We start from the raw sequence: 454,328 nt of genomic DNA on the forward strand, positions 1-454,328 counted from the left end.
GGTGACCCGCAGCGCCGACCTGCGCGGTGCAGTCGAGACCGCGATCAAGAACCGCCGCCCCTGCGTGATCGATCTGCATGTCGACGCCGAGGTGCGCCCGCCATCGACGGGCACCTGGGAGCTGCCGCCGATCCCATTCAAGGAGCCGGTGTTCGGCAAGCCTTACAAACGCGACTGACGATACAAAACAAAGATAACAACATTGAGAGGGAGGAGCACCATGTTGAAGCGTGATCTGAACCGGCGATCCTTCATGCGCGCATCGGCCGGCGTGGCCGCCGCATCCATGCTCGGCGCCGGCGGTCCCGCGAGGGCCCAGTCCGACGGGCCCGTCCGCATCGGCATGATCTATGCTAAGCAGGGGCCGGGCGCCTCGATCGGTGAGTACCTGCAACGCGGCAGCGCGCTTGCGGTCGAGCAGGCCGGCGGCAAGGTGCTGGGCCGCCCGATCGAGCTGGTCTGGCTCGACGAGCCCAATCCCCAGGTGTCGCAGCAGAACATGCAGCGGCTTGTCGACGAGAGCAAGGTGGTCGCCGTGGTCGGCGGCAACTACTCGTCCTCGGCGCTCGCCATGATGAGCGTTGCCAATCGCGAGAAGGTGCCGCTGATCCTGACCGGCGCCGCGGCCAGCGAGATCACCGGCAAGAGCTGCAGCAAGTACACGTTCCGCACCCAGGCGACCGTGCCGGTCCAGATGGCCGGCCTGATGCCCTACGTCTCCAGCATCGGCAAGAAGGTCTATTTCATCACGGCGTCATATGCCTTCGGCCAGGACATCCTGCGCGCCTCGCGCGCGATGCTGAAGCAGGTCGGCGCCACCGAGGTCGGGGTCGACGAGGTGCCGATCAACACCGCGGACTACAGCTCCTACATCCTCAAGATCCGCCAGGCCAAGCCGGACGTGATCGTCGGCGGCCTGGTGGGCGGCGACTTCTCCAACTTCCTGAAGCAGTGGAACGAGATGGGGATGAAGGACAAGATCCCCTATGCGGCGGTCGCCGTCACCGACACCGATTTCTGGGACGTCGGGCCGCAGGCCTCGACCGGCATCTACATCAAGCCGTGGTACTACAACAATCCGAAGAATACCGCCGCCGAACAGAAGCTGATCGAGGATTTCAAGAAGAAGTACAATCAGCCGCCATCGGACAAGACGTGGTCGGGCTGGATCGGCATGCGGGCGCTGTTGGAATCGATCGAGGCGGCGAAGTCGACCGAGGCCGCTCAGCTCGTGGCGCATCTCGAGCAGTGGAAGAACACCGAAGGCGAGTTTCCGTTCTTCTTCCGCGACTGGGATCACCAGCTGGTGCGCCCGGCCGTCATCGTCCAGATCAAGAAGCAGATCACCGACAAGTTCGACTATTTCGACGTGCTGAAGAACACCTCGGCGACCGCCGAGGAGACGGCGAAGGCGTTCGGTACCAAGGAGGATATCGGCTGCAGCATGCCCTCGCTCTGAGGCGGCGGCGACCCTTGTTCTTGCAGCGTACTGACAGGCTCGAACGATGCTCGACACTCTCGTCTCCCAGGCGGCCAATGGACTCGTGCTCGGCTTCATCTACGTGCTGATCGCCGTAGGTCTGTCGATCACCTTCGGCCTGCTCGGCGTCATCAACTTCGCGCATGGCGCCTTCTTCGCGCTGGGGGCCTACGTGGCCTGGCAGCTGTTCCAGCTGTTCGGATGGAGCGCCGTGATCCTGGCGCCGCCGGTGGTCGGGCTGATCGGCATGGCTGTGGAGGTGACGATCATCCGCCGCCTCTACGGCAAGGAGCCGTTGCTCAGCCTGATCGTGACCTTTGCTCTGGCGCTCCTGATCGAAGCGGTGATCCGCTACGCCTGGGGCGCCGACGGCAAGCCGTTCAATCCGCCGCCGGCCTTTGCAGGGATCGTTGAAGTTGGTCCTCTCCTGATCACCAAATATCGCGTGGCCGTGCTGGGCGCGACCACGGCGACCTTGCTCGGCCTATGGGGCTTCCTGGCGTTCACACCCTATGGCCGGATCCTGCGTGCCGGCAGCCGGGACCCGGAGATGGTGGAATTGCTCGGCATCAATCTGCCGCGGGTGCTCACTGCGGTGTTCGGGCTCGGCTGCATGCTGGCGGCGATCGCCGGCGTGCTGGCCGCGCCGCTGTGGACGGTGTCGCCGTCAATGGCTGCCAATGCGGTGATGCCAGCGTTCGTGATCGTGGCCATCGGCGGCCTCGGCTCCTTTCGGGGCGCAGTGGTCGCCGGACTCGCGGTTGGAATCGTCACCTCGCTGACCATTCAGTTCTGGCCAGAGGCGGCCGCCGCATCGATGTATGCCTTGATGTTCGCGATCATGCTGCTGCGGCCGCGCGGGCTATTCGGCGAGCGCTGGGAGCGTTTCGAATGACGACGGTCAAGTCCGTGCTGCAGCGGCTCGCAAGTCACCCGGTGCTCGTGGCGGCCGCGATACTGGCGCTCGCCTCCGGCATCGCGCTCGCTGTGGGCATGCCGATCCATCGCGTCACCCAGATCGCGATCTACACGCTCTACGGCGCGGAGGTGAACTTCCTGATCGGCTATCTCGGCCTGGTGCCGTTCGGCGCCTCTTTTTTCTTCGGCTGCGCGAGCTATGCGCTGGCAATCGGCCTGGGCTTCATGCCGGCCGCCAATGAAATCACCGGTCTGGCGATCGCGGTGGCATTTTCGCTGCTGCTGGCGCTGATCGTCGGCGCCATCATCCTTCGCCGGCGCGGACTCTACTTTTCGCTGCTGACGCTGGCGTGCTCCCAGATCGCGTTCGAGATTGCGTTCAAATGGACCTCAGTGACCGGAGGCGAGAACGGCCTGCAGAACGTCGCGCGTCCGCTGTTTCGCTCCGCGCTTGCCTTCCACGGCTTCACGCTCGTCGTGGTGATCGGATCATTGTGGATGCTGTGGCGGCTGGCGCATGCGCCGTTCGGCCGGCTGATGCAGGCGTTGCGCGACAATGAGCAGCGGGTCGCAAGCCTGGGTTTCGACACCTACCGCACCAAGCTGATTGCGCTCGTCATTGCCGGCGGCGGCATCGGCGTCGCCGGCGGTTTGATGGCGCTGCTGCTGCAGGGCGTCTACGCCAACAATCTGAACTGGGAGCATGCCGGTGATCCGGTGCTGATGGCGGCGCTCGGCGGCGTGCATCATTTCCTGGGGCCGCTGTGGGGTGCCATCGTCTTCATCGTCTTGGAGGACCGGCTCAGCGCCGTCACGGAGAATTGGTGGCTGATCTTCGCCCCCATCATCATCGCCTTCGCGCTGCTGTCAGATGAGGGTATTCACGGCATCTTCCGGCGTATCGCCGGCCGCAGCCGCTGGACCCTGACGCGCAATGTCATTCCACCGCGGCCGCGCGACATCGTTCCCTATGCGCCGGATCGTGCACGTCAGGCTGCGGCGACGGCCTCAGAGGTGCCAATTCTCGCGATCCGCAACCTGTCCAAGCATTTCGGCTCGATCGTGACCCAGAACGACGTGTCCTTCGAGATGAGCCGCACCGGACTGCACAGCCTGATCGGCCCCAACGGCGCCGGCAAGACCACGTTGTTCAATCTGCTGACCGGTGTGCTCCGGGCCAACGCCGGCACCATCCTGTTCGAGGGCATGCCCATCGATCAGCTGTCGCCGTACAAGCGCGCGCGGCTCGGCATCGCCCGCTCGTTCCAGATCCTGAGCGTCTTTCCCAACCTCACCGCATTCGAGAACGTGCGTATCGCGGTCCAGGCTGCCAACCGGCAATGGACAGGTCTTTGGCGCGATGCCTATGACGATGCGGCTGCAAACGCGAAGGTGTGGTCGCTGCTCGATGCCGTAGGCCTCGCCGATCGCGCCGCCGAGCTTTGCTCCGCGCTGGCGCATGGTGAGAAGCGGCTCTTGGAGATCGCGGTGTCGCTCGCGATCGATGCCAAGCTCCTGCTGCTCGACGAGCCGCTGGCCGGTCTGGCGGAGTCGGACCGCAAGGTCGTCGGCGAGCTGATCATGCGGCTGGCGAAGTCCCATGCCGTGCTGCTGATCGAGCATGACATCGACCGCGTGCTGGCGATGTCCGATCGGATCACGGTGCTGCATCAGGGGCGGCTGATCGCCGACGGCAGGCCGGCGGACGTGGCGGCCCATCCGGACGTCGTCACGGCCTATCTCGGCACCGCCCATGGCCAGGTCGCGGCGGCTCCGTCGCGGGCCACCAACGTGACGCCGCTGCCCGGCAGCGTCGCCGCCGAGCCGCTGCTCAGGTTGGAAGGCGTGCGCGCCGGCTACGGCGGTGGCACCGTTCTCGACGGGCTCGACCTGGCCGTGCGGCCGGGCGAAGTGGTGGCGCTGCTGGGGCGCAACGGCGTCGGCAAGACCACCGCGCTGCGGGCCATCACCGGCACGGTGCCGGCGAGCGGCGGCCGCATCATGTTCGACGGCAGGGAGCTCAACCGGCTGCGGCCGGACGAGATCAACCGGCTCGGCATCTCGCTGGTGCCGGAAGGACGGCGGCTGTTTCCGAACTTGACCGTGCAGGAGAATCTCAAGCTCGCGACCCGCGCCGGCGGCGCGTCGCTCGACGACGTGTTCGATCTGTTCCCGAAGCTGCGCATCCTGCACAAGGCGCGTGCCGAAAATCTCTCCGGCGGCGAGCGGCAGATGGTGGCGATCGCGCGCGCGTTGATGGTGCCGAGCCGGCTGATTCTGCTCGACGAGCCGTTCGAGGGCCTGGCGCCCGCCGTGGTGCAGGAGGTCCGCGACGCCGTGTCCAAATTGAGGTCGCGCGCGAGCCTCGTCATCGTGGAGCATCATGCCGAGAGCGTGCTGGCGATGGCGGACCGCGCCTATGTGCTGGTGAATGGGCGCGTGGCCCATGTCGGCGATGCTGCCGCGCTCGCGGCCGATCACGAGCTGCAAGGGCGTTTGCTTGGCATCACTCAGACCGCTGATGCAGTGCAACGCGCGGCAAACCGGTCATGAGCAGCTGCGAGTTCGTGACCATCGGCACCGGCTGGCCGGCCCAATCTGAACCTTCCTGAGGAGATGAGACATGACCATCGTCGTTCCCGGACCGAACGCCTCCGCGAATGCGGCGACAGAGAAGAAGGCGGTGACGCGCAATCTCGCCGAGATTTTCTGGACCCAGTATCCGGGCCACTATAACCAGGCGCTGTCGAAGGCGATCGTGACGCCGGACACCACCGGCAGCCGCTTCTTCGACCATCGCATCTCCTCCTACGAGCCCGGCGCGCATGTCGAGAGCCATTCCCACAAGGTGCAGGAGCAGATCTATCACGTGCTGTCGGGCGAGGGCATCCTGATCCTCGACGGCGAGCGCCGGTTGGTCCGTGCCAATGACGTCACCTACATTCCGCCGGGCGTGGTGCACGAATTCCACTGCACCGGCAACGACCCGCTGCTGTTCCTCGTGATCACCAGCCCGCCGACCGATGAGGAGCCGGCGCCGCGGTGAGGGGCCGGGCATGACCACGAGCAAGACCATCCTGGTCACCGGCGCCTGCGGCTGGCTCGGCTCGGCGATCGTGCAGGCGCTGCTCGCCCGCGGCGATCGCGTCGTCGCCATCGACCTGATGGTCTCGCCGGCCATGGCCGCACTCGCCTCGCAACAACAGCTGCTCGTCACCGCGGCGATCGATCTCGGCGAATGGCATGAGGTGTTGCGGGCGTTCCAGACATTTCGTCCCGACGCCGTCATCCACGCCGCCGCGGTGGTCGGCGTGGTTCAGGCCGCGGATATCCCGCTGAAGGCGCTGCGGGTCAATGTCGAGGGCGCGATCAACCTGTTCGAGGCGATGCGGCTCTCCGGCGTCCGGCGCGTCGTGCAGATCTCGACCGAGGAGACCTATGGCGACTTCCAATCCGCCGTGATCGACGAGGAGCACCCACAGAAGCCGGCCAGCGTCTACGGCGTGACCAAGCTCGCAGCCGAGCACTATGGCCGCGTCTATTCGCGCGATCACGGCCTCGAATGCATCAATGTGCGGACCTGCTGGGTCTACGGACCGCATCTGCCGCGCCTGCGCATGCCGCGCACCTTCATCGAGGCCGCGTTGCGCGGCGAGCCATTTCATCAAGAGGACGGCGGCAATCTCGCGGTCGATCAGGTCTATATCGACGATACCGTGGCCGGCGTGCTGCTCGCGCTCGACAAGCCGCATCACAGCTTCGACGCCTACAATGTCGCGACCGGAGTGGCTCCGACGCTGCGCGACACGGCCGACGCCGTCAATCGCGCCATTCCCGGTGCGAGGATCACGGTCGGCGACACCGGTCCCTATCATCATGGCGGCCGCGTGCTGAGCGCCGTCAAGGGCGCGCTCGACATCGGCCGCGCCAAGGCGGAGCTCGGCTACCAGCCGCGCTACGATCTGCAAAAAGGCATCGAGGCGACGATCGAAGCGACGCGGGCCGCGATGGCGAAGACACCATCTGCATCAGGGAATCGAAAATGACCACCTCTTCTCCGATCGTTCTCATCTTCGGCGGCTCCCGCGGCATCGGCGCCGCTTGCGCGCAGGCGTTTGCAGTCGCCGGCTGGCAGGTGGCCTCGACCTACGCCACCAGCCCGTCGGACGGAGGGCCCGGCAGGCAATATAAGGTCGACATCCGCGATGCCGCGTCGGTCGTGCAGGTCTTCGCGCAAGTTGCCGCCGACTTCGGTGGTGCGCCGCAGGCCGTCATTGCCAACGCCGGCATCAACGTGCCGGCAGGTCCGCTGGCGAGCTTCAGGCCGGAGGACTTCCGGCTGCTGATGGAGGTCAACGTCGTAGGTGCCTTCAACGTGCTGGCGGAGGCAGCGCGGCGCGTGCGCGACGGCGGCGCCATCGTCGCGATCACGACGTCGCTGGTCCGCCACGCGGTGCCGGGCACCGGGCCCTATGCGGCGACCAAGGCAGCGGTCGAAAGCCTGGTGCGGTCGATGGCGAAGGAGCTCTCGGCGCGCGGTGTTCGCGTCAATGCGGTGGCGCCCGGTCCCGTCGACACCGAACTTTTCAATGCCGGCAAGACCGAGGAGGCCAAGCAGCGCATGGCGGCGTTGAGCCCGTTCAATCGCATCGGCAAGCCGGGCGAGATTGCGGAGGTGGTGCGCTTCCTGGCCTCCGGCGAGGCCTCCTGGATCCAGGGACAGATCGTGCAGCCCAATGGCGGCATGGTGTGAGCATGACGGCGGCGGCGCACGCCGGCGAGACGTTCGATGTCGTGGTCGTCGGAGCCGGCGCGGGCGGCATGACGGCGGCGACGATCGCGGCTGCTGACGGCTGCTCGGTGCTGCTGCTGGAGCAGGCCGAATTTATCGGCGGCACCACCGCCATCTCCGGCGGCATGGTCTGGATTCCTGCCAATCACAAGGCGGCCGCGGAGGGGCGGGCGGATACGCTGGAGGCGGCGCGCACGTATTTGGCCCGGACCGTGCCGGGGCAGGACCGCACGCGGCTCGAGACGTTCCTTGCATTCGGCGACGAAGCTTTGCGCGATCTCGAGGCCCGCACTGCGCTGCGGCTGCAGCCGGTGCCGACCTATCCGGATTATTATCCCGACCTGCCCGGTGCCACCGCGGGAGGCAGGGTGCTGGAGCCGCTGCCATTCGATGCGCGCGGCCTCGGCGACGCCTTTGCGCTGCTGCGCGATCCGCTGCCGGAGTTCATGCTGTTCGGCGGCATGATGATCAGCCGCCAGGATATCCCGCACCTGCGCCGTGCCGGCCGATCGTTGCGCTCGGCCCTGCATGCGGCCAGGTTGATCGCGCGCTATGGCCTGCAGCGGCTCACGGCGCGGCGCGGCACGACGCTTTATCTGGGCAACGCGCTGGCGGCGCGACTGCTGCGCTCGGCACTCGATCGTGGCGTCGTGATACGCACCGGCACCTCCGTCCAGCAGCTTGAGGCCGACGCGCAGGGCAGGGTCTCAAGGCTCGAAATTGTCGATCGCTCCGGCCGCTCCTGGATCACCGCAAGGCGCGGCGTGGTGCTCGCGACCGGCGGGCTGTCGCATGATGCCGAGCTGCGCCGCTGCTATGTGCCGCAGGCCGCCGGCCTGCTGTCGGCCACCGTCGACCCCGGCGCCGCACCACGCGGTGCGCGTCTGGCCATGGCCCTGGGCGCGTGCCTGTCGGCGCCGACGAAAGAGGGCGCGTTCTGGGTGCCGGCTTCGACATTCACACGGGCCGACGGCAGAAGCGGCATCTTCCCGCACACGGTCACCGATCGCGCCAAGCCCGGCCTGATCGCGGTCGATGGCACCGGCCGCCGCTTCGTCAACGAGGCGGTGTCCTACCACGAGTTCGTGCGCGCGCAGCTCAGGCACGCGACGGCTGTTCCTGCCTGGCTGATCTGCGATCGCCGCTTCCTGTGGAGATACGGCCTCGGCAAGATCAAGCCGTTCACGCGCAGTGTCGCGCGTGATGTCGCCGCGGGCTATCTCAAGCGTGCCGACAGCCTGGACGCGCTCGCGGAGACGATCGGCGTACCGGCGCAGGCGCTGACTGCAACCGTCAACCAGTTCAACGCCGGTGCGGTGCGCGGCGAGGATCCCGCCTTCGGCCGCGGCGGCGACATCTATCAGCGTGCGCTCGGCGACGCCGATCAGCATCCCAATCCCTGCGTCGCGCCGATCCTGGAGCCGCCTTTCCATGCGGTCGCGGTTTATCCGGCCGATCTCGGCATGTCTGCGGGCCTCGTCACCGATGCGCGCGGGCGGGTGTTGCGCGCGGATGGCTCACCCATTCCTGGCCTGTTCGCCTGCGGCAACGATATGGCCTCGATCATGGAAGGGGCCTATCCCGGGCCCGGCATCACGTTGGGTCCGGCGCTGGTCTTCGGCTGGCTCGCGGGCAGGAACGTCGCCGGCGCGAACGTTTGAGGACTCTCATGCTCGTGAGCTCGCTCCAGGCATGGCTCGATGTGACCTCTCGGAGCCTGGAGGCATGAGAACGACTTGGTCACACTTCGCGGCTTGTGAAAGTCGGCCACGGGTTGTTGCCTGAAGTGGGGACGCGGCAGTGGTCAGGAGGACCGTTGTCGTTGTCCAGGGTGGGGTGGCCTTCCCCACCCGCCGCCCGGCCGACGGACGCAAATGGCGCTAGTGGAGTCGCGCCGCTTCGGATCCCCGCCGCTCGCTACTATATCGCGTGCAACACAGGATCAACTTGGGAAGTTTGCAATTGACGAACGGCTCGGGCCGCCGCGAGTAGCGGACGGTGCTCGTGTTTGGGCAACTCGAGATGATATGGTTGCGCGTCCCCGTAACGAGGCGCCTTGAGCATCACGCTCCTCTGCGGCCTTTTCCTGATATCGCCTGGCCGACGCGCTGCTTTCGTAGTTGAATTGTCGTTTCCGCTCAGCTCTCATTCATGAGCTGCTGGCACCAAGGTCAAAAGTTGCTCATTGCCGTGTAGGCAATAGCAGCCGATGGTTGCCGAACGGGCGCTCGGCATGAGCCGCCCATCTGCCGTGTGGAAATTCCGGCTACGACAATCCGGAGTTGCCGGCTTTGTTCCGGGCCTGCGGCCGCGACCCTGGAGGAGCGTCCGCGTGCATCGGGACCTGTTGTGCGCGGTGAAGTCAGGCCGTGGATGGTTGCCGGTGGGATGGCGGCGTCGTACGCTCGCGCGCCACGTGACAGGTGGCATGATCGGGGACCGGGTCGTTTCAGGATGAGGCGCTGATGGCGGAGGGCAGCTCGCGTGATGGATGAGGACGACCCGAGCGGAGAGATCTCCCGGATCGAGGCGCGGATCGACGAGCTTGCCGAGATGGCGGAGCGGTGCCGAAAGATCATCCTGGCCTCGAAAATCGCGATAGCGGGCGGCGCCGCATTGCTGCTCGGCGCGGTGCTGGGCCTGCTCGGATCCGATGCGGTCGCGCTCCTCGGCGCCATTGCGGCGCTGCTCGGCGGCATCGTGTCGCTCGGATCGAATGTCAGCACGTTGCGACAGACAATGGCGGCGATGGCCGCCGCTGAAAGGCTGCGCTCGGACCTGATCGGCAGCATCGATCTTCGCCTGGTCGGCGAGAGGCGAGGGAGCGTGTAGTTCGCGATGGGATGATGGCGTGACGCGCTCCAGGTGTTGGCAGTAGTTGCCCTTGGCCGATGGCCCGGCGACCTGGTCCGTTCGATGAAAATGACAGGGAGACCACATGCTGAAGGGGATCGATCCACTGCTCAATGCCGACGTGCTCCATGCGCTCCGCGCGATGGGGCATGGCGACCGTCTCGTGATCTGCGACACCAATTTTCCGGCGGATGCGATCGCGCGGCAGACAGTGTTCGGCGGGCTGCTGCGCATCGATAATGTCAGCGCGGCGCGCGCGGTCCAGGCCGTGCTGTCGGTGCTGCCGCTCGACAGCTTCATCGACGATGCCGCCGTGCGGATGGAGGTCGTGGGCAGTCCTGCGGAGGTGACGCCGGTGCAGCAGGAGGTGCAGGCGGTGATCGACCGCGCCGAGGGCAGGTCGTGGCCGCTGGTCGGCGTCGAGCGCTTCGCATTCTATGAGATGGCCAGATCAGCCTATTGCGTGATCGCCACCGGCGAGCGCCGGTTCTACGGCTGCTTCATCTTCAGCAAGGGCGTCATCCCGCCGGATGGCGCATCGGGATCATGATGCCGGCTGGCGCGCCGCATTTGGGCAGCGGTGCGCATGCCGGCAAGGGTATCGCGATCGGTCATCCGCCTCGCGTTCGACGCGTAGCGCCCGCCGCGGCTCAATGGGCTTCGGGGAAGCGACCCGGCGAGAGATCGGTCCCGCATGTCGCTGCGCTCATGGCAGGTTACGGGACTGGTCGCGACGGCAGCGAAGGGAGTCCAGCGCCGGGCGAGCGCTGCGAGACCTCGCCCGGTGCCGCGCCGAGGTTTCAATCAGAAGCGGTCTCAGCGGCAATTCCAGGTCGTGCCCTGCGCGCAGACCGCGTTCGGGCTGTCGCCGCCATAGACCTGATAGGGGTATTCGCCCTTGCGGTAATAGCCATAGGCGTGTGGGTTCACGCCGTAGTAGGACGGAGCCGCGTAATAGGCCGGGCCGTCATAGACCGGGCCATCGTAATAATCATAGGCGTCGCGGCTTGCGGCGATCGCAAGACCGGTGCCGATGGCACCCGCCGCAAGCGCCGCGCCGATCGCAGCGCCGCCGCCGCCGCCGTGCCAGCGCCCATTTCGCGCGTCGGCACTGGTCGGGGTGAAGGCGCCGATCGCGAGTGCAGTCAATGAAGCAATTGCGGCCGTGCGGCCGAGCAGAGCTGGTTTGGTCGACATGTCAGGCCTCCAGTGAAGTGCGCCGTGATTGGCTGATGTCTCCGGTGTCCGGCTCTGCCGAGAACTGTGACGAACGTCAGAGCCGAACAATGCCGGCAAACGGATGATCGATTGCGGTTCTGGACCTGACCTCGCCGAGGAGCTGGCGAGGGTCCAACGCGAATGGCAGGTCCATCGCACTAGAACCGCCGTCCCGCTTTGGAGTTCCGGCCCCGCCCGAACTTCCATGCGATCGGACAGGGGCCGCTGGGCACGCGGAGGAGGAATGGCTCGTGCTTTGCCGACCCGGCAGCCCGGTGCCGGAGCCAACTCATCACTGTGACGGTGGATTCCAATCACTGAAGACGTTTGAAGGGCGTCGATGAGACTGGGCCGCTGTGACCCGACGAGCTCGCGCCATCCCGAGCTGCACGACGGGCAATCTCTGCCTGGGTGCAATCCGCCGCGGGAGCGCGACGTCATGGCCTCGCTGTTCGACCTGTTCGGAACATGCGCGTTTGCTGGCGAGCCCGTCATCACGACGTTGCGCGGGAGCAAGGAGATTGCAGCCATCCAAGTTCGTGTCCGGATGGCGTCGTCTCACCCCATCGTCGCCAGCCTGACCGCCAGCGCACACGCCCGATCGTATTCGTCCAGGTTGATCCATTCGTCAATCGTGTGCGGCTCGTTCTGGCCGGTGCCGAAGGTCACGGTGGGGATGCCGTGGCGGACCATCCAGTTGGCGTCGAGGCCGCCATTGCCGGCGCGCAGGGTCGGCGCGGCGCCGATGTCGGAAACGGCAGCCATGGCGCGCTTGACGACGGGAAGGGTCTCCTTCATCCGGAACGGATGATAGTCGGTCTCGGCCTTGAACTTGACGCGGCCGGACTTGCCTTCGCTGTTGGTGACCTGCTTGGCCGCCTTCTCGAAGGCCGCCTTGTAGGCCTTGGTGATCTCGCGGATGAATTTGGCATCGTGGCTGCGGCATTCGCCGCGGACGTGGACGTAGTCGGTGACGACGTTGGTGGCGTCGCCCGCGGGGCGGCCTTCGCCGCCGGTGACCGGACCGACATTGCTGGTGCCAAGCCTCGCGTCCTTGCCCTTGCCCTTCACCACCTTGCCGAACCAGCCGCCGGCTTTCACCTCGGCGAGCGCGAGCGCCAGGATCATGGTGGCGCTGATGCCGCGCTCAGGCGCGACGCCGGCATGCGAGGCGCGGCCGAAGATCTCGACCTCCCAGCGGTCGGCGCCGACAGCGCCGATCGTGACGGCGGAGGCCGAGCTGCCGTCGAAGTTGAACGCCATCTCGGGCGCGCCGAGGTCGTCGGTGTTGACGTGCCGCGCGCCATAGAGCCCGCTCTCCTCGCGCACGCAGAACAGCAGCGTGATCGGCGGATGATCGAGCTTCTGCCGGATCAGCTCGGCCGCGAGCGTGACGAGAATGCCGCAGCCGCAGCGATTGTCGCCGCCGAGCGCGGTCCTGGCCTGGTTGACGATCTTGCGACCGGAGATCTTCGGCTGCGCGCCGGCGCACAGTGGCACCGTGTCCATGTGGGTCATGAACATGATCCGCGGCTGATTGTGCTGGCTGCCGCGGCCGGGCAGCTCGACGATCAGGTTGCCGGTCTCGGTCGGCAGCGGAATGCGCGTATTGGCATCGTCGAGCCGCATCGCCTTGGCCGGCACGCCGGCCTGCTTCAGCGCCGCCATGATCTCGCGCCCGATCGCTTTTTCCTGTCCGGTCACGCCCTGGACGGCGAGAAAACGCATCAGACGATCGGTGGCGGCGGTGGTGTCGACGGACATGAAGCGATTCCCGTGATGAACGATGTGCCCGGAGCATCCAGCCGGGCGGCCGGTTGCGCAAGGGGGCTCGCATTGGTTTCGCCGCCTGACTCTTTTCCGATGCCTCGATCGTTTTCATGTCATCTGGACATTGGAGCATCATCATGAGCCTGAAAGACAAGACGATCGTCGTGACCGGCGGAAGCCGCGGCCTTGGCTTGGGAGTCGTGGAGGCCCTCGTCGATCGCGGCGCCAAGGTGACCGTCGTCGCGCGCGGAACCGAGGCGCTGAACGCGATTGCTGCGCGCCTGGGTGTGGCCACGATCGCGGCCGACGTCACCGACGAGGCCGCTGCGCATCGCATCGTCGGCGATATCAGCCCCGACATCCTGATCTTGAACGCCGGCACAACGCCGCACATGGACCGGCTGGATCGGCTGACCTGGAGGGATTTCTCGGTTGCCTGGGAAACGGACGTCAAGGCGGGCTTGTACTGGATCCAGGCGGCGCTCAAGCTCCCCCTGAAACCAGGAAGCCGCGTCCTGGTCGGATCGAGCGGCGCGGCGGTGGGCGGTTCGCAGATGTCAGGCGGCTACGGCGGCGCCAAGCGCATGCTCTGGTTCATGGCGAAATACGCCAACGGCGTGTCGCAGGACGACAGGCTCGGCATCCGCTTCCAGGCGATCGTGCCGCGTATGATGATCCTCGGCACGGGAGTGGGGGATACGGCCGCGGGTGCTTATGCCGGGTCCATGGGCATTGCGCCGGAAGCGTTCGTTGCCCGCTTCGGCGCGCCGATGCCGCCACGGGCGTTCGGCGATCGTGTGGTCGCAGTGCTGGAGGACCCGCGGTTCGTCGACGGCGTCGTGTTCGGTCTCAACGGAGATTCCGGCGTGACGGTGATGGAAGGAGCGGCAGCTTGAGCGACGGCGGACATGCTTCGCGCGGCGCGCGCAGCGCCGAGCTCGTGGCCCTCGCAGAGCAGCTGCGGCCCGAGCTGCATCGTTATTGCGCGCGCCTGATGGGCTCTGTGATCGACGGCGAGGACGTCGTGCAGGACACCCTGACAAAAGCGCTCGTCGCGGTGGACGAGATGCGCGACGTCGCGATGCTGCGCGCCTGGCTGTTCCGGGTCGCGCATAACCGGGCGCTGGACCTGCTGCGCAGCCGTGCGATCCGGGCCGCCGAACCGATGGAGGCGGCTGACGGTGTCGCCGACGACACCGTGCCGGATGCCGTGGAGGCGATGATGCGCGACGAGGCGATCCGGACCGCGGTGTCGCGCTTCACGGAGCTTCCGATCCCTCAGCGGAGTGTCCTCGTTCTGAAGGATGTGCTCGATGAGTCGCTCGCCGACATCGCGGCGCTGCTCGACCTGACGGTGGACTCGGTGAAGGCGCATCTCGCCCGCGCCCGGGCGCGGCTCTCCGAGATCAACGCTGTGGCCGAGGCGCGGCCGGCGGCGAGACCCGCCTCCGATGCGGCGACACGCTATGTGAGCCTGTTCAACCGGCGTGATTGGGACGGCCTGCGCGCGCTGCTGGCACACGACGTCAAACTGCACCAGTCCACTCATCCCGTCCGTGTCGGCCCGGCCGATGTCGGGATGTTCTTCAGCATTTACGCCGGGATGGACGGCGTCTGGCTGGCGCCGGCCTGGCTCGAGGGCCGGGAAGTGATCGCCGTGTTCGAACGCCAGGGCGATCCGCGGCCCAGCTACGTCATGTGGCTGAGCTGGCGCGACGGCAAGATCAGCTTCATCCGCGACTACCGCTACGTCCGCTATGTCATCGCCGATGCAGAGCTGGCACTCGCCCCGCCGTCCTGAGCACCCGGACCGGCAAGGGCTTGATCCACATCAACGAGGGACGGTCGCGCCAGGAGCATCTTTTGACCAAAGAGGTCTGAGATGCAGCTCTTCAACTCGACGAGGGACTACGGGGCGATTCCGCAGACGCTGCATTGGCTGACGGTCGTTCTCGTGGCCGTCGCCTGGGCGCTTGGGGTCTTCGGTGACGTGCTGCCCAAGGGCGCGCCGCGCGAGTCCGGCCTGCTCGTCCATGTCACGGCTGGGATCGCGATCCTCATGCTTCTGGCGGTGCGCCTGGCTTGGCGGCTGGCCGATCCTTCTCCGCCGCCCGAAGCGACCGAATTCGCCACATGGATGGGAAAGTGGCAGTATCCGGCCGCGCGTTTCGCGCACTACGTTCTCTATGCGCTGCTCTTTGCCGTGCCCGTCGTTGGCATCGTGTTGCAGTTTGCGCGCGGTGATTCCTTGCCGCTGTTTGGCATTGCCGAGATCGCGTCGCCCTGGCCCAAGGACCGCGCGTTTGCTCACAACGTCAAGGAAGTGCATGAAATTCTCGCCCACGCCCTCGTCATCGTGGCCGCAATGCATGCGGCCGCCGCGCTGATCCATCACTGGATCTTCCGGGATCGGACGCTGCTTCGCATGCTGCCTCACTCGGACGACTAGGGAAGGCGACACGCCTGTCGGAAACCATGGATTGCGCCGGTCGCTTCCGCCGCCGTAACCGGACGGTCGCGATCCGATCGATCACTCCGCTCATGGTTCGGATTGCCAACCCCAAGGACACGCGGCCCGGAGACTCCCCCAATGCTAGAGTATCGCGTCAACGCCCGACGGATCGATGCGCATGAAAGCGTGGCTGACTGCAAGGATGCGACCGTGGTGCTCGACACCGATGTCCAGGGACGGCGGGATGCGTTCAACCCGGCCGAGCTTCTTCTCGCCGCGGTTGCCGCCTGCATGATCAAGGGAATCGAACGCGTGACGCCGATGCTCAAGTTCCATATTCGTGGCGTCGAGGTGCGACTGATCGGCTTCCGTCAGGACAGCCCGCCGATGATGGCGTCGATCGATTACGAGCTGATCGTCGACACCGACGAAGACGACCGCCGGCTCGAGCTGCTTCATCAGAATGTCAGGAAGTATGGAACGATTTCCAACACCGTGGCGGCCGCCACGAAGTTGCAAGGCGTGATCAGGAGAAAGACATGAGCCGCCTTCACGTCCACCCCGAAAGCCATCTGGTGGCGCGGATCGGATGGCTCAGAGCGGCCGTTCTGGGAGCCAATGACGGCATCATTTCGACTGCGAGCCTGATCGTCGGTGTTGCTGCGGCAGCAGCGACACGAAACGACGTCCTGATCGCAGGCGTGGCGGGATTGGTCGCCGGAGCGATGTCGATGGCCGCCGGTGAATATGTCTCCGTCAGCTCGCAGTCGGATACGGAGCAGGCCGACCTGGCCCGGGAACGCAAGGAGCTGAGCGACAACCCCGCATTCGAACGCGACGAGCTTGCCGAAATCTACGTCAAGCGAGGTCTGGATCAATCCCTTGCGCGGCAGGTGGCCGAGCAGTTGATGGCGAAAGACGCACTGACGGCTCATGCCCGCGACGAATTGGGAATCTCGGAGATCACCGCAGCGCGGCCGATCCAGGCTGCCCTGACCTCGGCCATGATGTTTTCGGTGGGGGGCGCCATGCCCTTGCTGATGGTCGTCGTGTCGCCCGCCAATTTGCTGGTCCCGATCGTCTCCGCGGCTTCTCTCGCCTTTCTCGCGGTGCTGGGAGCGATCGGCGCAAAGGCAGGCGGGGCCAACATTCCGCGCGCCACCTTTCGCGTGACGTTCTGGGGGGCCTTCGCCCTGGGTCTCACCGCAGGCATCGGAAGGCTGTTTGGGGCCGTTGTTTGAAGCGCTGGCAAAGCTTGCGCGACGGTCAACGGCGTTACCCCCGTCTCGTGTCGAGGCTGCGGCGGTGTCGCGGTGTCGTCGACACGGGCATTATTTCGAGAAATTGAAGACCCAATTCGGTCCAGGCGCCATTATCAACCGGCCCGCGAGCCGCCACATCTCGCGTCACGGGCATTCGATGGGTGCGACCCTGACGTCAACAGGATGCCGCCGAGGCGGCAACGCGCCCCATGCCGTGGTCGTGAGGAGCGAGTGGTGGACGGACAGCAAGCGCCGGGTGGATCCCGGCCGGTCATTCTGCATCAGGAGCGTCCCCCAGCGGAGCCGCGCGCCGGGGCGTCCGCAGGACGTGCGCTGTGGTTGCTCGCCGCGCTCAGCCTGATGTTCGGAATGCTGGTCGCGGTGCCGTGGATGGTCGAGTATGTGACCGTGGGCCAATATCTGGTTCACACCGATGACGCCTATGTCAGTATGAACGAGATCCCGGTCAGGTCGGCGGTGTCCGGCCTGGTCAGGGACCTGCTCGTGACCGACAATCAGGAGATCGCTGCGGGACAGGTTCTCGCGCGGATCGAGCACCGGGACGAGCGCGCTTCGACGGTCGCGCTGAACGACGTCATCGCTCCCGTCGCCGGCGTCGTGGCTGCAAGCGGTCTCCATGTCGGCGACGCCGTGACGACAGATCGGTCGTTGATGGCGGTGGTCACGCCAGGCGAGCCCCACGTCATCGCAGCTCTCGCGGTTTCCGAGATCACCTATGTCGCGATCGGACAGGCGGTCACGATCGACGTGCCGGGCCTGCCCGTCCGGCTCTATGGACATGTCGCGGATGCTGAGTGGATCGGCGCGGCGTCCGGCTCGCCAACCGGCGAAGCGCGGATCGCGCTGAAGATCAGCCTGCTGAAGGCGGCCATGCCCGCCGGATTGCGATCGGGCATGGCTGTCGGCGCGACGATCCTGACCGGCCTGACCGGGACGGAGCGGATGGTCTCGCAGATCCTGCGGGAGAGGGCGCAGAGGACCTGCCACTGCGAGCAGGATCTCCAGCCCGCGTCGGTGCAGCGGCGCATCTGACCACGGCCATCCCTGCGCGACGGGCAATCCGTGCATGCCTCTCATGCCTGAACTGCCCGTCGTGCCAGTTTGTCGCGGACTCATCATTTGCACCGTCGGGCAAATCACCCTCACATTCTCGCGCATCCCGGCTCGCTGAGGAGGGACGTTTCGCGATCGTCACGAGCGTCGAGCCGGAGATGCGACGGGCGCGTTGCTCCGCAGCCGGGGGGCACAGCCCGCGCCGACGAACGGAGCGATGCGACGGCGAAGTGGTGTGGTCCTGGCATCGCGGTGCTGATGCCAAGCCGGTGGGGATGATGATCCGCTGGCGACGGGGGCAAGACAGCCGGTCCCCGGGGAGAGCGCCTATAAGTCGCAAAACCGTCGCGCAGGGAAGGCCGGATATTGGGCTGAACCTGTGGTTCTGCCGCGTGCTTTTTGCTGCACGCGGACCGCGGGTGTCAGCCGATACCCGGTCTTCCCTGCGCCTCTTCTTCGGAGGAAGAGATTCACTCGAGATGACAACTCGGGCGGATGCCGCCGCGAGATGGCTCAGCCTTGCCTGCTGTTTGAAACGTACAACACGCGGTCGTGCGATGTCCCGCACCAAGTGGGCAGTCGCAAGGTGATCTGCGGCCCTATCTCGACGTGATCGAGAGCGTCTTCTTCACCGGCGGCCTGTCGGTGACGATCAAGTCGCACCACAAGGTCGGCGGCCTGCCGGCGCGCATGAACATGAAGCTGGCCGAACCCTTATGCTCAGCGGTCGGCGAGAGGTTGGTGATGCTAATGGCCTACCGTTTACCAAGTCGAGTGCCAAGACGCCTCAACTTGGCATCCCCGCCGACAAGCGCTGCGCAGACGGCCAAGTCGGCATTGTCGACGATGAGTGACCCATTCTGTGACTCCGAGCCTCTGCCGCGCTTCTTGAACGCCCGGAGCTCTAGTGCCTTGGGCTGGCGAACAAAGTCGCCTCCAGTCCGATGTGGTTCGAAAGATAGTCCTGCGGGCCGGGGGTGACGACCCAGCGAATGCGTGACTTGAAAGCACGCCGGCGCACACGTGAGACGTCGAGATTGAAGCCGTGAAATGCAGTCGCACGTTCCATGAACAGGTAGTCGATCCTCGATCCGGTGGGATTCGCGTCGTCTGGCTGCATGTCGTCGCAGTAGTAATCGACATCATCCGACATCGTCGGCGTGGCAACGGCCGGATCGTAGGCTTGCCGATATGCCTCGCTGGCGCGATAGACCTTACAGTTGGTATTGAAGTCGTTGTAGATCGGCTCGTCGCCCTCGCCGTGACGGTCGGTCAAACCGTCGCTTTTCATCGTATCGTACGGGACGCTCCACAGGTCATAGAAGCCGGCCTGCTCCATCGCCGCGACCAGGTTGTGGTATTCGTCGGTATCAGCACCGATGTTGAAATCTCCGGCGACAATGGCCACGTTGGATGGAAGGTGCGTCGCCTTGATGAAGGCAATCAACTCATCAATCTGCGTGCGCCTGACGTCGATCTTCTCCGCGTCAGTTGGGCCGGGCGGCAGAAGGCCGCCATCGCCGGCATAAACATGCGTCGAATAGAGCTCGATCGCACCGAAGCCGACCGGGATACGCGTGAGTTGCACCCCTTTGTTCGCCCATTTGTCAGAATCGAACATGTAGCCCATCTCGCATCCGCCGGGCATCACTCGCGACACGCCGTCCGCGGCATAGACATGCCCGCCGCCATTCTCGATCGTCCGCGTCGGGCTGAGGACGAGGATCCCGCTCTGCAGTTGCTTGTAGGCGAGGGAGCCGGTCGGTCCGTCGACATGCTGCGCGGTGCCATGTGCCAGGATCGTATCCCGCGTATCCTGGTCCCAAGCCTCGACCAGCGATACGAGGTCGTAGGCGAACACCCTCCGGCCGATTTCGTCGGCGCGCTCGGGGATGACCGGCTTCTCCATGACACTCACTTCGAACACGCCAAGCACCGGCGCGACCAACTGCATCAGCACCTCGAATACGACCTCCTCGGGGATCGAGAAGAGGCTTATCAGCCAGTCGAGGTCGGAACTGAGATTTTCGATGATGTATCCGCCGAGCGAGAGGCCGTTGCCCACCAGCTTGCAGGCATCGTTCAGCGGGTTGGCGGAAACGCCGCAGACTTCCACGATCGGCGGGAAGATGCGGTCGCAGACATCTCCGATGTCGGCCCCGATCATCTCCAGTGCCTTGCCGATGAACTCAGCCGATGAGACCCCAAGACAAGCCGCGAAGTGGCCCACCCCTCCGGCAGCGGCGACGATCTCCTTCAGCCCGATCTTCGCGCGCAGGCACCAGATGTTGTAGTGGAGGAATGAAATTCGTGTCGTGGAGGGGCCTGAGAGGCGCCAAGCCGCCTCGGCGAACGAAGCCGTCGGCAGGGTCGTTCCCGGTGCCGCTCCGGGGTAGCGCAGCCTGGACAACAGGCTGTGCATCGACTGCGGCGGGTAAAGTGCGTCGGCCTGTTGCGCGAGCTGATTGAACGACGTGGTGGGCATGCGCGCGTCCTCCTGACTGGTGAATCAGCTTGCCTGGAAGCGATAGGCGAGCGTCGGCCACGACAGCCAGCGTTCCGGCGCCCGTCTGACTTCCTGCTCGATCTTCTGGTTCACCCAGGCAGCGAGATCCTCCGGCTGCTTGCCGGCGGTGGGCAGTGTCGCCACCACTTCCACGCGGCTCTCCCTGGGCGCTATCAGCGCCAGCGTGTAGCCGTTGCGGATCGCAAGCCTCAGAATGGCGGCCGGAGTCTTGGTGGGGCGCCCGAAGAATGGGCTGCGGATGAACTCGGTGCCCGGATGAATATTGTCCATCATCGCGAACACGTTGCGGCCTTCGCGCATGTACGCGGCGAGCGCCGCCGCACCGCCTTCGGCCCGGAAGTTCAGTGTGGTGCCTGCGTCCTTCAACTCGGAGAGCCAGGGAGCATCATTCGATACCAGAACGACCACATGCTTTTTTTCCGCAGTGCCGAGCAGGCTCGCGAGCTCCGGGAAGTACCATCCGACAATCAGCAGCTTCCCCGATGCCGGCAGGTTCAGATCGATCTGCCGCGTCTTCCATGCACTTAGATTGCTCATGGCCTCGAGCCAAGCCCGCTGATGAGCCGAGCTGAAATCGGCGCGGGCTCGAACGTGGGGCGTGGGGAGCAGCTTGCCTGCCCAGGCGAAGGCATGGTCCGCGCAGGCCGGAACCGACCTCTCGACTGTGTCGACCTTCAATCCGTGAATGCCGCTCAGGACGGTGTGCAGATCATTGGGCATTTCAAGACCCCGCCAGTTCCCATGTTCTGAGCGCGGCCTGGCGCGCGCCAGAACATCCTACTTCGTAGTTAACGGTCGCAGGCGCCAGCCGATGGAGCGTTGACGTGAATCAAACTGCGGCGGCCGAGTTGACGATATTTTAAGCTACATCTTCAGCGGGAGGCGGCGAACATGACGAGCGACATCAAACTCACCGACACGTCGGTCATCCTGGAAGGATCAACGACTGTGCTGCAGAGCGGCAATGTCAGGGTTCCCGTCGACGCGCAGGGCTATCCCGGCATGCTCAGAATCGAGTTTGACGGCGCGGAGGCCCACGCGGGACGTCTCTTGCTAGCCCCGGCTTGGTTGGGGCGAGCGATAATGGCATGCAACGTCGAGACCGTGCAGCTCCAGAGCCCGAAAGTGCCTCCGGCGGCGCGCGCGGCGCTCTCTCACTCCCAGGCTGACGAACTTGTTCTCAACGATGGCAAGCATTACGCCGGGGGCGTTTCGATTTACGGTGCAGCGAAACTCGAAGATGTGACCGTTAAAGGCGCCGCGCGGTTCGAGAAAACCGTTACCGCTCCAGACGGAATTGTCGCGGGTGGCGTTACGATCGCAGTCCCCGCACCGCCCGCATTGCAACCGGGTCTATCAGTTGCGAGCTCCCGCACCAGCATGGAGATCAGCTCGTCGACCATTCGTGTGACAACGAGCCATGTCGGGATGATGGGGCATCAACCCGCGCCGGACGTCCTTGACCTGGTCGCGGAGATCCGCAGCCTTCGCGACCGGGTGGCCGCGCTGGAGAAGAAAGCCGGGGTTCCCGTGCCGGCCTAGTTTCGAGAGGCTCCTCGGCTTGGTCGCGCCGTAACAAAGCCAGATGCCATGCGTTGGTGTGATCCAAGGCCTGTAATATCTCAGATGATCGCGAGCTTCATCAAGGTCGATGCCTCACGGCCGCAAACCATCTCTTGGATTGTCCAACCAATGGCCGTACGTTGGTGGGCGGGGACGGAATTAGCCCAAAGCAACACCGTGGAGAACAGTTGGTCTGATGGATGAGGACGACCCGAGCGATCAATCTCCCTCATCGAGGCGCGGATCGAACAGCTGGCCGACGCGGCCGAGCGGTGTCGAAAGATCATCATGGCCTCGAAGATCGTGATATCCGGCTGCGCCGCGTTGCTGCTCGGGGCGGTGCTGGGCCTGCTGGGGTCCAATGCGGTCGTCGTCCTCGGGACGATTGCCGCGGTGCTCGGCGGCATCGTTTCGCTCGGATCGAACGTCAGCACCTTGCGACAGACCATGGCGGCGACGGCCGCCGCTGAAACGTTGCGCTCGGACCTGATTGGCAGCATCGATCTTCCGGCCCCGCCCGAACTTCCATGCGGTCGGACCAGTGCCGCCGGGCACGCGGAGAAGTAGAATGGCTCGTGCTTTGCCGACCCGGCAGCTCGGTGCCGGAGCCAAGCTCATCACTGTGACGGTGCATTCCAATCACTGAAGACGTTTGAAGGCGTCGATGGGACCGGCTGCTGTGACCCGACGAACTCGCGCCATCCCGAGCTGCACGACGGGCAATCTGTGCATGGCGCGTATGCGCCAACTGCCCGTCGTGCCAGTTTGTCGCAAACTCATCACTTGCACCGTCGGGCAAATCACATCCACATTTCCTGTTATCCCGGCTCGCTGAAGAGGGACGTTTCGCGATCGTCACGAGCGTCGAGCCGGGGAGGCGACGGGCGCGTTGCTCCGCAGCCGGGTGTCAAAGCCCGCGCCGACGAAGGGAGCGATGCGACGGCGAAGTGGTGTGGTCCTGGCATCGCGGTGCTGATGCCAAACCGGCGGTGATGATGATCCGCCGGCGACGGGGGCAAGACAGCCGATCCCCGGGGAGAGCGCCTATAAGTCGTCAAACCGTCGCGCAGGGAAGGCCGGATATTGGGCTGAACCTGTGGTTCTGCCGCGTGCTTTTTGCTGCACGCGGACCGCGGGTATCAGCCGATACCCGGTCTTCCCTGCGCCTCTTCTTCGAGGAGAAGGGGACTTCAGTTGCATAACCCGGGCGTCATCAGCCGCGGCATCGCGAGGCCATGTCTGAGCCATGTGTGCCGTCTGTTCGTCGAGCGAAGGAGCCGCGGTGCTGCTGGACGATGGCCGGCTCAGGCGCCCGCATCATGCGCATTGATCACCGCCACGAAGGCCTCGCCGTAGCGCGCGAGCTTGACCGTGCCGGCACCGGGGATGCTCGCAAGCTCCGCGACGGAGCGCGGATGGCGGGCCGCCATTTCGGCCAGCGTCTTGTCGTGGAAGATGACATAGGGCGGGACGTTCTGCGCCTTGGCGAGCTCCATCCGGCGTACGCGCAGCTTCTCGAACAGGTCGCGGTCGAGGTCGGGAAATGCCGCCGTGGTCTGCCGCTCCCGGGGTTTGCGGTCGCGCCGCGGCTTCTTCAGCACGCGCAGGCTGAGCTGCGGCTTGTCGCGCAGGAACTGGCGGCCCTCGGGCGAGATCGACAGGCCGCCATGGCCGGCGACGTCGACGCTGATCAGACCATGCGCGACGAGCTGGCGGACGATCGAGCGCCAGGCGTTGCGGTCGTGCTCCTTGCCGATGCCGAAGGTCGAGAGCTTGTCGTGGCCGAGCCGTTCGATGCGCTCGTCGGTCTCGCCGAGCAACACCGCGATGACGTGGGCCTGGCCGAAGCGCTCGCCGGTGCGGTGGATGCAGGACAGCAGCTTCTGCGCGGCGATGGTGCCGTCGAAGGTCTCCGGCGGGTCAAGACAGATGTCGCAATTGCCGCACGGCGCGCAATCGTCGCCGAAATAGCGCAGCAGCACCTGGCGGCGGCACTGGCAGGTCTCGGCGAAGCCGAGCAGCGCATCGAGCTTGCGGCGCTCGGTGCGCTTGCGCGCATCGGGCGCGTCGGACTCATCGATGAAGCGGCGGCGCAGCGCGATGTCCTCCGCCCCGTACAGCATCAGAGTCTCGGAGGGCAGGCCGTCGCGCCCGGCGCGGCCGGTCTCCTGGTAGTAGGCCTCGATGCTGGAGGGCAGATCGGCATGAACAACGAACCGCACGTCGGGCTTGTCGATGCCCATGCCGAAGGCGATCGTGGCGACCATGATCAGGCCCTGCTCGAGCTGGAAGCGGCGCTGGTTCTTCTCGCGCGCCTTCATCTCCATGCCGGCATGATAGGGCAGCGCCGGGAAGCCATGATCGCTGAGCGAGGCGGCGACTTCCTCGGTCTTGCGCTTGGACAGGCAATAGACGATGCCGCTCTCGCCCTCGCGCGATTTCAGGAAGGCCAGCATCTGCTGCATCGTGCTGGTTTTCTCCGCTGCGCCATAGCGGATGTTCGGCCGGTCGAAGCCGGCGATGAAGCTGTTGCCGTCGCCGATCGAAAGATGCTCGACGATCTCCGCGCGCGTCGGCGCATCGGCCGTGGCGGTGAGTGCGATGCGCGGGATGGTCGGGAACAGCCCGGCGAGGCAGTCGAGGGCGCGGTATTCGGGACGGAAATCATGGCCCCATTGCGAGACGCAATGCGCCTCGTCGATCGCGATCAGCGACAACCGTGCGGTCTTGAGCCGCTCGAGGTTCTCCGCCTTGAGCAGCGTCTCGGGTGCCATGTAGAGGAGATCGAGCTCGCCGCGTTCGATGTCCTGCCACAGCAGGTCCTTCTCGGCGCCCCAGAGCCGCGAGTTCAGCGCCGCGGCCTTCACGCCGGCCTGCCGGAGCGCGGTGACCTGGTCCTCCATCAGCGCGATCAGCGGCGAGATGATCAGCCCGAGGCCGGGACGCGCCAGCGCCGGGATCTGGTAGCACAGCGACTTGCCGCCGCCGGTCGGCATCAGCACGAAGGCATTGTGGCCGGCGATCACGTGCTCGACGATGTCACGCTGCCGGCCGCGGAAACTGTCGTAACCGAACACGGTCTTGAGGATCGAGAGCGGATCGGCGGCCATGGGAACGCACTTCTTCGGCAGACAGAGGGACTGGATAAGTCCCGTTGCAGCCCGCTGCCGTCAAGCAAAAGCTGGCCGCCGACGCGCATGTCAGCGGGGCCGAAAAGCATGGACCGGGGGACAGCGGCCGGGGCGCGTTGGACAAGCCGGCGAGTTATGGCAGAATCGACTTGCATCGCAGTATGTTCTGATCCTGATCCAACCATGGGCTCCCGGGGGGAGCCGGGTGCATTGGCACCTCGCCGGGCGCAAGTGCTGGTCGATACCGATCCGCAGTGGTCGGTGGTGCAGCTCGCCGAGCGGCAGCGTGCGCTCGCCATGCAAAGCTCGGGGGCGTGGCGCCGCGAGATCGCGAGACATGTTGAATCGTTGGAATTCGCTTCGACGTCGCCGTTTCGTATACGGTGGCGGCCGGTCGAGGCCGGTCCGCAAAGAGACGCGCGTGCAGAGTTGGTGATGTGAGTGCTTGCAAATCTGTTTGACGGTCCGGTCGTGGTGGCGGCGTCCAGCCTCTCGCTGGCGGAGGATGAGCTGTTTCCCGAAGAGCGCGCGCATATCCAGGCCGCGGTCGCCAAGCGGCGCGCCGAGTTCGCGACCGCCCGGATCCTGGCGCGCAGGGCGCTGGCGTCGCTGGGAGCTTCGCCGGTCGCGCTCGTCCCGACGCCGGATCGCGCTCCGGTGTGGCCGTCGGGCTATGCGGGAAGCATCTCCCATTGTGCCGATCATTGCGCCGTGGCCGTGGCCCGAAGCAGGGATGTCCCGTCCCTTGGACTGGATGTCGAGGACCTGCGCGAGCTCGATCCGTCGATGCGCGATCTTGTGCTCACGCCGGCCGAACGGCAATGGCTTCGCGGCCAGCCCGACGCGTTGCAGCCGATGCTGCCGATCGTGATCTTCAGCGCCAAGGAAGCCTACTACAAATGCCAGTATCCGCTCACGCGCGGCTTCCTGGATTTCCAGGATGTCGAGCTCGCGATCGCATGGGCGGCGGGCACGTTCGAGGCGCGTGTCATGAGAGAGGACTGGCCGGCCGCCGTTGCTCGCCTTGCCGGACGTTTCCTCATCGCTGACGGCCGGGTCAGTTGCGGCGTGACGTTGGCGAAGGGCTGACCACGCGGATGCAGCCTGGAGTTGGGCCGAGCCTGCGTCCTGGCAGCTGCGCCGGTGAGCCGCGCCATCGCCATCCCGGCAAACCTCCGGACGACGAGCAGCTTACCGCAGTCGCTAAACATGATGCGCTGCAAACGTCGCGAAAACGCGCTTGACATGTTTAGTCGTTCGCAATCTACTAAACAAAATACTTAACTCGGACGGATGATCCGAGGGCCAGGGGAAACGCTTGCGGCTCGCGCTGTCGTTGTGACGGCGCCGCTCGCCGCGGGCCATGCATCGCCGTCACCCACGCGAAGCGGGGACGGCGCCAACAGGGAGGGAGTGCCAGATGAAGTTGCTGCAGACATTTGCACTGGCGGCGACGGTCGCCGCCGCGACCGTGCTCGGCGCGTCCGCGCCGGCACGCGCCGAAGGAAAGACGATTACCTTGTGCTGGGCCGCCTGGGATCCGGCCAATGCGCTGGTCGAGCTGTCCAAGGACTTCACCGCCAAGACCGGCGTCAACATGAAGTTCGAGTTCGTGCCGTGGCCGAACTTCGCCGACCGCATGCTCAACGAGCTCAATTCCAAGGGCAAGCTGTGCGACCTGATGATCGGCGATTCCCAATGGATCGGCGGCGCGGCCGAGAATGGCCAATACGTCAAGCTCAACGAGTTCTTCGACAAGGAAGGCATCAAGATCTCCGATTTCATGCCGGCCACCGTCGCCGGCTACGCCGAATGGCCGAAGGGCTCGCCGAACTACTGGGCGCTGCCGGCGATGGGCGACGCCAACGGCTGGACCTATCGCAAGGACTGGTTCGCGCGGCCGGAGATTCGCGAGGAATTCAAGAAGAAGTTCGGCCGCGAGCTCGAGGTGCCGAAGACGCAGGAAGAGCTGAAGGACATTGCCGAGTTCTTCCAGAAGCGGGTGATCGACGGCAAGACCGTTTATGGCGCGGCCATCTTCACCGAGCGTGGCTCGGAAGGCATCACCATGGGCGTCACCAACGCGCTCTATCCGTTCGGCTTCAAGTATCAGAACCCGAAGAAGCCGTATGACATGCAGGGCTTCGTCAACTCGGACGATGCGGTGAAGGGCCTCGAGTTCTACAAGGCGCTGTACAAATGCTGCACGCCGCCCGGCTATTCCAACGGCTACATGCAGGAAGGCCTCGATGCCTTCAAGTCCGGCCAGGTCGCGCTGCAGATGAACTGGTTCGCCTTCTTCCCGGGCCTCTACAAGGACCCCAATGTCGGCGGCGACAAGATCGGCTTCTTCGTCAACCCCGCGCAGAAGGAGAAGGGCTCGCAGCTCGGCGGGCAGGGCATCTCGGTGGTGGCATATTCGCCTAACCGCGCCGAAGCGCTCGAATATATCAAGTGGTTCGCCGCGCTCGACACCCAGAAGAAGTGGTGGGCGCTCGGCGGCTACAGCTGCCACAAGGGCGTGCTCAACGATCCCAACTTCAAGAACACCGCGCCGTTCGCCGCCGACTTCCTGGTGGCGATGGACCAGGTGGTCGACTTCTGGGCCGAGCCGTCCTACGCCCAGCTTCTGCTCGCGATGCAGAAGCGCGTCCACGACTATGTCGTCGCCGACCAGGGTACGGCGAAAGGCGCGCTCGACGGGCTGATCGCCGACTGGACCAAGGTGTTCAAGGAGGACGGCAAGCTGTGATGGAGGCGGCACCTCTCGCGCAAGCGAGATCCGCCACGACAATCCCTCCGGCGAGCTTCGGCTTGCCGGGCGGACCAGCCAGTCTCACCGCCAGCCCGAAGCCGCCAGTGAAGCAGCCCCTCGCATGACCGACCAAACCGGACTGAGCAGCCTCGTCGACCGCGCCGCCCTGGTGACGCCGCCCGCCGTGGCGGGGCGCGTGCGCGGCCTGTCCGAGCGCGCCATCGCCTGGCTATTCATCATGCCGACCATGCTGCTGCTGCTCGCGATCAACATTTTCCCGTTGATCTGGACCATCCGGCTGTCCTTTACCAATTATCGCGCGAACCGTCCGAACGCCACCGTGCTCGATATCGGACTCGCCAACTACCAGTCGATCCTGACCGATCCGGACGTCTGGGCGGCGATGACGGTGACCGCGCGCTTCGTGTTCTGGACCATCCTGATCCAGACCCTGCTGGGCTTTACGCTAGCCTGGCTGATCGACAAAAAGTTCCGCGGCCACGGCCTGTGGACCACCTTGATCCTGCTGCCGATGATGCTGTCGCCGGCTGTGGTCGGCAACTTCTGGACGTTCCTCTACCAGCCGCAGATCGGGCTCTTCAACTACGTCATCTCCGCCGCGACGGGCGCGCCCGCATCGTCTTTCCAGATGCTGGCGCAAGTGCCGCTCGCGCCCTGGGCGATCGTCATCGTCGACACCTGGATGTGGACGCCTTACGTGATGCTGATCTGCCTTGCAGGTCTCCGCTCGATTCCCGACTACATCTATGAGGCGGCCGAGGTCGATCGCGCCTCGCCGTGGCGGCAGTTCTGGTCGATCACTTTGCCGATGGCGCTGCCGTTCATCATGCTGGCGGTGCTGTTCCGCGGCATCGAAAACTTCAAGATGTTCGACATGGTCAACCTCCTGACCGGCGGCGGTCCAGGCTCGACGACCGAGGTCGCCTCGATCACCCTGAAGCGCGAAGCCTTCGAGAAGTGGCGGACCGGCTATTCCTCGGCCTTCGCCATCATCCTGTTCGTCACCGTGTTCGGCCTCGCCAACATCTACGTCAAGGCGCTCAACCGGGTGAAAAGCCGATGACCGGTCTCGCAACCGCCCATTCCGTCGTCGATCCGTCGCCGCTGACCAAGCGGATCGCGGCAACCGTGGTGATCGCCTATGCGCTGATCACTCTGGTGCCGCTGCTGTGGATCTTCATGACCGGCTTCAAGTCGCCGTCGGCCGCGATCGCCTATCCGCCGAAGCTCGTCGCCGAGCCGAGCCTGGAGGGCTATTGCAACCTGTTCACGACCCGGACCCGGCAGGCGCCGGAGTACATGGCCAAGCTGCCACCGGCTGCCAGTCTGTGCGACCGCATCTCGCGCGGCCGCAACATGGTGGTCGCGGGTCCATCGAACTACATCCCACGCTACGTGAATTCGCTGGTGATCGCGTTCGGCTCGACGGCGCTGTCGGTCGTGCTCGGCACGCTGGCGGCCTACGCGTTCTCGCGCTTCAAGGTGCCGTTGAAGGATGATCTGCTGTTCTTCATCCTGTCGACCCGGATGATGCCGCCGATCGCGGTCGCGATCCCGATCTACCTGATGTATCGCGAGCTCGGCCTGTCCGACACGCGGCTCGGCATGATCCTGCTCTATACGTCCGTCAACATCTCGCTCGCGGTCTGGCTGCTCAAGGGATTCATGGACGAGATCCCGCGCGAATACGAGGAGGCGGCGATGGTCGACGGCTACACCCGCCTGCAAGCCTTCTTCAAGGTCGTGTTGCCGCAGGCCACCACCGGCATCGTCGCCACCGCGATCTTCTGCCTGATCTTCGCCTGGAACGAATATGCCTTCGCGGTGCTTCTGACCTCGGGCACGGCGCAGACCGCGCCGCCCTTCATCCCGATCATCATCGGCGAGGGCGGCCAGGATTGGCCGGCGGTCGCGGCGGGCACCACGCTGTTCCTGATCCCGATCGTCGTGTTCACGGTGCTGCTGAGAAAACATCTGTTGCGCGGCATCACCTTCGGAGCGGTGCGCAAATGAGCGAGATGGCACAAGATCAGCCGGCCGATGCGGCGCACTCGCGCTGGCCACGGGCGCTGCGGCGCGGCCCGATGGAGACGCTGGCAACGATCCTCATTGCGGCCGGCGTGCTGATGCTGCTGCAGCCGTTCGCACTGGTGCTCTACACCTATTCCTTCATCACCACGCTCGCCGGCGTCGTGATGTTCACCATCGTCTCCAAGTTTCCGGACTGACGCCATGGCCGAGATCCGGATCGAGAATCTGTTCAAGGAGTTCGGCGGCTTTGCCGCCGTGCGCGGCACAAGCTTCACGATCGCCGACGGCGAGTTCTTCTGCCTGCTCGGTCCGTCCGGCTGCGGCAAGACCACGACGCTGCGCATGATTGCAGGCCTGGAGCTGCCGACCTCGGGGGCGATCAGGCTCGGCGGCGAGGACGTCACCTTCCGCCGCGCGCGCGAGCGCGACATCGCCATGGTGTTCCAGCTGTTCGCGCTCTACCCGCACATGAACGTGCGCCGGAACATCGCTTTTCCCCTGGTCTCGATGGGGGTGCCCAAGGGGGAGATCCGGCGGCGGGTCGAGGAAGCCGCGCGCATCCTGCGCATCGACCATCTGATCGACCGTCCGGTGAGCGGGTTGTCGAGCGGCGATCGCCAGCGCGTCGCGCTCGGCCGCGCCATCGTCCGGGAGCCGAAAGCGTTCTTGATGGATGAGCCGCTCGGCGCGCTCGATGCGGAGTTCCGTCACATCATGTGCGGCGAGCTGCGCGCCCTGCACGACCGGCTCAAGGCCACCACCGTGTTCGTGACTCACGACCAGCTCGAGGCGATGTCGATGGCCGACACGATCGCGGTGATGAATCGCGGCGTCGTGGAGCAGCTCGGAACGCCCCAGGAGATCTACGACCGTCCCGCCACCATGTTCGTCGCAGACTTCATCGGCTCGCCGGCGATGAACTTCATCCGCTTCGCGGGCAGGCTTGGCGCCGGCGCGAACTGCGTGCGGATCGACGGCGCCGAGATCGGCGTGCCCGAGCTGCGCGAGGATGCCGGGAGCGATGAGCTGATCCTCGGCGTGCGGCCGGAGCAGGTGGCGCTCAGCGCCGAAGGCGGGCTGCGCGGCGAGGTGTTCGGCACCGAATATCTCGGCACCACCCAGATCATCACCGTCACGACGTCTCATGGCATCGTCAAGGCGCGCGCGCCCGCGGCGGTCCGGGTGCAGCGTGCGGAGCCGGTCGGGCTCAGCTTCCGCGCCGACCGGCTGTCGCTGTTCGACGCCGCCACGGGCCGCGCGGTCCGCACCGCGCTGTATGAGCAGCCGGTGAGAGGAGGGCGCCATCATGGCTGAGACGCGGCTCAACGCCGTCAGCAAGTCGTTCGGTTCCAAGCCGGCGGTACGGGATTTGTCGCTGACCATCCGCGACGGCGAGCTCGTCGTGCTGCTCGGGCCGACCGGTGCCGGCAAGACCACGACATTGCGGCTCGTGGCCGGCCTCGAGATGCCGGATCGCGGCAGCGTCACCATCGGCGGTGTCGACCAGACGAAGGCGACGCCGGCCGCGCGTGACGTCACGTTCGTGTTCCAGCAATATTCTCTCTATCCGCATCTGTCGGTGTACGACAATCTGGCTTTCCCACTGCGCTCGCCGGTGCGCAAGATTGCGGAGGCTGAGATCAGGCGCATCGTCGGTGACGTCGCGGCGATGCTCCGGATCGAGGACAAGCTCGGCAACCGCGCTACTCAGCTCTCCGGCGGCCAGATGCAGCGCGTGGCGATCGGCCGCGCGCTGGTGCGCAGACCTGCGATCGCGTTGCTAGACGAGCCGCTGTCCTCGCTCGACGCCAAGCTGCGTTCCGAGCTGCGCATCGAGCTCAAGCGTATCCAGCAGGATCTCGGCGCCACCATGCTCTACGTCACCCACGACCAGATCGAGGCGATGACGCTCGCCAACCGTATCGGCGTGATCGAGCAGGGCCGGCTGGTGCAGGTCGGCAGCCCGCGGGAGGTCTATGAGGATCCGGCCAATACCTATGTGGCGACCCGGCTCGGCAGTCCCGGCATCAATCTGCTGCCGCGCGGGCTGTTTCCGGATCTTGCGGTGCCGGGCGACGTCGCGACGATCGGCGCGCGCACCGAGCACATGACGGTCCGGCGCGCCGAGAGCCGTGCCGACGCACGGGTGAAATGGATCGAGCATCTCGGCGATCAGAATCATCTGCATATCACGCTGCAGGACCAGACCATCGTCAGCCTGGTGGAGCCGGATACGGAATTGAAAGTCGGCGACTCCGTCGCTATCGAGTTCACCCGGCCGCTGCTGTTCGACCGGGCGGGCCAGCGGGTGAGATAGACAATGGACCAGGCGTTCAAGCGCAAGGTGATCGTGGCGATGGCCGATGCCATCATCGCCCATGCGGAGGAGCTGACCGCGCTCGACTCGGCGATCGGCGACGGCGATCACGGCCTCAACATGAAGCGCGGCTTCGAGGCCGTGCTCGCCGATGTGGACAATATCTCCGCCAAGCCTCTTCCCGAGGCGTTGAAGGCGGTCGGCATGGCGCTGGTGATGAAGGTCGGCGGTGCGTCCGGTCCGCTCTACGGCACGCTGGCGATGGGACTTGGCAAGGCGCTGCCATCAGAGCCCTCTGCCGCCGAAGCGGCGGCGGCGCTCGGTCGCGCCATCGCGGACGTCAGAGCGCGTGGCAAGTCGGAAGCCGGTCAGAAGACCATGCTCGACGTCTTGATCCCGGTGCAGGCAGCTTTTGCGGCCGGTGGCGACGATCTCAGTTCCCGGCTGCCCGCGATCGCCGCCGAGGCCGCCGACGCGACGGTGCCGATGCTGGCGATCCGCGGCCGCGCTTCGTTTCTCGGCGAGCGCTCGATCGGGCACATGGATCCCGGCGCGCGCTCGTCCAGCCTGCTGGTGCAGGCGATCTGCGGCGTATTCAATGAGGCCTGGACATGAGTGAGCAGAAGAATGTCGGCATCGTCATCGTGTCGCATTCCGCCAAGGTGGCGGAAGGCGCGGCCGACATGGTCCGGCAGATGGTCGGCGACAGCGTGCCGCTCGCGGCGGTCGGCGGCAATGCCGATGGCGGGCTCGGCACCGATGTCGGCGCCATCATGGGCGCGATCGACAAGGCATGGTCGGAGTCGGGCGTTGCGATCCTGGTCGATCTCGGCGGCGCCGAGACCAACAGCGAGATGGCGGTGGAGATGATGCCGGAGGAGCGGCGCGAGCGCATCGTGATCTGCAACGCGCCGCTGGTCGAAGGCGCCGTGATGGCGGCGACGGAAGCCTCCGGCGGCTCGCCGCTCGATGCGGTGCGCGCGACCGCCGAAGAGCTGATGGGCGGATGAGCAGGAACGACAATGGCTGACGGTGGAGAGATCGGCATGCAGGAAGCGAAGGCGCACGCGCTGCTGACCAACGAGGTCGGGCTGCATGCGCGGCCCTCGGTCAAGCTGACCCAGCTCGCCAAGCGCTTTGCGTCGACCATCGAAGTCGCGATCGCGGCCGACGGGCCCTGGACCGACGCCAAGAGCCCGGTGAAGATCATGCGCGTCAAGGCCGCCAAGGGCGAGACGCTGTTCCTGCGCGCCAATGGAACCGATGCCGAGGCCGCCATCGCCGCGCTGGTCGATCTGGTGAACCGCAAGTTCGACGAGGAGTGACGATGGAGCGGCGTATCTTCGGGCGGGCGGCGTCGGACGGGATGGCCATCGGGCCCGCGGCGATCCTGCATGCGCTGGAGGGCGCCAGCCGGACGAAAGGGGCGATCGCCGAGGAGCATGAAGCGCTCGCCGTAGCGGTCGCGCATGCGCGCGAGGCCGTGGCCGAGCTGATCGACAGGCTCGAGGGAGACGCGGCCGAGCTGATCGGCTTTCAGCTCGCGCTGCTCGAAGACGATGCGCTGACCGAGGCGGCTTACGTCCAGATCGAGGGCGGCGTCGCTGCGGATGCGGCCTGGCGTGCGGCGATGGCGGAGGAGATGGCGGGGTATGAGTCCGCTGAGGACGAATATTTCCGCGCCCGCGCCGGCGACCTCGCCGACATCCGGGATCGCGTGCTGCGACACTTGTTCGGCTTGCAGCAGAACGGCAAGTTGCCGAAGGGGGCGATCGTCGTTGCGCGTGATCTGGCGCCATCGGCTTTCCTCGCCATCGAGTGGACGAATGGAGGGGGCATCGCGCTCGGCGAGGGCAGCCCGACCAGCCATGTCGCGATGTTGGCGCGCAGCCGCGGCGTGCCGATGGTGGTCGGGCTCGGTCACGATTGGGACAAGCTGACAGGGGATTTGCTGGTCGATGGCGGTCGCGGTGTCGTCATTGCCGATCCCAGTGCGCAGCGTATCGCTGCCGCCCGGGCGGAGGATGCGACCGCCTCGCGCCGCAAGGCGGACGCGATCGCGCGCCAGCACGAACCGGCACTGACGCGCGACGGCACCCGCGTCTCGGTGCTCGTCAACATCTCCGGCCCTGCCGACATGACGCTGCTTCCGGCCGCAGCCTGCGACGGCATCGGCCTGGCACGCACCGAGTTTCTCACCGGCAACCTGCTTCACGACGAGGAGGCACAATATCACGCCTATGCCGAGCTCGTGCGCTGGGCCGAAGGCCGGCCGGTCACGATCCGCACGCTCGATGCCGGCGGCGACAAGCCGATTCCGGGCTACACGATCGATGGCGAGAGCAACCCGTTTCTCGGCCTTCGTGGCCTCCGTCTGTCCTTGCGTCACCCCGAGATCTTCCGCGTTCAACTGCGCGCGCTGGCTCGCGCCGCTGCGCTCGGACCGCTCAAGGTGATGCTGCCGATGGTGACCAATGCAGCGGAGCTGGACGTGGCGCGTCGCCATCTCCGCGCCGTGCTCGCCGACTTGGCCGCCGGCAACGTCGCGTTCGCCGCGCCGGCCTTCGGAATGATGGTCGAGGTGCCGGCTGCTGCGTTGGCAGCGCATGACTTCGCTGCGGACTTCTTCTCGATCGGCACCAATGACCTGACCCAATACGCGACCGCTGCTTCGCGTGACGGCGCCGAGGTCGCCGACTATGCTGACGTGCTGCATCCCGGGGTGCTGGCGATGATTGCCCATGTGGTGCGCGCTGGTCGCGCGCGGGGCGTGGAAGTCTCGATCTGCGGCGACGCCGCCGGTGATGTCAGAGCCATGCCGGCGCTGCTTGAGCTCGGTGTGCGCGCGCTGTCGGTCGCGCCGGGCCTGCTGCCGCTGGTGAAGGCGGCGATCCGCGAGCTTGACCTCGCCAAGGGCACGGAAAAGACCGCGGAAGAGGGCGCATGAGTGACCAGGATGCATCGGGGGCCGCGAGTCCGCTCGCCGAATACAAGGCGATCCTGCGCGCGGTGATCGACAGCCGTCCCTCCGGTACACGGCAGCGGCTGGCGGAGGCGATCGGCAAGAATCGCAGCTTCATCTCGCAGATCGTCAATCCGGCCTATGCGACGCCGATCCCGCTGCAGCATCTCGAGACCATCTTCCACATCTGTCACTTCTCGCCGCATGAGCAGCAGGCTTTTCTGACCGCCTACCGCGCCGCCCATCCGGGCCGGCTGGACGAGGTCGAGGCGCAGCGGCCGATGCGGCGCCTCGTGGTCGAGCTGCCGGACTTCGGCGACCCCGCGCTCAACGCCCATGCCGACCGCATCATCACCGGCGTCGCGCGCGGCATCACCGCGCTGATCTCAGCCAACGAAAACAACGACGACGCCGAACCGGGAGGGAAGCCATGAAGAAGCTGATCAACGCCGTTTCCGACGTGCTGACCGAGAGCCTGCAGGGTTTTGCCGCCGTGCATGGCGACATCGTCACGCTGGGCGAGGACAACAAGTTCGTTCGCCGCAAGAGCCTCAAACCGGGCAAGGTCGCGCTGATCTCCGGCGGCGGCTCCGGCCATGAGCCGCTCCACGCCGGCTTCGTCGGGCCGGGCATGCTCGATGCCGCCTGTCCGGGCCAGGTTTTCACCTCGCCGACGCCTGACCAGATGCTCGCGGCCGCGCAGGCCGTGGACACCGGCGCGGGCGCGCTGTTCATCGTCAAGAACTACGAAGGCGACGTGATGAATTTCGCGATGGCCGCGGAGATGATGGAGGGCAAGGTCGCGACCGTCATTACCGACGACGACGTCGCGGTCGAGACCTCGACCTATTCGACCGGCCGCCGCGGCGTTGCCGGCACGCTGATCGTGGAGAAGATGCTGGGTGCTGCGGCCGAGCAGGGCCGCGATCTCGACGCGCTGAAGGCGCTTGGTGACGACGTCAACAGGCGCACCCGCTCGATGGGCGTGGCGCTGACCTCATGCACGGTGCCGGCCGCGGGCAAGCCGACCTTCACGCTCGGCGAGGACGAGATGGAGATGGGGGTCGGCATCCATGGCGAGCCCGGCAGGCGCCGGGTCAAGCTGGCGTCCGCGGACGCCATCGCCGAGGAGATGATGGGCGCGATCCTGGCCGATCTTGCAGCGAAGCCCGGGACTCCGTGCCTGCTGCTGGTCAACGGCTTCGGGGCTACGCCAGCGATGGAGTTGTACGTGATGGCCAATGCGGCGCGGCGCATCTTGGAAGGGCGCGGGCTCGCCATCGCGCGCGGGCTGGTCGGCTCCTACGTCACCTCGCTCGACATGGCCGGCTGCTCGCTCACCGTGACCGCGCTCGATGATGCATCGCTGGGACTGTGGGACGCGCCGGTGCACACCGCGGCGCTGCGCTGGGGCTGCTGAAGCGATACGTGCTCAGCGGATCTCGTTCGAGTAGTAGTGTTGCGCCGTTGTGGCGCGGTGCTGGCTGAGGATCGCCAGCGCGCCGGTCTGGTCGTAGGCCTCCTCGTCGATCACCAGCACGGCGCTCGGAGAGGGCAGGCCGAGCAGCTTGCGGTCCTCCTTGGTGGCGACCTCCGCCGTCACCTTCTCGCGCACCGCGGCGATCCGGATGCCATAGGCCTCGAGCAGATGCCGGTAGATCAGGGCAGGGACCTTCTTCGGCTCGGCCGGAAATCCCGCCACGCGGCTCGCGACCATCGAGATCCGCGAATGCAGCACCGGCGCGCCAGCGACGCGGCGGATGCGATGAAGATGCAGCAGCGGCCCGCCCTCGGCCATCGCGAACAGCGCGGCTTCGCGTGACTCGGCGGCGCGTGTCGTCACCGACAGCACCTCGGCCTCCGAGTGCAGCAGGCTGCCGTCCGCGGCGAGCAGGCGGAAGTACTGGAAGAAGAAGCTGAGCCCATGCTGCGACGCGCGGCCCGTCACCACCGTGCCGGTCTTGCGCCGGCGCATCAGCATGCCGCCCGCGGTGAGATCGGCCAGCGCGCGGCGGATAGTGCCGACGGCGACGCCATATTGATTGGCGAGCGCGACCTCGCCGGGCAGCACTGTGCCGGGCGGCATGTCGCCGATCAGGATCGCCTCGGCGATCTGGCGCTTGACATGCTCGTAGAGCGGCACCGGCAGCGCGCCTGGACCCGCCCCCACCCCGTCTGCCGCTTTGCTGGCCACAGCTGCCTTTTTCATGGAATTGACAAACGCCGCGTCGTGAATTCTATTTCTATATAGAATATAGGATAGAGCTGGCGGCAAATGATTTCTGAGGGCATTCCAGCGGACCGGGGCGCGCGCAGCCTGGCCAGCGCTTTTGCCGCGATCGACGCCATGGCCGAGACGGCGGTCGAGGACCTGCGGAAGATGGTGGCGGTCGACACCAGCTTTCCTCCGGGGGCCGGCTACGATGCATTTGCCGACGTGATGGAGCAGCTCGCTGCCCCGCTGGCACTGGATAGCGAGCGCGTGATCGTTCCGGAGGACCTATGGCGCGCACCGGGCGCGCGCGGATCGCGGACGAATCTGATCGCACGGCGCCGCTCCGGCAGACCGGTGCTCGGGCTCTATTTCCATGTGGACACGGTACCGGCGGCGCCCGGCTGGGTCACCGATCCGCTGCAGCTGAGCCGCGACGGTGACCGTCTGATCGGACTCGGCGCGGCCGACATGAAGGGATCGATTGCGGCGGCGCTGCTCGCACTCCGCGGCGCGCAGCACACCGGATTGCCGCTGGCCTATGATCCGATGTTGCTGCTGTGCACGGACGAGGAGGCAGGGCTTTATCCCGGCGTGCGTTACCTTGCCGAGCAGGGCCGTCTCGAAGGGCATATTCTGAATTTCAACGGCAGCGCCATGCCGCGGATCTGGGCCGGCTGCTTCGGCCTGTTCACGCTCACGGTGCGGGTTCACGGCAAGGCAGCGCATGCCGGCGAGCAGCGCCGCGCCGGCGCCAACGCGATCGAGGCGGCGCTGCCGATCCTCAATGCGCTCGCGGCCCTCGAGCCGGTCATCGCGCAGCGGACGTCGGCGTTGCCGCCACCGCCGCAGGCGGCTGGACCGCTCGCCGCGAGCCTCGACATCTCAGCCATTCATGGCGGCCAATGCGGCGGACAGATCCCCTCGCTGGTCGAGATTCTCCTGTGCCGCCGATACACGCCCGAGGAGGACTTCGCCGCTGCACGCCGCGAGATCGAAGCGGCCGTCCGGCAGGCGGCCGGCACCCTCGACGTCGAGATCATCCTCACCGGCCATCTGATGCCGACATCCGATCCCGGCGGGCCGCATTGGTCGCGCTGGCAGCAGGCGCTGTCGGCCGGTTTCGGCTATGCCGCGGAAGACTTCGCTCGCTGGGGGGCGGCCGGCTGCTCCGATTTCGGCTGGGTGCAGCAGGCCACGGGCGTGCAGGAGGTGCTGCTCACGGGCCTCGGCAGGCCCGATAGCCGCATTCATGCGCCGGGCGAATCCACGACGCTCGCCGACATCGTCGCATTGGCGAAATCGGTGCTCGCCTATCTCGCAGCCGAGTTCCGTCCCGAACTCTGTCCCGAAGCCATCACGCCTGAAAAGGACTTCGCCTGATGCCGTCCGTGACCCGTCGTCATTTCCTTGCCGGCTCCGCGCTCGTGCTTGGTGCTCTGCCGCAAGTCTCTCTCTCGGCCGAGGCGCCGAAGCGCGGCGGCGTGTTGCGGATCTCGGTCGACCAGGGCGCGGCGGTCATTCATCCGCTGCTCGCGCGTGTCAATCCGGAATACCTCATCACCGAGCTGCTCTATTCCAACTTGACCCGGTTGAAGCCGGACATGTCGGTCGAGCCGGACCTCGCCTTGTCGTGGCAGGCCGGCGCGGGGCTCACCGAGTGGACGTTCAGGCTGCGGCCCAATCTCAGCTTCCACGACGGCTCGCCGCTGACGGCGGAGGATGTCGTCGCGACCTTCAAGGCGATCCTCGATCCGAAGACCGCATCACCGGCGCGCACCAATGTCGGCCCGATCAAGGATGTCGCTGCCGTCGATGCGTCGACCGTGCGGTTCACGTTGTCGGTTGCCTTTGCCGATTTTCCGGTCGCGCTCGCCTACAACAATGCGCGCATCGTGCCTGCGAAAGTCGTTGCTGCCGATCTCGCCAGCCTCGCCACAAAGGCGAATGGTTCAGGGCCGTTCAAGCTCGTGTCCTATGAGCCGGACCGCAAGATCGTCGTCGAGCGCAACCCGGCGTATTACGATCCGGCGCGGCCTTTGCTCGATCGCGTCGAGATTCTCGTCTATCCCGACCGCACCGCCGAAGCATCGGCTCTGATTTCGGGCGACATCGATCTCATGTTGTCGACCACGCCCGGCGAATATGAGCGGCTCGGCAAGGCCAGCGGCGTCAAGGCGGTGCGGGTCCCCTCGGGGCAGTTTCTGAACGTCAACATGGGCTGCGATCAGAAGCCGTTCAACGACGTTCGCGTGCGCCAGGCGCTGGCGCTGACCATCGATCGCGAGGCCATGGCCGGCTTCGTGGCCGGCGGCTACGGCACGCCCGGCAACGACACGCCGCTGAGCCCCGCCTACCGGTTCTATCAGGACAGCAAGCTGAAGAAGCCCGACATCGCGAAAGCCAGGCAATTGCTCGCCGATGCCGGCTATCCCTCCGGCATCGACCTGACGATGGTGGCATCCGACAAACCGGACACGCGCACGCAGCTCGGCGTTGCGATCCGTGAGATGGCGGCACCGGCCGGCTTCCGCATCAACGTTCAGACGATGCCGCACGCGACCTATCTCGACCAGGTCTGGAAGAAGGGCAATTTCTACGTCGGATTCTACAACATGCAATCGACCGCCGACGCGATCTTCAAGCTGCTCTACACCTCGGATGCCGCCTGGAACGAGACACGCTGGAACAATGCGCGCTTCGACGAGATCGTCAATGCGGCGCGTAGCGAGACCGACGATGCCAATCGCGCCGCGCTCTATGCGCGGGCCCAGACGATGATGAGCGAGGAGGTGCCGTCGGTCATTCCGGTCTTCTTCGACATCCTGGCGGCGCAGCGCGCCTATGTGGAAGGATACCAGCTGCATCCGCGCGGATCGGTGTTTCGGCTCGATCTCGTCTCGCTCGGCGCAGGCGCGCCCAGGCGCAGCTGAGGCGGGGATCCGAGCGGTGTCATTCGCCTGGCTGCTGCGGCGGCTGCTCCTGATGGTCTATACGGTCGTCGTCGTCAGTGTGCTGGTGTTCGCCATCACACAGGCGCTGCCGGCTGACGCAGCGCAGACGCTGCTTGGCGAGAACGCTTCGCCGGAGGCGCTGGCCGCAATTCGCAGCCGGCTCGGGCTCGACGACCCGGTCTGGCTGCAATTCACGCATTGGGTCGCGCACGCGGCCATCGGCAATTTCGGTGTCTCCATGCGCACCGGCCTGCCGGTCGCGCCGGAGATGCTGACGGCGCTGTCGCGCTCGCTGCTGCTGGCAGCGGGCGCACTCGTCGTCACCCTCCTGATCGCGGTCCCGCTCGGAATCTTCGCGGCGCTCCGCAAGGGGCGGCCGGCGGATACGGCCACCAGCGTGGTCGCCTATCTCGGGGTCTCCCTGCCGGAGTTCGTCACGGCAACCGTGCTCGCGCTGCTGCTGACCGACATTCTGCCATGGCTGCCGGCGACCGGCTACGTGTCGCCGCTGGAGGATGCCGGGCCGGCGCTGCGCCATCTGATCCTTCCGGTCCTGACCGTCTCGGTCATTCTCGTCGCGCATGTGATGCGCATGATGCGTTCGGAGACGCTGGACGTGCTGCAGTCCGACTACGTCCGCGCGGCGCGGCTGAAAGGCCTGCCCGAGCGGACGGTGCTGGTGCGGCATGTGATGCGCAACGCGCTGCTGCCGGTCATCACCATCGTCGCGCTCGACGTCGGCTATCTCCTGGGCGGCATCATCGTCATCGAGGAGATTTTCGCCATTCCCGGCATCGGCCGGGCATTGATGATCGCCATCACCACCCGCGATCTGCCGTCGATCCAGGCCGGCGCGATGATCATGGCGGTCACCTATGCGATCACCAACACGCTGGCGGATGTCGTCTACGCGCTGCTCGACAGGCGGATCAGCTATGACTGAGCTGCTCGGCAGGATGATCCGCAAGCCGCAGGGGGCGATCAGCGTGATGCTGCTCGTTGCCCTCGCCATCGTCTGCATCCTCGGCCCGTGGCTCGCGCCCTATGGGCCGGAGAAGATGGATTTTCTCGGCCGTTTCCGCCCGCCGGGATGGCAGAACTGGCTGGGCGCCGATCAGTTCGGCCGCGACGTGCTGAGCCGGCTGCTGTCCGGCGCGCGCGCCACCGTTCCGATGGCGCTCGCGGCGACGCTCGCCGGCAGCGCGATGGGCGCCGTGATCGGCGTCGCATCGGCCTATCTCGGTGGCAAGGCCGACGAATTCATCATGCGCACCAACGATGCTGTGATGGCCATTCCCGGTCTCCTCATGGCGCTGCTGCTGGTCAGCACGCTCGGAAATGGGGCTTTCAACGCGGTGATCGCGATTGCCTTTGCGTTCGCGCCGGGCATGGCACGGGTCACGCGCTCCGTGGCGCTTGCTGTGCGCAGTCAGGACTACGTCAAGGCCGCCATCGCGCGCGGCGAAGCGGCATCGCAGATCATTTTCCGCGAGATGCTTCCGAACGTGATGGGCCCGATCATCATCGAGGCCACCATCCGGGTGTCATTTGCGGTGATGCTGTTCGCGACGCTCAGCTTCCTCGGCCTGGGTGCACAGCCGCCGGCATCGGAATGGGGCCTGATGGTGGCCGATGCGCGCCAATACATGCACCGGGCGCCATGGATCCTCATCGCGCCCTCGGCCGCGATCGCGCTGTCGGCGATCGCCTTCAATCTCGTCGGCGATGCCCTGCGCGACGCGCTGAATCCGAGGGACGATCGATGAAGCCGGCGCTCGCCATCACTGGTTACGGGCTGGACTACGTCACCCCGGCGGGCGCTGTGGAGGTGCTGCGTGACGTGTCGCTCGAGATCGCGCCCGGCGAGGTGCTCGGCCTCGTCGGCGAATCCGGCTCCGGTAAGAGCTCGCTGGCTTGGGCGTTGATGCGGCATCTGCCGGCCAATGCCCGCGAGGTCTCGGGCTCCCTGTGTCTGGGTGACCTCGACCTGCGGTCCCTCAGCCTGAAGCGACTGACCGCGGTCCGTGGCCGCCGCATCGGCATGGTGTTCCAGGATCCGTCGACCGCGCTCAATCCGACATTGACCATCGGCCGCCAGATCACCGAGGCGCTGATGCGTCATCGCGATCTGAATGCGCGGGCCGCCAGGAACCTCGCGATCGAATTGCTCGGCCATGTCGAGCTGCGCGACCCCGTGGCGGTGCTGCGGCGCTATCCGCACGAGATCTCCGGCGGCGAGAAGCAGCGGGTAGTCATCGCGACGGCCTTTGGGTGCCGGCCCGATGTCATCCTGTTCGATGAGCCTACGACGGCGCTCGACGTCATCACCGGCGCCCGCATCATCGAGCTGTTTGCGCGGTTGCGTGCGGAGACGGGCGTCGCTGCGCTCTACATCTCGCACGATCTCGCGATGATGACCCGGGTCGCCGATCGTGTCGCGGTGATCCGGCACGGCCGCATCGTCGAGCAGGCGCCCGCGTCTGATATCTTCAGGACGCCGCAGCACGCCTACACCAAGGCGCTCATCGCCGCCGTGCCGCGTCCGGAGCGGCGGCTCGTGAACGATCAGCCGGGCGCGGCCCTGGTACTGGACGCACGCGGCATCGAAGTCCATTACGGCAGGGGCGGGCTGTTCCGTGCGGCTCCGTCACCGGCGACCAGGGCCGTCGATGTCCGCGTCCGTGCCGGCGAAATCGTCGGCCTCGTCGGTGAATCCGGCTCGGGGAAGTCATCCGTCGCTCGCGCCCTCACCGGGCTTGCCCGCTTCGACGGCACGATCAGCTTCGACGGCCGAACGTTGCGCAGGGCCGGTGACATGAACCGTGCCTATCGGCGCGATGTCCAAATCGTGTTCCAGCACCCGGATTCCTCGCTCAATCCGCGCCATCGGATCGGTGAGATCCTGTCGCGCCCCTTGAAGCTCTATGGCGGCGACGTCGCCGCCGTGCCGCGCCTGCTCGAACAGGTCCGGCTGCCGGCGTCGTATGCCATGCGCTGGCCGCACCAGCTCTCGGGTGGCGAGAAGCAGCGCGTCGCGATCGCGCGTGCTTTTGCGGCGCGGCCGCGCCTGGTGATCTGCGACGAGATCACGGCGCCGCTCGACGTCTCGGTCCAGGCCCAGATCATCGAGCTGCTGCTGGCTTTGCGCGCCCAGACGGGTGCGGCCTATCTCTTCATCACCCACGATCTCAACCTGATCAGGCAGATCGCGCACCGCATCGTCGTGATGCGCCACGGCCGGCTGATCGACAGCCGTGCCGTCGATGCCTTCGGCGCAGACGACGTTCACCCTTACACCTGCGAGCTGATGGCGGCCTCGCCAGCGCCCGTTGGCTGACCGCAAGGATTGCCCCCATGGATCGCAACGACCTGCTCGCCCGCATCGACATTCCAGCTTCGCTCGCGCTGCTGTCGCGCATGGTTCAGCACAAGAGCTATTCGAAGACCGAGGGCGAGAAGCAGCTCGCGACCTTCATGGCTGAACAGATGAGCGCGATCGGCCTGGATGCCGCGGTCGCCCCGTTCGGGGCCGAGGGCCGTGTCAACGCGGTCGGCCGCTGGCACGGCACCGGCGGCGGCAAGAGCCTGCTCTTCAACGGCCATGTCGATACAAATCCGGTGACCGAGGGCTGGACCCTCGATCCCTGGGCGGGGAAGGTGGACGACGACTTCGTCTACGGAATCGGCGTGTCAAACATGAAGGCCGGCGACGCCGCCTATTTCTGCGCGGTCAAGACGCTGATCGAGGCCGGCGTCAGGCTGAGGGGTGATGTCGTTCTGACCTATGTGGTCGGCGAGCTGCAAGGCGGAGTCGGCACCTATTCGTTGCTGGAGCAGGGGCTGCGCGCGGACTATTTCATCAATTCCGAGCCAACCGACCTCAAGGCGATGACGATGCATGCCGCGGCATTCATGTTCATCATCGAGCTCGTCGGCAACACGCGGCATCTGTCGAAGCGCGAGGAGGCGGTGGACGCCATCACCGCCGCCTGCGATCTCATTCCGCGCCTCAATGCGATGCGGTTCTCCGGCGCGCGTTCGCCGGCACATGAGGCCATCAATCGCGTCCATGTCGGCGTCGTGCACGGCGCGCTCGGTCGTGAGTTGCACGAATGGCGGACGCCGCAGGTCGCGGATTTCGTCCGCATCAAGGGCTCCGGTCGTTACGCTCCTGGGCAGACCGAGCAGGGCGCGCTCGCGGACATGCGGCGCGAGCTCGATGCGCTGGAGGGGCGTTTTCCCGGCCTGAAGGCCCATCTGATGTCGGAGGACCGCGCCGGCGTGCCGACCATGCCGCCGTTCGAGGTCGCACCGGACAGCCCGATCGTCCGTGCCGTCAACAATGCCTATCGTGTCGTGCGCGGCGCCGCCCAGCCGACAGGCCCGGTGACGCCGAGCTGCTTCTATGGCACCGATGCCGGCCATCTTTATACCTATGGCGGCATGGAGGGCATCGTCTGCGGACCGGGCGGCCGCTACAACACGATGCCGGACGAGCGCGTCGACATTCCCGACTATCTCGACATGATCCGCATCTACATGCTGGCCATTCTCGATATCTGCGGCTGAACCCGCGCTCAGGCGGCGGCTGCCTGTTGCTGGAATTGCTCGAACGCCGCAATCGCATCGGCGGCATACATCAACGACGGTCCGCCGCCCATGTAGATCGCCATGCCGAGCGTCTCCTCGACCTCCTGCCGGCTTGCACCGAGACGGACGAGCGCCTCCGCGTGAAAGCCGATGCAGCCGTCGCACCGAACGGCAACCCCGATCGCCAGCGCGATCAGCTCCTTGGTCTTCTTGTCGAGCGCGCCATCAGCGGCGGCGGCCCTCGCCAGTGCAGAGAAGCCCTGCATGACGTCTGGAATGTCCTTGCGCAGCGTCTTCAGGTTACCCGAGATGTCCTTGCAGATCTCGCTGTACAGTTTGGTCATGATAGCTCCTACGACATCTTCGTGGTGGGTTTGCCGGGCTCGCGCAATGCGATGTAGATCGCGGGGATCACGAGTACGGTGAGCAGGGTGGAGGAGGCCAGACCGAACAGCAGCGAGATCGCCAGCCCCTGGAAGATCGGGTCGAGCAGGATCGTCGCAGCACCGATCATCGCCGCGAGCGCCGTCAGCAGGATCGGCTTGAAGCGCACGGCGCCGGCCTCCAACACGACGTCGCGCAGGGTCTTACCCTCGCCGCCGCTGTGCCGGATGAAGTCGACCAGCAGTATCGAGTTGCGGACGATGATGCCGGCCAGAGCAATGAAGCCGATCATCGACGTCGCCGTGAACGGCGCGCCCAGCAACCAGTGGCCGAGCAGGATGCCGATCAGGGTCAGCGGGATCGGCGTCAGGATCACCAGCGGCAGCCGGAAGCTCTTGAACTGCGCCACGACCAGAACGTAGATGCCGAGGATGGCCGCGCCGAATGCGGCGCCCATGTCGCGGAAGGTCACGTAGGTGATCTCCCATTCGCCATCCCACAGCAGCGTCGGACGGGACTCGTCCTTGGGCTGGCCGTGGAAGCCGATCACGGGCTTCGGCAGCTTGCCCCAGTCATGGGCGTCGATCCGGTCGGCGACCGCGAGCATGCCGTAGAGCGGGGCCTCGAAGCGGCCGGCGAGTTCTGCCATCACCATGTCGGCAAAGCGGCCGTCGCGGCGGAAGATCATCGGCGACCCCTCTTCCATCGTGGCCTTCACGACTTGGCCGAGTTCGACGACGGTCTTGCTGCCGGGCACCGTGTTGGCGGGCACCGGCGTCGATGCCAGGGCCTGGCTCCAGCTCTTGTCGTGCTTCGGCAGACGCACGGCGATCTCGATCGGATTGCGGTCTTCGCCGCGATGCGAGTAGCCGACCGAGACGCCGCCGAACAGCGTCTGGATCGTGTCGTAGACGTCGCGCTGCTCGACACCGAAGAATTCGAGACTGTCCTGGTCGATCGACAGTCGCAGCCGCGGTCGGCGCTGACCGATGGAATCGTCGATGTCGACGATGAAGGGAACGTCGGCGAAGACCTTCTTGAGTTCGGTGGTGACGGCGCGCCGGGTCGCCGCGTCCGGACCGTAGATCTCCGCCAGCAGGGTGGCGAGCACCGGAGGCCCGGGCGGCACTTCGACCACCTTGATGCTGGTGCCGGCCGGCACAGGGATGCTCTTCAGCCGCTGGCGCAGCTCGAGCGCGATGTCGTGGCTCGCGCGCTTGCGGTCGCCGCGCGCGGCGAGATTGACCTGGAGCTCGCCGAGCTCGGGCCGCTCCCGCAGATAGTAGTGCCTCACGAGACCGTTGAAGTTGAACGGGGCCGCCGTGCCGGCATAGCTCTGCACGGTCGTGATCTCCGGCAGCCCATGCGCAATGTCGGCGGCCGCGAACAGCGTGCGCTCGGTATCCTCCAGGCTCGCGCCTTCGGGCAGATCGACCATCACCGCGATCTCCGACTTGTTGTCGAACGGCAATAGCTTGACGGTGACGGACTTGGTGGCGAACAGCGTCATCGACAGCAAGGTGGCGATGCCGACGCCGAGCAGGAAGATCCAGGCGGAGCGCTTGCTGGCGACGATCGGGCGCGCGACGCTGCGGTAGATGCGTCCGAGACGGCCTTCGCCATGCGCGTCGTGAGAATCCGCCGAGGCGCTGGTCGACCTCGGCGCCAGCCGCAGCATCAGCCACGGCGCCACCACCATGGCGACGAAGAACGAGAACAGCATCGCCGCCGAGGCGTTGGCCGGGATCGGCGCCATGTAGGGGCCCATCAGTCCCGACACGAACAGCATCGGCAGCAGGGCGGCGACCACGGTCAAGGTCGCGACAACGGTGGGGTTGCCGACTTCGGCGACCGCCTCGATGGTGGCCTGCAGGCGCGGCCGGCCGTCATGCATGCCCCAATGGCGCGCGATATTCTCGACCACGACGATGGCGTCGTCGACCAGGATGCCGATCGAGAAGATCAGGGCAAACAGGCTGACCCGGTTGATCGTGTAGCCCATCAGATTGGCGGCGAACATCGTCAGCAGGATCGTGGTCGGAATCACCACGAAGGTGACGAGGGCTTCGCGCCAGCCAATGGCGACCGCAATCAGCACGACGATCGAGATCGTAGCGAGGCCGAGATGGAACAGCAGCTCGTTGGCCTTCTCGTTGGCGGTCTCGCCGTAGTCGCGCGTTACCGTGACTGCGACGTCGCTCGGAATGAGACTGGCCTTCAGCCCTTCGAGGCGCTGCGCGATGTCGTGAGACACCACCACGGCATTGGCGCCGGCGCGCTTGGCGAGCGCGAGGCTCACCGCCGGCACCCGGTGCCAGTCGCCCTTGTCGGTGCGGGCGTCATCCCAGACGCGATGCTCTGCGAGGTTGGGGCCGATGACGACGGTAGCGACGTCGCGCACATAGACGGGACGGCCGTCGCGCGTCGAGATCAGCAGCAGGCCGATGTCCGGGATGCCCGTGAGCGTCTGGCCCGCGGCGACGTTGCGCACGATACCGCCGTCGCGAACGTCTCCGGCCAGGAACGAGCGGTTCGCGTCCTTCACCTTGGCGACGAGCTGCTGCAGAGTCACGCCGAACAGCGACAGCTTTTCCGGATCGGGCTCGACCCGGATCTGCTGGGCGCCGCCGCCGGAGATATAGGTCAGGCCGATATTGTCGACCTTGGTCAGCTCCGCACGCAGCTTGTCGGCGAGCTCGTAGAGGTCCTTGTCCGACCAGCGCCCGGCGGCTTCCGGCTTCGGCGACAGCGTCAGCACGGTGACGGCGACGTCGTTGATGCCGCGGCCGACGATCAGCGGCTCGGGAATGCCGACGGGGATGCGGTCGAGGTTGGCGCGTAGCTTCTCGTGGACGCGCAGGATCGCGTCCTCGAACTTGGTCCCCACCAGGAACCGCGCGGTGACCATGACACGGTCGTCCTCGGTCTGGCTGTAGACGTGTTCGACGCCATCGATCGCCTTGACGATGGTCTCCAGCGGCTTGGTCACGAGCTCGACGCCGTCGGGCGCACGCAGGCCGTCGGCGCTGACGCGGATGTCGACCATCGGCACGCTGATCTGCGGCTCTTCCTCGCGCGGGATCACGACGACGGCGATGAGGCCGACCACGAGCGCCGCGAGCAGGAACAGCGGCGTCAGCGGCGAGGCGATGGTCGCCTGGGTAAGCTTGCCTGAGAGTCCGAGTTTCACGGCTGCACCAACTGGTCGCCGGCGCGCAGGCCGGACAGGATTTCGAGTCCATCGGGGAGATCGGCGCTCGGTAGAGCGCGGCCGCGCTGCACCGGAACGCTCACCTTCTGCGTCCCTTGCTGCAACTGGACATAATCGATGCCGAACCGTGTTGTGACGTAGCGCTGCGGGATCACGTAGGCATCGCGTTGGCCGCCGGAGATCCAGACCCGGAGCCGGTCGCCGACGAAATACTGGCCGAGACCGGAGACGATCGCGTCGGCCACGACTCGGCCTTCCTCGATCTGCGGATAGACCAGGTCGATCACCCCCCATTTGTCGGCGCTGTCGCCGAACTCGGCACCGTCGACCCGGACCTTGTCGCCGGCCTTGAGAAAGAGAGCGTGGCGCTCGGGCACCCGCAGTCGCAGCTTGAAGTTCTGCTGCGCCACCGTGACCACGGGATCGCCGGGCAGAACCACAGATCCGACGGCAACCAGCTTCTTCAACACGCGGCCGTCATCGGGAGCCAGCACCTGGCCCTCAGTCATCTGCTGGTTGACCACGGCACGCTCGGCGGTCTTGGCCCGCAGCCCGTTCTCGGCGACGTTCAGCGCCGTGCGCGTCTCGTCGAGCTTGATGCGGGGCAGGGTGCCGCGCTCGACGAGGCCCTCGGTGCGGGTGAAGTCGATCTGCGCCTGGTTCGCTTGCGCCTGCAGCGCCTCGATCTGGGCGTCGAGCGATTTGATCTGCAGGGCCAGTTTGTCGTCGCCGATCAAGGCGATGGGCTGGCCGCGCCTGACCGGGTCGCCTTCGCGCACCGAAAGCTGCACGATGGTGCCGCCGATGCGGCCGCGGGCAGGGACCACGCTGATGCTCTCCACCGTCGCGAACACCGCCTTCTCGTCGGCGACCTGCCGCGGCGCCACCGTCAGCGTCTCCGCAAGGGCCGGCGCTGCCTGCCACGCCATCGCGGCGATCAAGCTCAGGACCGATAATCTGCGCATCAGCCTATTCCTGTCTGGTTTGATTCGATTTGTGGGGTTCGGGCGAGCCGTCCGCAGCCGGCTGCAGACATCTCACCTGGATGGGAGTTCCCGTTTGATATCGGTCAAGATGCCGGTCCGGCATCCTTATAGTCTCGGTGACGGTCTCGGCCCGCAGTACACCTGATAGAGCGTCTTGAGGACCTCGCGGGCCGGATCGCTTGTGATCGAATAGTAGATCGTCTGCCCCTCGCGCCTGGCGGTGACCAGGCCGTCCTTGCGCAGGAGCGCCAGGTGCTGCGACACGGTCGAATCGCGCAGGCCGAGAAACTCGGCGAGTTCTCCGACCGACCGCTCGTCGTCGACCAGCTGGCAGATGATCAGGAGGCGATGGCGGTTCGACAGCGCCTTCAGCAGGTCGCTGGCCTGGTCCGCCGCCGCCTCCATGATGTCAGCGTTAATTTTCATAGTTGCGTATATACAGATATTCGAATATATAGTCAAGGCCGGCGGCGGCGCCGCGGTGACATGAAGCAAGAATGAATCAAGTGCGGATGGAGGATCCCAATGGCGGAAATCGTGGTGATCGGGGCGGGGCTGAGCGGCTCGCTGATGGCTTATGAAATGTTGCCGCAACTGAGGAAGGAGGATCGCGTGACCGTCGTCTCGCAGGGCTCCTCCTATCATTTCGTGCCATCCAACCCCTGGGTGGCCGTGGGCTGGCGCAAGCGCGACGAGATCGAGATCGATCTGGTCGACGTCATGCAGCGCAAGGGCATCCGGCTGCTGACGCAGGGCGCCAAGCGCGTGCATCCGGCCGAGAACCAGGTCGAGCTGACGGACGGCGGCATGGTGGCATACGATTATCTCGTCGTCGCCACCGGTCCCGAACTCGCCTTCGACGAAATCCCGGGGCTTGGACCCGATGGGCATACGCAATCCGTGTGCCACGTCGACCACGCCGCTCATGCCAAGGCGGCCTTTGACAGGCTCGCCGAGAAACCCGGGCCGGTGATCGTCGGTGCGGTACAGGGCGCTTCATGCTTCGGCCCCGCTTACGAATTCCTGTTCATCCTGGAAACCGAGCTGCGCCGGCGCAAGATGCGCGATCAGGTGCCGATGACCTTCGTGACCTCCGAGCCCTATATCGGCCATCTCGGCCTCGACGGCGTCGGCGACACCAAGGGTCTGCTGGAAAGCGAGATGCGCGAAAAGCACATCAAGTGGATCACCAGCGCGCGCGTCACCAAGGTCGAGGATGGCCGCATGTTCGTGGAGGAGGTCGCCGACGACGGCACCGTCCGCAAGACGCACGAGCTACCGTTTGCCTATTCGATGATGCTGCCCGCCTTTCGCGGCGTGGGAGCCGTCCGCGGCATCGACAAGCTCACCAATCCCCGCGGCTTCGTCGTCGTGGACAAGCATCAGCGTAATCCGACCTTCCCCAACGTGTTTGCCATCGGCGTCTGCGTTGCGATTCCGCCGATCGGGCCGACGCCGGTGCCGGTCGGCGTGCCCAAGACCGGCTTCATGATCGAATCGATGGTGACGGCGACGGCCTTGAACATCGGGGCGCTGCTGCGCGGCCAGGAGCCAAAGGCCGAGCCGACCTGGAACGCGATCTGTCTTGCCGATTTCGGCGATTCCGGCGTCGCCTTCCTGGCCCAGCCGCAGATCCCGCCGCGCAACGTCAACTGGTCGTCGAAGGGAGAGTGGGTGCACTATGCCAAGGTCGCCTTCGAGAAGTACTTCCTGCGCAAGATGAGGCGCGGGACGCCCGAGCCGTTCTACGAAAAGTTCCTGCTCGACCGGCTCAACATCGCCAAGATCAAGGAAGTCAGGACCGGCACATGAGCAACGGTTTGCAGATCGTGTGCGGCCATTGCGGGCAGATCAACCGTCTGCCCGCGGACCGGGCGCCGACGCAGGGGAAATGCGGCAAGTGTCATACGCCGCTGTTCAGCGGCCATCCGATCGAGGTCGACCAGGCCGCGTTCGAACGCCATGTCGCGCATAGCAGTCTGCCGCTGCTCGTCGACGTCTGGGCGCCATGGTGCGGCCCGTGCCGCGCGATGGCGCCGATGTTCGCGCGCGCTGCGCAAGAGCTGGAGCCGCGTGTGCAGCTTCTGAAGCTGAACTCGGACGAGGCGCCGGAGGTGTCGGCGCGGCTCGGCATCTCCGGAATTCCGACCATGCTGCTGCTGCAGCAGGGGCGGGAGCTGGCGCGAATCTCGGGTGCGATGGACTCGCAACGAATCGTCGCCTGGACACTGTCCGGCTTGCGGCAGTAGCCGTACGGCCGGGCCGGCACTTGCTTGATTACGCTCAAATGCAACCATGAAGGAGTATGTCATGAACGTCGACAAAGCAGTTCTCACCTTCGCGGGCGTCGTCGTCCTGCTCAGCCTGACGCTGGGCTGGTACGTCAGTCCCTACTGGTTCTTGCTGGCGGCCTTTGCGGGCGTGAACATGATCCAGGCCTCGTTCACGGGCTTCTGCCCGGCGGCGATCGTCTTCAAGAAGCTGGGGCTCAAAAGCGGCAACGCGTTCTCCTGAATCGGTCGGAAGGACGGCAAGATGAAGCGGGGATATCATGGCTGACTCGGACGAAACCTATATCGTCGGGCCGCTCTACAAGGCGCGCGACAAGGTCTATCCGGCGGCCGTGCACGGCCGCTTCCGGCGCATCAAGTGGACGATCCTGTGCATCACGCTCGGCATCTACTACCTGCTGCCCTTCGTCCGCTGGGATCGCGGACCCGGCATGCCGAACCAGGCGGTGCTGGTCGATTTCCCGCATCGCCGGTTCTACTTCTTCTTCATCGAGCTGTGGCCGCAGGAGGTCTACTACTTCACCGGCCTGCTCATCATCGCGGCGGTCGCCCTGTTCCTGATGAACGCGGTCGCCGGCCGGCTGTGGTGCGGCTATCTCTGTCCGCAGACGGTGTGGACCGACCTGTTCTACGCCGTCGAGCGCTGGGCCGAGGGCGACCGCCGTGAGCGCATGCTCAGCGACAAGCGCGGCTGGACCTTCACCCACATCCGCCAGGCCGCGCTGAAGCATTTCCTCTGGATCATGATCGGCTGGTGGACCGGTGGCGCCTGGGTGCTGTATTTCGACGATGCGCCGACCCTGGTGAAGGACCTCGCCACCTTCCAGGCGCCGTTCACCGCCTATCTCTGGATCGGCATCCTGACGGCGACGACCTATGTGTTCGCCGGCCACGCTCGCGAGCAGGTCTGCATCTACATGTGCCCGTGGCCGCGCATCCAGGCGGCGCTGACCGACGAGTGGGCGCTCAACGTCACCTACAAGGGCGACCGCGGCGAGCCGCGCATGTCGGTCAAGAAGGCGGAAGCCGCACGGCTGCAGGGCGCACCCGCCGGGGATTGCATCGACTGCCATCAATGCGTCAACGTCTGCCCGACCGGCGTCGACATCCGCCACGGCATCCAGCTCGGCTGCATCCAGTGCAGCCTGTGCATCGATGCCTGCGACAGCGTGATGACCCAGATCGGCCGTCCGACGGGCCTCATCGGTTACGACACCGACATCAACGTCCAGCGCCGCAAGGAAGGCAAGCCCGAGATCTACCGGATCATCCGACCGCGCACGATCATCTATGCGACCTTCATCGCGATCGTCGGCGGGATCATGCTGTACTCGCTGGTGACGCGCGGCACGATGGGCATCAACGTGCTGCATGAACGTAACCCGCTGTTCGTGCAGTTGTCGGATGGCGGCGTCCGCAACGACTACACGGTCCGTCTGCTCAACAAGCGCGGGCCGCGCGACTTCGTGCTGGACGTCGTGGGGCTTCCGAACGCCAAGGTGACGGTGGCCGGCGAGACGCGCGAGCAGGACGGTCGTATGGTGATCGACGTCGGCCAGGATCAGACCCGCGAGATCCGCATGTCGATCGAGGCCAAGGGGGCCGACCTGCCTTCCGCGCCGGTCGACATCGAGATCAAGATCACGGATCCGGCGACCGGGACGTCGGTCAGCAAGCGCGATCACTTCGTTCCGGGGACACGATAGAGCAGCGTCGTTCGATCGCCGACTGTAAGGCGTCGGCGACATTCTGTCGGCTCATCGGGATTGATCGAGGGAGGACCGGTCGCTCCTCCCTCGATTGCTGAGTCCGGTTGTTCCAAATCAATGCCGGCTCGAAGCCGCAGGCAGAGCATTCTCGCGTCAAGGGATCGGAAGCTTTCCTACTGACGGAGAAAGACAGATGTTCAAGGTCGCAATTCTCATCTGGGTCATGCTGGGCACCGTGCTTGCAGGCAGCGCGGTGACGGCATTGTTGACGGTGCAGGGGCTGGTTGCGAGTCCAATGAAGGACCTGCCGTTGGCGGCGCTGGTCGGATTCGTCGTCGCGATGCCGCTGTCCTATCTCGTCGCCGCGAAGATCAAGGGCGGGCGCGGCCGGACGGCGTGACGGTCATCGACGACGGGCCGGATCATCGTGCTGGTCCGGCCTGATCGTCGCGCAGGAGCCGAGGGAGCGCCAGCTTGGCGCCGTCCATGAAGAGGTCGATCGCATCACGCACGGTCTGCTCGAGATCTGATGGAACCGGTGTCTCGTAGATGAACTTTCGGATCGCGAGATAGAAGATGCGTCCGTGCAGTCCCCAGAACATCTCCGTCTCGCGGCTGCCGAGAGGGCAGGTGGCGGCGTCTGGCAGCTGCAGTTCATGCCGCAGCTCGATCGCGGCAGGCTCGATGATCTCGTGCCGGACGAGGTCGAGATAGCGGCCGGTGATGCCGAACGACTTCATGCCGGAGAACACGAAGATCCGCACCCAGTTGTATTCGAACACGCGTGCCACGTAGTCGAGATAGAAGCCGGTCAGTCGCGCCTTGAGTGGAAGGCTGCGATCGCGGACCAGCGGGCCCCAGTCCTGCGACCAGCGGCTGAGATAGACCTCCTGATAGACGCGCTCGATCAGGGCTTCCTTGCTGGGGAAGTGCCGGTAGATCACCGAATGCGCGATGCCCATGCGCTTGGCGAGCTCTCGCGTCTGGCCTTCGAAGCCGCGCTCGGCGAAAAAGCGGATCGCTTCATCCACGATCACGCGCTCGCGGTCGGCTGCGCGCATGTTGCGGCGCCTCGCCTGAGGACGGTTCTCGGACCTGCGCGGGCGTCCATCAACTCGGCCTGTTGTCTCAGCGCTCGCTGTCTTCGGGGTCCTAGCCATGGTCTCTATCGATTGCGGCGACAGCCTGCTTGATAGCCGAAAGCTGATTTGTGACCAATCGTTCGTTTCTGGTTGACCGCGGTGCCGCTGCGTGCAACTCTTTTGAGACCAGATGGTCACAAATTTGGGAATCCGGGCTGGCGAGCCCTGGCGGTGAGGAAACGGATGAAAGCGAGGGCTTTCAGCTATTTTCGTGCACACACGATCGGCGAGGCGCTCGAAGCTCATGCGGGCGCGGGCGACGATGTGCGCTTCATTGCTGGGGGGCAGAGTCTGGTTCCGGCACTGGCGTTGCGTCTTCAGGCCCCGCGAATTCTGATCGATATCAACCACATTGCAGAGCTGCGCGGCATCACGCGGGACGGCGAATGGTTGCGGATCGGCGCCTTGACCCGGCACTGCGAGATGCTGACCGATCCGCTGATCGCTGAGTTTGCGCCGCTGTTGCGCGCCGCAGCGCCGTTCGTTGCGCATCCTGCCATCCGCAATCGCGGGACCTTTGGCGGCAGTGTCGCGCTGGCCGACCCAGCCTCCGAGTTTCCGGCGATGGTGTTGGCGCTCGACGCCGAGATTGAGATTGCCGGCGCGTCCGGCCGGCGCCGCGTCAAAGCCGATGACTTCTTCATCGATCTTTTCGAGACGGCGATCGCGCCCGGCGAGATCCTCGTCGCGGTTCATGTTCCTCTCTTCCAAGCCGGCCAGCGCATTGCGTTCGATGAGCTGGCCCGCCGGCGCGGCGACTATGCACTGGTCGGTTGCGGCCTGCTCGCGACCTGCCAGGGCGATCTGATCGAGCGCATAGGCATTTCATTCTTTTCGGTCGGCGACGTCCCGACCCGTGCGAGGCATGCGGAGACAGCGCTCACCGGCAACCGGATCGATGCTGCACGGATTGCGGCGGCGCAGGCGGCGCTCGACGCCGATCTCGCGCCCGCTGACAGCGACGATGTTCCGGCGGCGATGCGTCTGCATCTGGCGCGCGTTCTGCTCGGCCGGCTGCTGGGACGGATCGGAGAAGCCGCATGAGCCCGCCGGTCGACATCGAGACCGAGGAGCAGGTCCGCATTCGCCTCATCGTCAACGGCCGCAAGGTGGCGTGTGACGTCGCGCCTCGCGACACGCTGGTGGATTGTCTTCGCCAGCAGCTCGAGCTGACCGGCACGCATGCCGGTTGCGAGATGGGGGCCTGCGGCGCCTGCCTGGTTCAGCTCGACGGCGCTGCCGTGCATGGCTGCCTGATGTTCGCCGTGCAGGCCGATGGCGCGCGGATCGATACGATCGAGGGGCTCTCGGAGAGCGGCGTGATCGCCGACCTGCAAGCCGAGTTTCATCGGCGCAATGCGCTGCAATGCGGGTTCTGCACGCCGGGCATGCTGATCACCGCTCATGAGCTGCTGACCCACGTGGCACGGCCGAGTCGCGAGACCATTCGCGACGCGCTCTCGGGCAATTTCTGCCGCTGCACCGGATATGAAGCGATCGTCGACGCCATCGCCGCGGTCGCCGCGGCACGGGCAGCAACGGCATCGCAGGGCGCGGAGGGCTCGTCGCCATGAGCCCGCCGCTGACGTCGCTGGACCGCCCGAATTCCTATATCGGCCGCTCCGTGCCGCGACCGAATGCGAAGCGGCTGCTCGCCGGACGCGGGCGCTATGTGACCGACATTCGCCTGCCGCGCATGCTGTATGCCGCCTTCCTGCGCACCCCGTATGCTCATGCACGGATCACCGGCATCGAGGTCGATGCGGCGCGGGCGCTTGCGGGCGTGCATCTGGTTGCGACCGGCGCCGATCTGGCGAAGATCTGCACACCGTGGACCGGGACGCTCGATCATTTCAAGGGCATGATGTCCGAGCCGCAGCTGCCGTTGCCATTGGATCGCGTCGTCTGGGCTGGGCAGGCCGTGATTGCCGTGGTCGCCGAGAGCAGGGCGATCGCGGAGGATGCGCTGGAGCTGATCTCGGTCGACTACGAGGAGCTGCCGGCGGTGGTCGATCTCGACGCCGCGCGTCGGCCGGGGATGCCGCTGGTCAATCCGGTTGCGGCGTCCAACATCTGTTTCCGCACGCAGCTCGACAGCGGCCGCGTCGATGAGGCCTTCGCGTCGGCCGCGCATGTGATCGAGGAAGAATTCAGCTTCGGCCGTCATACCCCGGTCACGCTCGAGCCGCGGGCCATCGTCGCGGACTATGATTCCGAGAGCGGCGCGCTGACGGTGCACCACGCCACGCAGACGCCCTACCAGTTCCAGGATCTGTACGCTCGCCACTACGGCATCCCGGAAGCCAGCGTGCGCGTGATCGCGCCCGATATCGGCGGGTCGTTCGGCATGAAGCTGCATGTCTACCACGAGGACATGGCGGTTGTCGGGCTGTCGATCCTGCTCGGGCGCCCGGTCAAATACGTCGCCGATCGCATCGAGTCCTTCGTGTCGGATATTCATGCCCGCGATCACCACGTCCGCGCGCGCATGGCCGTCGACGCCGACGGCAAGATCCTTGCCATGGACGTCCACGATGCCACGGCGATCGGCGCGTTCTCGACCTATCCGCGCACCAGCGTCGTCGAAGGCAATCAGGTCATCCGCCTGATCGGTGCGCCGTATGATTTCAAATCCTACCGCGCCGCGCTCGAGGTCGTGTTCCAGAACAAGGTGCAGACCAGCCAGTATCGCGCGGTTGGACATCCCATCGCCTGCGCGGTCACCGAGCGCATGGTGGATCTCGCTGCTGCCCGCGTCGGGCTCGATCCATTCGCGATGCGCGCCAGGAACGTGATTGTCGACAGCGCCTATCCGACGGCATCGCCGACCGGCTACAGGTTCGAGGCGCTGTCGCACGAAGTCTGCCTGCGGCGGCTGCGCGGGATCATGGACTATGACGCGCTCCGCGCCGAGCAGGCCGAGCTGCGTCGGCGCGGCATCTATCGCGGCATCGGCATTGCGACCTTCGTCGAGATCACCAACCCGAGCCCTGCGTTCTACGGCGTCGGCGGCGCGCGCATTTCCTCGCAGGATGGCGCGACCGTCAGCCTGACGCCGTCGGGCGAGGTGCGCTGTGCGATCTCCGTGACCGAGCAGGGCCAGGGCACCGAGGCGATCATCAGCCAGATCGTCGCCGACCAGCTTGGTCTCGCCCAGGAGCGTGTCAAGATCATCACCGGCGATACCGAGGTCACGCCGCATGGTGGTGCGACCTGGGCCTGCCGCGGTGCAGGCATCGGCGGCGAGACGGCGCTGCAGGCCGCGCGAAAGCTCAAGGCGAACATTCTGGAGATCGCCGCGCTGGTGCTGCAGGAGCAGCCTGCTGCGCTCGACGTCATCGATGGCCAGATCGTCAGTGTCGCGACGGGGCAGCCGCGTCTGCCGGTCGCTGAGATCGCGCGCATCGCCTATTTCCGGTCCGACACCTTGCCACCGGGCACTCAGGCGCAACTGACGGTCAGCCATCATTTCGCGCCGCAGGGCTACCCCTTTGCCTTCACTAATGGCATCCAGGGCAGCTACCTTGAAGTCGATGTCGAAACCGGCTTCATCAAGCTGCTGAAGCACCATGTCGTCGAGGATTGCGGCCGCATCATCAATCCGATGCTGGTCGACGAGCAGTTGCGCGGCGGTGTCGTACAGGGTCTTGGCGCTGCGCTGTTCGAGGAATGCCGTTACAGTGAGACCGGCCAATTGCTCAACGGATCGCTGGCCGACTATCTGCTGCCGATGGCGATGGAGATGCCAGACATTACCATCGATCACGTCGAGACGCCGACGGCGGACACCATTCTCGGCGCAAAGGGCTGCGGCGAGGCCGGCACCGCGGCCGCGTCGGCCTGTGTGCTGAATGCGGTCAATGATGCGCTGATGCCCTTCGGCGCCTCCATCAACACCATTCCGATCACGCCAGCGCGCGTGCTCAAGACGCTCAATCGATACTAAGAAAACAAGGTGAGGGAGGACATCATGCAAGTCTACGAGACGAAGTTGCGACGCGCAGGAATATCCCGCCGCACGGCGCTGATGGGGATGTCGGCAGGTGTCGCCACGCTCGCGATGCCGCGCCTGGGGCGTGCCGCCGATGACACCATCCGCATCGGCTTTCCGACGCCGCTGACCGGTCCGTTCGCCGCCGAGGCGCGTGACCAGGTCAAGTGCGCCGAACTCGCCGTCAAGCTGGTCAACGACAAAGGCGGCGTCGCCGGCCGCAAGGTCGAACTGCTTGTGCGCGACGACAAGCTCAACGCCGGCGAGGCGGCGACGCGGACGCTCGAGCTGATCGAGAAGGACAAGGTGCACGCTATCGTCGGCGCGCTCTCCAGCGCCGTCCAGCTTGCCGTCAACGAGGTGACGCGCGCTCGCGGCGTGATCTACGTGTCGATCAGCCAGTCCGACACCATCAACGAGGTCAAGGATTTCAGCAAATACACCTTCCACGAGGCGCTGAACCCGCACATGACCACGGCGGCCGTGGCCCGCCAGACCATCAAGAAGGGCATGAAGGTCGCCCATCTCGTGGCCGACTATGCCTATGGCCATGAGATGCTGCGCGGCTTCAAGCGGGCGCAGACGGCGATCGGTGCCGAGAGCGTCGGCGAGATCCTGCATCCGTTCGGTGCAGCCGACTATTCGACCTTCATGCCGCGGCTGATGTCGCTGCGGCCGGACGTGCTGTGCATCAGCAATTTCGGCCGCGACCAGGCCAACGCGATCAAGCAGGCGGTGGATTTCGGCATCAAGCAGCAGATGAAGATCGTGGTGCCGGTGATCCTACACAATCAGCGCCTCGCCGTCGGGCCCGACGTGTTCGAGGGCGTCGTCGGCGGCGCCAACTATTATTGGGGTCTTGAGACACAGAACAAGACCGCGGCCGAGTTCAACAAGGCGTTCCGGGCCGCCAATGGCGGCGCGATCCCGACCGACTACGGCGCCTATGGCTACTCCGGCGTCGGCTCGCTGCTGCAGGCGATGCAGGCCGCCGGTGGCACCGACACCGATAAGGTCATCGCGGTGCTGGAGGGGCTGCAATACGATCTGACCAAGGGCCCGCAGCATTACCGCAAATGCGACCACCAGTCGGTGCAGTCGGTGCTTGTGCTGGAATCCAAGAAGAAGTCGGCGATGGCGAGCGAGAACGACCTGTTCGCGATCGTGGCCAGCGATCCCGGGGCGGACGAGATGCTGCGCAGCTGCGGCGAACTCGGCCACGCCACCTAATCCTGATCGCATGGACCTCTCGCTGATCATCATGCAGCTGTTTTCCGGCATCGCCCTTGGGGCGGTGCTGGTCATCACTGCGCTCGGCCTGACCATCGTGTTCGGCATGCTCGGCGTGGTCAATTTCGCCCATGGGGCGCTGTTCATGATCGGGGCCTATGCCGGTCTGTATCTGGCATCGCTGACCGGCAGCTTCTGGTGGGGCTTGCTGCTCGCCCCAATTCTGGTCGGCGCGTTCGGCATGCTGATCGAACTCGTCCTGGTCCGGCGCCTGTATGGCCGGTCGATCGATGATCCATTGCTGCTCACCTTCGGTCTCAGCTACATCTTGGTCGAGGGGGTGCGCATCGTGTTCGGCAGCGACGGTATTCCGTTTCCGACACCGTCCCAATTGATCGGCGTCGTCGATCTCGGCGTCGGCTTCTTCCCCAAATATCGTCTGTTCGTGATCGCGCTGGTCGCCGTCGTGCTGCTGGTGCTCTGGCTGATGCTGGAGAAGACCCGGGTCGGCCTGATCGTGCGGGCCGGCGCCCGTGATCCCCTGATCATGCGGGTGCTCGGGGTCGACATCGGCAAGGTGTGGCTCGCGATCTTCGGCCTCGGCGTCGGCCTTGCCGCGCTCGGTGGGGTGCTGGCGGGACCCATGCGCAGCGTCAATCCCGAGATGGGAACGCTGGTGCTGGCGGAGGCCTTCGTCGTCACCGTGATCGGCGGCCTCGGCTCGATCGTCGGCGCCGTGGTCGCGGGGCTGATGGTCGGCATCTGCATCAGCATGGTCGCGCTGTTTGCGCCCGAGATGGCGACGATCGTGATGTTCGCGCTCATGGCCGCGGTCCTGCTGATCCGGCCACAGGGTCTGTTCGGCCTCAAGGGGAGAGCGTGATGACGGTGCATTCGACCGGCGAAGCACCGCCGCTTCCTCAGGCGCAGCGCCTCTTCGCGCTTCTCGCGGATCACCGCGTGCTGGTCTCGCTGGTCGCGCTGGCGCTGCTGCCCTGGCTGCTGCCGTCGAAGGCGCTCGCCGTGAACGTCCTGATCTACGGCGTCGTGGTGATGGGCTACAACCTCCTGTTCGGCTACACCGGGCTGCTGTCGTTCGGCCACGCCGCCTTCTTCGGCACCGGCGCGTATCTGACCGGCATCGCCATCGGCCGCTGGGGCCTGCCGTGGTTTGCCGCGGTGCCGCTGGCGATCGCGGCGAGCATGGCGCTCGCCGCATTCATCGGAACGATCTCGACGCGCACCCGCGGCATCTATTTCTCCATGGTCACGCTCGCGCTGGCGCAACTCGTCTACTACGTGGCGCTGCAGGCCTCCTCCTTCACCGGCGGCGAGAACGGGCTGCGCGGCTTCACGGTCGACCACATCGGTCTGTTCGGCGCGCAGATCAACTTCCTCGATCCGGTGAACAAATATTACGTGCTGATGGTGCTCGCGGCGATCGCGATCTGGGTGCAGTCGCGCATCCTCAACTCGCCATTCGGCGCGGTCATCGAGGCGATCCGCGAGAACGAGCAGCGCGCGCGGGCCTGCGGCTACGACGTCGAGCGCTGCAAGCTGATCGTGTTCATGCTGTCGGGCGCCATCTCCGCCGTCGGCGGCTGCATGTCAGCTCTGCATTTATCCATCGTTCCGCTCGACATCCTGCACTATCAGACCTCCGGCATGATCGTGATGATGGTGCTGCTCGGTGGCGCACGCAGCTTCTTCGGGCCGTTCGTCGGGGCCGCGGTCTTCCTGATCCTGGAGGACGTCGTGTCATTGTGGACGCCGCACTGGCAGATCGTGGTCGGCGCCATCTTCGTCGTGTTCGTGCTGTTCCTGCACAAGGGCATCTGGGGCACGTTCCTCGATGTGCTGCCGATCGCGAGGCAACGCCGATGAGCACCGAGTTGTTGCGCGCGGACGGGATCGGCCGTCGCTTCGGCGGCTTCGTCGCGCTCGAAGGCATCTCAGTCGCGTTCGCGGCCGGTGAGCTGACCTCGATCATCGGCCCGAACGGGGCAGGCAAGAGCACCTTCTTCAACATTCTCTCCGGCACGCTGTCGCCGAGCAGCGGCACCCTGCGGTTCAAGGGCCGCGAGCTGAACGGCCTGCCACAGCATCGCTTCGTGCATCAGGGCATCTCGCGCTCGTACCAGATCACCAACATCTTTCCCGACTTGTCGGTGCACGAGAATGTCCGAGTCGCCGCCCAGGCGATGCGGGTAAGCTACGACATCTGGCGCAAGCGCGCCGATCTTGCCGAACTCGGCGAACGCGCCGATGCGGCCCTGATGGCGGTCGGCCTGATCGGCAGGCGTGGCGAGCTCGCGAAGTATCTCGCCCACGGCCAGCAGCGCGCGCTGGAGATCGCCATTGCGCTGGTCTCCGAACCGGAGCTTCTGCTGCTCGATGAGCCGACCGCGGGCATGGGGCCGGAAGAGACCAAGGAGATGGTGGCGCTGCTGGAGCGGCTGGCGCAGAAGCGCACGGTGCTGCTGGTCGAGCACAAGATGAAGATGGTGCTCGGCCTGAGCCAGCGGGTGCTGGTGCTGCATCACGGCCGGCTGCTCGCCGACGGTCGTCCTGAGGACATCCGATCCAACCCCGACGTGCGCCGGGTCTATCTGGGACAGAGTGAAGGCTATGGCTGAGACCGCGTTGCTCGAGCTCGACGGCCTCCAGGCCTGGTATGGCGCCAGCCACGTCCTGCACGGCATCTCGCTGCGCGTGAGCGAGGGCGAGGTGGTCGCGCTCGTCGGCCGCAACGGCGCCGGCAAGACCACGACATTGCGCACCGTCATGGGGCTGATGCCCCGGGCCGCGGGGCGCGTGCGCTTTGCCGGCCATGATCTGCTGCCGCTTGCGGCCCACAAGCGCTTTCATCTCGGGCTCGCTTATGTTCCGGAGGAGCGCCGCATCGTGCCGGGCCTGTCGGTGCGCGAGAACCTGCGGCTTGGGCTGGTCGCCGCCAGCGCCGATATCGAGGAGCGCGCGGCGTTCGCCGAGGTTGCGGAGACCTTTCCACGATTGAACGAGCGGCTGGATCAGGAGGGCGTCACGCTGTCGGGTGGCGAGCAGCAGATGCTGGCGATCGCGCGGGCCTTGATCGCGCGGCCGCGCATGGTTCTGCTCGACGAGCCGTCCGAAGGCATCATGCCGGTGCTCGTCGAAGAGATGGGCGTGCTGTTCCGGCGATTGCGCGACCAGGGCAAGACGCTGCTGTTGGTCGAGCAGAACGTCGAATGGGCGCTGCGGCTCGCCGATCGCGCCGTCATCATCGACCAGGGCGAGGTCGTGCATGAGAGCAGCGCCGCGGCGCTGCTGGCCGACAAGGATATCCAGGACCGCTATTGCGCGGTGTGATGTTTCGGACTGCGCCGGCATCATGACGCGCCATCTCCATCCGGCGCCGGCAGCTGCGGCAGCCGGGCGAGGCTGACGCCGGCGGCCTGGTGGAGGAACATGCGCTGGATCAGTTCGGCCGCCTGGCTCGCCGCATCCGCCGGTGCGAGGCCGCCCTGGCGGACGTTGGAGATGCAGTTGCGTTCGGCATCGACGCGGCCCCGGCGCGGCATCCAGGTGAGATAGAGGCCAAGGGAATCGGCCGCGCTCAGGCCCGGGCGCTCGCCGATCAGGATGATCGAGGCCGACGCGCCGAACAGCTCGCCAACATGATCGGCGAGCGCGACGCGGCCCTGCGAAGCAACGATCACCGGCGACAGCCGTCGGCCGGTTGCAGCCAGGCGCGGCATCAGCGCATCGAGCACGGGCAGGGCGTTGACCTGCACCGCGCGGCTGCTCAGGCCATCGGCGACCACCAGCACGATGTCGGCCGGCGCGCGTGGCTCCGACAGCACCGCTTCCGACGCGGGCGAGAGCAGGCGGCCTGCGTCGGGGCGCTGCAAATAGGTCGCGCGATCGGCAGCGCGGCTGTGCACGGCAAGGGCCGGCCAGCCATGCGCGGTCGCCTCGGCGGCAAAGCGCTCGGCGTCGAACGGCTTCAGCACGGCATCGCGCGCTTCGGCGTGGGCAGCCTGGAAGGCGAGATGTGCCGATGTCGGCAGGCCAGGACCGCAGCGTCCCAACGCGATCCGCGCTTCGGTATAGCGTGACAGCCAGCGCCAATCGTCCGATGACGACGTTGCCGGCGAGTCGCTCTTGTCGGAGCCGCCCATCACTTGGCCTCCAGCAGCGGCAGCGCCGGCATCAGCCGCGCCGGCTCGAAGCGCAGCTCGCCTCCGGCATCGCTGAGGCCGGTGGCCGCGAGCCAGGTCTCGAACTCCGGCGCCGCGCGCTTGCCGAGCACCTTGCGCACATAGAGCGCGTCATGGAACGAGGTGCTTTGATAGTTCAGCATGATGTCGTCAGCGCCCGGCACACCCATGATGTAGGTGCAGCCGGCGACGCCAAGCAGGGTCAGCAGCGCATCCATGTCGTCCTGGTCGGCTTCTGCGTGGTTGGTGTAGCAGACGTCGCAGCCCATCGGCAGCCCCAGCAGCTTGCCGCAGAAATGATCCTCCAGGCCCGCGCGTATGATCTGCTTTCCGTCGTAGAGATATTCCGGACCGATGAATCCGACCACGGTGTTCACGAGCAGCGGCCGATAGCGCCGCGCGACCGCGTAGCAGCGTGCCTCCAAGGTCTGCTGGTCGACCCCGCAATGGCCGCCGGAGGAGAGCTCGCTGCCCTGTCCGGTCTCGAAATACATCACGTTGCCCCCGACGGGGCAGCGCTGCAGGCCTTCGGCCGCGGCGAGCGCCTCGTCGAGCAGCGACAGCGTGATGCCGAAGCCGCGATTGGCCTCCTCGCTGCCGGCCAGCGACTGGAACACGAGATCGACCGGCGCGCGGCGCTCGATCGCCTTCAGCGCGGTCGTAACATGGGCCAGCACGCAGGACTGGATCGGTGCATGCGAGGCAAGCCGCAAGGTCTCGATCAAGTCGAGCAGCCGCACCATCGTCTCGACGTCGTCGCTCGCCGGGTTGATGCCGATCGTCGCGTCGCCGACGCCGTACATCAGCCCGTCGAGGATCGAGGCCGCGACGCCCTTGGGATCGTCGAGCGGATGGTTGGGCTGCAGCCGTGTCGACATCCGGCCCGGCAGGCCGATGGTGCAGCGGAAGCGCGTCACGACCTCGCATTTCGCCGCGACCGTCACCAGGTCCTGCAGCCGCATGATCTTGCAGACCGCAGCAACCATCTCCGGCGTCAGCCCTGGCGATACGCCGCTGAGTGCATCTGCGTCGGCCGCATCCGACAGCAGCCATTCGCGGAAGTCGCCGACCGTGAGGCTTGCGACGGGAGCGAACGCCTTGCCGTCATGCTGGTCGACGATCAGCCGCGTGACCTCGTCGGTCTCGTAGGGGATGACGGCCTCGTTGAGGAAATGGCGCAGCGGCAGCTCGGCGAGCGCCATCCGTGCCGCCACGCGTTCGGCGGAATCCTCCGCGGCGAGGCCCGCCAGCACGTCGCCCGAGCGCAACGGCGTTGCCTTCGCAAGCAAGGTTCTGAGGTCGTCGAACCGGTAGCGCGTGCCGCCCAGCGTGTGTGAAAAACCCATTGGCGTTCTCCTTCAATGTTCCTCGTGGTCAGCCATGCCTGCCGGATCCGGCCGATGGATCGCCTTCACGGGAAAGACGGGGAGGAACATCATTCGAAGACCTTGTTCTCGGGTTCGTCCAGCGCATCATCTTGCACGATATATGTCGGCATCAGATGACCATTTTCTGCGGCGGGGGCGCTGGTGTCCACCCGGGTTGCGTCGGCCGCGCCGTTGGCTAAGGTCGCATGGCATACGAGGCAAGCAACCGAGGGAAACACGACATGGCGCGCGTCCGCTGTATCACCGAGATGGGCATGGGCGTCGACGTCCACGGCCGCGACGCCACCAAGGCGGCCAAGCGCGCGGTGTCGGACGCGATCCGCCATTCCAGCCTCGGCTTCTTCCGCATGGTCGGCAAGACGCCGCAGGACATGTTCGTGGACGTCACCATCGGCGTGCCGAACCCGGAGGCTGTCGACACCGCTGCAGTGGCCAAGGAGCTGCCCTATGGCACGGTGACCGTGACCGCGGTCAAAGGCGGGCTGGAGATTGCGGCCGAGGCCGGCAGCGACGCCATCATCATCGCCAATGCGGCGGTGCTGGTCCATCTCGACGACGGCAAGTGACGCTCTCGCGCAGGGGTCATGCGCGTGGCGTTCTGATGTGAATGTCAAACAGCATGTCATCGCGATCCCGCGGCACGTTGCGCGCCCGGGTGATGATCGTACGCTGTCCCTCTTTGAACAGAGGGCGCAGGGAAGGCCGGGTATCCGCTGATACCCGCGGCCCCCGTGCGTGAAGAAGTGCACGGGGCAGGAACCACAGGCTCAGCCGGACGATCCCGGCCTTCCCTGCGCAACGGTTTTCCGGCTGATACGTGCTCTCCTCGGGGACCGGGCTTTGTTGCCCCCGTCGCCGGCCGATCATCATCTCAGCCGGCTTGACCTCGGCATCGGGAGGCCAGGACCACACGATTTCGCCGGCGCATCCTGCCGTTCGTCCGCACGGCAAGGCCATGCTGCGGCAGAGCTGCGCCCATCGCATCCCGCCTCCACGTTCGTGACGATCGCGAAGCGCCCCTCATGGCGAGGCGGGACGGGCGGAGTATTTCACAGAATTCGGAAAAACAAAAGCGAAATTTTCGTGGACCAGGCGTGCGAACCGCGATCGCATTGCAGGGGCTGTTGAAACGAGTGTTTCGCCGCGCGCCTTTTCCCGCCGGCGGTGCGCTGCCCTGAGGTCGCGGCCACGGCCGCGGACTGATTCATTGTCACCATGGGATCAGGCGGGTGCCGACCTTCTGCGTTTGGCGCCGAAGATCGCATCGTCTCGGCGCAGACAATCTTGCCCGGGCCTGGCCCGATCGCTGTGAAAGTTGCCGGCTGGCTTGCACCCGGAACGGGGCCAGGCCAGCCGATGCGCATACTCAGCGTCTTGGGCATTTGCCTCGGCCGGGTCCCGTAGTGTCTGTCGAGGGCCTGGCGGCAATCCGCCGAGACTTTCTCGCGGTTGCTCTCGAGGCAGGCGCGAACCTGGCCTGCGCCGTGCTGCTTGCCGGAGCAGAAGCTCTGGATGTCAGCGGCGCATTGCGTTGCCACCGGCCCGGTTCCCTGAGCGAAAGCGGGCATGGCCACGGTGGCGGCGATGACAATGGCGAGTTGCACGGACGTCCTCATTCAAGCCTCCTTGGGGAGCGGTGTAGGCACGGTGGCGTGTGTCGTGCGTCCGTTCGTTGCGCAGGATCAAGCCGAAGGGGGAGTCCATGGCCGCGTGGGGCTGGTCTGGTGCGTCGCTGGATGGGGAACTCGAAGCTGTCTGGCATGGACAGTGCGGACCAGGGTGAGGTCATCGCGCAGGCCCGCTTCATCTTGAAACGCGGCTTGGGGGAAAATGCTGGTCCAGGCATCGGCGGGCGAGCCACGCACATAGGCCGGAACGACGCGGAGAGACTTGAGCGCCTCGATGACCGCGTGAGGTGCGACGTCACGAATGTGCAGGTTGGTGATGAACGACCCCATGGCTTCCTTCCGCAACTCGGTTGCTCAAAGTCACGTTTTGGCTTGAGAGCGCCCGTCACTGGGTGCCGCAACCCGGAGCGTAGGCACCATGGGCGGCTGTGATACTCTCGCAGATGACGTCGACATATTCGTCATAGAACATGATGCGAAAATGTCGGCAGCGGGCCAGATGCCGCTGGGCGAAGCTCAGCAGCCAGTCCGACTTTCCCAGGTCCACCACGGCGGCTTGATCGATCGCGGGCCCCCAACTGACTATTCGCGGGAATAGTCATGGACTTCCTCTGGCGTGACTTGGTGCACTTGAGCCTTGTGAAGAATCAAGTGTCGCATATCGTCTTCGGCAGCCCAGTCCGGGTTCAGATAATCGAGGGCGATCTAGTTCAATCCATGGCCAAAAAAGTGCCCTCGTCGCAGCTCTGGTCCGCGTCCGTCGGCCCATATCCAATCACGCAAGATCGGCTTGTACATCGCAGAAGATCGGCCTTGTTGGTTCTTGAGCGGCTCACAGCCGCGGATCGATCGGCTCGCTCTCCAGCGCCAGCACCGCGAACACGCATTCGTGCACGCGGCGCAGCGGCTCGCGGGCGACGAAGCGGGTCAGCGCCTCATGGCCGAGCGCGAACTCGCGCAAAGCGAGGTTGCGCTTGCCGTCGAGCTTGCGCTGGCGCAGCCGGGCGATGTGCTCCGGCGCATCATATTCCGGGCCGTAGATGATGCGCAAATATTCTGGGCCGCGCACTTTCAGCGCCGGCTGGATCAGACCCTTCGGTCCGCGCGCGACGAAGTTCTTGGGCTTCACCACCATGCCTTCGCCGCCGCCGGCCGTGAGTTGCTCCCACCATGCGATGGCGTTGGCGATGGCCGTTTCGTCAGCCAGAGCCACGGTGCGCCACTGCGTGCGGGTGACCACGGATGCTGACGCGGCGGCCAGCCGATCGGCGAGCGTCATGTGCCAGACATGGTCCTGATCGAACCAGACCTGGCCCTCGCTGGCGAGCAGGTGAAACGGCGCGACCTTGAGATCGTCGATGCCGCGGACCGGCCAGACATAGGGTGCCCATGCCTCGCCATATCGCCGCGCCCGCGTCACCCGATCGCGGAGGTGATCGCCGAGTGCCGCGACATCAAGACCGCGCGCGGCGGCGCGCGCCAACGCGTCTGCCGCCGCTTCGAGCCCTGCAACCGATGACGCCGCGACCGGCGCGTACTGACTCTCGATCAGGCTGCCGGCCTTCGCCGACCACGGCATGATCTCGGCGTCGAGCAGCAGCCAGCCGGATTGCAGCTCCTGCCAGAGGCCGGCGCTGTCGACAGCATCGCGCAGCCGTGCCAGCAGCGCCTCGCTCATTGCGGGATCGTCGAAGAACGCGCGGCCGGTGCGGGTCCAGATCGCGCCGCTCTCGCCGCCCGCGACGCCGAAGCGGGCCCCGGCGATATCGGCGCTCCTGCACAGCGCGATGACGGCGCGCGAGCCCATGTGCTTCTCCTCGCACACCACCTGCTCGACGCCGCGGGCGCGGAAATGCGCGAACGCCTCCTCGGGGCGCTCCAGCCAGCCGTCGCGCGCGCTGGTCTCCGATGGCGACATGGTCGGTGGCAGATAGACCAGCCATTGCGGCGCGAGCGCGAAACGGCTCATCACCTCCAGCGCAGCGGCCGCGTTCTCCTCAGCCACGACCATGCGGCCGCGCAGCCTGGTGTCGATCCATCGGCGGCCGCTCACGTCATCGATATCGAGCAGCTGATCCGCCTCGGCCTGCGCGGAGGCGCTGCCGGCGCGAGGCGCGAGCGGACGCACCGGCTCGCACCAGACGCGCTCAGCCTCGACCTCGACGAGCTCACGCTCCGGCCAGCGCAGCGCCGTCAGCCGGCCGCCGAACACGCAACCGGTGTCGATGCACAGCGTGTTGTTGACCCATTCGGCATTGAGCACGGGCGTGTGACCGTAGACCACGGTGGTCGGTCCGCGATAGTTCGCGGCCCAGTCGGCGCGCACGGGAAGGCCGAACTCGTCGATCTCGCCGGTGGTTTCGCCATACAGCGCGAACTCGCGCACCGCGCCGGAGCCGCGGCCGATCATCTCCTCCTTCAGCCCGGCATGCGCCACCGCGAGCCGGCCGCCATCGAGCCAGACATGGCTGCGCAGGCCGTCGAGGAAGCCGGGCAGGCTGTCCCGGAAGCTTCGATCCTCGCCGGTGAGCTGGTCGATCGTGGCCTGCAGGCCGTGCGCGATCGTGACCTTGCGACCGGCGAGCCAGCGTCCGAACTTGCGGTCATGGTTGCCCTGCACGGCATAGGCAGTGCCTGCCGAGACCATGCCCATGACGATGCGCAGCACGTCCGGCGATTGCGGGCCGCGGTCGACGAGATCGCCGACGAACACGAGCTTGCGGCCTGCGGGCGGCGTGACGCTGACGGCGCGCCGGCCGTCGTCATCGCGCCATCTGACCTGATAGCCGAGCTTCGCCAGCAGCGCCTGCAACTCATCAGCGCAGCCATGGACGTCACCGATGATGTCGAACGGCCCGGTGTCGTGCCGCTTGTCGGTCCACAGCGGCTGCCGCGCGATGGTGGCGGCCTCGATGCGCGCGACGCTGTCGAGCTTCCACACCTGACGAAAGCCTTCGCGCTGCAGGCCACCGAAGCCACGGCGGACCTCCGAGACCATGCGCTGCACGACCGGGCCGCCGAAGCTGCGCTCAGGCCGCGACTTGTTTCTGTCGATGCAGACGTCGATGCCGGGATCGAACACGATCGCGACCGGCAGCGCATGCCATTTTCGCGCCAGCTCGACCCAGCCCTTGCGGTCGGCGGGGCGCACATTGGTGGCGTCGATCACCGCGAGCCGGCGGTGCTTCAGCCGCTTGCCGGCGATCTCGCGGACGATGTCGAACGCGTCGGCGGAGACGCCCTGGTCGGTCTCGTCGTCGGCGACGAGCGCGCGGCAATGATCCGAGGAGATCACCTCGGTCGGCAGGAAATGCTTCGCAGCAAAGGTCGACTTGCCGGAGCCGGTCGAGCCGATCAGCACGATCAGCGCGAAATCGGGGATGTCGATGTTCATGGAATTGCTCAGCGGGTGAAGACGGCCATTTGCGTCGGCGCGCCATGGCTCTCGTCGTGATGGCCGATGCCGGAGAAGGCGGCCTGATAGTTGAAGGTTGCGCAGATCCGCTGCGCCCAGTCGGCAAACTCGGCGCGCGACCATTCGAAGCGATGGTCGCGGTGGCGGAACTGCCCGGCGGGCAGGCTCGGAAACAGTGCGTTGTATTCGGCGTTCGGCGTGGTAACGATCACCGCGCGCGGCCGCGCTGCGCCGAACACCACGCGCTCGAGCATCGGCAGTCGGTCGGGATCGAGGTGCTCGATCACCTCGACCAGTGCCGCCGCATCGGCCTCGGCCCAGCGCTCATCGCGATAGGTGAGCGAACCGTGCAACAGCATGACGCGACCCTCGGGCGGCGCGCCGGGCGCGCCCAGCTTCAGCCGCTTGGCCGCGCGCTCCAGCTCGCGGACGGCGGGATCGAGCCCGATCAGCCTGTCGACCCAGCGCTCGCGGACCAGGAGCTGCAGCAGCCTGCCTTCGCCGCACCCGAGGTCGGCGACAATTTTGGCGCCGCTCGCCCGCAACGCCTCGACCACGGCGGCCATGCGCAGGTCGTTGAGGCGGGTCGGCGCCTCCAGTGTCTCTTCTGACTCGCTGCGCGCCTCGGGCTCGATGGCCTCGTCCTGCGTCTCCGGCGCGAGCCGGGCCAGCGCCGCGCGCGCGAGCACGCCGCGATGGCGCAGATAGCGGCGCACGATCAGCTCCTTGGCGGGGTGGGCGTCGAGCCAGCCTTCGCCGCGTTTGAGCAGCTTGTCGATCTCCTCGTCGCCGACCCAATAATGCTTGGCGTCGTCCATGACGGGGATCAGCACGTAGAGATGATTGAGGAGCGCGCTGAGCCGCGCGGTGCCGCGCAAGGTGAGCCGGACGTAGCGGCTCGACGGATCGCCTTGCGGTCCCGGGATCGCGGTGAGATCGACCTGCCAGCCGAGCGGCTCGAACAAATGCCGCAGCACGGCTTCGCCGCCGCGCAGGGGCAGGGGTGTCACAACCGCTTCGAGTGCAATGGCGCTGTCGGCGAGCTCCTGGCGCGCGCTGCTGACGCCGTTCATCGCGGTCCGGAACGCCTTGTTCAGCGCGACCGACAGGAACGACGACGCGGCATAGGGCCTGTCGTTGACATATTGGTCGAGCAGCCCGTCGCTTTGGCCTTTGCCGCGGACGAGGCCGATCGGGTCGACGTCGAGCACCAGCGCCCCCTCGCAGCGGCTCTCGCTGGCCTCGGGATAGAAGATCAGCGCCTTGCCAAAGGTGAGCTCGAGCTCGTGCAGCCGCTCCGGATGCTTGTTGAGCAGGTAGCCGAGATCGGTGGCAGGCTGATGGGTGGTGGCGATGGACAGAAACATGAGGTCAGATACCGGATGAAGGAACAGCGATCCAGTGCTTCGAAGCCAAAGTTTGGCGGTGGCCGTTCTCGCATTCGCTTTCGCATCGGCGCTGGGAGCGTTGGACAAAAGGTGCACCATCTCCGCAAGACGGCTCTTGCGCAGAACGAGGGCAGGGACGCAATTCGGCTCGAATCGTCATGGAATTGACATCGCATGAGCAGAGTCCTGAAAATCGCCGGGCTGCTGGTGCTGATCTGCGCCGGCTTCATGTTCTTCAACAACGCCAATCTGCAGGTGACAAAGGAGGCTGGGCGGCTGCATCTCCTGGCTCATCGCGGTTTGTCACAGCAGTTCGATCGCACCGGCCTGACGAGCGAAACCTGCACCGCGGCGCGGATGCTGCCGCCGACGCATGAGTATCTCGAGAACACCATCGCCTCGATGCACGCCAGCTTTCTGGCCGGCGCCGATATCGTGGAATTCGACGTGCACCCAACCACCGATGGCCAGTTCGCGGTGTTCCATGACTGGACGCTCGACTGTCGCACCGATGGCAAGGGCGTCACGCGCGAGCATGCGATGACGGCGTTGCGGCAGCTCGATATCGGTTATGGCTACACCTCCGATGGCGGCCGCACCTTTCCATTCCGCGGCAAGGGCGTCGGCCTGATGCCGTCGCTGGACGAGGTGCTCGCAGCCTTTCCGGACAAGGCTTTCCTGATCAACGTCAAGAGCAATGATCCGGCGGAAGGCCGACTGCTGGCGGATGCTCTGGCGCGCTTGCCTGGCGCGCGACGGGCGCGACTGACGGTCTATGGCGGCGACGCGCCGATCGCGACGCTCAGGGCGTCTCTGCCGGATCTCAAGGTCATGTCGCGCGGCATGCTGAAGAGCTGCCTGGTCCGTTATCTCGGTTATGGCTGGACCGGCCTGGTGCCGTCCGCGTGCCACAACATGATGGTGCTGGTCCCGATCAATGTCGCGCCGTGGCTGTGGGGCTGGCCGGACCGATTCCTCGCGCGCATGACGCGCGCCGAAAGCAGCGTCTTCGTCGTCGGCTCCTATAGTGGTGAGGCCTTCTCGGCCGGGCTGGACACACCGGACGACATCGCCAGGTTGCCCAAGAACTTTACCGGCGGCGTCATGACCGACGAGATCGAAACCGTGGCGCCGCTGCTGAAGCAGACGCCTTGAAGCAGGCAGCGCAAGTCGGCGCCGAATGTGCCTGATTAACGGAAGACCCGGGCGCGTCTGTGACGCGTCCGGGTCCGTTGTCGTCAGTGCAGGGTCGCGCCGCGCAGAGTCTCCTCATGCGCCGCGATCCAGGCGATCACGGCCTCGGAGAAGCCGTCGACCCGCGTCCAGGGTCCGTAGCCGACCCCGTGCTGGTACGACGCCACGTTGACCATGGTCCCGCGCGCCTTGGGCGCCGGCACCGCATCGTGACTCTGCTCGTCGGTGAAGACGATCAGGCGGTCTCCCTTGCGGTCGACCTCGCCCACCGCACGCCCGAGATAGGTCCCGGAATGCGGCTGCGATCCGAGGATCGCGTCGCGCAGCGCAAAGCCACGCCGCGGCGGCACCTTCACGACCTTGTCGCTGAACGTGAAGATCTCCACCTCGTCGCAGACCTCGCGGGCCAGGATCGCCAGCCCGCACGCCGCGTCCGCGCGCGTCATCTCCGACTTCGCCGACAGCGATGCGAACATCGAGCCGGAGACGTCGATCAGCAGCCGCGTGCGGCCCGGAAGCCGCGCGTAGCCCTTGATCGACCGGAGCATCGCGGCCTCGAGCTCGGGCTCGAAGTCCGGCGCGTGCCGGGCCGCCGTGATGAACCGATACGGCAGGATCCTGTCCGTCCGCATCGTCTCGATCGCGGCCGCGATAATCGACCGCGACACCCCGGCCTGTTGCATCAGGCGCAGGTTGCGCAGCAACGCCAGCGCTCCGAGCCGCTTCTCTGAGAGCAGCCGCTCGAAGCTCGCGCGCTTGTCCGCACCGGCCGAGAGCGCGACCTCCCAGGTGTCGGGTGACGGCAGCCCGCCATCGGCGAACTGCTTCCACACCGCCTCCTGCGCGGCGTCCCTGGGCCGAGCGTGCACCAGGAACAGCACGTCGCGAAGCCGCACAGGTCCCTCGCGGTCATACTTCGCGAGCTGATAGGCGTCGAACTTGGCGAACGCCTTCGCCAGCCCCTTCTTGACCTGCGCCGAGACCGGCTGCCGCTTGCGCTGCTGCTGCGGACCCAGAGAATCCGCCCAGTAGATCGCCAGCAGCTCGGTCATCTCGTCCGGCCGCTGGATGATGCGCGACAGCGTCTCGGCGACCAGCGCACGGTGCGTGGGCAGCCGCGCCATCTCGCGGGCGACGAGCAGCGGCGCATGCCGCAGCTTCATCTCCTCGCGTGCACGGACCGCGAGCTGAGCCACCTCGCGCGGCTCGACCAGCGGCACCAGCGCCTTGATGCGCTCGGCGATCGCGATCCCGTCCTCGTAGAACTGGTCCTCCCACAGCAGGCAGCTCATCAGCGTGCGCTGCAGCGCCTGCTCGGGCGCGAGCTGCCGGGACGGCGCGCCCTCATGGGTGAAGGCGCGCAGGAACTTGTTGAGCCTGACCATGATGGCCTCCTCTCTGGGTTGATGATGGATGGAATGGCCGGAGCACCGGCCGTCACGCATGATCTCGTCTCGGAGACCATGCGCGGCAGGGGACCGCGCGCCGGGAACGGGCGAATGCTGAGTTCCGCTCCACTGGCATGGAGCGGATAGTGCTCTGCCGCTGAGCTACCGGCGCATGGAACGCCGGATGGGAGTCGAACCCACGACCTCTCGATCCGCAATCGAAGTATCAGCACTCTTCACCACGGCGCGTGGAAGAAGGCGGCGCAGCAGGTAGCTGCGCCGTAACGACGTGACCGCCTGTTCGATGAGGGTCACCGGTTGAGATGGACCACGAGCCGGGAACAGGCGACGACTGAGACCCGGTCGCTGAGAGACCGGACAGCGCTCTGACCTCTGAGCTACCGGCAGGACACCGGGCGGGAGTCGAACCCGCGACCTCTGGCGTGCAAGGCGAAGTAACAGTCGTCTTCACCACGGCTCGTGGATACGTTCGGCGGGGAATAAGCGATGCTGTCGCTGCCCCAATGGGGCGCTCGGTTTCAACGAAGTAACAGACATCTTCACCACCGCCTTGGCCGCCCGGCGGTCACCGAGTGGCGTTGATGGCATGCTGGGGAACAGGCGGTCTCGGCGATCAATGACGCCAACGCAGGTCATCCGAAAGAAGAACAACCGCAACCCGCGACTCGACGGCCCTCGCATGGCCGCCTCCACGGTACGTGACGCCATAGGCGGGATTCGAACCCGCATCACCAATGGCACGAAGCAGCCGACACCTTCACCACCAGCAGCTCCCGGCCGCGAGCGGCCGGGAATTCGAATAGCTTGTCTGCGGCGCTCTTCGGCGCCGCATGTTGCGAGCCCCTTGAAGCTCGCTCTGCCATCGGTGTCCGGCGTTGCCGCCTCGTTCCCTCCGACAGGCCCCGCGCGCTCGGGCCGCGCGCATCACCTGCGCGAGCCCCGGGATCCGGGTCTCCCGTTCCGGCCCAAGGCCGGGACATCTGGTTGTTTTGCCGTGCAGCCGGTTCGCCTGAGGGCAACAAAAAACCCTCCGGAGCGGCTGGCTCGGGAGGGTCCGTGTGATGCGGACTGTTGATCTTGCCTCAAGCAAGATCGCTCCCCCGAGCATGGCGTGCGCCATCCACCGGCATGACGCCGTTGGACGTGCGGATGAAGTGTTCGTAGCCGAAGGACATCGTCTCGCTCATGTTTGTCGCGGGCGCAGTCGCTCGCGAGGCCGCGGGACATACGCCGCTTTGTTGGTGCTGTCAACAGCATGGAGTCGATGTTCTTGCCGGCTGCCGCGGCCTTGATCTGCAACAACGCGCCGATGCGGAACATGCTTATCGTGAGGATATCGAGGTCGCGGCGAGAATTGCGGGCGCAGAGTCATGAACCGACGGCAGGTCCTGATAGGAGGCGGCAGCGCGCTTGCGGTGGCCGCGCTCGGCGCCGGCACCTGGCGCGCCGCGACCGGCACGATGCGCGCGTATGACGACTATATCGCCCGGTTGCGCGCACCGCTGTCGCCCGAGATCGCTGATGTCATCCGTTACGCGACGCTCGCAGCCAACAGTCACAACACGCAGCCATGGCGCTTTCGCGTGACGCGGGATGCGATCGAGATCATGCCCGATCCGTCACGGCGCACGCCGGTGGTCGATCCGGACGACCATCATCTGTTCGTCAGCCTGGGCTGCGCGGCCGCCAATCTCGCGATCGCGGCGGCTGCAAGCGGCCGAAGAGGCGAGGTTGCCATCGACGGGCAGACGGTGCGCTACAGCTTTATGAACGCCGAGCCGCATGACGATCCGCTATTGCCTGCGATCGTCCGCAGACAGTCGACACGTGCCGACTACGACGGACGCGCCGTGCCGTCAGGCGATCTTGCGGCGTTGCAGGTGGCAGCAGCCACGCGAGGCGTCGATCTCATACTCATTACGGATCGTACCGTGATTGCGGCCATCCGCGACCTCGTCGTCGCCGGCAACGACGCCCAGATGCGCGACGTCGCGTTCATGCGCGAGCTGAAGTCCTGGCTGCGCTTCAATCCGCGCAGCGCGATGGCAACGGGTGACGGCCTGTTTGCACCCGCGAGCGGCAATCCGTCGTTGCCGACCGCGCTCGGCGGCATCGCGTTCGACCACCTCTTCGATGCGGCGGCAGAGAACGACAAATATGCGCGCCAGATCGGCTCATCTGCCGGTCTTGCCGTGTTCGCAGCCGAGAACGCCGATCCCTCGCACTGGATCAGGGTCGGGCAGGCGTGCCAGCGCTTTGCGCTCGAAGCGACGCGCCTAGGCCTCAAGCTTGCCTTCATCAACCAGCCGGTAGAGGTGGCTGCGCTGCGTCCCGAACTGGCGCGCGTGATCGGAACGACACGGCGGCCGGATCTCATGTTGCGTTTCGGCTATGGTCCTACGCTGCCGTTCGCGCCGCGGCGGCCGGTCGCAGACGTGCTCGGTTCATGAGTCGTTCCTGTCAATCTTGACGGATTTGCGACTCGGTGCATTGCTTCGCTGCATGTTCGAGAACACCCGATTGGCACGTATGAGCGACGGGCATTATTGCCTGGTGCGCGACCTTGGCCTGGTCAAGGGCGGCAAGGGCATGCGCCATCACGAGGTGGTGGTGGATTTCAGCTATCGCGGCATGAAGCTGTTTGCCAAGCAGGGCGCGTCGTCGCTGATGCGCCGGGTCGCGGCGAAGCTCGCGCAGCACGATGCCACCTCGAAACTGCCGGCGCTGCTGCGCGTGCGCCTGCGCGAGCCGCAGTAGCGTCAGCGCTTCCGCCGAATCTCACCGCGCTGCGGCGTAATCGATCGTTTCGGGTCGTAGGGGCTGTCCGGATTGACGTCGAGCTCGACGTCGGCGACGCAGTGTTGCGGCTGGCGATGGCTGCCCCCGGAATGCCAGCGCCCCTGGCGCAGCTCGACCTCGCTGATGTCAGCGACATCGAAGCACTTCCATTGGCCGCCCGGCGGCAGGCCGCTGCTCGCGCCGCCCGCGAACTGGAACGCGAGCACGCGCTCGCGGCCGGCGGTGTGGCCGAGGATGATCGGGCAGATCGCGCGGGCGAAGCCGCCATACAGGCACAGCACCGGCTGGCGCGTGATCATCGCCTGCATGATCAACTGGTAGGTCGGGCTCGGCATGCTGGCTTTCTGCACGATGCAGCAACATAAGACCGTCGGCCGCATGCGGTTCCGCATCGAACCTTGCAGCGGCGGCTCACGGGCTTAGATTGAGGCCTCAGCGACAAAGCGAGCAAGAGCCACGATGTCCGATCTCTCCAGCTTTCCGATCACCACGCGCTGGCCGGCGCAGCATCCCGACCGCATCCAGCTCTATTCACTGCCGACCCCGAACGGCGTGAAGGTCTCGATCATGCTGGAGGAGACCGGCCTGGCCTACGAGCCGCACACGATCGATTTCGGCAAGGACGACCAGAAGACCCCTGAATTCCTCTCGCTCAATCCGAACGGCAAGATTCCCGCGATCATCGATCCCGACGGTCCCGGCGGCCAGCCGCTCGGCCTGTTCGAATCCGGCGCGATCCTGCAGTACCTTGCCGAGAAGACCGGAAAATTCCTGCCGAACGATCCGGCGCGGCGCTGGCAGACGATCCAGTGGGTGCATTTCCAGATGGGCGGCATCGGTCCCATGTTCGGGCAGCTCGGCTTCTTCCACAAATTCGCCGGCCGCGAGTACGAGGACAAGCGGCCGTTGCAGCGCTATGTCGCGGAGAGCAGGCGGCTGCTCGGCGTGCTCGAGGCGCGGCTCGATGGCCGGCAGTGGATCATGGACGCCGACTACACGATTGCCGATATCGCGACGCTTGGCTGGGTGCGCAACCTGATCGGGTTCTACGGCGCGCGCGACATCGTCGCCTTTGATGAGCTGAAGCACGTGCCGGCCTGGCTCGAACGCGGGCTGGCGCGGCCGGCGGTACAGCGCGGGCTGGAGATCCCGCAGCGGCCGTGATCGTCAGCGATGCCGATTTCGAACGGTGCTTGGCCGAGGTGCTGTCCGCGCCGGCCACGCCGGGCGATGCCGTGCTGCCGTCCGACAGCGTGATGTGGCGCGTGCATCGCGAGGCCGCGCTGTTTCTCGGCGCTGGCCGCGCGCTGCTTTTGCAGCTCGCCCATCCCTGGGTGGCGGCGGGCATTGCCGAGCAGTCCAAGGTGTTTGCCGACCCGCTCGGCCGTTTCCACCGCACCTTCAGCATCGTCTACACCATGGTGTTCGGCACGCGCGCGCAGGCGGTCGCGGTGGCGCGGCGGCTGTATCGGCGGCACGCCGCGGTCGACGGCGTGATGCCGGAGACGGTCGGACCGTTTACGGCCGGCTCGCGCTATCGCGCCAATGACGTCGACGCGCTGCGCTGGGTCCATGCCACCCTGGTCGAGACTGCGATGATGTCCTACGGCCTGCTGTGCCGCCCGCTCGACGATGCCGAGCGCGAGCAATATTGGCGCGAGGCGACGCGGTTCGCGGGCCTGTTCGGAATTCCACACGAGGCCATGCTGCCGGACTGGGCGTCGTTCAAGGCCTATACGGCCGAGATGATGGCGTCGGAGACGCTCACGGTCGGCCCGGCGGCGCGCGAGATCGCGCAGCGTATCTTCTCCGGCGAGGCGACCCTTATCGGACCGCCGCGCTGGTTCACGGCGTTGACGGCCGAGATGCTGCCGGAGCGGCTGCGGCTTGCGTTCGCGCTGCCCTATGGCGAGCGCGAACGCCGCAGCGCGGCGCGCGCCAGGCGGTTTCTGCCGCGCGCCTATGCGATGCTGCCGGAGAGATTGCGTACCGTCGGCCCCTATCAGGAGGCGATGGCGCGTATCGAGGGGACGACGTGTCCGCCGTTCACGCGGCTGCTCAACCGCGTCTGGATCGGACAGCCCAGCATGGCGAGCCCGTTCGAGCAGCGCGCAGAACGTGCACGGAGCGGGACGGTCTGAGTCCGGCGCGCTTGCGGCGCAGACGACGGATCATGGCCGCGGAGCAAGCCTGAGCGTGATGCCGCGAACCTCCTGCGGCGTCGGCGCGCGGCTGCCGCCGGGTTGGCTGATGCTGAGACGGATCGACAGCCGTCCACTCTTGATCGCCTCCTTCGGCACCGGAAGCGCGTAGGTGCCGGCCTCCGCACCAGTGCGAAGGCCGAATGGCGAGATGGTCCCGAGCGGCATCCCGGACGCCGTCGTCACCGTCACCTCCTGGCCTCGCCCCAGTGCGCCCAGGCTGATCTCGACGACGGGAGCCTTGCTCTCATCCAATGGCCGCGGCACGACCAGATCGACGGCTCTGAACGGCTCCGCGGCCAAGGACGAGGCCGGCCGCAGCACGGCACAGAGCAGCACGGCGCAGCTCCGCAGCGCGGCGCGCCTGCCGTTCATCGGCGCAGCGGTCCGACCGAGAGCGCTTTCAGCGTCGGCGCGGTGCCGACGCCGCCCGAGGGCACGACGCGGATGCTCAGCGGCTGGTTGGGCGCGGCCCGCAGGGCGGAGAAGGCCTCCTGCCTCGTCGGCAGCGGCACCGCGAAACTCGCATCCGTGGTCATGGCCATGCCCGGCATCATCGATCCGAAAAAGGCGATGGTGCCTGCATAATAGGGGCTGTCAGCCGTGACCTTGCTGACGTTGGCGGGCGCGTTGACCAGGACGTCGAATTCGCGCACGGTCGAATAGCCGCTCGGGCGAGGCAGCGTGATCTGCGCCATCAGCGGCTGCGGCCGCGCTGCCGCCAGATGCGCTTCGAGCGCATCGCCAGGGATCCTCACCGTGCCCACATTGGCCTTGACCGAGCCCTGCTGCGGCTTGGCCTGCGGCGCCGCGGCGACCGCGGGCGGATTGACGATGTCCTCGCCGAAGCCTGACGCATAGTCGTAGTCGAAGCGGTCGGTCGAGATGTAGTCGCCGGCCTTGCTGGGGCCGACATAGCCGCCCTTGCCGTCGGCATAGAACAGGAACGGCTCGTCAGAGAACGTCTTCAGGTCGACGCCCTGCGGCAGATAGGGCAGCTTGAGCCGCTGCTGCTTGCGCGTCCAGACATCCCAGAGCCGGTCCATGTTCGAATGGTGCAGGAAGAAGATCGGATCGACCGGCGACAGGAAGTTGGTCATGTTGCCGTAGGGGCCGGGATCGAGCGGGCCGACGCCGCCGATGTAGTTGTGGACCTTGTTGTGCGGCAGGCCTTCCAGGGTCGAGAACTTGGTCGCGCCATTCGGCTGGGTGTTGTGCGAGGCGGTCTTCGAGCTGGTGAAGCTCAGATAGTTGTCGGGGTTGTAGAAGTCGGTCGGCAGCAGGCCCGCCATGATCACGAAGGGCGAGACGTCGTAGGTGGTCTTGGCGTCGAGCTTCGGATTGTCGCGTGACAGATAGCGTGAGGCGCAGGTGGTGGCGAAGGCCTCATTGCCGGAGATGCCGGCATTGGCGGACGGCGAGAAGCCGGTGACGTCGTTCCAGAGATCGTCGATCGACTTGTAGCCGCGGATCTCGAGCTGGCCGCGCTGATCCTTCGACAGGCTGTTCCAGTAATCCGTCAGCGCCGGCTTGATGAACGAGGTGAAGACCGCGAGATTCCCGGTGAACGGCTGATACGCCCGGTCGGTCGGTGTCAGTACGGCGTCGAACATGCCGGCGGGAATCTCCGGCAGCTCGGTCCAGTCCCAATAGGGCAGCGCGAAATTGTCGTCGCCACTGAGGGCGCGGATCGATTGCTCGAAATAGCCGAGATAGCCGCGATGCCAGACGTAGAACCACCAATTGCCGTGCGGGCAGTCCATCAGGTGGATGAACGCGTTGCGGAACCAGTTCTGCGGATGGTTTGCGGGGAGCTGGAGCATGGCGGCGACGCCTTTCGCGTAGCTCGCCAGCATCTTCTGGCCTTCCGCGCTGGTGACGTTGTGGCGGCGATATTTCGCGGCGGCGCGGCTCGGCCTCGGCGAGATGACGGTGGAGGCTGCCGCCATCGCGGCCTTCGCCAGGAATGTCCGGCGGGTCTGTCGCAATCCCATGCTCATCTGAAATGAATCCTGGTTGGAAAAACGCCATGATGCGGTCTCGCGATTGCAATCTCAAGTAGCAATCGCGTGTGATGGATGTATGATGCCACCTGAGAGGTTTGCCGATGAACGCGCTGACGCTGCTGATCATCCGCCATGCCGAGAAGCCCGACGGCGACGCGACAGGCCCGGGCCTGACCCACGAGGGCCAGCCGGACTCCAAGTCGCTGGTGATCTTCGGCTGGGAGCGGGCAGGGGCCTGGACGGCGCTGTTCGGCAGCGGACTGGGCGGCACGGATTATCCGACACCGCAGGCGGTCTATGCCGCCGATCCCGACAGCACCGAGGACGGCTCCGACCCGAGCCGCCGGCCCTATGAGACGGTGCTCGATTTGGCTGCGCGCGTCGGCCTCGACAAGCCGAACACGTCCTTTGCGAAGGGGCAGGAGGCGGCGCTGGTCGAAGCCCTGCTATCGCTGTCCGGCACCGTCCTGGTGGCGTGGGAGCACAAGGCGATCATCTCCGACATCCTGCCGCGGCTGCCGGTGAGCAATGAAAGCCAGTTACCGACCCACTGGTCCGGCAAACGCTTCGATGTCGTGCTGCGGTTCGATCGCGCCGACGGCGGGGCGGAATTCACGTTCGGCGAACTCTATCCCTGCCTGATGCCGGGGGATTCCGACAAGCCGCTGAAGAGCGATCCGATGGACGGGGGCTGACAGGCGATATGCGCGATCGCAAGCGTGCGATCACGGCGTTCCAGAAGGGCGACAGCCCGGCATTCCTGACCAGCCTCAAGGCCGGCGGCGTCGGGCTGAACCTGAAGGCGGCCGACACCGTCATCATCTACGACCCCTGGTGGAATCCGCAGTGGAGGCGCAGGCGAACGATCGAGCCCACCGCATCGGCCAGGACAAGACGGTCTTCGTCCATCGGCTGGTCACCGCCGGGACGATCGAGGAGAAGATCGGTGAGCGCAAGCCGGCGCTGGCGATTCACTGTTCGATCGCGAGGGGCAATGTCGGCAAGGCGCTGACGGAGGAGGATATCGCCGCGCTGCTGTCCTGACGGCGTGTGGAGAAGCGTTGCGCGTGGCATCCGTTATTCTGTGCGGTCACGCCAGTGCAATGCGCTCGCGCGTCTCCTCGACCCAGGCATGGGCGGCGAACCATTCATGGTAGATGCGGCAGTGCGGGCAGTAGGCGCGCGAGAAGAACACGGGCATGCGCTGAAAGCGCGCGGCGTCCATTTCCATCCCTGTCTCGATGCTGCGGCCGGTCTGCGGACAACGGACCATGATCTTGCCCATTCGCGGTCTCCTGTTCGTGGGCCAGATACGCCGGGGATGCGAAGAAAATGTAATGCTCAGCCGACAGTTTCGTGGCAAAGGTCGGAGTGAATTCCGACCGCGGAACGCGCGGCGTCGCTGCATCAAAAGCGGGTGAATCCCGCTGCAAAATGCACGGCCGATTGTCGCAACGCGGGACATCCGCCGCGGTCGGACACGATTGTTTGAGGACGCGTGGCATGAGCATCACGATCTACGGAATCAAGAACTGCGACACGATGAAGAAGGCGCGCGCCTGGCTCGACGATCACGGCGTCGCTTACGAATTCCACGACTACAAGACCGCCGGAATCGACAAAGCTAAACTCAAGGCATGGAGCGACGAGCTCGGCTGGGAGGTGCTGCTCAATCGCGCCGGGACGACGTTCAAGAAGTTGCCCGACGCGGACAAGAACGGACTCACCGAGAGCAAGGCGATCGCGCTCATGCTGGCGCAGCCTTCGATGATCAAACGCCCGGTGCTCGATCTCGGCGGCCGCCGCGTGGTGGGCTTCAAGCCGGATCTCTACGCAAAGGACGTGAAGGCTGCGAAGTAGTTGGAGCCGCGATCGCCGCGCGCGTGCAGGAAAATGCCGGTGGTATGATTTTCTATGTCAGCGGGAAATACCGGCCGATTTCAACGCAAGGTCCGCCGGCCGCCTTGCGACGTCGTTGCCCAGCTTTCCGCCTTGCCTAACTCCCTCGATTGACGGCATATTCCGGCGCGAAGCGGTCGCGGGTGGCGACGAGGAATCGTCCAGCCGTCCGGCAGAGCCGCCGTACAGGAAGAAGCGAGGGCCAGGCGCTGACGGCGCCGGCTTGGGGGGAATCTTTGGCTGACGAGTTCATTCTCGAGACCCACGGATTGACGAAGGAATTCGCGGGATTTTTTGCCGTTCGCGATGTTTCGCTCAAGATCCGCCGGGGCACCATTCACGCGCTGATCGGCCCGAACGGGGCCGGCAAGACCACGTGCTTCAACCTGCTGACGAAGTTCCTGACGCCGTCGGCCGGCAAGATTCTCTATAAGGGTCAGGATATTACGGCGACGGCGCCGGCCGACGTGGCACGGCTCGGCCTGGTCCGCTCGTTCCAGATCTCGGCGGTGTTTCCGCATATGACGGCGCTGGAGAACGTCCGCGTCGCCCTGCAGCGCCAGCATGGCTCGTCGTTCGATTTCTGGCGCTCCAAGAGCGTTCTGAACCGCTTCAACAGCCGGGCGCTCGAGCTGCTCGACGACGTCGGCCTCAGCGAGTTCGCCAATATTCCGGCAGTCGAAATGCCCTATGGGCGCAAGCGCGCGCTGGAGATCGCGACCACGCTGGCGCTCGATCCGGAGATGATGCTGCTGGACGAGCCGATGGCCGGCATGGGCCACGAGGACATCGACAAGATCGCCGCGCTGATCAAGCGCATCTCCGCCAAATACACGATCCTGATGGTCGAGCATAATCTCAGCGTCGTCGCCAACCTCTCCGACACCATCACCGTGCTGACGCGCGGGCAGGTGCTGACGGAAGGGCCGTATTCTGAGCTCTCCAAGGATGAGCGCGTCAAGGAAGCCTATCTGGGAGCCGGACATGCCTGAGGTGATGACGGCCACGAAGCCAGGGCAGGCGGCTGCGACCAGCACCATTCTCGACGTCAACAACCTCGAGAGCTGGTACGGCGAGTCCCACATTCTCCACGGCATGAACTTCAACGTGAATGCCGGCGAGGTCGTCACCCTGCTCGGGCGCAACGGCGCCGGCAAGACCACGACCCTGAAATCGATCATGGGGATCATCGGCAAGCGCACCGGCTCGGTTCAGTTCAACGGCCAGCAGCTGATCCGCATGACCTCCGACAAGATCGCGCGGCTCGGCATCGCGCTGTGCCCGGAGGAGCGCGGCATCTTCGCGAGCCTCGATGTCCGCGAGAACCTGCTGCTGCCGCCGGTTGTGCGGCCGGGCGGGCTGACGCTCGACCAGATCTTCGAGCTGTTTCCGAATCTGAAGGAGCGGCTGAAGAGCCAGGGCACCAAGCTTTCCGGCGGCGAGCAGCAGATGCTGGCGGTCGCGCGCATCCTGCGCACCGGTGCCAGCTTCCTGATGCTGGACGAGCCGACCGAGGGTCTCGCGCCCGTGATCATCCAGCAGATCGGCCACACCATCGCGCGGCTGAAGAAGGAAGGCTTCACGATTCTCCTCGTCGAGCAGAACTTCCGTTTCGCCTCGACGGTCGCTGATCGCTACTACGTCGTCGAGCACGGCAAGGTCATCGACGGCTTCGCCAATGCCGATCTGTCGGCCAACATGGACAAGCTGCATACTTATCTCGGCGTCTGACCAGCGCTAGCGGCGCTGACCTGGCAGTTCCTTCCGCGGTTTTCTCGCGGTTTTCTTGGTAGAATCTCTTGGCAGTTCTCTTGGCAGTTTTCTTGGAAAGTTCTGGAAGTTGGAAATGAAGAGCAAATTCATCGCGTCGCTGCTGCTGGGAACGGCACTCACTCTCGCCGCTGGCAGCGTCGCTTCGGCCGGCGACAAGACCGTCAAGATCGGCGCGCTGTCCGATCAGTCGGGTCTTTATGCCGATCTCGGCGGTCCCGGCTCGACGCTCGCAGCGCAGCTGGCGATCGAGGATTCCGGCCTCACCGCGAAGGGCTGGAAGATCGACGTCATCTCCGGCGATCACCAGAACAAGCCGGATATTGGCACCTCGATCGCGCGGCAGTGGTTCGACGTCGACAAGGTCGACGTCATCGTCGACGTGCCGAACTCGGGCGTGGCGCTGGCGGTGAACAACGTCGTCAAGGAAAAGAACGGCGTCTACATCAATTCGGGCGCTGCGACCTCGGATCTCACCAACGCGCAGTGCTCGCCCAACACGGTGCACTGGACCTACGACACCTACATGCTCGCGCACACCACTGGCCAGGCGCTGGTCAAGGCGGGCGGCTCGACCTGGTTCTTCCTGACGGCAGACTACGCCTTCGGCGCCGCGCTGGAGCGCGATACCACGGCGGTCGTGACCGCCAATGGCGGCAAGGTGATCGGCGGCGTCAAGCATCCGCTCAACACCTCCGACTTCTCGTCCTTCCTGCTGCAGGCGCAGTCGTCGAACGCCAAGGTCATCGGCCTCGCCAATGCCGGCGGCGATACCACCAATACGATCAAGCAGGCGGCCGAGTTCGGCATCAATAAGGGCGGCCAGAAGCTTGCCGCGCTGTTGCTGTTCCTGACCGACGTCAAGTCGATCGGGCTCGACATCGCGCAGGGCCTCAACTTCACCGAGACCTTCTACTGGGACATGAACGACCAGACCCGCGCCTTCTCCGAGCGCTTCGCCAAGCGCATGAAGAACGGCGCGCCGCCGACCATGGTGCAGGCGGGCGTCTATGCCGGCTTGATGCATTACTTCAAGGCGCTGGAGGCGCTCGGCGAGAACCCGCATGACGGCGTCAAGATCGTCGACAGGATGAAGTCGATCCCGACCGACGATGCGCTGTTCGGCAAGGGCGAGATCCAGCCGAACGGCCGCACCATCCACACCGCCTATCTGTTCGAGGTCAAGAAGCCCTCGGAGTCCAAGGGCCCGTGGGATCTCTACAAGCTGGTCGGCTCGGTACCGGGCGACCAGGCCTTCACGCCGCTCGACAAGAGCGCGTGCGCCTTGTTGAAGAAATGAACCGCTGTGGCTCCGGCGGCTGAACGTCGCCGGGGCCGCCATCTTCTGGGAAACGCCGAGAGAAAACAGAAACAAGACGATGCAGGCCCTCTACGCACAGCTCCTGGTCGGACTGATCAACGGCTCGTTCTACGCGCTGCTCAGTCTCGGGCTTGCCGTCATCTTCGGCATGCTCAACATCATCAATTTCGCCCATGGCGCGCTCTACATGATGGGCGCGTTCTGCGCCTATTTCCTGCTGAACCTCGGCGGCATCAATTATTGGTGGGCGCTGCTCCTGGCGCCGATCATCGTCGGCATCTTCGGCATGGTCCTCGAGCGCACCATGCTGCAATGGATTGCCGGGCTCGACCATCTCTACGGACTGCTTCTGACGTTCGGATTGGCGCTGATCATCCAGGGGGTGTTCCAGAACTTCTTCGGCTCGTCCGGCCTGCCTTATGCGATCCCGGATCAGCTCCGCGGCGGCATGAACCTCGGCTTCATGTATCTGCCGGTCTATCGCGGCTGGGTCGTCATATTCTCCCTGGTCGTCTGTCTGGCGACCTGGTTCCTGATCGAGCGGACCCGGCTCGGCGCCTACCTGCGCGCCGCCACCGAGAATCCGACATTGGTGCGGGCGTTCGGCATCAACGTGCCGCGCATGATCACGCTGACCTACGGCCTCGGCGTCGGGCTCGCGGCGCTGGCCGGCGTGTTGTCGGCGCCGATCAACCAGGTGCGGCCGCTGATGGGCGAGCACATCATCATCGTGGTGTTCGCGGTGGTCGTGATCGGCGGCATGGGCTCGATCATGGGCTCGATCATCACCGGCTTCCTGCTCGGCGTGATTGAGGGACTGACCAAATATTTCTATCCCGAGGCTTCCAACACCGTGGTCTTCGTTCTGATGGTCCTGGTGCTCCTGGTGAAGCCGACGGGTCTGACCGGACGGGCGGCCTGACATGACATCCATCACCGACGCAACCCTTCCGATCACCCCGCGCGCCATGCGCGACGAGATGATCGTGTTCGTCATCATGACAGCGCTGCTGGCGATCGTGCCGTGGACCGGGCTGTACCCGTTCTTCGTCATGCAGGCGCTGTGCTTCGCGCTGCTGGCCTGCGCCTTCAACCTCCTGATCGGCTATGGCGGCCTGCTGTCGTTCGGCCATGCGATGTTCCTGGGAACGGCCGGCTATTGCAGTGCCCACGCGCTGAAGGTGTGGGGGCTGCCGCCCGAACTCGGCATCCTGACGGGCGTCGCCGGATCGTTCGTCCTGTCGGTGATCACCGGCTACATCTCGATCCGACGCCAGGGCATCTATTTCGCGATGATCACCCTGGCGCTGTCGCAGCTCCTGTACTTCATCTATCTGCAGGCGCCGTTCACCCATGGCGAGGACGGCATCCAGGGCATTCCGCAGGGCCGGATGTTCGGCATCCTCGACCTGTCCAAGCCGACGGTGCTCTATTACGTCGTGCTGGTCGGCTTCCTCGCCGGCTTCCTGCTGATCTTCCGCACCATCAACTCGCCGTTCGGCGAGGTGCTGAAATCGATCCGTGAGAACGAGCAGCGCGCGATCTCGCTGGGCTACAAGACCGACCATTACAAGCTGCTCGCCTTCATCCTGTCGGGGACGCTGGCGGGCCTCGCCGGTGCGCTGAAGGTGTTCGTCGCCCAGAATGCCTCGCTGACCGACGTCGAGGTCGGGATGTCCGGCCAGATCGTGCTCATGACCCTGGTCGGTGGGCTCGGCACCGTGTTCGGCCCCGTCGTGGGCGCGTTCGTGATCGTCGGCATGCAGCAATATCTGTCCGGCTTCGGCCAGTGGGTGACGGTGATCCAGGGCGTGATCTTCGTCGCCTGCGTGCTCACCTTCCGCCGCGGCGTCGTCGGGGAAATCGCCCATCTGTTCAAGCGATCCCTCTAAGTCATTGATCTGAAAAGAGATCGTTGAAAGGGCAGAAAGCGGTGGATGATCCGGCCACCGCTTCTGCTGGTGCGCGATCCGGAGTATGACAGTTCTGTGACTGGCCGGCCCTGGCCCGTTTCGGAATGGATGGATCTCGTCCCATGCTGCACTGGTTTCGCGCCGTCCTCCCGCGGGAGGAGCGGTTTTTCGATTTGTTCGCCCGCCACAACAAGGTGGTGATTCAAGGCGCCCATGCGCTGCAGGACATGCTGCAGGGCGGCGACGACATCCTCAGGCATTGCCAGCGCGTCAGCCAGCTCGAGAACGAGGCCGACAACATCACCCGCGAAGTGCTGACCGCTGTCCGCCGCACTTTCATCACCCCATTCGACCGCGGCGACATCAAGAACCTGATCACCTCGATGGACGACGCCATCGACCAGATGCAGCAGACCGCCAAGGCCGTGGTGCTGTTCGAGGTCAAGGAGTTCGAGCCGACCATGCGCGAGATGGGCACCTTGCTGGTCGACTGCGCCAACCTGATCGGAAAGGCGTTGCCGCTGTTGCAGGCGATCGGTCAGAACGTGCCGATGATCACCGCGATCACCGAGGAGATGACCAAGCTCGAGGGACGGGTCGACGATCTCCACGACATCGGGCTGAAGGAGCTGTTCCTCAAGCACCGCAACGCCAACACGATGGATTTCATCGTCGGCGCCGAGATCTATGACCATCTGGAGAAGGTCGCCGACCGCTTCGACGACGTCGCCAACGAGATCAATTCGATCATGATCGAACAGGTCTAGGGTAGGGCCGCGCCGTGGACGCTCAACTCGGCCTTCCGATCCTGGTCGGCCTCATCGCCGTCGCACTCGCCTTCGATTTCCTCAACGGCCTGCACGACGCCGCCAACTCGATCGCGACCATCGTTTCGACCCGCGTGCTGCGGCCGCAATATGCGGTGTTCTGGGCCGCATTCTTCAATTTCGTGGCGTTTGGCGTGTTCGGCCTCCACGTCGCCCAGACCATCGGCACCGGCATCATCGATCCCGCCATCGTCGACGCGCAGGTGATCTTCGCTGCCCTGGTCGGCGCCATCGTCTGGAACCTGGTCACCTGGGCCGCCGGCATTCCGTCGTCGAGCTCGCATGCGCTGATCGGCGGGCTGGTCGGGGCAGGGGTCGCCAAGGCCGGCATCTCGGCCACCGTGTGGAGCGGCCTGTCCAAGACCGTGCTCGCGATCGTGCTGTCGCCGCTGGTCGGGCTGGTGCTGGCGATGATCCTGGTCGCGATCGTGTCCTGGGCCTCGGTACGCTCGACGCCGTTCGCGGTCGACCGCGCCTTCCGCATCCTGCAATTCGCCTCGGCCTCGCTCTATTCGCTCGGCCATGGCGGCAACGACGCGCAGAAGACGATGGGCATCATCGCCGTGCTGTTGTACTCGCAGGGCCGTCTCGGCGAGCAGTTCACGGTGCCGTTCTGGGTCGTGCTGTCGTGCCAGGCCGCGATGGCGCTTGGCACCCTGATGGGCGGCTGGCGCATCGTCCGCACCATGGGCCTGCGCATCACCAAGCTCAACCCGATGCAGGGCTTCTGCGCCGAGACCGGCGGCGCCATCACGCTGTTCCTGGCGACGTTCCTCGGCGTGCCGGTGTCGACCACCCACACCATCACCGGCGCGATCGTCGGCGTCGGCGCCGCCCGCCGCGCCTCGGCGGTGCGCTGGAACGTGGCCGGATCGATCGTCTACGCCTGGATCTTCACGATTCCGGCCTCTGCCATCGTCTCGGCGCTGACGTTCTGGCTGGTGTCGGTGCTCCGGCACTGATCCGGGGCGGGCGAGGGGGCAACTCGCCGGTTGGAGTTGCGGTGCAAAACGCCTATATGGAGGGCGCGCGGCGGCCGTGATCCCGCGCCTTTCCCATCAAATCGCCCGCTCTCTGGCCCCGAAACGACGTCCGCCGCCTCATGTCCGATACAAGTTTGACGACCGAACAGCCGTCCCGCTCCGCGCTCTCCGACGAGGTCGCGCGCCGGCGCACCTTCGCCATCATCTCGCACCCGGACGCCGGCAAGACGACGCTGACCGAGAAGCTGCTGCTGTTCGGCGGCGCCATCAACCTCGCCGGTCAGGTCAAGGCCAAGGGCGAGCGCCGCAACACCCGCTCGGACTGGATGAAGATCGAGCGCGAGCGCGGCATCTCGGTCGTCACCTCGGTGATGACCTTCGAGTTCGAAGGGCTGGTGTTCAACCTGCTGGACACGCCGGGCCACGAGGACTTTTCCGAAGACACCTATCGCACGCTGACCGCGGTCGACTCGGCCGTCATGGTGATCGACGCCGCCAAGGGCATTGAGGCGCGCACGCGCAAGCTGTTCGAGGTCTGCCGCCTCCGCGACATCCCGATCATCACCTTCATCAACAAGATGGACCGCGAGAGCCGCGACACCTTCGATCTCCTGGACGAGATCGAGAAGACGCTGGCGCTCGACACCACGCCGATGACCTGGCCCGTGGGGCGCGGCCGCGACTTCATCGGCACCTATGACATCCGCGACGGCGGCGTGCGCCTGCTCGAAGGCGGCGGCGCCAAGACCGGCGCGGCGCAGCAGATCGACATCGCCGAGCTCGGCAAGATCAACGCCAATCTCGACATGAGCCAGATCACCGACGAGCTGGAGCTGGTCAAGGAGGCCTGCAAGCCGTTCGACCTCGAGGCATTTCGCGAGGGCCACCTGACGCCGGTGTATTTCGGTAGCGCGCTGCGCAATTTCGGCGTCGGCGATCTGCTCGAAGGCCTCGGCCGCTACGCGCCGTCGCCGCGCGCGCAGGAGTCGAACCTGCGCAAGGTCGACGCCGCCGAGCCGCGCATGAGCGCCTTCGTGTTCAAGATCCAGGCGAATATGGACCCCAACCACCGCGACCGCATCGCGTTCGCGCGGCTGTGCTCGGGCAAGCTCAACCGCGGCATGAAGGCGAAGCTGGTACGCACCGGCAAGACCATGCCGCTGTCGAGCCCGCAATTCTTCTTCGCCCAGGACCGCTCGGTGGCGGACGAAGCTTTCGCCGGCGACGTCGTCGGCATTCCCAACCATGGCAGCTTGCGCATCGGCGACACCCTGACCGAGGGCGAGGATCTCACCTTCGTCGGCGTGCCGAGCTTTGCCCCGGAAATCGTCCGCCGCGTCCGCCTCACCGATGCGATGAAAGCGAAGAAGCTGAAGGAAGCCTTGCAGCAGATGTCGGAGGAGGGGGTCGTGCAGGTGTTCCGCCCGCGTGACGGTGCGCCGGCGCTGGTCGGCGTGGTGGGACCGCTGCAGCTCGACGTGCTCAAGGCGCGGCTCGATGCCGAGTACTCGCTGCCGGTCGAATTCGAGATCTCCGAGTTCTCGCTGGCGCGCTGGATCTCGTGCGACGACAAGAAGAAGCTCGAGGCGTTCATCGCCGCCAACAATTCCGGCGTCGCCGACGACGTCGACGGCGATCCGGTGTTCCTGGCCAAGAACGAGTTCTATCTCGGCTACACCAAGGAACGCGCCGAAGGCATCGTGTTCTCCAACGTCAAGGACGTGAAGAAGAAGGCCTGACGCTGCTGCTCTCCGGTCATTCCGGGGCATCGCGAAGCGATGAGCCCGGAATCCATTTTGCCTCTTATTCTGTCGCTCAATGGATTCCGGGCTCGCCCTGCGGGCGCCCCGGAATGACGCGTAGAGAGAAACAGGACTCTTCCACAGTCGACTTGGCGCATGCTGCGTGATGAGACCCGTAGCGCCGCGCGCTTTTCGCCAGACGATTGGTGAGCTACGCTTCCTCTCACACCAAGCGGGGGGAAAAGAAAATGCCAGCGGGATCTTTGGGCCGCCTTGTCCGGCGCCAGATGGTGGAACTGTTAGCTGTGTGTGGCTTGGCGTTCGCGGCGACCGGAGCGGCAGACGCCGCCGAGGTGGTCGCGCTGGGCGCCAGCAACACCTATGGCAAGGGCGTCAATCGCGGCGAGGATTTTCCGGCCCAGCTCGAGGCCATGCTCCACGGCAAGGGCGTTCGGGTCAGCGTCGCCAACGCCGGCATCAACGGTGATACCACCGCCGGGATGCTGTCCCGCTTCGACAGCGCGGTCGATGGATCAACCCGCGTGCTGGTGCTGCAGCCCGGCGGTAACGACGCCCGCAAAGGGGTCGGCGACCAGCGCGCCAGCAGCATCAGCGCCATGTTGGCCAAGGCCGCGCAGCGCCGCATCAAGGTCGTGATGGTCGAGAACGGCATGTTCCGTGGCCTGCCGCATCAGGTCGACGGCGTGCATCTGACCCCGGAGGGCTATCGCATGCTGGCCGCATCGCTGCTGCCCCGCGTGATGAGCGGCTTGCGGAAGTAGCTCGCCGCGAGGTCGTGAAGCGCGCCGCGCCGGCCTGCGGTCTCACAGCTCGATGATCCCGCGCCGCGCCGCATGCGCCACCGCATCGGTCCGGCCCGTTGCATCGAGCTTGTCGAGCAGCGAGCCGACGTGGAACTTCGCCGTATGTACGGAGATGCCGAGGCTGCGCGCGATCTCCTTGTTGGAGCAGCCCTCGGCCATCAGCGCCAGGACGTCGCGCTCGCGCGCGGTGAGCTGAAAATCATCGATCGCCTGGCCGTCGATCCTGTCGTCGCCGCTGCGCGCCTCATCACTGCCATGCAACGGCGCGACGGCGACGTCGGCGCTCTCGCCGGGCGCGACCAGCGTCAGGCCCGTGACATCGCCGAGCAGCGCCGCCAGCCGGTCGGCCAGCTCGGCATCATCGACCGCGATCGCGATCCTGATCGGCGCGCGCGCCTTCTCGCTCACGCCGGCCTCTCGCCGATGGTCAGGGCGAACTGCACCGGCTCGCCGGCACGCAGCGCTGCGACCTCGACGACGGCGCCGACGCTGTCCGGACCGAGTTCGCGCATCATCGCGCGCATGCCCCTGAACGGCTCCTTGTTGAGAGCGGTGATGACGTCACCCTGGCGCAGGCCGGCGGCCGCGGCCGGGCCGCTCTTGTCGAGGCTCATGATCATCGCACCGAGTCCATCGTCGAGCCGGACCGGCTGCAGGCCGGCACCGAGATAGCCGCGAGCGATGCGACCATGCGTCTCGAGCTTGCTGGCGACCCGTTCGATCGTGGCCGCGGGTATCACGAGCGTCCGGCGCGGGCCGCGCACGGCCATGCCGATCGCGTGGCCCGCAGCGTCGAGCACGAGACCGCCTTCGGCGCTGTGCCGCAGCCTGGTGTCGAGCTCGATGCGCGCATCGATGTCGCCGCCGCGCAGGCTGCGCCAGGCGCCTGCCGATTGCGAGACCATCGCCAACGCCGCGGCCGGCTTGCCCTGATCGGCGGCGACGAGGATGGCCAGAGCGCCGAGCGGCGGCACGCCGCCGGCAAGCGAGGCGGCCGCGACATCCTTGCCTTGGAAGCGGAGCAGGGTAATGTCGGTGGTGTGATCACGCCCGGCGATCGTGACGGGGCGGGTCGTGCCGTCGGCGAAGGCGAGCACGATCTCGCCCTCCTCGGCGAGGGTCTCGTCCGCCGTGACGACGAGGCCCGGCTTCCAGACGAAGCCGGAGGCGCGCGTGCGGTGCGAATGGACCGAGACCAGTGATGGCGCTGCGGCGGCAACAGCGGCGGCCAGCGCGGAGGACAGTGAGGAGAGGGCGGACAGCTCGGGCATCGACGGCTCCATGGGTTGATCCCAATGTGGCGCGTCGATGGTCGTTGCGGAACTCCCCAGGTGGGCAGGCTGCGCTCATCCGGGCTACAAGTTGAAGTCAGAGCGTCGTCCGCGCCTTCGACAGCGGAAAGGCGAGATCGCCGTGCTTCGACGTCTTCAGCCCCAGTCCGATCAGCGCCTCGGCGAAGCGCACCGCGGCAGCGACGCCGTCGATCACGGGAATTCCGAGCTCGGTGGAGAGGTCGTGCGCGAGATCGGCCATGCCGGCGCAGCCGAGCACGATGGCGCCGATACCGTCCTCGCGCAGCGCCGCCCGGCATTCGCCGAGCAGCGTGCCGCGGACATTGGCCTCGGGCTTGTCGAGGTCGAGCACGGCAACGTCGACGGCGCGCACCCTGCGGCAATGCTGCTCCATGCCGTAATTGCGCACGAGGTGCTCGGCGATCACCTTGGTGCGCGACAGCGTCGTGACGATGCTGAAATGGGTGGCGACGAAGCTCGCCGCATGCATCGCAGCTTCCGCGATGCCGAGCACCGGCACAGCCGACAATTCGCGCGCGGCGAGCAGGCCGGGATCACCGAAGCAGGCGATCACATGGGCGTGGCAGCCTTCTGCGTCTCCGGCCTCGACCTCCTTGAGCATGCCGACCGCGGCAATCGCCTCGTCGTAATGGCCCTCGATCGAGGCGGCGCCGAACCGCGCGGTGCGGCCGACGATCCGCGTCGACGGGCTTGCGCTGGCCTGGGCCGCCTTGGCGATCAATTCGGTCATCGTCGCCGTCATGTTCGGGTTGATGACGTTGATCACGGTCTCGCTGTGGCGGCTCATCGTCGCGTCCGTCTGCTGTCGCATCCTGCCGTGTTCTAGCCGAGTTCCGCTGTTACGGTCGAGAGCCGTTCGCGGCGCCGAACGCGCAGACGTGAACGGGATTGAGCTTGCGAATTCTGCGATCGGATCCAGCTTGGAGTCCATCCCAGCCCGAGAGTCCCATGCTCCGTGTCGTCGTGCTCCTCCTGCTGATGGTGGCCGCTCCGGTCGCCGCCGACGCGCGCCGCCAGCAGATCAATCCGGTGCCGTTCGCGCACACGCCGTGCAGCGTGCTCGACGAGCAGCCGTGCACGCCGTCGTTCTGCAGCGTCTTCGGGCCGTGGCCGTGTATTCCCGAGATGAACTATCCCTATGGCCAGAACCTGCAACTCACGATCGAGAGCCGGCCCGCCAGGGATCAGGAAGCCAAATATCAGAAGCCGGATCACGATCTCGACACGATCGGCGATCTGTTCTCAGCGCTGCGCGCGTGCTGGACGCCGCCGCCGGAGGACAGCGCCCGCGCCGGGATGCAGATGACGGTGCGCTTCAGCTTCAAGCGGACCGGCGAGATGATCGCGCCGCCACGCGTGACCTTCGCGACATCAGGCGCCCCGGCCGACACGCGCGCGACCTATCTGAAGACGATCAATGCCTCGCTCGACGGCTGCCTGCCGCTGAAGTTCACAAAGGGGCTCGGCGGTGCGCTCGCCGGCCGGCCGATCGCGATCCGCTATGTCGAGAATCGCGATCTGAAGAACACGTCGGAACGGTGATGGCGTCGTCCGCTGTGCTCCATCTCCCGACCGCGTAGCCCGCCATGCCACTTCGGCTTTTCGAGCCGCCCCGGAACGACGGCGAGCGGGCGGGAGTGCCTGACGTTGAAATGCGCCACGTTGCGAGGCGGCCCCCGGAAATGATACCGATGCGCACGCACAGGTCGCGTGCAAGCGAAGGGGGACGCCGTGGGACTTCTGGTGATGGTGGTGGGGCTGGTGCTGTTTCTCGGCGCCCATGTGTTCACGACCCGGCGCGAGGCGCGCGCGAAGGTCATCGCGCGGCTGGGCGAGGGCACGTATAAGCTCGTCTATACTGTCGTGGCCCTTGCCGGCCTCGCCCTGATCGTCTGGGGTTTTGCCGCGTACCGCCACGACGGCGGCTGGATCCAGGTCTGGACGCCGCCGAAGGCGCTCAAGCACATCAATCTCGCCTTGATGCTGCCGGCGGTGATCATGATCGTCGCCGCCTACATCCGCGGCCGCATCTACACCGTGCTGAAGCATCCGATGCTGGCCGGCGTGAAGCTGTGGGCGTTCGGGCATCTGCTCGCCAATGGCGATCTCGGCGGCATCATCCTGTTCGGCTCGATCCTGGCATGGGCGGTGTTCGACCGCATCTCGCTGAAGCGCCGCGCCGACGCCGGCGGCCCGCCGATCCCGGTCGGCGGCGTTGGCAATGACGTGATCGCGGTGGTGGTCGGCATCGTCGTCTATCTCGCGCTGGCCTTCGCGTTCCATCCTGTCGTGCTCGGCATTCCCGTCATCGGGGGGTAGCGATGTCGGTGCAATCGACCGTCCGCCGCAAGACGGCTCCCGAGATCCGCGCCCGCAAGGGCGGCGAGCCGATCGTGATGCTGACGTCCTACCACGCCCATACCGCGGCGCTGGTGGATCGCCATTGCGATGTGATCCTGGTCGGCGATTCCCTCGGGAATGTGATGCACGGCTTCGAGACCACCGTGCCGGTGACCCTGGAGATGATGATCCTGCAGGGCTGCGCCGTGATGCGCGGCTCGCGCCAGGCGCTGGTGGTGGTCGACATGCCGTTCGGCTGCTACGAGGCCACGAAGGAGCAGGCGTTTCATGCGGCGGTGCGGATCCTCAAGGAGACGCAATGCGGCGCGGTCAAGCTCGAGGGCGGGGCGCGGATGGCCGAGACGGTCGCCTTCCTCAGCGAGCGCGGCATCCCGGTGATGGGCCATGTCGGCCTGACGCCGCAATCGATCAACACGCTCGGCTCGTTCCGGGCGCAGGGCCGCGACGAGGCGGATTGGGCCGCGATCGAGAACGACGCTGCGGCGATCGCACAGGCCGGTGCGTTCTCGGTGGTGATCGAGGCCGTGGCCGAGCCGCTGGCGCGCAAGATCACGCAGCAGATCGCGATCCCCACCATCGGCATCGGTGCCAGCGCCGCCTGCGACGGTCAGGTGCTGGTTTTGGAGGACATGCTCGGCCTGTCGCCGCGGGCGCCGAAATTCGTCCGCCGCTACGGCAATCTGGGTCCGGCGATCGACGAGGCGATCGAACGCTACGCGGCCGACGTGCGTACCCGTGCGTTTCCGGCGGCGGAACATGTCTACGGAATGAAGTCAAAGACCTGACGGGCGCCTCTCGCTTGATCGGCCCGTTGGCGTCGTGGTGCGCGCGGCGTCACGGGATGAATCTCCGGCGCTGGCGGAGATAGCCAAGCGCGTCATCCCTTGGTTATGTTTCAGGCTGGTCCGCGTCGCGGCGAACAACGACAAGAAGCCAAGCTCGGGGAAACTCCATGGACTGGTCGACCTATGTAACGCCGCCGATGCGGCGCGAAGCCCGTTTCGGCGATCGCGTGGTTCCGTTGTTCACGGAGCGGCCCGCGAACCTCTGGGCCATGGTCGAAGAAGCGGTGGAGCGCAACGGCGACGGCGAGGCGCTGGTCTGCGGGGCCGTGCGGCTGTCGTGGCGCGAGGTCGCCGCGACCGCCGCGCGGATCGCCGGCGGGCTGCAGGCGAGGGGCTTGCGCAAGGGCGACCGGCTGGCGCTGCTGCTCGGCAACCGCATCGAATTCGTGCTCACGTTGTTTGCCGCAGCCAAGCTCGGGCTGATCACGGTGCTCCTGTCGACGCGACAGCAGACGCCGGAAATCGCCTATGTGCTGAAGGATTGCGGCGCCCGGCTGCTGCTGCACGAGGCTGCGTTGGCGGACCGGTTGCCGGCCGCTGCGGAAACGCCGGAGCTGGCGGGGCGCATTGCCGTCGACGGTCGTCCGGCGCGGTCGGATTTTGCAGCGCTGGCCGATCATGCCGCGCACGAAAATCACGTCGAGGTGACCGAAGAGGACACCGCGATGATCCTCTACACCTCCGGAACCACCGGCCGGCCGAAAGGCGCGATGCTCGCCCATTGCAACATCATCCACTCCTCGATGGTCTACGAGACCTGCCTGGGGCTGACGCAGTCCGACCGCTCGATCGCCGCCGTGCCGCTCGGCCATGTCACCGGCGTCGTCGCCAACATCACCAGCATGGCGCGCTGCGCCGGCACCTTGATCATCATGCCGGAGTTCAAGGCCGGCGAATATCTGAAGCTCGCCGCGCGCGAGCGCGTGACCTACACGGTCATGGTCCCCGCGATGTACAATCTCTGCCTGTTGCAGCGCGACTTCGACAGTCATGATCTCTCGTGCTGGCGGATCGGCGGCTTCGGCGGCGCGCCGATGCCGGTCGCCACCATCGAGCGGCTGGCCGCCAAGATCCCGGGCCTCCGGCTGGTCAACGCCTATGGCTCGACTGAGACCACCTCGCCGGCGACGTTGATGCCCTCGGATCTGACCGCGCGCCATATCGACAGCGTCGGGCTGCCGTGTCCGGGCGCCAGCATCCTGGTGATGGACGGGCAGGGGCGGGAGCTGCCGCGCGGTGAGATCGGCGAGATCTGGATCGGCGGCGGCCAGGTCATCAAGGGCTACTGGAACAATCCCAAGGCCACCAACGAGAGCTTCACCGCCGGCTATTGGCATTCCGGCGACCTCGGCTCCGTCGACGCCGACAATTTCGTCCGGGTGTTCGACCGGCAGAAGGACATGATCAACCGTGGCGGGCTGAAGATCTATTCGGCCGAGGTCGAATCGGTGCTGGCGAGCCACCCGGCGGTGGTCGAGAGCGCGATCATCGCCCGGCCATGTCCGGTGCTCGGCGAGCGCGTGCACGCGGTGGTCGTGACCCGCGAGCCGATGAGCGCCGAAGCGCTGCGCAGCTGGTGTGCCGAGCGGGTCTCGGATTACAAGGTTCCGGAAACCCTGACCGTGACCGCGGACCCCCTGCCGCGCAACGCCAACGGCAAGGTGATGAAACGGCAGTTGCGCGAAGCCTTGACGGCGTGATAGCCGCGTTCGGACGCTGTGGCAGAACCGGGGAGTAACGCCTTGATTCGGCTGGACTCGCCTTGCCACCGCCATGCCGATGCGGTATCGGCGCCGGCGCGCGGGCAACGGGCCGCTCGCGCGGCACTTCAAACGCATGCGCGCGCGCTCGCAGCGAACCTGACGGGATGTCCTTAGGTGTCTGAATTTATTGATGAAGTAGACGAGGAGGTCCGTCGGGAACAGCTCAAGAAGCTGTGGGACCGCTACTCGATCTTTATCATCGCCCTTGCCGTGCTGATCATCGCCGGCGTCGGCGGCTGGCGCGGCTACCAGTATCTCGAGGGCCAGAAGGCCGCCGAGGCGGGCTCAGCCTTCAACAAGGCCCTCGAACTCTCCGAGCAGAACAAGCATGCCGATGCGGAGAAGGCCTTTGCCGATGTCGCGGCCAGGGCCCCATCGGGATACCGCATGCTGGCCCGCTTCCACCAGGCTGCCGAGGCCGCCATGCGCGACAAGGCGGCTGCCGTGAAGATCTACGACCAGCTTGCTGCCGACCGCAGCATCGGGACCGAGCCGCAGTCGATGGCGCGGCTGCGCGCGGCAGGCCTGCTGGCCGATACGGCGCCTTACGCCGACCTCAAGCAGCGCCTCGAAGGCGAAACGGCGCCTGGCGCGCCGTTCCGCCACGCCGCCCGCGAATTGCTGGCGCTGTCGGCGTGGAAGGCCAACGATGCCGCGGCGGCCCGTCAATGGCTCGACATGATTGCGCTGGATGGTGAGACCCCGCCGGGCCTGCGCTCGCGCGCCGAAGCGCTGCAGGCGCTATTGCCTGCAGTCGCCAAGAGCTGATCGCGAACCTCGCGACGGCGAACCGAGTTGATTGGAACGACGATCATGCGCCGCCCCCAACGTGTCATTGCCCTCACGGTCCTCGTTGCGCTTTCCGGCGTGCTGGGCGGCTGCGCGAGCGGGGGAAGTTTCGACCCCTCGGACATGCTCGACTTCCTGGACACCAAGAAGAAGCTGCCGGGTGACCGCAAGCCGGTGTTCCCGGAGGGCGTGCCGGGTCTCGAGCAGGGCGTGCCGAAGGAACTCTACAAGGGTGCCCAGCAGCAGCCGGTGACCGACCCAGGCGCTCAGGCGGCTACGCCGCCGGCGCCTCCGGTGGAGGAGCCCAAGGGTAAAAAGGGCCGGCGGCAGGCGGCCGTGAGCAACCCGACGACGGCCGATCCGCAGGATGGCGAGGCTGCCGCGGTCGAGGAGGGCGCTGCCGCCGTTCCGCCGGCACCGAAGCCCAAGAAGATCGTGCGCCGCCGCACCACGGCACCACCGCCGGATGATGCTGCCCCGGCGCAGCAGCCGGCGGCCCAGCGATCCGGCGGCGGCTTCCCGGCGCCGATGCCGAGCGGCTCCTTCAGCCGTTAATCTCACCTGCGAATCGGCGGATCGCCCGTTCGGTTTTGCGGCCGAATGCGCTAAAGCTGCGCGCTCACGCGCACGGATCATCATGCCCTTCACCATCGCCATCATCGGCCGGCCCAACGTCGGCAAGTCGACCCTGTTCAACCGTCTGGTTGGGCAGAAGCTGGCGCTCGTCGACGACGTGCCGGGCGTCACGCGCGACCGCCGCGAGGGCGAGGCGAAGCTGTTCGATCTCAACTTCACGATCATCGACACCGCCGGCCTCGACGAGGGCCCCAAGGGCTCGCTGACCGCGCGCATGCAGGAGCAGACGGAAACCGCCATCGCGCTCGCCGACGCGCTGTTCTTCGTCATCGATGCCCGCATCGGCCTGACGCCCGCCGACCGCGCCTTCGCCGATTTCGCCCGCCGCGCCGACAAGCCGGTGCTGCTGCTCGCCAACAAGAGCGAGGGCAAGCATGGCGAGCTCGGCGCCATGGAGTCGTATGCGCTGGGCCTCGGTGATCCCATCCAGATCTCGGCCGAGCACGGCGAGGGCATGGGCGAACTCTACGACGCCGTCAGCAAGCTCGTGCCGCCCACCGACGACGAGGACGACGAGCGCGAGGAGACCGACGAGGAGCGCGCCAACAGGCCGATCCGGGTCGCGATCGTCGGCCGTCCCAATGCCGGCAAGTCGACCCTGATCAACCATCTGCTCGGCGAGGAGCGGCTGCTCACGAGTCCCGAGGCCGGGACGACGCGCGATTCGATCGCGGTCGAAATCGAGTGGAAGGGCCGCGGCTTCCGCATCTTCGACACCGCAGGTCTGCGCCGGCGCTCGCGCATCGAGGAGAAGCTGGAGAAGCTGTCGGTGGCGGACGCGCTGCGCGCGGTGCGCTTCGCCGAGGTGGTCGTGCTGATGATGGATGCGCAGAACCGCTTCGAGGAGCAGGATCTGCGCATCGCCGACCTGATCGAGCGTGAGGGGCGTGCCCTGGTCATCGCCGTCAACAAATGGGATCTGATGGACGGCAACCCCGGCCAGATCTCGATGCTCCGCCGCGATGCCGACCACTGGCTGCCGCAGGTCGCGGGCGCGCCGATCGTGGCGGTGTCGGGCCTGATGGGCGAGGGCATCGACCGGCTGATGCAGGCGATCGTCGAAGCCTACGCGGTCTGGAACCGGCGCGTGCCGACCGCGGCGCTGAACCGCTGGTTCGAGGGGGCGATCGCCGACAATCCGCCGCCGGCGGTGTCGGGCCGCCGGCTCAAGCTGAACTACATCACCCAAACCAAGGCGCGGCCGCCGAGTTTCGTGCTGTTCTGCTCGCGCGCCGACGCGATCCCGCAATCCTACTTGCGCTATCTCACCAACTCGATGCGCGAGACCTTCGAGCTGCCCGGCACGCCGGTGCGCATCACCCTGCGCGAGAAGGCCAATCCGTTCGCGCACAAGCGCAAGCGGCCGAACTGATCAATCGCGGTAGCGGAAGCGGTCCGGCCATGGAAGCAAGTCCGCCGAGCGTCGCGACCGAAAATGCGCCGGCCCCGCGCCGCGGCGCGGTCGCCTTCATCTTCGTCACCATCCTGCTCGACATGCTCGCGCTCGGGCTGATCATGCCGATCCTGCCGAAGCTGATCGAGAGCTTCGTCGGCAACGACACCGCGCAGGCGGCCCGCATCTTCGGCCTGTTCGGCACCGCCTGGGCGCTGATGCAGTTCGTGTTCTCACCGGTGCTCGGCAGCCTGTCCGATCGCTTCGGCCGGCGCCCGGTGATCCTGCTGTCGAACTTCGGCCTCGCCGCCGACTACGTGCTGATGGCGCTGGCGCCGTCGCTCGCCTGGCTGTTCGTTGGGCGCCTGGTCTCCGGCGTCACCTCGGCCAGCATCTCCACCGCCTTTGCCTACATCGCCGATCTGACGCCGCCGGATCGGCGGGCCGCGATCTTCGGCCGCATCGGCGCAGCGTTCGGTGCGGGGTTCGTGCTCGGTCCCGCCACCGGCGGACTGTTGGGTGACATCGATCCGCGGCTGCCGTTCTGGGCGGCTGCGGGGCTCAGCTTCGCCAACGCGCTCTATGGCTTCCTGGTGCTGCCGGAGTCGCTGAAGCCGGAACGGCGCAGTCCATTCCGGTGGCGGACGGCGAACCCGCTCGGTGCGCTGCGGCTGCTGGCATCGGACCGCATCCTGGCGGGGCTGTCGACCGTGAACTTCATCACCCAGCTTGCCCATGTCGTGCTGCCGTCGACCTTCGTGCTGTATGCGACCTACCGCTACGGCTGGGACACCCGCACCGTCGGCCTCACATTGGCGATGGTCGGCGTCTGCGCGATGATCGTGCAGGGCGGCGCGGTCGGGCTGATCGTCCGCCTGTTCGGCGAGCGCGGCGCGTTGATGCTCGGCCTGTCGGCGGGCATGGTCGGCTTCTTCATTTTCGGCGTGGCGCCGACGGGACCGCTGAGCTGGCTCGGCATCCCCGTGATGGCGCTATGGGGCGTGTCGGGCGCGGCCATGCAGGCTTTGATGACCCGCCTCGTCCCACCGGACAAGCAGGGCCAGCTACAGGGCGCAACGTCGAGCGTGCAGAGCGTGGCCCAGCTCGCGGGTCCCTTCCTGTTCACGCTGACCTTTGCCTATTTCATCGGAGCGGCCGCGCCGGCGCATCTGCCCGGCGCGCCGTTCCTGCTGGCGTCGGCGTTGCTGATCGTCGCTCTCCTGATTGCGGTGCGGACGCTGTCCTCGACAAAGAACAGCTAGACTAGCGCGCCGGCCTGAAGGTTCTCATCCGCTGACCCCACCGATGCAGCTCTCGCGCTCTCGCGGGACGGGGATTGCACATACTTCAAAATAGGTCAATAATACTGACATAAATATCCGGATCAGGGGAGGAATATTGGTGAGCTGGAAGCCCGTCTACGCGCGCCGCGCGGATCGCATGAAGGCATCGGAGATCCGCGAGCTGCTCAAGGTGCTGGAGCGGCCCGGCATGATTTCGTTCGCCGGCGGCATCCCCGATCCCGCGCTGTTTCCTGCAGCAGCGGCGGCGCAGGTCTATGCCGATGCGCTGGCATCGCCCAACGTGGCTTCCGCTGCTCTGCAATATGCCGTCAGCGAGGGCTACGGTCCGCTTCGCCAGTGGATCGCCGAGCACATGACCGCTCAGGGCATAGCGGCCTCGCCAGACAACATCCTCGTCACCGCGGGATCGCAACAGGCGCTCGATTTTCTCGGCAAGCTGCTGCTCACGCCCGCGGATACGGCGCTCGTCACCGTTCCCACCTATCTTGGCGCGCTGCAGGCCTTTTCGGCCTACGAGCCGCGTTACGATTCGATCGGTCCACGCGCTGCGAACCGCACCCCGGCCTCCTACGCGGACGAAGCCGCGAAAGAAGCTGCGGGGGCGCGCGTGAAGTTCGTCTATGTCGTGCCGGACTTTGCCAATCCGACCGGTGAGACGCTGTCGCGTTCGGCGCGCGCCGATGTCCTGGATCTCGCCGGCGAGCTGGACGTGCCGGTGTTGGAGGACAGCGCCTATTCTGCCTTGCGTTTCGACGGCGACGAGATGCCGTCGCTGCAGTCGTTGGACGTCCGTCGCCGCGGCTCGCTCGATGCTTCCCGCGTCATCCATCTCGGAACGTTCTCGAAGACGGTCGCGCCGGGCCTGCGCATCGGCTGGGTTTGTGCCTCGCGCGCCATCATCAGCCGTCTCGTCCTCATCAAGCAGGCGAGCGACCTCAACGTGTCAGCGATCAATCAGATCGTGATGCACAGGCTCGTGAAAGACGGAGGGCATGCCGGGCTGATTGCACGGGCGCGCGCGCATTATCGGCTCAAGCGCGATGCGATGCTGGGGGCACTTGAGGCACAGATGCCGTCAGAAGCGAGGTGGACGCGGCCCGACGGCGGGTTCTTCGTCTGGCTCACCTTGCCGGACGGCGTGTCCGGTGCCGCCTTGCTCGACCGGGCCATGAATCAGGCCCAGGTGGCGTTCGTTCCCGGGGCAGCTTTCTTCCACGACGGCAGCGGCACCAACACGATCCGCCTGTCTTATTCGCTGCCCGAGGAGGCCGTGATCGAGGAAGGCATCGGCCGCCTCGCGAGCCTGCTGCGCTGACGATGACGTGATTCTGCGCAGCGGCACTGGCGGGACGCGATGCTAATCCACCGCATCCCGCATCGGAGCTATCGGCTTACTTCTTCACCAGCGGACAGTCGCTGGCCTCGAGCGGCTTGGCGGCATCCTCAGGCGCGATCTTGGCGATCAGCTTGTAGTAGTCCCACGGGTATTTGGACTCTTCGGGCTTCTTGACCTCGAACAGATAGGCCGGGATCAGGCGGCGTCCGTCGGCGCGCAGCGGGCCCTTGCCGAACAGCGGATCGTCGGTCGGGATCTCCTTCATCTTGGCCACGACCTTGGCGCCGTCATGCGGATTGCCGCCGAGCGCTTCCAGCGTCTTGAGGTAATGCAGCGTGCCGGCATAGTTGCCCGCCACCGTCATCGACGGCATCGTGCCCTTCGGCGACAGCTTCTGGAAACGCTTGGACCATTCGCGGGTCTGGTCGTTCAGATCCCAGTAGAACGACTCGGTGAAGGTCAGGCCCTGCGCCACCTTCAGCCCCAGCGCATGCACGTCGTTGACGAACAGCAGGAGTGCGGCGAGCTTCTGGCCGCCCTGGACGATGCCGAATTCCGAGGCCTGCTTGATCGAGTTGGTGGTGTCGCCGCCGGCATTGGCAAGCCCGATGACCTTCGCCTTCGACGACTGCGCCTGCAGCAGGAAGGACGAGAAGTCGGCGGTGTTGAGCGGGTGCTTCACCGAGCCCAGCACCTTGCCGCCGCTGCTGGTCACCACGGCCGAGGTGTCGCGCTCGAGTGCGTGACCGAAGGCATAGTCGGCGGTCAGGAAGAACCAAGTGTCGCCGCCGGCCTTGGTCAGCGCCTTGCCGGTGCCGTTCGCGAGCATGTAGGTGTCGTAGGTGAAGGAGATGGTGTTTGCGTTGCACGCTTTGCCAGTCAGGTCCGCCGTGGCGGCACCGGAGTTCAACAGGATCGAGTTCTTTTCCTTGACCAGGTTGGAGACGGCCAGCGCCACGCCCGAGTTCGGCGTGTCCATGATCACGTCGACCTTCTGCGTGTCGATCCACTGCCGGCCGATATTGACGCCGACGTCGGGCTTGTTCTGGTGGTCGCCGCTGATGACCTCGATGGTCCAGCCCTTGGCCTTCAGGCCGGAATCCTCGACCGCCATGTTGACGGCTGCGACCGAGTTGGGACCGCCGATGTCGGCGTAGAGGCTGGACATGTCGTTGAGCACGCCGATCTTGACGACCTTGTCGTCGGCGAAGGCGGAGCCGGCAAAGCTGAGCGTGGTGGCGGCAAGCAGCGCAGCCATCCGCCGCGCATGAGACGTCGTCATCAAAGTCCTCCCTGGTGTCGTGCCACGGCGGGGCTTCTTGGGCGCCCTTTGCCGTCGGTCTCCCTGGATAGCCGGTCTTGTGAGTTGCGGCAATGCGCCAAAAGGCGCGAGACGCGCCCAAGGTTTGTGCGTTTCGCTTGAGCGTTAACGCAGGGCGTCCGAGGTCAGCCGGAATTTCTGGATGCGCTTACCGGTGTCGACCTCGGCGGTATAAACGTTGCCCTGCCGGTCGACAGCCATCGCGTGCACCCAATGGAATTGGCCGGCATTGCGGCCATTGTGGCCGAAGCTGCCGACCACGCTGCCGTCATCCCGCCTGATGATGCGGATCTCGTTGTTCTCGCCATCGGCAGACAGCAGGTAGGTCTGCTTCGGATCCGGCCAGATCGCGATGTCCCACACCGCGCCATTGCCGAGCGTGTTCTTTTCGAAGAACCATTCGGTCACGAATGTCCCGTCCTTCCTGAACACCTGGATGCGGTCGTTGATGCGGTCGCAGACATAGACGAGACCATCGTCGGCGATCTTCACGCAGTGCACGGGATTGCCGAACTGCTGGGCGACCGGTGCCTTGGGATCATACGGCGGCTGCTTGGCATCGTCAGGGAGATGGCCATAGGCGCCCCAATGCCGCTTGTAGGCGAGGGTGGTGGCATCGAACACGATGACGCGGCGGTTGCCGTAGCCGTCGGCGACGTAGATCTCGTTCGCCTCCTTGTCGATCGCTGTCTCCGCGGGCTTGCCGAGCTGGGTGGTGTCGTTGGAGCCCTTGCTCGGCGCCATCGTTCCGATCTGAGCGACGAACTTGCCATCGAGCGTGAACTTCAGGATGGCGTTGTCATTGTCGGCATTGCCGCCGATCCAGACGAAGCCGCGTTCGTCGACCTCGATGCCATGCTCGCGGCCGACCCATTCATAGCCCGGGCCCGGGCCGCCCCAGGCGCGCAAGAGATTGCCGTCGGTATCGAATTCGAGCACCGGGGGCGCCGGCATGCAGCATTTCGATCGCGGCGGATTGAGCGTGGCGCCTTTCTCGTCGTCGGTCAGCGAGCGCGGCCGGTGAATGATCCAGATGTGGCCCTGGTGATCAACCGTAATGCCGCCGACCTGGCCGAGGATCCAGTTGTTGGGGAGCTGCTTCGGCCAGGACGGCTCGACGGCGAACGCGGGCACCTCTGCTGCGGCGCTGGTGCTGCGAGAGAAGAGGACGTTGCCGGCCGCAACGGCGAACAGCAGAATGACCAGGGCAGGCCTTGTCGCGCGTCCGCGTCGTGCTCGCGTCATGCCGTCCTCCCCGATATGTGCTGCGGTCATCCGCTTATGAGCGCAGTCAATCGCGGGCATGGCGGAGTGTCAATCGCGCGGGGGGACGCCGATCGGCAGGCTCAGACCGGCGCCTGCTCCACCGCTTCCTTTTTCGACGGCGTCCGCAACGTGGGCGGCCGCAGAAAGCGCGTCAGCATGAGCCGTAGATGCTCACTGCTCTTCTTGATGTCGACGTTCGGATTGCGGATCGGCAGCGCGCGTGCGCCGTCGACGATCACGAACAGGATGTTCGCGGTCGCCTCCGGATCGAGGCCGGGATCGACCTCGCCGCGGCCCTGTGCCTTGGTGAGGAAGTCGACCAGCAGCGCCCGCATCGCGCGCGCATGGGCGTGGACGATGGCTGCAAAGTCGGCATTGCGGCAGGCCTCAGCCAAAGCCTCGGCGCTGAGGACCTGGGCCTGCGGCTGGTGAATGCTGGTGCTCTCGAGCTCCTGCACCAGGGCGTCGATCACGTCGGGCGAGGCCAGGATTGCCTGGAGGCGCGATGCAGCGTGGCTCAGATTCTGCTCGACCAGCGCCTGGATCATCGCCTCCTTGCTGGGGAAGTAATGGTAGAGGTGCCCCGGGCTGATCTTGGCGGCGGCGCAGATGTCGGTGGTGCTGGCGCCGTGAAATCCGTTCCTGACGAAGCACGACAGGGCGGCCTGGAGAATCTCCCGGCGCTTCTGCTCGTGCTTGACCGGATCGACCTTTCTCATCGCGTGTCCTGCCGGGCCAACTCTCGCCACATTCGTCGTTTCCGCCAACTGCTTGTAATATAAAATAATATTTCTCGCCGCTCTAATCTAGAGAATTTGATCTAGTTTCGTTGGACAAGCGCTACGGCTTGTGAGACTTAATTAGAGTGAGTTGTCTATCAATGGGTCTGACCGTTTCGATGCGTCTCGCTCCGCTGAAGTCGATGACCCTGGTTTCCCTGGCGCTGGCAACGGCCGGCTGCGCCACCGCTCCGCTCGAGCGGGCGGGCTCGCTCAAGAACTACGATCATCTCGCCGAAGCCAACGGCCTGGTGACGCGCGCGCAGATCAAGGCCAACAAGAAAGAGCTGCTCGAGGCCAAGACGATCCGGATCGAGCCGACCGCGTTTCCGCCGCGTCCCGACATCGCCCTCGACGACAGCGAGCGCAAGCTGGTGGCCAACGTCATCAGCCGGGAAATGTGCCTGCGGCTGAGCGAGCGATTCCAGATCGTCGGACCCCGCGAGGAGGCCGATCTGACGGTCAAGGCAACCGTCACCCATGCCACGGCGACCAACGCGACCGCCTCGGCCGCCTCGCAGGTGGCGTCGATCGCCAAGAGCGTCGCGCTGCCGGGCGTCCCGGTGCCGGTGCCGCGGCTGCCGGTCGGGCTTGGCACGCTGTCCGTCGAGGCCGAGGCGCGCGATTTCGCAGGGTTCCAGAAGGCCGCAATGGTGTGGGCGCGCGGCGCCAACTCGGTCTCGACTGCCCGCATGGCCAATGACGGCGACGCCTACGACCTCGCTTCCGAGTTCGGCGCCGACTTCGCGAAGCTGGTGTCGACCGGCGAGTCGCCGTTCTCAGGCGTCCCGTCGCTGGCCTCGCTGCCTTCGGTGTCGAGCGTGCCGGCCAAGCTCGGCGCCGCTCCCAAATATGCCGCATGTGAGCAGTACGGACGTTTCCCCGGCCTGAAGGGCTTCGTCGGTGCCGGTCTGGGCCTGCCGCCGGGCTGGACCGACAAGGGCGCCGAGGAAGCCAGGCCGGACGCGCCGCAGCCGTCGCCGGAGATCGCAAGCGTGGAGCAGCAAGCGTCGCGATGAAGTCCGCCGCCTCCTTCCGCGTGCTTGTCCCGCGTGTCCTGCTCGCGTGCGCCGCGTCGCTGCTGCTGGCGGCGTGCGCAGCCGTCATGCCACGCAACGCGTTGCCGGAGGCGGCGGCTGTCAGCGCCGACCCGGTCGGCTTCCGCAACGTCCGCTACTGGGGTGACGAGCCGGCGCCGCGCTTTGCCGAGGGCGCGATGTCACGCGCGTCGGCCGAACTCCCGATCTCGCGTCCGCTGAATTTCCTCGCGATCTCCGGTGGCGCCGAGAACGGTGCGTTCGGCGCCGGGCTGCTGGCCGGCTGGGGCGAGGCCGGCAACCGGCCGTCATTCGACATGGTGACGGGCGTCAGCTCCGGCGCGCTGATCGCGCCGTTCGTCTTCCTGGGCCGCGAGCACGATGACAAGCTGCGCGAGATCTTCACCGCCTATGAGCGCAAGGACATCTTCACGGTCAACATTCCCGGCCTGCTGCAGGGCTCGGCGCTGGCCGACAACACGCCGCTGTCGCGGCTGATCGAGAAGTATGTCGATCGCGAGTTTCTCCGCGACGTCGCGCGCGAGAGCAGCAAGGGCCGGGTGCTTCTGGTCGGCACCACCAATCTCGATGCGCAGCGTCCGGTGCTGTGGGACATGGGCCGCATCGCAGCCGCCGATACGCCCGAGGCGATCGCGCTGTTCCGCCAGGTGCTGCTGGCGTCAGCGACCGTGCCGGGCGCCTTCGCTCCGGTTCGCATCAAGGTGCGGATCGGCGACAAGGACTATGACGAGCTGCATGTCGACGGCGGCGTGACGCGGCAGGTGTTCATCGGTCCGTCGGTGCTGCGTCTCGTCTCCGGCCGCGGCCCGCGCCGGAGCGTGAGCGGCGCGCATCTCTACGTCATCCGCAACGCCCGCATCGATCCGCAATGGGACAGCGTCGGCGCCGACGTGCTCTCGGTGACGCAACGCTCGCTGTCGACCCTGATCAAGAACCAGGGCATCGGCGACATCTACCGCATCTACTCGGTGGCGAAGTTCAACGGCATCGACTTCAACCTCGCCAGCGTGCCGGCCGATTTCCAGGCCAAGGCCGACGGTCCGTTCGACCGCACCTACATGACCGCGCTATTCGATCGCGGCCACGACATGGGACGGCGGGGCTATCCCTGGGTGAAGAGCCTGCCTGGGCTGCAATCCAACGAGCACGGCATCACGGCGCAGATCCCGGCGCGCACGATGGCGGCTGCCGCGCGATGATCTGGCGAAGCTGCAGGTCTGTCGTGAGCTCCGCTGCGCGCGCCGCGCTGCTGATACCATTGCTGCTCGGCGGCTGCGCGACGTCGTCCACGCCGCCGCCCGACGCCACCACGCAGTTCCACAACACCTACAACTATCTCCCCGTCAACGACGTGCCGCATGACGACCAGCGTCCGGTGTTGTCGGTCGAGCAGCAGGAGAAGCTGCGTAAGGAGCTGATGGCGGTGCGCGATCGCCAGGCGCCGGCTGTGGCGAAGGCGGCTGCGGGCAAGTCGGCAGCCGCCAAACCCGCCGCGGCAGATCCTGCCGGACCGAGATAGGCGCCGGCCGCGGGCGGAGCGGCGCTGTCCGGCCCGGATCATTCACCCCGGAGAATGCGAGCCTCAACGGGGCGCCCGGCGATCAGGACGCGTCGGCCGTCTAACGTGGCCCCGCCGCATCGGGCGCGGCCGCAACGACGGACCAATCGGAGATCGCACATGGACCATCTGACCTTGCCGCGAACCGGCGCATCCAGCGAGATCGCGACCTTCGGGCCGGTGCATCTGGAGGTCACGCATCTCGAGCGCGCGATCGATTTCTGGTGCGAGACCGCAGGTCTGCGCCTGTGCAAGCGCAACGGCGCGGCCGAGCTCGGCACGGCGGGCGAGACGCTCGTGGTGCTGCATCCCGGTGCGAAACGCCCGGCGCTGCGCGGCTTCTCCGGCCTCTATCATATCGCCATCCATGTGCCCGACCAGGCGGAATTCTCGCGGATGCTGCGCCGGCTGATCGCCAGCCGCACGCCGATCTCGCCGGTCGATCACGTGATGTCCAAGGCGATCTATCTCAACGATCCTGACGGGCTCGGCATCGAGTTCACGCTGGAGACGCCGGAGCGGTTCGGCGGCTACGGCACGTTCGAGACCGATTTCACCGTGTTCGATGCCGAAGGCCGGCCCTGCAGTGGCAGGAGCCCGCTAGACGTGCGCCATGAGCTGGCGCAGGCGAAAGGACCGCCGCTGTCGGCGCCGCTCGCCGACGCCGCGCGGATCGGCCATCTGCATCTGCACGTCCCGCGCATCGAGGCTGCGCGCACGTTCTACACGCGGCTTGGCTTCCTGCCCGGCGCATTCGCGCCACAGCTGGGGTTTGCCGATCTCGGCGCCGGCGGCGCCTACACCCACCGTATCGCATTGAACGTCTGGCAGGGGATCGATGCGCCGCCAGCACCCGCAGGCGTGGCGCGGCTGCGCGGCTTCTCGATCCGCTTCGACACCCGCGCGCGCCTCGACGCCGCGCTGCGCGGCTGTGACGAGGTGATCGTGCGGGGCGATCAGTACGTGCTGCGCGATCCCGCCGGCACCGCGCTGATGCTGACCGCCGAAGCCTGATTCATCCGCCCATGGAGCCGACAGCGTGACCGACCAGACCGAGCCGACACCACCGCTCTCGAAGCGCACCAAGGCTGCCAAGGTGCGCAAGGCCGCGCAGCATCCGAAACGTCCGGGCGCCGGCTGCAAGGCCGAGCCGGGCAGCTTCGTGCCGGTCGTCGACCGCAACCGATGCGAGGCCAAGGGCGACTGCGTCGAGGTGTGCCCCTACAACGTGTTCGACGTTGCGCCGATCAGCGGCGACGATTTCCGAGCGCTGTCCTTCCTCGGCAGGATGCGCGTGCGCTTTCACGGCATGAAGACGGCCTACACGCCGAAGAGCTATCTCTGCCTTGCCTGCGGCCTGTGCGTGGTGGCTTGCCCGGAGCGCGCCATCGATCTCGTGGAGGTCGCGGCGGGTGACAGCGCGACGTAGGAGTGGAGCCTGCGACCGCCCTGGTGCCGTCGACGCGATAGTCTACGCCGGTGGCTGAAAGCTCTTCAGCGCGCGGGTCTTGTACTCGTAGAGCTTGCCGGTCTCTGTCCACGACGGCAGGCACATCGGCACGATCAATTCGGCGACCTGCTCGGGCGTCTCGAGCGTCATCGGGTCTTCACCTGGGAACACCGTGGCGCGCATGCGGGTGCGGATCGGGCCCGGGCTGAACAGGTTGACGCGCAGCGGCGTGCGCTCGGTCTCGTGCGCCCATACCCGAGCCAGGGTCTCCAGCGCCGCCTTGGTGACGGCGTAGGGGCCGAGATAGGCCTGCGCCTTGTGAGCGGCGCCTGAGGTGAGGAACACCGCGCGGCCGGCGTCGGAGGCCTTCAGCAGCGGCTCCATGCAGCGGATCAGCTGGAAGTTGGCGGTGAGGTTGACCGCGACGACGTCGTTCCACGGCTTGAGGTCGATATGGCCGAGCGGTGAGGAGGGGCCGGGCACGGCGGCATTGCCGACGAGGATGTCGAGCTTGCCATGGCGCTCATGCAGCGCGGCGCCGAGCCGGGCGATGCCGTCGCTGTCGGTCATGCTGAGCGGCACCAGGGTGGCGCCGCTGCCGGTCTCTTTCCGGATCTCGTCGTCGAGTTCCTCCAGCCCGCCCTGGGTGCGGGCGACGGCGACGACATGCGCACCGGCGCGCGCGAGCGCGCGGGCGGTCGCATGGCCGATGCCGCGCGAGGCGCCGGTGACGAGGGCAATACGATTGGCGAGGGGAAGGGTCATCACGATCATCTCTCAGCCGTCGTCCCGGCGAACGCCGGGATCCATATTCCGCGGCGGTTATGATGGAGTTGGGTGGCTGTGGCTAGTCCTGCCCGACAAACGACGGCCGGTGGTCAGGGCCTCCGGCATGTGCCGGGACGACGGCCGATCGAACGCCGTCATTCCGGGGCGAGGCCGTTAGGCCTCGAACCCGGAATCTAGAGGTCAGGCGCACAAAACAATTTCGAGATTCCGGGTTCGATGCTGCGCATCGCCCCGGAATGACGGTGTGGGGAGAGAGCCTCAGCTCGCCTCGGCCAGGAGCGACAACTGCTGCTGGGTCGGCTCGACCAGCGACTGGTCGGTGAGGTGGGTCGGATAGCTGCCGGTGAAGCAGTGGTCGGCGTATTTCGGCGCGGCGGGGTCGCGGGCCGGCTCGCCCATGGCGCGGTACATGCCGTCGATCGACAGGAACGCCAGCGAGTCGGCGCCGATCAGCTCGCGCATCTCCTCGAGCGAATGCGTCGCCGCCAAGAGGCCGCCACGGTCCGGCAGGTCGATGCCGTAATAGTCGGGGTAGAGGATCGGCGGTGAGGCGAGGCGGAAATGCACCTCCGTGGCGCCGGCGTCGCGCATCATGCGCACGATCTTGCGCGAGGTGGTGCCGCGCACCAGCGAGTCGTCGATCAGGATGATGCGCTTGCCTTCGATCGCGGCGCGGTTGGCCGAGTGCTTCATGCGCACGCCGGATTCGCGGATCGCCTGCGTCGGCTGGATGAAGGTGCGGCCGACATAGTGATTGCGGATGATGCCGAGCTCGAACGGCACGCCCGAATGCTGGCTGTAGCCGATCGCCGCCGGCACGCCGGAATCGGGCACCGGCACGACGACGTCGACGTCGGGATGGCTCTCGCGCGCGAGCTGCGCGCCGAATGCCTTGCGGACCTCGTAGACCGAGCGGCCGCCGACCACTGAGTCGGGCCGGGCGAAGTAGATGTATTCGAAGACGCAGGGACGCGCCGGCTTCGGCGGGAACGGCTTGTGGCTGTGGGCGCCGTTTTCATCGAAGATCACGACCTCGCCCGGCTCGATGTCGCGGATGTAGCGTGCGCCGATCATGTCGAGCGCGCAGGTCTCCGAGGCCAGGATCGGGCAGCCCTCGAGCTCGCCATACACCAGCGGGCGGATGCCGAGGGGATCGCGGGCGCCGATCAGCTTCTTGTTGGTCATGCAGACCAGCGAGTAGGCGCCTTCGAGCGCGCGCAGCGCCTCGATGAAGCGGTCGATGAAATTGGTGCGGCGGGAATGCGCGACCAGATGCAGGATCACCTCGGTGTCGGTGGTCGACTGCATGATGGCGCCGGCGCGCACCAGCTCGCGGCGGAGCGTGAGCCCGTTGGTGAGGTTGCCGTTGTGGCCGACAGCGAAGCCGCCGGCATTGAGCTCGGCGAACAGCGGCTGCACGTTGCGCAGGATCGTGGCGCCGGTGGTCGCGTAGCGCACGTGACCGATCGCGGCATTGCCGGGCAGGCGCTCGATCACCTCGCGGCGGGAGAAGGTGTCGCCGACGAGGCCCAGGCGGCGCTCGCTGTGGAAGCGCGTGCCGTCATAGGAGACGATGCCGGCGGCTTCCTGGCCGCGATGCTGGAGCGCGTGGAGGCCGAGCGCGGTGATCGCGGCGGCATCATTGTGCCCATAAATGCCGAACACGCCGCACTCTTCGCGCAGCGTGTCTCCGTCAAGGTCTGGGTCTCTGAGGTAGGCTTGAGGTCCGAAGTCCAGATCCGCGTGAGTATCCGCTTGGGCTTCGCCGGAAGAATCGTGGTGCAGGTCCATCGCGCCTCTCTTCTGGGCTGAGCTCACTTGGCCGCGGGTTTCTCGATCAGCTTCTTCAAGCTGTCGCGGGCAGGCTTGCTATACCCATCGCCGCCCGCTCCGGGCGACTCGGTGTCAGTCTGGTCGTCGTCCGGCTTGTTCTTCTTGAATTTCTTTAAAATGGTGTTCTCAGGATCATCAGGCAAGAGCGACATCAGCCAATCCCCGGTTCCCTGCAGGACCACACGGGATTTGGCACCGGTGACCCAGTCCGGGCGCTGCTTGTCCGGCACCAGCCAGCTGAAGAACAGGAAGGCGACGACCACGATCAGCAGGCCGCGGCCCAGTCCGAACAGGAATCCGAGGGTGCGGTCGAGCGCGCCGATGCGCGAATCGAGAATCATGTCGGAGATTTTGACCGTGATCACCGAGACGATCAGCAGGGTGCCCACGAAAGTACCGGCGACGACGACCACGCTCGCGACGGTATCGTTGTTGAAATAGGTCTTGGCGGTCGGCAGCAGCTTGGAGAATGAATAAAGCGTGACCAGGGCGGCCGCGCCCCAGGCCGCGATCGACAGCACCTCGCGCATGAAGCCCCGGACCATCGCGAGCAGCCCCGACACCAGCATCACGCCGAGCAGGATGAGATCGAGGATCGTTATCGGCATCGGCTGCTCAGGTCCGCTTCACAGGTCCAAGGTTCGCTTCGAGTCGACGGAGGACCGCCCCTCCGGGAGGAGGACAGCGAGGTTCCCCGGCAAGTCCGGACGGCTGCACGATCCCGTGTGGGCGACCGGTTGCGGCGTTGTATAGCGGCGAGTCACGCGAACGTCACGGTCCGGCTAGCCGTCCTGGCGGCGGAATCTCGCTGGTGTGGCATTTTTTTCGGCATGGCTGGGGTCGCGGCGGCCCTGGTCGCCGTCTTCGCGGCTGCTATCGTGTCGGGCACGAGGCGTGCCGAGCGCGGCGATGTCGGCCACCAGACTGGTCAATCCGCCGACGGTATTGAGGCTGAGCCCGGCGTCGCCGCCGGCCTCGCCGCGGGCGCGCTCCGGCAGTACCACGCGGCCGAAGCCGAGCTTGGCAGCCTCCTTCAGCCGAGCCGAGGTCTGCGCCACCGGTCGGACCGCGCCCGACAGCGAGATTTCGCCGAAATAGACCGCATCGGGCGGCAGCGGAGCGTTGACCAGCGAGGAGACCAGAGCCGCGGCCGCGGCGAGATCCGCCGCAGGCTCGTTGATGCGCAGGCCGCCGGCGACGTTGAGATAGACGTCGTGGCCCGACAGCTTGACGCCGCAATGCGCCTCCAGCACGGCCAGCACCATCGACAGCCGGCTCGGATCCCAGCCGACCACGGCGCGGCGCGGCGTGCCGAGCGAGGTCGGCGCCACGAGGGCCTGGATTTCGACCAGCACGGGGCGCGTGCCCTCGATCCCGGCAAAGACCGCCGTGCCGGGGCTGCCGAGATCGCGCTCGGACAGGAACAGCTCGGAGGGGTTGGTGACCTCGCGCAGACCCAATCCGGTCATTTCGAACACGCCGATCTCGTCGGTCGGGCCGAACCGGTTCTTGACCGCGCGCAGGATGCGGAACTGCTGCGAGCCCTCGCCCTCGAACGACAGCACCGCGTCGACCATGTGTTCGACGACGCGGGGCCCGGCGATCTGGCCGTCCTTGGTGACGTGGCCGACCAGGATGATCGCGGCGCCGGATTTCTTGGCGAACCTGATCAGCTTCTGCGCCGAGGCGCGCACTTGCGTCACCGTGCCCGGCGCCGATTCGACGGTGTCGGTCCACATCGTCTGGATCGAGTCGATCACGATCAGTCGCGGCACGCCGCCTTCGGACAGGGTCGCGATGATGTCCTCGACCGACGTCTCAGCCGCCAGTTGTACCGGCGCATCCGCAAGCCCGAGGCGCTCGGCGCGCAGCCGCACCTGGGCGACAGCTTCCTCGCCGGAAATGTAGACCGCGCGATGGCCGGCGCGCGCCAGCATCGAGGTCGCCTGGGTCAGCAACGTCGATTTGCCGATGCCGGGATCGCCGCCGACCAAGAGCACTGAGCCGCGGACGAAGCCGCCGCCGGTGACGCGGTCGAGCTCGGTCATGCCCGACGACAGCCGCGGCGCGTCGATGGTCTTGCCGGTCAGCGATTCCAACTGGAAGGTGCGGCCCTTACGCTTGGAGCGCAGCGAGACCGGCGCGGAGGTCGCGCCCGTCGTGTCTTCCTCGGCCAGCGTGTTCCACTCGCCGCAGGCCTCGCACTTGCCCTGCCAGCGCGAATAGGCCGCGCCGCAGTTCTGGCAGACGAAGGAGAGCGTGGTCTTGGCCATGAGGTGAGAATCGGTGCGGTCAGGAGTGGGTGGCGTTCCATAACATACTTAGGCCCGCGGCCAGCATGATGCCATCCATCACCACGCGGAACACATCGGGCTTCATGTGCAGCACGAAGCGCTTGGCGATGAAGGCGCCAGCCATCAGCGAGCCGCCGGCGATCAGGCCCTTGAGTAGAACGTCAGGCGTCAGCGCGCCGAAGCGCTGGAAGGTGATGGATTTCGAGACATAGAGCCCGAGCGAGCTCGCGGCCTCGGTGGCGAGGAAGGCGCCTTTCGACAGGCCATAGAACAGGAACAGCGGCACGCTCAGCGGTCCGGTCGAGACCACGATGCCGGTGAGGAACCCGATGATCGCGCCGCCGAGCGCGAGATGCCAGAGGTTGGCCTTGAGGTCGTGCCGCGTCAGCCAATGCCGTACCGGCACCATCGCCATCAGGAACAGCCCGATCGTGATATCGACCGCCTGCGACGGCAGGATCAGCAAGGTGCGCGCGCCGAGTGCGGCGGCCGGAATGCCGGTGACCGAATAGGCCGCGCAGGCGCGCCAGTCGACCTCGCGCCACCACGCCAGGATGCGCGACAGGTTCGCCATGACCGCAGCGACCGCCATGATCGGCACGGCCTCCTTCGGGCCGTACTCGTAGGCCAGCACCGGCATCAGCATGATCGACGAGCCGGTGCCGACGATGCCGGACAAGGTGCCGGCCACGAGGCCGACCGCGAGAACGAAGAGGAAGCCCAAGATTTTCGCGCCTTCGTGATGGCGGGCAAGATCTCTCTCCCGTCATTGCGAGCGAAGCGAAGCAATCCAGAGTCGCGCGCATGACTCTGGATTGCTTCGTCGCTTCGCTCCTCGCAATGACGGATGAGAGAAGCTGGGCCCAGGTGGTTAACGGGTGGTTCGAGCCGACTCGAAATCGGCGATGATTGTGCGTCCGCATCATTAAAAGTTGAAGCGTATTCCTCGCACGTCCGCCGATGTTCTCGGACGATGACGATGAGCAAAACGCCAATGTCCTTGCAGATGCGGCCGTCCATGACGGCAACCGCCGAGGCGGAGTTCCCCTGGTTCACGGCCGCGATGCTGGCCATGGAAGCCGGCGAGGTCATCCGGCTCCGGCTGGAAAAATTCGCGCGCGGCGAAGCCGATGCGGGCGAGGAGGCGGAGCTGATGGTCAGCGAAAAGCTCGCCGCAGCCTTGGAGGCGACGGCGAAGCTGATGGCCGGCGCCAGCCCGGCGGCGGTCGTCGATCTCTATCGGGATTATGTCGCGGCCAACGCCGAGCGGCTGTCGGCGTAAGCCCCGCGCAGTCCGATTGCGTTGGACTGCGGATGTCGAGCAACCGGGCGCGGACGAGCTGGTCGAAACGCCGCCGACCGGGCGGTTTCATGCGTTCAGGTGCGGTGTTGCCATCGTGATGAAGATCGGACACCTTCCCGAAAGCACCGACTGCTGTTCACTCCTTTCGCCGGACCGATCCAGTGCGACTGCTCATACGCCTCATGCAACGCGTGCTGGTCGCCGGGCTGGGGATCTTCACGGTCTGGCTGATCGTCTTCGTGGTGTTCGAGACCGCGAACCGCAGGCTGCCTTGGATTGTCGCAGTCGGCGTCAGCTACGCGTTCGCGGCCTATGTCGTTCTGCCACGCGTGATCCGGTTGAGTCTCAGGATTCTTCAGAAGCGGCGAGTGCCCAGCTACACGATCACGGGTGATGGATTGCCCGGCGACCCCGTCAATCTCGCCCTGGTCGGGACGCTCCAACAGCTTCGCGCAAGCTTTGCTGCGGTGGGTTGGTCTGAAGCGGACCGATTGGGCCTGACGAGCTCTTGGGCCATGATCCGCGCCTTCGTCCTCGATACGCCTTACCCCACCGCTCCGTTCAGCACGCTCTATCTGTTCGGACGCGGCCAGGATATCGGCTTTCAGAAAGCCATCGGCAACAGCCCGCGACAGCGCCATCACGTCAGGTTCTGGGCTGTTGGCCTGGCACACGCAGAGCAAACCTGGAATGCAGGCGATTTCTGGTCCAACGCCGATCGGCCGGCGGTCGATGAATCCGCTCTGTGGGTCGGAGCCGGCACGAAGGACACCGGCCTATCGTTCACTCGATTGACGTTTCAGGTCACGCACGCCACCGATCCGGATGTCAACGCCGAGCGGGACTACATCATGGCCGAGCTGATCAGGACACGATCGATCGAGACCGTGGAGCTGTACAAAGCCGGTCAGAGCCTCCCTGAGCGGGTCAATCACTACGTGACGGACGGTGACATTGCGTTGGCGAGCATGTTGGTCTCCACCACGGACGACGGCACATGATTGCCGTCGTCTGTCTAATGGACATGCTGACGAGCCTCTTTCGATGTCGTTCGCTCTGCTCGGGGCCGGACCAGGAAGGCCGTGCCGAGCAGGACGACCATCGCCACGCAGACGACCGTCAGGAACGCCTGATCGAAGGCGCGGTGAGCGTGCGAGGTGACGATGGCAGCGACTTCGGTTGGCAGCCGCTCGGCGGCGATCAGCGCCTCGTCGATGCTGTCGCGCGCAACGGCGGGAATGCCGAGGCCGTCGGGCAGAACCATGAACGCCGTATAGACTCCGGACAGGATGCTCCCGAAAATGCTGATGCCGATCGTGCCGCCGAGCTCGAACGACACCTCCTCGATTGACGCGGCCATGCCTTCGCGGCCTTCAGGCGCGTGATTCATCACGGAGTTTGAGGCGGCGGCAATGGATGCTCCGAGCCCGAGCCCGTTGATCGCGATGCAGACCAATTGCAGGGCCAGATTGGCGTTGTAGCAGAGCAGGTAGCCGGCCGCGCCGATGCCGGCGATCAACAGCGCGCCGGACATCGTGGTGGCGGCGCCCACGCGACGGAGCATGAGGCTCGCGAGCGGCCCGCCGATGAATGCACCGAGCGGGGCCGGCAGGATGTACAATGCCGCCTGCAGCGGCGAGTAGCCGAGGACGAGTTGCAGGCGCTGGCTGATCGCGAGCTCCGTCCCCGCAATGGCAAGTGAAGCCACGATCGCGGTGATCACGCTGAGCGTGAACTCGACGTTTCGGAACAGGGTGAAGTCGAGCAAAGGATCCTCGAGACGCAATTGACGGCGTACGAACACCGTCAACATGATGACCGTCGCGACAGCGGTGCCGCCAAGGACGACATAGGAAGACTGGCGACTGCCGAGCTCCTCGACGACGTAGGCGAAGCCGATCAGCCCGGCCATCACCTGCACTGAACCGAGGAGGTCCCAGTCGCGCTCAGCACGATCGGCCGGTGCAGGAATCAGCAGCAGGCCGGCGAGCAGCGCCAGGACGACGAGCGGCACGTTGATCAGAAATACCGAGCCCCACCAGAAATATTCCAGCAGGACACCGCCGACCAAGGGGCCGACGGCCGCCCCGCTGGAGGCAACGGCTCCCCAGATCGCGATGGCGAGCGCCCGTTCGTGGTCATCGGAGAAGGTGATGCGAATGATCGACAGCGTCGCCGGCATCATCAGCGCGGCGCCGATCGCGAGCAGGACGCGTCCGCCAACCAGGATGGTGGCGGTCGGCGAATAGGCGGCGACCACCGAGGCCAGTCCGAAGACGATGAGGCCGGCGACGAACGTCCTCTTGTGCCCGACGCGATCGCCGAGCGAGCCGAAGCCCGGAAGCAGGCCGGCGACGACGAGCCCGTAGGCCATGACGATCCACAATTTCTCCGAAGCGGTTGCTCCGAGCTCATGGGTCAGGCTGGGCAGCGCGGTATAGAGCACCGTCATGTCGATGACGACGAGCGCCAGCGCGCTGGAGACGGTCAGGAGGATCAGCCAGCGAATGCGTTTCGACATCGGCGAATCCGCCGGCGCAAGATTCTGTTCAGTCCGTGCATTCGCCATCTCGTGCCCCGTCCTCATTCCCATTCAGAGTCTGTCGCGATGCGTGATCCGGCCGTTCATCATCGTCAGCTGAACGTTCACCTTGCCGATCTCGTGCGGCCCGACATCGAACAGGTTCTTCTCCAGCACGATCAGATCGGCCAGCTTCCCGACCTTGATGGAGCCGATCTTATCCTCCATGCGCATCTGGTAAGCTCCATTGATTGTGTAGCCTCGAATGAGCTGCGGCAGGCTCAGGCGTTCGGCAGCGGGCGGATGGACCAGGCCGTCGGGCTTGCCGGGCTCCTGGCGCGTATGGCCGGCCTGCACCGCCTCGAGCGGCTTGACCACGACCTTGGAGCCGGTCGCCAGGGCATCCATTCCGAACGACACCGTGACGCCTTGGTCGATGAACGTCTTGAAGCTGTACATGCGGCTCCAGCGCTCTTCGCCGTAGATCTCGCGGATGCGACGCTGGCTCGTATCCGGCACGCCCCACTGGATCTGGGTGTTCGCAATCAGGCCGAGCTTTCTGAAGCGCGCAATGTCCGAGGGCGCGGTGAGGAACGCGTGGCAGATGGTATGGCGACGGTTGCCGGGGCCCTGCCTGCCGAACGCGGCTTCGTATCCATCCAGGCTCATACGAACTGCGGCGTCGCCGACGGCGTGAAGGTGCGTATCGATTCCCTCCGCATGGGCTTCGCGCAGGATTCGATTCAACACGGGCGAGGGCAACAATGGTTCGCCGCGCCAATCCTGCCCTCCGGCATAGGGATCCAGCAGATAGGCGGTGCGGCTCAGCTCGGTGCCATCGACGATCAGCTTGAGCACCTCGGCCTTGACCAGCGGAGTGCGATAGCGCTTCCGATAGGCCCGAATGATCGGCAGCGGATCGACGTTGGGGTCGTTGTGATAGAGGCTGCCGATCACGCGTTGCAGCAGCTTGCCGCGGCTCTCGAGGTCGACCAGCATGTCGAAACCGTGATGCTGCTCGGTCGGCCAGGCGCTGAAGCCGGCATCGAAGAGGGTGGTGATGCCCGCGGCTGCGAGCTTGGGCTGCCATTCCTCGATGGCGGCGGCGGCCGACTTGAGGCCGAACGGTTCGATGCCGTGTTTTTCGAGCGTCTTCAGTACCGCGAACAGCGCGGGTACTTCCGAAATGAAGCCAGTCGGCTCGCCATTGGGATCCTTTTCGTACCAGGAGGAGCCGGGCACGACGTCGCGTGGGGTGTCCTTCGTGATGCCGGCCATCTCCAGCAGCTTGGAATTGACCCAGTAGCTGTGCAGATCGCAACTGACGAGCAGGACCGGCCGGTCAGGGAAGATCGCGTCCAGCGGTTCCTTGCGGGGACCCGAGGCGGGAAACGCGCCCGCGATCCATCCGAAGCCGAGAATGAACTTCTCGTCGGAATGCGTCTTGGCGTAATCGCGCAGGATCTCGGAGATGCGCTCAGGATCTTCCTCGTTGACCCAGGCGCCGCGGGCAAATGCCAGAGTGCAAAGATGCCAATGCGCCTCGACGAAGCCCGGCATCAGCATGCGGCCCTTGAGGTCGATGACCTCAGCCCCCCGTCTGGCAAACTTCATCGCTCCGGCATCGTCGCCGACATAGATGATCTTGTCGCCCTTGACGACGACGGCCGTCGCCCAGGGCTGCGAGTCTTCCACCGTGTAGACGCGCCCGCCGCGAAACACGGTCGTGCGATTGGGGGCGGCAAAAGCGGGAGCCGAGCCAGCGGCCGCGAATGCTGCGGCGGCAGCCGTTGTTGCAACCATCTGGCGACGGGTCAGTCCGCCGCCCTCCGGCTTCGACGCCGCGAACAGCGAACCGATGGCTGAGCCGCATGCGATGCACATTGTCCTGCTCCGAAAAGCCCACGTTCCGCGTGAGCCGCATCCTTCCCTGATCGAACGCTAAACTACGTTCCTCCGCGGCCGCCAGGATTGACCGCGATCAACTTGGCCTCAAAGGCGTCGAGCGTGCGCACGCAAACTGACGCTCTGGATGCTTGCTGATGGTGAAAATTCAAATCGAATGCCTTCAACAGGATTGCAGACCGGATTGCTGCTCACGGCCACAGAGGCCGCTCGATCCAAGCAGCGTCATTTTGGAAACAGGAAAGCCAGGCTGGCGCGAAACTGCCAATGCGATGCCTGGTCCGGCTTCAGCAGATTGTAGTACGCGCCCACCTCGGCATTAATCGGCTGCTTGTCGACCATGAAGAGCTTGCCCACGCCGACGCCGATCGGGACGACCCAGCGATCATTGCCCTTCGCGAGCCAGTTCGCCGTGATGATGGGACTCGAGCTGATGTAGGACCCGTCGGAGAAGTTGTAGGTCACGAAGTACTGCAGCATCATCTGGTTCACCGGCGCGCGGTCGCTCGGACCTGCAAACGACCAGATGTTGTTGGCGAGCACCCCGAGCACCCATGGACCCGGCATGGTCAGCGCGACAATGGTCGGACCTGCGCTCCATTTTCCCGAACCGAGGGCGGGATCGGTCGCCGACGGATAGGAAAAGGTCGGGCCGACACCCCAGATGAGGGCGCCCGAATGGGACGGGGTGAGCGCGAAGATCTGGTTGATGTCGCCGACCCCGCCGATCCGGCCTTGCTCGGGGGAAAAGCGGACCTGGGCGATGCCGGGAATGGTCGTGCGCGTCACCAGATTCCAGTCGGCATTGAGCTGGAACGGGATGACCGGCTCGATCTTGAAGACGTCGGCCGTCTGCCGGTACGGGCCCGTATTCGGCATGGCGATATTCTCAAGGCCGACGCTGATCGTGTCCGCGATCGGGTTCTGCGCCGCCTTGGCCAGATCTTCGAGCGACGGCGTCTTGGCCTGCTGTGCCAGGGCGCCGGAGTCATGGCAGAGTGCCGAAATCAGGAGCAACAGAACCACCTGTCGGAAGGCTCTCGGCGTCGTCGACCTCGCTGTCGAAGCGCTGCTCTTGCAGCCACTGTCTCGCGTCCACACCGCGTGGCCCCGCTGCATCAGGTGAAGGTCGGAAAACGCTCGTCCGCGAACAGGGACCGCCGGAGACGGGACCAGTTGGACGCGAACTGGAACGTGTCGAGATCGGTGTAGGTCTGGCCGATCACCTGCATGCCCGAGGGCATGCGGTCCTCGACCAAGCCGAGCGGGACATCGACGACCGGATAGCGGTTGAGCAGATTCCAGTGCCACGTCAGCGCCAAGCCCAGACCGGTGCCCACCCACGGGTCCACCTTGTTTTCCTTGCTCTTGAACATGTCGGCCCCGACAAGAGGCGTTGCCATGGTCGGCATGAGCAGGATGCGGCACCCCTTGCCGAACACGCGCTGCTGGACCTGGCGGTGCAGCCGCTGCAGCAGCTCTTCGGCTTCTTCGGCCTGGCGCGGTCCGACCGGGCCGACCTGGTCGAGCATTTCGGTCATGTAGGGCGAGAGCTGATCGCGATGCGCATTCGAGATCTCGATCGCAGTGCCGATGGACGTCGACATCAGCCCACGGATGAAGACCATCTTGTGGGCCTTCGTGAAGCCGCAATCGACTTCGTCCACCGTGCAACCCGCGGCGCGCAGCGCCTCGATGCCTCTCAGCATCGCAGCCTTCACGGACGGTATGACGTCCGCAATGCCGGCGCCCCAATCCACGGCGATGCGCCACCCGGAAAGGCGCGGATAACGGGTGGGATAGTCGAGGCGAGGGCGCATCGCGGCCATCATCCGCTCGGACGGACCGACGATCGCGTTCTGGAGGCTGACGAGGTCGTCGAAGCGCCGCGCCATCGGGCCCGAGGTCGCGAACGGGATTTCCCCACCGGCCACGCGTCCGAACGGCGGCCTGAAGCCGTAGAGGCCACATTGCGAGGCGGGAATTCGGATCGAGCCGCCCATGTCCGAGCCCATGGCGAGCGTCGTGAAGCCTGCGGCCAACGCCGCGCCCGATCCCGCCGACGACCCGCCCGGAGAGTATTCCAGATTCCATGGATTGCGTGTCGTGCCCCAGGCGCGGGTGGATGCGCCGAGGAAGAGGTAGAATTCCGGTACGGTCGTCTGGAACGGCATGACGGCGCCGGCCGCCTCGAGCAAGTCGGTGATGGCCGAGTTTTCCGTTGCCGGCGGCGAGTCCTTGTAGAGGAGCGAGCCCTGTGTGATCCGCCAGCCCGGTCTGGAGAATTCGTCCTTGATGGCCACCGTGATCCCTTCGAGCGGCCTCGGGTTGCCGCGCCGATACCGGTCTTCGGACTGCTTGGCCTCCTTCATCGCCTGGTCGAAGTGCTCGTAGGTGATGCAATTGACCTTCGGGTTGTAGGCTTCGATCCGCTTGATCTGCGCCTTCAAGAGATCGACCGGCGACGCCTTGCGGGCCCGGAACATGGCGGTGAGATCGGCGACCGACGCGTAGCAGAGCGGATCGGCAGACTCGGCCCGCGCGGCCGGCAAACCGAGTTCGGACGCGACCAACGCCGCTCCCGCGCCTTTGATGAGCATTCTTCTGTCGATCATATACGCCTCCGCATGTCCGGGAATCGGTCTGAGTATGTCGATGTGGCCCTGAAGGTGACGGTCCGAGACGTCGCTGGATTCAGCTTCGCTGTTCGTGCCTGACCTGACCGTTCATGACGGTCATCAGCACCTTTGTGTTGTGGATGTCGTGCGGGGCGACTTCGAACAGGTTTCTTTCAAGCACGATCAGATCGGCGAGCTTGCCGACCTCGATCGAACCGACCTTCTGGTCGAGCCCGAGCTGATAGGCCGGGCCCATGGTGGCGGCGCGGATCGCCTCTTCGAGGCTGATCCGCTCGTCGAGCGGCACCAAAGCCGGCTGATCCGGCTTGTTCAACTCCCGCCGCGTGGTCGCGATCTCGATCGCATCCAGCGGCTTGTAGGTGCTGTAATAGCCGGCGGCCGGCCAATCGGTGCCGAGCGAGATGTTGGCGCCGTGACGCAGGATCGAGCCGGTGCGAAACGCCTGCTCGGCGCGCGCGCCGACGCGCGGCCGCATCACGCCCTGCCAAGAGGCATCCGCCACCGACCATTGGGCGGAGAACTGCGCGGTGACGCCGAGCTTGGCGAAGCGCGGCAGATCGTCAGGTGAAACAAATATGAGATGCGCCAGCGTGTGCCGGCGATCGCGCGGCGGATTGACCTTGATCGCGGCTTCGAACGCGTCCAGCGACAGGCGGTTGGCGCGATCACCGTAGGAATGGATGTGAATATTGAGGCCCGCCCTGTCGGCGCGTCGGATGATGTCCTTGAACTGCTCCGGCGGGACCAGCGTCTCGCCGCTCGTGCTCGGATCGTCGCTATAGGGGGCCAGCAATGCGGCGGTCCGTTGGGCTTCGCCGCCGTCGATGTTGAGCTTGAGAACGGGCGCCTGCACCAGTTCGGAATTGAAGCGTCGACGCAGGGCCTTCGCGATCGGCACGGGGTCGATCGCCGAATTGTTGTGGTAGGTCGATCCGACCACACGGAACGGCAGTTTTCCTTTGCGCTCCATGTCCTGATAGAGTTCGTAGCCTGTCTCCTCGGGCAGAACGAGCAGTCCGGCATCGAACACGCTGGTGATGCCGGCCGCCGACGCCTTCGGCAGCCACTGTGCGAGCGAGTCCGCAATATAGCCGGTCGTGAACGGCGAGACCGCGTTAAGGACCGGAAACATCGCCGGTGGCTCGACCAGATAGCCGGTCGGCTCTCCCGAGGCCGGGTCCCGCTCGAAGTAGCTGTAGCCGGGCAACGGATCCTTGGTCGCCTTGGTCACCTTGGCAATCGCCAGCGTCTTGGAATTGACCCAGGCGGAATGGCCATCGATCCCGACGAGAAAGACGGGCGTGTCCGGCCAGATCTGATCGAGATCCTCCTTGCGCGGGCCGGTCGGCGGAAAGGCGTTATAGCGCCAGCCGAAGCCGCGGACGATGCCGGCCTGGCCCAGCTTGGCGCGATAGGCCTTCAGGGCGTCGAGCATCTCCTCCCTTGTGTCGTACTGAAGATCGACACCCCGAGTCACGACAGCGCCCGCTATCGGATGGATGTGTCCTTCCACGAAGCCGGGCAGCAGCATCCTGCCGGCGAGATCGACGACGCGGGTCTTCGGGCCGATGAAGGACCGGACGCCCGCGTCATCGCCGACATAGACGATGTGCTTTTGCTTGACGGCGACCGCGCGGGCCCATTCCCGGCCGCCGTTCACGGTGTAGACCGGGCCGTTGCGAAACACGATGTCGGCCTTGCCGTCGCCGGTTCGCGCCTCGGCGTTCGTCGGAGCGGACACCGAGGCAACGCCGGCTGCGGCGAACGCCGCACCGGCCTGCAGGAGCCTGCGTCGTGACGGCTCGGCCTCGTTGACGGAGCCAAAATCAAGCTGGAGCAAACCACGGAATCTTGCCCAGTTGCATGCGATGCACATGCATTCACCCTTACACGCTCTGCGGGAAACGCATTCTTCTTGATTCCGCGGATCAAATGAACTCGGGGGAACTACGTAGCCCTTCGCGTGCGAAGCGTTCGCATGAGCCTCGCGTGTTCGAGACGATTAGATTCGAATGACTGTCATTTCGGGAGGAGGTACGCGACGTCCGAAGTGGAATGGCCAAGCAAGCAGGGCCGCATCACCTTGTCATGGACGCCGGCCTGCGCCAGTTTGCGAGTGGGTTGCGAACTCATCCGATGTGCAGAATTCAGCTCATGGCAACGAAATCGATGTAACCTGCAAGCGTGCGATTCGTGTGGCTCTGCGAGCAAGACCCCTGATCTGGCCGCTTCCGTGTAGCAACTGGCGGTCTCGCTTCGCTCGGCAATGTGTTCTCATGATCTTGCTGCTGGCCGTGATGCTCCAGCTGAGGGGTGACGGCAGACCGACGGAGTGAAGAATGTTCACACTGGCACATGCAGGGACTTGGCTCGTCGTCGGCTTGATTGGTGGCGGCCTTGCCGGAATCCTGGTGAAGCGCCGCCGAGCCGGTTTCGGGCTCCTCACCAACATCGGATTGGGATGCGTCGGCGCCCTCATCGGTGGTGTCTTGTTCAACCTGTTCGGGTTGTTTCCAGGCATGGGCAGCATCGTCATTTCGCTGCGCGATGTCGTCGCGGCGTTCGTCGGCTCGCTTGTCCTGCTGGCGGCAATCTGGTTGTGGGGCGCAGCCCGCGAACGGAGTCCGCGCTGACCGCAGGCGGTGGTCAGCCGGAGTGACGCGCGGTCTCCGCCCGCCAGTCGCGCGGGCGCATGCCGAAGCGCTGCTTGAAGCGGCGCGTGAAGTGCGACAGATCCGAAAAGCCCCAGTCGAAGGCGATGCGGCCGATGTCGCGGCCGCATCGGGCGGGATCGCGCAGATCGCGCGCTGCGCCATCGAGCCGGCGCTCCATCACCAGGTCGGAGAAGCTGGTCCCGGCGCGGGCCAGCAGCTTGTGCACATAGCGCTCGCTGATCCCGACGACAGATGCGATGGTCGCCACCGTCAGGCCGGGCTCGCGCACCCGCTCGTGAATGGCGCGGCGCAGCGCCAAGGTCGTCGCATCGGCAAATGAGGTGGTCGCATGCGTCTCGCGGCGGCCGCGGCGCGCCAGGCTCAGCGCCACCAGATCGAGCAGCACGCCGAACAGCGCCGACGCATCGTCGGGCGCGAGCCGCAGCGCATTTGCGTTGAGGGAGCGGGCCGTCTCCACGATCAGTGCGCCGACGCATGGATCGTCGGACAGCCGCGTCGGCGCGATGTCCGGCTCCGCCGGCAGGCGGCTGCACAGCGCATCGGCGGGGACGCGGAACGAGATCACGCCGAGCGACGGCCCGCGATCGTGCTGCAGCACGAAGGTGCGATCGCTGTCGAAGATGCCGACCTGACCGGCGGACAGGCTGACATCGCATTCGTCCTGCAGGATGGTGCAGCGGCCGGCCAGCTTGAGGTTGAGATAGAAGCAGCGCTGGGTGGAAGCGGCGATGTCCGTGCGCGAGCGGCGTACGATGTGCTCGGGAAAGCTGACGCGGTTGATGGCGCCGCTCCCGAGGCTGATGCTTTGCACCTCCGCAGCGAATCCGATGCCGCGCGCCGGCTCCGGCGTCAAGTTCATGAAGGCCTGGCAGATCGCCTCGCGGTAATACGAGAACTGCTCCTCTGGCCGCACCGCCGCCGTATTCCAGCTCCGCTGCCGTTCCGGCTCGGCGCCCATCGGTTCACTCCGAGACCAATCGGGTTCAGTTGCAGCCAAGCGCCGCGGGCGCGGTCCGGCCCATAGTCCTTGCACCGCCTTCCATCGTGCAAAGGAACGTGATCATGTCAACCTACGTCCTGGTCCATGGCGCCTGGCATACCGGCGCCGAGCTCGAGCCGGTCGCCGCGCCTATTCGCTCCGCCGGCCACACCGTCCATCTGCCGACCATCCGCGGCAACCGCCCCGGCGACGCAAAGACCACCGGACTCGACGAGGCGATCGCCTCGATCTGCGACTACTTCAGCGAGCACGACATCACCGACGCCGTGCTGATGGGGCACTCCTATGGCGGCATGGTCATCACCGGCGTCGCCGACCGCATCGCTCAGCGCATCCGCCGCCTGGTCTACTGGAATGCGTTCGTGCCCAACGACGGCGAGTGCCTCAACGACATGGTGCCACCGCACTATGTTGCGCTGTTCGACGCGGTCGCTGCGGAGCGCGGCGACGGTTCGGTGGTGCTGCCGTTCCCGGTCTGGCGCGAGGCCTTCATCAACGACGCCGATCTCGCCACCGCGACGCGCACCTATGACATGCTCAATCCGCATCCCAACAAGACCTTCACCGACAAGATCAAGCTGCGCGCCAATCCCTCCGAGATGGCAATCGCGAAATCCTACATCAACTGCACCGAGGACACGGCGCTGCCGCACAGCCTGCCATGGCATCCGCGGCTGTCCGGCAAGCTCGGCCTGTTCCGGCTGGTCCAGGTGCCCGGCAGCCATGAGCTGTGCTTCTCCGATCCCGGCCGGCTCGCGCAGGCGATCATGGATGCGGGACGCGATTGACGGCGCGTGTCGTCACGCTCCCGGTGTGGCGCCGGGCGGTCATCATTCCAGGTTGTGATCGGCGTCACATTCGCCGGGAGCGCGATCGGCCAGACTGATCTCCGATGAATGCAGCCCGGCGGGGCATCCATCCTCGCCGCACCATCGGAGAACGCGTCATGGCCCAGCTCCATCTGACGTCCCCTCGCGGACTTGCATCCAAGGTGTCCGCCGCGAATGCGCCCGCGCGCCCGGCCGCGACCAAGGCCGGCTGGCTCGCGATGGCCGCCGGCGCGATCACGACCGTGTTCGCCGCGATCGGCGCGGTGAACAGCGTCCTTCCCGCGGCGTCGAACGTCGGCGCGGCCGTGCTCGAGGCGCTGAACGTGCCGGCCTGCCTGTCCTATTCCGATCGCTATGACGGCACGCAGAGCAGCTTCCGCAAGGAAGGCCAGCTCTGGCGCGAATATCCGCGCGGCTCGGAGACGTATAGTTACGAGTTCAAGGAGATCCGCCGCACGCGCCAGGAGATCATGCTGTGGAACGTGACGCCGCGCCCGAACGTGCCGGATGCCGCGAGCCTCGTCGTGCATCTGCCGGTGTGCGGCGGCATGGCGGTGTTGACCGAGGGCCTGCCCGAGCGCGCGACCAATCTGCAGCAGACCTGGCCCGACCGCGGCTGAGGCTCCGACGCGGACAGGCGAGTTCGGATTATTTCAGCACGATCCAGGCCGGCGCGTGGTCGCTGGCGCCGTCCTCGCCGCGGATGGCGCGGTCGACGCCGGCCTTGGCAAGGCGCGGCGCGAGTTGCGGGCTCAGCAACAGATGATCGAGCCGCAGGCCGGCATCGCGCGGCCAGCGGTTGCGCTTGTAGTCCCAGAACGTGAACATCGGCGCGTCCGGATGCAGCATCCGGATCGCGTCGCACCAGCCTTGATCGACCAGCGCCTTGAAGGCGGCGCGGCTCTTCGGCTGGATCAGCGCGTCCTTGTCCCAGGATCGCGTCGGATAGATGTCGAGCGTAGCAGGCGCCACATTGTAGTCGCCGGCGAGCACGGCCGGCAGGTCGTCCTTGATGAAATCAGCCGCGTGTTTCTGCAGGCGTTTGAACCAGGCGAGCTTATAGTCGAATTTCGGCCCCGGCTGCGGATTGCCGTTCGGCAAATAGAGGCAGCCGACGACGAGGCCGCGCACCGCGGCCTCGATGTAGCGCGCCTCCTCGTCTCTGGGATTGCCGGGCAGGGCGGTGCGGATCAGCACCGGCTCGGCTTTGCGCGCAAGGATCGCGACGCCGTTCCAGGTCTTCTGTCCCTGCCACACCGCGCCATAGCCGGCCTTGGCGATCGCATCGACGGGGAAATCGGCCTGGGTGCATTTCAGCTCCTGCAGGCAGACGATGTCGGGCCTGGCCGCGCGCAGCCAGCGCAGCAGATTGGGGAGCCGCCGCCGGACATTGTTGATGTTGAAGGTCGCGATCTTCATGATGCCCGTCGCCGTGGGGATGTCCGGATGACCAAGCTCGCAATCGGCTTTTTGTTCACGCTGCAGCGTCGATGCAGCCAAGGCTGCCTACGAATGCCCGGCCTGTCAGGCAACCCGCGTGCTTCTCGGCGGCGCGAGTCGAGAGGGCACTCGCACCTACTTCGGTCGCGACGTCACCAGCGCACGGATCTTGTCGGCATCCTCCGGCGTCGCGGGATTGTAGATCACCATGGTGAGGTCGGGCCGGCCATCGACGGCGAAGCCCGAAAATTCCATCGAGAGCGATCCGGCGACGGGATGCTGCAGGGTCTTCACGCCGTCACCGTGCCGCCCTTGCACATCGTTGTCGCGCCACATCGCCGCGAATTCCGGGCTCGTCGCGCAGAGCTCGTCGACCAGCGATTGGACATTGCGGGCCGCGCCGGCGCGGGCCACGTCGGCGCGGAAGGACGCGACCACATAGCGCGCCACGGCCTGCCAGTTGGGCTGTGCGGCGCGGACACGGCTGTCGTGGAACATCATGCGCAGAACATTGCGCTGTCCCTCCGGCAGGGTGCTGTAGTCGGTGAGGACGGCCGCAGCCGCCCTGTTCCAGGCGAGGATGTCCCATGTCGCCGTGCGAACGAAGGCGGGACTGTATTCCAGCGTGTCGAGCACGCGTTGGAGACGGGGTGAGATGCCGTCGATCGCGTGATAGCGGGCTTCGGGTGGCCGGCCGAGACCGAGCAGGAACAGATGCTCGCGCTCGGCGTCGGTCAGCATCATGGCGCGAGCGATGCGGTCCAGCACGTCGGCGGAGGGCGCGCCGCCGCGCCCTTGCTCGAGCCAGGTGTACCAGGTGGCGCTCACATTGGCGCGTTGCGCCACCTCTTCGCGCCGAAGCCCCGGCGTTCGCCGCCGCTGCAGCGGCAGGCCGAAGGCGGTCGGATCGAGCTTGGCGCGGCGATCCCTGAGATAGGTCCCGAGAGGGTTGGCGTCCGTCATCCTGTTAGCGATTATACCCGTATAAAGTCACGACTTTACCCGCATGAGCAGCCTAGCAATATCCCGGCGGTCTGAACAGGGAGTGTGTCTCATGCGCGTATTCGTCACCGGCGCCGCCGGATTCATCGGCTCTGAAACCACCAGGGAGCTGATCGCCGCCGGGCATCAGGTCATCGGCCTCGCGCGCTCCGCCGAGAACGTCCGCACGCTCGAGCAACTGGGCGCGCAGGTTCATCGCGGCTCGCTGCAGGACCTCGACAGCCTGAAGCGCGGCGCGAGGGATGCCGACGGCGTGATCCATCTCGCCTTCATCCACGACTTCGCGAAATTCGCGGAGAACGGCGCCATCGACAAGGCCGCCATCGACGCCATGGGCGAGGTGCTGGTGGGCACGAACAAGCCGTTCATCGTCACCTCCGGAACGGGGCTCGTTGCGGCCAATGTGGTGGTCACCGAAGACATGCGGCGCGAGTCGTCAGCGCATGTCCCGCGCGTGTCCGAGCAGACGGGTCTCGCCTATGCGTCGCGCGGCGTGCGCGCAATGGTGATCCGCCTGCCGCAGGTTCACGGCGCCCCCGGAAGGGCCGGGCTGATCTCCTATCTGGTGGAGCTCGCGCGACAGAAGGGCCGCGCCGCCTATGTCGGCGAAGGCACCGAGCGCTGGGCCGCGGCGCATCGATCGGATGTCGCCCGCCTCTACCGGCTCGCCCTGGAGAAGGGCATTGCAGACGCGATCTACCACGCCGTCGGCGAGGAGGGCGTCCCCATGCGCGAGGTCATCGAGGTGATCGGCCGCGCGCTGAACGTGCCGGTCGTGTCGATCAGCAAGGAGGAGGCGGGCGACTACTACGGTCCACTGGCGATGTTCGCAGGGCTGGATATGCCGGCCTCCAGCGTCCTGACACAGCAGCGCCTGGGCTGGAGACCGGACGGGATCGGTTTGATCGCCGACATTGGCCAGCCGGACTACTTCAAGGCGTGAGCGCCGGCCACGACTGTCGGTGCGCGTTCGCGCTCCGCCACGATCTGTGCGGCTGCCGGTTGTTGGCCGTTAAGAGGTTCTTTGCCAATCTGAGATCGAAAAGCCCGGCCCCCGACGTTGAGTCGTGTAGTCGTCGCGTCACGGACGTCCCAGAGTGGACAACGATGCTCTTGCCCGACAAGCCAGGAAGAGACAGCGATCCAGGCGCGTTCATCGCCAGGCGACGTCGAGCCTGGCGGCCTCGGCCAATAACCTGGCTACGATCTTGTGCTGGAGCGGGCGGAGTTCGCTCCAGCACGGATGACGCCCGGCTGAAAGCCGCAAGGGAGCTTTGGCTCAGTTGGCAAGCCACTTACTTGAGAATTCGAGCGCGAGCTTATACCTGCTGACTGCACCTTCGTCTTCACAGGGCACAGCAATGGGGTCTCGCGCCACTTCAAATTCGCGGTCCGCCACATATCCGACGGTGAAACACTTCTGCTCATGCTCACCGAGTCCCCTGTTCTTCATCTTGAATGTGAGCGCGACAAATCCGGCCTCAAGAATCCGGTTCTTCCATTTCACGGTTCCGTAGTCGCGCAACTCACTTGCGACGTCCTCCAACTCCCACTTGCCCGCGATCCTTTCCCGATACCACGTTGCCAGTGCGGGCCACCATTGCCTCACATAGGTCTTGTCATCGCGTTCGCTGCTCTGTGCAGCGAATTCCTTGACATGATCCGTGATGAGCTCTTGCAGTCCTCGTGCTAACGCTCCGCTCTCCTTCTGAAGCCTTTCCTGGCGGTCGCGCTTTTCGGCGTCAGACTGTCTGCTGTGGAGTTCTTCACGGTACTGGTCGTCCTTTTTCTTCTGCTCCAACTGTCGCTTTTCGCGCAATGATCTGGCTTCGGCTTCTGCGACGTTTTTCGCCTCGGCCTCGACGTCGGCGGGCGTCAACCAGATCGGCAGAACATGATAGTTGAGCTTGTCCCGCTGCAAGCCCGCAATCAACTCTCGCAGATCCTTGGATGCGCCGTAGATCGCTCCACACTGACCGCGCTTCGCCGATACAAAGGCGCTCTCGATCGACGTGGAGATCACCTTTGGGGAGGACCCTAGCTCAACCTGCAGTCGATCGGATGCGCGTTCGATGAGACTCTCATGAGCTTTCTCCCGATCAGCGACCGTTTGACATACGACCGATGTTCCGTTCGCAATGGAGACAAGACCGAAGCCGTCGATCGCCTTTCTTTGCAGATCGTTCTCCAATTGCAGGCTCTTGATGCTGTCTGCGTTCCTCGCGTTCTGCAACTCGCGCTCGCTGACACTGCCAAGCAGCGCGAAAGCACCCCTGTCCACTGCCTTTAGAACGGCGCTGGCGACCTTGGCCGGGAGAGTCGCAAAGAGGCCCCGGTTGACCGCGACCAGATCGTAGCGCCCCAGGCTATCCGCCTCACATGGGGAAGCTGAGACGCCGACGGTACGGGCACCTTTTTCGACAACCTTACCCTTCAGCTCCGACATGCCGAAGGCGTCCAGGTTGTTCTCGTGAAGGAAGCACAATGTTGCGCTACCTCGATCGAACACAAGGTCGCCTCGCATGTTTCGCACGACGCCCGCTTGGCCGCTTTCGTTCACGAGGATCAACGTTTCATCGAGAGGTCCCTCGACGAGAAGCCGGTTTCGGCCGGTTGCCGCTGGGATGGAGCTCCGGCTCTGAATTGGATGTTTGGTGCGATAGTCGCGGTATTCCTGTTCGAGGTGCAGCCGCCCCAACTCTTGCTCGGAATCTGAAATAGTCTGCTTGAGGGCGTCCGTCTCCGGCCTGACGAGTGCTTCCGAAAGGCGGCCCTTCAGCTTGATGAGATCCTGCGCGTTATCCGACGTGATATTTCGTTTTGCGTAGCTCTCAACAAAGTCCGCCATGGTTCGCGTCGTATCCGAAAGTTGATCCAGTTCCGCCCTCGCAGCTTCCTCGCGTGCCTCGTCCCTAGACGCTCGAAAAGGCTTGAACTCCGGAATTTCGTCGAGGCGGCGTTGCATGGTGGAAAACGCGTCCGAAGTTTTGACTGGATCCCTGGTGCTGAGCGCTCCTTTCAATGCCGCGACGAGCGGACCGACTTCAAGAGGCACGAGACTGGCATTCTTTTTCGCGAACTCGGATAGATCGCTCAGCAGACTTTCAGCGTTGACCTGCAGAGCTTTTGCGGTCTCCTCCCTTTGCTTCTGTCGGATCTCGTCTGCCTTTTGGTCGAGCACGTCGATGCCGGCCTTGATTTGGCGTGCGCAGCTTTCGGCGCCGTCTTTGGTGGCGCGGATCGCCTCCAACCGCACCAGAGCCTTGGCGATGTCGGCGCCTCGCTGCTGAGCCCGTACAGATGCGTCGTCACGCTCCGAAGTCTTTTGATTCAGCTCCTGCTCAGCGGCCGCCAACGTGGACCGCAGCTTCGCCAGTTCCCGAGTGATTTCCTTTTGCCGCGCTTTGGACGGCCCCGTCTTGAGCTCGCCCTCGCGCTCGGAAATCTTTCCGGATAGGGCATTCAGCCGGGCTTGGCTTTCGCTGACGGAATCACTGAGCCTTTGGACGTCATTCACAATCTTTCTGCGTTCGTCAGGCGGCCCTGTGAGAACCGACTGTTGTCTATCGGCTGCCTCGACGTCTCGGGTCAGCCGGTCGATTTTGAGCAGTTGGGCGTCCAGTTTGGCACGATAGGTTTGGGTGCTCGAAGAGATGGCCGAGATAGCCATTTCCAGCGTCGTTGCAGACGAGGCGGCTGCGCTCGCGGCGATGTAAACTGGTCGTTCGTTCGGGGCGCCAAAACAGGACTCGGCGTCCTCTTTTGATGATGTCGGGTCCGCCATCAATTTTACCACGCCGTCTTTGGCGACCTGATTTGTCGGATCTATCAGCAGGGCGTACTGATAGTCTCTGAGTGCGTCTTCGGTGTTCGCACCGGAGGCCTCGAGTGCCTTTGCTCGGCTGAGGCGAGACCAAATAAAGTTTGTCTTCAGCGCGATCGCCTTGTTCAAGGCCGAGAGCGCGCCAACAGAGTCATTGAGGCCTAGATATGCCGCGCCAAGATTGGCATAGGCGTAAGAGTATTTCGGATTGAGATCGATGGCAGTCTTGCAGTCGGACAGCGCGGGTTGAAAAGCCTGCTTTTGGTTGTAAGCGGAACAGCGGCCATCGAAGGCGTCCGCAAGGCGGACCCGGTCGGGACCTTTTGCGTCGATCACCCTGGTGCAGCCTGCGAGGCGCGTCTCGGTGTCGGAAGACTGGCAATCCTTCCATGGATCGGGCGTAGGCGACGGGTCAGTATTGGCCTGTGGAGTTTTGGTCGATGGCGCGGACAGAGTGGACGCATCGATTGCAAAGAAGCGGAGCCGTCCACGCCCATTGGCATCATGGCTTTCTGCCCAGACAAAGCCGGGTCCGCCGGCGACCCTATATATTGGAAGATCTTGACGTATGGATTCCTGGTAGTTGCCGGCGAAATCTACGAGCATGCCACCGGGACTGCGTCCCGAAGCAACCGTCGCAATGGCGGTAGCATCCAGCGGCTCAAGAATGACATTGCCCCAATAGGCGATGACGCCGCTCACTCCAACGGTATGCTGAGGCCTGGGAAGGATCCGCGGTTGCTCGCCGTAGGTCCGCGACAACCGCTCGATGTCGCTGCTGACCTCTCCGGGGTCAAAGAAGGCAGGATCCAGAGAGCGATTAAGGTAGTAAACTCGTCCGTTTTCGGTGTGCAACATACTGTACGACGAGAGATATTCTCCTCGCGAGGCGCGCTCGGTTCGCTGCTTTTGGCACCACGTGAAACCAGAAAACTGGTCGCTCGGCCGACACTGGTATTCCTTATAGAAGGCAGTGTCATACGAAATGGTGCTCCCCAACGGAATCTTGTCAACCCTGTACTTTGATGGAAGTCCCGCGGACGGTGTTGATTGCGTCGGGTCCGGATTGACCCGACCTGGCTCTGGTGCCGGCTGCCAGCGGGTGTTTGCTTGTCGCAGATCACTTTGAGAGCGGCAGGTCGTCAATACGTCGTAGAGTCTCGTGTCGGATGGAGATACGCCGTTGTTTGCTAGCACCTGGACGCTAATGCCACGCTGACGGAGGGTCTCATCTACGCATGTCAGGGTGGTTGGTGGAAGTTTCCTCCACTCTGCCTGAGTCGCTTGGGCGATCGCCGACTGCATAATCGCGCCAAACATATTCATGAAGTCTCGGGAGCCTTGGGCGAAGGACGAACTTCCAACGAGTCCGCATCCAAAGGTCAGCAAGGAGCCAATCGTCCAAGCGCGTAAAAGCCGGCGCATTGTTTACACCTAAATAAAAGCGATCTTCAGACAAAACAGAAAACTGCCGCCTGCCTTAGTATGCGTCAATATCAAGACTCGGGTAGTCTAGGTAAGACGTTAGCATGGGTGCGCTGCAAGAAAATGTGGGCATTGTTGTTCGACGCCGGAGATGCCTGCTCAATGCGTCAGCGGAACTTCCGACCGCTAATCTCCGTGCTCCGGTACGCCAGATTTCCCTGCAATTTCAACGCGACTCGCCCTGTCCAGTCCTTTCGCAGAAAATATTCTTCTTTCGTTTTTGCAGAAATCATGTTTCTCTCTCGCCGTCCCGCCTCGGCACGAGGGGCGTATCGCGATCGTCATGACACGCGGGGTGGGATGTGGTGGGCGCTTGGGGTCGCAGCATGGCTTGAGGCCGTGCGGACGAACGGCACGAGGCGCACGTCGAAGACGTATGGTCCTGGCATCTCGACGCTGATGCTACGCTGGCGGTGATGATCCGCCGGTCACGGGGGCAAGACAGCCGATCCCCGGGGAGAGTACGCATAAGACGTAAAGCCATCGCGCGGGGAATGCCGGTTGACCGGCTGAACCTGTGGTGACTGCCGCCTGCTTTTTTTCTGCAGGCGGGCCATGGGTGAGGCCTTCACCCGGCATTCCCTGCGCCCTCGTCTTTCGAAGAGGGTGAAAAAGAGATGCAAGCCTCGGGCGTTACATGCCGCGAGAACGATGGCTCATGTCAGTTCACCGTCATTGCGAGCGCAGCGACTTGTCCGCCGTAGCTCGAAGAGCGAAGGCGGAAGCAATGCAGGGTGGTGTGCGGGACTCTGGATTGCTGCGCTCGCAATGACGATGTGGAAGCAGCTGTATGCACGTCAGACAGAGAGCGTTGCTGCGCGCGATCAGCTTTCCGCTGCCGCCGCGCCGCCCTTGTAGATGCGATGATAGCGCCGGCCGAGATTGGTCAGGACCTCATAGCCGATGGTGCCGAAATGATGCGCGAGCTCGTCGACCGTGATGCCCTCGCCGAGCAGCGTGGCGAAGTGGCCGCGGCGGGCGGCCTTCGGCGGCAGGTCGGTGACATCCACCGCGATCAGGTCCATCGAGATGCGCCCTGCGATTGGGCAGCGTTGGCCGGCAATGATGACGTCGGCGCCGCGGGTGCCGTCGTTGGAGCTCGCCGCGCGGAAATAGCCGTCGGCATAGCCGGCGGAGAGGATCGCGATCTTTGTCGGGCGGCGCGCCGTCCAGGTGCCGCCATAGCCGACCGTGTCGCCGCGCGCGAGGTCACGCAGTTGCACGATGCGCGCCTTGATCTCGGCGACCGGCTGCATGGGATTGTCGGCCTCCGGCGTCGGATTGACGCCGTAAAGCGCGGCACCGGGCCGGACCATGTCGAACTGGAAAGCGGCGCCGAGGAAGATGCCGGAGGAGGCGGCAAGCGCGGCGGGCACGCCGGCGAACACGCTGACGACCTCGCGGAACGTCGCGAGCTGGCGTGCATTCGACGGGCTGTTGATCTGCTCGGCGGAGGCCAGATGGCTCATCACCAGCGTGATGCCATGGTCGCCGGTCTGGATGCGCGGGATCATGCCCTGCGCGTCGATCGGGCTGAGGCCGAGCCGGTTCATGCCGGTGTCGACATGGATGGCCGCGCCGCCCTTCCAGCCGGTGCGACGGCAGAACATGTCCCATTCGGCGAGCTCGTTGAGGTCGCCGATGACAGGACGGCAGTTGATCGTCGCGTAGTCGTCGCCGGTGTTCTGGAAGAAGCCGTCGAGCACGTAGAGCGCGGCGCTGTCCGGCAAAGCGGCGCGGGCGACTTTTGCCTCCGCGAGCGTCGCGACGAAGAAGGTCTTGCAGCCGGCCGCGGCGAGCGTGCGCGCCACCTGGGGAATGCCGCAGCCATAGGCGTCGGCCTTGATCACCCCGGCGCATTCGGCCGGCACTGCGGTCTTTTCCAGCTTGCGCCAATTGGCGGCGAGCGCGTCGAGATCGATGGTCAGCACGCCGGTGGCGCTGGCCGGGACAGCCTCGTCGACCGCCGAGACAGGTTGCTCGGCGGGTTTCTGTTCGGGAACACTCATGTGGCGCTTTTACGCGCCGCGGCGTCACGGTTCAACCGCGTCAGGTCAATAGTCGTGGTGCTGCGGCGGCAGGCCGTCATGGGCGAGGTCGCCGAAGCGGGTGACCGAGGCGTCGAAGTGCAGCTCGACCGTGCCGGTCGGACCGTGGCGCTGCTTGCCGATGATCACTTCGGCCTTGCCGAGCGCCAGATCCATTTCCATCTGCCACTTCTGGTGCTCCTCGGTGCCGGGACGCGGCTCCTTGGCGGCCAGATAGTACTCGCCGCGATACACGAACAGCACCACGTCGGCGTCCTGCTCGATCGAGCCGGATTCACGCAGGTCCGACAGTTGCGGCCGCTTGTCCTCGCGGTTTTCGACCTGGCGCGACAGCTGCGACAGCGCGATGATGGGAACGCTGAGCTCCTTGGCCAGCGCCTTCAGGCTGGTGGTGATCTCGGTGATTTCCTGGACGCGGTTGTCGTTGCCGCGCTTGCCCGAGCCCGACAGCAGCTGGATGTAGTCGATCACCAGCAGGTCGAGGCCCTTCTGGCGCTTCAGCCGGCGGGCGCGCGCCATCACCTGCGCGATCGAGATGCCGCCGGTTTCGTCGACATAGAACGGCAGCGACTGCAGCTCGATCGAGCATTCGCGCAGCTTCTCGAAATCGGCCTCCGTGATGCCGCCACGGCGGATGTGGCTGGAGGGAATGCCAGAGCGCTCGGCGATGATACGGGTGGCGAGCTGCTCGCCGCTCATTTCGCAGGAGAAGAACCCGACCACGCCGCCCTGCGCGGCGCGATAGGTGCCATCGGGCTGCAATTCGGGAACATAGGCCTGGGCGACGTTGTAGGCGATGTTGGTGGCGAGCGAGGTCTTGCCCATGCCGGGACGGCCGGCGAGGATGATCAAGTCCGAATGCTGCAGGCCGCCCATCTTGGCGTCGAGATCGCGCAGGCCGGTGGAGATACCGGACAGCTTGCCGTCGCGCTGGAAGGCCTTGGCGGCCATGTCGAGCGCGGTCGTCAGCGCCTGGGAGAATTTCTGGAACCCGCCGTCATAGCGGCCGGACTCCGCGAGCTCGTACAGCCGGCGCTCGGCGTCCTCGATCTGGTTGCGCGGCGCGAAGTCGACCGGTGCGTCATAGGCGACGTTGACCATGTCCTCGCCGATGCCGATCAGGTCGCGGCGCAACGACAGGTCGTAGATGGTGCGGCCATAGTCCTGGGCGTTGATGATCGTGGTCGCTTCGGCCGCGAGCCGTGCCAGATACTGCCCGACGGTCATGCCGCCGATGTCGACGTCGGCCGGCAGGAACGTCTTCAAGGTCACGGGCGTCGCGACCTTGCCCATCCGGATCAGGCTGGACGCGGTCTCGAACACGGTCTGGTGCAGCGGCTCGAAGAAATGCTTCGGCTCGAGGAAGTCCGACACGCGATAGAACGCGTCGTTGTTGACCAGGATCGCGCCGAGCAGACCCTGTTCCGCCTCGATGTTGTGAGGAGCGCTGCGATAGGCCGGCGTTGCTGCGTCAGCCGACGCCAGCTTGTGAACGTTCGAATCGGTGAGTGCCATGACCGCGTGTTTAGCAGCTTTGAAGGGGAGGGGATAAAGCGCCAGTCGCGCGCGAAGCGGAAGCGAAAGCTGAGCGCAATTCACCGTCTGGTAAATCTGGTGGATGAATCCGGACTCGCCAGATGCCGCGCTTGACGGAACCGACAGGACTCAACGCCGCGCGAGCGCGAGCGACACGCCGGTGCAATCAACCGGCGCGATCGTTCGACACGTCGGCGAGGCGGGAACGAGAGCCGGTACGGCAGGGCGTGCCAGGGCCGCGCGTGGATCCGCGCCCGGCGTCAGACCAGCAGCAGATACAGGAGGGCGATCAGGGATGCTCCCACGCCCGCGGCGATCAGCGCGTAGTCGGTGCTGAAGTCGGTCTGGGGTTCCAACATGGCTCTGGCGGGGCTCGGGGACATGCCAGGACACTACGGCCGGGCTTCCCCGGGGTCTGTGAGCCAGTTCACAGACCGCACGATTTGTTTGAAAATTTGAGTCGGATGGGCATAATCTCGCGTTTGGGATGTAAGCCGGTCCACCGAGCATCTCAGAATTGAAGTCGAGACCGGCGCGGCACAGCCGAGGGAATGCGGCCATCCGTCTCTGCAGGACCATTGCACTGGCGCCGCCCTCCGCTGTCGTCGCGGGCCGCGCGCGCTACTCACCCGCCATCTGCAGCGCCGGGCGGCTGCCGCGCTCGCGCGCCCGCAGCCGCGTCTCCTCACGGTGGACGTAGTCGCGCGTCATCGGCACGACGCCCTGGCGCTTCGTCAGCTGGATCTGGACATTCATCAGGTTCTGCTTGCGGAACCCCATTTCCGCGGCCGCCAGGTAGAACTCCCACATCCGCGCGAAGCGCTCGTCATAGAGCTGCACGGCCTCGTCGCGCCGGGCCATGAAGCGTTCGCGCCACGCCTTCAGGGTCTCCGCGTAGTGCAGGCGCAGGATCTCGATGTCGCAGACGAGGAGCCCGGCGCGCTCGATCGCCGGCAGAACCTCCGAGAGGGCTGGGACGTAGCCGCCGGGGAAGATGTATTTGGCGATCCAGGGATTGGTCGCATCAGGGCCCACGGAGCGTGCGATCGAATGCAGCAGCATGACACCGTCGTCCGCGAGCAGCTCGGCGCTGCGGCGAAAGAAGGAGTCGTAGAAGGCGACCCCGACATGCTCGAACATGCCGACCGAGACGATGCGATCGAACGTGCCGGGCACGTCGCGATAATCCTGCAGCAGGAAGCGGGCGGAGGCGGAGAGGTGCCGTTCGGCCGCGCGGGCCTCGGCAACCTGCAACTGCTCGGCCGACAAGGTCACGCCGGTCACGTCGGCATCACACATCTCGGCCAGGTAAAGTCCAAGCCCGCCCCAGCCGCAGCCGATGTCGAGGACGCGATGGCGGCGGCCGATCAGCAGCTTGGCCGCGAGATGACGTTTCTTGGCGAGCTGGGCATCGTCCAGCGTCGCGTCCGGCGTCTCGAAATAGGCGCAGGAATATTGCCGGTCGGCATCGAGGAACAGCGAATACAGCCGCCCATCGAGATCGTAATGATGGGCGACGTTGCGGCGCGCGCGTGCCCGGATATTGAGCTGGCGCAGGTGCCGGATCAGATAGCGCAGCCACCATTGCGGCCTGGCCCAGTCGGGCACCACGGCCGGCTGGCTCATCACGATCGACAGCAGGTCCGCGATCGTTCCTCGTTCGACCACGAACGAGCCGTCCATATAGACCTCGCCGAGCGCGAGCTCGGGGTTGGCCAGAATCCGGCGCTCGGCTTCACGAGTCAGAAATCGTGCCGCCACGGGGACGCCGGTTCCATCCCCGCAGCTGAACGACGTGCCGCTGGCGGTCGTAAAGCTGATCGAGCCACGGCGAATGAAGCTACTCAACAGACTTCGCAGCAAACGGTCCATCCACACCACCCAACGAGCTATTCCCGTGAGTTGCTGACTTTCCCGGCCGTCGCACTCGACGCGTTGAGAACCGATTGGTTCCCTATCATCACGTTGTTATGTTACCCGGCGGGCACAAGCCGACGCCACTGCCATGAACACAACGCCGATATTCCGAACCGTCATTGATCGATGGACATCTCGGCGCAGGAACATCTGTGCGCTTTCATTCGCTCCGCAATCCGTTAAAAAGGCCGCGGCCGCCGGTCTTTTGGCCGGTGTCCGGCATCTGACCGCCGGACGAGGTCTGAAGGGATCGCCGTCGAAGGCGTGGAGCGACCGCAACGTCCGCTGTCACGTTCGGCTGATAGCGAGAGGAAACACGGCAGCGGATGTCGCGCGGGGCGGCGCCGTGTGGGCGAAACCATAGCTGGAGAATGAGAATGGTGGGCCGAGCGCTCAATTTGGCGACGGTGGTGGCGGTGTTCTGCATGGGCTTTGCGGGAGCCGCCGTTGCGCAGGAAAATCTCGATGCGGGCAAGAGTCCTGCGCAGATCTACAACGGGACCTGCGTGGTCTGCCACAAGTCGCCGCGCGGCCTGGCCAAGAACACCTCGGCCGGCTCGCTGCCCGGGTTTCTGCGCCAGCATTACACGACGAGCCCCGAGATGGCCGGCGTGCTCGCCAACTACCTGATTGCGAACGGCGCTGCGGATGCGCGATCAACGGGCCATTCCGGCAAGGAGACGCGATCCGAGCGCCGCGCCCGGTCGGCCGCCACCGAGCCGCCCGAGGCGAAACCGGCCGCCGCGGATGCTGCTGCGAGCCCCGGCGAGCCGCGCCGCCGTTCGGGTCATCACTCCAAGCGCTCCGCGCCGGCCGAGGCGAGGCCCGACGCGGCAGCAGATCCAGCCGCTGCGCCGGCCGACGGCGAGGGCAGCGCGCCCGCGAAGAAGGGCCGGCTCGGCAAGCGCAAGAAGCCGGCCCAGGAGGGCTCGGCTGCGGAGGAGACGCGCGGCGAGCCGACCGGTGCGACCCGCCCGTCGGCGTCGCGCGAGGACAGCGCTGCCGGCTCCGAGCCGCCGCGGGTCGAGCCGGCAAGATCGAGCGAGGCCGCGCCGGCGCTGCGCGCCGACCCGGTCCCGCCGGTGACGCCGGCGCCGGCCACGACCCAGTCGGTGCCGTCGGATCCCTCGGTTCCGTCCTCGCCCTCGCGCTGAGACGACAATGAAAAAGCCCGGCTCGGGGAGCCGGGCTTTTCCGCAAATGGGCTGGCGCGCTTACTGCTGCGCAGGCTCGCCGGCAGCGCCCTCGTCCTGGGCCTCCGGATCGAAGAACTCGCCGGCGGCGGCAATCGCTTCGGCGGCGGCGTCGCGGTCCTCCTGGCGGGTCGAGATGTCCTCGCCGCGCTTGATGCGCTCGGCCTCGTCGGCGCTGCGGGCGACCGTCACGGTCACCGAGGTCTCGACCTCCGGGTGGATCGCGATGGTGATCGTCTGCTTGCCGATCGTCTTGATCGGGGCGTCGAGCCAGACCTGCGGCCGGCTCACGGTGATGCCGTCGGCGGCGAGGGCGGCGACGATGTCGCGCACCGAGACCGAGCCGAACAGCTGGCCGGATTCGGAGGCCTGGCGGATGATGACGATGTCGCGGCCGTCGATCTTCTCGGCGACCTTGGCCGCCTCGCCCTTGGCCTTGATGTTGTTGGCCTCGAGCTCGGCCTTCATGCCCTCATACTTGGCCTTGTTCTCGGCGGTGGCCCGCAGCGCCTTCTTGCGCTTCAGCAGGAAGTTGCGGGCGAACCCGTCCTTGACCTTCACGATCTCGCCCATCTGGCCGAGCTTGGCGACACGTTCCAGCAGAATGACTTCCATCGATGTTCTCCTTGTGATGTTCGGAAGCGGTTGGTGTGAGATTGAACTTTTACGGCACCGGCAAAGGCGGCGGCTGCCGCGGGCCGTAACGGTGACGGAGGTCGAAGGCGGCGTCGGCGAGGCCGAGGACGATCATCGCCAGCATGGGGATCGGCCAGATGAAGGTCAGCATCAGCGCGTAGGCGAGACCGAGCCAAAGCGGCCGGGTGCGCAGCGGCAAGGTCAGCGTATGCAGGACCGCGAAGCCGGTGAGCGCATAGGCGGTCAGCAGCGCTGCGGCGGCGATTCGCGCCAGCATGCCGATCAGCCCGCCCGGGAAGCAGAACGCGATGATCGCAAACAGCGCCGGCAGCGTCATCAGCGGCAGCTTGGTGTCGCGCAGGCGCGGCCATGGGCGCATCAGCCGGCCGGAGATCGCCGTGATCTTTGCGGCCGCCAGGACGTTGAGCGACAGGATCGTGGTCATGATCACCGCGGCCATCGGCGGCGCCATGAAGACCAGGATCTCGACCAGCCGGGGAATGTCGACCGCATCGGTCGACGTGACGGTATTGCTGAGCACGCGCGACAGCAGCCGCCTGAGACCCTGATTGGTGGCCGTCATGTCGGTGCCGAAGGAGAACGCGGCAATCAGCGCTGCGATCACCGCGATCCACAGCAGGATGTTGCCGGGCGGATACCATTCGATGCCATCCTGGCCGGACGGGCTGGTCGTCGGACGGCCGAGCAGGACGAGGTGGCCGAGCCACCAGGCCGGCAGCGTCACGGAGACGGCAAAGGCGAGAGCGCGATCGAAGCCGAAGATGGCCAGCACGCAAGCGGTTGCTACGAGACCGCCGATGACGGCGCAAAGCCGGCCCCAGGCGATTGCAGCGACGAGCAGCGGCACGGGCGCGAGCAGCGCAAGCACGAGCGCCGTCATCACGCCCGATCCGGTCGAGGCGAACATGACCGCGGAGGCAGCGCCTGCCGCGAGCGCGATGAGAAGCGTTCCGATCATCAGCTGTCCCGCTCCCTTCGAGCGGTTAGAGGCGCCTTCGCCCCAACCATCGGCGACCGGACGACCCGGAAGCCTTATGAGAATTCAACGGAAGGAGCCGGCGGCGCGGGGCCGCCGGTCCGAGGTCCGCAATCAGCGGATGACGTAAGGCAGCAGGCCGAGGAAGCGGGCGCGCTTGATGGCGCGCGCGAGTTCGCGCTGCTTCTTGGCGGACACGGCCGTGATGCGGCTCGGCACGATCTTGCCGCGCTCGGAGACGTAGCGCATCAGCAGCTTGGAGTCCTTGTAGTCGATCTTCGGCGCGTTCGGCCCGGAGAACGGGCAGGTCTTGCGGCGGCGGAAGAACGGGCGACGTGCGGGGGCTTCAGCCATTGATCTTACTCCTCGTCCGCAGTTTCTTCGTCACGGGGCCGGCGCGGGCCGCGATCGCCACGGTCACCGCGATCGCCACGGAAGCCGCCGCCATCGCGCTCACCACGGAAGCCACCGCCGCGGTCGTCGCGCTCACGGTCGCGATCGGCCTTGCGCATCATCGCCGACGGGCCTTCCTCGAGCTCGTCGACGCGGACGCTGAGGTAGCGGATCACGTCTTCGCTGATCCGCTCCTGGCGCTCGATCTCGGCGATCGCCGCGGACGGCGCGTCGATGTTGAGCAGCACGAAGTGGGCCTTGCGGTTCTTGTTCATGCGGTAGGTGAGGGAGCGAACGCCCCAATTCTCGGACTTCGTGACCTTACCGCCGAGACCTTCGACGATACCGGTCATCTGAGCCGTCAGTTCTTCCACCTGCTGGGTGCTCGCGTCCTGACGCGCGAGGAATACATGCTCGTAAAGCGGCATGGCTGTCCTTTCCAAGTTGGCGCAAATCCCGGCGTCAAGCCCTTCGAGACCTTGTGGAAAGGACTCGCAGACGTCAGCTCAGAAGGCGGGAACACGGGACGACGGGCCGACTGGCCCTGCCACATCAAAGTCACCAGGACAGCTTGGAGAGGTTAAATCCCCAAGGTTGAGCAAGGTGAGTTTGCTGGGACCGTCCGTTCAGCTCCCGGCTCGGGATCCACGGATGGCGCGCCTTATACCGATTTTCGGGGCCAAGGCAAGGGAAAGTGGTCGAATTGCGCCCGTCACGTGCTTGACATCACAGGGCCGGCCAGTGTCTTTCCGGCCAAAGTTACTCAATTCCAGGGATTTTGGAACGTTCAGGGGGCGGCCATGACGGCAGCATTCACTTTTCCGGGGCAGGGGTCCCAAGCCGTCGGCATGGGCAAGGCGCTCGCCGACTCCTTCCCGGTGGCTCGTTCGGTGTTCGAGGAGGTCGATGCCGCCCTCGGTGAGAAGCTGACGACCATCATTTGGGAAGGTCCGGCCGAGACCCTGCAGCTGACCGAAAATGCCCAACCCGCTCTGATGGCGGTCTCGATGGCAACCTTGCGGGTGCTGGAAACCGAAGCCGGATTCTCGGTCGGACGCGACGCCGCCTTTGTCGCAGGTCACTCATTGGGCGAATACTCGGCGCTGGCCGCCGCCGGCAGCCTGACGATTGCGGATACTGCCCGCCTGCTGCGCACCCGTGGGCTTGCCATGCAGAAGGCCGTTCCGGTGGGCGTCGGCGCCATGGCCGCGCTGCTGGGGATGGATTATGAGGCGGCTGTAGCGGTCGCCGAAGAGGCGGCCCAGGGCGAGGTCTGCCAGGCCGCCAACGACAATGGCGGCGGCCAGGTGGTGGTGTCCGGCAACAAGGCCGCCGTCGATCGCGCCGTCGAGATCGCCCGCGCCAAGGGCGCGAAGCGCGCCATGCTGCTGCCGGTCTCCGCGCCGTTCCACTGCAAGCTGATGCAGCCGGCGGCGGACGTCATGGCGGAGGCGCTGTCCAAGGTCACGATCAAGGCTCCGGCCTCGCCCCTGGTCTCGAACGTACTCGCGGCGCCGATCAGCGATCCCAACGAGATTCGCCGTCGCCTGGTCGAGCAGGTCACGGGTACGGTGCGCTGGCGCGAATCGATCGCATATATGGCGGGCCAGGGCGTGACACGGTTCTTCGAGATCGGCGCCGGCAAGGTGCTCAGCGGCCTGGTCAAGCGGATCGCGGATGGTGCGGTCGGCGTCGCCGTCGGCGGCCCGTCGGATATCGTGGCCGCGAAGGATGCGCTGGCCGCGGCGAAAACGTCGTAAGTGGCCGCTTGGAAGCGGCATTGAGGAGAGTTGGATGTTCGATCTGAGTGGCAGGACCGCGCTGGTGACCGGCGCGACCGGCGGCATCGGCAACGCGATCGCGAAGGCCTTGCATGCCCAGGGGGCGACCGTTGCCGTTTCCGGCACCCGGCGCGAGGTGCTCGAGACCCTCGCCGGCGAGCTGGGCAGCCGTGTGCATGTGCTGCCTTGCAACCTGTCCGACGCGGCCGAGGTCGAGGCGCTGGTGCCGGCCGCCGAGCAGGCGATGGGGCAGGTCGACATTCTCGTCGCCAACGCCGGCATCACCCGCGACAACCTGTTCGTGCAGCTCCGCGACGAGGATTGGGACGAGGTGATCAAGGTCAACCTGACCGCGACATTCCGTCTCTCGCGTGCCGCCACCAAGCTGATGATGCGCAAGCGCTTCGGCCGCATCATCGCGATCACCTCGATCGTCGGCGTCACCGGCAATCCGGGGCAGGGCAATTACACGGCGTCCAAGGCCGGCATCATCGGCATGATCAAGACGCTCGGCGCCGAATATGCCAAACGCGGCGTGACCGCCAACTGCATCGCACCCGGCTTCATCAAGACACCGATGACCGACGCTCTGAACGAGAAGCAGCGCGAGTCGATCCTCGCCAAGGTGCCGGCGGCGCGGTTGGGCACGCCGGAGGACATTGCTGCAGCTGCGGTGTACCTCGCCTCCAACGAGGCGGCGTATGTCACGGGGCAGACCATCCACGTCAATGGCGGCATGGCCATGATCTAGGCTCTGCCGTGGCTCGGAATGCGGCGAAAAGACGTCGCGACCACTATACCGGGCCGTGTGGTCAATGATTCGCGTGTATGGTAACCGGGCAGCTGATCGGGGCACGAAGAACGCCATTGCAGGATTTCCAAACCCTGTATATTGGCGGGGCGAGCTGCCATCGTTCGCCGGGCCTCCGTCGGCTGGTGCTGCTGATCCGGGTTCCTGTTTGAGCGCTCTGGATCGGAGGCGTACCGGCCTCATGGAGAGTGTGGATTGGAGTTTGTGAGTGGCCCCGTTTCCGAAGTTTTCGGACCGCAAGTCGTCCGCCAAATTTCGGTAAAGGGGCGCTGCGGGGCAAATCTGGTTTTGCGCGATCGCGAAGGAAGTTTAGCGGCCGGGGTGATGCGGATCATCCGGGGGTCGGGTCTTAAAGGAACAAGCACGAGGTTTGAACGATGAGTGAGATTGGCGAGCGGGTTAAGAAGATCGTGGTCGAACACCTTGGTGTCGAGCCCGAGAAAGTGGTCGACAACGCGAGCTTCATTGACGACCTCGGTGCTGACAGCCTCGATACGGTCGAGCTCGTCATGGCCTTCGAGGAAGAGTTCGGGTGCGAGATTCCGGACGACGCCGCGGAGACGATCCTGACCGTCGGCGACGCCACCAAGTTCCTCGAGAAGAACGCCAAGAGCTGACGCTCCGGCGAGAGTTGCGCGAAACCGGCCGATCCGTCTTGTGCGGTCGACCGGTTTCTTGCTGTTGGCGGCGTCGTGATGAGCCGTCATCTGGCGGTCGGCGATGGACGATTCGGACGCGCTGCCCGGCCAGAACGTGTTACTCGAACAATTGACCCGAGGTGCGGCGACGGCCGTCAGCCGATGCACAAGCGCTCAAGGTCGGGTCTGGAGAAACGAACATGAGGCGGGTTGTCGTCACTGGCCTTGGCATGGTTTCGCCGCTTGGCTGTGGTGTGGAAACGACCTGGCAGCGCATCCTTCAGGGCAAGAGCGGTGCGCGCTTGATCGAGTCGTTCGAGGTCTCCGATCTTCCCGCCAAGGTGGCCTGTCAGGTGCCGCGCGGCGATGGCTCCGACGGCACCTTCAATGCCGACCAGTGGATGGAGCCGAAGGACCAGCGCAAGGTCGACGATTTCATCATTTTCGCGATGGCTGCGGCGCGTCAGGCGCTCGATGACGCCAACTGGCATCCTGCGACGGAAGAGGACCGCTGTGCCACCGGCACGCTGATCGGGTCCGGCATCGGGGGCCTCTCGGGCATTGCCGACACTGCGATCCTCCTGAAGGAGCGCGGTCCGCGCAAAGTGTCGCCCTTCTTCATTCCTGGACGTCTGATCAATCTCGCCTCGGGCTATGTCTCGATCGAGCACGGGCTCAAGGGTCCCAATCATTCGGTCGTCACTGCGTGCTCGACCGGCGCGCATGCGATCGGCGACGCCAGCCGCCTGATCGCGCTCGGCGATGCCGATGTCATGGTCGCCGGCGGCACCGAATCGCCGATTTGCCGAATTGGCATGGCCGGGTTCTGCGCGGCGCGCGCGCTGTCGACCGGATTCAACGAGACGCCCGAGCGCGCGTCGCGCCCTTACGACAAGGATCGCGACGGCTTCGTGATGGGCGAGGGCGCCGGCGTGGTCGTGCTCGAGGAGTATGAGCACGCCAAAGCACGTGGCGCGCGGATCTACGCCGAGGTCTCCGGCTACGGACTCTCCGGAGATGCCTATCACATCACCTCGCCATCTCCGGACGGCGACGGCGGTTTTCGCAGCATGAGTGCGGCGCTGAAGCGCGCCGGTATCACGGCCGCCGACCTCGACTACATCAACGCGCACGGCACCTCGACTCAAGTCGGCGACGAGATCGAACTCGGCGCGGTCGAGCGCCTGCTTGGCAATGCCGCTTCGAAGATCTCGATGTCGTCGACCAAATCGTCGATCGGACATCTGCTCGGCGCGGCCGGCGCCGTCGAAGCCATCTTCAGCATTCTCGCGATTCGGGATAACATCGCCCCGCCGACGATCAATCTGGAGAACCCGTCGGTGGAAACCGCGATCGATCTCGTGCCGCATGCACCTCGCAAACGCGAGATCAACGTGGCACTGTCGAACTCGTTTGGTTTCGGCGGCACCAACGCGTCGGTGGTTTTGCGGCGCGTGGTGACCTAGTGCGGAAGGACGGATGCCGCTCGGCCCGATTGTCGCTTGGTCACGCGGATATCCGACTGCAGCCACACTAGAACCCAAGACTTCGCGTGTCTTTCGCAGGTCGGCCTTCGGCGCCGATGCGGTAAGTGGATGCGCATGGCGGTGAGGCCCGGCGAAAACACCTTTTCGCCGTATTCGATGACGAGATGACGAATCGTTAAATGGGCGTGGACTTCAGGTCGCTTGCGTTGGGGAGCGCACGGCCACGACGAGAGCGACAGGACTGAAGGTTGCATCGATGAGTGAACGGCCGCCCATCTCGCCCCGCAGCCCGCGCGCAGCGCTGGAGCCGGAACGCGTGCCGCCGCCGCCGCGCCGCTCCGACCGCGCCCGCAATCCATTCGTGGTTGTCGGCAACGCGATCATCACCTTGCTCATCCTGGCCATGCTCGGCGTGGGCGCGGCCTACTATTATGGACGGCAGATCCTGGAAGCGGCAGGACCGCTGCAGGAGGACAAGGTCGTCAACATCCCGCAGCGCGCGGGCAAACGCGATATTGCCGACGTGCTCGCGCGTGAAGGTGTGATCGACGTCAATCCGTGGATCTTCATCGGTGGAGTCTATGCCCTGAAGGCCAGTTCCGACCTCAAGCCGGGCGAGTATGCGTTCCAGAAGAATGCATCGTTGCGCGACGTGATCGGCGTCATCGTCGAAGGCAAGGTCGTGCAGCATTCGGTGACCGTGCCCGAGGGCCTGACGTCAGAGCAGATCGTGGCCCGCCTGTCCGAGAACGAGATCTTCACCGGCAGCGTCCGCGAGATTCCGCGCGAAGGCACGTTGTTGCCGGAGACCTACAAGTTTCCGCGCGGCACCAGCCGCGATCAGGTCGTGCAACGCATGCAGCAGGCGCAGAAGCGCGTGTTGGCCGAGATCTGGGAACGGCGTAGTCCGGATCTGCCGGTCAGGACGCCGGAGCAGCTGGTGACGCTGGCTTCGATCGTCGAGAAGGAGACCGGCAAGCCCGACGAGCGCAGCCGGGTGGCCGCCGTGTTCGTCAACCGGCTGAAGCAGAGGATCAAGCTGCAGTCCGATCCGACCATCATCTATGGTCTGGTCGGCGGCAAGGGCACGCTGGGCCGTCCGATCAAGCGCAGCGAGATCACCCAGCCGTCGCCCTACAACACCTATGTGATCGAGGGCCTGCCGCCGGGACCGATCTCCAACCCCGGCCGCGCCTCGCTGGAGGCGACGGCCAATCCGGCGCGCACGCGCGATCTCTATTTCGTCGCCGATGGCACCGGCGGCCATGCTTTCACCGAAACCTACGACCTGCACCAGAAGAACGTCGCCAAGCTCAGGGCGATGGAGCGGCAGACCCAGAACGACACCGTCGAGCCCGACGAGGCGCCGCCTGCCGTCGCGGGTGGCGCGGCCGATCCGGCGGCCGGAGCGACCCCACGGGCGCCCGCAGCGGCAAAGAAGCCGCCGGCCAACCGCGCCACCGGCGGAGTTGCACCGGGGGCCGCACCTGGCAACGGCGCCCGTCAGGGGGCGGCGCAGCCGAGCCCGCCGGTCGTTCAGCAATAATTTCCCACGCATGTCGGCCGCGCAGAACCGGGCTTAACATTTGCCCAAAAGGCCGTAAGGTTCGCGCACTTTCGGCGGGGGTTGAGTCTGTCCCCGTTCCCAATGTGCCGGAGACATGGACGAAATGGCGCTGTCGAGCATGACCGGCTTTGCCCGTAGCCACGGGGCAAGCGGTCCCTACTCGTTCGAGTGGGAGTTGAAGTCGGTCAACGCCAAGGGATTGGACGTCCGGGTGCGATTGCCGCAGGGCTGGGACGAGGTCGAGGCCTTCGCCAAGAAGCGCGCAACGGAAGTCCTGTCGCGCGGCACGGTCTATGCGAATCTCACCGTCAAGCGCACCGAGACCGGGTCGACGGTGCGAATCAACGAGGACGTGCTGGCTGCGGTGGTGAAGATGGCGAGCTCGCTCGCCGGCAGGATTGACGCGGTCGCACCGAGCATTGACGGGCTGCTGTCGATCAAGGGCGTGATCGAGGTGGCCGAGCCGGAGAGTGACGAGGCCGAGGACAAGGCCGCCAAAGAGGCGGCGATTGCAGGCTTCGACACCGCTCTGAAACATCTCGTCGAGATGCGCCGGCGCGAGGGCGACACGCTCGGTCAGATCCTCAATCAGCGCGTCGACGAAATCGAGGCGTTGGCGAAAAGGGCGGAGGCGTCGCCGGGCCGCAAGCCCGAGGCGATCAAGGCGCGGCTGGCCGAACAGGTGGCAGCCCTGCTCGAAACCTCCGACCGCTTCGATCCCGATCGCCTGGCGCAGGAGGCGCTGCTGATCGCGGCCAAGGCCGACGTGCGCGAGGAACTCGATCGCATCGCCTCGCACATCGCGCAGGCGCGCGAGATGCTCGGCAAGGGCGGGCCCGTCGGCCGCCGGCTCGACTTCCTCGCCCAGGAATTCCATCGCGAGGTCAACACCACCTGCTCGAAGTCGAACGACATCGAGCTGACGAACATCGGCCTGGAGATGAAGACCGTGGTCGAGCAGTTTCGCGAACAGGTTCAGAATCTGGAGTGATCCATGGCGGCTCACGACGGAAGCTTCGATGGGGTCGAGCGGCGCGGGCTGATGTTCGTGCTGTCATCGCCTTCGGGGGCAGGCAAGACGACGCTGTCGCGCCTGCTGATCGAGCGCATGTCGGGCCTGCGGATGTCGGTCTCGGCGACGACGCGTCCGATGCGGCCTGGTGAGGTCGACGGCCGCGACTATCACTTCGTCGACCGGGCGCGCTTCGAGGACATGGCCAAGCGCAACGAGCTGCTCGAATGGGCCACCGTGTTCGACAATCGCTATGGCACGCCGCGCGCGCCGGTCGAAGCGGCGTTGTCGGCGGGCCAGGACGTGCTGTTCGACATCGACTGGCAGGGGACGCAGCAACTGCGCGAGAAGGCGCGGCAGGACGTCGTCAGCGTGTTCATCCTGCCGCCGTCCGCCGCCGATCTGGAGAAGCGTCTCCACACGCGCGCGCAGGACTCCGACGAGGTCATCCGCGGGCGCATGAGCCGCGCCAGCCACGAGATGAGCCACTGGGCGGAGTACGACTACATCGTCATCAACCGCAACGTGGACGATGCGTTCGCCGAGGTGCAGTCGATCCTCAAGGCCGAGCGCCTGAAGCGCGAGCGCCGGACCGGATTGACGACCTTCGTGCGCGAGCTGCAGCGCCAGCTCGAGAGCTGAAACGCCTTCCGTCTACGCCCGCCGGCCGAGGCGCGCCAGGATGTCCTGGATGCCGTCGAGCTCATCATCCTGCTGAATGTTGCGCGGCCGCGGCCGCAGCGCCGGAGGCCGCGGAATGAAGTCGAGCGGCGGGGTCGCCGGATCCTCGAACGGCGTCGGCACGAACAGGGGACGCTGCTGCGACGGGCGCTGTGGCTGCTGCTGCGCCTGCGGTCTGTCGATAGGTAGCGCGGCGGGGATCGACGACCGCGATTCCAGGAGACTCATCAGTCGGGCCGCGGGATCATCATGCATGTGCACGACGTCCTGCTGAGCCTCGACGGAGAACTCCTCCTGCTGCGGCTCTGCCTCCAGCTCGTCTTCGGGCAATGAAAAGCGCGACTGCAGAAGGTTGATCAGCGCCGCCGCAGGATCGTCGAGCTCATCGTCTTCGGCGGCAGGGGCTTCCGACGTCATCGCGGGTCCGCCCACGGCGATGTCATCGTCAGGCTGAGGGGCCGGTTGTCGTGCCGCATGCGCGCGAAGCGTCTCGATCAGTGCGGCCGCTGGATCGGCTGGCGCCGTTGACGGCGCGCGCGGGGAGGCAGGCTGATCGGGCGTCCCGGGAACGGGCTGAGCGACGGGCTGGCCGCCACGCGGATGGTTCGTCAGGTGTTGCGACGCCTGCGTGGTCCGGGGTGCAGCGTCCGCCTGCGTTGGCGGAGCGGTCTCAGCGAGGGCCGCTGCAGCCGGATCATCGCTAGCCTCGCCGGGTTGCGTGGCGTGCCGCTTGGCCGCGCGCGACACCAGCAGCGCGGCAATCACCTTGGCGGCGTCGATCGGAGCGCCGGCAGAGGGGGACGTGGCATCGCTGCTTCGGGCCTTGCGCAGCGCCGACACGATTTCGCTGACGTCGACAGGGGCAGGTGGGGCGGCGGTCGCGGCAGCCTGCGCCGGTGGCGGGGCGGCTGGCGGCATTGCTGCGGCTACCTGGATGCGGGTGGGATTCGCTGGCTCAACCCGCTGTGCCGCCGGCCAGGGCTCGGCGGGCGCGGTCGGTGCCGCGTAGGTCGGCGAGCGCGGCGAGGCGGCTGCAGCAGCGGCGCTCGTCTGGGCTGCTGCAATCTTGGCGGCAGCGGCCTGCGCCGCGGCCATCTGGGCAGCCGTCAGTTGTGCCTGCGCCGGAGCAGCAGGCGATGGGGCCGTTGCGGCAACCGGCGATGGCGGCGCGTTGGTCGCAACGATCTGTGCCCCGGAAGGCTCGGCCCGGCGCACTGCTGCGCGATCCACCAACTCATCGACCGCCTGCCATACTGCGTCGGTGGACTGTGATCGCTGCATCTCCGCAGCCGCGTCCCAGTCGCGTCGGCGTGCGGCCACGGCCGGGTGATCCTGATGCTGGGGAGACGGCGCCGGTCGCTGCGCACGGGGGTCGATCTGGTCCGTTGAAGCGGACAGCCGCGCGCTGGCGAGGTCGAGCGCCGAAGCCGGCTGGGAGCCGCGGCTGCCGCCTGGATGGGATGGTGCCGCCGGCATGCTGCCGCGGTTCGCACGCATCCCGCCCTGCGGCGCCTTGGAGCGTGGTTTGATGCGACTACGGCGCATCCGTACTGCGTCCGCGTGCCAGCTGCCGTTGCGCCGTTGCCGCCGTCCCATCCGGCTGAGCCGATAGAGCGCGCTCGCCAGCAGTCCTGAAATCGCGAGTGCGCCGATGACCACGAGCATGAGCACGTGGATGGGCGCTTCGGGCTTGCTCGGCTTGGGTGCGATGATCGGCCCGTCGGCAGTCGGCGCCGCATTCGCGTCCGGCTCCGCATTGCCGTCGTCGGCCATTGCCGGTGGCGGCGCATCGGCCGCGATCGGGTCCGCCTGTTGCGGCGGGGCAGAGGGCCAGGGCGAGCTATCGAGGCTGCGCGGCAGGCTGGTGTCCGATGCCGTCAGCGTCGTCGGCGTGGCGAGATTCTGCGGCTTCGGCGTGCCCCGCACGGCGAGATCGGCACGCAGCCGCGGCTGCGGCGCTTCGGCGAGGGCGTCGCTGGTGCGAGCGACCGGGCCATCGGTGCGTCTCGGCGTCAGTTTAGGTGGAGCGGGCTGGGCGAAGTCCCAGGGAGTCGGCTGCTGCGCGGCCCGCATCGGTGCCGCGGCGTCACGGGTATTGCCGTTGGCGTCTTTCAGATACCAGCAACGCCGATTGGTGCCACGATCGAAACGATAGTACCAGCGTTGCGCGTCGGACTTCTCTCCCGTCGGCTCGGTCAGACATTCCTCCGCCGCCAACACGACGCGCGGCAGCACGAGCACGACGGTGCCGGCGATTCCGGCTGCAATGGCAAACGCAACTCCTGCCGTTCGGCTTGCCATTGAAGACTCCGGATACGCTTACGCAACGGCGCGTTCTCGGAGAGAAGTTGGGTGGCAATGAGCCGCAATTCCGGATTAATTCTGTCGCGATCCTTTCGTGCCCGAGTGCGGCTTTTTTCCCACAAAAGGATCCGCATCCCGTCTCGATTTTGGCCGCGCTAGCGCGCCAAATCGGTCACATCCGTGAAGATGGACCTGACTTTTCACCCTCAGGGATCCGAGGCGCGGCGCCGACAACCTCTACGTTTGTGGACAAATGATTGGCCACAGCGGCAGCGGTGCAGCACCGCCGCCGCGTGCGATGTCGCAACGGACGAGGGATCAGTTCGTCAGCACCACACGTCCGACCACATGGCCGGCGCGCAGTGCATCGATCCACTTCTGTACGTCAGCCATCGGCTCCTCGCGCATCGGCGGCGGCTTGATCTTGCCGGCGCGCGCGAGCGCCATCAACTCGTGCGCCTCAGTCAGCGTGCCGACCATGAAGCCCTCGATGGTCATGCGCTTGTACACCCATTGAACCATCGGCAGGGTGAACTGGCCGCCCATCAGTCCGGAGACGACGATCTTGCCGCCGCGTGCAACGACGGACACCGCAAAGGCCATCGACTTCTCGTTGCCGGCGAAGTCGACGACCTCGTCGAAGCCGCCCTCGGTCTCCTTGAGGATGCGCTTGATCACATCCGGCTCGGCCGGATCGTAGGCCGTCGCGGCGCCATTCTTCAGCGCGGTCTCGCGCGCGGCCGCCGAGAGGTCGGCCACCGAGATCGGTTGCTTGAACATCGCCTGCGCGAACGACAGGCCCATCATGCCGACGCCGCCGAGTCCGATCAGCAGCAGATTGCGCTGGCGCGGCCGATCCACGAGGCGCTTGAGCGCGCCATAGGCCGTTACGCCGGAGCACATCAGCGTCGCGGCCTGATTGACCGGCAGCGGATCGTATTCCAGCAGATACTTCGCATCCGGCACCAGCACGTGGGTGGCGAAGCCGCCGTCAATCGAGACGCCGAGGAAGCGCTGCTTGGCGCACAAATTCTCGTCGCCATTGGCGCAGTCGCGGCATTGGCCGCAGCCGATCCACGGAAACACTGCGCGGCGCGCGCCGATCAGTTCCTTCGGCACGTCGGGTCCGACCTCATCGACGACGCCGGCAATCTCGTGTCCGAGCGTGAAGGGTAGGGTCATGCCGCGCGTGGTGTCCAGGCGCTTGCCGCCGCCGAGATCGGCATAGCCGTCCTGGATATGCAGGTCGGAGTGGCACAGGCCGCAGCGCTCGATGCGAACCAGAACTTCCCGGCCTTGCGGCTTCGGCGTCTCGACGATGGTTTCGCACAGCGGTGCGTCGAACTTGACGAGCGACTGACGGCGCATCAACGCCATGATGAAACTCCCTGAAATGCTTGTTGATTAAGACTTGTTCGCGTCGCGACTATTGGTCAATTCGCGGGCCATGGCAACAAAGCCCGACACCGGAATGGTCTCGGCGCGGCGGGTGGGATCGACACCTGCGGCGGCCGCGAGCCGCGCGGGATCCGCCGGCAGCGACTTCAGGCTCTGCCGCAGCATCTTGCGGCGCTGGCCGAAGGCGGCGGCGGCGACCTGCTCGAGCGCGCGGCGGTCGCAGGGTTCGGGCGACGGGCGCGGCACCAGCCGCACCACGGACGACGTGACCTTCGGCGGCGGCACGAAGGCGGATGGCGAGATGTCGAACAGGATCTTGGTCTCGCAGCGCCAGTTGGCGAGCACGCCGAGCCGGCCATAGGCGTCCTCGTTCTCGCGCGCGACGATGCGCTCGGCGACCTCGCGCTGAAACATCAGCACCATCATGTCGTACCAGGGCGGCCACGGCTCTGCGGAAAGCCAGCCGATCAGGAGGTGCGTCGCGATGTTGTAGGGCAGGTTGGCGACGATCTTCGCCTTGGTGCTGCCGAGGTAGGGCCGGACGTCGAAGGTCCGGGCGTCGGTGCAGACGATTTCGAGCCGCCCCGGATAGCGCGCGGCGATCGCCTGCAGCGCCGGGATCGCGCGCTCGTCGTGCTCGACCGCGATCACGTGGCGCGCGCCGAGCGCGAGCAGCGCCCGCGTCAGGCCTCCCGGACCGGGGCCGATCTCCACCACGGTGGCGTCCTCCAGCGGGCCGGCGGCGCGCGCGATCCGGGCGGTGAGATTGAGATCGAGCAGGAAGTTCTGGCCGAGCGCCTTGCGAGCCGAAAGCTGATGATCGCGAATGACCTCGCGCAGCGGCGGGAGGTCGTCGATCGCGCTCATGACGACTGGCTGGCCATGCGCGCCGCGAGCTCGAGCGCCGCGATCAGGCTCGCCGGATTGGCGGTGCCCTTGCCGGCAATGTCGAACGCCGTGCCGTGGTCGGGCGAGGTGCGGATGAAGGGCAGGCCGAGCGTCACGTTGACGCCCTCGTCGAACGCCAGCGTCTTGATCGGGATCAGTGCCTGATCGTGGTACATGCAGATGGCGCAGTCATAGGTCTTGCGCGCGGCTTCATGAAACATCGTGTCTGCCGGCAGCGGTCCCTGCACGTCGAGGCCGGCATTGCGCAAGGTTGCGATCGCGGGCGCGATGATCGTGTCCTCTTCGGTGCCGAGCGTGCCGTCCTCGCCCGCATGCGGATTGAGGCCCGACATCGCAATGCGCGGCCGCGATACGCCGAAATAGCGGCGCAGGCTCGCCGCGACGATTCGCGTCGTCGACGTGATCAGCGGGCTCGTCAGCTGGTCGATCGCATCGCGCAACGCGACGTGGATCGTCACAGGCACCACGGCGAGAACAGGCGACCACAGCATCATGACCGGCTGTGGCGTGGCTCCGCCATCCGCGGCGAGCTCGGCGAGAAATTCGGTATGGCCGGGATGCGAGAAGCCGGCACGGTAGAGCACGGCCTTGGCGATCGGGTTGGTCACGACGGCGCTGGCGCGTCCGGCCCTCACGTCGGCCACGGCCTCCCGGATCGAGCCGATGGCCGCCTCGGCACTCGTCGTGTCCGGGCGGCCCGGCAGGGCCGTCACGGCGTGCCCGGTGGGGACCACGGGCAGCGCGGTCGCAAACGCCTGCGCCGCTTGTTCGGGACGAACCTCGTCCACGGTGACGGGGAGGTCGAGCAGCTTGGCGCGCTGAGCCAGGAAGGCAGGATCACCGCGCACGTAGAAGGCGGGGAGGCCGAGCTCGGTGCGGCGCAGCCACGCCTGCAGGGTGATGTCGGGGCCGATGCCTGCCGGTTCCCCCAGGGTCAGCGCGAGCGGCTTCGTCATCAGCGATATTCGATCATCGCCGCCTTGCGGACTTCCTGCAGATAGGCCTTGGAGGTGGCCTCGTATTTCTTGGTGTACATCTGCTCCTTGATCTCGCGCTTCTTCGGCGTGTCGATCGTGGTCGGAGTCCGCGAGCAGAGCGCCACCATCTGAATGCCCTGCCGCGTCGCTTCCGGCGGAGTCAGGTGGCCGATCGGTGTGTCATCGAGCAGCTTGCGCAGATTCGGCGGGATGTCGGCGGACGTCTTGACGACGATCTCCTTGATGACCGCGTTCGCCGTCGTCTTGAAGATGTTGTTGGCTTCGGCGCAGGTCTGCACCCGTGAGCGCAGCGCCTCCGCCTCCTTGTGACGTGCTTCCATCAAGCCCTGGTTCGAGGAGTTCGACACGATCAGCACGATCGGCTGCATCTTGTACTCGAACGCCTGGCCCTGCTGATCGCCGTCGCCGCCGGCGGCGGCGACAGCCGCGGCGACGTCCTTGTCGGAGACGAGCAGGCGCTCCTTGTAGCGGCCGCGCACCAGGCTGCTCCAGACGATCTCCGCCTTGATGCGGGCCTTCAGCGTCTCCGGCCGCACGCCCTGGCTCTCCAGCGATTTGGTCAACTGTTCCGGGTTGAGCCGCATGCGAGAGCCCATGCCAGCAAACGATTGGTCGACGTCGGAGGCGGTCGGCTCGACGCCGAACTTCTTGCCTTCCTTGATTTTCACCTTGTCGTCGATCAGCTCGTCGATGATCTCCTGGCGGGACTGATGCTTGCGCGTGCTCAGGAAGTTCAGCTTGGTGCGCTGCTCGATGTCATAGTCGGTGATGGGATCGCCATTGACCATGACGACGATGCTCTGGGCGCGAGCCGACATCGTTCCGATGCCGCAGGCGAGTGCGGCAAGAGTGCAGATGGCCAGGGCCCGAAGGCGAGGAGAGAACGCGATCGTCATGACCAAGCTTCGCTGTCGCTATTGATCCAACTGGAAGCCGCGCCACGGCTCCCGACGAGGGACTTTCGAACCCCACGGAGCGGCCGTCGGAGACTGGCGCGCACTACTGAAGGCCGCCAGCCCCGGTTCCCGTCGACGAGGTCGTGGCAAGCGTCCGAAGCCCGATCTGGAGCATATAGGCATGGCTCAGAACGGGTGGAGTGGTGCCTGCCGTATAGTTATACGACGTTACATAGTTGGCGGCCAGCACGAAACAGTCGTCCACATAGCCCGCGCCGATCACATACTGGTTGATCTTGTTGGCAGCGAGGTCCCACCGCGCGGCGCCCGTCACGACCCAGTTCGGTGCCACCTTGACCGAGCCGCTACCCAGGATGCCCTCACGACGGGTGAGGTAACCGATCGCCGGATCGGCAGCATAGTTGCCGTAGGTCAGGGCCACCGACCAGCGGTCGAAGTTCGCCTTGGCTTCCGCCTCGAAGCGCTGGATGTTCAGGGTCTGCTGGTCGAACCGGCTGCGCATGCTGAACGTGTAGGTGCGGTTGGGCGAGTAGTCGACCCGCGCCACGTAGTCCGAGACGTTCTTGTCCAGGCCGGAGCCGATGGCGGTGTTGTTGGCGTCCTGCACCGCGAACGAGTTCATCCCGAACAGGTGATAGGACTGGCCGAACAGCACGTTGATGGTGCCGCCGCGGTCGAACTGCGTGGTCGCCTGGACGCCGACATTGGCGCGCCCGCCGCCCTCGACGCGGTCGTAGCCGGAGAACTTGTCGACACTGAACAGGTTGCTGGCGTCGAACACCATGCTCTGGGCGTCCTCGTTCGGCAGCCGGCCGGCATAGGTCTCGTTCGGCCGGATGATCACTTGCGCGATCGGCTCGATCGTCGTCGTGCCCCACGGCTGAACGTTGATGAACGGGTAGCGATATTCCAGGCCGACCGTCGGCATCAGCCGCAGCGCCTGGGTGTCGCCGGTCTGCAGGAAGTTGCCCACACCCGGCTGGTTCGAGACGTTGGCGTTGATCGCATCCGCGCGCAGGATCGCGAACGGCGTCCAGATCTGGCCGTAGGGATCCGTGAACGACCGCCGCCACTCCGCCTGCGCAGTCAGGCGGGTGTAGGTGCCGGGCGTGGCGCGCAGCAGGCACTGCGTCGGCAGGCGCGCAAGCGGGTCAGCCGATGTCGTCGTGCACAGGCCGTTGGTGTTGGCCGTGGTGGTGATCGGATCGAACACCGCCGTCTGGCGGCTCAGATTGACGAAGTTGGTCTTGTAGCTGAACTCGCCGCCGAACACGGGATAGTTCAGCACGTTCGAGTAATCCAGCACCGGATAGACCACCGGCACGGTCTGCTGGTTGCCCGAGAAGCTCAGATAGTGGATCGCCCTGACGTCGAAGAAGCTGCGGCTGCCAACGCCGGTCAAATACAGCTGCGAGATCGCCTCGGTCGGCAGGCTCATGAACGAGTTGAACGGGTCGCGGTACTGCGCCAGCCGGTAATCCGACAGGAACATGTAGTCGGACAGCAGGATGCCGTCCCAGCCCCAGACCCACTTGTCGTTGAGCGCGAACTGGCCCTTGGTGTCGACACCGCCGCGGAACTGGCGGTCGCCCGGCTGGCCGGCGAAGGCGTTGCGGTCGAGCTGATCGATGCCGTACAGGCGCACCTGATAGCCGCCATTGCTGAGGCGCTGGCGGAACTCGGTCTGCAGCAACACGCCCTGCTTGGAGGTGATGCGCGGCGTGAAGGTCGCGTCGTAATCCGGCGCGATCGCCCAGTAATAGGGGATGTCGACGCCGAAGCCGTAGCCGCCGGTCTGGGTGACGCCGGGCATCAGGAAGCCGCTCTTGCGCTTCACGGTCGGATCGGGCGTCGAGAAGTAGGGGATGTAGGCCAGAGGAACGCCGAAGAATTCGAGCTGGGCGTTCTCGAAATACAGCATCTTCTCGGTCTGGTCGTGGATGATGCGCGCACCCTTGACCTGCCACAGCGGCGGCTTCTTCGGATCGTCCTTGCACGGTGCGCAGGCGGTGTACACGCCGTTCTCGAAGACGGTGTAATTGCCCTTGGAGCGGTCGGCGCGGGTCGCCGCCATCCGCGTCTGATCCTCGGTCTCGACGCGCAGCGAATCGACGAAGCCGTCACGATAGTCGTCCGACAGATCGAGGCTGTTGGCGTAGGTGATCTTGCCGTCGGCGTCGGTCATGCGGATGTTGCCTTCCGCATGCAGGCGCTTGGTCTTCTGGTCGTAGATCACCCGGTCGGCCTCGACCGAGGTGCCGTTGTAGAACAGTTGCACGTTGCCGACCGCCGACACGCGCGAGTTGTTGTAGTCGTAATCGACCTCGGTCGCCTGCACCAGCATCTGGTTGTCGTTGGCGACGCGCGGCGGCGGCGCCTTGGGCGGGCGCGGATTGTAGGTGAAGCCCTGCGCCACGGCAGGGGTCGGCGCCACGACCGCGATCGCAGCAGCGACCATCAGGCCGAGCCCGCAGGCCATAACGAATCCAAGTACGCCAGACCCGGCGCGACGCACGCGCGCGCAACCAACGCGCGCAACGGCATGCTGCCGAAGCGCGGCGAGCGCTGTCTGACGGACGGCAACGAACGACACTAGCCGTCCTCCTGGTAGAGCAAGGCCATGAAGCCCGTGAGGCCGCCGACGAACACCGGCAGCCACGCCGCAGCGATCGGATTCATCAACTCAGCCTTGCTCAAATCTTCAGTTACTTTCGACAGAACGTAGAGCAGAAACCCGGCGCCCACGCCACTCAAAACCATTTTCTGTACGCCACCCATTCGGAAGAACCTGAGCGACACGGACGCAGCCAGCATGACCATCGCAGCCAGCAAAAACGGCTGCGCGATCAGCTTATGATACTGCAGTTTGTACCCCGCGGTCGCGAAGCCCGAGCTCTCCGACGAGCGGATGTATGTCGGAAGTTGCCAAAACGACACAGTTTCGGGGGTGGAGAAGCTGTTTCGGACCTGCGCCGGCGTCAGGCTGGTCGGAAGAATGTACGTCGGTTCGTCGACCGGCGGCGCATCGAGGGAGAATCGGCGCACGGACCGGAAGACCCACCTGCCTTCTTCCAGGGTCGCCTCGCGCGCTTCGATTCGCTCCTTGAAGTGCTTGTCCGTATCAAAACGGAACAGGGTCAGTCCGGTCAGGCGGACGCCTTGCTGCTCGCTGCGCGCGGCATTGATGATGACGGAGCCGTCGGGGTTTATCTGGTTGAGCCAGAAGCCGGCCGCGTCCTGCACGCCGCCGCCCGGGGCGGCGCCGAACAGCTCGGCCTCCATGCGCTTGGAGAGCTCGCGCAGATTTGCCGACATCGGGTTGTAGAGGGTCGTCGCCATCAGCCCGAGCACGATGGCGCTTGCCAGCGCCGGCGCGATGAACTGCCAGGCGGAGACCCCGGCCGCGCGTGCCACCACGAGTTCGAGTCGGCGCGACAGCGCGAGATAGCAGGTCATGGCGCCGATCAGGACGCAGAACGGCATCATCTTCTCGAGCAATTGCGGCACCCGGAACAGCGACGTCTCCGCCACCATCAGCGCCGAGGCCGAGGCGAGCCCGGAGGTCTTGCGTACCATCTCGATGTAGTCGACGAGCACGAGCAGGATGAAGATGCTCGCGAACACGCCGACCGCCGAGACCAGGAAGCGGCCGGCGAAATAGCGCCCGAGCGTGTTGGTGACCATGCTCATGCGGTGGCCGGCCTTCCGAACAGGCGTGCGATCCGCGCGTTCGACCGGTTGATGGCTTCCATCAGCCGCGCCGGCGGCTCGACCACCACGCCGCCGATGATGATCCAGATGCTGAGGCCGAGCACGCCGAACAGCATGAGGTACTGCACCAGCGCCGCCATCGGCGTCTTCACGGTCATGACCGAGCAGGCGAAACCCGCCATGCGGACGCCGAACACGGCGAGAATGGCGCTGCCGAACGAGAAGTTGCGGCTCTGGCGTGTCGTCCGCGGCGCGCCCAGGAATGCGAAGGTGAGGGCCGCGAAGGCGAACGGATAGATCGGCGCCAGGAAGCGGTCGTGCAATTCCTGGCGGAATTGTCCGGGGATCTGCTTGTAGATCGGATCGTTTTCTGCGGGCGCCATCAGTTCCCACAGATAGCGCTCGCGGATGCCGAGCGTGACGTCGCGGCCCTGGTTCGAAAACTTCGACATGTCGAAGGCGTAGCGGGCGAACGCGACCATCGCCGGCTCGCGCTTGCCGAGCTCGAAGCGTTCGAGATTGCCGTCCTCCAGCACCAGGAACGAGCCGTCGGCATTCTTCACGACGGTGCCCTTCTCGGCGATGATCGTGATTCGCTCCTTGGGGTCGCGGCGGTCGTCGATCAGGATGCCGGACAGCTCACCGCCGGGCTGGCGCTCGCGGATCCGGATGGTCAGGTTCTGGTCGAGCTGCGCGAACCGCCCGGGCTGTAGGATGTTGGCGAGCACGTCGGCGGTGATCTCGGCATCCCACTGCTTGATCCGGCGCAGGCCGTCGGGGGCGAAGAAGGCGGCGATCACCGTCACCAGCACGGCTACCGCGCAGGTGGCATAGGCGAACGGCACGAACAGCCGGATCGGCGACATGCCGGCGGCGTTCATGACGATGATCTCCGAATCGGTCGCCAGCTTGTTCAGCGTGTGCGAGACCGCGATCATCAGCGCGATCGGCGCGATGACGCCGAGCAGGGAGGGAATCACGAGCCCGGTGATGCCAAGGAAGGTCAGGATCGTCTGGCCCTGGCTGGTCATCAGGTCGATGCCGCGCAACGCCTGCGTAATCCAGATCACGCCGGTGAGGCTGACCAACACCAGCGCGAACGACGCCAGCGTCGTGCGAAAGATGTACCTGTCGATGGACCCCATCGTCTGCGCTCGATCCCCAATCAGCAGTCCCGGAACGAGCGCTGCAGCCCCCCTTGAAACGGGTCCCCCAAGGCCGCTGTCGCCGTGACGTTCCAAGAGCAGTGAATATCATTACCATCTCGTTGATCCGTCGACAAAATGGCTGTGGCGTGGCGCCCCGAAAATACGGTCAAAATTTCATGATTGTGACTGGCCCGCCACGCGGCGCTTGGCAGCCGCGGTCCGGGCAGGCCATACTGCTGTCAAGTTGGGTTCCGAACTGCCGCCATCCGCGTCTGGCCCTTGAGGTTTTCGGTCGGACGTGGCGGCTCATCACGTCGAAATTTGGAGGATTGCTTGATGTCCGACGCCGTCAAGGTCGGCTTCGTCCCGCTGTCGACCGCCCCGCGTGGCATCGTGGTGGCGTTCTGCGATGACACCCTGCGTCTTGGAGTCGCGACCGAGAAGGCGCTCGGGGGAGCCTCGGACCTGATCAAGCGCGCGGCCGAGGCAGCCCGGTTCAAGGGCAAGGATGGCGCGGTGTTGGATCTGCTGGCTCCTGAGGGAATCAAGATTCAGCGCTTGATCGTCATCGGCATCGGCAAGGGCTCGGACCTCAAGGACAAGGATTTCCTCAAATACGGCGGGACTTTAGCCGGAAAGCTGAACGCCGGAACTGAAGCGGTGGCGGTGCTCGCCGAGCTGCCTTCGGGACCGCTGTTGCCGGATCAGGTCAGCTCGCTGGCCGCCGGGATCCGGCTGCGGGCCTATCGGTTCGACCGTTACAAGACCAAGAAGAAGGACGAGGAGGGCGCCGTCAGCGCCAATGTCTCGATCGCCGTGGCGGACGTCGCGGCGGCCAAGAAGGCCTTCGCGCCGCGATCCCACGTGACCGACGGGGTGATACTGGCGCGCGATCTCGTCAACGAGCCGCCGAACGTGCTCTACCCGGAAGAGTTCGCCAAACGCGCTGCCGCCTTGCGCAAGCTCGGCGTCACCGTCGAGATCCTCGACGTGCCCGCGATGAAGAAACTCGGCATGGGCGCGCTGCTCGGCGTCGGCCAGGGCTCGGCACGGCCGAGCCGCACCGTCGTGATGCACTACAACGGCGGCAAGCGCGGCGAGCAGCCGGTCGCCTTCATCGGCAAGGGCGTGTGCTTCGACACCGGCGGCATCTCGATCAAGCCGGCCGGCTCGATGGAGGATATGAAGGGCGACATGGGCGGCGCGGCCTGCGTGGTCGGCCTGATGCATGCACTCGCCGCACGCAAGGCCAAGGCCAACGTGATCGGCGCCATCGGCCTGGTCGAGAACATGCCGGACGGCAACGCCCAGCGTCCGGGCGACATCGTCACCTCGATGTCGGGCCAGACCATCGAGATCATCAACACCGATGCGGAGGGCCGCCTCGTGCTCGCCGACGTGCTGTGGTACGTCGCGACCAAGTTCAAGCCGAAATTCATGATCGACCTGGCGACCTTGACCGGCGCGATCATGGTCGCGCTCGGCACCGAGCATGCCGGTCTCTTCACCAACAATGATGATCTCGCCGACAAGCTGTTCAAGGCGGGGCAGGAGACGGGTGAGAAGGTGTGGCGCATGCCGCTCGGCCACGAATACGACAAGCTGATCGATTCGCAGTTCGCCGACATGAAGAATACCGGCGGACGCCATGGCGGCTCGATCACCGCCGCGCAATTCCTGCAGCGCTTCGTCAACGACACGCCGTGGGCGCATCTCGACATCGCCGGCACCGCGATGGGCGCGCCGAAATCGGAGATCAACCAGAGCTGGGGATCGGGCTATGGCGTCCGGCTGCTCGATCGGCTGGTGTGGGACTCTTACGAATCCAGATCCGACACCAAAGCTGAAGCCAAATCCGGCGCCAAGGCGTGACGCGGGGCGATGACCGAAGTCCTGTTCTACCACCTGCAGAACATGACCGTGGAAGGCGTGCTGCCGCCGCTGCTCGAGAAGTCGCTCGAGCGCGGTTGGCGCGTCGTGGTGCAGTCGACATCGGAGGAGCGCGCGGATGCGCTCGATGCGCATCTGTGGACCTATCGCGACGATTCGTTTCTGCCGCACGCCACCTGGCGGGTGGCCGATGTGGCCGACCAGCCGATCGTGCTCGCGGTGGAAGAAAGCAATCCCAACGGCGCGAACGTCCGTTTCCTGGTGGATAACGCGGCGCTGCCATCGGACTCGCACAGCTACGAGCGCATGGTGCTCGTGTTCAACGGCGATGATGCGGACGCGCTCGCGGCTGCGAGATCGGCGTGGACCGATTGCAAATCGCGGGGATTCGAGGTCACCTACTGGCAGGCGGATGAACGGGGGCGCTGGCAGCGCCGACAATGATACGGAGGCCCGTGAAGCGCCGATGATGGCAGCACCGCGTGATTAATGATAATCTGCCGATTTACCGGCAGAGCGTTGGCAAAGTCACGAACGTGCCGCAAAGTGATGTTGGGACAACACGTTAGAGTGTCCACAGGTTGCAATTCAGCAAGGTTCATCGTGCGAGACCACACCAAACAGCTGACGCGCGCTCTGGCGTTCCTTGTGCTTGCCCCGGTCGTCGCCGGATGCTCGAGCACGCCCGATTTCCTGTCCAAGGACGCCGAGTGGTTCAACCGGCCGCAGCGCCTGTTCATCAGAAACATCTCGATCGACGCGCCGCCGCTGACGCCGGACAAGCCGGTCACGGCTGAGGATCTTGTGAGCGCCGAAGGCGCATGCCCGGGCATGGCGCCTGCGGCCGATGCTGCGGGCGCGAACGCGATGGCGAATGATCCCGCCGCCGCGACGCCGGCTGCCGGCGGCACCGTCGCACTCGGCCACACCGAATGCGACGTGGTGCGCGGCATCGGTGCACCCGACAACGTCAACATCTCGAGCAATGGCGGCGAGCGCGTGGCCACGGTGACCTGGCTGCGCGGCGCACGCGCCGGCGTCTACACGTTCAGCTCCGGCCGCCTGACCTCGGTCGAGCGCGCGCCCGATCCGGGACCGGCGCCGAAGGTGGCGAAGCCGAAGGCGAAGAAGCGGACGAGCTGACGGCGGGAGGCGGCCATGCAAATAACCGGCCTCCGTCGCGAGTTGGAGGAGGCCGGGTATGCGGTGCGCCGTGATTTTCTTCCTCGCGAATTGTTGGAGGCCGGCAATCGAATCAAGTCTCGGGCCAGTCGTGAGGCGAGAGCGGAGCCCCATCTCGGGCTTGTTGTCTCGGTCAACTTTTCGGTCGATTTCGCGCCGATCATTCTCTTCGATGCACAATATGAATTGTTGGAGCGCGCCGGATACCGCGATGCGCGCTTCTTTGCTGGATTTCTGATCTCCAAGCCGGCCGGATGTCCGAGGCTGCACTGGCACCAGGATTGGTGGGGCTGGTCGAGCGCCGTGAGTTACGGCGCCACGCCTCCAATTCTCTATTTCATGTACTATTTGACCGACACGAGTGCCGCAAACGGATGCTTGCGCGTGCTTCCCGGCAGTCATCGGCGCAAGAACGATCTACATGCATTGATCGAGGGCAGGCCGACACATCCCGATCGGGTTCTGCATGTCGACGACGTGCTGGTTTCCACAAGGCCAGACGAAGTTGATGTTGCTGTTCGGAAGGGGGATCTCATCGTTCGCGACGGCAGGCTCCTTCACGCATCCCATGCGAACAATTCGAGCGAAGACCGAGCCCTGATCGTGTTGTCCTTCGTGCCGTTCTGGTCGGATCTCCCGGAGGGGCTGCAATGCGCCTTCGACAGAAAGCGGCCCAAGATCGAAAGATCCTGGCCGTCCGCCGAGGCCGAGCGCGTGCTGGATCGAGCGACGGTCTACAACGGCGCGTCGTCGCCGATCCATCTGCAGAGGACTCCGAACTTCGGCGACGATTAAGCTGCCGCGTCCTCCGCATCCAGCTCCATCACGACATCGGTCGCGTTCAACGTATCGCCCGCTTTGCGCCTGACCTGACTGATTGTCCCGGAGTAGGGAGCTTTCACCGACAGTTGTGATTTGGCCGCCTCGATGACGTAGAGGACCTCACCGGTCTTCACCTTTTGACCGGCCTTGACGCAGACGTCGTAGAGCAAGCCGTCAAGTCGAGCGTAAAGCTGCTTGTTCATGTTTCGTCCTCCTGAATCGCCTCAATCGAACCTCAAACATCAACCTCATCTACCAAAAGTAGAGCAATTTTGAATCTGCTACAATGGCGCTTTCAATCTTATGGATGTATGTAGTCATCGTTGCTACCTCTAGCTCTGGGCATAGCGAGGCGCGCCATGAAGTGGTTCTTCAGCAAGTATCTTTTCGCAGGCATGATTATCGTGGTTTCGTCGGTTGCTGCGCGTGCCGACGTCCTGCCGGCGCCGTCGAGATGGACCAATCAACGAGGCTCGGTTCTCGAGATCTGGTCAGTCACCGATGGGCAGGTGCGAGGGCAATTCACCAACAACGCATCTGGGTTCGCGTGCCAGGGTATTCCCTATCCGGTATCCGGCAGATCCGCCGGCAGCGCCGTTATGCTGGTCGTGACTTTTGCTCAGTGCAATTCCATCACGCGTTGGAGAGGCCAAGTCGGCGGCAATCAACTTCGGGCGAATTGGAATCTCTTCTACATTCAGCCCAACGGTGATCTCGGCAATCTGCCGGGTGCCGACCTGTTCCAGCGAACCAATTGATCCGGTCGCTCGCTCCGATCCCGCATTCAGCCGTGCTAGCCGCCGACCGTGAAGACATTCGGCTTGGAAGCAGCTGAAAGCCAAGCTATCGGCGACTTTCGGCCGAATGCCGATCCGAGGCTCGGGGCGCTTCAGCTCCCCGCCTCGTCATGCAGCGTGCTGGCTTCCAGCCACTGCTCCTCGGCGCGCGCCAGCGCGTCGGCGGCATTGGCCCGCGCCTTCGACAATTGCGCGGCCTGCTTCGGGTCGCGCGTGAAGATGTCGGGCAGCGACAGCGCGCCGTCGATCTTGGCGATGATCTCGGTGATACGGGCGATCTCGGCTTCGGCTGCCGCAATCTTCTGCTTCAGCCCGCTGCGCTTGTTGTCGCTGCGGGGCCGCTCGGTCTTCTCGGCGACCTGAGAGCGCTCGTTGTCGCGGGCCGGCGTGCTGCGCGTCGACAAGACCATGCGCCTGTAGTCATCGAGGTCGCCATCATAGGTCTTCACGGTGCGGTCGGCGACGACCCAGAGGCGGTCGGCGCAGGCCTCGATCAGATAACGATCGTGCGACACCATGATCACGGCGCCCGGAAATTCGTTGATCGCCTCGGCCAGCGCGGCGCGGCTGTCGATGTCGAGATGGTTGGTCGGCTCGTCCAGGATGATCATGTTGGGGCCGAAGAAGGTCGCGAGCCCGAGCAGCAGCCGCGCCTTCTCGCCGCCCGACAGGCTCTTCACCAGCGTGTCGGCGGCCTTGCCGGAAAATCCGATCGCGCCGGCGCGCGCGCGTACTTTCGATTCCGGCGCATCGCCCATCAGCTGGCGCACGTGACTATACGGCGATCCGGTCTCGTCCAGCTCATCGAGCTGGTGCTGGGCGAAATAGGCGATCGACAGCTTGTCGGCGCGCGTGACCTTGCCGGAAAACGGTGTGAGCCGGCCGGCGAGCAGCTTCACCAGCGTGGACTTGCCATTGCCGTTGGCCCCGAGCAATGCGACGCGGTCGTCATTGTCGATGCGTAAGGTGACTCTGTTGAGCACCGGTTGCGCGGGATCGTAGCCGACCGAGGCGTTGTCGACCGCGATGATCGGCGGCGACAGCAGTCGCTCCGGTGCGGGGAAGGTGATCTCGTGCACGTCCTGGGTGACGAGCGCGGTGATCGGCTTCATCCGCTCCAGCATCTTGACGCGGGACTGCGCTTGGCGCGCCTTCGAGGCCTTGGCCTTGAAGCGCTCGACGAAGGCCTGCAGCCGCGCACGCTCCGCTTCCTGGCGCTTGACCGCCTTGGCATCGAGCATCTCGCGGGTGGCGCGCTGTTCCTCGTAGGAGGAGTAGCTGCCGCGATACAGCGTGAGCTTGCAACGGTCGAGATGCAGGATCTGGTCGACGGAGGTTTCCAGGAGATCGCGGTCGTGGCTGATCACGATCACCGTGCGCGGATAATGCGCCAGATGATCCTCGAGCCACAGCGTGCCCTCGAGGTCGAGATAGTTGGTCGGCTCGTCCAGCAGGAGCAGGTCGGGCGCGGCGAACAGCGTGGCCGCGAGGGCGACCCGCATGCGCCAGCCGCCGGAGAATTCGGCGCAGGCTCGCGCCTGATCCGCGGCGGAAAATCCAAGGCCGCTGAGAATCGCGGCCGCGCGCGCCGGGGCGGAATGCGCGTCGATGTCGACGAGCCGGGTCTGGATCTCGGCGATGCGGTGTGCGTCATGGGCGGTCTCGGCCTCCTGCAGCAGCGCATGCCGCTCGAGGTCGGCCCGGAGAACCACCTCGATCAGGCTTTCGGGCCCGCTCGGGGCTTCCTGGGCCAGGCTGCCGATGCGCCACCGCGGCGGCACGGTGATGCTGCCGGTCTCCAGCGACAGTTCGCCGCGGATCGCCTTGAACAGGGTCGACTTGCCGGTGCCGTTGCGGCCGACCAGTCCGACGCGCGCGCCGGGCGGAATCTGCACTGAGCTCTGGTCGATGAGAAGCCGTCCGGCGAGGCGGATGGAGATGTCGGTGATGGAAAGCATGCGCGCCTTGTCACCGCGCGCGCGGCCAAAGGCAACCGCTTTGTCGCGGTCTCAGCGGCCGGAGAGGCCCATCCCGGTCTCGTCGCGCTTTCGCAACTCGTTCATCAGGTCCGCAAGCTGAGCCGGCAGACGAGAGCCGTCCGGCGGCAGGCTGCGTTGCAGGCGTTCGCCGACGGCCTCGCAGATCGACCGGCTGGTCTTGCGATCGAGCGCCTCGCTGAAATCGGCGGTGCGGCCAGACATGAGGGAGTTCCACGAGCAGTTGCAGGACGATGCCGTAACAAGTCGTGACCGCTCGATTTGTTTCCCGCTCCCGACCGGAAGACCCCGAAATGAGGTTGAAAATGCACAAAAAAAGCCCCGGCGTGGGGGAGACGCCGGGGCGACGCGAGTTCGGTGCGGCGGGGGGCGGGTGCCGCGCCGAGGCTCGTATCAATAGCAGCGGTTGATCCACCGCCAGCGCGGTCCCCACGGGGTCGGAACCACGCGGCGCACGTAGCAGCCGCCATAGCCGTAGCTGTAGACCGGGCCACCGACGAAGAAGCGCGGGCCGTAGAACGGACGGTGCCATCCGCCGTAGCCTCCGTGCCAACCGCCCCCATGCCAGCCGCCATGCCAGTGAGCCGAGGCGGCAGTCGGGGCGAGGGCGGCTGCGCCGAGGGCAACGGTGGCCGCCGCGATGAGGGAGAGTTTGCGCAACATGATCGTCTCCTGGATGACAGCGCTGGTGGCGCCGAAATTGTCCGACGGATGAGGCTGGGAGAGGGCGGCCACCGGTCGTATTGCTGGCTCGTCCTCGCCCGATGCCAACACCCTAGGAGCTTCGAGCTGAACACGGGTGGCACGGAGCCTTCAGACTATGTTCAGAATTGTGAAATTGTCGTAAGGCGTCGCGCTCCGGCAGGGGCCCCGGTCGCTTGCCGTCGGCCGATCGCGTCGATATAAGCCCGCAACTCACCGAAATCCCGCACCTCCAAGGACGATATCATGGCGATTGAGCGCACCTTTTCGATCATCAAGCCCGACGCGACCGAGCGTAATCTCACCGGCGCGATCAACGCGCTGATCGAGAAGGCCGGCCTGCGGATCGTGGCCCAGAAGCGCATCCGCATGACCCGCGATCAGGCCGAGACCTTCTATGCCGTGCACAAGGCGCGGCCATTCTTCGGCGAACTGGTCGATTTCATGATCTCCGGCCCGGTCGTGGTCCAGGTGCTGGAGGGCGAGGGCGCCATCCTGAAGTACCGCGACGTGATGGGCGCCACCGACCCGTCGAAGGCGGCCGACGGCACCATCCGCAAGCTGCATGCGAAGTCGATCGGCGAGAACTCGGTGCACGGTTCCGACGCGGCGGAAACGGCAGCGATCGAGATCGCGCAGTTCTTCTCCGGCAACGAGATCGTCGGTTGATCGATCCTCGTGCGGCTGAGGGCCCCCTCAGCCGCACGACCTTCGTGCTCTGCGCTGAACTTATCTGAAAGGCCCGGCCGTGAACTGGCTATCGCAACTCGCCGATTCCGCCAGCTTCGGCCATGTGCTCGCTCAATTCGAGGCCGACCTGCAGAGCCCGGGCTTCTGGCTCGCGCTTGGCAAGATCGTCTGGATCAACGTGCTGTTGTCGGGCGACAATGCGCTGGTCATCGCGCTCGCCTGCCGCGGCCTGCACGGCAAGCATCGCTTCTGGGGCATGGTGGCCGGCTCCGGCATTGCCGTCGCACTGCGCATCGCCTTTACCGGCATCGTCGCCACCCTGATGGCGCTGCCATACCTGAAATTGATCGGCGGGCTGGCGCTGATCGTGATCGCCGCCAAGCTGCTGGTGCCCGAGGACGAGAACGACGAGATCGCGGCCGGCACGACGCTGTGGCATGCGGTCCGCATCGTCGCGCTCGCCGACCTCGTGATGAGCCTCGACAACGTGATCGCGGTGGCTGCGGCCGCCAACGGCCAGGCGTCCCTGCTGATCATCGGCCTTGCCATGAGCATCCCGCTGATCATCGCGGGTGCCGCGCTGATCATGCTGGTGCTCGATCGGGTCCCGGTGCTGGTCTGGCTCGGCGCGATGCTGCTCGGCTGGGTGGCCGGCGAGGTGATCGCGACCGATCCCGCGATCGAGCCGATGCTGCACCATCTGCTCGACGGCACCGTCCTCATCAACATCGAGGCGACCTCGGCGCTGTTCGCCGGCAAGACCAATCTCGCGAGCCATGTCGATGTCATGGAGACGCTGATGTCGCTGATCGGCGCCGGTGTGGTGCTGATCGCCGGCTCGATCTGGCGCGGCCGCGCGCTGCAGCGTCAGGCCGAGACCGAGCTGCAGCCGGTGCCGGCGCGCGGCGTCGATCTGCCGTAGCTGATCGTCAGGACGCGCCGCATCCGACCGGGCGGCGTCAGGACTCCGCATCCAACCGATCGAGGAATTCGCGGACGGTGTGGACCGATCCCGTGGCCGCTGGCTGGTAGCCGGGCAGGGCAGCGACGGCGCGATGGAATTCGTCGCCCTTCATCACCTCGAGCACCCGCCGCATCGGGTCGGTTTCCAGAAACGATTTATGGCAGGCGAAGAAATAATCCTCGGTGAGGATACGGATGAAGTCGAGCCCGAACTGCCGCGCGGCGGCCTCGACGCCGAAGCAGACGTCGGCCATGCCGCTCGCGACATAGGCGGCGACGGCGGCATGGGTGAACTCGATCTGCTGCGCGCCATTGATGCTGGTTTCGTCGATGCCTTGTGACGCAAGCAACTGATCGAACAACAGGCGGGTGCCGGAATCATGATCGCGATTGACGAAGCGCGCCCTGCCGTCGGCAAGATCGGCCAATGAACGGATGGACAGCGGATTGCCGCGCTTGACCATCAGCCCCATCTCGCGGGTCACGAAGCTGATGACGCAGTCCTGCTTGGGATCGAGCCAATCCCGGCAGGCCTGGATGTTCTGGGCACGCAGCTCGCCGCGCGGCAGATGCAGTCCCGACAGGTCGCATTCGCCTTGCGCCAGCGAGGCCAGCGAATGCTGGCTGCTGACATAGCGGACATCGACCCCGACGCCTGACTCGCGATCCAACAGCTCGCGCAGCTTGGCGACGGCAAAGCCGTGGCTGGCGTGAACGCGGATCACGCCAGGATGCGGCTGCAGGAACGGCTTGATCTCGGTCACCAGCTCCTGCGCCAGATTGTCGAGCTGCGGGCCGAGGCGAGCCTGCATGCGCTCGCCGGCCCAGACCAGCTTGTCGCCGAACGCCGTGAGCTTCGATCCTTTGCCGCGCTGGGTCTCGACCAGCGGCACGCCGAAGAATTCAGACCACTGCTCGATCAGATTCCAGACGTGACGATAGGACAGATGCGCGTCACTGGCCGCGCTGGTGATCTTGCCCGTCCTCCCGATTTCACTGAGCACGCGGAGCATCACGACGATGCTCTGCGGGCCGTCGTCCTTGTAGAAGCGCCAGACAGGTTCGATCGCGATCCGCAACATCAGTGCCCGCTTGTGAAGTCGGCTTCATATGACCGCCGGCCATAGGCAACAGATATCATATTTACGAACAGATATTTGTTCTTACCTTCATTGGTATACAACAAACGGAGGAAATATGATGTCGATTGCATATGATTACGAGCGCGGCTCGAGGGGGACGTCCTATCTGACGAAGCCGTTCCAGCTCCTGATCGGCGGCAGGCATGTTCCCTCGGTTTCGGGACGCACCTTCACGTCGCTCAATCCTGCAACCGAGCAGGCGATTGCGACGGTCGCCGAGGGCAATGCCGAGGATGTCGATCTCGCAGTCGCCGCGGCCCGCAAGGCCTTCGAAGGGCCGTGGCGAACGATGCGTGCGGCGGAGCGCGGCGCGATCCTGCTGAAATGGGCGCAGCTGTTGCGCGACCATGCCGACGAGATCATCGAGCTCGAAAGCCTCGATGCCGGCAAGCCGGTGTCGGCGATCCTGCGCCAGGATCTTCCCGCCGCCATCGATACGCTCACCTATTACGCCGGATGGGCCGACAAGATCAGCGGTGAAGTCGTCTCCACGCGCGATGATGCGCTGACCTATACGGTGCGCGAGCCGGTCGGCGTGGTCGCGGCGATCGTGCCGTGGAATTTCCCGCTGATGATCGGGATGTGGAAGCTCGCGCCGGCGCTGGCCTGCGGCTGCACCGTCGTGATGAAGCCCGCCGAGCTGACGTCGCTGTCGGCGCTGCGGATCGGGGAGCTCGCGCTCGAAGCCGGACTGCCGCCCGGTGTTCTCAACATCGTGACCGGCCCCGGGCGCACCGTCGGCGAGGCACTGGTCAACCACCCCGACGTCGACAAGGTCACGTTCACCGGCTCGCCCGGCGTCGGCCGCGGCATCATGAAGGCGGCGGCCGGCAACTTCAAACGCGTCTCGCTCGAGCTCGGCGGCAAGTCGGCCAACATCATCTTCGACGAAGCGAACATCGAGGCCGCCGCGAAGGCTGCGGCCAGCGGCATCTTCTTCAACACCGGGCAGGTGTGCTCGGCCGGATCGCGGGTGCTGGTGCACGAGCGCGTGTATGACGAGGTGGTCGAGCGCCTGACCGAGCGCGCACGGGCGCTGCGGATCGGCGATCCGCTCGATCGCGCAACCTCGCTCGGACCGGTCATCTCCGAACGGCAGATGAAGACGATCCTCGACTATGTCGACATCGGACGCAACGAAGGCGCCACGCTCGTCACGGGCGGCCAGCGCGCGGCCGCCCGCGGCTATTTCGTCAGCCCCGCCGTCTTCGCCGGCGTCACGCACGACATGCGGATCTCGCAGGAAGAGATCTTCGGACCCGTGGTCAGCGTGATCAAGTTCAGGGACGAGGCCGAGGCGCTGCGGATGGCGAACGGCACGGCCTACAGCCTGGCCGCCGGCGTCTGGAGCCGCGACATGGGGCGCGTCCATCGCTTCGCCAAGCGCCTGCGCGCTGGCACCGTGTGGATCAACACCTATGGCTACACCGATGTGCGGCTGCCTTGGGGTGGCGATCGTGACTCCGGACTGGGCCGCGAGCACGGCACGGCCGCGCTGGACAACTTCACGGAGCCGAAATCCGTCTGGATGAATCTCGCGGTGTGAGCCAGGCGTCGGCTGACGCGGACGGCCGCCATTCGCATCGGCGGCCGTCTGCGCGATCCAACGGATCAGTCGGCCTTGGCGCCGGTCGGCGGCCGGCGCGTCGGCGTCCTCCGATGGCCTGTGAGAAGCACGATGGCCGTCGTGTTTGTTGCCGTTACCGTCTCCGATCACTGAGTCGGCCAGCCATCGTCGCGGCAGGATCACAAGCCAATCCACAGTGCTGCGGCACGGTGCCGCGCCTTTGCCAGGTACCGCAGGGCGCGGTCCTCTGTTTCTTATAATCTTGAACCCGTTCGCGCCGCCGCGACACCACCACGTCGAGCTCCACTGATCGGGCCATGATTGGAATTGTTTCGAATTGGACTTGCGCATGCTGACTGCAGATGAGATTGCGCACGTCAAGTCGTCGTTCGACTTGGTATTTGCCAATGCTACACAGATGACGACGACGTTCTATGACCGCGTCTTCGAGCTCGCGCCGGAATGTCGGGCGATGTTTCCCGCCGACATGGACGTGCTGAAACGGGACTTCATCGCGACCCTGGCGGTCCTCGTCGGCAGCCTCGATCAGACGACTGGTCTGTTGTCGAGCACCGACATCCTCGGCCGCAATCATGCGCGCTATGGAGTCCGGCCTGAGCACTATCCGGTGGTCGGCGAAGCACTATTGTGGAGCCTCGCCAAAGGACTTGGTCCGCATTGGAATGATGAGGTCGAGCAGGCCTGGCGCAAGGTCTATGGCGTCATCGCCAAGCGCATGATCGCAATTTCGGTCGGCGCTCGGCGGTCCTGATCCGGATCTAGCTGCGCACGATCGAGCCGGAGCGGCCGACGAGACGCGCGAGCTGCTTGAAGCGTCCGCCGACGCGGTCGGCGACGAGGTCGACCATCTGGTGCTCGAACACCAGCATCAGCTTGCGGTCCTGGGTGCGGAAATGCGTTGCTGGCAGCACGCCGGGCCGCGCCGCCGAGATCAGATGCGCGACGCGAAACGCGGTGCCGAGCAGGCGCGCACGATCGATCTGGGCCGGGCTCAGCTGCTCGGTAAGGGCAGGCGCCGCCGCCTCGTCGCGCAGGCCCTCGTAGCGGAAGAACACGGACAGCGCGACGAAGATGCGGCCCTCGTGGTTGATCGAGCCGAAATTGCCGTTCAGAACGATGCCGTAGGTCTGCTCGCCGCGGTGGTCCGGATGCATGCGCCAGCCGATGTCGGACAACAGGCAGGCGGCGTGCCGCAGCCGGCGCTCGTCCTCGGTCTCGCGGATGTGCATCACGCGGAACAGGCGGTCGGTCCAGTCGATCAGCTCGCGGGCATGCTGGGCCGAGCGCGACAACAGCTCGTTGAGGCCCTGCGCCGCGCACAGCAGCCCGTCCTTGGCGCGCTCGGCGTCTGGAAGCTTGGAGTAGAGCAGGCCCTCGCGCACGCCGAAGGTCGAGAACACGACGGTCGTCGGCCTGGCGACGCGGATGATGTGCTCGAGCACCAGCGCAGCATAGGCAAGCAGCGGGCGCCGCGCCTCGGCGATCGCTTCGATGTCGGCCAGCATGTCGGCGGCGACGAGACGACGCAGCCGGCGCACGAAGGCCAGCGCATCGGCCGCCGGAATCGCATAGCCGTGCATCACCCCGAGCGGATAGCCGCTCTGGATGATGTGGATGCGCGCCAGCGCGCGCCAGGTGCCGCCGACCGCATAGAAGGTGCGGTTCTGGCCGGCCAGCAGTTGCGGCAGGTCGGTCAGCGCCTCGCTCGCGATCCGCTGCGCCTTCTTCAGCGATTTCTCGGCGAGATCCTGCAGCGCCAGGCTGCCGAGCGGCAGGGTGACGCCGCTGCGGACCTGGTGCCCGCGCACGTCGATCAGCTCAAGTGAGCCGCCGCCGAGATCACCGACGATGCCGTCGGGCTTGTGAATGCCGGAGATGACACCGAGCGCCGAATAGCGCGCCTCTTCGGGGCCGGTGAGGATCTGGATCGGGACGCCGCAGATCTTCTCGGCCTTGGCGATGAAATCAGCGCCGTTCGAAGCATCGCGGCAGGCGGCGGTCGCGATGGCATGCACTTGCCCCACCCGCTGCACCTTGCACAACGCGCGGAAGCGCTTCAGCGCGGTCAGCGCCTTGTCGACGGCATCGGCCGCGAGCAGGCCGGTGGTCTGGACCTCGCGACCGAGCCCGCACAGCGCCTTCTCGTTGAACACGGTCACGAGGCTGCGTTCCATCGCCTGGTAGACGACGAGACGGACCGAATTCGAGCCGATGTCGATGACACCGACGCTGGCGGACCTCGTGCCGGGCCGCTTCACCACGGCATGTCCCGTTGCAGAAGGCCCCGGTGCAGACAGCCCCTATGAAGGAGGGCGTTCATTCCGGCGCGTGAGCCGGCGCGGCGATGATTCCTTGAGCGACTTTCCACGGCCGGACAGACTCGGATTCGTCATGAAGTAATTGTGCAGGTTGAACGGCTCCTCGCCCTTCGCGGCCTTCATACGCGTTGACGACCCGTCCGGCAACAATTGCCAGCTCTGCTCGGTATCCTTCAGGTTCGCGACCATGATCTGTTCCAGGACCTGCTGATGGACGGTGGGGTTCTGAAGCGGGCACAGCACCTCGACGCGGCGGTCGAGATTGCGCGGCATCATGTCGGCCGAGGAGATGTAGACGGCGGCCTTGGCGCTCGGCAGGCCCTGACCCATACCAAAGCAGTAGATGCGGCCATGCTCGAGGAAGCGGCCGATCACCGATTTGACGCGAATGTTCTCCGACAGTCCGGGGAGGCCGGGACGCAGGCAGCAGATGCCGCGCACGATCAGCTCGATCGAGACGCCGGCCTGCGAGGCCTCATACAGCGCGTCGATGATGTCTGGATCGACCAGCGAGTTCATCTTCATCCAGATCACGGCCGGCTTGCCCTGGCGGGCGAAGCTGGTCTCGCCGTGGATGTGCTCGATCATGCGCTTGCGAAGCGTGAGCGGCGACACCGCCATCTTCTCGATGTCGATCGGCTCGGCATAGCCGGTGATGTAGTTGAACACCCGCGTGACGTCGCGGCCGATCACCGGGTCCGATGTGAAGTAGGACAGGTCGGTGTAGATGCGCGCCGTCACCGGATGATAGTTGCCGGTGCCGGTGTGGACATAGGTCGTGAGGCTGCCGCCCTCGCGGCGCACGACCATCGACAGCTTGGCATGCGTCTTCAGCTCCAGGAAGCCGTAGACGACCTGCACGCCGGCGCGCTCCAGATCGCGGGCCCAGCGGATGTTGGCCTCCTCGTCGAAACGCGCCTTGAGCTCGACCAGCGCTGTCACCGACTTGCCGGCTTCGGCAGCTTCCACCAGCGTGCGCACGATCGGGGAGTTGTTGGAGGTGCGGTACAGCGTCTGCTTGATCGCGACGACGTCCGGGTCGCGCGCCGCCTGCTGCAGGAACTGCACGACGACGTCGAACGACTCGTAAGGGTGATGGACGATCAGGTCCTTCTGCCGGATGGCGGCGAAGATGTCGCCGCCATGGTCGCGGACACGCTCGGGATGGCGCGGCACATAGGGTGCGAATTCGAGGTCGGGCCGGTCGACGCGCGTCAGTTGCGACAGCTCGTTCATCGCCAGCACGCCGTCGACCAGGAACACCTCGTCATCGGTGGTCGAGAGCGCATTCTGCACGAAGCGGCGCAGCTCCTCCGGCATGTTGGCCTCGATCTCGAGCCGGATCACCGAGCCGCGACGGCGCCGCTTCAGCGCGGTTTCGAACAGCCGCACCAGGTCTTCGGCCTCTTCCTCGATCTCGATCTCGCTGTCGCGGATGATCCGGAAGGCGCCCTGGCCCTTCACGGTGTAGCCCGGAAACAGCCGGCCGATGAACAGGCCGGTCGCCTGTTCCAGGGTGATCAGGCGGATCACGCCATCCTTGGAGCCGGGGAAGCGGATGAAGCGGTCGATCTTGCCGGGCATGCGGATGAGGGCGTTCATCGGGCGCCCGTCGGCGGAGCGGATCAATTGCAGCGCCACCGTGAAGCCGAGGCTCGGGATGAATGGGAACGGATGCGCCGGATCGATCGCGAGTGGCGTCAGCAGCGGGAAGATGTTGGCGAGGAAGTGGTCCTCGATCCAGGCGCGCTCGCTCTTGGTGACGTCCTGACCGTCGACGAGCACGATGCCGAGCTCGCCGAGAAACTTGCGCAGGTCGCGCCAGATCGCCTGCTGGTCGATTGCGAGCTGCGACACCGTCTCGTTGATAAGCTTCAGCTGCTCGGTCGGCGTCAGCCCGTCGGGGCTGCGCTCGGCGATGCCCTCGCGGACCTGGGCGCGGATGCCGGCGACGCGCACCATGAAGAATTCATCAAGGTTGTTGGCGGAAATCGACAGAAAGCGCACCCGCTCCAGGGCGGGATGCCGCGGATTGACCGATTCCTCCAGAACGCGGCGGTTGAAGTGAAGCCAGGACAATTCCCGATTGATGAATCGCTCGGGGCTCGAGGCAATCTCGATGGACGGCGCGGAGACCGGTTCTTTCTCTGAGATTTCAGTAACTTGCTCGGTATCCATCGGAATTCGATCCATATCCATCCAGTCGCGAACCAGTCGCGAACGGTCGACCGTAGCCCAATCTGGGTAACCAGGGGATGACGTTGCCGGCACCATTGGGGTTCCGTGCCCGTCCGCCGTCAAGATGGTCGCGGGTCACAGCGGGCGGAGCAGCTCCGCCGCCAGCGCCCGGGTGACCGGCCGTCCGAGCCGCAGGGACTCGTCGTCCAGCAGTGCGACGGTCTGGCGGGCGGCCGCGTAGGACCGTTCGATGTGGCTTGCGAGATAGCTGACCACGGTCTCGTCGATCGCCAGTTGCCGGTCCGCGGCCAGCTTGACGATCAAGGCGCGGAACAGCTGGTCGTCGGGCGGCAGCAGCGTAACGACCGGGACGGCGCGCAGCCGCGACCTCAGATCGGCCAGGGCGATGGGCAGGGCCGCCGGGGCCTCGCGCGCCGTGATCAGCACGAAGGCCTCGTCCTGGCGGGCGAGGTTCAGCAGGTGAAACAGCGCTCGCTCGTCGAGATCGGTGGCCGTCAGATCCTCCAGCACCAGCGCGCCGGTGGCGAGTGCCCCAGGGACCACGCTCGCCTCGAGGGCATGCGCGGACAGGGATCGGGCGCCAGCCCGCTCGGCCCAGATCGCGGCGAGGTGGCTCTTGCCAGAGCCGTCGGGGCCGACCAGGAACATGGTCCGCGCCGGCCATTCCGGCCAGGCGTCGACCAGAGCGAGCCCGGCCGCGTTGCCTGGACCTTCGAAGAAATTGTCCCGCGTCAGGCTCTCCGCATGCGGCAGCGCGAAGGCCAGCTGACGAGGGGGGATATGGCCGGCCAAGATCGAATTGCTCCGTATCGTGTGGTGCGTGAGGTCGGGACGGGCCCTCCGCGGAGGATCACCGGACCTCGATGGTGCTCATGTGGCGCACCCAGTCGACGAGATACAGCCCGACCGACACGAGGGTAAAGACGGTGACCAGCACCATCAGCACCACATCGTAGGGCTGGGGCTCGAAGCCGAAGCTGAGCGAGGCCAGCACGAGCGCCGCGAATCCCACCTGGGCGACCGTGTTCAGCTTGGACACCATCAATGGCTTCATCGCGACCGGCCGGTCGAACAGCCAGGACACGATCACCGCCGAGACGATCATGATGTCGCGCGAGACCACCAGGATCACGATCCAACGCGGGATCGCGCCCCAGATGCCAAGCGTGACGAAGATCGAGACCAGCAGCGCCTTGTCGGCGAGAGGATCGAGCAGCGCTCCCAACTCGGACCGCAGGTTGAAGCGCTTGGCCAGGAAGCCGTCCACGGCGTCGCTCACCCCCGCGACCACGAAGACCAGAAATGCGATCTCCATCTGGCCGGCCGCAATGGCCCAGACGACGATCGGAACCAGCAGGATTCGACCCAGCGTGATCAGATTGGGGATACTGTGGGGAATGGTCACGCAGCGGGTCCCGACGACGACTCGATCAAAAGACAATCCGATTCCGAAACAGGGCGAACCGGTCCGTTCCTAGATAGTATGGGGACGAGCCCCTTGCGAGCCATTGCGCGCGGCCGGATTCCGACGTAACCAGCGGCCAGATTAGGGGTTTTTACCATGACCGAGCGCAAGAACGGGCTCACTTATGCAGATTCGGGCGTCGATATCGATGCCGGAAACCGTCTGGTCGATCTGATCAAGCCCATGGTGCGCGCAACCGCCCGCGCCGGCGCGGATGCCGAGATCGGCGGCTTTGGCGGCCTGTTCGACCTCAAGGCCGCCGGATTCAAGGATCCGGTGCTGGTCGCGGCAACCGACGGCGTCGGCACCAAGGTGAAGATCGCGATCGAGACCGGGCTGCATGGCGGCATCGGCATCGACCTGGTCGCCATGTCGGTCAACGATCTCGTCGTGCAGGGTGCCGAGCCGCTGTTCTTCCTCGACTACTTTGCGTGCGGCAAGCTCGACCCGGAGGCGACGGCGTCGATCGTCGCCGGTGTCGCCGAAGGCTGCCGGGAATCCGGCTGCGCGCTGATCGGCGGTGAGACCGCGGAAATGCCGGGCCTCTACAAGGACGGCGACTACGATCTTGCCGGTTTCGCGGTCGGCGCGGCGGAACGTGGGACGCTGCTGCCGTCTCCCGACATCGCGGCCGGTGACGTGGTGCTGGGGCTCGCATCCTCCGGCGTCCACTCCAACGGCTATTCGCTGGTGCGCAAGATCGTCGCCCAGTCCGGCCTCGGCTTCGATGCGCCGGCACCGTTCGCGCCGGTCCTGACTCTCGGCGCGGCGCTGCTGACGCCGACCCGGCTCTATGTGAAGTCGTGCCTTCGCGCCATCCGCGAGACCGGTGCGGTGAAGGGGCTCGCACACATCACGGGCGGCGGCTTCACCGACAACATTCCGCGCGTGCTGCCGACGCATCTCGGCGTCTCGATTGACCTGACGGGCCTGCCGGTGCTGCCGGTCTTCAAATGGCTGGCGGAGCAGGGTGGCATTGCAGAGCGCGAGCTCTTGCGTACCTTCAATTGCGGGATCGGCATGATCGCGATCGTCAAGGCCGAGGCCGTCGATGCCGTCATCGAGGTGTTCACCGCGAATGGCGAGCACGTCGCACGGCTCGGCGAGGTCGTTGCTGCGACAGGCGACGAGCGGGTGATCTACACCGGCGCCCTCGATCTGGCTCTGTGAGACGGGTGAGCCGATGAAGCGCCGCGTCGCCATCCTGATCTCGGGCCGTGGGTCGAACATGGCCGCGCTGATCCACGCGGCGTCGCAGCCGGATTTTCCGGCCGAGGTCGCCATCGTGATCTCCAACCGAGCCGATGCGGCCGGACTGCAGAAAGCGCAGGAAAGCGGCGTCGCGATCGAAATCATCGAGAGCAAGCCGTTCGGCAAGGACCGCGCAGGGTTCGAAGCCAGACTGCAGCAGGCGCTCGATGCACGCGGCATCGAGATCATCTGCCTGGCCGGATTCATGCGCCTGTTCACGGCGGAGTTCGTGCAGCGCTGGTATGGCAGGATGCTGAACATTCATCCGTCGCTGCTGCCGTCGTTCCCCGGCCTTGATCCGCACGGCCAGGCGCTGCGTGCCGGCGTCAAGCTGTCAGGCGCCACCGTGCATTTCGTCATTCCGGAGACGGATGCTGGTCCGATCGTGATGCAGGGCGCGGTCGTGGTCAGGGACGACGATACGCCGGACACCCTGTCGACGCGCATTCTCGGCGTCGAGCATCGCATCTATCCCGAGGCGCTGAAGCTGCTGGCCAAGGGCCTAGTGCGGCTCGAAGGCGATCTCTGCCGGACGTCGTCCGTGGAGCAGGGCGATCACGCGCTGATCTGGCCCGTCGTCCGGTAGCTGTCGCCGGACGAAAAAAATCCCCGGCGGGGCCGGGGTACATCAAGGCTGACGAAGTCTGATCATCCGCGGCGAGCGAGCGTGACGCGGAGCTCGTGAGTTGGTTTACGAACCCGCGCTGTGGCGCCCTCCGCCGGGACGATGCTCACGAGAGCTTCAGGTTCTCTGCCGACGTCTTGCCGCGGCTCTCCACCAGATCATATTCGATCGTCTGGTTCTCGTTGAGCGTGGTCAGTCCAGCACGCTCCACGGCCGAGATGTGGACGAACACGTCCTTGTCTCCGCCAGCCGGTTTGATGAAGCCATATCCCTTGGTCGGGTTGAACCACTTCACGCTGCCCTTGTAGGTCGGCATCGCTGTCTCCTCGTCTAGACGAAAAAAAGACGCGGCCACGCTCGCGCGTGCCACGCCACAAACGGGCTTCCCGGGATCTGCTCAATTTCCGAAGTCGCGAAACGCACAGTCGAACGGCCAATCCGATTGTACGGGAGATTGCAACACGATTTTCCGCCGATATCAAGGTTGGCGGACTGATGAGAACGCGTCGCGGCGTCGCGTCGCCGGCTGCTGCTGCAACTGCGTGGCTTGTGGCGCTGGAACCACAAATCCTTGCAGGGCAGCCGCGACATGGCAATCCTCATTGACCGCGATCGGGAACTGCGGGCAGAACATCGCTGCAATATTGAAGCGAATTTGAGCGGGCGGCGAACGGGGCATCGATGCGCGGGGCGTCTCAGGCCAGGCTGGGTTGGCGAATGCGCAGCGGCGCATCCGGGGCGATGCTGCTCATCGGCGGGCTCGGTTTGGTCGCCGCTTCTTCGCCGTGCGCCGCGCAGGCCAGCCTGCCGAGCATCGCCGCAAGCCCGACACCAACGCCGAGCCCGCTGCCCAGTCCTGCACCGGGCGCGATCAGTTCCGAACGCTCGGCCGACCGAACCGTGCTCGATCTCGGCTCGAGCTTCCTCGAACGCCTCGGTACTCAGGCCACACAGGGCGTCACCCGGCTGCAGCGGAGCAATCCCGGCGGCGGCGGCGCGCCGGAGGCTTCGGAACAGCCTCGGTTCCGGACCTGGGGCGAGATGTATGGCGTAACCGTCCGCAGCAATGCGCAAGGCGACTTCGCCGGCGACAAGAGGACGACTTGGGGCGGCGTCGCCGGTATCGGCATGCGTCTCATGCCGGGCGTGAATGTCGGACTATCCGTCGACCAGAGCCGGACCTGGGTCGATTTGCCGCTGGCGCTGCAAGCGGCGACGCTCGATCTCACACAGTTCGGGTTCAACGCCTCGGTCGACCAGGGACCCTGGACCTGGGCGATCGCGGTCGTCCATGGCTTCGGCGGGATCAGTGCGCGGCGCGACACCAGCCTCGGTACGGCGACGTCGGTCTACGGCGCCCACATCACGGGCGTGCTGAGCGAGCTTGACTACTACTGGAGCATCGGTGAGAGCCGGATCGTTCCGAAGCTTGCCTTCGAATACACGCGCGCCACGACGGCGGCATTCCAGGAGGCGGGCGGGCTCGATCCGCTGTCGGTCAGCGGTACCTCGCTGGAGCGCGCCCGCGTTCTCGTCGGCGCCGAGTTCGGCCGCTACTTCATCGTCGACGGCAAGATCCTCGACGTCTCGGCCTATGGCAAGCTGGTCGACAATTTCAGCCAGAATCTCGGCGCGGTGACCGTCAGCCTCGGTCCGCAGAGCATCACGCTGCAGGGCCTTGGCGAGGGCCGCTACGGCGCCGACGCCGGCGCGGCACTGTCGCTATCCCTGAATCGAACGGCACGCCTCTATCTCAACTACGATGCGAAGCTTCGCTCGCTGCTGCAATCGCATCAGGGCACGCTCGGCGTCGAGTTCAAATGGTAGCTCCTCATACGGGTTTCGGCGCGACGTAGCCGTTGAAGCCGACGACATCCCGCGCGGGCGCCATCAGCGGCACGAGATTCAGCGGATGGATGAACTCGTCCCGGAAGCAGGCATGGACCTTCGGATCGAAGATGCGCTTCAACCAGTCGATGACGACCTTGTGCCGGTCGGAGTTGCGAAACTCCTTGTGATAGGTCAGCCACAGATCCATGTGGTAGTTGATGCCGAGATCGACAGGAACGAGCGGCGCCCCGAGCGCGACCGCCGAGGTCGGCAGAAAGCCGATGCCGGCGCCGCGCTCGACCGCGTAAAGCACGGCAACGCTCGAATTGGTTGAGATGCCGACGATGCCTTCGAGGGACTCCAAGCCGAGGATGCGCGCATAGCCGGTCTCGTCGAGCTGCACGCCGTGCTGCTTGATGATGCGATGATCCTTGAGCTCCGCCAGCGATGTCGGCAGTCCATGCGCGTCGCGATAGGCTTCCGACACGAAGCCGTAGATGTGCAGACGGCCGAGCTTTGCAACGATCACGTCAGGGTTGGTCGGCCGTTCGAACTGGATCGAGATGTCAGCCTCCAGCCGCGACACGTCGGCCTGCTGCATCGCGCAGCTCAGATCGACGGTGATCCTGCGATAGGTCTTCTGGAAATCGATCAGTCGCGGCAGGATCCAGAAATTGCCGGGGCCTTCGGTCACGGCGACGCGCACCGACCCCTGAGTGTCGGTCGACAGCGAAGCGCGCCGGAAGATGTTGAAGCTCAGCCGCTCCATCTGCTCGACGTCGAACAGCAACGATCGTCCCTCGTCACTGAGCGACAAGCCGGATTGATCACGGATGAAGAGCTTGCATCCGAGCTCTTCCTCGAGCCGGTCGATCTTGCGCATCAGGGTTGTGCCGGTCAGTCCGAGAACATCCGCCGCGTTTCGGAAGCTGCGGTGACGCGTACAGAGCAGAAATGCTCTCAAATCCTCCCATGAGGGGTTAAGCGTTTCGTCAGACTTCCTGCGCTGCGTGGATGCAGCACCCCGATGCAAATGTTGCCGCATACACTCCAGCTCCGACAAGTATGATGACGTCATCAAAGCCAAGCTGGAAACATAGATGCAGAACCCTCACCGCGGAAGCACAGAATTCACGCTGCGACATCAGCTCGACGCGCTGCCGCGGACGGATCGGGTCGCGGCTCAGGCGGTCACGCCCGATCGGCTCGGCGAGCTCACGGCGCTCGCACGCCGGGAAATACCGGGCGTTCGTGCCTCAGAACACGAGCTTGCGGAGTTCTTGCGGCACGATCCGGACTCGATCTTCGCGCTCTACCGCGGCAGGAACCTGCTCGGCGGCATCGCCTTCCTCTATCTCAACTGCTCAGGCCTCGATGCGTTGCTCCTGGATGAGTTCAATTTGAATGATCCGCCGCGCAGATTTCTGGCGCGGCCGGACGAAGACGTAGCCGCCATCTATGTCTGGGCGCTCGTCGCGCAAGGGCGAGGAGCGATCGGTCTCGGCAATGTCGCGCAGGCGCTGCAAGGCGCGAGATTTCGCGCCGCCGATTACTATGCGCAACCATCGAGTCCGGAAGGGCGCGCGTTTCTCGGCGCGCTCGGCTTCACGCCGGTGCCGAGCTTTCAGCCCGATCTCTGGTGGTATCAGCGGCCGTGGAACCGGATGCCCGAGATGATCGCGCCTTCGATCCAGTCGATGAAGGGTTTCGAACAAGGGAGCATTGCGGATGCACAGCATTAGTTCGGCCAGGGCGGCAAAGACAAATCCCCGCGCGATCACGGTGCGCATCGCGCGCGATCCGAATGACCTCATGCTCGTTACCGCGATCCGCTCGGCGGTCTACCTGACCGAGCAGGATTGTCCCATGGAGGAGGAGTTCGACGGCAACGATCTGGTTGCAGCCCACTTCCTCGGTTTCGTCGGCAAGGAGCCGGCGGGATGCGTACGCGTGCGCTTCTTCGGCGACTTCGCCAAGGTCGAGCGGCTGGCGGTGCGCCATCAGTACCGGCGTTCGCGGCTGTCGTTCAAGCTGGTTCGCGAGGCTCTCGACTATTGCAGGCGAAAGGGCTTCAAGAAGGCCTATGGCCACGCGCAGGATCGTCTCGTCGATTTCTGGGCGCATTTCGGCGCCAAGCCGCTCGGCCATAATCGCAAGCTTACATTCTCCGACTTCTCCTACACGGAGATGGTGCTGGACCTCGAGCCGTGCGACGATGCGATCACGCTCGACAGCGATCCCTACATGATCATTCGTCCGGAAGGCGACTGGGATCGGCCGGGTGTGCTCGATCTCTCGGCCGGCCGGCCGGCATCGTCGCCCTTGCACGACTTCGCCGCAGCGAGACCGTGATGACGGGCCGAGATCTGTTCGGTGCCACCGAGGCGGATCCGCCTGTTCTCGTCTGCGCCGATCTGCAGTGCGAATATCTCGCCGAGGGACGCAGGCATCTGATCGCCGATGGCGACGTCGTCATGGCGCTGTGCCGGCAGTTGATCGCGCTCTGGCGCGACAACCTGTGGCCGGTCGTCCATCTCAAGCGGATCGCACAGGCAGCCTGGTTCAACCCGGCCTCCAACCTGACGAACTGGCTTCCGGACTTCAAGCCAACGCCGGGGGAGCTCGCGTTCGAGCATCCACTGCCCTCGGCCTATAGCTCGGCCCGGTTCGCCGAGTACATGGCGAACATGCGCAGCATGCGCTGCGTGCTGCTCGGCTTCTCGCTGGACGAGACGATCCTCTCGACGGTGGTGGACGGCTTTCACCGCAGTCACCGCTATCAGGTGATCGGAGACGCCGTCGCCTGCCGGCAGGCCTGCGCCGGCGACGCCGCGTTGTACAAGCTGGTTGTAACCAAGGTGATCGGCAATTTTGCCGGCGTCCTCGACAGCGCCGAGCTTATCGGCGCCGGCGGCCGGCTCGCGGTGTGACCGCGGCGGCTATTGGCGGTATCATCCTGAGGCGAGTCGTTCGGCCAGATCGATAATCATACGGCGATCGGCCGGATCGCTGATCTTGTTGAACGCGACGACGAGGCGAAGGGCCTCGACGACGTGCAGGTCGACCGGATTCTCGCTGAGCAGCCGCAGCAGCCTCTGTTCCGGCGGTTCGCAATCGTCTTTGCTCACGCGGCAGCTCCAGGACCGAGACCACGACATGACCCGAGAGGAAGAGCTCAAAGAGCTGGCGAGCAGCCTCCGGGCAGCCATCGCAAAGGCGCGCCAGCTCAATCTGCCGACCAGCGCCTACATCCTTTCGATGGCTCTGGTTGAGGTGTCCCAGACAATCGAGGCGGAGTTGAGGGGGCAGACCAGCGCCGAATGATGGGCGGCATCATGACCACCCGTGCCGCCTGCTGCAATCAACTTGGCAGACTCGGGAAGACGCAGCCGGCCAGAGCCGCTGCGACGCCGATCAGGCCCGGTCGACCCGGACGACGCGGCCCTTCTCGATGGCGAGTGCGAGCTTGCCGTGCTTCAGCGCGAGCGCGGCCTCGCCGAACAGCTCGCGGCGCCAGCCCTGCAGCGCAGCAACGTCGGCATTGTCATCGGCGGCGATCTGCTCGAGATCGTCGACGGTGGCGATGACCTTGCTCGCCACGGCGTGGCGTTCCGAGGTCATGCGCAGCAGGACCTTGAGCAGCTCGACGATCGCAGCACCGTTGGAGTTGTTGCGCGGCTTTTCCAGCTTGGGCAGGGCGGCGAGATCGCGCGCCAGGCCGCGCTGCACGGCGGCAACGATGTCGGAGCCCCATTTGGAGCGCTCGAAGCCCTTGGGCAGCGAGCGCAGATTGCCGAGCTTCTCGATCGTTGTCGGGGCATGGGTGGCGATGTCGCCGACCGCGTCGTCCTTCATCACGCGGCTGCGCGGCACGTCGCGGCTCTGCGCCTCCTGCTCGCGCCAGGCCGCGACCTCGATCAACACGGCCAATTCCTTCGGCTTGCGGACGCGGGTCTTCAGCCGCTCCCAGGCGCGCTCGGGGTGGAAGTCGTAGGTCTTCGGCGAGGTCAGGATCTCCATCTCCTCGCTGACCCAGTCACTGCGCCCGCGCTTCTTCAGATCGGCATCGAGCGCGGCGAACACGTCGCGCAGATGGGTGACGTCGGCCTCGGCGTAGTGCGCCTGCTCCTTGGTCAGCGGCCGGCGCGACCAGTCGGTGAAGCGGTGGGTCTTGTCGGGGCGATGGCCGGTGATGCGTTCGACCAGTTGGTCATAGGCGATGCTGTCGCCATACCCCAGCACCATCGCGGCGACCTGGGTGTCGAAGATCGGATGCGGCACGATGCCCGCGCGGTGCCAGATGATCTCGATGTCCTGGCGGGCGGCGTGGAAGACCTTGAGGACCTTCTCGTTCGCCATCAGCTCGAAGAAGGCTTTGAGATCGATGCCCTCGGCCAGAGCATCGATCACCACGGCCTCGTCCGGGCTCGCCATCTGCACGACGCAGAGCAGGGGATAGTAGGTGGTTTCCCGCAGGAACTCGGTATCGACGGTGACGACCGGGTGGCGGGCGAGGCGGGCGCAGGCGGCTGCGAGGTCCGCGGTGGTGGTGATCAAGTCCATGAACGATCCATGACGAGGCTCTTACGCCGTCGTCCGAAAACGCTGACAAGTCAAGGGTGTCGGCAAAGGGTACGGGACGAATTCGTGTCCGCTTGTCGGCCCAATCCGCCCCGAACGCAAGCACCGCGACGCGAGCTGATCGCTCTATGGTTGATGATAGGGCGCGTCCGGCGCCGGTCAGTGATGCCGGACGCGGCCCGCAGGCCGGCGCGCCGAGGGCACCGCGAGCACGATCAGGCACAAGGCGATCATTGCCAGACCCATGAATTCGAACACCAGCGCGTCCACGTCTCAGACCTCCCCGACTTGTTGGTTCAACTTGTCGGGGCTGCGTTGATCGTTTCTTAAGGGCCCGGGCGCTGTCAGGGCGATGGTGGACGCGAGGTTAAGACCGCGTGTCAGGTGCCGCAGAAGGTCTGCAACACCTGCTCCTCCGGCTGCGGCGGATCGGCATAATCAGCCCGGTCCGGCTGGTCGTCATAGGGCCGGGCCAGCACCGCATGCAGCTCCTCGAACGGCGCGTAGTCGTCGTTCTCGACCGCTGCCGTGATCACCGCCTCGATGCGGTGGTTGCGCGGGATGAAGGCGGGATTGACCTTGCGCATGGCCGCGCTCCGCTCCGCCGCCGTCTGCGGTTCCTCCGCCAGGCGCTGGCGCCAGCGCTGGGCCCATTCGTCGAAGCCGGTGGGATCCTCGAACAGGACGCGGACCTCGCTGAGATCGCCGCTGCCGGCGGCGTCGCTGAGACGGCGGAACGTCAGCGTGAAATCGGCTCGGGCCGCCGCCATCGCGTCGAACAATGCCTGCGCCAGCGGCTGGTCGCCCTCGCGCTGCGTGGCCAGGCCGAGCTTGCGGCGCAGGCCCGCCTGGTGCGCGTCCGTAAACTGGGTGGCGAAGCCGTCGAGCGCAGCCTCGGCCTCCTTGATCGCCTGGTCCTTGTCGTCGCCGAATAGCGGCAACAGGCACTCGGCAAGCCGGGTCAGGTTCCACATCGCGATGCGCGGCTGGTTGGCGAAGGCGTAGCGGCCGAACTCGTCGATCGAGGAGAACACCTGCTTGGGATCGTAGGCGTCCATGAAGGCGCAGGGGCCGTAGTCGATGGTCTCGCCGGACACCGAGGTATTGTCGGTGTTCATGACGCCATGGATGAAGCCGACCAGCAGCCACTCGGCGATCAGCCTGGCCTGGCGGGCGATCACGGCATCCAGCAGGGCGTGGTAGGGGCGCTCGGTACCGGCGAGATCCGGATAGTGCCGGTGGATGACGTGGTCGGCGAGCCGGCGCACGGCGTCAGTGTCCTGGCGCGCGGCGAAATACTGGAACGTGCCGACCCGGATGTGGCTGGTGGCGACACGGGTCAGCACCGCGCCGGGCAGGGCGGTGCCGCGATAGACCTGCTCGCCGGTCACGACCGCAGCCAGCGAGCGCGTCGTCGGAATGCCCAGGGCCGCCATCGCCTCGCTGACGATGTATTCGCGCAAGACCGGCCCCAGCGCCGCGCGGCCATCGCCGCGGCGCGAAAATGGCGTCGGGCCGGAGCCTTTCAGCTGGATGTCGCGGCGGACGCCGTTGCGGTCGACGACCTCGCCGAGCAGGACCGCCCGGCCGTCGCCGAGCTGCGGCACGAAATGCCCGAACTGGTGGCCGGCATAGGCCATCGCGATCGGCTCAGCGCCCTCGGGCACGGTCTTGCCGGCCAGGATCTCGGCGCCCTCCGGCGTTTCCAGCTCGGCCGGGTTCAGCCCCAGCTCCGCGGCGAGAGGCCGGTTCAGCTTGATCAGACGAGGCGCTGCGACGGGGGTCGGCGCCACCCGGGCAAAGAAATTGTCCGGCAGCGTGGCGTAGGAGTTCTGGAAGGGGAAATGCACGGTCATGGCTCCAAGATAGGCGCGGGGCGGCCGTTTTTCGAGCCCAAACGGCCGTCGGATGAGCGTTTCGGCGCCAGCTCAATTCGGCATCGGCGCCGACGTTGCGGTGAGGCCCAGGGCGGGCGGCCTTTTCCGGCGCGAAGCCGAAAAGGCCCGTTCCTGCGGTTGCCGCGCCGGGGCGGCTCGGCTAAACCCTGCGCGCATTCGGAGCGCGCCCCTGCGGCTGCGCCGATTCCTTCTCCTCACGACGACCATTCAGGACGACCATGCATCGCTACCGGACCCACACCTGCGGCGCGCTCCGCGAGAGCAACATCGGAGAGACGGTCCGGCTGTCCGGCTGGTGCCATCGCATCCGCGACCATGGCGGCGTGCTGTTCGTCGACCTGCGCGACCATTACGGCATCACCCAATGCGTCGTCGATCCGGACTCGCCGGCGTTCAGCCTGGCCGAGAAGCTGCGCTCGGAATGGGTCGTGCGCATGGAGGGCAAGGTGCGCCGCCGCCCGGCCGGCGCCGACAACAAGAGCACCGACAATGACGATCTGCCGACCGGCAAGATCGAGCTGTACGTCTCCGACATCGAGGTGCTCGGCCCCGCGGACGAGCTGCCGCTGCCGGTGTTCGGCGAGCAGGAATATCCTGAGGACATCCGGCTGAAATACCGCTTCCTCGATCTGCGCCGCGAGAAGCTGCACCAGAACATCATGACGCGCGGCGCGATCATCGATTCGATGCGCCGGCGCATGAAGGAGCAGGGCTTCTTCGAATTCCAGACCCCGATCCTGACCGCGTCGTCGCCGGAGGGCGCGCGCGACTTCCTGGTGCCGTCGCGCATCCATCCCGGCAAGTTCTACGCGCTGCCGCAGGCGCCGCAGCAGTACAAGCAGCTGCTGATGATGTCGGGCTTCGACCGCTACTTCCAGATCGCGCCGTGCTTCCGCGACGAGGACCCGCGCGCCGACCGCCTGCCCGGCGAGTTCTACCAGCTCGACGTCGAGATGAGCTTCGTCGAGCAGGAGGATGTGTTCGCGGCGATGGAGCCGGTCATCACCGGCGTGTTCGAGGATTTCGCCAAGGGCAAGCCAGTGACCAAGGGCTGGCCGCGCATCCCGTTCGCCGAGGCGATCCGCAAATACGGCTCCGACAAGCCCGACCTGCGCAACCCGATCGAGATGGCCGACGTCTCCGAGCACTTCCGCGGCTCCGGCTTCAAGGTGTTCGCGCGCATGCTCGAGGACCCCAAGAACCAGGTCTGGGCGATCCCGGCGCCATCCGGCGGCAGCCGCGCGTTCTGCGACCGCATGAACTCGTGGGCCCAGGGCGAGGGCCAGCCCGGCCTCGGCTACATCATGTGGCGCGAGGGCGGCGAGGGCGCAGGTCCCCTGGCGAACAACATCGGTCCGGAGCGCACGGCTGCGATCCGCAGCCAGCTCGGCACCAAGGAGGGCGACGCTGCCTTCTTCGTCGCCGGCGATCCCGACAAGTTCTGGAAGTTCGCAGGCCTCGCCCGCAACAAGGTCGCCGATGAGCTGAACCTGTCCGACAAGGATCAGTTCAAGCTGGCCTGGATCGTCGACTTCCCGATGTACGAGTACAACGAGGACGACAAGAAGGTCGACTTCTCGCACAACCCGTTCTCCATGCCGCAGGGCGGCCTCGAAGCATTGCAGACGCAGGATCCGCTGACCATCAAGGCGTTCCAGTACGACATCACCTGCAACGGCTACGAGATCGCCTCCGGCGGCATCCGCAACCACAAGCCGGCCGCGATGGTGAAGGCGTTCGAGATCGCCGGTTACGGCGAGCAGGAGGTGGTCGACCGCTTCGGCGGCATGTACCGCGCCTTCCAGTACGGCGCCCCGCCGCATGGCGGCATGGCCGCCGGCGTCGACCGCATCGTGATGCTGCTCTGTGGCACCACGAACCTGCGCGAGATCTCGCTGTTCCCGATGAACCAGCAGGCCATGGACCTGCTGATGGGCGCGCCGTCGGAGGCCAGCACGAAGCAGCTGCGCGAGCTGCACATCAGGACCAACTTGCCGAACAAGTAGTTCGGCGGACTGAGGTTGATGCTCGAATCTTGGTCATTGCGAGCGCAGCGAAGCAATCCAGGGTGGCACGAGGACTCTGGATTGCTTCGTCGCCTGCGGCTCCTCGCAATGACGATCGTGTGGGGATCGCAGAGCGGTCGTCACAGGTCGCGCATCGTTCACGCGGCCGAACGGCCCGGCAGCATCCGTGTCAGGACGCCGTCGCGGCGGACGACGTGATGAAACAGCGCGGCCGCGACGTGAAGGACCACCACGATCCACGCGATCCATTTGCCGACGACATGGTGGATTGCGTCGACCGGTGGCTCGAACGCCTCCCAGGTGATCCCCCAGCGCGTCTCGATCCAGCCGAATAGCGCCGTCTCACGGAAGTTCGGCAGCGCGAACGCTCCGAAGTCGGTGGCGGCATCGGTGCCGATATAGCCGGTCAGCGGCATCAGGATCAGCAGCACGTACAATCCCCAATGCGCGGCGTGCGCGAGCCACGCCTCGGCATCTGATGCATGCGGCTGATCGGGCTGGACGTTGACGAGCCGCCACAGCAGGCGAGGCAGGACGGACAGGCCGACGATCATGCCCAGCACCCAATGGACGTTGAGCACGGGCAAGGCGTCCGGGGAAGTGTCGTCCATGAACCAGATGACATAGTACACGACGGCATAGGCCGCGATGAAGGCCGCGGCGCCGGTCCAGTGGAAGAGCTTGGCGATCGCACCGAACTCCATCGTCGTATTCTTCCATGGCATCACGAACCTCTTCCCACTGTTATGAGCTGCGATCTGCTGCTATCGCCAAAATCGGCAGCGAGCCAGCGATGGGCCGGCGGGTCAGGACGCTTCTCCCGTCAATTCAGTCTCACCTCGTCGTTATCGGATGCTGAGCTGCGGCATGTCGTCGCCGGTGACTCGAGACTGCGGCGCAAGATGACCCGGCCTTAAAGGCGTCGCTCTGCATTTGATGTTCTCGCGTTAATGCTGGTTAAGACTGCGAACAACTTCATCCGGGTCTCCGGTCGCGTCCAGGCAGCGCCGGACGATCGGGAGCATCGCGCTGACGTGGTCGAGCGGCCGGCCAGAGCGGTCATCGTGCCCCTACGGCAAACCGTTGATTCTGAGAACTAATCGTTCGTGCCGCTTGTTAGTTCGGCACCTTGCGCGACGCGGCGCGTAACGCGATCGAGCGGTGTGGGCCGCTATGAGTTCCAGGCGGCACCGATCAGTCGAATGGCGGTTGCGGTGTCATGCAACCTGTCCTTAATAGGAAGCCTGTCTGACTCATGTAGTGAACATAGCCAACCAATCACAAGAAGACGGATAGTTCAAAATGACCGTTCGCTGGTGTGCGCTCCTGCTCGGAACTTGCCTCTTCGTCCCTGCCGCCTCTGCTGTCCCCATTTCCCCCGATGTCGTTCGTGATCTCGCCGCCCGCGTCGGACCGGTCGTCGGCCAGGCCGCGACGTGCCGTGAGATCGCCCAGGGGCGCGTCCAGACCATCATCGATCAATTCAGCGAAGTGATCCGCCAGGGCTCTTCGAATGGCGGCGAGCGCGATGGGCTCATCCGCACCTTCAACAGCTATATCGCCGAGGGTCGCGGCCGGGTCGCGTCCTCGCAGGTGAACTGTCAGACCGCAGAGCGCCAGTTGGCAGAGCTTGAGCGGTCACTCAGCCAGCAGCAGTCGGCGGCGCCCTCGCTGTCCTTCGCGCTGGCGCCGTCGACCGCGGCCGCGTCGACGCAGCCCACGGCCAACCTGCCGCCTCCGCTTCCGCACGGCGTCAGCGACACCGAGATCCGGTTCGGCACCGTCATCCCGTTCTCCGGAGTCCGCAAGGAGTCCGCGCGCCAGATGAAACTCGGCATCGAGACCGCGTTCGCCCGCGCCAATGATGCCGGTGGCATCAACGGCCGCAAGCTGCGGCTGATTGCTGCCGACGATGGCTATGATCCCACGCGGACGCTCGGCGCCATGACACAGCTGTACGAGAAGGATCAGGTGTTCGGCTATATCGGCAACATGGGCACTGCCAACAACGCGGTGGCGATTCCCTACGCGCTGGAGCGCCGGGCGCTGTTCTTTGCGCCCTACAGCGGCTCCGCCGTCGTCCGCCGCGATCCGCCCGACCGCTACGTCTTCAACTATCGTGCGAGCTACGCCGAAGAGACCGCCGCGATCGTGCGCTATCTGATGAAGGTCAAGCGCATTCCGGCGAAGCAGATCGCCGTATTCGCGCAGAACGACGCCTATGGCGACGACGGCGCCAACGGTGTCGCCAAGGCGTTCCGCGCGAACGGCATCACCGATCCGATCATCCGCTATGGTTTCCCGCGCGGTACGCTCGACGTCGACGAGGCCGTCGGCAAGCTGAAGGCGCAGACCAAGCCGCCGATCAAGGCCGTGATCATGATCGCGACCGACCGCGCGGCGGCGAAATTCATCGAGAAGACCCACGAGGCGGTTCCAGGGCTGATCTATGCCAACATCTCGGCGGTCGGATCGTCGTCGCTCGCGGCCGAGCTGAAGCTGCTCGGCTCGAAATACACCAACGGCGTCATCGTCACGCAGGGCGTTCCCTCGGTCGCCGGCTATTCGAGCCTGGTGCTCGACTACAAGACCGCGCTGGAAAAGTACTTCCCCGGCGAAGCGCCGGATTACACCTCGCTCGAAGGCTTCATCTCGGCAAGCATCCTGATCCAGGCCCTGAAGCAGACGACGCCGCTCGAGACCGAGCGGCTGGTCGACACGCTGGAGTCGATGCAGAGCATCGACCTCGGCCTTGGCAGCAAGCTGTCGTTCGGACGCGCCGAGCACCAGGCCTCGCACAAGATCTGGGGCACCGCACTCGACGAGACCGGCACCTACCAGGCGATCGAGCTGGAATGACGGGCGGGGGGGACGCAGCCGAACTTGTCGTCCCCCGTCAACGCCGCAGTGCAAACAACGTCCCCCGGCCGGCTTGTGGGCGGCCGGGCGGCACGGATCCGGCCTCGAGATCATGCCGGAACTGTTCGACGGATGCTTCATTGACTTGCAGGCGCAACAACCGTGAGCGACCGCAATGTCCATGCGAACACAGATTTCGGCGATGGTCTTCATGATGGTTCAGGCCGTGCTGTTCGGTGCGGGAGTTCTGACGATTCTTCTCACGCCGCTCAGCAATCACGCGATGCTCGCAATGCCTGTCATGATTGCCCTGAGCGTGGTGCTGTCAGCCATTGTCTCGTGGCAGATCGCACCGCGGCTCCGTGCGCGATATTGGCGCCGGCGTGGAATCAACCACGACCTGATCTCGGGCTGACGCCAGAGAGCAGCCCGCGGCCGCCCCGGCCCAGCTCGCTTCTGCGTCCGGCTGTCATCTGTGCGGCGCAGCACCAAAACAGGCGATGTCGTTTGAACCAACGCTGACCCGCGCGGTTAGACAGCATTCCCTTGGAGGATGAACCATGCGCGTTCCAGCAGCAGCGACCGTCGTGTTACTATCCTCTTGTCTCCTCTCCGCAGGCGCGTGGGCCCAGCAGGCCGACAGCATGCCGGGAACCAGCCAAACCCAGGCCGTTCCCGTGCAGCCGGAACGCACGCCCCAGCAGTCGGACCAGGCCCGTGAACGCGAGCGCCAGAGGGCCGAAGACACGCGGGTGAACCGCGACTGGACGGCACAACAGCGCGATGACGACCGCATGGGCATGGATCGCATGGACATGGATCGGATGCGCCAGCACCGCATGGGCCGCATGATGGACCAGGACATGGATCATCGCACCACGGGCCGAAACGCGCGAATGCAGCGCGATGATGACGACATGGATCGTCGCGCGCGCAGCTCCGAGGGGGATCGGCCCTACCGGCGCGTCAAGATCTGCTACGAATACGAGAACGGCGACGAGCTCTGCCGCTATCGCGACTAGCCCGGCAAAGGCGGCCGCAACGCATCGGCTTGCGTGTGCCGGCGCCACAAGCGCCGGCGTGCTGCGGCACGTTTGTTTGGAAGTGTAATTTGTGTTGGAAGCGCAACTTCGCGCCAGCTGATCTTGGCGTCATCTCGTGCGCCGCGCCAACAACAGTGCGCCGCCCAGGCTGCACATGACGGCGCCTGATGCCTGCCGCATCCGCGTCACGAGGCTCGGTCGGTGGGCGAGACGATGCCGCGCCTTGGCGGCCCAAAACGTCACGACCAGGTCGACGCTGGTGTTGAGCGTCACCGAAAGGGAAAAGTGAAGACACCCCGCAAGGACGAGGCGGCGCGGGGCAGCATCCGATCTAAATGGGCGGCGTTTTGATGCCAACGCTCTTGAGCTGCAGCGCCTCGGCTCCGAGATAGAAGAACGAATCTGGATCTTTCGTCAAACATCTCCTTGTCTTCGACACCAGCCGCGCGGACCATGTTAGAAAGTCTTCGTCCTTCCTCGCAACCCGCCCGTCTCGGTCGAAGTAGCTGTTCACGACGTAGAAGCGGCCGTCACTGAGATGCTGATCGCCCATGTAGCATCGGCTGAATTCAATCACGGGGGATCGGATCACGTCGACGCTTGAGAAGTTCCCGACGTCATCGAAGGACATCGCGTCGAGATCATCTGCTCGCGCAATGTAGATTGTGAGCGCCTCCTTCCCCATCTGCCGGACGGCGGCTGTTGGCAGAATATCAATCCGGCTGTCATTGCGGCGCCAAGCGAGGTAGACGAATTGACCGGCCGGATCGAGCTTGCTCAGCAGCTCTGCCTGGTCCTTCGGCGTCAGAAAGAAGTTGACTTGGCGGCTGCGCATGGGGCTGGGCGGAACTGTGAAGCGATCGACGGCGGGCCGCGCGAAAACAGAAGGCGCGGGGCCGGCTCGATCTTGAAGATGCCTGGTAAGTCTTGCGAGATCAGGCTCTATCGTCAAGTTTCATTGTCGTTCCGCGGCAAGCCAAGCCCGCGTTCACCGCGGTGACAGCTTTGAGGAAGACCAAGTGAGTCTATCAAGCATTCGGGCCGTTCCTGACAGGTACCTGCCGCCTGGAACGGCGGTCAGCTACGATGGTCAGCAGGACGGCGGCCCCGAATATGGGGTGGTCGTTCATTGCTGGCTGGAGCCGGAGATCGGCGGCTACGACTGCTATGTCGCCTTCTTCGGACACGAGCAGCCCATCGGGAAACCTGCAGGCAAACCCTACCTGCTGCGATACGCGGCGACATCGCTCAAGGTCATGCCGTCGTAGTCCGTCGCACATCTGCCCGACGGGCAATTGCTGCAACCCCATCATACGCTAATTGCCCGTCGTGTTAGTTTGCCGCAGCATCGGGGCTTGCACCGTCGGGCAAATCACCTTCACATTTCCGGCCATCCCGCCTCGATGAAGAGGGACGGTTCGCGGTCGTCACGAGACGTGAGGCGGGGAGGCGGTGGCCGCAGTCTGTCGCAACGCGTGTGAGCGCGCGGACGAACGGCGGGTTGCGGGCGGTCAAGTCGCGTGGTCCTGACACCCCGATGCTGGTGTCAAGCTCGCGCCGATGCCTTCCGGCATTGCGCGAATGACGGGGGCAAACAAGCCGGTCCCCGAGGAGAGCGCGAAGCAGCCGAAAAGCCCATCGCGCAGGGAATGCCGGATGATCGGCAGCACCTGTGGTACCTGCCGCCTGCATTTTTTTCGCAGGCGGGCCATGGGTTGCGGCCAGCACCCGGCATTCCCTGCGCCCTCTTCGGATGAGAGGGCCGAACGACCGGACAAACTCGGGCGATCGCGCCGCGGGCTTGAGGACGCGCGTCTTGGGGTGAACGGGACTTGCCGTGTTCATGGATGGCGTAGCGCGAGTCCCATTGCGCAGCATCGGCGGTTACGAGCACGCTCCCTCCGCGAGTCATTCCGGGGCGCGCACAGCGCGAGCCCGGAATCCATAACCACGACCGTGCGAGAAGGATCGAGATGCCTGCTCCGTCGACTCCTTCGCGAATCATTGTCGGGAGTATGGATTCCGGGCTCGCGCTGTGCGCGCCCCGGAATGACGGAGGAGAGGAGTGCGGACTCCTCTCTCTCTCCCTAGATCAGGAAAGACATCACGGCGCGGTCTGCGCCTCGATCTTGAATTGCGCCAGCGCGCTCGGCGGGTCGATCGCGATGAGCTGGGCGAGCTGCAGGGCCGGGACCTTGGCGCGCGGCGAGAGCTTCAGCGTAAGGGTCTGGCGTGGCTTCTCGATGAAGCGGCTGATTGCATCGACCGCACCGGCGACATCGATGTTGTCGGCCGCGACCTGGGCGCCGATCGCCTTGATGCTGTCGACCAGCGCCTTGCGCGCGGCATCCCGCGCGATCGCATGACCGCGCGCGTAGTTGGCGACGAGCAGGTCGACCGCGCCGAGATCGCGCAGGGTCAATTCCAGCCCGGAAGCCTCGATCTGTGCGGCTGCGGTTGTCGCCTGCTGCAGATCGATGGTGAAGACGTCGCGCGGCACCTGCGACAGCGAGACGCTGGCGGAGGCCGCGATGAGGTTGCTGACCTCGAGCTTGAAGGGCTGGAGCGCGAACGCGCCGGAGCTCTCGGTCCAGCCGAGGCCGAGATCGGCATCGAACGCGGCGGTGTCGATGCCGGCGATCAGGAGCGGCAGCAAGGCCGGGTTGGACGCATCGAGCGGTCCGGCCATCTTCGCGACGAGGCGCGCCTGGGTCGGGATGGGACCGACGAACTGGCCCCAGTCGAGGCTGAAATTGTCGATCTGGACCGGCTTGGTGCTCGCCTTGTAGGAGGTCGTCAGCCCCTTCAGCTCGATGCCGCCGATCAGCTTGAACAGCGCCAGCGCCTCCGCCGGACTGGGCTTGGCCCCGGTGACGGCGAATTTGGCGGTGTGGCGCAGCAGGCCGCCCATGTCGAAGCGCTTGACCGCGAAGCGGCCGAGCTTGACCGGCCCGTTCGGGGTCCGTCCGTCGAAGCCCTCGAACGCGACGTCGCCCTTGCCGTCGTCGAGGTCGAATCGCGTCAGCGCGACCTTGACCGGGCCGTCGGGCGTCTCGACCGCCAGGCCTTTGACCTCGACGTTCTTGAACACGACGCCATCATAGATGCTGGCGACCTTGTCGATGAGATCGGGCGTCATGGCGCTCGTTCGCGGCGAGGTCGGCGTCAGGGCGGCGACCAGCGCCGGAAGCTGGATGCGCGACGGCCGCACGCCGAACTCGTCCATCGTGAGGCTGTCGATGCGCATGCGCATGCCGAGATCGGACGTGATCTCGTAGAGACCTGCCCCGGCGACGCCGCTCAGGCGCACGACACGATCGTCGTGGGCGGACTCGGGCGCGAGCAGGGCGACGATGGCGTTGACGTCGATGTCCTTGGTCACGATGTCGAGCATGCGGCCCCGCACCGTCTCGACCTTGCCGTTCGGCGGTTGCGCCGCCGTGCTGAAAGTGACCTCCTGGATCTTGTAGTTACCGATGCGGCCGCCCTTGATGTCGTCCACCACCAGCCCGGAATAGCCGAACTCGGTCGGCCCGACCGAAGCGCCGCCTTCCATCGTGCCGGTGACCCGCGGCACCGTGGCCGAGGTGGCGTTGATGGTGGCGAGCTGTTGGGCGAGGGTGCGGGAGGTCTCGAGTGCACCCGCACCGGCCGGGATCGCGGCGAGCCGCGCGGGGCCGGCGTAATCCTTCACCACCAGTTGCGGCAGCTTGTAGTTCAGGCGGAGCGGCGAGGGGCCGGGGATCTGGCCGGCCATGGCGATGTCGCTGATCTCGATGCTGGCGGCCGTGACATGCTCGGAATCATGCTGGCTCAGCCCGGTCGCGGTGATGGTGCCGAACGTGACGCTGGCCGGCGGCTGCGTGGCCGACTCGAGCTTGACATCGGCGATTGTCAACTTGCGGCTCCACAGGTCGAACGCGATCTTGCCATGGGTTGCCGTGGCGCCGCTCTGTCGGATCTGGGCAAAGCTTGCCTCGACCTCGCGCTCGGCGCGGCCCTGGGCGTACCAGGGCACGCCGACGAAGCCGGCGACGGCCAGCGCGACCGCCGTGACAATTCCAATCAGGATACGGGTCATTTGATGTGCTCCGCCCAAGGCTTAGGCAGCAAGTGGTGATGGTCTCAATGAAATCGATGGAGTAGGGATGTGCTTCTGCGAACTGGAGAATCGCTGGCCCGGGATGCCGGCGAGCATGGTTTCGGATGTTGCATGAAAGCCGCCCAACGTGCATCACATGCGCTTCCACCGGCCGGAAAAACCGACGTCTGACCGAGACTCAAGAGACCAAAAATCCGGGTCGGAAACGCTGGAGCACGTATGTCGTCGTCCTATTCTGAAGATCTTCGTTCCGCAGCCCTGGCCTATCACCGCCTGCCGCGGCCCGGCAAGCTGGAGATCCAGGCCACCAAGCCGCTCGCCAACCAGCGCGACCTGGCGCTGGCCTATTCTCCCGGCGTTGCCGCTGCGTGCACCGAGATCGCCGGCAACCCGGCCGAGGCCGCCTCACTGACCGCGCGGGCCAACCTGGTGGCCGTCGTCTCCAACGGGACCGCCGTGCTCGGGCTCGGCAATATTGGCCCGCTGGCCTCCAAGCCGGTGATGGAGGGCAAGGCGGTCCTGTTCAAGAAATTCGCCGGGATCGACGTGTTCGACATCGAGATTGCGGCCGACACGATCGACCGGGTGGTCGAGACGGTCGCGGCGCTGGAGCCGACCTTCGGCGGCATCAACCTCGAGGACATCAAGGGACCGGAATGCTTCGAGATCGAGGCGCGGCTCAAGGAGCGCATGAAGATCCCGGTCTTCCATGACGACCAGCACGGCACCGCGATCATCGTCGGCGCTGCGATCAAGAATGCGCTGTCCCTGGCGGGCAAGCAGCTCTCCGAGGTCAAGATCGTGACCTCCGGCGCGGGCGCCGCTGCCATCGCCTGCCTCAACCTGCTGGTGTCGATGGGCGCGCAGCGCAAGAACATCTGGGTCTGCGACATCGACGGTGTCGTCCATGAGGGCCGCAACACGCTGATGGATCCCTGGAAGGCGGTCTATGCGCAGAAGACCGACAAGCGGACCCTGGCCGAGGTGATCGGCGGCGCGGACATCTTCCTCGGGCTGTCCGCCGGCGGCGTGCTGAAGCCGGAGCTGCTCAAGCAGATGGCCGAGAAGCCGCTGATCATGGCGCTCGCCAATCCCAACCCCGAGATCATGCCGGAGGAGGCGCGCGCGGCACGGCCGGACGCGATGATCTGCACGGGGCGTTCGGACTTCCCGAACCAAGTCAACAACGTGCTCTGCTTCCCGTTCATCTTCCGCGGCGCGCTCGACGTCGGCGCCACCGCGATCAACGAGGCGATGAAGCAGGCCGCGGTCGATGCGATCGCGCAGCTCGCCCAGGACCCGCCGTCGGACGCGGTGTCCCGCGGCTTCGATACCGGCGAGACCCAGGGCTTTGGTCCGGGCTCGTTGATCCCCTCGCCATTCGATCCGCGCCTGATCCTGCGCATTGCGCCGGCGGTGGCGAGGGCGGCGATGGAGTCCGGCGTCGCCACGCGGCCGATCACCAATTTCGACGAGTACACTGCGCTGCTGGAGCGTTTCGCGTTCCGCTCCGGCCTGGTGATGAAGCCGGTGTTCGCCAAGGCAAAGACGCAGCCGGTCCGCGTGATCTATGCCGAGGGCGAGGACGAGCGCGTGTTGCGCGCCACCCAGGTAGTACTGGAGGAGAAGCTGGCGAGGCCGATCCTGGTCGGCCGTCCTTCCGTGGTCGAGGCCCGCATCAAGCGCTTCGGCCTGTCGATCAAGGCCGGGCGTGATTTCGACCTGATCAACCCCGAGGACGATCCGCGCTACCGCTCCTATGTGCAGAGCTATATCGAGGTCGCGGGACGGCGCGGCGTGACGCCGGATGCGGCGCGCACGGTGGTGCGTACGAATGCCACCGTGATTGCGGCGCTCGCTGTCGTCAGGGGCGAGGCGGATGCGATGATCTGCGGCGTCGAGGGACGCTATATGAGCCATCTGCGCCACGTCCGTGAGATCATCGGCTTCATGCCGGGGGTCAGCGACTACGCGGCGCTGGCGCTCACCATCACCAGCAAGGGCGCCTATTTCATCGGCGACACCCAGGTGCGGCCGGATCCCACGGCCGAGGAACTCGCAGAGATGGCCTCGCTGGCGGCCAACCACGTCACGCGTTTCAACATCAAGCCGAAGATCGCCTTCGTCTCGCACTCGGATTTCGGCGGCTACGACACGGATTCGTCGCGCAAGATGCGGCAGGCGACGGCATTGCTGAAGCAGCATCGTCCCGACCTCGAGGCCGACGGCGAGATGCAGGGCGACACCGCGCTGTCGGCGACCGCGCGCAAGGCGATTTTGCCGCATTCGGATCTCGAAGGCTCGGCCAACGTCCTGATCATGCCGAATCTCGACGCCGCCAACGTCGCCTATCAGATGATCAAGGTGCTGGCGGATGCGGTCCCGGTGGGGCCGATCCTGATCGGTCCGGCGCGGCCGGCGCATATCCTGACGCCGTCGGTGACGGCGCGCGGCATTCTCAACATGACAGCGGTGGCCGCGGTCGAAGCCCAGGAACGGGCGGGGAGGGCGCAGCCGACGCTGTTCGCGTGACGCTGCTGGCGTGATCGAAGTGTGGCGGAATTCGTCCGGTTTCGGTCGTATTCCGCCCGCCTTTATTGTTGAAAAGCGTTCGCGACGTCACATATCCGGCCCGGTGGGCCGGCGACACAACGTTTGAAGTTGATCCGTGAGGGCGAGAATGCCGGGTTTCATTACATTCGGGCGCGTTCTGTTCGCCGTGATCTTCATCTACACGGGCGCGACCAAGCTGTTCGGCATTCCCGCCACCGCCGATCTCATCGCCGCCAAGGTCACGATTCCCACGATGCTCGCGCCCTATGCGGCGCAGCTCGAGGCCGCTGCCAAGATGCCGATGCCGCAGATCCTGGCGATCGCGGCCGGCGCGTTCGAGGTGCTCGCCGGCGTGATGATCGCGCTCAACCTTCTCGGACGTTTCTTCGCGGCTCTGATGATCGTGTTCGTCGGCGCGACCATCTTCTACTTCCATGACTTCTGGAACCAGGCCCCGCCCGACAACGCCAAGACCCTGATCGACGCGCTGAAGAACCTGTCGATCATCGGCGCGCTGTTCATGATCTTCGGCTATGGCAAGGGTCCGAAAGCGCCCGAGCAGAGCGCGTATGGAGACATCTAGAGGGAGCTCTAAGCGGTGCGTTTCCAGGCGGTCACGCTGACGTCGTGGGCAGGATCGAGCATCAGCTGATTGGCGGGCGTGTAGCCGTGGGCCGTCAGCACCTGCTGCGGCGAACGGTCGGGACCGACGCCGGGAAAGCACGGTGCGCCGCCGGGCAGGGAGACGTGGGGGGCCATTGACAGGAAGAAGGTGTCGTAGCGGTCCATGAACATCTCGAACACGACGGGACCGCCGATCACCGCCACCGTGCCAGAGCTGACGCCCGCGGCTTCACAGGCGGCTTCGAAGGAGGTCCCCGCCGGATTCCAAAGGGTGGAGAGCGGCTTTTCCGGATCCGGCGCCAGTCCCGCCACCTTCCCGGTCACGACGATGCGCCGGCGCTTCGGCGAGTTCGGCTGGTCCTCATAGGAGTTGCGGCCGTGGACGATCAGATCGGCGCCATCGAGAGCCTGGGAAAAGAATGCGGCGTCGCCGGGAAATTTCAGGGCGGGCGGCATCGCATTGCTCGCGTCGGCCAACATCCCGTCGGCCGACACGATCACGTAACCTTCGATACGAAGCTTGGTCACTGACGAAAGGAATCCCGTCTCATTCGGACACTGTCGTCACAACGCTCGACACCGGCCTTTGGCTCACCGTCGGAAGCTTCGCGACCTTGGCGAGCTGCTCGTCATATTGCGGCAGCGACTGCACCGGCGCCTTGGCGCGCATCGCGACCACCTTGTAGCCGCCGGCCTTCAGGCGGCGCAGCATCTCGGGCAGGGCCTCGGCGGTATGCTTGTGGAAGTCGTGCATCAGGATGATGCCCTTGCCGAGCTTGTCGAGCTTCTTGAAGGTGACGTCGATCACCGCCTGGGCATTGCGCGCCTTGAAGTCGAACGAGTCGAGATCGCAGGAGAAGATGCCGATGTTGCGGGTGCCGAGATAGGTCACGATCTCCGGCGGATGCTGCAATGCCGGGAAGCGGAAGAACGGCGCCGGGGAATTGCCGCCGAGCGCCCACTTCACGGCGCTGATGCCGAGTTCGATCTCTTCCTTGCGCTGATCCTCGGTCAGCTTCTTGTTGGTCAGCGTCGCATGCGACCAGGTGTGCGTGCCAACTGTATGGCCGGCATTGTAGACCTGCTTCAGGATCTCCGGATAATAGGTCGCATGCTTGCCGATGATGAAGAAGATGCCGGTGGTGCACTGGTCGGCAAGCGCCTTGAGCACGCTGGGCGTGTTCTCCGGCCACGGACCGTCATCGAAGGTCAGCACGACCTCGTGATCCTTCAGGAAGTCGAGGTCCTTGAAGTGCTCGAAGCCGAATCCCGGACCTCCGGTCGTATCGATCTCGACGGTGCGGCCGACGCCGAGCGCATCGGGGTTCATGCAGGGCGCGCGCGGCGGCTGCGTCTGGGCGGCGACGGCGGGAACAGGGGCCGGTGCGGGAGCAGCAGCGGCCGGGGTCGGCGCCGCCGCCGTGCGCTGCGCCTGGGACCAGGCCGCGCCAGACGTCAACAGCGAAGCCGCCAAAGAGCTTGCGAACACCAATCCTGCTGCAATCCGCATCGTGTTTCCTCGGGGTTGTTGCAATGGGAGCGCCAGCGTCGAGAGTCGCTCCGTCATCCGGCCGGGATACTAGCCCAGCAGCCGGAGTGGCGCCAAAAGGAAACAAGGCAAAAACACGGGGAAGTTGCCAGCTTCCGCCGCATTCCTGCCGAGTGTTGCTCAGCCGTTCGCCAGCAACCGGGCAACTGCGGTCTTGACCCGCGTATCCGTCGGCTCAACCGAGGAGGCGAACACGTCGGCGATGTAGCCGTCACGACCGATCAGATATTTGTGAAAGTTCCAGCGCGGCGTCTCCTTGGGCCGCGCCTCGGCAGCCCAGCGGTAGAATGGGTGGGCGTTGGAACCGGTGACCACCGCTTTTGCGGTCATGGGGAAGGTCACGCCATAGTCTTTGTTGGCCTGCTCGGCGATGTCGCCGGCGATCCCAGGCTCCTGGTTGAAGTCGTTGGACGGCACGGCGATGATCGTCAGCCCGCGCTCATGGAACTCGCTCCACAGCTTCTGGAGCCCGGTGTATTGCGGGGTGTAGCCGCACTGGGAGGCCGTGTTGACGACCAGCACCGGTTTGCCCGCGAAATCGGCGAGCCGAATCGGCTCACCGGCCAGCGCCGGGAAGGAGAAGCGATAGGCGGTCATCTTGCTCGCCGCATTGTCGGCATGAGCAGCCTGCGACGTGAGCGTCGCACCCGACAACGAGGCGCCAATGCCGAGAACAACCATCCTGCGATCGATCATGTGAATCTCCCTGAGCAGAGCCAGCCCCGTCAGCATGAATGTGCCCGCGCGCGACCGGCCGCTGCTTCAACGGCCGCCACGTTGCGCTGGATCAGACTGCGTTCCGGCACGGGGATACCCCTGCCGTGGGGCGGAAAGAGGGACGTCGTCGGTCGTCAGCGCAGCGAAAGGATGAACTCCGTACCCTCGCCGGTTTCGCCCTGATTGATGCCCTGATCGGACACGATCAGCGAACTTCCGGTCGACAGGGCTTCGCCGAGCCACGCCATGACGTCGGCGGGAATGGTGATGCGATCGAGCGCCTCGGCCGCGCTGCTCAGCTGAACGACCTGTTTCGGCTCGGCATCGGCGCCCGCGGACTTCTTACCCCGCCGGACCGCCCTGGCAGTGCCATCGTTCGCCGCGGTGCTCCGCGCCGAGGAGGGCAGCGAGACGACGGACCAGCGCATCGTCGCCGGATCGGCCTTGTCAGCCGTCGCGGTGAACACGTGGGTGCCGAGCGGCTTGTCGCCCGGTGCGATGGTGACCGGGGTGTTGAACACCGGAGCGAAGTTCTGCCGCACGTACAGCTTCGAATCCTTGCGGCTGATGAAGATCGCGATCTGGCTGTTGCGCTTCAATTCGGGCTTGGGCGCAATCGGCTTGTCCGGTGCGGCAACACGCGACTGATCCTTGGCGAGATCGTTGGGATCGACCGGCTTCGCCGGTGCCTCTGCCGCCGGTGTGGGCGGCGACGCAGGCGGCTCCGCGATCGGAGCGTCGGCAGGCTTGGACTCTACCGACTTGGGATCAGCCGACCTGAGTTCGGTCGAGCCGGTGGCTTCGGCATTCACCGATGCCTCAGCCGGCTTCTCGACAGCCGGAGTGGCCACCTGCACAGCATTCGTGGGCTCGCTCGCCGGAGCGACGTCGCCGGGGGCAGACTTGGCCTCTGCGTCGGCGGTCGCGGGCTCAATCTTGATCTCGGCGACACTGGGCTTCAGATCGACAGTATCGCTTTGAACCTCCATCGGGAGCGAGCGCGATGGCTCGGCGCTTGGGGAAGCGTCCGAGACCATCGGAGGGAGTCCGTTGGCGTTGCTGGCATCGGCGGTCCGCACCTGGCGCGACGCGGCGGGCGATCCTTCGCCGGAGCGCGGGCTCTCGGCATGACCGATCGTGGCGCGCAGATCCGTCGTCGCGACTGTGATCGCGGTGGTGACGGCGGCGCCCTTGTCCGACTTGATCGCTGCCGGCGCAGTCGCGTCGGGTTGCACCGATGCGCTCGGCTGCGGTGCCTTCAGGGCAGCGAGCATCGGATGCGAGAAACTCGCAGGAGCCACTTCGCTCGGCGTGACCAGGACCCGGGATCCCATGCGCGTCCAGCCATAGAAGCGGGTTGCAAAGCTTGCCGGCATGCGGATGCAGCCATGCGAGGCTGGGTAGCCGGGCAGCACGCCCGCATGGAGCGCGACGCCCGACCAGGTGATGCGCTGCATGAACGGCATCGGGGCGCCGCTATAGATGTTGGAGCGATGGAATTTCTGCTTCTGAATGACGCTGAACACGCCCAACGGCGTGGAATGTCCCTTCATGCCGGTCGAGACCGGTGCTTCCGCGAACAGACCGTTTGCGTCGTAGACCTTGAGCTGCTGCTTGTTGATCGACACCGCGATCGTGACCGGTCCTTGCGGCTTGGCAGCCTCCTTCTCGGTCTTTGTCAGCTTGTCGAGGTGGCGCGCCTTGGGCTTGCGCGGCATGGCCGGGCGTATGGTCGGAGCAATGGTGACGGGCTGAGCGTCGTTCCAGTAGTAATATGACGCTGCGTCAGCCTGTGAGGTCGCTGCTATGGCAAGCGGAACTGAAACGATTGCTGCACAATAGAACCGCCCCCTGGCGGCTGCACGAACGCAGAGCATTCCGGCAAATCCTCAAGAACCATCTGGTCTTTAGTGTCGCAGACGGAGTCTGCGTTCACCAGCTTGGGGCTTCTGCCCTGCGTGATTTCGTTCCAATCGTAGCAGAAAAGCCTCACATCCCGTTAAACGGGTAGTGGAAGGTCACGGGCTGGAGCGCCTTCCTTGCAGGCATTTGTGTCCCTACATGGGCGGTATGCCGAGCATCGGCGGTATAACGGAGACCGACATGTCCTTCAGAGCCACCAAACGGTTTGATCTGTGGCTGAAAACCCTCGCTTGCCTGCTGCTTATCGGATTGTCCTCGCCTGTGATCTCAGCATACGCCGCGGACGAGCCGGATCTGATCTTCCGTCGGTCGACCGTGTTCAAATTGCTCAGCCCGAATGACAAGCTCGCGACCTATGGCGTTGATGATCCAGAGGTCGAGGGCGTTGCCTGCCACTTCACGGTGCCGCAGAAGGGCGGCTATGTCGGTTGGCTGGGCCTGGCCGAGGAGGTCTCCGACATCTCGCTCGCATGCCGGCAGATCGGCCCGATCAGGTTCAAGCGCAAGCTCGAACAGGCCGACGACATGTTCCGGCAGCGGCGGTCGCTGTTCTTCAAGAAGATGCAGATCGTTCGTGGCTGCGATGCCAAGCGCAACGTGCTGGTCTACATGGTTTACTCGGACAGGCTGATCGAGGGCTCACCGAAGAACTCGACCTCCTCCGTCCCGATCATGCCTTGGGGCAAATCCGATGACGGCGCAGTCCAGAAGTGCGGTGATTTCATTCAATAAGGGACCTGCCAAGGGACGATCGGCTGCCGAAAGCCTCGCTGGGCAATTTGTGCTTGGCAGGATCGTGGCAGCCGATCAGCCGGACCAGGCTCTGTGGCGTCGAGCCGGCATAGCCCTCGGTTCGCTGCTGCGCCATCGGCGTAGCCGGCGAGCCGCGGCGAGATACCTTCGGTTTGGGTGTGTGCAAGCGCCTGCCCATGGTGACCCTGCGGAGCAACGTCGGCCCCCAAACGCGCCGCGCTGCTGGGTCGCCGTAGCGATCTGGGAGGTTCTCCCTGCCGGCCACGGTTAACGCCAGGTCGTTAAGAAGCTCTCCATCGACAGATTGACGGTCGCCCCGGATCGCGCTGGCTCGGCCAAAGCAGGTGGCGCTTTAGATCACTCTCGTTTTGATTGTATTTTGTGTCGTCGGGTGGGTTGCGATGAAACGGAGCGGCGGGCCCATGAAACCATTTTGTGCCCGTGCCGCAGGCCGCTTGAAACGTGAAGCGGGTATGAAAGCGCGGGCGGCATGCGAATCGTGTCGTCGCGGCCTGCGTGGATGACATGACGAAAAACAAACACCAGCGGTCCACCATGCGTTTTCGACTGGATGCTGCGGCGCTTGCCGTGCTGCCGTGCCTCTTCTGGTCCTTCGTCGAGGCGCGGACGACGACCCGATTGCCAGATCTGCGCGGCGAGTTCGTACGGCAATGTGCGCCTCATATGCTCGACCGGTGGACGCGTCCTGAAGCTGTCTGCTCCTGCCTGCATGACCATGCGGCCGCGATGGTGGAGGATGCCGACTTGCGTGAGGCGCTGCTGCGCGGGATCAGTGAGACCGGCGTGCCGACCATCGAGATCGATTGGGTGCCCGCACCGAAGCGAGCGGAGATCGGGCCCACGTTCACCAAGATCGCGAAGCCCGCGCTGCAGTGCATGTTCGATCCGGCCAACTGATCGGCTGTCTGAACCGATGTCGATCAGCATCCATCGTCCGCGGTGCTCGTCGTCAATCCAGGCCATATTGCGACATCAATGACTGCACGTCCGGCCGGCGCATGATGCGCGAGATCCGGGTACTGATGGCATCCTCGTCGCTGTGTCTCGACGATCTCGCAGTAGGCTTGGGCGCAGGGCGGGCCGCTGCCGCGCTTGCACGGGTTGGCTGATGTCCCGCAGGAGCGGGCTTTTCGGCGGACGACGAGGCGGCCGGTTGCGTCCCCGTGGTCTGGGTGGCCGCCGCGGCCGGCAGGCCGGACTGGGGCGGCGCGGCAACGGGAGCGGTCGCGGGGACGAGGGCCGGTGAAGCTGCGGCCGTGACGGGCGGCGTCGCGGCCGGTGCCATCGGGCGTGTTTCGGTGGTGGCGGCCACGGGCGGTGTCGCGAGCATTGGATTCGACGTCTTGGCAGCTTCAGCAACGGGGGCGGCGGCCGTGAGCGAGTTGGTACGCGTCTGCGACGAAGCTGCCTCAGGCGCCGGGACGGGCGCAGCCAGTGCGGTGAGCGCCGGGGCTGGCGGCGAGATCGGCGCCGGCGGTTCGATCACCGGAAGCGGGGCGGCGATGGCTGCATTGCCTGCGGAGGCGGCCTCGCTGGTGATCTTTTCGCTGCGGTCCAGCTCGGGCTTCCTGATATCGCTGGGGACATTGAGGGCTTGAGTTTGCGCGTGGGCCAGCATCTGCCGCGCGGTCATCGGCGTCTCCGCCGAAGCCGAGATCGGCAATAGGACGGCGGTCGCGAAGGCCAGCTGCAGGGTCCTCGTAGAAGATGTGAACTTGATCATGGCCGGCTCCTTGCGGTGTGAGATCTGCACTGGGTTCGTTCAGGCCGCCGCGCTGGCCGTCGCCCGGTCGTGGGCGACGACGACACGCTGGCCGCGCATCTTGGCGATCACCTCGTCGCGCGGGCCGAATGCCAGCGTCTTGCCGAAGGCCATCACCATGATGCGGTCAACATGCGCCAGAAGCTGCGGGCGGTGCGTGACGACGATCACGGTTCGGCCGGCGGCCTTCGCCTGGGCCATGGCCTGCGCCAGCGCCCGCTCGCCGTCCTCGTCGAGGTTCGAGTTCGGCTCGTCGAGGATCAGGAGCCGCGGATTGCCGTAGAGCGCGCGGGCGAGGCCGACGCGCTGTCGCATGCCGCCGGACAATGCCACGCCGCCTTCACCAATCGGCGTGTCGTAGCCGTTGGGCAGGCGCAGGATCACCTCATGCGCGCCGGCGGCCTTGGCGGCAGCGACAACGGCGGCCTCGTCGACCTTCGCAAGCCGGGCGATGTTGTCGGCGACGGTGCCCGAGAACAGTTCGATGTCCTGCGGTAGGTAGCCGATATGCTTGCCGAGCCGGTTTGGGTCCCATTGGCTGTAGGCGGCGCCGTCGATGCGGATCACGCCTTCGCGCAGCGGCCAGACGCCGGCCATGGCGCGCGCCATGCTCGACTTGCCGCTGGCGGAGGCGCCGACGATCGCGAGACTCTCGCCGGCCCTGAGCGAAAAGCTGACGCCCTTGACCGAGGGGCGGCCGGCCGCCGGCGGCCACACCACCGCGTTCTCGACGTCGATGTCGCCGCGCGGCGTCGGCAGCGCCGTCGGTGCAGCCGTGACCGGCAAGGCCTGGAACAGCTCCTCCAGCCTGCGGTAGGCCGAGCGGAATGCGATGATGCGCTTCCACTGCCCGACGACCTGCTCGACCGGGGCCAGCGCGCGGCCCATGATGATCGACGTCGCCATCATCGCGCCGGGCGAGATCTGCTGCTCGATCGCGAGCCAGGCGCCGATGCACAGCAGCGAGGTCTGCACCGCCATGCGCGCGAACTTGGTGACGGAATGCATCGCCGCGCCCCGCTCGACGAGGGTGCTGTGGGCATCGACCATCGCCGACTGCCGGCAGCTCCAGCGGTCCATGACAATGTCGCCCATGCCGAGGCCGCGCACGACCTCGCCATTGCGCAGCGCCGCCGCGACGAAGCGCGAGGCCTCGTTGGCCAGCGCGTTGGTGCGCTCGACGCTGGCGCGCGTGTAGAATTCGGTGAGCAGCGCCAGCGAGAACAGCACGATCGCGCCGAGCAGCGAGAGGATGCCGAGATAGGCATGCTGCAGAAAGCACAGCGCGACGAACACCGGCGTCCACGGCAGATCGCAGGCGATGGCGGCGGTGCCGCTGGAGATGCAGTCGCGGATGGTCTCGGCGTCACGGATGATCTGCTGGCCGAAGCGATGCCGCGGCGACAGCTCCGCCTTCATCATCGTCTCGAACAGCGGGTGGCGCAGCGTGCCTTCGAACTGCACGCCGGCCCGGGCCAAAACGCCGGAACGGGCGAATTCGAGGACGCCATACAGCACCAGGAAGACACCGACGATGAGCGTCAGCATGACCAGCGTGCCGAGATTGCGGCTGGTGAGGACGCGGTCGTAGACCTGCATGGAATAGAGCGGCGAGGCGAGCATGCTCGCATTGATGAAGAGGCTGAGCACGAAGGTCGCGGTGAGCGCGGGAAAGCAGGCGCGGAGCGCGGTTCCCAGCGGGCTTCGGGTGGTGCTCGTCATGTCGGATCCCCTTGCGATGGTGCTGGGGAGCTTCGCCTGGGGCACCCGTCGCCGACCGTGACTGACCTCACATAGCTCGAGGCTCATCTGCCGGCGCTTGAGTTGGCCGGTGGCAGCCGCTACCGGATGGTTCAGTCGTGCTCAGATTTCGCAGCTTGCCTGAATCACAGTGAGCTCATGCCTGCCGTAACGTCCCAGAACATCCGGCTCATGTCGGGCCTCGTCCTGTTTGCGTTCGCCGCGACGCATTTTCTCAACCATGCGGTGGGTCTGTTCAGCCTCGAGGCGATGGACGAGGTGCAGGAATGGCGACTGGTCGTCACCCGATCGTGGCCGGGAATGATCGTGCTGTCGGCGGCATTGCTCGCGCATGTCGTGCTGGCGTTCGCCAAGACGGTTCAGCGCGGCACGTGGCGGCTGTCCTCGTGGGAGTTTGTTCAGATCGCCACCGGATTTGCGATCCCGCTGCTGTTGCTGCCGCATGTCATCGAGACCCACATGGCTCATGCGATGTTCGGCGTTCAGGATGGCTACCTCTATGCGCTGGCGTTGCTGTGGCCCAAGGCGGCCTGGATTCAGGCCGCGCTGCTGCTGCTGGTCTGGATCCACGGCTGCGTCGGCCTGCATCATTGGCTGAAATTCCGGAGCTGGTACCGCCTCGTCCAGCCGCTGCTGGTTGTTCTCGCCGTCGCGGTGCCGATGGCGGCGCTGATGGGGTTCGTGGTGTCCGGACGCGCCGTCGCCACGTTGCTCGGCAATCCCGGTATGGCCGAGCAGATGCGCCAGGTCACCCATTGGCCGAGCGAACTCGACGGAAAGTGGATCGCCCTGCTGCAGGTTTCGGCGCAGATCGCGGTCGTCGCGCTGCTCGTTGCAGGCGTGACGATCATCGTGTTCCGTCACGTCGCGTCCCTCGCGGCGCCGAAGATCGCCATTGCTTTCACGGGTGGTGCGACGGTGCGGGCCGCGGTCGGTCCGACGCTGCTGGAGATCATCGGCAGCAACGATCTTTCGCAGCGATCCGACTGCGGCGGCCGTGCCCGCTGCGGTCTTTGTCGCGTCCGCGTTGATGAAGGTGCGGAGACGCTGGCACCGCCCGGCCACGCGGAGCGCGTCATGCTCGCCGACTTGGCGGCACCGGCGAATGTGCGCCTGGCCTGCCAGATCCGTCCGGCGGCGCCGCTGACGATCACGCGTCTCCTCGGCGGCGATCAAGCGGAGAGGGCGCCCCTCGTCGACCACCTTACCGCCGAGCGCCGTGCGGTATGCCTGGTCCACGTCCGCGTCCGTCCGCTTGCGGCCATTGCGCGCGACCGGCTGCCATCCGACCTCGGGTTCATGATGAACGAGATCTTTGGCGCCATTGGCAGGGCGATCGAAGCCCATTCCGGGCGCATCGATCGTTTCCTCGGCAATGGCGTGCTCGCCGTCTTCGGCGAGGAGCAGGGAGCAGAACAAGGCTGCCGCGATGCGCTGCAGGCGATCGGTGCCATGGACGTGGTCATGGACCGCGTCAACGAAAAGATCGCCGCGGAGATCGGTCGGCCCGTCGAGCTGGCGATTGGTGCTCACCTTGGCGACATCGTTGTCGGGCAACTGACCCTTGGACGCACGTCGCAGGTGGCTGTGCTCGGGCTCGGGACGGAGTGGCCGGCGCTTCTGGCTGAATTGGCGGACACCAGAGGTTGGCAGCTCGCGATGTCCGGTGGCGTGGCGGCAGCAGGCGGCCTTGCTGATCTGGATGGAGCGATACGTGAGAGGCTTGCCGATCCGGAACAGGGCAGCGAGCTGGACGCCATCGGCGTGCGGCGTGCCCGCGATCTTGCTGTCGTCGCGGGCGCGCCACCGGTGCCGTCGGCATAGGTGTCTCGGCTCATTTCTCACGGAACGTCTTGGCGAGCGTGTTGAGCAGCGGGCCGACCAGATATTCGAGCACGGTGCGCTCTCCCGTGGAGATGATGACGTCGGCCTGCATGCCCGGCAGGATCTTCTCGGCGATCTCGGGCGGGATGGTCGAATAGTCGATCACGACGCGCGCCGAATAGTAGCTCTGCTTGGTCGCCTCGTCCGACATCGCGTCCGCCGAGACGCTCGAGACCTTGCCGAAGATCGTCGGCGTCGTGCGCGAGGAGAAATTGGAGAAGCGCACCTCGGCCCTCTGGCCGATGGCGACGCTCTCGATGTCGCGCGGCGAGACGTGCGCCATCACGTCGACGCCTTCGCCGACCGGAACGATCTCGGCGAGCGTATCACCGGGCTTCACGACGGCGCCGACGGTGTGGACTTTCATGTTCATGACGATGCCGTCGCGCTCGGCGCGGATGTCGACCCGGCGCAGCACGTCCTCGGCGATGACCAGCTTCTCGCGCAGGTCCGACAGCTTGGCCCGGGTGCCGTCGAGCTGCTGGCCGACTTCGGTCAGATATTTCTGCAGCGTCTGATCGATCTGCAGGCGCGTCTGCGCGGCCGTCTGCGTCAGCCGCGCGACGTCGGCCTGCGCCTGGCCGAGATCGCCTTCGACGCGGGCGCGCTCGCGTTCCAGCTCGAGGAACTTGTTGCGCGGATAATAGCCTGCGGCGACCGCCGGGCGCACATTGTTCATCTGCGTCTCGAAGCTCGCGAGCTGCGCGGAGAGCGCGGCGCGCTGGCGGTCACGGCCGGCGAACTCCTGCTGCTGCTGGGCGATCTGCGAGTTGAGGATGTTGATCTGGCTGATCAGGCCATTGCGGCGCTCGACGAACAGCCGCTGCTGGTCGGCGATGGCAAGCGCCGCCTCCGGCACGTTCTGGCGGTTGAGCAACGTGTCGGGAAACGTGATCATCCGCGCATTTCCGCGCTCGGCGAGCAGGCGCGCCTCCTCGGCCAGCGACGCGTCCATCTGCTTGCGAAGGAGGTCGGTGTTGGCCTGGGCCTCGGTCGGCTGCAGCCGAAACAGCAGGTCGCCGCGATGCACGGCGTGAGTTTCCTTGGCCAGGATCTCCCTGATGATTCCGCCCTCACGGTGCTGAACCACCTTGTGATCGCCGGAGACGGACACGGTGCCCGGTGCGATCGCCGCGCGATCGAGCGGCGCATAGGCCGCCCACACGCCGAAGCCGCCGAACACCAGCGCGATCGACAGATAGCCGAGCAGGGCGTAACGGCTGAAATCGGCCTTGACCGGCTGCGGCCGGTCGGCCGCTTCGAAGAAGCCGTGATCCTGCACCGCTGACATCGACATGCTGCGTCCCCGCTTGTCCACGGGCAGGAGCATCGTCGATGCGCGGCTGTGGGACTGTGCGGAAGGTCACGCGCCGGAGGTCGGCGGCGAGAGCCGCATCGAACGAGGTCAGCTACTTCTTCTTCGGCCCGAAGCGCGGCACGCATTTCGTGGTGCGGACAATACCGGTTTCAGCCATCTTGGAGCCGGAGACCTCCTTCACCTGGCCGGCGGGGCAGGTGCCGTCATCGACCAGCACCCGCTGGCCGAGCCGGAGATCGGTGATGTCCTGCTCGCGCCCGACATATTGCGCCTGCGCGGGTGCGGCAACCAAAAGCAGGACACCGAGGACGCCGAGAGGGCGCGCTGCGACATTCGCGAACGAGGAGATTTGAGAACGCATCACTTTCCTTCGATCTTCAGTCCGTTTGGCCCGATATTGATCTGGACACCCTCCGGCTGCTTCTTGGCCTGATAGAAATTGTAGCCGAGCACGATGATCGCCGCGCTGAGAATGCCGAGGAGGAAATAAAGGATATTGCGGTGATCCGACATGTTAAATTCCAAAGTATGTTGCGGTCATTTTCGTATGCGCGAATGTACGGGCGGCCTTGCGATTCTGAAAGCAGCGGCGAATCCGGTGCAACTCTGCATGAGATTGTGATTTGCTGCAGTCATCGGCAATTGGAACCTCGACAGGCATGATCACCCAGGACATTACGCAGCGCATCGTCGACGCCGTCGATGCCGACTTCGACCGGCAGCTTGCGACCACGAGCGACTTCGTCGCCATCCCCTCGACCCGCGGCGCCGAAGGGCCGTGCCAGGACATGTTCAGCGATCTCCTGCGCGCGCGCGGTTACGAGGTCGACGACTGGCACATCGATCTCGACGATCTCAAGGAGATGCGCGGCTACGGCCCGATCGAGCACGACTTCTCGAGAGCACGCAGCGTGGTCGGAACCTACCGGCCGGCGACGTCGGCCGGGCGATCGCTGATCCTGCAGGGCCATTGCGACGTGGTGCCGGCCGGTCCGCTCGACATGTGGGAGACGCCGCCGTTCTCGCCGGTGATCCGCGACGGTCGGATGTATGGCCGCGGCGCCTGCGACATGAAGTCCGGTACCATCGGCGCGCTCTATGCGCTCGATGCCATCAAGGCTGCCGGCTTCAAGCCGACGGCGCGCATTCACATCCAATCCGTCATCGAGGAGGAGAGCACCGGCGTCGGCGCGCTGTCGACCCTGCAGCGCGGCTACCGCGCGGATGCCTGCTTCATCCCGGAGCCGACCAGCGGCAAGATGGTGCGTTCTCAGGTGGGCGTGATCTGGTTCCGCCTGAAGGTGCGCGGCTTCCCGGCGCATGTGTTCGAGGCCGGCGTCGGCGCCAATGCGATCCAGGCGAGCTATCATCTGATCCATGCGCTGGAGAAGCTCGAGGCGGACTGGAACGAGCGCGCCAAGAGCGATCGTCATTTCAGGACGCTCACGCATCCGATCAACTTCAATCCGGGCATCATCAAAGGCGGCGACTGGGCCTCGAGCGTGCCGGCCTGGTGCGACGTCGATTGCCGCATCGCCATCCTGCCGGGCTGGTCGGTCAAGGACTGCCAGAACGAGATCCTCGCCTGCGTCGCCGCGGCTTCGCGTGATCATCGTTTTCTCTCCAACAATCCGCCGGTCGTCGAGTGGTCGGGCTTCCTGTCCGAAGGCTACGAGTTGACCAATTCGGCCGAGCCGGAGGCGGCGTTCGGCAAGGCCTTCACCGCCGTCTACGGCGGCGAGGTCCAGGATCTCGTCTTCACGGCGCTCACGGATACCCGCTTCTACGGGCTCAACTACAACATCCCCAGCCTCTGCTTCGGCGCGACCGGCGCCGCCATGCACGGCTTCAACGAATATGTCGAGCTCGACTCGCTGCGCCAGGTGACCAAGACCATGGCGCTGTTCATCGCGGAGTGGTGCGGGATCGAGAAGGTCTGAGCGGCGGCACGATCGGACCGAAGCAATGACCTCTCAGGTCATTGCTTCGGGTTCGAAGCCCGGCGCATCCAGATGCGGCGCTGACCCGCGAAGACGGGTAGTCCGATCAACGGGGGAGGGAAGGCATGACGCCACTCGACAAGATCAATGCGATGAAGATACCGTTCGCGGAATTGAAGGGTGTGACCTTCACCGAGGCCAGCGCCGATCGCGTCGTGGCGCAAATGCAGGTGCGGCCGGATCTCTGCACTCTGCATCACACCATCCATGGCGGCGCCGTCATGGCGCTGGCGGATTCGGTCGGCGCGGCCGCAACCGTGATCAACCTGCCGCAGGACGCCAAGGGCACCACGACGATCGAGAGCAAGACCAACTTCATCGGCGGCGCCAAGGAGGGGACGGTGGTGACGGCAACCGCCACGCCCGTGCATCGCGGCCGCCGCACCCAGGTGTGGCAAACCCGGATCGAGACCGACGACGGCAGGCTGGTCGCACTCGTGACCCAGACTCAGCTCGTGCTGTGATGATTCGTACACAAACGAATCGTTAACTCACGCGATCCTTGCATGGCCTCATGTTCTCTCCGTAGAGCGCGGGGCTTGCAATGAATGTTGCGATGCACAATATAGCTCCTGTCTAGGGAAAGACGTCTGTGTGCGAGGGCTCTCGAGAGGAGTCTCAGGCAGTGTCACAGGTAGATACTTTTCGTCCCCGGCCGGGCTTCGGCTATGTGCGGACCCTCAGCCAGCACGAAGAACTGCCGTTGCTGCGCGATCATCTGTTGCGGCTCGATGCGGAAAGCCGGCACGATCGATTCAACGGCTTCCTCGATGACAGTTTCATCGAACGCTATGCGGCCCGCTGTGCGGCCGATGGCACGATCGTCGTCGCCTACATGGAAAATGGCATGGTGCGCGGCGCCGCCGAGCTGCATCCGCCGGAGCAGTCCGAGGACGGGCTTCCGGAGATTGCGTTCAGCGTGGAGGCTTGCGTGCGTCGCCGCGGGGTCGGCAGCCTGCTGTTCCAGCGCGTGATCTCGGAGGCGCGGTGGAAGGGCTATCGCAAGCTCCGCGTCACGACGGGATCGCAGAACCATGCGATGCGGGCGCTGGCGGCCAAGTTCGGTGCGCATCTGGCGTTCCGTCACGGCGAATCGACCGGCACGATCGATCTGACCGAGCAGCCCCAGGATGAGCTGGCGAAGCTCGTGATCGATGCGCCGATCGCGGCAGCGCGGGCGTTCTTCACCCTCAATCGCGCCTGCTGGAAGCTCGTGACCCGGATGTACGGCGACAAGCGCGCCGCCTGAGCCGAGCCGTTGCTGCGACGATAAAGGCGCGACAGCGATCACCGCTGCCGCGCCTTTTCGTTTGATTGCATTGCCGATGCGCCCCGGAGGGCGGCGTTCAGGTGCCGGTGCGCTTGTCGAAATTGAAGCGGCGCACGGTGCGGCGCTCGACCACGACGGCACGCTGCTGCGTGCCCTGGTCGGCCGTGATGACGCGCGTGTTGGTGCGCGCGGCAACGCGGACTGCCTTCTTCACCTCGGGGAGCACCTGCTCGAGCGGCAGACCCATCAGCGCCGACGCGATCTCGGCCTGAGCCTGCACGTCGTCGGTGATGCCTGACGCAGCGAAGATCGCTTCTTCCAGTGTCGGGGGATCACGCCTGACGCGACGCGGACCGTACTTGGTGTTCCAATCTTCGCTCATGGGGGCCTCGTGAATCGTCCGGGATACCTAGAAGCAGAATTGTTGCATTGCAATATATATTCCGCGGGGCAGCCCAGCTATGCGTTCACCATGTCGCGATTGGGCAACGCTGCCTGCGTCATGTGGATATCCTGGGGCCAGCGGCGCAAGGCCGCGAGCCCGGCTTTCGTGAGGACGTAGACGCCGCGCTCGGCGCGGTCGAACCAACCATAGACGTTACGCTGCAAGATCTTCGGCGCATCCGGAATGTCCGTTCGGAGGTCGCGGACGCGTTTCGGCCCGCCCGACAGCGCCGAGGCGCAGGCCAGCGCCTGCTGCCGATAGGCCGTCATGATGGGAGCACGGGTCGAGCCGCCAGCGACGGGGTCGCCCTTGCGCCGCTGATGCTCGATCACGAGACGCGAACGTTTCTTGGGGTTCTTGCGCGGCGCCGTAGTGGGCGGCTGCACCAGCACTTCGATGTCTCCGGCTGAGGTCACGGCCAGCATGCCGAAGCCGAGCCGGCGGCACAGATTGCGGTAGCGGGAGTCGCTTTCGCGGCCCTTGCCGCGTGCCGACAGGTTCGCCGCAACCCACACCTCGTCACAGGCACCGGCCCGATCGACTGCCTGCAGCAGCAGTTCCAGGTTGAAGACCTGCTTCAGCTCGCAGACGACGACCACCGGCGGGTCGTCGCCCTTGAGCGCCACCACGTCGCAACCGCCGATTTCCCCTTTGACCGAGAAGCCGAGGTTTTCGAGGAAGCGTTTGACGGGAAGGTAGAGCGCGGTTTCCAAGGGGCCGTCCGATGTGTGCGACTCAGAGCGCGCGCGAGTCTAGCCCGCCGAGTCCGGTGATGTCAGCGCCAAGTCGGGGTGAACGGCTGGCTTCGCTACACCCGGCCGACAACCGGTAGCAGCGCGCCGGTCACGCCGCTCGCGGCGTCGCTGGCTAGAAACAGAATGACCTCCGCGAGTTCCTGCGGCGTCACCCATTTGTCGAAATCGGCCTTGGGCATGCTGGCGCGGTTGGCCGGCGTATCGATCGTCGACGGCAGGACGGCGTTGACGGTGATCTTGCCCTTCCATTCGGCCGCGAGTGCTTCCGTCAGGCGATGCACTCCCGACTTGGACGCCGCATACGGGCCCATGCCGGCACTGGCCTGGAGCGCGCCCATGGCGCCGATGTTGACGATGCGGCCCGTGCTGGAGCGGACGAGATGCGGAATCGCCGCGCGCGATGCGTGCAGCGCGGTCATCAGGTTTCGCGCATGCATCGTCTCCCAGACGGAATCGTCGCCGTCGGCGGTCGTCTCGAACGCGAACGCGCCGGCGATGTTGATCAGCGCATCCAGAGTGCCGAAGTGGGCGGCGACGGAGTCGATCGCGACCTTTGCCTGCTCGGGGTCGGAGAGATCGACGCCTCCGAGCTCGATGCGGTCGTCACTCGCCGGGATTTCGGCCTGGGCATGATCGATCCCGGCCACATGCGCGCCCCGTGCGAGCGCGAGATCGGCCACGCTGCGTCCGAGCGCCCCTTGCGCACCCGTAATGACAATCACTGCTCCGTTCATTCCGTCCCTGGTCTCCGTTGACGCGCCCCACAGCGCCGCTCGTTATACTATGGCCCTGCCGATGAGTTGCAATGGCCGGGCGGCCGGGGCATGCAATTGCAATCAGAAAGCGTGGTTCGTCAGAGGTGACCATGACCGCGACAGGCTCTCTCGAATTTCCCGACGTTTCCACCGGTTTTCCTCGTCCGATCAGACGGTTCAGGCAGAGTCTGGATGCGCAGCGCAAGACCCGGATCGTGGCGCTTGGCTCATCTTCCACCGCCGGCACCAACGGAATTGTCGCTTTTCCGGCCCGGATCGAGCAGTCGCTGCGCAAGACCAATTTCGGCTGCCTGATCGACGTCCTCAATCGGGGTGTGGGCGGACAGGAATCCCCGGAGGAGCTCTCGCGTTTCGAATGCGACGTGATTGCGGAGCAGCCCTCGCTCGTCATCTGGCAGGTCGGCACCAACGCCGCCTACAGGCCCGAGGTCTACAGTCCCGATGACGTCGAGGCGGCGCTGCGCGTCGGCCTTCGATGGCTGGCGGGGCTGGCCATCGATGCCATCGTGATGGACCTGCAATATACGGCTGCCATCGTGACGGTGCCCAGCAGGCTGGCGCGTGCCGAGGACATTCAGCGTCGCATCGAGAAGGTCACGTCTGCGGCCGACGTCAATGTCTTCAGGCGCTGGAATCTGATGAAGAGCTGGCATGAGGCCGGCCAGATTCCGTTGTCGGCGCTCGACGACGGGCACGGCGACCGCTTGCATGTGAGCGAAGCTGCCACTGCGAAGATCAGCGACGTTTTGGCCAGCGCCATCATGGCGGCACCGGTCGCGCTGGCCTGATCGATAAAATTAGCCGGACTTTCGTAAGTGGATTGCCAGCGCGGCCCGCTAGCCTGTCGCTATGCCGCTTGAGGGGCGTTGGAGCTTTGACATGATGAGACATCTGCCGGACCATGGTTTGCCGCTGGTGCAACTGAAGGAGCAGCGGCGGGATCTGGTGGTCGCCTTGCAGAACCGTGCAGGTCCGGTGACCGGCTGGGAATTGATGCAGATCGCGGCGGTTCAACAGGCGATTTCCGCATTCGAGGAGGTGATTGCCGATCTCGACGCGATGGAAGCCGCCGAGACAGCCGATATCGAAGCGGCCTGATCGCTCAAGCGTATTCGGGCCGCCCAGGCTCACAGCGTGAGATAGCGCTCCTGTAGTGTCTTCCGTGCCGCGCCGTCGATGCCGAGACCGTCGCGCAGGTAGGTGTCGACGTCGCCGAAATCATCACGCATGGCGTCGAACGCAGCTGCCAGGAACGAGGCCTGGACTGTCCCGATCGTCTGGACGACATCAGCGGGAAGATCCGGGTGAGCTGCAGTCTCGCGACGATAGAGCTGGTTCGTGAGCAGGTAATCTTCCAAGATGGCGTCATCCGGAACCTCGAGCGCGTGCAAGACCAGCGCACAGGCCACACCGGTGCGATCCTTGCCGGCCGTGCAATGGATCACCGACGGGGCGTCCTCATTGAGAACATGCTGGAATAGCGCGCGGAAGCGCGGCGTGTAGCTGCGGATGTAGTTGCGGTAGGACTCGCGCATCAGCTCCAAGGCATGGTCGGTTGTGAGCTGTCCTCGTGTCGCCAGAGCCCGCAGCGCCGGCACCACGCTCGGCTCGATCGGCACGGAATGCACGGTGATCTCGGCGATGGTGCAGAGCCCGGCAGCGCGCTCGTTGCGACCGCGGAAATCGAACGCCGTCCGAACGCCAAGCTCCCGCAGGACCGCGACGTCGGGCTCGGTCAGCTGTCCGAGATGGTTCGATCGAAACAGCTGCCGCCATCGCACGTGCCGGCCGTCCCTGCTGGGATATCCGCCGAGATCTCTGAAATTGCTGGCACCGTGAAGGCCGAGATGGCGGAGCGGATGGGCAGACATCAACCCATTCTAGGGGATGCGGGCTTCGATGTGAAACGCCGTTTCATCGACGCGACGCGTATGCGTAGCCTTCGACAGGATAGGGAAGACCATGAGACGGGTCACGACGGCGGACTGTTTGACCCCGGCACGTCGAGCCCGCGGGCGGCCGTCAGCAGCAGCGAGAGACATGCAGACAGCGGCGCAAGAAAAAAGGGCCGGAACCTTGTCGGTCCGACCCTTCAGCAAAGGCGTGCTGGCGTCACGGTACAGTCTGACATCAGCGGTCCCACACCGGCTTGGCTTCCTGGATCGCCTCGTCATGATACCAGCTCGCGCTGTAGATCGTCGGCTGGATCGACGGCGCGATCGGCCGCTCAGGCGACGATCCGGACTGGCGAGGTGCAAGACCCGCTCGCCCTCCGCGCGGAAATTGGTAGATCGTTGCGGATCCCTCGTCCACATTGGTGCCCATTCCTCATTCTCCTTCCGTCGGCCACACATCAGGTTGCGCCCGACTCGTTCCGTTGTGGTTACCAGCGTCGATATCAGTGCTGCCCGGAGGGAATGCAACATGATCAAAACGAAATCACATGTTGCGCGTTTTGCAGGCATTTATGCATGTGCTCCCCCAGCAGCAATGTTCATCTGACCAACACTTGGGCTGGACCAAAGGTTGCGGACAGAGCTCCAACTCTTTTCGAAAATGTCCCGGAACTGCTGACGGCTTGTTCGGCCTCTCTTGCGCGTCGCCGCAAATGCCAAGGAATCAAGCGGGTTTTCGACAAGCTCTCCGCTCCGCCATGCGCTCCGTGCAATCCCGGTCGCGCTGCTTTGCCGCACCCCTGACGTGCAAAACCGGCCGGCAGCTCGGCCCCGATCGGTCTTCGTCCATGCGACGGGACGTCGCGGGACTTGGCACATTCCATGCTTAAGAGTGCGCTGGCCGATCGTGGCCGGGTAAGCGGGGAGCCTTCGATTGCTGGGCTCCCACCTTTCGATAAGACAGAGAGGCTCAATGACGAAATACAAGCTCGAGTACATCTGGCTCGACGGCTACAAGCCGGTGCCGAATTTGCGCGGCAAGACACAGATCAAGGAATTTTCCTCTTTTCCGACCCTGGAACAGCTGCCTCTTTGGGGCTTCGACGGCTCGTCGACGATGCAGGCCGAAGGCCATAGCTCCGACTGCGTGTTGAAGCCGGTCGCCGTGTATCCCGACGCCGCCCGCACCAACGGTGTGCTGGTGATGTGCGAAGTGATGATGCCGGACGGCAAGACCCCGCATCCGTCGAACGCCCGCGCCACCATCCTGGACGATCCAGACGCGTGGTTCGGCTTCGAGCAGGAGTACTTCTTCTACAAGGACGGCCGTCCGCTCGGCTTCCCGGAATACGGCTATCCGGCGCCGCAGGGCCCGTACTACACGGGCGTCGGCTTCAAGAACGTCGGCGACGTCGCCCGCAAGATCGTCGAAGAGCATCTCGACCTCTGCCTCGCGGCCGGCATCAACCACGAAGGCATCAACGCCGAGGTGGCGAAGGGCCAGTGGGAATTCCAGGTGTTCGGCAAGGGCTCGCGCACGGCTGCTGACCAGATGTGGATGGCCCGCTACCTGATGCTGCGCCTGACCGAAAAGTATGGCATCGACATCGAGTTCCACTGCAAGCCGCTCGGCGACACCGACTGGAACGGCTCGGGCATGCACTGCAACTTCTCGACCAAATACATGCGCGAAGTCGGCGGCAAGGAGTATTTCGAGAAGCTGATGGACGCCTTCAAGGAAGCTCGCGCCGACCACATCGCGGTGTACGGTCCGGACAACCACATGCGCCTGACCGGCAAGCACGAGACCGCTTCGATCGACACCTTCAGCTGGGGTGTGGCCGACCGTGGCGCCTCGATCCGCGTGCCGCATTCCTTCGTGAACAATGCCTACAAGGGCTATCTGGAGGACCGCCGTCCGAACTCCCAGGGCGACCCCTACCAGATCGCGTCTCAGGTCCTGAAGACGATCGCGATGGTTCCGACCGGCGCGAAAGCCGCAGCCTAAGACGCCGACCACAATACCCCGGGGCCAAGGGCTGATATGATGATCCGCCGGAGCAGCCGCTTCGGCGGATCATTCGTTTGGCGGGCTCGAACGATCGGAGGCGGACTTGGCCTTGATCAATCGCAAGTCCGGTTTCGATCGCAGCGGTATGTCTTCCCGTAGCGGTTTGTTTGGAAGCGGGGCATGGAATGAGCTATCGCAAGTGGGTTTCAGGTGTTCTGGTCGCCTGTTCGGCCATCTCCCTGGCTGCAGCGCAGTCGCAGTCCAATGCAGAACAATATCTGCCGCGGCTCGGCGATATCATGAATCTGATTCAGGTCAGACACGCGAAGCTCTGGTTCGCGGGACAGTCCAAGAATTGGGATCTCGCGTCCTATGAGCTCGCCCAGTTGAGGCAGAGCCTGACTGACGCCGCGGTCTTCTATTCGGGCCTGCCGGTGAACAATGTCACCACGCTCGGCCAGCCGATCCAGTCGATCTCGGACGCCATCGCTGCCAAGGATGGCAAGCGTTTCGCTTCCGCCGTGACCGAGCTGACGTCGGGATGCAACGCATGCCACGCGACCATGGATCGGGGCTACGTCGCGATCCGCATCCCGACCGACAAACCGTTCGGCAACCAGGATTTTCGGCCTCAGGGCCGCTGACCGGGACGGGGCGGACAGAGCGGCGGAGGGCGCCCAAATTGCGCCTTCCACCGGCGGCGCGCATCGACTAAGAGCGGCGGCAACCTGTCCATGTCCTGAGACCTCATGATCCGCCTCGATAACGTCAGCAAGCAAGTCGGCCACCAGATTCTCTTCATCGAAGCCTCCGCCGCCCTCCAGCGCGGCGAAAAGATCGGCTTGGTCGGCCCCAACGGGGCCGGCAAGACGACGCTGTTCCGGATGATCTCAGGCCGCGAGCAGCCCGACGAGGGGCAGGTCTCGATCGATCGCGGCGTCTCGATCGGTTATTTCAACCAGGATGTCGGTGAGATGTCCGGCCGCAGCGCGGTGGCGGAGGTGATGGACGGCGCCGGGCCGGTGTCGTCGGTCGCCGCCGAGCTCAAGGAGCTCGAGGCCGCCATGGCCGATCCGGACCGCGCCGACGAGATGGACGAGATCATCGCGCGCTATGGCGAGGTGCTGGCGCAGTTCGAGGAGCTCGACGGCTACGCGCTCGACAGCCGCGCCCGCGAGGCGCTGGCCGGCCTCGGCTTCTCCGAGGAGATGATGGACAAGGACGTCGGCCTGTTGTCCGGCGGCTGGAAGATGCGCGTCGCGCTGGCGCGCATCCTCCTGATGCGCCCCGACGTGATGCTGCTCGACGAGCCGTCCAACCATCTCGATCTCGAGAGCCTGATCTGGCTGGAGCATTTCCTCAAGGGCTACGAGGGCGCGCTGCTGATGACCTCGCACGACCGCGAATTCATCAACCGCATCATCAACAAGGTGATCGAGATCGACGCCGGCCAGCTCACGACCTATTCCGGCGACTACGATTTCTACGAGCAGCAGCGGGCGTTGAACGAGAAGCAGCAGCAGGCGCAATATGAGCGCCAGCAGGCGATGCTCGCCAAGGAGATCAAGTTCATCGAGCGTTTCAAGGCGCGGGCCTCGCACGCGGCGCAGGTGCAGAGCCGGGTCAAGAAGCTCGACAAGATCGAGCGGGTCGAGCCGCCGAAGCGGCGCCAGACCGTGGCGTTCGACTTTCTGCCCGCGCCGCGCTCGGGCGAGGATGTGGTAGCCCTGAAGAACGTGTCCAAGAGCTACGGCAGCCGCCGCATCTACGACGGGCTGGACTTCATGATCCGGCGCCGCGAGCGCTGGTGCGTGATGGGCGTCAATGGCGCTGGCAAGTCGACCCTGTTGAAGCTCGTCGCCGGTAGCGCGGAGCCCGATGACGGTTCGGTGACGATCGGCGGCAGCGTCAAGATGGGCTACTTCGCGCAGCATGCGATGGACCTGCTGGACGGCGACGAGACCGTGTTCGAGTCGCTCGAGCATTCGTTTCCGCAAGCCGGTCAAGGCTCGTTGCGGGCCCTGGCGGGTTGCTTCGGCTTCTCCGGCGACGACGTCGAGAAAAGATGTCGGGTGCTGTCGGGGGGCGAGAAGGCACGGCTCGTGATGGCCAAGATGCTCTACGATCCGCCCAACTTCCTGGTGCTGGACGAGCCGACCAACCATCTGGACATGGCGACCAAGGAGATGCTGATCGCGGCCCTGTCGAACTTCGAGGGCACCATGCTGTTCGTCTCGCACGATCGTCATTTCCTCGCCGCGCTCTCCAACCGCGTGCTCGAGCTGACCCCTGACGGCCTCCATCAGTATGGCGGCGGCTATACCGAGTATGTCGCCCGCAGCGGCCACGAAGCGCCGGGCCTGCGCAGCTGACGACGCGGCCATACTCGTCGCTCGTGCTCTGCTTGCGCCTTGTTCGCATCATCCCCGGCTAGCTCATCTGGACGTGGGTGAAGACGAACAGGAACAGCGCGCCGATCGCGATCAGGATAATGCCGACCCAGAGCGGCGCCGCGACGCCGCTCTTGTTTGTGGGATCGAGCACGGCCGTCTCGGGTTGTATCGGATCGTAGTAGACGGTGACGTCGGTGTTGACCGGATATTTGGCGGCGACGGCTTCAGCGATCGACCTGTCGGAATGCAGCGCGGTCCAGCCCCAATTCCAATGCGTGCTGTGGAAAGAGCGACCATCTACCGTGTAGCTGTATTCGATCGTGACCCGGAAACGCTCCTCTTCCGTTTCTCGTCCGCGATCGTCCTCACGTCGTGTGATCTCCATCGTCACGCCGGAGCGCGTGATGCGTCCCGGCGTAGTCGGCCAGGAGCGGCTCGCCAGGCGCTCCTGCCGCAGCTTCCAGTATGAGGCGAGTGCGACGGCTCCGAAGCCGAACAGGGCGAACGGCATCAGGAAGGCGAACAGCGGCACGCCAGCCTCGGTCGTGAGCACCTTGCCGGCGAGCGAATGCGCCACCAACACGGCGGTCACGGCCGACAGCACGACGAACAGCGCCACAAGCGCCGCCGTGCCGCTGGCATTGGTAGGCTCCAGCACCGATTGCGAGGGGCGTTTCGGATCGTAAAAAACGCGGACCTTCGCGCCTTGCGGATATTTGCCGGTGAGCTCGTCGGCTTGCAGGCGCGTGACGCGGCTCGGGCTGCCGAAACGGATGCGGCGACCTTCGTAGCTCTTGCCCGACACCTCGTAGCGGTAGCGGATGTCAGGCTTGGCATCGGTGTCATCTGCCGACCGATGCGTCGCCGCGACAGACACCGCCGAGGCCACGATCTCGCCCTCGACGACCGGCCAGGCGCGGCCGCCGCTGGTCTTCTTGCGCTGAAGCCAGAGTCCGTAGCCGGAATTGAGGGCGAGAAAGCCGAAGATGCCGGCGGCGACACGGGTCCAGAGCAGGGCGGATGCGGTGAGCATGTTGATCTCGCATGGGCCCGCCAGGGCGGGCGACATGCAGTGGTGTCCTGCGGGTTCCCCTCGGTTCAACAGTGTGCCGGTCCTCCTCAGCTCTCCACCACTCGCCCATCGAGTTCTTCGACGGTCCGCAGGGCCCGCTGAGCGATTACGTCCACGTTGAAGCCAATCCGGCCTACGCCCTGCATGCGGGCATCCTGAACGTGATCGGGCAGAAGGTCCGCGAGATGGTGCCGGCCGAGGGCTGGGTCGAGCTCTATGGCGGCGTGCTGCGCCCTGCTGACCAAGCCGTTCGACATCGAGGCGCTCGCCGCCCGCGTCGTAGCTTGCCGATACGCTTCGCGCTGATGGAGCCCGCAGGCATGGCTTTGCCCCGCCAAGCATCATGGCGGGGCGCCAGTGTCGTCGGCCGCCAGCGCGTCAGCCGCCGGCCTCGCACTTCTTCATGAAGCTGGTCTTGGCCGCGCCGGCGAGCTTCTTGCCGTCGGAGCCGACCGCCTTGGTCTCACACGTCTCGGCCATGCACTTCTTCATGAACGAGGTCTTGGCGGCGCCGGCGAGCGCCTTGCCGTCCTTGCCGACGGCCTTGGTCTCGCAGCTGTCTTGGGCGAAGGCAGATCCGGCGGCGAAGGTCGCGAGCGCGGCAATCAGGAAAAACTTCTTCATGAGTGTGTCTCCTTGGGACAAACAACGCGGCGGATGGGACCCGCAAATCTTGGCGCGATCAAGTTTCCTGTTCGGGCTTGTCACCCGAAATCCGGCCGCAGGGCAGAGTTGGTTCATTACCGTGTCAGCCCTATGAGGCCGAGATGCGCATCTGCGGTAACCGTGTGCTCATGCGGTGCTGTGCTGCAGAAACGCGAGCGTCGCCGGGTCGCGCGCACCGTCGCAATAGCGATCGAGCGCCTGCGCGAAGATCCCGTTCGGGCTGATCGAATCGAACAGCGTCATGCATGAGCGGAATTTGGCATCGTCCGGAACACCCAGAATGTCGCGCAGCGACTTGCCCTGCACTGCGAGCACCAGTCGGGTGCATTCGACGAGTCGCGGGCCGAGCAGGGGATGCGCCAGATAGGCCTCGGCCTCGGCGCGGGAGCGGATCGCGTAGCGCTGCGCCATGGCGGAGCTGCCGAGCCCCTCGACCTGGGGAAAGATGAACCACATCCAGTGGCTTTGCTTGGCGCCGGCCGCAAGTTCGGCGGTCACGCGCGAATAAATCGAATCCTGTGCGTCGGCAAATCGGCCGAGATCATCCCATTCGGCGTTCATACATTCCTCCAACCGGCTGATTCATCGATATAATCGGCTTTCTGGGACGGTCGCGGCGCAGCCCGTGCCAGGCTTGGGCGTCGGTTCACGCCGGATCACTCCGGGCTGGCGTTTGTCTAGATTATGCCGCACTCTTGCCATCCTATGTCATGACGGGTCGAATCGTACCCCTTGGGGTCGGTCACCTTTCCCGGGTGGTCCGAAAAGGGGGGTATATCGGGGACGTGATGGCTTCCAGTGAAGCAAGCGTAGACGTTCTGTTGTCGCAAGGCCGCTTCGGGCGCTCCGAAGCGATCGCACTCGTGCTTGCAGCACTTGCGGTCGCAGCGGGCGCGGCCGCATGGGTCGGAGCCAACAGCGATGAGACGTCGCTTGCGAGCGCGGCGATTCCGGCCGCCGCCGCGCCGTCCATGACCTTCGAAACACGTTTCGCGCCGGCCTCCGCCTCGGCCACGGCCTATTCGGAAAAAGACGCGGTTCGCGCGCTCGACCGTTTCGCCCTTCGCGGCGCGATCGACCGCCAATTGCTCGATGCCCGGGCCGCGCTGGTGAAGGGCATGGAAGCGCGTGATCCGGGCGCTCGCGACCCCAGCAACAGCGATTGGCGGCCGATGTTGACGGAGGGCAATACCGTCACGATGCCTGCACCGGGCGTGCCGCTGCCGCGCCCGCGCCCGTCCGTCGCCAACCTGCCGACCAGCCTGGTTTCGGCCAGTGCGCCTGAAGCGGTCGGACGCGTCGACGATCGCTCCATCCTGCAGAAGCTGTCCGACCTGTTGCCGAGCCCGACCAAGTTCGCCTCGCTCGGTCCGGATAGCGGCATCGTCCGATCCGGGATCGATCTCGGTGCGCTCGGCTATGACAAGACCGCCGTGTACGACATCAAGGCCAAGATGGTGTATCTGCCGTCCGGCATCGGGCTCGAGGCCCATTCCGGCATGGGCAGCCTGCGCGACGACCCCGAGCACGTCAATCAGCGCATGGTTGGCGCGACTCCGCCCGCCACCTATGACCTGAAGCCGCGCGAAAAGCCGTTTCACGGCGTTCGCGCCCTGCGCATGAACGTGGTGGAAGGATCGACCCTCGGCCGGAGCGGATTGCTGACCCACCCCTATATGCTGGGTCCGGAGGGTGATTCGAACGGCTGCGTCTCGATCAAGAATTACGATCGCTTCCTGAAGGCGTATGATGACGGCGAGTTCAACCGACTCGTTGTCGTCGTCGGGCTCGAGGCTGGCACCCCGACGCGGACCGCGCAAAAGACCGAGTGACGTTTTGTTGCTGGGCCTCGGCGCGACCTCGGCGGTGACGCCCGTCGCATCTTCCGGAAGGTCCCCATGATTGATCCCGCAAACTCGGAAACGCGTCTGCGTACTACCTTCAACATCAAGGTGAACGGCAAGCCGGTCGTGATTTCGACGGTCGGGCAGGCCCATCAGTTCCTCACCAGCCTCAACGCAGTCGAGTGGATGGAGTTCAAGTCGCTGCACGACCAGGCCATGGCCGCGCTGCAGGCCGCGGCCGACAACGCCATCATGACAGTGCAGGCCACCAACGCCGTGCGCACGCTGTTCGTGAGCGCGAAGCTGTTGTGAGATTGGATCATCCCCCAGGGCACCCGCGGCCTCTGGCTCGTGTTGATGCCTGCTTTACATTCGGTGTCATCGCCCGGCTTGCCGCCTCCGCTAAAGCTGCGGCGCGCCCTGGCGCTCGTTGCCGCGTCGAAGCCCATCGGGCGAAGACGGGACCGGGCGACCCAGTACGCCGCCGCAGTCGTCATTGATCGAGAGGCCGCGGCGTAGTGGATGTCCCGCCGGAGCCTGTCCTCGGGCTCGCCGAAGGCGAGACCCCGGGGGCGGGGCATGACGGCGGTGGGTGGCGCCACGGTCTCTCAACATCGTCATGCCGGGGCGCGCGCATGCGCGAGCCCGGCATCCATAACCACGAGCGGGCGTGTCGGGCAGGTGTGTCGCTCCAGCGTGCTCCATCAGTTCTGCTGCAGCGTATGGATTCCGGGCTCGCGCTCCGCGCGCCCCGGAATGACACCGAGCGATTTGAAGCACCGTCCTGCGAAGTCTCATTCACGCACGCCCTCGCGTTCTCGCCGCGCTGATGCGCCCGAGTGATCCATCCGTCTTGCCCTCCGCACAGCAGAGGGCGCGGGGAATGCCGGGATGCTGGCCGCAACCCATGGCCCGCCTGCAGAAAAAAAGCAGGCGGCAGTCACCACAGGTTCAGCCGGGCAACCGGCATTCCCCGCGCGATGATCTTAACGGCTGCTTCGCGCGCTCCCCGGTGCGCCGGGCGTTCTGGTCACCGTGCACGACAACGCGCTTTGGGCGCGCCACCGTGGGGGCATCAGCGTCGGGATGCCAGGACCACGCCACTTGACCGTACGCGACGTCAGCGTTCGTCGGCGCAAAGATGCGCTGCGCTGCCATCGCGTCCACCGCTCCTCCCGCTCCACGTCCGTGACGACGGCGAACCGCCCCTCCTGCGAGCGGGAGATGGCGCGACAAAAGCACTGAATTAGATTTAGGAAAAGCAGAATATTTTTGGCGGCGGGACTGGACAGGCCAAATCAGCTTGATGGGCCTGCGGAAAATCGTTTCCGCGCGCACCGCCGTTGCTGCCGATTCAGGCCCTGGAGGTGACGCCGCGAGATGGAAATGCGCCTTGATTTGCCCGACGGGCAGATGGTCGCTTCGTTCCGATGATCGTTGTTCGACCGAGAGCCGCGGGGCGAACATGTTTGTTAGTCGCCCGGCGCACGCTGATCGCGCGAGGAAGCGACGACAGGCCGAAGCACGCTCGATCCGCGCCACGCGAAACGACCGGGGATGGTCTTCGCCTGCATGCCGCGATGCACGCGCTGGGCCGTCCAACATCATTGCACGGGAATGGATCGGCGAGGCCCAGGCCGGGCTGCCGCTGGAGCTGTTCTACGAAGGCGGCGAGTGGCGCGGCCGCAGCGTCAGTCGGCCATCTCGGCGGCGTCGAGCGCGATCTCCTCGCGCTCGGCCTTCTCGGCCGTCGGAGCGTTGGCGGTCTCGGCCGTTTCGAAATCGTCCTCGGCGATCTCCTGGACAGGAGCCTCCTGGACCTCGGCCGTCTCGACCTGCTCGGCGGCGAGTTCGGCGGCCACGACGGCCTCCGGCCCGGCGTCGTCATTGGCCGGCGTCGCGAACAGGTTGGGGGCGGGAATGGTGGTGGGCACCACCGGCCGCTGCTTGGCCTTGTACCAGGACGAAAATTTCTGCGAGATGCCAGCTTCGAACTCGGCGAGCGGCATGCTGTTGCCGTCCTCGTCGGTGATGACGACCTGCCAGCCTTCCGCCTCCATCACCTGTGCGTTGGCGAGAACGATGAGGGCGCTTTCGCGCTGCTTGCGGATTGTCTGCTGCTCCCGCTCAGCCACCATCGTGTACGCCATGAACCTGACTCCCACACCTGAACTCGGGACACGTGATGGTCCGAAGCACCATCAGGACGCCGCCACTACGCCGTGAGAGTGTGAGCGCGGCTGGGCCGGATTGCGTTCGCCTAATGACAATTTGGCGGCGTCTCACGGGTTCCGGCAGCGCAAAAGGAGTCGAAGATGCAACAGGCCGCAAAATTGTGGTGCAGGAACGAGAGCGCTTGTTGAAGGCGCGCCGCGACGTGTCATCATTTGATTCTGCGGCGGCAACTGCTTCGCGACATCAGTGAAAGCAGCGGGTGAACCGGACAAACAGCGGGCGAATTGGGGACGGCGATGCGAACTCATCTGTTCAGGATGCGGAATTGGAATGTGGCAATGGCAGGGCTTGCGCTGGCGATGGTCGCCAGCCCGCGCGCGGGCCATGCCTTCACGGAGGACGACCAGCGGCGGCTGTGCACGGGCGACGTGTTCCGGCTGTGCTCGTCGGAGATTCCCGATCGCGACCGCATCATTGCCTGCATGATGAAGCAGCGCGCCAGCCTCAGCGACGGCTGCCGCAGCGTGTTCGGCCGGCCATCCGAGCGCTCCGCTTCGGCCACGGTGACGCGCTGAGCCTGCCTCGTCTCGTTTCTGCAACCACGCGCCGCCGGTCCATCGATCTGCGGCGTGACCATAATGACCTCCATGACATGACGGCGTGGTAGTCTGGCGCGGATCGTCCGGCCAGGAGTTGACCCGCCATGAGCTTCCGCATCCTCGTCCTCTACGGCTCCTATCGCTCCGACCGGATGGGCATCCGGCTCGCGCAATTCGTCGTGGACGGGTTGCGCGCCAAGGACCAGGACGTCGAGCTGATCGACGCCAAGGCGGTCGGCCTGCCGATGCTCGACCGCATGTACAAGGAATATCCGCCCGGCCAGGCGCCAGCGGCCATGGCCGAGCTTGCGGCCAAGATCCGTGCCGCCGACGGCTTCGTGTTCGTCACTGGCGAATATAACTGGGGCATGCAGCCGGGACTGAAGAACCTCACCGACCACTTTCTCGAGGAATGGTTCTGGCGTCCGGCGGCGATCGCGAGCTATTCCGCCGGCCGGCTCTCCGGGGCCCGGGCCGCCACGGCGTGGCACGGCACGTTGTCGGAGATGGGCATGGTGGTGGTGTCGAGCACGCTTGCCGTCGGCCCGATCGGTCAGGCGCTGTCCGCCGACGGCAGGCCGACCGGCGATTCCGGCCAGTCGCTGGAACGCGCGTTTCCGCGTTTTGCCGACGATCTCTTGTGGTGGGTCGAGGCGGGCAGGGAGCAGCGGGCGCGCCGGGCGCCACCTTACTGAGCGCGGGCATCAGTGCGGGCCGGAGCGCAAGCGCTCCGGCTCTTGCGCCAAGTCCGCGAACCAGGTCCGCTAACGTTGTTCGGCGCTGCCGGTCCCGTTGGTGACCGCGCGCTGACGCGCCGGGGCGCTTGCGCCCTGGCCCTGACAGGGCCGCTCCATCCAGGTTCCGTCGGGGGCCTGCTGGTAGGCGCGGCACGGCAGGGACGACGTGGTCTGATCATCCGGCTTGGGCGTCTGGGAGCTTTTCGCCAGTGCGGGGGCGGCCGTCGCGACGAGGGCTGCCAGCGAACCGACGTAGATCATTTGGCTGATCCGCATCTTGGGGGTTCTCCTGCTCGAAGCACTCCCGATTCAAAGTCGAATTGTGGAAACTTTTAGGCAAATGGCGCCTGCCATGGCGGGAGGCTTAAGGATCGTTTGCGACGTGGCCTGCCTCGTTAAGACGTCCGCGGAGGTCCCGGCCGCGCGCGTGGCTTTCTCTGGGCTGGCATTGCGCCAATGCTGACGCTAAGAGCGGCATGACGCGCGAAAGCGCCCTCGTGACCGCGATGCGGCGCTCCGCCCGGAACGCCTTGTGCGGACAACGGACGCCGCCATGGCAGCCGGCGCTCCGACATCAGCCGCGCGATCACGGATCGCGGCGGTTCCGCTTCAGGGCGGGAGGGAGATCGCGCAGGCTGAGAACTGTGCGAGCATGACGAGACCCCGATTGCCCTCCCTGATCGCGCTGCGTGCCTTCGAGGCCGTCGGCCGCAAGGGCAGCGTGCGCGCCGCCGGCGACGAGCTCGCGGTCAGCCACACCGTGGTCTCGCGCCATCTGCAAAATCTGCAGCGCAGCCTGGGCGTGGCGCTGGTGCGGGCGGAGGGGCGGGGCCTCGCGCTGACCGAGGCCGGACGTCAGTTTCATGCCGAGGTCAGCCAGGCCTTCGACATCATCGCCCGCGCGACAATCTCGGTGCGGCCCGTGGCGCGTCCGACCCTGAACATCTGGTGCATTCCGGGCCTCGCGAATCGCCGCCTGCTGGCGCGGCTGCCCGAGCTGAGCGGCCCGCCGCGCAACTGGGACATCAATCTGCAGCCGACGCTGGCGCACCCCGATTTGCAGCGCGGCGAAGCGGATGCGGAGATCGTCTATGCCGAAGCGGTCGACCGGAGCGGCGGCCTGGTCGCTGAGGAGCTGGTGCGCCCACGCGTATTCCCGGTCGCAAGCCCGGCCTATCTGGCAAGGTTTCCGGCGATCGCGACACTCCCGGGCCTCGCCAGGGCCTCGCTGATCCACGAGGAATCCACCGCGCAATGGGAACAATGGTTCGAGCTGGCGGGGTATCGGGAGCCGGTCACGTTGCGCGGTCAGCGGCTGTGGCACGCGCATCTCGCCATCGAGGCGGCCCGCTTCGGCCAGGGCGTCGCGCTCGCCAACGAGGTGTTGGTCGCCGATGATCTGCGCAGCGGTGCGCTGGTCGAGGTGATCCCCTCGGCACTCCACATGGGAGCCTATCAGCTCGTCGCGCTGCGGGAGCGCTGGGACGAGCCCGCGATCGTCGCGCTGCGGGCTTGGCTGAAGAATGTGCTCGCCGCGTAGCTGCGCGCTCGTCCCGCTGGGTCCGGTGCATTGCAGGCACCTGTCGTCGGGAACAAGCTGATTGATCGCGACGGCTCTCGGCGTAGCCTGCGGCTCGATTTTCCCACGAGGAGTTGAGCCATGGTTGCGAATTCGGCTGCGAACGAAGACCTGCTGGCGCGACGACACGAGGCCGTCGTCCGGGGCGTGAGCTATGCGACGCCGCTGTTTGCTGACCGCGCCCTCAACAGCGAGGTGTGGGACGTCGAGGGTAAGCGCTATGTCGACTTTGCCGGCGGCATCGCGGTGCTCAACACCGGCCACTGCCATCCGCATGTCGTTGCCGCGATCCGGGCGCAGCTCGACCGCTTCACCCACACCTGCTTCCAGGTGCTGCAATACGAGCCGTATGTGCGGCTGAGCGAACGGCTCAACGCGCTGGCGCCGATTTCGGGGCCGGCCAAGTCGATCCTGCTGACGACCGGCGCGGAGGCGACCGAGAACGCCATCAAGATCGCGCGCGCCGCCACGGGGCGCAGCGGCATCATTGCCTTCACCGGCGCGTTCCACGGCCGCACCGCGCTCGCCAATGCGATGACCGGCAAGGTGATGCCGTACAAGAAGCATTTCGGGCCGCCGCTGCCAGGCGTCTGGCATGCGCCGTTCCCGATCGCCGGCAGCAGCGTGACGGTCGAGGACACGCTGTCCTACATCAACTTCATCTTCAAGGCCGACATCGACGCCTCGCAGGTCGCGGCCATCATCATCGAGCCGGTGCAGGGCGAGGGCGGTTTCCACCAGGCGCCGCCGGAGCTGATGCGCGGCCTGCGCCGGATCTGCGACAGCAATGGCATCGTGCTGATCGCAGACGAGGTGCAGACCGGCTTCGGCCGAACCGGCAAGATGTTCGCAATGGAGCACTACGATGTGCAGCCGGACCTGATCTGCGTCGCCAAGAGTCTCGCCGGCGGCATGCCGCTGTCCGGCGTGATCGGACGTGCCGCGATCATGGACGCCGCGGAGCCGGGCGGCCTCGGCGGCACCTATGGCGGCAATCCGCTGGCCTGCGCGGCGGCGCTCGCCGTGCTCGACGTGTTCGAGCAGGAGAAGCTGCTCGACCGCGCCAATGCGATCGGCGAGCGGCTGCGCGCGGCGATCGAGCGCTTCTCGCGCGCCAACAACCTGGTTCCGGTTTCCGGGCCGCGCGGTCCTGGCGCGATGGTTGCTTTCGATATCCTGAAGCAGCGCGGCAGCGACGAGCCGGATTCCGAAATGACCAAGCGCGTGACCCGCGTGGCGCACGAGAATGGCCTGATCCTGTTGTCCTGCGGTGTCACCGCGAGCACCATTCGCATCCTGGTGCCGCTGACCGCCTCGGACGAGATCGTGGACGAAGGGCTCGCGATCCTGGAGAAGTGCCTGGCCGCCTGACGCGCGGCCGAGATGAACGGGAAGGCTGGAGGTTTGAAACGTGACTGACGCTGCGGCGGCTGTGCCGAATGACGTGATGGAGCGGCTCGCCGCCGCTGTCGATGCCAACTTCGCCAGGCAGGTCGCCTTCCTGCAGCAGCTCGTGCAGTTCCGCAGCCTGCGTGGCGAGGAGGCGCCGGCGCAGGACTGGCTGGCTCGCGAGTTCGCGACCCGCGGCTATCAGGTCGACCGCTTCAGCCTCGAGGATGTCGACCTGATGCGCCATCCCAAGGCGGCGCCGATGGACAGCATCGCGCTCGACGGCTCGCAGCAGGTGGTGGCGACGCTCGACGGCGCGGGCAAGGGCCGCAGCCTGATTCTGCAGGGCCACATCGACGTCGTGCCGGAAGGGCCGACCGATCTCTGGGACGATCCACCCTATGAGGGGATCGTGCGCGACGGCTGGATGATCGGCCGCGGCGCGCAGGACATGAAGGCCGGCGTCTCCGCGATGATCTTCGCGCTCGACGCGATCAAGGCCGCCGGCTTCGTGCCGGACGGACGCATTCACCTGGAGACCGTGACCGAGGAGGAGAGCACCGGCAACGGCGCGCTCTCGACCTTGATGCGCGGCTACACGGCGGATGCCTGCCTGATCCCGGAGCCGACCGGCCACACGCTGACCCGCGCGCAGGTCGGCGCCATCTGGTTCCGGCTGCGCGTCCGCGGCACGCCGGTCCACGTTGCCTATGCCGAGACCGGCACCAATGCGATCCTCTCGGCGATGCATCTGATCCGCGCCTTCCAGGAGCACACGAAAGAGATCAACGCGCGTGCCAAGTCGAACGCCTGGTTCGCTGCGGTCAAGGATCCGATCAAGTTCAACGTCGGCATCATCAAGGGCGGCGACTGGGCGAGCTCGACGCCGGCCTGGTGCGACCTCGATTGCCGGCTGGGCGTGCTGCCGGGCGAGACGCCGGCGCAGGCCATGGCCGGCATCGAGCAGTGTCTCGCGAAGGCGCAGGCCGCAGACAGCTTCCTGTCGGAGAATCCGGTCGAGCTGGTGTGGAGCGGCTTCCAGGCCGATCCTGCGGTGTGCGAGCCCGGCAGCGCCGCCGAGGCGGCGCTGGCCGAGGTACATGCACGGGTATTCGAGAAGCCGCTCGACGTGCGGCTCTCTACGGCGGTCAACGACACCCGCTACTATCAGGTCGACTATGGCATCCCGGCGCTGTGCTACGGGCCCTATGGCATCGGTCCGCACGCGTTCGACGAGCGTGTCGATCTCGACAGCGTGCGCAAGACCACGCTGTCGATCGCGATGTTCGTCGCGCAATGGTGCGGACTGCGGCCGGCATGATCACGGTCGCGCTCCTCAGCCGTCCCGGACTGATGGATCCGATGCAGGCGCTGCTCGCGCGCGAGCTGCCGGGCGTGACCGTCGCGTCATGGCCGGAGTCGGCGGCACGCGACGCCGACCTTGCCGTGTGCTGGAAGCCGGAGCCCGGCGCGCTGGCGGCGATGCCGAAGCTGAAGCTGATCCATTCGATCGCAGCGGGCGTCGACAACATCCTGTCCGATCCGACCGTGCCGGACGTGCCGCTGTGCCGGATCGTCGATCCCGATATCTCCGCGGCCATGACCGAGTTCGTGCTGTGGGGGACGCTGTATTTCCACCGCGATTTCGATCGCGTCGTCAGCAATGCGCGCAACGGCGTGTGGCGGCGTTACGAGCAGCGCGCCGCGAAGGACCGCCGGGTCGGCATTCTCGGTCTCGGCGAGCTCGGCTTTGCGGCGGCGATCCGTCTCGTCGAGCTGGGGTTCGCGGTGAGCGCGTGGTCGCGCTCGCCCAAGGCGCTCGCCGGTGTGCGGACCTATGGCGGCGCCGATGCGCTCGACGCCTTCCTCGGCGAGACGGAGATCCTGATCTGCTTGCTGCCGCTGACGGCCTCGACCGCGGGCCTGCTCGATGCCGGGCGCCTGGGCCGGCTGCCCAAGGGCGCCGCGCTGATCCTGTGCAGCCGCGGCGAGCACCTGGTGACGGAGGATCTGGTCGCGCTGCTTCGCAGCGGCCATCTGCGCGGCGCGGTGCTCGATGTCTTCGCGCATGAGCCGTTGCCCGCGGACCATGCGCTGTGGCGCGAGCCGGGCGTGCTGGTGACGCCGCACATGGCGGCGATCGCCTCCTGGGAGGTGATCGCGCAGCAGGTCGCGGAGAATGCGCGGCGGTTGCTGCGCGGAGAGACGTTGCGGAACGTCGTCGATCGCGCCCGCGGCTACTGATTTACCAGCGTGTCTACTCGAGTGTCTGCACCGGCGGCGCGACCGGGCCGCGCGGCGCCGGCGGAGCGACAGCGACGGTCCGTGCAGGCGGGGGTGCGCTGCGCGGCGCGGCCTGCGGCTGCTGCTGAGACTCGGTCATCGCAGCCTGGCTGTCCCTGACCGGACGCCGAACCTGCTGCGACCGGGCTGCACGCGAGCGGCGGAAGCCCCAGGAGCGCGCGATCGAAGGACCTGCGGTATAGCCGACGACGGCGCCGGCAACGGCCCCGACCGGTCCAAATACGACGGCGCCCGACAAGGCGCCCAGTGCGGCATCGCCGCCGCGGTGCTCGTCGGCCATCGCCGCCGATGCCGTCAATGTCAGCGCCAAGGCCGCGGCCGTCAGCAGTCTGGTCATGAGATGTCCCCTCCGTCGCAACAGCGCCGAAATGGCGGACAAATGTGGCGAGAAGAATGCGAGGAGCGGAACTTGTAAGGAAGCCGGTAACCCTAATGCGGACACAATGTCTCAGCGCCGGGGAGGGCGCAGTGCGCAGCTCCGTTCAATGCATCGGGCCGAGCACCGACGTGAATGGCATGGCGATGATTTCCTCGCCGAGATCGTCGGAAATGTGCAGCACCCAGTCGCGCCAATCCTCCTCGCTCTCGGACGAGATCAGCGACTGCATGACGCGCTCGGCGTGATCACAGGCCTCGGCGAGATCGATGACCGCGGTTCCACGCCGATCGACGAGGAACTCATCGGGATTGGAGCAGTGGAAGAAGACCTGCGTCATGTCCGTCTCCTCAATCGCCCTCCGGCGAATCTCAGTCAGAAGTAACAGCGTGGCGGCGCGCGCGAAATCGGATTGATCACGTAAGGTAAATTACGGGGCGCAGTCTGGGCCGGTGGAACCGGACGTGCAGTGATCCAGCTCACGGAACGCATCGGCGCAGAGGAAGTTGTCGCGAACCATTCGATCCGGCGACAGGAGCTCGACATGATGTCTGAAGTCCAGATCCACGCGATCGCCCGGCAGATGCTCGAGATGCACGGCGCCTCGGCCGTCGCGCAGGCTGCGCAGAAGGCGCAGCAATGCGAAGCCAGTGGCGAGGCCGAGGAGGCCCGCGAATGGCGCCACATCGCGGACGCCATGAGGATGATGCGCGGTCCGCATCAGAGCTGACATCGGATTCCATTTTACCGAATATCGCCGCGCGGTCCGTCGGATCCGCCGACTCTGCTCCGCACCAGCCGGCGGTGGATACGTTCCGTCAAGGGAACGTGTGCCGCATCTCATCCTGGTTTCCGACCCATTTTCCACGCAAGAATCGGGCAACATGATTCGGCAGTGGATTCGCCGCTGACCAACGTTGCCGGCGCGCCCGCCGTCCAGGGATTATTGCCATGGTCTTCTTCAAGCGTGAGCTGAGCCCCGTCGAGATCTTCGAGCGTGCGCTGAAGGACAAGCAGGCCGCGCGGCAGCGGCTGACGGACCGTCTCCGCGTGGCCGAGGCGGCGCTGGACGAGAAGCGCGTCGTCGCGGAGCGGCTTGCCAAGGCCGGCGCCAGCAACGGGCAGCTCGATCGTGCCGAATCCAAGATGCAGGCCGTCGAGCAGAAGGCCAAGGCGCTGCGCGCATCCGTCGCCGAGTGCGACGAGCAGATCATCCTGGCGGAGCGCGCCTTCGCCGACGCGGTGGCGCAGCGCGACCGCGACCGCGCCGCCAACGACATCGAGGCCGTCGCCACCGCCATCGAGCAGGCGGTTCCTCGCTTCGAAATCGGTGCGGCGGCGCTCGTCGATGCGGTCACGCGCGGCCGCGCGGCGCTGAGCGAGGCCAGCCGTTTCGCGTCCGATGTCGACGACATCCGCCGCGAGGTGCTCTCCGCCGCGGAGCTGATCTGCTGGGAGCTGCGCGCCGCCGCAAGCCGCACGCGGGCCGGCAACATCAACGTGGCCCTGCTGGCGCCGCCCGAGACGCGGCAACTGCCGGCGCCCGAGACCGACCGTCAGATGATCTATACGCTGAGCCCGCTGACCTGGCGCGAGGGCGAGGAGGTGAAGCGCGTCGCCGCGTTCACCATGACGGCGCTGCCCAAGGCCCTGCTGCCGCTGGCGCTGGCGCATCAGCACGTCGACTATCTCAACGCGCGCCGGGTCCAGACGCTGATGCACGTCCATGGCGGCGGACAGCAGCAGAGCGAGCCGATGCCCGACGATCCGGCGCTGGTCGATCTCGATGCGCTGGGTGCGCAGGCCGAGGAAAGCCCGCAGGCTGATGTCGCCTGAGCGCGTCCACGCGCGCAGGCGCGCCGGAGCGCGGCTGAAGCTCGTTGGATCGGCCGTGCTGCTGCTGATTGTCATCAGCGCTGCACGGGCGGAAAATCTCGATGCCGGCAAATCCGGTGCGCGGCTGTTTGCGGACAGCTGCGCCACCTGTCATCGCTCGGCACGTGGGCTCGCCAAGGGGCGCTTTCGCCTGACGCTCTATCTGTTCCTGCAGAAGCACTACACCAGCAGCGACGACGCCGCGTCGGCCTTGAGCACCTATCTGCAGTCGGTCGATGCGCCGGCAGCCGCACCGGCCCGCCGTCCCCCTTCGCGGCGCCCGGCCCATCGTGGTGAGACACGACCGCCGCGGCCGCCGCTGCCGGTGCGGGGACGTTAGCGAGCGCGCTGCACGTCGCGCTCCGCCTCTCTCGTCACGTGAGGTGAACGGGCCGCGGCGATCGAATTTGAGCTGCTCAGGTGCAGCCGCTCGGCCCGCAGTTTTCCGGTGTGTGCTCGTCCGGGTGTGGCCGATATCCTCGACCTGGGCTATGCTCGTCGGCCAAGGTGCTCGACGCCCCCGGGAGGCCGATCTCGCGCGTGTCCGTGCGAAGCTGGCCGTCCCGAGCCGGATCATCGTGACGTCTCAGTCGTGCCACGAGCCGCGTTATCGTGATTGTGTTTTCGGGCGTTATGTCTTTTGACGTTGTGTTTGGGCTGTCTGAGGCGGGGCAGCGGCGATGATGACCTTACCGGAGCTCGCGGCAGCGGCGTTGGAGCGTTTCCTCAGCTCCTATATGCGACGCCGTTTCGGATCGTCTCATACCCAGTTGACGGAGATGCTTCCGGCAGCTGCGCGCATTGCGCTGGAATGCATCGGCAACAGCGATGCGCTGTATCACAACGTCGAGCACACCTTGCTGGTGACGTTGGCCGGCCACGAGATCCTGCGCGGCCGTGCGCTGCACAGCCACATGACGGCGGACGACTACGTCCACGTCATCCTGGCCTGCCTGCTTCACGACATCGGCTATGTCCGCGGCTTGTTCAGGGAAGACGATGTCAATGGCTTCGTCGTCGATCGCGGCGGCCGCAAGATCTGCCTGCCGCGCGGCTCCTCCGATGCCAGCCTGATGCCGTATCACGTCGACCGCTCGAAGCTGTACGTGATCAACCGCATCGAAGGCATGGCGCCGCTGGACAAGGACCGCATCGCCCGCGCCATCGAGGGCACGCGCTTTCCGCCGCTCGCGGGCCAGCAGTTCGACGAGGAGCAGTCGATCGTGCGCGCCGCCGACCTGATCGGGCAGCTCGGCGACCCCAACTACATCCGCAAGGCCAACGCGCTGTATCACGAGTTCGAGGAGGTCGGCATCAACCGGCAGCTCGGCTATGAGTCACCGGCCGACATCGTCAATCGTTATCCGCAGTTTTATTGGAACAGCGTCGCCCCGCACATCCAGACCGAGATCCGCTATCTCAACATGACATCGACGGGGCGCCAGTGGATCGCCAACCTCTATGCCAACGTGTTCCGCGCCGAACGCGACATCTCGCTGTCGGGCCCGCAGAGCTGACTGGCTGGAGTCAACGCCGGCCCCCGACCTCGTCGATGTGGTCGAGCAGGTCGGCCGGGTCCTCGTAGACGCGGATGGCGCCGGACTGGCGCAATTCCTCCGAGCCATAGCCACCACTCAACAGGCCGACGCCGAGCGCCCGGCAGCGGGTTGCGGCAAGCATGTCCCAGATGCTGTCGCCGATCACGACCGCGCGCTCGATCGGCGCGTCGAGGCGGGCGGCGGCCGCGAGAAACAGGTCGGGATCAGGCTTGGCGTAGCGGACCTCGTCGCGGGTCACGACGGCGCTGGTCTTGGGATCGACGCCGAGCGCGGCGAGATTGACGGCCGCCGTTTCCATTCTGCCGCTGGTCGCGATCGCCCAGGGGATGCCGGCATCGGTCAGGAAACCCAGCAGCTCGCGGGCGCCGGGCAGGGGCCGGACCTGGCCTCCGAGCTTCTGATAGGCAGCCGCATGCGCTTTCCGCAGCCGCTCGATCCGCTTGGGCTCGATGGCAAAACCGGTCTCGCGCAGCAGCTGGTTGGTGAACAGGCCGCCGCTCATGCCGATCTTGCGGTGGATGCGCCAGACCGAGAGCTCGATGTTCTCGGCATCCAGCGCCGTCTTCCAGGCGAGCACGTGCTGATAGACGCTGTCGACCAGCGTGCCGTCAAGGTCGAACAGGAAGGCGGTTTCGATGCGCATGGCTCGCTCCGGGCTGGATGTCTGCTGCGTAGCAGCTCAAGGCCAAGCGGCAGCGGCCATCCGGGTTCCTGCCCGCCGCCGGGCTGTGCCGTGCCCGCTATGGCTGTGCGCAGACCGACGAGCCGTGCGGTCTTTCCACTCCGTCGGTAGCCCCGAGGCCGCTCCGGGGTCAGCCCTTGGGACGGATGAAGCCGGCCAGCGTCTTCTTCTGCTCCTCGCACCAGTTCGTCATGCCGAGGCGGCGCTGATCCATGTCGATGGCCTGCGTGGCGACGGCCACCTCCGCCATCAGATCGTCGTCCTGCTTCTCGCCCATCTTGCCGCCGGTGTGCATGTAGGCGATCGCCTTGCGCACCTTCTCGGTCGTGCCGTCAGGCATCTTCATGTCCTGCGCCTTCTGGACCAGATCCTGATAGACGACATCGACGCCGGGACATTCGACCTTGGTGGCGAACGCCTCCAGTACCATGGTCGTATACATGTGGCGTGGCTCGGCGCTGCCCGGTGTCAGGGCCGCCAGCAATGCCGCGATGGTCAATGCCGCAAGGGTTGACGTGTAAAGCAGACCGTTTCGCATTCTCTGGCTACCTCCCGCTTGTTTTCGGCGAGGCTAGCCTGTGGGCGAAGCGCGGGCAACAACGAGCGCAGTGCAGCACGCGCGAATTGATCGAAGGGGTCGCCGGCTACTTGTTCAGCCGCCGCTCCTGCTCCTTGAGCAGAACGTCGAGCTCCTCGCTCTGCTGCGCGAGGCGGTCGGCGTTGCGCTCCTCGTCCGCGGCACCCGACTGCGAGGCGGCCTGCTCGGTGATCTGGCGGATGTTGTCGCGCAGGATCGCGATGCGGTCTGCGAGGTCGGAGGCGGACAGGACGGTCGGATCGGTCAGGCTCATGAACCCCTCGGGGATGCGCATTGTCAGGCGCAGTTCCTTAGCTCGGAAAGCCGCGTCGCCACAAGTGGATCGACGACATCGATCACCGCTGCGCCGATCGGCGCGGACCAGCGCGGGCGCCTGTGCGGATCCTTCAGCGCACCGGCATTGGCGGGCGCACCACGGGCTGATCCGGATCGACCGGCGCCGACGGCAGCGGCATCGGGGCGGGCGGCGGAGGGGCCATGCTGGTTGCGGCCGGCGGCGGCATGCGCGGCCGGTGCGGTGCTGCCGCACCAGGCTGTGCCGGGGTCACGGCCGCCGTTGCAGGGCGCGCGGCCGGGCGCGGCGGCCGGATCGTCTGCTCGATGGCGCGCGGATCGAACGACCGTGCTTCCGCGGTCCGCTCGCTCGGCCGCTCGGTGGGCCTGTCGCTGGACTTGGCCTCGGCGACCCGCGCCATGTCGCGGACCATCTGCTCCTGCCCGGCCTTCAACTGTGCGAGGCTCGTCTTCAGCTCGCCGATCTGCTGGCTCAAGGCAGCGAGGTCGTGGGCCATCGATTGCAGCAACTGCGCCTGCTCCTGCGAGGTCGCGCCAACCGCGCTCGTTGCGTGCTCCTGCGCCTCGGCCGGCGCTTCTGCGGCCGCCTGCTGGGGCGCGGTCGCGGCTGGCTGTGCCGCGGCATCCTTGTCGGCGTTCGAAGCCAGCGAGATCCGCGGCATCCAATGCGCGATCATCTCCTGGGCCTGGTCTCCATAGCTCTGCCAGGCGGCTGCGGCGACGGCGCTGCCGACCGCGAACAGCACCGCCAGAATGGTGCGCACGGCCCAGGTGGCGAACGTGCTGCGCTCTCCGGTGACCGCGAAGTCGCTGGTCGCCTGCGTCCTGTAGTCAGGGTCGATCTTCGGCGAGGGCACGTCCGGTGGCCGTTGCGAGCTGCGCCTGTCCGCTTCGGCGGCAGTGCGATCGGCGCGGGCCGCCAGCACGATCTCGGGATCGATCACGGCATGAGGCTGCTGATCGCCGTCCTTGGTCGTCGTTGCAAGCATTGACGCTCCGTCCTCCGTTGTCGTCCGCCTCGCAGGCGGCGCTCGGCTCTGTTCCGATGCGTCGTCCTACCAACGCCTCGTGCACCCACGCTTCGCGTACTCACGCTGCATCGTACTGACGCTTCGTGACACCAACGTCGGATGACGACTGCGCCACGAAACGCTCGGCCTCTCCGGCCGCATCAGCACAGAACCTGGATACCGGTTGTCCCTCGTGCCCACGCATCTGCATGTTCACGGTGATCCATCTTGGCCAGAGCCGCATACTCGGGAACGTCCCATCATCGTTCCGTCGCGCCGACGCTCTGCTGATTCCCATTCTCATCGACACTTGGTCATATCCGCCCCAACCAAGGCGAAGACATGGCGGTTGCGCGACCCATGCGACCTCCACCTCTGGCCGCAGGCGGAGCATACCCCGAATGCACCGCGAAGGCTATGCCGACGGCGTTTCGCCGTGCCGGCGAGATCCTGGCCATTGTTACCGACCGGTGCCGCGAAATGAAGCGTCGATCGGCCCGTCAACGCTTGAGAATGTCGCCCGTGGGCACTCGGATCTCGCAGCAGAGGCCGCTCGGCTCGAAGCGCCGGACAACGCGGGCACCGACCTCGTACGGCAGCATCTGTTCCAGCAGCACGGTTCCAAAACCCTGGCGCTGCGCACCCAGCGGACGGCCGGACATGCCGGTCTCGGTCCAGTCGATGACCAGCCAGTCGGCCGCGTCGCGCTCATCGAGCCGCCATTCGATCCTGATGAAGCCCCGCGGCACCGTCAGCGCGCCGTATTTCAGTGCATTGGTCGCGAGTTCGTGCATGGCAAGCCCGATGCTCTCGGCCGCCTTCGGCTTCAGTCGCACCTGGGGGCCCGACAGCGAGAATTGCCTGTCCTCGCGCGCGGCGCCGGCGCGCAGCTCATCGGCGATCAGTTCGGCCAGATCGAAACCGGCGAGGGGATCGCGCGTGACGACCGCCTGGATGCGCGACAGCGCAGTGATGCGGCCTTCGAGGTGACTGGCGAAATCCTCGACACTGTCGCTTGAGTCGCCCGTGCGGCGGATGATCGAGCGGATCACGGCGAGCATGTTGCGGACGCGGTGCTGCAGCTCGGCGAGCAGCAGCTTCTGGTGCTCCGAGGCCGAGACCAGCGCCGTGATGTCTTGGGTGATGCCGCCGATGCGCTGCACCCGTCCCAGCTCGTCGACCATGGGAAAACTACGGATGCGCAGCCAGCGCGTGACGTCGTCCGGCTGGCTGACGATACGGACATCCAGGCTGTCGCGCTGGCCACGCCGGGCGCGCTCGAGGCTCTCGATGGCGCGGGGCCGGTCCTCCGGCAGCATGAGCTCGGTCCACGATGCCAGATGGTCGCCGCGGAGCACAGCGCTGCGCGGGACGCCATAGATCGTCTCGAATGCGGGGCTGAGATATTCCCAGCGCAGGGTCTCGGCATCGCGGATCCACACGACGTCGGAGGATGCTTCGCCGAACTGGCGGAAGCGCGCCTCGCTGTCGCGCAGCGCGGCCTCGGTGCGCTTGCGGTCGTCGATGTTCATCGCGAGCCCGACCAGGGTGCCGTCGCCGAGGTCACGGCCGGCGAACATCATCCAGGCGCGTTCCCCGTCCTTGCGAAAATACTGCTTCTCATAGGGACCGATCCGGCCCGTCTGCCGCAGCAGCTCGATCTGGTCGCTCGATGTGCGCATCCATTCCGGGGGGGTCAGGCTCTTCCAGGTCAGCTCGCCGCTGTCGATGTCCTGGCGCGAATAGCCTGTCATCGCCAAGAAGGCCTCGTTGGCGTCGATCAGGGTGCCGGCTGCATGATCGAAGAACAGCACGCCGACCGAATCGATCTCGAGGAGGCGGCGCAGCCGATGATCGCCGGCATCGCCGCCGTTCGAATGCGGCTGCCGTGCGGACGGCCCTGCCTCCGGCAGCTCGCTGCACCCGAGGCAGACGGCAAGCTCGGGATCGGTCTGTGCGAGGGCAAGCACGTCCGAATCGATCGCAAGCAGGTGTACATCGGCCCAGAAATGGGCTGTGCGCAGATAGGCGAGGAAGGCCGCCAGCAGATCGAACCTGGTGTTGCCGAAGGCATGTCGGATTGCGCGCCGCGAGCGGTCGGAATCAGCACGCTGCATGAACAGCACCGACGCGGCCTCGAACAGGTCCGCCTCACCATCGCTGCCCGGCTCCGGGATGTCGAGCGGGGGCTGGACGAGTTCAAGCCGGTCGAGCGCCGCCGCGGCGCGCGCGGGATCCGCGAGCGGCCGCGCGAGCAGGTGACGCGCCCGATCGATCGTCTCCGGGCGAGACGTCGAGTCACCCGCGGGCTTGCCCAATCCGACCAGAAATCCGAAATGCCGGGTCAGACAATAAGGCGAGCGGTTGAGGCGCGACAGATGGACGGCGAGCCGCTCCTTGAAAAGGGCCGGAAGCGGGGTGTCGAGATAGGCGCATTTGGCGAACTGCCAGAGCTGTCGGGTCGCCTCAGGCGCCGACGGCGCCGACCTGAACAGGTTGGGCATCAGCCCGAGGCGCTGCACGATCTCCTGCTCGAAGGGTCCGTCCACCATGCGCTGTTCGACCATCGCCGTTTCCCCGGCAGAGTGCCGACACGGTCAGCATAGCGCAAGCGCCAGCGCTCCGAACCTCTCACTCATTCGCGTCGAGCTGACGGCCTTCGCGGTCCAAATGCAAGTAATTCGCGTTGAACAGGCCGGCGCTCATCAGGCGCTCGAGGTCCGGAAGTACCAGCATCTTGCCCTTGAGCACGATCAGGTTGCTGGCGCGCAGTTCCTGCAGCGTGCGGTTGACGTGGACCTTCGACAGGCCTGTCGCCTCGGCGAGATCTGCCTGGGTGAGAGGGAAGCTGCAACTGCTGTCGTCGGCCAGGCCCGCCAGCCGCAGCCGGAAGAACAGTTCGCACAACAGGTGAGCCATGCGTTCGGACGCGCTGCGTTGCCCGAGATTCATGGTCCATTCGCGCTGGATTGCGGCGTTGACCAGCGTCTCCCACCAGAACGCCGTCGCAATGCGCGGATAGCCGGCGCTGATCTCGTCGAAGAACTCGCGCGGCAGGTCGGCGATCGACACCGGCGTGATGGTGCCGATCGAATGGTCCATCTCGCGCAGGATGAAGATGTTGAGATCGCAGATATCGCCAGGCAGGAAGAACGAGACGATCTGGCGGCGGCCGTCCTCGAGCTGCTTGTAGCGGCAGGCCCAGCCGTTCAGGATCAGATGCACGTCCTTGGGCTTCTCGCCTTCGCGCGCGATGTCGGTGCGTGGCGCGAAGGTCCTTACCCGTTGAGCCGCCGCGCGGTTGAGCATCAGGCGGTCGGCCGCAGAGAGGCGGACGAAATTCTCGAGCTTGCGGACCAGATGACTCAAAGAGTGGTTCCCCCGAGTTGGTTTATTGGGGTTCCATTCGGTGCGACTTCAATAACTTATGTTAGCATGATACCGCGTTGACCGCTGATCTTTCTGCACCTGCGCGCGGAACCAAAGTGCGGCCCGCAGCCGGGGACTGCTGCGGCATCTTGGCGATGCTCCTGCCCTCAGCGATGCTCGGAGCTGGTCGACATCGCGCGAGTCCGACCAGTCCTTCGCGCCCCTGTCGTGGAACTCTCATGAAATCTGATGCGGCATCACCGTCGAAGCCCGTGAAATTACGGGACCCGATGCGTGATCGCGACGATCTGGCGCTCGGCGAAACCTGTGTAGTTAAGGCACCCTTAGTTCCGGCTTCTGGGTTGATCAAAACAAGCAACTGGAAATGCATCAATGCGAGTCGGTCAGCTCTTTGCGGCATCGATGCTCTCGGTCACGGCGCTTGCCTGTGTTCTCGGGGGCCGAGGTGATGGTATCTCACTATCGCGCCTACGCGAGCAGAACCGAAGCGATCAAGTCCGTCGACAAGGGCCGGGCAGCAGGCCGACGCCGCCTTCGCCAAAGCGAAAGCGGCCGTTGAGACGCTCTCCGACAGCCAAGCCATCTTCGACGGACTGAGCGCTGCCAAGGCAAAGCTCACCGACGTGCGCGCGATGGTCGACCGCGCCGCAAGGCCGGATCGAGGTCGATCGCGTACGGATCGAGTCGAGCATCGATCAACTCGGCAATCCTCCGTCCGCGCCGCCTGACGACGGGACTGCACGGCACAGCATCCGAACATCATGAGGGCCAGCTCGGACCGGCGCTCATATCGTTCGCTCGCTTGCCCTTGTCGAGGTTCTGCGCCATTTCGAGATGATGCTGCAGGGCCGGCAGGGTTTTGCCGGCCCATTCCTTCAGCGCCGGATTGTCGCCGCCCTCCGCATAACGCTCGAACAGCGACACCGCGTTCTTGTGGGCGCTGACCTGCATGTCGTCGAAATCCGAGCTGAAGTCCTTGCCGCTCGCTGCCTTCAGCTTGTCGAGCTTGCTCTGATGCGCGCTGTCGAGAACGGCGGGCAGCTGGACCTTGACCTTGCCGCTCTCGACCATGCTCTTCAGCCCGGTCGAAGTCTTGGTGTGATCCTTGACCATCTGCGCGGCGAAGCTCTTCTCCTGCGCGTTGCCCTTCTGCTCGCCGAGCTGGTTCGATTGCAGTTCGAACATGTCGCTGATGGCGACCTGCTTGACGAAGTCCTCGGTGATCGGCGCAATGCCGAGCGCCGAATTCACCCCGGTCTTTTCGCCGACTGATTGGGCGAGGGCAGGGCCCGCGGCCACCAGGCAGCCGAGCGTGATGAGTGTGCGTCGCGCGGATCGTTCCTCTCGTTGGTTGCAGACCTAAACCGAGAGATGTGCACGATGTTCCGACGAGCTGGCGCGCGCTGCGTGGCGTGCGCGGTGAGAAGACGCCGCGAGCAGCCGGCGTAGCCGCAGAGCATCGGCGGGTGCCGCGCTCTTCTGGTCGTTGTCGAAATAGACGTAGACGTCGATGCCGCGCGACGCCCAGGCGCGCATGCGCTTGGCCCAGGCCTCGAGTGTCGCGTCCGGATAGTTGTCCTTGTAGCGGCCGCCCGGACCATGGCCGCGCACATAGACGAAATCGGCCGTGCGCCTCCACGGCGCCGGCGCGTCGTGATGGTCCGACAGGCAGAGCGAGATGTTCGCGTCCCTCAGCAGGCGCATGATGGCCGGTGTGTACCAGCTCGGGTGACGGAATTCGAAGCTGTAGCGCCGGTGCGTCGGCAGCAGCGGCAGAAACGACTCGAGCCGTTCTGGATTCGCTTCGAATTGCGGCGGCAGCTGGAACAGCACGGGGCCGGCCTTGTCGCCGAGCAGCGACAGCCGGCTCTCCATCAGCGCGATGCTGTTGACCGAGCGCGCAGACAGGCGCTTCCAATGCGTGATGAACTTGGAGGCCTTCCAGGCGAAAACGAAATCGGGCCCGGTCTGATCGCGCCAGCCGCGGACGGCGGCTTCCGTCGGTGTCCTGTAGAACACGCCATTCAGCTCGGTGGTCTCGAACTGGCTGGCGTAGTAGGGCAGCCGATGTCTGATCAGCAGTCCCGGCGGAAAGAACGCGCCGCGCCAGGACTCGTAGTGCCATCCCGATGTGCCTATCACGACCCGGGCCATCATCGTCCTCTCGCCGAGACAAGACCTCGAAAGCAAAGCGTCGTGATGGCGTTCGGGTTCCTTTCAGAGCCGCAGCAGACGATACGGCGCGTGGTCTAGCGCTCCGCGGCGTGCAGCACCGGCGCGCTCAACAGCTCGTTGATATGCGCCGCCGTCTCCGCCTGCATCGCCTTCTTCAGCATGATGTCGCGTTCGGGGCCTGCGGGAAGACGTGCTGCCGCCTCGCGGGCAGCGACTGCAGCCTGCTGCAGCCGCTGGCGGAACGACACCGTCTGCTTGCGCCGGTTCCGGGTGACCTTCATGGCGAAACTCCTGTTGATCCTCCGAACATGAGTCTGCTGCCCTGCCGAGGGGCTGTCGCTAACACACGTTAGCGTGCACTTCACTATCCCTGGAGGTCTCGTCGGAACCCGCGATGAGTGTTGTGGTGCTGATTAGTTGTTCGAGCGATCGGGGTCATTGCCCGGAACGCTGAGATGCACCTCGTGGCCTTGCTTGATGGCCAGCGTCGCAGCTGATGCAGCGGATTCGAACGCAGCCTCTTTGGTCGCGTAGTCGCCATGGGCGTTGCCGTCATGCAGCACGCTCCAATGATCGCCGACCGCAACGATGGCGTATTGAGCCAATCCCATATCGTCCTCCATTCTTCGCGTCATTCGGCTGAAGGCCGTCAGCCGCCGGATGCCGTGACGCGCCAGACCGTATTGCCGACATCGTCGGCAATCAGCAGGGCGCCGGTCTTGTCCACGGCGAGACCGACCGGCCGGCCGCGCGCCTCGTTCCGATCATTGAGGAAGCCGGTCACGACGTCCTGGGCTTCGCCGTTCGGCTTGCCGCCATCGAAGGGGACGTAGACCACCTTGTAGCCGTTCAACGGCGTGCGGTTCCAGCTGCCGTGCTCGCCGACGAACGCGCCGCCGCGATAGGCCTGCGGCAGTGCGCTGGCGGTGTAGAACGTCATGCCGAGCGGCGCGACATGCGAGCTGAGCGCGTAGTCCGGGACGATGGCCTTTTCGACCAGGTCCGGCCGCTGCGGCTGCACGCGGGGATCGACATGCTGGCCGTAATAGCTGTATGGCCAGCCATAGAAGCCGCCGTCCTTCACCGAGGTCATGTAGTCGGGCACGAGGTCCGGACCGATCTCGTCACGCTCGTTCACGACCGTCCACAGCGCGCCGCTCTGCGGCTCGAAGCTCAATCCGTTCGGATTGCGCAGGCCGCTCGCGAATACCCGCCAGCGTCCCGTGGTGCGATCCACCTCGAGAATGGCGGCACGGTTCTTCTCGGCCTCGATGCCGTTCTCGGTGATGTTGCTGTTGGAGCCGACGCCCACATAGAGCAACCGGCCGTCGGGGCTCGCCACCAGGCTCTTGGTCCAGTGATGATCGATCGGGCCGCCCGGCAGCGCGGCAAGCGTCGTGCCCGCATCCTTCATCTGGGTTTCGCCCGGCGTGTAGGGATATCGAACGATGGCGTCGGTGTTGGCGATGTAGAGATCGTTGCCGACCAGAGCGATCCCGAACGGCGAATTGAGATGGTCGATGAACAGGCTCTGCTGCTCGGGAATGCCATCGCCATTGGCGTCGTGCAACAATGTGACGCGGTTGCTCGCTCCGGTGTTGCCGCCCGACGTGGCCCAGGATTCGACGAGGGCCATCACGAGATCCTTCGGCCGTTTCGCCGGCGGCGGGGGCGGCGCTTTCGATTCCACCACCAGGACGTCGCCGTCCGGCAGCGTGTAGAGCGAGCGCGGATGCTGCAGGCCGGTCGCGAGCGCCTCGATCTTCAGGCCCGGCGCGACTTTGGGAGTCTCGCCCTGTTTCCAGCCGACCACCGTGGCGACGTTCATCGGCGGCAACAGGTATTGCGTCAATGCGGGCAGCTTGACGTTGGCGCCGATCTCGGCGTTCGGATCGCCGCCTTCGTTGCACGCGGTGAGACCAAGCGCGGATATTCCGAGCAGGAGGGCTGTGAGCAGAGGCGCGAGGCGGGAGGAGCCGGACGGCGTCATCGTGCGACTCCCACCCTGTGACGATACACGAGCGACCAACCGAGCCAGCCGGTGACGGGCAGGATCAGCACCGTGACGAGCGACAGGATGAGGCCGGTCGGCACGACCGAGGTCCAGGCATCGCGTGAATGGACCAAGTTGTTGAAGAAGGCCAGCACCAGGGCGATGAGGTTGCCGGCCATGTGCGGCCAGGCCGGTGCCTGCGACCGGATCAGCCGATTGCCAAGGAAGTCGATGAGCCCGGCGATGCCGGCCAGCACGCCCATGATCAGTCCGACCAGCAGCAGCCAGGCGGAGATATCCGCCCACATGATTTCAGCGGTCCGCCAATAGGCGATGTCGGTGACGAACGCTCCGATGAAGCAGACGATAGGGAACGGCACCAGCATCGGATGGATCGGATGCCGTGCGATCTGCGCCGTTGGCTCCAGGGATGGTCGGGTGATTTCGGCGGTCGCCACGGCGGTCTCCTCGATTGGACCTGTTGCAGCGTGGAGAACCGTCGGCCTCAACAGGTGTTCCGATGACACCGACGGATTTGGCGTGGCGCTCACGCGACGGCCGCCGCCGCCCGGTCGCCCGTGCCGGCGTGTCGGTCAGCGGCTCCTGTTCAGCGGCCCGGTGCCGCGCGCGCTGTCGCCGGCCACGTCGTTGCGCGGCGCCGTCGGCGCGGGTGCGGGCGGCTGGCTCTGGCTGGGCGCCGTGCCGGTTGTCTGCCGGCTCGTCGTTTGGACCCCGGGGCGACCGTTCGCTTCCGATGCCGCCGAACCGCGGGGCCGCCTTGGGTCTACCCGGCCGGCCGATAGCCTGTTAAGCAACCGCGCAGGACGGGGCGGTCCCCGCGGATACGAGATTGAGAGGAAGCGGCAATGATTCAGACGGTCGGCATCATCGGAGCAGGCACCATGGGCAACGGCATCGCGCAGGTGTGCGCCGCCGCGGGCGTTCCGGTCGTCATGGTCGACATCTCGGAGCAGGCCGTGGCGCGCGGGCTGGCGACGGTGGGCTCCAGCCTCGATCGCCTGGTCAAGAAGGAGAAGATGACGACCGCCGACAAGGACAGGGCGTTGTCGCTCATCACCGGCACCGCCGACAAGGCGAAGCTGTCGAACTGCGACCTGGTCATCGAGGCCGCCACGGAGAACGAGGAGCTGAAGCTCAAGATCCTCAAGGACCTCTGTGCCGGTCTGAAACCCGAGGCGCTGATCGCGACCAACACCTCCTCGATCTCGATCACCAAGCTGGCCACCGCCACCGACCGGCCCGACCGCTTCATCGGCATGCACTTCTTCAATCCGGTGCCGATGATGGCGCTGCTCGAACTGATCCGCGGCCTGCAGACCTCGGATGCGACCCATGCGGCCGCCGCCGATTTCGCCAAGCGGATCGGCAAGGTCGCGATCACCGCGAAGAACAGCCCGGGCTTTGCCGTAAACCGCATCCTGTGCCCGATGATCAACGAGGCGATCTTCGCGTATTCGGAAGGCATTGCGACCGCGGCCGACATCGACGAGGGCATGAAGCTCGGCTGCAATCACCCCATCGGTCCGCTGGCGCTGGCCGATCTGATCGGTCTCGACACGATGCTGTCGGTGATGGAGGTGTTCTACAACGGCTTCAACGATCCGAAGTATCGGCCGGCGCCGTTGCTGAAGGAGATGGTGGCCGCAGGCCAGCTCGGCCGCAAGACCGGCAAGGGCTTCTACGACTACAGCAAGTAGCTGCGGCAGATTGCTTCGGCGGCGGGTGACGCCTGCACCCGCCGTGCATCAGGCGATGAAGGATTTCGTTCGGGGACATTGGTCGGGGACATTGGGAATGCGGCGATGCCGCGAGCGGGTATCTCGGCTGCCATTGGTCAACTGATCGCTGCACGCGATCGACTGATCACACGTTCCAATGTTCTCGTTGCGCAGGATCAACCCGAGTATCAGGCCTCGAGCCGCAGATAGCTACAAAGCTCGCGCTGAAGTGATCCAGATGGACGAAACAGCGCCGGGCGGGCAAGGGGCCATGCCTCGCTGATGCAGCCCACTAAGCCGCGACCCGGCGTGCCGTTCGTGATTTGCCGCTATGCGATGGTCCGAAGCGAGTCCCGTCGCACTCAGCGGATCTGGTACGGAGGTGGAGTCATAGAACCTCCCTGCAATCAGATGGGTTGTTGTCGTTCGGACATCGCGGCGTCGTCAGGAACGGCCACCGAGATTGGACGACGCGGTTATCGTCCTCCCGGCTGCCTGTGCTGTCAAGGCGCATCCTGACGCATTGATGAATTCGGCGTTACGGGGCGTGGATACTGCGAGTGCAGGAAAACTTTGATCACGCGCTGGTCTGATGACAAATCCGTGCAAATCACTACATGAGGGTGGCCGAGCCGTGTCGGTCGAAGAAGGTTCGCGATTGCCCGGTCGAGCGCGCGACGTCCGCAGCGGCGGAGACGATCAGCATGTTTTATGTAGGCGTAGTGCTTGGGGGCGACAAACGGGCTGTACGGCGCATTGATTGTGGCGCGTTAGACGGCCCAAAGTCGTCAGCGACGAAGCTGAAGGTTCCGGGAACCAAAGAATTCGTGGTGTTTTGTTTGCCGCGAGAAGCAAGGCAGGAGAACAGCGATGAGAGCAGTTGGCATTACTCTGGCGACGGTCGCCCTGTTTGCGGGGACTTGGCCCGCTCTGGCAGCGGAGCAAGACACGGCGGGCATGGTCACGGGGATCAACCGTCTCAACGGCACGATCGCGATCAAGCGCGTTCCCAACGGGACCGTCGGCGCCAACACGGCCGGAGCGGCCCAGGAGTTCAAGATCAAGGACAACGCCATGATCGAGAACATCCACGCGGGCGATCGCGTGACGTTCTCGACGTCCGACGCCGCCACACCGACGATCGTCAAGCTCGACCGGCAGAAATAGCCGACATAGCCGGATCGAGGGCGCGATGAGGCAGAGGCAGTGCGGTGCTCTCCGCGGTTGGGGCGTATGGCGTCTCGGGCTCTGGGCGATGATGGTCGTCGGGGCCTGCACTATTGCGAATGCGGCCCCGACCGACCTGTACCAGGCGCAGACGGTCGTGACCGGTCAGGGCGAGGACAATCGCCGGGCGGCATTTGCAGCATGTCTGGAAGACGTGCTGATCAAGGTGTCCGGTGCATTTCAGCTCAGGAACGACGCAAGGCTCGCGCCACTCGAGGCGCGGGCAGCGGAGTTCGTCATCGGCTTCGATTATCACGATCAGATGTCGGGCAAGCCGAAGCACGACGAGCAGGGCACGCGCGACCGTCCATATGACTTGACTGTGTCATTCGATCGCGCGCGGATCGATCAGTTGCTTGCGAGCTTGAACATCAAGCCGTGGCCGGCGCCGCGCCCGTCGATTGCCGTGATCGTGGCGATGACGTCGGGCGGTCGTACTTTCTTCGTTGCATCCGACGACCGGAGGACCGATCTGCAGCGCGACGCGCTGCGCGCAGCCGCCGTCAAGCGTGGACTCGAGATCGCTCTGCCAAGCGCCTCCGAGGTCTCGAAGGCCGCCATTGAGCGGACCAAGTTGAACGATGTCCAGCCCGCGGCGGTTGCGCCGTGGTTTCCCGGCGCTGATGTCATGCTCTTTGGCGATCTCACCTGGGACGATGCCGAACTGGGCTGGGTCACGCAATGGCGCCTCGATCGCGCTGGCAAGCAAGATCGGTGGCAATTCCGTGGCGTGACGTTCGACGAAGCATTTCGCCGTGCTCTCGGTGGAGCAGCGCAACTCCTCTCCGACAACGGAGCGCCGTGAGGTTGCCGCGATAGTCTGCAACCATCCCCGTGGACCGGATGCCTGAGCCGCGCATGCGGGGCGCGAGAGTCTCGCGCCCGAGCTCGCTCGGGCAAACAGACAGGAGGGCGCCCGTGGTGAAACTCAGACCGTGTCTTGTTGCTGCGCTGTTGATTGCCACGCCCGCCTCGCTGGCGGTGGCCGCGCCGGGCCTGGTGCGCACCGCGGCCACCATGCGCGCAGGACCCGGGCCCGGTTTTCCCGTCGTCGAGCGCATTCCAGTCGGCGCCAGGATCACCATCCATGGCTGCATTCAAGGCGGCGCGTGGTGCGATGTCAGCTTCGGAGGCGAACGCGGCTGGGTCGCGGCGCGGACGCTCGTCTATCTGTATCGTGAGCAGTACGTCTACCTGCCCGAATATGTCGAGTACGTGCCGACTGTCGGCTTCACGCTGACCACCTATTGGAGCAGCTTCTATTTCGGACGGCCTTGGTATCATCGGCACGCGTTCTGGAACCGCTACTGGCATCGCCATCCGCCGGTCATGGCGCAAAATCCGCCTCAGCCTGGCATGACCCCGGGGATGCCGGGTCGTGGTCCCGGCGGGATGATCCAGCCTGGCGCCGGAGCGGGCGCGGTCGCCGGCACGGGCCAACGATCCGGACCGCCTTCGGGCATGCAAGGTCGTGTGCCGCCTGCGACTGCCGCCGGCCCCGGCGCACCTCCGGTCGTGGCTGGTGCTCCCGCTCGAGCTGCAACGCCACCCATGGTGCAGCCATTGATGAGCCGAAGCAGCGGTGCGCCGCAGAGCGCCCGCGCGCAGATGGGCGGCATGCGCATGATCGGGACTTCGCCGCAAATCGGCTTGGCGCATATCGGGGGCGGCCCCGCCATGGGCGCTGCGCGTGTCGGCGTCAGCGGCCCTCGCGGCGGCGGCGGGCGTTCCGGCCCGGACGGTGGTTTCCGTCGGCACTGAGTCATCAGCGCTGCCCTGGTGTCCGGATTGTGAAGGTGGCGTGCCGGCCGGCGCTGGCGAGGGCGGGCGCGATGACTACATGGCTGTCATTCCTCGGTGCCTCCATTGTTCTCGCCCATCGTGAAAAAGCCCGTGCTCGCTTTCCTCCTGCTCATCTTCGTGCCCATCTCGCTGTCGGCCGCGAACTATCTGCGCGGCGATCGTCGCGGCAGCTGGCAGACTGCGGACCGTTCGAGCGCGGGCCTGCTGCCATCGCCGGCGCAGCATGCCGACGCGATGGTGCGCGTATTCGCTGCGCGCACGGTGCGTTGGCGCGGCATCTTCGCGGTCCACACCTGGATCGTCGTGAAGGAGAAGGGCGGCCCGCGCTACACCCGCTACGACTACACCGCGTGGGGTGAGCCGATCCGGGTCGATGGCTTCGCGCCCGACGGTCGCTGGTTCGGTGCATTGCCGGAGACAGTGCTGGCCGTTGACGGCGATGAAGCCGAGCGGGTGATCCCGAGGATCCGCAGCGTGATCGAGAACTACCGCTTCCGCGCCCATGGCGACTACAACGCCTGGCCGGGGCCGAATTCGAACACCTTCGTGCAGGCGGCGCTGAACGCGGTTCCTGAGCTGAACGCCGTGCTGCCGCCGACTGCAATCGGCAAGGACTTCCCCTTTGACGGCTGGTGGGGGCGCACGGCCTCCGGGACCGGTCTGTTCGTATCGCTCGGCGGCTATCTCGGTGTCACCGTCGGGTGGATCGAGGGCGTCGAGCTGAACTTCTTCGGGGGAGTTCTCGGCGTCGATCTGCGCCGGCCGGCGCTGAAATTTCCCGGGATCGGCCGCCTCGGCATGCCAGCGGCCTGAGGCCCGCGATCTGCCTGTCAGGCACTGGCTGGCATGCTGCTTGCTGCGACCCTTTTCAGCGCGCCTGTGATGTCGCGGATGCGCCAAGAACGCCGGGCGAGGCGAGAAGAGGCGGATGATGAGCACGCTGTTTGCGATCTGCGCGACCTATGAGGTGGACGATGGCGCGGCGCGGGGCTTCGTTCTCCAGCGCCGCGAGGCCGACGGCAGCGCCAAGCCTTGGCCGATCCTGGTCACGCGCAAGGGCAACAATTTCTATGGCTTCGAGAATGCCTGCCCGCATCAGGGCGCCCGCCTCGACAAGCATCCGGGCGAGTTCATGGACGAGGAAGGGAATTTCCTCGTTTGTGGCGAGCATGGTGCGCAGTTCGACCTCGATACCGGACAATGCTTCATCGGGCCCTGCCAGGGCCGGACGTTGTCCCCGGTCGAGCTCGTGATCGACGACGGTGACATCTGCCTCTCCGGGATCGATCTGGACGAGGAGGATGGCCTCGACATCGACGATCCCGAGGATGACGTGCCCGAGGTGCAGATCACGTCGGACTGAGGCCGAGGGCCGGCGGCCGCGGCCGGGTCAGCGCTTCTTCCGTTCGGCGCGGCTGTAGTTGCTGAGGTGCCCCTCGCGTGCTGCCTGGCTGCGCGCCGCCTTGATCAGGCCGGGGCTGCGCGCTGGCGGCGCCGGCAGCGAGGGCAGGCGGGTCAGCTTGCGACTGCCGCAGGTCGGACAGACCGGCCTTTCAGAAATCCCGATCAGCAACTCGACATCCTCTGCGCAGGCTGCGCAATGGAAGCTGTAGAACGGCATGACGTCATCCCTCATTGTCGCTGAGGGGCGTTGCACGAAGCGGGCCAGCGCCATTGCGCATCGAATTCGCCGATTCAGGGCGCGTTTGCACGCTGACGGCAGCGTTTTTTGCTGCGCATGTCCCGAATGCGACGCGACTGGGGTCGAACATTCGACAGCAGTGCAGAGCTCTTCCGCCTGGCCGGCCGGCCCCGGATATCCGGGCGCCAGCCGGACGGACAAGGCGGATCAGGCGTTGGTCTTCGGCACGTACTTGCCGGCGACACACTTGTAACTCTGCAGATGCCACTCGCGATAGGGACCCTTGGACATCCAGTCTGCGATTCCGATCTGCGCGCTGACGGCGCAGGATGTCATCGTGATGCCGGACATCTCGCTGTTGGTGACGACCTTCTCCATGCAGAGCTGGCCGTTGCATAGCATTGCGACGAGAGTGACGAGCACGTTGATTCTGCCTCCAAAGAGTGGGACCCGGTCAGGATCGGGAAAGCAGAGTTCATGCCAAGTTATGAATCCACGCCGTGCTGCGACGGAACGGATTGCTACGGGTGTCACTTCATGACCACAGAAGCGTGACGGATTCACTGCTTGGATCACGCAGCGTTGGGCAACCGGCCTGCGTTTGCTGCTCGATCAATTGGCGATTTGCCCGTGTTGTGCTGTTCGGCCTGAGTGCCGGGCCTGAGCCGGACCTGTTGCGTCAAATAACAGGCAGCGCCTGCGCAGTCCTGCGGCGCCCGCGGACATTGTTTTCGGTCTTCGGGCGGAATATCGCCGTTCATTGGGTGAATCAGAGTTCGATTCGCAAGGGTGTCTGCAGACGAACCGCCGATTCCCCGCATGATATTTGGCCGGATGCCAGACTTTCCGGTGGCGCTGATACCGACGCCCCGATGCCCGGTGCTGCGAGCCTCCGGTCCGTCAGGCCTCGTTCAATCCGGCACCTCGATCGGTCAGGATCTTCTGCCCCTTCGCCGTCAGCTCGTAGATGTCGCCGTCCTTGGCGACATAACCTTCGCGGATCAGTCCATCGAGTTCGTCCTGCCGGTCGGGCGAGAAGGCGATCGCCTGGCCGATATCCGAAAGCGTCGCGATCTGGTCGTCCGTCAGCATGGCCATCCTCCCGTTGTTGATCCGAACGCCATGGCGTCGCGAATGTTCCGGGAGCACTAGGCTCTACGCCTTGCGCACGAACTCCGACTTCAGGTTCATCTGGCCGATGCCGTCGATCTTGCAGGCGATGTTGTGGCCGTCGCTCGCCTCCTGCAGGCGGATGTTGCGCACCTTGGTGCCGCCCTTCACCACCGACGACGATCCCTTCACTTTCAGGTCCTTGATGACGATGACGCTGTCACCGTCGGCCAGAACGTTGCCGTTGGCGTCGCGGATGCTGGCGTCGTCGCCGGCCGATGCCGCAACGGCGGCGTCGCCGCTCCATTCATGGCCGCATTCGGGACAGACCCATAGCGCGCCGTCCTGATAGGCGTGCTCGGAGCGGCATTGCGGGCAGGTCATTGCGTCGGTCATCTCATCCTCGGGCGCGGGCAGAAGCGTAGCGCAGCGTTAGAGGCTCGGATGGAACCGGGCAAGGAAAATCCCGGGGGAGGGCAGCGCGCGGCGCAGATGGGCTGCGCGCCGCCATCGTCGGTCGGCAGCGTCACGCCGCCTTGCGCTCGGGGGTTTTGCTGGCCGGCCCGGTCTCGGCCGCTTCCATCGCCCGGAGATAGGTGTCGAGCAGCGTCTCGTGCTCGTCGCGCTCGTCCTGGTCCTGCTTCCTGAGCTTGATGATCTCCTTCAGGATCTTGACGTCGAAGCCTTCGCCCTTGGCCTCGGCGAACACTTCCTTCTTCTGCTCGTTCAGCTCCGCCAATTCGCCATCGAGGTGCTCGATCCGCTCGATGAAGGACCGGATGCGCGCGCCGGGAATGCCGATCTCTGACATGGTGACTCCTGTACTAATGGGACGGAGAAAATGCGCGGCAGTTCGTTGCCAATGTCTTAACGGGCGCGCTTTGCCCACATCGGTGAATCCGACGTGCTTAACGCGGAACCGGGCGGGCTGCGATGTTGCCGAGCGGGCGCCATGCGCTAGCTCTGCTCCGCCGTCGAGAGCTTCTGAAACTGCTTCTTCATCGCATTGACGCGGCTGAGATAACCGGCGACCGAATGGTCGCCGCAGCGCTCGCCATCCGCCGGCTTGAAGCCACGGCGCGCGAACCCGGCCGCCGGCCCGGCGCCGCACAGATGAATGACGGCCGCGAGATCCTGCCGCTGCTGCGCGCTCGGCTTGGCGCCAGGCTGCCGCGCGAGCACGGCAGCGACCTGGCGGTCGAGCGAGATCACCGTGAGCGCCACCGCATGCGCCGGCCATGCGCGGACGTACAGGCTCGGCGACCCACAGCCGTCGCTGACCACCTCGTGATCCCGGATGCAGAACCGTGCGGCGTCGGCAAAGGCGCCGTCGGTCATCTGGAACAAGCCGACGGCGCTGGACGCCGGCTGATACAGCGCGAACGGATTCCACGCGAAGCGCCAGCGCCAATAGGTGCGCGCCACCGGATTGCCCGAGCTCTCGGTCTGCGCCAGTGCGGCGAGCAGCTCCGGCGTGATCGATCGTGTCGAGCTCTCACGGAACAGCGCGCCATATTGGCGCCAAGTCTCCTCCGGCTCCTTGTCGAGCGAATGACCCGTCACCACGAACAGCTCGGTCGGCTTGCGCAGCACGTGATAGGCCAGATTGACCAGCGCGAAGGTCACGAGCAGCACCAAGGCGCCGCAGGCGATCTTGATCCACCGCGGCGCCGCGCCGGCCGTCCGGCCCAGCCACTGCGCACCGCGCCCCGCGATTCGCTTCGCATCGCGCCGCAGCGCGCGCCAGCGGCTGCCGCGTTGCGGCTTGCGCATTTTTTGTTGGCGTGGGGCAGGGGATTTCGGCAACTGATTACCTCGGCCGCCGGTGTGCCGGTCCATGGTTAAGGAAGAATTTGTGCAATCGCGTCATCCTGCCACTTTCTGGTGTGGGGCGGGGCGTGATGAAGAAATCGGTCAGTACTCTGCTGATGGTGCTGTTGTCGGTGCTGGCGGCGGGCATCCTGGTGTCCACGGCGATCCTGATGAGCGGCGCCGCGGGCCGCTATCGCGAGAGCGTCGCGACCGAGCAATTGACCGCGGCCGACAAGGCGATCTTCCAGAACGTCCTGGTCATGCGCGCCCACCGCGGCGACATCCAGAGCGTGCTGCTGAGCGAGGACGATCCGCGCGCCAAGCTCACCGAATATCAGGGCATCGAGGCCAAGGGCTATGACGGCATCGTCGCCGCGCTCGCCGGCGTCGACATGCCCGAGCGCGACGACCTCATGGCCGGGTTGAAATCGAGCTGGGACGCCACGGTTCCGCAGTTCAAGCTGCTGTTCGATGAAGCCGCGAAGCCGCGCTCCGAACGCGTGCTGGCGCGTACGCAGGCCTGGTACCAGGCAATGACCAAGACGCTGGACGTCGCCAACGCCGCCTCGCTCGCCGTCTCGAACCGCGCCTGGATGACCGATCCGGCGATCGCCAAGATGGTGCAGGCGCGGCGGCTGGCCTGGCAGGTCCGCGACCGCTACGGCCTGCAATGCTCGGCGCTGCGTCCCAACATCAACGCCTCCAAGCCGCTCGACGACGCCCAGAAGGGCGCGATCGCGCAATGGCGCGGCACCGTCGCGGCCGGCTGGTCCGGGCTCGACGACCTCCTGGCGGGGGGCCGCAGCACCGGGCTCGCCGGGGCCGTGAAGACCTCGCGCGCCGAGGTCGAGGCCGCGCATCAGCGCATGGACCAGCTCGCCAAGGGGTTTGACGGCAGCGGCAAGCCGGCGATGCCGGCGCCGGAATGGAACGCATTCTGCCAGGGCCCGTTCGCCGGCATCATCGCCATCGGCATGACCGCGCTCGACGGCTCGATCGCGCGCGCCGAGGAGATCAAGACCGCGGCGCTGAGCAGCCTGATCGTCCAGTCGCTCGCCTTCATCACCGCGCTCGTGGTGGCCGGCCTGGCGCTGCGCGCGGTGCGCGTCCGCCTGATGCGCCCGGTCGGCGTCCTGATGCAGGCGATCCAGCGCATCGGCCAGCGCGACTACCAGACGCCGGTGCCGCAGTTCGCTCATGCCGACGAGTTCGGCGCCATGGCTGCCGCCCTCGAGGGCCTGCGCGAGAGCGCCGCCACCGCCGAGCAGCTGTCGCGCGAGCGCGAGCTCGACCAGGGCCGCCGGCTGGAGCGCTCGCAGGCGATCGACAGCGCCTGCAAGAGCTTCGACGACACCGTGCAGGCGGTCATCGTCAGCATGGGCAACTCGACCGGCCAGCTCGATTCCAGCGCCGGCGAGGTCCGCAAGCTGGTCGATGAGTCCACCGAGCAGACGGCCGCGGTCGCCAGCGCCGCGGAGACCGCGACCACCAATCTCGAGACCATCGCCGCCGCCACCGAGGAGCTGACCGCGTCGGTCTCCGAGATCGCGGCCCAGGTGCAGGCCTCGGCGGCCGATGCGCGCCAGGCGGTGGAGAAGGCGGCGCAGACCAACGCCACCGTCGAGATGCTCGACCGCGCCGCCAACCGCATCGGCGAGGTGGTCAAGATGATCACCGCGATCGCCGCGCAGACCAACCTGCTGGCGCTCAACGCGACCATCGAGGCGGCGCGCGCCGGCGAAGCCGGCCGCGGCTTCGCCGTGGTCGCCGGCGAGGTCAAGAACCTCGCGGCGCAGACGGCGACCGCCACCGACGACATCACCCGCCAGATCGCCGAGATCCAGGCCGCCACCGGCGAGTCGGTCGAGGCGATCCGCGCCATCAGCCACAACATCTCCAGCATCGACGAGAAGATGACGGCGATCGCCGCGGCGGTCGAAGAGCAGCGCGCCGCCACCACCGAGATCTCGCGCAACTTCCAGCATGCCGCCCAGGGCACCCGCGCCGTGACCGACACGATCGGCTCGGTCGCAGCGCTCAACCGCCAGACCGGCAATGCCGGCGCGGCGATGGTCGACTCCGTCCGCCGCATGTCCACCGATGCCGATCGTTTCCGCGTGGCGGTGGAGGGCTTCCTCGGCACCGTGCGCAAGGCGTAGCATCGCCAAGCGGGCGCGATCCCGCGACGCAGACGGCGCCCGAGCCTTGCCGGTCGTCGGCCCTCCGAAGGGAGAGGGCGCGGGGAATGCCGGGCGCTGGCCGCACCCATGGCCCGCCTGCAGAAGATAAGCAGGCGGCAGTCACCACAGGTTCAGCCGAGGCATCCCGGCATTCCCCGCGCGATGGTTTTCACGCTTATGTCGCGATCTCCCCGGTGTCCGGCTTGTTAGCCACCGTCGCGCGGCGCGATCATCATCACCACCGCACTTGGCGCCAGCTTCGGGGCGCCAGGACCACGCGTCTTCACGTCCGCAAGCGTGCCGTTCGTCGGCGGGCCTCAAGCCCGCTGCGGCACACTCACAGCCACCGCATCTCCGGCCCACGTCTCGTGACGATCGCGATACGCCCCTCTCGGCGGGCCGGGATGGGCGTAGACAATCATTATTTTTGAAAAAGCGAAAGTGATTTATTTTTCACCGAAGGACTGGACAGGCCAGATCAGCTTGAGGCCGCTGATGAAAATGGCCTGTCGGCGCAGGCGGATTTTCGCGTCATTGCCAGCCGACGGGTCCGCGCCGAGGCGCAGCCCGTGGCAGGATCCGCGGCACTCCAGAATTCTCGTGCCGCCCTGGATTGCTTCATTCTCGTGCCGCCCTGGATTGCTTCGTCGCCTTCGGCTCCTCGCAATGACGAGAGTCCGTAGGGCGGGGTTTGGCGCAGCCGTAACCGCTGCCTGCGGAGGAAGGGCGGATCACGCTGCGCTGATCCGCCCGACGGCTAGGTACGCGGACGGAACAGTTCGGGCACCCCGCCGGTTGAGGCCGTTTCAGACCCATCATCAGCCACGAAGGAGACGCGTCATGCAGGACATCAGGGAACACATGGAAGTCATCGGCGCCGACGGCGTGCATGTCGGCACCGTCGACCGCGTCGACGGCAACCGCATCAAGCTGACCAGGAAGGACAGCGGCGAGGGCAGCCAAAAGGGGCATCATCACTTCATCGACAAGGGTCTCGTCGCCGACGTCGAAGGCGACAAGGTGCGGCTGTCGGCCATCGGCGCCGTCGCGGTGACGATGGAGGAGGAGACCTAGCCTGGTCGCGATGCGGAGCGCGTCGGCTGCGCCGCGAGTTGCGTGTCATTCGTTGTTCGAGCCGGGATAGGTCAATCTGTCGCCGGCTCGCACCGCACCCTCAGATAACGTCGCCGCACGAACCTCGTCGTGGCCCATGAGATGATACACGGCGCGGCCGGCATCGATCAGGTAGTCGGTGACGATGCGACGATGACAGCGCCACCACACCGCCTCCGCGCACATGATGGCCGTGCGTTGCGCGGCCGACACGGTCAGCAGGCGATCGAAGCCGCGCCGGAAGTCATCGGACAGGGCGTAGTCAGCGTAATGATGGAAGCTCTTGTTGGTCCAGAAGCCGTTCGTGTCCGGTGAAATGCCGCTCGTCTTGCGCAGGCCGCCGAGCTCGGCAATGCGCAGATGGCCGATCTGATGGCGCGCGAGCTCGGCCGGCAGCACCTCCGAATTGTACTGCGGGTTGGTCCGCGAGCGCGGGATGCGCCTGATATCGACGACGAGCTGAACCTCGCCGGCCCGCAACAGCGTGACGAACTCGGCGATCGTCCGCGTGGAGTGCCCGATGGTGAAGACGGGAAGCGCGTCGCGCGCCCGTGTCATTGCGGTCTCGGCGGGGGAGTGCTCGGTCATCCCTGCGAACCGCGAGCCTCATCGCTGCTCACCCTGGTCAAGGCGCTCTCCTTGTGAGCGGCGATGTGGTCGCTCTTGTCGCTCTTGATCTCGTATTGCGGAGAGTCCTTGCTGGCGCGGTGACGATAGCCCTTGTAGTCGAAGTCGCGCACATGCACCGCGACGATGCGTCCGGTCACGCGGCCGGCCTCCGAGTTCCAGGAGACGTGGTCGCCCTTCGCAAACTTGGTCATCTGTCTGCTCTGTAAACAGCCGCGATCCGCACTTCACCCAGGAACGGCTCAGGCAAAGGCATGTTCCATCCATCGCTGGTCGATCCGCTCCGGCGAGCCGCGATTGCCTGGTCCCGCGGGATATCTGATCCAGATCAATCCGCAGCCGTCCGCGACCTTCAGAGTGCTCCTGTCGAGGTCGTGGCCGGATGGTCGATGTGACATGCAAAGGGAGAGCTGTTCCATGCGTACTTTTGCCTTCATGATCGTCTTGCTGGCGTCAGTCAGCCTCAATCCCTTGTTCGCTCAGGGGCAAGGAAAACCTTCCCCCAATCCCGCGGAGACCAAAGCGAGTTCAGGCGTGCCGGCAAGAGAGAAGGGGCAGTCGACCAGCGAACGTCAGAAGCAGCACACGCTGCATCGGATGGGACCCGGCATCGATTGGGACCACCGTAAGGCAGGTCGCGACTGGAAGATCTCTCCTCAGCGCGAGAAGAACGACGCTCATGGCAAACGAGACGGAGCGAGCTGAACGGCTCGTTCCCTGCGACATGACGCTGGCGCTTGGTGCTCGCCTGCGATCGCTATGCTGGCGTGGTGGCATCCAGCGATGACAACATCCGGCGTCTCCCGTCGGGCCGAAGACGGTCCCGCATCGTTCGACGAGCTAGCGTTCGCCGTCCGCCGTCCGCCGGGGGAGACGGACGCACGCACGATGCGCCGCCTCCGAGGCGCCGAGGGTCTTGAAATTGGCGCGTGCCTCGGTCAGCGACAGCGCTCCATTGGGACCACCACGGACGAGGTCGGCATCGTGGTCGTCCTGGCCGTCGTCCTCCCAATAGCAGACCGGGCAGATCTCGAACCCGCCGCGCTCACCCAAGGGTGAGGAAGCGGCAGCACGGGCAGCGATAGCGCACCTCCGACGGCGGCTCGGTGACATCGCGATACATCAGGGCGTGATGATGCGAGTCTGAAAGACCTGCGTCAACGGCGAGCCGTCGGCGGGCCAAGCAGCGCGCATCTTTGCGAAGGCGATGCATTTGTCATAACAACTATAGGTTGATATTTTGATCGAGATGGGGACAAATCATCCTCGCCGAATCCGCGAGGCAAGCCTCACGCAGCGTTTCGCGTGGCTTGAGAGACGTGGCGTTTGGCCATGGTTCAGCTCCCGACCGGCTGGATTTCAATCACCAAGGAGTTTTTCATGCGCATTGGCTTTGCATTGTCGACCCTCTCCGTCGTCGTGGGATCGTCCGTTCTCGGCTGGGGCCTGACCGCGCCGCACCCCGCGCAGGCGTTCCTGGAGGACATCTGTATCCCGCGCGTGAAGGACGGCTTGAGGAATTGTCTCGCGCCGGCCAGCGCGTGCCGTAATCCGGCGGAAGCGCTCAACCGGGGCTGCCTGCTCGAGGCGGTGCAGTTCGCCGTCATTCCGCCCGGCCGCAGCATGATCCACGCCGACTCGACCTATTTCATCGCCCAGGCGCTCGGCTATCGCGCCGACGTGGCCTATTGGATCGCCGCCTACAACGAGAATTCCGACTACGCACAATATGCGCCGATCGACCAGTGCGGCGGGCAGGCGACATCGACCAATTCCGGCGCCAGCTACATCACCGCCAAGTTCAACGGCTTCCAGCGCACCAACAACACCACCGACGGGCCGCTGTATCATTACCTGCTGAACTTCTCGCCGAACGGGCAGGGCACCGACGTGCACGGCGCCAGCGGCGTGCAGGCGGTGTATCCGTTCCACTATCCGCCCCCCGGCTATCCCGTGACCATCGACAGCGTCTATCAGGGCACGCTGTACGATCTCCGGCAATGGGCGATGAAGCCCGACGACGGCCCGGGCCTGCTGTGCACCGCCGGATACACGGTGCCGAACGGCTCCTCGAACTTCAGCGGCCCGCAATGCCTGGCGAACGTGCCGATCAGCGGCAACGTGCCGCTGCTGGAGAACTACGCCATCGGGCCGGCCATCAACATCACCTCGGGACCGAAGGTGCTCGACAACAGCAACGGCGTCGTCGACTACACCCAGCTCAAATCCTGGCTGGACGACAAGAGCAAGACGACCGGCGTGCTGTTCGACGACCCCAGGAAGCCGCCGGTGCCGGTGCAGATCGCCCGGATCGGGCTCTATCTGCACTCCCTGCAGGATGCCTCGTCGCACGGCACCTTCTGCGGCGACGACGCGCCGTCGCCGCCGGGCGGCTCGGATGTCGGCAGCTACATGGCCATGAGCTCCGGCAGCATCAAACTCAGCTTCGGCACCTATTGCGCGACGGGGCCGCATCTGGCGAGCCACGTCCAGGAGACCGGCACCGGCGACACCAGCCTGCCGCTGCGCGACTACGTGGCGCTGAACAACACCGTCGACGAGCTGATCCTGTTCGGCAACACCGTCGCCAAGCCGCGCGGCTGGATCGTCAACCCCAGCCTGCTGCCGCCTGATGTCGTCGGGGCCAAGAGTGCCGCCGGCGACAGCGCCGCCGACCTGAAGTCGCGCCTCGTCGGCCGCATCGTGCAGGGCCAGCAATGGTCGCGTGCGGAGGTCTACAACTCTGGCGTGGTCACCCTGCCGCTGCAGCGCACCGACGCCCAGGACCGCCTGAACACGATGAACGCTGCGCTGGGCGCCTATGCGAAGCGGCTGCTGGCCGCCAACCCCAAGCTGACCCCGCTGCGGCCGATGCCGGGCAATTCGTTCGACCCGAACGACAAGTCGGTGTGTTTCAAGTAGCGCCGCAGGGCGGGCAAAGCGCCGCCGCAAGGCGGCGCGTGCCCACCATTGCGAACCGCCCGCACCCTACGGGCTGTCCCGCTCGTCCGAGCCTCCTGATGTTTCGTGCGCCGCTTTTAGGGGGATTCCGTCGTCGAGAGCGTCTTCCAGAGCAGATATCCGCCCAGCACGATCAGGATCATCGGCATGAGCGGCAACGGCAAGGCAAGAAGATCCCACAGGCCGGCCGCAAGAATGATGACCCCGATGACCACGCCAAACCTGTCGACCTTTAGGCTCCGTTGCGTCCGCACCATCTGTGCGCCCAGGATGAGGATGCCGACGCCCACCAGGAACCAGCCCCAGGGAAGCCCTGCGAGCATGACCACGCCGAGCCAGATGAAGAAGACGGCCCAAGCGGCTGAATCGATTTGACGGTGCGGATCGGGCGCGTCGTGGGATGGGACGAGAGATGCTTGCGAGTCGGCCATGATACTGCCTCCGCTTCTCTGACGATGACAGCTTGATGCGGATTCACTTCGACGCTGTTGATGCAGGTCAACCAAAGCGCGCGGGAAGCGCGTGGCTGTGTCCACAGCGTGGCGCCCGCAAAGCGCACGCCCGCCAGCACGACCGCCTCGTTCTCCGGCAGATGCACGCCGAACCGCGCCGCCTCGGCGCGCGCCAGCTTCAGCTCTTCGGGAAGGGTGCGGTGATCAAATTCATGGTTGCCCATCACCATGACGATCGGCACGCCATGATGTGGAGGTTCATGGCGGGCAGGGAGGTGGAGCCCAGGGCTCGCCGCGTAGGGCGCGTTAGCGAAGCGTAACGCGCCGATCTGGTCGAGCGGCGGATTACGCTCCGCTCATCCGCCCTACGCTTGCTAACGCTCCTGGTCCGGCTGATCAGCACCATCCCTTCTTCCAGTGGCCCGGCGGACAGTGATGACCGCGCCAACCCACCTTTCGGCCGCGACTCCAGCCGAAGGCCCGGTGACCGCCGCCGCGGCCCCAGCCATGACCATGACCATGGCCATGACCGCCTCTCACCTCGATGAGATCAGATGCGCCGCGATCGACCTGAAGGGGAGCGCGAGGCAACGCGCTGGCGGGCACGATCAGCGCGGTTGAAATCGATGTTGCAAGGATGAAGATCGCTTTGCGCATGTGACTCCCTCGGATGTCTGGAAGATGAACTGAGAGGCTTCCGGCTTTTCTGTGTCTTCAAGCGAAAGGGGGGGCCGAGAAGCGGGATCGAATCCCGTTCGCGCGCCCACTACTTCCTATGCGTGCTGGAGCCGGTGGTCGTCATGCGCTGGCCGGGAGCGCTCTCGGAATGCCCCGGGCCGGCGGCGGTGTTGCTCTGATGACCGGGCGCGTACTCCGAAGCGCCGGGCGCCGTCGACGTCTTGCTACGCTGCATCTGCTGGCCGGGCGCCTTCTTCGACGCGCCGTGCGAACTTGCGCCGGTCTCTGCGGCGAACACCGGCGAAGCGGCGAACAGAGCCGCCGTCAAGACGATTGCCATCTTCATGAACGAACCTCCTTCGTTGTTGGGTTCGTAGTAAACTGCGGCGTGTCGGCGATCGTTCCGCTGCACCGGGAAATCCTGGGGATCGTGTAGCGGACGCGGTATGATGTTCGGGCGGCCTGAGAGTGCATCCGTCTCGGCAGCCGCGATCCCGGATGTCGCTCTCGCTCATCCGGGTTACGAACGCTCATTCATGACAGGACCATCACCATGCCCCGCCTGCACTGGATCGACCTGCCCATCGCCGGCCGCCTCGCCATCGCGGCGCGGCCGCGGGCGGAAGACTGGCTGGCAGACGACATCGCGGCCTGGGTGGGCGAGGGCATTGCCGTCGTCGTCAGCCTGCTGGAGCCGGCTGAGGTTCATGACCTCGGCCTTCAGCGCGAGGCCGCGCTGTGCCAGTCACACGGCATGGCCTTCGTGTCATTTCCGATCCCCGACCGCGGTCTTCCTGAGAGCCGCAGCGTAGCGTTGCGGCTCGCGCACGACCTCGCCGCGCGGCTGACGGACGGCCAGACGGTCCTGATCCATTGCCGCGCCGGCATCGGCCGCTCCGCCGTCATCGCGGCCTGCGTGATGATTCGGCTGGGCATTGATGGAGCTGAGGCCTTCGATCGGATCGCCGCCGCACGCGGCGTGCGCGTGCCGGATACGGAAGATCAGCGGGAGTGGGTGAGGACGTTCGAGCGCAAACAGATCGAGTAAAGTGCAGCGTCACTGTAACTCCCGCTGCGGCCGATGCCGGGGAATTCGTTCGCGGCGGGCGACAAGGCGGTGTGCTTCAAGTAGCGCCGGAGGCCGAGCCGGCAGAAGGGTGCGTGTTCTCTCCCCACGTCATTCCGGGGCGCGCGAAGCGCGAGCCCGGAATCCATACTCACAGGCCGCGGGGCTGGGCACACATCGCCGCGGCCTGCATCTCGCAACTCATAGCCGCTCGTGCTTATGGATTCCGGGCTCGCGCCTTCGCGCGCCCCGGAATGACGGAGGAGAGAGCCTGCCCAGCCACGCCGAGCAGGCGACTACACCTCGACCACCAGCTCCGGATCGAAATCCGGGTTCTCGCGGCCATAGCCGTGCGGGTTGCAGATCACGCGGGTGGTGCCGACGCGATAGTCCGAGGGCGTGTGGATGTGGCCGTGGATCCACAGTGCCGGCTGGGTGGCGAGGATCAGCGCGGAGAGATCGGAGGCGAAGGCGGCGGTGGTCAGGTCGTTGTGATAGCGCTCGGCGACCGAGCCCCAGCCGGGGCCGTGGTGGGTGACGACGACGGTCGGGCCGTCGAACGGCGTCTCCAAGAGGCCCGTGAGCCAGGTGCGCGATGTCAGGTGCAGGCCGAGCGCCTCCCGCGGCGTGAACCGCAGCCACGGCTCGTCCTGCCAGATGATGCAGCGGTGGTCGTGCATCGTGTCCCCGCAGGCGGCCATGGCCTCCGCCTCGCTGCCGGGGCCGAAGATCGCATAGTCGGTCCACAGCGTGGCGCCCGCAAAGCGTACGCCCGCGAGCACGACCGCCTCGCTCTCCAGGAGATGCACCCCGAACCGCGCTGCCTCGGCCCGCGCCAGCTTCAGCTCCTCCGGATAGGTGCGGTGATAATATTCATGGTTGCCCATCACCATGACGATCGGCACGTCGTCGGCGACGATCTCGCGCAGCCGCGCAAACCCGTTCACCGCCCCCTCGCCAACATCGCCGGCGACGACTGCGACATCGATCCCGGGCAGGGCCTCGATCGGCTTGATCTCGGCCATGTCGGCGTGGAGATCGGAGAAGATGTGGAGGTGCATGGGGGAGGGCGTGGGCCAGGGGATTGCAGCGTGGGGCGCGCACGCGCCGATCAGGTCAATCGGCGGATTGCGCTGCGCCAACTCGCGCTGTACTTGCTACCAACAAGCCAAAGGTTGCGTCGATCACCCCATCTGCTTTAAGCTGTGCACGGGCCGTGGCTGGGGGGGGGAGGATGTGCGCAACCTATTGTCAGCTGTAGGGTCGTATGCGTCTTTAGTTGGTCTGTACTATACGGTGCGTCCATCCGGAAGCTTCACGCTTTTGGAGCAAGTCCTTCTCCTGTTTTCCGTATCGCTTGCCGGTATTCATCTGTTCTTTGAGATCATGGCCATGCGGAATTCTATGCCGCAAACACTCCGAAGTGATCTGGATATAAAAAACTATATGGAGCGATTTACCCATACACACGGCCACTCAGGAGGTCGTACGTCCATACTTGCAAGAGATATGAGCTGGGTTGATCCGGAGATGGAGCAGTTGCTTACTGAGTTAGCTCAAAATCGAAATCTTACTTTGTTTATGGAATCGCCAAACTTTCTGTCAAATAAGCTCCGATCTCAAGGTGCAGATATAATCTACTACCATGAGGCGGGACTGGCGCCATCAACGCGTTTTGCAATTACGAACGAAGGACGTGCCGATGCCCAGGTATCAATTGGGCTCAAGAACAAGAAGGGGCATTTAGAGGTCCAAGAATATAGCCGGGAACATACCATTTTCTACCTATGCAGCGATATCGTGAAAGCGCTTCGGGCGTTCAAGCAAAGATAGATTGGATGATGATGTACTCATGCATTGGCTGACGTCGCAGCGTAGGGGCGCGAAAAGTGCCGTCCCCGTCAATGCGGTAGATTCCGCTCCGCTGATCTGCCCTACGTTTGCTAATCACCATTTTATCGTGCGCTTCTGATTGAAGTGATCAGCTATTTTGCGGGAGGCTTCCTTGCAGCCGCGAGCTTGAGATCGAGTAGCTGTCGTTGACGAAGTGCAGTGGCTGGTCTGGTGTAGTAGTGGTCAAACAAGGCATCGAGAATATCAAGGCAATACTCCGCTTCATGAGGCTCCACGTCAATAACTTGGAGTGTTGTTTTGTCTGTGATCTTGTGTGCGGCGAAATTACCGAAGTGACGTATGGCGTCAAGAATCGTGTGAACTGCTGTAGGCAGCGCTTTACGGGTGTCTGTTTCAGTGAGAACCGCTTCAATTTGTTCTGATAAGTTATAATGCGGGTAGCCGGCTTCTCGAAGTATAGTTTGAAGGCATCGGCGTGACAGAGCGGCAGAAGCCTTCGCGCTCTGATGTAGCACGAGCGCTGCTTCATTGTAGTCCGCCGCAATGTCTGCTGGCACATCCGGCGGAACGGGACCTCGGCTCGATCCCTGGGGGAATACCAACACCCAATCCAATGGTTCGATAAAATCTGATGCACTCCAAAAGCCTTCTCCTGTGCGGACAATCAATTTGGAGCACGACGGACAAACCATAACGGATGTTCGCCAATTAGTATGCTGGCCCTCTAGTCTGACTATATTTGATGACCAGTATTCATGAATCGTCACAGTACAATGGGGGCAATTCATCTGTGGCTCGGAGCTCTGTTCGTTGAGATGTCCGCCGTTCGTTGACGGAACTGGCTTTCAGCGCAGGACTGCAGATAAACGTGAGGCCTCTCAATTGATTCACTTTTTGTTCGATTTAGTAGCCTTCGGCGAAGCACAGCTCGCCGAAGGTATTGTCGTTGAGCTAGCTGCGAATGCAGCAGCGGAAAAGACGCGGTCTAGTCGATCAAGAACACCCCGTCGTACTTCCGCACGTATCGCACTTCATGCACGTCCCATTCCGCACCAGCGTGAAATTCCCGCACTCCGAGCACATCTCGCCTTCGTAGCCCTTGGCCTTGGCTTCGGCGCGGCGTTCGGCCTTGGAGGCGATTTGCGTGTTCGCCGTGCCGGCCTTGCTCCATTGCAGGGCCTCGAGCTTCTCGGTGGGCGAGAGGTCGTGCTGCGGCTCCTGCTTCAGGGCGACGGCGCCGTCGAGGGCGTCGCCGGTGCGGGCATGGGAGAGGGCGGTGAGATTCACCCCACCCCGATCGGAAGCGGAGCTTCCGATCGACCCTCCCCCTGCAGGGGAGGGTGACGAGGAGCCGCCGCGCATCACGACGAGGTTGTCGGTGCGCGAGCGGGTCAGGCCGCGCGAGACGTATTTCGCGGCCTGCTGGCTCGGGCCGTCCTCCGACGGCTTGCCTTCGTCGACACCGCGGCCGAGCGCGTCGAAATTGCTTTCGGACGGGTCGACATGGGCGAGGTCGAAGCGCGACATGTAGCTGACGGCGAGCTCGCGGAACACGTAGTCGAGGATCGACGTCGCATATTTGATCGAGTCGTTGCCCTGCACCGGGCCGGCCGGCTCGAAGCGGGTGAAGGTGAAGGCGTCGACATACTCCTCCAGCGGCACGCCGTACTGGAGACCCAGCGACACCGCGATGGCGAAGTTGTTGATGAAGGAGCGCAGCGCCGCGCCCTCCTTGTGCATGTCGATGAAGATCTCGCCGAGGCGGCCGTCATCATACTCGCCGGTGCGCAAGTACACCTTGTGGCCGCCGACGACCGCCTTCTGGGTGTAGCCCTTGCGGCGATCCGGCATCTTCTCGCGCTCGCGCATCACCACGATGCGCTCGACCAGCTTCTCGACGATCTTCTCCGAGACCTGCGTGGCGCGCGCCGCCATCGGCTTGTCGTAGAAGGACTCGACCGCATCGTCCTCGTCCTCATCGTCGGCGATGAGCTGCGAGTTGAGCGGCTGCGACAGCTTCGAGCCGTCGCGGTAGAGCGCGTTGGCCTTCAGCGCGAGCTTCCACGACAGCAGATACGCCGCCTTGCAGTCCTCGACCGTGGCGTCGTTCGGCATGTTGATGGTCTTGGAGATCGCGCCCGAGATGAACGGCTGCGCCGCTGCCATCATGCGGATGTGGCTCTCGACCGAGAGATAGCGCTTGCCGATCTTGCCGCAGGGATTGGCGCAGTCGAACACCGAATAGTGCTCCGCCTTCAGATGCGGCGCGCCCTCGACCGTCATCGCGCCGCAGATGTGCACGTTGGCGGCCTCGATCTCGCGCTTGGTGAAGCCGATCGCGGTGAGCAGGTCGAAGGTGGGGGCGGCGATCGCCTCAGCGGTGACGCCGAGCTGCTTGACGATGAAGTCCTCGCCGAGCGTCCACTTGTTGAACACGAACTTGATGTCGAACGCGGTCGGCAGCGCCTTCTCGACCTTGGCGATGGCCTCGTCGGTGAAGCCCTTGGCCTTCAGGGTGGTGGCGTTGACGCCGGGGGCGTTCGACAGCGAGCCGTGGCCGACCGCATAGGCCTCGATCTCGGCGATCTCGCTCTCGCGATAGCCGAGCACGCGCAGGGCCGCGGGCACGGCGCGGTTGATGATCTTGAAGTAGCCGCCGCCGGCCAGCTTCTTGAACTTCACCAGCGCGAAATCAGGCTCGATGCCGGTGGTGTCGCAATCCATCACCAGGCCGATGGTGCCGGTGGGGGCGACCACGGTGACCTGAGCGTTGCGGTAGCCGTTGGTCTCGCCGAGCGCGAGCGCGTCGTCCCAGGCCTGGATGGCGTGGCTGACCAGCGAGACCTGCGGGCAGTGGGCGTGGTCGAGCGGCACCGGGGCGACGGAGAGCGCCTCATAGCCGGTCGCCTCGCCGCGCGCGGCGCGGCGATGGTTGCGGATGACGCGCAGCATGTGCGCGGCGTTCTTCTTGTAGCCGGGGAAGGATCCGAGCTCGCCGGCCATCTCGGCGGAGGTCTTGTAGGCGATGCCGGTCATGATCGCCGAGAGCGCGCCGCACAGCGCGCGGCCTTCCTTGGAGTCGTAGGACAGGCCCATGGTCATCAACAGGCCGCCGATATTGGCATAGCCGAGGCCGAGCGTGCGGAACTCGTAGGACAGCTCGGCGATCGCCTTCGACGGGAACTGCGCCATCAGCACGGAGATCTCGAGCACGACCGTCCAGAGCCGGCAGAGATGCTCGTAGGCGCCGACGTCGAAGTGCTTCGTTTCGGTGTTGTAGAACGTCAGCAGATTGGCCGAGGCCAGGTTGCACGCGGTGTCGTCCAGGAACATGTATTCCGAGCACGGATTGGACGCGCGGATGTCGCCGGACGCCTTGCAGGTGTGCCAGTCGTTCATCGTGGTGTTGAAGTGCAGGCCGGGATCGGCCGAGGCCCAGGCGGCGTGGCCGATCTTCTCCCAGAGGTCCCTGGCCTTCAGCGTCTTGACGACCTTCTTGTTGGTGCGGCCGATCAGGCTCCAGTCGCCATCCGTTTCAACCGCGCGCAGGAAATCGTCCTTCAGCGACACCGAGTTGTTGGAGTTCTGGCCGGACACCGTGAGATAGGCTTCCGAATCCCAGTCCGTGTCGTAGATCGGGAAGTCGATGTCCTTGTAGCCCTGCTTGGCGAACTGGATCACCCGCTTGATGTAGTTGTCGGGCACCAGCGCGCGGCGCGCGAGCTTGATCTCGCGGCGCAGCGCCGGGTTCTTCTCGGGATCGAAGCAGTCGTCGCCGGAGCCCTCGCAATTGACGCAGGCCTTCATCACGGCCTTCAGGTGCTTCTGGTTGATCTTGGAGCCGGTGACCAGCGCCGCGACCTTCTGCTCCTCCTTCACCTTCCAGTCGATATAGGCCTCGATGTCCGGATGGTCGGCGTCGACCACCACCATCTTGGCGGCGCGGCGCGTCGTGCCGCCCGACTTGATCGCGCCGGCGGCGCGGTCGCCGATCTTGAGGAAGCTCATCAGGCCGGACGAGCGGCCGCCGCCCGACAGCCGCTCGCCTTCGCCGCGCAGCCGCGAGAAGTTGGAGCCGGTGCCGGAGCCGTATTTGAACAGGCGCGCCTCGCGCACCCACAGATCCATGATGCCGCCGTCATTGACGAGGTCGTCCTCGACGCCCTGGATGAAGCAGGCGTGCGGCTGCGGATGCTCGTAGGACGACTTCGACTTGGTCAGCTTGCCGGTCTTGTAGTCGACGTAATAGTGGCCCTGGCCGGGGCCGTCGATGCCGTAGGCCCAGTGCAGGCCGGTGTTGAACCATTGCGGCGAGTTCGGCGCGACCATCTGCTTGGCGAGCATGACGCGGAGCTCGTCATAGAACGCCTGCGCGTCCGCTTCCGAGGAGAAGTAGTTGCCCTTCCAGCCCCAATAGGTCCAGCAGCCGGCGAGACGGTCGAACACCTGCTTGGCCGAGCGCTCGCTGCCGTAGCGCTCGTTCTCAGGGAGAGCGGCCAGCGCCTCGGTGTCCGGCACCGAGCGCCACAGCCACGACGGCACGCTCTCTTCCTCGACCTTCTTCAGGCGCGCGGCGACGCCGGCTTTCCGGAAATACTTCTGCGCCAGCACGTCGGAGGCGACCTGCGACCAGAACTCGGGGACCTCGACATTCTCGAGCCGGAACACCACGGAGCCATCCGGATTCTTGATCTCGGACGTGGTCAGGCGGAAGTCGATCCCTGCATAGGGCGACTGTCCTTCGGTGGTGTTGCGCCGTTCAATCCGCATCGCGAGCCCCAATAGTTCTTGCCGGACCGCGCTTGGCGGCCGGGATCATTGCATCCAAGGGCGACGGCTGGAAGTCCCCGGACGCTGCCGGAAAATTCGTCTGCCGCCGCAGTTCAACCGGTTGCCCGGTCCGCATCTGTTCAGCCTCGAAGGCGAAGGCCTTGCGCCGTTGTCCGGCGTCTCGCCCCGTCTTCCTGCGCGGGGCGTGCAGCCCGTCCGCTGCCCGCACCGTCCGTTCTCAACGCGTCACTCCCGCCGTTCTGCTCCGTCGTCCCTGCAGGGGAGGCCCCACATCTAGTGGGTTCCCCGCCGGGACGCGTCGGCGCAGCGATGGTCCACAGGGCAGACGGCGACCCACGCCCGCTGCCGTGGCGACGGCGGCGTGGTCGTCTTCGAACCCTCTCGAGGGAAGCGGCCGGCCAGACCCGAAACATGACTGTGCGCCGAACCGGGCCGGAAGCTAGGACGACTCCGCTCCACCCGTCAAGGACTAGTACGGGTTCCTAAACCAAACACTAAATATGGGGGAAAGTACGGGATAACCAGGGCGCGTGCCGGTATCGTGATGGCCGTAACTATCGGCGAGTCCTCGCGGATTCGAAACCGAAAAAATTTGTGCCGCAGGCTGTCCACAGGGCTTCGTCCCGCTGTTCACAGGGGCAGATTTATTCGCGTGCGAATGACGTGTTTCGCTTGCATCGGCGGGACTCACGGGCGCCTACGGAGCGTTCGCGGGGCAGGCATGCCCCACAATCCCTGGTGTGGCCGGGAAAACGCCGGCAAGCTCATCCTCCCACGGACGGCGCCGGTGATTCCATGACAGACAAGCCAGTGGCCAGCGGGCGGATCACGCCCGCCGGGCTGATGTTCCTCGCCATCACCTCGCTCGGCTGGGGCTTCAACTGGCCGGTCACAAAGCATCTGGTTGGCGTGCTGCCGCCGCTCACTCTGCGCGGCACCACCGGGGTGGTGGGGGCGCTGCTGTTGGCGCTGCTGGCCTTCATCCGCAGCCAGAGCCTCGCCGTACCGCGGGAGGTCTGGCCGCGGCTGGTCCTGGCCGGGATGCTCAACGTCACCGCCTGGATGGTGCTGATGGGGCTGGCGCTGCTGTGGCTGCCGGCGAGCGAGGCGGCACTGATCGCCTACACCATGCCGGTGTGGGCCTCGCTCTTGGCCTGGCCGATCCTCGGCGAGCGGCCGACGCTGTTGCGCGTGCTCGCGCTGGTGCTGGCGTTCGCGGGGCTGGCTTCGATCATGGGCAGCAACGGGCTCACCGCCAGCCGCGACAAGCTGCCGGGCATCCTGATGGTGCTCGGCGGCGCGTTCGGCTTCGCGCTCGGCACGGTCATGGCCAAGAAGCTCCCGATCAGGCTGCCGCCGCTGTCGGCGGCGGCCTGGCAGATCGGCATCGGCTGCGTGCCGATCGTGCTCGTGGGCTTCGCGGTCGAGCATTCCGACTGGACGAAGCTGGATCAGCTCGACTGGGCGCTGATGTTCTATTCCACCGTGATCCAGTTCTGCGTCGCCTATGTCGCCTGGTTCGCGGCGCTGTCGCGGCTGCCGGCCTCGGTGGCGGCGATCGGCACCATGGCGGTGCCGGTGATCGGCGTCCTGGCCTCCGCGATCGCGCTGCGCGAGCCGCTCGGGGCAGGGCAGGTGGCCGCGCTGGCCTTCACGCTGGCCGCGGTGGCGATGGCGACCCGCGGCTAACGCCAGCCGGCCGCCGGCTTGCCGTCCAGCGCCCGCCGCACCATCTGCGCGAGCTCGGCGCGGCGATACGGCTTGGTCAGCAGCAGCGCGTCCGGCACGAGCTGCCGATTCTCGACCATCTCATCGCCGGTATAGCCGGAGGTGTAGAGCACTGGGAGCGCGGGGCGCGTGGTCATGATGGTTTCGGCGAGCTGCCGGCCGCTGATGCCGCCGGGCATGATGACGTCGGTGAACAGCAGGTCGAAGGGCTGGTTCCGCGCGGCGATCGCCAGCGCCTCCGAGGCCTGCGAGGCGACGAGGGTGGTGTAGCCGAGGCCCTGCAACTGGGCGAGCACGAAGTCGCGCACCAGCGGATCGTCCTCGACCACCAGGATCGTCTCGCGGCCATGCGGCAGCGCCTGCTCGTGCTCCGTCTCGATCTGCTGCGTCGCCTGCGCCGCCGGCAGATAGAGCCGGATCGTCGTGCCGCGGTTCTGCTCGCTCTGAAGCTTGACGTGGCCGCCGGACTGCCTGACGAAGCCATAGACCATGCTGAGGCCGAGGCCGGAGCCCTTGCCGGCATCCTTGGTGGTGAAGAACGGCTCGAAGGCGCGGTCCTTCACCTCCAGCGGCATGCCGCTGCCGGTGTCGCTGACCGCGACCATGACGTAGGAACCGGGCACGATGCCGGGATTGGCCGCTGCATGGGCCGCGTCGAGCGTGGTCTTCGCCGTCTCCAGCAGCAGCCTGCCGCCATCGGGCATCGCATCGCGCGCGTTGATCGCCATGTTGACCAGCGCGTTCGCGAGCTGCGCGGAATCGACATGGGCGATGAGATCCTCGTCGGCGAGAACGGTCCTGATCTCGACCTGCTCGCCGAGGGTCGGCCGCAGCAGCTTGGCGATGTCCTCCACCGTGGCGTTGACGTCGATGTCGCGCGGACGCAGCGGCTGCTTGCGGGCGAAGGCGAGCAGATGCCGGATCAGCTCGGTGCAGCGATCGGTGGCCCTGCCGATCAGGGCTGCGAACTCGGCCGCCGCCGGCCGGTCCTGCACCGCGTCGATCAGGACCTCGATCGACCCGGTGATGATCGTCAGCATGTTGTTGAAGTCGTGCGCGACGCCGCCGGTGAGCTTGCCGATGGCATCGAGCTTCTGCGCCTGCTGCAGTAGGCGCTCGGTCTCGTGCACGTCGGTGACGTCGTGATACACCAGCGCGGCGCCACTGATCGCGCCTGCGGAATTGCGCAGCGGCCGCCCGCTGACCATCAGGCGAAACTGCGGCCGGCCGTCGGTCGGCTTGACCACGACCTCGCGGCGGTCGAACGACAGCCCGCACAAGGCGCGCGCGATCGGGAGCTCCTCGTCGACGATGCGGGTGACGGCGTCGCTCTCGTAGAACTGGTTGGCAGCCTGCATCTCGGCGAAGGTCTTGCCCACATTCGTTCCCAGGAAACGTCCCATCGCCTGGTTCGACAGCATGATCGTGCCTTCGGGATCGACGACGAGGACGCCCTCGGCCATGCTGTTGAAGGTGTTCGTGAGAATGGCGGAGAAGCGGCGCAGCTCGTCATAGGCGGCGGCGAGATCGCTGCGCTGCTGCACGGCCTGGGCTTCCAGCGAGGTCGCGGTCTCCCGTGACCGGGTGAGGGACGAGCGCAGCGCCCGGTCGGAAAGATGAGCGCGCCGGACGAGATAGGCCGACATCAGGAGCAGCAGGCCGACGCCGGCGAGGTCGATCGCCAGTAGCCAGGATCCGGTTCGTCGCGAGATCGTGGCGCGGTCCGCCAGCAGCCGGCGCTCCTCATCGGTAAAGGCGTCGAGCGCCTGGTTGATCGTCGTCATCGCCGCCGGACCGGCCGCGCTCGCCGCCAGCGCCTCCGGGCCGTCGCGATCGTTCGCCGCGTGGCGACGGACCAGCTCGCCGGCAAGCTGAATGCGCCGCTGCACGATGCCATAAATCGATCGCAGCCGCTCGCTCTGCGAGGAATTGTCCCGGACGAGCTCTCGCAGGTCCGCCCAGGCCGCAGGAATAAGTCCACTCGTCGCCTGAAACTCTGCGATGAACCGGTCGGCTCCGGACAATGCGAAGCCGCGCGAGGCGGCTTCTGACTGTCGCAGCAGGGCGCGGAGCTCGGAGGATTTCTCCAGCACCTCCATCGTGTGCTCGACCAGGGCGGTATCGTTGCGCGCCTTGATGTCCAGTCCCGTCGACGCGGCGCCGATCGCGAGCAGGGTTCCAAGGCCGAGCCCGATCACCACCCGCCGGCGGATCATCGGTGGCCTCCAATGGCGCGGGATGCCGTCGCGTCCTGCCAATTGCATGGGGTAGGTTTCCATTGGAATTTGTGGCGCCCAGCTCCGTGACGATCGCAGTTCCGATCTGCGCGATGGTCAAGTCAGGAGAAGTGAGCGCGCGTCGGCGCGTCCTCGGAAAAGGCGTTCTCGGCCAAGGCATCATCGGCCAAGGCGTCATCCACGGGGCCTGCCAGCGCCAGCCGCACCATCTTGGCGAGCTCCGACTTGCGATAGGGCTTGGTGAGCAGGAGCGCAGCCTGGTCGAGGCGACCGTGCTCGACCATCGCATTGTCGGTATAGCCGGACGTGTACAGCACCTTGGTGCCGGGCCGCTGCCGCAGCGCCTCCTCGGCGAGCTCCTTGCCGTTGACGCCGCCGGGCATGATGACGTCGGTGAACAGGAGATCGAAGCTTTGGCCGGAGTCGATCTTGGCCAGCGCCTCGACCCCGGTCGATGCGGTGATGGTCTTGTAGCCGAGGCTCTGCAACTGTGAGACGACGAAGTCCTGCACCAGTGGATCGTCCTCGACGATGAAGATGGTCTCCTCGCCGCGCGGCGGCGGGGGCTCGGGCCGAGCAGGGCTCGCAGCCTGTCCCTTGGGCACAGGGATGTAGAGCCGGATCGTGGTGCCCCGTCCTTCCTCGCTGTAGATCTTGATGTGGCCGCCGGATTGCTTGACGAAGCCGTAGACCATGCTGAGGCCGAGGCCGGAGCCCTTGCCGGCTTCCTTCGTCGTGAAGAAGGGTTCGAAGGCGCGGTCGCGGACCTCCGGCAACATGCCAGTACCCGTGTCGCTGACGGCGACCATGACATAGGGGCCGGGCGTCACGCCGGCGTTGGCTGAGGCATAGGCCTCATCGAGCTCCACCCTGCGCGATTCCAGCAGCAGCTTGCCGCCATTGGGCATCGCGTCGCGGGCGTTGATCGCCATGTTGACCAGCGAGTTGGCGAGCTGCGCCGAATCGATGTGCGTGATCAGCGTCTCCTCTTCGAGGATCGAGTTGATCTCGATCTGCTCGCCGAGGGTCGGACGCAGCAGCTTTGCGATGTCGAGAATCGTGCTGTTGACGTCGCTGTCGCGCGGATGCAGCGGCTGCTTGCGGGCGAAGGCGAGCAGATGCCGGATCAGCTCGGTGCAGCGGTCTGCCGCCTGTCCGATCAGCGCCGCGGTCGCCGCGGCGGCGGGGCGGTCCTTCACCTCGTCGGCCAGCGTTTCGATGGTGCCGGTAATGATCGTCAGCATGTTGTTGAAGTCGTGTGCGACGCCGCCGGTGAGCTTGCCGATCGCATCCAGCTTCTGCGCCTGCTGCAGCAGCCGCTCGGTCTCGTGCGCCGTGGTGATGTCGTGATAGACCATCGCCGCGCCGGTAATGCCGCCCGCGGCGTCGCGCAGCGGGCGGCCGGAGATCATCAGCCGCAGCGTCTCGTCCCGGTCGGGCCGGTAGACGATCAGCTCGCGGCGGTCGAAGCTCTCGCCCCGCAACGCTCGCGGCGTCGGCAGGTCGTGTGCTGCGACAGGCGTCACGCCGTCGCTTTCGTAGACGCGGAGGCGCGCGCGGACGTCGGTCAGATTCTTTTCCGGGCTGTAGCCGAGCAGATGTTCGACCGCGGGGTTCGAGAATACCACGGTGTCGGTGGCATCGATGACGAGCACGCCCTCTGCCATGCTGTTGAACGTGTTCTGCAGGATCTCGGCGGAATGGCGCAGCTTCTCATGGGCGGCGATCAGGTCGAGATGCTGTTGCTCGGCCTTTTCCGCCAGCGAGTTGGCCTCGGCTTCGGAGCGGACTAGCGACGCGCGCAGCGCACGATCGTGGAGATAGGTCCGCCGGATGAGGTAGAAGGCGATGATCAGCAGCAGCGCGAGACCGCACAGGTCGATCGTGAGCAGCAGCGATCCGGTGGATTTCGACGTCATCGAACGCTGCGTCAGCAGCTTGCGCTGATCGGCAACGAAACGGTCGAGATGGGCCGTGATCTCGCTCATGGTCGCCGGCCCTTCGGCGCGGCTTCTGAGGGCTTCGAGCCCCGCACGATCCGAGGCGGCGTGCAACCGGATCAACTCCGCAGCGAGCTCGACCCTGCGGACAATCAGGGCTTCGGTCTCGGTCAGAAGCTTCAGCGGTTCGGGATTGTCGGCCACAGCGCGCCGCAGCTCGGCCATGGCGACCGGAATTCTCGTGCTGACATCGGCAAACTCCGTCCTGAATTGATCGTCACCGACGAGTGCGTAGCCGCGAGAGGTCGCTTCCGCTTCGCGTAGCAGCAGACGCAGATCGGAGGTCTTCTGCAGGATGTCGAGCGATGAATTCACCCAGGCCGCGTCGTGGCGCGACTTGATGTCGAGCGCCGTGGACGCGGCGCCGATCGCCAGCAGCGTTCCGAGACCGAGCCCCAATGCGAGACGCTGATAGGTCATCTGCGTTTCTCAATCATCGACACGTCCGCCAGCGGGGCCGGGGATCAGCGCGGCCAGCCATATGCATCCGAGTTTCGATGCAGCTGCGTCCAAGCAGTGAAGATATGTCGGCAAGGCGCGCCTCCTTGTTCGAAGTTCTTGGCGCGTTCGCGGGCGGCAGGCCCAAGCCACTCACCCGCGGCGTTTGCATTGCGCGAGTTCCGCGAAAATCCATGTGTCCATCAACTGATATCAACCAAGCCTGCGAAGCGGCCGAACGGGCAGAATCACATGCTCAAACGATATTGGACCGAAACGGGCCGATCATCTGCACGTCGCGAGGCACATTTTGAAATATGGGCGAAAATCAGCCTGCAACGTGGCGCATTAGACACAGAACAAACAACAATACGGCACGAAAAAGGCGGCGAGCATAGGCTCGCCGCCCTCTGTTGTCGCAGCTACTATGTCAGACTCTTACGGACATGGATGGCGAAAGCCATCATAGCCGAGATAGGTTCCCGAAGCCGGATCATACGAGCGGTACCTGCGTGCGCAGTAGCTCGGGTCGACGCCTTCGGTTCCAACGATGGCGACAGGCGCGGAGTCGTCATAGTACGAGTAGTCGGAGTAATAGTCGGGCCCGTAATAATACGGATCGTTGTAGTAGGCATAGCTGCTGCCCAATCCGATCCCGACGCCAACGCCGACACCCGGCCAGAAGCCGCCGCCGCGGTGATGCCAGCCGCCACGGTGACCGCCCTGCCAGCCGCCGCCACTCCAATTGCCGCCGCTCCAGTTGCCGCGGCCGCCACCCGTGTTGACGGCGACGTTGGCGCCGGCCGCCGGACCGCGACCCGCCAGCGCTGCGCCGCCAACGGCTGCGCGTCCGGCGAAGCTGCCGCCGCTCATCCCGGCGCCACCCGGGCCCGCCGCAAAGCCGCCGCGTCCGCCGCCGCCGATCGCTCCGCCGCCGCCACCACCGATGGCCGCGCCACCGCCCCCGCCGACGGCGGCACCACCACCGCCGCCCGGACCACGACCGCCGCCGCCGGGACCCTGGGCAAAGCTCGTCGTCGCTGCCGCCAGCGGCAGAATCAGCGCCACTGCCGCCGCAGTGCTCCATCTCTTCAGTCTGGTCATCGCTATCGCTCCATCAGGGGGGAAAGTGACCTAACCGCAGGCCGCGGATGTCGTTCCCCGCCGCGAACCGATACATCGTCGCGGGCGGAGGCGGTGCAACACTGGACAAGATGCGGGCGGGGTGGCATCAGAACCGGGACCTTCACAGAACCGGCCCCAAGCCCATGAAACAGTTCTTTCTAAAGCTCTTCACGTGGTGGAACGGCCAGACTTTCGGCACGCAATTGTGGACCTGGCGCTTCGGCGAGCTCGTGGGGCAGGATGCACAGGGCAACCGCTATTATCGGACTGCCGGCGGCAAGATCGACCCGGTGCTGCATTTCGAGCGGCGCTGGGTGATCTATAACGGCCTGGCCGAAGCCAGCCGTATTCCGCCCGAATGGCACGGCTGGATGCATCATATGGTCGACGTGCCGCCGACTCAGGAGGGCTACAAGCCGCGCGAGTGGGAAAAGCCGCATGAGCCGAACCTGACGGGGACTGCGCTGGCGTATCGCCCGGCCGGCTCGACCTTGGGCAGCGGTCGCAGGCCAAAGGCCACCGGTGATTATCAGCCCTGGACTCCTGGCGGCTGATTCGATTTCGCTCGAGATGACCCGATCGGAAAAGGCCGCCCCGAGCTCCGGGCGGCCTCTTTACTGTCGGGAGCCTGCCAAGCCTGCGCTACGCCGGGTTGGTCTTGAGGGCGGCCGCCGCATGCTCCGCCGCCTCGATCCGCCGCTTCCGGAACGGTGCGATCCGCTCCAGCATCCGTGACACCACCTCGGGCGGCGCCGTGTCGGGGGATCCAGCGGTGAAAGGGGGCGCCGGATTGTATTCGAGTCTGAGCTGGATTGCCTCCGCTGTCTGACGATCGACCAACTGCGCCACCAGGGTCAGCGCGAAGTCGATGCCGGCCGTGACGCCGCCGCCGGTGATCCGGTTGCGGTCGATGCAGACGCGCTCGGTGCTGACGGTGGCCCCGAACAGCGGCAGGCACTCGCGCGCGCTCCAATGGGTCGCTGCGCGATAGCCATCCAGCAGGCCGGCGGCGCCGAGCGCGAGCGAGCCCGTGCACACCGAGGTGACGTACCTGGCTCGTTCGGCTTGGCGGCGGATGAAGCCGATGACCTCGGCGTCATCGAGGATGGCGTCGACGCCGAAGCCGCCGGGAATGCAGATCACGTCCGCCTGCGGACAGTCAGCGAAGGTGGTGGTCGGCATCAGTGTGAGGACCGAGTCGGTCGGAATCGGCTCGATCCTCTTCCACGCCAGATGCAGTGTCGCCCCCGGCACGCTGGAGAACACCTGCACCGGACCGGTGAGATCGAGCTGGGTCAGATGTGGAAACAGGACGAGAGCGATCGAGAGCGGTTGGGCCATGGCGGTGCTCGCAGGTGTGGTGCTTGACGGCGGGCATTCTGCATGGTCCGCTGGATGGCGCATATGCCAAAGTTCCCTCGTTTCCGGACGGGCTTGGGATTTCGCACTTGGGCTCACGGACTTGGGCTCACGGAGTCATCCACCATGATCGGCGTGCTCATCTACCCCGATTTTCAGTTGCTCGACGCCGCCGGACCGATCTCGGTGTTCGAGATCGCTTCGCGTTATGCGCGCGCCGCGCCATCGATCAGGGTCGTCGCCGCCACGCCCGGACCCGTGCGGTCGTCGTCAGGGGCCGAAATGCTGGCGCGGAAATTCGGTCCGGTGTCGGCGCTGACCACGCTGCTGATCGCCGGCGGCGAGGGCGTGGAAGCTGCGAGCCGCAACGCATGCACGCTGAACTTCGTTCGTAAGGTCGCGCAGCGGGGCACCCGGCTTGCCAGCATCTGTTCCGGCGCCTTCGTGCTGGCCGAAGCGGGCCTGCTGGACGGGCGGCGCGCGACCACGCATTGGCAGCGCACGCGGCAGTTCCTGCGAGCCTACCCCCAAGTGAAGCTCGAGCCTGACAGCATCTATGTCCGCGACGGCAATGTCTGGAGCTCGGCTGGGATCACTGCCGGCATCGATCTCGCACTCGCCATGGTCGCCGACGATCACGGCGAGGAGATCGCGCAGAAGACCGCACGTCAGCTCGTGCTGTATCATCGCCGCAGCGGCGGGCAGTCGCAGTTCTCCTCGCTGCTGGAGCTGAAGGCGCCGAGCGGCCGCTTCGCCGAGCTCCTGACCTGGGCGCGGGAGCATCTCGATGCGCCGCTGACGGTCGACGACCTTGCCGAGCGTGCCGGCATGAGCACGCGGCATTTCACCCGCGCCTTCGTGGCCGAGACCGGCACGACGCCGTCGAAGGCGATCGAGCGTCTCAGGCTGGAGGTGGCGCGCGATCGCGTGCAGGCTTCGCATCAGCCGATCGAGCTGGTGGCCGAGGCGACCGGCTTTCGCGATCCTGAGCGGATGCGCCGCGCCTTCATTCGCGCCTTCGGCCAGCCGCCGCAGGCCCTGCGGCGCGCGGCACGCCTCACCGCCTGACCTGGATCAGTGGACGAGCAGCCGCGGGCGACGATCCTCGATGGCAGTTGAGACAATTTAAAGTTGTGTGACATGCGCGAAGCGCGCATAGTACGCGCATTGCCACTTTGTCCATGGAGGATACGATGCGCGTATTTCTGTCCCTGATTTTGTTTGCTGCTGCCGCGGTCGGCAGTGTCGACAGCGCTTTTGCGGCAAAAGCCGAAGTCACCGGAATGTGCGTCTGCAAGAAAGGCGGCAGCACGATCGAGACCTATAGCGAGACGATCTGCGTGAAGAACGATCATGCGGGCTGCACATCCGCGAAGGTCGCCTGCGTGAATGCCTATGCCGCCACCTGCAGCGGCAAGGGCGGCACGATTTCACAGTCGACCAACAAGTGCAAAGTCGGCGCCAAGTGCTGAGCGGCGAACTCAGCCGTTCGACCTGGACGTTCTGAACGTCTGAGGCGCAAGAAGTCCCGCGCGACGGACATCGGCGCATGTCCGTCCGCGTGTTGGCATCGGCAGGTGTGAGACCTATAGTCCGCCCCGCGAAACCGAGGGGTAGACGAGGCGCGATGCGTGTCACCATCATCACCGGCAGCGGGGCCGGCATCGGCGCTGCGGTGGCGCGCCGCGTGGCCGCACCGGGGCAGGCCTTGATGCTGCACGGGCAGGGGGCTGACGAAGCAGGTCTCGCGCGTCTGCGGGACGTCGCCGCGGCGTGCCGGGAGGCCGGCGCCGAAGCCGAGTTTCATTGCGGCGATCTGGCCAGGCAGGGCGTTGCCACCGAGCTGGCGGCTGCGGCACGAACGCGGTTCGGCCGGATCGACGCGGTGGTGCATGCTGCCGGCTTTGCCGACCGCCGCAGCTTTCGCGATCTGCCGCGCGACGGGCTCGACCGCTCACTCGCAGTGATGCCCGCGGCATTTCATGAGCTCGCCAGCGCCGCGCTCCCTGACCTCGTGCAGAGCACCCATGCGCGCGTGGTCGCGATCTCCAGCTTCGTCGCGCACCGCTTCGTGCCGGGCGGCACCTTCCCGGCCTCGGCCGCCGCCAAGGCGGCGCTGGAGGCGCTGGTGAAATGCCTCGCCATCGAGCTGGCTGCGTGCGGCGGCACCGCGAATGTCGTCGTGCCCGGCTATACGCGCAAGGATGCGGGACGGCTCGGCTCGCTCGATCCGGCCGCGTGGCAGACGGCGGCGGCGGCCAATCCGCAGCAGCGCCTCGCCGAGCCCGACGACATCGCCGCGGCCGTGACCTTCCTGCTGTCGAAAGACGCCGGCCACGTCACCGGCGCGGTGCTGCCGGTCGATGGCGGCCTGACCCTGATGTAAGCAGCAGATGGATCGAGAGACGATGGAGCGTATGCAGCAGACAGCCGACGTGGTCGTGCTGGGAGCGGGGATCGTCGGCGTCTCCTCCGCCTACGCCATCCGGGAGCGCGGGCTCTCGGTGGTGCTGGTCGACCGCAAGGCGCCGGGCGACGAGACATCGTACGGCAATGCCGGCATTCTCTCCTCCGGTTCGATCCTTCCGCTCAACAAGCCCTCGCTGTTCAAGGCCCTGCCGTCCTATCTCGGCAACAAGAGCGCGGCGCTGCGCTGGGATCCGGCATGGACGCTGCGCAATGTCGAATGGGTGCTGCGCTTTCTCGCCAATGCCGTGGAGTCCCGCGTCAAGCCGCGCGCCACCGCGCTGCATGGCCTGATCGGCGCGTCGCTGAAACTGCATCGCGACTGGATCGTTCGCGCCGGCGAGCCGCAGCGGATCCGCGAGACCGGCTGGCTCAAGGCGTGGCGCAGCGACGCTGTCGGAGCGGCCAAGGCGGAGCAGGCTCTCCTGGCCGAATACGGCATCAAGAGCGAGCTGCTCGACCGCCAGGGCATTTCCGCGCTCGAGCCTAATATGCTGCCGGTCTACAAAGTGGGACTGCTGCATAGCCAGACCGCGTCGGTCGACTCGCCCGGCAATGTGACGAAAGCCTATGCGCGGATGTTCGAGGGCGCGGGCGGCGTGCTGCGGCAGTCCGAGATCAGGGCGGTGCTGTCCGACGGGGACGGCTGGCGTGTCGTGCTCGGCGACGGCGAGATTCACGCCCGTCATGTCGTGGTTGCGCTCGGTCCCTGGTCGCCGGACATTCTCAGGTCGCTCGGCTACCGGGTGCCGATGGCGTTCGAGCGCGGCTATCACCAGGAGTTCACGCCCAATCCGGAGCGCATGCTGCACCGTCCGATCCACGACGCCGAGGGCAGCTTCCTGATGACGCCGATGGAGAACGGCGTGCGCGTCACCTCCGGCGTCGAGCTGACCGATCGCGATGCGCCGTCGAATTTCGCCCAGCTCGAGCAGGTGGTCCCGCTGGCGCGCGGCGTGGTCGAGTTCGGCGAGGCCGTGGCCCAGCCATGGCGCGGCGCGCGGCCGACCTTGCCGGATTCGCTGCCGATGATCGGGCCGGCGCCGCGCCATTCCGGCCTGTGGCTTGCATTCGGCAATCAGCATATCGGCTTCACCACGGGGCCGGCCACGGGCGCGGCGATTGCCGCGATGATCACGGGCGAGACGCCGTCGTTCGACGTCTCCGCCTTTGCTCCGAGCCGGTATCTGTGAGGGGCCGCGACCGCGTCACGCCGGAGCTGCGATGAACTATACCTGGGATTTCGCCATCCTCGCCAAGTACAGCCATCTGTTCTGGCTGGGGCTCGGCTGGACCATGGCGTACACGCTCGGCACCATCCTGCTCGGCTCGGTGATCGGGCTCGTCGTCGGCATCGTCAGGCTGCGCCGTCCGGTCGTGATCGACTGGCTGCTGATCGGCTATATCGAGCTGTTCCGCTGCACCCCGCTGCTGGTGCAGATCATCTGGTTCTACTACGCGTTCCCGGTGGTGATCGGCGTCAACATTCCGGCGCATGTCGCCGCGGTCACCGTGCTGTCGCTCTACGCGGGGGCGTTCTATGCCGAGATCGTGCGCGGCAGCATCGAGAGCGTACCGCGCGGGCAATGGGATGCGGCGCGCGCGCTCGGCCTGCGTCCGTGGCGGATGATGCGGCTCGTGATCCTGCCACAGGCCTTGAAGCCGATGCTGGCGCCCTACGTCAACCAGTCGGTGACGCAGTTGAAGAACACCTCGCTGGTGTCGGTGATCGCAGTGCCCGATCTCGTCTACAACGCGACGCTGATCAACGCCGACACCTATCGGCCGCTCGAGGTCTACACCATCATCGCGCTGATCTATTTCGCGATCCTGTTTCCGGCGACGCTCCTGGGCCGCCGCTTCGAGCGCGGCATGACGTACGACAAGGCGTGAGGCGATACATCATCGAATGCCTCCGTCATTGCGAGCGAAGCGAAGCAATCCAGGGCGGCACGAACGGTCCTGAATTGCTTCGTCGCTGCGCTCCTCGCAATGACGCTAGGAGAGAGCGTGGCTTCGCTTAGATGTTCACCTCGACCGGTACGTCCTCAGCCTTGACGCCGGCCAGCCCCAGGCCCTTGACGAACCATTCGCGCATCTGGCCGATGCCGCGGTTGTAGTCGATCCACACCGCGAGGAAGTCGCGCCAGCGCTTGTCGGCCTCGCGGCGCACGCCCATGCTGGAGGGGATCGCGACCGAGGGCGACTGCAGGATCTTGTAGGAGCCGAGATTGGGGTTCTTGGCGATTGCGGTGAGGCCCAGGATCAGTGCGTTGACGACGACGTCGACGCGGCCCGAGGCCATCTCCAGCATCACTTCGTCGCGCGACTTGAGCGACTTGATCGTGGCGTTGGGAGCAAAGCGCCGCGCCACCGCCTCGTTGGCCGAGCCGACGTCGACGGCGATCTTCACTTCCGGCTTGTTGATGTCGGCCCAGGTCTTCGCTTCCATGCCCTTCTTCAGCATGGCGCCGAACGGATGCGGGAACACCGTGCCGCAGAAGTCGATGACCAGCGCGCGCTGCGGCGTCGGGTTGAGGGCGAAGCCGAGATCGATCTTGCCGGCCTGCAGGTCGAGCACCGAATTGCCGTAGGTCGACTCGACATATTCGAGCTTCACGTCGAGCAGCTTGGCGATGTCGTTGGCCATCTCGATCGAGAAGCCCGACCAGGTGCCGGTGGCAAGATCCTTGTTGAAATAGGGCAGCTCGCCCGGCAGCACGGCGATGCGCAGCACCTTGTTGGCGCGGACGCGGTCGAGCGTGTTGTCGGCCGCTTGCGCCGAGGCGGGCGTCGTCGTCATGGCGGACGCAAGCGCGGCACCGGAGCCGATGGCGAGCGCGTAGCGCAGCGCATCGCGGCGGTCTTCGGAAATTTTCTGATCGTCTGACGTGGTCACATAATCCTCCTGCACCAACAGGCACGGAGCGTAGCGCCGGCCTTGCACGCCAGCAACAACCATGTCGGCCTTGATAGTAAGCGGCTCGCCGTCGTGTCATGCCGGAACGGCCGCATGCCGTTGCTGCTCTGCCTCATTCCGATGCAGGATTGATCAAGCCGTGATCGGTCCCGCCCGATGGAAGCGGCCTTGGACGCAGGCGCTCGGCGAGCGGGCGCAACAGTTGCGGCGCAAGGTGGATCGGGAACTGGCTCATCGCGAAATACAGCCAGGTGGTGCCGGGGATCGCGCCCTCGGTCGCCGCGAGCATCAGCCCCATGTTGCGTAGCGACACCATCATGCCGAGCGCCATCGCGCGTTCGCGCCCCGCGCCGCGAAACAGCAGCATCGTGGTACCAAGCAACAGGAAGAACACGGTGAAGGCGAGCAGCGCCAGTCCCAGCATGCGGAACGGGCTGGCGGCCAGGTCGGCCAGGAAATGGGCCATGATGGCGGACGCGAACACGAACAGGATGAGGACGTTGACGCCGTCGATCGGCGCGCGGTGGCGGCGGATCGTCGCGATGCCGAGGGCAAGGCGGATCGCGGCGGCCGCCGCCAGGGCGCCCGCAAGGATGGCGGCGAGCTTCAGCCCGAGCGCGGCCGGAGACAGTGACAATGTCTCACCCAAAAACACATAGGCGAACAGCGGCGCCGTCAGCGGCACCAGCGCGGTCGAGGTCACCAGCGTGATGAGAACCAGCGTCGCGTCGAGCCCCATCAGCGCGGCGAGTGCGGGCGAGGCCATCATCGGCGAGGCCGTCCCCTGCAGCATCAGCGCGAGATACAGGTCGGGCGCGGTGGCATCGACGCCGGCGATGCGTCCAATCGTGCCGACCAGCGTCGGCACGGCGATCGTGGTCCATGCGGTCGCGGCCACCACCAGCAGCGGGCGGCGCAGATGCGCTGTTAGCATCGCGACGTCGACGCGCATGAAGGAGATGCAGAGCAGCAGGAAGATCGCCTGTGTGACGTAGGGCCGCGCCAGCTCGCCCAGCGGCGGCACGGCGATTGCCGCCAGCAGAACCGCGACGATGGCGCGGGTGCCCTGATTGCCGAGCCAGCTCAGGGCCTGCAGAGGAAAAGCGAGAGGCCCGAAGGACGGCATCTTCATTCCGAACGATGGGAATCAATGAACGCGCGAACCATGCGTCGGCCGCGCGTTCATGCAAAGTCACATCTGGTTACGGACGATGTCGGCGCCTGCGCATCACTGCGCGCTGGAGCCGCCGACCACGATCTTCTCGTTGAGCTTGAAGTCGACCGTCTGCACCGTCTGCTCGATGTCGGGGTTGGGCATGCCGAGCTGCTGCGAGATCAGCTTCACCAGAAGGTCGACGCGTTCGATGAACGGCGCGCCCGCGGCGACGGCGCGCGCGGCCGACGACGGCTTGAGCAGGCTCTCGGCCGCCTTGGCGTATTTCTCGAACGGCACCTGGTCGCTCGGATCGGCGCCGAGCTTGCGGGCGATGGCATCGACATGCTCGTAGATCGATTTCGACTGGGCGAGATTGCTATGCACGGCATCGCGGATCGCCTGCGGTTCACCGCGGGTGATGCAGCGGTAGTTGCCGGTGAGCAGCATCGACCACTTCGCCAGCGGCACGAACAGCGAGTCGAACACCTTCAGCTTCACGGGCACGTCCTGGCCGTCGAGCCTGACCGCGTCGATGTCGCGCTCCAGCTCGCGGAGCAACGCGTTGTGCGTCTCGTCCTCGAACGCGGCGGCCTTGAAGTTGGTCGGCAGGCCGACATGCAGCACGTTGGCGGCTTCCTCCGGCGGACGGAAGGCCTGCGGATCCGGCGAGCACAGCGTGACCAGCCCGGGCGTGAAGCGTTCCCACACCGCGGGATTGGTGTAGGCCTCGTCGAGGTCGACGTTGGCGAGCGCCGGGATGCGCTTGAGATAGGGCAGCGGCGGCATGTTCATGATCGAGAGGCACGGCAGCTTGGCCTCGGCGATCTTCACCATCAGCACGCGAATGGTGTGGTTGGTGTACTGCGGCTCCTGCATTGCAAGACCGACCAGGTCGTAGCGCGACAGGTCGACGCTATCGGGCGTGGCCGCGTCGAGCTTGCCCGGCAGGTCGCGCGAGAAGATCGAGCGATGCGCCGGCTCGTCGCGCAGCTTGATGCGGACTTCCGTGCCGTCGCGGTTGATCAGCTCGGCCGTCTTCTTGCGGCAGACCAGCGTCACGTTGTGGCCAGCCATCAGCAGCTTGGTGCCGAGGAGGGAGCCGTAGGAGGCCCCGAGAATCAGAATGTTGCGTGCCATACCTTGGTCGTCCCCAGAGATCGGTTCGAGATTTTGCGTTCGCGTTTCTTGTTGGCGATCCAGCCGTACCGACGAGTCCGTCAGGCGTCCGGAAGAGCGGACGGATGCGGTAACCCATTGCCTCGGTTGCTGGCATACCAGAGCTTTCATCCCACGGAATGCGCCGTCTGGCAAGGTGCAGCGCACTCGTGCGGCATCCGGCGCGTGTCACGGTGGGGCTATCCGAGCGCAGATCGACCTTGCGCTTGGAGCTGGGCCGTTCAGCTCAGCGCCATATAGCGCCCCGGCTTGTGGTTGATCGCGATGATGACGTTGACGATCACGATGCCGAGGATCGACAGCGCCAGCCGGTTCACGGGGATGACGAAGAACGCGGCGATCATGATGAGGAAATCGACGGCGAGCTGGAAATAGCCGGCGCGGATCTTCCAGTGCTCCTGCAGATACAGCGCCAGAATGTTGATCCCGCCAAGCCCGGTGCGATGCCGGAACAGCATCAACAGGCCGGTCCCGGTCAGGCCGGCGCCGATTACGGTGGCATAGATCGGATCGATATGGCTGATGTCGATCCATGACGTCGTCAGCCGTGAGAACAGGGCGACGAGCCCGACCGCGACAAAGGTGCGGATCGTGAACGGCCAGCCCATGCGCCGGACGGCCAACGCATAGAACGGCAGATTGATCAGGAAGAAGCTGACGCCGAAACCATAGCCGCTGATGTAGCTCAACAGCAGCGACAGACCGGCGGTGCTGCCGACCAGCAGCACCGTCTTGCTGTAGATCAGCATGCCGAGCGACACGAACAGCGTGCCCAGCGTCAGCGCCATCGCGTCCTCGTAGAGCTTGTGCCGCTCCTGAGCGACGATCTCTGTCACGGCCTTGATCCTTGCAGGCGATGTTTCAAAGCGACTTGAACAGGCCGGCAACGCGCGCGACGTCGGCGAGCTTCAGGCCTGCAATGTTGATGCGGCCCGAGGTCGGCATGTACACGCCGTGCTTTTCGCGCAAAGTCATGACCTCGGCCGGCGTCACCGGCAGCAGCGAGAACATGCCTTCCTGGACGCCGATCGCGATCGTGTTGGACCAGCGCCCGCCGAGCGCCTCGGCAAAAGAGCGGCGCAGCGCGGCGAGGCGCTGGCGCATCGTCTCGAGCTCGCTGCTCCAGTCGGCATAGAGGTCCGGCGTGTCGAGAATCGTCTTGACGATCGCCGAGCCATGGTCGGGCGGCATCGAATAGCTGGTGCGGGCGATGGAGACGAGATTGGAGCGCGCGGTCTCGGCTGCGGCCTGTGCCGAGGCGACGGCGTAGAGCGCGCCGGTCCGCTCGCGGTAGAGTCCGAAGGACTTCGAGCAGGACACCGCCAGCAGCGCCTCGGGCACGGCCGCGACCATTGCCCGCAGGCCGGCGGCATCGCCCTCGAGACCGGCGCCAAAACCCTGATAAGCGGAGTCGATCAGCGGCACGAGGCCACGCGCGGCCATCACGGCGGTGATGCGCGCAAAGTCCTCGGTGCTGAGCGGGGCGCCGGTCGGGTTGTGGCAGGAGGCGTGGATCAGGACGGCGTCGCCGGGCGCGGCGCGCTGCAGCGCCTCCAGCATGCGGTCGAGCTGCAGCGTCTGCGACGGAACGTCGAAGTAGGGATAGGTCTCGACCTCGAGCCCCGCCGCGGCGAAGATGCCGGCGTGGTTGGGCCAGCTCGGCAGTCCGAGCCAGATCTTGCCGGTGCCGGCCTGGCGGATCAAATCGGCGGCGAGGCGGAGCGCACCCGAGCCGCCCGGGGTCTGCACGCCTGCGGCATGGACCGAGGGCGCGGGGCCGCCGACGAGCGACCACAACAGGTCGAGGAAGAGCTGGTCGCCTTCCGGCGCCACATAGCTCTTGCTGTCCTGGCTCTCCCAGATGATGCGCTCCGCAGCTTTCACAGCGCGGAAGATCGGCGAATGGCCGGCCTCGTCGCGATACACGCCGACGCCGAGATCGACCTTGTCGGCTCTCGGGTCAGCCTTGAAGATGCCGATCAGAGCGAGCAGGGGATCCTCGGGCTGGCGGGTCAAGCGGTCGAACATCGGGGCGATCCTATTGGATGAGGGGCCTGCCAGACGGCCATAAGCCGTCCTTGCGGGCGACGGGACACTATCTCGGTTGCAGCGCAAGAACAGCGGACATTTCGGCGATGCTCCGCTTCGTTCGCTGCATGGGCGGCCGTTGCGCCCTCAGAACTTGCCGTGGCCCGCCTGAGCGAACTGAGCGACAAGCGTCAGCGACTGCCTTCTGAGCCAGAACGGGGCTCGGGAGCCGGCTGTGGGGACTCGTTGCGGATCTTGCGCGCGCGCCTGGCGGCAAGCTGTGAGCGAACCCTGCCATCGACTTTGCGGCCTGTCGCACGTTCCCATTTCCGAAGCTCGGCCGCGGTCAGGATCACTTTCACGATCCGCTCGTCCGGGCGACTGCCGATCGTGTCGATGACCTCCTGAGCGCTGGCCAGCCATTCTTCATAAGTGTCGTGCAGATCCGGGCAGATCCGCCTGATGTCCTCCCACTCTTCGGGCTTGAACCAAGCCAGCGCAATCTCCAGAGTTGGCTCCATGTTTATCCTGCTCACCTGTCCGCTCTGAATGATATCTCAAGCTCGCCGAGGCCCGAAGGTCTGACGCCTTCCGGCGAGTCAGATGCGCGGCTTGGGCGCGGGCACCCGGTCGGAGTCGCCGGAGTTCGGTTCGCCCTTGGGTTCGATCAGGAGCACCTTGACCTCCTTGGCCGCGCGCGGCCGGTGGACGACCCCTTTGGGGACGACGAACAACTCGCCGGCCTTCACCGTCCGCGACGGCTGCCCCTGAATGTCCATCTCCATCTCGCCTTCCAGGACCAGGAAGAAGTCATCCGTCGTGTCATGCTTGTGGAACGGGAATTCTCCCATGAACTTCACGACCATCACGTCATTATCGTTGTAGTCCGCGACCACGTGCGGGTCCCAATGGCCTGAGAATTGGCTCAGCTTGTCGGCGAGGTTCACGGTCTTCATGTGGGAGTCTCCTGCTGCGAGGAATGAAATGTGAGCTGTCCAGTCGTCCCGGCCGGCTTGCGCGGGATGTAGCTGCTGCTCGAGCGCGAGCAAGCCGATCTCACACGCGACGACTTCGGCCGCATGTGAGCACGACCCGCGAACTCGCGGGTCGGTGCGTTCTGAGCTCAGCGCGGTAACGCTCAGATGCCGCCGGGCCGGTCGAGCTGCTTCAGCCAGGCGCCGATGTCGCGTGCGGCGACATTGGCCTGGTCGAGCAGCTTGCCCATCGTGAAGAAGCCGTGGAATTGGCCGGGATGGTTGCGATGCGTCACCGGCACGCCGGCCTCGCGCAAGCGGCGCGCGTAGTCGTCGCCCTCGTCGCGCAGCGGATCGGCGCCGGCCGTGAGCACATAGGCGGGCGGTAGCCCGGCTAGGGTTTCCGCCTTCGCCGGGGAGGCCCGCCAATCGTGGATGTCGGCGGCACTGTTGAGATAATGGTCGCGAAACCAGCGGATCACCGAATGCGTCAGCAGCACGCTGGTCTCGGGCTCGCTGTGCGAGGGATGGCTCATCGAAAAGTCGGTGGCCGGATAGATCAGCACCTGGCCTGAGAGCTTCGGGCCCTTGCCGTCACGCGCCAAGAGCGCGACGACGGCGGCGAGATTGCCGCCGGCGGAATCGCCGCCGACGCTGAGCCTGGCGGCATCGATGCCGAGCGCGGCAGCATTGTCGGCGATCCATCGTATGGCCGCGGCGGCGTCGTCGACCGCGGCCGGAAACTTGTGCTCGGGCGCGAGGCGGTAGTCGACCGAGATCACGATCAGTTCGCCTTCGTGCGCCAGCGCGCGGCAGACCACGTCATGCGACTCCAGATTGCCGATCACCCAGCCGCCGCCGTGATAGAACACCAATCCTGGTGCAAGACCGTTGGTCTGCCGCACCGTCCTTGGTCGATAGAGCCGTGCCGGGATTGTGCCATGCGGGGCAGGGATGGCGAGGTCCTTGACGTCCGCAAGCTCGGGCGGCTCGGGATTGCTCACGACGCGCGCGGCCAGGTAGTAGTCCCGCGCCTCCTGTGGTGTCAGCGTCTCATAGGCCGGCCGACCGGCCTCCTGAAATGCTTTGTAGACGGCAGCGGCATCGGCATCGAGTTGCACGGGCATTGCAAAAACCTGTCGGGTTGAAAGACGGTCAAGTTGAAGGGACGTCAGGCGGCGGTGCGGCCGCCATCGACGGTGTAGGCCGCGCCGGAGACGTAGCTGGCATCGTCGGAGGCGAGGAAGGCGACGATCGAGGCGACCTCCGCGCCCTGGCCGAGCCGGCGCGCGGGGACGCGATCGACCACCTTGTCGGCCGGAACCGCGGCGCCGCTGCGCCCTTCGATGATCGCGCTCAGCATGCGGCTCTCGATCAGCCCGGGGCAGATGCAGTTCACACGGACATTGGTGCCGGTGCACTCCCAGGACGCGCTCTTGGTCAGGCCGATGACCGCGTGCTTGCTGGCGCTGTAGACGGCGATCTGCGGCGAGCCGATCAGGCCTGCGATCGAGGCGGTGTTGATGATCGAGCCGCGGTTCTGCTTCAGCATCACCGGCAGCACGTGCTTGAGGCCGAGGAAGACGCCGACGACGTTGACGTCGAGCACGCGACGGAACGCCTCCAGCGGATATGCGGTGATCGGCTTGATCTCGCCTTCGATGCCGGCATTGTTGAAGAACACGTCGATGGTGCCGAACCGATCGCACGCTTGTCGCACATAAGCCGCGACCTGGTCCTCGTCGGTGACGTCGGCGGCCACGGCGAGCGCCTCGGCGCTCGCCGGCAGGGCGGCCGTCGCGGCGGCGAGATCGGCCTCGCGCCGGTCCACGGCGACGATGCGGGCCCCGCGCGCGGCCAGCAGCCGCATGGTCGCGGCGCCGATGACGCCGGCCGCGCCGGTAACGACGGCCACTCGGCCGTCGAGACGGATCGAATCAGACATCGATTTCCTTCCCTTTGGCGCCGGTTCCGATCCGGCTCTTGATCACGACTATCTCATTGGAAGAACCGGCTGACCAGCACGCGGAGTGCTGGCAGCTCGCCCTTCCCCCGCCGTATTCGACATGTTAACGGGAGGGCTGATCGAGAGCGGCGGATGGGTCATGACGCGATTTGATTGTCCCGAACCCCGATTCGCCTGATAAAGCCGCGCGAGATGCACCGAACAATCGTCCTGACCGGTATCGCGGCATTGCTGGCCGCCACATCCCTCACGCTGTCCGTGCCGGCGCGCGCGCAGATCGGTACCATTTTCTCCGATCCCGTTCCGCGCCCGCCGGGCAACATTCCGCGCCGTGGCGAGCCGATTCCGCCTCCCGAGGAAGAGGAGGAGATCCCGGAGCTGCCGCAGGGCCGGGTGCTGCCGGCGCCAACCCGTCCGCCGCCAGGGCAGGGCGCCGCCCTGCCGGGTCCGGTCCAATCCCAGCCGCTGGCGCCGCCGCCGGGAACGACGATCCTGCCACAGAACAATCCTCCGGTTGCGGCCGTGCCGCCACCCGGCCAGCCGGGGGCTGCGCCTGGTCAGCGGCAGGCACCGCCACGCGGCGCACCCCAGAATGCAGCGATCCCGCCGAACGGCGCGGTACCGCAGACCCCGGCCACCATCCAGCCGGGCGACGAGGTCGTGACCGAACCGCCGGCGCAGAAGATCGTCAACAAGAAGGCGAGCTTCTCCGGGCTCGACAAGATCACCGGCCGCATCATCAATTTCGACGAGGATATCGGCGAGACCGTGCAGTTCGGGGCGCTCCGGGTAAAAACCGATGCCTGCTACACGAGGCCAGCCACCGAGGCCGCCAACACCGACGCGTTCGTGCAGGTCGACGAGATCACCTTGCAGGGCGAGGTGAAGCGCATCTTCTCGGGCTGGATGTTCGCGGCCAGCCCCGGTCTGCACGGCGTCGAGCACCCGATCTACGACATCTGGCTGGTTGACTGCAAAGAGCCGCAGACCACGGTCGTCAGCGCCGCCGCGCCGGATCAGAAGCCGGCCGCGGCGCCGCAGCCTGCGCAAAAGCGTCCGCCGCAGCAGCGGCAGGCGGCGCCCAGGCCGCCATCGCCGCCGCAGCAGAATCAGACCCAGCAGGTGCCGCCACCACCGCCGCCGCCCCAGGCGGGTGGACCGTTCGGCGGAGTGTTCAGATAACCTCGCTCAGCCGCGCGCTGCGATGATCGCGAGTGCCTCGGTGCCCGAGATCGGCCGATCAACCGCCAGCCTGGCGAAATTGGCGGCCGGCCCCCTCAGGGCCTTTTCGAGCAGCACGGTGTAGCGCCGGCGCGGGATCTCGACGGCGCCGAAGGTCTTGAGGTGCTCGGTGACGTATTGGGTGTCGAGCAGCTCGAAGCCCCCGGCGATCAGCCGCGCGACGAGATGCACGAGCGCGACCTTCGAGGCGTCGCGGGTGCGGTGAAACATGCTCTCGCCGAAGAAGGCGCGGCCCAGGCTGACGCCGTAGAGGCCGCCCACCAGCTCGCCATCCTGCCAGCATTCGACGCTGTGGCAATGGCCAAGCGCGTGGAGGCCGGTGTAGAGCTCGCGGATACGCTTGTTGATCCAGGTGTCCTCGCGGCCAGGCTGCGGCTCGGCGCAGCCATCCATCACCGCCTTGAACGCCTGGTTCACGGTCACGGCGAAGGCGTCCGACCGGACCGTGCGCGCAAGGCGCGAGGCGACGCGAAAGCCGTCGAGCGGAATGACGCCGCGCAGCTCCGGCTCGACCCAGAACAAGGTCGGGTCGTCGGCACTTTCGGCCATCGGGAAGATGCCGCAGGCATAGGCACGCAGCAGGACCTCGGGCGTAATCTCGGACGCTGCAGAGTCGCGCGTATTCATGGGATCAGCATAGCAGGCCGATGCCGGGCGCGCGATGGTTGCGTGCCGGCTGCGTCGGCTCAGCCGACCGCGGCAGCCGCGGGCTTGGGAGCATCTTTTTCGAGGCGGAAGCGGACCACGATCCTGGTGCCGGCATGGCTCGGATCGGGGCCGACGGTGGCGTCGAGCTTGGTCGCCATGGCGCTGACGATGCGCTGGCCCATTCCGGTCGAGCGCGGATCGCTGGTTGCGTTGAGGCCGACGCCGTTGTCGGCGATCGACAGCACGATGTCCTCACCTGCAAGCTTCAGCTCGACATGGATCGGGCCCGGCCCATCGGGGTAGGCGTATTTGACCGCGTTCATGACCAGCTCGTTGACGACGATACCGATCGCGACCGCGCGATCCGGGTCGATCTCGACCGGCTCCGCCTTCAGGGTCAGCCGCGACATCCGGTTGCCCTCGGCCGAGCGGCGCAGGTCGTCGAGCAGCGAATCCAGATACTGGTTGAGCAGCACGCTCTTGAGATCCTGAGACGTGTAGAGGCGGCGGTGCACCTGCGCCACGGCGGCGACGCGGCCCATTGCATTGGTGAGCGCGGCCTTGACGTCGTCCTGGGTGCTGGAGTTGGCCTGAAGATGCAGCAGCGAAGCGATGATCTGCAGCGAATTGCCGACGCGATGATTGACCTCGCGCAGCAGGACCTCGCGCTCGGCCGCCAGCGCCGCGTAGCGGTCGCGTGACGCCCGCACTTCCGCCTCCGCCTCGTCGCGGGCCTTCTGCAGCCGGGCCTGGCGCACCGCGCCTTCGGCCGCGACCTGCAGCAGGGGAATGAACTCCCCCTGCACGTCCTTGACCAGGTAGTCCGCCGCGCCGGCCTTCAGGGCCGTGACCGCGATCTTGGAATCCTGTGAGGCGGTGACGAACACCACCGGCGGCGGTTCGGGCAGCGCCATGATGCGCTCCAGCGTCTCGAGCCCGTCGAAGCCTGGCATGTACTGGTCGAGCGCCACGACGTCGATGCCGCCGCGCTCCAGCCGCTGCAAGCCCGCGCTGCCGTCGGCGGCGTGTTCCACCGTGAAGCCCAATCGCTTGAGCCCGCGCTCGACCAGCCGCGCCAGCGCTGCGTCGTCGTCGATATAGAGCAGCGTGGGGGCGGCGGAGCTCATGCGGCGGGCGGAACCTGGATGACGGAGAAGAACAGGCCGAGTTGGCGAATAGCGTTGGCGAAGCTTTCGTAGTTGACCGGCTTGGTGATGTAGACGTTGCAGCCGAGTTCGTAGCAGCGCTTGATCTCCTGCGAGTCGTCGGTCGTGGTGAGGATGACCACGGGCGCGCTCTTCAGGAAACTGTTCTGCTTGACCATCTTGAGGATGTCGATGCCGGTCATGTCCGGCAGGTTCAGGTCGAGCAGGATCAGCAATGCGTGCCCCTTGTGATCGAGGCCGGTGCCGTCAGCACCCAGCAGATACTTCACGGCATCTGTACCATTGGTGAACGGCTTGATCTCGTTGTTGACGCCGGACCGGCGGATGTTGCGCTCGATCAGGCGGGCGTGGCCTTCGTCGTCCTCGATCATGATGATCGTCACGGGCATGGTCATCGGTCTGAGTTCCGGTTTGAGGCGTTCCAGTTGATCGGGAGCGTGATGGTGAACGTGCTGCCCTGGTCGAGTTCCGACGCAACCGACATGGTTCCGCCGAGCCGGCGCACCAGCGCGCGGACATGCGCCAATCCAATCCCCTGACCCGGACGGTCCTGGGTCCCGGCGCGGCGGAACAGATCAAAGATACGTTGATGATCCCTGGGATCAATCCCCCGGCCGTTGTCCGTAACCTCGAAGATGGCAAAACCGAGCTTGGTACGGGCGCGAATGGCGATGTCGCCGGGAACGCCCGGCTTGAGATATTTGATGGCGTTGTCGATCAGGTTGGAGAAGATCTGCTCCAGCGCCAGGCGGTCGCTGACGATGGCCGGCAACGGTTCCACGCGGATGGTGGTGTCGGTTTCCGCAGCCTGATGCGCAAGCGTCGAGACGATGCCCTCGATCAGCTCGCGGGTATCGATCCGCACCGGCACGAACTCGCGGCGGCCCTCGCGGGTCAGGTTGAGGATGGCCGTGATCAGCCGGTCCATCTTGGCGATCGAGGATTTGATGAAGCCGAGCGCCTCGCTGAAATCCTCCGACAGCTGCTGGTCGGCGCCTTCGAGCTCGGGCTCGGCGCCTTCCGCCGGCGGCGGCGCGTCGGAGGCCGCCCGCGCCAGCGTCGCGATCCGCCGGAAGATGTCATTGCGCAGCTCGTCGAGCTCGCTGGTGAAGCCCATGATGTTGACGAGCGGCGAGCGCAGGTCGTGGCTCACGATATAGGCGAAGCGCTGGATCTCCTCATTGGCCTCGCGCAGGTCCGCGGTGCGCTCGTCGACGGTGGCTTCGAGGTTGAGGTTGCTCTCGCGCAGCCTGGCCTCGGCCTCGTCGCGCGCGCTGGTCGAGCGGCGCACAAGGAGCACCGAGATGATCGCGAGCAGGACGACCAGGGCCGAGCCAGTCACCGTCACGACGGTCGCCAGCTGCTGGCTGCGGTCGGCATTGGCGGTGCGCAGCACGAACAGCCGCTCTTCCTCTAGCCGCATGCGATTGGCGAGATCGCGGATGTTGATGCTGGTGTTGCCGGAAGCGGCGCTCCGCACGAGCGCGGCGGCGGCGGCGAGGTCACCCTGCGCGGCCAGGTCCTTCTCGCGCCTGAACTGGCCGAGGCGGGTGTCGATTTCGGCGCGGACCTGGCGGAGCAGCTCGACCTGGGCAGGATTGTCGGCCACGAGTGTTCCGAGCTTGTCGAGCACCGGCGCGATCGCGGTGACGGCGGCGTCGTGATCGGTCAGAAACGTATTGTCCTGGGTCAGCAGGTAGGCGCGGGCGCCGCTCTCGGCCCGGCGGACCTCGAGCAGCAGCGCGTTGATCTGGTTCTCCGCCTCGATGGTGTGCACCACCCAGGCGTTGTCTTTGCGGGCCTTGTTGACGAGCAGCACCGAGGCCGTGCTGACGACGACCAGCACCAGGAATCCCGCCGACAGCAGCAGGATTTGTCCCAGCGTGCGCCTTTGTCCAATCTCAGGCGCCACCGCTTACTCGCATGCCAATTGAAATACCTGCCCCCTCAGCGGAACCGCCGAAAGAGCAGAACGCAGTGCGGGCTGAAGGGTTCCGGCGCGTCAGTGGAATTTTGCGGTTGGCCGCTCACTCCGCCTTCTGGCCAGCGAGGTACTGTTCGAGCCAGTGGATGTGATAGTCGCCATCGATGATGGCCGGCTCGCGGACAAGGGCCCTGAACAGCGGCAGGGTGGTCTCGATGCCGTCGACGACCATCTCGTCCAGCGCGCGCCGCAGCCGCATCAGGCACTCGACCCGAGTCTTGCCGTGGACGATCAGCTTGCCGACCAGCGAGTCGTAATAGGGCGGAATCACGTAGCCCTGATACACGGCGGAATCGATGCGGACGCCGAGGCCGCCAGGCGGGTGGTACTGCAGGATCTTGCCCGGCGAGGGCCGGAAGGTGACAGGGTTTTCCGCATTGACGCGGCACTCGATGGAGTGGCCGTTGATGACAACCTGGTCCTGGGTCATCGGCAGGTCGCCGCCGGCGGCGATGCGGATCTGCTCCAGCACGAGGTCGATGCCGGTGATCATCTCCGTGACGGGATGCTCGACCTGGATGCGGGTATTCATCTCGATGAAATAGAATTCGCCGTCCTCGTAGAGGAATTCGATGGTGCCGACGCCGATATATTTCAGCTCCTGCATCGCCTTGGCGACGGTGTTGCCGATCTTGGCCCGGGCCGCTGCGTCAAGCACCGGGGAGGGGCCTTCCTCCCAGACCTTCTGATGGCGCCGCTGCAACGAGCAGTCGCGCTCGCCGAGATGGATGGCGCCGCCGCGGCCGTCGCCGAGCACCTGGATCTCGATGTGGCGCGGCTTCTGCAGATACTTCTCCAGATAGACCGAGGCGTCGCCGAACGCCGATCTCGCCTCGTTGGCCGCTGTGGTCAGCGCCAGCTGCAGGTCGGCCTCGGTGTGGGCGACCTTCATGCCGCGGCCGCCGCCGCCGGCGGCTGCCTTGACCAGCACCGGGAAGCCGATCTCCTTGGCGATCGCCATCGCGTCGTGGTCCGGAGTGACAGCGCCATCCGAGCCTGGAACGACGGGAATGCCCAGCCGCTTGGCCGTCTTCTTGGCCTCGATCTTGTCGCCCATCAGGCGGATGTGCTCCGCCTTCGGCCCGATGAAATGCAGATTGTGGTCCGCGAGAATCTCGGCGAAGCGCGCGTTCTCCGACAGGAAGCCGTAGCCGGGATGCACGGCGTCCGCGCCGGTGATCTCGCAGGCGGCGAGCAGGGCGGGAATGTTGAGATAGCTGTCCTTCGACGGCGGCGGCCCGATGCAGACGCTTTCGTCGGCGAGGCGGACATGCATCGCATCGGCGTCGGCGGTGGAATGCACCGCGACGGTGGAGATACCGAGCTCCTTGCAGGCCCTGAGGATGCGAAGGGCGATTTCGCCGCGATTGGCGATGAGGATCTTGTCGAACATGGTGCCTCGGGCGCGAGTGGCGAGTAGTGAGCGGCGAACATGGAATGGTGGACCATTCGCTTTCGCCGTCCGCTAGTCGCGCTTATTCGATGATGACGAGCGGCTCGCCGTACTCCACGGGCTGGCCGTCCTCGACCAGGATCTGCGTCACCGTCCCGGCGCGCGGTGACGGAATCTGGTTCATCGTCTTCATCGCCTCGATGATCATCAGGGTCTGACCGACGGACACCTTGGAGCCGACCTCGACGAACGGCTTGGCGCCGGGCTCGGGCGCCCAGTAGGCGGTACCGACCATGGGAGAGGGCACCACGCCGGGATGTTTTGACAAGTCCGCGCCGGCGGCTGCCGCGGTGGCGGCTGCGACCACGGGAACGCCAGCGGCGGCTGTTCCGATGGCCGAATGGACGGCCGCCGCAACGGTCACGTTGCGGGCAACGCGGATGCGAAGGCCGGCACGCTCCAGCTCGATCTCGGTCAGGCTGGTCTCATCCAGCAGCGCTGCGAGCTCGCGAATGAGCTGGCTGTCTTCGGATTTCGCGATGGTCTTGTCGTCGGGCTGGGGCGCCATGATCTGATCCGGAACGTTGGGTGCGTGAGGACTGTGACGTCAGGCTTGCGCTAGATGTCGGTCTGCGTGACGGCTTTGGCGCCGATCTTGGCGGCGAGGCCGGTGATCGCCAGCCGGTAGCCGTCGATGCCGAAGCCGCAGATCGAGGCAAACGCGGCCTTCGCGGTGAAAGAATGGTGCCGGAAGCTCTCGCGGGCGTGAATGTTGCTGATGTGCACTTCGACGGTGGGGATCTTCACCCCCATCAGCGCGTCGTGCAAGGCAATGGAGGTATGAGAGTAGGCGCCGGCATTGAGGATGATTCCGACCGCACCGCGGCTGCGGGCCTCATGGATGCAATCCACGAGCACACCCTCATGGTTCGACTGCCGGCACTCCGCCGTCAGGCCGAAGCGCGCGGCCGTCTCGACGCAGAGCCGTTCGACGTCTGCCAGGGTGGCATGGCCATAGGTCTCCGGCTCGCGGGTGCCCAGCAGGTTGAGGTTGGGTCCGTTGAGGACATAGATCGTGTTGTGCGCGGCGTCGGCCATTCCCATCCCGGCGGTGTGGCGGCAGTGGGCGGCGTTATAGGTAACAAAGCCGCCAAGGGGAAGCCTTTCGGCAGCCGGGCCGGCTGCCCGAGGCTTGGTCCGTCAGACGAAAAAACCGTCTTAAGTGTACGAAATTGCTGGTTAACCAGGTTTGTCCACGGGGCTGCACGGGCTGCGTGTGATCGCCCTTACGTGCTCTTTGCGCAATAGAATGGGGCGGGCATTGCTGCCCGCCCCATGTCCTCATCGCCTGCCTGGTCGGGATCAGGCGTCGAGAACTGCGACGATCTCGTAGGTGCGGGGATCGATCACGATGATCTGCTCACGCACCAAGATGAAGTCGTATCCGCGCCATTCCGGATAGATCGTCACGACTTCCGCAGGGAGCCGGTGGAAGTGAACGTCGCGCGGCACCCGGGTGCCGACCGAGATGTTGAAGTTCACGTTGGTCACCGGCTCGACGCGCTGGCTGCGGATCACGCTGGTGATCTTGGTGCGCTGCTCGGTCGAGAGCTTGGCGCCGGCGCCGGCCTGTCCGGTGGTGGTCTGCGACCGGTCGCTGCCGGTCTTGGTTTCGGCGTTCGTGCTGGTGCCGCTCTTGCTGTCGCGACCCTCGGCCTTCATGTTCTTGGAGCCGGCCTTGTCGGTCTCGGAGGTCGCGCCCTTGGCATTCGGACCCTTCATGCCTTCCTCGGCGCGCTGGCCCTTGGTCGCACCGGGCTTCTGCTCGGACTGACTGGAGCGCATGTCGGACGCAGGCGAGCCGCTGTCGCGATGCATCGCGCCGCCGGGCGCGTTCATGCCACCGCTCGATGCTCCGCCGGCAGCACCACCGGTCGCACCGCCCTGCATGGCTGCGCCGCCGGACTGTCCAGCTGCGCCGCCCGCACCGCCGGTACCTTGCGCATGAGCAAAACCTGCACCCGCCAGGAGCGCGATTGCAGCAACTGATACCATCAAGCGATTGGTCATCCTCTATCCTCCTCGTATTTGCACTGCCCGCGCCGACAACGGCAGGAGGTAGGAGTCGTTCCGTGCGTCGCCGATCGTTCCGGAAAAATGTCGCAGATCGCAACTTTATGAACGGATGCTCAGGGTCATGAATGCTGCATGACGACAACAGTGATCCGTTGCGTGTCGCCGGCGACTTCGCATGAGCTACGCGCCGTGACGTTCGCGCGCGTAGCGGACGAGCGCCAAGAATCGATAGAGGCCGTGCACGAACTTGCCGTAGGGCATCGTGATGAAGAGCGCGAACACCGCACCGAGATGGAGCGCGAGCAGCAGGCCCATCGTGCTGGTCTCGCGTAGCAAGAGGAGGGCGAGCCCGGTTGCGCCGGTAAGGACGAGCATCGCCAGGAACGCGACATCCATGGCGCGACTGCCCGCATCCATCATCGCAGGCTCACGCCTGCGCTTGGCGGTGTAGAGTCCGAGCGGACCGACCACGATGCCCAATCCGCCCAGCGTGCCGAGCACGACCGGCAGGTCCCACAACGGATAGGGCGCCTCACGGTGCAGAAGATAGTGATAGAGCGTCGCGACGCTGGTCGATGCGACGCAGAGCATGAAGCCCCATAACGTCAGATGGTGATAGAACCGCCGGGTGTCGCGTGGCCGCTCATCCTCATTGTAGCAGCCGACGCCGCCGCCATCGAGATAGCGCAGGCTGGCTGCGTCGCGAACGGCGCGCAGCAGTGGACGTGGGCGCGTCAAGGTCGAGCTCGGCTCGCCGATATCATTCCAGAACGCCCGAGCGCCCATGATGAAGGCGATGATGGCCCACAGGAAGGCGGCGCCGAACAACAGCGCCATCGCGTTGTGGGGCATGAGCGCGTAGAACGAGCCGGGGCCGTGCCGGCTTGCAAACACCGCGGCGGGATCGTTGAAGGCCACGATGCCGACGATGAACGCGGCCATGCTGACCACCACGATGAGCGACACCGCGAGACCATTGCGCCTGAACAGCGGCGCCAGCGCGCGCGGCCAGGCATAGTCGGCATAGCTCTCGTGCCGCACCCGGGCCAGAACGGAGGGGACGCGAACGTCGAACTCGTGCGGGGGGGAGAACTGGCAGTCGACGTAGCAGGCCCCGCAGGCATGGCAGAGATTGGCGAGATAGTTGAGGTCGCCGCCGGTGAAGGCGCGGCGCATCTCCATTGCCGGAAACACGGCGCAGAGTCCCTCGCAATAGCGGCAGGAATTGCAGATCGTCATCAGCCGATCCGCCTCGGTCAACGCCTCACTGCGCTGCATGTGTCGCTGCTCCCTGGCCGGCGATACGCCCGAACACGCTGCCGATCGTCATGCCGATTCCTGCGGCATAGCCGCGGCCGAGCACGTTGCCGGCCATGATCTCGCCTGCGGCGTACATGTTGTCGGCGGGACCGCCGGACTTCATCATCATCTTTGCGGCGTGATCGACCCGCACGCCGAGATAGGTGAAGGTAATGCCGGGCCGAACCGGATAGGCGTAGTAGGGGCCGCTATCGATGCGGCGCGCCCAATGCGATTTCGGCGGCGTCAGGTTCTCGGTGCGGCAATCGTCGAGGATGTCGGGATTGAATTGTCCGTCGCGCACCGATGCGTTGAAATGCGCGACGGTGGCGGTCAGCTTGTCCGGATCGAGGCCGAGCCTGCCGGCGAGCTCGGTGATGCTGGCCGCCTCGATCGCGGGGTAGAGCGACGGCATGAACAGGTTCGCCGATTTCGCGTCGAAGATGATGTAGGCGATCTGGTCCGGCTGAGCGGCAACCAAGCGTCCCCAGATCGCGTAGCGCTTCGGCCAGACGTCCTCGCCTTCGTCGTAGAATCGCTCAGCGTTGTTGTTGACGACGATGCCGAACACGACGCAGTCGAGCCGCGTGATGATGCCGCCGTCATATTTTGGTGCGCGCGCATCGATCGCCACCGCGTGGCACTGGGTCGGATCGCCGATGCTGTCGACGCCGGCGCCGAGCAGCATGTCGAGCACCGTGCCGCGATTGTTGGGCGTGCCGCGGATCAGGAAGTTGCGCGCGATCTCGCCCCAGCCCTCGACCAGCCTGTCGATGTTGGCTTCGAAGCCGCCCGCTGCCGCAACCAGCGCCTTGCCGCAGATCCGCGTCCTGGCGTCACGCTGCCGGATGATCGCAGCGTCGAAACGGGTCTCATCGATGTCGAGCCCGACGACCTCCGCCTCATACAGCACGTCGACGCCGAGCCGCTCGGCGGTGAGATACAACGCGTTGAGCATGGCCCGGCCGCCGCCCAGGAAGAACGAGTTGGTCCGCCCTAAGCTCAGCGTCCCGCCGAGCGACGGCTGGAAACGCACGCCCTGTGCGACGATCCAGTCGAGCATGTCCTTGGACTCGCGGATCATCAGACGCGCCAGTTGTTCGTTGGTCTGGCCTTCGGTGACGCGCAGGAGATCGTCCCAGAACTCGTCCTCGGTGTAGGGGCCGCTCAACGTCGCGGTCGCCGCGTCATGGGCGCAGCGCATGTTGCGGGTGTGGCGCGTATTGCCACCGCGATAGAACTTGGAGGCGGCCTCCAGCAAGATGACCGAGGCCCCGGCGCGCCGTGCCGCAATGGCGGCGCAGAGGGCTGCGTTGCCGCCGCCGACCACGACGACGTCGTAGGTCAGGGGATGGTCGGCGAGATCGCTCTGATCAGTCATTGCAGGCCCTCGCGGACGCAAGGCGGCGGGGCCTGGATCGGCTTTGGTCCGCACAGCAACGCCATCGGCATGTCAGCCGTCGGCCAAGCGATGATGGATGGTACGGAAGTAAAGGCTACAGTGGGCATAGAATTAGTATGCTATTGTATACAAAAACATGCAAGATAGGCTGTTGTTCGCAACGAGATTGTGAAATGGTGACCCCATGTCCTCGGAAGCGCCATCGCTCACCATCGATCGTGACAACGTCTCTCTCGGCGAAGCGGTATTTCGTGCGCTGTGCCATGCGCTGGAGAACGGCTTCTATCGCTCCGGCGATCGGCTGCGTGAGGACGAGGTCGCCCAGAAGCTGAACGTCAGCCGGACGCCGGTCCGTGAGGCCTTCGGCAAGCTGGTGGCCAAGGGGTGGGTGCAGCCGGCTGGTGGACGCGGCCTGATCGTGCGCAGTCTCGACGAGAATGAAGTCCTCGAGCTGTACGCGATGCGGGAAATTCTCGAAGGCGCCGCCGCCCGGCTCGCCGCGCAGTATGCCGTGTCGGCCGAGATCGCGGCGCTCCGCGACATTCATGCACGCTTTGTCAGCGGGGGGGACGACGCCGCCGAGCTAGCGCGGCTGAACCGGCTGATGCACGGTGCGATCCAGCGCGCGGCGCGCAACCGCTACCTCGATGCCGCCCTCGAGGACATGCATGTCGCGACAGCGCTGCTGGGAACCACGACGTTTGCGGCCGAAGGACGTGCGGCAACTGCCGCGGCCGAGCATGGTGAGCTGATCGAAGCGATCGCGATCCGCGATCCCGATCGGGCCGAGGCGATTGCACGCGGGCACATCCGCGAGGCACTTCGAACCCGGCTCGGCATGAAGCTGAAGGGATAGGCGAGGGCGCTGCCGCCACCCGGCTGCCGCTTCGCCACCGGCTCACGGCAAAAGCAGAAGGCCGGCTGGGACAGCCGGCCTTCGATTGATCCCGTGATGGCGAGACGCTTTGGCAGAGATGCTCAGCAGCTCGCCTTGCCGCAGCGGGCCGCGCTGATCTTCTCGCGCAGGCCCTCGACGCCGACGGCGCCGATCACGACCTGCTTGCCGATCACGTAGCTCGGCGTCCCGTTCATGCCCATCTCCTCGGCGAGCTTGAAGTTTTCCTCGATCGTCGCCTTGGCCTCGGGGCTCGCCATGTCCTTCTCGACGCGCGCCATGTCGAGCCCGAGATCCTTGGCGACCGCGAGCGCATGGGCCTTGTCGGCCTGGCCGCGGCCGCCGAGCAGCTTCTGGTGGAAGTCGAGATATTTCTGCGGGGCCTGCATGCGAACGGCAACGGCGACCTGCGCGGCCTCGACGGAGCCCTGGCTCAGCACGGGAAATTCCTTGAGCACGACCTTCAGCTTCGGGTCGCTCTTCATCAGCTCCATCATGTCGGCCATCGCGCGCTTGCAGTAGCCGCAATTGTAGTCGAAGAACTCGACGAAGGTGACGTCGCCATCCTTGTTGCCGAGCACGACGCCGCGCGGCGAGTTGAAGATGGTCTCGGCGTTCTTGCTGACGCTGGCCTCGTGCTTGGCCGCCTCGGCTGCCGTCTGGCGCTTCTGCAGCTCGGCCATCGCCTCTTCGAGCACCTCGGGATGCGCGATCAGGTAGTTTCGGACGATGGTCTCGATCTCGCCCCGCTGGCTGTCGGAGAAGCTCTCCGCCGACGCGAGCTGAGGCACGCCGCAGAGCGAAAGCGCGAGCAACATCGCGGGAATGAGCGTGCGGACTGACGGCATGAAGGAGGTCCTCTGGGTCAAATGATCGGGTCCTTGTCGATGGTCGTGACGGTATTTTGATATTCTGGATCGGATGATAGCAGTAGTTCAAAACTTCAGCGGGCGCCAACTCCGCTGTCCGACACCTACTGGCCGGAAAGCGGCTTTGCCATGACGATGTCGTCGGCCCTGACCCAGCCCGGCGAGCCGACCGCGAAGCGGGTTTTTGCACGCGAGGCAAGCTCGCGCGCCGTCTTGTTGTCGCCACGCAGGAAGGCGGCCTGCGCCGAGGCGAGATCCGCCTCCGCATAATCGCCCTTGCGACCGTAGGCCATCGCGAGCTGGGAATAGCCGAGCGGCGCCTCGGATTCGCGCGCGACCGCCGCGCGCAAGATCGAGATCGCCTCGTCAGTGTAGGCCTTGTTCTCGGATGCCACCAAGGCCTGACCAAGTAACATCTCGATGAGCGGGGCGTTATTGGACAGGTGCACCGCCTTGCGCAGCGGGGCGATCGCCTCAGTGGGGCGGCCGCCCTCCAGCAGGGCCTGGCCGCGGACCTCGTAGAAATAGGCGTTGTTGGGTTGCACCTGGATCAGGGCATCGATCTGGCTCAGGGCGCTGCGCAGGTCGCCATGCAGGTAGGTGGAGATTGCCCTGGCGTAGCGGGCGGGCAGGCCGGTGTCCGACAATGGATAGCGCCGCGCCACCGTGTCCGGCCGTTCCATGAAGGCCGAGATCTTGGCACGGACCATGTCGTGGCGGAGCTGCAATGCGGGGTCGTCCTTCTTGTCCCAATAGGGGCTTTGACGCGCGAGGCCCTCGAGCGCCTCGACGCGATCGGCCGGCATCGGATGTGATTGCAGATAGGGGTCGGCGCCGCGCGCGGCGAACAGGCTCTCATTGGTGAAGCGCTTGAACGTCTCGTACATGCCCTTCGGCGATTGCGCTGTCGCAGTGAGGAATTTCACCCCCGCGCGGTCGGCGTTCTCCTCCTGCTGACGCTGATACGACAACAGCGATCGGCGGATGACCTCGCCCGGGGCCGACAGCGTCGCGGCGCCGGCATTGGCAAGGCCGCTGCCGCCGCCGCGCGCGCCGACCGCGAGGGCGCCGGCGCCGAGAATGGTGGCGATGATCATCTGGGTCTGGGCGGTGGCGAGCTGCTGGCGCAGCTTGGCGAGATGGCCGCCGGCGAGATGGCCGGTCTCGTGCGCGAGAACGCCGATCAGCTGGTTCGGATTTTCCGACTGCAGGATGGCGCCGTAATTGACGAAGATGCGGCGGCCGTCGGCAACGAACGCGTTGAAGGACGCATCGTTGATGATGACCATCTGGATGTTCTGCTTTTCGAGCCCGGCGACGCGCAGGATCGGCCGGGTATATTCACGCAGCAGCACCTCGGTCTCGGTGTCGCGCAGGATCGGCGGTCCCTTGCCTTGCTGCGCCGACGCAGGCGCGAGCGGCGCCAGCGTCACGGCCGCCGCGACGACCGCGGCAAGCCCGCCGGACAGTTTCTTGCGAAGCACGATACGGAGCGACATCAGGCGATCTTTGCAATTGGCGCGAGGCGCGAGACGGGCTATTGCCCACCAAACGGCGGAATGCGGCTCATCTGCGGCGAACGAGGCCCATGGGCTGACCCCGACCGGTTCACGGAGCGGGTCCGAACAGCCGCGGTCAATAGCAGATATCGATGGTGGATGCGACAGTGATACCGACATTGGAACAGCGGATCGCCGACCTGACGGCACCGTCCGCGCGCAGCAATGTTCCGCCGTTCATGGTGATGGACGTGATGGCTGCGGCCGAGCGGATCGAGGCGGGCGGTGGACATGTCATCCACATGGAGGTCGGCCAACCGGCGGCGCCTGCGCCACGAGCGGCCATTGCGGCCGCGCATGCCGCGCTCGATCAGGCCCGCATCGACTACACCTCGGCGCTCGGTCTGCTGTCGCTGCGACAGCGAATCGCGCGGCACTATCGCGAGACGCACGCTTGCGAGGTCGATCCGGCGCGGATCGTGATCACGACGGGATCCTCGGCCGGATTCATCCTGGCGTTCCTGGCCATGTTCGAGCCCGGCGACCGCGTGGCCGTGACCGTGCCGGGCTATCCGCCCTATCGCCATATCCTGACGGCGCTGGGCTGCGAGCCGGTGCTGATCGAGACCACGGCGGAGAACCGTCACGCCCTGACCGGCGAAGCGCTGCTCGCCGCGCACCGCAAGACGCCGCTGAAGGGTGTGCTGGTGGCAAGTCCCGCCAATCCGACCGGCACCATGATGTCGCGTGAGGCGCTGGGCGGTGTCATCGCAGCCGCACGCGACGCCGGCATCCGCTTCATCTCCGACGAGATCTATCATGGTCTGGACTACGCGTTTCCGGCGGTGACGGCGGCGGAGCTGTCGCGCGAGGCCCTGATCATCAACTCGTTCTCGAAGTACTTCTGCATGACGGGCTGGCGCATCGGCTGGATGGTGGTGCCAGATGCGCTGGTGCGGCCGATCGAGCGTCTGCAACAGAACCTCGCGATCTCGGTTCCGACCCTGTCGCAGATCGCGGCGGAAGCGGCGTTCGACGGCCGGACCGAAATGGAGGCCATCAAGCACGGTTACCAGGAGAACCGGCACATCCTGATCGAGGGTTTCCCGAAGGCCGGCCTGACCCGGTTCCTGCCGGCCGACGGCGCCTTCTACCTCTATGCCGACGTGTCCGACTTCACCTCCGACAGTTTCGACTTCGCCAAGCGGATGCTGGAGGAGACCCATGTGGCGGCCACGCCGGGCGTCGACTTCGATCCGATCCACGGCCGCAGCTTCGTGCGCTTTTCCTATGCGCGTTCGGCCGAGGACATGCGTGAGGCGGTGGCCCGGATCGCGCGCTGGTTAGGCTAGGGCGCGCGAGCCGCGTGCACTGACCAACATCATCGGCAACGGCATCGCCGCCGTGTTCGTCTCGTGGCGCGAAGACGAACTCGACCATGATCTCCTGCAGCGACGGCTCAATCAGCAGATCGATCCGTCGGATGTCGAGCCGGCCGTGACGACCGGCTGAGCGGCCTCCGGTCGGTCGTCACGGTCAAGAACGATCGCCATACGAAGAACGCCATATGAAAAACGCCCGGCCAATCTGGCCGGGCGTTTTGCATCGAAGCGTCGGAGAGCGGGGGCTTACTGCCCGCCACCGAAACGGCGGGACCACCAGCCGGCCCGGCGCGGGGCCGCAGGGGACGAGGAATCGGTGGCCGCCGGTTCGGAGGCAACCGGTCCGGACGCCGCGACGTCGACAGCCGGAGTGGGTGCGCTGCTCTCGGCGACGTTGACGGCTGAAACCGCGCCCTCCGGCCTCGGCTCGGTGAGGAAGCTGACCTTCTCGCGAACCGTTGAACGGCGTGGGGTCTTCTCGGATTCCGTCTTCGGAGCCTCGGTCTGCTGCACTTCGGGCTGTCCCGGAGCAGCCTGTGGCATGGGCACGGAGGCGCCAGCGACGGACTCATCGGCCTCGGTTGCGGCCGACGCATGGACTGGCGCCGCAGGTTCTGCCGGCTCTTCCTCGTCGTGGTGGGAAGCGCCATCGCCGTCGAAATCGGCCACGGCGGCTTCTGCCTCCGATGCCGAAGCCGGCGCGAGCTCGTCGCCGATCGACGCGGCGAGACCTTCTTCCGCGCCACCGCGCCGACGGCGACCGCCGCGGCGTCCACGCCGGCGCGGACGCCGCTCGCCGCCAGGCTGATCCGTCTGCTCGCCTTGTGCGAACGCAGGCTGTTCCTCCGACTCGTCGTCTTCGCCGTCGGTGTCCTCGGCTGACTGCTCGGCGGCAGAGCCCGGCTCGGCGGACTGCAGTCCGGCCGTGCCTTCTGGGAGCGCGCCCTCGCGGGCCTCGCTGCCGCGGCCACGCCGGCGCCGTCGCCGCTTGCGGCGCGCGCCGTCCCGCTCGCCTTCGGCTGCGCTGCCGTCGGCTGCGTCCTCGGACAGGCCTTCGGTCTCCTCGGTCTCGACCTCGGATTCCGTCTCGATGTCGAACGGTTCTTCCTCGTCGTAGATTTCCTCGGCCGCCAGCGGCGGGGCAGAGGCCTGCGCGGCGAGCAGCGCCTTGGCGGCCTCGAGCGTGTGCACCTGCTCGCCCCGATCGATGATGAAGGATTGCTGGCCGCTCACGCTCGGATCGGCGATGACGGCGAGCGAGACCTTGAAGCTGTTCTCGAGGTCACGCAGATGGCCGCGCTTGTGATTGAGCACGTAGAGCGCCACCTCGGTGCGGGTGCGGACCACGAGATTGTGGGTGGCGCCCTTCATCAGCGTCTCTTCGAGGCTGCGCAGCAGTTGCAGCGCCACCGAGGACACCGAGCGCACGTGACCGGTGCCGCCGCAATGCGCGCACGGCTCGGTCGAGCTTTCGAGCACGCTGGCCCGGATGCGCTGCCGCGACATCTCCAGAAGGCCGAAATGTGAGATCCGGCCGACCTGGATGCGCGCGCGATCCTGCCGCAGACAGTCCGACAGCTTGCGTTCCACGGAGCGATTGTTGCGCTTCTCGTCCATGTCGATGAAGTCGATGACGATCAGCCCGGCCAGGTCGCGCAAACGGAGCTGCCGCGCCACTTCCTCGGCCGCCTCCATATTGGTCTTGAGCGCCGTGTCCTCGATGTGATGCTCGCGCGTGGCGCGGCCGGAGTTCACGTCAATCGAGACCAGCGCCTCGGTCTGGTTGAGCACGATATAGCCGCCCGAGCGCAGCTGAACGGTCGGCGAGAACATCGCGTCGAGCTGGCTCTCGACGCCCATCCGCGAGAACAGTGGCTGGCCGTCGCGATACTGCTTCACCGCCCGGACATTGGTCGGCATCAGCATCTTCATGAAATCGTGCGCCTCGCGGTAGCCGTCTTCGCCGGCCACGAGGATCTCGTCGATTTCCTTGTTGTAGAGGTCGCGCAGCGAGCGCTTGATCAGCGAGCCTTCCTCATACACGAGGGTCGGGGCCTGCGACTTCAGGGTCATGTCGCGGACCGTTTCCCAGAGACGCAGCAGATATTCGAAGTCGCGCTTGATCTCGGGCTTGGTGCGGTTGGCGCCGGCGGTGCGCAGGATCACGCCCATGCCCTCGGGCACGTCGAGGTCCTGCACCACTTCCTTCAGGCGCGAGCGGTCCTGCGCCGAGGTGATCTTGCGGCTGATGCCGCCACCGCGCGCCGTGTTGGGCATCAGCACGGCATAGCGGCCGGCCAGCGACAGATAGGTCGTCAGCGCCGCGCCCTTGTTGCCGCGCTCCTCCTTCACGACCTGCACCAGCATCACCTGGCGGCGCTTGATGACTTCCTGGATCTTGTACTGCCGGCGCGGACGGAAGGTGCGCTCCGGCACTTCCTCCAGCACGTCATCGCCGCCGACGGATTCGACGAGCTCTTCCTCGATCTCCTCGCCGTCGTCCTCGTCGTCCTCATGGTCGCCGGACGCGGTGTCGGAGCCGTTCTCGTCGCCGGGCACGATGGTGACGCCGTGATCAGCATGTTCGCCCACGGCAGCGACGTCATCGTCGTCGTGCTCATCGTGATCATGCTCATGATGGTGGTATTCGTGATGTTCGTGCTCATCATGTTCGTGCTCGCCGTCATGATGCTCGTCGTGACCGTGGTGCTCATGGTCATGCTCGTCTGCCGCGACAGCCGGGCTGGCCGCCTCGGCAGCGTGCGAGCCGCCGGTCTGCGCGCTCGCGGCCTCCGCAGCTTCGCCGGAGGGCTGCTCGGCAGCAGCGTCATGGTCCTGCGCGGCGACGGCATCAGGCTGGCGGTCGGCATGCTCGCGCGATTCATCGGCTGCGCCCTGCCGAGCTTCGCCCGAGGCGTCCCGACCTTGAGCCTCGACCGGGCCTTCGGAGAAGCCCTGCGCCTCGCTGGGAGCGGTCGCGTCGGCGTGCGGCTGATCGTCCTGCGCATAGGCGTGGTGGTCTTGCGCCTCGTGGTCGGCCTCGTGCCCTTCGGTCGGGGCAGGGAGGCCCGCCTCGGCGGCCTCGACGATCTCGCTCTGGACCCGTTCGCCGCTGCCGCGGCGCCGTGAACTGCGGTGCCGGTTGCGGCGGCGGTTGGAGCGGTTCTCGCTTTCCTCTTCGGCTTCGCGGTGCGCGCGCTCCTCGGCCTCGATCAGAGCCTGCCGGTCGGCGACCGGGATCTGATAGTAGTCCGGATGGATTTCGCTGAAGGCCAGGAAGCCGTGGCGGTTGCCGCCATACTCGACGAAGGCGGCCTGCAGCGAGGGCTCGACCCGCGTAACCTTGGCCAGGTAGATGTTGCCGCGGAGCTGCTTGCGTTGGGCCGTTTCGAAATCAAATTCCTCGACGCGGTTGCCGCGGACGACAACGACCCGGGTCTCTTCCGGGTGGGTAGCATCGATCAACATCTTGTTGGGCATATTGGAACTCTTGGAGGCGACGGGCGCGATTGGCCGCGAGCGCGTGGCGCGCTGTCGGATGACGCGACGGTCCACCTGATTCGGGGGTGAGGGGAAGGCCTAAACGCAGCTGGTCGCGCCGCGCCAACCCTGATGCCGGCGGGGCGATTGGCCGGACGGGGGTCTGGCCCCGCATCGGCGCGGATCGTCCGCTGGTCATGGTTGGCAACTCAGTCTGGCGCATCAAGCGTCGGCCCGTCTGGAATATGTGGGCGGCAGCGGGTGCCGCCTTCTCTGTTGCCGAAGGCCAGATTGCGCCGAAACGCTTGCCTGGATCGAATACCCACCCTGTCACGGGTGCGGTATCAGGCTATACCGTGTCTGACCTGGTGCCCGGGCGGTCTCTGCGAGGAGGCGCCCTGACAGGCGCCACTCGGCTCGTGACCGGCTCTCCGTTGCGGCCGCGCGGGATCGCGCAGGCTTTGGTGGAGCGTCGGAAAGGCGCTGGACTCTTCGCAACGACCGAGGACCCGATATCGAGCACCCCGATCACGAAGCTTCCGGCGTTTCACCGGAGGTTGAACGCGACACAACCGGCAGTAAGGATTAGCCTTCAGCCCTTCGTACATACGAGGAATGGTCAGGTCGCGCAAGCGAAGCGTCGCGGAACCGCAACAATCGGTGGCCTTTAACGAAAATGACAAAATTTGGCGGTTAACCCCTGGGATTGGTTGCGGTAAGACGATCCCGCGGAGGCATCGATTTGGCAATTGGCCGGGCGAATTACCTTTCCTTGCTGGGATGCGCGTCGCTGTGCGTCACGCAAATGTTATGTGCGGCGGTCATTCCGGCCCGCGCCCAGAGCGGGCCGGTCGGCCAGGTGTCGCCTGCCGTGGTCGGGCCCGGGTTCCCCATCGCCACCGACGCACGGGTCGCCGGCGATTCCCGACAGACCCGATTCGTGCTCGATCTCGACCGGACGGTGCCGTTTCGAACCTTCCTGCTCAGCGAACCCTATCGCGTCGTCGTCGACCTGCCCCAGGTCAGCTTTCATCTGCCCACTGGAGCCGGGACCAGCGGCCGTGGTTTGGTGAAGGCGTTCCGCTATGGGATGGTGATGCCCGGTGGGTCCCGCATCGTCTTCGATCTCACCGGCCCGGCTCGAATCGCCAACTCCACGGTGCTGGATGCCGCCAACGGTCAGCCGCCGCGGCTGGTGCTCGAACTGGAGGAGGTCGACGAGGCGACCTTCGCCCGCGCCATCGGCAGCGACAGCCGTCTTGCGCCCAGGCCTGCCGATTCGGGGTCCGCGACGGCGTCGGTCGCGGTCGCAGGAAACCCTGCGCCGGCAGTTCGGCCGCCGCCGACGACGGTCGCCATCGCTCCCCCTCCGACGGATGGTCCGCCGGACACCCGGCCCGTGGTCGTGATCGACCCCGGTCATGGTGGTATCGACTACGGCACCCAGGGCGGCGAGGTGCCGGAGAAGAATCTGGTGCTCGCCTTCGGCCAGGCGCTGCGCGACCGGCTGGAACGGTCGGGCAAGTTCCGCGTGATCATGACTCGCGACGACGACACCTTCATCCCGCTTGGAGACCGGGTCCGCATCGCCCAGAAGCAGTCGGCGGCTCTGTTCGTCTCCATCCACGCCGATGCGCTGCCGCGAGGTGAGGGCACTGCGCAGGGCGCGACCATCTATACGCTGTCGGACAAGGCGTCTGACGTCGAGGCGGAACGGCTGGCCGAGGCCGAGAACCGGGCCGACCAGATCGGCGGGGTCAATCTGACCGAGGAGCCGGCCGACGTCGCCGACATCCTGATCGATCTGGCCCGCCGGGAAACCCGCACGTTTTCCAACAGGTTCGCCCGTGTGCTGATGAACGACATGAAGACGGCGGTGCATATGCATAAGCGCCCGCTGAAATCGGCCGGTTTCCGCGTGCTCAAGGCGCCCGACGTGCCATCCGTGCTGGTCGAACTCGGCTATGTCTCCAATAAGGGCGATATGGGGAACCTGGTCTCCGACGCATGGCGGTCGCGCACGGCGGACGCAATGGCGCGGGCGATCGATGCCTTTCTGGCCAAGCGCATCGCCAACGCGGGCCCCGAGAGGCCGGACAAGCCGGCGGCGGTACGCGCAAAGCCCTAGTTTGGCCACAGCAACATCCGTATAAACGTGCTGCGAGGCACCCGGAATCAGTGAGGATTCCTTCTCGGCAGACTTGTGATAGGCTTGACCGCTGATAGGCTTGACCATGCGTTTCTCTGGCATGGGTCACGCGGCATTGCAGCCGACCGTGTGATTTTTGGCGGTAGCGCCTGTGGGTGCGCCGCGTCCGAGCCGAGAGACGAAACAAGAGTTGGAACGGATATTCGCCGATGCGCTTTCTGGTGCGGTTTTTGGGCTTCCTGTTCGCGGCCGGTACCGTCTTGTTCCTGGTCGGTGTGGCAGCAGCGGCCGGCCTGATCTGGCATTTTTCCAAGGACCTGCCTGACTACTCCCAGTTGCAGGATTATGAGCCGCCGGTGATGACGCGCGTGCACGCGGTCGACGGCTCGCTGGTCGGTGAATATGCCCGGGAGCGCCGGCTGTACCTGCCGATCCAGGCGGTTCCCAAGCTCGTGATCAATGCCTTCCTCGCCGCCGAGGACAAGAACTTCTACGAGCATGGCGGCATCGATTTCACCGGCATGGCGCGCGCCGCCGTGGTCTACGCCCAGAACTTCGGCTCCAATCGCCGTCCGCAGGGCGCCTCCACCATCACCCAGCAGGTCGCCAAGAACTTCCTGTTGACCAACGAGGTGTCGTTCGCCCGCAAGATCAAGGAAGCGCTGCTGGCGATGCGCATCGAGCGCACCTACTCGAAGGACAAGATTCTCGAGCTCTATCTCAACGAGATCTATCTCGGCTCCGGCGCCTACGGCATCGCCGCGGCGTCGCTGGTCTATTTCGACAAGTCGGTGAACGAGCTCACCGTGGCGGAGGCGTCCTATCTCGCCGCGCTGCCGAAGATGCCGGGCAGCCTGCATCCGATCCGCAATCGCGACCGCGCCATCGAGCGCCGCAACTACGTCGTCGATCGTCTGCTCGAGAACGGCTGGATCAAGCAGGCCGACGCCGACAAGGCGCGCAAGGATCCGCTGACGATCGCGAGCCGCAACACCGGCGCCCACATCTTTGCGGGTGAATATTTCGCCGAGGAAGTTCGCCGCGACATCTTCGAACGTTATGGCGAGAAGAAACTCTACGAAGGCGGCCTGTCCGTCCGGACGACGCTCGATCCGAAGATTCAGGTCATGGCGCGCAAGGCCATGGTCGCCGGACTCGTGAGGTACGACCAGGAGCAGGGCTATCGCGGGCCTGTCTCCAAGCTCGATACTTCGGGCGATTGGGGGGTGAAGCTCGCCGACATCAAATCGCTCTCGGACATCTCACCGTGGCGGATGGCCGTGGTGCTCGAGACCAGTGACCAGTCCGCCCGCATCGGCTTCCAGCCGCCGCGCGAACTCGGCGGCGCCGTCAGCAAGGAACGCCAGACTGGCCTGATCACGCTTGACGGCGTGAAATGGGCGCGGGCTGCGACGGCCAACGGCCGTGGCAAGGTGCCGACGTCGGTCGCCCAGGTGCTGCAGCCGGGCGACGTGATCTATGCCGATCCGCTGTACAAGGAAGGCAATCCGGTCGAAGGCCAGTATCGCCTCGAGCAACTGCCCGAAGTGTCCGGCGCGATGGTTGCCATGGACCCGAACACCGGCCGTGTGCTCGCGATGGTCGGCGGCTTCTCCTTCGACCAGAGCCAGTTCAACCGCGCAACGCAGGCCTACCGGCAGCCCGGATCGTCATTCAAGCCGATCGTCTATTCTTCGGCGCTCGACAACGGCTATACGCCGTCGACCCAGGTCGTCGACGCACCAATCGAGATCGACCAGGGGCAGGGCGGGCAGGTCTGGCGCCCCGACAACTTCTCCAACGGCAAATATCTCGGGCCCACGACCTTGCGCAACGCGCTGCGTCTGTCGCTGAACACGGTGACCGTGCGTCTCGCGCAGGACGTCGGCATGCCGCTGATTTCCGAATACGCCAAGCGATTCGGAGTCTATGACGAGCTGCCGAATTACCTCTCCTACGCCCTCGGCGCCGGCGAAACCACGGCCATGCGCATGGTCACGGCCTATTCGATGATCGCCAATGGCGGCCGTCGGGTGAAGCCGACCTTGATCGACCGCATCCAGGACCGCTACGGCCACACCATCTTCAAGCATGATGCCCGCGAGTGCCGCGGCTGCGACGCACCGGACGGCTGGAAGAACCAGAGCGAGCCGCAGCTGGTCGACCGCCGGGAGCAGGTTCTGGATACGATGACGGCCTACCAGATCACCTCGATGCTCGAGGGCGTGGTGCAGGCGGGCACGGCGACCGTGCTGAAGGAGGTCGGCAAGCCGATCGCCGGCAAGACCGGCACCACCAACGAGGCCAAGGACGCCTGGTTCGTCGGCTTCTCGCCGGACATCGCCGTCGCCATCTACATGGGTTACGACAAGCCCCGGCCGCTCGGTAGGGGTAATGCTGCGACCGGCGGTCATCTGGCCGCGCCGATCGCAAAAGACTTCATGAAGCTCGCGCTGGCCGACAAGCCGGCCACGCCCTTCAAGATCCCGGCCGGCATCAAGCTGGTCCGTGTCGATGCCAAGACTGGCATGCGCGCGAGCCCCGGCGACGGCGGCCGCACGATCATGGAAGCGTTCAAACCTGGTACGGCGCCGCCGGACAACTACTCGGTCATCGGTGTCGCCGACGCCGATGGACGCGTGATGCCGTCGCAGAGCGGCGGCCAACCTGATGCTGGCAGCTTCATCATCCGTCCAGGCACGGGAAGCCTCTATTAGGCATTGGGCCGGCTGAAACTGATGCCGGTGCGGTGCAGAGCGATTGCGCTTTGCGCCGAGCGCCGTTACATCCCCTGTGGGAGACGATGCTGCGGCGCTTCGAGCCGTGGCCTGAAGAGAGCGACATGCGCGCGGAAATCGAGAAAATCGTAGAAGAGATCAAGCAGTCGGTCGGGCTGCTGAGGAGGCATCTTTGACGTCGAGACATCGACGGCAAGGCTGGCCGAGCTGAACAAGCTCGCCGAAGACCCCAATCTCTGGAACGACCCCCAAAAAGCTCAGCGGCTGATGCAGGAGCGGACCTCGCTGGAGGATTCGCTCACCGGCATTGGCAAGGTCGAACGTGAGCTCAGCGACAATATCGAGATGATCGAGCTTGGCGAGGCCGAGAACGATCCCGGTGTCGTCACTGAAGCCGAGAATGCGCTGAAGGAGCTGAAGAAGGAGGTCGCGCGGCGCGAGCTCGAGGCGCTCCTGTCCGGCGAGGCTGACAAGTTCGACACCTATCTCGAGGTCCACGCCGGTGCCGGCGGCACCGAGAGCCAGGACTGGGCGCAGATGCTGCTGCGCATGTACGCCCGATGGGCCGAGAAGCACGGTTTCAAGATCGAGTATCTCGAAGAATCGTTGGGCGAAGAGGCCGGCATCAAGTCGGCGACCATCCAGATCTCCGGGCATAATGCCTATGGTTGGCTGAAGACTGAAGCCGGCGTGCATCGCTTGGTCCGAATCTCTCCGTTCGATTCGAATGCACGCCGCCACACCTCGTTCTCTTCGGTGCAGATCTTCCCGGTCATCGACGACAGCATCAAGATCGACATCAAGGAGTCCGATGTCCGCGTCGACACCATGCGGTCCGGTGGCGCCGGCGGCCAGCACGTCAACAAGACCGAATCGGCGGTCCGGCTGACGCACATCCCAACCGGCGTTGCCGTGGTCTGTCAGGCTGGCCGGTCACAGCACAAGAATCGCGCCCAGGCCTGGGACATGCTGCGCGCACGCCTCTATGAGATCGAGCTGAAGAAGCGCGAGGAGAAAGCTGCGGCCGACCAGGCGGCCAAGACCGAGATCGGTTGGGGCCACCAGATCCGCTCCTACGTGCTGCAGCCGTATCAGATGGTGAAGGATCTGCGCACGGGCGTGCAGACGTCCGACACCGCCGGCGTGCTCGACGGCGATCTCGACGAGTTCATGGCGGCGACGCTGGCGCAGCGCGCGTTCGGCACGACGCCAGGCGCTGCGATCGAGGACGTCGATTGAGCGTGGCGCGCGTTGCCTTCATCGGGCTCGGGCGCATGGGCCATGGTATGGCCGGTCGTTATCTCGACGCAGGCTATTCCGTGGCGGTCTGGAATCGCAGCCGGGCGAAGGCGGAGGATCTGATCGCGCGCGGCGCGCGCTGGTCGACCTCGCCAGCTGATGCGGCAATCGATGCCGATGCGGTCGTTACGATGGTGGCTGATGACGACGCCTCGCGCGCGGTTTGGCTCGGGCCGGATGGCGCCGCGGCCACCATGCGGGTCGGCACGATCGCGATCGAATGCTCGACCGTATCGCGCGACCATGCGCTGCGTCTGTCGCGCGAGCTGGATGCGCGCGGCGTGACCTATCTCGACTGCCCGGTGACCGGGCTGCCCGACGCGGCCGCGAGCGGCAAGCTGACCTTGCTGGTCGGTGCCGACGCTGCCGATCTCGACCGCGCGCGGCCGTATCTGGCGCCGATCGGCTCGACCATTCGCCATTTCGGGCCCGTGGGCGCCGGGACAGTCTACAAGCTGATCAACAACCTGCTTGGCGCGATGCAGATCGCAGGTCTTGCGGAGGGGCTCGCAATCGCCGAGCAGGCCGGCCTCGACATGAAGCTCGTGCTGGAGGCAATCCAGAGCGGCGTCGCGGCGAGCCCCCAGGTTCTGCGCCACGCGCCGCGCATGATCGCGCGCAACTTCGCCGATGCAAGCTTCACCGCGGCGCTCCGTCACAAGGATGCAGCCTATGCGCTGCAGCTCGCCGAGCAGCTGCTTGGAGAGCGTCCCATCATGGCCCAGGCGGCCGTCGATGCTTATGCGCGGGCGAAGGCGGCGATGCCGGATGAGGACGAAGGCCGCATGATCGAGCTGGTGTCGCGGCCGAGATCCATGCCGTAGGCACACCACCGGAAAGCGGGTGGACGGCGCGAGGCTTCACCTGCAAGGCTCGCGCAGATGAAACAGCGGTTTGCGGCGATGACATCCCAGAACGAGAGCATGGACGCGCGGGACTGGTCGTTGCTCGGCCTGCTCTCGCTGCTGTGGAGCGGATCGTTCATCTTCAACGGCCTCGCCTTGGAGGAACTGCCCCCGCTGACGCTGGTGCTGCTGCGCATCGTGCTGGCGGCGGCGATTCTGCTGCCGGTGGCGCGACTGCGCGGGCTCGGCTTTCCCCAGGGGGTTGTCGGCTGGCTGCCGTTCCTTGCCGTGGCGCTGTTCAACAATGTCGTGCCATTCTGCCTGATCGTGATCGGCCAGACGTTCATCACCTCCGGCCTTGCTGCTGTCCTCAATGCGACGACGCCGCTGTTCACAATCGTGGTGATGGCCGCCGCGGGAGAGGAAAGGCTGTCGGCCCGGCGGGCAGCGGGTCTGGTCGTCGGCCTCGTCGGGGTCGTGATCCTGCGGGGCGGACCGGGGCTCGACGGCTCGGCAGGCGGGTACGGCATTCTGTTCGGTCTTGGCGCGTCGCTCAGCTACGGCATCGCCGCGCTGCTGGTGCGCCGCCATCTCGCCCATTCGCCGCCGCTTGCAACCGCCACCTTCCAGCTCTCGGCTTCCAGCGTGATGATGCTGGCCATCGCCGCTGTCGTCGACCAGCCCTGGCGTCTCCCGCTTCCCGGACTGCAGACCTGGGTCGCGGTCATAAGCCTTGCGGCGCTGTCGACGGCGTTCGCCTATATCGTGTTCTTCCAAATCCTGCGCCGCTCCGGGGCGACCAACGTGATGCTGGTGACGTTGTTGATCCCGTTGACGACGATCCTGCTCGGGTCGCTGGTGCTCGGCGAAAGCATCTCGTTGGGGGAGATCAGCGGCGCGCTGGTGATCGGGAGTGCGCTGCTGGTGATCGACGGTCGCATCTTCAGCGTCATTCGCCCTTCACCGCGACCGTCCTGCTGAACTGCACGCGCACGATCACTTCGTGCCGAACATCCGATCGCCGGCATCGCCCAGACCGGGCACGATGTAGGCGTGGTCATTCAGCTTCTCGTCGATCGCCGCGGTCCAGATCGGGATGTCCGGATGCTCCTTCTCGAACTTGGCGATGCCTTCCGGTGCCGCCAGCAGGCAGACGAAACGGATGTCGCGGGCGCCGCGCGTCTTGAGCAGCTCGGCAGCCGCGCAGGCGGAGTTGCCGGTCGCGAGCATCGGGTCCATCAGGATCACCGTGCGGTCGCTCAGGTCCTGCGGCGCCTTGAAGTAATACTCGATGGCCTGCAGCGTGTTGGGATCGCGGTAGAGTCCGATATGGGCGATGCGCGCGGACGGCATCAGCGCCAGCATGCCGTCGAGGAAGCCGACGCCGGCGCGCAGGATTGGCGCAAGCGTCAGCTTCTTGCCGGCGATCTTCGGCGCCTTCATCGGCGCGATCGGCGTTTCGATGTCGACCAGCTCGAGCGGCAGGTCGCGCGTGACCTCGTAGGCCAGCAGCATGCCGATCTCGTTCAACAGCTCACGGAAGCCCTTGGTCGAGCGGTCACGCTCGCGCATCAAGGAGAGCTTGTGCTGGACCAGCGGGTGATCGACGACGTGAACGCTCGTGTTTGCCATGATTCAAGTCCAGCAGGATCGCAGGTTCTGTGGGAGATGGATGCGTGCCAGGCTCATGGCAGCACCTCGCGGCGGTCGGCGAGCAACGTCTCCGCCTGGCTGCGGCGCTCGGAGAGGAGCCCGGCGCTGACGTCCTGGATCAGGTTGAGCAGCACCTGCGCATCGCTGAGCCGCGGCACGGTCACGTAGTCGGCGCCGGCAGCGTAGAGGTCGTTGACGTCGGCGAGCAGGTCGGCGGTCGCGATGATCTTGGCCGATGCATTGATGCTGCGGACATGGCGCACCAGCTTTTCGTTGTTGGCACCCTTGAGCAGCGAATCCGGGATGCTCAGGATGATCAGCTCGGCCTGGCCCACCCCCGCATGAATCAGCGTGTCGACGTTGCTGATGTCGCCATAGGTCACCTGGATGCCGCGATCGGACAAGGTTCGGAAGACGACGGGGTTGAAATCGACCACGCCGATCTGCTCCAGCAGCGCCGGCTCGTTGCGCTCGATCTCGCTGAGCAGGGCGCTGGCGGTGCGGAAGAATCCGAGGAGAACGATCGGCCGTCCGGCGCCGTGTCCGCCCTCATGTCCGGCCTCGCCATCCTTGCTTGCATCGAGGTCGCGCAGACCGATCCGCTTGAGCAGCGGGATACTTCGCCGCGCGATCGGATCGGAGCGTACGATGACGAAGGTCGAGAGCACGGCGAGCAGCACGAAAGCAAAGGACGCTGCGCTCGACGTGCCGTTCTTGAGGTGCCCGGCGGCGGCGCCGGTCTGCATCACCACCAGCGAGAATTCGCTGATCTGGGCGAGGTTGAGCGCCGGCAGCAGGCTGGCACGCAGGCCCTGCCGCATCATGTAGAGCGGTGTGAACGTCGTGAGCAGCCGGCTCGCCACCGTGAACAGCGCGATCACGAGCGCCAGCCCCACCACGGACATCGTCGGGATCGGGATCGTCATGCCGAGCGCGACGAAGAACAGCGTGATGAAGAAATCGCGCAACGTCGTGACCTTGGCGGTGACGTCGAGCGCGTAGGGGAAGGTCGACAGCGAGACGCCCGCGACCAGCGAGCCCATCTCGCGCGACAGGTGCAGCCTCTCTGCGATCTCGCCGATCAGGAAGCACCAGGCCAGCGCGCCGAGCAGGATCAGCTCCGGGGTACGCGCGATGCGATGGAACACCGGCGGCAAGACGTAGCGGCTGAGGAGCAGGGCGATCGCGACCAGTGTGCCGGCGCGGGCGAACGACAGCAGGATCACGCTGACATGGAGGTCGTCGAGGCTCGGCTGCACCGCCAGGAACAGGATCGCGAACACGTCCTGCAGCACGAGCACGCCGAGCGTGATGCGGCCGGGCAGGGTGTCGAGCTCGCGCTTCTCGTACAGCACCTTGACGATGATGACGGTCGAGGACAGCGCGCAGGCGACGCAGAGATAGAGTGCGTCGTAGCTCTCGGCGCCCATCCGCATGCCGATCGCGACGAAGAACAGGATGCCGAGCGCGGCACCCCCGAGCAGTTGGACCCCACCGGCGATCAGAATCACCGGGCCGGCACGGATGATCTTCTTGAGGTCGATCTCGAGCCCGATCATGAACAGCATGAAGATCAGGCCGAGCTCGGAGATCACCGAAATCGACTCCTGGGACTTGACCCAGCCGGTGCCGAAGGGGCCAATGGCGAAGCCCGCGACCAGATAAGCGAGAATCGAGGGCTGGCGCCATCTGTGCGCCGCCAGTCCAAGCACCCACGCAAACAGGATGCAGAGCGTGATGTCGCCGATCAGTTCATGCATGAAGCAACCCCCGGGGCGGCAACTTATGTCGTGCCGCCGCGCAAGGAAACCCGCAATCTGTCACATCCGGACCGGCGCATTCGCGCTGCTGCTCATCGCGGCTGTTGCGGCCGGCGCGGCGCGGGCCGCCGACGACGTGACCACCGCTTTCGCGAGCTCGCTGACGCCCGTTCCGGCGGAGCCCGTCACGGTCACGGGCGCCGTCTATGTCCCCGTCTATTCCAGCGTCGCGATGACCCCGGGCCGGGTCCAGGCCGATTTCTCGGTGACGCTGAGCATCCACAACGCCTCCGAGCAGCGGCCGCTGATCGTCCGGCGCATCAACTACTACGATACGGCCGGCACGCTGGTGGAGGCGCATCTGCGCGAGCCCGTCGCCTTGAGGCCGTTCGCGACCGTCGAGATCTTCGTGCCCATCAAGGACACCCGCGGCGGCACCGGCGCCAACTTCGTCATCGACTGGGCCGCGACCGGTGAGATCGCCGAGCCCGTCGTCGAGGCGCTGATGGTCGGCGGCATCGGCGCCGGCCATTACGCCTTCATCAGTCAGGGCCGCCCGATCCGGCTGACCGGGCGGTGAGCGCGGGGCGGCTCAGGCCGCCCGCACGTTGCCGAGGAATCGGTCGACCTCCTGCCGCAGCCGGTCGCTCTCCCGCGACAGCGACTGCGCCGCCGACAGCACGTTGCCCGAAGCAGAGCCGGTCTGCGAGGCGCCGCGCTGGACGTCGACGATGTTGGTGTTGACCTCGGTGGTGCCGCGCGACGCCTCCTGGATGTTGCGCGAGATCTCCTGCGTCGCCGCGCCCTGCTGCTCGACGGCGGCGGCGATGGTCGAGGAGATTTCCGACAGCCGCTCGATCGTCGTGCTGATCTCGCGGATCGCCGACACCGATTCCTGTGTCGCTGCCTGGATGCCCGAGATCTGCTGGGCGATCTCACCGGTGGCCTTCGAGGTCTGCTCGGCGAGCGCCTTGACCTCGGACGCGACCACGGCGAAGCCGCGGCCGGCATCGCCGGCGCGCGCCGCCTCGATGGTGGCGTTCAGCGCCAGCAGGTTGGTCTGGCCGGCGATGGTGTTGATCAGCTCGACCACGTCGCCGATCCTCGCGGCTGCCTTCGAGAGCTCGTTGACGCGGTCGTTGGTGGTGCGCGCCTGATCGACGGCGCCGTTGGCGATGCGCGCCGATTCCTGCACCTGGCGGCTGATCTCGGTCACCGATGAGGTCAGTTCCTCGGTGGCCGAGGCGACCGACTGCACGTTCGTCGCGGCCTGCTCGGACGCGGCGGCCACGGTGGTGGCGAGCTCCTGCGAGCGCGTCGCGGTCGAGGTCAGCGTGCCGGCGGACGTCTCGAGCTGCGACGAGGCCGAGGACACCGTCTGCACGATGCCGCCGATCGCGCTTTCGAATTCGCTGGCGAGCTTGTTCATTCCGGCCTTGCGCTTGACCTCGGCCGAGTGCTGCACGGCCTTCACTTCCTCGCTGTTGAAACGGACGATCGCCTGCACGGTCTGCAGGTTGCGCAGCGCCTCGCCGAGCTCGTCGTCGCGCTCCACCGGAATGCGGTTGTCGAGCTTGCCGGCGGTGATGTTCTGCATCGCGTCGTTGAGCACCTTGAGCGGCCGCAGCACAGCGCGGATGCTCTGCAGGCTGAACGTAGCGCCGATTCCGATACCGGCCAGGATCATCACAGAAATGATCGCGAGCACCACCAGATATTGTCTCTCGGCCTCCTCGTAGAGCGCCTTGCCTTCCTTCACCTGGATCTGAACGAGCTTGTCGAGCTCGTGCTTGGCGGCCTCGAACAGATCATGCCCCTTGGTGGCGATATGCTGGCTCGCCTCGTCGAACTTGCCCTGCTCGAGCAGGGCCAATCCCGGCCTGATGCCTTCCTCCAGATAGGCCTTGCGCCTGATCGCGAAGGCATCGGCGACGATCTTCTCCTCCGGCGTCAGGTAGCTCGCCATGTAGTCGGCCCAGACCTTGGTGATTCTGGCGCTGTTTCCGTCCACCAGCGCCCTGATGCCGTCGATCGGTTTTCCGGCCTTGCCGTTCGCCGCCGCAGACTGTTGCGACGACATGTTCTGCAGGGTGCGATCGTTGATCTCGAGCAATTGCGCCAGCGGGATCGTGCGATCCTCGTACAGCGACTTCATGGCGACGTTGGTGGAGCGGGTCGACAGCAGGCCGGCCGCGCCGATGATCAGCATGAACACGCCCAGCACCGCGGCCAAGGTCGTCAGGCGCGCCCTGAGCGTACCCGTGAAGAGCGACAGGCGGTCGAACACCGAGCGGCGGCGGATGACGCCCGCGCTGATCGCGTAGCCCTGCGCCTTGTTCTGATTCAGCAGCCCGTAGACCTTCTCGGCCTCGGCGCGCTGCTCGGCCGGCAGCTTGGTGCGGATGGAGGTGTAGCCCGTGATCCGGCCGTTCTCGCGGATGGGGGATGCGCTCGCCAGTACCCAGTAGAAGTCACCGTTCTTGCGGCGGTTCTTGACGGCGCCGGCCCACGGCTTGCCTTGCTTCAGCGTGTCCCAGAGATTGGCGAATGCGGCCTCCGGCATATCGGGGTGGCGGATGATGTTGTGCGGCTGGCCCATCAGCTCGTCGGGGGTGAAGCCGGCGGCATCGACGAACTGGTCGTTGAAGTAGGTCAGCTTGCCCTTCAGATCGGTGCGCGAGACGATCAGCGTCTCGTCGGTGATCGGGTATTCGTTGTGGGTGACAGGCAGATTTTTGCGCACGGTATGACTCCAAATTGTCCCACCTGCATGCGGACACTGGATGCAGAGTTTCAGATCACCGCCTAGAAGGCGCCGACTCCTTAAAAGTTGCGTAAAACCTAGGCACCGTACGACTACGCACTGCTCATAAAGGTTGCAATTTGTATGGAATGCTCGCTCTCGCGCGCAAGTATGTGATTCAGCGTGCAGAAAGAGCTCCCGCGGCGCGGTGCACCCGGGGTTTTCGGCAGCGCCCCCTCGACGCGAGGGTGCAGGGAATGCCGGGTGAAGGCCTCACCCATGGCCCGCCTGCGAGAAGAATGCAGGCGGCAGGTACCACAGGCAAAGCCGTAACCGGCATTCCCTGCGCGATGGTTTTAACAACTTATACGCGATCTCCCCGGGGACCGGCTTTCTTGCCCCCGTCATCCGCGCCAGCGCATCTGCACCGGCACGAACTTGGCGCCAGCATCGGGGCGCCAGGACCACGCGACTTCATCGTCCGCGACCGCCATGCCCGTCGTGCATCGCAGCCCGCGTCCACCGCATCCCGCCCCAACGTCCGTGACGACGCGTACGCCCCTCGCAGAGAGGGCAGGATGGGGGGATCATACATGATTTCTGGAAAAAAGAAATAACAAAATCGCGTGGGAGAATTCGGATGAGGGAGTTGCTGCCGGGCGTGGTCCTCCCCTTCAGCCGAATGATGGGCACCCGCCCGCGGTGGGGCCGGCCACGTCTTCGTGCTCCCGGCCAAGCGATGATCAGCCGCGTGGACCGTTTCGGCGGTCCGCTTGGCCCGTTCTTCACCGGTTCACGCGCCGGCCGGCTCTTCCGTTCGAAAGCCCGCCGCGGCGATGCCGGCGATCGCGCAGGCTTCGTCATTGTCGCCGAGATCGCCGGAGATACCGACGGCGCCGAGCACCTGCGTGTCCGGTCCGAGCACCAGGACGCCGCCGGGCGAGGCGACGAGGCGGCCGCCGGTCGTGGCTGACAGCATCGTGAAGAATGTCGGCATGTTGCCGGCGCGACGGCTCAGCTCGCGTGATCCGAAGCCCATGCCGAGCGAGCCGAAGGCCTTGCCGAAGGCGATGTCGAAGCGGACGATGCCGGCGCCGTCCTCGCGCTGATAGGCGATCAGGTGTCCGCCTGGATCGAGCACGGCGACCGCGAGCGGCGCGAGGTTCTTCGCACGCGCTTCGCGCAGCGCGGCGTCGATGATGATCACTGCGTCGGCGAGCATCAGCATGATGTGCGGTTCCTCATTCAATCTGCGATAGTGCCTCAGACGAACATCGCGAGGATGCCGAGAGGGTTCTCGGGCCGCGGAACGCGGAAACTGATCGTCTTCCAGTCCGCAGCGGCCGGCCGTTCCAGGCAGCGATCGAGCCAGCGGTCGACATGGGGCCATGGTGACATGTCGAGCGTGCCGAGCCGGGCCAGCGTCATGACGGCGGCGACATTCAGGTCGGCCACGGTGAAGCGGCCGCTGACGAGATAGGGCCTCTCGGTGAGATGCCGATCGAGGACCGCCAGCGGACGGCCGAGCTTGGTGAGCGCGATCCCGAGCTCGTCGGCATCGCGCTTGTCGGCATCGAACAGGACGCGATTGGCTGCGGCGAGAAGCAGCGGCTTCTCGATCTCGGTCACGACCCAGAAGCTCAACTGGGTGACGAGCGCGTCTTCTTCCAGGGTGGCCGGAGAAAGGTCGCTGCGGTAGCGGCGCGCCAAATGAAGGTTGATCGCGAGCGACTCGAACAGGCGGATCTCGTCGGAGACGAACGCGGGCACGCGTCCGTTGGGATTGATCTTCAGGAAGTCCGGCGTGTGGGTGCTGCCGTCGGTGAAGCCGGTCGGAACGTGCTCGAAGTCGAGCGCGAGCTCCTTCAGCATCCAGGCGCAGCGATGCGCGCGCGAGTGCATCGAGCCGTACAGACGTATCATGGTGTTTCCCCGGTTGTGACAGGCCTGCTGCGAGGCTCTTTGTCATTGGAGTGTTTGTCGTTCAGCGCGAGGCGCTGGCGGATCCGCGGCTGGCGCCTCCGGTGGCCGGATGCGTTAAAGGACGTCGGCGTTCACCCAGATGCCGTGGAAACCCTCGTGCACCCGGCACGGGAAGCGGATTGTCGCAATGGGGCCGGCCGACAGATTGCGTGCGTCGAGGATGACGAGATCGGTGCGGTTCTCCGCCCGCCGTCCGACGATGCTGAGCAGCCAGCCGTCGCCCTCGGCTGCGTGCGCGCTGCGGGGAACGAAGCATGGCTCCTCGGGCGAGCTCTCGGGGCCGGCGTAGTAGAAGTCGAGCTTGCCTGTCTCCTCGTCGAAATGTCCGAGGCAGGTGAAGGGCGGTCCCTTGGGGCCGAAGGGCAGCATCGGGCCGAGCTTGGGATTGTTGGTGCCGAACCAGAAGTGCCGGACGCGGGCCATCGCGAAGCGCTGGTCGATGACCGGCATCTCGCCGATGTGTCCGATGAAGCGCGAGATGTCGATGGCGCCAGATGCACTCGACAGATCGATCGTCCAACGTTCGCCGAAGGGCGGCAGCTCCTTGGCCTCGGGATCGCGGATGTCCGGGAACTGGCTGAGCCAGCCGGACTCCGTGACGAACTGGTCGAGCACCAGGCGGCTGCCGTGCTCCCAGGCGTTGAAGGTGTGGGTCTGCATCGCGAGCTTCGGCGCGGTGAACCAGCGGATGCCGGCCACGCCCTGCCGGCGCGGGATCACGGCGACGTGGGTTTGCCTGTGGCTGTCCCAATGCCAATAGGGCTCGCCCTTCCTGACGCGATCCCAGTCGCAGACCATCGGGCAGATCACGAAGGCGATGTAGTTGCGTGATACCAGGAAGTCGTGGACCATCGAGCAGTAGGGCGCGGTAAAGCGCTCGGTGCGGGTGAACTCGCCGTCCGGCGCGATGGTGTAGAGCTCGATGTCATTGCTGGCCGTGCCCTCGCAATTATAGGCGAACGCGATGCACTCGCCGGTGAGCGGGTCCATCTTGGGATGGGCGGTGAAGGTGCGGCTCCGGAGCTGGCCGCCGAAATCGGTCTCGCCACGAGTCTCCAGCGTGACCGGATCGAGCTCGTAGGGGCGGCCGGATTCCTTCAGGGCATAGAGCTTGCCATGGTGCCACATCACCGAGGTGTTGGCGGTGTTGGCATCCTCGCCCGCCACCTCGGGTGAATCGGTGAACGGATTGCGATAGGCGCCGAACAGCGCCTTGCGCGCCTGCCGCTCGATCAGGAACTTGCGGGTGCGGACGTAGCGCATCGCCAGATCGGCATGACCGTTCTGGATGCGGACCATGTGCACCATGCCGTCGCCGTTGAGGAAGATGTCCTTGCCCAGCAGGGGCGGGTAGGTGTGGTCGGCGCTGTTGCGGTAGTAGACGCCTTCCAGCCCCGCCGGAATGCGGCCGATCACCTCGAGGTCGTGCACCTCGCCCTCGATCCGTACCGGAGCGGCATAGCCGGAGAACACGATATCCTGCGGAAACTCCAGGCCGTTGTGCTGCGTGACGTGCTTGTTCATGGGACTCTCCTTGGGGGCAGGGGGCTCAGGCGGAGCGCAGCATTGCCGGTGATGCGGCGGTGCGTGCCTTGAAGGTCAGCATCAGGACGACGGCGAGCGTGGATATCGTTCCGGCCACGTAGCTCAGGCCGCCGTAGCCCAGGCTCTCCACGATCGCGCCGGCGACGGCGGGTCCCGCGGCCGATCCAATCATCATCATCGCCGGTGTCGCCGCGACTGCGCGCCGGCTCGGGTCGATCTGCGACAGCAGTCCGAACAGGAACGTGTGGGTGAAGATCACGATCGAGACGTAGGGGATCGCAAAGGCCGCGTACGTCGAGAAGCCCTGGGCATTGACGATCACGAAAGCCAGCATGGCCTGCAGCAGCGGGCCGGCAATGCCGATCGCGATCGGCGACAGGCGTCGTTGCAGGGCCGCCGCCAGCGCGCCGGGAAGCAGGTTGATGAAGCCGACGGCGATCAGCACCTTGGTGACGTCGTCCTGCGACAGCCCCTTGTGACGGCCGATGCGCTCCAGGAAGGAGAAAACGAGCGACTGGTTGAAGGCGAGGCAGATCACGACGGCGATGATCAGCCAGGCTCGGCCGGGCATCGCGTGCAGCATCTCACCGCCGGTCTCGGCGGCGGCGACGGAGCGCGGGAAGCCGAGAGAGGCCAGGAGCGCCGCGACCGCCATGCTGGCTGCGAACACCGCGAACAGCAGGCGCGGGCTGATCGCATGGATCAGGGCCGGCACGGTGGCGAAGAAGGCGACGCTGAAGACGGCGAGCGCGACATTGGCGAGGCCGAACAGGCGGTGCGGATTGTCGGTACGGCCCATCGTGCCGTGCGTCATCGACAAGGCGGCACCGGCTGCGAGGCCCGCGATGGCGTGGATGATCGGCAGAACCCAGAATGGCACCAGCTCTGGCGGCCTGCCGGCGAGATAGCCGAACGCCGCAGCGGCCACGATGAAGCCGCCGACCACGATGCTGCGCGCGTCGAGCCGCGTGAACGATCGCGCGGTCACCAGGCTCGCGAGCACGATGCCCGCCAGGAAGCTGGTGACGGTCGCACCCGCCTGCGCCGGCGACAGACCGTAGAATTCGATGAGCGTTCCGACCCAGACCGGCAGCGCCACCAGGTCCAGCATGCCGGCCACGTGGCACGTGGCGAGCACGACTCCACCCGAGCTCGATCGGCTCATGTTTCCCTCCCCGTGAACGGACCAGTCGCGGGGGCCCCTTGGCCCGGGCTTTCGCGCCCTCTGCCGACGCTGGTCCGAGCACACGCTAGGTCGAACCCGTGATCCGGCAAAATCGATTGAATTGCGCATCGTCATCGATACGATCGATACCAAGTGACAAGTCCAGGGGAAGGGAGCGCGCTGCGATGCGGCTGGACAGGTTCGATCTCAATCTGCTGGTGGCGCTCGACGCGCTGCTCGACGAGCGCAACGTCACGCGGGCTGCGGATCGCCTCCGGCTCGGTCAATCCGCGACCAGCGCCGCGCTGGCGCGTCTGCGCGAGTTCTTCGAGGACGAGCTGTTGACCCAGGTCGGACGGCAGTTCGAGCTGACGCCGCTCGCCCAGGCGCTGGTCGAGCCGGTCAAGGACACGCTCGTTCGTGCGCGCGCCGCGATCAGCACGAGACCGGACTTCGATCCCTCGACGATCAGCCGCACGTTCCGGATCTGTGCATCCGACTACGCGACCTATGTGCTGGTGTCGCGAGTGGCGATCGCGCTCGCGCAGCGCGCGAGCGGATTCCAGCTCGAGATCGCGCATCTGCCCAAGCATGTCGAGCAGGTGTTCGGGCTCGGCGACATCGACCTGCTGATATTGCCCGAGCAGTATGCGTCACGGATAGCGCATCCGCAGACGCATCTGCTGTCGGACGATCATGTCTGCATGATGTGCCGGGAGCGGCCGTTGCGGCGTGGCAAGCTGTCCGAGGACGATTATTTCGCGGCCGATCACGTCAACGTCCGCCTCGGCGAAGCCGGCTCCTTCTCGTTCGAGGAATTGTTCTTCCCGCGCGCCGGCCGGCCGCGAAAGATTGCCTGTACGGTCGATTCCTACTGCCTGCTGCCCAGGATGCTGTGCGGGACGGACCGGATCGCGACACTGCATCGGCTGCTCGCGCAGGATCTGGCGCTGCATTATCCCGTGAAGTTCGTCGGCTTCCCGTTCGAGATTCCGCGCCTGAACGAGTCCATGATCTGGCCCTCGTTCAGGGATCAGGACCCCAGCCACAAATTCCTGCGCCAGGTGTTCGCCGAATGCGCGGCGCAGATTGCGTCCGAAGGCCGGAGCAGGGCACGCGCGTCGCGCAAATGACCGGATGTTGTCTCGTGCCCGTCGGTCGGCGGCCATTCCGACCTGCTGCTCGGCGCGATCACGGTGAAGGATCTGGCCTTGCGCAAGGCGCTCAAGGATGTGCTGGTGCGGCAGCATCGGCCTCGAGGAGCCGGGCGAGTTGGGGAAAGATTTGTCGCGCTTTGTCGATGCGCTCGGCGCGGCGTGAGCCGGCCGGGTCCGGGCGCGGCCGGGCCAGCCATGGGCGGCCTCGGCGGCCGGTATCCCGGAATTGTCCGGTGTCGTGCCCGCCCGGCTGCAATTGGTGTTTCGCCGGACCGGATGGTATGGCTCGACACACGCGCGATCGACGCGACCAGCAACGGACCGAGGCATGATCATGAGCGGCAAGCCGGTGATCCGGATCATTCTTGGGGTCGCGGCCCTCGTTGTCCCGGCGGCAGCGCTGGTCGTCGTGTTCGATCCCACGCTGATCCGTGACGTCCCGATTATCGGGCGGGACAAAACGGCCGCGAGCGGAGCGGCAATCCCGGCGGCCGAAGCGCCGGGGCAGTCCGCATCGGTTCCGACCGCCGAGCAAGCGCCGTCCGCCGCGGACCATGGTCGCGGCGCAAGCCCGCTTGCGACGATGCAGCAGCAGGCGAGTGGTCTTGCCGCCGCGCTGGGTCCGCTGGTTCCACAGTCGGGCGCCGAAAGCGATGGTCCGGCGTTCGATGTCGTCAACGTCGCTCCTTCGGGTGACGCCGTCGTCGCCGGGCGCGCGGCGCCCGGCGCCACCGTGGAACTGCTGCGCAACGGCGAGGTTCATGACCGCGTCGTTGCCGACCGGGCCGGACAGTTCGCCATGGTGCCGCCCCGTCTCCCTGCCGGAACCTACGATCTGACCCTGCGATCGAAGCTCGCCGACGGACACGAGGTGACGTCGAAGCAGAGCGTGGCGGTGAACGTCGAGGCCGGGCGGCAGCAGGCCACGGTGGCTCTGCTGTCGCCGGATGAGCCGACGCGCGTTCTGTCGAAGCCGGCCGGCGCGATCCCGCAGGCGCTGGCGGTGGACGCGGTGGATCACGAGACGAATGGCGTCCTGCGCGTCAACGGCCGGGCGCGTCCGGGCGCGACGGTGAGGCTTTATTTGAACGATCGCCTGATCTCATCGACGGTGGCGGGTGCCGACGGACGTCTCAGCATCGCGATCGGCAAGGACGTCAGCCGGGCGGGCAAAGACCGGATCAGGCTCGACGAGGTCGATCCGGCATCCGGCTCCGTCCAGGCGCGCGCCGAGGTCCCGTTGAGCCTGCCCGACGACGCGACGACTGCATCGCTGTCCTCGGTTGTTGCGGGGGCCGAGACGGCCAAGGCACGCGCGGCCGCTCAGTCCACGCTGGTCGCGGCTGCAGGCAACCCGCGTGAGGCGATCGTGCCCTCTGCCAGAGGCGAGCCGAAGATGACGACGGTCACGGTCGCCCGCGGCGATAGCTTGTGGCACATCAGCCGCCGCCTGCTCGGGGGCGGCACGCGCTACGCGGTCATCTACAAGGCAAACCGGGAGCAGATCCGAAGTCCCGATCTGATCTATCCGGGCCAGGTCTTCATGCTCCCGGCCAGGCGATAGGCCCGGCTCCGGAGCGCCCGCGCGGGACGCTGCACCGCACCAACTTGATGTGAGCTGATTGACCTAGCCCGCGCTCAGCCGGACGCCGGCGCGCAGGAATTTCTGCGGGTCGACGGCTTCGCCGTCGATGCGGGTCTCGTAGTGCAGATGCGGGCCGGTCGAGCGGCCGGTCGAGCCGACCTCGCCGATGATGTCGCCGATCTTCACATGCTGGCCGATCTTGACGTTGATCTCGGAGAGATGGCCGTAGCGGGTGGAGAGGCCGTTGCCGTGATCAACCTCGACCATGCGGCCGTAGCCGCCGGCCCAGCCGGCGTTGACCACCTTGCCGTTGGCGGTGACGCGGACCGGATCGCCGGTGGCGGCGCGGAAGTCGAGGCCGGTGTGCATGGCTGGGCGGCCGAGGAACGGATCGGAGCGCACGCCGAAGCCGGAGGTGAACTCGACCTCGCCGATCACCGGCTTGCGATAAGGCACCAGCGACAGCGTGCGGTTCATCTTCTCGACCTGGGCGCGGGTGATGCTGATGCGGTAGAGCTGGCGCTCGAACGGACCGGATTCGGCGCCGAGCTTGACCGGCACGAACGGGCCGCCCATGCCGCCCTTCGGCGCCGCCGCTTCGAGCTGACCCATGTCGAGGCCGAGATCGGTGATGACGCCGCGCATCCGGCGCAGCTTCGATTCCAGCGTCTCCTCGGCCGAGGACAGCATCGCGATCTGCCGCGCCTCGACCTGGTCGAGCGAGCGCGTCAGCCGCGTCAGCACGTTGTCGACGCCGGCGAGCTTGGTCGATGGGTTCGGCTGCGCGTTGGCCATCACAGGGCTGCGCGATTCGAGCCGGGCCTCGCGGTCCGGCGGCGCCGTGAAGATCACGGTGTCGCTGATCGGCGACGGCTTGGGCGTGGCTGGCGCCGACGGCGGCTCGATCGCGACAGGCGCGCGCGCCGGGGCGCGGATCGAGCCGGTGATGTCGGGCATGCTGCCGAGCGCGGTGGCGCGGCCTTCAAGCGCGCTCTGGCGCTTCAGGATCTGGTCGAGCTTCTGGTCGAACTGCTCCTGGTCGAGCAATTGCCGGCTGGTGGCGCGATCGACCTTGGCGCGTAGCTCGGCGATGCGGTCCTCATAGGCATATTGCATCTCGGCCTGGCGCGCGATCAGCCGCGTCAGCACGTCGTCGCGAAACGCGAAATAGGTCGCGGTCGCCGCCGACCACAGCCCGAGCAGGCTGACGGTGCCGACCACGATCCAGAATACCACCGGGCCGATGCGCACCTGCTTGCCGGCATGCACCAGCGTGTAGTCGCTCTGCGACGCGGCCGCGACCTGCGCCGGATGGCTGACGGGGGCGCGCCGATGGTGATGGGCGTGCCCACGGTCATGAGAATGGTGCTGGGGATATTCGGCGTGATGGCCGGAACGATACGACATCGGCACTCCCGCGCCGGCCGGAGATCGTCGTTCCGGCGGCGTCATTTACGGGAGCGATTTGACCCCTGCATGGTTAATTTTCCGCCAACGCCGTCAGGCGCATTCTCAGAGCGCGCGCGCCGCCGCGAGCACCGCGTCGGCATGGCCGTCGACCTTGACGTTGCGCCACACTTTGGCGACGCGGCCGTCGGCGCCGATCAAGACGGTGCTTCGGATGATGCCGAGAAACTTGCGGCCATAGAGCGACTTCTCGCCCCAGGCGCCGTAGGCCTCCAGCATCTCATGTGTCTCGTCCGAGATCAGAGGCATGGCGAGATCGTGCTTGTCGCGGAAATTGTCCTGCGCCTTGATCGAATCGGCGGAGACGCCGAGCACTTTGACGCCGGCGGCGGCGAAGTCCTTCGACAGGCGGGTGAAGTCGATCGCCTCCTTGGTGCAGCCGGGCGTATTGGCCTTGGGATAGAAGAACAGCACGAGCTTCTGGCCGCTGTAGTCGGCCAGCGAAACGGTTCCGCCGCCATCGCGCGGCAGCTTGAACGCGGGTGCCTTGACGCCCTCGGCGAGGCCCGTTCCAGTGGTGGCTAGCGTCCTGGGCCCGGCCTTCGCAGCTCCCGTTTTGGTGGTCGCGGCTTTGGACGTCGCGGTCTTTGCGGAGGTCGTCTTTGCGGAGGTCGTCTTGGTGGCTTTCGTCACTGCCGGTTTGGCCGTCTTCTTGGTGGCCTTCTTGGCCGCGGTGGCGAGCCGGTTCCCGTCAATCGCCCCGTAGGACGCCGGGTTGGAGGATTTCTTTTGTGATTCCTTTGACATACGCCTTCCTTTCGTCGCTTTCGGCGGCTCAAAAATGAAAGTATCTCGGTTCTTGTCCGGTGTCCCGGGATCGATCTGGAATCCGTGCTTCGCGGCGCGCAGGGGATCGTGTCTCTTGCGATGAAGCGAAGATCACGGCTACCAGCAGGCGTGAGCACCAGCGCAGTTGAGCACAGTGCAATGACGACTCTCGTACCGTCTCCGGATCAGACGTCCCCGCCACAGAATTCGTCCGGCGGTGGAGAGGCGCCGGTCCGCTGGCGCGAGCAGGTGGGCAAACCTGACGGCGGCGGGGTATAGTGACGAGGATGTCGCGCGTCGTCCGCGCCGCCGGCGAAGCGCCAGCGGCGTGTTGACAGCACCCGCCGAAGCGTGACGGGATCATTTGGGGCATCGAGTCCTGCCGGCAGTGAGCACGCGCGCTGCGTGAACGGGCGGGGCCACACCGGCGACCAACCTGGCCGAGGCCAGGTTGGCACGAATGTTTCGGACACGAGGGGCCGGCACCGAGAGGCAATGGCAAGACAGACATCACCCCACCGGCCCCATCTGCAAGCGGACACCCAGGGCCAGCAGTGGGATGAGGCCGACTGGGATGTGGCCGACCAGTATGAGGCTGCCGCCGAGCACGACGAGACGGTCGGGCAGCGCGCCCGGCGCCTGTTGTCGCGGCCCGATTCGGGCGGGAGCACCGGTCGATTCGGCTGGGCGCGTCCGCGTCTGCCGGGCGGCCGCGTGGCCAAGCGGGTCGTCATCACGCTGGCATCGCTCATGCTGCTCGTCGGGCTCGGCTTCGCCGGCCTGTGGCTGCGGCTCGGTGCGGGCCCGATCAGCCTCGATCTGGCGACGCCGTGGCTCGCGGCGGCGATCGAGGACAATATCGGCCACGGCAACACCGTCGAGGTCGGCGGCACCCAGATCGAGCGTGCCGGCCGGATCAGGATCGCGGTCCGGATCCGCGACATCATCGTGCGCGATCAGGATCACGCCATCGTCGCCAGCGCGCCCAAGGCCGAGGTGCGGCTGTCCGGCGCCGCGCTGCTGATGGGCCAGCTGCGTGCCGAGAGCCTCAAGCTGGTCGACGCCGAGCTCGCGATTCGCATCACCCCGGACGGCACCGTCACGGTGTCGACGGGGGAGACCACCAAGCCGCTGGCAACGGGCGTCGCCTCCAAGCGCGATGCCGGCCTGCCGCCGACATTCCCGCGACCGGGACAGGCCGCGCCACCGCCCAACGCACCGGGACCGCAGGCCGGCTCGCAGCCAGCACCGCCGGCCATGTCGACTGTGCCCGCGACCGCTGCGCCGAACGGCCTGCTCGCCGGCCTGGACTGGCTCGACAGCCTCAGCCTCACCGGGCTCGATGGCCAGAACCTGAACGAGATCGGGTTGAAGAACGGCGTGCTGATCGTCGACGACCAGCAGCGCGGCAACAAATGGACGTTCGAGAACATCAGCCTCAGCCTGCGCCGGCCGTCCGGCGGCGGGGTGGCGCTGAGCCTCGGCGAAGAGGGCGCCAAGCCGTGGCAGCTGCGCATCCTGGTCGGGCCCCAGGCCAACGGCGTGCGCACGGTGGACATCAAGGCCGACAAGGTCTCCACCAGCAACATCCTGCTGGCGATGCGGCTCAAGGATCTCACCTACATGGCGGACCTGCCCATGACCGGCGAGATCAAGGGCGAGCTCGCGCGCGACGGGCTGCCGACCTATCTGCGCGGCAAGATCAACATCGGCGCCGGCAAGATCATCGACACCGATACGCCCGACTATCCGATGGCGATCGACTCCGCCGAGATCAGCATGGAATGGGACGCCGGGCGCCGCGTGCTGATCGCGCCGTTGAAGGTGATCTCGGGCGCCAACCGCATCACGCTCAACGCCAATCTCGAGCCTCCGAACGACACCGCAAACGACTGGCGGCTGGGTCTCAACGGCGGCACCATTCTGCTCGGCGCCATCGAAAACGAGCCACCGCTGATCTTCAACCGCATCTCGATCAACTTCCGCTTCGACACCGAGGGCAAGCGCGTGCTGCTGACGCAGGCGGAGGTCTCCAATGGCGAGATCGGCGTCGCCGGCACCGGCAGCGTCGAGTATGCCGGCGAGCCGCGGCTGAAGCTCGGCTTCGCGGCGACGCCGATGCCCGCGCTGGCGATGAAACGGATCTGGCCGGCGCTGATCGTGCCGGAGGTGCGGGCCTGGATCATCGAGCGCATCGAGCGCGGCTCGGTGCAGCGGATCGACGTCGCCGTCAATTCGCCGACGCGCAACCTGCCGCGCAAGGGGCCGCCGATCCCCGACGATGGTCTCGACGTCAACATCGTCGCCACCAATGTCACCGTGCATCCGGTCGACGGCCTGCCGTCGGTGCGCGATGCCGACGTGAAGGCGCATGTCACCGGCCGCACCGCGACGGTGACGATCGGGCAGGGCGTCGCGGATACGCCGGCCGGGCGCAAGCTCAACTTCTCCGACGTCGTGTTCGAAGTACCGGACATGGCGCCGAAGCCGTCGCCGTCGCGGGTACGCATGCGCGTCGAAGGGCAGGTCGCCGCTGCCGCCGAGATCCTCGCCTCCGACCGGCTCAACGATCTGTCGTCGATGCCGATCGATCCCAACCAGACCAAGGGAACGTTCCAGGCCAGCGTCAATCTCGCGATGCCGGTCAAGGGCGAGCTGACCAAGGCCGACACCAGCTACGCGGTCACGGCCGATCTCAACGGCTTTGCCGCCGACAAGCTGGTGATGAACCAGAAGCTCGAGGCCAACACGCTCAAGATCGTGGCCAACACCGCCGGCTATCAGGTGAAGGGCGACGTCAAGATCAACGGCCAGCCGGCGACGCTCGACTATCGCAAGCCGACCGAGGGCGACGCCGACATCAAGATGCAGGCGATCCTCGACGATGCCAGCCGGGCCCGGCTGGGCATGGATCTGGGCACCGCGATCACCGGCAACGTGCCGCTCAAGCTCAATGGCAAGATCGCGGGCTCTGCCGATCGCGACAGCCGCATCGGCGTCGAGGCCGATCTGACCCAGCTCAAGCTCGACAACCTGCTGCCGGGCTGGGTGAAGAACCCGGGCAAATCCGGCAAGGCCACCTTCAACGTCGTCGCCAAGCAGCAATCGACGCGCTTCGAGGACATCAACATCGAAGGCGGCGGCGTCTCCATCAAGGGCTCGCTGGAAGTCGACCAGAACGGCGACCTGATGAACGCCAACTTCCCGACCTATTCGCCGTCGGAAGGCGACAAGACGCAGCTCAAGGCAGAGCGCGGCCAGGACGGCGTGCTGAAGCTGTCGATGCGCGGCGACGTGTTCGACGGCCGCGGCTTCCTGAAGTCGGCGATCTCGGGCACCAACAAGGACGCCGACAAGAACAAGGCACGCTCCAACCTCGACTTCGACGCCGAGGTCAAGTTGGGCGCCGTCGCCGGCTTCAACGGCGAGGCGCTGCGCAGCGTCGACCTCAAGTTCTCCAGGCGCGGCGGCGCCTTCAAGAGCTTCAATTTGACCGGCAAGGTCGGCCGCGACACGCCCGTCACCGCCGACATCCGCGTCGGCCGCGAGGCGCCGAGCGCTGATCCTCGCGCGCGTCGCCAGGGCCGCGAGGTGATCTATCTGGTAACCAACGATGCCGGCGCGCTGCTGCGCTTCGCCGACACCTATTCCAAGATGGCTGGCGGCGAGCTGGAACTGGCGATGGAGCCGCCGACGGCCGACTCCAGCCCCAAGGAAGGCCTGGCGATCGTTCGCAACTTCACCGTCAGGGGTGAGCAGGCGCTGGATCGCGCCGCCTCCGGCGCAGCACAGGGCGCCTCGCAAGGCATCGCATTCACCATGCTGCGCGCGGAGTTCACGCGGCAGAACGGGCTGCTCTCGATCCGCGACGGCGTCGTCAAGGGACCGACGCTCGGCCTGACCATCGAGGGCAGCATCGACTACAACGTCAACCAGGTCCGGGCTTCGGGCACGATCGTGCCGCTGTACGGGCTGAACAACATGTTCAACCAGATCCCGATCGTCGGGCTGTTCCTCGGCGGCAGCAATGAAGGTCTGTTCGGCGTGACCTATGAGGTTGTGGGCACGCCAAGCCAGCCTGTGGTGCGCATCAACCCGATCTCGGCCATGCTGCCGGGCGTGACGCGCAAGATCATGGACTTCAACACCGGCAAGCAGCCATACCCGCCGGCGGAGCTGCCGCCGAACAATTGACGCTGCCGGCCGCCGGCGTTCGGCGACGTCAACAGACCCGATCGATGCGGTTCAGGCCGCTCTGAGGCCAGCAAGGAAGGTGTCGACCTCGCGGGAGAGCTGCTCGGCCTGCTTGGAGAGGTTGCCGCCCGCGATCAGCACGTGGCCGGCACTCCCGGTCTCATTGGCCGCCGTCGAGACGCCGCCGATGTTGGCGGTGACCTCGCGGGTGGCCTGCGCGGTCTGGGTGACGTTGCGCGCGATCTCCGCGGTGGCCGTTCCCTGTTCCTCGATCGCCGATCCGATCGTGGCCGCGATCGCGGACACCTCCTCGATGGTCAGGGTGATGGCGTCGAGCGCGCCGACCGCTTCCCGCGTCGCGTTCTGGATCCGGGCGATGCGGTCGCCGATCTCCTGCGTGGCCTGTGCCGGTCTGGCTGGCCAGACTCTTCACCTCCGCCGCGACCACGGCAAAGCCGCGCCCGGCTTCGCCGGCGTGCGCGGCCTCGATCGTGGCGTTGAGCGCCAGCAGGTTGGTCTGGCCCGCGATGCTCGAGATCAGCTCGGCGACGTGCTCGATCTGCTTGGCGCCATCGGCCAGGGCGCGGACGATCCCGTCGGTATGGCGCGCGCTTTCGACGGCGCGTCCTTGCCGAAACAACTATCATCAAGCTGCTTACTAATCATGAACGCGTGGTTGTTGTGCGCCGTCCACTATGTGGACGGGCGGCTATCGGAGCGCGCAAGCACATCGTACTTGGACCGCGGGCCGACTAGGTGCGAAGGGCCGGAACGACCAGGAACGGGATCATGCCGATGACGACGCTCACGAGCGCGAGCAGAATGACGGCATCATAGCCGTGGGTGAGATCGTGGATGACGCCGCCGCTCCATGATCCCAGTGCCGATCCGAGCCCGCTGCCGATCGTGATCGTGCCGTAGATGGTGCCAAGCCGCCTACCGCGGAAGATCTTCATCGCGGTCGCCGACAGGAGCGGCCCGCGCGAGCCGATCATGCTGCCAAAGCAGACGACGAAGCCGGTGAGCAGGAAGATGTTCGGCGAGAATTGCAGCGCCCACAGCATCAGGATTCCTGCGATCGATACGGCGTAGGAGAACAGCACCGACGGCCGCCGGCCGATCAGCCCGTCGAGGGCCGAGACGCCGAGCATGCCGAACAGCAGCACCACGCCCGAGAAGCCCCAGGCGGTGGCGGCCTGCAGCGGCGCAAAGCCGGCATCGATCAGATAGGCGACGACCTGCGGCGCGATCGCATACATGCCAACGGCGGTGAAGAAGAAGGTCGAGAACAACGCCCAGAAGGCGTGATGGCGCAGCGCTCGCGACAAGGTCCAGGCATCGCCGGCGAGCTCGTCGGCGACAGGCCTGGTGATGTGGGGCGCGCCGGCGGCAAACAGCCGCCAGGGCAGCAGCGCCAGCGGCACCAGCAGGATGAAGGCGGCGGCGCCGAACGCCTGATATGTGCTGCGCCACCCGATCGCGTCGATCAGCAGTTGCGAGCCCGGTAGCAGGATCAGCACGCCGGCGCCGGTGGCGGAATAGATCACCGCCATCGCGGTCGGCAGCTTCTTGCCGAACCAGCGGCCCAGCAGGATCGAGTTGGGGACGTTGCCGATTAGCGCGATGCCGATGCCGACGCACAGGCCGATGCTGATCTGGAACTGCCACAGCGCCTGCGCGTGCGCCGCGGCCGTGAAGGCGGAACCAAGCAGCAGGAGGCCGAGCGCATACACGGTGCGTGGTCCGGAGTGGTCGAACAGCCGCCCGATCAGCGGTGCGGCGAGGCCGCCGGCGAGGGCCGTCAGCGAATAGATCGAGACGACCTCGGAACGGTCCCAGCCGAAGCTGTCGGAGATCGGCTTGAGAAAGACGGTGAAGCTTTCTCCCAGTCCGCGGCCGATCACCGACAGCGCAAAGCAGAGACCCAGCACCACGAACGCCATGCGCGCGCGTGGTGGAGCTGTCGGGGTTTCCTCGGCTTGCGCAGGCTCTCGCGGCGCGCTGATCGTCATGCCCTGAGGGAGCGCCTTTCGGCCTTCCCTGACAAGCAGGCAAAAGCGAATGCGGCTATGCAGGCCTGACCAGCACGTGGCGCTTCTTGCCCAGCGACAGCTTGATCACGCCCTCGCTGGTCAGTGCAGCCGGCGTCAGCGCCATCTTCTCGTCGGTGACCGCAACGTCGTTGACGCGCAGGCCGCCGCCCTTGATCTGCCGCCGCGCCTCGCCGTTGGAGCCGACGAGGCCGGCCTTGACGAAGGCGTTGAGCACGCCAAGGCCAGCGTCGAGCTCGGCCTGCGGCACCTCGACCGTCGGCAGGTTCTCGGCGATGGCGCCTTCCTCGAAGGTGCGGCGGGCGGTCTCGGCAGCGGTGCGTGCCGCCTCTTCGCCATGCAGCAAGGTGGTGGCCGCGTCGGCCAGTGCCTTCTTGGCCTCGTTGATCTCGGCACCCTCAAGTGCACCGAGCTTCTCGATCTCGGACAGCGGCAGCGTGGTGAACAACTTGAGGAACTTGACGACGTCGGCGTCCTCGGTGTTGCGCCAGTACTGCCAGAAATCATACGGGCTGCACTGGTCGGCATTGAGCCAGATCGCGCCCTGCGCGGTCTTGCCCATCTTGGCGCCGGATGCGGTGGTCAAGAGCGGCGTGGTCAGCGCGAAGAGCTGCTCGGTGCCCATGCGGCGGCCGAGCTCGACGCCGTTGACGATGTTGCCCCACTGGTCGGAGCCGCCCATCTGCAGCCGGCAGCCGGTGCGCCGCGCCAGCTCGACGAAGTCGTAGGCCTGGCAGACCATGTAGTTGAACTCGATGAAGCTCATCTCCTGCTCGCGCTCGAGCCGCAGCTTGACCGAGTCCATGGTCAGCATGCGGTTGACCGAGAAATGCCGGCCAATGTCGCGCAGCATCTCGATCCAGTTCAGCTTCGTCAGCCATTCGGCATTGTCGAGCATGATGGCATCGGTGGCGCCATTGCCGTAGCGCAGCACCTTGGCGAACACGCCGCGGATCGACGCCTTGTTGGCCTCGATCTCCTCGACCGTGCGCATCGCCCGCGTCTCGTCCTTGCCGGAGGGATCGCCGACCATGGTGGTGCCGCCGCCCATCAGCGTGATCGGCTTGTTCCCGGTCTGCTGCAGCCAATACAGCATCATCATGGTCAGGAAGTTGCCGATGTGCAGCGAGCGTGCGGTGCAGTCGTAGCCGACATAGGCGGTCGCCTGGCCCTTGGCGGCGAGGGCATCCAGCCCCTCGAAATCCGAGCACTGATGAATGAACCCGCGGCTCTGCAGCACGTTCAGGAAATCAGACTTGAAGCCAGTCATTGTCGGCGACTCTGAGCATTTGTTTACGGTATTGACCGCTTGTCGCGGGGACGTGCGGGAGGCACATGCCACGGATACGGGCGTTGTGGCATTATAAGATGCGCCGGGCTTGTACAAGCATGTGCACGGCCTGGGCGGGACCTCAAATCGGCCGTACTTGGCAAGCAGGGCAGGGTTTTCAGGTTCGACTGCAATGATTCTGACCGCACTTGGCCTCATGAGTGGCACCTCGCTCGACGGGGTGGACGTGGCCCTGATCGAGACCGATGGGCGGCAGATCAAGAGCCTCGGTCCCTCGGGCTACCGGGCCTATAGCGCCGCGGAGCGCAGCCTGCTGCGCGAGGCGCTCGCCGATGCGGTGCAGATCGAGCGGCGCGATGCGCGTCCCGGACGGGTGCGCGACGCCGAGCGCGTCGTGACGGTGGCGCATGCCGAGGCGGTCGCCGCGTTCCTGGCGCAGCACCGGCTCAAGCCCGAGGACATCGACATCATCGGCTTCCACGGCCAGACCGTGCTGCACCGCCCCGAGCGCCGCCTGACCGTGCAGATCGGCGACGCGGCCGTGCTCGCCAAGTCCGTCCACATCCCGGTGATGCACGATTTCCGCGCCGCCGACGTCGATTTCGGCGGGCAGGGCGCGCCGTTCGTACCCGTCTATCACCGCGCCCTGGCGCAGTCGCTGTCGCGCGCGGGGCCGATCGCCGTGGTCAATATCGGCGGCGTCTCCAACATCACCTATATCGACGGCGACGACGTGCTGATCGCCTGTGACACCGGTCCCGGTAATGCGCTGCTCGACGATTTCATGCACCGGACCACGGGACAGCCATTCGATCAGGACGGCCGCGTGGCGGAGCAGGGCAACCCGGACGAGGCCTGGATCACCAGCGCGCTGGAAATGCCCTTCTTCGCGCTGCCGCCGCCGAAATCTCTCGACCGCAATGATTTTGCCGCGCTGAAGCTGGGCGATGTGAAACCGGCGGACGGGGCCGCGACCCTGACGGCGTTCACGGTCGCAGCGATTGCCCGCATCGTCCCGCTGCTGCCGAAGCCGCCGGCGAGCTGGATCGTCTGCGGCGGCGGCGCCCGCAACCATACCATGATGCGGATGCTACGGGAGCGTGTCGCGCCGGCGAGCGTCGAATCGGCCGATGCGCTGGGCTGGTCGGCGGACGCCATCGAGGCCCAGGCGTTCGGCTTCCTGGCGGTCCGCGGCATGAAGGGCCTGCCGCTGAGCTATCCCACCACCACCGGCGTGCCGTTTCCGATGACCGGCGGAGTGATCGCGCGGCCATGATCCATGCATGTGCGTGGACCTTGACAGTTTGATGCAGATGCATCTAGTTTTGATGCATCTGCATCAAACTGCCGAGGATGTCATGGCGCCTGCCCTGAAGCTGATCAGCCACAAGCTCTGCCCCTATGTGCAGCGCGCCGTCATCGCGCTCACCGAGAAGGGCGTCGCATTCGAGCGGATCGACATCGATCTCGCCAACAAGCCCGACTGGTTCCTGAAGATATCGCCGCTCGGCAAGGTGCCGGTGCTGGTCGTGCCGACGGCGCAAGGCGAGGTGGCGCTGTTCGAGAGCAACGTGATCTGCGAGTACATCGAGGACACGCAAGCCGGCGCGAGGCTGCATCCCGAGGACGCGCTCGCGCGTGCGCAGCATCGCGCCTGGATGGAGTTCGGTTCAGCGATCCTCGGCGATCTCTGGGGCCTGGAGACGACGCAGGATGCCGCGGTGTTCGCGGCCAAGCGCGAGGCGCTGACGGTGAAGTTCGTCCGCGTCGAGGCCGCGCTGGGCGAGGGGCCGTATTTCGATGGCGTCCGCTTCAGCCTGGTCGACGCCGTGTTCGCACCGATCTTCCGGTATTTCGATGTGTTCGATGGCTACGGCGATCTCGGCATCTTTGCGTCGACGCCGAAGGTTCGGGCGTGGCGCGATCGGCTCGCGCAGCGGCCGAGCGTGAGGACGGCGGTCAGCGCCGACTATCCGCAGCTGCTGCGCGCGTTCCTCGCGCGGCACGATGCGTATTTGTTGAAGCAGGCGGCCTAGGAACGTTGTTGTCGTGCCGGGCGTTTACGCCACTCACAGTGCCATCGCCCGACTTGAACGGGCGATCCAGTATTCCGAGACCCTGATGATCAGCCGAGAACCGCGGCGTACTGGATCGCCCGCTTTCGCGGGTGATGACAGCAGTGCGTCAAGGGGCGTCCGTTCGAACATCCGGCAACGCGCGCGACCTCACCTCACATTGGCGAGGCGCATGTCGAGATAGGCGGTGATGGTTTCCATCAGCGGCTCGAGCTTGCCGTCGAAGAAGTGGTTGGCGCCGGGGATGACCTGCTGGTCGATCACGATGCCCTTCTGCGTCTTCAGCTTCTCGACCAGCGTGTTGACGTCCTTGGGCGGCACCACCGCATCGCGCTCGCCGTGCACGATCAGGCCCGAGGACGGGCAGGGCGCCAGGAACGAGAAGTCGTAGAGGTTGGCGGGCGGCGCGATCGAGATGAAGCCCTCGACCTCCGGGCGGCGCATCAGGAGCTGCATGCCGATCCAGGCGCCAAACGAGAAGCCGGCGACCCAGCAGGCGCGAGCTTCGGGGTTGATGGTCTGCGCCCAATCGAGCGCGGAGGCCGCATCGGACAGCTCGCCGGTGCCGTGATCGAACGAACCCTGGCTGCGGCCGACGCCGCGGAAATTGAAGCGCAGCACCGAAAAGCCGCGATGCGCGAAGGCATAGTAGCACTGGTACACGATCTGATGGTTCATCGTGCCGTGGAACTGCGGATGCGGATGCAGGATCATCGCGATCGGCGCGTTCTTCTGCTTCGCCGGATGGTAACGGCCTTCGAGGCGGCCGGCCGGACCGTTGAAGATGACTTCAGGCATCAGAGAATCCTTGGCAGAGCGTCGACCGACTTCGTCCATGCTTCATCTGGCGCCTCGCCGACGAGTTCAGCAGGAAAAGTGGTGATCGAGCGCCATCCGTTCGCTTGGACGGAGCAGCGCTGGCGTGACTGGAAGTTGGCCTTCTAGCATGGAGCGCGGGGCAAAAAGCAAGGATTTTCAACGCCCGGCAAGGCGGCTGCGGCAGGGATGCAGACCGGGCTGCCGATACAGCGGCGGGGCGAAGCGGTCGCGGAACGTGATCCGAATGCGCCTGCAATTCGATGAAAATACTGGCGTTTTCGTCTGAGGCCCGGCCGTTCAGCGCAGCGACGCCGTGTGCTCCAGTTGCGCAACGGCGCTGCGATAGCGGCGGCTGCCCTGCGCGGATTGTCCGTTGTCGAAGGTCAGGCCGAAATCGCCCGTTGGCAGGACCGAAAGCGCGGCGACCCGGGCCATGTTGACCAGCCGGCCGCGGTGGATGCGGACGAGCGCGAAGCGGGCGAGCTCGACCTCGGCGGCCGACAAGGTGCCGCGGATCAGATGTCGCCTGCCGTCGGCCATGGCATATTCGACGTAGTTGCCGGCCGCGGCGACCCACAGGATGTCGGCCGGCGAGATGCGGATGCGGCTCGCGCCGTCGCGCAGCCAGAGCGTGGCAGGGGCAGGCGGCTCGGATCGCCGTGCCGGCTCTCGGACAGCGCTCGCGCGATAGCCGTCGTACAGCCAGAGCGTGGCACCGATGAGGAGCGCCGTCATGACGTCCTTGCGGAACTCGTACACGATGGTGGCCAGCGAGAGCTGGAAGTCGTACGCGCCGCCCGCGGTCCACATCAGCAGCTTGCGCAGCGTCACCATGCCGATCATGTGAAGCGCAGAGAAGGCGACCACGGCGGCAATTGCGAGCGCGATGTGACGTGCCATGGCAGCCGGGCCCAGCCGGATGGAACGAACCGTAGCGACCAGCAGCGGCGCCAGCAGGATGAGGACGACAATGCTCGTCATCTCCCACAGCAACTGCTTTTCCAGATCATAGGCCGCGCCCCGCCTGACGGCATCGTGGGCGGCGGAAAGGGCGTTGACGACGCCGATGCCGAGCGAGAACCCGGCCATGATCGCGTAGAAGGTCCGATCATTCGGACGCAGCATCGAGCCGACAAGCTTGTTCATGGCACCGGACCCGCTATCTCAATCTTGCGCCCGACGATATCACGCTGGCCGTCGCGCATCATCATGGCGCGGGCGAGCGATGGTCGTTCGTGGCCCGAGTTGATAAGAACGAGCCATGGCCGACAGGATCTATCTCGACTGGAATGCGACGACCCCGCTGCGACCGCAAGCGCGCGCGGCGATTCTCGCCGCCATGGATCTGGTCGGCAATCCCTCGTCGGTTCACGCCGAAGGCCGCAAGGCGCGGCGGCTGACCGAGGAGGCCCGCGAGGTGATCGCCCGGGGGCTCGGTACCGTCGCGCGCCGTGTGGTGTTCACCTCCGGCGGAACCGAGGCCAATGTGCTCGCCTTGAGCCCAGGCCTGCGCGCGCCGGCCGGCCCGGTCGAGCGGCTGCTGGTGTCGGCGGTCGAGCATGCCTCGGTGCTGGCCGGCGGCCGGTTCGCGCCATCAGCGGTGCAGACGATCCCGGTCGACTCCTCCGGCGTGGTCGATCTCGGCCGCCTGGAAGCCCTGCTGGCCGGAGGGCCGCCGGCGCTGGTATCCGTCATGGCCGCCAACAACGAGACCGGGGTGCTTCAACCGGCTTCGAAAGTTGCTGAGATCGTGCACCTGGCGGGCGGCCTGCTGCAGGTCGACGCGGTCCAGGCATTTGGAAAAATACCCTTCGATATCAAAGAGATGGGCGCAGACCTTGTAACCATCTCTGCGCACAAGATCGGCGGACCCAAGGGCGTGGGCGCGCTGGTTCTGGGCGCTGGTGTGGAGGAGCCGATTCCGGTTCTCCGCGGTGGCGGCCAGGAGCGCGGTCGCCGGGCTGGAACCGAAAACGTGGCAGGAATTGCCGGATTTGGCGCCGCGGCCGGTGCTGCCCTGGCTGAGCTCGAGGTCGACCTGCCCCGGATCACGGCGCTGCGCGACCGGCTGGAAACGGGCCTTCGTCAAACCGCTGGCGTGACGGTATTTTCCTCCGAGGCGGCGCGGCTTCCGAACACGACGCTGTTCACGGCGCCGGGGCTGAAGGCCGAGACGGCCGTGATCGGGTTCGATCTCGAAGGAATCGCGGTGTCTTCCGGCTCGGCCTGCTCGTCCGGCAAGGTCCAGCCCTCCCATGTCCTGGAAGCGATGGGCGCCAGTTCCGCAGCGGCCCAGGGAGCGGTGCGCCTCAGTCTGGGCTGGTCCACGACGGAGGCGGACGTCGATCGCGGCCTGCAGGCTTGGCGAAAGCTGTCATTGACCCTACTTAAAGGTGGCGACGAAACCGTGCTTGAGCGATTCTAAGGGCGTGATTTCGTCGAGGAAACGTCGTAAGACGGTTCCAGAACGTGTCCACCGCGGTCCTTGAAACCGCGAGCGGAGGATTGAATGCCAGCCGTACAAGAGACGGTCGACCGCGTCAGGCGGATCGACGTCGACCAATATCGCTATGGGTTCGAGACCGTCATCGAATCCGAGAAGGCTCCGAAGGGGCTTTCCGAAGACACCGTCCGCTTCATCTCGGGCAAGAAGAACGAGCCCGCCTGGATGCTCGAATGGCGCCTCGAGGCCTATCGCCGGTGGCTGACCATGACCGAGCCGACCTGGGCGCGCGTCGACTATCCGAAGATCGATTTCCAGGATCTCTACTACTACTCGGCGCCGAAGCCGAAGAAGCAGCTCTCCTCGATCGACGAGATCGATCCGGAGATCCTGAAGACCTATGAGAAGCTCGGCATTCCCTTGCGCGAGGTTGCGATCCTCGAAGGCGTCGAGCCCGTGCCCGGCGCCGGCAGCCCCGAGACGCGCAAGATCGCGGTCGACGCCGTGTTCGATTCGGTGTCGGTGGCGACCACGTTCAAGGAGGAGCTGAGGAAGGCCGGCGTGATCTTCATGCCGATCTCGGAGGCGATCCGCGAGCATCCTGAGCTCGTACAGAAATATCTCGGCAGCGTGGTGCCGACCTCGGATAATTTCTATGCGACGCTGAATTCGGCGGTGTTCTCCGACGGCTCGTTCGTCTACGTGCCGCCGGGCGTGCGCTGCCCGATGGAGCTGTCGACCTATTTCCGCATCAACGAGCGCAACACCGGCCAGTTCGAGCGCACGCTGATCATCGCCGACAAGGGCGCCTACGTAAGCTACCTCGAAGGCTGCACGGCGCCGCAGCGCGACGAGAACCAGCTGCATGCCGCCGTGGTCGAGCTGATCGCGCATGACGACGCCGAGATCAAGTACTCGACGGTGCAGAACTGGTATCCGGGCAATTCGGAAGGCAAGGGCGGCATCTATAATTTCGTCACCAAGCGTGGCGACTGCCGCGGCGACAATTCCAAGATCTCCTGGACCCAGGTCGAGACGGGATCGGCGATCACCTGGAAGTATCCGAGCTGCATCCTGCGCGGCGACAATTCGCGCGGTGAGTTCTATTCGATCGCGATCTCGAACGGCTATCAGCAGGTCGATAGCGGCACCAAGATGATCCATCTCGGCAAGAACACGACCAGCCGGATCATCTCCAAGGGCATCGCGGCAGGCCGCTCGCAGAACACCTATCGCGGTCTCGTCACGGCGCATCGCAAAGCCACCGGCGCGCGCAACTTCACCGCCTGCGATTCGCTCCTGATCGGCGACAAATGCGGCGCGCATACCGTGCCGTATATCGAGGCCAAGAATTCCTCGGCCACCTTCGAGCACGAGGCGACCACGTCCAAGATCTCCGAGGACGTGCTGTTCTACTGCATCCAGCGCGGTCTTTCGCAAGAGGAGGCGGTCGGGCTCGTCGTCAACGGCTTCGTCAAGGACGTGCTGCAGCAGCTCCCGATGGAGTTCGCGGTCGAGGCGCAGAAGCTGATCTCGATCAGCCTCGAAGGTTCGGTCGGCTGAGGCCACATTGCAGCGGGGCCGCGGCGCGGCCCGCTCGTGCTGACATCGATATCATTCGCCCTCGGACCCGATGGAATCGGTGGCGCCAGGGCAAGCGTTGAGCGGAAACAGATCATGGCACTACTCGAAATCAACAACCTGCAGGTTCGCGTCGAGGAGCGCGAGATTCTCCACGGCCTGACGCTGTCGATCGACGCCGGCAAGGTGCACGCGATCATGGGGCCGAACGGCTCCGGCAAGTCGACGCTGTCCCACGTCATCGCCGGCAAGCCGGGCTATGAGGTGACCGGCGGCGAGATCCTGTTCAAGGGCGAGGATCTGCTCGCCATGGCACCGGACGAGCGTGCCGCCAAGGGCGTGTTCCTGGCGTTCCAGTATCCGGTCGAGATCCCCGGCGTCGCCACCATGACCTTCCTGCGCACCGCGCTGAATGCGCAGCGCAAGGCGCGCGGCGAGGAGGAGTATTCGACGCCGGACTTCCTCAGGAAGGTGCGCGAGATCTCGAAATCGCTCAGCATTCCGCAGGACATGCTCAAGCGCGGCGTCAATGTCGGCTTTTCCGGCGGCGAGAAGAAGCGCAACGAGGTGCTGCAGATGGCCCTGTTTCAGCCGTCGCTCTGCATCCTCGACGAGATGGATTCCGGCCTCGACATCGACGCGCTGCGCATCGCGGCCGACGGCGTCAACGCGCTGCGCTCGCCGGAGCGCTCGATGATCGTGATCACCCACTATCAGCGGCTGCTGAACTACATCGTCCCCGACGTCGTTCACGTGATGTCGAAGGGCCGCGTCGTGAAGAGCGGCGGCAAGGAGCTCGCGCTCGAGCTGGAGGCGTCCGGTTACGCCCAGTTCGAAGACGCGGCCTGAGCCTCGCGTGAATGGATCTGTGATGAACGTAGCTTTGGTCAAGAACGACAGCGGTCCGGCGGCGAGCAGCTTGCTCTCTGCCGCTTTGGGCCGTCTGCCCGGCACCGGCAAGGTGGCCGATATCCGGCGCGAAGCCTTCTCGGCTTTCGAGCGCACCGGCCTGCCGCACCGTCGTATCGAGGAATGGAAGTACACCGATCTGCGTGCGCTGATGCGCGAGGTGCTGCCGCTGGCCGACGCGCCGGACGCGGCGGCGCTGGCGCGGGCAAAAGCCGTGCTAGCTTCTGTTGCCGTCGACGGTGCTCGGAAGCTGGTGCTGGTCGACGGCGTGTTCGTGGCGGAGCTCTCGGATATTTCGGCCTCCGAGGATGGTGTCGAGGTTCACACGCTTCGCGAGGCGCCGCAGAGCGCCGGCAGCGAGCGGCTGCTGGAGACGACCGTCAACGATGCGATGGTCCTGTTGAACGGGGCGCTTGCGACCGACGGAGTCCTGATCTCCGTGGCGGACGGTGCAATGCTCTCGCATCCGCTGCAGATCATTCACATCGCGACAGCATCGCAAGCATCGCGTGCCAGTCGCTCACATCTTTCGGTAGGGAACGGCGCGCAGGCCACCTTGATCGAAAGCGCGATCGCCGCCGATGGTGCCTCAGGCTATCAGGCCAATGACGCCGTGGTCGTCTCCCTCGGTGATGACGCTGCGCTGTCCACCATTCGCCTGATGCGCGATGCCAGGGACGCCGTTAACATCACTTCAGCCAAGTACGAGGTCGGTGCGCGGTCGAAACTCAATCTCTTCAACATGACGACAGGCGGCGCCGTCAGTCGTCTGCAGGGCTTCATTACTCTCAAGGGCGAAGGCAGCGAGCTGATCATCAACGGCGTCAACCTGCTGCGTGACAAGCAGCATGGCGACCTGACGCTCGTCGTCGACCACGCGGTGCCGGGCTGCACCAGCCGCGAAAACTTCCGCGCGGTGCTCGACGATCGCGCTCATTCCGTGTTCCAGGGCCGCATCATCGTCCGCCCCCACGCGCAGAAGACCGACGGCAAGATGATGACCCGTGCGCTGCTGCTGTCCGACGAGGCCGAGGCCGACTCGAAACCGGAACTCGAGATCTTCGCCGACGACGTCTCCTGCGGCCACGGCGCCACCGCTGGCGCGCTCGACGACAGCCTGTTGTTCTATTTGCAGGCCCGCGGCCTGCCGGAGAAGCAGGCCCAGGCGCTGCTGATCCAGGCCTTCGTCGGCGAGGCGATCGAAGCGATCGAGGACGATTCCTTGCGCGAGCGCGTCATTGCTGCTGCCCAGGACTGGATGGAGGCGCGCGCATGAGCACGCATCCCGCCGTCTCCAACGGATCCTACGACGTCGCCCGCATCCGCGAGGATTTTCCTGCGTTGGCGCTGCAGGTCTACGGCAAGAAGCTCGTCTATCTCGACAACGCGGCGTCTGCGCAGAAGCCGCGCGCGGTGCTCGATCGCATGACGCAGGCCTACACCAGCGAATACGCCAACGTGCATCGTGGCCTGCACTATCTCGCCAACGCCGCGACCGAGGCCTATGAGGGCGGCCGCGAGCGGGTCACGCGCTTTCTCAATGCACGGCGCAGCGAGGAGATCATCTTCACCCGCAACGCGACCGAGGCGATCAATCTCGTGGCGTCGTCGTGGGGCGGACCGAACATCGGCGAGGGCGACGAGATCGTGCTCTCGATCATGGAGCACCATTCCAACATCGTGCCCTGGCACTTCTTGCGCGAGCGCCAGGGCGCGGTGATCAAGTGGGCTCCGGTCGACGACGACGGCAATTTCCTGATCGACGAGTTCGAGAAGCTGCTCACGCCGAAAACCAAGCTGGTCGCTATCACCCAGATGTCGAACATGCTCGGCACGCTGGTCCCGGTGAAGGAGGTCGTGCGCATTGCGCATGCGCGCGGCATTCCGGTGCTGGTCGATGGCAGCCAGGCCGCCGTGCACCTCGCCATCGACGTCCAGGACATCGACTGCGACTTCTACGTCTTCACCGGCCACAAGCTGTACGGGCCGACCGGCATCGGCGTGCTCTACGCCAAGTACGACCACCTCGTTGCCATGCGCCCCTACAATGGCGGCGGCGAGATGATCCGCGAGGTTGCGCGCGACTGGGTCACTTATGGCGATCCGCCGCACAAGTTCGAGGCTGGCACCCCGATGATCGTCGAGGCGGTTGGGCTCGGCGCCGCGATCGATTACGTCAACTCGGTCGGCAAGGAGCGCATCGCCGCGCACGAGCACGACCTGCTCACCTATGCCCAGGATCGGCTGCGCGAGATCAACTCGCTGCGGCTGATCGGCACCGCCAAGGGCAAGGGCCCTGTGATCTCGTTCGAGATGAAGGGGGCGCATGCCCATGACATCGCGACCGTGATCGATCGGCAGGGCGTCGCGGTGCGTGCGGGCACGCACTGCGTGATGCCGCTTTTGGAGAGATTCAACGTCACGGCGACCTGCCGGGCCTCGTTTGGCATGTACAATACGAGGGAAGAGGTCGATCAGCTTGCACAGGCATTGATCAAGGCGCGGGAATTGTTTGCATGACCGACACGGCCGACGTCAAAACTCAGTCCGTCGAAACGCATTCGGCGCTGCCGCCGGAGGAGACCGAGCGGCTCTCCAGCGAGATCATCGCGGCGCTGAAGACGGTGTTCGATCCGGAGATCCCGGCCGACATCTACGAGCTCGGCCTGATCTACAAGGTCGACATCAAGGACGACCGCAGCGTCGACGTGATGATGACGCTGACGACGCCGAACTGTCCGGCGGCGGGCGAGCTGCCGACCATGGTGGAGAACGCGATCGCGAGCGTCCCGGGTGTCGGCGTCGTCAACGTCAGCATCGTCTGGGAGCCGCAATGGACGCCGGACCGGATGAGCGACGAGGCCCGGCTCGTCCTGAACATGTGGTGAGACGAGCGGGCACGAAGTTTGAATAGTAAGGGCGGATCACATACCCCGCCGGGATGACGCCATGACCAGCACGACGAATTCGACAGCGCCTGTTGCCAAGCCCAAGCCGCGGCCCCGCCCGCAGGTGATGCGGCTCACCGATGCGGCGGCCAAGCGCATCCGTGAGCTCACCGATCGCGCCGAGTCCGAGATCATCGGATTGCGTGTCGGCGTCAAGAATGGCGGCTGCGCCGGTCAGTCCTACACGGTCGAGTATGCCCATGATATCCGGCCGACCGACGAGGTCGTCGAGGACAAGGGCGTCAAGATCCTGGTCGATCCCAAGGCCGTGCTGTTTCTGCTCGGCACCGAGATGGACTATCAGGCTGACAAGATGCAGGCCCAGTTCGTCTTCAACAATCCGAACCAGATCAGTGCCTGCGGCTGCGGCGAGTCGGTGCAGCTCAAGCCGGCCGAGGTCTGATCGTCCGCTTCCAGCCAGTGCGGCTCCGGAGCTGTCGCGTTCCGGACATTGACACGCGCCACCTTCCCGACCGAAAACTCCAGGCGAGCAAGTGGGGTGTTGGCGGGAGCTGGCGCGATGGACCGCGAATTCCTGATCGATCTGTTCGCCGGCTTCGGTCCGGTCACGATCCGGCGGATGTTCTCCGGCTTCGGCATCTCCGCCGACGGCATCAACTTCGCGCTCGCGCTGCGCAGCGGCCTTTATCTCCGTGCTGACGAAACCAGCTTTGCCAGATTCGAGGAGGCCGGATCCAAGCCGTTTTCCTACGAGACCCGCGCGCGGACCATGACGGTGCGGTCGTATTGGCAGGTGCCGGCACATCTGTTCGATGACACCGACGAGTTCGCGGTCTGGGCGAGAGATGCATTCGCAGCGGCCCAGAGGGCGGCCTTGAGCAAGCGGACCAGCAAGAAGCGGGCGGCGCGGGGCAACGGACTGGTCCCGACCCGGGGTGGGGCGAAGCCTGGACCAACCAAGCCGGCAGTGAAAAAGACCAAGCCGGCCAAGACGGGAAAGGTGGCCAAGAGCGTTGACAAGAGCGCAGACAAGCGTCCCGCCGGTCGCAAAACACGCAGCGCGACAGTGGCGCGGGGCCGGCAGACGTCGCGCGCAGCATCATCGCGAACACGCTGATGCTCCATATGCGTCGCTGGCGACCTTGCCGTCAGGCGACCTGACCTCGCGTCGTCGTCGCGTATTCGGGATCGTTCTCGCATACCACCTTGTTGCGGCCGTTGCGCTTGGCGGCATAGAGGCAGGCGTCCGCGCGCTCGATCAGGGCGTCGGTGTCATCGCCGGCCCGCAGCACGGATACGCCGACCGAGATGGTCACACGTCCGAGAATCTCTCCCGTCGATTTCTTCTTGAGCTCCTTTGCCGTGACGGCGCGGCGGATGTGATCGGCCACCGTCAGCGCGTGCTGTAGCGAGGTGTTGGGCAGCACGACGGCGAACTCCTCGCCGCCGTAGCGCGCTGCGATATCCTGGCCCTTGATGGCGTGCTTCAGGGTCATCCCGACCAGGCGCAGTACCTGGTCTCCGGTGAGATGTCCGTAGGAATCGTTGAAGGACTTGAAGTGGTCGATGTCGAACATCAACAGCGACAGCGGCTGCTCGGTCGCGAGCCCGGACTGCACCGTCGTCTCGATCATCCGGTCGAAATATTTGCGATTGCCGAGGCCGGTGAGGGGATCGGTCAGGCTCTCGGCCCGAATCACCTCCAGGCTGTGCTGCAGCCCGCTGATCTCGTCCTTGGACAGCGTCAGCCGCTCTTCGAGGATCCGGTTGGTTTCGCGCATCTGCTTGGTCGAATGGGCCAGCGCCTCGATGATGTCGACCAGTTGCTCGCGGCTGGTGGCCGACGCGAGTCGTTGATCGGCGCCCGCGAGGCTCGCATCGTAGCTCGCCGTCCTGCCGAGAGCATCGGTGAGCATGTTCACCAGGTCGTCGATCTCGCCGACGACGCGCGCGCCGACCTTGTCGATGCGATCCGACGTCTTGAGCTGCGCGAGGTAGGAGTCGTAGAGCTGATCGAGATCGGACTGCGACAGCTTGCCGTTGCGCGAAAGCGTCTCGTTGATGATCTCGTTCAGCGGTGCGTTGTAGCCCGTCGCGTAGACGTACCAGACCTCGTAATTGCGCGGATTGGCCGAATGGCGGAGCGTTCTGATCTGGCTGAGCGCGACTTCGGCGAAGCCTATCGTGCGTTCGTGTTCGTCAAGCGCATTGACCACCACAGGTTCCCCCCAATCGCCCGCGTCGCCGTCGTCGTCACAGCAATGAAATAAACAATGCCGGCCAAGCTAAAGGACGTTTGTGAACCAGGGGTAAATACGGCCGTAGAGTCCCGGATGCGCCGCGCCGTGGATACGGGAACGGCAGCTCATATGTTCAATGAGCTACATAGGATGCTGCCGGAAACTGCTGACGCGAGCTGGAACTGTTCGCTCGACGCACGCCTCGCCGAGAGCTCAGCGCTGTCGACTTAAGTCAGGTCTACGAATGCAGCGGCTGATGTTCCGGGCGACCGCATGGGGGGCAGCCCGGAATCTTGTGCCCGCGCTCAGGGAAGCGGTGCCCGCACCGGGCGAAGCAGGAAGGCGGGCAGATGTGAGTGATCGGCGGGCTCGTTGTCGTGGTCGCGCCGCGGCCGCCGCGCTTCATTGCGAGGCTGTTCGTTGCGAGGCTGTTCCTTGCGAGCGCTCGGCGCAGGCCGCGGAGAATTTGCCTGTGCGGCGCGCGGAGCTGCCGCGCGCGGCTCGCGCTCCCGCGGGGCTGGATCACGCTCGCGCGGGGCCGCATCGCGCTCCCGGGCCTTGCCGCGGCTGCCGCGACGCGCGGCGTCACGCGGACGTCGCTCACGCGTATCCTCGTCGCCCGAGGACTCCTGCACTTCGTAGTCACCCTCGATCGTCGGAATGCCCTGTCCGATCAGCTTCTCGATGGCGACCATCGACTTCTGGTCGGCCGGGGCCACGATCGAGATTGCCGTGCCGGTCCGTCCGGCGCGGCCGGTACGGCCAATGCGGTGAACGTAGTCGTCGGAATGATGCGGCACGTCGAAATTGAAGACGTGGCTGACTTCGGGAATGTCGAGGCCGCGTGCGGCGACGTCGGAGGCGACGAGCAAGGGCAGTTCGCCCTTGCGGAATTGATCGAGCGCAGCGGTGCGGGCCGACTGGTCCATGTCGCCGTGCAGGGCGCCAACACTGAAGCCGTGCTTCTGCAGCGACTTGTGAACGATGGCGACGTCGCGCTTGCGGTTGCAGAAGATGATCGCGTTGTTGAGATCCTTGGCGTTCCGCAACAGCCTGCGCAGCACCTCGCGCTTCTGATGCGCCTCGCGTCCGGATGGGACCTGCAACTGGGTCACGGTAACGGCGGTCGTGGCCGGCTTGGAGACCTCGACCTTCTGCGGGTTGTGCAGGAAGGTTTCGGTGATGCGCCGGATTTCCGGCGGCATGGTCGCGGTGAAGAACAGGGTCTGGCGGGTGAAGGGGACGAGCTTGCAGATGCGCTCGATGTCGGGGATGAAACCCATGTCGAGCATGCGGTCGGCTTCGTCGATGACCAGGAGTTCCACGCCCGTGAGCAGCAATCCGCCGCGTTCCGTATGATCGAGCAGTCGGCCTGGCGTGGCGATCAGCACGTCGACCCCGCGAGTCAGCTTGGCGTCCTGGTCGCCGAAGGAGACGCCACCGATCAACAGGGCGACGTTGAGCTTCTGTCCGGCGCCGTAGCGATCGAAGTTCTCTTTGACCTGGGCGGCCAGCTCACGGGTCGGCTCCAGGATCAGGGTGCGCGGCATTCGGGCGCGGGCGCGGCCCTTCTCGAGGATCGTGAGCATCGGCAGGACGAAAGCGGCGGTCTTGCCGGTGCCGGTCTGGGCGATGCCGAGCACGTCGCGGCGCGCCAGCACATGAGGAATCGCCTGTTCCTGAATGGGGGTCGGGGTGGTGTAACCAGTGGCCGCAACTGCAGCCAACACCTTGTCGGACAAGCCGAGATTGGAAAAAGACATCGAGCCTCTATGTCACGCGCCGATAGGCGACGGGGCCTCTATTCGACGCCGCCGTTAGGAATCGAGGGTAAAAGGCTGTGGTCGCGCTCAACCCCGAAACGGCATGCTCTAACGAAGCTGGGGGTTTTCTGACTAACGCCGACCCGCGGTCAATCTCTCAGGAATCGGATGCGATCCGGCCGCGCTGCTCCGGAAGATAGGGGCGAATTCTGCAAAGTCAATGGAAGAGGGGAGCGAAGTACCGAAAAAGCTTAATGTTTTTGCATTATTTGCAGGCAACCTGTCGTCGAGCTGTCGTATTCGGGTGCTCCGAAGCTTCCTACGGCCGGTCGCGGAAAGCGCTCTGGTCGAATTGTCGACGGAATTGCGGCGTGTGTTCGGCAGGGGAGCAGCCGCGTGTGCCGCCGGGCATGAACCGGTGGCGCGGTGCCGTCGACTATCCGAGGGCGGCAGCCCACGCGATGAGGGCGGGGACGAACGATGAGATCGATGCGGACGTGGCTGGCGTGCGGGCTGGCGATGCTGGCAGTGGTTCTGGCGCCGGCCGCCGCGCGTGCCGAGAAGCGCGTTGCGCTCGTGATCGGCAACAACGACTACCGCTTCGTGCCGAAGCTGCAGAAGGCCGTCAACGACGCGCGGACGATGGGCGACACGCTGAAGCAGCTCGGCTTCAATGTCATGGTCGCGGAGAATCTCAATCGCCAGCAGTTCAGCCAGACACTGCTGGCGTTCGACAACGCCGTCGAGCCGGGCGACACTGCGTTCTTCTTCTATGCCGGTCACGGCTTCGAAATCGCCGGTCAGAACTTCCTGTTGCCGACCGACGTGCCCGCGGCCACCGAAGGCCAGGAAGAGCTGGTACGCGACGCCTCGATCCTCGCGGACCGCGTCATCGAGCGGCTGCAGAACAAGAAGGCGCGCACCTCGATCCTGGTGTTCGACGCCTGCCGCAACAATCCGTTCGAGCGCTCGGGCACGCGCGCGGTGGCGGGCGGGGGTGGCCTGGCGCCGATGACGCAGTTGCCGGAAGGCGTATTCTCAGTGTTCTCGGCCGGTCCGCGCCAGACCGCGCTCGACCGGCTCTCCAACGATGACGTCAATCCAAACTCGGTGTTCACGCGCACCTTCGCCAAGGAGCTGACGCAGCCCGGCGTCAATCTGGTGCAGGTGGCGCAACGCACCCGCCGGCTGGTCAGCGAGCTCGCCGAGACCGTGCGGCACAAGCAGATTCCGGTCTATTTCGACCAGATGGTCGACGATGTCTTTCTCAACGGCATGGCGAAGGGGCCGGCTGCAACCGACAAGCCGGCCGAGCCGCAGCAGAAGCTCGCGGCGCTGCCTCCTGTCTCGGCGCCGCGCATTCCGCCGGCGAACGAGAGCCTGAACGCACCGATTGCGATGTTCTCGCGCCACAATGGCGGCTGGACCGTCACCTTCTCGATCGCCGATCCGACGCTCGGCATTTCCTGGCGCATGGGTGAGGCAGGAGAGTTTCGCGAGACCGGCTTCATGGACGTGCTCGATCCGCGCACGCGCAAGCGCATGCCCAATCCCTCGATCCAGCTGCCGTCGGATGCGCCCGCGGGCACCATCCAGGTCCGCTATGTCGATGCATCGGGCGAGATGCAGGGACCGTTCCCGATCCGCTTCGAGCCGGAGGCCGCGCTGGTGCATGACCAGCGCAAGATCCTCGACATGACCGCGACGAGCTGGCTGTCGTTCCGCGAGTTCAACGGTCTCCTGGTCTACTACACGCACCTGATGTCGTATCGCTGCGCCATCCGCGAGGTCCGCATCGGCATCGACACGGCGGTGCCGGACAAGGTCCTCAACATGCCCGGCTGCGACATGCGCGATCCCATTGCGATTCCCTCCAACGCCACGCCCTATTTGAAGCTGCCGCCAGCGACGAAGTTCGTCTCGGTGGAGTTGACCTATCGCGACGGCAGCGTCTCCGAGATCAAGAGCTTTCGACGCTGAGGCCTCGGCTAGGCCATGATCGAATAGCCACCATCGACGGGAATGGCTGTGCCGGTGACGAAGTCCGAGGCCGGCGAGCTCAGGAACGTCGCGATGCCGGCGAAGTCGTCGATGTCGCCCCACCGTGCCGCGGGCGTGCGCGCCAGCACGCGGTCGTGCAGGCCGTCGATCTGGCTGCGCGCCGCGCGCGTCAGGTCGGTGTCGATCCAGCCTGGCAAGATCGCGTTGACCTGGATGTTGTCGGGCGCCCAGGCGCAGGCACAGGCGCGCGTGTACTGCACGATGCCGCCCTTGCTGGCCGCATAGGCCGGCGCGAAGCTGGCGCCGAAGATCGACAGCATCGAGCCGATGTTGATGATCTTGCCGCCGCCGTTCGCCTTGAGGGCCGGGTAGGCGGCCTTCGAGCACAGGAACGCGCTGGTGAGATTGGTGTCGATCACCTGCTGCCACTCCTCCAGCTCGAGCACGTGCGGCGGCTTGCGGATGCTCATGCCGGCATTGTTGATAAGGATGTCGATGCGACCGAGCTCGCTGGTCACGCGCGCGACCATGGCGGCGACGTCGTCCTTGTCGCTGACGTCGGCTGTGACGGCGATGGCACGGCCGCCGCGACTGGCGAGATGAGCCACCGCCGCCCGTGACTTGGTTTCGTTGCGGCCGACCACGGCAATGTCGGCGCCGGCATCGGCAAGCCCGCGCGCCATCCCCAGGCCGATTCCGCCGTTGCCGCCGGTCACGATCGCAACCTTGCCCCTCAGGTCGAAACGGCCCGCCATGTCGTGTCTCCATGTTGTTGTCAGACGTCAGCAGGTGCCCTGCCAGATCATCACCAGGCCGAGTGCACCCATGCCGACGCCATAGCCGGCCCATTGCAGCTGGTTGATCATGAAGCTCGTCCGCGGCCATGCCACCACCCCGGTGCCCTGACCGACCCAGAGCAGGCCGATGGCGAGCAGAAGCAGGCCGCCGATCATCAGGAATTTCCGCATGACCATGTCCTCCCTCGTCGACCGCGTCACAGCATCGGAAACGCTGCTGCCGTCTTTTTTGTGAAGTTTTGTGACGAGGAGGCTAGCGGCCGGCGCGGCAGATGACCAGCGGCTCCAGCCGCCAATATCCGAGCCAAAAACAAAAAGCCCCGGATCAACCGGGGCTTTTCGCAGAATTATTGAAAGACCGAGTGCGTTCGGCTCAGTACTTGACGACCGGGCCGGTCCAGTTGAAGCGGTAGACCAGCGAGGTGCTGATGGTCTGCACCCACGGCTTGAAGCTGACCGAGTCGGTCGTCACGAGGTTGCCGACATCGGTGCGGACCGCGATGTCCTTGCGGTCGTAATAGGCAGCACGATATTCGGTCTTCATGAACCAGCCCGGCGCGGAGATGCCGAAGATGTTCAGGTTGTTCTCGACGCCGCCGCCGACGAACCAGCCGTTGCGGTTGAACGAGTCGGTGTGGAAGCCGGACGCCGCGCCCGTGAGGGTGGTCAGGCCGGTGCCCGACCAGTGCGAACCGGAGTAGCCCGCGTTGACGTAGGACAGCACGTTCGGCGCAACCAAGTAACCGACGCGGGCGCCAGCGGCCCAGGCGGTTTCCATCTTGATGCGGCCGGTCAGGGCAGCGAACTGATCCTGCAAGGTGCCACGCAGGCTGCCGAACTGGCCATCAGCGAACACGCCGAAGACCCAGGTCGGATTGACCTGCCAGTCATAGCCTGCACCGACCGTGCCGAGGAAGCCGTCGCCGCCGACGCGCTGATCGATCGTCACCGGCACGCCGTTGAAGTTGGTGTGCGAGTCGGCATCCCAGATACCGCCGCCGGCGCCACCGAAGATGTAGAAGCCGGTCCAGCTCGGCGCCACCGGCATCATCGGAGCCTTCACGTAGGGGCGAGCCGCCAGATCAGCAGCTGAGGCGGCACCCGTGATCGCAACCAGCGCAGTGGCAGCAAGCAAAAACTTCTTCATATCCAATTCCCCAAGATCGTCGTGTCGCAGGTGCCGGGTTGCGGCGGCGATTCCCTCGCCAGATGTGCCCGAACTATAGCCGATTGGTGCCCAAAAGCTGTTGCAGGTTGAGCACACCGGAGGGGAAAGTGCGCTGCGGGATGCTCGGGATTCTCGTAACCCTCTGATTGGAAAGGTCGATTGCAGGCTCACGCGAGCTAATGGAACCTGCAATCGAGGCGTGAAATCGGGTCAAAAGCTAGACGTCGAGCAGCTCGTCGCTGGCGAATTCGGCCTTTTCCGAAATGAAGGCGAAGCGGGCCTCTGCCTTGGTCCCCATCAGCCGCTCGACCGAGTCGGCGGTGCCGTCGCGATCCTCGGCCAGCAGAACCACGCGCAGCAGGGTGCGCTTGGCCGGATCCATGGTGGTTTCCTTGAGCTGGGCCGGCATCATCTCGCCGAGACCTTTGAAGCGGCCGATCTCGACCTTGGCGTTGGCATTGAACTCGCGCTTCAGGAGCTCGTCCCGATGGGCATCGTCGCGCGCGTAGAACGTCTTGCTGCCATGGGTGAGCCGGTAGAGCGGCGGCACGGCGAGGTAGAGATGCCCCTCGTCGATCAGCGGCCGCATCTGCCGGTAGAAGAAGGTAATCAGCAGCGAGGCGATGTGGGCGCCGTCGACGTCGGCATCGGTCATGATGATGATGCGCTGGTAGCGCAGATCCTCCTCGCGATACGACGTGCCGGTGCCGGCGCCGATCGCCATCACGAGATCGGCGAGCTGGGCGTTGGCGGTCAGCTTGTCCTTGCCGGCGGAGGCGACGTTGAGGATCTTGCCGCGCAGCGGCAGCACCGCCTGCTTCTTGCGGTCGCGCGCCTGCTTGGCGCTGCCGCCGGCCGAATCGCCCTCGACGATGAACAGCTCGGAGCCTTCGGTGCCGGCGTCGGTGCAGTCGGCTAGCTTGCCGGGCAGGCGCAGCTTCTTGGTCGCGGTCTTGCGCGCCGTCTCCTTCTCCTGCCGGCGGCGGATGCGTTCCTCGGCGCGCTCGATGACGAAATCGAGCAGCCGGTTGGCCTGCACCGGATTGCCGGACAGCCAGTGGTCGAACGGGTCCTTGACGGCCTGCTCGACGATGCGCTGGGCCTCTGCCGTGGCGAGGCGGTCCTTGGTCTGGCCCTGGAATTCCGGCTCGCGCACGAACACCGAGAGCATGATGGCGGCGCCCGCCATGATGTCCTCGGAGGTGATGTTGGCCGATCGCTTGCCCTGGCCGACGCGCTCGGCGTGGTCCTTCAGGCCGCGCAGAAGCGCGCTGCGGATGCCGGATTCGTGCGTGCCGCCGTCCGGCGTCGGAATCGTGTTGCAGTAGGAGGACAGGAAGCCGTCGGCATCGGCGGTCCAGGCGACCGCCCATTCGCAGCCGCCATGGCCACCGGTGCGGCCCGACTTGCCGGCGAAGATATCCGGATGGACCAGCGTGTCGGCATGGATCGCTGCGGCCAGGTAGTCCTTCAGACCGCCGGGGAAATGGAACGTCGCCTCGGCCTGGACGTCCTCGATGCCCTTCAGCAGCGACGGATCGCACTTCCAGCGGATCTCGACGCCGCCGAACAGATAGGCTTTCGAGCGCGCCATCTTGAACAGGCGCTGCGGCTTGAACGTCGCCTTGGCGCCGAAGATGGTCGGGTCGGGTTGGAAACGCACCCGTGTGCCGCGCCGGTTGGCGACCTTGCCGACCTCCTCGAGCTTGCCCTTGGGATGTCCGCGTTCGAACACCATGCGGTAGAGCTTCTGGTTGCGAGCGACCTCGACCTCGAGCCGGGTCGACAGCGCGTTCACCACGGAGATGCCGACGCCGTGCAGGCCGCCCGAGGTCTCGTAGACCTTGGAGTCGAACTTGCCGCCCGCGTGCAGCGTGCACATGATGATTTCGAGCGCCGACTTCTTCGGAAACTTGGGATGGGGATCGATAGGAATGCCGCGGCCGTTGTCGGTCACGGTGAGGAAGCCTTCGGCGTCGAGCTCGACCTCGATGAAGGTGGCGTGGCCGGCCAGCGCCTCGTCCATCGAGTTGTCGATGACCTCGGCAAACAGGTGGTGCAGCGCCTTTTCGTCGGTGCCGCCGATATACATGCCGGGGCGGCGCCGCACCGGCTCCAGGCCCTCGAGGACCTCGATGTCACGGGCAGTGTAATCGCCCTCGGCACTCGCCGAGCGGGCGGCTGGCTTGGCCGGAGCCTTGCCCTTGGCGGCGAACGCCGCCAACGGGTCCGTGACGCCCTTGGCCTTGGCTTTTGCAGCTGATTTCAACGGCTTACCCATGGAATCTGATGTTGCGTGTGCGCAAGATGGAACGAATCGTTGGGCCTGACTATGCCATGGACCGGCATAAAACAATGACCCCGGGAAACAACGACGTTCACCGGCCCGCCACGTCTTGACCGGTTCCGAACGCCGGATCGCCGCTGTTCACGCGGTTCAGCCGGTTGTTGTGACTTGAAGTGGGCGGGTTCGGTGGCGTACCAGTCTGCGCCATGGAACCGCGAAGGCCTTCAAGCACTTAAGCGCCGCGGAGCAGAAAGGCGTCGAGCAGATGGAAGATTTTGGCCGCGCGGTTGCCGACTTCGTGCGCGACCATCAGGCCTGGGCTGCTCCGATCGTCCTGCTGCTTGCCTTTGGCGAGTCCCTGGCCTTCGTCTCGCTCCTGATTCCCGCCTGGGGCGCCCTGGTCGCGATCGGCGCCCTGATCGGCGCCACCGGGATCAGCTTCTGGCCGATATGGCTGGCCGGGGGCATCGGCGCCGCGCTCGGCGACTGGGTCTCCTACTGGTTCGGCTACCGCTACAAGGACCGCGTCGCCCAGATGTGGCCGCTGTCGCGCTACCCGGAGCTGCTGCCGCGCGGCGAGGCCTTCGTGCGCGATTGGGGCGTGCCGAGCATCTTCATCGGCCGGTTCTTTGGCCCGTTGCGCGCATCGGTGCCGCTGGCGGCGGGCATTTTCGAGATGCCCTACATGGTGTTCCAGATCGCCAACTTCGTGTCGGCGCTGGTGTGGTCGGCGGTGCTGCTGCTGTTCGGCGACATCATCGGGCGCATCATGGAATGGCTGTGGCATGCGGTCTGACGCCAGCCCTGAACGCGCCGGGCCGACTTGCGAGCTTGACGCAGGAACCCGGCAGCCTTATAGGCCTGCCCCCATGATCAACGCAGCGACCCACATGATCGCCGAAATGCGCCGTCGTACCTCCGCGGTACGGGCGATGATCTGCGTCTAGATCACAGCCCCTGCCGCCGGATCCGATCCCGCGGCAGACTTTCTCCTTGCAGCGCGATTGATCAGGCGGCTCCTTCGTCCAGCAGGAGTTTCCGATGTACACGCCACCGCCCTTCAAGCCCGATCGCGCCGCGAGCCTCGGCTTCGCTGACGCGCGCGGCTTCGGCATGGTCTGCGCGTGGGACGGCACAAAGCCGATCGCGTCACCGGTGCCGTTTCACCTGGGCGCCTTGAACGATGGCACGCCGCAGGCGTTCTTCCATGTCGCGCGCGGCAATCCGCTGGCAAGGATCGCCGACGGTACGACGCCCTGGCTGTTGGCCGTCAGCGGCGCCGATGCTTACGTCTCCGCCGATTGGTATGTGTCGCCCGACCAGGTGCCGACCTGGCTCTATCAGGCCGTGCATCTGACCGGTACGGCGCGGATCTTGTCGGAGGCCGAGCTCGCGCGGCAGACGGATGAGGTCAGTGCGAAGTTCGAGCAGCGGCTGCTGCCGAAGAAGCCCTGGACCTCGGACAAGATGACGGCGGGACGCCTCGAGGCGATGCGCAAGGCGATTGTGGGCATCGTCATGACGATCGATCAGGTCGAAGGCAGCTTCAAGCTCAACCAGCACAAGTCCGAGGCCGACTACGCGACGATCGCGACGAGGCTCGGCGAGCAGCCCGACATTGGCTCGCAACAGATTTCCTCTCTCATGCGGCAGGCGCGGCCCCAGGCCTTTGCCGGCGAAACCCAGACCTAAGGAGCGTGTCATGACCGTGATCGACAGCAACGTGCCGAAAGCTCACGCCGCCTCCGGGACTGCGACACGCGCCGTGTTCGTCGACGGCGGCTCGGGAACGACCGGCCTGGGAATCGCCGAGCGTCTCCGGCACCAGCCGGACATCGTCGTGAAGACGATCGCCGAGGACAAGCGCAAGGATCCGGCGGCCAAGCGGGCGCTGATGGCCGAGGTCGATCTCGTCATCCTTTGCCTGCCGGACGATGCGGCCAAGGAGACGGTGGCGCTGATCGACGGCATGGGCAGCTCTGCGCCGAAGGTGCTGGACGCGTCGACCGCATACCGGGTCGCGCCGGACTGGGCCTATGGCTTTCCCGAGCTCGCCGCCGACCAGGCCGACAAGATCCGGAATGCGCGCAAGGTCTCCAATCCCGGCTGTTATCCCACCGGCGGCATCGCGCTGCTGCGGCCGCTGGTCGATGCCCGACTGATGCCGCAGGACTATCCGGTCACGGTGAACGCGGTGAGCGGCTATTCCGGCGGCGGCAAGACGATGATCGCGGCCTTTGAGAATGGCACCGCGCCGAACTTCGAGCTGTACGGTCTCGGCCTCGAGCACAAGCATCTGCCTGAGCTGCAGCTCTATTCGCGGCTGACCCGGCGGCCGATCTTCATTCCCTCCGTCGGCAACTACCGGCAGGGCATGCTGGTCTCCGTGCCGCTGCAACTCGACACACTGCCGGGCAAGCCGTCAGGCTCGGACCTGCAGGCGGCCCTGACGAAGCATTATGCCGGCAGCAAATACGTCTCGGTGATGCCGCTCGATGGCGCGGCGGCCAAGAGCGGCCGGCTCGAGCCGGAGGCGCTGAACGAGACGAACAAGCTCGAGCTCTACGTCTTCGCCAGCGACCAGCATCACCAGGCGGTGCTGGTGGCGCGGCTCGACAATCTCGGCAAGGGCGCCTCGGGCGCGGCCGTGCAGAACATGCGGCTGATGCTCGGACTGCCCGATCTCGGGAGCTGAGACCGATCTGGATCGTCCGGCCGCAGACGCGCCGGCACGATCGGCAACATCATGCGAGGTCGGCGCGCCGCCGGCATCGCGTGCAATGACGCACGCTGAGGGATGGGCAGACCCATGACCGCCACTGATCTGAACGCGCTGCCCGTCACCGCCAACGATGTGCGGGCCGCCGCCGAGACCATCGGTGGCGCCGTGCTCGCGACGGCCTGCAACCAGAGCCGGACGCTCGGCGAAATCTGCGGCTGCAACGTCTGGCTGAAATTCGAGAACCTGCAGTTCACGTCGTCGTTCAAGGAGCGCGGCGCGCTGAACCGGCTGAATGCGCTGTCCGCCGAGCAGCGCGAACGCGGCGTGATCGCGATGTCGGCCGGCAACCACGCGCAGGGCGTCGCGTATAACGCGCGGCGTCTCGGCATTCCCGCGACCATCGTGATGCCGGTGGGCACGCCGATGGTGAAGGTGGAGAACACCAAGCGGCACGGCGCCGAGGTCGTGATTTCCGGCGCCACCTTGGAGGAGGCGGGCGCGTTCGCCAGGGAGCACGGCGCGGCGCACGGCATGACCATGATCCATCCTTACGACGATCCACTGATCATCGCAGGGCAGGGCACGGTGGCGCTGGAGATGCTCGCGGTGGTCCCCGAGCTCGATACGCTCGTGGTGCCGATCGGCGGCGGCGGGCTGATCTCCGGCATGGCGGTCGCGGCGCGCGCGATCAAGCCGGGCTTGCGCATCGTCGGCGTTCAGGCCGAACTCTATCCGTCGATGTACAACGCCATACGCAGCAGTCAGCTGCCGATGCGCGGCGACACGCTCGCCGAGGGCATCGCGGTGAAATCGCCGGGCCGGATCACGACCGAGATCATCCGCCATCTCGTCGACGATATCCTGCTGGTCAACGAGGCGCAGATCGAGCGTGCGCTCGCCACGCTGATCTCGATCGAGAAGACAGTGGTCGAAGGCGCCGGCGCCGTCGGTCTCGCCGCAGTGCTCGCGCATCCCGCGCAGTTTGCCGGCCGCAATGTCGGCCTGGTGCTGAGCGGCGGCAACATCGACACCCGACTGATCGCCTCGGTGCTCACCCGCGAGCTCGCTCGCGAGGGGCGGCTGACGCAGCTGTCGATCGACATCGTCGATCGTCCCGGACAACTCGCTGCCGTGTCGACGCTGCTCGCCGATGCCGGCGCCAACATCATCGAGGTGTCGCATCAGCGAACGTTCTCGGACCTGCCGGCCAAGGCGACCCTGCTCGAGCTGGTGATCGAGACGCGCGACCAGGCGCATCTCAACGACGTGATGGCGAAGCTTGTCGCCGCAAATTTCAAGGCGCGCTGCACCTGAGCGTCAGGCGATCTCCAGCATATCCTTCGCGGTGCGGCAGACGCCCGCTCCGCCTTTTCCAGGCGAAAGGCGCGTGCGGCTGCCCGCCGAGTCTTGCTCAGCCCAATTAGCAATCTCTCTGTCTACTCGTGAAGCTGTTCGCAAATGCGAACACGTTTGAGGTTTGCTCTGTCAGAATTTCAGTTGCGCACCTCAAAAAATGAGGACAGGATTACCGCAACAAAGAAGACGGTTGGGAGGATTGTGATGAGACTGCTCGCGAAGCTGGGACTCGCCGCTGCCGCATGCCTGCTCTGGGCCACCGTCGCGAGCGCCGATACCACCGTGAAATGGCTGCATATCGAGGTCAATCCAGCCCAGGTGAAGATCTGGGAGGAGGTGGCCCGCGCCTATGAGGCGTCGCATCCGGGCGTCAAGATCGAGATGCAGTTCCTCGAGAACGAGGCCTACAAGGCCAAGCTGCCGACCATCCTGCAGTCCAAGGACCGGCCGAACATCATCTACAGCTGGGCGGGCGGTGTCCTGAAGGCGCAGATCGAGGCTGGCGTGCTCGAGGACATCACCGAGCAGGTGAAAGGCTACAGCGACAGCGTGACTCCGGCGGCGCTCGCGGCATTCACCGATGGCGGCCACGTCTACGGCCTTCCGATCTCGCTGTCGCAGGTCGGCTTCGTCTGCAACAAGGAGCTGATGGCCAAGGCCAAGGTCGATCCCACGGCGATCAAGAGCTGGGACGATCTGCTGAGCGCCGTGAAGACGTTGAAGGCGGCCGGCGTGACCCCGATCGTGGTCGGCGGCGCCGACAAATGGCCGCTGCATTTCTACTGGACGCATCTTGCGGTGCGGATCGGCGGCAAGCCGGCATTCGACGCGGCGCTGCGCGGCGAGAATGGCGGCTTTGCCGGCGACACCTTCGTCAAATCAGGCGAGCTGTTCAAGCAGCTCGTCGATCTCCAGCCATTCCAGAATGGCTTTCTTGGCTTCAAGAACCCGCAGGCCGTCGGATATTTCGGCGATGGCAAGGCGGCGATGACGCTCGCGATCAGCTCCGTCTACAATCTGCAGCGGGCGCTCGCCGCCGACAAGGTCGGCTTGAGCGAAGACAAGATCTGCTGGTTCGATTTTCCGGTCGTGCAAGGCGGCAAGGGCGCGCCGACGGATACGCTCGGCGGCATCACCGGCTGGTTGGTCACCAAGGGCTCGCCCAAGGAAGCCGTCGATTTCCTGAAGTACTTCATCTCCAAGGACGTCCAGACACGGTTGGCGGCGGGAAATTTCATCATCCCGGTGGTGCAGGGCGCGGACGCCGGCCTCAACAATTCCTTCATGAAGCTGATCGCGTCCAATCTGGCCAAATCGAACTATCACCAGAACTTCTATGACCAGAGCCTCGGCCCCTCCGTCGGTCACGTCGTCAACGATGTCTCCGCGGAGATCGCCGGCGGCAGCATGAGTCCGCAGGAGGCGGCCAAGGCGATCGAGGCAGCGCGGAAGCAGGGCAACTGACGTGGCACGTCCGATCGCGAGTTCGCCGGCGATGGGTGTATCGCCGGCATCGCTCTCCACGCGCGCGGTGGGCGGCCCGAGCTGGGACGGCCGCTTCACCGTCCTGATCCTGTTCCTGCCGCCGGCGCTGCTGCTGTTCACGCTCTTCGTGGTGCTGCCGATCGGCGAGGCCGCCTGGTACTCGGGCTTCAACTGGAATGGGTTCGGCAGGCCGACCCATTGGATCGGCTTTGACAACTATCGTTTCGTGCTGGAGACGCGCGCGTTCTGGCTCGCGCTGCGCAACAACGGCCTGATCATTGCGGTCTCGCTGTGTGTCCAGTTGCCGCTGGCTCTGACGCTGGCCCTGATGCTCGCGGAGCGGTTCCGCGGCGCGGTGGCACTGCGCATGCTGTTCTTCATGCCCTATATCCTCGCCGAGATCGCGACCGGGCTGATCTTCAGCTTCGTCTATGACGGCGATTACGGCCTGGTCGCGTCGATCTGGCGCAGCTTCGGCGCCGAGCCGCCGCATCTGCTGGCCTCGACCGACACGGCGATGCTGGCGGTGCTGATCGTGATCGTCTGGAAGTATTTCGGCTTCCACATGATGCTGTTCATCGCCGCGCTGCAGAGCATCGACAAGAGCCTGATCGAGGCCGCCCGGATCGACGGTGCGACGCGGTCGCAGAGCCTGCGCCACATCGTCATTCCCTTGCTCTACCCGACGATTCGGCTCTCGGTGTTCTTCGCCATCGTCGGCTCGCTGCAGCTGTTCGACCTGGTGATGCCGCTGACGCGCGGAGGGCCCGCCGACTCCTCGAATACAATGGTGAGCTTTCTCTACAACAACGGCATCTCCCGGATGCGGGTCGGCTATGGCAGCGCCATCGGCGTCATCCTGTTCGTGATCTGCGTGACCTTTGCCTTCACCTACAAGCGATGGTTCATGCGCGATGAATAAGGTGGAGACGTTCCGGGCACCATTCGATCCCGCCGTGCTGTTCAAGACGGTGTTCCTCGCGATCGTCGCCATCTTCGTGCTGGTGCCGCTGCTTGCGACGCTGCTCGGTGGCTTCAAGTCGCTCGGGGAATTGCGCGTGAATCCGTTCGGCCTGCCGCAGCACTGGGCGTGGCAGAACTATGCCGATATCCTGTTCTCCGGGCGCTACTGGCAGCTCCTGCGCAATTCGCTGATCATCTCCACGCTGACGGTCGTTCTGACTCTCATCGTCGCGTCGATGGCGGCCTTCACCTTTGCCCATGTCCGATTCTACGGCAGCTCGATGCTGCTGAGCTATTTGACGCTCGGCCTGCTGTTTCCGGCGGCGACCGCGGTGTTGCCGCTGTTCATCAAGGTGCGCGATCTCGGGCTGCTCGACACCTATTTCGGCGTCGCGCTGCCGCAGGTCGCCTTCAGCCTCGCCATGAGCGTGCTGCTGCTGCGCCGCTTCTTCAAGGACATCCCCTACGAGCTGCTCGAGGCCGCGCTGGTCGACGGCTGCAGCTATATCAAATTCTTCCGCTACGTGACGTTGCCATTGTCGCGCCCGATCCTGGCGACGGTCGGCACCATTACCTTCGTCAACAGCTGGAACGCCTATCTGCTGCCGCTGGTGATGCTCAACACCGATGCGCTGTATCCATGGCCGCTCGGCATCATGGTCTATCAGGGCGAGTATTCGTCCGAGTGGCACCTGATCCTCGCCTTCATCACCCTGACCATCCTGCCAACGATCATCCTCTTCCTCCTGGCGCAGAAGCACATCGTTGCCGGCCTGACGTCGGGCGCGGTCAAGGGATGAACGGGACCTCACGGAGACCCCAATGAGAAAAGTCGGCATCGGCATCATCGGCTGCGGCAACATCAGCACCGCCTATCTGAAGGCGGCCCAGCGCTTCCCCGTTCTGGACATCAAGGCGCTCGCCGACATGCGCAGCGACGCAGCCGAGCGACAGGGCGCAGCCTTCGGCCTGCCGGCGATGCGGGTCGATCAATTGCTGAAGCGCGATGACGTCGAGATCGTCATCAATCTCACCGTGCCGCTCGCCCATACCGACGTCAGTCTCGCCGTGCTAAATGCCGGCAAGCACGTTCATTCCGAGAAGCCGCTCGGAATCGACGTCGCGGAAGCCCGCAAGGTGATCGAGCTTGCCGCGCAGAAGAACCTGCGGGCCGGCTGCGCGCCCGACACGTTCCTCGGCGGCGGCCACCAGACCGCGCGCAAGCTGATCGACGACGGCGCGATCGGCACGCCTGTCGCGGGCAGCGCGTTCTTCGGCTGTCCCGGCCATGAGCGCTGGCATCCGGCGCCGGGCTTCTATTACCTGCGCGGCGGCGGCCCGATGCTCGACATGGGCCCGTACTACATCACCGATCTGGTGCAGTTGCTTGGCCCGGTCGCGAGCGTGATGGGCTCGACCGCGCGCCCAAGATCCGAACGCCTGGTCACCAGCCAGCCGATGAACGGCACGCTGATCCCGGTCGAGGTCGCGACCCACGTCGCGGGCACGCTCGAGTTCGAGAGCGGGGCGGTGGTCTCGGTCACCATGAGTTTCGACGTTCCGAAGCACCGGCACGCGCCCATCGAGATCTATGGCGCCGAGGGCAGCATGCTGGTGCCGGACCCGAACCGCTTCGGCGGCGAGGTCCAGATCGCCAAGACCGGCGGGGACTGGCAGACGATGCCGTTGACGCATGGTCACGTCGACGGCGAGTTCCGCTCCATCGGCGTGGCCGATATGGCGACCGCGATCCTGAACGACCGGCCGCATCGGGCCAGCGGTGCGCTCGCCTTCCACGTGCTGGAGGTCATGGAGGCGTTCCAGACCTCCGCAAGCGAAGGGCGGCGGGTCAAGATCGAGAGCCGCGTGGAGCGGCCGGCGATGTTGCCTGTTGGACGCGACACCGGACAGATCGACTGAGGACAGAGACATGCGCAAGGCAATGATTGTATGGGGCGGCTGGCCAGGACATGACCCCGATCTCTGTGCCTCGATGATCCGCGGCTGGCTCAAGGCGGAAGGCTTCGAGGTGCGGATCGAGACCACGACGGCCGCGTTCGCAGATCCTGCGATCCACGATCTGTCGCTGATCATCCCGATCTACACGATGTCCAAGATCGAGAAGGCGGAAGCGCTCAACCTCTGCGCGGCGGTGCGCAGCGGCGTCGGGCTCGCCGGCCATCATGGCGGCATGTGCGATGCCTTCCGCGATTCGGTCGACTACCAGTTCCTGTGCGGCGGGCAATGGGTCGCCCATCCCGGCAACATCATCGACTATCGGGTCGACTTGACCAGGCCGGACGATCCCATCATGAAGGGCCTGACAAGTTTCGAGCACCGTTCAGAGCAGTATTACATGCACGTCGATCCGGCCAACGAGGTGTTGGCGACCACGACCTTCACCGGAGAGCACGCCCCGTGGATCGAGGGGGTGGTGATGCCGGTGGTCTGGAAGAAGCGTTACGGCGCGGGCAGGGTGTTCTATTCCTCCCTCGGCCACCGTGCCTACGAGCTCGACGTGCCGGAGATCCGGACGTTGATGACCCGCGGCATGCTATGGGCGGCGCGCGAGTGACGGCTGACGCGAACCCGTTACCGGTCCGGGCCACGCTGGAGGACGTCGCGCGGACGGCGGGCGTGTCGCTCGCCACCGTCGACCGCGTCATCAACCGGCGCGAGGGCGTGCGTGCCAAGACCGTTGCCCGGGTGGAGGCCGCTGTTGCCAAGCTGGGTTATCGCGCCGACGTCGCAGCGGCACGGCTCGCGCGCGGCCAGAGCTTCCGCTTTGCCTTCGTGCTGCCGACCGGTGGCAACAGCTTCATGACCATCCTGACCGAGCAGGTCCAGCGCACGGCAGAGTGGCTGGCCGGCCAGCGCGGCTTCATCGATATCCTCCACGTCGACGTGTTCGATCCTGACGTGCTGGCCGGTGCGCTGGAGAACCTGTCGCCGGCCTATCAGGGCGTTGCGGTCATCGCGCTGGATCACCCCAGAGTGCGCGCCGCGATCGACGAACTCACCGCGCGCGGCGTCGCGGTGGTGACCCTGGTCTCGGACGCCCCGAGCTCGCGCCGCCTGCACTACGTCGGCATCGACAACCCTGCCGCGGGGCGGACGGCGGCCACGCTGATGGGGCGCTATCTCGGCGGTCGCGAGGGGACGGTTGCCGTGATCGCGGGATCATTGTCGCTGCGCGATCACGCCGAGCGGCAATTCGGCTTTCACCAGATCCTGTCCAGCGAGTACCCGAACCTGCTCGCGCTTCCGGCAATCGAAGGCCGCGATGAGAGCGAGCGCACGCGGGAGCTGACCGCCGCGCTGCTCGCGCGCCATCCGGATCTGCGCGGCATCTACTGTTGTGGCGCCGGCAACCGTGGCATCGCCGATGCCCTCGAGGCATCCGGCCGCGCCCGGGAGGTGGTCTGGATCACCCATGAGCTGACCCAGCACACCAGGCGGTTCCTGGTCCGCGGCACGTGCGACGCCATCATCAACCAGGATCCCGGCCACGAGGCGCGCTCGGCTGCGCGGGTCCTGCTCGCGCATTGCTCGGGCGAGCCGATCAGCCCCGATCAGGAGCGCATCCGCATCGACATCTTCCTGCGGGACAATCTTCCCTAGCCGACAGGCCTAGAGCCAGCCGAAGATCGCGAGCGCCAGGACGGCCTGGGCGATGAAGCCGACGACGAACGCAAGGGTGCGAAATACGGGCAGGCCGATCGCGTAGACGATGACGTGGGCGACGCGCGACCAGAAATAGACGGCGCAGGCGAGCACGGTCCATTTGGTCGAATAGTCGATCGCGTTGAGGATCAGCACCAGCGGCGCGAAGATCACGAGGTTCTCGACCGCGTTGTCGTGCGCGAACATCAGCCGGGTCGCCCACGGCGCGTGCGGCTTGTCGTTGCGGGAAGGGTTGGCCATCGCGCCCGTCAGGCCGCGGACCTGGCAGCGGTTCAGGATGTAGGGAACCCACAGCAGGCCGGTCAGAATGACCGTGAGCGTCAGCCAGAACAGTTCGCGCGTCATCGAGATCCCCTCAACTGATTCCCGTCCCGTCCCGGCGGGACGGAGCGTTTATAGTCAATCGCGGCGGATCGCGCTATGCGCGGACGCGGACATAGGAGCCCGGCGCATCCTCGAGCGGTGGATAGGCCTCGCTGCCGACGCCGCGCGCGGGCACCTCTTCCGGATCGAGCTGGCTCAGCCATTCGCGCCAGTCCGGCCACCACGAGCCCTTGTGCTCCTGTGCGCCCTTCATCCAGTCCTTCAGCGAGATGTCGTGGATCTGGTCATTGGTCCAGTACTGATACTTGCCGGAGGAGGGGGGATTGACGACGCCGGCGATGTGGCCCGAGCCCGAAAGCACGTACTTCACCGGACCGCCGAAAAATTGCGATCCGTACAGCACGGAGTCGGCCGGCGCGATGTGGTCCTCGCGGGTGGCGAGGTTGTAGACCGGCACCTTCACCTTGGAGAGATCCAGCAGCGTGTTGTCCAGCACCATCGTGCCCTGCGTCAGCCGGTTCTCCAGATAGCAGTTGCGCAGGTAGTAGGAATGGTTCGCCGCCGACATCCGCGTGGCGTCCGAGTTCCAGTGCAGCAGGTCGAATGCCTGCGGCGGCTGGCCCTTCAGGTAGTTGTTGACGACATAGGACCAGATCAGGTCGTTCGAGCGCAGCATGTTGAAGGCCATCGCCATCTTGCTGCCCTCGAGCACGCCCGAGGCCTGCATGTCGCGCTCCAGCGCCGAGATCTGGGTCTCGTCGACGAACACCAGGAGATCACCGGCATGGGTGAAGTCGACCTGTGCGGCGAGGAAGGTCGCCGAGGTCACGCGCTGGCGGCGCTTGTCGGCCAGCCAGGCGAGCGTCGTCGCCAGCATGGTGCCGCCGACGCAATAGCCGAGCGTGTGCACCTTCATCTCGCCCGTCACCTTCTCGATGACGTCCATCGCGGTGAGCGGGCCTTCCTTCATGTAGTCCTCCCAGGTCTTGGTCCCGAGCGACTTGTCGGGATTGACCCAGGAGATCACGAACACCGTCAGGCCCTGATCGACGCACCATTTGATGAAGGATTTCTCCGGGCGCAGATCGAGGATGTAGAACTTGTTGATCCAGGGCGGCACGATCAGGAGCGGCGTCCGCAGCACGCTCTCCGTCGACGGCGCGTACTGGATCAGCTGCATCATCTCGTTCTGGAAGATCACCTTGCCCGGCGTCGTCGCCATGTTGACGCCGACCTCGAGATTGGCCGGGTCGGACTGGCGGATCTTCAGCGAGCCCTTGCCGGCCTCGATGTCCTCCGCGAGCATCTGCATGCCACGCACAAGATTATCGCCGCTCGACGCTACCGTCTGCCGCAGCACCTCCGGATTGGTCAGGACGAAATTCGAGGGCGCCAGCGCATTGGTGATCTGGTTGACGTAGAACTCGGCCTTCTTGCGCGTGTGCGGATCGAGGCCCTCGGCATTGTGGACAAGGTCCTGCGCCCACTGCGTCGTCAGCAGATAGGCCTGCATCACGAAATCGAAGAACTGGTTCGACTTCCATTCCGGATCGGCGAAGCGCTTGTCGCGCGGGGAGGGCGAAATGGCCGGGGGTACGTCTTCGCCGGCGAGACGGCGCGCGGCCGAGCCCCACAAATCGAGATAGCCCTTGGCGATCTTGGTCTGGATGTCGCTGGCGCGATCCTTGTCCGACAGCCAGTAGTCGGCGACGGCGGTGAAGGATTTGACGACTTCGGTCAATTCGGTTGGTGGCCGGTCCTGAACTTCGCCCGTCTCGCGCGGCTTCAGGTAGGCCGAGAGCGCCTTGCCGCTGCTTTCCATGGCTTTCGCGATGTTCATCGCGAACGCTTCCGCATCGAATGTTTTTTCTGGATTGCTGCTGTTCTGAACGTCGGTCATGGCTGGATCACACTATCGCGTCGGGACCGTTTCGTCACCGAGCGAGATCAATAATCCGCGAGTTTGCGGCAAATTCGATTTCTGATTGTTGCGCTGCGAAAAAATCTCTCGCTTCCGACATCATGATCACGTAGCTGGATGAAATTCCTGTTCAAGCCGGTCACGTTTCGAGTGACAATTGGTTGTGCTGCGGCAAAATGCGCCGCGTTGCGGTTTGGCCGGGGACCGTCGACTGGAAGTTGGGGGCTGAGGGACGTGCGCGTGGGGACGCAGGGGCGAGGCTGGAGTTCGGGACGGCGCGCCCTTGTTGCGGGGCTCGTTGTGTTCGGCGCGCTCGCGCTTGCCGGGTGCTCCAGTCCAATAGCGGACATGCCTTCGCTCGACGCGGATGCGATCGCCCGGCCCAAGGAGCCGGGCGGGTATCTGCCCGTCAACGACGTGCCGCGCGACCGCGATGCGCCGATCATCTCGCCGCAGGAGCGCGACAAGATCGAAAAGGAGCTGCTCGCGGCGCGCGACCGCCAAGCCTCGGCGGGCACCAGCACCAGGCCCAAATGATCGGCCAGGGACAAGGGCTGGGCGATCGGCCGCCCGGAGCGGCGTAATTGTCTGGCGCGGCGCGGCGGCCATGATAAAACAACCGGAATCAACACCTCCGCGTGTCGTTGCCAGCCAAGCCGCGAGCCCGTGCTAAGCTCCTGATCCAGCACCGGTTTCAAGGCATGGCGTGCGCCGCCGCAGCGCCAGCTCTGCTGGCGAATCCGCCCCCGGTTGCCGGAGCCGAGAGACCCATGGAAGATTTCTATCGCATCCGCCGTCTGCCGCCTTACGTGTTCGAGCAGGTCAACCGGGCCAAGGCGGCCGCGCGGAACGCCGGGGCCGACATCATCGATCTCGGCATGGGCAATCCGGATCTGCCGGCGCCGCCGCACGTGCTGGAGAAGCTCAGGGAGACCCTGGGCAAGCCGCGGACCGACCGCTATTCGGCCTCGCGCGGCATCGTCGGACTGCGCCGGGCGCAGGCCGCCTATTACGATCGCCGTTTCGGGGTGAAGCTCAATCCCGACACCCAGATCGTGGCGACGCTCGGCTCCAAGGAAGGCTTTGCCAACGTCGCGCAGGCGATTACCGCGCCGGGCGACGTCATTCTCTGCCCGAATCCGAGCTATCCGATCCACGCCTTCGGCTTCCTGATGGCGGGCGGCGTGATCCGGTCGGTGCCTTCCGAGCCGACGCCGCAGTTCTTCGAGGCGGCCGAGCGCGCGATCATTCATTCCATCCCGAAGCCGCTTGCGCTGATCGTCTGCTATCCGAGCAACCCGACCGCCTATGTCGCGAGCCTCGACTTCTATCGCGACCTCGTCGCATTCGCGAAGAAGCACGAGATCCTGATCCTGTCGGACCTCGCTTATGCCGAGGTGTATTTCGACGACAAGAACCCGCCGCCGTCGGTGTTGCAGGTGCCTGGCGCGATGGATGTCGCGGTCGAGTTCACCTCGATGTCGAAGACCTATTCGATGGCCGGTTGGCGCATGGGCTTTGCCGTCGGCAACGAGCGCATCATCGCGGCGCTGGCGCGCGTGAAATCCTATCTCGATTACGGCGCGTTCACGCCGGTGCAGGTCGCGGCCACGGCTGCCCTGAACGGTCCCGACGACTGCATTCGCGAGATGCGCGACGTCTACCGCAAGCGCCGCGACACACTGGTCGAGGCGTTCGGCCGGGCCGGCTGGGAGATCCCGTCGCCGGAGGCGTCGATGTTCGCCTGGGCGCCTTTGCCAGAGAAGTTCAAGAGCCTCGGCAGCATGCAGTTCGCGACGCTCATGGTCGAGAAGTCCGGGGTCGCGGTGTCGCCGGGCGTCGGCTTCGGCGAGCATGGCGAAGGCTATGTCCGCATCGCGATGGTTGAGAACGAGCAGCGCATCCGGCAGGCCGCGCGCGGCGTCCGCCGCTTCCTTGAAAGCGGGATCGAAACGTTGCACAACGTCGTTCCCATCGCCAACCGGCGCTGAGCCCTCCCGTACTTTCCTTTCGACAGGTTCTTTGATTCCATGGTCGCACCCCTGAGAGTGGGCATCGCGGGCCTCGGCACCGTGGGTGTCGAGGTCGTTCGTCTCATCGAGCGTGAGGGACGCGTGCTCACCGAACGCACGGGGCGCCCGGTGAAGGTCGTCGCCGTGACGGCGCGGTCGAAGGCCAAGAAGCGCGGCATCGATCTGTCCGGGATCAAATGGGCCAAGGATCCGATCGCGCTGGCGAGCGATCCCGAAATCGACTGCCTGGTCGAGCTGATGGGCGGTGCCGGCGATCCCGCGCTGTCGGCGATCGACACCGCTCTCAAGGCCGGCAAGTCGGTGGTGACGGCCAACAAGGCGCTGATCGCCAAGCACGGCCTGAAGCTCGCCAAGGCGGCCGAGAAGCATGGTGGTGCGCTGAACTTCGAAGCCGCCGTCGGCGCGGCCATTCCGGTGGTCAAGACCCTGCGCGAAGGGCTCACCGGCACCGGCATCAGCCGCGTCTATGGCATCCTCAACGGCACCTGCAACTACATCCTGACTCGGATGGAGCAGGAGGGGCTGTCGTTCGACGAATGTCTGAAGGACGCCCAGCGTCTCGGCTATGCCGAGGCCGATCCGTCGTTCGACATCCATGGCCACGACACCGCGCAGAAGCTCGCGATCCTGGCGAGCCTCGCCTTCGGCACCCAGGTGGCGCAGAACTCGGTCTATGTCGAAGGCATCTCCTCGATCGCGCCGGAGGACCTGCGCGCGGCGGCGGAGCTCGGCTACCGCGTCAAGCTGCTTGGCGTTGCCGTGCGCACCGCCAAGGGCATCGAGCAGCGGGTGCACCCGACGATGGTGCCGAAATCCTCCTCGATCGCCCAGGTGATGGGCGTCACCAACGCGGTCACGATCGACGGCGACGGTATCCCGCCGATCACGCTGGTCGGTCCGGGAGCAGGGGGCGCCGCGACGGCGTCCGCCGTCGTTGCCGACATTGCCGACGTCGCGCGCGGCATCCGCGCCGCGCCGTTCGGGCGTCCGGTCGACAGGCTGCAGGCGACCGAGAAGGCGCCCATGGAGCGGCACGAGGGTGGCTATTACATCCGCCTGATGGCGCGTGACCACGCCGGCACGGCCGCGACCATCGCCACCCGGCTCGCCGAGCAGAAGATCTCGATCGAATCGATCGTGCAGCGCCATCCCAATGGCAGCGAGCCGGCGAAGACGGCCGGCAAGTCTGCGCCGGTGCCGGTCATCCTGATCACCTATGCGACACACGAGGACGCCGTGCATCGCGCGCTCCAGGCGGTGCAGCGCGACAAGGTCATCAGCGGCAAGCCGCAGGTGATCCGGATCGAGAAGAACTAGCGCATGATGCCCAGGGAACCACTTGTCCCTGCTCAAACAAACGCGTGGCGTTTGGTATAGGTTCATGCTCAAACCGGGAGAATAGACAGGCGGGGAGCGGCCGTTCGTGCCGACCGCCTGACCCGGATGCCGCCCAGGGGGGCGGCGTGCGAGCGGTAGATTTTGATGGCGGATGTCCGCCTTGACGTCTTGAGGAGTTGATCGATGTCGACGCAGATTTCTGTCCCGCAACAATTGCTGCTCGAGCGCATCCTGACGCTGGAGCTGGTGCGCGTGACCGAACGGGCGGCGGTGTCGGCGGCGCGGTTGCGCGGCCACGGCCAGGAAAAGCCGGCCGACCAGGCGGCCGTGGATGCGATGCGCCGCGAGCTCAACAAGCTGCCGATCGAGGGCACGGTCGTGATCGGCGAGGGCGAGCGTGACGAGGCGCCCATGCTCTATATCGGCGAGAAGGTCGGCCTCAATGCCGGGCCCAAGGTCGACATCGCGGTCGACCCGCTCGAGGGGACGACCTTGTGCGCCAAGAACATGCCGGGCGCGATCGCAACCATGGCGATGGCCGATGGCGGCACGCTGCTGCATGCCCCCGACGTCTACATGCAGAAGATCGCGGTCGGCCCCGGCTACGCCAAGGGCGTCGTCGACATCGACGCGACGCCGGCCGACAACGTGCGACGGCTCGCCAAGGCCAAGGGCGTCGAGCCCGGCGCGATCACGGTGCTGGTGCTCGACCGTCCGCGCCACGCCGACATCATTCAGGGCGTCCGCTCGACCGGCGCTGCGGTACGCCTGATCACTGACGGCGACGTCGCCGGCGTGATCCACTGCGCCGATCCCGACAACACCGGCGTTGACATGTATCTCGGCACCGGCGGCGCGCCGGAAGGCGTGCTGGCCGCGGTGGCGCTGCGCTGCATTGGCGGCCAGATGCAGTGCCGCCTGATCCTCGACACCGAGGAGAAGCGCGAGCGCGCCCACAAGATGGGCGTCGGTGATCCCAAGATGATCTACGGCATCGAGGACATGGCCCGCGGCGACTGTCTGTTCGCGGCCACCGGCGTCACTACCGGCTCGCTGCTCTCCGGCGTCAAGTTCCGCAAGGACGGCGTGATCGAGACCGAGACCGTCGTGATGCGCTCGGTCACCGGCACGGTGCGCTACATCCGCGCGGAGCATCGCCAGTTGGCGAAGTTCCACCTCGACTGATCCAGCACAGTCGTTCCGGGGCACGCGGAGCGTGACCCCGGAATCTCGAGATCGTGGCGCGAGATCCCGGGTCTGCGCGCTGTGCGCGGATCCCGGAATGACGAAATTGGAGAGCGGCTCAGCATGTCCGACCTGTCCATGGTCAAGGCGCTGGTGTTCGATGTGTTCGGCACCGTCGTCGACTGGCGCATCAGCCTGATCAACGACTTCACCGCGTGGTCGAAGACCCGCGGCATCCAGGGCGACTGGACCGCGCTGGTCGATGGCTGGCGCGGGCTCTATGTCGGCTCGATGGACGAGGTCCGCAGGCATCCGGAGCGCGGCTACGTCATCCTCGACGTGCTGCACCGGCGCTCGCTGGAGACGCTCGTCGCCCAGCTCGGCATCACCGGCTTGACCGAAGCCGATCTCGATCATCTCACCCGTGGCTGGCACCGGCTGCATCCGTGGGCCGACAGCGTCGCCGGGCTGACCCGGCTGAAGTCCAAATACATCATCGCGCCGCTCTCCAACGGCAACGTCGCACTGCTCACCAACATGGCGAAGTTCGCGGGTCTGCCCTGGGACCTCGTGCTCTCCGCCGAGCTGTTCGCGCACTACAAGCCCGACCCCGAAACCTATCTCGGCGCCGCGCGTCTGCTCGGTCTTGCGCCCGGTGAGGTGATGATGGTCGCCGCGCACAACAATGATCTCGAGGCGGCGCAACGCTACGGACTGAAGACCGCCTTCGTCGCCCGCCCCACCGAATACGGCCCGCTGCAGAGCCGCGACTTCGAAGCCACCGGCGCCTGGGACATCGTCGCCGATGATTTCAACGGCATCGCCGACCGGCTCGGCTGCTGATCGCCCTGCCTCACGCGCCCGACACGATCACGCCATACCAGCCGAGCCCCTTGTAGGTCTCGTAACCGGGCGTGGCGTGGAACGCGACCATGCGCCCGGAGATGTCCTGATAGAAGCCGCTGCGTTTGCCATCGAGCTTCAGCGACACCCGCTCGCTGAGAATGCCCTGGCCGTCCGAGGATGCGATCACGCGCAGATTCGAATCCACCAGCAGCACGCGGGCCTTGTCGCTTTCGCTGACGCGCACGCCCTGGACGATCGCGCGCGCCTGCGCTTCCCAATCGAAATGGATCGCGAGCACGCCAAGCGGCTTGCCATGCGCCTTGCCGTCCTCGCGCACCGAGGCGCAATAGGTCGCGACCTGGGCGTTGCCGAGCAGCGGCTGGCACTCGACGTCGCCGGCGACGTAGTCGTCGCCCGAGCGCAAGCCCCGCGCCTCGCGAAACCATTTGGTGTCGGCGACGCTCTGGCCGACGACGTTGAAGCGGTCGGCGCGGCCGTTGGCGATCACCTTGCCGCTCGGATCGCACAGCCACAGATCGAGATAGACGGTGTAGGCGGAGAGAATCACCGCGAGCCGTTCGGAGACGTGCGTGACGCGGGCGGCATCGGGCGCGGCGGCGCAATCGACCACGGCGGAGTCGGTCGCCCACCAGCGGACGTCGCAGGTCCGCTCATACAGATTGCGGTCGATCAGTTCGATCGCGTTCAGCGCCAGATCGACCATGCGCTCGCCGCGGGCGCGTTCGGTCATGCGCTCGATCGAGCTCTTCAGATTGCCGGTGCGCGTCGTGAGCTGGCCCTCCAGCTCGCGCGCGATGGTCTCGACGAGTTGGCCGACGGCGCGCACCTCCTGGGCCACCACGGCGAAGCCTGCGCCTTGCGCGCCCACCCGCGAGCTCTCGATCAGCGCGTTCAGCGCCAGCATCTTCATCTGGTTGGTGATCTGCTGGATCGATTTGGTCTTCTCGCAGGCGATCTGATTGACCTCGCCGGTGAGCCGCGCGATCAGCGCCGAGACGTCGGTCTCGTCATCCTTGGGAGTCGTTTGTGCCGGAGCGGCGGAGGGCTGCGTCTTCAACTCGGGCGCGGTCAGCATCGGCAATGAACTCCATGTTGCCGCGCCTCCTGGTCGGCACGAAGAGGGCGGACAAATCGGACGTAATAATTGATTGAAATGTTACGGAGTTCGCCTAATGGCTGTTTAATGCACTCCATCGAACGCAGCTCTAATTTTAGGCAACCAGCCGTATATGGCGGCATTTCCCTGATTTCCTGTGAGTTCCGCCAAGTTCTGGGACGATTCTGGTGGGTTTCATGGATGGAACCTGCTGAGGCAGGGCAGTTGCTGTAGATTCGACTGCGTCCGTTTCGAATCGCTGCGCTGCAAGCGAGGCCCCGCGCATCATGGCACCATCCGCCCTTGCACTGCCCCTGAGCGCCCCGCAGGCGTTCCTGGGCGTGCGGCTGTCGCTGACCAACAAATTGTGGCGCGACCGGCTGGATGCGCGCGGCGCGGCGCGCGCGCTTGCGATGGTGCAGCGCTATCAGTTGCCCGAGATGCTGGCGCGCGTGCTCGCCGGGCGTGACGTCGAGATCGACGCGGTCAACGACTTCCTCGATCCGACCATCCGCAAGCTGATGCCGGATCCGTTCACGGTGACGCAGATGGAGGCGGCGGCGCAGCGCATTGCCGACGCCGCGGTCAAGGGCGAGACGGTCGCGATCTTCGGCGACTACGATGTCGACGGCGCGACCTCGGCGGCGCTGCTCGCCTGGCATCTGCGCCATTGCGGGCTCGATCCGCTGATCCACATTCCCGACCGCATCTTCGAAGGCTACGGCCCGAACGTCGACGCCATCCGGGCGCTCGCCGGCAAGGGCGCGACGCTGCTCGTGACGGTCGACTGCGGCACCACCAGCCTCGAGCCGCTGGCGGAGGCGCGGCGGCTCGGCATGTCCGTGGTGGTGATCGATCACCACCAATGCGGCGAGGAGCTGCCGGAGGTCGAGGCGCTGGTCAATCCGAACCGGCCGGATGATCTTTCCGGCCTCGGCTATCTCGCCGCGGTCGGGCTGACGCTGGTCACGCTGGTTGCGGTCAATCGCGAGCTGCGCGGCCGCGGCTTCTGGAGCAGCACGCGCCCGGAGCCGGATCTGCTCAGCATGCTGCATCACGTCGCGCTCGGCACCGTCGCCGACGTCGCGCCGCTGATCGCGCTCAACCGCGCCTTCGTCGCCAAGGGCCTGATCGCGATGCGCCGGCGCGACCATGTCGGGCACACCGCGCTGATGGATGTCGCCCGGCTCAACGGTCCGCCCGAAGCCTGGCATCTCGGCTTCATGCTGGGACCGCGCATCAATGCCGGCGGGCGCATCGGCCGCGCCGATCTCGGCGTGCGCCTGCTCCTGGAAAGCGATATCTCCGAAGCCGCGCGCATCGCCGCCGAGCTCGATCGGCTCAACAGCGAGCGCCGGATCATCGAGCAGCAGGCCGAAGCGCAGGCCGAAGCGGAGGCGCTGGCCTCGCTCGGGCTGGAGGACAAGGGCGCCGTCATCGTGACCGCATCCGAAGGCTGGCATCCCGGCGTGGTCGGGCTGGTCGCATCCAGGCTCAAGGAAAAGTTTGCCCGGCCGGCGTTTGCGATCGCGCTCGAGCCGGGCGGCATCGGCACCGGGTCGGGCCGCTCGATTCCGGGCGTCGATCTTGGCAAGGCCGTCCGCCACGCCGTGGAGCAGGGCATCCTGATGAAGGGCGGCGGGCACGCGATGGCCGCCGGCGTCACCTTGCGCAAGGAGCGGTTGGCCGAGTTTCGCGCCTTTCTCGAAAGCGCGCTCGCCGCCGACGTCGCCGACGCACGTCACGTCAACGAGATCCTGATCGACGGCGCCATCAGCGCGCGCGCCGCGACACCCGAGCTGGTCGCGACGCTCAATCGCGCCGGTCCCTTCGGCAGCGGCAATCCCGAGCCCATCGTGGCGCTGCCGTCGCATCAGCTGGTTTACGCCGACGAGGTCGGGCAGGCGCATCTCAAGCTGCGCTTCAAATCCGGCGACGGCGCCGCCGTGAATGCGATCGCATTCCGCAGCGTGGGCCAGAAGCTCGGCAACGCCCTGGTTCAGCATCGCGGCCAGATCCTGCACGTCGCCGGCACCCTCACCGTCGACCGCTACCAGGGTGTCGAGCGCGTGCAACTGCGCGTGCTCGATGTCGCCGTGCCGGACCATGGGCCGGCGATGATCAGGTAGAGCAACATCGACGAGTCGTCCCGGACAAGCTGCGTGCGTCGTCGAAGCGCCGATCCTGACCCATATGCCGCAGCCGTTGTTGTGAGAACGAGATGCCCACCTCGATCGTGCCTCGAACTGCTCCCGGTAGGTATGGGTCCCGGCGCGGAGGCCGGGACGACATCGGAGTATGACGGCCGTCGCGCTTCCCATAATGCGCGCATGATTTCACATCCCGCCGCGCCATCGCGCCCGAGTGATGCATCGTCAAGGACCCTCCCGATGAAAGAGGGCGCAGGGAATGCCGGGTGAAGGCCTCACCCATGGCCCGCCTGCAAACAAAAAGCAGGCGGCAGTCACCACAGGCAAAGCCGTTTCAACCGGCATTCCCTGCGCGGAGGTCTTAACGCTTATACGCGATCTCCCCGGTGTCCGGCTTGTTAGCCACCGTCGCCCCGGGATCATCATCTCCCAAGAGCTTGGCGCCAGCATCGGGGCGCCAGGACCACGCGATTTCACGTCCGCAACCTGCCGTTCGTCCGCGTACATCGAGCACGCTGCAACACGATCGCGGCCACCGCATCCCGCCCTCCACGTTCATGACGATCGCGAAACGTCCCTCTCATGAGGACGGGATGCGGATGTTATTTCCGATTTTCGGAACAAAAGCAAGCGGAAAGTTTGAGGGCGGGGCTGGCTGCGGCGGCCATCTGGCTGATGCTGCGGGTGAAAATAAAAAAATTGCAACGGGGCATGTTGCGTCATCGAGCGGTGGAGATCCGCGGCCATGCAGACAGAGACATCGATGGCCGGTGACCTCTGTACCGTCCGTCGGTCTTGCTCTAGCATTCTCGACATCGGTTTTGTCGAGACGGGAATGAACGTGCCAATGCGACGTCCGCTTGCCGTGCTGGCAATCCTTGCGATGGGTTGGTCCTGGGCTCAGGCCGAGCCGGGACTGCATTGGCGGACGGCAAGCCCGGACGAGACGCCCTGGTCTGCACCGATCGCACGCGAGGTGCAGGAGTTTGCGGTCGAACAGAAGCCGACAGCGATCATGGTCGTGAGGGACGACGACATTGTTGCCTCGTTCGGCGATCTCGGTGCGAAGGTCAATGTCCGGTCCGTGCGCAAGAGTCTGCTCAGCGCGTTGTATGGCATCGCCGTCGAAGCCGGCCGGATCAACCTCGACAGCACGCTTGCCGCGCTCGAGATCGACGACGTTCCGCCGGGGCTTTCGCCGGCCGAGCAGACCGCGACGGTGCGTCAGCTACTGATGGCGCGCTCCGGGGTCTATCATCTCGCGTCCTATGAGACGGGGCAGATGAAGCAGAGGCGGCCGGCGCGCGAGAGCCATCCGCCGGGCAGTTTCTGGTACTACAACAACTGGGATTTCAACGCGCTCGGCACGATCTATCGGCAGTCCGTCGACGACGTGTTCGCAAGCTTCGACAGACGGATCGGCCGGCCGATCGGGATGGAGGATTTCTCCGCCGCAGACGGCGTGTACGTGAAGGAAGCCTCCTCGTCGCATCCGGCCTATGTGTTTCGGATGAGCGCGCGAGACCTGGCGAGGTTTGGCCTGCTGTTCCTGAACGGCGGACTCTGGAATGGGGCTCAACTGATCCCGCCGACATGGGTGACGGAATCGACCAGCCGTCTCTCGGACACCGAGCAGCCCGGACGGGGTTACGGCTATCTCTGGTGGACCTTCAGCAGCGTCCGATCCGGCATCAGCGGCTATTTTGCCTCCGGCTACGGCGGACAGCAGATCGTGGTCGTTCCCTCGAAGCACCTGGTGGTCGTCGAGCTGGTCGATCTGGCCGTGAATCGGACAGGCGTCCGAACGCAGCGCTTCCTCGATCTCGTCGGCAAGATCAGCGCGTCGGTTCCTTGAGCAGGACGTCGATGGCCCTGGCGATCAACCTCCGATGCGATTGATTGCGTCGTGTTTCCGCCGGTGCGGATCGTGGCCGAACGCAAGCTGCCGCTGGCGACCGCGTAGGCGTTCGGTTCCCAGGGGAAAGGATGACGTCAATCGCGTCGGATGCTAGCGCCAGGACGGCTTCGGCAGATGATCGGGACTGAATTTTGCCGTCGGCCGGGGCGCGGGCGGAGATGGGGCGTCGTCGGACGCCGAGAACAGCAGCAACGCCTCGAACGGCACGTCGGGTGCTTCCGCGGCATAACCGGTGCACGTGACGGGCGTGCCTCTGCAGCATCCTTCGAGGCTGAGCGTCAGCTCGTCCGGGCCGAACAACGACGGCTGTCCCGGGGCATGGCGCTTCGTCTTGATGATGGCGGTGAAACGATCGCCATGGGCCTCGTAGCTTCCGGCATAGCTCAGCACGGTGTCGCCGCCGCACACCTTGCCGCCCACCAGCTCGACGATCCCGGTTCCCTGGCCTTTGGGGGTCCTGAACCAGGCCGAATAAGTGCCTTCCTTGATCATCTGCCGCAGATCCCATCGTTGGGTGGGCGCATCGTTGTGCGACCCAAATTAAGGGAAGGTGAAAACGATCGCCAGAACAGGCCGGGAACCCGGAATTTGTTCGTATACGAATGGTGGGGGGCGCAGCAGCGCATATCTCTGTGGCCTCTGCACGCCGCGCCTCGCGTGGCCGCGCCCTGTCGCGCATCGCGAGTCTCGTCATTCGCCTCAAGAAAATCATTCGAATGGACGTCGGCCCGCGTATAAGGAATGAGACCAAGGCCTACTCAAGGACCATCTGATGCCGTCCGAACCCCGCTCGCCGCGTCTGGCCGTCCTGATCGACGCCGACAATGCCTCCGCCAAGATCGTCGACGGGCTGTTCGAGGAGATCGCCAAGATCGGCGAGGCGAGCGTGCGCCGGATCTATGGCGACTTCTCCAGCCCGCGCTCGAGGCCGTGGGCCGATACGCTGGCGCGCCACGCGATCGTGCCGCAGCAGCAGTTCGCCTACACGACCGGCAAGAACGCCTCCGACATCACGCTGGTGATCGATGCGATGGACCTGTTGCATAGCGGACGCTTCGACGGCTTCTGCCTGGTGTCGTCCGACAGCGACTTCACCCGGCTGGCGGCGCGCATCCGCGAGCAGGGCATCGACGTGTTCGGCTTCGGCGAGCAGAAGACGCCGGAGAGCTTTCGGCAGGCCTGCCGCAGGTTCATCTACACGGAGAATTTGCGCAGCGACGCGGCGAGCAGCAAGGACGCGGACAGCGCTGCGGCGCCGAAGTCGCTGCTGCCGATCAGCGCGGCGACGCCGATGATCAAGAAGGTCATCACGCAGATGGAGAGCGAGGACGGCTGGGTCGCGCTCGGCGAGGTCGGCAAGCAGCTCTCCAACCTGGTCTCCGACTTCGATCCACGCACCTATGGCTGCCGCAAGCTCAGCGACCTCGTGCGCAAGACGGGCGGCTTCGAGATCGAGGAACAGTCCAAGGGCGGCGGCTCGGTGCGCATCCGCGTGAAGGCGGCGAGCGCGTCGCAGCCCAAGGCGCGGGCGTCGAGGTCCGGCCACCGCGAGGCGACGGCCAAATCGTGATCCAGTCGGTGGCAGCGTGTCGTGGTCGGAGAGAACTTGCGAGCGGCCACGAACTCAAGAGTACATTCGGCGGTGCACGGCCGCGAACATCACTCCTGTGCGCGTATCGCCAGGTCGGAACATGAATCCGACGACAACGATAAGCAGCAACATTGAGCCTACAACGATCAGGGCGACGCCATAAGACTCCGCGCCGGATTCGGCCTGATGTTTGGAATTTGACGCTGCGGGTATGGAGGCGGGGAGGCTCTGGGGTAGAGACACTGGACCAACTTGCGCGACATCGATCCACCGCGCTGACCAGTTGGATCTGGTCATCGTCGTCTCGGGCGGGTCGTCTGATTCAGTGCTCGGCTCAAACGGCCGGGCGGCGGCCAACATTTCCGATCGCGCGTCGCGCCAATGCGGCGGCTGCTCCTTCTGCAGCTTGCGCTCGGCAGTTTGGCGTTCAACTCTCGCTATGTGGCGGCGCCTCGTCATTGGTGTGGCGTCCCAACAGTGGTTTGAGCCATGCCAGTAAATATGCACCGAACCGAAGTGATGACGCGCCTCGCTCTTGTTCATACACGAAGGAGACGCTTGCGATGGAGACGTCATGGTTGCCATGACGATGAGGATCAACGCGACACGCATGGCGTCGCTCCGTTGTTAGTTGATGTACACACGCATACTGATAAACATGCCGTCAGATGCTCGAAATCAGATCAAAAGAATGGGTAAATTGTGTCCAGTTGGACAATACGACTGTCCTATGAAGTTTGAGTTCCCATGGTGTAGTTCACGGAACCTGCAAACAATCCCCGCAATTCGTATTCGCCGCCCAGAGCTAGGGCACCGAAGTCTAGCCGGCGTGTGGGCGGCCAAGGTGTGACCGTGGCCGCAATCGAGGAGGCCCTCAGCCCTCCGTCATCGCGAACAATGACCAGTGGTCGTCGTACTCCGCGCCGTCGCTACGGCCGGGCCTCCGTCGTGAGCTTGTCGCGCATGTCGCGATGGACCTCTTGCTTCGCCTCGGGCGGACAGAACGAGATGAAGGGAAGATTGGCGTCTCCCGCCGGTGCGCCGTCCACGGCATCGGCCAGGTGATGCTCGTGCTTCTCCAGATGGACGCAGGTCCGGTAAAGGCCCAGATACAAGGCCTGGAACGAATCCACGCCGGAGATGGCCATTTCGAACGGGTTGCCCAAGCCGCGAATTTCAATGTCACAGTACCAGGATCTCGGTCCGGCCCGTCTGGGCGCGGACAGTCTGGCGACGACGGCGGTGTCCGTCGTCACATCGCGCAGCACACGCTCGGCGACGACCTCGGTCAATTTCGTCTCGGGTACATTTTCCGGCGGCACCGACGGGATCGGACCAGGCAGGGCGTCGAGCAGCTCGCGGTCGCGCTCGGTGATGAAGCGCAAAGCCTCGGTCCGCGTTTGCGGAAAGCAGCAGTCTGCGATCAGCGGGACATCGACGTCACCGGGGTCTCCATTGAGGAAGGCGAGGCTCCCCTCGTCCTCCGTAAGCAGCCTGCAGAGGAGTTTCAGCCCCAGACACAGCGACTGAAACGAGTCGACACCGCTGATCCACTTGTCGACGGGGCTCTCCAACCCCTCGATGGCAATCCTGCAGCGCCACTCGAAGTCGTCGACCCGTTCGGGCGCGAACACCCGCGCGGCGACATCGTTGCCTGTCGCCACATTCCGGTAGGTGCGCTCGGCCACGATCATCGTCATTGCTCACTCCGGTCGATAGGTTCCTGATCCCGATGAATTCGTGCGGCGAGCGGTAAGCACGTATGCGCGATCCGACCCGCGCGGACGGCCGTCAGCCGCCTTGCCGCAGCTTCGCCAGCACCTTGAGCCCGCCATAGCCGTCGGCCGGCTGGAGGCCGGCCTTGGCCTGGAAGTCGCGGATCGCTTTCATGGTGTCGTTGCCGACGCGGCCGTCGGTGCCGCCGGTGTCGAAGCCGGCTGCGGTCAGGCGCTTCTGCATCTCCTGCACCTCGGCCAAGGTCAGCGCGCGCTCGGAGCCGGGGAAGGGCTGCAGGAACGGCGGTGCCCCCAGGATGCGGTCGCCGAGATGGCAGATCGCGAGCGCGTAGCTCATGGCCGGATTGTAGGATTTCACCGAGTAGAAGTTCGGGCCGAGCAGGAAGGCGGGGCCGCCTGCGACCGGGATCCAGAGCTGCGCTGACGCATTGGGCTGCGGGAACGGCTGGCCGTCGGCGCGGGTGACGCCGGCCGCCTGCCACGCCGCATAGCTGCGACTGCCAGACATGTTGCCGGGCGCGCGCACCTCGTAGCCCCAGTGCTCGCCGCGGTGATATTTGCCGCGGTTGACGAGATAGCGCGCGGTCGAGCCGAGCGCGTCGTCGGGCCGGCCGAACGGGTTGATCTTGCCGTCGCCATCATAGTCGAAGCCGACATTGAGCCAGACCTCGGGCATCCATTGCGTGTGACCCATGGCGCCGGCCCAGGAGCCGCGCATCTCCTCCGGCGTGCTCCAGCCGCGGTCGACGATCTTCAGCGCATTGGTGAGCTCGGTCTCCCAATACGCCTTGCGCCGCGGCTCGTTCCAGGCGAGCGCGGCGAGCGCCGGAAACACCGGGCGCATGTGGTTCTGCTGCACCAGGGGATCGCCGAACGCGGACTCGACGCCCCACAGCGCGAGAAGCGTGCCGCGCTCGACGCCGAAATCCTTCTCGATGCGCGCGAACAGCGCCTCGTTCTTCTGCAGCGCGATCTTGCCGTTGATGACGCGCCAGTCGGAGACGCGACGGTTGATGTATTGCCAGAGCTGCTCCTTGAACTCCGGCTGGTTGCGCATCTCCTTGAACACGGTCATGTCGGGCTCGAGCCGTGCCATGACGCGGGTCCAGGTGGCGTGCGAGATGCCCTTGGCAAGCGCGCGGGCGCGAAAGCCGTCGCGCCAGGTCTCGAATTCGGCTGGGGCAGCCGCTACCGGCAGCGCGGGGACGAGCAGCGCGGCAGCGCCAAAGCCGGAGCGGAGCAAGGCGCGGCGGGTCATGGAATCGGGCTGGGTCATGGCGCCAGTCTACCCGGTCAGGGCGGGGCGCGGCAAAGCCTTGGGAGCGGCGGGAACCCGCTAGGCGCCGTGGAGGTCGGCGGCGACGTGCGCCAGCCAGCGGCGGATGGTCGCGAGCTCGCTCCGTTTCAAGCCGCGGGCAAGCCTGCGCTCGATGATGGTGGCCTGCCGGCGCGCCTTGGCCAACAGCGCCAGCCCGCGGCGCGTCAGGCTCCATCGCAGCATCCGACCATGGACGGGATGCGGCGTGCGCTCGATGGCGCCGTCGCGTTCGAGATTGCCGATGATCACGTTGACGGTCTGCGGCGTCAGCAGCGCGACGCGGGCGAGGTCGGCGCCGGACAGCCCGGGATAGGCCTTCAGCATCGTCAGCACCACGAATTGCGGATGGGTCAGCCCGGTTGGGATGAGCGCGCGGTCGAGCGACAGCCGCGCCGCGGCCTGCGCCTGGCGCAGCAGATAGGCGAGGTAGCCATCCTCGCCGCGCTTGCCCTCGCCGGGCGATGGCGGGCGGGCCGCCGTCCTGGGTCGAGTCCGGGTTTGACTCCTGGGCCGACGCGCGGGGCCGGCCTTTCGCGGCGCTCGCGCGGTCGTCAATTCCGGTGCCTTGCGCATATCATCAGAGCCCTGATAAGTTGTCAGACATCTGATAACACGAGAGACAGGCCCATGTCACATGCGCGAAGCGAGTACACCGCGTTCCGGAGCCAGGCGCCGGAGCTTTACGATGCCATCCTTGCGGTGAGTCAGCAGGCGGCGAAGGCCGGCCTCGACAAGCAGTTGCTCGAACTCGTCAAGATCAGGGCGTCGCAGATCAACGGCTGCGCATTCTGCGTGCAGCATCATGTGCTGCTGGCCGAGAAGCTCGGCGTGTCCGCCGACAAGATCAATCTCGTCGTGGTGTGGCGCGAGGCGCCGCAATTCTCGGCCCGCGAGCGCGCGGCGCTGGCGTTCACCGAGGCGCTGACCACGCTGCAGGGCGGCGTCAGCGACGAGGTCTATGCTCAGGCCCGGGCCGAATTCTCGGAAACGGAGCTGGTGTTCCTGACGTCGGCGGTCGGCGTGATCAATCTCTGGAATCGCTATGGCGTCGCCTTCCGCTGGACGCCGGCGGAGCGGCCGGTGCGGGCGGCTTCGTGAGTTGTCTGGAACCGCAGCACGGCCCGGCGGGTTATACGCGGGAGGCAGAGGAGGCGCGCATGACCGGGACGGACGAACCGCTCAAGCCGGAGGATTTTCCGCTGGAAGCCGACAAGGAGCGCGTGCAGCGCCAGGACGGCAAGCCGATCGCAACGACGAAGAACGAGGCGATGGCGCAAGAGATTGCGGATCGTCTCAACGCCGAGGAGCACCGCCGCGAAGAGGACAAGTGGTCGGCATGACTTCTTGCTCCTTGGCCGTCTCCTTGGAGTTGCAAGAGACACATGCCGCTTGCAGTCAGCTCGAACTGATCAGCAAGGGGGCTGCGCTCAAAACGGATTCGCCGGCTGCGCCCGCTGGGGACCTTCCGGCTTCGGCTCGACCGCGAGGCTGGGGTCGGTCGGCATCACGCGCGCGCCGGCGGCGCGGGCGACCTGGCCGGTCATCGAATGCCGTGCCGCCTCGGCGGACTTGATTTCCGGCGGATGCCAGCGGTCGCGCACCAGCATCGTCAGCGCGCCCACGCAGAGCAGCGCAATCGCGGTTGAAACGAGCGCGGGTCCGGCTCTGCGATGCGGGTTGGCTGTCATCATCTGCGATCCTCCTGACCAGACAACCCGGAGCGGTGGGTCCCGGTTCCGGGCTCGCCGGCGATCAGTTCCGGTCGCGCGCCGCGGCGGCGTCGGCCGCTGGTCCGAGCGGTGACGATCCGAGTGCGCCGGTCGTCGACGGCGGCGACGCGGCGATCTCCTCCAGCCCGACCTCGCGGCCGCGGCCGCCGATCAGGCGCTCATAGGCTGTGATCAGCGTCACGTAGGGATTGACCCAGATCCAGCCGTCGCGCGTGAACAACTGGACGTCGAAATGCAGATGGCGCGTGGTGCCGTTGGGATGGTCGAGATAGTTCGAGACCACGCCGATCGGCTCGCCCTCGCGAAGGCTGCGGCCGTTGAGCAGGCCGTCGGCATCCATCGCCGCGGGATTCATGTGCATGTAGCGGAAGCGGATGTGCTCGGTGCCGCTGTTGACCTGCACCGTCACGGCCTGCTGCCGGGTCGAGCGGATCACGACGCCGTCGCGCACGGCGAGCACGCGCTGCCGCCACGGGTTGCAGCCGTCGGCGCCGTCGCGGCGCACCGGGCAGGCGCCCGGCCTGAGATCCTGGCCCTGATGGCCGAAGCCGCTGGCGCACTGGCCGACGTTGAAGCTGCGCGCCTCGCAGAAATTGTCGCGCCAGGGATACTGGCTCCATGGCTGGTCGAATTTGTCGCTCGCGCGCCGGCGGCCGAACGACTGCGAATGCACATAGGCCGGCGCATCCAGCGGATAGCGGATCTGCGAATAGACGGTGCGGTCGGCCCGCCCGCTCCGGCCGCGTCCGCCGCTGTTGGCGACGATGTCGCCAACGGGCCGATAGGTGAAATCGGTATCCAGCGTGAGCGGGCGCTCGGCGGCGAGCGGCGCGATCTCCGGCGGGATTCGCGACGGCCTCCCGCCGGCGATGCGCAGCGCCTTGAGGAAACGCTCGGCGATGGGATAGGCCTCGCGGCAGGCGAGCCGGCGCGGCCGCGGCGCGCTGTCCAGGCACTGGATCGAGACCACATAGGGCACACCGAAACGCGTGAAGGCGTAGCGGACATAGCCCTCGCGGATGAAGCGGCGCAGATCGGGATATTGCGCTGACAGCGCCTTGACGCCTTCGCCCTTGCCGCCGGCGGGATCGGCGACATCGTAGGTGAGGAGCGAGCCGGTGATCTGGATCTCGACCGGCTTTGCGAAGACGCGCGGCGGCAGGCCGGAGGTCATCTCCGGCGGCAGCGAGAACACGGCGTCGTAGCCCGACGGGCCGGCATCGAACAGGTCGGTCTGGAAGTCGGCCTGATAGCGCGGCAGATCGCGCGCCGCGATGGCGGCGCTGCGGCGCGCAGCAAGATAGGATGTGGCGTCGAACGGCAGCAAAACGGGGACCGGACTGCGTCCGATCCCCGTGAAGATGGTCGAGGTCACGCCGTTGAGCTGGACCAGCGCTGGCCTGCGCCGCGCATCGCCGGCCGAAACGCTGCTCCGGTGCGCGGACAGAGCGAAGTCGGCAGCGACCTCGGGCGCCGCGTTGAGTTCGGAGCGGAGCTGGTCCAACGCGGCGCGCCAGTCGGCGCGGTTGATGGTGAGGGCGGGCGGAGCAAAGTCATCGGCCGCGCGCATCGTGGACGGCGCGGCCAGCGTGATGATCGCCGCCAGGGCGGCGATGAGTATGATGATCCGTGCCCCCAAATCCCCCCGCGCCCCCCGGCGTCAGATCCTCGAGGTGCCTCAGTCCTTGGCGCGCTCGCAGTAGGAGCCGTCCTCGGTCATGACGACGATGCGGGTGCCAACCGTGATGTGCGCCGGCACGCCGGTGCGAACGCCGTTGGAGAGCACCGCCGGCTTGTAGGACGACGACGCGGTCTGGCCCTTGGTGACCGGCTCGGTCTCGACGACCTCGAGCGTGACGCGCTGCGGCAGCGTGATCGCCACCGGGACCACGTCGTGCATCGACAGCTTGACCGTCATGTTCTCCTGGAGATAGGCGGCCTGGTTGCCGACCACGTCCTTCGGCACCTGGACCTGGTCGTAGGTCTCCGGGTTCATGAAGTGGAAGCCGTCGGCATCCTCGTAGAGGTACGTGAAGTTGCGCTCCTCGATCGTCGCCTTCTCGACCTGGTCGGTGGTCTTGAAGCGCTCGGAGATCTTCACGCCGTCGCTGATTCGGCGCATTTCGATCTGGCTGACCGGGGTGCCCTTGCCGGGATGGATGTTCTCGGCGGTCACGACGACATAGAGCTTTCCATCTTGCTCAATGACGTTACCCTTGCGAATAGAGCTGGCGATGACTTTCAAAGCTGTTTTCCTGACACTGAAAAGGGGGCGCCGGACCAAGCCGGGGCGCCACGCGACGCGGAATGCGGTTTCGGGCGGCAACATACTGATTTTGTCCGGGGTTGCCAGTCTTTTGCGGCCCGAACGGACGACCTCCTGATGTCCCGGGAGCCCGCGCCTTCGCCGTGGTGGTCGCCGCAGCGGCACGCCGATGTCAGGCCGTTCCTGCTCGCCCGGGCCGCCATCACCAGGGCGTTGCGGGCCTGGTTCGACGAGCAGGGGTTTACCGAGGTCGAGACCGGCATCCTGCAGGTGTCGCCGGGCAACGAGACCCATCTGCACGCACCGCGCACCGACCTGACGGCGCCGGACGGGACCCGGCACCGGCGGTATTTTCGAACCTCGCCGGAATTCGCCTGCAAGAAGCTGCTGGCGGCCGGGGAGCGGCGGATCTTCGAGTTCGCCCGCGTGTTCCGCGACCGCGAGCGCGGCGACCTGCACCTGCCGGAATTCACCATGCTGGAATGGTATCGGGCGGAGGTGCCCTACGACGCGATCATGGCCGACACGGTCGTGGTGATCGCCCATGCGGCTCAGGCGACCGGAATCCGGCGGTTCGCCTTCCGTGGCCGCGCCGCTGATCCCTTCGCCGAGCCAGAGCTGCTGACGGTTGCCGGTGCGTTCGCGCGCCATGCCGGGATCGACCTGCTCGCGACCATCCGCGACGGTGCGGGCGACCGTGGGGCGCTGGCCCAGGCCGCCGCCGGCAAGATCCGGATCAGCGACGACGACACCTGGTCGGACCTGTTCAGCAAGGTGCTGGTCGAGCATGTCGAGCCGCATCTCGGGCAGGGTCGGCTCACCGTGCTCCATGAATATCCGGCGCCGGAGGCCGCGCTGGCGCGGGTGGCGGCCGACCCCCGCGTCGCCGAGCGGTTCGAGGTCTATGCCTGCGGCGTCGAGCTCGCCAACGGCTTCGGCGAGCTCACCGACGCCGCCGAGCAGCGCCGCCGCTTCGAGCAGGAGATGGCCGAGAAGGAGCGCCGCTATGGCGAGCGCTATCCGCTCGACGAGGACTTCCTCGCCGCCGTGGCCGCGATGCCGCAGGCGAGCGGCGTGGCGCTCGGCTTCGACCGCCTGGTGATGCTGGCGGCCGGCGCCACCAGGATCGATCAGGTGGTGTGGACGCCGCCGGCAGGTGAGCGATGAACAGGATCGAACGTCCGACCACGTTGCGCAGCGCCGAGGATCTCGTCGCGCAGGGCTTGGCTGACGCGGCGGACCAGCCGGCGCTGGCGCGCGTGGCGCAGCGCTATGCCGTGGCGGTGACGACGCATCTCGCCGACCTGATCGACGTCGACGATCCGAATGATCCGATCGCGCGCCAGTTCGTGCCCAGCACGGATGAGCTGAAGGCCGCGCCTGGCGAGCGCGGCGATCCGATCGGCGACGATTCGCATGCGCCGGTGCCGGGCATCGTGCACCGCTATCCCGATCGGGTGCTGCTCAAGCTGGTGCATGTCTGCGCGGTCTATTGCCGCTTCTGCTTCCGTCGCGAGATGGTCGGGCCCGGCAAGGACAATGCGCTGTCGGAGGAGGCCTATCGCGCGGCGCTCGACTACATCCGCGCACATGACGAGATCTGGGAGGTGATCCTCACCGGCGGCGATCCGCTGATGCTGTCGCCGCGGCGGCTGAAGGAGATCATGGCCGATCTCGCCGGCATCGATCACGTCCGGATCGTCCGTATCCACACCCGTTTGCCGGTCGCCGATCCCCAGCGCATCACGCCGGCGCTGGTTGACGCGCTGAAGGCGCCGGGCGCAACGACCTGGATCGCGCTGCATGCCAATCATCCGCGCGAATTGAGTCCGCCGGTGCGCGCGGCCTGCGCGCGGCTGATCGAGGCCGGCATTCCCATGGTCAGCCAGTCGGTGCTGCTGCGCGGCGTCAATGATGACGCGGCGACCCTGGAGGCGCTGATGCGCGGCTTCGTCGAGACCCGCATCAAGCCGTATTACCTGCACCATGGCGACCTCGCGCCGGGCACGGCGCATCTGCGCACCACGCTGGCGCAAGGGCAGGCGCTGATTCGAACGCTACGCGGCCGGGTGTCCGGCCTGTGCCAGCCCGACTACGTGCTCGACATCCCCGGCGGCTACGGCAAGGCGCCGGTGGGGCCGCAATACCTCACTGCGGATGAAACTGTTGAGCAGGATCATGCGGCAGCTGCGCAAACGCGCTATCGTGTGATTGACTATTGCGGTGAGGCGCACCTCTATCCGCCCGCCGCGGGATGAAGTGTCCTGCCGATTCCGCTGACACGGAGGAGCAACATGAAGAAATTTGCGATCGCGATGGGGCTCCTGATGGCCGTCACCGATGGCATCGCGCTGGCGCAGAGCGGCAGCGGCTCCTCCGCCGGCACCGGATCGAAGAGCGGCATGCCGCCGCAGGCGCCGGTCGGCCATCGTCAGGTGCGCCCCAGCGACCTGCCGAAGGCCGAGCAGGCCGAGGACAATTCGATGAGCGGCACGACCAAGGAAGACCGCGAGCTCGATCGCAAGATCAAGGGCATCTGCCGCGGCTGCTGAGCGCGATCTGCGGCGCGCCCGACGCGCGCCGCTTGATCGGTCGTGAGTGTTACGCCGAGCGCTCACGCGGGGAGTTGCGAAGCGCCGCACGCCGGGCGGCGACGGCTTCGGCGAGCTGCTCCAGCACCTCCACCGTCGTGTCCCAGCCGATACAGCCGTCGGTGATGCTCTGGCCGTAGGTCAGTGCCACGCCCGGCTTGACGTCCTGGCGTCCCGCGATGAGGTGACTCTCGATCATCACGCCCATGATGCGCTGCTCGCCTGCGGCGAGCTGGCGGCCGACGTCGGCGGCGACCAGCGGCTGGTTCTCCGGCTTCTTGCTCGAATTAGCATGGCTGGTGTCGACCATCAGCCGCGCCGGCAGTCCGGACTTGATCAGCTCGGCCGCGGCCTGCTCGACATGGGCGGCGTCGTAATTGGGGCCGCTGCCGCCGCGCAGGATGATGTGGCAGTCCTCGTTGCCGGTTGTGGCCGCAATCCCCGAACGGCCGCCCTTGGTCACCGCCATGAAATGGTGCGGGTGGGCCGCGGATTTGACCGCATCAGCGGCGATGCGGATGTTGCCGTCGGTGCCGTTCTTGAAGCCGACCGGGCACGACAGGCCGGAGGCCAGCTCGCGGTGGATCTGGCTCTCGGTGGTGCGCGCGCCGATCGCGGCCCAGGCGACGAGGTCGGCGATGTACTGCGGCGTCGTCATGTCGAGGAATTCGCATCCCGCCGGCAGGCCGAGATTGTTGACGGCGGACAGCACGCTGCGCGCGAGCCGCAGGCCCTTGTTGATGTCGAAGGAATTGTCGAGGCCGGGATCGTTGATCAGGCCTTTCCAGCCGACGGTCGTGCGCGGCTTCTCGAAATAGACCCGCATCACGATTTCGAGGCGGTCGGCGAGGCGCTCGCGCAAGGCGGCGAGGCGGCCGGCGTAGTCGACCGCCGCGTCGGGATCGTGGATGGAGCAGGGGCCGACGATGACCAGCAGGCGGTCGTCGCTGCCGGTCAGGATGGCATGGATCGCATTGCGGGCGGCCATCACCACACGGGTGGCGGTGAGGGTGCGGGGGATTTCACCCATCACCTCCGCCGGCAGGCTCAATTCCTTGATTTCCTTGATACGAAGATCGTCTGTGGTGCTCAGCACGGCGGGCTCCTGGGTCTCTTGGGTGGGCACCTGCCGGCAATAAAAAAGCCGCCAGGTCTGGCGGCTCGTTCGGATATCTTGCTGCAATGTGTCAGATTGAGCGCGATCCTCCCGCCGCCAGCGAGCTGTCGTAGCTAAAGTACCAATAAAAGCTGGTGGCGGCGTTGATCATGCCCATCCTATAGCGGCCGCGCGGCCGCTTGTCATCCCGAAAATCGAGCCGGCGTCAACCGTTGCGCGCGGCGAGCGCCATGCCGATCATCGACAGCCCGCCGAACAGCAGGTTGATGCCGACCAGCAGACCGATCGCCCACAACGCCGTGCCGGGCAGACCGGAAATGATGATGCCGGCGATCGCGATGTCGACCACGCCCGAGATTGCCAGCCACGACCAGCGCCCGGACAGCTCGCGGCGGTGCTCCAGCGCATACATGATGGTGGCGACGCCTTCTGCGAGAAAATAGACGCCGATCACGATCGTTAGCGTCACCGTCCCCTGGACCGGCTGCGCCACCAGGATGACTCCGGCGACGATGGCGAGCACTGCCGACAACAGCGACCACCAGAAGCCGGGCATGCCGCGGGCCCAGAAGGTGAGCGCGAGTCCCGCGATGCCCGAGATCAGGAACATCCAGCCGAGGAAGATCGTGACCGCGAGGCTTGCCAGCGGGGTGAGGATCATCGCGAGCAGGCCGAGAACGGCGAGCAGGATGCCCTCGATCAGGAAGGCCTTCCAATGCGCGCGCACGGCTGCGCCCATCTGCGACTTCATGCGCTCGAGCTCGGGCGGAATCGTATCCTGGGGAAGGGTCATGATCGTCACTCCGGGCAAGCTCACGCGCTTAACGCCGCGGCCGCCTGCCCACGCACATGGTGAGGACCTGCGGCCCGGACAAGCGCGCAATGCGCATTTGGTTGCTCTGCCGGCCCCGCGATGCCGGGATTATGCCGTCGTCCGAATCCGGTTGCGACCGAAAACATAGATCGTCGTTGTGACAATCAGAAGGGCCATCCCGACGATGATCGCGGTGAGACCGAGGGGAACCAGAACCGCGGCGACATTGCGGTCAGGGTTGAGCAGCCAATGCCGGATGGAGGTCAGCACGAATCCGAGCCCGACGAAGCCGGCGGCGCCGCCGAGCAGGAGCAGCGCCCACATCCTGCGCAGCTGGCTCAGCCTTGCCCGCGCCACCTCGGTGCGCGGCGTGTGGTGATGGGCGACGCGGCGCACCAGCCGCACGGCAAGGGCGATCGACGAGAACCCGATCAGCACGCTGATGCCGCCGAGCCAGAGGCGCGCGGCGGTGTCGAGGGTCGATGCCCGCTGCAGCAACAGCAATGGATAGTCGAAGGCCGCATGCAGCATCACGGGTGCGGCCAGCACCAGCGCCCAGCTCGACAGCCGCGCCCCTTCGCGATTGTGGCGGTTGGCGCCAAGCGCCGTACTGGTGCGGGCGATCGCGAGATAGGCACCGGCAATGATGCCGAGCGCGCCATGAAACGGCACGGTGAGCACGCTGCGCAGCACCGCCAGCGAGCGCCACATCTCGGCATGCTGGACGAGATAAGCCAAGTTCTCGTAAGCCGCGAAGCCGAGCCCGACGGCGGCACCGTAGAATACCGTGTCCATGGCATTGCCGACCTGCCGGCGCCGCGACCACAGCGCGGCGATCACCGCGACCTTGGCGAGCTCTTCCGGCAAGGCGACGCCAAAAAGGGCCCGGACCGCCTGGGCGATCCAGGGATTCTCCAATGTCAGCCCGACATGCTGGAACGGCGTCCTGATAATGCCGAGCAGGAGCACGCTGGCTGCCCCGAGCAGGAAGGCGGTCCAGATCTTGAGCGGAGGGCCTGAATTGTCACCGGCGGCGACCACCAGCCAGAGGATCAGCAGCGCGGGCGCGATCGCGGCGGTGCCGATCACGGTCGCGAGGGCTTCGAGAAGGTTCATTTGCGATGGCAAGTAAGCCATGGTCTCCGATCATCCAATGCGGCGGGGCCGAACCGACCCTCCACCACCCGCGCGGAGAATGGATTTGACATCGGTCCGTGGCCGCACGGCAAGATCTACATGTCGGCAGAATGAGCCGCCCTTCAAGGGAAAGAACCCCGTCCGGGGGCTCGATTGGGGGAGGGACCGCTGCAGGGCCGAGTGCAGCCGCCGTCGGCTGCCGCCCGGCTGGTCTCAACGGGGCCGGGAGGCTCTCGGCGCCGTCGCATCGCCGCCGCGCACCGGGGCCTCCTGGCGCGGTTCGACCGGGGTCCAGGCGTCGGTGCGGGAGGTGGTTGGCGCCTGGGCGGTCGTCGGCGTTTCCACGCAGCTCAATCGTGGTGTCGGGTCGGCCACACGCCGGCATTCCAGACCTTCAGCGAAAGCGGCCTGACTGATCGCGCACGCAACCAGAACAATCGAAAGAACTCTCATGGTGCCCCTCGGAGCAGGCTTGGGTCGCCCGTGATGCAGGCTCGACTCGGTCGTGCCATTCGATGATGCCCAGCTTGGCCGCAAAAGCGTGCAAATATTTGACCATTCTCGCCGTCATTCAAAAATTCTTCCGAAATTCGCGCGTGCATTCCATGAGTTGCAAGCGATGCGAGCGTTTTTCGCTGGCGCAAACGCGAAGCCCTTTCGCTCCGTTGCGGTGCCAAGGCGCGGCAGCCGGCGCCGAACTGCCATTTGCCCCCAGCTTGCTCGGCATGGGCGGCCGGGCGGGCTTGATGCGGCGAAGGGATCATGGTCGGTTGCCGCGATGAATTCGCCGTCTTGGTCAGCTTCCGACAGAGCCTGTGGTCCACGCTATCGCCGTGGCTGGGTCGACGACGCCGTGGCGGCCATCGAGGCCGACCAGTGCCGGACCGCCGACACGCACTTGATCCGGCTGATCGTGCCCGCGCTCGCCGGCATCGATATCTACCTGAAGGACGAATCGACCCACCCGACCGGGAGCCTCAAGCATCGGCTGGCCCGATCGCTGTTTCTCTATGCGCTTTGCAACGGCCACATCCGGGAAGGCACGCCCGTGGTCGAGGCCTCCTCCGGGTCGACAGCGGTATCGGAAGCCTATTTCGCGCAGATGATCGGGGTGCCGTTCTACGCGGTGATGCCGCGCACCACCTCGGAAGAGAAGATCGCCGCGATCACGCATTACGGCGGCAATTGCCACCTCATCGATGACGGCCGGTTTCTCTATGCCGAGGCGGCCGCGCTCGCGAGCCGGCTCGGCGGCCATTACATGGACCAGTTTACCTTCGCCGAGCGCGCTACCGACTGGCGCGGCAACAACAACATCGCCGAGTCGATCTTCAACCAGTTGCAGGGCGAGCGCCGTCCGCTGCCGGAATGGATCGTGATGGGCGCGGGCACCGGCGGCACGTCGGCGACGATCGGCCGCTATCTGCGCTACCGCCGGCACCCGACGCGGCTGTGCGTCGCCGATGTCGAGCATTCGGCCTTCTTCGACGCCTTCTGCAACGGCGACAGCGCCCGGACGTGCGAACGGCCGTCGCTGATCGAGGGCGTCGGCCGTCCGCGCTGCGAGCCATCCTTCGTGTCGGGGGTCGTGGATCGCATGATGAAGGTGCCAGATGCCGCCTCGGTCGCGGCGATGAACGTCCTGACGCGGCGGCTGCGCCGGCCGGTCGGCGGCTCGACCGGGACCAACTTCCTGGCGCTGTGCCGGCTGGCGGCCGAGATGCGGCAGGATGGACAGAGCGGCTCACTGGTCACGCTGATCTGCGATTCCGGGGAGCGCTATCGCCAAACCTATTACGAGCCGCAATGGCTCTCCGCGCGCGGTCTCGACCCCGCGCCGTACGAGGCAGCTCTGTCTGCCTTCCTCGACACCGGTGCGCCGCTGCGGCTCGAGGTTGCCGATGCGGAGAACCCGCTGCGCGCCTGAACGCCTCCGGGGGGCGTCGCGGACCGCGGCGAGCGGCATCCGGATGCCCGGCATCGTGCGCGATCCCTGATCTGGATCAACGAAGGACGCGACGGATTGCGCTTTGGTCCGACCCCGAACAGGCCTCCAAGGGCGCGCCGGAACGCAGGCTCGGGACGCGGGCAGGGGAAGGACGGATCAGGTGATGAACTACGACAGCTATTTCGACCGTGCCCTCGACCAGTTGCACCAGGAACGGCGCTATCGCGTCTTCGCCGATCTGGAGCGCCTCGCCGGCCGCTTCCCCCGCGCGATCTGGCATTCGCCGGAGGGGCCGAAGGATGTCGTGATCTGGTGCTCCAATGACTATCTTGGCATGGGCCAGCATCCGAAGGTGATCGGCGCCATGGTCGACGTTGCCGCGCGCATGGGCACCGGCGCCGGCGGCACCCGCAACATCGCCGGCACCAACCATCCGCTGATCGAGCTCGAGCGCGAGCTTGCCGATCTCCACGGCAAGGAAGCGGCTCTGGTGTTCACCTCGGGCTACGTCTCCAACGAGACCGGCATCTCGACCATCGCGAAACTGCTGCCGAACTGCCTGCTGCTGTCGGACGCGCTCAACCACAATTCGATGATCGAGGGCGTCCGCAAGGCCGGGAGCGAGAAGCAGGTCTGGCGGCACAACGACCTCGCCCATCTCGAAGAGCTGCTGCGGGCGGCCGATCCCGACCGTCCCAAGCTGATCGTCTGCGAGAGCCTGTATTCGATGGATGGGGATGTCGCGCCCTTGCACCGGATCTGCGATCTCGCCGAGCGCTATGGCGCGCTCACATACGTCGACGAGGTCCATGCGGTCGGCATGTACGGCCCGCGCGGCGGCGGCATCGCCGAGCGCGACGGCGCGATGGCCCGCATCGACATCCTCGAGGGCACGCTCGCCAAGGCCTTCGGCTGCCTCGGCGGCTACATTGCCGCCAATGCCAATCTGATCGACGCCGTCCGCTCCTATGCGCCGGGCTTCATCTTCACCACAGCCTTGCCGCCGCCGGTTTGCGCCGCCGCGACCGCCGCGATCCGCCATCTCAAGACCTCGCAGTGGGAGCGTGATCGGCACCAGGACCGGGCGGCGCGGCTCAAGGCCGTGCTGAACGCCTCGGGCCTGCCGGTCATGCCGTCCGACACCCACATCGTGCCGGTGCATGTCGGCGATCCCGAGAAGTGCAAGACGGCGTCCGACCTGCTGTTGTCCGAGCACGGCATCTACATCCAGCCGATCAACTATCCGACCGTGCCGCGCGGCCTGGAGCGGCTGCGCATCACGCCATCGCCTTACCATGATGACGGCCTGATCGACGCCCTGGCCGAGGCGCTGGTCGACGTCTGGGACCGGCTCGGCCTTGCGCGGGCGCCGCAGGCGCTGGCCGCGGAGTGAGCCGTTTCCGCTGACCTGTCACATCGGTCTGTCAGTTTGATCTGCCGCAATGCCGCCCGCGCTCGCGCGGGCGTAGTCTGTTGCGTTCAGGGAAAATGCCGGTTCGGCAAGGCCCAGCCGGCGCACAGGCGAGGGCGGCCATGGCAAGGATCATCGAAGCGCTGCTGCAGGAGCACGAGAATCTCGAGAAGCTTCTCTCGGTGCTCGAGCACGAATTGGAGCTGTTCGATCACAATCGGCGGCCGGACTACGACATCCTGCAGAGCATCATCGCCTATTTCGAGGACTATCCGCAGCGCTGTCATCATCCCAAGGAGGAGATGATCTTCGGCAAGCTGCGCGAACGCGACCCTGCCGCGGCCGCAGCCTATGGCGACGTCGACGACGAGCACGAGACCGAGGCGCAGCGGCTGCGCGGCTTTGCCGACGCCGTGAACGCGGTGCTGTCGGACCAGGAGATCCTGCGCGAGAGCTTCCACGCCGCCGTGCATGAGTTCATCGACAGCCAGCGCGAGCATCTGCGCAAGGAGGAGACCCTGCTGTTTCCGGCGGCGCTGCGCGCCCTTCAGGCGGAGGATTGGGCCGATATCGACGCCCGCATGTCGGACCGCAAGGACCCGCTGTTCGACGGCGACGTCGCCGAGAAATTCCACAATCTCGAGCGGACCATCCTGCGCTGGGAACAGGAGGCGGAGCAGGCGCGCGCCACCGCCGGCTGATGGCGTTTTGCCCAATTGCGCCCCGCGACCGGTGGACTATAGTTCCAGTGGGGGCAGGCACTCTTTCGCGGAGCTGGCTATGGCCGCTTTGAACACTGGGCTCGATCCGGTCCGAGGTTCGTCGAATGCAGGGGCAGGGGCAGATGCGGCCCGAACCCCTGCGCAGGTCCCGATGGCGCAGCAGAGTGCCTTTGGCAGCCATGGCTATGACATGTATCCCCAGGAACTCGTCCGGCTGTCGGGCTGCCAGGAGCAGGCGCTGCGCCGTGAGACGAAGCGCGCCTTGCAGCTGAGCTGACGGCCTTGTCCGATCTCGCCGCTCGATGGTCCCCGCGCTGGTTCATGGCCGGAACGCAAACCCGGGATCATGGTTGTAGTTCATGATCGTGGTTATTCCGGTATACGTGCGTTAACCTATCATTAACCAGATCGCGCGACCCTGTTCGCATACCCCAGGAATGCGACGGAACCGGACGGCCGGAGCCGGCAGTCGCGACAAGAGGCCGGCGGCGTAACGCCCGCCGGCCTTTTTGCGTGGGCGGGTCGGCTGGAATTGACCACCGCACCCTTGCGTCAGTTGCGCCGCGCCAGCGAGCGCAGGAAGCCCTGATATTCCTCGTTCAACTCCATATCGACGGCAGGCGCGAGCTTCAGCAGGACATTGGCGATGAACGCCTGGTCGTTGCGCGGCTCCTCCAGCACCTCGCGCAGCACCGGGACGTTGTCCTCGATGTGATGCAGAAAGGCGACGCCTTTCTCCGCCGTCTCGGTCCAGCGCGCCCGCGTCCATTTCGCCAGCGGATACATGATCTCGTGGACGAAGTTCGACTTGCGCGCCTTCTCGAAGAAGCGCAGTCCGGCGCTCCAATATTCCTTGGCGCGCAGCGGCGGTGGCGGCAGATCGCCTGTCAGCATCTTCTTGCCGGCCTGGCCGACGAAATCGTCGAGCGTGGTCGGCGCATCGATCGTGGCGCGGAAGTGCCACAGCGCGAACGAGCCGGGAAAATCCTTGCCTATGCCGTCGAGCAAGGCGGTCTCGACCTTGTCGACCGCGGCCTTGTCGCCCTTCAGCGACGCCGTCATCGCGAAGGCGAACAGCGCGTCGTTGCCGACCTCGTGGACGCCGCCGTTCTGCAATTGCGCCGCCGACAATGCGGGTGTCTTGCCGTCGGCAGGCACCGCGGCCTCGCCGACGCGCTGCGCCTTGATGAAGGTGGTGATCTCGAGCCAAGCCATGAGGTTGGCGATGAAGGCGTCGGGATCGACATGCACGATGGCGAGATTGAGCGGCTCCTTGCGTGTTCTCAGCTCGGTCATGTCGGTCATGTCGCACTCCGCCGCAACTCGCCGCCGAGCGGTCTGTCGCCTTTGCGACACGATGGCTCGTTCGACGAGAGATGCCGGGAAGGGCAGCAAGAAGGGTGCCACGGTCTTGTCGGGCTTGGTCTTGTCGGGCTCGCGGGCACAGCGCGGTCCGCGGAACGAGTTTTGCTCGTGGTCCTTCGATTGCGATGGTCGCAATGGAGCATGAGGCCAGCGAATGTTCACCCGCGTCTGCAAGGCCGACACCATCGACGAAGGCGGCATGCGCCTCGTCATCGCCGACGCCCAGCTCGTCATCCTTGCCTGGCCCGACAATGGCGAGCTCAAAGCGTTCCAGGGCGTCTGCCCGCACACGGCGGCGCCGATGGAGGAGGCCGGCTTCGACGGCCGCGTGCTCAGTTGCCCTGTGCACAATTGGACGTGGGATGCTTTCACCGGTACGCCGCTCCACCCGCCGGAGAGCGCGCTGGCGCAATATCCGGTCAAGGTCGAGGACGGCGTGGTCTACATCGACACGGACGGTATCGCTCCGCTGTTTGCGGCCCGTTGAGCACGCGGGAAGAGACCGGAAACACCGCCACGGGGTGGCTTGCCCGGCCGGCGAAACGCCTCTATACGTTCGGCGCGCGGCACGGAATCACCGTCGGTGGTTCAGCCGACCTCGCAGATCATCGCCTCAAGCTGCTGATTTGCTGAAGGTTTTACCGAAACGTGCAAGCGGCGATGGCACCGGGGCCTCGTGCCCTCTGGCATCGTGCGTATTGCTCCCTTCGTCTATCGGTCAGGACGCCACCCTTTCACGGTGGAGAGAGCGGTTCGATTCCGCTAGGGAGCGCCACTCCGCGCCGGCATTCCTTCCATCTTCGATCTTGAAACGGACGGTTTGCGCCGAGACGCGGTCGGCGCGAGGTTCTGCAGCGATGAATCGCACGCGCAGTCGGGGTCCGGTCAACCGTCCATTAGGGTCCTTGCCGTACTGCAACGGGCGAGCAGGAGCAGGATGATGGCGCCCAAGAAGCGGGAAGCCCGCAAATCGATGAAGCAGCCGGCGTGGATCACGCTGGATGGCGGGTTCGCCGTGCGCCATTGCCTGGTTCAGGACATTTCCAGCGCCGGCGCCAAGCTGACCCTGCAGGACGCGGCGGCGCTGCCGGCGACCATCCGGCTCGCCTTCGCGCGCGACGCAAGAACGGGCCGCCAGTGCCAGGTGGTGTGGCGCCGCGGCGCCTCGGTCGGCGTCAAGTTCATCGGCAAATAGACGGCCGGTGTCGCTTCGCCGCGGCAGACGCGCTAACAAGCGGAATGTGTCGATCTCTCATCCTGGGCGCCCTCGCGGTGCTCGCCGCCGTGACCGTGGCAGCCGCCGGCTCGCCGGGGTCGTTGCTTCTTGCGCCATCGCTTCCCGGGCCAAAGGCGGCTGGACCGAATAAGGCCGCATCCCGTTCAGGGGCCGCTACCAGCAATCCCTGCGCGTCCTACGGCGCCAACTTCGTACGCGTCGAGGGAACCGATACCTGCGTGAAGGTCGGCGGCGCCCTGCGCGTCGAGATGGGCACCTCGACCAGCCGCTGAGGTGCTCATGACAGCGGCGGCGCGATGTGGCGGATGAAGGCCGGGCGTTGCGCGATCTGTCCGTACCAGCGCGCGAGGCTCGGCAGCTCCGGCTTGACGACACCTTCGACTCCGAACCAGCGCCGGGCATAGGCGCCAAGCGCAATGTCGGCGAGCGTGAAATGCTCGGCCTCGACGTGGCTGCGCGTGGTCAGATGCGCGTCGAGGATGCGCCACATCGCCGCGGCGTCGTCGGCCGCCTTCTGCAAGGCGGCCATGTCGCGCTGCTCCGGCGGCGTTCGCACCAAGCCCCAGAACAGCGGACGCTCGATCGGCTGCACCGTCGACAGCGTCCAGTCCAGCCAGCGCTCCACCGCGGCGCGGTGCTGTGGCGTCGTTGGATAAAGCGGCGTGCCGTCGCCATAAGCGAGGCAGAGATAGCGCATGATCGCGTTGCTCTCCCACAGCACGAAATCGCCATCGACCAGCGTCGGGATGCGGCCGTTCGGATTCATTGCGAGATAGTCCGCCTCGTTGTTGCGGCCGTACTGCATGCCCGCGTCGATACGGTCATAAGCGACATCGAGCTCGGCGAGACACCACAGCACCTTCTGCACGTTCACCGAATTGGGGCGGCCCCAGATCGTCAGTCTGTCGTCGGCGGACACGTTCGGCTCCTCTCTGGGCGAGCGTCATCATTAGCGCATGTTACGCAAAAAGCCCCGCTCGAAGCGGGGCTTTTCCGACGAACGCATCGTTCGCGGCGATCAGTGGCCGAAGAACAGCCAGAGCAGAATGATCACCGGAATCGGCACGCCCAACAACCACAATAGAAGTCCTCGACCCATCTCGGCCTCCTCGTATCCTCTCCATCAATCGGAGCGACAACGCGAGGGTGGCCACGATGTTCCGGCTGGATCATGAAGGCGAATGACTCACCAATGTCCGGTGTTCGGCATCGACAGCCAGGGCTCGGCCGGCGCCTTCGGCTCGCCCTTCTGCAACAGCTCGATCGAGTGCAGGTCGGGCGAGCGGATGAAAGCCATGTTGCCGTCGCGCGGCGGTCGGTTGATGGTGATGCCGAGCTTCATCAGCCGGTCGCAGGTGGCGTAGATGTCGTCGACCTCATAGGCGAGATGGCCGAAGAAGCGGTCCTCGCCATAGCTCTCCTCGTCCCAATTGTAGGTGAGCTCGACCAGCGGGGCGCCACGCGTCGGCGGCAGGCTCTTCAGCAGGTATTCATCTTCGGGTGCGCAGAGAAACACCAGTGTGAAGCGACCCTTGTCGTCGTCGATCCGGCGCACCTCCTTGAGGCCGAGCGCATCGGAATAGAATTTGAGCGCGGCGCCGAGATTGCGCACGCGCAGCATGGTGTGGAGATAACGCATCGTGTCTTCTCTCCCTGAACTCGAAGCGGATGGTCAACGGCCGCCTGCGGACGCCGATCCATAGCAGCAATTCGCCCGCCCGTGTATCGAGCCTGATGCTGCGGCGGTGCCGGCTCGCTCGGATGTGCGGTGCGCGCGACGACGCATTCGACGGGGCTGCGCGGTGTTGCGAGAGCCCCTCCGTATGCCAGCGAATCGCTGTTTTGGCAGTGATTCGCGGCATGGATGAACGAGCGCGATGCGACCGCATGCAGGGATTTCAGCATGTTTCCCCTGCAATGTGCGGCCAAAATCACGCAGGACCGTCGAAAATGCCTGGAAATATAGGGGAAAATGAATCGCTTGCTCCGTTCGATCGCCATCGCAGCTTGACTTCTGCGCGCTCCGTTGGAATTTTGGCGCCGCTGTGGGTGCTTCGGGGCCCCTTGAAATGCAGGAGAATCCCGAAAATCGCGGGGTGATACGCCACTAGACGACTGAAGTCCCGGCTGTGCAATGCAGCCAGAAAGCCCCGACCAGTCTGCGCAGCAATGCGCTGATAGCCGCGCAGTCGTCACGTCATTCACCGGTATCAATCACAAGGAGATACGATGGCTACCCAACTTTCCAAGTCGCAACTGATCGAGAAGATTGCGACCTCGACCGAGCTGTCCAAGCGCGACGTCAAGAACGTCATGGAGACGCTCACCGACGTCGGCCACAAGGAGCTGAAGAAGAACGGCGTGTTCCTGGTGCCGGGCTTCGCCAAGTTCGTCGTCGTCAAGAAGCCCGCCGTGAAGGCGCGCAAGGGCACCAACCCCTTCACCGGCGAAGAGATGATGTTCAAGGCCAAGCCGGCCCGCAAGATCGTGCGCGCCCGCCCGGTCAAGGCCGCCAAGGACGCGGTTGCCTGATCTGAACCGTCAGTCACGGTCGTGATCACGTCAAAGGCCTCCTGAAAAGGAGGCCTTTTTCGTTGCGGGCTGTGTGGTTGCAGCGCGGCTGAGTGTTGCGGTCGCCGAAGCGCCGGCGTCCCCGGACCGCGAAGGTTGGCACCGCGGGGGCCCGAAAAACGACAGCAGCGCCAGCGCGACGGAATATCTTCGTCGCGTGGCGCCACCCTCGAAACTGGGCCCTGAAATCCCCAGTACTGATGTGTCTCGGGGAGGGGCAGGAAGGTTCAAAGGTCTTTGCGGGAAGATTGACCGGCCCGTACGCCCTCCGGCCTGCGCGGGAGCGCCGTCGCGCGCGCTGGGGAGAAGCCGGTGGATACGGCGCAGCAAGCCGTTGATCCGCGATCCGAAGAGCCCAGCCGAGGAGCTGTGGATAAGCGTTGGATCCGCTGTGGATGAAGGCCCGGCGCTCGCCCGCAAAGCTCGGCTTCAGCGGCGCTCGCCGGTCAGATCCGCTCCGTCGTCCGCAGCTATTTCAGGCGCCGCACCGGCCGCCTCGGTCCTGGGATGACAGGACGCAAGCACGACGAATCCGCCATAGCCGATGATGTTGAACAGAAGTTCCAGCCAGGATGCCATCGGGGATTTCCCTCATGGCGGTGAACGTGTGGCGACGGTCACGGTTCCAACGCGCGCGGCGGTGAGCCGGGCTGCAACCAACTCCCCCGCATCTGCGTTGTTTGGACGCATGGGAATTGGAGGACATTCGATCATGAGAAAGACATTGGCTGTTCTGGCGACCGCGGGCGCCGTCGCCATCACCGCGCTGGCGGCACCCGCGCCGGCACAGGCGCGCGGCATCGGCCCGGGTCTCGCATTCGGCCTCGCGGCGGGAGCGTTGACTGCCGGCGCGATCGCGGCCTCGCACCCGTATTACTATGGTCCGGGCTACGGCTACGATTACTACGACTACGGCCCGCGTTACGTCTACGCGCCCGGGCCGTATGCCTATTACGGCGGACCGTACTATCATCGCTACCACCACTGGCGTCATCACTGGTAAGCGCCAGTCGTGACAAGGAGAGCCCGGATGGCGAAAGCCTCCGGGCTCTTCTTTCATCCCTGCTATTCCGCGGCCTCGCCGCGCTGCGCCTTCTTCCACGCCAAGCGGGCATATTCCTCGCGTTCGCGCGCGAACTTCTCCTGGGTCGACTTGAACCGTGCAATCCTTGCGGTGATGTCGGCGCGCTCCTTCGCGCGGCGGTCGTCCTGCGTCTCGTTCTGCCTCACGGATCCTCTCTGCTCCGGTCGCTATCCGGCGAGCCTCGCCCTGAGACGCGTGACAAACTTCCTGGCGAATCGCTGGCGCGATGTGGATGTCCGATTGGGGCGTGATTGCGGACGGTCGGCCCCGGCTGCAGGCGGCTCGCGCGTTTTGCTGGGGACGGAAGGCGAGCAACGCCAACGTCTTCCGGTAGACACGAAACAATCTGACTCGCTTTGCTTGCAGTTGCGTCGTTCACGACCGGTTCCGGTGGATGCGGAGTGGCGCAACGACGCCCAGAGGCGGGGGCCAGCTTGCCGTGCTATGAAGGGAGGACAATGATGATGCGAGGTTTCATGCTTCGGGGCCGCCGCTGATGATTGCATCCGATCTGCACGACGGGGTGAACCGCCTGGGAGACATGATCGCTGCGGCGCGGGTGATCGTCCCCTTCACCGGTGCTGGAATATCGACCGAGACGGGCATTCCGGATTTCCGTTCTCCCGGCGGTCTATGGACGCGCAACCGGCCGATCCATTTCGACGAATTCGTCGCCAGCCAGGAGGCGCGGGACGAGGCTTGGCGGCGGCGCTTCGCGATGCAGGAGACGTTTGCCGCGGCGCGGCCCGGCCGCGGCCACCTGGCGCTTTCGTCGCTCTACCGTGCGGGGAAAATTCCGGCCGTCATCACTCAGAACATCGACAACCTGCACCAGGACTCCGGTTTCGCCCCGGATCACGTCATCGAGCTGCACGGCAACACCACCTACGCGCGATGCATCGGATGCGGGCAGCGCTATGAGCTCAACTGGGTGCGCGAGCGCTTCGAGGCCGACGGTGCCGCGCCGGATTGCCCCGAATGCGCGGAGCCGGTGAAGACCGCGACGGTATCCTTTGGTCAGTCGATGCCCGAGCATGAAATGCAGCGTGCCAGCGAACTCGCGCAGCACTGCGATCTGTTCGTCGCGATCGGCTCATCGCTGGTTGTGTGGCCGGCCGCGGGCTTTCCATTGATGGCAAAGCGGGCTGGCGCGCAACTCGTGATCATCAACCGGGAACCGACCGATCAGGACGACGTTGCAGACCTCGTTATCCACCACGACATCGGCGAAGTACTCGGATCGTTCGTCCGTAATTGAACGGAAATTGATGCATTTTTGTCGGCATCTCTGTTCATATGCCTCACTGAAACCGATTTTTATCTATGCGCGGCACGAGGGAATGTTATCTTTGATTCGAGAGATTCGCGTGACTCATCGTGGGTATAGGTGGTGAGCACGTGTATGAGGGCGCCGTTGCAGGGGTGGCGGCTCACAATTCATATGTGAGGTCCGGGGTTATGGGGTCGGACGGATTTGAGTCCAAGAAGCTTGGGGTGCCGGTCGTTGGTGTATCGACACCAACCCGGCTCGGGGCGGAATATCAAACCGGCGTCGCGCGCGACTCGGCAATCGATGCGATGACCGGTCTTGGCGAGAACCTCGTCGAAATCAGCGGTGTCATCAAATGGTTCGACGCCTCCAAGGGATACGGTTTCATCGTTCCCGACAATGGCTGGCCGGACGTGCTGCTGCACGTCACGGTGCTCAGGCGCGACGGCTACCAGACCGCCTATGAAGGTGCTCGCCTGGTGGTGGAGTGCGTGCAGCGCTCCAAGGGCTACCAGGCCTTCCGCATCGTCTCAATGGACGAGTCGACGGCGATCCATCCGGCGCAGATGCTGCCGCCGCGCACCCATGTGACGGTCACGCCGACCAGCGGGCTGGAGCGAGCCCAGGTCAAGTGGTTCAACCGGCTGCGCGGCTTCGGCTTCGTGACCTGCGGGGAAGGGAGCCCGGACATCTTCGTCCACATGGAGACCCTGCGCCGCTACGGCATGACCGAGCTGCGCCCCGGCCAATGGGTGCTGGTCCGCTACGGGCCCGGCTCCAAGGGCATGATGGCGGCCGAGATCCACCCCGAGACGGGCTCGCCGGCATTGTCCTCGCACTGAGCGAATGCTTGCTGCGACCACCGCATTTGACGGCCCCGGAACGGCGTTTCCTGGGGCCGTTTTTCATGCCGGCTCCATCTTCACGGACGGGCTGCAGTCTTGCTGCGGAGGCCGCGACCGTGTAGTGACGGGTCCTCGAGGACAATCGTCCTTCGAGACCATCGGGGTATAGCGCAGCCTGGTAGCGCGGCAGTTTTGGGTACTGCAGGTCGTTGGTTCGAATCCAGCTGCCCCGACCATCTCCGCAGCGGCGCGGCTTCCCGGGTGAGGCCAATTGCTGGTGCGAACTCCGGCTCGACGCTCACGATAGCGAGAAGGATTTCGGCTAGGCCGCCAGCCGTCAATCGGCACGAGCGAGCGCGGCTGGGCCGATAAAAAATTCGGATGCTCCCGCAGCGGCAAAACCCGGGAGCATCCGAAGTGTGCGGGTGAATCCGGGGAAGGAACATCCGCTGGTCGTCAGCATCCTCTGAATCGAAATCTCGCGTCTTTGCGCTAAATCAAATCAGGCGCAGGAGGCGGTTCGCGCGTCCACCGTGCCGAGGTCGCGGCGGGCGGATCAGCGCGCCAACTCGTCCGGCGCCAGCCGGCCGTCGATGATGTGCACGCGCCGTTGCATCTGAGCGGCGAGGTTGAGGTCGTGCGTGACCGCGACGACAGTCTTGCCGCGCAGCGTGACCAGATCGCGCAGGATGCCGAACACCTGCGCGGTCGCGGCGGTGTCGAGGCTGCCGGTCGGCTCGTCGGCGAGGATCACCGGCGGATCGTTGGCGAGCGCGCGCGCCACCGCCACGCGCTGGCGCTGGCCGCCCGACAATTTGTCCGGCGTCTTGCGCAGATGCTCGGCCAGCCCAAGCGACTCCAGCAGCTCCTCGGCACGCTGGGTGATGGCGCGCGGCGACAGCCGTGCCAGCGCGCGCATCGGCAGCGCGACGTTCTCGGTGATCGAGAATTCCGGCAGCAGGAAATGAAACTGGAAGACGAAGCCGAGCCGCGACAGTCGCACCTCGGCGCGCTCATCCTCGCTCATGCCGGTCGTCGAGCGGCCGTCGATCAGCACGTCGCCCTGGCTCGGCAGGTCGAGCAGGCCAAGCAGGTAGAGCAGGGAGGATTTGCCCGAGCCCGACGGTCCGGTGATGGCGATGAGCTCGCGCGGATGGATTACGAGATCGATGTTGGCGACCAGCGTCACCGGCACCTCGCCAGGCAGCACCTTCGTCACTTGCCGCGCCTCGATCAGGGGCGGGCTCACGTCGCCCCCCGGATGATGTCGACCGGATGCAACCGCGCCGCGGCGCGGGCCGGAAAGTAGCCGGCGACCGCGCTGGAGATCAGCGCGACCGCGCCGGCCAGCAGATAGTGCTTCAGCGAATACAGCACGGGCAGATGATTGTAGTCGGAGAACGGCGTCTTGAACTCGAGCGAGGCCAGCCCGCGGGTAAGCAGGTAGCCGAGCGCCCAGCCTAGGGCGGCACCGGTCAGGCCGATGAACAGCGCCTCGACGATGAAGATGGTGCGGACCGTGCGGTCGCGGAAGCCGAGCGACTTGAGGATGGCGATGTCGCGGGTCTTCTCGTGGGTGATGGTCGAGATGATGTTGTAGGTGCCGAAGCTCGCGACCAGCAGGATGGCGCCGACGATGGTGTACATCAGCACGTTGCGCAGCGTGATCGCCGCCAGCAGGTCCTCCTGCGCCTCCTGCCAAGAGACCGCCTTGTAGCCGGTCTGCTCGCCGATGCGCTCGCTGATCAGGCGCGCCTGCATCGGATCGTTGGTGCGGACGCGGATCTCGTTGATGATCCCGGTCTGGCGCTCCAGGATCTGCGCGGTGCGCAGCAGCACGTAGCCGGTGGTCTCGTCGGTGCCGCGGAAGCCGGAATGGAAGATGCCGACGACGGTCGCGTTCATGCTGATGCCCTGGGCCGAGGCGAGCGTGATGTTGGAGTTCACCCGCGCGCCGATCTTGGCCGCGAGCCGGTCGCCGAGCAGGATCGCGTGCGAGGACCGGTACAGCGAATTGAGATTGCCCTGCCGCATGTGGCTCGCCAGCGTCGAGACTTGGCCTTCAGTGCGCGGATCGATGCCGATGATTGCGACCGTCAGGTTGCGGCCGGCGAAGCGCAGCACGGCCTTGGACTGCACCGACGCCGTCAGCGCGCCCGGCACCCAGCCCTGCAGCGAGGCGATGGTGGCCATCGGGTTCTTGATGCCGGGGCGGCGGACATTCGGGGTCAATCGATGATATTCGGCCGCCGCATAGACCTGGTCGGCCGGCTGGCGGGTCGGCTGGCGCAGCTCGTCGGTGATCGAAATGTGCGGCAGCGCGTCGACCAGCGTGCGGATGAAGTCGTCCTGGGAGCCCTCCATCATTGCCGCCATCATCACCGAAAACGCCACGCCGGTCATCACGCCGGCGATCGCGACCAGCGTCTGGCGGGCGCGATGGCGCACATGGGTCCAGGCGATGGTCAGGACGAGGCTCATGGCACGGACGTCTCGGGCTCGATCACGCGAATCCGCTCGCCGTCCTTGATGTCGGCCGTCGCCGGCGCCGCGACCAGCTCGCCCTCGCGGGCGCCGTCGAGGATCTCGACCGCCGCGGAGCCGCGGATGCCGATCCGCACCGCGCGCCGGTGCACACGGCCGCCATCGATCACCATGAGGCTGTTGTTGACGACGGCATTGGCCGGCGCGAGCAGCGTGTCGCCCGTCTCGCGGCTGACGATGTTGGCCTCGACGCTCATGCCGACGCGCAGCGGCGTGTTGTCGGGCAAGCCGATCCGCACTCGGAACGTCTTGGCCACGGGATCACCCGCCGGCGTGATCTGCTTCACCGTCCCGGGCAGGGCCTGGTTGCCGAACGCATCGGCGCGTAGCAGCGCCTTCTGCCCGACCTGGACACGGGGGATGTCCTCCTCGTTGACGTCGGCGACGACCCAGAGCGGCTTCTCCAGGCCGACGCGGTAGAGGATGGTGCCGGGATCGACCATGTCGCCGACCTCGCCGTCCTCCTTGAGGACGACGCCGTCCATCGGCGCCACCAGCTTGAAGTAGTCGAGGCGCTGGGTCTGGGCCGCGATCTGGGCGCGGATGCGGGCGAGATCGCTTTCGGAGCGCTGGTACGCTTGCGAGGTGGCCGCGCCGCGTGCCAGTAGCTGCGTCTGCCGCTCGAATTCGAGGCGCTGGAATTCCTCCTGTGCGCGCAGATCGTTCAAGGTGGCCAGCGCCTCCTTGTCGTCGAGCCGCGCCAGCACGTCGCCGGCCTTGACCAGCTTGCCTTCGCAGCGGCAGCGCTCGACGATGCGGCCGCGGACCAGGGGCGTGCTCCGCGACCACGTCTCCGGCTCCACCGCGCCGGTCGCATACACGATCTCGGCCGCCGTGCCGCGGGTGATGCGGGCGGTCGCGATCAGCGGTCCACGCAGCCACCATGCGGCAAGCCCAGCCAGCGCGCCGAACAGCAGGATGATCGAGAGCAGGCCGCGCCACGGAAAACGACGCCGGCCGCGATCGACGGCCGGCGGGGCAGCAATGGCGTTGGATCGGTCCGGCGTCAGCATGTCCATGATCGAACGGACCCTGCGACGGGAGAAAGGCTATACTTAGCCGGCAGTGCCCGTCGCCACGCGGGGCGGAGCCATCTTGAAGTGCTGTTTGGCATAGGCGACGATCTGGCGATCGGTCGGGTGATCGGCAGCTTCGACGCCGACGATGCGCTTTCCGACCGCAGGATGCTTCTCGTGCAGGTACTTGGCAAGCTCGGTCTTGGCGCCGGCCGGGCCGATGATCAGGATCTCGCCGGCGTCATCGAGCGCGTGCGCGACCTCCTCGAGGAAATTCTTGTCGGGCGCCGCGTGGCCGCTGCCGATCTCGTTGGCCTTGTGGTGCAGGTGCTTGGTCTGCAGGTGTGGATGCAGCGTCAGCTCGTCGGCACCGGTCAGTCCGATATGGAACACCTTGGCCTCGCTGTGATCGAGCCACACGACGGCATGGAAATGGGTCGGCATATTCTGGTCCTTGTCAGCAAATCGCCGCGTGGCGGCCTTGCGCGTTCGCCATGGAACGCGCGCCGCGGAAGGCGGCACCCGTTGTGAAGCAAACCTTAGCGAGCCCGATCGTGGCCGGCTTGATGCAGGTCAACGGACGCGGGACCGCCCCCGCGCCCATGATGTGCGGGGTTTACTTCGGCGCAGGCGGCTTCGGCAGCGGCTTGTCCTGCCGCTTCGACCAGGAGATGTAGTAGGCCACGGTGGTCATGATCGCGATGCCCGCCGCGCTGACGAGGATCTGCGCCAGCAGCGAACCTGAGCTCAGCATCAGGGTGAAGTGGCCGATGAAGGACAGGAACACGCCGACGCAGAACACCGCCAGCGACTGTTGGCCGCAGACGATGAGGGGATCGAACGCCTTCCACTCCAGGCCCGGCCATTCCTTCGGCACGAACCGGATGACCAAAATGACGATCACCACGAAATGCAGGAAGCGGTACGGCGCGAGATTGGTCTTGTCGTTGGGATTGAAGGCCGAATACAGCCAGTTCGGAAACATCGATCCGAGCTCGGGGAAGCGGCCGGCCATCGTCATGACCAAGGCGAGCACCATATAGGCGATGCAGAAATACAGCGTGGCCGGCGCCATGATGATGCCCATCGAGCGGCGGGCGCCGCCGAGCGCGCACCAGGAGCCGAACACGAACAGCACCTGCCAGCAATACGGATTGAAGTACCAGGTGCCCGCCGGATAGGCCGCGAAATTCCAGCCCATCTGTCGCGCCACGAGCCAGAGCACGATCGAGGCGATCATGGTCAGGTCGGGCTGGCGCAGCATCATCCACAGCACCGGCGGGAAGAAGCCCATCAGCACGATGTAGAGCGGCAGCACGTCGAGATTGACCGGCTTGAATTTCAGGATCAGTCCCTGGGCCAGCGTATCGCTGGCGTGGTCGACGAGGCCTGCGACGTTGAACTCGTCGATGATCTCGGAGACGCCGAACCGCGTCGCCAGATAGCTGATGGCCACGATATAAATCACGAACAGCACGATGTGGGCGACGTAGAGCTGCCACACCCGCTTGAACAGCCGGGTGGCGCCGACGATGAAGCCGCGGTCGATCATCATGCGCGCATAGACGAACGAGGCGGTATAGCCGGAGATGAACACGAACAGGTCGGCGGCGTCGCTGAAGCCGTAATTCCGCGTGGTGATCCAGTTCACCACGTTGTCCGGGATGTGATCGAGAAAGATCGCCCAGTTGGCGATTCCGCGGAACAGGTCGAGCCGCAGGTCGCGCCCGCGCTCGGGCAGCGTGGCATTGATTTTCATGGCCGCTTCAACGCACTGTTTTGAATGGAAAGCGTTCGGGGAGCAGAGGCGCCGTGGCAGTCGACCGAGATTGTCACGGGACGGCAGAATGACTATACGGGGCACGATAGACGGTCATGTCCAGGATGGGAATCACCGTTCCGTGCCGACGCTTGCCTGTACCCCATCCCGGCCGTTTCCGCCAAACGCATGACGACGCAGCTTCCAGGGGCTCTTCCAGCCATGACCGCACGCATTTTCAAGCCCGCCAAGAACGCGATGCAATCGGGCAAGGCCAAGACCCGGGACTGGCAGTTGGATTATGAGCCGGAGCAGCCGCGTTCGGTCGAGCCGCTGATGGGCTGGACGTCCTCCTCGGACATGAAGCAGCAGGTCACCTTGCGCTTCGACACCAAGGACGAGGCGATCGCCTATTGCGAGCGCAAGGGCATTCCCTATCAGGTGATCGAGCCGAAGGAGCCGGTGAAGCGGCAGATCGCCTATGCCGACAATTTCTCGTTCCGCCGTGGCGAGCCTTGGACGCATTGAGGGGCCGGCCCGGCCGTCATCCGTTCAACCCGTTTGAGGCGGCCCGCCGGGGATGGGCAGTGGAGCGTCCTTGGACAGGCCGAGCACCGGGAAGCTCCTGATGGCCCGGACGCCGGGCAGGGCGGCGAACTGGCGGAGCTGGCGGCTCATGCCTTCGACCCCGGTCGACACGCATTTCAGCAGAAAATCCGCATCTCCCGACAGCCGCCAGCATTGCTGGACCCAGGGCAACGTCACGATCGCGGCCTCGAACGATTCCAGCGCCGTCTGGTGCTGGCTGTCGAGCTGAATCGACACGAACGCGACCACCTCATAGCCCAGCGACCGTTCATCGATGCTGGCGCGGATGGACTTGATCACGCCGCTGCTGCGCAGCGTCCGCACCCGGCGCAGGCAGTTCGGATGCGAGATCCCCACCCGGTCGGCGAGCTCGTTGATGCGGATCCGGCCATCGGCCTGGAGCTCCGCCAGGATCCTGCGATCGATCGCGTCAAGCTCCGGGCTGCCAGCCATCGGCGCGGCCCGTTCAGCCGGTCGGGTGATCAGGCCGGCCACCGCCGGCCTGATCAGGCCCGGCGGTGCGGGGCATGACGCCCGAGAGCACGAGTTTCTCGTGGGCCGCGATGATCGCCTCCCTGGTGAGCCGGCCGCCAGGACGGTACCAGCTGCACAGCCCGGTCAGGAGCGCGATGATGGCAAAGGTCGCGACCTGGATGTCGTCGACGTCGAACACGCCTTGCGCCACACCGTCGCCGAGGATGTCGGCCAGCCGGCGCTCATAGGCGCCGCGCAGCGCCACCACCGCCTCATAGTTGCGGGGATCGAGGCTGCGCAGCTCCGAATTGGCGATGAAGACCTCGCGCTTCCGGGTCATGTGATAGCTGACGTGGAAGGCGACGAACGCCCGCAGGCGTTCGACGGGGCCATGGGTGTCGCGCAGCGCTTGGTCGAGCTCGCGCAGGAGATTGTTGATGTGGTCCTGGATCAGCACCGCCAGCAGCTCCTGCTTGGTGCTGATGTGATTGTAGAGCGAGCCTGGCTGGATGCCGACCTCGGCGGCGAGCTGGCGGAGGCTCATGGCCTCATAGCCGTGCTGGAAGATCAGCCGCAGGCCGGCCTTGCGGATCGCCTCCATCGTCGTCGGACCATGTGACCCGATCGTGCGCGCCATCTCGTCCTCGCTGGACCATCCCGGTGCCGATCGCGGCGGATCCGCCACGGTAGGGGGTCCCGTAGTGAAGTCTGAAAATTCCGTGGTCTCAAGCAAATGCTGCTCGCCCCGGACCCTACAACAATCCGCTTGAGAATAGGATTTAAAAACGTATGATCGTTTAATTCGACAAGGACGGATGGCCGCAGACCGGGCCGCCGACGGGCAGGGAGGACAGCATGCGGGCAAAGATGGTACACCCGGGCTCTCAGCGGCCTGAACGGCCGCGACCGCTCTGACGCGTGCTCCCACGGCTTCCCCCTCCAGCCTCGCAACGAAGACGCCGGTCATGACGCTTCACTCCACGATCGATCCATCGTCCTCCGATTTCGCCCGCAATGCCGACGCCATGCGCGCGCTGGTCGCCGACCTCAGGACGAAGCTGGGGCAGGTCGCCGAGGGCGGCGGCGAGGCCTCGCGCAAGCGGCACCTGTCGCGCGGCAAGATGCTGGCGCGTCAGCGTGTGGACCTGCTGCTCGACCCTGGAACGGCGTTCCTGGAGCTGTCGCCATTGGCCGCGCACGGGCTCTATGGCGGCGACGTCCATTCGGCGAGCATCGTCACCGGCATCGGCCGCATTGCCGGCCGCGAATGCGTCGTCGTCGCCAACGACGCCACCATCAAGGGCGGCACCTACTACCCGATGACGGTGAAGAAGCACCTGCGCGCCCAGGACATCGCGCGGCAGAACAACCTTCCCTGCGTCTACATGGTCGATTCCGGGGGCGCGTTCCTGCCGCTGCAGGACGAGATCTTCCCGGACGAGCGGCATTTCGGCCGCATCTTCTACAATCAGGCGCAGATGTCGGCGCAAGGCATCCCGCAGATCGCGATCGTGATGGGCTCGTGCACCGCCGGCGGCGCCTATGTGCCGGCGATGTCGGACGAGAGCATCATCGTGCGCAATCAGGGCACGATTTTTCTTGGCGGCCCGCCGCTGGTAAAGGCGGCGACCGGCGAGGTCGTCACCGCCGAGGAGCTGGGCGGCGCCGACGTGCATTCACGCCAGTCGGGCGTCACCGATCACTACGCACAGAACGACGCCCATGCGATCGGCATCGCGCGTCGCATCGTCGGCACCTTGAAGCCGCCGGGCGCGCGCAGCGCGCTGAACATGCGCGAGGTGCGCGAGCCGCGCTATGCGGCGGAAGAGATCTACGGCGTCGTGCCGGTCGACGGCCGCAAGCCGTTCGACGTGCGCGACATCATCGCGCGGGTGGTCGACGGCTCGGAGTTCGACGAGTTCAAGAAGCTCTACGGCCAGACGCTGGTGTGCGGCTTCGCCCACATCTGGGGCCATCCGGTCGGCATCATCGCCAACAACGGCATCCTGTTCAGCGAGAGCTCGCTGAAGGGGGCGCATTTCATCGAACTGTGCTGCCAGCGCAACATTCCGCTGGTGTTCCTGCAGAACATCACCGGCTTCATGGTCGGCAAGAAATACGAGGCCGGCGGCATCGCCCGCGACGGCGCCAAGCTGGTGACTGCGGTCGCGACCGCGTCGGTTCCCAAGTTCACCGTGGTGATCGGCGGCTCTTACGGCGCCGGCAATTACGGCATGTGCGGCCGCGCCTATGCGCCGCGTTTCCTCTGGATGTGGCCGAACGCGCGCATCTCGGTGATGGGCGGCGAGCAGGCCGCGATGGTGCTAAGCCAGGTCCGCCGCGACGGCATCGAGGCCAAGGGCGAGAGCTGGCCTGCGGAAGAGGAAGAGAAATTCCGCAGCCCCATCCGTGCGCAATACGAGGCCCAGGGCAATCCCTACTATGCGACGGCGCGGCTGTGGGACGACGGCGTGATCGATCCCGCCGATACCCGCCTCGTGCTCGGGCTCGGATTGTCTGCCGCCGCCAATGCCCCGGTCGAGCCGACCAAATTCGGCCTGTTCAGGATGTGATCATGGCTCGTCCCGGATTGTATCGTCGTTTCCGCAAGCTCCTGATCGCCAACCGCGGCGAGATCGCCGTGCGCGTCATCCGCACGGCACGCGCGATGGGATTGAAGACCGTCGCGGTCTACTCCGAGGCGGATCGAAACGCGCTGCATGTCGCGCTCGCCGACGAGGCGGTGCTGCTCGGCCCCGCACGCGCCCGCGATTCCTATCTCAACATCGAGCGCTTGATCGAGGCTGCGAGGCAGACAGGCGCCGAGGCGATTCATCCCGGCTATGGCTTCCTGTCCGAGAGCGCCGAATTCGCGCAGACCTGTCTCGACGCGGGCCTGGTGTTCGTCGGGCCGACGGCCGCGATGATCACCGCGATGGGTTCCAAGTCCGGCTCCAAATTCCTGATGGAGCAGGCCGGCGTGCCGCTGGTGCCCGGCTATCACGGCGAGGCGCAGGACGAGGCGACGCTCGCCAATGAAGCCGCGCGGATCGGCTTTCCCGTTCTGATCAAGGCCTCCGCCGGTGGCGGCGGCCGCGGCATGCGCGTGGTCAATGCAGCCGGCGATCTCGCTGATGCCGTCACCAGCGCCAAGCGCGAGGCCAAGGCGGCGTTTGGCGACGACCGTGTGCTGATCGAGAAATTCGTCCAGAACCCGCGCCACATCGAGGTGCAGATCATCGGCGACAGCCACGGCAATCTGGTGTCGCTGTTCGAGCGCGAATGCACCTTGCAGCGTCGGCACCAGAAGGTGATCGAGGAGGCGCCGTCGCCGACGCTGACGCCGGAGCAGCGGGAGACGGTCTGCGCCGCGGCGCGTCGCGCGGCCGGCGCGGTCAACTATGTCGGGGCGGGCACCATCGAGTTCGTCTCCGACGGCCGCGACGTGTTCTTCATAGAGATGAACACGCGCCTGCAGGTCGAGCATCCCGTCACCGAGTTGATCACCGGCGTCGATCTCGTCGAATGGCAGTTGCGCGTCGCCTTCGGCGACGCGCTGCCGCTGACGCAGGACCAGATCCGCTTGCATGGCCATGCCATCGAGGCACGCGTCTACGCGGAGAATCCCGCCAAGAATTTCATGCCCTCGGTCGGCACGATCAAGACCTGGCGGTTTCCCGCTGAAACCGGCGGCCTGCGCATCGATGCCGGCTATCGCGAGAGGGATGTGGTCTCGCCCTATTACGACGCGATGCTCGCCAAGATGATCGCCTGGGCGCCGACCCGCGAGGTCGCGATCGAGCGGCTCAACCGCGGCCTTGAGGACACCGACGTCCGAGGCATCGTCAGCAACATCCCGTTCCTGTCGTCGCTGCTAACGCATCCCGACGTCGTGGCCAACGCGATCGACACCGGTTTCATCGAGCGCCATCTGACACATCTGACCCCGTCGGGGGCGGTGGCCGGCGACCTCGAGCTCAGTGCCGCCGTCGCGGCCATTCTCATCGGCGAGCAGACCGCGGCCAAGGAGCAAGGCTCGCCGTGGCGCGCATCCGGTTGGATGCCGGTGGGGCTGCGGCAGCGCGTGTTCTCGTTCCGCCAAAGCGCGGCGAATGAACCGCGGACCGCCACGCTGGCCTATGGTCCCAGCGTGCAGCGCCTGTCGATCGAGGGTCGTGAGACCTCGTTCTCGGCACTTCCGACTGATGACGGCGGCTTCGACCTTGTGTGCGACGGCGTCAAATCCCATGTGGTGGCCGTCATCGAGGGCCATGAGCTGTACCTGCGGACCCGCAACGGCCGTTTCGATCTGCATTGGATCGATCCGTTCGGCGGTGACGACGAGGAGCAGGCCGGCGAGGACAAGATCGTGGCACCGTTGCCAGGGACCGTCGTGGCGCTGCTTGCGCAGGAAGGCGCCGTCCTGGAGAAGGGTGCGGCGATCCTGACGCTCGAAGTCATGAAGATGGAGCAGACCCTGCGGGCGCCGTTCGCAGGCCGGCTCAAGGCGATCAAGTGCAAGGTCGGCGACATCGTGCAGGAAGGCGTCGAACTGGCGGACCTCGAACCGTCCGCCTGATCCTCGAACCGAAGAGGTCGGCATGAGCGAGAGCGTGCGCATCATCGAAATGGGCCCGCGGGACGGCCTGCAGAACGAGAAGATGTCGATCAGCGTCGCCGATCGCATCGCCTTCGTCCGCGCGCTGGTCGCGGCGGGCCTGACCACGGTCGAGGTCGGCGCCTTCGTCTCGCCCAAGGCGATCCCGCAGATGGTGGGCTCGGACGAGGTCATGCGCAGCGTGGCTGCGCTGCCCGGCGAATTCCATGTGCTGGTGCCCAACGTGAAGGGCTATGAGGCCGCGCGCGCCGCCGGCGCCAGGGTGATTTCCGTGTTCACTGCGGCCTCCGAGAGCTTCTCCCGCGCCAACATCAACTGTTCGATCGCGGAGTCGCTGGAGCGCTTCAAGCCGGTGATCGCCCACGCCAGGACCGACGGCATCAGGGTGCGGGGCTACGTCTCCTGCGCGCTGGGCTGCCCGTATGAGGGCGAGATCAAGCCGCAGGCCGTAGCCGGCGTGGCCAAGGCGCTGTGGGATCTGGGCTGCTACGAGGTCTCGCTGGGTGACACGATCGGTGTCGGGACGCCGCTCAAGGCAAAGCAGATGCTGCGCGCCGTCTGCGACGACGTGCCGGTGACGCATCTGGCGATGCATTTCCACGACACCTACGGCCAGGCGCTGGCCAATCTCTATGCGGGCATGGAGGAGGGCGTCCGCGTCATCGATGCCGCGGCCGGCGGCCTCGGCGGCTGCCCGTTCGCGCCGGGCGCGACTGGCAACGTCGCGACCGAGGACGTCGTCTACATGCTCGAAGGCATGGGCATCCGCACCGGCGTCGACATGACGAAACTGCTGGCCGCCACCAACGACATGAGCCGGCTGCTCGGTCGGCCACCCGTCAGCCGTGTTGCAGCGGCGCTGAACGCGAAGATCAGGCGAATAGCGAGTAGCGAATAGGGGGCCCACTCGCTAGATCCCTATTCGCTACTCCCTATTCGCCATTCACGGGCCGCGTCAGCGGCTCAGATCCGGCCCCATCACGAGATCCGGCAGCGCCGTCGAGATCTGCGGCACGAAGCAGAGCAGCAGCACGGCGGCCATCATCAGCAGGACGAACGGCAGCGTGCCCCAGATCACCTCGCGCAGCGGGATGTCCGGCGCGACGTTCCTGATGACGAAGATGTTCAGACCCACCGGCGGGTGAATCAGGCCCATCTCCATCACGATCGTCATCACCACGCCGAACCAGATGATGTCGAAGTTTGCTGCCCGCAGAGGCGGCAGGATGATCGGGGCAGTCATCAGGATGATCGATACCGGCGGCAGGAAGAAGCCGAGCACGACCACCATCAGCAGGATCGCGAACAACAGTTCCCAGCGCGGCAGGTGCATCGCCACGATGGACTCCGCCACCGACTGCGAGATGTGCAGGTAGCTCATCACGTAGGAGTACAGCAGCGACATGCCGATGATCAGCATCAGCATGGTCGATTCGCGCAGCGTCGCCTTCATGATGGGCGCGAGATCGGCCGGGCTCCAGACGCGGTAGATGATCGCGATCAGCACGAGCGCGAGGATGCCACCGAGACCGGCTGTTTCCGATGGCGTGGCGAGGCCGCCATAGAGCGCGACCATGACGCCGGTCAGCAGCAGCACGAACGGAATCACGCGTGGCAGCACGGAGAAGCGCTGCGCCATCGTAAAATCGTCCTTGGTCAGGATGTCCGACCACGCGCCCGATTTCTCATAGACGGCTTTCGCGCGCGCATATTCCTGCCGGAAGCGCACCACCGAATAGACGCCGAACAGGGTCACCAGCAGCAGCCCGGGGCCGATACCGGCCAGGAACAGCCGTCCCAGCGATTTCTCCGCTGCGATCGCGAACAGGATCATCGTAATCGAGGGCGGCAGCAGAATGCCGAGCGTGCCGCCGGCCGCGATGATGCCGGCGGCGAAGCCGCCGGAATAGCCGCGCTTGCGCATCTCGGGAATTCCGGCCGAGCCGATCGCCGAGCAGGTCGCGGGGGATGACCCCGCCATCGCCGCGAACAGCGCGCAGGCGAACACGTTGGCGACGCCCAATCCGCCGGGCACGCGATGCAGCCACGCATGCAGCGCCGAGTAGAGGTCCTGGCCTGCGCGGGAGCGGCCGATCGCCGCGCCCTTGAGGATGAACAGCGGGATCGACAGCAGCGTGATCGACGCCATTTCCTCGTAGACGTTCTGCGTGACCGTATCGAGCGACGCGGCAGGCATGTAGATGGCCATGAACACGACGGCCACGGCGCCGAGCGCGAACGCGATCGGCATGCCCGCGAACATCGCAAACAGGGTCGAGAGTCCGTAGGCAACCCCAATTCCGAACACGCTCATCGACGCGCTCCGGTCAGCGGAGCCACGATCTGCAGCAGCATCTGCAGGCACAGCAGGGTCATCCCGGCGGCCATCAGGCCGTAAGGAATCGCCAGCGGCGGCGACCACATCGAATTCGAGACCTGACCATCGACCCAGGCCTCATGTGTCAGGGTCCAGGATTTCCAAGTAAAGAAGGCACAAAACAAAAAGCTCGCGACGTCGACCAGCCAGAGCCTGATCTTGTTGGCGAGCGGCGACATCAGCCCAACGAAGGCTTCGATGCTGACGTGGCCGCGATGCTCCTGCACATAGGCCGCAGTCATGAAGGTGGCGCCGACGAGCAAGAACACGGCGGCTTCGTCCTGCCAGTAGTTGGCGGCCTTGAACAGTGCACGGCCCGCCACGCTGTAGCTCAGGATGAGGCAGGCCGCGACCAGTGCGAACGCGGCCAGAACCACGATGATGCGATTGAGCAGCGAGACAACACGCTGGAGCGGCGCCAGCGGACCGCTGGCGCCGATGGCTGTCGTGGCCTCGGTATCGATAACGGGCGCGTGCATCAATCAGGCCGCGACGTCGGAAGCGAGCTTGAGGAGCTTGGCGCAGTTCGCAGACTTGCCGCCATAGTCCTTCCAGGCCGTGTCACGGGCAATGTCGCGCCATTTGTTGACGGTCTCGACATCGAGCTCCACAACCTTCGCGCCCGCCTTTTCGTAGACCTTGGCAACTTCGATGTCGTCGTCCTGCGCGCCCTTGCGCCCGAACGCCTCCATCTCCGCGCCGACCGCGAGGAGGATGTCCTGCTGGTTCTTCGGCAGCTTGTCGAACGAGGCCTTGGACATCATCAGCGGCTCGAGCATGAACCAGTACGACGCCTTGGCGCCGGAGGTCAGGGCCTTCGACACTTCCTCCAGGCGGAACGAGATCAGGCTGGTCGACGAGGTGATGCCGGCATCGCAGGCGCCGGTCTGCATCGCGGTGTAGATTTCGTTCGATGGCACCGACAGCACCGAGGCGCCGGCGGTCTGCAGCACCATGTCCATCTCGCGCGAGCCGCCGCGCACCTTCATGCCCTTGGCGTCCTCCGGCGTCACCAGCGGCCGCGATCGGCTTGCAACGCCGCCCGCCTGCCAGACCCAGGTCAGCAGGATGATGCCCTTGTCGGCCAGAAAATCGCTCAGCGTCTTGCCGACCGGCTCATTCTTCCAGCGCATGCCCTGGTCGTAGGTCGTGACCAGACCCGGCATCAGCGCGATGTTGGTCTCAGGCACTTCGCCGCCGGCGTAAGGCATCGGATAGAGGCTGATGTCGAGCGCGCCCTTCCGCATGGCCGAGAACTGCGCGACGGTCTTGATGAGCGAGGAGTTGGGATAGATCTCGGTCGCGATCTCGCCGCCGGAGCGCTTCGCAACCTCCTCGGAGAACACCCGGCAGAGCCGGTCGCGGAAATCGCCCTTGTCAATGGTGCCGCCGGGAAACTGGTGAGAGATCTTCAGCGTCGTTGCTGCGTGGGCCGTACCGGTTCCAAAACGCAGCATGGCCGGCGCAGCGAGCGCGGATGCGATGACATGACGGCGTGTGAGCATGAGATTTCCCCTGAACAACTTCTGGTTGGGTTCCCGACCCGGTTCGTTGGCGTGACTTATACCAGCCAATCTGTCGAGCTTACCTCTAGCCGAACTAGACAGTTCGTTCGAGGCCAAATGCATGGGAAGCGACATATTGCTGCGGCGCACGTACCGGCCTGTGAATCCCTTGCGCGGTTGTACTAACATGATCTTGCCGGGCAAAATTGTGTCCTCGATTCCGGAACGGGACGCATTCGAGTCAAATTTGATCGAACAAAATTCTCGCCCGCGCTCGTAACAATCGCCTTCATCGGAACGTCGATATCCAAGAACGGCGCGTCCGTCGCCGTCGAACCCCGTCATACGAAGGAGCGATCATCATGACCAATCGTAGCCGCCTCATCCTCAGTATCTCCGCTGCCGCCCTCGCGTTCAACGTGGCCGTCGCGCCGGCGGCCTTCGCGGAAGACAAGATGAGCAAGGACGATGGGATGAAAAAGGGCGCGATGTCCCACGACGGCATGAAGAAGGACTCGATGGCGAAAGACGCCATGAAGAAGGACGATGCCATGTCCAAGGACGGGATGAAGAAGGACGACGGCATGATGAAGAAGAACTAGCTCGTCTCGCACGGCATCGTGCGATGGGACGACCGTATCAGTCCCATCGCCGATGAATTGAGGAGTCGCGCGATGCCGGACGCGACGACGCGCAGGTCTGGTGGCGGCGACGTCGCCGCTTACTTCTTCTTTCCACGGGCCTTGCGCGCGGCGTAGCGCGCATCACGCTTCGCCTTCTGCTCGGCTTCCATCTCGGCCAAGCGGGCGGCTTCTTCTTCCGCCTCGCGCGCAAGCCGGGCACTCTCGGCGGCCTTGGCCTCTTCCTCGAGACGCTGCTGCTCAGCCTTGGCGGCCTCGCGCTCCAATCGCTGCTGCTCGCGGCGGGCGGCGGCGGCCTCGCGCTCCTGCCGTCGCTTCACGACTTCGGGATCGTCCGGTCCCGGCTGCGATTTGAACTTCTGCACGATGCTCTGGCGGGCCTGCTGCGCGGCCTTCTGCCGATCGGCAAATCCAGGTTCCTTGAATCCTCTCATGGAGACGTCGTCACTTCGCTATTTGGGTGTTCGATCAGGGTGTGGTCGGTCAGGGGCTGCACGCGCCGCCAGGCAATTCTTCCACGAGATCGTGAACACGAGCGGAGGCCGACGCGAGCCCGTGTGTATAGGATCGCATGCGTCGATGACAAATGCTTTATCGCCGCTCCTCCACATCCGTCCTGCCTGGCGCTTGCATGGCGCTCGCCGGAGGCTATGTAACCATCCCCGTCGCTGACGCAGGTCGGCCGGCCGTGAGTCGCTTCACGCCTCGCGGGCACCAGCGCACCGCCCGGGTGCGACATCCAACGGAGTTGACCGGCATGACCTCTGTTCGCCGCGGGCGCATGGCGCTCGGCCTCGCGCTCGTCGCTCTCGTGGTCAGCGCATGCGTGATGACGGCGGTCCTCGCCCGCCCGAGGCCCGTTTCGGCCGGTGTGCTGGGTTCCGAATGGGAATGCGGGCAGCTGTTCTGGGTGACGAGCTGTACCCGGATCGAATCGATCTCGCCGGCATCGCGCCAGCAGCAGCAACCGCACGGTGAGGCCGCTGGCCTGCGTGCCGCCTAGGCGCACCGGCGATGAGTACGCAGGGGCCGGATAGACGTGGCGCCGTGGCGGCACTCGTGTTCGCGGCGCTCGTCGTGGCCTTCGGCTTGTGGCTGGCCCGCAGCCTGACCTCCGCAAGCCGGATGCAGGATTGCCTGATGTCGGGACGAACCAACTGCAATGTGATCGTGCCCGACCGGTGACCGCCGATCTGCCCGTACCGGATCGGCAAGGCCGCGCCAGCGAGTTTGCATGATCGGAGCGGCGAATCAGCCGGCGTCTCGGTTAACCTGACGGCAGCAGGTTGACGGCAGCAGGTTGACTTGGCCGCAAAATCGTCGGGATTTTACCCGTTTGTCGCGCAAACTATGGTGTGTCCGGACCATACACGCCGAAGCCGGCGATCCGGGATCATCAATCCGCATCACACCCCGCGTGCGCGGCAACCAGCGCAGACGGCGGGCGATCAAGGGTAGGGGAGAATGACGTTGTCCAACCAGAGCACACGGTGGCTGCCCGCGATCGCAATCCTGACCGCGGTCGTGATCCCCGCCCAAGCCTGGGCGCAAACCCAGGACCAGGCTGGTCCTGGCCCCGGGCATTCGCCCCAGGCCCGCCCGCCGGGTGTCATTCGCCAAGCGCCGACCCAGGGTGGGCAACCGGCCGGCCAGCCCCATGTCCAGATCCCGCGGCAAGCCGGCCCCATGGCCGGCCAGCCGCAGGGAGCACAGCCGGGCGCACCGCCGCGGGCTGCCGTTGTCCCTCAGGGACGTCAGCCTGCGCCGGTGGCGCAGCAGGGACGTCCGCCGGGAGCCGGTCAGGGCTACGCAGCGGGCCCTGGTCCGGCGATGGCCGGGCGGGGACCGGATGCGCGTTATGCACAAGGCCGGGTCGCGGTGCGCGACTATGGCGGGCAGTCTTATCGCGGCCGGGTCGGCTGGGAGGGTGGCCGATGGCGGCACGAGGTTCACAACGGCCGCCCGGGCTGGTGGTGGGACGTCGGTGGCGTCTGGTACTATTATCCCGAGCCCATGGAAGGGCCGCCGACCTACGTGTCGGAGGACTATGCTGACGATGTGGTCTATGCGCCGTCGGCGGCCTACGAGGCGCCCCCGCCGGTTGCCTACGAGCCGGCGCCGCCTCCGGCCGAAGTCGATCCGGGCGCCAGCGCGCTCGGGGGCGCGATCATCGGCGGGGTGCTCGGCGGTATCCTCACCGGCAAGGCGGGCGGTGCCGCGGCGGGCGCCGTGCTTGGTGGTGCCACCGGCGCGATCGCCGGCGCTACGGCTGCGGCGCGACCAGGCTATTATCTGTCGCAGGGCAATTGCTACTATCGATATCCGTCGGGAGAGTATGTCGCGGTCGATCCGCGCTCCTGCTACTGAGCGCTGCCGACGGTCGGAGCGCTGCGGTGAGCTTGGTTGGCCGCTGCGGTTCTGGCCGAATCTCCGCAAAGCTCCGGAGCGGGAGTTGGAGCGAATCTTGATAGACTCCACTTCATTGTTCTTCGTTGTTCGAGAGGTGAGAGCTCCGGGGCCATGACCAAGGCGTCCAAGCTGGTTGCCGCCAAGGGCGGAAGGGTTCTCCTGGTCCGGCGCCGGGCCGACGGGCGCTGGATGTTTCCGGGTGGCCGCAAACGCGCGCAGGAGACGGCGAAGGACTGCCTGAAGCGCGAAATCAAGGAGGAGCTTCCCAAGCTCAAGCTCGGCCGGCTGCGGCTATGGAAGGAAGTCACCGCCAAGAACAAGCGCTCGGGTCGCAAGATGAGCGACGCTATCTTCATCGCCAAGCATGCCAAAGGGCGCCTGGAGATCGGGGACAAGAAGGAGATCGACCGCGCGGTGTGGCAAAAGCCCTACGGACTCAGCCTGACGCCGACGTCGCGTTACATCCGCGACCAGCTGTTTCCACGAAAGCCGGACTGAACCGTCGCGTGCTGGGAACATTCCGGCTGCCTGGGCGTTATCTGTCCATGCCTTACGATAACACAGACAGACAGCCTCGCGTCCTCACGCCGGAAGAGCGTCGGGCGCGTGACGCCACCCGCAGGGCTGATGCCGAACAAGCCATGCGCGAGCACGAGGCGGCCCAGCGGGCCTTTTACGCCAACCGCGAGCGGCTCCGGGCCGAGCGTCTGGCGCGGGAGGCCGCCACCAAGTCGGGCTGACGGGGAGTTCCTGTCAGCTCGCCTTGCGGCTCCGGAACGCGTTCGCCATCCGCAGGAACGCTTGATCCAGCAACGCATACATGTCGCCGGTGATGTCGCAATCGAACATCGCGCGGCGCATGCATGTCATCCACTCGTCGCGCTCGGCGTCGCCGATCGGATACGGACGGTGCGCGGACATGATGCAGCGATGTTCGGCCCGCTCGAAATAAAGCGCTGGCCCGCCCAACCATCCACTGAGAAATTCGAACAGCAACTGCTTGATCGGACCGAGATCGGCGTCGTGCATCGCACGGATGCGGCTGGCGCCGGGCTCCTGGTCCATGATGGTGTAAAAGCGCTCCGCCAGACGGCGCACGCCGGCTTCGCCGCCGACGAGCTCATAGGGCGTCGCCTCGTTCACAACTGCTTCTGCTTCGTTGGCCGAATTCGCTGCCGTCATCGCATCTCATTTCCGCTCGCCCCTCTGCAGCCAACAAGCGGCAGAGGTATGGCGCCTTGATCTGGATCAAGCGGGAAAACGAGCGTGCGTTCGGGCTAGCGGATGCTGGCTTTGACGAGGCGCTGCCGGTCGGTGTCGGCGGCGATCTGGCGCAGCGTCTGTCGGAGCAAAGCGAGGTCGACCGGCTTGGAGAACGGCGGATAGACATTCAGGCCGAGGATCTTGCCGGCGCGGACCGTGACGTCGCGGGTCTGATCGTCGGAGCCGCTGATGATCAGCACCGGGGTGCGGGATTTGATGTCCGCCAACAGCTGCAACACCTCGGTGCCGGAGCGCTCGCCGAGATTCAGGTCGAGCGTGATGCATTCGAAATTTCGCCGGCGCAGCACGCTCATCGCGCCGTCGACCGAGTTCACGCCGGTCGTCGCAAAGCCTGCCTGCACGGCGATCTTGCGCAGGATCGACAGATGAACGTCGGCATCTTCGATCACGAGAAGTTCGTTCAGCATGGTCCCCGCGCGGCTGGTGTGTCGGCTACAGATGGACCCGCGGAACTTAAGAGGGGGTTTCTGATTTCCTCGTAAACATTCGGTCCCGTAGAACAACGGAAAATCTGCACGCTATCCGCCATTGCCGCGGCGTCGCGCGGCTCAGAACGGCCGCCGGCTCGACATCGCGTTGGAGGAGCCTGGCAGATTGGTCGTCGGCGTCGAAGCGGGCGGTGGCAAGCGGCCGCGCGATTGGCGCCAGTGCTGGACGTGCAGGAGAATGCCGGCCACCAGCAGCGGCGCGACGGCGGCCACCGCCAGCAGCGGCGACAGCGGCTTGGGGGTGACCATCTCCATCGTCATCTCGCAGACCATCCAGATGGCTGCGGACGCCAGCACGAAGTCGCGGGAGGGGATGCGGAGCCAATACAGGAAGCCGGTGATGATCGCGGCCGGCGCAATGATCGGGCCGATCATGTAGAAGTTCAGCTCGGGCGGCGTCACGGCGTCCAGAACCATCGATGCCAGCAGCCACAGGCTGAGGAACATCACAACGCCGTCGACGTATCTCATGGCCAACCTCCGCCGCGACATTTTGGCGCAATCTTTGTCCGGTTTATGGCTGTTCCGTCAAGGGCCATGGCGTCCCGGGCCGATTTGCAGCCCGATCCGGTGGATTATCGCCCACGGCCAGGGATACCGACCAGTTCCTGGTTCCACGACCATCCCCTGCTCAATCCGCCGAAAACCCGAACGGAACCGACGACGTCCGGAAATCGTCCGGCAGGATCTCGCGCCCGATCGGCGGCGCCGAGCGCGCCGCGCATTTCGGCCGGTGGCAGACCCGGCAGGCGACGCCGATCGGGGTCGGCGCGTCGGCATCAGGCCCGTGGCCGTCGCGGGTATAGATCAGCTGCCCCGCATGCTCGGCGGCGCAGCCGACGGCAATCGCCCGCTCGACGCGCACCGCGCCATAGGAGCCGCCGCCGGCGGTCACCGTGCGGGCGATCGAGAAGAACCGGCGGCCGTCGGGCAGCTCCAGCCATTGCGTCACGATCTGGCGCGGCGTCTTGAAGATGCCGTGCACCGACCACAGCGGGCAGGCGCCGCCATGGCGGGCGAACGGGAAGCCGGCGCCGTCGAGCAGCTTTGACACGTTGCCGGCGGGATCGACGCGGATCAGGAAGAACGGGATCCGCTCCGCGCCCGGCTTCTGCAGGGTGGTGACGCGATGCGCCGTCTGCTCGAAGCTGGTGCCGAACTGCCGCGCCAGCGCCTCGAGATCGTAGGCCCTGGCATCGACGGCTTTGGCGAAGATCGAATAGGGCATGATGATCGCAGCCGCCGCGTAGGCCGCGAGCGCGCGGCGCGCCAGCAGCTCGGCGGTCTTGCTGGCGAACTTGCCATCCTCGAGTGCCGCGCCGATTTCGGTGTCGAGCTCGAGATAAGCGAGCTGCCGGGCGAGCTCGAATTTCAGGCTCGCGCTGTCCAGCGAGTCCTCGATCAGCAACTGACGGCGGTGCAGGTCGAGCCGCCTGAGCGAGCCGAGCATCACGTTCGGCGGCATGTAGCGGACCTGGAGATTATGCCGGGCGCGAAAGCGCTCGATGAAGCCGGCCGGCCCGGCGGAGACCTGCGGAGCCCCCGTCGGCGCCCCCTGGAAGATGGCCTGCGCCAGCCGCTCGGCGGCATCGTCGAGCTGGGCAAAGTTGTTGCGGCGGGCGGCGAGGAAGCGGCGGACATCGGCGACGGGATCGTTGGCGTCGAAGCCGTCATTGCCAACGCGCGGCGCGCTGCCGGCCGGCACCGGAGCGCGCTGCTCGGCCAGCGCGAGCTGCTCCTCGCGATACGCCGTGTAGAGGCGCAGGAACGCCTCGGTCATGCCGGGATAGCTGACGGCGAGATCGCTGATCTCCAGCGCGGGGATGTCGATGTCGGAGAACATCGGGTCCTTGAGGACCGACTGCATCCGCGCGGTGTGGTCGGCCCCGCCGTCGCCGGCGAGATCGGCGAGGTCGATCTTGTAGGTCCGCGCCAGCCGCAGCAGCATGTCGGCCGTCACCGGCCTCTGGTTCCGCTCCAAGAGCGCCACGTAAGGCGCTGAGATTTCGAGGTCCGCGGCCATGTCGGCCTGGGTCAGGCCGAGCTCGCGCCGGAGCCGGCGCAGGCGCGGGCCCATGAAGATCGATCGTGCCGTGGCGGTGGTCATGGCCAAATTCCGGTCTTGTAATCTCCTTACAGCTATACACGAGAAGTTTGTAAAGTGTGACAAGTTTTCCGCGCAATGTCTGGTCCGCCGGCGCCGGGTGCTTACAACAGGTCCCAGGTTGTCCTTAACCAAGGGATCACGGACATGAACTTTCAACCGCGTGGACTGAACGACCAGGCTCTCCAGGGCCCCTCGTCCTACCAGGCCGAGGTCGAGGCGGCGCGTGCGCTGCTCGAGACCAACCCGACCTGGAACGGCGTCACCGCCGAAGCCGTGGCGCGCATGCGCCTGCAGAACCGCTTCAGGACCGGTCTCGACGTCGCCCGCTACACCGCGGCCGTGATGCGCGCCGACATGGCCGCCTATGACAATGATAGCACCAAGTACACCCAGTCGCTGGGCTGCTGGCATGGCTTCATCGCGCAGCAGAAGCTGATCTCGATCAAGAAGCATTTCGGCAAGACCGACCGCCGCTACCTCTATCTCTCCGGCTGGATGATCGCCGCGCTGCGCTCCGAGTTCGGCCCGCTGCCGGACCAGTCGATGCACGAGAAGACCTCGGTGCCCGCGCTGATCGAGGAGCTCTACACCTTCCTGCGCCAGGCCGACTCGCGCGAGCTCAATGACCTGTTCCGCAGCCTCGACGCGGCCCGCAAGGCCGGCGACAAGGCGAAGGAGACCGAGATCATCGCCAAGATCGACGGCTTCCAGACCCACGTCGTCCCTGTGATCGCCGACATCGATGCCGGCTTCGGCAATGCCGAGGCGACCTATCTGCTCGCCAAGAAGATGATCGAGGCGGGCGCCTGCGCGCTGCAGATCGAGAACCAGGTCTCGGACGAGAAGCAGTGCGGCCATCAGGACGGCAAGGTCACCGTGCCGCATGACGTCTTCCTGGCCAAGATCCGCGCCTGCCGCCACGCCTTCCTGGAGCTCGGCGTCGAGGACGGCATCATCGTCACCCGCACCGACTCGCTCGGCGCCGGCCTGACGCAGCAGATCGCCTTCTCGAGCCAGCCCGGCGATCTCGGCGACCAGTACAACAGCTTCCTCGACTGCGAGGAGGTCACGCCCGAGAACGCCCGCAACGGTGACGTCATCATCAACCGCGATGGCAAGATGCTGCGTCCGAAGCGGCTGCCCTCCAACCTCTACCAGTTCCGTCCCGGCACCGGTGAGGACCGTTGCGTGCTCGACTGCATCACCTCGCTGCAGAACGGCGCCGACCTGTTGTGGATCGAGACCGAGAAGCCGCATATCGAGCAGATCGCCAAGATGGTCGACCGCATCCGCAAGGTGATCCCGAACGCCAAGCTCGCCTACAACAACTCGCCGTCGTTCAACTGGACCCTCAACTTCCGTTGGCAGGTCTATGACGCGATGAAGGAGGCGGGCCAGGACGTCAGCAAGTACAACCGCGCCGAGCTGATGAAGGCGGAGTACGACGACACCCCGCTGGCGAAGGAAGCCGACGAGCGCATCCGCACCTTCCAGGCGGATTCGGCCAAGCGCGCCGGCATCTTCCACCACCTGATCACGCTGCCGACCTACCACACGGCCGCGCTCTCGACCGACAACCTCGCCCGCGAGTACTTTGGCGAGCAGGGCATGCTGGGCTACGTCAAGAACGTCCAGCGCGCCGAGATCCGCCAGGGCATCGCCTGCGTCAAGCACCAGAACATGGCCGGCTCCGACATCGGCGACGACCACAAGGAGTACTTTGCTGGCGAGAAGGCCCTGAAGGCCGGCGGCGCGCACAACACGATGAACCAGTTCGGCTGATACAGTCCTGCTGAATTGTTGAACTAACACGACCCGTCTGGAGCGGCACCGCTCCGGGCGGGTTTTGTTTTTGCGCAGGCTTTCCAAGGCGCAACTCGATACTCCCATCATAAGCGCGCTACTCGTGGTCAACGTGCAGCGGCGGCCTCGGACCCCACCCCTCATGGTGAGGAGCGCCGCCCTTGCGGCGCGTCTCGAACCATGAGGTCACAGCGCGGGCCTCGCCCTTCGAGACGCGCGCCTGCGGCGGGCTCCTCAGGGTGAGGAGCGAAGGTCGTATTCCCGTCGCCATGAGCCGTCAGCCCCCCCCTGATGGCCGCCCTCACCGCTCGCTCAGCGCCAGCCGGGCGCCAAGCAAAGCAAAGCCGCCGGCGAAGGCGCGGCGCAGCCACGCCATCACCTGGGGCCGGCTGACGACGCGATCGCGCACGGCCGCCGCGAACAGCCCGTAGACCACGAACACCGCAAACGTCATCGCCATGAACGCGGCCGACAGTTCCAGCATGGCGGCGAGCGGATGCACTTCGTCCGCGGCGATGAACTGCGGCAGGAAGGCGAGGAAGAAGATCGACAGCTTGGGATTGAGGATGTTGATCAAAAAGCCGGTCAGCACCACGCGCCCGGCAGAGCGCGCCGCGTCCTTCGCGTCATCCTTGGCCTCGACCGAGAGCGCGCCACGCTCACCGAGCGTCTGCCAGGCCATGTACAAGAGATACGCAACGCCACACCATTTCAGCGCGGCGAAGGCCAGCGCGCTGGTGTGCAGCACGGCGGCAAGCCCGACGATCGCGGCGAGCATCGCCGGGATGATGCCGAGCGTGCAGCCGAACGCCGCGGCGACGCTCATCCGCGACCCCTTCGTCAGCGCCACCGCGAGCGTGTAGAGCACGCCGGTGCCGGGCGAGGCCACCACGATCAGCGAGGTCAAGAGGAAGGCGGTGGACATCGGGGAAGCTCCTTGGGCGAGACGAGGCGCATCAGCCCGCAAGGCGCGGCAGCAGCCTCAGCGCGTCGCCGCGCTCGATCTCGTCGGGCTGCCGATCGCTGACCACGGGTGACGGCCACGATGTCAGGGCGCCCTCGCCATTTCAACCGGCTCGGGCGCCCGATGCGGCCGCTGCATCGCCTCGAGGCGAGGGCCGGCGGCGTCGGCCTCGCCGCAGCCGGCGAGCATGACCCCGCCGATCGTGAGCCGTGGGCTCGTGCCGCAATGCGACGGCCAGGCGATGATGGCGGCGATGTTGCCGAGGAGGAGAACGGCGAGCAGGACGAGCATGGCCCGCCGTCCTGTTGGCGTGGGTGACGACATCGGGACTTCCTCACGATACGGTTGACGCGATCGCGGCTGCACCGCGACGATCGCCATCGGTTCGATCGCGTGCGGCCACAGATGCGAACACACGCCGCGGACGCGGCGCTTTTGCGCAGGTCGGATGTCGCCATGTAAGATCTTGTTGCTGTTCGTGCGCGCACTCCCGGCAGCCGGTGATTGCAAGCCGCGTGCGTCTGCACCGCGGGGACGCAACGGGCGACGGCGGCTAGGCCCGCCGCATGACGACCGATCGGCCTGATCATCTGAACCTCATCACGTTGCGGGGGGGCGGGGCAGGGGACGTGTTCGACCGTCATCGCGACGCCTTGCGCGCCCGAGCTGTGCCGGTCGTCTCGCCCCCATGAAACAGAGGGCGCAGGGAATGCCGGGTGAGGGCCTCACCCATGGCCCGCCTGCAGAAGAAAAAGCAGGCGGCAGTCACCACAGGTTCAGCCGGATCAACCCGGCATTCCCCGCGCGATGGTCTTCACGCTTATACGCGATCTCCCCGGTGTCCGGCTTGTTAGCCACCGTCGCCCGTGGGGGTCATCATCCCCCAGGACTTGGCGCCAGCTTCGGGGCGCCAGGACCACGCGATTTCGCGTCCGCACGGAGTCGTTCGTCCGCGCGCCTCAAGCACGCTGCGACCCGCCTGCGGCCACCGCATCCCGCGCCCAACGTCCGTGACGATCGCGATCCGCCCCTCTCGAGGAGCACGGGATGGGGACAGTCAATCATGGAATTCGGAAAAAGTGAAGTCGAATATTTTGGGCGGGGGGACTGGACAGGGGTGATCGCCTTGAGAGACCTGATGAAATGAGTTTTTCCGCGCATCCTCACGGCAACTCTGCTGTAAAGCGCAGCGCCGTCGCGCCATGATCCGGCGTCTGTCCCAAGAAGCTGCCATGAAGGCCCAACGACCACTGCAACTGATGCGAGCATTGCGTGCCGGGACGACAGCGAATGTGGCCGCCCCGCAACGAAGCCGGCTTTTTGTTAGTTGTTTCTATTCCCCCTGAGGTTGCGGCTATTGTTCCCCAGATCGGCCCCTGCTACCGCTAGTCAACAACAGTAGGGGTGCTGTGGGGGCTCAAATGGACTATTTGCGTTGGATGGCCACCTGGCTGGCCATCCTTGGAGGGGCGTGTCTTGGCGGGTGTGCTGCGCCGCTTGCGGTCAACAATGTGACCGACATCAGGTCCAGCACGGGCAGCCGAGGAATCGACGTCTACGAGCCGAAGCGCCGAACCGACGCAAGCGTGCCCGAGTTCGCGGGTGACCAGCTCGTGGAAGTGCGGACGTTTCACAATCCCGGCGGAGGAGGCGAGGTCGAGATGGCCGGGGCCTCCTGCTCACTGGAAGCCTCCGGTTTTAGCGCAACCATGACGAGCCCCGCGAAGGTGCGCGTGCCGCTCTATCGCGGACAGTCGAGCACGCTTGCCGTGACCTGCCAAAAGCCCGGCTATCAAAAGCGGATGATCACGGTCGCACCCTTCGATGCGACGCGCCAGGCGCGTCTGGCCAGCGGCGTCAACGGCGGGATCCTCGGTGCGGTCATCGTGGCAGGCATCGATGCCGCCGCCGACAACACGAAGAACGACTGGCGTTATCCCGTGGCGAAGGTCGTGCTGGAGGCCGATGCCCCCGGCGGGTAAGGGACGGATCTTTCGTCATTGGCGGTTACGGTTGCGGTGACAGTGCATGAAACTGCCGCGCCAAGTAGCGAGGTCAATTTAGCGCACGGGAATTCTCGCTCAAGGCCGCCCGACCGGAGGCAGTCCCCGGGCCTGCCGCAAGCACTCGGTCTCGGACTGTCCGCGCCACCGGCAGTCGTCATACTTGATACTTGGTCGACAGGAGCGCGACCATCAGGACAGCGATCAGCACCATGCACGCCAATGCCTGACGATTGTCTGCCTTCATGGATGGCTCACGCCAGTCTAACCTGTCCCGGCGCGTCACGCTGGAAAACCTTGCGCCGTCGCGCCATGATCCGGCCGTGGCCGCATTTCATGCTGGCCGGCCGCTGCAACCTCGGCAGGCGCCACGCGTGGCGACGGCGCGTCGCCGGACACTGAACCCTGGAGTGGACGACCATGAGAGCCCTCGCGCTGATCCCCCTGATCGCATGCCTCGCCGGCTGCGGGATGGTCGACGCCGTTCAAAACGGACTTGCCTACAGCCGGGCTGTCGAAGCCGACCTCCTCGCCGAAACCGGTGTGCGTCCCGCAGTCGGCTTCAACTGGAACAACGGCACGCTGACGTCGGTGATGGTGACCTTCCCCAAGCTCTACACCGCCAAGCCGCTGCCGGAGCTGTCGGAGAAGGTCCGGGCCGCGGTGATCAAGGAATTCAAGCAGAGTCCGAAGCAGCTGGTGCTTGGGTTTGCGGTGAGCGGGTGAGGGGCTAAGGCAGTGCGGCCGCGTTACCTGACGTCGATGGAAGTTTAGTGCACTGTCACCGTACCCCCTCAAGTTTAGTGCACTGTCACCGTCCCCAAGACACAATCGCGGTAACCGCGCCTTGATCTCCCGCTGAACTGTCGGAGCTACGGCGCGCAGCCGGGCTCACAGGCTAATATTCAATGCCTGGCAACTCGCACGGCGGGCCTTGACGCGGCTGATGCAGCCGACACAGCCCATACTGGCGAACAGCCCGCCTCTTCAGAACAATCACGCGGCCGCACAGTTTGGTCCGGCACTCGCGGCGTTTCCGCTCCCGCCCCAGGGGTGCCAAACGCTGCATTTGGGCATGGGGAACCATTGAACGAATTGCTATTGACCTAGTGACTCAGCCAATATCGTTATGTGGTGACTTCAGATTCGTCAGTTCCTGGAAATTCAGATGCAGAACACTTCGCATGCGGTGATGGCCCAACGCAGCGAAGCTGCTGACAGCCCAGACGATTTTCCGACTCCGCCGTGGGCAACGCGAGCCCTCTGCGAGTATCTGCTAGCCGACGTTGACCTTACCGCACAGACTTGCCTGGAGCCAGCCTGCGGGCGGGGGCACATGGTGCGGCCCCTGAGGGAGTACTTTGGTCAGGTTGATGCAGCAGACGCTTATCACTACGGCTTCGCACCGGTACGCGACTTCCTGACCCATCCCTACGAAACAGGGTCTCACGACTGGGTCGTCACGAACCCGCCGTTTCGCTTGGCCGAGGAGTTTGTACTTAGAGGTCTGACGGTCGCAAAGAGCGGCGTCGCTATTCTCGCCCGTACCGTGTTCTTGGAGAGCTTGGGGCGTTATGAAGGCATCTTCTCGCGGACCCCGCCAGCCATCTTTGCGCAGTTCGTCGAGCGCGTTCCCATGGTCAAGGGGAGGCTGGACCGCAAAGCGTCAACAGCAACCGGATATGCGTGGTTGATCTGGAACAAGCGGCATGTGGGACACCCACAGCTAAAGTGGGTGCCTCCCTGCAGAAAGTCGCTTGAACGAGACGATGACTATTCGAACTTGTTGTAGCGATCGACTCCGGCCTGTAACTCCTTCAGCGCCGCAACGCTGTCTCCCGCTTCTAACGCCTTTATCGCCTTCTCGACGAACGCAAGAAGCCTTCGCCCCTTGATTCCAGGGGGGCCTTTTGGCGGCAGCGCAGAAGTGGGGGCTGCTTCGGTGGTGCCGTACTTGCCCTGCGAGGCCTCGACTATGCGAGCCTGATTCTCGCCGAACCAAGCTGCAACGTCGTGCTGATTATCACCCCTTGCCAACATGCCAATCGCGATCTTCGCGTCATTGACCGTCATCGCCATAACGGCGCTCTCCCAAAATCAAGAAAAAACCGTCTAATTGGTGCAGCCAATCACGCTGCTCGCAGAGATTGACCTGTAATTGCGGTTAGTTCAAGTGCAAGCGCGCTTGTCGCTTTTAGCTCTTCCCTTGCGTCGCCTTGGTCTCAACGCGAATGACAGGTATCGTGAATACAGTCATGCCTGCTGGAGTGCTGATGCCGAAGCCGCCGCTTGATCCAGATGTCGCCGACCTGGCACCGTGACAGTGCACTAATTAACTCGGTGAAAGCGACGGCTAATATTGTGCACTGTCACCGTAATTCTCAGACTCTGGATCTTGACTTCCACGCGGATTCCAAAATTGCGGGCTCACAACCGTTTTTCTGATTCAGCCAAAAACAAGATGGTTGAAGCGGTCAGGTGAAGGACGTAGCCGACCAGTTCATCAGGAGGCTCAGGTCTTGCTTGTGTGCCGGAGCCGTGACCAGCTTGGCGATTCCGCGCCGTCGGAATGCCGGACTGAAGAACGCTTCGAAGGCCCGCAAAATGGCCTTGCCAAAATGATGGGACTAAACCTTGAGAAAGGCAAATATTGACCAGATCGGATGCGCTTGCCTTGTTCTGATCGTAAGCCCAGCCTCGCTTGTCGCAAATTGCTTTCATCGTACTCTCAAACGACTTACAGGCGTCTACTAGCGCTTCTTCCTTTTTTCCGTGTCGATAGTGCTCAAACGCACTCAGGAATTCTTCCTGGGCACCGGCGAAGTGTTTTCCATGTAGAATGGAAAGTGCCGGGATAACGATTTCACTGTGTACAAGCTGCGAGTCTACTCTCAGGAGTTTGCCTTCTACAAAGTGATAGCCCACTCCATGTTCTTTGAATCGGGTGTTTAGCTCTTCAACAACACCATCGACAATTTTTCGGTTTTTTCTGCCGTAAAGATAGTGTTCTTTTCCGCAATAGACGTCTATTATTTGGAACGTCAGTTCGATTGCATCAAGGACTCTCTCATTGTCTTCTTCTTTCAGGAACCAAACTACAAGGTCGGTCCGGGCTTCTCTCCTGTCTTCCGGATGGCGAGAATTGGACAATTGAAACACTCCGTATTCTCGACGGAGGATTTGGGCGATTTGGAGATAGGTGTCTTGAATTTTCTCTGTATCATATCTGCCGTATTCGACACCGATGGCTTCGTCCCACATGTGAACGACCTGCGTTCGAAGAGCGCTCGGAATGCTGTCGTACGTGAAAACGTCGGCTGATTGACCCAGTTCTTTCTTTCGTCGTTTCGAATAGAGTTCCCATACCGCCATTTTGCTGCTCTGCCGATCTGAGGCTTCACAGGGATAGTTTCCTGCGAATCACGAGTGATTGGGTGACACAATGCTGATACGGTGACAGTGCACTTAATAATTCCGATGGAGTGGGTTACGGGAGACTCATGAAGCCGCTCCTGATCAACTTGACGACCCGATGATTCCCTTGCGCTGCAAGTCGTCAAAAATGGCCGCGACGGAACTTGACGCGTTTGCGCCATCGCCGACGAACAGAAGGCCGCCGGCGTTAACCTGACCATTTCCAACCCAGAGGTTTCGTCCGGTGCTTGCCTCAAGAAGCCGCGCCGTGAACGTGGTTTGACGCTTGTAGCGGTAGGTCGGCGTCGCGGTGGCAACCACCGTGCCTGATGACGTGCCATTCATGGATATGGTCGACGTGTTGCCGAGGGTGTTGACGGTACCGATCGAGCTCGATGTTCCGGTGTATTGGCCCGACAAGATCGTCCCGGCGTATTGTTGCTGCACACCGCTATCGCCCACGCTGATGACGAGGACGCCTTCGATCGCGTCACGCGCGAGCCCCTGTTGAACCTCGGCATTGGTGTAGGTCCGTGTCGGCGGGAACAGCATCAGCGCGTCGTCAGCGACGACGCCGCGTTTCCGCGCCTCCTCGGCGATGTTCGTTTGAATGCTCGTGACGAGCGGACCGGGTCCAGAGACGTAAGCGACCATGCGGCCGATCGGCTTCGCCGGCAATTGTCGGTCGGCATATCCCTGCATCGATGTCGTGATGCAGCCCGACAAGGAAATGGCAGCCAATGGAATCGCGACGACCGTTCCTACCCAATTCATCGAAACGCCCCGGCAATAAATCAAAGACTGCAACGCTCGATTGTGCCTTGGATTGGCCGAACAAGCCAGTCGGCATGTGGACAACCTTACGCCGTCGTCATCCCAAAAAACCGCTTCACGGTGGCGGTGCACAAAAATGGAGCTATGCGGCGCCACGTCCGACGCACAGCCCCTGACGCCGATGGTGGCTTGAT

The 454,328-nt window shown here is 65.6% G+C and carries 439 protein-coding genes, 3 tRNA genes and 5 pseudogenes (2 of these 447 running past the window's edge); 236 read left to right on the top strand and 211 right to left on the bottom strand.

The genetic code is table 11. The annotated features are described in order from the left end of the window. The 10 genes from QX041_RS05385 to QX041_RS05430 all read left to right on the top strand — a co-directional run. On the top strand, positions 1-178 hold the 3' portion of the coding sequence (locus QX041_RS05385) for a thiamine pyrophosphate-binding protein (RefSeq protein WP_315718513.1). It extends 1,613 nt beyond the left edge of the window; only the last 178 of its 1,791 coding nucleotides appear in the window; its start codon lies off the left edge, out of view; its stop codon occupies positions 176-178. A 42-nt stretch (positions 179-220) separates the two neighbouring features. After that, positions 221-1,459 carry an ABC transporter substrate-binding protein gene (locus QX041_RS05390; RefSeq protein WP_315827428.1) on the top strand — a complete coding sequence of 413 codons (1,239 nt, stop codon included), beginning with the start codon at positions 221-223 and terminating at the stop codon, positions 1,457-1,459. Between the two features lie 46 nt (positions 1,460-1,505). Next, positions 1,506-2,375, top strand: coding sequence for a branched-chain amino acid ABC transporter permease (locus tag QX041_RS05395; RefSeq protein ID WP_315739227.1), 870 nt, complete (start codon positions 1,506-1,508; stop codon positions 2,373-2,375). Further along, the gene (locus QX041_RS05400; RefSeq protein ID WP_315827429.1) at positions 2,372-4,951 is read left to right on the top strand and encodes a branched-chain amino acid ABC transporter ATP-binding protein/permease; all 2,580 of its coding nucleotides are present in this window, start codon (positions 2,372-2,374) and stop codon (positions 4,949-4,951) included. Before QX041_RS05395 ends, QX041_RS05400 begins: the two co-directional genes overlap by 4 nt. A gap of 70 nt (positions 4,952-5,021) precedes the next feature. Beyond that, positions 5,022-5,444, top strand: coding sequence for a cupin domain-containing protein (locus QX041_RS05405; protein WP_315827430.1), 423 nt, complete (start codon positions 5,022-5,024; stop codon positions 5,442-5,444). 10 nt (positions 5,445-5,454) lie between these two features. After that, positions 5,455-6,444, top strand: coding sequence for an NAD(P)-dependent oxidoreductase (locus QX041_RS05410; RefSeq protein WP_315827431.1), 990 nt, complete (start codon positions 5,455-5,457; stop codon positions 6,442-6,444). Further along, the gene (locus QX041_RS05415; RefSeq protein ID WP_315827432.1) at positions 6,441-7,151 is read left to right on the top strand and encodes an SDR family oxidoreductase; all 711 of its coding nucleotides are present in this window, start codon (positions 6,441-6,443) and stop codon (positions 7,149-7,151) included. The genes QX041_RS05410 and QX041_RS05415 overlap by 4 nt, the downstream gene beginning before the upstream one ends. A gap of 2 nt (positions 7,152-7,153) precedes the next feature. Then, on the top strand, positions 7,154-8,851 hold the full coding sequence (locus QX041_RS05420) for an FAD-dependent oxidoreductase (protein ID WP_316164639.1): 1,698 nt from the start codon (positions 7,154-7,156) through the stop codon (positions 8,849-8,851). 826 nt (positions 8,852-9,677) lie between these two features. Then, positions 9,678-10,022 carry a hypothetical protein gene (locus QX041_RS05425; RefSeq protein ID WP_315718526.1) on the top strand — a complete coding sequence of 115 codons (345 nt, stop codon included), beginning with the start codon at positions 9,678-9,680 and terminating at the stop codon, positions 10,020-10,022. Between the two features lie 106 nt (positions 10,023-10,128). After that, the gene (locus QX041_RS05430) at positions 10,129-10,593 is read left to right on the top strand and encodes an RbsD/FucU family protein (RefSeq protein WP_315718506.1); all 465 of its coding nucleotides are present in this window, start codon (positions 10,129-10,131) and stop codon (positions 10,591-10,593) included. A 266-nt stretch (positions 10,594-10,859) separates the two neighbouring features. Here the strand turns inward: QX041_RS05430 and QX041_RS05435 are convergent, their stop codons facing one another. Both QX041_RS05435 and QX041_RS05440 read right to left on the bottom strand, forming a co-directional pair. Further along, the gene (locus QX041_RS05435) at positions 10,860-11,240 is read right to left on the bottom strand and encodes a hypothetical protein (RefSeq protein WP_316164640.1); all 381 of its coding nucleotides are present in this window, start codon (positions 11,238-11,240) and stop codon (positions 10,860-10,862) included. A 579-nt stretch (positions 11,241-11,819) separates the two neighbouring features. Continuing rightward, positions 11,820-13,025, bottom strand: coding sequence for a M20/M25/M40 family metallo-hydrolase (locus QX041_RS05440; RefSeq protein WP_315749831.1), 1,206 nt, complete (start codon positions 13,023-13,025; stop codon positions 11,820-11,822). A 143-nt stretch (positions 13,026-13,168) separates the two neighbouring features. On the opposite strand from QX041_RS05440, the gene QX041_RS05445 reads away from it, so the two are divergent. The 6 genes from QX041_RS05445 (at position 13,169) to QX041_RS05470 (ending at position 17,798) form a co-directional block, all read left to right on the top strand. Beyond that, positions 13,169-13,927, top strand: coding sequence for an SDR family oxidoreductase (locus QX041_RS05445; protein WP_315749833.1), 759 nt, complete (start codon positions 13,169-13,171; stop codon positions 13,925-13,927). Continuing rightward, positions 13,924-14,832: a sigma-70 family RNA polymerase sigma factor gene (locus QX041_RS05450; protein ID WP_315827436.1), complete on the top strand. Its 909-nt coding sequence runs from the start codon at positions 13,924-13,926 to the stop codon at positions 14,830-14,832. The genes QX041_RS05445 and QX041_RS05450 overlap by 4 nt, the downstream gene beginning before the upstream one ends. 81 nt (positions 14,833-14,913) lie before the next feature. Further along, entirely contained in the window at positions 14,914-15,480 is a 567-nt protein-coding gene (locus tag QX041_RS05455) for a cytochrome b (RefSeq protein WP_316164641.1), read from the top strand. 141 nt (positions 15,481-15,621) lie between these two features. Further along, positions 15,622-16,026: an OsmC family protein gene (locus QX041_RS05460; RefSeq protein ID WP_315750037.1), complete on the top strand. Its 405-nt coding sequence runs from the start codon at positions 15,622-15,624 to the stop codon at positions 16,024-16,026. Next, the gene (locus tag QX041_RS05465; RefSeq protein WP_315749836.1) at positions 16,023-16,724 is read left to right on the top strand and encodes a VIT family protein; all 702 of its coding nucleotides are present in this window, start codon (positions 16,023-16,025) and stop codon (positions 16,722-16,724) included. Before QX041_RS05460 ends, QX041_RS05465 begins: the two co-directional genes overlap by 4 nt. A 255-nt stretch (positions 16,725-16,979) precedes the next feature. Then, complete coding sequence (locus tag QX041_RS05470) at positions 16,980-17,798, top strand: HlyD family efflux transporter periplasmic adaptor subunit (protein WP_315749838.1); 819 nt, start codon at positions 16,980-16,982, stop codon at positions 17,796-17,798. 925 nt (positions 17,799-18,723) lie between these two features. Here the strand turns inward: QX041_RS05470 and QX041_RS05475 are convergent. Beyond that, entirely contained in the window at positions 18,724-20,304 is a 1,581-nt protein-coding gene (locus QX041_RS05475; RefSeq protein WP_316164642.1) for an endonuclease/exonuclease/phosphatase family protein, read from the bottom strand. Between the two features lie 24 nt (positions 20,305-20,328). Beyond that, positions 20,329-21,066: a hypothetical protein gene (locus tag QX041_RS05480; protein ID WP_316164643.1), complete on the bottom strand. Its 738-nt coding sequence runs from the start codon at positions 21,064-21,066 to the stop codon at positions 20,329-20,331. 171 nt (positions 21,067-21,237) lie between these two features. On the opposite strand from QX041_RS05480, the gene QX041_RS05485 reads away from it, so the two are divergent. Together QX041_RS05485 and QX041_RS05490 are read left to right on the top strand one after the other, a co-directional pair. Continuing rightward, positions 21,238-21,888, top strand: coding sequence for a hypothetical protein (locus QX041_RS05485; RefSeq protein WP_316164644.1), 651 nt, complete (start codon positions 21,238-21,240; stop codon positions 21,886-21,888). A 217-nt stretch (positions 21,889-22,105) separates the two neighbouring features. Then, positions 22,106-22,476, top strand: a pseudogene (locus tag QX041_RS05490) (hypothetical protein). Between the two features lie 737 nt (positions 22,477-23,213). Here the strand turns inward: QX041_RS05490 and recQ are convergent. Further along, positions 23,214-25,019, bottom strand: a complete 1,806-nt coding sequence (gene recQ / locus QX041_RS05495; RefSeq protein WP_315749846.1) for a DNA helicase RecQ — start codon at positions 25,017-25,019, stop codon at positions 23,214-23,216. A gap of 231 nt (positions 25,020-25,250) precedes the next feature. Here recQ and QX041_RS05500 point away from each other — a divergent pair, with 231 nt between their 5' ends. The 14 genes from QX041_RS05500 to dhaK all read left to right on the top strand — a co-directional run bounded on the left by QX041_RS05500 (position 25,251) and on the right by dhaK (position 36,546). Next, on the top strand, positions 25,251-25,481 hold the full coding sequence (locus QX041_RS05500; protein ID WP_316164645.1) for a hypothetical protein: 231 nt from the start codon (positions 25,251-25,253) through the stop codon (positions 25,479-25,481). Next, complete coding sequence (locus tag QX041_RS05505; protein ID WP_316164646.1) at positions 25,482-26,129, top strand: 4'-phosphopantetheinyl transferase; 648 nt, start codon at positions 25,482-25,484, stop codon at positions 26,127-26,129. 331 nt (positions 26,130-26,460) lie between these two features. After that, positions 26,461-27,792, top strand: coding sequence for an ABC transporter substrate-binding protein (locus QX041_RS05510; protein WP_315749849.1), 1,332 nt, complete (start codon positions 26,461-26,463; stop codon positions 27,790-27,792). A 124-nt stretch (positions 27,793-27,916) separates the two neighbouring features. Continuing rightward, positions 27,917-28,879 carry a sugar ABC transporter permease gene (locus QX041_RS05515; protein WP_315712570.1) on the top strand — a complete coding sequence of 321 codons (963 nt, stop codon included), beginning with the start codon at positions 27,917-27,919 and terminating at the stop codon, positions 28,877-28,879. Next, positions 28,876-29,829, top strand: a complete 954-nt coding sequence (locus QX041_RS05520; RefSeq protein WP_316164647.1) for a carbohydrate ABC transporter permease — start codon at positions 28,876-28,878, stop codon at positions 29,827-29,829. The genes QX041_RS05515 and QX041_RS05520 overlap by 4 nt, the downstream gene beginning before the upstream one ends. Then, positions 29,826-30,044, top strand: a complete 219-nt coding sequence (locus QX041_RS05525; RefSeq protein ID WP_315827443.1) for a hypothetical protein — start codon at positions 29,826-29,828, stop codon at positions 30,042-30,044. Before QX041_RS05520 ends, QX041_RS05525 begins: the two co-directional genes overlap by 4 nt. A 4-nt stretch (positions 30,045-30,048) precedes the next feature. Beyond that, a complete protein-coding gene (locus tag QX041_RS05530; protein WP_315827444.1) occupies positions 30,049-31,161 on the top strand; it encodes an ABC transporter ATP-binding protein in 1,113 nt (370 codons plus the stop codon). Next, positions 31,154-32,164: an ABC transporter ATP-binding protein gene (locus QX041_RS05535; protein WP_315712562.1), complete on the top strand. Its 1,011-nt coding sequence runs from the start codon at positions 31,154-31,156 to the stop codon at positions 32,162-32,164. Before QX041_RS05530 ends, QX041_RS05535 begins: the two co-directional genes overlap by 8 nt. Positions 32,165-32,167: 3 nt before the next feature. After that, positions 32,168-32,779: a dihydroxyacetone kinase subunit DhaL gene (gene dhaL / locus QX041_RS05540; protein ID WP_315827445.1), complete on the top strand. Its 612-nt coding sequence runs from the start codon at positions 32,168-32,170 to the stop codon at positions 32,777-32,779. Beyond that, complete coding sequence (gene dhaM / locus QX041_RS05545) at positions 32,776-33,174, top strand: dihydroxyacetone kinase phosphoryl donor subunit DhaM (RefSeq protein WP_284416623.1); 399 nt, start codon at positions 32,776-32,778, stop codon at positions 33,172-33,174. The genes dhaL and dhaM overlap by 4 nt, the downstream gene beginning before the upstream one ends. Before the next feature lie 12 nt (positions 33,175-33,186). After that, complete coding sequence (locus QX041_RS05550; RefSeq protein WP_315739286.1) at positions 33,187-33,489, top strand: HPr family phosphocarrier protein; 303 nt, start codon at positions 33,187-33,189, stop codon at positions 33,487-33,489. Positions 33,490-33,491: 2 nt separating this feature from the next. Then, positions 33,492-35,111 carry a phosphoenolpyruvate--protein phosphotransferase gene (ptsP, locus tag QX041_RS05555; protein WP_315749855.1) on the top strand — a complete coding sequence of 540 codons (1,620 nt, stop codon included), beginning with the start codon at positions 33,492-33,494 and terminating at the stop codon, positions 35,109-35,111. Next, positions 35,108-35,560 carry a hypothetical protein gene (locus QX041_RS05560; protein WP_315712557.1) on the top strand — a complete coding sequence of 151 codons (453 nt, stop codon included), beginning with the start codon at positions 35,108-35,110 and terminating at the stop codon, positions 35,558-35,560. The genes ptsP and QX041_RS05560 overlap by 4 nt, the downstream gene beginning before the upstream one ends. Then, entirely contained in the window at positions 35,557-36,546 is a 990-nt protein-coding gene (gene dhaK, locus QX041_RS05565; RefSeq protein ID WP_315749856.1) for a dihydroxyacetone kinase subunit DhaK, read from the top strand. Before QX041_RS05560 ends, dhaK begins: the two co-directional genes overlap by 4 nt. A 12-nt stretch (positions 36,547-36,558) precedes the next feature. Here the strand turns inward: dhaK and QX041_RS05570 are convergent, their stop codons facing one another. Continuing rightward, complete coding sequence (locus tag QX041_RS05570) at positions 36,559-37,335, bottom strand: GntR family transcriptional regulator (protein ID WP_316164648.1); 777 nt, start codon at positions 37,333-37,335, stop codon at positions 36,559-36,561. 66 nt (positions 37,336-37,401) lie between these two features. On the opposite strand from QX041_RS05570, the gene QX041_RS05575 reads away from it, so the two are divergent. From QX041_RS05575 to QX041_RS05600, 6 genes are read left to right on the top strand one after another with little or no spacing between them, the layout of a single operon-like run. After that, positions 37,402-38,721 carry a M20 family metallopeptidase gene (locus tag QX041_RS05575; RefSeq protein ID WP_316164649.1) on the top strand — a complete coding sequence of 440 codons (1,320 nt, stop codon included), beginning with the start codon at positions 37,402-37,404 and terminating at the stop codon, positions 38,719-38,721. Beyond that, positions 38,721-40,271, top strand: coding sequence for an ABC transporter substrate-binding protein (locus QX041_RS05580; RefSeq protein ID WP_315712551.1), 1,551 nt, complete (start codon positions 38,721-38,723; stop codon positions 40,269-40,271). Before QX041_RS05575 ends, QX041_RS05580 begins: the two co-directional genes overlap by 1 nt. A gap of 16 nt (positions 40,272-40,287) precedes the next feature. Next, positions 40,288-41,235 carry an ABC transporter permease gene (locus tag QX041_RS05585; protein WP_315712550.1) on the top strand — a complete coding sequence of 316 codons (948 nt, stop codon included), beginning with the start codon at positions 40,288-40,290 and terminating at the stop codon, positions 41,233-41,235. Beyond that, entirely contained in the window at positions 41,228-42,058 is an 831-nt protein-coding gene (locus QX041_RS05590) for an ABC transporter permease (RefSeq protein ID WP_316164650.1), read from the top strand. The genes QX041_RS05585 and QX041_RS05590 overlap by 8 nt, the downstream gene beginning before the upstream one ends. Further along, positions 42,055-43,629, top strand: coding sequence for an ABC transporter ATP-binding protein (nikE, locus tag QX041_RS05595; protein WP_316164651.1), 1,575 nt, complete (start codon positions 42,055-42,057; stop codon positions 43,627-43,629). The genes QX041_RS05590 and nikE overlap by 4 nt, the downstream gene beginning before the upstream one ends. Before the next feature lie 17 nt (positions 43,630-43,646). Beyond that, entirely contained in the window at positions 43,647-44,861 is a 1,215-nt protein-coding gene (locus tag QX041_RS05600) for a M20 family metallopeptidase (RefSeq protein WP_315827452.1), read from the top strand. 8 nt (positions 44,862-44,869) lie between these two features. On the opposite strand, the gene QX041_RS05605 is transcribed toward QX041_RS05600, so the two are convergent. From QX041_RS05605 to QX041_RS05620, 4 genes are all read right to left on the bottom strand, one after another. Beyond that, positions 44,870-45,226 (bottom strand): carboxymuconolactone decarboxylase family protein, encoded by a 357-nt coding sequence (locus tag QX041_RS05605; RefSeq protein ID WP_315712545.1) that lies wholly within the window; start codon positions 45,224-45,226, stop codon positions 44,870-44,872. A gap of 8 nt (positions 45,227-45,234) precedes the next feature. After that, the gene (locus tag QX041_RS05610) at positions 45,235-48,456 is read right to left on the bottom strand and encodes an efflux RND transporter permease subunit (protein WP_316164652.1); all 3,222 of its coding nucleotides are present in this window, start codon (positions 48,454-48,456) and stop codon (positions 45,235-45,237) included. After that, the gene (locus QX041_RS05615) at positions 48,453-49,442 is read right to left on the bottom strand and encodes an efflux RND transporter periplasmic adaptor subunit (protein ID WP_315712542.1); all 990 of its coding nucleotides are present in this window, start codon (positions 49,440-49,442) and stop codon (positions 48,453-48,455) included. Before QX041_RS05615 ends, QX041_RS05610 begins: the two co-directional genes overlap by 4 nt. Before the next feature lie 126 nt (positions 49,443-49,568). Beyond that, on the bottom strand, positions 49,569-49,868 hold the full coding sequence (locus tag QX041_RS05620) for a metalloregulator ArsR/SmtB family transcription factor (RefSeq protein ID WP_315827472.1): 300 nt from the start codon (positions 49,866-49,868) through the stop codon (positions 49,569-49,571). A 120-nt stretch (positions 49,869-49,988) separates the two neighbouring features. Here QX041_RS05620 and QX041_RS05625 point away from each other — a divergent pair, with 120 nt between their 5' ends. From QX041_RS05625 to QX041_RS05645, 5 genes are all read left to right on the top strand, one after another. Next, complete coding sequence (locus tag QX041_RS05625; protein ID WP_315712541.1) at positions 49,989-51,275, top strand: FAD/NAD(P)-binding oxidoreductase; 1,287 nt, start codon at positions 49,989-49,991, stop codon at positions 51,273-51,275. Next, entirely contained in the window at positions 51,272-51,712 is a 441-nt protein-coding gene (trxC, locus tag QX041_RS05630) for a thioredoxin TrxC (RefSeq protein WP_315712540.1), read from the top strand. Before QX041_RS05625 ends, trxC begins: the two co-directional genes overlap by 4 nt. A gap of 61 nt (positions 51,713-51,773) precedes the next feature. Further along, positions 51,774-51,977: a DUF2892 domain-containing protein gene (locus QX041_RS05635; RefSeq protein ID WP_315827454.1), complete on the top strand. Its 204-nt coding sequence runs from the start codon at positions 51,774-51,776 to the stop codon at positions 51,975-51,977. A 37-nt stretch (positions 51,978-52,014) separates the two neighbouring features. Continuing rightward, the gene (gene ccoG / locus QX041_RS05640) at positions 52,015-53,460 is read left to right on the top strand and encodes a cytochrome c oxidase accessory protein CcoG (protein ID WP_315712537.1); all 1,446 of its coding nucleotides are present in this window, start codon (positions 52,015-52,017) and stop codon (positions 53,458-53,460) included. A gap of 196 nt (positions 53,461-53,656) precedes the next feature. Further along, positions 53,657-53,863: a hypothetical protein gene (locus QX041_RS05645; protein WP_315712536.1), complete on the top strand. Its 207-nt coding sequence runs from the start codon at positions 53,657-53,659 to the stop codon at positions 53,861-53,863. 22 nt (positions 53,864-53,885) lie between these two features. On the opposite strand, the gene QX041_RS05650 is transcribed toward QX041_RS05645, so the two are convergent. After that, on the bottom strand, positions 53,886-54,524 hold the full coding sequence (locus tag QX041_RS05650) for a helix-turn-helix domain-containing protein (RefSeq protein ID WP_315712535.1): 639 nt from the start codon (positions 54,522-54,524) through the stop codon (positions 53,886-53,888). 264 nt (positions 54,525-54,788) lie between these two features. Between QX041_RS05650 and QX041_RS05655 the strand changes: the two genes are divergently transcribed. From QX041_RS05655 to QX041_RS05690, 8 genes are read left to right on the top strand one after another with little or no spacing between them, the layout of a single operon-like run. Continuing rightward, a complete protein-coding gene (locus QX041_RS05655) occupies positions 54,789-55,649 on the top strand; it encodes a xanthine dehydrogenase family protein subunit M (RefSeq protein ID WP_315712652.1) in 861 nt (286 codons plus the stop codon). Continuing rightward, positions 55,646-56,179, top strand: coding sequence for a (2Fe-2S)-binding protein (locus QX041_RS05660; RefSeq protein ID WP_316164653.1), 534 nt, complete (start codon positions 55,646-55,648; stop codon positions 56,177-56,179). Before QX041_RS05655 ends, QX041_RS05660 begins: the two co-directional genes overlap by 4 nt. Next, positions 56,176-58,551: a xanthine dehydrogenase family protein molybdopterin-binding subunit gene (locus tag QX041_RS05665; protein ID WP_316164654.1), complete on the top strand. Its 2,376-nt coding sequence runs from the start codon at positions 56,176-56,178 to the stop codon at positions 58,549-58,551. The genes QX041_RS05660 and QX041_RS05665 overlap by 4 nt, the downstream gene beginning before the upstream one ends. Before the next feature lie 24 nt (positions 58,552-58,575). Then, positions 58,576-59,826, top strand: a complete 1,251-nt coding sequence (locus QX041_RS05670; RefSeq protein ID WP_315712532.1) for an ABC transporter substrate-binding protein — start codon at positions 58,576-58,578, stop codon at positions 59,824-59,826. Between the two features lie 10 nt (positions 59,827-59,836). Continuing rightward, positions 59,837-60,709 carry a branched-chain amino acid ABC transporter permease gene (locus tag QX041_RS05675; protein ID WP_315712531.1) on the top strand — a complete coding sequence of 291 codons (873 nt, stop codon included), beginning with the start codon at positions 59,837-59,839 and terminating at the stop codon, positions 60,707-60,709. Continuing rightward, a complete protein-coding gene (locus tag QX041_RS05680; protein ID WP_316164655.1) occupies positions 60,709-61,710 on the top strand; it encodes a branched-chain amino acid ABC transporter permease in 1,002 nt (333 codons plus the stop codon). Before QX041_RS05675 ends, QX041_RS05680 begins: the two co-directional genes overlap by 1 nt. After that, entirely contained in the window at positions 61,707-62,462 is a 756-nt protein-coding gene (locus QX041_RS05685; RefSeq protein WP_316164656.1) for an ABC transporter ATP-binding protein, read from the top strand. The genes QX041_RS05680 and QX041_RS05685 overlap by 4 nt, the downstream gene beginning before the upstream one ends. Further along, complete coding sequence (locus tag QX041_RS05690; RefSeq protein ID WP_315712527.1) at positions 62,455-63,174, top strand: ABC transporter ATP-binding protein; 720 nt, start codon at positions 62,455-62,457, stop codon at positions 63,172-63,174. The genes QX041_RS05685 and QX041_RS05690 overlap by 8 nt, the downstream gene beginning before the upstream one ends. A 20-nt stretch (positions 63,175-63,194) precedes the next feature. Here the strand turns inward: QX041_RS05690 and eutC are convergent, their stop codons facing one another. Both eutC and QX041_RS05700 read right to left on the bottom strand, forming a co-directional pair. Next, positions 63,195-63,986, bottom strand: a complete 792-nt coding sequence (eutC, locus tag QX041_RS05695; RefSeq protein WP_316164657.1) for an ethanolamine ammonia-lyase subunit EutC — start codon at positions 63,984-63,986, stop codon at positions 63,195-63,197. Next, the gene (locus QX041_RS05700; protein ID WP_316164658.1) at positions 63,986-65,371 is read right to left on the bottom strand and encodes an ethanolamine ammonia-lyase subunit EutB; all 1,386 of its coding nucleotides are present in this window, start codon (positions 65,369-65,371) and stop codon (positions 63,986-63,988) included. The genes eutC and QX041_RS05700 overlap by 1 nt, the downstream gene beginning before the upstream one ends. Before the next feature lie 263 nt (positions 65,372-65,634). Between QX041_RS05700 and QX041_RS05705 the strand changes: the two genes are divergently transcribed. After that, entirely contained in the window at positions 65,635-65,979 is a 345-nt protein-coding gene (locus tag QX041_RS05705; RefSeq protein WP_315712523.1) for a Lin0512 family protein, read from the top strand. A 483-nt stretch (positions 65,980-66,462) separates the two neighbouring features. Here the strand turns inward: QX041_RS05705 and QX041_RS05710 are convergent, their stop codons facing one another. The 5 genes from QX041_RS05710 to QX041_RS05730 form a co-directional block, all read right to left on the bottom strand. Beyond that, positions 66,463-67,029: a cysteine rich repeat-containing protein gene (locus QX041_RS05710; protein WP_316164659.1), complete on the bottom strand. Its 567-nt coding sequence runs from the start codon at positions 67,027-67,029 to the stop codon at positions 66,463-66,465. A 66-nt stretch (positions 67,030-67,095) separates the two neighbouring features. Continuing rightward, the gene (locus QX041_RS05715; RefSeq protein ID WP_315749876.1) at positions 67,096-67,371 is read right to left on the bottom strand and encodes a hypothetical protein; all 276 of its coding nucleotides are present in this window, start codon (positions 67,369-67,371) and stop codon (positions 67,096-67,098) included. A gap of 55 nt (positions 67,372-67,426) precedes the next feature. Then, complete coding sequence (locus QX041_RS05720; RefSeq protein ID WP_316164660.1) at positions 67,427-67,591, bottom strand: hypothetical protein; 165 nt, start codon at positions 67,589-67,591, stop codon at positions 67,427-67,429. Between the two features lie 282 nt (positions 67,592-67,873). Continuing rightward, entirely contained in the window at positions 67,874-70,435 is a 2,562-nt protein-coding gene (locus tag QX041_RS05725) for a polynucleotide kinase-phosphatase (protein WP_316164661.1), read from the bottom strand. An 8-nt stretch (positions 70,436-70,443) separates the two neighbouring features. Beyond that, positions 70,444-71,823, bottom strand: a complete 1,380-nt coding sequence (locus QX041_RS05730; RefSeq protein ID WP_316164662.1) for a 3' terminal RNA ribose 2'-O-methyltransferase Hen1 — start codon at positions 71,821-71,823, stop codon at positions 70,444-70,446. 195 nt (positions 71,824-72,018) lie between these two features. Here QX041_RS05730 and QX041_RS05735 point away from each other — a divergent pair, with 195 nt between their 5' ends. Beyond that, on the top strand, positions 72,019-72,999 hold the full coding sequence (locus QX041_RS05735; RefSeq protein WP_316164663.1) for a glycerophosphodiester phosphodiesterase family protein: 981 nt from the start codon (positions 72,019-72,021) through the stop codon (positions 72,997-72,999). A gap of 83 nt (positions 73,000-73,082) precedes the next feature. Here the strand turns inward: QX041_RS05735 and QX041_RS05740 are convergent, their stop codons facing one another. Beyond that, on the bottom strand, positions 73,083-74,423 hold the full coding sequence (locus QX041_RS05740; RefSeq protein WP_316164664.1) for a TROVE domain-containing protein: 1,341 nt from the start codon (positions 74,421-74,423) through the stop codon (positions 73,083-73,085). Positions 74,424-74,599: 176 nt separating this feature from the next. After that, positions 74,600-74,674: transfer RNA gene (locus QX041_RS05745), tRNA-OTHER, on the bottom strand. 1,143 nt (positions 74,675-75,817) lie between these two features. On the opposite strand from QX041_RS05745, the gene QX041_RS05750 reads away from it, so the two are divergent. Together QX041_RS05750 and QX041_RS05755 are read left to right on the top strand one after the other, a co-directional pair. Next, the gene (locus QX041_RS05750) at positions 75,818-76,897 is read left to right on the top strand and encodes an Acg family FMN-binding oxidoreductase (protein ID WP_316164665.1); all 1,080 of its coding nucleotides are present in this window, start codon (positions 75,818-75,820) and stop codon (positions 76,895-76,897) included. A gap of 79 nt (positions 76,898-76,976) precedes the next feature. Next, a complete protein-coding gene (locus QX041_RS05755) occupies positions 76,977-77,204 on the top strand; it encodes a hypothetical protein (RefSeq protein ID WP_316164666.1) in 228 nt (75 codons plus the stop codon). 2 nt (positions 77,205-77,206) lie between these two features. Here the strand turns inward: QX041_RS05755 and QX041_RS05760 are convergent, their stop codons facing one another. After that, complete coding sequence (locus QX041_RS05760) at positions 77,207-77,626, bottom strand: hypothetical protein (RefSeq protein ID WP_316164667.1); 420 nt, start codon at positions 77,624-77,626, stop codon at positions 77,207-77,209. A gap of 79 nt (positions 77,627-77,705) precedes the next feature. Between QX041_RS05760 and QX041_RS05765 the strand changes: the two genes are divergently transcribed. Further along, positions 77,706-78,410 carry a glutathione S-transferase family protein gene (locus tag QX041_RS05765; RefSeq protein WP_315749889.1) on the top strand — a complete coding sequence of 235 codons (705 nt, stop codon included), beginning with the start codon at positions 77,706-77,708 and terminating at the stop codon, positions 78,408-78,410. Then, entirely contained in the window at positions 78,407-79,387 is a 981-nt protein-coding gene (locus QX041_RS05770) for an oxygenase MpaB family protein (protein WP_316164668.1), read from the top strand. The genes QX041_RS05765 and QX041_RS05770 overlap by 4 nt, the downstream gene beginning before the upstream one ends. Before the next feature lie 30 nt (positions 79,388-79,417). Here QX041_RS05770 and QX041_RS05775 read toward each other — a convergent pair whose 3' ends face one another. Together QX041_RS05775 and QX041_RS05780 are read right to left on the bottom strand one after the other, a co-directional pair. After that, on the bottom strand, positions 79,418-79,822 hold the full coding sequence (locus QX041_RS05775) for a hypothetical protein (protein ID WP_316164669.1): 405 nt from the start codon (positions 79,820-79,822) through the stop codon (positions 79,418-79,420). Further along, positions 79,819-81,447 carry a tyrosinase family protein gene (locus QX041_RS05780; RefSeq protein WP_316164670.1) on the bottom strand — a complete coding sequence of 543 codons (1,629 nt, stop codon included), beginning with the start codon at positions 81,445-81,447 and terminating at the stop codon, positions 79,819-79,821. Before QX041_RS05780 ends, QX041_RS05775 begins: the two co-directional genes overlap by 4 nt. 107 nt (positions 81,448-81,554) lie before the next feature. Here QX041_RS05780 and QX041_RS05785 point away from each other — a divergent pair, with 107 nt between their 5' ends. Both QX041_RS05785 and QX041_RS05790 read left to right on the top strand, forming a co-directional pair. Beyond that, complete coding sequence (locus QX041_RS05785; protein ID WP_316164671.1) at positions 81,555-82,148, top strand: histidine phosphatase family protein; 594 nt, start codon at positions 81,555-81,557, stop codon at positions 82,146-82,148. Beyond that, positions 82,145-82,497, top strand: a pseudogene (locus QX041_RS05790) (helicase-related protein); the annotation flags it as partial. The gene QX041_RS05785 and the pseudogene QX041_RS05790, both read left to right, overlap by 4 nt. A 46-nt stretch (positions 82,498-82,543) precedes the next feature. Here QX041_RS05790 and QX041_RS05795 read toward each other — a convergent pair. After that, on the bottom strand, positions 82,544-82,738 hold the full coding sequence (locus tag QX041_RS05795; RefSeq protein ID WP_315712501.1) for a hypothetical protein: 195 nt from the start codon (positions 82,736-82,738) through the stop codon (positions 82,544-82,546). A gap of 218 nt (positions 82,739-82,956) precedes the next feature. On the opposite strand from QX041_RS05795, the gene QX041_RS05800 reads away from it, so the two are divergent. From QX041_RS05800 to QX041_RS05845, 10 genes are all read left to right on the top strand, one after another. Beyond that, positions 82,957-83,313 (top strand): ArsC family reductase, encoded by a 357-nt coding sequence (locus QX041_RS05800; RefSeq protein WP_315712500.1) that lies wholly within the window; start codon positions 82,957-82,959, stop codon positions 83,311-83,313. A 275-nt stretch (positions 83,314-83,588) separates the two neighbouring features. After that, positions 83,589-84,344 carry an ABC transporter ATP-binding protein gene (locus QX041_RS05805; RefSeq protein WP_315712499.1) on the top strand — a complete coding sequence of 252 codons (756 nt, stop codon included), beginning with the start codon at positions 83,589-83,591 and terminating at the stop codon, positions 84,342-84,344. Further along, positions 84,337-85,083, top strand: coding sequence for an ABC transporter ATP-binding protein (locus QX041_RS05810; protein ID WP_316164672.1), 747 nt, complete (start codon positions 84,337-84,339; stop codon positions 85,081-85,083). The genes QX041_RS05805 and QX041_RS05810 overlap by 8 nt, the downstream gene beginning before the upstream one ends. A 115-nt stretch (positions 85,084-85,198) precedes the next feature. Further along, positions 85,199-86,422 (top strand): ABC transporter substrate-binding protein, encoded by a 1,224-nt coding sequence (locus QX041_RS05815; RefSeq protein ID WP_316164673.1) that lies wholly within the window; start codon positions 85,199-85,201, stop codon positions 86,420-86,422. Between the two features lie 79 nt (positions 86,423-86,501). After that, on the top strand, positions 86,502-87,365 hold the full coding sequence (locus QX041_RS05820; RefSeq protein WP_315712496.1) for a branched-chain amino acid ABC transporter permease: 864 nt from the start codon (positions 86,502-86,504) through the stop codon (positions 87,363-87,365). Between the two features lies 1 nt (position 87,366). Then, positions 87,367-88,335 (top strand): branched-chain amino acid ABC transporter permease, encoded by a 969-nt coding sequence (locus QX041_RS05825; RefSeq protein WP_315712495.1) that lies wholly within the window; start codon positions 87,367-87,369, stop codon positions 88,333-88,335. A gap of 143 nt (positions 88,336-88,478) precedes the next feature. Then, complete coding sequence (locus QX041_RS05830; protein ID WP_315712494.1) at positions 88,479-89,123, top strand: DUF47 domain-containing protein; 645 nt, start codon at positions 88,479-88,481, stop codon at positions 89,121-89,123. A 14-nt stretch (positions 89,124-89,137) separates the two neighbouring features. Then, a complete protein-coding gene (locus tag QX041_RS05835; protein ID WP_315749899.1) occupies positions 89,138-90,145 on the top strand; it encodes an anion permease in 1,008 nt (335 codons plus the stop codon). A gap of 140 nt (positions 90,146-90,285) precedes the next feature. After that, the gene (locus tag QX041_RS05840; protein WP_315749901.1) at positions 90,286-91,905 is read left to right on the top strand and encodes a peptide chain release factor 3; all 1,620 of its coding nucleotides are present in this window, start codon (positions 90,286-90,288) and stop codon (positions 91,903-91,905) included. Between the two features lie 209 nt (positions 91,906-92,114). Next, positions 92,115-92,690: a GDSL-type esterase/lipase family protein gene (locus QX041_RS05845; protein ID WP_316164674.1), complete on the top strand. Its 576-nt coding sequence runs from the start codon at positions 92,115-92,117 to the stop codon at positions 92,688-92,690. Positions 92,691-92,732: 42 nt separating this feature from the next. Here QX041_RS05845 and QX041_RS05850 read toward each other — a convergent pair whose 3' ends face one another. The 3 genes from QX041_RS05850 to QX041_RS05860 all read right to left on the bottom strand — a co-directional run bounded on the left by QX041_RS05850 (position 92,733) and on the right by QX041_RS05860 (position 94,832). Then, complete coding sequence (locus QX041_RS05850) at positions 92,733-93,140, bottom strand: helix-turn-helix transcriptional regulator (protein WP_315749903.1); 408 nt, start codon at positions 93,138-93,140, stop codon at positions 92,733-92,735. Continuing rightward, positions 93,137-94,003 carry a S1C family serine protease gene (locus tag QX041_RS05855; RefSeq protein WP_316164675.1) on the bottom strand — a complete coding sequence of 289 codons (867 nt, stop codon included), beginning with the start codon at positions 94,001-94,003 and terminating at the stop codon, positions 93,137-93,139. The genes QX041_RS05850 and QX041_RS05855 overlap by 4 nt, the downstream gene beginning before the upstream one ends. Positions 94,004-94,100: 97 nt before the next feature. Continuing rightward, positions 94,101-94,832, bottom strand: a complete 732-nt coding sequence (locus QX041_RS05860) for an aspartate/glutamate racemase family protein (protein WP_316164676.1) — start codon at positions 94,830-94,832, stop codon at positions 94,101-94,103. 161 nt (positions 94,833-94,993) lie between these two features. Here QX041_RS05860 and QX041_RS05865 point away from each other — a divergent pair, with 161 nt between their 5' ends. From QX041_RS05865 to QX041_RS05905, 9 genes are all read left to right on the top strand, one after another. Next, positions 94,994-95,587: a hypothetical protein gene (locus QX041_RS05865; protein WP_316164677.1), complete on the top strand. Its 594-nt coding sequence runs from the start codon at positions 94,994-94,996 to the stop codon at positions 95,585-95,587. A 189-nt stretch (positions 95,588-95,776) separates the two neighbouring features. Continuing rightward, positions 95,777-96,364: an NnrU family protein gene (locus QX041_RS05870; RefSeq protein ID WP_315712484.1), complete on the top strand. Its 588-nt coding sequence runs from the start codon at positions 95,777-95,779 to the stop codon at positions 96,362-96,364. 2 nt (positions 96,365-96,366) lie between these two features. Further along, a complete protein-coding gene (gene panB, locus QX041_RS05875) occupies positions 96,367-97,191 on the top strand; it encodes a 3-methyl-2-oxobutanoate hydroxymethyltransferase (RefSeq protein WP_315749907.1) in 825 nt (274 codons plus the stop codon). Between the two features lie 167 nt (positions 97,192-97,358). Beyond that, positions 97,359-98,951: a class I adenylate-forming enzyme family protein gene (locus QX041_RS05880; protein WP_316164678.1), complete on the top strand. Its 1,593-nt coding sequence runs from the start codon at positions 97,359-97,361 to the stop codon at positions 98,949-98,951. A gap of 177 nt (positions 98,952-99,128) precedes the next feature. Further along, entirely contained in the window at positions 99,129-99,782 is a 654-nt protein-coding gene (locus QX041_RS05885) for a tetratricopeptide repeat protein (RefSeq protein WP_316164679.1), read from the top strand. Positions 99,783-99,827: 45 nt separating this feature from the next. Then, on the top strand, positions 99,828-100,358 hold the full coding sequence (locus QX041_RS05890; RefSeq protein WP_315749912.1) for a hypothetical protein: 531 nt from the start codon (positions 99,828-99,830) through the stop codon (positions 100,356-100,358). Between the two features lie 82 nt (positions 100,359-100,440). Then, a complete protein-coding gene (gene der / locus QX041_RS05895) occupies positions 100,441-101,811 on the top strand; it encodes a ribosome biogenesis GTPase Der (protein ID WP_316164680.1) in 1,371 nt (456 codons plus the stop codon). Between the two features lie 29 nt (positions 101,812-101,840). Next, on the top strand, positions 101,841-103,094 hold the full coding sequence (locus QX041_RS05900) for a TCR/Tet family MFS transporter (protein WP_316164681.1): 1,254 nt from the start codon (positions 101,841-101,843) through the stop codon (positions 103,092-103,094). Positions 103,095-103,230: 136 nt separating this feature from the next. After that, positions 103,231-104,451 carry a PLP-dependent aminotransferase family protein gene (locus tag QX041_RS05905; protein WP_316164682.1) on the top strand — a complete coding sequence of 407 codons (1,221 nt, stop codon included), beginning with the start codon at positions 103,231-103,233 and terminating at the stop codon, positions 104,449-104,451. A 76-nt stretch (positions 104,452-104,527) separates the two neighbouring features. Here the strand turns inward: QX041_RS05905 and QX041_RS05910 are convergent, their stop codons facing one another. The 3 genes from QX041_RS05910 to QX041_RS05920 all read right to left on the bottom strand — a co-directional run bounded on the left by QX041_RS05910 (position 104,528) and on the right by QX041_RS05920 (position 107,778). Beyond that, the gene (locus tag QX041_RS05910) at positions 104,528-105,754 is read right to left on the bottom strand and encodes an ABC transporter substrate-binding protein (RefSeq protein WP_315712474.1); all 1,227 of its coding nucleotides are present in this window, start codon (positions 105,752-105,754) and stop codon (positions 104,528-104,530) included. A 144-nt stretch (positions 105,755-105,898) separates the two neighbouring features. After that, positions 105,899-107,038 carry a hypothetical protein gene (locus QX041_RS05915; protein WP_315749919.1) on the bottom strand — a complete coding sequence of 380 codons (1,140 nt, stop codon included), beginning with the start codon at positions 107,036-107,038 and terminating at the stop codon, positions 105,899-105,901. A 101-nt stretch (positions 107,039-107,139) separates the two neighbouring features. Beyond that, a complete protein-coding gene (locus QX041_RS05920; protein WP_316164683.1) occupies positions 107,140-107,778 on the bottom strand; it encodes a TetR/AcrR family transcriptional regulator in 639 nt (212 codons plus the stop codon). Between the two features lie 161 nt (positions 107,779-107,939). Here QX041_RS05920 and QX041_RS05925 point away from each other — a divergent pair, with 161 nt between their 5' ends. From QX041_RS05925 to QX041_RS05945, 5 genes are all read left to right on the top strand, one after another. Then, positions 107,940-108,857, top strand: coding sequence for a DUF3313 family protein (locus tag QX041_RS05925; RefSeq protein WP_316164684.1), 918 nt, complete (start codon positions 107,940-107,942; stop codon positions 108,855-108,857). After that, on the top strand, positions 108,854-110,095 hold the full coding sequence (locus QX041_RS05930) for a patatin-like phospholipase family protein (RefSeq protein WP_316164685.1): 1,242 nt from the start codon (positions 108,854-108,856) through the stop codon (positions 110,093-110,095). The genes QX041_RS05925 and QX041_RS05930 overlap by 4 nt, the downstream gene beginning before the upstream one ends. Before the next feature lie 23 nt (positions 110,096-110,118). Further along, the gene (locus tag QX041_RS05935) at positions 110,119-110,415 is read left to right on the top strand and encodes a hypothetical protein (RefSeq protein WP_315712468.1); all 297 of its coding nucleotides are present in this window, start codon (positions 110,119-110,121) and stop codon (positions 110,413-110,415) included. Positions 110,416-110,574: 159 nt separating this feature from the next. After that, entirely contained in the window at positions 110,575-111,468 is an 894-nt protein-coding gene (locus tag QX041_RS05940) for a VOC family protein (RefSeq protein WP_316164686.1), read from the top strand. Positions 111,469-111,493: 25 nt separating this feature from the next. Next, entirely contained in the window at positions 111,494-111,883 is a 390-nt protein-coding gene (locus QX041_RS05945) for a 4Fe-4S binding protein (protein WP_315712465.1), read from the top strand. Between the two features lie 42 nt (positions 111,884-111,925). Here the strand turns inward: QX041_RS05945 and QX041_RS05950 are convergent, their stop codons facing one another. From QX041_RS05950 to QX041_RS05970, 5 genes are all read right to left on the bottom strand, one after another. Then, on the bottom strand, positions 111,926-112,669 hold the full coding sequence (locus tag QX041_RS05950; protein WP_316164687.1) for an SDR family NAD(P)-dependent oxidoreductase: 744 nt from the start codon (positions 112,667-112,669) through the stop codon (positions 111,926-111,928). A gap of 282 nt (positions 112,670-112,951) precedes the next feature. Continuing rightward, the gene (gene purF / locus QX041_RS05955; RefSeq protein ID WP_315712462.1) at positions 112,952-114,484 is read right to left on the bottom strand and encodes an amidophosphoribosyltransferase; all 1,533 of its coding nucleotides are present in this window, start codon (positions 114,482-114,484) and stop codon (positions 112,952-112,954) included. A gap of 23 nt (positions 114,485-114,507) precedes the next feature. Continuing rightward, positions 114,508-115,134, bottom strand: a complete 627-nt coding sequence (locus tag QX041_RS05960; protein WP_315712460.1) for a CvpA family protein — start codon at positions 115,132-115,134, stop codon at positions 114,508-114,510. A 174-nt stretch (positions 115,135-115,308) separates the two neighbouring features. Then, positions 115,309-116,799: a DNA repair protein RadA gene (gene radA, locus QX041_RS05965; RefSeq protein WP_316164688.1), complete on the bottom strand. Its 1,491-nt coding sequence runs from the start codon at positions 116,797-116,799 to the stop codon at positions 115,309-115,311. Between the two features lie 19 nt (positions 116,800-116,818). Beyond that, on the bottom strand, positions 116,819-117,544 hold the full coding sequence (locus QX041_RS05970) for a sulfite exporter TauE/SafE family protein (RefSeq protein ID WP_316164689.1): 726 nt from the start codon (positions 117,542-117,544) through the stop codon (positions 116,819-116,821). 270 nt (positions 117,545-117,814) lie between these two features. Between QX041_RS05970 and QX041_RS05975 the strand changes: the two genes are divergently transcribed. After that, complete coding sequence (locus QX041_RS05975) at positions 117,815-118,102, top strand: hypothetical protein (RefSeq protein ID WP_410051858.1); 288 nt, start codon at positions 117,815-117,817, stop codon at positions 118,100-118,102. Between the two features lie 203 nt (positions 118,103-118,305). Continuing rightward, positions 118,306-119,124 (top strand): LssY C-terminal domain-containing protein, encoded by an 819-nt coding sequence (locus tag QX041_RS05980; protein WP_315712454.1) that lies wholly within the window; start codon positions 118,306-118,308, stop codon positions 119,122-119,124. A 14-nt stretch (positions 119,125-119,138) separates the two neighbouring features. Here QX041_RS05980 and QX041_RS05985 read toward each other — a convergent pair whose 3' ends face one another. From QX041_RS05985 to QX041_RS06005, 5 genes are all read right to left on the bottom strand, one after another. Beyond that, a complete protein-coding gene (locus QX041_RS05985) occupies positions 119,139-120,644 on the bottom strand; it encodes an MFS transporter (protein ID WP_316164691.1) in 1,506 nt (501 codons plus the stop codon). Positions 120,645-120,716: 72 nt separating this feature from the next. Beyond that, entirely contained in the window at positions 120,717-122,528 is a 1,812-nt protein-coding gene (locus QX041_RS05990) for an amidohydrolase (protein WP_316164692.1), read from the bottom strand. A gap of 246 nt (positions 122,529-122,774) precedes the next feature. After that, positions 122,775-123,575, bottom strand: coding sequence for a hypothetical protein (locus QX041_RS05995; protein WP_316164693.1), 801 nt, complete (start codon positions 123,573-123,575; stop codon positions 122,775-122,777). 92 nt (positions 123,576-123,667) lie between these two features. Further along, positions 123,668-125,164 (bottom strand): amidase, encoded by a 1,497-nt coding sequence (locus QX041_RS06000; protein WP_316164694.1) that lies wholly within the window; start codon positions 125,162-125,164, stop codon positions 123,668-123,670. A 79-nt stretch (positions 125,165-125,243) separates the two neighbouring features. Beyond that, positions 125,244-127,028: an amidohydrolase gene (locus QX041_RS06005; RefSeq protein WP_316164695.1), complete on the bottom strand. Its 1,785-nt coding sequence runs from the start codon at positions 127,026-127,028 to the stop codon at positions 125,244-125,246. 499 nt (positions 127,029-127,527) lie between these two features. Between QX041_RS06005 and QX041_RS06010 the strand changes: the two genes are divergently transcribed. Continuing rightward, the gene (locus tag QX041_RS06010) at positions 127,528-127,821 is read left to right on the top strand and encodes a GlsB/YeaQ/YmgE family stress response membrane protein (protein ID WP_315712445.1); all 294 of its coding nucleotides are present in this window, start codon (positions 127,528-127,530) and stop codon (positions 127,819-127,821) included. A gap of 13 nt (positions 127,822-127,834) precedes the next feature. On the opposite strand, the gene QX041_RS06015 is transcribed toward QX041_RS06010, so the two are convergent. Further along, the gene (locus QX041_RS06015; protein WP_315749939.1) at positions 127,835-128,821 is read right to left on the bottom strand and encodes a helix-turn-helix domain-containing protein; all 987 of its coding nucleotides are present in this window, start codon (positions 128,819-128,821) and stop codon (positions 127,835-127,837) included. Between the two features lie 104 nt (positions 128,822-128,925). On the opposite strand from QX041_RS06015, the gene QX041_RS06020 reads away from it, so the two are divergent. Together QX041_RS06020 and QX041_RS06025 are read left to right on the top strand one after the other, a co-directional pair. Next, complete coding sequence (locus QX041_RS06020; RefSeq protein ID WP_316164696.1) at positions 128,926-129,651, top strand: alpha/beta hydrolase; 726 nt, start codon at positions 128,926-128,928, stop codon at positions 129,649-129,651. A gap of 158 nt (positions 129,652-129,809) precedes the next feature. Next, positions 129,810-130,313, top strand: a complete 504-nt coding sequence (locus QX041_RS06025; protein WP_315749941.1) for a hypothetical protein — start codon at positions 129,810-129,812, stop codon at positions 130,311-130,313. 28 nt (positions 130,314-130,341) lie between these two features. Here the strand turns inward: QX041_RS06025 and xth are convergent, their stop codons facing one another. Further along, the gene (gene xth / locus QX041_RS06030) at positions 130,342-131,112 is read right to left on the bottom strand and encodes an exodeoxyribonuclease III (RefSeq protein WP_316164697.1); all 771 of its coding nucleotides are present in this window, start codon (positions 131,110-131,112) and stop codon (positions 130,342-130,344) included. Between the two features lie 156 nt (positions 131,113-131,268). Next, complete coding sequence (locus QX041_RS06035; RefSeq protein ID WP_316164698.1) at positions 131,269-132,096, bottom strand: helix-turn-helix transcriptional regulator; 828 nt, start codon at positions 132,094-132,096, stop codon at positions 131,269-131,271. Between the two features lie 91 nt (positions 132,097-132,187). On the opposite strand from QX041_RS06035, the gene QX041_RS06040 reads away from it, so the two are divergent. Further along, positions 132,188-133,078: an SDR family oxidoreductase gene (locus QX041_RS06040; RefSeq protein ID WP_315826783.1), complete on the top strand. Its 891-nt coding sequence runs from the start codon at positions 132,188-132,190 to the stop codon at positions 133,076-133,078. A gap of 336 nt (positions 133,079-133,414) precedes the next feature. Here the strand turns inward: QX041_RS06040 and QX041_RS06045 are convergent, their stop codons facing one another. From QX041_RS06045 to QX041_RS06060, 4 genes are all read right to left on the bottom strand, one after another. Beyond that, positions 133,415-137,284, bottom strand: coding sequence for a hypothetical protein (locus QX041_RS06045; RefSeq protein ID WP_316164699.1), 3,870 nt, complete (start codon positions 137,282-137,284; stop codon positions 133,415-133,417). A gap of 983 nt (positions 137,285-138,267) precedes the next feature. Beyond that, the gene (alr, locus tag QX041_RS06050; RefSeq protein ID WP_316164700.1) at positions 138,268-139,452 is read right to left on the bottom strand and encodes an alanine racemase; all 1,185 of its coding nucleotides are present in this window, start codon (positions 139,450-139,452) and stop codon (positions 138,268-138,270) included. 45 nt (positions 139,453-139,497) lie between these two features. After that, positions 139,498-141,006, bottom strand: a complete 1,509-nt coding sequence (locus tag QX041_RS06055; protein WP_315712432.1) for a replicative DNA helicase — start codon at positions 141,004-141,006, stop codon at positions 139,498-139,500. Positions 141,007-141,648: 642 nt separating this feature from the next. Beyond that, positions 141,649-142,899 (bottom strand): cyclopropane-fatty-acyl-phospholipid synthase family protein, encoded by a 1,251-nt coding sequence (locus QX041_RS06060; protein ID WP_316164701.1) that lies wholly within the window; start codon positions 142,897-142,899, stop codon positions 141,649-141,651. A gap of 422 nt (positions 142,900-143,321) precedes the next feature. On the opposite strand from QX041_RS06060, the gene QX041_RS06065 reads away from it, so the two are divergent. Continuing rightward, complete coding sequence (locus QX041_RS06065; RefSeq protein WP_316164702.1) at positions 143,322-144,098, top strand: hypothetical protein; 777 nt, start codon at positions 143,322-143,324, stop codon at positions 144,096-144,098. Positions 144,099-144,158: 60 nt separating this feature from the next. Here the strand turns inward: QX041_RS06065 and rplI are convergent, their stop codons facing one another. From rplI to rpsF, 4 genes are all read right to left on the bottom strand, one after another. Next, positions 144,159-144,752 (bottom strand): 50S ribosomal protein L9, encoded by a 594-nt coding sequence (gene rplI, locus QX041_RS06070; protein ID WP_315826786.1) that lies wholly within the window; start codon positions 144,750-144,752, stop codon positions 144,159-144,161. Between the two features lie 49 nt (positions 144,753-144,801). Next, positions 144,802-145,752 carry a hypothetical protein gene (locus QX041_RS06075; RefSeq protein WP_315749948.1) on the bottom strand — a complete coding sequence of 317 codons (951 nt, stop codon included), beginning with the start codon at positions 145,750-145,752 and terminating at the stop codon, positions 144,802-144,804. Between the two features lie 132 nt (positions 145,753-145,884). Then, the gene (rpsR, locus tag QX041_RS06080; RefSeq protein WP_008963441.1) at positions 145,885-146,124 is read right to left on the bottom strand and encodes a 30S ribosomal protein S18; all 240 of its coding nucleotides are present in this window, start codon (positions 146,122-146,124) and stop codon (positions 145,885-145,887) included. A gap of 5 nt (positions 146,125-146,129) precedes the next feature. Continuing rightward, complete coding sequence (gene rpsF, locus QX041_RS06085; protein ID WP_315712423.1) at positions 146,130-146,591, bottom strand: 30S ribosomal protein S6; 462 nt, start codon at positions 146,589-146,591, stop codon at positions 146,130-146,132. Positions 146,592-146,963: 372 nt separating this feature from the next. On the opposite strand from rpsF, the gene fabD reads away from it, so the two are divergent. The 7 genes from fabD to gmk all read left to right on the top strand — a co-directional run bounded on the left by fabD (position 146,964) and on the right by gmk (position 154,101). After that, entirely contained in the window at positions 146,964-147,923 is a 960-nt protein-coding gene (fabD, locus tag QX041_RS06090) for an ACP S-malonyltransferase (protein WP_315712421.1), read from the top strand. 34 nt (positions 147,924-147,957) lie between these two features. Continuing rightward, positions 147,958-148,695, top strand: a complete 738-nt coding sequence (fabG, locus tag QX041_RS06095; protein WP_172109347.1) for a 3-oxoacyl-[acyl-carrier-protein] reductase — start codon at positions 147,958-147,960, stop codon at positions 148,693-148,695. Positions 148,696-149,132: 437 nt separating this feature from the next. Continuing rightward, complete coding sequence (locus tag QX041_RS06100) at positions 149,133-149,372, top strand: acyl carrier protein (protein ID WP_006610957.1); 240 nt, start codon at positions 149,133-149,135, stop codon at positions 149,370-149,372. A gap of 221 nt (positions 149,373-149,593) precedes the next feature. After that, on the top strand, positions 149,594-150,859 hold the full coding sequence (gene fabF / locus QX041_RS06105) for a beta-ketoacyl-ACP synthase II (RefSeq protein WP_315712404.1): 1,266 nt from the start codon (positions 149,594-149,596) through the stop codon (positions 150,857-150,859). A 277-nt stretch (positions 150,860-151,136) separates the two neighbouring features. After that, positions 151,137-152,426, top strand: a complete 1,290-nt coding sequence (gene mltG, locus QX041_RS06110) for an endolytic transglycosylase MltG (RefSeq protein ID WP_315767262.1) — start codon at positions 151,137-151,139, stop codon at positions 152,424-152,426. Positions 152,427-152,550: 124 nt separating this feature from the next. Further along, positions 152,551-153,438: a YicC/YloC family endoribonuclease gene (locus QX041_RS06115; protein WP_315712651.1), complete on the top strand. Its 888-nt coding sequence runs from the start codon at positions 152,551-152,553 to the stop codon at positions 153,436-153,438. A gap of 3 nt (positions 153,439-153,441) precedes the next feature. Beyond that, positions 153,442-154,101, top strand: a complete 660-nt coding sequence (gene gmk / locus QX041_RS06120; protein WP_172109343.1) for a guanylate kinase — start codon at positions 153,442-153,444, stop codon at positions 154,099-154,101. A 12-nt stretch (positions 154,102-154,113) separates the two neighbouring features. Here gmk and QX041_RS06125 read toward each other — a convergent pair whose 3' ends face one another. The 8 genes from QX041_RS06125 to lptF all read right to left on the bottom strand — a co-directional run bounded on the left by QX041_RS06125 (position 154,114) and on the right by lptF (position 165,522). Beyond that, complete coding sequence (locus QX041_RS06125) at positions 154,114-156,381, bottom strand: hypothetical protein (RefSeq protein WP_316164703.1); 2,268 nt, start codon at positions 156,379-156,381, stop codon at positions 154,114-154,116. Between the two features lie 381 nt (positions 156,382-156,762). After that, positions 156,763-157,821 (bottom strand): alcohol dehydrogenase, encoded by a 1,059-nt coding sequence (locus QX041_RS06130; RefSeq protein WP_315712400.1) that lies wholly within the window; start codon positions 157,819-157,821, stop codon positions 156,763-156,765. Positions 157,822-157,848: 27 nt separating this feature from the next. Further along, positions 157,849-158,709 carry a 16S rRNA (adenine(1518)-N(6)/adenine(1519)-N(6))-dimethyltransferase RsmA gene (gene rsmA / locus QX041_RS06135; RefSeq protein ID WP_315712399.1) on the bottom strand — a complete coding sequence of 287 codons (861 nt, stop codon included), beginning with the start codon at positions 158,707-158,709 and terminating at the stop codon, positions 157,849-157,851. Continuing rightward, positions 158,706-159,707 carry a 4-hydroxythreonine-4-phosphate dehydrogenase PdxA gene (gene pdxA, locus QX041_RS06140; protein WP_316164704.1) on the bottom strand — a complete coding sequence of 334 codons (1,002 nt, stop codon included), beginning with the start codon at positions 159,705-159,707 and terminating at the stop codon, positions 158,706-158,708. Before pdxA ends, rsmA begins: the two co-directional genes overlap by 4 nt. Continuing rightward, positions 159,707-160,645, bottom strand: a complete 939-nt coding sequence (locus QX041_RS06145) for a SurA N-terminal domain-containing protein (RefSeq protein ID WP_315712396.1) — start codon at positions 160,643-160,645, stop codon at positions 159,707-159,709. Before QX041_RS06145 ends, pdxA begins: the two co-directional genes overlap by 1 nt. Positions 160,646-160,748: 103 nt before the next feature. After that, the gene (locus tag QX041_RS06150) at positions 160,749-163,259 is read right to left on the bottom strand and encodes an LPS-assembly protein LptD (protein WP_315826795.1); all 2,511 of its coding nucleotides are present in this window, start codon (positions 163,257-163,259) and stop codon (positions 160,749-160,751) included. Further along, positions 163,259-164,356 carry an LPS export ABC transporter permease LptG gene (lptG, locus tag QX041_RS06155; RefSeq protein ID WP_315712392.1) on the bottom strand — a complete coding sequence of 366 codons (1,098 nt, stop codon included), beginning with the start codon at positions 164,354-164,356 and terminating at the stop codon, positions 163,259-163,261. Before lptG ends, QX041_RS06150 begins: the two co-directional genes overlap by 1 nt. Beyond that, on the bottom strand, positions 164,353-165,522 hold the full coding sequence (gene lptF / locus QX041_RS06160; protein WP_315749956.1) for an LPS export ABC transporter permease LptF: 1,170 nt from the start codon (positions 165,520-165,522) through the stop codon (positions 164,353-164,355). Before lptF ends, lptG begins: the two co-directional genes overlap by 4 nt. A gap of 339 nt (positions 165,523-165,861) precedes the next feature. Here lptF and QX041_RS06165 point away from each other — a divergent pair, with 339 nt between their 5' ends. From QX041_RS06165 to QX041_RS06180, 4 genes are all read left to right on the top strand, one after another. Beyond that, positions 165,862-167,397 carry a leucyl aminopeptidase gene (locus QX041_RS06165; RefSeq protein WP_316164705.1) on the top strand — a complete coding sequence of 512 codons (1,536 nt, stop codon included), beginning with the start codon at positions 165,862-165,864 and terminating at the stop codon, positions 167,395-167,397. A gap of 9 nt (positions 167,398-167,406) precedes the next feature. Further along, on the top strand, positions 167,407-167,859 hold the full coding sequence (locus QX041_RS06170) for a DNA polymerase III subunit chi (RefSeq protein ID WP_315749957.1): 453 nt from the start codon (positions 167,407-167,409) through the stop codon (positions 167,857-167,859). Between the two features lie 204 nt (positions 167,860-168,063). After that, the gene (locus QX041_RS06175; RefSeq protein WP_315750042.1) at positions 168,064-168,558 is read left to right on the top strand and encodes a hypothetical protein; all 495 of its coding nucleotides are present in this window, start codon (positions 168,064-168,066) and stop codon (positions 168,556-168,558) included. 15 nt (positions 168,559-168,573) lie between these two features. Continuing rightward, positions 168,574-169,392 (top strand): phytanoyl-CoA dioxygenase family protein, encoded by an 819-nt coding sequence (locus QX041_RS06180; protein ID WP_315749959.1) that lies wholly within the window; start codon positions 168,574-168,576, stop codon positions 169,390-169,392. Here the strand turns inward: QX041_RS06180 and QX041_RS06185 are convergent. Then, on the bottom strand, positions 169,389-169,622 hold the full coding sequence (locus QX041_RS06185) for an acetyl-CoA carboxylase biotin carboxyl carrier protein subunit (protein WP_315712384.1): 234 nt from the start codon (positions 169,620-169,622) through the stop codon (positions 169,389-169,391). The genes QX041_RS06180 and QX041_RS06185 overlap by 4 nt on opposite strands. 156 nt (positions 169,623-169,778) lie before the next feature. On the opposite strand from QX041_RS06185, the gene QX041_RS06190 reads away from it, so the two are divergent. Further along, positions 169,779-170,177, top strand: coding sequence for an avidin/streptavidin family protein (locus QX041_RS06190; RefSeq protein ID WP_316164706.1), 399 nt, complete (start codon positions 169,779-169,781; stop codon positions 170,175-170,177). 131 nt (positions 170,178-170,308) lie between these two features. On the opposite strand, the gene QX041_RS06195 is transcribed toward QX041_RS06190, so the two are convergent. From QX041_RS06195 to QX041_RS06205, 3 genes are all read right to left on the bottom strand, one after another. Beyond that, complete coding sequence (locus tag QX041_RS06195) at positions 170,309-172,174, bottom strand: ABC-F family ATP-binding cassette domain-containing protein (protein ID WP_316164707.1); 1,866 nt, start codon at positions 172,172-172,174, stop codon at positions 170,309-170,311. A 51-nt stretch (positions 172,175-172,225) separates the two neighbouring features. Next, positions 172,226-172,417, bottom strand: a complete 192-nt coding sequence (locus QX041_RS06200) for a hypothetical protein (RefSeq protein ID WP_316164708.1) — start codon at positions 172,415-172,417, stop codon at positions 172,226-172,228. A 189-nt stretch (positions 172,418-172,606) separates the two neighbouring features. Beyond that, entirely contained in the window at positions 172,607-172,876 is a 270-nt protein-coding gene (locus QX041_RS06205) for a sulfur globule protein precursor (protein ID WP_315712648.1), read from the bottom strand. Positions 172,877-173,161: 285 nt separating this feature from the next. Here QX041_RS06205 and ndk point away from each other — a divergent pair, with 285 nt between their 5' ends. Together ndk and QX041_RS06215 are read left to right on the top strand one after the other, a co-directional pair. Continuing rightward, the gene (ndk, locus tag QX041_RS06210) at positions 173,162-173,584 is read left to right on the top strand and encodes a nucleoside-diphosphate kinase (protein WP_315712380.1); all 423 of its coding nucleotides are present in this window, start codon (positions 173,162-173,164) and stop codon (positions 173,582-173,584) included. A gap of 79 nt (positions 173,585-173,663) precedes the next feature. Continuing rightward, positions 173,664-174,527: a TerC family protein gene (locus QX041_RS06215; protein ID WP_316164709.1), complete on the top strand. Its 864-nt coding sequence runs from the start codon at positions 173,664-173,666 to the stop codon at positions 174,525-174,527. 37 nt (positions 174,528-174,564) lie between these two features. On the opposite strand, the gene QX041_RS06220 is transcribed toward QX041_RS06215, so the two are convergent. Then, on the bottom strand, positions 174,565-175,650 hold the full coding sequence (locus QX041_RS06220) for a substrate-binding domain-containing protein (protein ID WP_315749963.1): 1,086 nt from the start codon (positions 175,648-175,650) through the stop codon (positions 174,565-174,567). A 118-nt stretch (positions 175,651-175,768) separates the two neighbouring features. Between QX041_RS06220 and QX041_RS06225 the strand changes: the two genes are divergently transcribed. Both QX041_RS06225 and QX041_RS06230 read left to right on the top strand, forming a co-directional pair. After that, a complete protein-coding gene (locus QX041_RS06225; protein ID WP_316164710.1) occupies positions 175,769-177,256 on the top strand; it encodes an aldehyde dehydrogenase family protein in 1,488 nt (495 codons plus the stop codon). A gap of 370 nt (positions 177,257-177,626) precedes the next feature. Beyond that, on the top strand, positions 177,627-178,049 hold the full coding sequence (locus QX041_RS06230) for a globin family protein (RefSeq protein ID WP_315826801.1): 423 nt from the start codon (positions 177,627-177,629) through the stop codon (positions 178,047-178,049). Positions 178,050-178,056: 7 nt separating this feature from the next. On the opposite strand, the gene ppx is transcribed toward QX041_RS06230, so the two are convergent. From ppx to QX041_RS06250, 4 genes are all read right to left on the bottom strand, one after another. After that, entirely contained in the window at positions 178,057-179,556 is a 1,500-nt protein-coding gene (gene ppx, locus QX041_RS06235) for an exopolyphosphatase (protein ID WP_316164845.1), read from the bottom strand. Positions 179,557-179,598: 42 nt separating this feature from the next. Further along, positions 179,599-181,794, bottom strand: a complete 2,196-nt coding sequence (locus QX041_RS06240) for an RNA degradosome polyphosphate kinase (RefSeq protein ID WP_315749965.1) — start codon at positions 181,792-181,794, stop codon at positions 179,599-179,601. Positions 181,795-181,929: 135 nt separating this feature from the next. Beyond that, the gene (locus QX041_RS06245; protein WP_316164711.1) at positions 181,930-182,607 is read right to left on the bottom strand and encodes a DnaA ATPase domain-containing protein; all 678 of its coding nucleotides are present in this window, start codon (positions 182,605-182,607) and stop codon (positions 181,930-181,932) included. 58 nt (positions 182,608-182,665) lie between these two features. Then, the gene (locus QX041_RS06250; protein WP_315712371.1) at positions 182,666-183,220 is read right to left on the bottom strand and encodes a CDP-alcohol phosphatidyltransferase family protein; all 555 of its coding nucleotides are present in this window, start codon (positions 183,218-183,220) and stop codon (positions 182,666-182,668) included. A gap of 156 nt (positions 183,221-183,376) precedes the next feature. On the opposite strand from QX041_RS06250, the gene purM reads away from it, so the two are divergent. After that, positions 183,377-184,450 carry a phosphoribosylformylglycinamidine cyclo-ligase gene (gene purM / locus QX041_RS06255; protein WP_315826802.1) on the top strand — a complete coding sequence of 358 codons (1,074 nt, stop codon included), beginning with the start codon at positions 183,377-183,379 and terminating at the stop codon, positions 184,448-184,450. A gap of 13 nt (positions 184,451-184,463) precedes the next feature. Beyond that, on the top strand, positions 184,464-185,117 hold the full coding sequence (gene purN / locus QX041_RS06260) for a phosphoribosylglycinamide formyltransferase (RefSeq protein ID WP_315712367.1): 654 nt from the start codon (positions 184,464-184,466) through the stop codon (positions 185,115-185,117). A gap of 145 nt (positions 185,118-185,262) precedes the next feature. Here the strand turns inward: purN and QX041_RS06265 are convergent, their stop codons facing one another. Further along, a complete protein-coding gene (locus QX041_RS06265; RefSeq protein ID WP_315712366.1) occupies positions 185,263-185,472 on the bottom strand; it encodes a cold-shock protein in 210 nt (69 codons plus the stop codon). A 365-nt stretch (positions 185,473-185,837) separates the two neighbouring features. Between QX041_RS06265 and QX041_RS06270 the strand changes: the two genes are divergently transcribed. Beyond that, positions 185,838-186,983, top strand: a complete 1,146-nt coding sequence (locus QX041_RS06270; protein WP_316164712.1) for an autotransporter outer membrane beta-barrel domain-containing protein — start codon at positions 185,838-185,840, stop codon at positions 186,981-186,983. Between the two features lie 4 nt (positions 186,984-186,987). Here the strand turns inward: QX041_RS06270 and QX041_RS06275 are convergent, their stop codons facing one another. After that, complete coding sequence (locus QX041_RS06275) at positions 186,988-188,031, bottom strand: LysR family transcriptional regulator (protein WP_315749972.1); 1,044 nt, start codon at positions 188,029-188,031, stop codon at positions 186,988-186,990. 55 nt (positions 188,032-188,086) lie between these two features. Here QX041_RS06275 and QX041_RS06280 point away from each other — a divergent pair, with 55 nt between their 5' ends. The 3 genes from QX041_RS06280 to QX041_RS06290 are packed head-to-tail and all read left to right on the top strand — an operon-like array spanning position 188,087 to position 189,916. Beyond that, entirely contained in the window at positions 188,087-188,728 is a 642-nt protein-coding gene (locus tag QX041_RS06280; RefSeq protein ID WP_315749974.1) for a hypothetical protein, read from the top strand. Beyond that, a complete protein-coding gene (locus tag QX041_RS06285) occupies positions 188,715-189,338 on the top strand; it encodes a GNAT family N-acetyltransferase (protein WP_315826804.1) in 624 nt (207 codons plus the stop codon). The genes QX041_RS06280 and QX041_RS06285 overlap by 14 nt, the downstream gene beginning before the upstream one ends. Beyond that, entirely contained in the window at positions 189,338-189,916 is a 579-nt protein-coding gene (locus QX041_RS06290; protein WP_315712360.1) for an isochorismatase family protein, read from the top strand. The genes QX041_RS06285 and QX041_RS06290 overlap by 1 nt, the downstream gene beginning before the upstream one ends. 21 nt (positions 189,917-189,937) lie before the next feature. On the opposite strand, the gene QX041_RS06295 is transcribed toward QX041_RS06290, so the two are convergent. Continuing rightward, positions 189,938-190,114, bottom strand: coding sequence for a hypothetical protein (locus QX041_RS06295; protein ID WP_315712358.1), 177 nt, complete (start codon positions 190,112-190,114; stop codon positions 189,938-189,940). Positions 190,115-190,142: 28 nt separating this feature from the next. On the opposite strand from QX041_RS06295, the gene QX041_RS06300 reads away from it, so the two are divergent. Further along, positions 190,143-190,310 carry a hypothetical protein gene (locus QX041_RS06300; protein ID WP_315712357.1) on the top strand — a complete coding sequence of 56 codons (168 nt, stop codon included), beginning with the start codon at positions 190,143-190,145 and terminating at the stop codon, positions 190,308-190,310. Between the two features lie 90 nt (positions 190,311-190,400). On the opposite strand, the gene rnd is transcribed toward QX041_RS06300, so the two are convergent. Together rnd and QX041_RS06310 are read right to left on the bottom strand one after the other, a co-directional pair. Beyond that, positions 190,401-191,549 (bottom strand): ribonuclease D, encoded by a 1,149-nt coding sequence (gene rnd, locus QX041_RS06305; RefSeq protein WP_315749976.1) that lies wholly within the window; start codon positions 191,547-191,549, stop codon positions 190,401-190,403. Positions 191,550-191,947: 398 nt separating this feature from the next. Continuing rightward, entirely contained in the window at positions 191,948-193,423 is a 1,476-nt protein-coding gene (locus QX041_RS06310; protein ID WP_316164713.1) for a protein adenylyltransferase SelO, read from the bottom strand. Between the two features lie 260 nt (positions 193,424-193,683). Here QX041_RS06310 and aspS point away from each other — a divergent pair, with 260 nt between their 5' ends. After that, on the top strand, positions 193,684-195,471 hold the full coding sequence (gene aspS, locus QX041_RS06315; RefSeq protein WP_315712352.1) for an aspartate--tRNA ligase: 1,788 nt from the start codon (positions 193,684-193,686) through the stop codon (positions 195,469-195,471). A gap of 158 nt (positions 195,472-195,629) precedes the next feature. Here aspS and QX041_RS06320 read toward each other — a convergent pair whose 3' ends face one another. Continuing rightward, positions 195,630-196,217 carry a cytochrome b gene (locus tag QX041_RS06320; protein WP_316164714.1) on the bottom strand — a complete coding sequence of 196 codons (588 nt, stop codon included), beginning with the start codon at positions 196,215-196,217 and terminating at the stop codon, positions 195,630-195,632. Between the two features lie 577 nt (positions 196,218-196,794). Between QX041_RS06320 and QX041_RS06325 the strand changes: the two genes are divergently transcribed. The 3 genes from QX041_RS06325 (at position 196,795) to QX041_RS06335 (ending at position 199,373) form a co-directional block, all read left to right on the top strand. Next, positions 196,795-198,351 carry an ABC transporter substrate-binding protein gene (locus QX041_RS06325; RefSeq protein ID WP_315712350.1) on the top strand — a complete coding sequence of 519 codons (1,557 nt, stop codon included), beginning with the start codon at positions 196,795-196,797 and terminating at the stop codon, positions 198,349-198,351. Positions 198,352-198,553: 202 nt separating this feature from the next. Then, positions 198,554-198,766, top strand: a complete 213-nt coding sequence (locus tag QX041_RS06330) for a hypothetical protein (RefSeq protein WP_315712348.1) — start codon at positions 198,554-198,556, stop codon at positions 198,764-198,766. A 145-nt stretch (positions 198,767-198,911) separates the two neighbouring features. After that, positions 198,912-199,373, top strand: coding sequence for a hypothetical protein (locus QX041_RS06335; RefSeq protein WP_316164715.1), 462 nt, complete (start codon positions 198,912-198,914; stop codon positions 199,371-199,373). A 352-nt stretch (positions 199,374-199,725) separates the two neighbouring features. Here the strand turns inward: QX041_RS06335 and QX041_RS06340 are convergent, their stop codons facing one another. Continuing rightward, positions 199,726-200,229: a hypothetical protein gene (locus tag QX041_RS06340; protein ID WP_316164716.1), complete on the bottom strand. Its 504-nt coding sequence runs from the start codon at positions 200,227-200,229 to the stop codon at positions 199,726-199,728. A 184-nt stretch (positions 200,230-200,413) separates the two neighbouring features. Between QX041_RS06340 and QX041_RS06345 the strand changes: the two genes are divergently transcribed. Then, entirely contained in the window at positions 200,414-200,662 is a 249-nt protein-coding gene (locus QX041_RS06345; protein WP_316158550.1) for a hypothetical protein, read from the top strand. Between the two features lie 836 nt (positions 200,663-201,498). Here QX041_RS06345 and QX041_RS06350 read toward each other — a convergent pair. After that, positions 201,499-203,475, bottom strand: coding sequence for a hypothetical protein (locus tag QX041_RS06350; protein WP_316164717.1), 1,977 nt, complete (start codon positions 203,473-203,475; stop codon positions 201,499-201,501). 240 nt (positions 203,476-203,715) lie between these two features. On the opposite strand from QX041_RS06350, the gene QX041_RS06355 reads away from it, so the two are divergent. Further along, a complete protein-coding gene (locus tag QX041_RS06355; protein WP_315749983.1) occupies positions 203,716-206,028 on the top strand; it encodes an NADP-dependent malic enzyme in 2,313 nt (770 codons plus the stop codon). A 148-nt stretch (positions 206,029-206,176) separates the two neighbouring features. Then, positions 206,177-206,632, top strand: coding sequence for a DoxX family protein (locus QX041_RS06360; RefSeq protein ID WP_315712340.1), 456 nt, complete (start codon positions 206,177-206,179; stop codon positions 206,630-206,632). 8 nt (positions 206,633-206,640) lie between these two features. Here the strand turns inward: QX041_RS06360 and QX041_RS06365 are convergent, their stop codons facing one another. The 4 genes from QX041_RS06365 to QX041_RS06380 all read right to left on the bottom strand — a co-directional run bounded on the left by QX041_RS06365 (position 206,641) and on the right by QX041_RS06380 (position 210,816). Continuing rightward, the gene (locus tag QX041_RS06365) at positions 206,641-207,201 is read right to left on the bottom strand and encodes a dihydrofolate reductase (RefSeq protein WP_315826814.1); all 561 of its coding nucleotides are present in this window, start codon (positions 207,199-207,201) and stop codon (positions 206,641-206,643) included. 19 nt (positions 207,202-207,220) lie between these two features. Next, complete coding sequence (locus QX041_RS06370) at positions 207,221-208,183, bottom strand: polysaccharide deacetylase family protein (protein ID WP_315712338.1); 963 nt, start codon at positions 208,181-208,183, stop codon at positions 207,221-207,223. Positions 208,184-208,342: 159 nt separating this feature from the next. Continuing rightward, positions 208,343-208,918, bottom strand: a complete 576-nt coding sequence (locus QX041_RS06375; protein WP_316164718.1) for a glutathione peroxidase — start codon at positions 208,916-208,918, stop codon at positions 208,343-208,345. 155 nt (positions 208,919-209,073) lie between these two features. Next, on the bottom strand, positions 209,074-210,816 hold the full coding sequence (locus QX041_RS06380) for a L,D-transpeptidase (protein WP_315826815.1): 1,743 nt from the start codon (positions 210,814-210,816) through the stop codon (positions 209,074-209,076). Positions 210,817-211,042: 226 nt separating this feature from the next. Here QX041_RS06380 and QX041_RS06385 point away from each other — a divergent pair, with 226 nt between their 5' ends. Next, a complete protein-coding gene (locus QX041_RS06385) occupies positions 211,043-211,594 on the top strand; it encodes a CreA family protein (protein ID WP_315826939.1) in 552 nt (183 codons plus the stop codon). Between the two features lie 576 nt (positions 211,595-212,170). Beyond that, entirely contained in the window at positions 212,171-212,533 is a 363-nt protein-coding gene (locus QX041_RS06390; protein WP_315712645.1) for a hypothetical protein, read from the top strand. 52 nt (positions 212,534-212,585) lie between these two features. On the opposite strand, the gene QX041_RS06395 is transcribed toward QX041_RS06390, so the two are convergent. Further along, on the bottom strand, positions 212,586-213,359 hold the full coding sequence (locus QX041_RS06395) for a hypothetical protein (RefSeq protein WP_315749989.1): 774 nt from the start codon (positions 213,357-213,359) through the stop codon (positions 212,586-212,588). Between the two features lie 39 nt (positions 213,360-213,398). Then, positions 213,399-215,120 (bottom strand): type I secretion system permease/ATPase, encoded by a 1,722-nt coding sequence (locus QX041_RS06400; protein ID WP_315712333.1) that lies wholly within the window; start codon positions 215,118-215,120, stop codon positions 213,399-213,401. A 102-nt stretch (positions 215,121-215,222) separates the two neighbouring features. On the opposite strand from QX041_RS06400, the gene QX041_RS06405 reads away from it, so the two are divergent. After that, positions 215,223-216,983: a 2Fe-2S iron-sulfur cluster-binding protein gene (locus QX041_RS06405; RefSeq protein ID WP_316164719.1), complete on the top strand. Its 1,761-nt coding sequence runs from the start codon at positions 215,223-215,225 to the stop codon at positions 216,981-216,983. Between the two features lie 10 nt (positions 216,984-216,993). Here the strand turns inward: QX041_RS06405 and QX041_RS06410 are convergent, their stop codons facing one another. From QX041_RS06410 to QX041_RS06420, 3 genes are all read right to left on the bottom strand, one after another. Further along, positions 216,994-218,340, bottom strand: a complete 1,347-nt coding sequence (locus tag QX041_RS06410; protein ID WP_315712331.1) for an HlyD family type I secretion periplasmic adaptor subunit — start codon at positions 218,338-218,340, stop codon at positions 216,994-216,996. A 112-nt stretch (positions 218,341-218,452) separates the two neighbouring features. Further along, positions 218,453-218,722 carry a DUF6719 family protein gene (locus QX041_RS06415; RefSeq protein ID WP_315712330.1) on the bottom strand — a complete coding sequence of 90 codons (270 nt, stop codon included), beginning with the start codon at positions 218,720-218,722 and terminating at the stop codon, positions 218,453-218,455. Then, complete coding sequence (locus tag QX041_RS06420) at positions 218,722-218,874, bottom strand: hypothetical protein (RefSeq protein WP_315712328.1); 153 nt, start codon at positions 218,872-218,874, stop codon at positions 218,722-218,724. The genes QX041_RS06415 and QX041_RS06420 overlap by 1 nt, the downstream gene beginning before the upstream one ends. A 146-nt stretch (positions 218,875-219,020) precedes the next feature. Here QX041_RS06420 and QX041_RS06425 point away from each other — a divergent pair, with 146 nt between their 5' ends. The 3 genes from QX041_RS06425 (at position 219,021) to QX041_RS06435 (ending at position 221,610) form a co-directional block, all read left to right on the top strand. Beyond that, positions 219,021-220,301: an ArgE/DapE family deacylase gene (locus QX041_RS06425; protein WP_315712327.1), complete on the top strand. Its 1,281-nt coding sequence runs from the start codon at positions 219,021-219,023 to the stop codon at positions 220,299-220,301. Positions 220,302-220,426: 125 nt separating this feature from the next. Next, complete coding sequence (locus tag QX041_RS06430) at positions 220,427-220,825, top strand: PaaI family thioesterase (protein WP_316164720.1); 399 nt, start codon at positions 220,427-220,429, stop codon at positions 220,823-220,825. Between the two features lie 128 nt (positions 220,826-220,953). Beyond that, positions 220,954-221,610 (top strand): N-acetyltransferase family protein, encoded by a 657-nt coding sequence (locus tag QX041_RS06435; RefSeq protein WP_409977870.1) that lies wholly within the window; start codon positions 220,954-220,956, stop codon positions 221,608-221,610. A 97-nt stretch (positions 221,611-221,707) separates the two neighbouring features. Here QX041_RS06435 and QX041_RS06440 read toward each other — a convergent pair whose 3' ends face one another. From QX041_RS06440 to QX041_RS06450, 3 genes are all read right to left on the bottom strand, one after another. Continuing rightward, the gene (locus tag QX041_RS06440) at positions 221,708-222,013 is read right to left on the bottom strand and encodes a hypothetical protein (protein ID WP_172109527.1); all 306 of its coding nucleotides are present in this window, start codon (positions 222,011-222,013) and stop codon (positions 221,708-221,710) included. A gap of 77 nt (positions 222,014-222,090) precedes the next feature. Further along, a complete protein-coding gene (locus QX041_RS06445) occupies positions 222,091-222,789 on the bottom strand; it encodes a DUF2161 domain-containing phosphodiesterase (protein WP_315826817.1) in 699 nt (232 codons plus the stop codon). A gap of 95 nt (positions 222,790-222,884) precedes the next feature. Continuing rightward, positions 222,885-223,565, bottom strand: coding sequence for an SDR family oxidoreductase (locus QX041_RS06450; protein ID WP_315749997.1), 681 nt, complete (start codon positions 223,563-223,565; stop codon positions 222,885-222,887). Between the two features lie 71 nt (positions 223,566-223,636). On the opposite strand from QX041_RS06450, the gene QX041_RS06455 reads away from it, so the two are divergent. Both QX041_RS06455 and QX041_RS06460 read left to right on the top strand, forming a co-directional pair. Next, entirely contained in the window at positions 223,637-224,395 is a 759-nt protein-coding gene (locus QX041_RS06455; RefSeq protein WP_316164721.1) for an SGNH/GDSL hydrolase family protein, read from the top strand. A gap of 91 nt (positions 224,396-224,486) precedes the next feature. Continuing rightward, positions 224,487-224,705: a hypothetical protein gene (locus QX041_RS06460; RefSeq protein WP_012044361.1), complete on the top strand. Its 219-nt coding sequence runs from the start codon at positions 224,487-224,489 to the stop codon at positions 224,703-224,705. A 29-nt stretch (positions 224,706-224,734) separates the two neighbouring features. Here QX041_RS06460 and QX041_RS06465 read toward each other — a convergent pair whose 3' ends face one another. Further along, positions 224,735-225,478, bottom strand: a complete 744-nt coding sequence (locus QX041_RS06465) for a tyrosine-protein phosphatase (protein ID WP_316164722.1) — start codon at positions 225,476-225,478, stop codon at positions 224,735-224,737. 259 nt (positions 225,479-225,737) lie between these two features. Next, complete coding sequence (locus QX041_RS06470; protein ID WP_315826819.1) at positions 225,738-225,932, bottom strand: DUF2735 domain-containing protein; 195 nt, start codon at positions 225,930-225,932, stop codon at positions 225,738-225,740. 543 nt (positions 225,933-226,475) lie between these two features. On the opposite strand from QX041_RS06470, the gene QX041_RS06475 reads away from it, so the two are divergent. The 3 genes from QX041_RS06475 (at position 226,476) to QX041_RS06485 (ending at position 229,885) form a co-directional block, all read left to right on the top strand. Next, positions 226,476-227,510, top strand: a complete 1,035-nt coding sequence (locus tag QX041_RS06475; RefSeq protein WP_315712320.1) for a glutamine synthetase beta-grasp domain-containing protein — start codon at positions 226,476-226,478, stop codon at positions 227,508-227,510. 188 nt (positions 227,511-227,698) lie between these two features. Beyond that, positions 227,699-228,157, top strand: coding sequence for a hypothetical protein (locus QX041_RS06480; RefSeq protein WP_315712318.1), 459 nt, complete (start codon positions 227,699-227,701; stop codon positions 228,155-228,157). 105 nt (positions 228,158-228,262) lie between these two features. Next, positions 228,263-229,885, top strand: a complete 1,623-nt coding sequence (locus tag QX041_RS06485) for an ABC-F family ATP-binding cassette domain-containing protein (protein WP_315712317.1) — start codon at positions 228,263-228,265, stop codon at positions 229,883-229,885. 58 nt (positions 229,886-229,943) lie between these two features. Here the strand turns inward: QX041_RS06485 and QX041_RS06490 are convergent, their stop codons facing one another. The 4 genes from QX041_RS06490 to QX041_RS06505 all read right to left on the bottom strand — a co-directional run bounded on the left by QX041_RS06490 (position 229,944) and on the right by QX041_RS06505 (position 232,205). Next, on the bottom strand, positions 229,944-230,939 hold the full coding sequence (locus QX041_RS06490; RefSeq protein ID WP_316164723.1) for a DUF3592 domain-containing protein: 996 nt from the start codon (positions 230,937-230,939) through the stop codon (positions 229,944-229,946). An 86-nt stretch (positions 230,940-231,025) separates the two neighbouring features. Further along, complete coding sequence (locus QX041_RS06495; protein WP_316164855.1) at positions 231,026-231,235, bottom strand: hypothetical protein; 210 nt, start codon at positions 231,233-231,235, stop codon at positions 231,026-231,028. A gap of 121 nt (positions 231,236-231,356) precedes the next feature. Then, the gene (locus QX041_RS06500) at positions 231,357-231,602 is read right to left on the bottom strand and encodes a hypothetical protein (protein WP_315712314.1); all 246 of its coding nucleotides are present in this window, start codon (positions 231,600-231,602) and stop codon (positions 231,357-231,359) included. Between the two features lie 168 nt (positions 231,603-231,770). Continuing rightward, positions 231,771-232,205 carry a DUF1810 domain-containing protein gene (locus tag QX041_RS06505; protein ID WP_315712313.1) on the bottom strand — a complete coding sequence of 145 codons (435 nt, stop codon included), beginning with the start codon at positions 232,203-232,205 and terminating at the stop codon, positions 231,771-231,773. Positions 232,206-232,432: 227 nt separating this feature from the next. Between QX041_RS06505 and QX041_RS06510 the strand changes: the two genes are divergently transcribed. Then, the gene (locus tag QX041_RS06510) at positions 232,433-233,476 is read left to right on the top strand and encodes a DUF2778 domain-containing protein (protein ID WP_315712643.1); all 1,044 of its coding nucleotides are present in this window, start codon (positions 232,433-232,435) and stop codon (positions 233,474-233,476) included. 66 nt (positions 233,477-233,542) lie between these two features. Next, a complete protein-coding gene (locus QX041_RS06515) occupies positions 233,543-233,800 on the top strand; it encodes a hypothetical protein (protein WP_315712312.1) in 258 nt (85 codons plus the stop codon). Positions 233,801-235,179: 1,379 nt separating this feature from the next. Here QX041_RS06515 and QX041_RS06520 read toward each other — a convergent pair. Beyond that, a complete protein-coding gene (locus QX041_RS06520; protein ID WP_316164724.1) occupies positions 235,180-235,638 on the bottom strand; it encodes a hypothetical protein in 459 nt (152 codons plus the stop codon). 363 nt (positions 235,639-236,001) lie between these two features. Here QX041_RS06520 and QX041_RS06525 point away from each other — a divergent pair, with 363 nt between their 5' ends. Both QX041_RS06525 and QX041_RS06530 read left to right on the top strand, forming a co-directional pair. Next, the gene (locus QX041_RS06525) at positions 236,002-236,238 is read left to right on the top strand and encodes a hypothetical protein (RefSeq protein WP_315712310.1); all 237 of its coding nucleotides are present in this window, start codon (positions 236,002-236,004) and stop codon (positions 236,236-236,238) included. A 128-nt stretch (positions 236,239-236,366) separates the two neighbouring features. Beyond that, on the top strand, positions 236,367-236,957 hold the full coding sequence (locus QX041_RS06530) for an NAD(P)H-dependent oxidoreductase (RefSeq protein WP_315826823.1): 591 nt from the start codon (positions 236,367-236,369) through the stop codon (positions 236,955-236,957). 69 nt (positions 236,958-237,026) lie between these two features. Here the strand turns inward: QX041_RS06530 and QX041_RS06535 are convergent, their stop codons facing one another. Continuing rightward, the gene (locus QX041_RS06535; RefSeq protein WP_315712308.1) at positions 237,027-237,275 is read right to left on the bottom strand and encodes a hypothetical protein; all 249 of its coding nucleotides are present in this window, start codon (positions 237,273-237,275) and stop codon (positions 237,027-237,029) included. Positions 237,276-237,651: 376 nt separating this feature from the next. On the opposite strand from QX041_RS06535, the gene QX041_RS06540 reads away from it, so the two are divergent. The 4 genes from QX041_RS06540 (at position 237,652) to QX041_RS06555 (ending at position 242,211) form a co-directional block, all read left to right on the top strand. Beyond that, a complete protein-coding gene (locus QX041_RS06540) occupies positions 237,652-238,539 on the top strand; it encodes a LysR substrate-binding domain-containing protein (RefSeq protein ID WP_315712307.1) in 888 nt (295 codons plus the stop codon). Positions 238,540-238,659: 120 nt separating this feature from the next. Continuing rightward, positions 238,660-239,949, top strand: a complete 1,290-nt coding sequence (gene gabT / locus QX041_RS06545) for a 4-aminobutyrate--2-oxoglutarate transaminase (RefSeq protein WP_315826824.1) — start codon at positions 238,660-238,662, stop codon at positions 239,947-239,949. Between the two features lie 40 nt (positions 239,950-239,989). Beyond that, positions 239,990-241,288: an ArgE/DapE family deacylase gene (locus QX041_RS06550; protein ID WP_316164725.1), complete on the top strand. Its 1,299-nt coding sequence runs from the start codon at positions 239,990-239,992 to the stop codon at positions 241,286-241,288. After that, entirely contained in the window at positions 241,285-242,211 is a 927-nt protein-coding gene (locus QX041_RS06555) for a glyoxylate/hydroxypyruvate reductase A (RefSeq protein ID WP_316164846.1), read from the top strand. The genes QX041_RS06550 and QX041_RS06555 overlap by 4 nt, the downstream gene beginning before the upstream one ends. A 13-nt stretch (positions 242,212-242,224) precedes the next feature. Here QX041_RS06555 and QX041_RS06560 read toward each other — a convergent pair whose 3' ends face one another. After that, on the bottom strand, positions 242,225-242,608 hold the full coding sequence (locus QX041_RS06560; protein WP_315712303.1) for a hypothetical protein: 384 nt from the start codon (positions 242,606-242,608) through the stop codon (positions 242,225-242,227). A gap of 145 nt (positions 242,609-242,753) precedes the next feature. Next, the gene (locus QX041_RS06565; RefSeq protein ID WP_315712301.1) at positions 242,754-242,987 is read right to left on the bottom strand and encodes a DUF6894 family protein; all 234 of its coding nucleotides are present in this window, start codon (positions 242,985-242,987) and stop codon (positions 242,754-242,756) included. A 207-nt stretch (positions 242,988-243,194) separates the two neighbouring features. Here QX041_RS06565 and QX041_RS06570 point away from each other — a divergent pair, with 207 nt between their 5' ends. The 4 genes from QX041_RS06570 to QX041_RS06585 all read left to right on the top strand — a co-directional run bounded on the left by QX041_RS06570 (position 243,195) and on the right by QX041_RS06585 (position 246,039). Further along, positions 243,195-243,377 (top strand): hypothetical protein, encoded by a 183-nt coding sequence (locus tag QX041_RS06570; RefSeq protein ID WP_315712640.1) that lies wholly within the window; start codon positions 243,195-243,197, stop codon positions 243,375-243,377. A gap of 221 nt (positions 243,378-243,598) precedes the next feature. Then, positions 243,599-244,483, top strand: a complete 885-nt coding sequence (locus tag QX041_RS06575) for a hypothetical protein (RefSeq protein ID WP_315712299.1) — start codon at positions 243,599-243,601, stop codon at positions 244,481-244,483. Beyond that, complete coding sequence (locus QX041_RS06580) at positions 244,473-244,862, top strand: cytochrome C (protein WP_315826827.1); 390 nt, start codon at positions 244,473-244,475, stop codon at positions 244,860-244,862. Before QX041_RS06575 ends, QX041_RS06580 begins: the two co-directional genes overlap by 11 nt. Positions 244,863-245,202: 340 nt before the next feature. Continuing rightward, positions 245,203-246,039: an HD domain-containing protein gene (locus tag QX041_RS06585; protein ID WP_315712295.1), complete on the top strand. Its 837-nt coding sequence runs from the start codon at positions 245,203-245,205 to the stop codon at positions 246,037-246,039. A 10-nt stretch (positions 246,040-246,049) separates the two neighbouring features. Here QX041_RS06585 and QX041_RS06590 read toward each other — a convergent pair whose 3' ends face one another. From QX041_RS06590 to QX041_RS06645, 12 genes are all read right to left on the bottom strand, one after another. Then, positions 246,050-246,724 carry an HAD family hydrolase gene (locus QX041_RS06590; protein WP_316164726.1) on the bottom strand — a complete coding sequence of 225 codons (675 nt, stop codon included), beginning with the start codon at positions 246,722-246,724 and terminating at the stop codon, positions 246,050-246,052. A 169-nt stretch (positions 246,725-246,893) separates the two neighbouring features. Further along, positions 246,894-247,301, bottom strand: coding sequence for a hypothetical protein (locus QX041_RS06595; protein ID WP_315712293.1), 408 nt, complete (start codon positions 247,299-247,301; stop codon positions 246,894-246,896). A gap of 106 nt (positions 247,302-247,407) precedes the next feature. After that, a complete protein-coding gene (locus tag QX041_RS06600; RefSeq protein ID WP_315712292.1) occupies positions 247,408-247,614 on the bottom strand; it encodes a hypothetical protein in 207 nt (68 codons plus the stop codon). A gap of 133 nt (positions 247,615-247,747) precedes the next feature. Then, a complete protein-coding gene (locus tag QX041_RS06605) occupies positions 247,748-248,644 on the bottom strand; it encodes a hypothetical protein (protein ID WP_316164727.1) in 897 nt (298 codons plus the stop codon). Between the two features lie 521 nt (positions 248,645-249,165). Next, positions 249,166-251,232 (bottom strand): PAS domain S-box protein, encoded by a 2,067-nt coding sequence (locus tag QX041_RS06610; protein ID WP_315712289.1) that lies wholly within the window; start codon positions 251,230-251,232, stop codon positions 249,166-249,168. Between the two features lie 64 nt (positions 251,233-251,296). After that, positions 251,297-252,034 carry a Crp/Fnr family transcriptional regulator gene (locus QX041_RS06615; RefSeq protein WP_316164728.1) on the bottom strand — a complete coding sequence of 246 codons (738 nt, stop codon included), beginning with the start codon at positions 252,032-252,034 and terminating at the stop codon, positions 251,297-251,299. A gap of 780 nt (positions 252,035-252,814) precedes the next feature. Then, positions 252,815-253,372, bottom strand: a complete 558-nt coding sequence (locus tag QX041_RS06620) for a DUF4142 domain-containing protein (protein ID WP_316164847.1) — start codon at positions 253,370-253,372, stop codon at positions 252,815-252,817. Positions 253,373-253,414: 42 nt separating this feature from the next. Next, positions 253,415-254,209: a DUF72 domain-containing protein gene (locus tag QX041_RS06625; protein ID WP_316164848.1), complete on the bottom strand. Its 795-nt coding sequence runs from the start codon at positions 254,207-254,209 to the stop codon at positions 253,415-253,417. Positions 254,210-254,304: 95 nt separating this feature from the next. After that, a complete protein-coding gene (locus QX041_RS06630) occupies positions 254,305-254,511 on the bottom strand; it encodes a hypothetical protein (RefSeq protein WP_316164729.1) in 207 nt (68 codons plus the stop codon). 132 nt (positions 254,512-254,643) lie between these two features. Next, a complete protein-coding gene (locus QX041_RS06635) occupies positions 254,644-254,841 on the bottom strand; it encodes a hypothetical protein (RefSeq protein WP_315712282.1) in 198 nt (65 codons plus the stop codon). Between the two features lie 38 nt (positions 254,842-254,879). Continuing rightward, a complete protein-coding gene (locus tag QX041_RS06640; protein ID WP_316164730.1) occupies positions 254,880-256,220 on the bottom strand; it encodes a sorbosone dehydrogenase family protein in 1,341 nt (446 codons plus the stop codon). Further along, entirely contained in the window at positions 256,217-256,681 is a 465-nt protein-coding gene (locus QX041_RS06645) for a DUF2231 domain-containing protein (RefSeq protein WP_316164731.1), read from the bottom strand. The genes QX041_RS06640 and QX041_RS06645 overlap by 4 nt, the downstream gene beginning before the upstream one ends. 408 nt (positions 256,682-257,089) lie before the next feature. Between QX041_RS06645 and QX041_RS06650 the strand changes: the two genes are divergently transcribed. The 6 genes from QX041_RS06650 to QX041_RS06675 all read left to right on the top strand — a co-directional run bounded on the left by QX041_RS06650 (position 257,090) and on the right by QX041_RS06675 (position 262,355). Continuing rightward, complete coding sequence (locus QX041_RS06650; protein ID WP_315712279.1) at positions 257,090-257,941, top strand: 3-hydroxybutyryl-CoA dehydrogenase; 852 nt, start codon at positions 257,090-257,092, stop codon at positions 257,939-257,941. Between the two features lie 891 nt (positions 257,942-258,832). Further along, on the top strand, positions 258,833-259,129 hold the full coding sequence (locus tag QX041_RS06655; RefSeq protein ID WP_315712278.1) for a copper-binding protein: 297 nt from the start codon (positions 258,833-258,835) through the stop codon (positions 259,127-259,129). A gap of 88 nt (positions 259,130-259,217) precedes the next feature. Further along, positions 259,218-259,994 carry a DUF2066 domain-containing protein gene (locus QX041_RS06660; protein WP_315751732.1) on the top strand — a complete coding sequence of 259 codons (777 nt, stop codon included), beginning with the start codon at positions 259,218-259,220 and terminating at the stop codon, positions 259,992-259,994. Positions 259,995-260,107: 113 nt separating this feature from the next. Then, the gene (locus tag QX041_RS06665; RefSeq protein ID WP_316164732.1) at positions 260,108-260,950 is read left to right on the top strand and encodes an SH3 domain-containing protein; all 843 of its coding nucleotides are present in this window, start codon (positions 260,108-260,110) and stop codon (positions 260,948-260,950) included. A 132-nt stretch (positions 260,951-261,082) separates the two neighbouring features. Beyond that, a complete protein-coding gene (locus QX041_RS06670) occupies positions 261,083-261,805 on the top strand; it encodes a DUF3750 domain-containing protein (RefSeq protein ID WP_316164733.1) in 723 nt (240 codons plus the stop codon). Positions 261,806-261,920: 115 nt separating this feature from the next. Continuing rightward, positions 261,921-262,355 carry a Rieske (2Fe-2S) protein gene (locus QX041_RS06675; RefSeq protein WP_316164734.1) on the top strand — a complete coding sequence of 145 codons (435 nt, stop codon included), beginning with the start codon at positions 261,921-261,923 and terminating at the stop codon, positions 262,353-262,355. A gap of 27 nt (positions 262,356-262,382) precedes the next feature. Here QX041_RS06675 and QX041_RS06680 read toward each other — a convergent pair whose 3' ends face one another. The 6 genes from QX041_RS06680 to QX041_RS06705 form a co-directional block, all read right to left on the bottom strand. Further along, complete coding sequence (locus QX041_RS06680; protein ID WP_315712270.1) at positions 262,383-262,613, bottom strand: zinc ribbon domain-containing protein; 231 nt, start codon at positions 262,611-262,613, stop codon at positions 262,383-262,385. Positions 262,614-262,841: 228 nt separating this feature from the next. Then, complete coding sequence (locus QX041_RS06685) at positions 262,842-263,057, bottom strand: hypothetical protein (RefSeq protein ID WP_316164735.1); 216 nt, start codon at positions 263,055-263,057, stop codon at positions 262,842-262,844. Between the two features lie 477 nt (positions 263,058-263,534). Next, on the bottom strand, positions 263,535-263,726 hold the full coding sequence (locus QX041_RS06690) for a hypothetical protein (protein ID WP_315712266.1): 192 nt from the start codon (positions 263,724-263,726) through the stop codon (positions 263,535-263,537). 63 nt (positions 263,727-263,789) lie between these two features. After that, positions 263,790-264,140, bottom strand: coding sequence for a zinc ribbon domain-containing protein YjdM (locus tag QX041_RS06695; RefSeq protein ID WP_315751729.1), 351 nt, complete (start codon positions 264,138-264,140; stop codon positions 263,790-263,792). Between the two features lie 130 nt (positions 264,141-264,270). Next, a complete protein-coding gene (locus QX041_RS06700; RefSeq protein WP_315712263.1) occupies positions 264,271-264,555 on the bottom strand; it encodes a DUF2312 domain-containing protein in 285 nt (94 codons plus the stop codon). Between the two features lie 146 nt (positions 264,556-264,701). Next, positions 264,702-265,517, bottom strand: coding sequence for a transglycosylase SLT domain-containing protein (locus QX041_RS06705; RefSeq protein ID WP_410051852.1), 816 nt, complete (start codon positions 265,515-265,517; stop codon positions 264,702-264,704). A 128-nt stretch (positions 265,518-265,645) separates the two neighbouring features. Here QX041_RS06705 and QX041_RS06710 point away from each other — a divergent pair, with 128 nt between their 5' ends. After that, the gene (locus tag QX041_RS06710) at positions 265,646-267,715 is read left to right on the top strand and encodes a methyl-accepting chemotaxis protein (protein ID WP_316164736.1); all 2,070 of its coding nucleotides are present in this window, start codon (positions 265,646-265,648) and stop codon (positions 267,713-267,715) included. Positions 267,716-268,576: 861 nt separating this feature from the next. Continuing rightward, a complete protein-coding gene (locus QX041_RS06715; RefSeq protein ID WP_316164737.1) occupies positions 268,577-268,810 on the top strand; it encodes a DUF2171 domain-containing protein in 234 nt (77 codons plus the stop codon). Positions 268,811-268,855: 45 nt separating this feature from the next. Here the strand turns inward: QX041_RS06715 and QX041_RS06720 are convergent, their stop codons facing one another. Beyond that, on the bottom strand, positions 268,856-269,437 hold the full coding sequence (locus QX041_RS06720; RefSeq protein WP_316164738.1) for a DUF488 domain-containing protein: 582 nt from the start codon (positions 269,435-269,437) through the stop codon (positions 268,856-268,858). Then, positions 269,434-269,670, bottom strand: coding sequence for a DUF2945 domain-containing protein (locus QX041_RS06725; RefSeq protein ID WP_316164739.1), 237 nt, complete (start codon positions 269,668-269,670; stop codon positions 269,434-269,436). The genes QX041_RS06720 and QX041_RS06725 overlap by 4 nt, the downstream gene beginning before the upstream one ends. Before the next feature lie 223 nt (positions 269,671-269,893). Between QX041_RS06725 and QX041_RS06730 the strand changes: the two genes are divergently transcribed. Further along, positions 269,894-270,181, top strand: coding sequence for a hypothetical protein (locus QX041_RS06730; protein ID WP_315826837.1), 288 nt, complete (start codon positions 269,894-269,896; stop codon positions 270,179-270,181). Between the two features lie 135 nt (positions 270,182-270,316). On the opposite strand, the gene QX041_RS06735 is transcribed toward QX041_RS06730, so the two are convergent. Next, positions 270,317-270,529, bottom strand: coding sequence for a CPCC family cysteine-rich protein (locus QX041_RS06735; RefSeq protein WP_315751723.1), 213 nt, complete (start codon positions 270,527-270,529; stop codon positions 270,317-270,319). A 327-nt stretch (positions 270,530-270,856) separates the two neighbouring features. On the opposite strand from QX041_RS06735, the gene QX041_RS06740 reads away from it, so the two are divergent. Beyond that, a complete protein-coding gene (locus QX041_RS06740) occupies positions 270,857-272,398 on the top strand; it encodes a hypothetical protein (protein WP_316164740.1) in 1,542 nt (513 codons plus the stop codon). 116 nt (positions 272,399-272,514) lie between these two features. Here QX041_RS06740 and QX041_RS06745 read toward each other — a convergent pair whose 3' ends face one another. From QX041_RS06745 to QX041_RS06755, 3 genes are all read right to left on the bottom strand, one after another. Beyond that, positions 272,515-272,868 (bottom strand): hypothetical protein, encoded by a 354-nt coding sequence (locus QX041_RS06745; RefSeq protein ID WP_315826839.1) that lies wholly within the window; start codon positions 272,866-272,868, stop codon positions 272,515-272,517. A 417-nt stretch (positions 272,869-273,285) separates the two neighbouring features. Next, the gene (locus QX041_RS06750; protein WP_315712249.1) at positions 273,286-273,546 is read right to left on the bottom strand and encodes a hypothetical protein; all 261 of its coding nucleotides are present in this window, start codon (positions 273,544-273,546) and stop codon (positions 273,286-273,288) included. Positions 273,547-273,655: 109 nt separating this feature from the next. Continuing rightward, positions 273,656-273,913 (bottom strand): hypothetical protein, encoded by a 258-nt coding sequence (locus QX041_RS06755; RefSeq protein ID WP_315751721.1) that lies wholly within the window; start codon positions 273,911-273,913, stop codon positions 273,656-273,658. 207 nt (positions 273,914-274,120) lie between these two features. Here QX041_RS06755 and QX041_RS06760 point away from each other — a divergent pair, with 207 nt between their 5' ends. After that, the gene (locus QX041_RS06760) at positions 274,121-274,615 is read left to right on the top strand and encodes a protein-tyrosine phosphatase family protein (RefSeq protein ID WP_316164741.1); all 495 of its coding nucleotides are present in this window, start codon (positions 274,121-274,123) and stop codon (positions 274,613-274,615) included. A 314-nt stretch (positions 274,616-274,929) separates the two neighbouring features. Here the strand turns inward: QX041_RS06760 and QX041_RS06765 are convergent, their stop codons facing one another. Next, entirely contained in the window at positions 274,930-275,694 is a 765-nt protein-coding gene (locus tag QX041_RS06765; protein ID WP_316164742.1) for a metallophosphoesterase, read from the bottom strand. On the opposite strand from QX041_RS06765, the gene QX041_RS06770 reads away from it, so the two are divergent. Next, on the top strand, positions 275,693-276,466 hold the full coding sequence (locus tag QX041_RS06770; RefSeq protein WP_316164743.1) for a hypothetical protein: 774 nt from the start codon (positions 275,693-275,695) through the stop codon (positions 276,464-276,466). The two genes, QX041_RS06765 and QX041_RS06770, sit on opposite strands and share 2 nt — an antisense overlap. A 152-nt stretch (positions 276,467-276,618) precedes the next feature. On the opposite strand, the gene QX041_RS06775 is transcribed toward QX041_RS06770, so the two are convergent. Both QX041_RS06775 and QX041_RS06780 read right to left on the bottom strand, forming a co-directional pair. After that, entirely contained in the window at positions 276,619-277,155 is a 537-nt protein-coding gene (locus tag QX041_RS06775; RefSeq protein WP_316164744.1) for a DUF4145 domain-containing protein, read from the bottom strand. 325 nt (positions 277,156-277,480) lie between these two features. Then, positions 277,481-281,257, bottom strand: a complete 3,777-nt coding sequence (locus QX041_RS06780; RefSeq protein WP_316164745.1) for a vitamin B12-dependent ribonucleotide reductase — start codon at positions 281,255-281,257, stop codon at positions 277,481-277,483. A gap of 816 nt (positions 281,258-282,073) precedes the next feature. Between QX041_RS06780 and QX041_RS06785 the strand changes: the two genes are divergently transcribed. After that, positions 282,074-282,967, top strand: coding sequence for a DMT family transporter (locus QX041_RS06785; RefSeq protein ID WP_316164746.1), 894 nt, complete (start codon positions 282,074-282,076; stop codon positions 282,965-282,967). On the opposite strand, the gene QX041_RS06790 is transcribed toward QX041_RS06785, so the two are convergent. The 3 genes from QX041_RS06790 to QX041_RS06800 all read right to left on the bottom strand — a co-directional run bounded on the left by QX041_RS06790 (position 282,964) and on the right by QX041_RS06800 (position 288,785). After that, positions 282,964-285,222 (bottom strand): CHASE3 domain-containing protein, encoded by a 2,259-nt coding sequence (locus QX041_RS06790; RefSeq protein WP_316164747.1) that lies wholly within the window; start codon positions 285,220-285,222, stop codon positions 282,964-282,966. The two genes, QX041_RS06785 and QX041_RS06790, sit on opposite strands and share 4 nt — an antisense overlap. Before the next feature lie 122 nt (positions 285,223-285,344). After that, on the bottom strand, positions 285,345-287,663 hold the full coding sequence (locus QX041_RS06795) for a CHASE3 domain-containing protein (protein ID WP_316164748.1): 2,319 nt from the start codon (positions 287,661-287,663) through the stop codon (positions 285,345-285,347). A 456-nt stretch (positions 287,664-288,119) separates the two neighbouring features. Next, positions 288,120-288,785 (bottom strand): BA14K family protein, encoded by a 666-nt coding sequence (locus QX041_RS06800; protein WP_315826849.1) that lies wholly within the window; start codon positions 288,783-288,785, stop codon positions 288,120-288,122. A gap of 164 nt (positions 288,786-288,949) precedes the next feature. Between QX041_RS06800 and QX041_RS06805 the strand changes: the two genes are divergently transcribed. Beyond that, entirely contained in the window at positions 288,950-289,360 is a 411-nt protein-coding gene (locus tag QX041_RS06805) for an NADH:ubiquinone oxidoreductase subunit NDUFA12 (protein ID WP_315712239.1), read from the top strand. 88 nt (positions 289,361-289,448) lie between these two features. Here the strand turns inward: QX041_RS06805 and QX041_RS06810 are convergent, their stop codons facing one another. Continuing rightward, entirely contained in the window at positions 289,449-290,147 is a 699-nt protein-coding gene (locus QX041_RS06810) for a DJ-1/PfpI family protein (RefSeq protein ID WP_316164749.1), read from the bottom strand. Between the two features lie 144 nt (positions 290,148-290,291). Between QX041_RS06810 and QX041_RS06815 the strand changes: the two genes are divergently transcribed. From QX041_RS06815 to QX041_RS06835, 5 genes are all read left to right on the top strand, one after another. Beyond that, complete coding sequence (locus QX041_RS06815) at positions 290,292-291,233, top strand: GlxA family transcriptional regulator (protein ID WP_315712236.1); 942 nt, start codon at positions 290,292-290,294, stop codon at positions 291,231-291,233. Positions 291,234-291,358: 125 nt separating this feature from the next. Further along, positions 291,359-291,637: a hypothetical protein gene (locus QX041_RS06820; protein WP_315712234.1), complete on the top strand. Its 279-nt coding sequence runs from the start codon at positions 291,359-291,361 to the stop codon at positions 291,635-291,637. Positions 291,638-291,792: 155 nt separating this feature from the next. After that, positions 291,793-292,551 (top strand): SDR family NAD(P)-dependent oxidoreductase, encoded by a 759-nt coding sequence (locus QX041_RS06825; RefSeq protein WP_315751710.1) that lies wholly within the window; start codon positions 291,793-291,795, stop codon positions 292,549-292,551. Between the two features lie 22 nt (positions 292,552-292,573). Continuing rightward, the gene (locus QX041_RS06830; protein WP_316164750.1) at positions 292,574-293,824 is read left to right on the top strand and encodes an FAD-binding oxidoreductase; all 1,251 of its coding nucleotides are present in this window, start codon (positions 292,574-292,576) and stop codon (positions 293,822-293,824) included. Positions 293,825-293,855: 31 nt separating this feature from the next. After that, a complete protein-coding gene (locus QX041_RS06835) occupies positions 293,856-294,524 on the top strand; it encodes an amino acid ABC transporter permease (protein ID WP_315712227.1) in 669 nt (222 codons plus the stop codon). Positions 294,525-294,651: 127 nt separating this feature from the next. Here the strand turns inward: QX041_RS06835 and QX041_RS06840 are convergent, their stop codons facing one another. The 9 genes from QX041_RS06840 to QX041_RS06880 all read right to left on the bottom strand — a co-directional run bounded on the left by QX041_RS06840 (position 294,652) and on the right by QX041_RS06880 (position 302,830). After that, entirely contained in the window at positions 294,652-295,530 is an 879-nt protein-coding gene (locus tag QX041_RS06840) for a transporter substrate-binding domain-containing protein (protein ID WP_315712225.1), read from the bottom strand. 133 nt (positions 295,531-295,663) lie between these two features. After that, positions 295,664-296,677, bottom strand: a complete 1,014-nt coding sequence (locus QX041_RS06845; RefSeq protein WP_315712223.1) for a Na+-dependent transporter — start codon at positions 296,675-296,677, stop codon at positions 295,664-295,666. 102 nt (positions 296,678-296,779) lie between these two features. Continuing rightward, complete coding sequence (locus QX041_RS06850; RefSeq protein ID WP_315712221.1) at positions 296,780-297,844, bottom strand: ketopantoate reductase family protein; 1,065 nt, start codon at positions 297,842-297,844, stop codon at positions 296,780-296,782. A 260-nt stretch (positions 297,845-298,104) separates the two neighbouring features. Continuing rightward, positions 298,105-298,719, bottom strand: coding sequence for a YitT family protein (locus tag QX041_RS06855; protein ID WP_315712219.1), 615 nt, complete (start codon positions 298,717-298,719; stop codon positions 298,105-298,107). Between the two features lie 25 nt (positions 298,720-298,744). Continuing rightward, the gene (locus QX041_RS06860) at positions 298,745-299,911 is read right to left on the bottom strand and encodes an amino acid aminotransferase (protein ID WP_315751705.1); all 1,167 of its coding nucleotides are present in this window, start codon (positions 299,909-299,911) and stop codon (positions 298,745-298,747) included. 191 nt (positions 299,912-300,102) lie between these two features. Then, positions 300,103-300,432, bottom strand: a complete 330-nt coding sequence (locus tag QX041_RS06865; protein WP_316164751.1) for a hypothetical protein — start codon at positions 300,430-300,432, stop codon at positions 300,103-300,105. 78 nt (positions 300,433-300,510) lie between these two features. Continuing rightward, a complete protein-coding gene (locus QX041_RS06870; protein WP_315712213.1) occupies positions 300,511-300,867 on the bottom strand; it encodes a cupin domain-containing protein in 357 nt (118 codons plus the stop codon). 182 nt (positions 300,868-301,049) lie between these two features. Continuing rightward, positions 301,050-302,012 (bottom strand): alpha/beta hydrolase, encoded by a 963-nt coding sequence (locus tag QX041_RS06875; RefSeq protein ID WP_316164752.1) that lies wholly within the window; start codon positions 302,010-302,012, stop codon positions 301,050-301,052. A 44-nt stretch (positions 302,013-302,056) separates the two neighbouring features. Then, positions 302,057-302,830, bottom strand: a complete 774-nt coding sequence (locus tag QX041_RS06880) for an SDR family oxidoreductase (RefSeq protein WP_315712210.1) — start codon at positions 302,828-302,830, stop codon at positions 302,057-302,059. Between the two features lie 213 nt (positions 302,831-303,043). On the opposite strand from QX041_RS06880, the gene QX041_RS06885 reads away from it, so the two are divergent. Beyond that, the gene (locus QX041_RS06885; RefSeq protein ID WP_316164753.1) at positions 303,044-304,033 is read left to right on the top strand and encodes a DUF2155 domain-containing protein; all 990 of its coding nucleotides are present in this window, start codon (positions 303,044-303,046) and stop codon (positions 304,031-304,033) included. A 6-nt stretch (positions 304,034-304,039) separates the two neighbouring features. Here QX041_RS06885 and aat read toward each other — a convergent pair whose 3' ends face one another. The 10 genes from aat to tcuA all read right to left on the bottom strand — a co-directional run bounded on the left by aat (position 304,040) and on the right by tcuA (position 314,040). Continuing rightward, a complete protein-coding gene (gene aat, locus QX041_RS06890) occupies positions 304,040-304,720 on the bottom strand; it encodes a leucyl/phenylalanyl-tRNA--protein transferase (protein ID WP_316164754.1) in 681 nt (226 codons plus the stop codon). 59 nt (positions 304,721-304,779) lie between these two features. Then, positions 304,780-305,868: a sensor histidine kinase gene (locus tag QX041_RS06895; protein ID WP_315712206.1), complete on the bottom strand. Its 1,089-nt coding sequence runs from the start codon at positions 305,866-305,868 to the stop codon at positions 304,780-304,782. Beyond that, positions 305,865-306,302, bottom strand: coding sequence for a response regulator (locus QX041_RS06900; RefSeq protein WP_172109443.1), 438 nt, complete (start codon positions 306,300-306,302; stop codon positions 305,865-305,867). The genes QX041_RS06895 and QX041_RS06900 overlap by 4 nt, the downstream gene beginning before the upstream one ends. After that, positions 306,299-307,819, bottom strand: a complete 1,521-nt coding sequence (locus QX041_RS06905) for a sensor histidine kinase (protein ID WP_315826860.1) — start codon at positions 307,817-307,819, stop codon at positions 306,299-306,301. The genes QX041_RS06900 and QX041_RS06905 overlap by 4 nt, the downstream gene beginning before the upstream one ends. 115 nt (positions 307,820-307,934) lie before the next feature. Further along, positions 307,935-309,284: an acetyl-CoA carboxylase biotin carboxylase subunit gene (gene accC / locus QX041_RS06910; protein ID WP_315712202.1), complete on the bottom strand. Its 1,350-nt coding sequence runs from the start codon at positions 309,282-309,284 to the stop codon at positions 307,935-307,937. A gap of 82 nt (positions 309,285-309,366) precedes the next feature. Next, a complete protein-coding gene (gene accB, locus QX041_RS06915; RefSeq protein WP_316164755.1) occupies positions 309,367-309,852 on the bottom strand; it encodes an acetyl-CoA carboxylase biotin carboxyl carrier protein in 486 nt (161 codons plus the stop codon). 50 nt (positions 309,853-309,902) lie between these two features. Further along, positions 309,903-310,382, bottom strand: a complete 480-nt coding sequence (aroQ, locus tag QX041_RS06920; RefSeq protein ID WP_315712200.1) for a type II 3-dehydroquinate dehydratase — start codon at positions 310,380-310,382, stop codon at positions 309,903-309,905. A gap of 264 nt (positions 310,383-310,646) precedes the next feature. Then, positions 310,647-311,354 carry a DUF1236 domain-containing protein gene (locus tag QX041_RS06925; protein WP_315826861.1) on the bottom strand — a complete coding sequence of 236 codons (708 nt, stop codon included), beginning with the start codon at positions 311,352-311,354 and terminating at the stop codon, positions 310,647-310,649. Positions 311,355-311,540: 186 nt separating this feature from the next. Next, positions 311,541-312,638 carry a tricarballylate utilization 4Fe-4S protein TcuB gene (gene tcuB / locus QX041_RS06930; protein ID WP_316164756.1) on the bottom strand — a complete coding sequence of 366 codons (1,098 nt, stop codon included), beginning with the start codon at positions 312,636-312,638 and terminating at the stop codon, positions 311,541-311,543. Beyond that, on the bottom strand, positions 312,625-314,040 hold the full coding sequence (gene tcuA / locus QX041_RS06935; RefSeq protein WP_316164757.1) for an FAD-dependent tricarballylate dehydrogenase TcuA: 1,416 nt from the start codon (positions 314,038-314,040) through the stop codon (positions 312,625-312,627). Before tcuA ends, tcuB begins: the two co-directional genes overlap by 14 nt. Before the next feature lie 205 nt (positions 314,041-314,245). Between tcuA and QX041_RS06940 the strand changes: the two genes are divergently transcribed. Next, positions 314,246-314,917 carry a GntR family transcriptional regulator gene (locus tag QX041_RS06940; protein ID WP_315712636.1) on the top strand — a complete coding sequence of 224 codons (672 nt, stop codon included), beginning with the start codon at positions 314,246-314,248 and terminating at the stop codon, positions 314,915-314,917. 122 nt (positions 314,918-315,039) lie between these two features. On the opposite strand, the gene QX041_RS06945 is transcribed toward QX041_RS06940, so the two are convergent. Further along, positions 315,040-315,804 (bottom strand): DsbA family protein, encoded by a 765-nt coding sequence (locus tag QX041_RS06945; RefSeq protein ID WP_315712195.1) that lies wholly within the window; start codon positions 315,802-315,804, stop codon positions 315,040-315,042. A 125-nt stretch (positions 315,805-315,929) separates the two neighbouring features. Further along, positions 315,930-317,324 carry a M48 family metalloprotease gene (locus tag QX041_RS06950; RefSeq protein ID WP_315826863.1) on the bottom strand — a complete coding sequence of 465 codons (1,395 nt, stop codon included), beginning with the start codon at positions 317,322-317,324 and terminating at the stop codon, positions 315,930-315,932. Between the two features lie 152 nt (positions 317,325-317,476). On the opposite strand from QX041_RS06950, the gene QX041_RS06955 reads away from it, so the two are divergent. Both QX041_RS06955 and QX041_RS06960 read left to right on the top strand, forming a co-directional pair. Beyond that, the gene (locus QX041_RS06955) at positions 317,477-318,676 is read left to right on the top strand and encodes a pyridoxal phosphate-dependent aminotransferase (RefSeq protein ID WP_315826864.1); all 1,200 of its coding nucleotides are present in this window, start codon (positions 317,477-317,479) and stop codon (positions 318,674-318,676) included. 7 nt (positions 318,677-318,683) lie between these two features. Beyond that, positions 318,684-318,836, top strand: a pseudogene (locus QX041_RS06960) (dicarboxylate/amino acid:cation symporter); the annotation flags it as partial. 116 nt (positions 318,837-318,952) lie between these two features. Here the strand turns inward: QX041_RS06960 and QX041_RS06965 are convergent. Continuing rightward, on the bottom strand, positions 318,953-322,186 hold the full coding sequence (locus tag QX041_RS06965) for an Rne/Rng family ribonuclease (protein WP_410051853.1): 3,234 nt from the start codon (positions 322,184-322,186) through the stop codon (positions 318,953-318,955). A gap of 805 nt (positions 322,187-322,991) precedes the next feature. Between QX041_RS06965 and QX041_RS06980 the strand changes: the two genes are divergently transcribed. From QX041_RS06980 to QX041_RS07000, 5 genes and pseudogenes are all read left to right on the top strand, one after another. After that, the gene (locus QX041_RS06980; RefSeq protein WP_316164850.1) at positions 322,992-324,314 is read left to right on the top strand and encodes an N-acetylmuramoyl-L-alanine amidase; all 1,323 of its coding nucleotides are present in this window, start codon (positions 322,992-322,994) and stop codon (positions 324,312-324,314) included. Between the two features lie 230 nt (positions 324,315-324,544). Then, positions 324,545-327,052: a penicillin-binding protein 1A gene (locus QX041_RS06985; protein ID WP_316164761.1), complete on the top strand. Its 2,508-nt coding sequence runs from the start codon at positions 324,545-324,547 to the stop codon at positions 327,050-327,052. Between the two features lie 125 nt (positions 327,053-327,177). Beyond that, a protein-coding gene (prfB, locus tag QX041_RS06990) for a peptide chain release factor 2 (RefSeq protein WP_315712184.1) occupies positions 327,178-328,312 on the top strand; the annotation gives its coding sequence in 2 pieces (ribosomal slippage) (positions 327,178-327,246 and positions 327,248-328,312; 1,134 coding nt in all). After that, positions 328,291-329,196 (top strand): annotated as a pseudogene (locus QX041_RS06995) (NAD(P)-dependent oxidoreductase); the annotation flags it as partial. The gene prfB and the pseudogene QX041_RS06995, both read left to right, overlap by 22 nt. Before the next feature lie 57 nt (positions 329,197-329,253). Then, entirely contained in the window at positions 329,254-330,198 is a 945-nt protein-coding gene (locus tag QX041_RS07000) for a DMT family transporter (RefSeq protein ID WP_315826867.1), read from the top strand. Between the two features lie 15 nt (positions 330,199-330,213). On the opposite strand, the gene upp is transcribed toward QX041_RS07000, so the two are convergent. Continuing rightward, positions 330,214-330,849: a uracil phosphoribosyltransferase gene (upp, locus tag QX041_RS07005; RefSeq protein ID WP_315751689.1), complete on the bottom strand. Its 636-nt coding sequence runs from the start codon at positions 330,847-330,849 to the stop codon at positions 330,214-330,216. 53 nt (positions 330,850-330,902) lie between these two features. Continuing rightward, complete coding sequence (locus QX041_RS07010) at positions 330,903-332,630, bottom strand: cation:proton antiporter (protein WP_316164762.1); 1,728 nt, start codon at positions 332,628-332,630, stop codon at positions 330,903-330,905. A 25-nt stretch (positions 332,631-332,655) separates the two neighbouring features. On the opposite strand from QX041_RS07010, the gene QX041_RS07015 reads away from it, so the two are divergent. Beyond that, on the top strand, positions 332,656-333,210 hold the full coding sequence (locus QX041_RS07015) for a DUF3124 domain-containing protein (protein ID WP_316164763.1): 555 nt from the start codon (positions 332,656-332,658) through the stop codon (positions 333,208-333,210). Between the two features lie 12 nt (positions 333,211-333,222). On the opposite strand, the gene QX041_RS07020 is transcribed toward QX041_RS07015, so the two are convergent. The 5 genes from QX041_RS07020 to QX041_RS07040 form a co-directional block, all read right to left on the bottom strand. Beyond that, positions 333,223-335,373, bottom strand: a complete 2,151-nt coding sequence (locus QX041_RS07020; protein ID WP_316164764.1) for a methyl-accepting chemotaxis protein — start codon at positions 335,371-335,373, stop codon at positions 333,223-333,225. 793 nt (positions 335,374-336,166) lie between these two features. Further along, positions 336,167-336,601, bottom strand: coding sequence for a GlcG/HbpS family heme-binding protein (locus tag QX041_RS07025; protein ID WP_316164765.1), 435 nt, complete (start codon positions 336,599-336,601; stop codon positions 336,167-336,169). A gap of 35 nt (positions 336,602-336,636) precedes the next feature. Further along, positions 336,637-337,296, bottom strand: a complete 660-nt coding sequence (locus QX041_RS07030; RefSeq protein WP_316164766.1) for a glutathione S-transferase family protein — start codon at positions 337,294-337,296, stop codon at positions 336,637-336,639. Positions 337,297-337,410: 114 nt separating this feature from the next. After that, positions 337,411-338,880: a carotenoid oxygenase family protein gene (locus tag QX041_RS07035; protein ID WP_315751684.1), complete on the bottom strand. Its 1,470-nt coding sequence runs from the start codon at positions 338,878-338,880 to the stop codon at positions 337,411-337,413. Positions 338,881-338,905: 25 nt separating this feature from the next. After that, positions 338,906-340,066 (bottom strand): MFS transporter, encoded by a 1,161-nt coding sequence (locus QX041_RS07040; RefSeq protein ID WP_316164767.1) that lies wholly within the window; start codon positions 340,064-340,066, stop codon positions 338,906-338,908. A gap of 185 nt (positions 340,067-340,251) precedes the next feature. Here QX041_RS07040 and QX041_RS07045 point away from each other — a divergent pair, with 185 nt between their 5' ends. Together QX041_RS07045 and QX041_RS07050 are read left to right on the top strand one after the other, a co-directional pair. Continuing rightward, complete coding sequence (locus QX041_RS07045; RefSeq protein WP_315751682.1) at positions 340,252-341,199, top strand: LysR family transcriptional regulator; 948 nt, start codon at positions 340,252-340,254, stop codon at positions 341,197-341,199. 352 nt (positions 341,200-341,551) lie between these two features. Next, the gene (locus QX041_RS07050; protein ID WP_316164768.1) at positions 341,552-342,787 is read left to right on the top strand and encodes a LysM peptidoglycan-binding domain-containing protein; all 1,236 of its coding nucleotides are present in this window, start codon (positions 341,552-341,554) and stop codon (positions 342,785-342,787) included. Between the two features lie 63 nt (positions 342,788-342,850). On the opposite strand, the gene QX041_RS07055 is transcribed toward QX041_RS07050, so the two are convergent. Both QX041_RS07055 and QX041_RS07060 read right to left on the bottom strand, forming a co-directional pair. Then, positions 342,851-344,215 carry a M23 family metallopeptidase gene (locus QX041_RS07055; protein ID WP_316164769.1) on the bottom strand — a complete coding sequence of 455 codons (1,365 nt, stop codon included), beginning with the start codon at positions 344,213-344,215 and terminating at the stop codon, positions 342,851-342,853. A gap of 105 nt (positions 344,216-344,320) precedes the next feature. Beyond that, on the bottom strand, positions 344,321-345,022 hold the full coding sequence (locus QX041_RS07060; RefSeq protein WP_316164770.1) for a peroxiredoxin: 702 nt from the start codon (positions 345,020-345,022) through the stop codon (positions 344,321-344,323). 516 nt (positions 345,023-345,538) lie between these two features. Between QX041_RS07060 and QX041_RS07065 the strand changes: the two genes are divergently transcribed. Further along, a complete protein-coding gene (locus QX041_RS07065) occupies positions 345,539-349,237 on the top strand; it encodes a DUF3971 domain-containing protein (RefSeq protein WP_316164771.1) in 3,699 nt (1,232 codons plus the stop codon). Positions 349,238-349,288: 51 nt separating this feature from the next. Here QX041_RS07065 and QX041_RS07070 read toward each other — a convergent pair. From QX041_RS07070 to tyrS, 3 genes and pseudogenes are all read right to left on the bottom strand, one after another. Continuing rightward, positions 349,289-349,865, bottom strand: a pseudogene (locus tag QX041_RS07070) (methyl-accepting chemotaxis protein); the annotation flags it as partial. Between the two features lie 124 nt (positions 349,866-349,989). Further along, complete coding sequence (locus QX041_RS07075) at positions 349,990-351,249, bottom strand: MFS transporter (protein WP_316164772.1); 1,260 nt, start codon at positions 351,247-351,249, stop codon at positions 349,990-349,992. 55 nt (positions 351,250-351,304) lie between these two features. Continuing rightward, positions 351,305-352,558, bottom strand: a complete 1,254-nt coding sequence (gene tyrS, locus QX041_RS07080; RefSeq protein ID WP_316164773.1) for a tyrosine--tRNA ligase — start codon at positions 352,556-352,558, stop codon at positions 351,305-351,307. A 193-nt stretch (positions 352,559-352,751) separates the two neighbouring features. Between tyrS and QX041_RS07085 the strand changes: the two genes are divergently transcribed. Both QX041_RS07085 and QX041_RS07090 read left to right on the top strand, forming a co-directional pair. Beyond that, positions 352,752-353,855 (top strand): anhydro-N-acetylmuramic acid kinase, encoded by a 1,104-nt coding sequence (locus tag QX041_RS07085; RefSeq protein ID WP_316164774.1) that lies wholly within the window; start codon positions 352,752-352,754, stop codon positions 353,853-353,855. Between the two features lie 82 nt (positions 353,856-353,937). Next, the gene (locus QX041_RS07090) at positions 353,938-354,615 is read left to right on the top strand and encodes a glutathione S-transferase family protein (RefSeq protein WP_316164775.1); all 678 of its coding nucleotides are present in this window, start codon (positions 353,938-353,940) and stop codon (positions 354,613-354,615) included. A 189-nt stretch (positions 354,616-354,804) separates the two neighbouring features. Here the strand turns inward: QX041_RS07090 and QX041_RS07095 are convergent, their stop codons facing one another. Beyond that, positions 354,805-355,452: an alpha/beta hydrolase gene (locus QX041_RS07095; RefSeq protein ID WP_008971476.1), complete on the bottom strand. Its 648-nt coding sequence runs from the start codon at positions 355,450-355,452 to the stop codon at positions 354,805-354,807. Between the two features lie 318 nt (positions 355,453-355,770). Then, entirely contained in the window at positions 355,771-356,562 is a 792-nt protein-coding gene (locus tag QX041_RS07100; RefSeq protein WP_316164776.1) for a LytTR family DNA-binding domain-containing protein, read from the bottom strand. Between the two features lie 172 nt (positions 356,563-356,734). Here QX041_RS07100 and QX041_RS07105 point away from each other — a divergent pair, with 172 nt between their 5' ends. From QX041_RS07105 to QX041_RS07140, 8 genes are all read left to right on the top strand, one after another. Continuing rightward, entirely contained in the window at positions 356,735-357,898 is a 1,164-nt protein-coding gene (locus QX041_RS07105) for a cysteine desulfurase family protein (RefSeq protein ID WP_316164777.1), read from the top strand. Positions 357,899-357,982: 84 nt separating this feature from the next. Continuing rightward, positions 357,983-359,479 carry a Fe-S cluster assembly protein SufB gene (sufB, locus tag QX041_RS07110; RefSeq protein ID WP_315712155.1) on the top strand — a complete coding sequence of 499 codons (1,497 nt, stop codon included), beginning with the start codon at positions 357,983-357,985 and terminating at the stop codon, positions 359,477-359,479. Positions 359,480-359,593: 114 nt separating this feature from the next. Beyond that, the gene (gene sufC, locus QX041_RS07115; protein ID WP_315712154.1) at positions 359,594-360,346 is read left to right on the top strand and encodes a Fe-S cluster assembly ATPase SufC; all 753 of its coding nucleotides are present in this window, start codon (positions 359,594-359,596) and stop codon (positions 360,344-360,346) included. Positions 360,347-360,368: 22 nt separating this feature from the next. After that, entirely contained in the window at positions 360,369-361,682 is a 1,314-nt protein-coding gene (gene sufD, locus QX041_RS07120) for a Fe-S cluster assembly protein SufD (protein WP_316164778.1), read from the top strand. Next, positions 361,679-362,926: a cysteine desulfurase gene (locus QX041_RS07125; RefSeq protein ID WP_315712152.1), complete on the top strand. Its 1,248-nt coding sequence runs from the start codon at positions 361,679-361,681 to the stop codon at positions 362,924-362,926. Before sufD ends, QX041_RS07125 begins: the two co-directional genes overlap by 4 nt. Next, entirely contained in the window at positions 362,923-363,294 is a 372-nt protein-coding gene (locus QX041_RS07130) for an SUF system Fe-S cluster assembly protein (RefSeq protein ID WP_315712150.1), read from the top strand. Before QX041_RS07125 ends, QX041_RS07130 begins: the two co-directional genes overlap by 4 nt. A 61-nt stretch (positions 363,295-363,355) precedes the next feature. Beyond that, positions 363,356-363,757 (top strand): iron-sulfur cluster assembly accessory protein, encoded by a 402-nt coding sequence (locus QX041_RS07135; RefSeq protein WP_315712149.1) that lies wholly within the window; start codon positions 363,356-363,358, stop codon positions 363,755-363,757. A gap of 117 nt (positions 363,758-363,874) precedes the next feature. Continuing rightward, positions 363,875-364,432, top strand: a complete 558-nt coding sequence (locus QX041_RS07140) for a TfoX/Sxy family protein (RefSeq protein ID WP_316164779.1) — start codon at positions 363,875-363,877, stop codon at positions 364,430-364,432. A gap of 31 nt (positions 364,433-364,463) precedes the next feature. Here the strand turns inward: QX041_RS07140 and QX041_RS07145 are convergent, their stop codons facing one another. Both QX041_RS07145 and QX041_RS07150 read right to left on the bottom strand, forming a co-directional pair. Beyond that, positions 364,464-365,531: a GGDEF domain-containing protein gene (locus tag QX041_RS07145; protein ID WP_315751668.1), complete on the bottom strand. Its 1,068-nt coding sequence runs from the start codon at positions 365,529-365,531 to the stop codon at positions 364,464-364,466. A gap of 329 nt (positions 365,532-365,860) precedes the next feature. Further along, positions 365,861-367,318, bottom strand: a complete 1,458-nt coding sequence (locus tag QX041_RS07150; RefSeq protein ID WP_315712146.1) for a DEAD/DEAH box helicase — start codon at positions 367,316-367,318, stop codon at positions 365,861-365,863. A 480-nt stretch (positions 367,319-367,798) separates the two neighbouring features. Between QX041_RS07150 and QX041_RS07155 the strand changes: the two genes are divergently transcribed. Next, positions 367,799-369,298, top strand: coding sequence for a caspase domain-containing protein (locus QX041_RS07155; RefSeq protein WP_409999246.1), 1,500 nt, complete (start codon positions 367,799-367,801; stop codon positions 369,296-369,298). A gap of 8 nt (positions 369,299-369,306) precedes the next feature. Here QX041_RS07155 and QX041_RS07160 read toward each other — a convergent pair whose 3' ends face one another. From QX041_RS07160 to parE, 4 genes are all read right to left on the bottom strand, one after another. Further along, the gene (locus tag QX041_RS07160; protein ID WP_316164780.1) at positions 369,307-370,074 is read right to left on the bottom strand and encodes a glucose 1-dehydrogenase; all 768 of its coding nucleotides are present in this window, start codon (positions 370,072-370,074) and stop codon (positions 369,307-369,309) included. A gap of 27 nt (positions 370,075-370,101) precedes the next feature. After that, on the bottom strand, positions 370,102-370,287 hold the full coding sequence (locus QX041_RS07165; RefSeq protein ID WP_315712631.1) for a hypothetical protein: 186 nt from the start codon (positions 370,285-370,287) through the stop codon (positions 370,102-370,104). 202 nt (positions 370,288-370,489) lie between these two features. Then, positions 370,490-371,263 carry a porin family protein gene (locus tag QX041_RS07170; RefSeq protein ID WP_316164781.1) on the bottom strand — a complete coding sequence of 258 codons (774 nt, stop codon included), beginning with the start codon at positions 371,261-371,263 and terminating at the stop codon, positions 370,490-370,492. A 238-nt stretch (positions 371,264-371,501) separates the two neighbouring features. After that, complete coding sequence (gene parE / locus QX041_RS07175) at positions 371,502-373,565, bottom strand: DNA topoisomerase IV subunit B (RefSeq protein WP_315712143.1); 2,064 nt, start codon at positions 373,563-373,565, stop codon at positions 371,502-371,504. 271 nt (positions 373,566-373,836) lie between these two features. Here parE and QX041_RS07180 point away from each other — a divergent pair, with 271 nt between their 5' ends. The 10 genes from QX041_RS07180 to QX041_RS07225 all read left to right on the top strand — a co-directional run bounded on the left by QX041_RS07180 (position 373,837) and on the right by QX041_RS07225 (position 383,718). Next, positions 373,837-374,367 (top strand): DedA family protein, encoded by a 531-nt coding sequence (locus QX041_RS07180; RefSeq protein WP_315712141.1) that lies wholly within the window; start codon positions 373,837-373,839, stop codon positions 374,365-374,367. A gap of 245 nt (positions 374,368-374,612) precedes the next feature. Further along, entirely contained in the window at positions 374,613-375,263 is a 651-nt protein-coding gene (locus QX041_RS07185; RefSeq protein WP_315712139.1) for an FMN-binding negative transcriptional regulator, read from the top strand. 10 nt (positions 375,264-375,273) lie between these two features. Beyond that, a complete protein-coding gene (argC, locus tag QX041_RS07190) occupies positions 375,274-376,266 on the top strand; it encodes an N-acetyl-gamma-glutamyl-phosphate reductase (protein ID WP_315712138.1) in 993 nt (330 codons plus the stop codon). 114 nt (positions 376,267-376,380) lie between these two features. Beyond that, the gene (locus tag QX041_RS07195) at positions 376,381-377,607 is read left to right on the top strand and encodes a threonine ammonia-lyase (RefSeq protein WP_315751663.1); all 1,227 of its coding nucleotides are present in this window, start codon (positions 376,381-376,383) and stop codon (positions 377,605-377,607) included. Between the two features lie 246 nt (positions 377,608-377,853). Then, positions 377,854-379,113 (top strand): extracellular solute-binding protein, encoded by a 1,260-nt coding sequence (locus QX041_RS07200; RefSeq protein ID WP_315826884.1) that lies wholly within the window; start codon positions 377,854-377,856, stop codon positions 379,111-379,113. A gap of 1 nt (position 379,114) precedes the next feature. Beyond that, positions 379,115-380,056 carry a sugar ABC transporter permease gene (locus QX041_RS07205; protein ID WP_315712132.1) on the top strand — a complete coding sequence of 314 codons (942 nt, stop codon included), beginning with the start codon at positions 379,115-379,117 and terminating at the stop codon, positions 380,054-380,056. Further along, the gene (locus QX041_RS07210; RefSeq protein ID WP_315826885.1) at positions 380,049-380,897 is read left to right on the top strand and encodes a carbohydrate ABC transporter permease; all 849 of its coding nucleotides are present in this window, start codon (positions 380,049-380,051) and stop codon (positions 380,895-380,897) included. Before QX041_RS07205 ends, QX041_RS07210 begins: the two co-directional genes overlap by 8 nt. A 22-nt stretch (positions 380,898-380,919) precedes the next feature. Continuing rightward, positions 380,920-382,017 (top strand): Gfo/Idh/MocA family oxidoreductase, encoded by a 1,098-nt coding sequence (locus QX041_RS07215; RefSeq protein WP_315826886.1) that lies wholly within the window; start codon positions 380,920-380,922, stop codon positions 382,015-382,017. A gap of 10 nt (positions 382,018-382,027) precedes the next feature. Continuing rightward, positions 382,028-382,672, top strand: coding sequence for a ThuA domain-containing protein (locus QX041_RS07220; RefSeq protein ID WP_315712128.1), 645 nt, complete (start codon positions 382,028-382,030; stop codon positions 382,670-382,672). After that, a complete protein-coding gene (locus QX041_RS07225; RefSeq protein ID WP_315712126.1) occupies positions 382,669-383,718 on the top strand; it encodes a LacI family DNA-binding transcriptional regulator in 1,050 nt (349 codons plus the stop codon). The genes QX041_RS07220 and QX041_RS07225 overlap by 4 nt, the downstream gene beginning before the upstream one ends. A 9-nt stretch (positions 383,719-383,727) precedes the next feature. Here the strand turns inward: QX041_RS07225 and QX041_RS07230 are convergent, their stop codons facing one another. Together QX041_RS07230 and QX041_RS07235 are read right to left on the bottom strand one after the other, a co-directional pair. Next, complete coding sequence (locus QX041_RS07230) at positions 383,728-384,126, bottom strand: MAPEG family protein (RefSeq protein ID WP_315751659.1); 399 nt, start codon at positions 384,124-384,126, stop codon at positions 383,728-383,730. Between the two features lie 73 nt (positions 384,127-384,199). Beyond that, positions 384,200-386,005 carry a class I poly(R)-hydroxyalkanoic acid synthase gene (locus QX041_RS07235; RefSeq protein WP_316164782.1) on the bottom strand — a complete coding sequence of 602 codons (1,806 nt, stop codon included), beginning with the start codon at positions 386,003-386,005 and terminating at the stop codon, positions 384,200-384,202. A 138-nt stretch (positions 386,006-386,143) separates the two neighbouring features. On the opposite strand from QX041_RS07235, the gene QX041_RS07240 reads away from it, so the two are divergent. The 5 genes from QX041_RS07240 to QX041_RS07260 all read left to right on the top strand — a co-directional run bounded on the left by QX041_RS07240 (position 386,144) and on the right by QX041_RS07260 (position 391,425). Beyond that, positions 386,144-386,563, top strand: a complete 420-nt coding sequence (locus QX041_RS07240; protein ID WP_316164783.1) for a hypothetical protein — start codon at positions 386,144-386,146, stop codon at positions 386,561-386,563. A 233-nt stretch (positions 386,564-386,796) separates the two neighbouring features. After that, entirely contained in the window at positions 386,797-388,017 is a 1,221-nt protein-coding gene (locus QX041_RS07245) for an LL-diaminopimelate aminotransferase (protein WP_315712121.1), read from the top strand. A 39-nt stretch (positions 388,018-388,056) separates the two neighbouring features. Next, a complete protein-coding gene (locus QX041_RS07250; RefSeq protein WP_315712119.1) occupies positions 388,057-389,376 on the top strand; it encodes a homoserine dehydrogenase in 1,320 nt (439 codons plus the stop codon). 204 nt (positions 389,377-389,580) lie between these two features. Further along, the gene (gene glpX / locus QX041_RS07255; RefSeq protein ID WP_315712118.1) at positions 389,581-390,582 is read left to right on the top strand and encodes a class II fructose-bisphosphatase; all 1,002 of its coding nucleotides are present in this window, start codon (positions 389,581-389,583) and stop codon (positions 390,580-390,582) included. 123 nt (positions 390,583-390,705) lie between these two features. Further along, entirely contained in the window at positions 390,706-391,425 is a 720-nt protein-coding gene (locus QX041_RS07260) for a haloacid dehalogenase type II (protein WP_316164784.1), read from the top strand. Between the two features lie 10 nt (positions 391,426-391,435). Here the strand turns inward: QX041_RS07260 and QX041_RS07265 are convergent, their stop codons facing one another. Next, positions 391,436-392,524, bottom strand: a complete 1,089-nt coding sequence (locus tag QX041_RS07265; protein ID WP_315751656.1) for a methyl-accepting chemotaxis protein — start codon at positions 392,522-392,524, stop codon at positions 391,436-391,438. A gap of 308 nt (positions 392,525-392,832) precedes the next feature. Here QX041_RS07265 and recJ point away from each other — a divergent pair, with 308 nt between their 5' ends. Together recJ and QX041_RS07275 are read left to right on the top strand one after the other, a co-directional pair. Further along, the gene (gene recJ, locus QX041_RS07270; protein WP_316164785.1) at positions 392,833-394,674 is read left to right on the top strand and encodes a single-stranded-DNA-specific exonuclease RecJ; all 1,842 of its coding nucleotides are present in this window, start codon (positions 392,833-392,835) and stop codon (positions 394,672-394,674) included. An 868-nt stretch (positions 394,675-395,542) separates the two neighbouring features. Beyond that, positions 395,543-396,550 (top strand): serine hydrolase, encoded by a 1,008-nt coding sequence (locus QX041_RS07275; protein ID WP_316164786.1) that lies wholly within the window; start codon positions 395,543-395,545, stop codon positions 396,548-396,550. 153 nt (positions 396,551-396,703) lie between these two features. Here the strand turns inward: QX041_RS07275 and QX041_RS07280 are convergent, their stop codons facing one another. Next, positions 396,704-397,105 carry a hypothetical protein gene (locus QX041_RS07280; RefSeq protein ID WP_315751655.1) on the bottom strand — a complete coding sequence of 134 codons (402 nt, stop codon included), beginning with the start codon at positions 397,103-397,105 and terminating at the stop codon, positions 396,704-396,706. Positions 397,106-397,385: 280 nt separating this feature from the next. Here QX041_RS07280 and QX041_RS07285 point away from each other — a divergent pair, with 280 nt between their 5' ends. Next, entirely contained in the window at positions 397,386-398,183 is a 798-nt protein-coding gene (locus QX041_RS07285) for an NYN domain-containing protein (RefSeq protein WP_315751654.1), read from the top strand. A gap of 54 nt (positions 398,184-398,237) precedes the next feature. On the opposite strand, the gene QX041_RS07290 is transcribed toward QX041_RS07285, so the two are convergent. The 4 genes from QX041_RS07290 to QX041_RS07305 form a co-directional block, all read right to left on the bottom strand. Beyond that, the gene (locus QX041_RS07290) at positions 398,238-398,816 is read right to left on the bottom strand and encodes a hypothetical protein (protein ID WP_316164787.1); all 579 of its coding nucleotides are present in this window, start codon (positions 398,814-398,816) and stop codon (positions 398,238-398,240) included. A gap of 317 nt (positions 398,817-399,133) precedes the next feature. Next, positions 399,134-399,904 carry a DUF6968 family protein gene (locus QX041_RS07295; RefSeq protein WP_316164788.1) on the bottom strand — a complete coding sequence of 257 codons (771 nt, stop codon included), beginning with the start codon at positions 399,902-399,904 and terminating at the stop codon, positions 399,134-399,136. A 91-nt stretch (positions 399,905-399,995) separates the two neighbouring features. Beyond that, positions 399,996-401,216 carry a lytic murein transglycosylase gene (locus tag QX041_RS07300; protein ID WP_316164789.1) on the bottom strand — a complete coding sequence of 407 codons (1,221 nt, stop codon included), beginning with the start codon at positions 401,214-401,216 and terminating at the stop codon, positions 399,996-399,998. A 60-nt stretch (positions 401,217-401,276) separates the two neighbouring features. After that, on the bottom strand, positions 401,277-401,831 hold the full coding sequence (locus QX041_RS07305; protein ID WP_315751650.1) for a MarR family winged helix-turn-helix transcriptional regulator: 555 nt from the start codon (positions 401,829-401,831) through the stop codon (positions 401,277-401,279). A gap of 54 nt (positions 401,832-401,885) precedes the next feature. Between QX041_RS07305 and QX041_RS07310 the strand changes: the two genes are divergently transcribed. Further along, positions 401,886-402,356, top strand: coding sequence for a carboxymuconolactone decarboxylase family protein (locus QX041_RS07310; RefSeq protein ID WP_315751649.1), 471 nt, complete (start codon positions 401,886-401,888; stop codon positions 402,354-402,356). A gap of 59 nt (positions 402,357-402,415) precedes the next feature. Continuing rightward, positions 402,416-402,598 carry a hypothetical protein gene (locus QX041_RS07315; RefSeq protein WP_315712101.1) on the top strand — a complete coding sequence of 61 codons (183 nt, stop codon included), beginning with the start codon at positions 402,416-402,418 and terminating at the stop codon, positions 402,596-402,598. 87 nt (positions 402,599-402,685) lie between these two features. Here the strand turns inward: QX041_RS07315 and QX041_RS07320 are convergent, their stop codons facing one another. The 3 genes from QX041_RS07320 to efp form a co-directional block, all read right to left on the bottom strand. Then, positions 402,686-402,949 carry a hypothetical protein gene (locus QX041_RS07320; protein WP_315712100.1) on the bottom strand — a complete coding sequence of 88 codons (264 nt, stop codon included), beginning with the start codon at positions 402,947-402,949 and terminating at the stop codon, positions 402,686-402,688. A gap of 61 nt (positions 402,950-403,010) precedes the next feature. Continuing rightward, positions 403,011-404,627: a M23 family peptidase gene (locus QX041_RS07325; protein ID WP_316164790.1), complete on the bottom strand. Its 1,617-nt coding sequence runs from the start codon at positions 404,625-404,627 to the stop codon at positions 403,011-403,013. Between the two features lie 39 nt (positions 404,628-404,666). After that, positions 404,667-405,233, bottom strand: coding sequence for an elongation factor P (gene efp / locus QX041_RS07330; protein ID WP_315712097.1), 567 nt, complete (start codon positions 405,231-405,233; stop codon positions 404,667-404,669). A gap of 138 nt (positions 405,234-405,371) precedes the next feature. Here efp and epmA point away from each other — a divergent pair, with 138 nt between their 5' ends. From epmA to QX041_RS07345, 3 genes are read left to right on the top strand one after another with little or no spacing between them, the layout of a single operon-like run. After that, a complete protein-coding gene (gene epmA, locus QX041_RS07335) occupies positions 405,372-406,421 on the top strand; it encodes an EF-P lysine aminoacylase EpmA (protein WP_316164791.1) in 1,050 nt (349 codons plus the stop codon). Then, positions 406,418-407,512, top strand: coding sequence for a lysine-2,3-aminomutase-like protein (locus QX041_RS07340; RefSeq protein WP_315751646.1), 1,095 nt, complete (start codon positions 406,418-406,420; stop codon positions 407,510-407,512). Before epmA ends, QX041_RS07340 begins: the two co-directional genes overlap by 4 nt. Before the next feature lie 36 nt (positions 407,513-407,548). Further along, a complete protein-coding gene (locus QX041_RS07345) occupies positions 407,549-407,806 on the top strand; it encodes a hypothetical protein (RefSeq protein ID WP_315712092.1) in 258 nt (85 codons plus the stop codon). A 49-nt stretch (positions 407,807-407,855) separates the two neighbouring features. Here QX041_RS07345 and QX041_RS07350 read toward each other — a convergent pair whose 3' ends face one another. The 3 genes from QX041_RS07350 to QX041_RS07360 form a co-directional block, all read right to left on the bottom strand. Next, on the bottom strand, positions 407,856-408,941 hold the full coding sequence (locus QX041_RS07350; protein ID WP_316164792.1) for a 3-deoxy-7-phosphoheptulonate synthase: 1,086 nt from the start codon (positions 408,939-408,941) through the stop codon (positions 407,856-407,858). Between the two features lie 226 nt (positions 408,942-409,167). Beyond that, positions 409,168-409,755, bottom strand: coding sequence for an HdeD family acid-resistance protein (locus tag QX041_RS07355; protein ID WP_315712090.1), 588 nt, complete (start codon positions 409,753-409,755; stop codon positions 409,168-409,170). 129 nt (positions 409,756-409,884) lie between these two features. After that, on the bottom strand, positions 409,885-410,913 hold the full coding sequence (locus QX041_RS07360) for a PrsW family intramembrane metalloprotease (protein WP_315751644.1): 1,029 nt from the start codon (positions 410,911-410,913) through the stop codon (positions 409,885-409,887). 778 nt (positions 410,914-411,691) lie between these two features. On the opposite strand from QX041_RS07360, the gene QX041_RS07365 reads away from it, so the two are divergent. The 4 genes from QX041_RS07365 to QX041_RS07380 all read left to right on the top strand — a co-directional run bounded on the left by QX041_RS07365 (position 411,692) and on the right by QX041_RS07380 (position 415,271). Next, on the top strand, positions 411,692-412,840 hold the full coding sequence (locus QX041_RS07365; RefSeq protein ID WP_316164793.1) for a PLP-dependent cysteine synthase family protein: 1,149 nt from the start codon (positions 411,692-411,694) through the stop codon (positions 412,838-412,840). 184 nt (positions 412,841-413,024) lie between these two features. Next, positions 413,025-414,254 carry a 5-aminolevulinate synthase gene (hemA, locus tag QX041_RS07370; protein WP_315712085.1) on the top strand — a complete coding sequence of 410 codons (1,230 nt, stop codon included), beginning with the start codon at positions 413,025-413,027 and terminating at the stop codon, positions 414,252-414,254. 140 nt (positions 414,255-414,394) lie between these two features. After that, the gene (locus tag QX041_RS07375) at positions 414,395-414,973 is read left to right on the top strand and encodes a hemerythrin domain-containing protein (protein ID WP_315712084.1); all 579 of its coding nucleotides are present in this window, start codon (positions 414,395-414,397) and stop codon (positions 414,971-414,973) included. Between the two features lie 172 nt (positions 414,974-415,145). Further along, positions 415,146-415,271, top strand: coding sequence for a hypothetical protein (locus QX041_RS07380; protein ID WP_315712083.1), 126 nt, complete (start codon positions 415,146-415,148; stop codon positions 415,269-415,271). Positions 415,272-415,546: 275 nt separating this feature from the next. On the opposite strand, the gene QX041_RS07385 is transcribed toward QX041_RS07380, so the two are convergent. Further along, positions 415,547-416,299, bottom strand: a complete 753-nt coding sequence (locus QX041_RS07385; RefSeq protein ID WP_316164794.1) for a hypothetical protein — start codon at positions 416,297-416,299, stop codon at positions 415,547-415,549. Between the two features lie 214 nt (positions 416,300-416,513). Between QX041_RS07385 and QX041_RS07390 the strand changes: the two genes are divergently transcribed. From QX041_RS07390 to QX041_RS07405, 4 genes are all read left to right on the top strand, one after another. Further along, on the top strand, positions 416,514-416,846 hold the full coding sequence (locus QX041_RS07390) for a Rieske 2Fe-2S domain-containing protein (RefSeq protein ID WP_315712080.1): 333 nt from the start codon (positions 416,514-416,516) through the stop codon (positions 416,844-416,846). A 213-nt stretch (positions 416,847-417,059) separates the two neighbouring features. Then, positions 417,060-417,134: transfer RNA gene (locus QX041_RS07395), tRNA-Glu, on the top strand. A 162-nt stretch (positions 417,135-417,296) separates the two neighbouring features. Then, positions 417,297-417,554 (top strand): PilZ domain-containing protein, encoded by a 258-nt coding sequence (locus tag QX041_RS07400; protein WP_316164795.1) that lies wholly within the window; start codon positions 417,297-417,299, stop codon positions 417,552-417,554. A 44-nt stretch (positions 417,555-417,598) separates the two neighbouring features. Beyond that, on the top strand, positions 417,599-417,868 hold the full coding sequence (locus QX041_RS07405) for a porin (RefSeq protein ID WP_316164796.1): 270 nt from the start codon (positions 417,599-417,601) through the stop codon (positions 417,866-417,868). 5 nt (positions 417,869-417,873) lie between these two features. Here the strand turns inward: QX041_RS07405 and QX041_RS07410 are convergent, their stop codons facing one another. Continuing rightward, the gene (locus tag QX041_RS07410) at positions 417,874-418,515 is read right to left on the bottom strand and encodes a glutathione S-transferase family protein (protein WP_315712077.1); all 642 of its coding nucleotides are present in this window, start codon (positions 418,513-418,515) and stop codon (positions 417,874-417,876) included. Positions 418,516-418,782: 267 nt separating this feature from the next. Further along, positions 418,783-419,235 carry a VOC family protein gene (locus QX041_RS07415; protein WP_316164797.1) on the bottom strand — a complete coding sequence of 151 codons (453 nt, stop codon included), beginning with the start codon at positions 419,233-419,235 and terminating at the stop codon, positions 418,783-418,785. A 590-nt stretch (positions 419,236-419,825) separates the two neighbouring features. Here QX041_RS07415 and QX041_RS07420 point away from each other — a divergent pair. Beyond that, entirely contained in the window at positions 419,826-420,128 is a 303-nt protein-coding gene (locus tag QX041_RS07420) for an HU family DNA-binding protein (RefSeq protein ID WP_172109121.1), read from the top strand. A gap of 468 nt (positions 420,129-420,596) precedes the next feature. On the opposite strand, the gene QX041_RS07425 is transcribed toward QX041_RS07420, so the two are convergent. Further along, positions 420,597-420,746: a hypothetical protein gene (locus QX041_RS07425; protein WP_315712075.1), complete on the bottom strand. Its 150-nt coding sequence runs from the start codon at positions 420,744-420,746 to the stop codon at positions 420,597-420,599. 133 nt (positions 420,747-420,879) lie between these two features. Between QX041_RS07425 and QX041_RS07430 the strand changes: the two genes are divergently transcribed. Then, complete coding sequence (locus tag QX041_RS07430) at positions 420,880-421,170, top strand: hypothetical protein (RefSeq protein WP_315712074.1); 291 nt, start codon at positions 420,880-420,882, stop codon at positions 421,168-421,170. Between the two features lie 62 nt (positions 421,171-421,232). On the opposite strand, the gene QX041_RS07435 is transcribed toward QX041_RS07430, so the two are convergent. Continuing rightward, positions 421,233-421,397, bottom strand: coding sequence for a hypothetical protein (locus QX041_RS07435; protein ID WP_315712073.1), 165 nt, complete (start codon positions 421,395-421,397; stop codon positions 421,233-421,235). Between the two features lie 350 nt (positions 421,398-421,747). Between QX041_RS07435 and QX041_RS07440 the strand changes: the two genes are divergently transcribed. From QX041_RS07440 to QX041_RS07450, 3 genes are all read left to right on the top strand, one after another. Further along, a complete protein-coding gene (locus QX041_RS07440; RefSeq protein WP_315751637.1) occupies positions 421,748-422,509 on the top strand; it encodes an SIR2 family NAD-dependent protein deacylase in 762 nt (253 codons plus the stop codon). A 200-nt stretch (positions 422,510-422,709) separates the two neighbouring features. Next, positions 422,710-423,363, top strand: coding sequence for a cold-shock protein (locus QX041_RS07445; RefSeq protein ID WP_315712071.1), 654 nt, complete (start codon positions 422,710-422,712; stop codon positions 423,361-423,363). Positions 423,364-423,525: 162 nt separating this feature from the next. Next, positions 423,526-423,602: transfer RNA gene (locus QX041_RS07450), tRNA-Pro, on the top strand. A 320-nt stretch (positions 423,603-423,922) separates the two neighbouring features. Here QX041_RS07450 and QX041_RS07455 read toward each other — a convergent pair. From QX041_RS07455 to QX041_RS07475, 5 genes are all read right to left on the bottom strand, one after another. Continuing rightward, positions 423,923-424,615, bottom strand: a complete 693-nt coding sequence (locus QX041_RS07455) for an ABC transporter ATP-binding protein (protein WP_316164798.1) — start codon at positions 424,613-424,615, stop codon at positions 423,923-423,925. Then, positions 424,612-425,847, bottom strand: a complete 1,236-nt coding sequence (locus tag QX041_RS07460; protein ID WP_316164799.1) for an ABC transporter permease — start codon at positions 425,845-425,847, stop codon at positions 424,612-424,614. Before QX041_RS07460 ends, QX041_RS07455 begins: the two co-directional genes overlap by 4 nt. Continuing rightward, positions 425,844-426,923, bottom strand: a complete 1,080-nt coding sequence (locus QX041_RS07465; RefSeq protein WP_315712067.1) for an efflux RND transporter periplasmic adaptor subunit — start codon at positions 426,921-426,923, stop codon at positions 425,844-425,846. Before QX041_RS07465 ends, QX041_RS07460 begins: the two co-directional genes overlap by 4 nt. 42 nt (positions 426,924-426,965) lie before the next feature. Then, positions 426,966-427,370: a translational machinery protein gene (locus QX041_RS07470; RefSeq protein ID WP_315712066.1), complete on the bottom strand. Its 405-nt coding sequence runs from the start codon at positions 427,368-427,370 to the stop codon at positions 426,966-426,968. Between the two features lie 172 nt (positions 427,371-427,542). Further along, entirely contained in the window at positions 427,543-428,685 is a 1,143-nt protein-coding gene (locus tag QX041_RS07475; RefSeq protein ID WP_315712065.1) for an OpgC domain-containing protein, read from the bottom strand. A gap of 222 nt (positions 428,686-428,907) precedes the next feature. Between QX041_RS07475 and QX041_RS07480 the strand changes: the two genes are divergently transcribed. Beyond that, a complete protein-coding gene (locus tag QX041_RS07480; protein ID WP_315751632.1) occupies positions 428,908-429,213 on the top strand; it encodes an ETC complex I subunit in 306 nt (101 codons plus the stop codon). A gap of 24 nt (positions 429,214-429,237) precedes the next feature. On the opposite strand, the gene QX041_RS07485 is transcribed toward QX041_RS07480, so the two are convergent. Next, positions 429,238-429,726 (bottom strand): Lrp/AsnC family transcriptional regulator, encoded by a 489-nt coding sequence (locus tag QX041_RS07485; protein ID WP_315712629.1) that lies wholly within the window; start codon positions 429,724-429,726, stop codon positions 429,238-429,240. A 13-nt stretch (positions 429,727-429,739) separates the two neighbouring features. Beyond that, a complete protein-coding gene (locus QX041_RS07490; RefSeq protein ID WP_316164800.1) occupies positions 429,740-430,384 on the bottom strand; it encodes a TetR/AcrR family transcriptional regulator in 645 nt (214 codons plus the stop codon). A gap of 328 nt (positions 430,385-430,712) precedes the next feature. Between QX041_RS07490 and QX041_RS07495 the strand changes: the two genes are divergently transcribed. The 3 genes from QX041_RS07495 to QX041_RS07505 are packed head-to-tail and all read left to right on the top strand — an operon-like array spanning position 430,713 to position 435,263. Beyond that, positions 430,713-432,320, top strand: a complete 1,608-nt coding sequence (locus tag QX041_RS07495; RefSeq protein WP_315712061.1) for a carboxyl transferase domain-containing protein — start codon at positions 430,713-430,715, stop codon at positions 432,318-432,320. Positions 432,321-432,322: 2 nt separating this feature from the next. Further along, entirely contained in the window at positions 432,323-434,326 is a 2,004-nt protein-coding gene (locus tag QX041_RS07500; protein ID WP_316164801.1) for an acetyl/propionyl/methylcrotonyl-CoA carboxylase subunit alpha, read from the top strand. Between the two features lie 22 nt (positions 434,327-434,348). After that, positions 434,349-435,263, top strand: a complete 915-nt coding sequence (locus QX041_RS07505) for a hydroxymethylglutaryl-CoA lyase (RefSeq protein WP_316164802.1) — start codon at positions 434,349-434,351, stop codon at positions 435,261-435,263. Between the two features lie 57 nt (positions 435,264-435,320). On the opposite strand, the gene QX041_RS07510 is transcribed toward QX041_RS07505, so the two are convergent. Genes QX041_RS07510 through dctP form a run of 3 tightly spaced genes read right to left on the bottom strand, consistent with a single transcriptional unit; the run spans position 435,321 to position 438,247 of the window. Beyond that, positions 435,321-436,679: a TRAP transporter large permease gene (locus QX041_RS07510; protein ID WP_315712058.1), complete on the bottom strand. Its 1,359-nt coding sequence runs from the start codon at positions 436,677-436,679 to the stop codon at positions 435,321-435,323. Continuing rightward, complete coding sequence (locus QX041_RS07515) at positions 436,676-437,221, bottom strand: TRAP transporter small permease (RefSeq protein ID WP_315751628.1); 546 nt, start codon at positions 437,219-437,221, stop codon at positions 436,676-436,678. The genes QX041_RS07510 and QX041_RS07515 overlap by 4 nt, the downstream gene beginning before the upstream one ends. 3 nt (positions 437,222-437,224) lie before the next feature. Next, a complete protein-coding gene (gene dctP, locus QX041_RS07520; RefSeq protein ID WP_315826912.1) occupies positions 437,225-438,247 on the bottom strand; it encodes a TRAP transporter substrate-binding protein DctP in 1,023 nt (340 codons plus the stop codon). Positions 438,248-438,609: 362 nt separating this feature from the next. On the opposite strand from dctP, the gene QX041_RS07525 reads away from it, so the two are divergent. Then, positions 438,610-438,849, top strand: coding sequence for a pentapeptide MXKDX repeat protein (locus QX041_RS07525; RefSeq protein ID WP_315826913.1), 240 nt, complete (start codon positions 438,610-438,612; stop codon positions 438,847-438,849). Between the two features lie 119 nt (positions 438,850-438,968). On the opposite strand, the gene QX041_RS07530 is transcribed toward QX041_RS07525, so the two are convergent. Beyond that, entirely contained in the window at positions 438,969-439,322 is a 354-nt protein-coding gene (locus tag QX041_RS07530; protein ID WP_315712052.1) for a DUF6481 family protein, read from the bottom strand. Between the two features lie 323 nt (positions 439,323-439,645). On the opposite strand from QX041_RS07530, the gene QX041_RS07535 reads away from it, so the two are divergent. The 5 genes from QX041_RS07535 (at position 439,646) to QX041_RS07555 (ending at position 442,037) form a co-directional block, all read left to right on the top strand. Then, positions 439,646-439,891 carry a hypothetical protein gene (locus QX041_RS07535; RefSeq protein WP_315712050.1) on the top strand — a complete coding sequence of 82 codons (246 nt, stop codon included), beginning with the start codon at positions 439,646-439,648 and terminating at the stop codon, positions 439,889-439,891. 44 nt (positions 439,892-439,935) lie between these two features. Then, positions 439,936-440,073, top strand: coding sequence for a hypothetical protein (locus QX041_RS07540; RefSeq protein ID WP_315826914.1), 138 nt, complete (start codon positions 439,936-439,938; stop codon positions 440,071-440,073). Between the two features lie 279 nt (positions 440,074-440,352). Then, a complete protein-coding gene (locus QX041_RS07545) occupies positions 440,353-441,255 on the top strand; it encodes a hypothetical protein (RefSeq protein WP_316164803.1) in 903 nt (300 codons plus the stop codon). 153 nt (positions 441,256-441,408) lie between these two features. Continuing rightward, complete coding sequence (locus tag QX041_RS07550; protein WP_315800053.1) at positions 441,409-441,795, top strand: NUDIX hydrolase; 387 nt, start codon at positions 441,409-441,411, stop codon at positions 441,793-441,795. Between the two features lie 47 nt (positions 441,796-441,842). Next, complete coding sequence (locus QX041_RS07555) at positions 441,843-442,037, top strand: hypothetical protein (protein ID WP_316164851.1); 195 nt, start codon at positions 441,843-441,845, stop codon at positions 442,035-442,037. Positions 442,038-442,050: 13 nt separating this feature from the next. Here QX041_RS07555 and QX041_RS07560 read toward each other — a convergent pair whose 3' ends face one another. The 4 genes from QX041_RS07560 to QX041_RS07575 all read right to left on the bottom strand — a co-directional run bounded on the left by QX041_RS07560 (position 442,051) and on the right by QX041_RS07575 (position 445,176). Then, entirely contained in the window at positions 442,051-442,479 is a 429-nt protein-coding gene (locus QX041_RS07560) for a group II truncated hemoglobin (protein ID WP_316164804.1), read from the bottom strand. A 95-nt stretch (positions 442,480-442,574) separates the two neighbouring features. Further along, a complete protein-coding gene (locus QX041_RS07565) occupies positions 442,575-442,988 on the bottom strand; it encodes a response regulator (RefSeq protein ID WP_315712626.1) in 414 nt (137 codons plus the stop codon). Between the two features lie 141 nt (positions 442,989-443,129). Beyond that, positions 443,130-443,540, bottom strand: coding sequence for a hypothetical protein (locus QX041_RS07570; protein WP_315712044.1), 411 nt, complete (start codon positions 443,538-443,540; stop codon positions 443,130-443,132). Positions 443,541-443,700: 160 nt separating this feature from the next. Then, positions 443,701-445,176, bottom strand: a complete 1,476-nt coding sequence (locus QX041_RS07575) for a short-chain fatty acyl-CoA regulator family protein (protein WP_315826916.1) — start codon at positions 445,174-445,176, stop codon at positions 443,701-443,703. A 144-nt stretch (positions 445,177-445,320) separates the two neighbouring features. On the opposite strand from QX041_RS07575, the gene QX041_RS07580 reads away from it, so the two are divergent. Further along, positions 445,321-446,958 carry an isocitrate lyase gene (locus QX041_RS07580; RefSeq protein WP_315751623.1) on the top strand — a complete coding sequence of 546 codons (1,638 nt, stop codon included), beginning with the start codon at positions 445,321-445,323 and terminating at the stop codon, positions 446,956-446,958. Positions 446,959-447,280: 322 nt separating this feature from the next. Here QX041_RS07580 and QX041_RS07585 read toward each other — a convergent pair whose 3' ends face one another. Beyond that, entirely contained in the window at positions 447,281-447,904 is a 624-nt protein-coding gene (locus tag QX041_RS07585; protein ID WP_316164805.1) for a LysE family translocator, read from the bottom strand. 123 nt (positions 447,905-448,027) lie between these two features. Then, complete coding sequence (locus tag QX041_RS07590; RefSeq protein ID WP_316164806.1) at positions 448,028-448,234, bottom strand: hypothetical protein; 207 nt, start codon at positions 448,232-448,234, stop codon at positions 448,028-448,030. A gap of 1,130 nt (positions 448,235-449,364) precedes the next feature. On the opposite strand from QX041_RS07590, the gene QX041_RS07595 reads away from it, so the two are divergent. The 3 genes from QX041_RS07595 (at position 449,365) to QX041_RS07605 (ending at position 451,738) form a co-directional block, all read left to right on the top strand. Beyond that, the gene (locus tag QX041_RS07595; RefSeq protein WP_316164807.1) at positions 449,365-449,925 is read left to right on the top strand and encodes a hypothetical protein; all 561 of its coding nucleotides are present in this window, start codon (positions 449,365-449,367) and stop codon (positions 449,923-449,925) included. A 441-nt stretch (positions 449,926-450,366) separates the two neighbouring features. After that, positions 450,367-450,672 carry a hypothetical protein gene (locus tag QX041_RS07600; protein WP_315712035.1) on the top strand — a complete coding sequence of 102 codons (306 nt, stop codon included), beginning with the start codon at positions 450,367-450,369 and terminating at the stop codon, positions 450,670-450,672. Positions 450,673-451,114: 442 nt separating this feature from the next. Next, a complete protein-coding gene (locus tag QX041_RS07605; protein ID WP_316164808.1) occupies positions 451,115-451,738 on the top strand; it encodes an SAM-dependent methyltransferase in 624 nt (207 codons plus the stop codon). Here the strand turns inward: QX041_RS07605 and QX041_RS07610 are convergent. The 4 genes from QX041_RS07610 to QX041_RS07625 form a co-directional block, all read right to left on the bottom strand. Beyond that, on the bottom strand, positions 451,720-452,025 hold the full coding sequence (locus QX041_RS07610; protein WP_316164809.1) for a hypothetical protein: 306 nt from the start codon (positions 452,023-452,025) through the stop codon (positions 451,720-451,722). The genes QX041_RS07605 and QX041_RS07610 overlap by 19 nt on opposite strands. 348 nt (positions 452,026-452,373) lie before the next feature. After that, the gene (locus QX041_RS07615) at positions 452,374-453,318 is read right to left on the bottom strand and encodes an STM4504/CBY_0614 family protein (RefSeq protein WP_316164810.1); all 945 of its coding nucleotides are present in this window, start codon (positions 453,316-453,318) and stop codon (positions 452,374-452,376) included. Between the two features lie 144 nt (positions 453,319-453,462). After that, positions 453,463-454,134, bottom strand: coding sequence for a hypothetical protein (locus QX041_RS07620; protein ID WP_316164811.1), 672 nt, complete (start codon positions 454,132-454,134; stop codon positions 453,463-453,465). Positions 454,135-454,220: 86 nt separating this feature from the next. Next, positions 454,221-454,328, bottom strand: partial view of a TylF/MycF/NovP-related O-methyltransferase gene (locus QX041_RS07625; RefSeq protein WP_316164812.1) — the end only. 1,071 nt of this gene lie beyond the right edge of the window; 108 of the gene's 1,179 nt are visible here — the last part of the coding sequence; its start codon lies beyond the right edge, outside the window; it ends in the stop codon at positions 454,221-454,223.

The organism is Bradyrhizobium sp. SZCCHNRI2009 (assembly GCF_032485115.1).
GTDB lineage: Bacteria > Pseudomonadota > Alphaproteobacteria > Rhizobiales > Xanthobacteraceae > Bradyrhizobium.

Coding starts and splice junctions, on each gene's coding strand:
- QX041_RS05390 (WP_315827428.1), top strand. CDS start 221: ATGTTGAAGCGTGATCTGAACCGGCGATCCTTCATGCGCGCATCGGCC.
- QX041_RS05395 (WP_315739227.1), top strand. CDS start 1,506: ATGCTCGACACTCTCGTCTCCCAGGCGGCCAATGGACTCGTGCTCGGC.
- QX041_RS05400 (WP_315827429.1), top strand. CDS start 2,372: ATGACGACGGTCAAGTCCGTGCTGCAGCGGCTCGCAAGTCACCCGGTG.
- QX041_RS05405 (WP_315827430.1), top strand. CDS start 5,022: ATGACCATCGTCGTTCCCGGACCGAACGCCTCCGCGAATGCGGCGACA.
- QX041_RS05410 (WP_315827431.1), top strand. CDS start 5,455: ATGACCACGAGCAAGACCATCCTGGTCACCGGCGCCTGCGGCTGGCTC.
- QX041_RS05415 (WP_315827432.1), top strand. CDS start 6,441: ATGACCACCTCTTCTCCGATCGTTCTCATCTTCGGCGGCTCCCGCGGC.
- QX041_RS05420 (WP_316164639.1), top strand. CDS start 7,154: ATGACGGCGGCGGCGCACGCCGGCGAGACGTTCGATGTCGTGGTCGTC.
- QX041_RS05425 (WP_315718526.1), top strand. CDS start 9,678: ATGGATGAGGACGACCCGAGCGGAGAGATCTCCCGGATCGAGGCGCGG.
- QX041_RS05430 (WP_315718506.1), top strand. CDS start 10,129: ATGCTGAAGGGGATCGATCCACTGCTCAATGCCGACGTGCTCCATGCG.
- QX041_RS05435 (WP_316164640.1), bottom strand. CDS start 11,240: ATGTCGACCAAACCAGCTCTGCTCGGCCGCACGGCCGCAATTGCTTCA.
- QX041_RS05440 (WP_315749831.1), bottom strand. CDS start 13,025: ATGTCCGTCGACACCACCGCCGCCACCGATCGTCTGATGCGTTTTCTC.
- QX041_RS05445 (WP_315749833.1), top strand. CDS start 13,169: ATGAGCCTGAAAGACAAGACGATCGTCGTGACCGGCGGAAGCCGCGGC.
- QX041_RS05455 (WP_316164641.1), top strand. CDS start 14,914: ATGCAGCTCTTCAACTCGACGAGGGACTACGGGGCGATTCCGCAGACG.
- QX041_RS05460 (WP_315750037.1), top strand. CDS start 15,622: ATGCTAGAGTATCGCGTCAACGCCCGACGGATCGATGCGCATGAAAGC.
- QX041_RS05465 (WP_315749836.1), top strand. CDS start 16,023: ATGAGCCGCCTTCACGTCCACCCCGAAAGCCATCTGGTGGCGCGGATC.
- QX041_RS05475 (WP_316164642.1), bottom strand. CDS start 20,304: ATGCCCACCACGTCGTTCAATCAGCTCGCGCAACAGGCCGACGCACTT.
- QX041_RS05480 (WP_316164643.1), bottom strand. CDS start 21,066: ATGCCCAATGATCTGCACACCGTCCTGAGCGGCATTCACGGATTGAAG.
- QX041_RS05485 (WP_316164644.1), top strand. CDS start 21,238: ATGACGAGCGACATCAAACTCACCGACACGTCGGTCATCCTGGAAGGA.
- recQ (WP_315749846.1), bottom strand. CDS start 25,019: ATGGCCGCCGATCCGCTCTCGATCCTCAAGACCGTGTTCGGTTACGAC.
- QX041_RS05510 (WP_315749849.1), top strand. CDS start 26,461: ATGAAGTTGCTGCAGACATTTGCACTGGCGGCGACGGTCGCCGCCGCG.
- QX041_RS05515 (WP_315712570.1), top strand. CDS start 27,917: ATGACCGACCAAACCGGACTGAGCAGCCTCGTCGACCGCGCCGCCCTG.
- QX041_RS05520 (WP_316164647.1), top strand. CDS start 28,876: ATGACCGGTCTCGCAACCGCCCATTCCGTCGTCGATCCGTCGCCGCTG.
- QX041_RS05525 (WP_315827443.1), top strand. CDS start 29,826: ATGAGCGAGATGGCACAAGATCAGCCGGCCGATGCGGCGCACTCGCGC.
- QX041_RS05530 (WP_315827444.1), top strand. CDS start 30,049: ATGGCCGAGATCCGGATCGAGAATCTGTTCAAGGAGTTCGGCGGCTTT.
- QX041_RS05535 (WP_315712562.1), top strand. CDS start 31,154: ATGGCTGAGACGCGGCTCAACGCCGTCAGCAAGTCGTTCGGTTCCAAG.
- dhaL (WP_315827445.1), top strand. CDS start 32,168: ATGGACCAGGCGTTCAAGCGCAAGGTGATCGTGGCGATGGCCGATGCC.
- dhaM (WP_284416623.1), top strand. CDS start 32,776: ATGAGTGAGCAGAAGAATGTCGGCATCGTCATCGTGTCGCATTCCGCC.
- QX041_RS05550 (WP_315739286.1), top strand. CDS start 33,187: ATGGCTGACGGTGGAGAGATCGGCATGCAGGAAGCGAAGGCGCACGCG.
- ptsP (WP_315749855.1), top strand. CDS start 33,492: ATGGAGCGGCGTATCTTCGGGCGGGCGGCGTCGGACGGGATGGCCATC.
- QX041_RS05560 (WP_315712557.1), top strand. CDS start 35,108: ATGAGTGACCAGGATGCATCGGGGGCCGCGAGTCCGCTCGCCGAATAC.
- dhaK (WP_315749856.1), top strand. CDS start 35,557: ATGAAGAAGCTGATCAACGCCGTTTCCGACGTGCTGACCGAGAGCCTG.
- QX041_RS05570 (WP_316164648.1), bottom strand. CDS start 37,335: ATGAAAAAGGCAGCTGTGGCCAGCAAAGCGGCAGACGGGGTGGGGGCG.
- QX041_RS05575 (WP_316164649.1), top strand. CDS start 37,402: ATGATTTCTGAGGGCATTCCAGCGGACCGGGGCGCGCGCAGCCTGGCC.
- QX041_RS05580 (WP_315712551.1), top strand. CDS start 38,721: ATGCCGTCCGTGACCCGTCGTCATTTCCTTGCCGGCTCCGCGCTCGTG.
- QX041_RS05590 (WP_316164650.1), top strand. CDS start 41,228: ATGACTGAGCTGCTCGGCAGGATGATCCGCAAGCCGCAGGGGGCGATC.
- nikE (WP_316164651.1), top strand. CDS start 42,055: ATGAAGCCGGCGCTCGCCATCACTGGTTACGGGCTGGACTACGTCACC.
- QX041_RS05600 (WP_315827452.1), top strand. CDS start 43,647: ATGGATCGCAACGACCTGCTCGCCCGCATCGACATTCCAGCTTCGCTC.
- QX041_RS05605 (WP_315712545.1), bottom strand. CDS start 45,226: ATGACCAAACTGTACAGCGAGATCTGCAAGGACATCTCGGGTAACCTG.
- QX041_RS05615 (WP_315712542.1), bottom strand. CDS start 49,442: ATGCGCAGATTATCGGTCCTGAGCTTGATCGCCGCGATGGCGTGGCAG.
- QX041_RS05620 (WP_315827472.1), bottom strand. CDS start 49,868: ATGGAGGCGGCGGCGGACCAGGCCAGCGACCTGCTGAAGGCGCTGTCG.
- QX041_RS05625 (WP_315712541.1), top strand. CDS start 49,989: ATGGCGGAAATCGTGGTGATCGGGGCGGGGCTGAGCGGCTCGCTGATG.
- trxC (WP_315712540.1), top strand. CDS start 51,272: ATGAGCAACGGTTTGCAGATCGTGTGCGGCCATTGCGGGCAGATCAAC.
- QX041_RS05635 (WP_315827454.1), top strand. CDS start 51,774: ATGAACGTCGACAAAGCAGTTCTCACCTTCGCGGGCGTCGTCGTCCTG.
- ccoG (WP_315712537.1), top strand. CDS start 52,015: ATGGCTGACTCGGACGAAACCTATATCGTCGGGCCGCTCTACAAGGCG.
- QX041_RS05645 (WP_315712536.1), top strand. CDS start 53,657: ATGTTCAAGGTCGCAATTCTCATCTGGGTCATGCTGGGCACCGTGCTT.
- QX041_RS05650 (WP_315712535.1), bottom strand. CDS start 54,524: ATGCGCGCAGCCGACCGCGAGCGCGTGATCGTGGATGAAGCGATCCGC.
- QX041_RS05655 (WP_315712652.1), top strand. CDS start 54,789: ATGAAAGCGAGGGCTTTCAGCTATTTTCGTGCACACACGATCGGCGAG.
- QX041_RS05660 (WP_316164653.1), top strand. CDS start 55,646: ATGAGCCCGCCGGTCGACATCGAGACCGAGGAGCAGGTCCGCATTCGC.
- QX041_RS05665 (WP_316164654.1), top strand. CDS start 56,176: ATGAGCCCGCCGCTGACGTCGCTGGACCGCCCGAATTCCTATATCGGC.
- QX041_RS05670 (WP_315712532.1), top strand. CDS start 58,576: ATGCAAGTCTACGAGACGAAGTTGCGACGCGCAGGAATATCCCGCCGC.
- QX041_RS05675 (WP_315712531.1), top strand. CDS start 59,837: ATGGACCTCTCGCTGATCATCATGCAGCTGTTTTCCGGCATCGCCCTT.
- QX041_RS05680 (WP_316164655.1), top strand. CDS start 60,709: ATGACGGTGCATTCGACCGGCGAAGCACCGCCGCTTCCTCAGGCGCAG.
- QX041_RS05685 (WP_316164656.1), top strand. CDS start 61,707: ATGAGCACCGAGTTGTTGCGCGCGGACGGGATCGGCCGTCGCTTCGGC.
- QX041_RS05690 (WP_315712527.1), top strand. CDS start 62,455: ATGGCTGAGACCGCGTTGCTCGAGCTCGACGGCCTCCAGGCCTGGTAT.
- eutC (WP_316164657.1), bottom strand. CDS start 63,986: ATGGGCGGCTCCGACAAGAGCGACTCGCCGGCAACGTCGTCATCGGAC.
- QX041_RS05700 (WP_316164658.1), bottom strand. CDS start 65,371: ATGGGTTTTTCACACACGCTGGGCGGCACGCGCTACCGGTTCGACGAC.
- QX041_RS05705 (WP_315712523.1), top strand. CDS start 65,635: ATGGCGCGCGTCCGCTGTATCACCGAGATGGGCATGGGCGTCGACGTC.
- QX041_RS05710 (WP_316164659.1), bottom strand. CDS start 67,029: ATGAGGACGTCCGTGCAACTCGCCATTGTCATCGCCGCCACCGTGGCC.
- QX041_RS05715 (WP_315749876.1), bottom strand. CDS start 67,371: ATGGGGTCGTTCATCACCAACCTGCACATTCGTGACGTCGCACCTCAC.
- QX041_RS05725 (WP_316164661.1), bottom strand. CDS start 70,435: ATGAACATCGACATCCCCGATTTCGCGCTGATCGTGCTGATCGGCTCG.
- QX041_RS05730 (WP_316164662.1), bottom strand. CDS start 71,823: ATGTTTCTGTCCATCGCCACCACCCATCAGCCTGCCACCGATCTCGGC.
- QX041_RS05735 (WP_316164663.1), top strand. CDS start 72,019: ATGAGCAGAGTCCTGAAAATCGCCGGGCTGCTGGTGCTGATCTGCGCC.
- QX041_RS05740 (WP_316164664.1), bottom strand. CDS start 74,423: ATGGTCAGGCTCAACAAGTTCCTGCGCGCCTTCACCCATGAGGGCGCG.
- QX041_RS05750 (WP_316164665.1), top strand. CDS start 75,818: ATGAACCGACGGCAGGTCCTGATAGGAGGCGGCAGCGCGCTTGCGGTG.
- QX041_RS05755 (WP_316164666.1), top strand. CDS start 76,977: ATGAGCGACGGGCATTATTGCCTGGTGCGCGACCTTGGCCTGGTCAAG.
- QX041_RS05760 (WP_316164667.1), bottom strand. CDS start 77,626: ATGCGGCCGACGGTCTTATGTTGCTGCATCGTGCAGAAAGCCAGCATG.
- QX041_RS05765 (WP_315749889.1), top strand. CDS start 77,706: ATGTCCGATCTCTCCAGCTTTCCGATCACCACGCGCTGGCCGGCGCAG.
- QX041_RS05775 (WP_316164669.1), bottom strand. CDS start 79,822: ATGAACGGCAGGCGCGCCGCGCTGCGGAGCTGCGCCGTGCTGCTCTGT.
- QX041_RS05780 (WP_316164670.1), bottom strand. CDS start 81,447: ATGAGCATGGGATTGCGACAGACCCGCCGGACATTCCTGGCGAAGGCC.
- QX041_RS05785 (WP_316164671.1), top strand. CDS start 81,555: ATGAACGCGCTGACGCTGCTGATCATCCGCCATGCCGAGAAGCCCGAC.
- QX041_RS05795 (WP_315712501.1), bottom strand. CDS start 82,738: ATGGGCAAGATCATGGTCCGTTGTCCGCAGACCGGCCGCAGCATCGAG.
- QX041_RS05800 (WP_315712500.1), top strand. CDS start 82,957: ATGAGCATCACGATCTACGGAATCAAGAACTGCGACACGATGAAGAAG.
- QX041_RS05810 (WP_316164672.1), top strand. CDS start 84,337: ATGCCTGAGGTGATGACGGCCACGAAGCCAGGGCAGGCGGCTGCGACC.
- QX041_RS05815 (WP_316164673.1), top strand. CDS start 85,199: ATGAAGAGCAAATTCATCGCGTCGCTGCTGCTGGGAACGGCACTCACT.
- QX041_RS05820 (WP_315712496.1), top strand. CDS start 86,502: ATGCAGGCCCTCTACGCACAGCTCCTGGTCGGACTGATCAACGGCTCG.
- QX041_RS05825 (WP_315712495.1), top strand. CDS start 87,367: ATGACATCCATCACCGACGCAACCCTTCCGATCACCCCGCGCGCCATG.
- QX041_RS05830 (WP_315712494.1), top strand. CDS start 88,479: ATGCTGCACTGGTTTCGCGCCGTCCTCCCGCGGGAGGAGCGGTTTTTC.
- QX041_RS05840 (WP_315749901.1), top strand. CDS start 90,286: ATGTCCGATACAAGTTTGACGACCGAACAGCCGTCCCGCTCCGCGCTC.
- QX041_RS05855 (WP_316164675.1), bottom strand. CDS start 94,003: ATGCCCGAGCTGTCCGCCCTCTCCTCACTGTCCTCCGCGCTGGCCGCC.
- QX041_RS05860 (WP_316164676.1), bottom strand. CDS start 94,832: ATGAGCCGCCACAGCGAGACCGTGATCAACGTCATCAACCCGAACATG.
- QX041_RS05865 (WP_316164677.1), top strand. CDS start 94,994: ATGCTCCGTGTCGTCGTGCTCCTCCTGCTGATGGTGGCCGCTCCGGTC.
- panB (WP_315749907.1), top strand. CDS start 96,367: ATGTCGGTGCAATCGACCGTCCGCCGCAAGACGGCTCCCGAGATCCGC.
- QX041_RS05880 (WP_316164678.1), top strand. CDS start 97,359: ATGGACTGGTCGACCTATGTAACGCCGCCGATGCGGCGCGAAGCCCGT.
- QX041_RS05890 (WP_315749912.1), top strand. CDS start 99,828: ATGCGCCGCCCCCAACGTGTCATTGCCCTCACGGTCCTCGTTGCGCTT.
- der (WP_316164680.1), top strand. CDS start 100,441: ATGCCCTTCACCATCGCCATCATCGGCCGGCCCAACGTCGGCAAGTCG.
- QX041_RS05900 (WP_316164681.1), top strand. CDS start 101,841: ATGGAAGCAAGTCCGCCGAGCGTCGCGACCGAAAATGCGCCGGCCCCG.
- QX041_RS05910 (WP_315712474.1), bottom strand. CDS start 105,754: ATGACGACGTCTCATGCGCGGCGGATGGCTGCGCTGCTTGCCGCCACC.
- QX041_RS05915 (WP_315749919.1), bottom strand. CDS start 107,038: ATGACGCGAGCACGACGCGGACGCGCGACAAGGCCTGCCCTGGTCATT.
- QX041_RS05920 (WP_316164683.1), bottom strand. CDS start 107,778: ATGAGAAAGGTCGATCCGGTCAAGCACGAGCAGAAGCGCCGGGAGATT.
- QX041_RS05925 (WP_316164684.1), top strand. CDS start 107,940: ATGGGTCTGACCGTTTCGATGCGTCTCGCTCCGCTGAAGTCGATGACC.
- QX041_RS05930 (WP_316164685.1), top strand. CDS start 108,854: ATGAAGTCCGCCGCCTCCTTCCGCGTGCTTGTCCCGCGTGTCCTGCTC.
- QX041_RS05940 (WP_316164686.1), top strand. CDS start 110,575: ATGGACCATCTGACCTTGCCGCGAACCGGCGCATCCAGCGAGATCGCG.
- QX041_RS05950 (WP_316164687.1), bottom strand. CDS start 112,669: ATGACCCTTCCCCTCGCCAATCGTATTGCCCTCGTCACCGGCGCCTCG.
- purF (WP_315712462.1), bottom strand. CDS start 114,484: ATGGACCTGCACCACGATTCTTCCGGCGAAGCCCAAGCGGATACTCAC.
- QX041_RS05960 (WP_315712460.1), bottom strand. CDS start 115,134: ATGCCGATAACGATCCTCGATCTCATCCTGCTCGGCGTGATGCTGGTG.
- radA (WP_316164688.1), bottom strand. CDS start 116,799: ATGGCCAAGACCACGCTCTCCTTCGTCTGCCAGAACTGCGGCGCGGCC.
- QX041_RS05975 (WP_410051858.1), top strand. CDS start 117,815: ATGTCCTTGCAGATGCGGCCGTCCATGACGGCAACCGCCGAGGCGGAG.
- QX041_RS05980 (WP_315712454.1), top strand. CDS start 118,306: ATGCAACGCGTGCTGGTCGCCGGGCTGGGGATCTTCACGGTCTGGCTG.
- QX041_RS05985 (WP_316164691.1), bottom strand. CDS start 120,644: ATGTCGAAACGCATTCGCTGGCTGATCCTCCTGACCGTCTCCAGCGCG.
- QX041_RS05990 (WP_316164692.1), bottom strand. CDS start 122,528: ATGTGCATCGCATGCGGCTCAGCCATCGGTTCGCTGTTCGCGGCGTCG.
- QX041_RS06000 (WP_316164694.1), bottom strand. CDS start 125,164: ATGATCGACAGAAGAATGCTCATCAAAGGCGCGGGAGCGGCGTTGGTC.
- QX041_RS06010 (WP_315712445.1), top strand. CDS start 127,528: ATGTTCACACTGGCACATGCAGGGACTTGGCTCGTCGTCGGCTTGATT.
- QX041_RS06015 (WP_315749939.1), bottom strand. CDS start 128,821: ATGGGCGCCGAGCCGGAACGGCAGCGGAGCTGGAATACGGCGGCGGTG.
- QX041_RS06020 (WP_316164696.1), top strand. CDS start 128,926: ATGTCAACCTACGTCCTGGTCCATGGCGCCTGGCATACCGGCGCCGAG.
- QX041_RS06025 (WP_315749941.1), top strand. CDS start 129,810: ATGGCCCAGCTCCATCTGACGTCCCCTCGCGGACTTGCATCCAAGGTG.
- xth (WP_316164697.1), bottom strand. CDS start 131,112: ATGAAGATCGCGACCTTCAACATCAACAATGTCCGGCGGCGGCTCCCC.
- QX041_RS06035 (WP_316164698.1), bottom strand. CDS start 132,096: ATGACGGACGCCAACCCTCTCGGGACCTATCTCAGGGATCGCCGCGCC.
- QX041_RS06040 (WP_315826783.1), top strand. CDS start 132,188: ATGCGCGTATTCGTCACCGGCGCCGCCGGATTCATCGGCTCTGAAACC.
- QX041_RS06045 (WP_316164699.1), bottom strand. CDS start 137,284: ATGAATATGTTTGGCGCGATTATGCAGTCGGCGATCGCCCAAGCGACT.
- alr (WP_316164700.1), bottom strand. CDS start 139,452: ATGAGTGTTCCCGAACAGAAACCCGCCGAGCAACCTGTCTCGGCGGTC.
- QX041_RS06055 (WP_315712432.1), bottom strand. CDS start 141,006: ATGGCACTCACCGATTCGAACGTTCACAAGCTGGCGTCGGCTGACGCA.
- QX041_RS06060 (WP_316164701.1), bottom strand. CDS start 142,899: ATGGACCGTTTGCTGCGAAGTCTGTTGAGTAGCTTCATTCGCCGTGGC.
- QX041_RS06065 (WP_316164702.1), top strand. CDS start 143,322: ATGGTGGGCCGAGCGCTCAATTTGGCGACGGTGGTGGCGGTGTTCTGC.
- rplI (WP_315826786.1), bottom strand. CDS start 144,752: ATGGAAGTCATTCTGCTGGAACGTGTCGCCAAGCTCGGCCAGATGGGC.
- QX041_RS06075 (WP_315749948.1), bottom strand. CDS start 145,752: ATGATCGGAACGCTTCTCATCGCGCTCGCGGCAGGCGCTGCCTCCGCG.
- rpsR (WP_008963441.1), bottom strand. CDS start 146,124: ATGGCTGAAGCCCCCGCACGTCGCCCGTTCTTCCGCCGCCGCAAGACC.
- rpsF (WP_315712423.1), bottom strand. CDS start 146,591: ATGCCGCTTTACGAGCATGTATTCCTCGCGCGTCAGGACGCGAGCACC.
- fabD (WP_315712421.1), top strand. CDS start 146,964: ATGACGGCAGCATTCACTTTTCCGGGGCAGGGGTCCCAAGCCGTCGGC.
- fabG (WP_172109347.1), top strand. CDS start 147,958: ATGTTCGATCTGAGTGGCAGGACCGCGCTGGTGACCGGCGCGACCGGC.
- QX041_RS06100 (WP_006610957.1), top strand. CDS start 149,133: ATGAGTGAGATTGGCGAGCGGGTTAAGAAGATCGTGGTCGAACACCTT.
- fabF (WP_315712404.1), top strand. CDS start 149,594: ATGAGGCGGGTTGTCGTCACTGGCCTTGGCATGGTTTCGCCGCTTGGC.
- mltG (WP_315767262.1), top strand. CDS start 151,137: ATGAGTGAACGGCCGCCCATCTCGCCCCGCAGCCCGCGCGCAGCGCTG.
- QX041_RS06115 (WP_315712651.1), top strand. CDS start 152,551: ATGGCGCTGTCGAGCATGACCGGCTTTGCCCGTAGCCACGGGGCAAGC.
- gmk (WP_172109343.1), top strand. CDS start 153,442: ATGGCGGCTCACGACGGAAGCTTCGATGGGGTCGAGCGGCGCGGGCTG.
- QX041_RS06130 (WP_315712400.1), bottom strand. CDS start 157,821: ATGGCGTTGATGCGCCGTCAGTCGCTCGTCAAGTTCGACGCACCGCTG.
- rsmA (WP_315712399.1), bottom strand. CDS start 158,709: ATGAGCGCGATCGACGACCTCCCGCCGCTGCGCGAGGTCATTCGCGAT.
- pdxA (WP_316164704.1), bottom strand. CDS start 159,707: ATGACGAAGCCGCTCGCGCTGACCCTGGGGGAACCGGCAGGCATCGGC.
- QX041_RS06145 (WP_315712396.1), bottom strand. CDS start 160,645: ATGACGATCGCGTTCTCTCCTCGCCTTCGGGCCCTGGCCATCTGCACT.
- lptG (WP_315712392.1), bottom strand. CDS start 164,356: ATGAGCATGGTCACCAACACGCTCGGGCGCTATTTCGCCGGCCGCTTC.
- lptF (WP_315749956.1), bottom strand. CDS start 165,522: ATGGGGTCCATCGACAGGTACATCTTTCGCACGACGCTGGCGTCGTTC.
- QX041_RS06165 (WP_316164705.1), top strand. CDS start 165,862: ATGTCCGACGCCGTCAAGGTCGGCTTCGTCCCGCTGTCGACCGCCCCG.
- QX041_RS06170 (WP_315749957.1), top strand. CDS start 167,407: ATGACCGAAGTCCTGTTCTACCACCTGCAGAACATGACCGTGGAAGGC.
- QX041_RS06180 (WP_315749959.1), top strand. CDS start 168,574: ATGCAAATAACCGGCCTCCGTCGCGAGTTGGAGGAGGCCGGGTATGCG.
- QX041_RS06185 (WP_315712384.1), bottom strand. CDS start 169,622: ATGAACAAGCAGCTTTACGCTCGACTTGACGGCTTGCTCTACGACGTC.
- QX041_RS06190 (WP_316164706.1), top strand. CDS start 169,779: ATGAAGTGGTTCTTCAGCAAGTATCTTTTCGCAGGCATGATTATCGTG.
- QX041_RS06195 (WP_316164707.1), bottom strand. CDS start 172,174: ATGCTTTCCATCACCGACATCTCCATCCGCCTCGCCGGACGGCTTCTC.
- QX041_RS06200 (WP_316164708.1), bottom strand. CDS start 172,417: ATGTCTGGCCGCACCGCCGATTTCAGCGAGGCGCTCGATCGCAAGACC.
- QX041_RS06205 (WP_315712648.1), bottom strand. CDS start 172,876: ATGTTGCGCAAACTCTCCCTCATCGCGGCGGCCACCGTTGCCCTCGGC.
- ndk (WP_315712380.1), top strand. CDS start 173,162: ATGGCGATTGAGCGCACCTTTTCGATCATCAAGCCCGACGCGACCGAG.
- QX041_RS06220 (WP_315749963.1), bottom strand. CDS start 175,650: ATGTTGCGGATCGCGATCGAACCTGTCTGGCGCTTCTACAAGGACGAC.
- QX041_RS06225 (WP_316164710.1), top strand. CDS start 175,769: ATGTCGATTGCATATGATTACGAGCGCGGCTCGAGGGGGACGTCCTAT.
- QX041_RS06230 (WP_315826801.1), top strand. CDS start 177,627: ATGCTGACTGCAGATGAGATTGCGCACGTCAAGTCGTCGTTCGACTTG.
- QX041_RS06240 (WP_315749965.1), bottom strand. CDS start 181,794: ATGGATACCGAGCAAGTTACTGAAATCTCAGAGAAAGAACCGGTCTCC.
- purM (WP_315826802.1), top strand. CDS start 183,377: ATGACCGAGCGCAAGAACGGGCTCACTTATGCAGATTCGGGCGTCGAT.
- purN (WP_315712367.1), top strand. CDS start 184,464: ATGAAGCGCCGCGTCGCCATCCTGATCTCGGGCCGTGGGTCGAACATG.
- QX041_RS06265 (WP_315712366.1), bottom strand. CDS start 185,472: ATGCCGACCTACAAGGGCAGCGTGAAGTGGTTCAACCCGACCAAGGGA.
- QX041_RS06270 (WP_316164712.1), top strand. CDS start 185,838: ATGCGCGGGGCGTCTCAGGCCAGGCTGGGTTGGCGAATGCGCAGCGGC.
- QX041_RS06275 (WP_315749972.1), bottom strand. CDS start 188,031: ATGCGGCAACATTTGCATCGGGGTGCTGCATCCACGCAGCGCAGGAAG.
- QX041_RS06280 (WP_315749974.1), top strand. CDS start 188,087: ATGCAGAACCCTCACCGCGGAAGCACAGAATTCACGCTGCGACATCAG.
- QX041_RS06285 (WP_315826804.1), top strand. CDS start 188,715: ATGCACAGCATTAGTTCGGCCAGGGCGGCAAAGACAAATCCCCGCGCG.
- QX041_RS06290 (WP_315712360.1), top strand. CDS start 189,338: ATGACGGGCCGAGATCTGTTCGGTGCCACCGAGGCGGATCCGCCTGTT.
- QX041_RS06300 (WP_315712357.1), top strand. CDS start 190,143: ATGACCCGAGAGGAAGAGCTCAAAGAGCTGGCGAGCAGCCTCCGGGCA.
- rnd (WP_315749976.1), bottom strand. CDS start 191,549: ATGGACTTGATCACCACCACCGCGGACCTCGCAGCCGCCTGCGCCCGC.
- QX041_RS06310 (WP_316164713.1), bottom strand. CDS start 193,423: ATGACCGTGCATTTCCCCTTCCAGAACTCCTACGCCACGCTGCCGGAC.
- aspS (WP_315712352.1), top strand. CDS start 193,684: ATGCATCGCTACCGGACCCACACCTGCGGCGCGCTCCGCGAGAGCAAC.
- QX041_RS06320 (WP_316164714.1), bottom strand. CDS start 196,217: ATGCCATGGAAGAATACGACGATGGAGTTCGGTGCGATCGCCAAGCTC.
- QX041_RS06325 (WP_315712350.1), top strand. CDS start 196,795: ATGACCGTTCGCTGGTGTGCGCTCCTGCTCGGAACTTGCCTCTTCGTC.
- QX041_RS06330 (WP_315712348.1), top strand. CDS start 198,554: ATGGTCTTCATGATGGTTCAGGCCGTGCTGTTCGGTGCGGGAGTTCTG.
- QX041_RS06335 (WP_316164715.1), top strand. CDS start 198,912: ATGCGCGTTCCAGCAGCAGCGACCGTCGTGTTACTATCCTCTTGTCTC.
- QX041_RS06340 (WP_316164716.1), bottom strand. CDS start 200,229: ATGCGCAGCCGCCAAGTCAACTTCTTTCTGACGCCGAAGGACCAGGCA.
- QX041_RS06350 (WP_316164717.1), bottom strand. CDS start 203,475: ATGACCCGTATCCTGATTGGAATTGTCACGGCGGTCGCGCTGGCCGTC.
- QX041_RS06355 (WP_315749983.1), top strand. CDS start 203,716: ATGTCGTCGTCCTATTCTGAAGATCTTCGTTCCGCAGCCCTGGCCTAT.
- QX041_RS06360 (WP_315712340.1), top strand. CDS start 206,177: ATGCCGGGTTTCATTACATTCGGGCGCGTTCTGTTCGCCGTGATCTTC.
- QX041_RS06370 (WP_315712338.1), bottom strand. CDS start 208,183: ATGCGGATTGCAGCAGGATTGGTGTTCGCAAGCTCTTTGGCGGCTTCG.
- QX041_RS06375 (WP_316164718.1), bottom strand. CDS start 208,918: ATGATCGATCGCAGGATGGTTGTTCTCGGCATTGGCGCCTCGTTGTCG.
- QX041_RS06380 (WP_315826815.1), bottom strand. CDS start 210,816: ATGCTCTGCGTTCGTGCAGCCGCCAGGGGGCGGTTCTATTGTGCAGCA.
- QX041_RS06385 (WP_315826939.1), top strand. CDS start 211,043: ATGTCCTTCAGAGCCACCAAACGGTTTGATCTGTGGCTGAAAACCCTC.
- QX041_RS06390 (WP_315712645.1), top strand. CDS start 212,171: ATGCGTTTTCGACTGGATGCTGCGGCGCTTGCCGTGCTGCCGTGCCTC.
- QX041_RS06395 (WP_315749989.1), bottom strand. CDS start 213,359: ATGATCAAGTTCACATCTTCTACGAGGACCCTGCAGCTGGCCTTCGCG.
- QX041_RS06400 (WP_315712333.1), bottom strand. CDS start 215,120: ATGACGAGCACCACCCGAAGCCCGCTGGGAACCGCGCTCCGCGCCTGC.
- QX041_RS06410 (WP_315712331.1), bottom strand. CDS start 218,340: ATGTCGATGTCAGCGGTGCAGGATCACGGCTTCTTCGAAGCGGCCGAC.
- QX041_RS06415 (WP_315712330.1), bottom strand. CDS start 218,722: ATGCGTTCTCAAATCTCCTCGTTCGCGAATGTCGCAGCGCGCCCTCTC.
- QX041_RS06420 (WP_315712328.1), bottom strand. CDS start 218,874: ATGTCGGATCACCGCAATATCCTTTATTTCCTCCTCGGCATTCTCAGC.
- QX041_RS06425 (WP_315712327.1), top strand. CDS start 219,021: ATGATCACCCAGGACATTACGCAGCGCATCGTCGACGCCGTCGATGCC.
- QX041_RS06430 (WP_316164720.1), top strand. CDS start 220,427: ATGACGCCACTCGACAAGATCAATGCGATGAAGATACCGTTCGCGGAA.
- QX041_RS06440 (WP_172109527.1), bottom strand. CDS start 222,013: ATGAGCGAAGATTGGAACACCAAGTACGGTCCGCGTCGCGTCAGGCGT.
- QX041_RS06450 (WP_315749997.1), bottom strand. CDS start 223,565: ATGAACGGAGCAGTGATTGTCATTACGGGTGCGCAAGGGGCGCTCGGA.
- QX041_RS06455 (WP_316164721.1), top strand. CDS start 223,637: ATGGCCGGGCGGCCGGGGCATGCAATTGCAATCAGAAAGCGTGGTTCG.
- QX041_RS06460 (WP_012044361.1), top strand. CDS start 224,487: ATGATGAGACATCTGCCGGACCATGGTTTGCCGCTGGTGCAACTGAAG.
- QX041_RS06465 (WP_316164722.1), bottom strand. CDS start 225,478: ATGTCTGCCCATCCGCTCCGCCATCTCGGCCTTCACGGTGCCAGCAAT.
- QX041_RS06470 (WP_315826819.1), bottom strand. CDS start 225,932: ATGGGCACCAATGTGGACGAGGGATCCGCAACGATCTACCAATTTCCG.
- QX041_RS06475 (WP_315712320.1), top strand. CDS start 226,476: ATGACGAAATACAAGCTCGAGTACATCTGGCTCGACGGCTACAAGCCG.
- QX041_RS06480 (WP_315712318.1), top strand. CDS start 227,699: ATGAGCTATCGCAAGTGGGTTTCAGGTGTTCTGGTCGCCTGTTCGGCC.
- QX041_RS06485 (WP_315712317.1), top strand. CDS start 228,263: ATGATCCGCCTCGATAACGTCAGCAAGCAAGTCGGCCACCAGATTCTC.
- QX041_RS06490 (WP_316164723.1), bottom strand. CDS start 230,939: ATGCTCACCGCATCCGCCCTGCTCTGGACCCGTGTCGCCGCCGGCATC.
- QX041_RS06495 (WP_316164855.1), bottom strand. CDS start 231,235: ATGTCGAACGGCTTGGTCAGCAGGGCGCAGCACGCCGCCATAGAGCTC.
- QX041_RS06500 (WP_315712314.1), bottom strand. CDS start 231,602: ATGAAGAAGTTTTTCCTGATTGCCGCGCTCGCGACCTTCGCCGCCGGA.
- QX041_RS06505 (WP_315712313.1), bottom strand. CDS start 232,205: ATGAACGCCGAATGGGATGATCTCGGCCGATTTGCCGACGCACAGGAT.
- QX041_RS06510 (WP_315712643.1), top strand. CDS start 232,433: ATGGCTTCCAGTGAAGCAAGCGTAGACGTTCTGTTGTCGCAAGGCCGC.
- QX041_RS06515 (WP_315712312.1), top strand. CDS start 233,543: ATGATTGATCCCGCAAACTCGGAAACGCGTCTGCGTACTACCTTCAAC.
- QX041_RS06520 (WP_316164724.1), bottom strand. CDS start 235,638: ATGGCGTACACGATGGTGGCTGAGCGGGAGCAGCAGACAATCCGCAAG.
- QX041_RS06525 (WP_315712310.1), top strand. CDS start 236,002: ATGGCAGGGCTTGCGCTGGCGATGGTCGCCAGCCCGCGCGCGGGCCAT.
- QX041_RS06530 (WP_315826823.1), top strand. CDS start 236,367: ATGAGCTTCCGCATCCTCGTCCTCTACGGCTCCTATCGCTCCGACCGG.
- QX041_RS06535 (WP_315712308.1), bottom strand. CDS start 237,275: ATGCGGATCAGCCAAATGATCTACGTCGGTTCGCTGGCAGCCCTCGTC.
- QX041_RS06540 (WP_315712307.1), top strand. CDS start 237,652: ATGACGAGACCCCGATTGCCCTCCCTGATCGCGCTGCGTGCCTTCGAG.
- gabT (WP_315826824.1), top strand. CDS start 238,660: ATGGTTGCGAATTCGGCTGCGAACGAAGACCTGCTGGCGCGACGACAC.
- QX041_RS06555 (WP_316164846.1), top strand. CDS start 241,285: ATGATCACGGTCGCGCTCCTCAGCCGTCCCGGACTGATGGATCCGATG.
- QX041_RS06560 (WP_315712303.1), bottom strand. CDS start 242,608: ATGACCAGACTGCTGACGGCCGCGGCCTTGGCGCTGACATTGACGGCA.
- QX041_RS06565 (WP_315712301.1), bottom strand. CDS start 242,987: ATGACGCAGGTCTTCTTCCACTGCTCCAATCCCGATGAGTTCCTCGTC.
- QX041_RS06570 (WP_315712640.1), top strand. CDS start 243,195: ATGTCTGAAGTCCAGATCCACGCGATCGCCCGGCAGATGCTCGAGATG.
- QX041_RS06575 (WP_315712299.1), top strand. CDS start 243,599: ATGGTCTTCTTCAAGCGTGAGCTGAGCCCCGTCGAGATCTTCGAGCGT.
- QX041_RS06580 (WP_315826827.1), top strand. CDS start 244,473: ATGTCGCCTGAGCGCGTCCACGCGCGCAGGCGCGCCGGAGCGCGGCTG.
- QX041_RS06585 (WP_315712295.1), top strand. CDS start 245,203: ATGATGACCTTACCGGAGCTCGCGGCAGCGGCGTTGGAGCGTTTCCTC.
- QX041_RS06590 (WP_316164726.1), bottom strand. CDS start 246,724: ATGCGCATCGAAACCGCCTTCCTGTTCGACCTTGACGGCACGCTGGTC.
- QX041_RS06595 (WP_315712293.1), bottom strand. CDS start 247,301: ATGCGAAACGGTCTGCTTTACACGTCAACCCTTGCGGCATTGACCATC.
- QX041_RS06600 (WP_315712292.1), bottom strand. CDS start 247,614: ATGAGCCTGACCGATCCGACCGTCCTGTCCGCCTCCGACCTCGCAGAC.
- QX041_RS06605 (WP_316164727.1), bottom strand. CDS start 248,644: ATGCTTGCAACGACGACCAAGGACGGCGATCAGCAGCCTCATGCCGTG.
- QX041_RS06610 (WP_315712289.1), bottom strand. CDS start 251,232: ATGGTCGAACAGCGCATGGTGGACGGACCCTTCGAGCAGGAGATCGTG.
- QX041_RS06625 (WP_316164848.1), bottom strand. CDS start 254,209: ATGGCCCGGGTCGTGATAGGCACATCGGGATGGCACTACGAGTCCTGG.
- QX041_RS06630 (WP_316164729.1), bottom strand. CDS start 254,511: ATGAAGGTCACCCGGAACCGGCGCAAGCAGACGGTGTCGTTCCGCCAG.
- QX041_RS06635 (WP_315712282.1), bottom strand. CDS start 254,841: ATGGGATTGGCTCAATACGCCATCGTTGCGGTCGGCGATCATTGGAGC.
- QX041_RS06640 (WP_316164730.1), bottom strand. CDS start 256,220: ATGACGCCGTCCGGCTCCTCCCGCCTCGCGCCTCTGCTCACAGCCCTC.
- QX041_RS06650 (WP_315712279.1), top strand. CDS start 257,090: ATGATTCAGACGGTCGGCATCATCGGAGCAGGCACCATGGGCAACGGC.
- QX041_RS06655 (WP_315712278.1), top strand. CDS start 258,833: ATGAGAGCAGTTGGCATTACTCTGGCGACGGTCGCCCTGTTTGCGGGG.
- QX041_RS06660 (WP_315751732.1), top strand. CDS start 259,218: ATGATGGTCGTCGGGGCCTGCACTATTGCGAATGCGGCCCCGACCGAC.
- QX041_RS06675 (WP_316164734.1), top strand. CDS start 261,921: ATGATGAGCACGCTGTTTGCGATCTGCGCGACCTATGAGGTGGACGAT.
- QX041_RS06680 (WP_315712270.1), bottom strand. CDS start 262,613: ATGCCGTTCTACAGCTTCCATTGCGCAGCCTGCGCAGAGGATGTCGAG.
- QX041_RS06690 (WP_315712266.1), bottom strand. CDS start 263,726: ATGCTGACGGACGACCAGATCGCGACGCTTTCGGATATCGGCCAGGCG.
- QX041_RS06695 (WP_315751729.1), bottom strand. CDS start 264,140: ATGACCGACGCAATGACCTGCCCGCAATGCCGCTCCGAGCACGCCTAT.
- QX041_RS06700 (WP_315712263.1), bottom strand. CDS start 264,555: ATGTCAGAGATCGGCATTCCCGGCGCGCGCATCCGGTCCTTCATCGAG.
- QX041_RS06705 (WP_410051852.1), bottom strand. CDS start 265,517: ATGCGCAAGCCGCAACGCGGCAGCCGCTGGCGCGCGCTGCGGCGCGAT.
- QX041_RS06710 (WP_316164736.1), top strand. CDS start 265,646: ATGAAGAAATCGGTCAGTACTCTGCTGATGGTGCTGTTGTCGGTGCTG.
- QX041_RS06715 (WP_316164737.1), top strand. CDS start 268,577: ATGCAGGACATCAGGGAACACATGGAAGTCATCGGCGCCGACGGCGTG.
- QX041_RS06720 (WP_316164738.1), bottom strand. CDS start 269,437: ATGACCGAGCACTCCCCCGCCGAGACCGCAATGACACGGGCGCGCGAC.
- QX041_RS06725 (WP_316164739.1), bottom strand. CDS start 269,670: ATGACCAAGTTTGCGAAGGGCGACCACGTCTCCTGGAACTCGGAGGCC.
- QX041_RS06730 (WP_315826837.1), top strand. CDS start 269,894: ATGCGTACTTTTGCCTTCATGATCGTCTTGCTGGCGTCAGTCAGCCTC.
- QX041_RS06740 (WP_316164740.1), top strand. CDS start 270,857: ATGCGCATTGGCTTTGCATTGTCGACCCTCTCCGTCGTCGTGGGATCG.
- QX041_RS06745 (WP_315826839.1), bottom strand. CDS start 272,868: ATGGCCGACTCGCAAGCATCTCTCGTCCCATCCCACGACGCGCCCGAT.
- QX041_RS06750 (WP_315712249.1), bottom strand. CDS start 273,546: ATGCGCAAAGCGATCTTCATCCTTGCAACATCGATTTCAACCGCGCTG.
- QX041_RS06755 (WP_315751721.1), bottom strand. CDS start 273,913: ATGAAGATGGCAATCGTCTTGACGGCGGCTCTGTTCGCCGCTTCGCCG.
- QX041_RS06760 (WP_316164741.1), top strand. CDS start 274,121: ATGCCCCGCCTGCACTGGATCGACCTGCCCATCGCCGGCCGCCTCGCC.
- QX041_RS06770 (WP_316164743.1), top strand. CDS start 275,693: ATGGGGGAGGGCGTGGGCCAGGGGATTGCAGCGTGGGGCGCGCACGCG.
- QX041_RS06765 (WP_316164742.1), bottom strand. CDS start 275,694: ATGCACCTCCACATCTTCTCCGATCTCCACGCCGACATGGCCGAGATC.
- QX041_RS06780 (WP_316164745.1), bottom strand. CDS start 281,257: ATGCGGATTGAACGGCGCAACACCACCGAAGGACAGTCGCCCTATGCA.
- QX041_RS06785 (WP_316164746.1), top strand. CDS start 282,074: ATGACAGACAAGCCAGTGGCCAGCGGGCGGATCACGCCCGCCGGGCTG.
- QX041_RS06790 (WP_316164747.1), bottom strand. CDS start 285,222: ATGATCCGCCGGCGGGTGGTGATCGGGCTCGGCCTTGGAACCCTGCTC.
- QX041_RS06795 (WP_316164748.1), bottom strand. CDS start 287,663: ATGACCTATCAGCGTCTCGCATTGGGGCTCGGTCTCGGAACGCTGCTG.
- QX041_RS06800 (WP_315826849.1), bottom strand. CDS start 288,785: ATGACCAGACTGAAGAGATGGAGCACTGCGGCGGCAGTGGCGCTGATT.
- QX041_RS06805 (WP_315712239.1), top strand. CDS start 288,950: ATGAAACAGTTCTTTCTAAAGCTCTTCACGTGGTGGAACGGCCAGACT.
- QX041_RS06810 (WP_316164749.1), bottom strand. CDS start 290,147: ATGGCCCAACCGCTCTCGATCGCTCTCGTCCTGTTTCCACATCTGACC.
- QX041_RS06815 (WP_315712236.1), top strand. CDS start 290,292: ATGATCGGCGTGCTCATCTACCCCGATTTTCAGTTGCTCGACGCCGCC.
- QX041_RS06820 (WP_315712234.1), top strand. CDS start 291,359: ATGCGCGTATTTCTGTCCCTGATTTTGTTTGCTGCTGCCGCGGTCGGC.
- QX041_RS06825 (WP_315751710.1), top strand. CDS start 291,793: ATGCGTGTCACCATCATCACCGGCAGCGGGGCCGGCATCGGCGCTGCG.
- QX041_RS06830 (WP_316164750.1), top strand. CDS start 292,574: ATGGAGCGTATGCAGCAGACAGCCGACGTGGTCGTGCTGGGAGCGGGG.
- QX041_RS06835 (WP_315712227.1), top strand. CDS start 293,856: ATGAACTATACCTGGGATTTCGCCATCCTCGCCAAGTACAGCCATCTG.
- QX041_RS06845 (WP_315712223.1), bottom strand. CDS start 296,677: ATGCCGTCCTTCGGGCCTCTCGCTTTTCCTCTGCAGGCCCTGAGCTGG.
- QX041_RS06850 (WP_315712221.1), bottom strand. CDS start 297,844: ATGGCACGCAACATTCTGATTCTCGGGGCCTCCTACGGCTCCCTCCTC.
- QX041_RS06860 (WP_315751705.1), bottom strand. CDS start 299,911: ATGTTCGACCGCTTGACCCGCCAGCCCGAGGATCCCCTGCTCGCTCTG.
- QX041_RS06865 (WP_316164751.1), bottom strand. CDS start 300,432: ATGGAGCCAACTCTGGAGATTGCGCTGGCTTGGTTCAAGCCCGAAGAG.
- QX041_RS06870 (WP_315712213.1), bottom strand. CDS start 300,867: ATGAAGACCGTGAACCTCGCCGACAAGCTGAGCCAATTCTCAGGCCAT.
- QX041_RS06875 (WP_316164752.1), bottom strand. CDS start 302,012: ATGCCCGTGCAACTCGATGCCGATGCCGCTGCCGTCTACAAAGCATTT.
- QX041_RS06880 (WP_315712210.1), bottom strand. CDS start 302,830: ATGTCTGATTCGATCCGTCTCGACGGCCGAGTGGCCGTCGTTACCGGC.
- QX041_RS06885 (WP_316164753.1), top strand. CDS start 303,044: ATGCACCGAACAATCGTCCTGACCGGTATCGCGGCATTGCTGGCCGCC.
- aat (WP_316164754.1), bottom strand. CDS start 304,720: ATGAATACGCGCGACTCTGCAGCGTCCGAGATTACGCCCGAGGTCCTG.
- QX041_RS06895 (WP_315712206.1), bottom strand. CDS start 305,868: ATGAGCTCCGCCGCCCCCACGCTGCTCTATATCGACGACGACGCAGCG.
- QX041_RS06900 (WP_172109443.1), bottom strand. CDS start 306,302: ATGACCATGCCCGTGACGATCATCATGATCGAGGACGACGAAGGCCAC.
- accC (WP_315712202.1), bottom strand. CDS start 309,284: ATGTTCGACAAGATCCTCATCGCCAATCGCGGCGAAATCGCCCTTCGC.
- accB (WP_316164755.1), bottom strand. CDS start 309,852: ATGGCGCCCCAGCCCGACGACAAGACCATCGCGAAATCCGAAGACAGC.
- aroQ (WP_315712200.1), bottom strand. CDS start 310,382: ATGGCCGACGCCGCGCACAACACGATCTATGTCCTCAACGGACCCAAC.
- QX041_RS06925 (WP_315826861.1), bottom strand. CDS start 311,354: ATGACCAATCGCTTGATGGTATCAGTTGCTGCAATCGCGCTCCTGGCG.
- tcuB (WP_316164756.1), bottom strand. CDS start 312,638: ATGCAGCGCAGTGAGGCGTTGACCGAGGCGGATCGGCTGATGACGATC.
- tcuA (WP_316164757.1), bottom strand. CDS start 314,040: ATGACTGATCAGAGCGATCTCGCCGACCATCCCCTGACCTACGACGTC.
- QX041_RS06940 (WP_315712636.1), top strand. CDS start 314,246: ATGTCCTCGGAAGCGCCATCGCTCACCATCGATCGTGACAACGTCTCT.
- QX041_RS06945 (WP_315712195.1), bottom strand. CDS start 315,804: ATGCCGTCAGTCCGCACGCTCATTCCCGCGATGTTGCTCGCGCTTTCG.
- QX041_RS06950 (WP_315826863.1), bottom strand. CDS start 317,324: ATGTCGCTCCGTATCGTGCTTCGCAAGAAACTGTCCGGCGGGCTTGCC.
- QX041_RS06955 (WP_315826864.1), top strand. CDS start 317,477: ATGGTGGATGCGACAGTGATACCGACATTGGAACAGCGGATCGCCGAC.
- QX041_RS06965 (WP_410051853.1), bottom strand. CDS start 322,186: ATGCCCAACAAGATGTTGATCGATGCTACCCACCCGGAAGAGACCCGG.
- QX041_RS06980 (WP_316164850.1), top strand. CDS start 322,992: ATGTTATGTGCGGCGGTCATTCCGGCCCGCGCCCAGAGCGGGCCGGTC.
- QX041_RS06985 (WP_316164761.1), top strand. CDS start 324,545: ATGCGCTTTCTGGTGCGGTTTTTGGGCTTCCTGTTCGCGGCCGGTACC.
- QX041_RS07000 (WP_315826867.1), top strand. CDS start 329,254: ATGAAACAGCGGTTTGCGGCGATGACATCCCAGAACGAGAGCATGGAC.
- upp (WP_315751689.1), bottom strand. CDS start 330,849: ATGGCAAACACGAGCGTTCACGTCGTCGATCACCCGCTGGTCCAGCAC.
- QX041_RS07010 (WP_316164762.1), bottom strand. CDS start 332,630: ATGCATGAACTGATCGGCGACATCACGCTCTGCATCCTGTTTGCGTGG.
- QX041_RS07015 (WP_316164763.1), top strand. CDS start 332,656: ATGTCGTGCCGCCGCGCAAGGAAACCCGCAATCTGTCACATCCGGACC.
- QX041_RS07025 (WP_316164765.1), bottom strand. CDS start 336,601: ATGCTGATGCTCGCCGACGCAGTGATCATCATCGACGCCGCGCTGCGC.
- QX041_RS07030 (WP_316164766.1), bottom strand. CDS start 337,296: ATGATACGTCTGTACGGCTCGATGCACTCGCGCGCGCATCGCTGCGCC.
- QX041_RS07035 (WP_315751684.1), bottom strand. CDS start 338,880: ATGAACAAGCACGTCACGCAGCACAACGGCCTGGAGTTTCCGCAGGAT.
- QX041_RS07040 (WP_316164767.1), bottom strand. CDS start 340,066: ATGAGCCGATCGAGCTCGGGTGGAGTCGTGCTCGCCACGTGCCACGTG.
- QX041_RS07045 (WP_315751682.1), top strand. CDS start 340,252: ATGCGGCTGGACAGGTTCGATCTCAATCTGCTGGTGGCGCTCGACGCG.
- QX041_RS07050 (WP_316164768.1), top strand. CDS start 341,552: ATGATCATGAGCGGCAAGCCGGTGATCCGGATCATTCTTGGGGTCGCG.
- QX041_RS07055 (WP_316164769.1), bottom strand. CDS start 344,215: ATGTCGTATCGTTCCGGCCATCACGCCGAATATCCCCAGCACCATTCT.
- QX041_RS07060 (WP_316164770.1), bottom strand. CDS start 345,022: ATGTCAAAGGAATCACAAAAGAAATCCTCCAACCCGGCGTCCTACGGG.
- QX041_RS07065 (WP_316164771.1), top strand. CDS start 345,539: ATGGCAAGACAGACATCACCCCACCGGCCCCATCTGCAAGCGGACACC.
- QX041_RS07075 (WP_316164772.1), bottom strand. CDS start 351,249: ATGACGATCAGCGCGCCGCGAGAGCCTGCGCAAGCCGAGGAAACCCCG.
- tyrS (WP_316164773.1), bottom strand. CDS start 352,558: ATGACTGGCTTCAAGTCTGATTTCCTGAACGTGCTGCAGAGCCGCGGG.
- QX041_RS07085 (WP_316164774.1), top strand. CDS start 352,752: ATGATTCTGACCGCACTTGGCCTCATGAGTGGCACCTCGCTCGACGGG.
- QX041_RS07090 (WP_316164775.1), top strand. CDS start 353,938: ATGGCGCCTGCCCTGAAGCTGATCAGCCACAAGCTCTGCCCCTATGTG.
- QX041_RS07095 (WP_008971476.1), bottom strand. CDS start 355,452: ATGCCTGAAGTCATCTTCAACGGTCCGGCCGGCCGCCTCGAAGGCCGT.
- QX041_RS07100 (WP_316164776.1), bottom strand. CDS start 356,562: ATGGCCGGGTTCTCGCTCGGCATCGGCGTCGTCAACGCCCTTTCCGCC.
- QX041_RS07105 (WP_316164777.1), top strand. CDS start 356,735: ATGGCCGACAGGATCTATCTCGACTGGAATGCGACGACCCCGCTGCGA.
- sufB (WP_315712155.1), top strand. CDS start 357,983: ATGCCAGCCGTACAAGAGACGGTCGACCGCGTCAGGCGGATCGACGTC.
- sufC (WP_315712154.1), top strand. CDS start 359,594: ATGGCACTACTCGAAATCAACAACCTGCAGGTTCGCGTCGAGGAGCGC.
- sufD (WP_316164778.1), top strand. CDS start 360,369: ATGAACGTAGCTTTGGTCAAGAACGACAGCGGTCCGGCGGCGAGCAGC.
- QX041_RS07125 (WP_315712152.1), top strand. CDS start 361,679: ATGAGCACGCATCCCGCCGTCTCCAACGGATCCTACGACGTCGCCCGC.
- QX041_RS07130 (WP_315712150.1), top strand. CDS start 362,923: ATGACCGACACGGCCGACGTCAAAACTCAGTCCGTCGAAACGCATTCG.
- QX041_RS07135 (WP_315712149.1), top strand. CDS start 363,356: ATGACCAGCACGACGAATTCGACAGCGCCTGTTGCCAAGCCCAAGCCG.
- QX041_RS07140 (WP_316164779.1), top strand. CDS start 363,875: ATGGACCGCGAATTCCTGATCGATCTGTTCGCCGGCTTCGGTCCGGTC.
- QX041_RS07150 (WP_315712146.1), bottom strand. CDS start 367,318: ATGTCTTTTTCCAATCTCGGCTTGTCCGACAAGGTGTTGGCTGCAGTT.
- QX041_RS07155 (WP_409999246.1), top strand. CDS start 367,799: ATGAGATCGATGCGGACGTGGCTGGCGTGCGGGCTGGCGATGCTGGCA.
- QX041_RS07160 (WP_316164780.1), bottom strand. CDS start 370,074: ATGGCGGGCCGTTTCGACCTGAGGGGCAAGGTTGCGATCGTGACCGGC.
- QX041_RS07165 (WP_315712631.1), bottom strand. CDS start 370,287: ATGCGGAAATTCCTGATGATCGGCGGCCTGCTTCTGCTCGCCATCGGC.
- QX041_RS07170 (WP_316164781.1), bottom strand. CDS start 371,263: ATGAAGAAGTTTTTGCTTGCTGCCACTGCGCTGGTTGCGATCACGGGT.
- parE (WP_315712143.1), bottom strand. CDS start 373,565: ATGGGTAAGCCGTTGAAATCAGCTGCAAAAGCCAAGGCCAAGGGCGTC.
- QX041_RS07180 (WP_315712141.1), top strand. CDS start 373,837: ATGGAAGATTTTGGCCGCGCGGTTGCCGACTTCGTGCGCGACCATCAG.
- QX041_RS07185 (WP_315712139.1), top strand. CDS start 374,613: ATGTACACGCCACCGCCCTTCAAGCCCGATCGCGCCGCGAGCCTCGGC.
- argC (WP_315712138.1), top strand. CDS start 375,274: ATGACCGTGATCGACAGCAACGTGCCGAAAGCTCACGCCGCCTCCGGG.
- QX041_RS07195 (WP_315751663.1), top strand. CDS start 376,381: ATGACCGCCACTGATCTGAACGCGCTGCCCGTCACCGCCAACGATGTG.
- QX041_RS07200 (WP_315826884.1), top strand. CDS start 377,854: ATGAGACTGCTCGCGAAGCTGGGACTCGCCGCTGCCGCATGCCTGCTC.
- QX041_RS07210 (WP_315826885.1), top strand. CDS start 380,049: ATGAATAAGGTGGAGACGTTCCGGGCACCATTCGATCCCGCCGTGCTG.
- QX041_RS07215 (WP_315826886.1), top strand. CDS start 380,920: ATGAGAAAAGTCGGCATCGGCATCATCGGCTGCGGCAACATCAGCACC.
- QX041_RS07220 (WP_315712128.1), top strand. CDS start 382,028: ATGCGCAAGGCAATGATTGTATGGGGCGGCTGGCCAGGACATGACCCC.
- QX041_RS07230 (WP_315751659.1), bottom strand. CDS start 384,126: ATGACGCGCGAACTGTTCTGGCTGACGCTCACGGTCATTCTGACCGGC.
- QX041_RS07235 (WP_316164782.1), bottom strand. CDS start 386,005: ATGACCGACGTTCAGAACAGCAGCAATCCAGAAAAAACATTCGATGCG.
- QX041_RS07240 (WP_316164783.1), top strand. CDS start 386,144: ATGAAATTCCTGTTCAAGCCGGTCACGTTTCGAGTGACAATTGGTTGT.
- QX041_RS07245 (WP_315712121.1), top strand. CDS start 386,797: ATGGAAGATTTCTATCGCATCCGCCGTCTGCCGCCTTACGTGTTCGAG.
- QX041_RS07250 (WP_315712119.1), top strand. CDS start 388,057: ATGGTCGCACCCCTGAGAGTGGGCATCGCGGGCCTCGGCACCGTGGGT.
- glpX (WP_315712118.1), top strand. CDS start 389,581: ATGTCGACGCAGATTTCTGTCCCGCAACAATTGCTGCTCGAGCGCATC.
- QX041_RS07260 (WP_316164784.1), top strand. CDS start 390,706: ATGTCCGACCTGTCCATGGTCAAGGCGCTGGTGTTCGATGTGTTCGGC.
- QX041_RS07265 (WP_315751656.1), bottom strand. CDS start 392,524: ATGCTGACCGCGCCCGAGTTGAAGACGCAGCCCTCCGCCGCTCCGGCA.
- recJ (WP_316164785.1), top strand. CDS start 392,833: ATGGCACCATCCGCCCTTGCACTGCCCCTGAGCGCCCCGCAGGCGTTC.
- QX041_RS07275 (WP_316164786.1), top strand. CDS start 395,543: ATGCGACGTCCGCTTGCCGTGCTGGCAATCCTTGCGATGGGTTGGTCC.
- QX041_RS07280 (WP_315751655.1), bottom strand. CDS start 397,105: ATGATCAAGGAAGGCACTTATTCGGCCTGGTTCAGGACCCCCAAAGGC.
- QX041_RS07285 (WP_315751654.1), top strand. CDS start 397,386: ATGCCGTCCGAACCCCGCTCGCCGCGTCTGGCCGTCCTGATCGACGCC.
- QX041_RS07290 (WP_316164787.1), bottom strand. CDS start 398,816: ATGCGTGTCGCGTTGATCCTCATCGTCATGGCAACCATGACGTCTCCA.
- QX041_RS07295 (WP_316164788.1), bottom strand. CDS start 399,904: ATGACGATGATCGTGGCCGAGCGCACCTACCGGAATGTGGCGACAGGC.
- QX041_RS07300 (WP_316164789.1), bottom strand. CDS start 401,216: ATGACCCAGCCCGATTCCATGACCCGCCGCGCCTTGCTCCGCTCCGGC.
- QX041_RS07305 (WP_315751650.1), bottom strand. CDS start 401,831: ATGCGCAAGGCACCGGAATTGACGACCGCGCGAGCGCCGCGAAAGGCC.
- QX041_RS07310 (WP_315751649.1), top strand. CDS start 401,886: ATGTCACATGCGCGAAGCGAGTACACCGCGTTCCGGAGCCAGGCGCCG.
- QX041_RS07315 (WP_315712101.1), top strand. CDS start 402,416: ATGACCGGGACGGACGAACCGCTCAAGCCGGAGGATTTTCCGCTGGAA.
- QX041_RS07320 (WP_315712100.1), bottom strand. CDS start 402,949: ATGATGACAGCCAACCCGCATCGCAGAGCCGGACCCGCGCTCGTTTCA.
- epmA (WP_316164791.1), top strand. CDS start 405,372: ATGTCCCGGGAGCCCGCGCCTTCGCCGTGGTGGTCGCCGCAGCGGCAC.
- QX041_RS07340 (WP_315751646.1), top strand. CDS start 406,418: ATGAACAGGATCGAACGTCCGACCACGTTGCGCAGCGCCGAGGATCTC.
- QX041_RS07345 (WP_315712092.1), top strand. CDS start 407,549: ATGAAGAAATTTGCGATCGCGATGGGGCTCCTGATGGCCGTCACCGAT.
- QX041_RS07355 (WP_315712090.1), bottom strand. CDS start 409,755: ATGACCCTTCCCCAGGATACGATTCCGCCCGAGCTCGAGCGCATGAAG.
- QX041_RS07360 (WP_315751644.1), bottom strand. CDS start 410,913: ATGGCTTACTTGCCATCGCAAATGAACCTTCTCGAAGCCCTCGCGACC.
- QX041_RS07365 (WP_316164793.1), top strand. CDS start 411,692: ATGAATTCGCCGTCTTGGTCAGCTTCCGACAGAGCCTGTGGTCCACGC.
- hemA (WP_315712085.1), top strand. CDS start 413,025: ATGAACTACGACAGCTATTTCGACCGTGCCCTCGACCAGTTGCACCAG.
- QX041_RS07375 (WP_315712084.1), top strand. CDS start 414,395: ATGGCAAGGATCATCGAAGCGCTGCTGCAGGAGCACGAGAATCTCGAG.
- QX041_RS07380 (WP_315712083.1), top strand. CDS start 415,146: ATGGCGCAGCAGAGTGCCTTTGGCAGCCATGGCTATGACATGTATCCC.
- QX041_RS07385 (WP_316164794.1), bottom strand. CDS start 416,299: ATGACCGACATGACCGAGCTGAGAACACGCAAGGAGCCGCTCAATCTC.
- QX041_RS07390 (WP_315712080.1), top strand. CDS start 416,514: ATGTTCACCCGCGTCTGCAAGGCCGACACCATCGACGAAGGCGGCATG.
- QX041_RS07400 (WP_316164795.1), top strand. CDS start 417,297: ATGATGGCGCCCAAGAAGCGGGAAGCCCGCAAATCGATGAAGCAGCCG.
- QX041_RS07405 (WP_316164796.1), top strand. CDS start 417,599: ATGTGTCGATCTCTCATCCTGGGCGCCCTCGCGGTGCTCGCCGCCGTG.
- QX041_RS07415 (WP_316164797.1), bottom strand. CDS start 419,235: ATGCGTTATCTCCACACCATGCTGCGCGTGCGCAATCTCGGCGCCGCG.
- QX041_RS07420 (WP_172109121.1), top strand. CDS start 419,826: ATGGCTACCCAACTTTCCAAGTCGCAACTGATCGAGAAGATTGCGACC.
- QX041_RS07425 (WP_315712075.1), bottom strand. CDS start 420,746: ATGGCATCCTGGCTGGAACTTCTGTTCAACATCATCGGCTATGGCGGA.
- QX041_RS07430 (WP_315712074.1), top strand. CDS start 420,880: ATGAGAAAGACATTGGCTGTTCTGGCGACCGCGGGCGCCGTCGCCATC.
- QX041_RS07440 (WP_315751637.1), top strand. CDS start 421,748: ATGATTGCATCCGATCTGCACGACGGGGTGAACCGCCTGGGAGACATG.
- QX041_RS07445 (WP_315712071.1), top strand. CDS start 422,710: ATGGGGTCGGACGGATTTGAGTCCAAGAAGCTTGGGGTGCCGGTCGTT.
- QX041_RS07460 (WP_316164799.1), bottom strand. CDS start 425,847: ATGAGCCTCGTCCTGACCATCGCCTGGACCCATGTGCGCCATCGCGCC.
- QX041_RS07465 (WP_315712067.1), bottom strand. CDS start 426,923: ATGCTGACGCCGGACCGATCCAACGCCATTGCTGCCCCGCCGGCCGTC.
- QX041_RS07470 (WP_315712066.1), bottom strand. CDS start 427,370: ATGCCGACCCATTTCCATGCCGTCGTGTGGCTCGATCACAGCGAGGCC.
- QX041_RS07475 (WP_315712065.1), bottom strand. CDS start 428,685: ATGAAAATCAATGCCACGCTGCCCGAGCGCGGGCGCGACCTGCGGCTC.
- QX041_RS07480 (WP_315751632.1), top strand. CDS start 428,908: ATGACCGCACGCATTTTCAAGCCCGCCAAGAACGCGATGCAATCGGGC.
- QX041_RS07485 (WP_315712629.1), bottom strand. CDS start 429,726: ATGGCTGGCAGCCCGGAGCTTGACGCGATCGATCGCAGGATCCTGGCG.
- QX041_RS07490 (WP_316164800.1), bottom strand. CDS start 430,384: ATGGCGCGCACGATCGGGTCACATGGTCCGACGACGATGGAGGCGATC.
- QX041_RS07495 (WP_315712061.1), top strand. CDS start 430,713: ATGACGCTTCACTCCACGATCGATCCATCGTCCTCCGATTTCGCCCGC.
- QX041_RS07500 (WP_316164801.1), top strand. CDS start 432,323: ATGGCTCGTCCCGGATTGTATCGTCGTTTCCGCAAGCTCCTGATCGCC.
- QX041_RS07505 (WP_316164802.1), top strand. CDS start 434,349: ATGAGCGAGAGCGTGCGCATCATCGAAATGGGCCCGCGGGACGGCCTG.
- QX041_RS07510 (WP_315712058.1), bottom strand. CDS start 436,679: ATGAGCGTGTTCGGAATTGGGGTTGCCTACGGACTCTCGACCCTGTTT.
- QX041_RS07515 (WP_315751628.1), bottom strand. CDS start 437,221: ATGCACGCGCCCGTTATCGATACCGAGGCCACGACAGCCATCGGCGCC.
- dctP (WP_315826912.1), bottom strand. CDS start 438,247: ATGCTCACACGCCGTCATGTCATCGCATCCGCGCTCGCTGCGCCGGCC.
- QX041_RS07525 (WP_315826913.1), top strand. CDS start 438,610: ATGACCAATCGTAGCCGCCTCATCCTCAGTATCTCCGCTGCCGCCCTC.
- QX041_RS07530 (WP_315712052.1), bottom strand. CDS start 439,322: ATGAGAGGATTCAAGGAACCTGGATTTGCCGATCGGCAGAAGGCCGCG.
- QX041_RS07535 (WP_315712050.1), top strand. CDS start 439,646: ATGACCTCTGTTCGCCGCGGGCGCATGGCGCTCGGCCTCGCGCTCGTC.
- QX041_RS07545 (WP_316164803.1), top strand. CDS start 440,353: ATGACGTTGTCCAACCAGAGCACACGGTGGCTGCCCGCGATCGCAATC.
- QX041_RS07550 (WP_315800053.1), top strand. CDS start 441,409: ATGACCAAGGCGTCCAAGCTGGTTGCCGCCAAGGGCGGAAGGGTTCTC.
- QX041_RS07555 (WP_316164851.1), top strand. CDS start 441,843: ATGCCTTACGATAACACAGACAGACAGCCTCGCGTCCTCACGCCGGAA.
- QX041_RS07560 (WP_316164804.1), bottom strand. CDS start 442,479: ATGACGGCAGCGAATTCGGCCAACGAAGCAGAAGCAGTTGTGAACGAG.
- QX041_RS07565 (WP_315712626.1), bottom strand. CDS start 442,988: ATGCTGAACGAACTTCTCGTGATCGAAGATGCCGACGTTCATCTGTCG.
- QX041_RS07570 (WP_315712044.1), bottom strand. CDS start 443,540: ATGAGATACGTCGACGGCGTTGTGATGTTCCTCAGCCTGTGGCTGCTG.
- QX041_RS07575 (WP_315826916.1), bottom strand. CDS start 445,176: ATGACCACCGCCACGGCACGATCGATCTTCATGGGCCCGCGCCTGCGC.
- QX041_RS07580 (WP_315751623.1), top strand. CDS start 445,321: ATGAACTTTCAACCGCGTGGACTGAACGACCAGGCTCTCCAGGGCCCC.
- QX041_RS07585 (WP_316164805.1), bottom strand. CDS start 447,904: ATGTCCACCGCCTTCCTCTTGACCTCGCTGATCGTGGTGGCCTCGCCC.
- QX041_RS07590 (WP_316164806.1), bottom strand. CDS start 448,234: ATGCTCGTCCTGCTCGCCGTTCTCCTCCTCGGCAACATCGCCGCCATC.
- QX041_RS07595 (WP_316164807.1), top strand. CDS start 449,365: ATGGACTATTTGCGTTGGATGGCCACCTGGCTGGCCATCCTTGGAGGG.
- QX041_RS07600 (WP_315712035.1), top strand. CDS start 450,367: ATGAGAGCCCTCGCGCTGATCCCCCTGATCGCATGCCTCGCCGGCTGC.
- QX041_RS07605 (WP_316164808.1), top strand. CDS start 451,115: ATGCAGAACACTTCGCATGCGGTGATGGCCCAACGCAGCGAAGCTGCT.
- QX041_RS07610 (WP_316164809.1), bottom strand. CDS start 452,025: ATGGCGATGACGGTCAATGACGCGAAGATCGCGATTGGCATGTTGGCA.
- QX041_RS07615 (WP_316164810.1), bottom strand. CDS start 453,318: ATGGCGGTATGGGAACTCTATTCGAAACGACGAAAGAAAGAACTGGGT.
- QX041_RS07620 (WP_316164811.1), bottom strand. CDS start 454,134: ATGAATTGGGTAGGAACGGTCGTCGCGATTCCATTGGCTGCCATTTCC.